At 66.5% G+C, this 449,149-nt stretch carries 444 protein-coding genes, 5 tRNA genes and 1 riboswitch (2 of these 450 cut by a window edge); of the genes, 212 read left to right on the plus strand and 237 right to left on the minus strand.

Annotated features, from left to right (window positions below; all coding sequences use genetic code 11):
• From C8D03_RS11325 to C8D03_RS11345, 5 genes are all read left to right on the plus strand, one after another.
• Nucleotides 1–595: the 3' portion of a metal ABC transporter permease gene (locus C8D03_RS11325; protein WP_108046350.1), read on the plus strand. The gene continues 287 nt to the left of window position 1, outside the view; the window shows 595 of its 882 coding nt (coding positions 288–882); its start codon lies beyond the left edge, outside the window; it ends in the stop codon at nt 593–595.
• Between the two features lie 36 nt (nt 596–631).
• Nucleotides 632–1,561, plus strand: coding sequence for a metal ABC transporter substrate-binding protein (locus C8D03_RS11330; RefSeq protein WP_108051523.1), 930 nt, complete (start codon nt 632–634; stop codon nt 1,559–1,561).
• A gap of 44 nt (nt 1,562–1,605) precedes the next feature.
• Nucleotides 1,606–2,568, plus strand: a complete 963-nt coding sequence (locus tag C8D03_RS11335; protein ID WP_108046351.1) for a CobW family GTP-binding protein — start codon at nt 1,606–1,608, stop codon at nt 2,566–2,568.
• A gap of 170 nt (nt 2,569–2,738) precedes the next feature.
• Nucleotides 2,739–3,749, plus strand: a complete 1,011-nt coding sequence (locus C8D03_RS11340; protein WP_108046352.1) for a WD40 repeat domain-containing protein — start codon at nt 2,739–2,741, stop codon at nt 3,747–3,749.
• Nucleotides 3,750–3,757: 8 nt separating this feature from the next.
• Entirely contained in the window at nt 3,758–4,039 is a 282-nt protein-coding gene (locus tag C8D03_RS11345; protein WP_248308433.1) for a hypothetical protein, read from the plus strand.
• 51 nt (nt 4,040–4,090) lie between these two features.
• On the opposite strand, the gene C8D03_RS11350 is transcribed toward C8D03_RS11345, so the two are convergent.
• Nucleotides 4,091–4,315, minus strand: coding sequence for a hypothetical protein (locus tag C8D03_RS11350; RefSeq protein WP_108046353.1), 225 nt, complete (start codon nt 4,313–4,315; stop codon nt 4,091–4,093).
• Nucleotides 4,316–4,502: 187 nt separating this feature from the next.
• Here C8D03_RS11350 and C8D03_RS11355 point away from each other — a divergent pair, with 187 nt between their 5' ends.
• Nucleotides 4,503–5,693, plus strand: coding sequence for a winged helix-turn-helix domain-containing protein (locus C8D03_RS11355; protein ID WP_108046354.1), 1,191 nt, complete (start codon nt 4,503–4,505; stop codon nt 5,691–5,693).
• A 75-nt stretch (nt 5,694–5,768) separates the two neighbouring features.
• Here C8D03_RS11355 and mutT read toward each other — a convergent pair whose 3' ends face one another.
• The 3 genes from mutT to secA form a co-directional block, all read right to left on the minus strand.
• Entirely contained in the window at nt 5,769–6,173 is a 405-nt protein-coding gene (gene mutT, locus C8D03_RS11360; protein WP_181300894.1) for an 8-oxo-dGTP diphosphatase MutT, read from the minus strand.
• An 11-nt stretch (nt 6,174–6,184) separates the two neighbouring features.
• Nucleotides 6,185–6,694 (minus strand): peptidase associated/transthyretin-like domain-containing protein, encoded by a 510-nt coding sequence (locus C8D03_RS11365; RefSeq protein WP_108046356.1) that lies wholly within the window; start codon nt 6,692–6,694, stop codon nt 6,185–6,187.
• Between the two features lie 76 nt (nt 6,695–6,770).
• On the minus strand, nt 6,771–9,542 hold the full coding sequence (gene secA, locus C8D03_RS11370) for a preprotein translocase subunit SecA (protein WP_108046357.1): 2,772 nt from the start codon (nt 9,540–9,542) through the stop codon (nt 6,771–6,773).
• Between the two features lie 380 nt (nt 9,543–9,922).
• On the opposite strand from secA, the gene C8D03_RS11375 reads away from it, so the two are divergent.
• The 7 genes from C8D03_RS11375 (at nt 9,923) to C8D03_RS11405 (ending at nt 17,093) form a co-directional block, all read left to right on the plus strand.
• The gene (locus C8D03_RS11375) at nt 9,923–10,768 is read left to right on the plus strand and encodes a peptidylprolyl isomerase (protein ID WP_108046358.1); all 846 of its coding nucleotides are present in this window, start codon (nt 9,923–9,925) and stop codon (nt 10,766–10,768) included.
• Between the two features lie 136 nt (nt 10,769–10,904).
• Complete coding sequence (argJ, locus tag C8D03_RS11380; RefSeq protein WP_108046359.1) at nt 10,905–12,155, plus strand: bifunctional glutamate N-acetyltransferase/amino-acid acetyltransferase ArgJ; 1,251 nt, start codon at nt 10,905–10,907, stop codon at nt 12,153–12,155.
• A gap of 69 nt (nt 12,156–12,224) precedes the next feature.
• Complete coding sequence (locus C8D03_RS11385; protein WP_108051527.1) at nt 12,225–13,298, plus strand: MaoC family dehydratase; 1,074 nt, start codon at nt 12,225–12,227, stop codon at nt 13,296–13,298.
• A 352-nt stretch (nt 13,299–13,650) separates the two neighbouring features.
• A complete protein-coding gene (sdhC, locus tag C8D03_RS11390) occupies nt 13,651–14,046 on the plus strand; it encodes a succinate dehydrogenase, cytochrome b556 subunit (RefSeq protein ID WP_108046360.1) in 396 nt (131 codons plus the stop codon).
• 11 nt (nt 14,047–14,057) lie between these two features.
• The gene (sdhD, locus tag C8D03_RS11395; protein ID WP_108046361.1) at nt 14,058–14,450 is read left to right on the plus strand and encodes a succinate dehydrogenase, hydrophobic membrane anchor protein; all 393 of its coding nucleotides are present in this window, start codon (nt 14,058–14,060) and stop codon (nt 14,448–14,450) included.
• Between the two features lie 4 nt (nt 14,451–14,454).
• Complete coding sequence (sdhA, locus tag C8D03_RS11400) at nt 14,455–16,287, plus strand: succinate dehydrogenase flavoprotein subunit (protein WP_108046362.1); 1,833 nt, start codon at nt 14,455–14,457, stop codon at nt 16,285–16,287.
• Between the two features lie 14 nt (nt 16,288–16,301).
• The gene (locus C8D03_RS11405; protein ID WP_108046363.1) at nt 16,302–17,093 is read left to right on the plus strand and encodes a succinate dehydrogenase iron-sulfur subunit; all 792 of its coding nucleotides are present in this window, start codon (nt 16,302–16,304) and stop codon (nt 17,091–17,093) included.
• 199 nt (nt 17,094–17,292) lie between these two features.
• On the opposite strand, the gene C8D03_RS11410 is transcribed toward C8D03_RS11405, so the two are convergent.
• The 3 genes from C8D03_RS11410 to C8D03_RS11420 are packed head-to-tail and all read right to left on the minus strand — an operon-like array spanning nt 17,293 to nt 19,646.
• A complete protein-coding gene (locus C8D03_RS11410; RefSeq protein ID WP_108046364.1) occupies nt 17,293–17,604 on the minus strand; it encodes a DUF6968 family protein in 312 nt (103 codons plus the stop codon).
• Nucleotides 17,605–18,843 carry an NAD(P)/FAD-dependent oxidoreductase gene (locus C8D03_RS11415; RefSeq protein ID WP_248308434.1) on the minus strand — a complete coding sequence of 413 codons (1,239 nt, stop codon included), beginning with the start codon at nt 18,841–18,843 and terminating at the stop codon, nt 17,605–17,607.
• Nucleotides 18,840–19,646, minus strand: a complete 807-nt coding sequence (locus C8D03_RS11420; RefSeq protein WP_108046366.1) for a glutamine amidotransferase — start codon at nt 19,644–19,646, stop codon at nt 18,840–18,842. The genes C8D03_RS11415 and C8D03_RS11420 overlap by 4 nt, the downstream gene beginning before the upstream one ends.
• A 255-nt stretch (nt 19,647–19,901) precedes the next feature.
• Here C8D03_RS11420 and C8D03_RS11425 point away from each other — a divergent pair, with 255 nt between their 5' ends.
• From C8D03_RS11425 to C8D03_RS11435, 3 genes are read left to right on the plus strand one after another with little or no spacing between them, the layout of a single operon-like run.
• Nucleotides 19,902–20,564, plus strand: coding sequence for a TetR/AcrR family transcriptional regulator (locus tag C8D03_RS11425; protein WP_108046367.1), 663 nt, complete (start codon nt 19,902–19,904; stop codon nt 20,562–20,564).
• Nucleotides 20,565–20,599: 35 nt separating this feature from the next.
• Nucleotides 20,600–21,793 (plus strand): efflux RND transporter periplasmic adaptor subunit, encoded by a 1,194-nt coding sequence (locus tag C8D03_RS11430; RefSeq protein WP_108046368.1) that lies wholly within the window; start codon nt 20,600–20,602, stop codon nt 21,791–21,793.
• Nucleotides 21,794–21,807: 14 nt separating this feature from the next.
• Complete coding sequence (locus tag C8D03_RS11435; RefSeq protein WP_181300896.1) at nt 21,808–25,038, plus strand: efflux RND transporter permease subunit; 3,231 nt, start codon at nt 21,808–21,810, stop codon at nt 25,036–25,038.
• A gap of 41 nt (nt 25,039–25,079) precedes the next feature.
• On the opposite strand, the gene C8D03_RS26955 is transcribed toward C8D03_RS11435, so the two are convergent.
• Nucleotides 25,080–25,214, minus strand: coding sequence for a hypothetical protein (locus C8D03_RS26955; protein ID WP_282568592.1), 135 nt, complete (start codon nt 25,212–25,214; stop codon nt 25,080–25,082).
• Nucleotides 25,215–25,579: 365 nt separating this feature from the next.
• Between C8D03_RS26955 and C8D03_RS11440 the strand changes: the two genes are divergently transcribed.
• Genes C8D03_RS11440 through C8D03_RS11455 form a run of 4 tightly spaced genes read left to right on the plus strand, consistent with a single transcriptional unit; the run spans nt 25,580 to nt 29,801 of the window.
• Complete coding sequence (locus C8D03_RS11440) at nt 25,580–27,322, plus strand: alkaline phosphatase (protein ID WP_108046369.1); 1,743 nt, start codon at nt 25,580–25,582, stop codon at nt 27,320–27,322.
• A 28-nt stretch (nt 27,323–27,350) separates the two neighbouring features.
• Nucleotides 27,351–27,815 carry a hypothetical protein gene (locus C8D03_RS11445; protein WP_108051531.1) on the plus strand — a complete coding sequence of 155 codons (465 nt, stop codon included), beginning with the start codon at nt 27,351–27,353 and terminating at the stop codon, nt 27,813–27,815.
• Complete coding sequence (locus C8D03_RS11450) at nt 27,793–28,506, plus strand: ABC transporter ATP-binding protein (RefSeq protein ID WP_181300898.1); 714 nt, start codon at nt 27,793–27,795, stop codon at nt 28,504–28,506. Before C8D03_RS11445 ends, C8D03_RS11450 begins: the two co-directional genes overlap by 23 nt.
• Nucleotides 28,503–29,801 carry an FtsX-like permease family protein gene (locus C8D03_RS11455; RefSeq protein ID WP_108046371.1) on the plus strand — a complete coding sequence of 433 codons (1,299 nt, stop codon included), beginning with the start codon at nt 28,503–28,505 and terminating at the stop codon, nt 29,799–29,801. The genes C8D03_RS11450 and C8D03_RS11455 overlap by 4 nt, the downstream gene beginning before the upstream one ends.
• A 129-nt stretch (nt 29,802–29,930) precedes the next feature.
• Here the strand turns inward: C8D03_RS11455 and C8D03_RS11460 are convergent, their stop codons facing one another.
• Nucleotides 29,931–30,824: a hypothetical protein gene (locus C8D03_RS11460; RefSeq protein WP_108046372.1), complete on the minus strand. Its 894-nt coding sequence runs from the start codon at nt 30,822–30,824 to the stop codon at nt 29,931–29,933.
• Nucleotides 30,825–30,988: 164 nt separating this feature from the next.
• Here C8D03_RS11460 and C8D03_RS11465 point away from each other — a divergent pair, with 164 nt between their 5' ends.
• Nucleotides 30,989–31,558, plus strand: coding sequence for a dihydrofolate reductase family protein (locus C8D03_RS11465; RefSeq protein ID WP_108051533.1), 570 nt, complete (start codon nt 30,989–30,991; stop codon nt 31,556–31,558).
• Between the two features lie 3 nt (nt 31,559–31,561).
• On the opposite strand, the gene C8D03_RS11470 is transcribed toward C8D03_RS11465, so the two are convergent.
• Nucleotides 31,562–32,485 carry a DMT family transporter gene (locus C8D03_RS11470; RefSeq protein WP_108046373.1) on the minus strand — a complete coding sequence of 308 codons (924 nt, stop codon included), beginning with the start codon at nt 32,483–32,485 and terminating at the stop codon, nt 31,562–31,564.
• 145 nt (nt 32,486–32,630) lie between these two features.
• On the opposite strand from C8D03_RS11470, the gene C8D03_RS11475 reads away from it, so the two are divergent.
• Both C8D03_RS11475 and obgE read left to right on the plus strand, forming a co-directional pair.
• Complete coding sequence (locus C8D03_RS11475) at nt 32,631–33,497, plus strand: LysR family transcriptional regulator (RefSeq protein ID WP_108046374.1); 867 nt, start codon at nt 32,631–32,633, stop codon at nt 33,495–33,497.
• Nucleotides 33,498–33,575: 78 nt separating this feature from the next.
• On the plus strand, nt 33,576–34,619 hold the full coding sequence (gene obgE / locus C8D03_RS11480) for a GTPase ObgE (protein ID WP_108046375.1): 1,044 nt from the start codon (nt 33,576–33,578) through the stop codon (nt 34,617–34,619).
• Between the two features lie 19 nt (nt 34,620–34,638).
• Here obgE and C8D03_RS11485 read toward each other — a convergent pair whose 3' ends face one another.
• Nucleotides 34,639–34,845 (minus strand): hypothetical protein, encoded by a 207-nt coding sequence (locus tag C8D03_RS11485; protein WP_108046376.1) that lies wholly within the window; start codon nt 34,843–34,845, stop codon nt 34,639–34,641.
• 307 nt (nt 34,846–35,152) lie between these two features.
• Here C8D03_RS11485 and ykgO point away from each other — a divergent pair, with 307 nt between their 5' ends.
• The 3 genes from ykgO (at nt 35,153) to C8D03_RS11500 (ending at nt 37,116) form a co-directional block, all read left to right on the plus strand.
• Complete coding sequence (gene ykgO, locus C8D03_RS11490) at nt 35,153–35,278, plus strand: type B 50S ribosomal protein L36 (RefSeq protein WP_038363015.1); 126 nt, start codon at nt 35,153–35,155, stop codon at nt 35,276–35,278.
• A gap of 142 nt (nt 35,279–35,420) precedes the next feature.
• Entirely contained in the window at nt 35,421–36,080 is a 660-nt protein-coding gene (locus C8D03_RS11495; protein ID WP_108046377.1) for a tetratricopeptide repeat protein, read from the plus strand.
• Nucleotides 36,081–36,150: 70 nt separating this feature from the next.
• Nucleotides 36,151–37,116 (plus strand): alpha/beta fold hydrolase, encoded by a 966-nt coding sequence (locus C8D03_RS11500; protein WP_181300900.1) that lies wholly within the window; start codon nt 36,151–36,153, stop codon nt 37,114–37,116.
• A 51-nt stretch (nt 37,117–37,167) separates the two neighbouring features.
• On the opposite strand, the gene pyk is transcribed toward C8D03_RS11500, so the two are convergent.
• The 3 genes from pyk to C8D03_RS11515 are packed head-to-tail and all read right to left on the minus strand — an operon-like array spanning nt 37,168 to nt 40,338.
• Nucleotides 37,168–38,607, minus strand: coding sequence for a pyruvate kinase (gene pyk / locus C8D03_RS11505; protein WP_108046379.1), 1,440 nt, complete (start codon nt 38,605–38,607; stop codon nt 37,168–37,170).
• A 10-nt stretch (nt 38,608–38,617) separates the two neighbouring features.
• The gene (locus tag C8D03_RS11510) at nt 38,618–39,061 is read right to left on the minus strand and encodes a DUF1036 domain-containing protein (RefSeq protein WP_108046380.1); all 444 of its coding nucleotides are present in this window, start codon (nt 39,059–39,061) and stop codon (nt 38,618–38,620) included.
• Entirely contained in the window at nt 39,058–40,338 is a 1,281-nt protein-coding gene (locus C8D03_RS11515) for a glycerate kinase type-2 family protein (protein ID WP_108046381.1), read from the minus strand. The genes C8D03_RS11510 and C8D03_RS11515 overlap by 4 nt, the downstream gene beginning before the upstream one ends.
• Nucleotides 40,339–40,684: 346 nt before the next feature.
• Here C8D03_RS11515 and C8D03_RS11520 point away from each other — a divergent pair, with 346 nt between their 5' ends.
• Nucleotides 40,685–40,927, plus strand: a complete 243-nt coding sequence (locus C8D03_RS11520) for a DUF2312 domain-containing protein (RefSeq protein ID WP_108046382.1) — start codon at nt 40,685–40,687, stop codon at nt 40,925–40,927.
• 133 nt (nt 40,928–41,060) lie between these two features.
• Here C8D03_RS11520 and C8D03_RS11525 read toward each other — a convergent pair whose 3' ends face one another.
• Nucleotides 41,061–41,666, minus strand: a complete 606-nt coding sequence (locus C8D03_RS11525) for an FMN-dependent NADH-azoreductase (RefSeq protein ID WP_108046383.1) — start codon at nt 41,664–41,666, stop codon at nt 41,061–41,063.
• A gap of 112 nt (nt 41,667–41,778) precedes the next feature.
• Here C8D03_RS11525 and C8D03_RS11530 point away from each other — a divergent pair, with 112 nt between their 5' ends.
• The 3 genes from C8D03_RS11530 (at nt 41,779) to C8D03_RS11540 (ending at nt 44,253) form a co-directional block, all read left to right on the plus strand.
• On the plus strand, nt 41,779–42,771 hold the full coding sequence (locus C8D03_RS11530; protein ID WP_108046384.1) for a LysR family transcriptional regulator: 993 nt from the start codon (nt 41,779–41,781) through the stop codon (nt 42,769–42,771).
• 78 nt (nt 42,772–42,849) lie between these two features.
• Nucleotides 42,850–43,458, plus strand: a complete 609-nt coding sequence (locus C8D03_RS11535; protein WP_108046385.1) for a glutathione S-transferase — start codon at nt 42,850–42,852, stop codon at nt 43,456–43,458.
• A 180-nt stretch (nt 43,459–43,638) separates the two neighbouring features.
• Complete coding sequence (locus C8D03_RS11540; RefSeq protein ID WP_146170151.1) at nt 43,639–44,253, plus strand: GNAT family N-acetyltransferase; 615 nt, start codon at nt 43,639–43,641, stop codon at nt 44,251–44,253.
• A gap of 9 nt (nt 44,254–44,262) precedes the next feature.
• Here C8D03_RS11540 and C8D03_RS11545 read toward each other — a convergent pair whose 3' ends face one another.
• Nucleotides 44,263–44,946, minus strand: a complete 684-nt coding sequence (locus C8D03_RS11545) for an AprI/Inh family metalloprotease inhibitor (protein WP_465246440.1) — start codon at nt 44,944–44,946, stop codon at nt 44,263–44,265.
• Between the two features lie 211 nt (nt 44,947–45,157).
• On the opposite strand from C8D03_RS11545, the gene C8D03_RS11550 reads away from it, so the two are divergent.
• Nucleotides 45,158–45,571: a RidA family protein gene (locus C8D03_RS11550; protein WP_108046387.1), complete on the plus strand. Its 414-nt coding sequence runs from the start codon at nt 45,158–45,160 to the stop codon at nt 45,569–45,571.
• A gap of 121 nt (nt 45,572–45,692) precedes the next feature.
• Here C8D03_RS11550 and acs read toward each other — a convergent pair whose 3' ends face one another.
• The 5 genes from acs to tsaD form a co-directional block, all read right to left on the minus strand.
• Entirely contained in the window at nt 45,693–47,645 is a 1,953-nt protein-coding gene (acs, locus tag C8D03_RS11555; protein WP_108046388.1) for an acetate--CoA ligase, read from the minus strand.
• 243 nt (nt 47,646–47,888) lie between these two features.
• Complete coding sequence (locus C8D03_RS11560; RefSeq protein ID WP_108046389.1) at nt 47,889–48,296, minus strand: EVE domain-containing protein; 408 nt, start codon at nt 48,294–48,296, stop codon at nt 47,889–47,891.
• Nucleotides 48,297–48,371: 75 nt separating this feature from the next.
• A complete protein-coding gene (locus tag C8D03_RS11565; protein WP_108046390.1) occupies nt 48,372–48,710 on the minus strand; it encodes a hypothetical protein in 339 nt (112 codons plus the stop codon).
• A gap of 13 nt (nt 48,711–48,723) precedes the next feature.
• A complete protein-coding gene (locus C8D03_RS11570; protein ID WP_108046391.1) occupies nt 48,724–49,722 on the minus strand; it encodes an NAD(P)H-dependent glycerol-3-phosphate dehydrogenase in 999 nt (332 codons plus the stop codon).
• Complete coding sequence (tsaD, locus tag C8D03_RS11575; protein ID WP_108046392.1) at nt 49,719–50,792, minus strand: tRNA (adenosine(37)-N6)-threonylcarbamoyltransferase complex transferase subunit TsaD; 1,074 nt, start codon at nt 50,790–50,792, stop codon at nt 49,719–49,721. The genes C8D03_RS11570 and tsaD overlap by 4 nt, the downstream gene beginning before the upstream one ends.
• A 315-nt stretch (nt 50,793–51,107) precedes the next feature.
• On the opposite strand from tsaD, the gene C8D03_RS11580 reads away from it, so the two are divergent.
• The 4 genes from C8D03_RS11580 to rpoH all read left to right on the plus strand — a co-directional run bounded on the left by C8D03_RS11580 (nt 51,108) and on the right by rpoH (nt 57,165).
• Entirely contained in the window at nt 51,108–53,111 is a 2,004-nt protein-coding gene (locus C8D03_RS11580) for a uroporphyrinogen-III synthase (RefSeq protein ID WP_181300903.1), read from the plus strand.
• Nucleotides 53,112–53,128: 17 nt separating this feature from the next.
• The gene (locus C8D03_RS11585) at nt 53,129–54,832 is read left to right on the plus strand and encodes a heme biosynthesis protein HemY (protein ID WP_108046394.1); all 1,704 of its coding nucleotides are present in this window, start codon (nt 53,129–53,131) and stop codon (nt 54,830–54,832) included.
• A gap of 178 nt (nt 54,833–55,010) precedes the next feature.
• Nucleotides 55,011–56,054: an RluA family pseudouridine synthase gene (locus C8D03_RS11590; RefSeq protein WP_108046395.1), complete on the plus strand. Its 1,044-nt coding sequence runs from the start codon at nt 55,011–55,013 to the stop codon at nt 56,052–56,054.
• Nucleotides 56,055–56,268: 214 nt separating this feature from the next.
• Nucleotides 56,269–57,165 carry an RNA polymerase sigma factor RpoH gene (gene rpoH / locus C8D03_RS11595; protein WP_108046396.1) on the plus strand — a complete coding sequence of 299 codons (897 nt, stop codon included), beginning with the start codon at nt 56,269–56,271 and terminating at the stop codon, nt 57,163–57,165.
• A gap of 60 nt (nt 57,166–57,225) precedes the next feature.
• Here the strand turns inward: rpoH and C8D03_RS11600 are convergent, their stop codons facing one another.
• Nucleotides 57,226–58,278 carry a DUF2125 domain-containing protein gene (locus C8D03_RS11600; RefSeq protein ID WP_181300905.1) on the minus strand — a complete coding sequence of 351 codons (1,053 nt, stop codon included), beginning with the start codon at nt 58,276–58,278 and terminating at the stop codon, nt 57,226–57,228.
• A 197-nt stretch (nt 58,279–58,475) separates the two neighbouring features.
• Here C8D03_RS11600 and C8D03_RS11605 point away from each other — a divergent pair, with 197 nt between their 5' ends.
• A complete protein-coding gene (locus C8D03_RS11605; RefSeq protein WP_108046398.1) occupies nt 58,476–59,036 on the plus strand; it encodes a gamma-glutamylcyclotransferase in 561 nt (186 codons plus the stop codon).
• A gap of 4 nt (nt 59,037–59,040) precedes the next feature.
• On the opposite strand, the gene C8D03_RS11610 is transcribed toward C8D03_RS11605, so the two are convergent.
• From C8D03_RS11610 to ftsE, 5 genes are all read right to left on the minus strand, one after another.
• Nucleotides 59,041–59,475, minus strand: a complete 435-nt coding sequence (locus tag C8D03_RS11610; protein ID WP_108046399.1) for a hypothetical protein — start codon at nt 59,473–59,475, stop codon at nt 59,041–59,043.
• A gap of 179 nt (nt 59,476–59,654) precedes the next feature.
• On the minus strand, nt 59,655–60,416 hold the full coding sequence (locus tag C8D03_RS11615; protein WP_108046400.1) for a lysophospholipid acyltransferase family protein: 762 nt from the start codon (nt 60,414–60,416) through the stop codon (nt 59,655–59,657).
• Between the two features lie 51 nt (nt 60,417–60,467).
• On the minus strand, nt 60,468–61,262 hold the full coding sequence (locus C8D03_RS11620) for a YdcF family protein (protein ID WP_181300907.1): 795 nt from the start codon (nt 61,260–61,262) through the stop codon (nt 60,468–60,470).
• 133 nt (nt 61,263–61,395) lie between these two features.
• Nucleotides 61,396–62,370 (minus strand): cell division protein FtsX, encoded by a 975-nt coding sequence (locus C8D03_RS11625; RefSeq protein WP_248308435.1) that lies wholly within the window; start codon nt 62,368–62,370, stop codon nt 61,396–61,398.
• On the minus strand, nt 62,357–63,016 hold the full coding sequence (ftsE, locus tag C8D03_RS11630) for a cell division ATP-binding protein FtsE (RefSeq protein ID WP_108046402.1): 660 nt from the start codon (nt 63,014–63,016) through the stop codon (nt 62,357–62,359). Before ftsE ends, C8D03_RS11625 begins: the two co-directional genes overlap by 14 nt.
• Nucleotides 63,017–63,248: 232 nt before the next feature.
• Between ftsE and C8D03_RS11635 the strand changes: the two genes are divergently transcribed.
• The 3 genes from C8D03_RS11635 (at nt 63,249) to C8D03_RS11645 (ending at nt 65,147) form a co-directional block, all read left to right on the plus strand.
• Nucleotides 63,249–64,046, plus strand: a complete 798-nt coding sequence (locus C8D03_RS11635) for a zinc-ribbon domain-containing protein (protein WP_181300909.1) — start codon at nt 63,249–63,251, stop codon at nt 64,044–64,046.
• 161 nt (nt 64,047–64,207) lie between these two features.
• Nucleotides 64,208–64,768, plus strand: coding sequence for a hypoxanthine phosphoribosyltransferase (gene hpt / locus C8D03_RS11640; protein WP_108051539.1), 561 nt, complete (start codon nt 64,208–64,210; stop codon nt 64,766–64,768).
• A gap of 4 nt (nt 64,769–64,772) precedes the next feature.
• A complete protein-coding gene (locus C8D03_RS11645; RefSeq protein WP_108046404.1) occupies nt 64,773–65,147 on the plus strand; it encodes a response regulator in 375 nt (124 codons plus the stop codon).
• An 8-nt stretch (nt 65,148–65,155) separates the two neighbouring features.
• Here C8D03_RS11645 and C8D03_RS11650 read toward each other — a convergent pair whose 3' ends face one another.
• Nucleotides 65,156–65,665 carry an Lrp/AsnC family transcriptional regulator gene (locus C8D03_RS11650; RefSeq protein ID WP_108046405.1) on the minus strand — a complete coding sequence of 170 codons (510 nt, stop codon included), beginning with the start codon at nt 65,663–65,665 and terminating at the stop codon, nt 65,156–65,158.
• A gap of 148 nt (nt 65,666–65,813) precedes the next feature.
• Here C8D03_RS11650 and C8D03_RS11655 point away from each other — a divergent pair, with 148 nt between their 5' ends.
• Nucleotides 65,814–66,968 (plus strand): trans-sulfuration enzyme family protein, encoded by a 1,155-nt coding sequence (locus C8D03_RS11655; RefSeq protein WP_108046406.1) that lies wholly within the window; start codon nt 65,814–65,816, stop codon nt 66,966–66,968.
• A 183-nt stretch (nt 66,969–67,151) separates the two neighbouring features.
• Here the strand turns inward: C8D03_RS11655 and C8D03_RS11660 are convergent, their stop codons facing one another.
• On the minus strand, nt 67,152–67,742 hold the full coding sequence (locus C8D03_RS11660; RefSeq protein ID WP_108046407.1) for a glycoside hydrolase family 19 protein: 591 nt from the start codon (nt 67,740–67,742) through the stop codon (nt 67,152–67,154).
• 90 nt (nt 67,743–67,832) lie between these two features.
• On the minus strand, nt 67,833–68,354 hold the full coding sequence (locus tag C8D03_RS11665) for a cysteine dioxygenase (RefSeq protein WP_108046408.1): 522 nt from the start codon (nt 68,352–68,354) through the stop codon (nt 67,833–67,835).
• Nucleotides 68,355–68,536: 182 nt separating this feature from the next.
• On the opposite strand from C8D03_RS11665, the gene C8D03_RS11670 reads away from it, so the two are divergent.
• Nucleotides 68,537–69,010: an Lrp/AsnC family transcriptional regulator gene (locus C8D03_RS11670; protein ID WP_108046409.1), complete on the plus strand. Its 474-nt coding sequence runs from the start codon at nt 68,537–68,539 to the stop codon at nt 69,008–69,010.
• 141 nt (nt 69,011–69,151) lie between these two features.
• Here the strand turns inward: C8D03_RS11670 and C8D03_RS11675 are convergent, their stop codons facing one another.
• Both C8D03_RS11675 and C8D03_RS11680 read right to left on the minus strand, forming a co-directional pair.
• A complete protein-coding gene (locus C8D03_RS11675; protein ID WP_108046410.1) occupies nt 69,152–69,853 on the minus strand; it encodes an OmpW/AlkL family protein in 702 nt (233 codons plus the stop codon).
• 244 nt (nt 69,854–70,097) lie between these two features.
• Nucleotides 70,098–71,720, minus strand: a complete 1,623-nt coding sequence (locus C8D03_RS11680; protein WP_108046411.1) for a peptide chain release factor 3 — start codon at nt 71,718–71,720, stop codon at nt 70,098–70,100.
• Nucleotides 71,721–71,856: 136 nt separating this feature from the next.
• Here C8D03_RS11680 and C8D03_RS11685 point away from each other — a divergent pair, with 136 nt between their 5' ends.
• Entirely contained in the window at nt 71,857–73,563 is a 1,707-nt protein-coding gene (locus tag C8D03_RS11685; protein ID WP_181300911.1) for a methyl-accepting chemotaxis protein, read from the plus strand.
• Here the strand turns inward: C8D03_RS11685 and C8D03_RS11690 are convergent.
• The 8 genes from C8D03_RS11690 to C8D03_RS11725 form a co-directional block, all read right to left on the minus strand.
• On the minus strand, nt 73,560–74,321 hold the full coding sequence (locus C8D03_RS11690) for an ABC transporter permease (RefSeq protein ID WP_108051541.1): 762 nt from the start codon (nt 74,319–74,321) through the stop codon (nt 73,560–73,562). The genes C8D03_RS11685 and C8D03_RS11690 overlap by 4 nt on opposite strands.
• 8 nt (nt 74,322–74,329) lie before the next feature.
• Nucleotides 74,330–75,256, minus strand: a complete 927-nt coding sequence (locus C8D03_RS11695) for an ABC transporter ATP-binding protein (RefSeq protein ID WP_108051543.1) — start codon at nt 75,254–75,256, stop codon at nt 74,330–74,332.
• Between the two features lie 352 nt (nt 75,257–75,608).
• Nucleotides 75,609–76,226: a hypothetical protein gene (locus tag C8D03_RS11700; RefSeq protein WP_108046413.1), complete on the minus strand. Its 618-nt coding sequence runs from the start codon at nt 76,224–76,226 to the stop codon at nt 75,609–75,611.
• A gap of 123 nt (nt 76,227–76,349) precedes the next feature.
• Nucleotides 76,350–76,838, minus strand: a complete 489-nt coding sequence (gene cynS / locus C8D03_RS11705; RefSeq protein WP_108046414.1) for a cyanase — start codon at nt 76,836–76,838, stop codon at nt 76,350–76,352.
• Between the two features lie 240 nt (nt 76,839–77,078).
• Nucleotides 77,079–77,969: an ABC transporter ATP-binding protein gene (locus C8D03_RS11710; RefSeq protein WP_108046415.1), complete on the minus strand. Its 891-nt coding sequence runs from the start codon at nt 77,967–77,969 to the stop codon at nt 77,079–77,081.
• 4 nt (nt 77,970–77,973) lie between these two features.
• Complete coding sequence (gene ntrB / locus C8D03_RS11715; RefSeq protein ID WP_108046416.1) at nt 77,974–78,816, minus strand: nitrate ABC transporter permease; 843 nt, start codon at nt 78,814–78,816, stop codon at nt 77,974–77,976.
• A complete protein-coding gene (locus C8D03_RS11720) occupies nt 78,813–79,295 on the minus strand; it encodes a nuclear transport factor 2 family protein (RefSeq protein ID WP_108046417.1) in 483 nt (160 codons plus the stop codon). Before C8D03_RS11720 ends, ntrB begins: the two co-directional genes overlap by 4 nt.
• 6 nt (nt 79,296–79,301) lie before the next feature.
• A complete protein-coding gene (locus C8D03_RS11725) occupies nt 79,302–80,678 on the minus strand; it encodes a CmpA/NrtA family ABC transporter substrate-binding protein (RefSeq protein WP_108046418.1) in 1,377 nt (458 codons plus the stop codon).
• Nucleotides 80,679–80,942: 264 nt separating this feature from the next.
• Between C8D03_RS11725 and C8D03_RS11730 the strand changes: the two genes are divergently transcribed.
• From C8D03_RS11730 to C8D03_RS11745, 4 genes are all read left to right on the plus strand, one after another.
• Nucleotides 80,943–82,778: a sigma 54-interacting transcriptional regulator gene (locus tag C8D03_RS11730; RefSeq protein ID WP_108051545.1), complete on the plus strand. Its 1,836-nt coding sequence runs from the start codon at nt 80,943–80,945 to the stop codon at nt 82,776–82,778.
• A 273-nt stretch (nt 82,779–83,051) separates the two neighbouring features.
• On the plus strand, nt 83,052–83,420 hold the full coding sequence (locus C8D03_RS11735) for a DMT family transporter (protein WP_108046419.1): 369 nt from the start codon (nt 83,052–83,054) through the stop codon (nt 83,418–83,420).
• A 138-nt stretch (nt 83,421–83,558) separates the two neighbouring features.
• Nucleotides 83,559–84,563, plus strand: a complete 1,005-nt coding sequence (locus tag C8D03_RS11740) for an NAD-dependent epimerase/dehydratase family protein (RefSeq protein ID WP_108046420.1) — start codon at nt 83,559–83,561, stop codon at nt 84,561–84,563.
• Nucleotides 84,560–86,014, plus strand: a complete 1,455-nt coding sequence (locus C8D03_RS11745; protein WP_108046421.1) for an aspartate aminotransferase family protein — start codon at nt 84,560–84,562, stop codon at nt 86,012–86,014. Before C8D03_RS11740 ends, C8D03_RS11745 begins: the two co-directional genes overlap by 4 nt.
• Before the next feature lie 181 nt (nt 86,015–86,195).
• Here the strand turns inward: C8D03_RS11745 and C8D03_RS11750 are convergent, their stop codons facing one another.
• The 7 genes from C8D03_RS11750 to C8D03_RS11780 all read right to left on the minus strand — a co-directional run bounded on the left by C8D03_RS11750 (nt 86,196) and on the right by C8D03_RS11780 (nt 92,972).
• Entirely contained in the window at nt 86,196–86,534 is a 339-nt protein-coding gene (locus C8D03_RS11750; RefSeq protein WP_108046422.1) for a hypothetical protein, read from the minus strand.
• 114 nt (nt 86,535–86,648) lie between these two features.
• A complete protein-coding gene (locus C8D03_RS11755; RefSeq protein ID WP_146170152.1) occupies nt 86,649–87,962 on the minus strand; it encodes an FAD-binding oxidoreductase in 1,314 nt (437 codons plus the stop codon).
• The gene (locus C8D03_RS11760; RefSeq protein ID WP_108046424.1) at nt 87,959–88,849 is read right to left on the minus strand and encodes a UbiA family prenyltransferase; all 891 of its coding nucleotides are present in this window, start codon (nt 88,847–88,849) and stop codon (nt 87,959–87,961) included. The genes C8D03_RS11755 and C8D03_RS11760 overlap by 4 nt, the downstream gene beginning before the upstream one ends.
• Before the next feature lie 302 nt (nt 88,850–89,151).
• Nucleotides 89,152–90,051, minus strand: a complete 900-nt coding sequence (locus C8D03_RS11765) for a tellurite resistance TerB family protein (protein ID WP_108046425.1) — start codon at nt 90,049–90,051, stop codon at nt 89,152–89,154.
• A 176-nt stretch (nt 90,052–90,227) separates the two neighbouring features.
• The gene (locus C8D03_RS11770; RefSeq protein WP_108046426.1) at nt 90,228–91,064 is read right to left on the minus strand and encodes an AprI/Inh family metalloprotease inhibitor; all 837 of its coding nucleotides are present in this window, start codon (nt 91,062–91,064) and stop codon (nt 90,228–90,230) included.
• Nucleotides 91,049–92,023: a 2-hydroxyacid dehydrogenase gene (locus C8D03_RS11775; protein WP_108046427.1), complete on the minus strand. Its 975-nt coding sequence runs from the start codon at nt 92,021–92,023 to the stop codon at nt 91,049–91,051. The genes C8D03_RS11770 and C8D03_RS11775 overlap by 16 nt, the downstream gene beginning before the upstream one ends.
• A 187-nt stretch (nt 92,024–92,210) precedes the next feature.
• Nucleotides 92,211–92,972, minus strand: coding sequence for a FadR/GntR family transcriptional regulator (locus tag C8D03_RS11780; RefSeq protein WP_108046428.1), 762 nt, complete (start codon nt 92,970–92,972; stop codon nt 92,211–92,213).
• Nucleotides 92,973–93,243: 271 nt separating this feature from the next.
• On the opposite strand from C8D03_RS11780, the gene C8D03_RS11785 reads away from it, so the two are divergent.
• From C8D03_RS11785 to C8D03_RS11805, 5 genes are all read left to right on the plus strand, one after another.
• A complete protein-coding gene (locus C8D03_RS11785) occupies nt 93,244–94,302 on the plus strand; it encodes an ABC transporter ATP-binding protein (RefSeq protein ID WP_108046429.1) in 1,059 nt (352 codons plus the stop codon).
• A 63-nt stretch (nt 94,303–94,365) separates the two neighbouring features.
• Complete coding sequence (locus C8D03_RS11790; protein ID WP_465246441.1) at nt 94,366–95,673, plus strand: ABC transporter substrate-binding protein; 1,308 nt, start codon at nt 94,366–94,368, stop codon at nt 95,671–95,673.
• A 140-nt stretch (nt 95,674–95,813) separates the two neighbouring features.
• Entirely contained in the window at nt 95,814–96,755 is a 942-nt protein-coding gene (locus C8D03_RS11795) for a carbohydrate ABC transporter permease (protein WP_181301310.1), read from the plus strand.
• Nucleotides 96,748–97,659: a carbohydrate ABC transporter permease gene (locus C8D03_RS11800; protein WP_108046432.1), complete on the plus strand. Its 912-nt coding sequence runs from the start codon at nt 96,748–96,750 to the stop codon at nt 97,657–97,659. The genes C8D03_RS11795 and C8D03_RS11800 overlap by 8 nt, the downstream gene beginning before the upstream one ends.
• Before the next feature lie 31 nt (nt 97,660–97,690).
• Nucleotides 97,691–98,584, plus strand: a complete 894-nt coding sequence (locus C8D03_RS11805; protein ID WP_108046433.1) for an NAD(P)-dependent oxidoreductase — start codon at nt 97,691–97,693, stop codon at nt 98,582–98,584.
• Nucleotides 98,585–98,600: 16 nt separating this feature from the next.
• Here C8D03_RS11805 and C8D03_RS11810 read toward each other — a convergent pair whose 3' ends face one another.
• Nucleotides 98,601–99,677 (minus strand): LacI family DNA-binding transcriptional regulator, encoded by a 1,077-nt coding sequence (locus tag C8D03_RS11810; protein ID WP_108051547.1) that lies wholly within the window; start codon nt 99,675–99,677, stop codon nt 98,601–98,603.
• Between the two features lie 98 nt (nt 99,678–99,775).
• Here C8D03_RS11810 and C8D03_RS11815 point away from each other — a divergent pair, with 98 nt between their 5' ends.
• Nucleotides 99,776–100,693 (plus strand): NAD(P)-dependent oxidoreductase, encoded by a 918-nt coding sequence (locus C8D03_RS11815; protein ID WP_108046434.1) that lies wholly within the window; start codon nt 99,776–99,778, stop codon nt 100,691–100,693.
• Nucleotides 100,694–100,712: 19 nt separating this feature from the next.
• On the opposite strand, the gene C8D03_RS11820 is transcribed toward C8D03_RS11815, so the two are convergent.
• On the minus strand, nt 100,713–101,456 hold the full coding sequence (locus tag C8D03_RS11820) for an aspartate/glutamate racemase family protein (protein WP_108046435.1): 744 nt from the start codon (nt 101,454–101,456) through the stop codon (nt 100,713–100,715).
• Between the two features lie 224 nt (nt 101,457–101,680).
• On the opposite strand from C8D03_RS11820, the gene C8D03_RS11825 reads away from it, so the two are divergent.
• The gene (locus C8D03_RS11825; RefSeq protein ID WP_108051549.1) at nt 101,681–102,799 is read left to right on the plus strand and encodes an extracellular catalytic domain type 1 short-chain-length polyhydroxyalkanoate depolymerase; all 1,119 of its coding nucleotides are present in this window, start codon (nt 101,681–101,683) and stop codon (nt 102,797–102,799) included.
• A 28-nt stretch (nt 102,800–102,827) separates the two neighbouring features.
• Here C8D03_RS11825 and C8D03_RS11830 read toward each other — a convergent pair.
• Nucleotides 102,828–102,912 (minus strand) — tRNA-Leu (locus C8D03_RS11830).
• A gap of 115 nt (nt 102,913–103,027) precedes the next feature.
• Between C8D03_RS11830 and C8D03_RS11835 the strand changes: the two genes are divergently transcribed.
• Nucleotides 103,028–103,639, plus strand: a complete 612-nt coding sequence (locus tag C8D03_RS11835) for a YqaA family protein (RefSeq protein WP_108046436.1) — start codon at nt 103,028–103,030, stop codon at nt 103,637–103,639.
• A 51-nt stretch (nt 103,640–103,690) separates the two neighbouring features.
• Entirely contained in the window at nt 103,691–104,212 is a 522-nt protein-coding gene (locus C8D03_RS11840; protein ID WP_108046437.1) for a disulfide bond formation protein B, read from the plus strand.
• A gap of 9 nt (nt 104,213–104,221) precedes the next feature.
• Here the strand turns inward: C8D03_RS11840 and C8D03_RS11845 are convergent, their stop codons facing one another.
• The 22 genes from C8D03_RS11845 to C8D03_RS11950 form a co-directional block, all read right to left on the minus strand.
• Nucleotides 104,222–104,779 carry an HNH endonuclease gene (locus C8D03_RS11845; RefSeq protein WP_108051551.1) on the minus strand — a complete coding sequence of 186 codons (558 nt, stop codon included), beginning with the start codon at nt 104,777–104,779 and terminating at the stop codon, nt 104,222–104,224.
• 208 nt (nt 104,780–104,987) lie between these two features.
• Entirely contained in the window at nt 104,988–105,884 is an 897-nt protein-coding gene (locus C8D03_RS11850) for a 3-hydroxybutyryl-CoA dehydrogenase (protein WP_108046438.1), read from the minus strand.
• Nucleotides 105,885–105,991: 107 nt separating this feature from the next.
• Entirely contained in the window at nt 105,992–106,939 is a 948-nt protein-coding gene (locus tag C8D03_RS11855) for an electron transfer flavoprotein subunit alpha/FixB family protein (protein ID WP_108046439.1), read from the minus strand.
• A gap of 2 nt (nt 106,940–106,941) precedes the next feature.
• Nucleotides 106,942–107,691, minus strand: coding sequence for an electron transfer flavoprotein subunit beta/FixA family protein (locus tag C8D03_RS11860; protein WP_108051553.1), 750 nt, complete (start codon nt 107,689–107,691; stop codon nt 106,942–106,944).
• A 189-nt stretch (nt 107,692–107,880) separates the two neighbouring features.
• On the minus strand, nt 107,881–108,576 hold the full coding sequence (locus C8D03_RS11865) for a rhomboid family intramembrane serine protease (RefSeq protein WP_108046440.1): 696 nt from the start codon (nt 108,574–108,576) through the stop codon (nt 107,881–107,883).
• Nucleotides 108,577–108,584: 8 nt separating this feature from the next.
• Nucleotides 108,585–109,166, minus strand: a complete 582-nt coding sequence (locus C8D03_RS11870) for a cob(I)yrinic acid a,c-diamide adenosyltransferase (protein WP_108046441.1) — start codon at nt 109,164–109,166, stop codon at nt 108,585–108,587.
• A 77-nt stretch (nt 109,167–109,243) separates the two neighbouring features.
• Nucleotides 109,244–109,837, minus strand: coding sequence for an acyloxyacyl hydrolase (locus C8D03_RS11875; RefSeq protein WP_108046442.1), 594 nt, complete (start codon nt 109,835–109,837; stop codon nt 109,244–109,246).
• Between the two features lie 197 nt (nt 109,838–110,034).
• A complete protein-coding gene (locus tag C8D03_RS11880) occupies nt 110,035–110,223 on the minus strand; it encodes a twin transmembrane helix small protein (protein WP_108046443.1) in 189 nt (62 codons plus the stop codon).
• Between the two features lie 86 nt (nt 110,224–110,309).
• Nucleotides 110,310–111,179, minus strand: a complete 870-nt coding sequence (locus tag C8D03_RS11885) for an ABC transporter permease (RefSeq protein ID WP_108046444.1) — start codon at nt 111,177–111,179, stop codon at nt 110,310–110,312.
• 148 nt (nt 111,180–111,327) lie between these two features.
• Complete coding sequence (locus tag C8D03_RS11890; protein WP_108046445.1) at nt 111,328–112,374, minus strand: ABC transporter substrate-binding protein; 1,047 nt, start codon at nt 112,372–112,374, stop codon at nt 111,328–111,330.
• Between the two features lie 39 nt (nt 112,375–112,413).
• A complete protein-coding gene (locus C8D03_RS11895; RefSeq protein WP_108046446.1) occupies nt 112,414–113,472 on the minus strand; it encodes an ABC transporter ATP-binding protein in 1,059 nt (352 codons plus the stop codon).
• 4 nt (nt 113,473–113,476) lie between these two features.
• Entirely contained in the window at nt 113,477–114,295 is an 819-nt protein-coding gene (locus C8D03_RS11900; protein WP_210203918.1) for an ABC transporter permease, read from the minus strand.
• Nucleotides 114,296–114,518: 223 nt separating this feature from the next.
• On the minus strand, nt 114,519–115,754 hold the full coding sequence (locus C8D03_RS11905; RefSeq protein WP_108046447.1) for a metal-dependent hydrolase family protein: 1,236 nt from the start codon (nt 115,752–115,754) through the stop codon (nt 114,519–114,521).
• Nucleotides 115,755–115,884: 130 nt separating this feature from the next.
• A complete protein-coding gene (locus tag C8D03_RS11910; protein ID WP_108046448.1) occupies nt 115,885–117,168 on the minus strand; it encodes a glycosyltransferase family protein in 1,284 nt (427 codons plus the stop codon).
• A gap of 213 nt (nt 117,169–117,381) precedes the next feature.
• Nucleotides 117,382–117,666, minus strand: coding sequence for a hypothetical protein (locus C8D03_RS11915; protein WP_108046449.1), 285 nt, complete (start codon nt 117,664–117,666; stop codon nt 117,382–117,384).
• 148 nt (nt 117,667–117,814) lie between these two features.
• Nucleotides 117,815–118,603, minus strand: coding sequence for a polysaccharide deacetylase family protein (locus C8D03_RS11920; protein ID WP_108046450.1), 789 nt, complete (start codon nt 118,601–118,603; stop codon nt 117,815–117,817).
• Nucleotides 118,600–119,733, minus strand: coding sequence for a glycosyltransferase family 4 protein (locus C8D03_RS11925; RefSeq protein WP_108046451.1), 1,134 nt, complete (start codon nt 119,731–119,733; stop codon nt 118,600–118,602). Before C8D03_RS11925 ends, C8D03_RS11920 begins: the two co-directional genes overlap by 4 nt.
• A gap of 30 nt (nt 119,734–119,763) precedes the next feature.
• The gene (locus tag C8D03_RS11930; protein WP_248308437.1) at nt 119,764–120,966 is read right to left on the minus strand and encodes an ABC transporter permease; all 1,203 of its coding nucleotides are present in this window, start codon (nt 120,964–120,966) and stop codon (nt 119,764–119,766) included.
• Nucleotides 120,963–121,961: an ABC transporter permease gene (locus C8D03_RS11935; RefSeq protein WP_108051559.1), complete on the minus strand. Its 999-nt coding sequence runs from the start codon at nt 121,959–121,961 to the stop codon at nt 120,963–120,965. The genes C8D03_RS11930 and C8D03_RS11935 overlap by 4 nt, the downstream gene beginning before the upstream one ends.
• Nucleotides 121,962–121,967: 6 nt before the next feature.
• Complete coding sequence (locus C8D03_RS11940) at nt 121,968–123,947, minus strand: ABC transporter substrate-binding protein (RefSeq protein ID WP_108046452.1); 1,980 nt, start codon at nt 123,945–123,947, stop codon at nt 121,968–121,970.
• The gene (locus C8D03_RS11945) at nt 123,947–125,830 is read right to left on the minus strand and encodes an ABC transporter ATP-binding protein (protein WP_108046453.1); all 1,884 of its coding nucleotides are present in this window, start codon (nt 125,828–125,830) and stop codon (nt 123,947–123,949) included. The genes C8D03_RS11940 and C8D03_RS11945 overlap by 1 nt, the downstream gene beginning before the upstream one ends.
• 99 nt (nt 125,831–125,929) lie before the next feature.
• A complete protein-coding gene (locus C8D03_RS11950; protein WP_248308438.1) occupies nt 125,930–127,018 on the minus strand; it encodes a heparin lyase I family protein in 1,089 nt (362 codons plus the stop codon).
• 124 nt (nt 127,019–127,142) lie between these two features.
• Here C8D03_RS11950 and C8D03_RS11955 point away from each other — a divergent pair, with 124 nt between their 5' ends.
• The 3 genes from C8D03_RS11955 to C8D03_RS11965 are packed head-to-tail and all read left to right on the plus strand — an operon-like array spanning nt 127,143 to nt 132,284.
• Nucleotides 127,143–129,878 carry an ABC transporter transmembrane domain-containing protein gene (locus C8D03_RS11955; RefSeq protein WP_108046455.1) on the plus strand — a complete coding sequence of 912 codons (2,736 nt, stop codon included), beginning with the start codon at nt 127,143–127,145 and terminating at the stop codon, nt 129,876–129,878.
• Nucleotides 129,875–130,324, plus strand: coding sequence for a cyclic nucleotide-binding domain-containing protein (locus C8D03_RS11960; RefSeq protein ID WP_108046456.1), 450 nt, complete (start codon nt 129,875–129,877; stop codon nt 130,322–130,324). The genes C8D03_RS11955 and C8D03_RS11960 overlap by 4 nt, the downstream gene beginning before the upstream one ends.
• A 16-nt stretch (nt 130,325–130,340) precedes the next feature.
• On the plus strand, nt 130,341–132,284 hold the full coding sequence (locus C8D03_RS11965) for an adenylate/guanylate cyclase domain-containing protein (protein ID WP_181300913.1): 1,944 nt from the start codon (nt 130,341–130,343) through the stop codon (nt 132,282–132,284).
• Nucleotides 132,285–132,287: 3 nt separating this feature from the next.
• Here C8D03_RS11965 and C8D03_RS11970 read toward each other — a convergent pair whose 3' ends face one another.
• Nucleotides 132,288–132,881, minus strand: coding sequence for a hypothetical protein (locus tag C8D03_RS11970; protein WP_108046458.1), 594 nt, complete (start codon nt 132,879–132,881; stop codon nt 132,288–132,290).
• Nucleotides 132,882–132,906: 25 nt separating this feature from the next.
• Between C8D03_RS11970 and C8D03_RS11975 the strand changes: the two genes are divergently transcribed.
• The 7 genes from C8D03_RS11975 (at nt 132,907) to C8D03_RS12005 (ending at nt 140,585) form a co-directional block, all read left to right on the plus strand.
• The gene (locus C8D03_RS11975; protein WP_108046459.1) at nt 132,907–133,569 is read left to right on the plus strand and encodes an SAM-dependent methyltransferase; all 663 of its coding nucleotides are present in this window, start codon (nt 132,907–132,909) and stop codon (nt 133,567–133,569) included.
• Nucleotides 133,566–134,807, plus strand: coding sequence for a glycosyltransferase (locus C8D03_RS11980; RefSeq protein ID WP_108046460.1), 1,242 nt, complete (start codon nt 133,566–133,568; stop codon nt 134,805–134,807). Before C8D03_RS11975 ends, C8D03_RS11980 begins: the two co-directional genes overlap by 4 nt.
• Nucleotides 134,804–135,973 (plus strand): glycosyltransferase family protein, encoded by a 1,170-nt coding sequence (locus tag C8D03_RS11985; protein ID WP_108046461.1) that lies wholly within the window; start codon nt 134,804–134,806, stop codon nt 135,971–135,973. The genes C8D03_RS11980 and C8D03_RS11985 overlap by 4 nt, the downstream gene beginning before the upstream one ends.
• 197 nt (nt 135,974–136,170) lie before the next feature.
• Nucleotides 136,171–137,157 (plus strand): cobaltochelatase subunit CobS, encoded by a 987-nt coding sequence (gene cobS, locus C8D03_RS11990; protein WP_108046462.1) that lies wholly within the window; start codon nt 136,171–136,173, stop codon nt 137,155–137,157.
• Nucleotides 137,158–137,171: 14 nt separating this feature from the next.
• Nucleotides 137,172–137,588 carry a GNAT family N-acetyltransferase gene (locus C8D03_RS11995; RefSeq protein WP_108046463.1) on the plus strand — a complete coding sequence of 139 codons (417 nt, stop codon included), beginning with the start codon at nt 137,172–137,174 and terminating at the stop codon, nt 137,586–137,588.
• A complete protein-coding gene (gene cobT / locus C8D03_RS12000) occupies nt 137,585–139,486 on the plus strand; it encodes a cobaltochelatase subunit CobT (protein ID WP_108046464.1) in 1,902 nt (633 codons plus the stop codon). The genes C8D03_RS11995 and cobT overlap by 4 nt, the downstream gene beginning before the upstream one ends.
• A 97-nt stretch (nt 139,487–139,583) precedes the next feature.
• Complete coding sequence (locus C8D03_RS12005; RefSeq protein WP_108046465.1) at nt 139,584–140,585, plus strand: esterase-like activity of phytase family protein; 1,002 nt, start codon at nt 139,584–139,586, stop codon at nt 140,583–140,585.
• Between the two features lie 189 nt (nt 140,586–140,774).
• On the opposite strand, the gene rpmB is transcribed toward C8D03_RS12005, so the two are convergent.
• Entirely contained in the window at nt 140,775–141,062 is a 288-nt protein-coding gene (rpmB, locus tag C8D03_RS12010; RefSeq protein WP_108046466.1) for a 50S ribosomal protein L28, read from the minus strand.
• A gap of 279 nt (nt 141,063–141,341) precedes the next feature.
• Here rpmB and C8D03_RS12015 point away from each other — a divergent pair, with 279 nt between their 5' ends.
• On the plus strand, nt 141,342–142,166 hold the full coding sequence (locus tag C8D03_RS12015) for a DUF3108 domain-containing protein (RefSeq protein ID WP_181300915.1): 825 nt from the start codon (nt 141,342–141,344) through the stop codon (nt 142,164–142,166).
• An 18-nt stretch (nt 142,167–142,184) separates the two neighbouring features.
• Here the strand turns inward: C8D03_RS12015 and C8D03_RS12020 are convergent, their stop codons facing one another.
• Both C8D03_RS12020 and C8D03_RS12025 read right to left on the minus strand, forming a co-directional pair.
• Complete coding sequence (locus C8D03_RS12020) at nt 142,185–142,529, minus strand: DMT family transporter (protein ID WP_108046468.1); 345 nt, start codon at nt 142,527–142,529, stop codon at nt 142,185–142,187.
• Nucleotides 142,526–143,710, minus strand: a complete 1,185-nt coding sequence (locus tag C8D03_RS12025) for a pyridoxal phosphate-dependent aminotransferase (protein ID WP_108046469.1) — start codon at nt 143,708–143,710, stop codon at nt 142,526–142,528. Before C8D03_RS12025 ends, C8D03_RS12020 begins: the two co-directional genes overlap by 4 nt.
• A gap of 292 nt (nt 143,711–144,002) precedes the next feature.
• Here C8D03_RS12025 and C8D03_RS12030 point away from each other — a divergent pair, with 292 nt between their 5' ends.
• From C8D03_RS12030 to denD, 6 genes are all read left to right on the plus strand, one after another.
• Nucleotides 144,003–145,871 (plus strand): IlvD/Edd family dehydratase, encoded by a 1,869-nt coding sequence (locus C8D03_RS12030; RefSeq protein WP_108046470.1) that lies wholly within the window; start codon nt 144,003–144,005, stop codon nt 145,869–145,871.
• A 181-nt stretch (nt 145,872–146,052) separates the two neighbouring features.
• Nucleotides 146,053–146,892 (plus strand): isocitrate lyase/PEP mutase family protein, encoded by an 840-nt coding sequence (locus tag C8D03_RS12035; RefSeq protein ID WP_108046471.1) that lies wholly within the window; start codon nt 146,053–146,055, stop codon nt 146,890–146,892.
• Nucleotides 146,889–147,215, plus strand: coding sequence for a hypothetical protein (locus C8D03_RS12040; RefSeq protein WP_108046472.1), 327 nt, complete (start codon nt 146,889–146,891; stop codon nt 147,213–147,215). Before C8D03_RS12035 ends, C8D03_RS12040 begins: the two co-directional genes overlap by 4 nt.
• Nucleotides 147,212–147,910, plus strand: a complete 699-nt coding sequence (locus C8D03_RS12045) for a GNAT family N-acetyltransferase (protein ID WP_108046473.1) — start codon at nt 147,212–147,214, stop codon at nt 147,908–147,910. Before C8D03_RS12040 ends, C8D03_RS12045 begins: the two co-directional genes overlap by 4 nt.
• 34 nt (nt 147,911–147,944) lie before the next feature.
• Nucleotides 147,945–148,691 carry an SDR family oxidoreductase gene (locus C8D03_RS12050; RefSeq protein WP_108046474.1) on the plus strand — a complete coding sequence of 249 codons (747 nt, stop codon included), beginning with the start codon at nt 147,945–147,947 and terminating at the stop codon, nt 148,689–148,691.
• Nucleotides 148,692–148,719: 28 nt separating this feature from the next.
• Nucleotides 148,720–149,703: a D-erythronate dehydrogenase gene (gene denD, locus C8D03_RS12055; protein WP_108046475.1), complete on the plus strand. Its 984-nt coding sequence runs from the start codon at nt 148,720–148,722 to the stop codon at nt 149,701–149,703.
• 76 nt (nt 149,704–149,779) lie between these two features.
• Here the strand turns inward: denD and C8D03_RS12060 are convergent, their stop codons facing one another.
• From C8D03_RS12060 to rplU, 3 genes are all read right to left on the minus strand, one after another.
• Nucleotides 149,780–150,433 carry a GNAT family N-acetyltransferase gene (locus C8D03_RS12060; protein WP_108046476.1) on the minus strand — a complete coding sequence of 218 codons (654 nt, stop codon included), beginning with the start codon at nt 150,431–150,433 and terminating at the stop codon, nt 149,780–149,782.
• A 153-nt stretch (nt 150,434–150,586) separates the two neighbouring features.
• Complete coding sequence (gene rpmA, locus C8D03_RS12065) at nt 150,587–150,853, minus strand: 50S ribosomal protein L27 (RefSeq protein ID WP_108046477.1); 267 nt, start codon at nt 150,851–150,853, stop codon at nt 150,587–150,589.
• 100 nt (nt 150,854–150,953) lie between these two features.
• On the minus strand, nt 150,954–151,643 hold the full coding sequence (rplU, locus tag C8D03_RS12070; protein ID WP_108046478.1) for a 50S ribosomal protein L21: 690 nt from the start codon (nt 151,641–151,643) through the stop codon (nt 150,954–150,956).
• 338 nt (nt 151,644–151,981) lie between these two features.
• Between rplU and C8D03_RS12075 the strand changes: the two genes are divergently transcribed.
• A tRNA-Ser gene (locus C8D03_RS12075) sits at nt 151,982–152,071 on the plus strand.
• A gap of 104 nt (nt 152,072–152,175) precedes the next feature.
• Here the strand turns inward: C8D03_RS12075 and C8D03_RS26115 are convergent.
• Together C8D03_RS26115 and C8D03_RS12080 are read right to left on the minus strand one after the other, a co-directional pair.
• The gene (locus tag C8D03_RS26115; protein ID WP_146170154.1) at nt 152,176–152,517 is read right to left on the minus strand and encodes a hypothetical protein; all 342 of its coding nucleotides are present in this window, start codon (nt 152,515–152,517) and stop codon (nt 152,176–152,178) included.
• A 218-nt stretch (nt 152,518–152,735) separates the two neighbouring features.
• Entirely contained in the window at nt 152,736–153,188 is a 453-nt protein-coding gene (locus tag C8D03_RS12080) for a thermonuclease family protein (protein ID WP_108051561.1), read from the minus strand.
• 306 nt (nt 153,189–153,494) lie between these two features.
• Between C8D03_RS12080 and C8D03_RS12085 the strand changes: the two genes are divergently transcribed.
• Nucleotides 153,495–155,000 (plus strand): GGDEF domain-containing protein, encoded by a 1,506-nt coding sequence (locus C8D03_RS12085; RefSeq protein WP_146170155.1) that lies wholly within the window; start codon nt 153,495–153,497, stop codon nt 154,998–155,000.
• A gap of 37 nt (nt 155,001–155,037) precedes the next feature.
• Here the strand turns inward: C8D03_RS12085 and C8D03_RS12090 are convergent, their stop codons facing one another.
• Nucleotides 155,038–155,337, minus strand: a complete 300-nt coding sequence (locus tag C8D03_RS12090; protein ID WP_108046480.1) for a photosystem reaction center subunit H — start codon at nt 155,335–155,337, stop codon at nt 155,038–155,040.
• Nucleotides 155,338–156,004: 667 nt separating this feature from the next.
• Between C8D03_RS12090 and C8D03_RS12100 the strand changes: the two genes are divergently transcribed.
• The 3 genes from C8D03_RS12100 to C8D03_RS26120 all read left to right on the plus strand — a co-directional run bounded on the left by C8D03_RS12100 (nt 156,005) and on the right by C8D03_RS26120 (nt 158,097).
• Entirely contained in the window at nt 156,005–156,712 is a 708-nt protein-coding gene (locus C8D03_RS12100; RefSeq protein WP_108046482.1) for a hypothetical protein, read from the plus strand.
• A gap of 60 nt (nt 156,713–156,772) precedes the next feature.
• Nucleotides 156,773–157,204 (plus strand): BLUF domain-containing protein, encoded by a 432-nt coding sequence (locus C8D03_RS12105; protein WP_108046483.1) that lies wholly within the window; start codon nt 156,773–156,775, stop codon nt 157,202–157,204.
• Between the two features lie 191 nt (nt 157,205–157,395).
• On the plus strand, nt 157,396–158,097 hold the full coding sequence (locus C8D03_RS26120; RefSeq protein WP_146170156.1) for a hypothetical protein: 702 nt from the start codon (nt 157,396–157,398) through the stop codon (nt 158,095–158,097).
• A 50-nt stretch (nt 158,098–158,147) separates the two neighbouring features.
• On the opposite strand, the gene C8D03_RS12110 is transcribed toward C8D03_RS26120, so the two are convergent.
• From C8D03_RS12110 to C8D03_RS12125, 5 genes are all read right to left on the minus strand, one after another.
• Nucleotides 158,148–158,330, minus strand: a complete 183-nt coding sequence (locus C8D03_RS12110; protein WP_108046484.1) for a hypothetical protein — start codon at nt 158,328–158,330, stop codon at nt 158,148–158,150.
• Nucleotides 158,327–158,491 (minus strand): hypothetical protein, encoded by a 165-nt coding sequence (locus tag C8D03_RS26445; RefSeq protein WP_181300917.1) that lies wholly within the window; start codon nt 158,489–158,491, stop codon nt 158,327–158,329. Before C8D03_RS26445 ends, C8D03_RS12110 begins: the two co-directional genes overlap by 4 nt.
• Nucleotides 158,492–158,607: 116 nt before the next feature.
• Nucleotides 158,608–158,883 carry a hypothetical protein gene (locus C8D03_RS12115; protein ID WP_108046485.1) on the minus strand — a complete coding sequence of 92 codons (276 nt, stop codon included), beginning with the start codon at nt 158,881–158,883 and terminating at the stop codon, nt 158,608–158,610.
• Nucleotides 158,880–159,086, minus strand: coding sequence for a hypothetical protein (locus C8D03_RS12120; RefSeq protein WP_108046486.1), 207 nt, complete (start codon nt 159,084–159,086; stop codon nt 158,880–158,882). The genes C8D03_RS12115 and C8D03_RS12120 overlap by 4 nt, the downstream gene beginning before the upstream one ends.
• 47 nt (nt 159,087–159,133) lie before the next feature.
• Nucleotides 159,134–159,391, minus strand: a complete 258-nt coding sequence (locus C8D03_RS12125; RefSeq protein ID WP_108046487.1) for a hypothetical protein — start codon at nt 159,389–159,391, stop codon at nt 159,134–159,136.
• A gap of 815 nt (nt 159,392–160,206) precedes the next feature.
• On the opposite strand from C8D03_RS12125, the gene C8D03_RS26125 reads away from it, so the two are divergent.
• Entirely contained in the window at nt 160,207–160,644 is a 438-nt protein-coding gene (locus tag C8D03_RS26125; protein ID WP_146170158.1) for a hypothetical protein, read from the plus strand.
• Between the two features lie 62 nt (nt 160,645–160,706).
• Here C8D03_RS26125 and C8D03_RS26450 read toward each other — a convergent pair whose 3' ends face one another.
• Nucleotides 160,707–160,883 (minus strand): hypothetical protein, encoded by a 177-nt coding sequence (locus C8D03_RS26450; RefSeq protein WP_181300921.1) that lies wholly within the window; start codon nt 160,881–160,883, stop codon nt 160,707–160,709.
• Between the two features lie 120 nt (nt 160,884–161,003).
• On the opposite strand from C8D03_RS26450, the gene C8D03_RS12130 reads away from it, so the two are divergent.
• From C8D03_RS12130 to C8D03_RS12155, 6 genes are read left to right on the plus strand one after another with little or no spacing between them, the layout of a single operon-like run.
• Entirely contained in the window at nt 161,004–161,438 is a 435-nt protein-coding gene (locus C8D03_RS12130) for a DUF5681 domain-containing protein (RefSeq protein WP_108046488.1), read from the plus strand.
• On the plus strand, nt 161,435–161,677 hold the full coding sequence (locus tag C8D03_RS12135; RefSeq protein WP_108046489.1) for a hypothetical protein: 243 nt from the start codon (nt 161,435–161,437) through the stop codon (nt 161,675–161,677). The genes C8D03_RS12130 and C8D03_RS12135 overlap by 4 nt, the downstream gene beginning before the upstream one ends.
• Nucleotides 161,674–161,877, plus strand: coding sequence for a hypothetical protein (locus tag C8D03_RS12140; RefSeq protein WP_108046490.1), 204 nt, complete (start codon nt 161,674–161,676; stop codon nt 161,875–161,877). Before C8D03_RS12135 ends, C8D03_RS12140 begins: the two co-directional genes overlap by 4 nt.
• Nucleotides 161,874–162,089: a hypothetical protein gene (locus tag C8D03_RS12145; protein WP_108046491.1), complete on the plus strand. Its 216-nt coding sequence runs from the start codon at nt 161,874–161,876 to the stop codon at nt 162,087–162,089. Before C8D03_RS12140 ends, C8D03_RS12145 begins: the two co-directional genes overlap by 4 nt.
• The gene (locus C8D03_RS12150; protein WP_108046492.1) at nt 162,086–162,331 is read left to right on the plus strand and encodes a hypothetical protein; all 246 of its coding nucleotides are present in this window, start codon (nt 162,086–162,088) and stop codon (nt 162,329–162,331) included. Before C8D03_RS12145 ends, C8D03_RS12150 begins: the two co-directional genes overlap by 4 nt.
• The gene (locus C8D03_RS12155) at nt 162,328–162,534 is read left to right on the plus strand and encodes a hypothetical protein (protein WP_108046493.1); all 207 of its coding nucleotides are present in this window, start codon (nt 162,328–162,330) and stop codon (nt 162,532–162,534) included. Before C8D03_RS12150 ends, C8D03_RS12155 begins: the two co-directional genes overlap by 4 nt.
• A 126-nt stretch (nt 162,535–162,660) precedes the next feature.
• Here the strand turns inward: C8D03_RS12155 and C8D03_RS12160 are convergent, their stop codons facing one another.
• On the minus strand, nt 162,661–162,912 hold the full coding sequence (locus C8D03_RS12160) for a hypothetical protein (protein WP_108046494.1): 252 nt from the start codon (nt 162,910–162,912) through the stop codon (nt 162,661–162,663).
• 944 nt (nt 162,913–163,856) lie between these two features.
• Between C8D03_RS12160 and C8D03_RS26130 the strand changes: the two genes are divergently transcribed.
• Together C8D03_RS26130 and C8D03_RS12165 are read left to right on the plus strand one after the other, a co-directional pair.
• Nucleotides 163,857–164,123 carry a hypothetical protein gene (locus C8D03_RS26130; RefSeq protein WP_146170159.1) on the plus strand — a complete coding sequence of 89 codons (267 nt, stop codon included), beginning with the start codon at nt 163,857–163,859 and terminating at the stop codon, nt 164,121–164,123.
• Between the two features lie 220 nt (nt 164,124–164,343).
• Nucleotides 164,344–164,763 carry a response regulator gene (locus tag C8D03_RS12165; protein WP_108046495.1) on the plus strand — a complete coding sequence of 140 codons (420 nt, stop codon included), beginning with the start codon at nt 164,344–164,346 and terminating at the stop codon, nt 164,761–164,763.
• Here the strand turns inward: C8D03_RS12165 and C8D03_RS12170 are convergent.
• On the minus strand, nt 164,708–165,061 hold the full coding sequence (locus C8D03_RS12170; RefSeq protein WP_108046496.1) for a response regulator: 354 nt from the start codon (nt 165,059–165,061) through the stop codon (nt 164,708–164,710). The two genes, C8D03_RS12165 and C8D03_RS12170, sit on opposite strands and share 56 nt — an antisense overlap.
• Nucleotides 165,062–165,234: 173 nt before the next feature.
• On the opposite strand from C8D03_RS12170, the gene C8D03_RS12175 reads away from it, so the two are divergent.
• Nucleotides 165,235–166,257 (plus strand): sensor histidine kinase, encoded by a 1,023-nt coding sequence (locus C8D03_RS12175; RefSeq protein WP_108046497.1) that lies wholly within the window; start codon nt 165,235–165,237, stop codon nt 166,255–166,257.
• Between the two features lie 501 nt (nt 166,258–166,758).
• A complete protein-coding gene (locus tag C8D03_RS27140; RefSeq protein WP_108046499.1) occupies nt 166,759–166,962 on the plus strand; it encodes a DUF3606 domain-containing protein in 204 nt (67 codons plus the stop codon).
• A gap of 166 nt (nt 166,963–167,128) precedes the next feature.
• Here the strand turns inward: C8D03_RS27140 and C8D03_RS12190 are convergent, their stop codons facing one another.
• The 4 genes from C8D03_RS12190 to C8D03_RS12205 form a co-directional block, all read right to left on the minus strand.
• Complete coding sequence (locus C8D03_RS12190; RefSeq protein WP_108046500.1) at nt 167,129–167,656, minus strand: DUF4347 domain-containing protein; 528 nt, start codon at nt 167,654–167,656, stop codon at nt 167,129–167,131.
• A gap of 320 nt (nt 167,657–167,976) precedes the next feature.
• A complete protein-coding gene (gene tnpC / locus C8D03_RS12195; RefSeq protein WP_108046501.1) occupies nt 167,977–169,542 on the minus strand; it encodes an IS66 family transposase in 1,566 nt (521 codons plus the stop codon).
• Nucleotides 169,543–169,610: 68 nt separating this feature from the next.
• Nucleotides 169,611–169,964, minus strand: a complete 354-nt coding sequence (gene tnpB, locus C8D03_RS12200; protein WP_108046502.1) for an IS66 family insertion sequence element accessory protein TnpB — start codon at nt 169,962–169,964, stop codon at nt 169,611–169,613.
• Nucleotides 169,961–170,434, minus strand: a complete 474-nt coding sequence (locus tag C8D03_RS12205; RefSeq protein ID WP_348981699.1) for a transposase — start codon at nt 170,432–170,434, stop codon at nt 169,961–169,963. The genes tnpB and C8D03_RS12205 overlap by 4 nt, the downstream gene beginning before the upstream one ends.
• Nucleotides 170,435–170,831: 397 nt before the next feature.
• Between C8D03_RS12205 and C8D03_RS26135 the strand changes: the two genes are divergently transcribed.
• Nucleotides 170,832–171,077, plus strand: a complete 246-nt coding sequence (locus C8D03_RS26135) for a hypothetical protein (RefSeq protein ID WP_146170160.1) — start codon at nt 170,832–170,834, stop codon at nt 171,075–171,077.
• 437 nt (nt 171,078–171,514) lie between these two features.
• On the opposite strand, the gene C8D03_RS12210 is transcribed toward C8D03_RS26135, so the two are convergent.
• From C8D03_RS12210 to C8D03_RS12260, 10 genes are all read right to left on the minus strand, one after another.
• Nucleotides 171,515–172,075: a type 1 glutamine amidotransferase domain-containing protein gene (locus tag C8D03_RS12210; protein ID WP_108046504.1), complete on the minus strand. Its 561-nt coding sequence runs from the start codon at nt 172,073–172,075 to the stop codon at nt 171,515–171,517.
• 1,882 nt (nt 172,076–173,957) lie between these two features.
• The gene (locus C8D03_RS12220; protein WP_181300925.1) at nt 173,958–175,709 is read right to left on the minus strand and encodes an AAA family ATPase; all 1,752 of its coding nucleotides are present in this window, start codon (nt 175,707–175,709) and stop codon (nt 173,958–173,960) included.
• The gene (locus C8D03_RS12225; RefSeq protein ID WP_108046507.1) at nt 175,709–176,434 is read right to left on the minus strand and encodes a YdaU family protein; all 726 of its coding nucleotides are present in this window, start codon (nt 176,432–176,434) and stop codon (nt 175,709–175,711) included. Before C8D03_RS12225 ends, C8D03_RS12220 begins: the two co-directional genes overlap by 1 nt.
• Nucleotides 176,431–176,658, minus strand: a complete 228-nt coding sequence (locus tag C8D03_RS12230) for a hypothetical protein (RefSeq protein ID WP_108046508.1) — start codon at nt 176,656–176,658, stop codon at nt 176,431–176,433. Before C8D03_RS12230 ends, C8D03_RS12225 begins: the two co-directional genes overlap by 4 nt.
• A complete protein-coding gene (locus C8D03_RS12235; RefSeq protein WP_248308440.1) occupies nt 176,655–176,939 on the minus strand; it encodes a winged helix domain-containing protein in 285 nt (94 codons plus the stop codon). The genes C8D03_RS12230 and C8D03_RS12235 overlap by 4 nt, the downstream gene beginning before the upstream one ends.
• Before the next feature lie 201 nt (nt 176,940–177,140).
• A complete protein-coding gene (locus tag C8D03_RS12245; protein ID WP_108046510.1) occupies nt 177,141–177,329 on the minus strand; it encodes a helix-turn-helix domain-containing protein in 189 nt (62 codons plus the stop codon).
• 150 nt (nt 177,330–177,479) lie between these two features.
• A complete protein-coding gene (locus C8D03_RS26140; protein ID WP_181300926.1) occupies nt 177,480–178,277 on the minus strand; it encodes a hypothetical protein in 798 nt (265 codons plus the stop codon).
• A 98-nt stretch (nt 178,278–178,375) separates the two neighbouring features.
• A complete protein-coding gene (locus tag C8D03_RS12250) occupies nt 178,376–179,617 on the minus strand; it encodes a tyrosine-type recombinase/integrase (RefSeq protein ID WP_348981700.1) in 1,242 nt (413 codons plus the stop codon).
• 338 nt (nt 179,618–179,955) lie between these two features.
• Nucleotides 179,956–181,263: a four-carbon acid sugar kinase family protein gene (locus C8D03_RS12255; protein WP_181300928.1), complete on the minus strand. Its 1,308-nt coding sequence runs from the start codon at nt 181,261–181,263 to the stop codon at nt 179,956–179,958.
• A complete protein-coding gene (locus C8D03_RS12260) occupies nt 181,260–182,027 on the minus strand; it encodes a FadR/GntR family transcriptional regulator (RefSeq protein ID WP_108046512.1) in 768 nt (255 codons plus the stop codon). Before C8D03_RS12260 ends, C8D03_RS12255 begins: the two co-directional genes overlap by 4 nt.
• Before the next feature lie 138 nt (nt 182,028–182,165).
• On the opposite strand from C8D03_RS12260, the gene C8D03_RS12265 reads away from it, so the two are divergent.
• The 10 genes from C8D03_RS12265 (at nt 182,166) to C8D03_RS12310 (ending at nt 190,556) form a co-directional block, all read left to right on the plus strand.
• Nucleotides 182,166–182,927 carry an SDR family NAD(P)-dependent oxidoreductase gene (locus C8D03_RS12265; protein WP_108046513.1) on the plus strand — a complete coding sequence of 254 codons (762 nt, stop codon included), beginning with the start codon at nt 182,166–182,168 and terminating at the stop codon, nt 182,925–182,927.
• 53 nt (nt 182,928–182,980) lie between these two features.
• Complete coding sequence (locus C8D03_RS12270) at nt 182,981–184,237, plus strand: ribulose-bisphosphate carboxylase large subunit family protein (RefSeq protein WP_108046514.1); 1,257 nt, start codon at nt 182,981–182,983, stop codon at nt 184,235–184,237.
• Nucleotides 184,238–184,273: 36 nt separating this feature from the next.
• On the plus strand, nt 184,274–185,068 hold the full coding sequence (locus tag C8D03_RS12275) for an SDR family NAD(P)-dependent oxidoreductase (RefSeq protein WP_108046515.1): 795 nt from the start codon (nt 184,274–184,276) through the stop codon (nt 185,066–185,068).
• Between the two features lie 10 nt (nt 185,069–185,078).
• Complete coding sequence (locus tag C8D03_RS12280; RefSeq protein WP_248308441.1) at nt 185,079–185,987, plus strand: NAD(P)-dependent oxidoreductase; 909 nt, start codon at nt 185,079–185,081, stop codon at nt 185,985–185,987.
• A complete protein-coding gene (locus tag C8D03_RS12285; RefSeq protein ID WP_108046517.1) occupies nt 185,984–186,412 on the plus strand; it encodes a hypothetical protein in 429 nt (142 codons plus the stop codon). Before C8D03_RS12280 ends, C8D03_RS12285 begins: the two co-directional genes overlap by 4 nt.
• Nucleotides 186,409–186,804, plus strand: a complete 396-nt coding sequence (locus C8D03_RS12290) for a hypothetical protein (protein ID WP_108046518.1) — start codon at nt 186,409–186,411, stop codon at nt 186,802–186,804. The genes C8D03_RS12285 and C8D03_RS12290 overlap by 4 nt, the downstream gene beginning before the upstream one ends.
• Before the next feature lie 94 nt (nt 186,805–186,898).
• A complete protein-coding gene (locus tag C8D03_RS12295; RefSeq protein ID WP_181300930.1) occupies nt 186,899–187,876 on the plus strand; it encodes a TRAP transporter substrate-binding protein in 978 nt (325 codons plus the stop codon).
• A gap of 144 nt (nt 187,877–188,020) precedes the next feature.
• Nucleotides 188,021–188,449, plus strand: a complete 429-nt coding sequence (locus C8D03_RS12300; protein ID WP_181300932.1) for a TRAP transporter small permease — start codon at nt 188,021–188,023, stop codon at nt 188,447–188,449.
• The gene (locus tag C8D03_RS12305; protein ID WP_108046521.1) at nt 188,446–189,735 is read left to right on the plus strand and encodes a TRAP transporter large permease; all 1,290 of its coding nucleotides are present in this window, start codon (nt 188,446–188,448) and stop codon (nt 189,733–189,735) included. Before C8D03_RS12300 ends, C8D03_RS12305 begins: the two co-directional genes overlap by 4 nt.
• Nucleotides 189,736–189,761: 26 nt before the next feature.
• Nucleotides 189,762–190,556 carry an HpcH/HpaI aldolase family protein gene (locus C8D03_RS12310; RefSeq protein WP_108046522.1) on the plus strand — a complete coding sequence of 265 codons (795 nt, stop codon included), beginning with the start codon at nt 189,762–189,764 and terminating at the stop codon, nt 190,554–190,556.
• A gap of 295 nt (nt 190,557–190,851) precedes the next feature.
• Here the strand turns inward: C8D03_RS12310 and C8D03_RS12315 are convergent, their stop codons facing one another.
• The 4 genes from C8D03_RS12315 to C8D03_RS12330 all read right to left on the minus strand — a co-directional run bounded on the left by C8D03_RS12315 (nt 190,852) and on the right by C8D03_RS12330 (nt 195,137).
• Entirely contained in the window at nt 190,852–192,135 is a 1,284-nt protein-coding gene (locus C8D03_RS12315) for a TRAP transporter large permease (protein ID WP_146170162.1), read from the minus strand.
• A 13-nt stretch (nt 192,136–192,148) separates the two neighbouring features.
• Nucleotides 192,149–192,664 carry a TRAP transporter small permease gene (locus C8D03_RS12320; RefSeq protein ID WP_181300934.1) on the minus strand — a complete coding sequence of 172 codons (516 nt, stop codon included), beginning with the start codon at nt 192,662–192,664 and terminating at the stop codon, nt 192,149–192,151.
• A gap of 67 nt (nt 192,665–192,731) precedes the next feature.
• Nucleotides 192,732–193,727: a TRAP transporter substrate-binding protein gene (locus C8D03_RS12325; protein WP_108046525.1), complete on the minus strand. Its 996-nt coding sequence runs from the start codon at nt 193,725–193,727 to the stop codon at nt 192,732–192,734.
• Nucleotides 193,728–193,796: 69 nt separating this feature from the next.
• Complete coding sequence (locus C8D03_RS12330) at nt 193,797–195,137, minus strand: NAD(P)H-dependent oxidoreductase (protein ID WP_108046526.1); 1,341 nt, start codon at nt 195,135–195,137, stop codon at nt 193,797–193,799.
• 235 nt (nt 195,138–195,372) lie between these two features.
• Here C8D03_RS12330 and C8D03_RS12335 point away from each other — a divergent pair, with 235 nt between their 5' ends.
• Nucleotides 195,373–196,290 (plus strand): LysR substrate-binding domain-containing protein, encoded by a 918-nt coding sequence (locus C8D03_RS12335; RefSeq protein ID WP_108046527.1) that lies wholly within the window; start codon nt 195,373–195,375, stop codon nt 196,288–196,290.
• Nucleotides 196,291–196,450: 160 nt separating this feature from the next.
• On the opposite strand, the gene C8D03_RS12340 is transcribed toward C8D03_RS12335, so the two are convergent.
• The 7 genes from C8D03_RS12340 to C8D03_RS12370 all read right to left on the minus strand — a co-directional run bounded on the left by C8D03_RS12340 (nt 196,451) and on the right by C8D03_RS12370 (nt 202,631).
• A complete protein-coding gene (locus C8D03_RS12340) occupies nt 196,451–197,239 on the minus strand; it encodes an amino acid ABC transporter ATP-binding protein (protein WP_108046528.1) in 789 nt (262 codons plus the stop codon).
• Nucleotides 197,240–197,250: 11 nt separating this feature from the next.
• Nucleotides 197,251–197,931 carry an amino acid ABC transporter permease gene (locus C8D03_RS12345; protein WP_181300936.1) on the minus strand — a complete coding sequence of 227 codons (681 nt, stop codon included), beginning with the start codon at nt 197,929–197,931 and terminating at the stop codon, nt 197,251–197,253.
• 9 nt (nt 197,932–197,940) lie between these two features.
• On the minus strand, nt 197,941–198,606 hold the full coding sequence (locus C8D03_RS12350; protein ID WP_181301314.1) for an amino acid ABC transporter permease: 666 nt from the start codon (nt 198,604–198,606) through the stop codon (nt 197,941–197,943).
• 113 nt (nt 198,607–198,719) lie between these two features.
• Complete coding sequence (locus C8D03_RS12355; RefSeq protein ID WP_108046530.1) at nt 198,720–199,643, minus strand: transporter substrate-binding domain-containing protein; 924 nt, start codon at nt 199,641–199,643, stop codon at nt 198,720–198,722.
• A 139-nt stretch (nt 199,644–199,782) separates the two neighbouring features.
• Nucleotides 199,783–200,925 (minus strand): threonine synthase, encoded by a 1,143-nt coding sequence (thrC, locus tag C8D03_RS12360; RefSeq protein WP_108051569.1) that lies wholly within the window; start codon nt 200,923–200,925, stop codon nt 199,783–199,785.
• A 369-nt stretch (nt 200,926–201,294) separates the two neighbouring features.
• Nucleotides 201,295–201,936 carry an NrsF family protein gene (locus C8D03_RS12365; RefSeq protein WP_108046531.1) on the minus strand — a complete coding sequence of 214 codons (642 nt, stop codon included), beginning with the start codon at nt 201,934–201,936 and terminating at the stop codon, nt 201,295–201,297.
• A 119-nt stretch (nt 201,937–202,055) separates the two neighbouring features.
• On the minus strand, nt 202,056–202,631 hold the full coding sequence (locus C8D03_RS12370; RefSeq protein WP_248308442.1) for a sigma-70 family RNA polymerase sigma factor: 576 nt from the start codon (nt 202,629–202,631) through the stop codon (nt 202,056–202,058).
• A 165-nt stretch (nt 202,632–202,796) separates the two neighbouring features.
• Here C8D03_RS12370 and C8D03_RS12375 point away from each other — a divergent pair, with 165 nt between their 5' ends.
• The 6 genes from C8D03_RS12375 to C8D03_RS12400 all read left to right on the plus strand — a co-directional run bounded on the left by C8D03_RS12375 (nt 202,797) and on the right by C8D03_RS12400 (nt 209,081).
• Entirely contained in the window at nt 202,797–203,696 is a 900-nt protein-coding gene (locus C8D03_RS12375; protein WP_108046533.1) for a CE1 family esterase, read from the plus strand.
• 73 nt (nt 203,697–203,769) lie between these two features.
• Entirely contained in the window at nt 203,770–205,407 is a 1,638-nt protein-coding gene (locus C8D03_RS12380; protein ID WP_108046534.1) for a thiamine pyrophosphate-binding protein, read from the plus strand.
• Entirely contained in the window at nt 205,407–206,594 is a 1,188-nt protein-coding gene (locus C8D03_RS12385) for an OpgC family protein (RefSeq protein ID WP_108046535.1), read from the plus strand. Before C8D03_RS12380 ends, C8D03_RS12385 begins: the two co-directional genes overlap by 1 nt.
• Nucleotides 206,595–206,666: 72 nt before the next feature.
• Nucleotides 206,667–208,067: a tetratricopeptide repeat protein gene (locus C8D03_RS12390; protein ID WP_108046536.1), complete on the plus strand. Its 1,401-nt coding sequence runs from the start codon at nt 206,667–206,669 to the stop codon at nt 208,065–208,067.
• A 22-nt stretch (nt 208,068–208,089) separates the two neighbouring features.
• Nucleotides 208,090–208,575 carry a hypothetical protein gene (locus C8D03_RS12395; protein ID WP_108046537.1) on the plus strand — a complete coding sequence of 162 codons (486 nt, stop codon included), beginning with the start codon at nt 208,090–208,092 and terminating at the stop codon, nt 208,573–208,575.
• A 26-nt stretch (nt 208,576–208,601) separates the two neighbouring features.
• Nucleotides 208,602–209,081 (plus strand): YHS domain-containing (seleno)protein, encoded by a 480-nt coding sequence (locus C8D03_RS12400; RefSeq protein ID WP_108046538.1) that lies wholly within the window; start codon nt 208,602–208,604, stop codon nt 209,079–209,081.
• 91 nt (nt 209,082–209,172) lie between these two features.
• On the opposite strand, the gene C8D03_RS12405 is transcribed toward C8D03_RS12400, so the two are convergent.
• The 8 genes from C8D03_RS12405 to C8D03_RS12440 form a co-directional block, all read right to left on the minus strand.
• Nucleotides 209,173–210,165, minus strand: a complete 993-nt coding sequence (locus tag C8D03_RS12405) for a zinc-dependent alcohol dehydrogenase (protein ID WP_108046539.1) — start codon at nt 210,163–210,165, stop codon at nt 209,173–209,175.
• Nucleotides 210,166–210,178: 13 nt separating this feature from the next.
• A complete protein-coding gene (locus tag C8D03_RS12410; RefSeq protein ID WP_108046540.1) occupies nt 210,179–210,949 on the minus strand; it encodes an SDR family NAD(P)-dependent oxidoreductase in 771 nt (256 codons plus the stop codon).
• Between the two features lie 2 nt (nt 210,950–210,951).
• The gene (hpsN, locus tag C8D03_RS12415; protein WP_108046541.1) at nt 210,952–212,265 is read right to left on the minus strand and encodes a sulfopropanediol 3-dehydrogenase; all 1,314 of its coding nucleotides are present in this window, start codon (nt 212,263–212,265) and stop codon (nt 210,952–210,954) included.
• 84 nt (nt 212,266–212,349) lie between these two features.
• On the minus strand, nt 212,350–213,399 hold the full coding sequence (locus C8D03_RS12420; RefSeq protein ID WP_108046542.1) for an ABC transporter substrate-binding protein: 1,050 nt from the start codon (nt 213,397–213,399) through the stop codon (nt 212,350–212,352).
• A gap of 30 nt (nt 213,400–213,429) precedes the next feature.
• Entirely contained in the window at nt 213,430–214,686 is a 1,257-nt protein-coding gene (locus C8D03_RS12425) for a DegT/DnrJ/EryC1/StrS family aminotransferase (protein WP_108046543.1), read from the minus strand.
• Nucleotides 214,676–215,473 carry an ABC transporter ATP-binding protein gene (locus C8D03_RS12430; protein WP_108046544.1) on the minus strand — a complete coding sequence of 266 codons (798 nt, stop codon included), beginning with the start codon at nt 215,471–215,473 and terminating at the stop codon, nt 214,676–214,678. Before C8D03_RS12430 ends, C8D03_RS12425 begins: the two co-directional genes overlap by 11 nt.
• An 11-nt stretch (nt 215,474–215,484) precedes the next feature.
• Nucleotides 215,485–216,273 carry an ABC transporter permease gene (locus tag C8D03_RS12435; protein ID WP_108046545.1) on the minus strand — a complete coding sequence of 263 codons (789 nt, stop codon included), beginning with the start codon at nt 216,271–216,273 and terminating at the stop codon, nt 215,485–215,487.
• A 4-nt stretch (nt 216,274–216,277) separates the two neighbouring features.
• Entirely contained in the window at nt 216,278–217,054 is a 777-nt protein-coding gene (locus C8D03_RS12440; protein WP_108051571.1) for an ABC transporter permease, read from the minus strand.
• Between the two features lie 169 nt (nt 217,055–217,223).
• Here C8D03_RS12440 and C8D03_RS12445 point away from each other — a divergent pair, with 169 nt between their 5' ends.
• The 7 genes from C8D03_RS12445 to C8D03_RS12475 all read left to right on the plus strand — a co-directional run bounded on the left by C8D03_RS12445 (nt 217,224) and on the right by C8D03_RS12475 (nt 224,546).
• Complete coding sequence (locus tag C8D03_RS12445) at nt 217,224–218,237, plus strand: LacI family DNA-binding transcriptional regulator (protein WP_108046546.1); 1,014 nt, start codon at nt 217,224–217,226, stop codon at nt 218,235–218,237.
• Nucleotides 218,238–218,509: 272 nt separating this feature from the next.
• Nucleotides 218,510–218,638, plus strand: a riboswitch (TPP riboswitch).
• A 97-nt stretch (nt 218,639–218,735) separates the two neighbouring features.
• A complete protein-coding gene (locus C8D03_RS12450; RefSeq protein WP_210203919.1) occupies nt 218,736–219,815 on the plus strand; it encodes a LuxE/PaaK family acyltransferase in 1,080 nt (359 codons plus the stop codon).
• 4 nt (nt 219,816–219,819) lie between these two features.
• The gene (locus C8D03_RS12455; RefSeq protein WP_108046548.1) at nt 219,820–221,271 is read left to right on the plus strand and encodes an acyl-CoA reductase; all 1,452 of its coding nucleotides are present in this window, start codon (nt 219,820–219,822) and stop codon (nt 221,269–221,271) included.
• Nucleotides 221,261–222,025: an ABC transporter ATP-binding protein gene (locus tag C8D03_RS12460; RefSeq protein ID WP_108046549.1), complete on the plus strand. Its 765-nt coding sequence runs from the start codon at nt 221,261–221,263 to the stop codon at nt 222,023–222,025. The genes C8D03_RS12455 and C8D03_RS12460 overlap by 11 nt, the downstream gene beginning before the upstream one ends.
• Complete coding sequence (locus C8D03_RS12465) at nt 222,022–222,771, plus strand: ABC transporter permease (RefSeq protein WP_108046550.1); 750 nt, start codon at nt 222,022–222,024, stop codon at nt 222,769–222,771. Before C8D03_RS12460 ends, C8D03_RS12465 begins: the two co-directional genes overlap by 4 nt.
• 4 nt (nt 222,772–222,775) lie before the next feature.
• Entirely contained in the window at nt 222,776–223,768 is a 993-nt protein-coding gene (locus tag C8D03_RS12470) for an ABC transporter substrate-binding protein (protein ID WP_108046551.1), read from the plus strand.
• A 10-nt stretch (nt 223,769–223,778) separates the two neighbouring features.
• On the plus strand, nt 223,779–224,546 hold the full coding sequence (locus C8D03_RS12475) for an SDR family oxidoreductase (RefSeq protein ID WP_108046552.1): 768 nt from the start codon (nt 223,779–223,781) through the stop codon (nt 224,544–224,546).
• Here the strand turns inward: C8D03_RS12475 and C8D03_RS12480 are convergent.
• From C8D03_RS12480 to proB, 12 genes are all read right to left on the minus strand, one after another.
• Nucleotides 224,543–226,885, minus strand: coding sequence for a xanthine dehydrogenase family protein molybdopterin-binding subunit (locus tag C8D03_RS12480; protein WP_210203920.1), 2,343 nt, complete (start codon nt 226,883–226,885; stop codon nt 224,543–224,545). The genes C8D03_RS12475 and C8D03_RS12480 overlap by 4 nt on opposite strands.
• Nucleotides 226,886–227,117: 232 nt before the next feature.
• Entirely contained in the window at nt 227,118–228,746 is a 1,629-nt protein-coding gene (gene pgi / locus C8D03_RS12485; RefSeq protein ID WP_465246469.1) for a glucose-6-phosphate isomerase, read from the minus strand.
• Between the two features lie 129 nt (nt 228,747–228,875).
• Entirely contained in the window at nt 228,876–229,631 is a 756-nt protein-coding gene (locus C8D03_RS12490; RefSeq protein ID WP_108046555.1) for a transporter substrate-binding domain-containing protein, read from the minus strand.
• A 28-nt stretch (nt 229,632–229,659) separates the two neighbouring features.
• Nucleotides 229,660–230,184 carry an RNA pyrophosphohydrolase gene (locus C8D03_RS12495; RefSeq protein ID WP_108046556.1) on the minus strand — a complete coding sequence of 175 codons (525 nt, stop codon included), beginning with the start codon at nt 230,182–230,184 and terminating at the stop codon, nt 229,660–229,662.
• Entirely contained in the window at nt 230,181–231,407 is a 1,227-nt protein-coding gene (locus C8D03_RS12500; RefSeq protein ID WP_248308443.1) for a divergent polysaccharide deacetylase family protein, read from the minus strand. Before C8D03_RS12500 ends, C8D03_RS12495 begins: the two co-directional genes overlap by 4 nt.
• A gap of 179 nt (nt 231,408–231,586) precedes the next feature.
• Complete coding sequence (locus tag C8D03_RS12505; RefSeq protein WP_108051575.1) at nt 231,587–232,927, minus strand: S41 family peptidase; 1,341 nt, start codon at nt 232,925–232,927, stop codon at nt 231,587–231,589.
• A complete protein-coding gene (locus C8D03_RS12510; RefSeq protein WP_248308444.1) occupies nt 232,927–234,432 on the minus strand; it encodes a murein hydrolase activator EnvC family protein in 1,506 nt (501 codons plus the stop codon). The genes C8D03_RS12505 and C8D03_RS12510 overlap by 1 nt, the downstream gene beginning before the upstream one ends.
• A complete protein-coding gene (rlmH, locus tag C8D03_RS12515) occupies nt 234,429–234,908 on the minus strand; it encodes a 23S rRNA (pseudouridine(1915)-N(3))-methyltransferase RlmH (RefSeq protein ID WP_108046558.1) in 480 nt (159 codons plus the stop codon). The genes C8D03_RS12510 and rlmH overlap by 4 nt, the downstream gene beginning before the upstream one ends.
• A gap of 16 nt (nt 234,909–234,924) precedes the next feature.
• Entirely contained in the window at nt 234,925–235,254 is a 330-nt protein-coding gene (gene rsfS / locus C8D03_RS12520) for a ribosome silencing factor (RefSeq protein WP_282568617.1), read from the minus strand.
• A gap of 151 nt (nt 235,255–235,405) precedes the next feature.
• Nucleotides 235,406–236,053: a nicotinate-nucleotide adenylyltransferase gene (locus C8D03_RS12525; protein ID WP_248308446.1), complete on the minus strand. Its 648-nt coding sequence runs from the start codon at nt 236,051–236,053 to the stop codon at nt 235,406–235,408.
• A complete protein-coding gene (locus C8D03_RS12530; protein WP_248308682.1) occupies nt 236,050–237,333 on the minus strand; it encodes a glutamate-5-semialdehyde dehydrogenase in 1,284 nt (427 codons plus the stop codon). The genes C8D03_RS12525 and C8D03_RS12530 overlap by 4 nt, the downstream gene beginning before the upstream one ends.
• A 93-nt stretch (nt 237,334–237,426) precedes the next feature.
• A complete protein-coding gene (proB, locus tag C8D03_RS12535; RefSeq protein WP_248308447.1) occupies nt 237,427–238,551 on the minus strand; it encodes a glutamate 5-kinase in 1,125 nt (374 codons plus the stop codon).
• A 288-nt stretch (nt 238,552–238,839) separates the two neighbouring features.
• Here proB and C8D03_RS12540 point away from each other — a divergent pair, with 288 nt between their 5' ends.
• The 7 genes from C8D03_RS12540 (at nt 238,840) to C8D03_RS12570 (ending at nt 243,695) form a co-directional block, all read left to right on the plus strand.
• Nucleotides 238,840–239,049, plus strand: a complete 210-nt coding sequence (locus tag C8D03_RS12540; protein ID WP_054143126.1) for a cold-shock protein — start codon at nt 238,840–238,842, stop codon at nt 239,047–239,049.
• Between the two features lie 151 nt (nt 239,050–239,200).
• A complete protein-coding gene (gene rpsU / locus C8D03_RS12545) occupies nt 239,201–239,464 on the plus strand; it encodes a 30S ribosomal protein S21 (protein ID WP_066723523.1) in 264 nt (87 codons plus the stop codon).
• Between the two features lie 85 nt (nt 239,465–239,549).
• Nucleotides 239,550–239,930 (plus strand): DUF6481 family protein, encoded by a 381-nt coding sequence (locus C8D03_RS12550; RefSeq protein ID WP_181300938.1) that lies wholly within the window; start codon nt 239,550–239,552, stop codon nt 239,928–239,930.
• A 266-nt stretch (nt 239,931–240,196) separates the two neighbouring features.
• On the plus strand, nt 240,197–240,523 hold the full coding sequence (locus tag C8D03_RS12555; protein WP_108046563.1) for a hypothetical protein: 327 nt from the start codon (nt 240,197–240,199) through the stop codon (nt 240,521–240,523).
• Between the two features lie 297 nt (nt 240,524–240,820).
• Nucleotides 240,821–241,381, plus strand: coding sequence for a sigma-70 family RNA polymerase sigma factor (locus C8D03_RS12560; RefSeq protein WP_108046564.1), 561 nt, complete (start codon nt 240,821–240,823; stop codon nt 241,379–241,381).
• A 99-nt stretch (nt 241,382–241,480) separates the two neighbouring features.
• The gene (locus C8D03_RS12565; RefSeq protein WP_108046565.1) at nt 241,481–242,158 is read left to right on the plus strand and encodes an anti-sigma factor family protein; all 678 of its coding nucleotides are present in this window, start codon (nt 241,481–241,483) and stop codon (nt 242,156–242,158) included.
• 76 nt (nt 242,159–242,234) lie between these two features.
• Entirely contained in the window at nt 242,235–243,695 is a 1,461-nt protein-coding gene (locus C8D03_RS12570) for a S8 family serine peptidase (RefSeq protein ID WP_181300940.1), read from the plus strand.
• Between the two features lie 35 nt (nt 243,696–243,730).
• Here C8D03_RS12570 and C8D03_RS12575 read toward each other — a convergent pair whose 3' ends face one another.
• Nucleotides 243,731–244,198, minus strand: a complete 468-nt coding sequence (locus C8D03_RS12575; protein WP_181300942.1) for a YybH family protein — start codon at nt 244,196–244,198, stop codon at nt 243,731–243,733.
• 119 nt (nt 244,199–244,317) lie between these two features.
• On the opposite strand from C8D03_RS12575, the gene C8D03_RS12580 reads away from it, so the two are divergent.
• Nucleotides 244,318–245,472, plus strand: coding sequence for a glycosyltransferase family 4 protein (locus tag C8D03_RS12580; protein WP_108046568.1), 1,155 nt, complete (start codon nt 244,318–244,320; stop codon nt 245,470–245,472).
• Nucleotides 245,469–246,131, plus strand: a complete 663-nt coding sequence (locus C8D03_RS12585) for a class I SAM-dependent methyltransferase (protein ID WP_108046569.1) — start codon at nt 245,469–245,471, stop codon at nt 246,129–246,131. The genes C8D03_RS12580 and C8D03_RS12585 overlap by 4 nt, the downstream gene beginning before the upstream one ends.
• A gap of 104 nt (nt 246,132–246,235) precedes the next feature.
• On the opposite strand, the gene C8D03_RS12590 is transcribed toward C8D03_RS12585, so the two are convergent.
• The 10 genes from C8D03_RS12590 to phnG all read right to left on the minus strand — a co-directional run bounded on the left by C8D03_RS12590 (nt 246,236) and on the right by phnG (nt 255,324).
• Nucleotides 246,236–247,747: a globin-coupled sensor protein gene (locus C8D03_RS12590; protein ID WP_108046570.1), complete on the minus strand. Its 1,512-nt coding sequence runs from the start codon at nt 247,745–247,747 to the stop codon at nt 246,236–246,238.
• A 152-nt stretch (nt 247,748–247,899) separates the two neighbouring features.
• Nucleotides 247,900–248,541: a DapH/DapD/GlmU-related protein gene (locus C8D03_RS12595; protein ID WP_108046571.1), complete on the minus strand. Its 642-nt coding sequence runs from the start codon at nt 248,539–248,541 to the stop codon at nt 247,900–247,902.
• 59 nt (nt 248,542–248,600) lie between these two features.
• The gene (locus C8D03_RS12600; protein WP_248308448.1) at nt 248,601–249,299 is read right to left on the minus strand and encodes a DUF1045 domain-containing protein; all 699 of its coding nucleotides are present in this window, start codon (nt 249,297–249,299) and stop codon (nt 248,601–248,603) included.
• On the minus strand, nt 249,296–250,435 hold the full coding sequence (locus C8D03_RS12605; protein WP_108046573.1) for an alpha-D-ribose 1-methylphosphonate 5-triphosphate diphosphatase: 1,140 nt from the start codon (nt 250,433–250,435) through the stop codon (nt 249,296–249,298). Before C8D03_RS12605 ends, C8D03_RS12600 begins: the two co-directional genes overlap by 4 nt.
• The gene (phnL, locus tag C8D03_RS12610; RefSeq protein WP_108046574.1) at nt 250,435–251,133 is read right to left on the minus strand and encodes a phosphonate C-P lyase system protein PhnL; all 699 of its coding nucleotides are present in this window, start codon (nt 251,131–251,133) and stop codon (nt 250,435–250,437) included. Before phnL ends, C8D03_RS12605 begins: the two co-directional genes overlap by 1 nt.
• A gap of 229 nt (nt 251,134–251,362) precedes the next feature.
• Complete coding sequence (gene phnK / locus C8D03_RS12615; protein WP_108046575.1) at nt 251,363–252,157, minus strand: phosphonate C-P lyase system protein PhnK; 795 nt, start codon at nt 252,155–252,157, stop codon at nt 251,363–251,365.
• Nucleotides 252,154–253,098, minus strand: coding sequence for an alpha-D-ribose 1-methylphosphonate 5-phosphate C-P-lyase PhnJ (locus C8D03_RS12620; protein ID WP_108046576.1), 945 nt, complete (start codon nt 253,096–253,098; stop codon nt 252,154–252,156). Before C8D03_RS12620 ends, phnK begins: the two co-directional genes overlap by 4 nt.
• Nucleotides 253,095–254,276, minus strand: a complete 1,182-nt coding sequence (locus C8D03_RS12625; RefSeq protein ID WP_108046577.1) for a carbon-phosphorus lyase complex subunit — start codon at nt 254,274–254,276, stop codon at nt 253,095–253,097. The genes C8D03_RS12620 and C8D03_RS12625 overlap by 4 nt, the downstream gene beginning before the upstream one ends.
• A complete protein-coding gene (phnH, locus tag C8D03_RS12630) occupies nt 254,276–254,878 on the minus strand; it encodes a phosphonate C-P lyase system protein PhnH (protein ID WP_108046578.1) in 603 nt (200 codons plus the stop codon). The genes C8D03_RS12625 and phnH overlap by 1 nt, the downstream gene beginning before the upstream one ends.
• A complete protein-coding gene (gene phnG, locus C8D03_RS12635) occupies nt 254,878–255,324 on the minus strand; it encodes a phosphonate C-P lyase system protein PhnG (RefSeq protein WP_181300944.1) in 447 nt (148 codons plus the stop codon). The genes phnH and phnG overlap by 1 nt, the downstream gene beginning before the upstream one ends.
• A gap of 127 nt (nt 255,325–255,451) precedes the next feature.
• Here phnG and phnF point away from each other — a divergent pair, with 127 nt between their 5' ends.
• Nucleotides 255,452–256,186, plus strand: a complete 735-nt coding sequence (gene phnF, locus C8D03_RS12640; protein ID WP_146170163.1) for a phosphonate metabolism transcriptional regulator PhnF — start codon at nt 255,452–255,454, stop codon at nt 256,184–256,186.
• A 9-nt stretch (nt 256,187–256,195) separates the two neighbouring features.
• Here the strand turns inward: phnF and C8D03_RS26145 are convergent, their stop codons facing one another.
• From C8D03_RS26145 to C8D03_RS26150, 6 genes are all read right to left on the minus strand, one after another.
• A complete protein-coding gene (locus C8D03_RS26145) occupies nt 256,196–256,399 on the minus strand; it encodes a hypothetical protein (protein WP_146170164.1) in 204 nt (67 codons plus the stop codon).
• A gap of 82 nt (nt 256,400–256,481) precedes the next feature.
• Nucleotides 256,482–257,336: a phosphonate ABC transporter, permease protein PhnE gene (phnE, locus tag C8D03_RS12645; RefSeq protein ID WP_465246442.1), complete on the minus strand. Its 855-nt coding sequence runs from the start codon at nt 257,334–257,336 to the stop codon at nt 256,482–256,484.
• Nucleotides 257,333–258,214 (minus strand): phosphonate ABC transporter, permease protein PhnE, encoded by an 882-nt coding sequence (phnE, locus tag C8D03_RS12650; RefSeq protein WP_108046580.1) that lies wholly within the window; start codon nt 258,212–258,214, stop codon nt 257,333–257,335. Before phnE (C8D03_RS12650) ends, phnE (C8D03_RS12645) begins: the two co-directional genes overlap by 4 nt.
• 112 nt (nt 258,215–258,326) lie before the next feature.
• On the minus strand, nt 258,327–259,244 hold the full coding sequence (gene phnD, locus C8D03_RS12655; protein WP_108046581.1) for a phosphonate ABC transporter substrate-binding protein: 918 nt from the start codon (nt 259,242–259,244) through the stop codon (nt 258,327–258,329).
• Between the two features lie 76 nt (nt 259,245–259,320).
• Entirely contained in the window at nt 259,321–260,139 is an 819-nt protein-coding gene (phnC, locus tag C8D03_RS12660; protein ID WP_108046582.1) for a phosphonate ABC transporter ATP-binding protein, read from the minus strand.
• A gap of 155 nt (nt 260,140–260,294) precedes the next feature.
• Nucleotides 260,295–260,906, minus strand: a complete 612-nt coding sequence (locus C8D03_RS26150; RefSeq protein ID WP_181300946.1) for a TetR/AcrR family transcriptional regulator — start codon at nt 260,904–260,906, stop codon at nt 260,295–260,297.
• 135 nt (nt 260,907–261,041) lie between these two features.
• On the opposite strand from C8D03_RS26150, the gene C8D03_RS12670 reads away from it, so the two are divergent.
• Both C8D03_RS12670 and C8D03_RS12675 read left to right on the plus strand, forming a co-directional pair.
• Nucleotides 261,042–262,157 carry an efflux RND transporter periplasmic adaptor subunit gene (locus tag C8D03_RS12670; protein ID WP_181300948.1) on the plus strand — a complete coding sequence of 372 codons (1,116 nt, stop codon included), beginning with the start codon at nt 261,042–261,044 and terminating at the stop codon, nt 262,155–262,157.
• A complete protein-coding gene (locus C8D03_RS12675; RefSeq protein WP_108046584.1) occupies nt 262,154–265,240 on the plus strand; it encodes an efflux RND transporter permease subunit in 3,087 nt (1,028 codons plus the stop codon). Before C8D03_RS12670 ends, C8D03_RS12675 begins: the two co-directional genes overlap by 4 nt.
• A 132-nt stretch (nt 265,241–265,372) precedes the next feature.
• Here the strand turns inward: C8D03_RS12675 and pbpC are convergent, their stop codons facing one another.
• Nucleotides 265,373–267,619 (minus strand): penicillin-binding protein 1C, encoded by a 2,247-nt coding sequence (pbpC, locus tag C8D03_RS12680; protein WP_108046585.1) that lies wholly within the window; start codon nt 267,617–267,619, stop codon nt 265,373–265,375.
• 2 nt (nt 267,620–267,621) lie between these two features.
• Nucleotides 267,622–272,889 carry an alpha-2-macroglobulin family protein gene (locus C8D03_RS12685; RefSeq protein WP_108046586.1) on the minus strand — a complete coding sequence of 1,756 codons (5,268 nt, stop codon included), beginning with the start codon at nt 272,887–272,889 and terminating at the stop codon, nt 267,622–267,624.
• A gap of 255 nt (nt 272,890–273,144) precedes the next feature.
• Between C8D03_RS12685 and C8D03_RS12690 the strand changes: the two genes are divergently transcribed.
• From C8D03_RS12690 to C8D03_RS12705, 4 genes are all read left to right on the plus strand, one after another.
• The gene (locus C8D03_RS12690; RefSeq protein WP_108046587.1) at nt 273,145–274,581 is read left to right on the plus strand and encodes a serine protease family protein; all 1,437 of its coding nucleotides are present in this window, start codon (nt 273,145–273,147) and stop codon (nt 274,579–274,581) included.
• Nucleotides 274,582–274,707: 126 nt separating this feature from the next.
• Nucleotides 274,708–275,709, plus strand: a complete 1,002-nt coding sequence (locus C8D03_RS12695; protein ID WP_108046588.1) for a tripartite tricarboxylate transporter substrate binding protein — start codon at nt 274,708–274,710, stop codon at nt 275,707–275,709.
• A gap of 94 nt (nt 275,710–275,803) precedes the next feature.
• Nucleotides 275,804–276,271 carry a tripartite tricarboxylate transporter TctB family protein gene (locus tag C8D03_RS12700; RefSeq protein WP_108046589.1) on the plus strand — a complete coding sequence of 156 codons (468 nt, stop codon included), beginning with the start codon at nt 275,804–275,806 and terminating at the stop codon, nt 276,269–276,271.
• Between the two features lie 10 nt (nt 276,272–276,281).
• Nucleotides 276,282–277,793 (plus strand): tripartite tricarboxylate transporter permease, encoded by a 1,512-nt coding sequence (locus tag C8D03_RS12705; RefSeq protein WP_108046590.1) that lies wholly within the window; start codon nt 276,282–276,284, stop codon nt 277,791–277,793.
• A gap of 39 nt (nt 277,794–277,832) precedes the next feature.
• On the opposite strand, the gene C8D03_RS12710 is transcribed toward C8D03_RS12705, so the two are convergent.
• Nucleotides 277,833–278,576, minus strand: a complete 744-nt coding sequence (locus C8D03_RS12710; RefSeq protein ID WP_108046591.1) for an enoyl-CoA hydratase-related protein — start codon at nt 278,574–278,576, stop codon at nt 277,833–277,835.
• Between the two features lie 261 nt (nt 278,577–278,837).
• Between C8D03_RS12710 and C8D03_RS12715 the strand changes: the two genes are divergently transcribed.
• From C8D03_RS12715 to C8D03_RS12725, 3 genes are all read left to right on the plus strand, one after another.
• Complete coding sequence (locus tag C8D03_RS12715; protein ID WP_108046592.1) at nt 278,838–280,919, plus strand: 3-hydroxyacyl-CoA dehydrogenase NAD-binding domain-containing protein; 2,082 nt, start codon at nt 278,838–278,840, stop codon at nt 280,917–280,919.
• 67 nt (nt 280,920–280,986) lie between these two features.
• Nucleotides 280,987–282,174 carry an acetyl-CoA C-acyltransferase gene (locus C8D03_RS12720; RefSeq protein ID WP_108046593.1) on the plus strand — a complete coding sequence of 396 codons (1,188 nt, stop codon included), beginning with the start codon at nt 280,987–280,989 and terminating at the stop codon, nt 282,172–282,174.
• Between the two features lie 90 nt (nt 282,175–282,264).
• Nucleotides 282,265–283,224: a DUF808 domain-containing protein gene (locus C8D03_RS12725; protein WP_108046594.1), complete on the plus strand. Its 960-nt coding sequence runs from the start codon at nt 282,265–282,267 to the stop codon at nt 283,222–283,224.
• A 6-nt stretch (nt 283,225–283,230) separates the two neighbouring features.
• Here C8D03_RS12725 and C8D03_RS12730 read toward each other — a convergent pair whose 3' ends face one another.
• Entirely contained in the window at nt 283,231–283,914 is a 684-nt protein-coding gene (locus tag C8D03_RS12730) for a nitroreductase (protein ID WP_108046595.1), read from the minus strand.
• 47 nt (nt 283,915–283,961) lie between these two features.
• Entirely contained in the window at nt 283,962–285,671 is a 1,710-nt protein-coding gene (locus tag C8D03_RS12735) for a lysine--tRNA ligase (RefSeq protein WP_108046596.1), read from the minus strand.
• A gap of 246 nt (nt 285,672–285,917) precedes the next feature.
• Between C8D03_RS12735 and C8D03_RS12740 the strand changes: the two genes are divergently transcribed.
• Entirely contained in the window at nt 285,918–287,075 is a 1,158-nt protein-coding gene (locus C8D03_RS12740; RefSeq protein WP_108046597.1) for an amidohydrolase, read from the plus strand.
• 75 nt (nt 287,076–287,150) lie between these two features.
• Here C8D03_RS12740 and C8D03_RS12745 read toward each other — a convergent pair whose 3' ends face one another.
• The 9 genes from C8D03_RS12745 to uxaC form a co-directional block, all read right to left on the minus strand.
• Nucleotides 287,151–287,990: a transporter substrate-binding domain-containing protein gene (locus C8D03_RS12745; RefSeq protein WP_108046598.1), complete on the minus strand. Its 840-nt coding sequence runs from the start codon at nt 287,988–287,990 to the stop codon at nt 287,151–287,153.
• A gap of 222 nt (nt 287,991–288,212) precedes the next feature.
• Nucleotides 288,213–289,682, minus strand: coding sequence for a mannitol dehydrogenase family protein (locus C8D03_RS12750; protein WP_210203921.1), 1,470 nt, complete (start codon nt 289,680–289,682; stop codon nt 288,213–288,215).
• A complete protein-coding gene (locus C8D03_RS12755; RefSeq protein WP_108046599.1) occupies nt 289,679–290,959 on the minus strand; it encodes a TRAP transporter large permease in 1,281 nt (426 codons plus the stop codon). Before C8D03_RS12755 ends, C8D03_RS12750 begins: the two co-directional genes overlap by 4 nt.
• 3 nt (nt 290,960–290,962) lie before the next feature.
• Nucleotides 290,963–291,496: a TRAP transporter small permease gene (locus tag C8D03_RS12760; protein ID WP_108051585.1), complete on the minus strand. Its 534-nt coding sequence runs from the start codon at nt 291,494–291,496 to the stop codon at nt 290,963–290,965.
• A 77-nt stretch (nt 291,497–291,573) separates the two neighbouring features.
• Entirely contained in the window at nt 291,574–292,554 is a 981-nt protein-coding gene (locus C8D03_RS12765; protein ID WP_108046600.1) for a TRAP transporter substrate-binding protein, read from the minus strand.
• 101 nt (nt 292,555–292,655) lie between these two features.
• Complete coding sequence (locus tag C8D03_RS12770) at nt 292,656–292,997, minus strand: cupin domain-containing protein (protein WP_108046601.1); 342 nt, start codon at nt 292,995–292,997, stop codon at nt 292,656–292,658.
• A complete protein-coding gene (kduD, locus tag C8D03_RS12775; RefSeq protein ID WP_108046602.1) occupies nt 292,994–293,758 on the minus strand; it encodes a 2-dehydro-3-deoxy-D-gluconate 5-dehydrogenase KduD in 765 nt (254 codons plus the stop codon). The genes C8D03_RS12770 and kduD overlap by 4 nt, the downstream gene beginning before the upstream one ends.
• Nucleotides 293,758–294,591 carry a 5-dehydro-4-deoxy-D-glucuronate isomerase gene (kduI, locus tag C8D03_RS12780; protein ID WP_108051587.1) on the minus strand — a complete coding sequence of 278 codons (834 nt, stop codon included), beginning with the start codon at nt 294,589–294,591 and terminating at the stop codon, nt 293,758–293,760. Before kduI ends, kduD begins: the two co-directional genes overlap by 1 nt.
• A gap of 11 nt (nt 294,592–294,602) precedes the next feature.
• Nucleotides 294,603–296,009, minus strand: coding sequence for a glucuronate isomerase (gene uxaC / locus C8D03_RS12785; protein WP_108046603.1), 1,407 nt, complete (start codon nt 296,007–296,009; stop codon nt 294,603–294,605).
• 175 nt (nt 296,010–296,184) lie between these two features.
• Between uxaC and C8D03_RS12790 the strand changes: the two genes are divergently transcribed.
• Together C8D03_RS12790 and C8D03_RS12795 are read left to right on the plus strand one after the other, a co-directional pair.
• On the plus strand, nt 296,185–296,928 hold the full coding sequence (locus tag C8D03_RS12790) for a GntR family transcriptional regulator (RefSeq protein ID WP_108046604.1): 744 nt from the start codon (nt 296,185–296,187) through the stop codon (nt 296,926–296,928).
• A 110-nt stretch (nt 296,929–297,038) separates the two neighbouring features.
• Nucleotides 297,039–298,424, plus strand: coding sequence for an amidase (locus C8D03_RS12795; RefSeq protein ID WP_108051589.1), 1,386 nt, complete (start codon nt 297,039–297,041; stop codon nt 298,422–298,424).
• 115 nt (nt 298,425–298,539) lie between these two features.
• Here C8D03_RS12795 and C8D03_RS12800 read toward each other — a convergent pair whose 3' ends face one another.
• From C8D03_RS12800 to C8D03_RS12810, 3 genes are all read right to left on the minus strand, one after another.
• The gene (locus C8D03_RS12800) at nt 298,540–299,100 is read right to left on the minus strand and encodes a DUF4337 domain-containing protein (RefSeq protein WP_108046605.1); all 561 of its coding nucleotides are present in this window, start codon (nt 299,098–299,100) and stop codon (nt 298,540–298,542) included.
• 40 nt (nt 299,101–299,140) lie between these two features.
• The gene (locus tag C8D03_RS12805; protein WP_282568594.1) at nt 299,141–300,112 is read right to left on the minus strand and encodes a tyrosine recombinase XerC; all 972 of its coding nucleotides are present in this window, start codon (nt 300,110–300,112) and stop codon (nt 299,141–299,143) included.
• Between the two features lie 162 nt (nt 300,113–300,274).
• Nucleotides 300,275–300,625, minus strand: a complete 351-nt coding sequence (locus C8D03_RS12810) for a hypothetical protein (protein WP_108046607.1) — start codon at nt 300,623–300,625, stop codon at nt 300,275–300,277.
• Nucleotides 300,626–300,759: 134 nt separating this feature from the next.
• On the opposite strand from C8D03_RS12810, the gene C8D03_RS12815 reads away from it, so the two are divergent.
• The 6 genes from C8D03_RS12815 to C8D03_RS12840 all read left to right on the plus strand — a co-directional run bounded on the left by C8D03_RS12815 (nt 300,760) and on the right by C8D03_RS12840 (nt 308,298).
• On the plus strand, nt 300,760–302,946 hold the full coding sequence (locus tag C8D03_RS12815; RefSeq protein WP_108046608.1) for a primosomal protein N': 2,187 nt from the start codon (nt 300,760–300,762) through the stop codon (nt 302,944–302,946).
• Between the two features lie 229 nt (nt 302,947–303,175).
• Nucleotides 303,176–303,745, plus strand: coding sequence for a F0F1 ATP synthase subunit delta (locus tag C8D03_RS12820; RefSeq protein WP_108046609.1), 570 nt, complete (start codon nt 303,176–303,178; stop codon nt 303,743–303,745).
• Complete coding sequence (gene atpA / locus C8D03_RS12825) at nt 303,745–305,274, plus strand: F0F1 ATP synthase subunit alpha (RefSeq protein ID WP_108046610.1); 1,530 nt, start codon at nt 303,745–303,747, stop codon at nt 305,272–305,274. The genes C8D03_RS12820 and atpA overlap by 1 nt, the downstream gene beginning before the upstream one ends.
• 105 nt (nt 305,275–305,379) lie before the next feature.
• Nucleotides 305,380–306,249 carry a F0F1 ATP synthase subunit gamma gene (locus tag C8D03_RS12830; protein WP_108046611.1) on the plus strand — a complete coding sequence of 290 codons (870 nt, stop codon included), beginning with the start codon at nt 305,380–305,382 and terminating at the stop codon, nt 306,247–306,249.
• A gap of 61 nt (nt 306,250–306,310) precedes the next feature.
• Nucleotides 306,311–307,777, plus strand: a complete 1,467-nt coding sequence (atpD, locus tag C8D03_RS12835) for a F0F1 ATP synthase subunit beta (protein WP_108046612.1) — start codon at nt 306,311–306,313, stop codon at nt 307,775–307,777.
• Nucleotides 307,778–307,884: 107 nt separating this feature from the next.
• Entirely contained in the window at nt 307,885–308,298 is a 414-nt protein-coding gene (locus C8D03_RS12840; RefSeq protein ID WP_108046613.1) for a F0F1 ATP synthase subunit epsilon, read from the plus strand.
• Nucleotides 308,299–308,511: 213 nt separating this feature from the next.
• Here the strand turns inward: C8D03_RS12840 and C8D03_RS12845 are convergent, their stop codons facing one another.
• Entirely contained in the window at nt 308,512–309,018 is a 507-nt protein-coding gene (locus C8D03_RS12845; RefSeq protein ID WP_108046614.1) for an RNA pyrophosphohydrolase, read from the minus strand.
• A 164-nt stretch (nt 309,019–309,182) separates the two neighbouring features.
• Nucleotides 309,183–312,284 (minus strand): bifunctional proline dehydrogenase/L-glutamate gamma-semialdehyde dehydrogenase PutA, encoded by a 3,102-nt coding sequence (putA, locus tag C8D03_RS12850; protein WP_108051591.1) that lies wholly within the window; start codon nt 312,282–312,284, stop codon nt 309,183–309,185.
• Nucleotides 312,285–312,419: 135 nt separating this feature from the next.
• On the opposite strand from putA, the gene C8D03_RS12855 reads away from it, so the two are divergent.
• From C8D03_RS12855 to C8D03_RS12870, 4 genes are all read left to right on the plus strand, one after another.
• The gene (locus tag C8D03_RS12855) at nt 312,420–312,875 is read left to right on the plus strand and encodes an Lrp/AsnC ligand binding domain-containing protein (protein ID WP_248308449.1); all 456 of its coding nucleotides are present in this window, start codon (nt 312,420–312,422) and stop codon (nt 312,873–312,875) included.
• Nucleotides 312,876–313,057: 182 nt separating this feature from the next.
• On the plus strand, nt 313,058–314,119 hold the full coding sequence (locus C8D03_RS12860; RefSeq protein WP_108046616.1) for an ABC transporter substrate-binding protein: 1,062 nt from the start codon (nt 313,058–313,060) through the stop codon (nt 314,117–314,119).
• 40 nt (nt 314,120–314,159) lie between these two features.
• The gene (locus C8D03_RS12865; protein WP_248308450.1) at nt 314,160–314,948 is read left to right on the plus strand and encodes an ABC transporter ATP-binding protein; all 789 of its coding nucleotides are present in this window, start codon (nt 314,160–314,162) and stop codon (nt 314,946–314,948) included.
• Nucleotides 314,945–315,715: an ABC transporter permease gene (locus C8D03_RS12870; RefSeq protein ID WP_108046618.1), complete on the plus strand. Its 771-nt coding sequence runs from the start codon at nt 314,945–314,947 to the stop codon at nt 315,713–315,715. Before C8D03_RS12865 ends, C8D03_RS12870 begins: the two co-directional genes overlap by 4 nt.
• Before the next feature lie 33 nt (nt 315,716–315,748).
• On the opposite strand, the gene C8D03_RS12875 is transcribed toward C8D03_RS12870, so the two are convergent.
• Nucleotides 315,749–316,366, minus strand: a complete 618-nt coding sequence (locus tag C8D03_RS12875; RefSeq protein ID WP_108046619.1) for a DnaJ domain-containing protein — start codon at nt 316,364–316,366, stop codon at nt 315,749–315,751.
• 137 nt (nt 316,367–316,503) lie between these two features.
• Here C8D03_RS12875 and C8D03_RS12880 point away from each other — a divergent pair, with 137 nt between their 5' ends.
• The gene (locus C8D03_RS12880) at nt 316,504–316,767 is read left to right on the plus strand and encodes a BolA family protein (protein ID WP_465246470.1); all 264 of its coding nucleotides are present in this window, start codon (nt 316,504–316,506) and stop codon (nt 316,765–316,767) included.
• A gap of 6 nt (nt 316,768–316,773) precedes the next feature.
• Here the strand turns inward: C8D03_RS12880 and C8D03_RS12885 are convergent, their stop codons facing one another.
• The 5 genes from C8D03_RS12885 to C8D03_RS12905 form a co-directional block, all read right to left on the minus strand.
• Complete coding sequence (locus C8D03_RS12885) at nt 316,774–317,169, minus strand: type II toxin-antitoxin system VapC family toxin (protein WP_108051593.1); 396 nt, start codon at nt 317,167–317,169, stop codon at nt 316,774–316,776.
• 5 nt (nt 317,170–317,174) lie between these two features.
• Complete coding sequence (locus tag C8D03_RS12890) at nt 317,175–317,405, minus strand: AbrB/MazE/SpoVT family DNA-binding domain-containing protein (RefSeq protein ID WP_108046621.1); 231 nt, start codon at nt 317,403–317,405, stop codon at nt 317,175–317,177.
• 72 nt (nt 317,406–317,477) lie between these two features.
• Nucleotides 317,478–318,671 (minus strand): MFS transporter, encoded by a 1,194-nt coding sequence (locus C8D03_RS12895; protein ID WP_181300950.1) that lies wholly within the window; start codon nt 318,669–318,671, stop codon nt 317,478–317,480.
• Nucleotides 318,672–318,710: 39 nt separating this feature from the next.
• On the minus strand, nt 318,711–319,880 hold the full coding sequence (locus tag C8D03_RS12900; protein WP_108046623.1) for an acetyl-CoA acetyltransferase: 1,170 nt from the start codon (nt 319,878–319,880) through the stop codon (nt 318,711–318,713).
• Nucleotides 319,881–320,017: 137 nt separating this feature from the next.
• On the minus strand, nt 320,018–320,920 hold the full coding sequence (locus C8D03_RS12905) for a DMT family transporter (RefSeq protein ID WP_108046624.1): 903 nt from the start codon (nt 320,918–320,920) through the stop codon (nt 320,018–320,020).
• 192 nt (nt 320,921–321,112) lie between these two features.
• On the opposite strand from C8D03_RS12905, the gene C8D03_RS12910 reads away from it, so the two are divergent.
• From C8D03_RS12910 to C8D03_RS12920, 3 genes are read left to right on the plus strand one after another with little or no spacing between them, the layout of a single operon-like run.
• A complete protein-coding gene (locus tag C8D03_RS12910; RefSeq protein ID WP_181300952.1) occupies nt 321,113–322,687 on the plus strand; it encodes a D-alanyl-D-alanine carboxypeptidase family protein in 1,575 nt (524 codons plus the stop codon).
• Between the two features lie 10 nt (nt 322,688–322,697).
• Entirely contained in the window at nt 322,698–323,600 is a 903-nt protein-coding gene (locus C8D03_RS12915; RefSeq protein ID WP_108046626.1) for a DMT family transporter, read from the plus strand.
• 31 nt (nt 323,601–323,631) lie between these two features.
• Nucleotides 323,632–324,756 (plus strand): CobW family GTP-binding protein, encoded by a 1,125-nt coding sequence (locus C8D03_RS12920; RefSeq protein ID WP_108046627.1) that lies wholly within the window; start codon nt 323,632–323,634, stop codon nt 324,754–324,756.
• 62 nt (nt 324,757–324,818) lie between these two features.
• On the opposite strand, the gene C8D03_RS12925 is transcribed toward C8D03_RS12920, so the two are convergent.
• Complete coding sequence (locus C8D03_RS12925) at nt 324,819–326,435, minus strand: AMP-binding protein (RefSeq protein WP_108051595.1); 1,617 nt, start codon at nt 326,433–326,435, stop codon at nt 324,819–324,821.
• 146 nt (nt 326,436–326,581) lie between these two features.
• Here C8D03_RS12925 and C8D03_RS26460 point away from each other — a divergent pair, with 146 nt between their 5' ends.
• Nucleotides 326,582–326,770 (plus strand): hypothetical protein, encoded by a 189-nt coding sequence (locus C8D03_RS26460; protein ID WP_108046628.1) that lies wholly within the window; start codon nt 326,582–326,584, stop codon nt 326,768–326,770.
• Between the two features lie 11 nt (nt 326,771–326,781).
• Here the strand turns inward: C8D03_RS26460 and C8D03_RS12935 are convergent, their stop codons facing one another.
• From C8D03_RS12935 to C8D03_RS12955, 5 genes are all read right to left on the minus strand, one after another.
• Nucleotides 326,782–328,791 carry a protein meaA gene (locus tag C8D03_RS12935; protein WP_108046629.1) on the minus strand — a complete coding sequence of 670 codons (2,010 nt, stop codon included), beginning with the start codon at nt 328,789–328,791 and terminating at the stop codon, nt 326,782–326,784.
• Nucleotides 328,792–328,899: 108 nt separating this feature from the next.
• Nucleotides 328,900–329,775, minus strand: a complete 876-nt coding sequence (locus C8D03_RS12940) for an aldose 1-epimerase family protein (RefSeq protein WP_108046630.1) — start codon at nt 329,773–329,775, stop codon at nt 328,900–328,902.
• Between the two features lie 5 nt (nt 329,776–329,780).
• Nucleotides 329,781–330,269, minus strand: a complete 489-nt coding sequence (locus C8D03_RS12945) for a DUF1178 family protein (protein ID WP_108046631.1) — start codon at nt 330,267–330,269, stop codon at nt 329,781–329,783.
• 99 nt (nt 330,270–330,368) lie between these two features.
• Nucleotides 330,369–330,626: a glutaredoxin 3 gene (gene grxC, locus C8D03_RS12950; protein WP_108051597.1), complete on the minus strand. Its 258-nt coding sequence runs from the start codon at nt 330,624–330,626 to the stop codon at nt 330,369–330,371.
• Nucleotides 330,627–330,680: 54 nt separating this feature from the next.
• Complete coding sequence (locus C8D03_RS12955) at nt 330,681–331,496, minus strand: ComF family protein (RefSeq protein ID WP_108051599.1); 816 nt, start codon at nt 331,494–331,496, stop codon at nt 330,681–330,683.
• 188 nt (nt 331,497–331,684) lie between these two features.
• On the opposite strand from C8D03_RS12955, the gene C8D03_RS12960 reads away from it, so the two are divergent.
• Both C8D03_RS12960 and C8D03_RS12965 read left to right on the plus strand, forming a co-directional pair.
• On the plus strand, nt 331,685–332,794 hold the full coding sequence (locus tag C8D03_RS12960; RefSeq protein ID WP_108046632.1) for an alkene reductase: 1,110 nt from the start codon (nt 331,685–331,687) through the stop codon (nt 332,792–332,794).
• Nucleotides 332,795–332,942: 148 nt separating this feature from the next.
• A tRNA-Glu gene (locus C8D03_RS12965) sits at nt 332,943–333,017 on the plus strand.
• A 69-nt stretch (nt 333,018–333,086) separates the two neighbouring features.
• Here the strand turns inward: C8D03_RS12965 and C8D03_RS12970 are convergent.
• The 3 genes from C8D03_RS12970 to C8D03_RS27050 form a co-directional block, all read right to left on the minus strand.
• Nucleotides 333,087–333,281, minus strand: coding sequence for a hypothetical protein (locus C8D03_RS12970; RefSeq protein ID WP_146170168.1), 195 nt, complete (start codon nt 333,279–333,281; stop codon nt 333,087–333,089).
• Nucleotides 333,282–333,441: 160 nt separating this feature from the next.
• Entirely contained in the window at nt 333,442–334,134 is a 693-nt protein-coding gene (locus tag C8D03_RS12975; protein ID WP_108046634.1) for a class I SAM-dependent methyltransferase, read from the minus strand.
• Between the two features lie 107 nt (nt 334,135–334,241).
• The gene (locus C8D03_RS27050; RefSeq protein ID WP_108046635.1) at nt 334,242–335,969 is read right to left on the minus strand and encodes a serine/threonine dehydratase; all 1,728 of its coding nucleotides are present in this window, start codon (nt 335,967–335,969) and stop codon (nt 334,242–334,244) included.
• Between the two features lie 105 nt (nt 335,970–336,074).
• Here C8D03_RS27050 and C8D03_RS12985 point away from each other — a divergent pair, with 105 nt between their 5' ends.
• Nucleotides 336,075–336,950, plus strand: coding sequence for an HpcH/HpaI aldolase/citrate lyase family protein (locus C8D03_RS12985; RefSeq protein WP_108046636.1), 876 nt, complete (start codon nt 336,075–336,077; stop codon nt 336,948–336,950).
• 18 nt (nt 336,951–336,968) lie between these two features.
• Here C8D03_RS12985 and C8D03_RS12990 read toward each other — a convergent pair whose 3' ends face one another.
• A complete protein-coding gene (locus C8D03_RS12990; RefSeq protein ID WP_108046637.1) occupies nt 336,969–337,364 on the minus strand; it encodes a hypothetical protein in 396 nt (131 codons plus the stop codon).
• Between the two features lie 94 nt (nt 337,365–337,458).
• Complete coding sequence (gene ppa, locus C8D03_RS12995; protein ID WP_108046638.1) at nt 337,459–337,998, minus strand: inorganic diphosphatase; 540 nt, start codon at nt 337,996–337,998, stop codon at nt 337,459–337,461.
• Between the two features lie 182 nt (nt 337,999–338,180).
• On the opposite strand from ppa, the gene C8D03_RS13000 reads away from it, so the two are divergent.
• Nucleotides 338,181–338,903 carry a protein tyrosine phosphatase family protein gene (locus C8D03_RS13000; protein WP_248308688.1) on the plus strand — a complete coding sequence of 241 codons (723 nt, stop codon included), beginning with the start codon at nt 338,181–338,183 and terminating at the stop codon, nt 338,901–338,903.
• Between the two features lie 8 nt (nt 338,904–338,911).
• On the opposite strand, the gene C8D03_RS13005 is transcribed toward C8D03_RS13000, so the two are convergent.
• The 3 genes from C8D03_RS13005 to hmuQ all read right to left on the minus strand — a co-directional run bounded on the left by C8D03_RS13005 (nt 338,912) and on the right by hmuQ (nt 341,401).
• A complete protein-coding gene (locus C8D03_RS13005) occupies nt 338,912–340,369 on the minus strand; it encodes a hypothetical protein (protein WP_146170169.1) in 1,458 nt (485 codons plus the stop codon).
• Nucleotides 340,370–340,507: 138 nt separating this feature from the next.
• Nucleotides 340,508–341,044: a heme utilization cystosolic carrier protein HutX gene (hutX, locus tag C8D03_RS13010; RefSeq protein WP_108046641.1), complete on the minus strand. Its 537-nt coding sequence runs from the start codon at nt 341,042–341,044 to the stop codon at nt 340,508–340,510.
• Nucleotides 341,045–341,053: 9 nt separating this feature from the next.
• Nucleotides 341,054–341,401, minus strand: a complete 348-nt coding sequence (gene hmuQ / locus C8D03_RS13015) for a heme-degrading protein HmuQ (protein WP_108046642.1) — start codon at nt 341,399–341,401, stop codon at nt 341,054–341,056.
• Nucleotides 341,402–341,676: 275 nt separating this feature from the next.
• On the opposite strand from hmuQ, the gene C8D03_RS13020 reads away from it, so the two are divergent.
• The 4 genes from C8D03_RS13020 to C8D03_RS13035 all read left to right on the plus strand — a co-directional run bounded on the left by C8D03_RS13020 (nt 341,677) and on the right by C8D03_RS13035 (nt 345,225).
• Nucleotides 341,677–342,633, plus strand: a complete 957-nt coding sequence (locus tag C8D03_RS13020) for a heme/hemin ABC transporter substrate-binding protein (RefSeq protein WP_248308452.1) — start codon at nt 341,677–341,679, stop codon at nt 342,631–342,633.
• A 47-nt stretch (nt 342,634–342,680) separates the two neighbouring features.
• Nucleotides 342,681–343,736, plus strand: a complete 1,056-nt coding sequence (locus C8D03_RS13025; RefSeq protein WP_108051603.1) for an iron chelate uptake ABC transporter family permease subunit — start codon at nt 342,681–342,683, stop codon at nt 343,734–343,736.
• Nucleotides 343,729–344,562: a heme ABC transporter ATP-binding protein gene (locus C8D03_RS13030; RefSeq protein ID WP_108046643.1), complete on the plus strand. Its 834-nt coding sequence runs from the start codon at nt 343,729–343,731 to the stop codon at nt 344,560–344,562. The genes C8D03_RS13025 and C8D03_RS13030 overlap by 8 nt, the downstream gene beginning before the upstream one ends.
• A gap of 132 nt (nt 344,563–344,694) precedes the next feature.
• Nucleotides 344,695–345,225: a L,D-transpeptidase gene (locus C8D03_RS13035; protein ID WP_108046644.1), complete on the plus strand. Its 531-nt coding sequence runs from the start codon at nt 344,695–344,697 to the stop codon at nt 345,223–345,225.
• Nucleotides 345,226–345,258: 33 nt separating this feature from the next.
• Here the strand turns inward: C8D03_RS13035 and C8D03_RS13040 are convergent, their stop codons facing one another.
• Complete coding sequence (locus C8D03_RS13040; RefSeq protein WP_108046645.1) at nt 345,259–346,206, minus strand: NAD(P)-dependent oxidoreductase; 948 nt, start codon at nt 346,204–346,206, stop codon at nt 345,259–345,261.
• A gap of 235 nt (nt 346,207–346,441) precedes the next feature.
• On the opposite strand from C8D03_RS13040, the gene C8D03_RS13045 reads away from it, so the two are divergent.
• Complete coding sequence (locus tag C8D03_RS13045) at nt 346,442–346,759, plus strand: DUF2853 family protein (RefSeq protein WP_108046646.1); 318 nt, start codon at nt 346,442–346,444, stop codon at nt 346,757–346,759.
• 64 nt (nt 346,760–346,823) lie between these two features.
• On the opposite strand, the gene C8D03_RS13050 is transcribed toward C8D03_RS13045, so the two are convergent.
• On the minus strand, nt 346,824–348,125 hold the full coding sequence (locus C8D03_RS13050; RefSeq protein WP_108046647.1) for a class I SAM-dependent methyltransferase: 1,302 nt from the start codon (nt 348,123–348,125) through the stop codon (nt 346,824–346,826).
• 50 nt (nt 348,126–348,175) lie between these two features.
• Here C8D03_RS13050 and C8D03_RS13055 point away from each other — a divergent pair, with 50 nt between their 5' ends.
• The 18 genes from C8D03_RS13055 (at nt 348,176) to C8D03_RS13140 (ending at nt 365,694) form a co-directional block, all read left to right on the plus strand.
• A complete protein-coding gene (locus C8D03_RS13055) occupies nt 348,176–348,715 on the plus strand; it encodes an Lrp/AsnC family transcriptional regulator (protein WP_108046648.1) in 540 nt (179 codons plus the stop codon).
• Nucleotides 348,716–348,905: 190 nt separating this feature from the next.
• A complete protein-coding gene (locus tag C8D03_RS13060; protein ID WP_108046649.1) occupies nt 348,906–350,684 on the plus strand; it encodes a thiamine pyrophosphate-binding protein in 1,779 nt (592 codons plus the stop codon).
• A gap of 24 nt (nt 350,685–350,708) precedes the next feature.
• The gene (locus C8D03_RS13065; protein ID WP_108046650.1) at nt 350,709–351,839 is read left to right on the plus strand and encodes a saccharopine dehydrogenase C-terminal domain-containing protein; all 1,131 of its coding nucleotides are present in this window, start codon (nt 350,709–350,711) and stop codon (nt 351,837–351,839) included.
• Nucleotides 351,840–351,921: 82 nt separating this feature from the next.
• The gene (locus C8D03_RS13070) at nt 351,922–352,773 is read left to right on the plus strand and encodes a transporter substrate-binding domain-containing protein (protein ID WP_108046651.1); all 852 of its coding nucleotides are present in this window, start codon (nt 351,922–351,924) and stop codon (nt 352,771–352,773) included.
• Nucleotides 352,774–353,037: 264 nt separating this feature from the next.
• Nucleotides 353,038–353,700 (plus strand): amino acid ABC transporter permease, encoded by a 663-nt coding sequence (locus tag C8D03_RS13075; RefSeq protein WP_108046652.1) that lies wholly within the window; start codon nt 353,038–353,040, stop codon nt 353,698–353,700.
• A gap of 8 nt (nt 353,701–353,708) precedes the next feature.
• Nucleotides 353,709–354,497: an amino acid ABC transporter ATP-binding protein gene (locus C8D03_RS13080; protein ID WP_108046653.1), complete on the plus strand. Its 789-nt coding sequence runs from the start codon at nt 353,709–353,711 to the stop codon at nt 354,495–354,497.
• A 105-nt stretch (nt 354,498–354,602) separates the two neighbouring features.
• Nucleotides 354,603–355,328, plus strand: a complete 726-nt coding sequence (locus tag C8D03_RS13085) for an aspartate/glutamate racemase family protein (protein ID WP_108051605.1) — start codon at nt 354,603–354,605, stop codon at nt 355,326–355,328.
• Between the two features lie 13 nt (nt 355,329–355,341).
• The gene (locus tag C8D03_RS13090) at nt 355,342–356,097 is read left to right on the plus strand and encodes an SDR family NAD(P)-dependent oxidoreductase (RefSeq protein ID WP_108046654.1); all 756 of its coding nucleotides are present in this window, start codon (nt 355,342–355,344) and stop codon (nt 356,095–356,097) included.
• A gap of 11 nt (nt 356,098–356,108) precedes the next feature.
• Entirely contained in the window at nt 356,109–357,236 is a 1,128-nt protein-coding gene (locus C8D03_RS13095; protein ID WP_108051607.1) for an enolase C-terminal domain-like protein, read from the plus strand.
• Nucleotides 357,237–357,969: 733 nt separating this feature from the next.
• Entirely contained in the window at nt 357,970–359,031 is a 1,062-nt protein-coding gene (dctP, locus tag C8D03_RS13100; RefSeq protein ID WP_108046655.1) for a TRAP transporter substrate-binding protein DctP, read from the plus strand.
• A gap of 65 nt (nt 359,032–359,096) precedes the next feature.
• Nucleotides 359,097–359,609, plus strand: coding sequence for a TRAP transporter small permease subunit (locus C8D03_RS13105; RefSeq protein WP_108051609.1), 513 nt, complete (start codon nt 359,097–359,099; stop codon nt 359,607–359,609).
• The gene (locus C8D03_RS13110) at nt 359,606–360,922 is read left to right on the plus strand and encodes a TRAP transporter large permease (RefSeq protein WP_108046656.1); all 1,317 of its coding nucleotides are present in this window, start codon (nt 359,606–359,608) and stop codon (nt 360,920–360,922) included. The genes C8D03_RS13105 and C8D03_RS13110 overlap by 4 nt, the downstream gene beginning before the upstream one ends.
• 198 nt (nt 360,923–361,120) lie before the next feature.
• Nucleotides 361,121–361,435 (plus strand): NIPSNAP family protein, encoded by a 315-nt coding sequence (locus tag C8D03_RS13115; protein WP_108046657.1) that lies wholly within the window; start codon nt 361,121–361,123, stop codon nt 361,433–361,435.
• The gene (locus C8D03_RS13120; protein ID WP_108046658.1) at nt 361,432–362,259 is read left to right on the plus strand and encodes an alpha/beta fold hydrolase; all 828 of its coding nucleotides are present in this window, start codon (nt 361,432–361,434) and stop codon (nt 362,257–362,259) included. Before C8D03_RS13115 ends, C8D03_RS13120 begins: the two co-directional genes overlap by 4 nt.
• Nucleotides 362,256–363,062, plus strand: a complete 807-nt coding sequence (locus C8D03_RS13125) for an aspartate dehydrogenase (RefSeq protein WP_181300955.1) — start codon at nt 362,256–362,258, stop codon at nt 363,060–363,062. The genes C8D03_RS13120 and C8D03_RS13125 overlap by 4 nt, the downstream gene beginning before the upstream one ends.
• A 64-nt stretch (nt 363,063–363,126) precedes the next feature.
• Nucleotides 363,127–363,930, plus strand: coding sequence for an SDR family oxidoreductase (locus C8D03_RS13130; protein WP_108051611.1), 804 nt, complete (start codon nt 363,127–363,129; stop codon nt 363,928–363,930).
• 4 nt (nt 363,931–363,934) lie between these two features.
• Nucleotides 363,935–364,705: an SDR family NAD(P)-dependent oxidoreductase gene (locus tag C8D03_RS13135; protein ID WP_108046660.1), complete on the plus strand. Its 771-nt coding sequence runs from the start codon at nt 363,935–363,937 to the stop codon at nt 364,703–364,705.
• Nucleotides 364,706–364,731: 26 nt separating this feature from the next.
• Complete coding sequence (locus tag C8D03_RS13140; RefSeq protein WP_108051613.1) at nt 364,732–365,694, plus strand: dihydrodipicolinate synthase family protein; 963 nt, start codon at nt 364,732–364,734, stop codon at nt 365,692–365,694.
• Nucleotides 365,695–365,742: 48 nt separating this feature from the next.
• Here C8D03_RS13140 and C8D03_RS13145 read toward each other — a convergent pair whose 3' ends face one another.
• The 6 genes from C8D03_RS13145 to C8D03_RS13170 all read right to left on the minus strand — a co-directional run bounded on the left by C8D03_RS13145 (nt 365,743) and on the right by C8D03_RS13170 (nt 370,570).
• Nucleotides 365,743–366,474 carry an amino acid ABC transporter ATP-binding protein gene (locus tag C8D03_RS13145; RefSeq protein ID WP_108046661.1) on the minus strand — a complete coding sequence of 244 codons (732 nt, stop codon included), beginning with the start codon at nt 366,472–366,474 and terminating at the stop codon, nt 365,743–365,745.
• Nucleotides 366,455–367,108 carry an amino acid ABC transporter permease gene (locus tag C8D03_RS13150; RefSeq protein WP_108046662.1) on the minus strand — a complete coding sequence of 218 codons (654 nt, stop codon included), beginning with the start codon at nt 367,106–367,108 and terminating at the stop codon, nt 366,455–366,457. Before C8D03_RS13150 ends, C8D03_RS13145 begins: the two co-directional genes overlap by 20 nt.
• Nucleotides 367,108–367,767 carry an amino acid ABC transporter permease gene (locus C8D03_RS13155; protein WP_108046663.1) on the minus strand — a complete coding sequence of 220 codons (660 nt, stop codon included), beginning with the start codon at nt 367,765–367,767 and terminating at the stop codon, nt 367,108–367,110. Before C8D03_RS13155 ends, C8D03_RS13150 begins: the two co-directional genes overlap by 1 nt.
• 123 nt (nt 367,768–367,890) lie before the next feature.
• Complete coding sequence (locus C8D03_RS13160) at nt 367,891–368,694, minus strand: transporter substrate-binding domain-containing protein (protein WP_108046665.1); 804 nt, start codon at nt 368,692–368,694, stop codon at nt 367,891–367,893.
• A 72-nt stretch (nt 368,695–368,766) separates the two neighbouring features.
• On the minus strand, nt 368,767–369,777 hold the full coding sequence (locus C8D03_RS13165) for a 2-hydroxyacid dehydrogenase (RefSeq protein ID WP_248308454.1): 1,011 nt from the start codon (nt 369,775–369,777) through the stop codon (nt 368,767–368,769).
• Nucleotides 369,778–369,811: 34 nt separating this feature from the next.
• Entirely contained in the window at nt 369,812–370,570 is a 759-nt protein-coding gene (locus tag C8D03_RS13170) for a GntR family transcriptional regulator (protein ID WP_108046667.1), read from the minus strand.
• A gap of 204 nt (nt 370,571–370,774) precedes the next feature.
• Here C8D03_RS13170 and C8D03_RS13175 point away from each other — a divergent pair, with 204 nt between their 5' ends.
• Both C8D03_RS13175 and C8D03_RS13180 read left to right on the plus strand, forming a co-directional pair.
• A complete protein-coding gene (locus C8D03_RS13175) occupies nt 370,775–371,974 on the plus strand; it encodes a mandelate racemase/muconate lactonizing enzyme family protein (protein WP_108046668.1) in 1,200 nt (399 codons plus the stop codon).
• 7 nt (nt 371,975–371,981) lie between these two features.
• Nucleotides 371,982–372,749 (plus strand): SDR family oxidoreductase, encoded by a 768-nt coding sequence (locus C8D03_RS13180; RefSeq protein ID WP_108046669.1) that lies wholly within the window; start codon nt 371,982–371,984, stop codon nt 372,747–372,749.
• Between the two features lie 28 nt (nt 372,750–372,777).
• Here C8D03_RS13180 and C8D03_RS13185 read toward each other — a convergent pair whose 3' ends face one another.
• Entirely contained in the window at nt 372,778–374,385 is a 1,608-nt protein-coding gene (locus C8D03_RS13185) for a globin-coupled sensor protein (RefSeq protein WP_181300956.1), read from the minus strand.
• A gap of 181 nt (nt 374,386–374,566) precedes the next feature.
• Nucleotides 374,567–375,808: a globin-coupled sensor protein gene (locus tag C8D03_RS13190; RefSeq protein WP_282568620.1), complete on the minus strand. Its 1,242-nt coding sequence runs from the start codon at nt 375,806–375,808 to the stop codon at nt 374,567–374,569.
• A 73-nt stretch (nt 375,809–375,881) separates the two neighbouring features.
• Here C8D03_RS13190 and C8D03_RS13195 point away from each other — a divergent pair, with 73 nt between their 5' ends.
• On the plus strand, nt 375,882–376,904 hold the full coding sequence (locus C8D03_RS13195) for a Crp/Fnr family transcriptional regulator (RefSeq protein ID WP_108046672.1): 1,023 nt from the start codon (nt 375,882–375,884) through the stop codon (nt 376,902–376,904).
• A gap of 796 nt (nt 376,905–377,700) precedes the next feature.
• Here the strand turns inward: C8D03_RS13195 and istB are convergent.
• The 5 genes from istB to C8D03_RS13220 all read right to left on the minus strand — a co-directional run bounded on the left by istB (nt 377,701) and on the right by C8D03_RS13220 (nt 382,993).
• Entirely contained in the window at nt 377,701–378,543 is an 843-nt protein-coding gene (istB, locus tag C8D03_RS13200; protein WP_108045077.1) for an IS21-like element helper ATPase IstB, read from the minus strand.
• 20 nt (nt 378,544–378,563) lie between these two features.
• Entirely contained in the window at nt 378,564–380,063 is a 1,500-nt protein-coding gene (gene istA / locus C8D03_RS13205; RefSeq protein WP_108045076.1) for an IS21 family transposase, read from the minus strand.
• A 195-nt stretch (nt 380,064–380,258) separates the two neighbouring features.
• On the minus strand, nt 380,259–380,510 hold the full coding sequence (locus C8D03_RS13210) for a hypothetical protein (protein ID WP_108046673.1): 252 nt from the start codon (nt 380,508–380,510) through the stop codon (nt 380,259–380,261).
• 791 nt (nt 380,511–381,301) lie between these two features.
• Nucleotides 381,302–381,898: a helix-turn-helix transcriptional regulator gene (locus C8D03_RS13215; protein ID WP_181300957.1), complete on the minus strand. Its 597-nt coding sequence runs from the start codon at nt 381,896–381,898 to the stop codon at nt 381,302–381,304.
• A 168-nt stretch (nt 381,899–382,066) separates the two neighbouring features.
• Nucleotides 382,067–382,993, minus strand: a complete 927-nt coding sequence (locus C8D03_RS13220) for an OmpA family protein (RefSeq protein ID WP_108046677.1) — start codon at nt 382,991–382,993, stop codon at nt 382,067–382,069.
• A gap of 379 nt (nt 382,994–383,372) precedes the next feature.
• Between C8D03_RS13220 and C8D03_RS13225 the strand changes: the two genes are divergently transcribed.
• Nucleotides 383,373–384,056: a Crp/Fnr family transcriptional regulator gene (locus C8D03_RS13225; RefSeq protein WP_108046679.1), complete on the plus strand. Its 684-nt coding sequence runs from the start codon at nt 383,373–383,375 to the stop codon at nt 384,054–384,056.
• Nucleotides 384,057–384,125: 69 nt separating this feature from the next.
• Here C8D03_RS13225 and C8D03_RS13230 read toward each other — a convergent pair whose 3' ends face one another.
• The 3 genes from C8D03_RS13230 to C8D03_RS13240 form a co-directional block, all read right to left on the minus strand.
• Nucleotides 384,126–385,877 (minus strand): cache domain-containing protein, encoded by a 1,752-nt coding sequence (locus C8D03_RS13230; protein WP_108046681.1) that lies wholly within the window; start codon nt 385,875–385,877, stop codon nt 384,126–384,128.
• Between the two features lie 32 nt (nt 385,878–385,909).
• The gene (locus C8D03_RS13235; RefSeq protein WP_248308455.1) at nt 385,910–386,890 is read right to left on the minus strand and encodes an ABC transporter substrate-binding protein; all 981 of its coding nucleotides are present in this window, start codon (nt 386,888–386,890) and stop codon (nt 385,910–385,912) included.
• Between the two features lie 189 nt (nt 386,891–387,079).
• Complete coding sequence (locus C8D03_RS13240) at nt 387,080–387,454, minus strand: DUF1127 domain-containing protein (protein WP_108051617.1); 375 nt, start codon at nt 387,452–387,454, stop codon at nt 387,080–387,082.
• Nucleotides 387,455–387,756: 302 nt separating this feature from the next.
• On the opposite strand from C8D03_RS13240, the gene C8D03_RS13245 reads away from it, so the two are divergent.
• Nucleotides 387,757–388,656, plus strand: a complete 900-nt coding sequence (locus tag C8D03_RS13245) for an HNH endonuclease (protein WP_108046685.1) — start codon at nt 387,757–387,759, stop codon at nt 388,654–388,656.
• A 173-nt stretch (nt 388,657–388,829) separates the two neighbouring features.
• Here the strand turns inward: C8D03_RS13245 and C8D03_RS13250 are convergent.
• A tRNA-Gly gene (locus C8D03_RS13250) sits at nt 388,830–388,904 on the minus strand.
• A gap of 220 nt (nt 388,905–389,124) precedes the next feature.
• Here C8D03_RS13250 and C8D03_RS13255 point away from each other — a divergent pair.
• From C8D03_RS13255 to C8D03_RS13270, 4 genes are all read left to right on the plus strand, one after another.
• Complete coding sequence (locus C8D03_RS13255; RefSeq protein ID WP_108046687.1) at nt 389,125–389,667, plus strand: prolyl-tRNA synthetase associated domain-containing protein; 543 nt, start codon at nt 389,125–389,127, stop codon at nt 389,665–389,667.
• Nucleotides 389,668–389,744: 77 nt separating this feature from the next.
• A complete protein-coding gene (gene trxA / locus C8D03_RS13260) occupies nt 389,745–390,644 on the plus strand; it encodes a thioredoxin (RefSeq protein WP_108046688.1) in 900 nt (299 codons plus the stop codon).
• Between the two features lie 19 nt (nt 390,645–390,663).
• The gene (locus C8D03_RS13265; RefSeq protein WP_108046690.1) at nt 390,664–391,335 is read left to right on the plus strand and encodes an LON peptidase substrate-binding domain-containing protein; all 672 of its coding nucleotides are present in this window, start codon (nt 390,664–390,666) and stop codon (nt 391,333–391,335) included.
• A 14-nt stretch (nt 391,336–391,349) separates the two neighbouring features.
• On the plus strand, nt 391,350–392,732 hold the full coding sequence (locus tag C8D03_RS13270; protein ID WP_108046692.1) for an MFS transporter: 1,383 nt from the start codon (nt 391,350–391,352) through the stop codon (nt 392,730–392,732).
• Nucleotides 392,733–392,843: 111 nt separating this feature from the next.
• Here the strand turns inward: C8D03_RS13270 and C8D03_RS13275 are convergent, their stop codons facing one another.
• The 8 genes from C8D03_RS13275 to C8D03_RS26620 form a co-directional block, all read right to left on the minus strand.
• On the minus strand, nt 392,844–394,280 hold the full coding sequence (locus tag C8D03_RS13275; RefSeq protein ID WP_108046694.1) for a homospermidine synthase: 1,437 nt from the start codon (nt 394,278–394,280) through the stop codon (nt 392,844–392,846).
• A 113-nt stretch (nt 394,281–394,393) separates the two neighbouring features.
• Nucleotides 394,394–395,221 (minus strand): phosphodiesterase, encoded by an 828-nt coding sequence (locus C8D03_RS13280; RefSeq protein ID WP_108046696.1) that lies wholly within the window; start codon nt 395,219–395,221, stop codon nt 394,394–394,396.
• Nucleotides 395,222–395,364: 143 nt separating this feature from the next.
• The gene (locus C8D03_RS13285) at nt 395,365–396,696 is read right to left on the minus strand and encodes an ABC transporter substrate-binding protein (RefSeq protein WP_108051619.1); all 1,332 of its coding nucleotides are present in this window, start codon (nt 396,694–396,696) and stop codon (nt 395,365–395,367) included.
• Between the two features lie 11 nt (nt 396,697–396,707).
• On the minus strand, nt 396,708–397,556 hold the full coding sequence (locus C8D03_RS13290) for a carbohydrate ABC transporter permease (protein WP_248308456.1): 849 nt from the start codon (nt 397,554–397,556) through the stop codon (nt 396,708–396,710).
• Nucleotides 397,557–397,567: 11 nt separating this feature from the next.
• Nucleotides 397,568–398,503, minus strand: coding sequence for a carbohydrate ABC transporter permease (locus tag C8D03_RS13295; RefSeq protein WP_108046700.1), 936 nt, complete (start codon nt 398,501–398,503; stop codon nt 397,568–397,570).
• Nucleotides 398,504–398,613: 110 nt separating this feature from the next.
• Entirely contained in the window at nt 398,614–399,141 is a 528-nt protein-coding gene (locus C8D03_RS13300) for a GNAT family N-acetyltransferase (protein WP_108046702.1), read from the minus strand.
• Between the two features lie 246 nt (nt 399,142–399,387).
• Nucleotides 399,388–400,533, minus strand: coding sequence for a type III PLP-dependent enzyme (locus C8D03_RS13305; RefSeq protein ID WP_108046704.1), 1,146 nt, complete (start codon nt 400,531–400,533; stop codon nt 399,388–399,390).
• Between the two features lie 476 nt (nt 400,534–401,009).
• Nucleotides 401,010–401,261: a hypothetical protein gene (locus tag C8D03_RS26620; protein WP_146170170.1), complete on the minus strand. Its 252-nt coding sequence runs from the start codon at nt 401,259–401,261 to the stop codon at nt 401,010–401,012.
• A 316-nt stretch (nt 401,262–401,577) separates the two neighbouring features.
• Here C8D03_RS26620 and C8D03_RS13310 point away from each other — a divergent pair, with 316 nt between their 5' ends.
• The 3 genes from C8D03_RS13310 to C8D03_RS13320 all read left to right on the plus strand — a co-directional run bounded on the left by C8D03_RS13310 (nt 401,578) and on the right by C8D03_RS13320 (nt 404,530).
• Nucleotides 401,578–403,167 (plus strand): OpgD/OpgG family glucan biosynthesis protein, encoded by a 1,590-nt coding sequence (locus C8D03_RS13310; protein WP_108046706.1) that lies wholly within the window; start codon nt 401,578–401,580, stop codon nt 403,165–403,167.
• A gap of 105 nt (nt 403,168–403,272) precedes the next feature.
• Nucleotides 403,273–403,548: a GNAT family N-acetyltransferase gene (locus C8D03_RS13315; protein ID WP_108046707.1), complete on the plus strand. Its 276-nt coding sequence runs from the start codon at nt 403,273–403,275 to the stop codon at nt 403,546–403,548.
• 19 nt (nt 403,549–403,567) lie between these two features.
• Nucleotides 403,568–404,530 (plus strand): glutathione S-transferase family protein, encoded by a 963-nt coding sequence (locus tag C8D03_RS13320; protein WP_108051621.1) that lies wholly within the window; start codon nt 403,568–403,570, stop codon nt 404,528–404,530.
• 89 nt (nt 404,531–404,619) lie between these two features.
• On the opposite strand, the gene C8D03_RS13325 is transcribed toward C8D03_RS13320, so the two are convergent.
• A complete protein-coding gene (locus C8D03_RS13325) occupies nt 404,620–405,069 on the minus strand; it encodes a Fur family transcriptional regulator (protein WP_108046710.1) in 450 nt (149 codons plus the stop codon).
• Between the two features lie 129 nt (nt 405,070–405,198).
• On the opposite strand from C8D03_RS13325, the gene C8D03_RS13330 reads away from it, so the two are divergent.
• The 4 genes from C8D03_RS13330 to C8D03_RS13345 are packed head-to-tail and all read left to right on the plus strand — an operon-like array spanning nt 405,199 to nt 408,744.
• Complete coding sequence (locus C8D03_RS13330; RefSeq protein WP_210203922.1) at nt 405,199–406,110, plus strand: metal ABC transporter substrate-binding protein; 912 nt, start codon at nt 405,199–405,201, stop codon at nt 406,108–406,110.
• The gene (locus tag C8D03_RS13335) at nt 406,107–407,048 is read left to right on the plus strand and encodes a manganese/iron ABC transporter ATP-binding protein (RefSeq protein WP_108046714.1); all 942 of its coding nucleotides are present in this window, start codon (nt 406,107–406,109) and stop codon (nt 407,046–407,048) included. Before C8D03_RS13330 ends, C8D03_RS13335 begins: the two co-directional genes overlap by 4 nt.
• Nucleotides 407,045–407,905: a metal ABC transporter permease gene (locus C8D03_RS13340; RefSeq protein ID WP_108046715.1), complete on the plus strand. Its 861-nt coding sequence runs from the start codon at nt 407,045–407,047 to the stop codon at nt 407,903–407,905. The genes C8D03_RS13335 and C8D03_RS13340 overlap by 4 nt, the downstream gene beginning before the upstream one ends.
• Nucleotides 407,902–408,744 (plus strand): metal ABC transporter permease, encoded by an 843-nt coding sequence (locus C8D03_RS13345; RefSeq protein WP_108046717.1) that lies wholly within the window; start codon nt 407,902–407,904, stop codon nt 408,742–408,744. The genes C8D03_RS13340 and C8D03_RS13345 overlap by 4 nt, the downstream gene beginning before the upstream one ends.
• On the opposite strand, the gene C8D03_RS13350 is transcribed toward C8D03_RS13345, so the two are convergent.
• From C8D03_RS13350 to C8D03_RS13365, 4 genes are all read right to left on the minus strand, one after another.
• On the minus strand, nt 408,745–409,566 hold the full coding sequence (locus C8D03_RS13350; protein ID WP_108046719.1) for a transglutaminase-like domain-containing protein: 822 nt from the start codon (nt 409,564–409,566) through the stop codon (nt 408,745–408,747). It abuts the gene before it with no gap.
• A 72-nt stretch (nt 409,567–409,638) separates the two neighbouring features.
• Nucleotides 409,639–410,646 (minus strand): LLM class flavin-dependent oxidoreductase, encoded by a 1,008-nt coding sequence (locus tag C8D03_RS13355; RefSeq protein WP_108046721.1) that lies wholly within the window; start codon nt 410,644–410,646, stop codon nt 409,639–409,641.
• Between the two features lie 93 nt (nt 410,647–410,739).
• A complete protein-coding gene (locus C8D03_RS13360) occupies nt 410,740–411,522 on the minus strand; it encodes an SGNH/GDSL hydrolase family protein (protein WP_108046723.1) in 783 nt (260 codons plus the stop codon).
• Nucleotides 411,519–411,785 (minus strand): hypothetical protein, encoded by a 267-nt coding sequence (locus tag C8D03_RS13365; protein ID WP_210203923.1) that lies wholly within the window; start codon nt 411,783–411,785, stop codon nt 411,519–411,521. Before C8D03_RS13365 ends, C8D03_RS13360 begins: the two co-directional genes overlap by 4 nt.
• A gap of 240 nt (nt 411,786–412,025) precedes the next feature.
• On the opposite strand from C8D03_RS13365, the gene C8D03_RS13370 reads away from it, so the two are divergent.
• The 3 genes from C8D03_RS13370 (at nt 412,026) to C8D03_RS13380 (ending at nt 414,362) form a co-directional block, all read left to right on the plus strand.
• Nucleotides 412,026–412,760 carry a response regulator gene (locus tag C8D03_RS13370; RefSeq protein WP_108046727.1) on the plus strand — a complete coding sequence of 245 codons (735 nt, stop codon included), beginning with the start codon at nt 412,026–412,028 and terminating at the stop codon, nt 412,758–412,760.
• Nucleotides 412,757–414,100, plus strand: a complete 1,344-nt coding sequence (locus C8D03_RS13375; protein ID WP_108046729.1) for an ATP-binding protein — start codon at nt 412,757–412,759, stop codon at nt 414,098–414,100. Before C8D03_RS13370 ends, C8D03_RS13375 begins: the two co-directional genes overlap by 4 nt.
• 76 nt (nt 414,101–414,176) lie before the next feature.
• Nucleotides 414,177–414,362 carry a hypothetical protein gene (locus C8D03_RS13380; RefSeq protein WP_146170171.1) on the plus strand — a complete coding sequence of 62 codons (186 nt, stop codon included), beginning with the start codon at nt 414,177–414,179 and terminating at the stop codon, nt 414,360–414,362.
• 36 nt (nt 414,363–414,398) lie between these two features.
• Here C8D03_RS13380 and serA read toward each other — a convergent pair whose 3' ends face one another.
• The 3 genes from serA to C8D03_RS13395 form a co-directional block, all read right to left on the minus strand.
• A complete protein-coding gene (gene serA / locus C8D03_RS13385) occupies nt 414,399–415,649 on the minus strand; it encodes a phosphoglycerate dehydrogenase (protein WP_108051623.1) in 1,251 nt (416 codons plus the stop codon).
• 164 nt (nt 415,650–415,813) lie between these two features.
• Complete coding sequence (locus tag C8D03_RS13390; RefSeq protein ID WP_108046733.1) at nt 415,814–416,260, minus strand: NfeD family protein; 447 nt, start codon at nt 416,258–416,260, stop codon at nt 415,814–415,816.
• Nucleotides 416,261–416,270: 10 nt separating this feature from the next.
• Nucleotides 416,271–417,248: an SPFH domain-containing protein gene (locus C8D03_RS13395; RefSeq protein ID WP_108046735.1), complete on the minus strand. Its 978-nt coding sequence runs from the start codon at nt 417,246–417,248 to the stop codon at nt 416,271–416,273.
• Between the two features lie 271 nt (nt 417,249–417,519).
• On the opposite strand from C8D03_RS13395, the gene C8D03_RS13400 reads away from it, so the two are divergent.
• Nucleotides 417,520–419,913: a transketolase-like TK C-terminal-containing protein gene (locus C8D03_RS13400; protein ID WP_108046737.1), complete on the plus strand. Its 2,394-nt coding sequence runs from the start codon at nt 417,520–417,522 to the stop codon at nt 419,911–419,913.
• 99 nt (nt 419,914–420,012) lie between these two features.
• Here C8D03_RS13400 and C8D03_RS13405 read toward each other — a convergent pair whose 3' ends face one another.
• Both C8D03_RS13405 and C8D03_RS13410 read right to left on the minus strand, forming a co-directional pair.
• Nucleotides 420,013–420,318 (minus strand): hypothetical protein, encoded by a 306-nt coding sequence (locus C8D03_RS13405; protein WP_108046739.1) that lies wholly within the window; start codon nt 420,316–420,318, stop codon nt 420,013–420,015.
• 152 nt (nt 420,319–420,470) lie between these two features.
• Nucleotides 420,471–421,535 (minus strand): hypothetical protein, encoded by a 1,065-nt coding sequence (locus tag C8D03_RS13410; RefSeq protein WP_108046741.1) that lies wholly within the window; start codon nt 421,533–421,535, stop codon nt 420,471–420,473.
• Between the two features lie 578 nt (nt 421,536–422,113).
• Between C8D03_RS13410 and C8D03_RS13415 the strand changes: the two genes are divergently transcribed.
• Entirely contained in the window at nt 422,114–423,148 is a 1,035-nt protein-coding gene (locus tag C8D03_RS13415; protein WP_108046743.1) for an aspartate-semialdehyde dehydrogenase, read from the plus strand.
• Between the two features lie 264 nt (nt 423,149–423,412).
• Nucleotides 423,413–424,285 (plus strand): DMT family transporter, encoded by an 873-nt coding sequence (locus tag C8D03_RS13420; RefSeq protein ID WP_108046744.1) that lies wholly within the window; start codon nt 423,413–423,415, stop codon nt 424,283–424,285.
• A gap of 68 nt (nt 424,286–424,353) precedes the next feature.
• On the opposite strand, the gene C8D03_RS13425 is transcribed toward C8D03_RS13420, so the two are convergent.
• Nucleotides 424,354–424,881, minus strand: a complete 528-nt coding sequence (locus C8D03_RS13425) for a TetR/AcrR family transcriptional regulator (RefSeq protein WP_248308457.1) — start codon at nt 424,879–424,881, stop codon at nt 424,354–424,356.
• Between the two features lie 36 nt (nt 424,882–424,917).
• Here C8D03_RS13425 and C8D03_RS26465 point away from each other — a divergent pair, with 36 nt between their 5' ends.
• From C8D03_RS26465 to C8D03_RS13455, 7 genes are all read left to right on the plus strand, one after another.
• Complete coding sequence (locus tag C8D03_RS26465; RefSeq protein ID WP_181301361.1) at nt 424,918–425,148, plus strand: hypothetical protein; 231 nt, start codon at nt 424,918–424,920, stop codon at nt 425,146–425,148.
• 13 nt (nt 425,149–425,161) lie between these two features.
• Nucleotides 425,162–426,355, plus strand: coding sequence for an HlyD family secretion protein (locus C8D03_RS13430; RefSeq protein ID WP_181300958.1), 1,194 nt, complete (start codon nt 425,162–425,164; stop codon nt 426,353–426,355).
• A gap of 108 nt (nt 426,356–426,463) precedes the next feature.
• A complete protein-coding gene (locus C8D03_RS13435; protein ID WP_108046750.1) occupies nt 426,464–428,050 on the plus strand; it encodes a DHA2 family efflux MFS transporter permease subunit in 1,587 nt (528 codons plus the stop codon).
• A 252-nt stretch (nt 428,051–428,302) separates the two neighbouring features.
• A complete protein-coding gene (gene irrA, locus C8D03_RS13440; RefSeq protein ID WP_108051625.1) occupies nt 428,303–428,809 on the plus strand; it encodes an iron response transcriptional regulator IrrA in 507 nt (168 codons plus the stop codon).
• A 10-nt stretch (nt 428,810–428,819) separates the two neighbouring features.
• Nucleotides 428,820–429,107 (plus strand): (2Fe-2S)-binding protein, encoded by a 288-nt coding sequence (locus C8D03_RS13445; RefSeq protein ID WP_181300960.1) that lies wholly within the window; start codon nt 428,820–428,822, stop codon nt 429,105–429,107.
• 100 nt (nt 429,108–429,207) lie between these two features.
• Entirely contained in the window at nt 429,208–429,693 is a 486-nt protein-coding gene (bfr, locus tag C8D03_RS13450; RefSeq protein WP_108046752.1) for a bacterioferritin, read from the plus strand.
• Nucleotides 429,694–429,821: 128 nt separating this feature from the next.
• On the plus strand, nt 429,822–430,364 hold the full coding sequence (locus C8D03_RS13455) for an MOSC domain-containing protein (protein WP_108046754.1): 543 nt from the start codon (nt 429,822–429,824) through the stop codon (nt 430,362–430,364).
• Nucleotides 430,365–430,423: 59 nt separating this feature from the next.
• Here C8D03_RS13455 and C8D03_RS26960 read toward each other — a convergent pair whose 3' ends face one another.
• Both C8D03_RS26960 and C8D03_RS13465 read right to left on the minus strand, forming a co-directional pair.
• Entirely contained in the window at nt 430,424–431,119 is a 696-nt protein-coding gene (locus tag C8D03_RS26960; protein ID WP_108046756.1) for a cold-shock protein, read from the minus strand.
• Between the two features lie 149 nt (nt 431,120–431,268).
• The gene (locus C8D03_RS13465; RefSeq protein WP_108046758.1) at nt 431,269–432,534 is read right to left on the minus strand and encodes a Zn-dependent hydrolase; all 1,266 of its coding nucleotides are present in this window, start codon (nt 432,532–432,534) and stop codon (nt 431,269–431,271) included.
• Between the two features lie 206 nt (nt 432,535–432,740).
• Between C8D03_RS13465 and C8D03_RS13470 the strand changes: the two genes are divergently transcribed.
• Nucleotides 432,741–434,345: a phytoene desaturase family protein gene (locus C8D03_RS13470; protein WP_108046760.1), complete on the plus strand. Its 1,605-nt coding sequence runs from the start codon at nt 432,741–432,743 to the stop codon at nt 434,343–434,345.
• 79 nt (nt 434,346–434,424) lie between these two features.
• On the opposite strand, the gene C8D03_RS13475 is transcribed toward C8D03_RS13470, so the two are convergent.
• Nucleotides 434,425–434,499, minus strand: a tRNA-Val gene (locus C8D03_RS13475).
• Nucleotides 434,500–434,657: 158 nt separating this feature from the next.
• The gene (gene cpdR, locus C8D03_RS13480) at nt 434,658–435,017 is read right to left on the minus strand and encodes a cell cycle two-component system response regulator CpdR (RefSeq protein ID WP_038363805.1); all 360 of its coding nucleotides are present in this window, start codon (nt 435,015–435,017) and stop codon (nt 434,658–434,660) included.
• Between the two features lie 262 nt (nt 435,018–435,279).
• On the opposite strand from cpdR, the gene C8D03_RS13485 reads away from it, so the two are divergent.
• Together C8D03_RS13485 and hisN are read left to right on the plus strand one after the other, a co-directional pair.
• Nucleotides 435,280–436,200 carry an N-formylglutamate amidohydrolase gene (locus C8D03_RS13485; protein WP_108046762.1) on the plus strand — a complete coding sequence of 307 codons (921 nt, stop codon included), beginning with the start codon at nt 435,280–435,282 and terminating at the stop codon, nt 436,198–436,200.
• A 331-nt stretch (nt 436,201–436,531) separates the two neighbouring features.
• Complete coding sequence (gene hisN, locus C8D03_RS13490) at nt 436,532–437,314, plus strand: histidinol-phosphatase (protein ID WP_108046764.1); 783 nt, start codon at nt 436,532–436,534, stop codon at nt 437,312–437,314.
• Here hisN and C8D03_RS13495 read toward each other — a convergent pair.
• Nucleotides 437,219–438,301, minus strand: a complete 1,083-nt coding sequence (locus C8D03_RS13495; protein WP_108046766.1) for an alpha/beta fold hydrolase — start codon at nt 438,299–438,301, stop codon at nt 437,219–437,221. The two genes, hisN and C8D03_RS13495, sit on opposite strands and share 96 nt — an antisense overlap.
• Nucleotides 438,302–438,530: 229 nt before the next feature.
• Here C8D03_RS13495 and C8D03_RS13500 point away from each other — a divergent pair, with 229 nt between their 5' ends.
• The gene (locus C8D03_RS13500; RefSeq protein ID WP_108046768.1) at nt 438,531–439,004 is read left to right on the plus strand and encodes an Hsp20 family protein; all 474 of its coding nucleotides are present in this window, start codon (nt 438,531–438,533) and stop codon (nt 439,002–439,004) included.
• Between the two features lie 89 nt (nt 439,005–439,093).
• Here C8D03_RS13500 and C8D03_RS13505 read toward each other — a convergent pair whose 3' ends face one another.
• Together C8D03_RS13505 and C8D03_RS13510 are read right to left on the minus strand one after the other, a co-directional pair.
• A complete protein-coding gene (locus C8D03_RS13505) occupies nt 439,094–440,023 on the minus strand; it encodes a hypothetical protein (protein WP_108046770.1) in 930 nt (309 codons plus the stop codon).
• Nucleotides 440,024–440,109: 86 nt separating this feature from the next.
• Nucleotides 440,110–441,174, minus strand: coding sequence for a threonine aldolase family protein (locus C8D03_RS13510; RefSeq protein WP_108046772.1), 1,065 nt, complete (start codon nt 441,172–441,174; stop codon nt 440,110–440,112).
• A 628-nt stretch (nt 441,175–441,802) separates the two neighbouring features.
• On the opposite strand from C8D03_RS13510, the gene gltB reads away from it, so the two are divergent.
• Both gltB and C8D03_RS13520 read left to right on the plus strand, forming a co-directional pair.
• A complete protein-coding gene (gltB, locus tag C8D03_RS13515) occupies nt 441,803–446,506 on the plus strand; it encodes a glutamate synthase large subunit (RefSeq protein WP_108046774.1) in 4,704 nt (1,567 codons plus the stop codon).
• Nucleotides 446,507–446,628: 122 nt separating this feature from the next.
• Nucleotides 446,629–448,053 carry a glutamate synthase subunit beta gene (locus C8D03_RS13520; RefSeq protein WP_108046776.1) on the plus strand — a complete coding sequence of 475 codons (1,425 nt, stop codon included), beginning with the start codon at nt 446,629–446,631 and terminating at the stop codon, nt 448,051–448,053.
• 135 nt (nt 448,054–448,188) lie between these two features.
• On the opposite strand, the gene C8D03_RS13525 is transcribed toward C8D03_RS13520, so the two are convergent.
• Nucleotides 448,189–449,149: the 3' portion of an SGNH/GDSL hydrolase family protein gene (locus C8D03_RS13525; RefSeq protein ID WP_108046778.1), read on the minus strand. The gene runs 251 nt beyond the window's last position; the window shows 961 of its 1,212 coding nt (coding positions 252–1,212); its start codon lies beyond the right edge, outside the window; the stop codon is at nt 448,189–448,191.

Raw genomic sequence — 449,149 nt, forward strand, 5'->3', positions numbered from 1 at the left:
GATCAAGGAGGATGCCTCGCTGGCTGCCTTCTATCTGATCTCGCTGGCGCTCGGCGTCACCATCGTCTCGCTGCGCGGCTCGGCGGTCGATCTCTTCCATGTCCTCTTCGGCAATGTGCTGGCGCTTGACGATGATGTGCTGATCCTGCTCTCCGGCGTGGCGAGCCTGTCGCTGCTGACGCTGGCCGCGCTCTACCGCCCGCTGGTGATGGAATGCGTCGATCCCGGCTTCCTGCGCTCGGTCAGCCGCTCGGGCGGGGTGGTTCATCTGACTTTTCTCGGCCTCGTCGTGCTCAACCTCGTCGCGGGCTTCCATGCGCTCGGCACCTTGCTCGCGGTCGGGCTGATGATGCTGCCGGCCGCTGCCGCGCGCTTCTGGACCGCCGACATCACCCGCCTGATCCTGCTCGCGAGCGGCTTCGGCATGGTCGCAGGCTATGCCGGGCTGGTCGTCTCCTATTCGGCCGGGGCCAATCTGCCGGCCGGGCCGGCGATCATCCTGGCGGCGGGGGCGCTCTATCTCGGGTCGCTCCTGATCGGTTCGCAGGGCGGGCTTGCACGGCGCCTCTTGCCTCGGGGCCATCTTCAGAGATAGTGATGTTATAGTGTTTCATTATTGCTGGAGATGACCATGCCTAACCGCCGCGCTTTTGTTAGGGCCGTTGCCGCCGGACTCTTGCTCACGGCCATGCCGCTGGCCGCTCGTGCGCAGGACAAACTGCCCGTCGTCGCGAGCTTCTCGATCCTCGGCGATTTCGTGCGGGAGGTCGGCGGCGATCGCGTCAGCGTCACGACGCTGGTCGGTGCCAATGGCGACGCGCATGTCTATTCGCCGACGCCGGCCGATGCGAAGGCGATGGCGGCGGCGAAGCTGATCGTCGTCAACGGCCTGAAATTCGAGGGCTGGATGACCCGCCTGATCAAGTCGTCGGGCGCCAGGGCGTCCATCGCGACGGCAACGGCCGGGATTTCCCCGCTGAAGGGCGACGACGATCATGGCAAGGCCGGGCACGGGCATGACCATGACGTCGATCCCCATGCCTGGCAGAGCGTCTCCAACGCCAAGGTCTATGTCGGCAATATCCGCGATGCGCTGGTGAAGGCCGATCCGGCTGGCAAGGACAGCTACGAGGCCCATGCGGCGCGCTATCTCGCGCAGCTTGACGCTGTGGATGGCGAGATCAGGGCCGCGATCGCGCACATCCCGGCCGACCGGCGCAAGGCGATCACTTCGCACGACGCCTTCGGCTATTTCGTCAAGGCTTATGGCATCGCCTTCATTGCGCCGCAGGGCGTGTCGACCGAGGCTGAGGCCTCGGCGAAGGATGTCGCGCGCATCATCAGGCAGGTGAAGGCCGAGAAGGTGCCGGCGGTCTTCCTCGAGAACGTCACCAATCCGAGGCTGGTCGAGCAGATCGCCCGCGAGAGCGGCGCCAAGGTCGGCGGGCGGATTTATTCCGACGCGCTTTCCGACGCGGCGGGGCCGGCCGGGACTTACATCCAGATGATGAAACACAATATAAGCGAGATCGAAAAGGCGCTCGCCGCCGGCCCGGCCTGACGGTCGTAGCCCCGGCCGCCCCCGCCACGCATCAGGTCGAACCCATGTCCGAGAAAATTCCCGTCACGGTGCTCACAGGCTATCTGGGCGCCGGCAAGACCACGCTTCTGAACCGCATCCTGACCGAGGACCACGGCAAGAAATTCGCGGTCATCGTCAACGAGTTCGGCGAGGCCGGCATCGATGGCGACCTCATCGTCGGCGCCGACGAGGAAATCTTCGAGATGAACAACGGCTGCATCTGCTGCACCGTTCGTGGCGACCTGATCCGCATCCTCGACGGGTTGATGAAGCGCAAGGGCAAGTTCGACGCGATCATCGTCGAGACCACGGGCCTGGCCGATCCGGCCCCGGTCGCGCAGACCTTCTTCGTCGACCAGGATGTCGGCGACGCCACCAAGCTCGACGCCGTTATCACCGTGACCGATGCGAAGTGGCTGAAGGACCGGCTCAAGGACGCGCCCGAGGCGAAGAACCAGATCGCCTTCGCCGATGTCATCGTCCTCAACAAGGTCGACCTGGTGACGGCCGAGGAACTCGCCTCCGTCGAGGCGGCGATCCGCGCCATCAACCCCTATGCCAAGCTGCACAAGACGACGCGCTGCGACGTCGCCATCGACCAGTTGCTCGACCGCAATGCCTTCGACCTCGACCGCATCCTCGATATCGAGCCCGATTTCCTCGAATCCGGGCATCACCACCATCACTCGGACGAAGTGCGCTCGATGTCGTTCACGATTCCGGGCGATGTCGACCCCGAGAAGTTCATGCCGTGGATCAACGATGTCAGCCAGGCGCAGGGGCCGCAGATCCTGCGCTCCAAGGGCATCCTCGCCTTCAAGGACGAGCCGCGTCGTTTCGTCTTCCAGGGCGTGCACATGATCCTCGACGGCGATCTCCAGCGCGACTGGAAGGCCGACGAGGCACGCTCCTCGCGCCTCGTCTTCATCGGGCGCGACCTGAACGAGAACGAGCTGCGCAAGGGGTTTGAGGCCTGCGCGGCGTAGAGCCCTCCGTCATTCCGGGGCGGCCCGCAGGGTCGAACCCGGAATCCACGACTGGGTGATTGTCTTGCAGCCGCGATGGCAAGGGCTCGCCCGGTTGTGGGTTCATCGCTACGCGATGCCCCGGAATGACATGGTTTGCGAAATACGCGGCCGAAGCTAAAGCATTGCCCATGGACACGATCACCAAACCCGTCTCGCTGCGCGAGCATGTTGTTCCCGTCGAGGCGGGCGAGCATGTCGTCGGCACCCACTGGCTCAAGGCAACGCTGGCGCTGGCGCTGTCCGACGGGCGCGTGCTGCGCTGGACGGATGGCGCGCTCGACAATGTCGAGGCCCATGCCGGCGGCATCCTGTCCGCCTGCGGCGACGGCGAACGGCTGGTCACGGGCGGCGATGACGGGCGCGTCGTCGCGACGGCGGCCGAGGGCGAGCCGACCGAGATCGCGCGCGATCCCAAGCGGCGCTGGGTCGATGCGGTGACGCTTTCGGCCTCGGGCAGCCTCGCCTGGAACACCGGCAAGACCGTCCATGCCCGCGACGACAAGGGCAAGGTCCGGTCGCTCGATTTCGCCACGACGCCGCAGGGCCTCGTCTTCGCGCCCAAGGGCTACCGGCTCGCGATCGGCCAGATGAACGGCGTCTCGCTCTGGTATCCGAACACCGAGGCCAAACCCGATCTCCTCGACTGGAAGGGCTCGCATCTCGACGTGATGTGGTCGCCCGACGGGCGCTTCGTGGTCTCCTCGATGCAGGAGAACGCGCTGCATGGCTGGCGGCTCGGCGACAAGCCGGCGCATATGCGCATGACCGGCTATCCTTCCAAACCGCGCTCACTGTCCTGGTCGCATGACGGGCTCTGGCTCGCATCGAGCGGAGCCGATGCCGCGATCGTCTGGCCCTTCCAGGGCGAGGGGCCGAGCGGCAAGGCGCCGCGCGAATGCGGGGCGCGCCATGCCAAGGTCAGCCGCGTTGCCTTCCATCCCCGGGCGCTGGTGCTGGCCGTCGGTTATGACGATGGCTGCATCCTGATGATCCGCCTGACCGATGCCTCGGAACTGCTGGTGCGGCCGGCCCTGCGCGGCAGCGGCATCACCGCCTTCGCCTGGGACAAGACCGGCAAACGCCTCGCCTTCGGCGCCGAAGATGGCGCGGCCGGGGTGCTGACGCTGCCGGCGACCTGAGCGGGCCGATGCGCTTCGGCCTGTTCGGCAAGGGCGGCCCCGACAAGGCGCAGGTCTCGGAACAGACCGGCCGGATCAAGGGGCTGATGCGCGAAGCGCTGGGGCTGTCCGACGCGGTCGCCATCGCGGTCAACGAGATTCTCTGTGCCGATCCCGCCTGTCCCGGCACCGAGACGGTGATCCTGATGATGAAGCCCGGCGAGAAGACCCGTGCGTTCAAGCTGCAGATGGCGATGGCCGAGGTCACGCCGGAGGCGTTGCAGGATCTGTTGACCGCCCGAGGGATGTGAGAGAATCCACGACCTCTGCGTTCCACCCGTGCTCTGCGTGAGACTGTCCGGTCAGGCGGTCGTGACGCGCTGGACGCGATCCAACTCCGCAGTCCTCAAATTCACCGGGCGCGGTGCCTTGAAGCGCAGCGTGTGCTTCGGGCCGGTCTGTTCGGCAAGGATGCGCTGCAAGCCGGCCCCGTGTCGCGGGCTCGGGCCGTCCAGCGGCACCTTCGCCAGCACCGTGCCGGCCGAGACCATGACGATCAGCGCAGTGATGATGGTCTTGCGGAACATGGCGGCATCCTCGGGCAGCCGGCGAACCCGTTCGCCGATGGATGCAAGCTGTAGGGAGGCCGGTACGTGGGCGCTGTTCCCGCCGTGACAGCCCCTCTGGGCAGGGTGAGGCTGCTGACATATCTCTGGACGCCGCCGCCTAAACTCGGGCAGCACTCGCTTCGCGCCGCTCCAGCACAGGCCTGCCATGCCGCCCCGGAAGTCCAAAACGATCACGCTCCCGCAGGAACAGGGGCGCCGCATCTGGCTGAAGGCGCAACGGCTCGACGGGGCTGAGCCCTTCGGTGCGGGACCGGAGGCGACGCGGGCCGCGGTCGAGCATCTGGGCTATGTCCAGATCGACACGATCAACGTGATCGAGCGCTGCCACCACCACATCCTTCACAGCCGCATTCCGTCCTATGAGCGAGCCCATCTGGCGCAGGCCCAGTCGGCCGAGAAGAGCGTCTTCGAGTACTGGACGCATGCGCTCTCCTATGTGCCGACCCGCGATATCCGCTGTTTCCTGGGTGCGATGAAGGCGCATCGCGAGGAGCCGAAGCGCTGGTCGGCAGTGGGGGGGCGTGAGGAAACGCGCAAGCTTTTGCGCCGCATCCGCCGCGACGGCGCGCTCACCATCCGCGACATCGACACCGACGTGCTGGTCGAGAAGGCGCATCTCTGGGCCAGCAAGAAGCCCTCGAAAGGCCTGCTGGAGCGGGCCTTCCACGATGGCGAGCTCGTCATCCAGGCGCGCTCCGGCATGCTCAAGACCTATGAGCTGCTCGACCGGCATTTCGGCTGGGAGAAGCGGCCGACGCCGGCCTCCGAGCGACAGGTCACGGCCTATCTGCTCGACCGGGCAGTGCGTGCACAGGGCATCGTCAGCCTCGATTCGATCTGCCATCTCGATGCGCCCAGCAAGAAGGCCGTGGCCGAGCTGATCGAGGCGCGGGTGAAACGCAAGGACCTCATTCCCGTCGCGGTTGAGGGTGCGGGCAAGACGGGGCACTGGGCCAGGCCGGAGGCGCTGGAGTCGACGTCGGCGCCCGAGGCCGACCTCGTCCACATCCTCTCGCCCTTCGACCCGCTGATCATCCAGCGCAAGCGGCTGAAGCTGTTCTTCGGCTACAGCCACGCCTTCGAGGCCTATCTGCCGAAGGAGAAGCGCGTCTTCGGTTATTTCGGCCTGCCCGTGCTGATCGGCGACGCCGTCGTCGCGGTGCTCGACCTCAAGACGGATCGTCAGGCCGGCAGGCTGCTGATCCAGCAATGGAGCTGGCTGGACGGGCAGGAGACGCCGGAGCGGAAGGCCAGGATCGAGGAGGCGCTTCAGCGCTTCGAGCGATTCCAGCTCGCTGCGGCCGAGGCCATCCCGGTCGTAATGGAAGGCGCCTGAACCGCTGTCGACGCGTGCACGGCGGTTCTTGCTTCGCTTCGCTCGAGAAGAGGCCGAAGCGGCGGATTTCCGCGCTTACGCCCCCAGCAGGTCGATCAGATGCGGGATCAGCGGCTCGTCGGCCGGCGGCATGGCGAGATCGCGAAGCCTGGCGGGGCGGACCCATTTCAGCGCCTGCCCCTCGCGCGAGGCGACCGTGCCTTCCCAGCGCCGGCAGATATAGAGCGGCATCAGCAGATGGAATTCGGGATAGGCGAAGCTGGCGAAGGTCAGGGGTGCCAGGCAGTCCTCCTTGACGGTGATGCCGAGTTCTTCCGCCAGCTCGCGGATCAGCGCCGGCTCCGGCCGCTCGCCTTGCTCCAGCTTGCCGCCGGGAAACTCCCAGAGCCCCGCCAGCGACTTGCCTTCCGGGCGCTGCGCGACGAGGACGCGGTTGTCGGCATCGATCAGGGCGCAGGCGACGACGAGGAGGAGCTTCAAGGGGATGGGCCTCAGTTGCCGGAGAGGATCACGCTGATCGGCTCCTTCTCCTTACCCGTCACGGTGACGCTGTCATAGACCGAGCCGCCCTCGCGGAAGAGCGCATCCTCGTCGCCCCAGATCACCTGGGTGGTGACGAAATACTCGCCCGGCGCGACCTTCTCGAAGACGAAGCGTCCATTGGACTCGGCCTTCGTGGTGCGGGTGTATTCGGAATAGGCGGGATCGGGATTGTCGTCGCGGGGATAGCTGCGATGCGGAACGTATTTGCGGCTGCCGTAGAGATTGCGGACGCGCTCGCGTGCATAGGCGGTCGCGGGGACGAGACGCACGATCTCGCCGGCGCCGTTGACGACGGTCCCGCTCGGCTTGGTGCGGAAGGCATGGCCGACGATCGTGCCCGTGCCGGGCTTCTTGATGAAGGCGGCCTCCTCGATGGAGAAGGAGACCGTTGCGGGCTTGCGCTCGACGCAGGCCGAGAGCAGAAGCGCGCCGCACAGCGCCAGACAGAATTTCAGCATGCCCCCGGCCCGTCATCCACGGCGTCGCCGGGATGATGGCCCGCCCGGCGGGCCTGTGCAACGGGCTGCGTCCGCCTCAGACGTATTGCCCGTGACAGTGCTTGAACTTCTTGCCGGAGCCGCAGGGGCAGGGCTCGTTGCGGCCGACCTTGCCCCAGGTCGACGGATCGTCCGGGTTGCGGTCGAGCACGGCGACATCGCCTTCGATGGCGGCGAACTGCATGCTGCCGGAGCCGTAGTCGCCGAAGGGCGAAGGCAGCGTGTCCTGCGCCGGCGGGCCGGCGTCCTCGGGCTGCTCGAAGCGGACCTCGATGCGCATCAGATTGCCGGTGACCTGCTCGCGCAGCCGCCCGATCAGCGAATCGAACAGCTCGAAGGCCTCCTGCTTGTACTCCTGCAGCGGGTCGCGCTGGGCGTAGCCGCGCCAGCCGACGACCTGCCTCAGATGGTCGAGCGTGACGAGATGCTCGCGCCAGAGCGTGTCGAGCGTCTGCAGCAGCACCTGCTTCTCGACATAGGTCATGACCTCGTCGGTGTTGCGCTCGATGCGCGCGGCATAGTCCTCGTCGGCGAGCTTGCGGATGCGCTCGCGCAGCTCGGTGTCGGCGATGCCTTCTTCCTTGGCCCATTCCTCGATGGGGAGGTCGAGATTGAGCAACTGCATCACGCCTTCCTTGAGGGCGGTCGTATCCCACTGCTCGGGATAGGCCTCCTCCGGGATATGGCGGGCGACGAGGTCCTCGCAGACGCCGTGGCGCATGTCGTCGGTCGTCTCGCGCACGCTCGCCTGGCGCATGAAGTCGCGGCGCTGCTCGAACACGACCTTGCGCTGGTCGTTCATGACGTCGTCGTATTTCAGGATGTTCTTTCGGATGTCGAAGTTGCGCGCCTCGACCTTGCCCTGCGCCTTCTCGACCGCCTTGTTGATCCAGGGATGGACGATCGCCTCGTCCTCCTTGAGGCCGAGCTTCGTCAGCATCCCGTCCATGCGGTCGGAGCCGAAGATGCGCATCAGGTCGTCCTGCAGCGACAGGAAGAACTTGGAGCGGCCGGGGTCGCCCTGGCGGCCGGCGCGGCCGCGAAGCTGGTTGTCGATGCGCCGGCTCTCATGGCGCTCGGTGCCGACGATGTAGAGCCCGCCGGCCTTCAGCACGCGCTGCTTGAAATCGGCGACCTCGGTGCGGATGCGGGTGGCCTGCGCGTCGCGCTCCGGACCCTCCTCCATGCCGGCAAGATCGTGGGCGATCCGCATGTCGGCGTTGCCGCCGAGCTGGATGTCGGTGCCGCGGCCGGCCATGTTGGTGGCGATGGTGATCGCGCCCGGCACGCCGGCCTGCGCGACGATATAGGCCTCCTGCTCGTGGAAGCGGGCGTTCAGTACGGCGAAGGCGCGCGACGGCTTGCCCTGGCGCGCCGCCTCGTAAATCGGCTCCAGCGCCTTGGGGTTGGTGAAGTCGATCAGCTTGAAGCCGTCCTTCTCCAGCATCTCGGCGATCAGCTCGGAGCGCTCGATCGAGGTCGTGCCGACGAGCAGCGGCTGGCCGGCATCCTGCGCCGCCTTGATCTCGCGGATGACGCCGCGGACCTTCTCCTCGAAGGTGCGGTAGACCTCGTCGTCCTCGTCCTTGCGCGAGACGGGGACGTTGGTCGGGATCTCGACGACCTCGAGCTTGTAGATCTGGAAGAACTCGTCGGCTTCGGTCGCGGCGGTGCCGGTCATGCCGGCGAGCTTGGCGTAGAGCCGGAAATAGTTCTGGAAGGTGATCGAGGCGAGCGTCGCGTTCTCGGGCTGGACGGTGACGCCCTCCTTCGCCTCGAGCGCCTGATGCAGCCCTTCGGAATAACGCCGGCCCGGCATCATGCGGCCGGTGAACTCGTCGATGATGACGACTTCGTCGTTGCGGACGATGTAGTCCTTGTCGCGGGTGAACAACGAATGCGCCCGCAGTGCCTGGTTGACGTGATGGACCAGCGTGACGTTGTGCGCGTCGTAGAGGTCGCCCTCCTTGAGCAGGTCGGCCTCGCGCAGCAATTCCTCGATATGCTCGTTGCCGGCCTCGGTCAGCGAGACGGCGCGCTGCTTCTCGTCGACCTCGTAGTCGGTCTTGACCAGCCCGGGCAGGATCTTGTCGATCTGGACGTAGAGATCGGACTTGTCGTCGAGCGGGCCGGAGATGATCAGCGGGGTGCGGGCCTCGTCGACCAGGATCGAGTCGACCTCATCGACGATCGCGAAATGATGGCCGCGCTGGCTCATCTGCCCGACTTCGTACTTCATGTTGTCGCGCAGGTAGTCGAAGCCGAACTCGTTGTTCGTGCCGTAGGTGATGTCGCAGGCATAGGCGCGCTGGCGGTCCTCGTCCTCGATGCCGTGGACGATGATGCCGACGCTGAGGCCGAGGAAGTTGTAGAGCTTCGCCATCCACTCCGCGTCGCGGCGGGCGAGATAGTCGTTCACCGTGACGACGTGGACGCCCTTGCCTTCGAGCGCGTTGAGATAGGTCGGCAGCGTCGCGACCAGCGTCTTGCCCTCGCCGGTCTTCATCTCGGCGATGGCGCCCTCATGCAGCACGATGCCGCCGATGAGCTGGACGTCGTAAGGCCGCTGGCCGAGCACGCGTTTGGCGGCCTCGCGCACGGTGGCGAAGGCCGGCACCAGCAGATCGTCGAGCTTGGTGCCGTTGGCGATCTGCTGCCGGAACTCGGCGGTGCGTGCCTGCAGCGCCTCGTCGCTCAGCGCGGAGACCTCTTTCTCGAGCGCGTTGATCGCCGCGACCCGGGGGCCATAGCCCTTGACGCGCCGGTCGTTCGACGAGCCGAAGAGTTTCTTTGCGAGCGCGCCAAGCATGTTGGGCCTTTCGGTGGTATTGCCTTCAGGCCGCGCGGCCGGGTTCCCGTGCGCAGCCCAAGACCTGAATTCTCAATGCGACCGCGTGTTTAGACGCGTGCGGGGGCGGGGTCCAGCGCCGCTTTGCGCTCCGGCCCGGCCGTGCGCGCGGCACGCGACCGCAGCATAGCGGGTCGCGCCCGATGTAAGGTTTGCCGCCGCTTCTTCCAAGGCCGGCCGCAAGGGACGGCGTGCAACGCGCAGCGCCGGGGCGCGGGCCGGCCTGCAAAGCTTCGTGATACCGTCGATCAGGGGCCTTGCACGCCTTGCCTTTGCCGCGTTCAACTGGCAGTGCAGCCGCGATCAGAGATTTCGGCTCTATTTCCTCAAAGGGCATCCCCATGAAGTTGTCTCGTCTCGGCATGCTCTCACTCGGCCTCGCGCTCGTCGCGACGCCGGTCTTCGCACAGGCCGACAAGGTCATCGCCAAGGTCGATGGCATCGCCATCACCGAGCGCGAGATCGCGCTGGCCACCGAAGATCTGGGCGAGCGGCTGGCCCAGCTTCCCGACGAGCGCAAGCGCGACGAGGTGATCAACTATCTCGTCGATCTGAAGCTCGGCGCCAAGGCCGCCACTGCCGCGAAGACGGCCGACAGCCCGGACTTCACCGCCCGCCTCGCCTATTTCCGCGAGAAGGTGCTGCTCGACCAGTTCCTGACCGCCGAGGCCAAGAAGGCTGCGACGCCGGAGGCCGCCAAGAAGCTCTATGACGAGACCACCAAGGGCATGGCGCCCGAGGAGGAGGTCAATGCCCGCCATATCCTCGTCGAGGACGAGGCTCAGGCCAAGGCCGTCGCCGAGCGCCTGAAGAAGGGCGAGGACTTCGCCAAGGTCGCCGCCGAGCTTTCCAAGGATCCGGGTTCCGGAAAGGAAGGCGGCTCGCTCGGCTGGTTCACCAAGGACCGCATGGTGCCGGAATTCGCCGAAGTGGCCTTCAAGCTGACCAAGGGCCAGGTCTCCGATCCCGTGAAGAGCCAGTTCGGCTGGCACGTCATCAAGCTCGAGGACAAGCGCGCCAAGCCGCTGCCGGATTTCGCGGCGGTGAAGCCGCAGATCGACCAGTATCTCGAGCGCAAGGCGCAGCAGGACATCATCGTGGCGCTGCGCGAGAAGGCCAAGATCGAGCGTCTCGACCAGCCGGCCGCGCCCGCGACGCCGGCTCCGGCCGAGCCCAAGAAGCCCTGAGCAACCCTGTCGTCATTCTCGGGCGGAGCCCGAGCACGAGGTGGGATACCGATGACGAAGGGCGGCTCCTCAGCCGCCCTTCTTGTTTTCGTCACCGGGCTGCGGCACATCAGCCTCCCGCACAGGAGATGCCACGATGGCCGGCAAGGATGTTCCCGTTTCCCCGCTCGCGCCGAAGCGCCAGCCCAAGGTTCCCCCGGTTCCGGGCGTCCGCTTCGCCACGGCCGAGGCGGGCATCAAGTACAAGGGCCGCACCGATGTCTGGCTGGCGCTGCTCGACGAGGGCACGCAGGTCGCCGGTGTCTTCACCCGCTCGAAATGCCCCTCCGCGCCGGTCGACTGGTGCCGCGAGAATCTGAAGCAGGGTTTAGCCCGCGCCGTCGTGGTCAATTCGGGCAATGCCAATGCCTTCACCGGGCTGAAGGGGCGCGATTCCGTCGCCCTGACCGCGAAGATCGCGGCCAAGGCGGCCGGTTGCAAGCCACAGGAGGTGTTCATCGCCTCGACCGGCGTGATCGGCGAACCGCTCGATGCGACCAAGTTCGAGGGTGTGCTGCAGGACTGCGCCAAACGCGTCGCCGACGGCCCCTGGATCGACGCGGCGCGGGCGATCATGACCACCGACACCTTCCCGAAGGCGTTGACCCGCAAGGCCAAGATCGACGGCCATGAGGTCGTGCTTGCAGGCATCGCCAAGGGTGCCGGCATGATCGCGCCGGACATGGCGACCATGCTCTCCTTCGTCTTCACCGACGCCCCGATCGCCGCGCCAGTGCTGCAGGCGCTGCTGTCGAAGGGCGTGAAGGGCTCGTTCAACGCCGTCACGGTCGACAGCGACACCTCGACCTCCGACACGCTGATGCTGTTCGCCACGGGCAAGGCGGCAGCCCGCGGCGTTCCTGCGATCACCGAGATCACTGACGCCCGCCTCTCCGGCTTCAAGCGCGCGCTGAATGCGCTCCTGCTCGAACTCGCCCATCTGGTCTGCAAGGATGGCGAGGGCGCGCGGAAATTCGTCGAGGTCCGCGTTGCCGGGGCTGCTTCCTCTCGCTCGGCCAAGCGGGTCGCGCTCTCGATCGCGAATTCGCCGCTGGTCAAGACCGCCATTGCCGGCGAGGACGCCAATTGGGGCCGCATCGTCATGGCGGTCGGCAAGGCCGGCGAGCCGGCCGACCGCGACCGGCTCGACATCTCGTTCGGGCCGATCATGGTGGCGCAGCAGGGCGCCCGCGCGCCGTCCTATGACGAGGAGGCCGTCTCCGCCTATATGCAGGGCGAGCACATCGTCATCACGGCCGATCTCGGCATCGGCCGCGGCAAGTCCACCGTCTGGACCTGCGATTTGACCAAGGCCTACATCGAGATCAACGGCGACTACCGCTCCTGATCCATGCGGGGCTGGACGCTGACGCCCGCCGCAGCGCACACTCCCGGCGAGCCAGCCGCGAGTGTGCCCATGCCCGGATCAGCCAGCCAGACCGCCCCGAAGACCAGCGCGGGGCGCTTCTTCGAGGATTTCCAGCCCGGTGACGCGATCGTCCACGCAACGCCGCGGACGGTGACGGCCGGCGACGTCTCGCTCTACACCGCGATCTATGGGCCACGCTTCGCGGTCCAGTCCTCGGATGCCTTCGCCAAGGCGATCGGCTATCCCACCGCGCCCATCGACGATCTGCTCGTCTTCCACATCGTCTTCGGCAAGACGGTGCCGGACATCTCGCTGAACGCCGTCGCCAATCTCGGCTATGCCAATGGGCGCTTCCTGAAGCCGGTCTTCCCCGGGGACACGCTCTCGACCACCTCCGAGGTGATCGGTGTGAAGCAGACCTCCGCCGGCGATGCCGGCATCGTCTATGTCCGTTCGATCGGCCGAAACCAGCGCGACGAGATCGTGCTGAGCTATGTGCGCTGGGTTCTGGTGCGCAAGCGCCAGCCGGGCACGCCGGCCCATGCCGAGCAGGTGCCGGACCTGCCCAAGGCGGTCATGCCGGAGGAACTCGCCGAGGGCTGCCCGGCGATCGAACTCACCGCCTATGACGATGCGCTGGCCGGGTCGACCTTCCGCTGGGGCGACTATGCGGTGGGCGAGCGCATCGACCATGTCGACGGCATGACGGTGGAGGAGGCCGAGCACCAGCTCGCGACGCGGCTCTATCAGAATACGGCCAAGGTGCATTTCGACGCCCATGGCGCGCGCGACACCCGCTTCGGCAAGCGGCTGATCTATGGCGGCCATGTCATCAGCCTGGCCAGGGCGCTCTCCTTCAACGGGCTTGGCAACGCCTTCCACATCGCCGCGATCAATGGCGGGCGCCATGTCGCGCCGCTCTTTTCCGGCGACACGGTCTTCGCCTGGAGCGAGGTGCTGGAGACGGCCGAACTGCCCGGGCGCGAGGATGTCGGCGGGCTGCGGCTGCGGCTGGTCGCGACCAAGAACCGGCCCTGTGGCGACCATCCGCTGAAGACCGGCGATCAGTATGCCGCCGACGTGATCCTCGACCTGGACTACTGGGTGCTGCTGCCGCGCTAGATCGCCTCCCGCCGGCCGGAACCGTCATTGCGAGGCGCGAAGCGACGACGCAAGTCCGGGGGGCTCACTCGGCGTGCCGGATTGCCTCGCTCCGCCCGCGACGGCGGTTCACATCGCGCGACAGGCGGGCCGTCCTTAAGCGTTTGGAGTCGTTCTTCTGCGACAAGACAGCGTCGCGCCCGTGCAACGACCGGCCTGCAACGGTAACGAATGACAGATTCTGTCTTCTGTCACTTGGCCGTCGCCGTGCCGCATTGCGGCAGGGTTCCGGTTTCGTTACAGAGCCAAACACTCTAGAACGATCCCAAATGGATAAGGCCTGCTGCCGGGCCGCTCTAGTCGGAGAACGATCTTGGCCGAGGTCAAACAGGCGGCACGCCCGCTTTCGCCGCATCTGCAGATCTATCGCTGGTCCTGGACCATGGCGATGTCGATCGCGCATCGCGCCACCGGCTCGGCACTCTATGCCGGGACCGTGCTGGTCGCGGCCTGGCTGGTGGCGGCGGCGTCCGGGCCTGCGGCGTTCGACACGGCGCAGGCGATCGCGGGCTCCTTCCTTGGCCGTCTCGTGCTGTTTTTGTATTCCTTCGCGCTGCTGCACCACATGGTCGGGGGCTTGCGCCATTTCGTCTGGGACATGGGCCACGGCTATGAGCCGGAGACCCGGATGAACATGGCCAAGTACAGCGTCTTCGTTTCAGGCGGGCTGACGCTGCTCGTCTGGATCGTCGCCTACGCCGTTCGTTGAGGAGGCAGACGATGCATTCCAACTCCTCCATGCGCACGCCGCTCTCCCGTGTTCGCGGCCTCGGCTCCGCCAAGTCCGGCACCGGCCATTTCTGGCTCCAGCGCGTCACGGCAGTCTCGAATCTCATCTTGACGGTGATCTTCCTTGGCATCGTGCTCTGCCTTGTCGGCAAGCCCTATCCGGCGGCCATCGCGCTTCTGTCGCACCCGCTGGTGGCGATCCTGATGCTGCTCTTCATCGTCTCGGGCTGCATCCATATGCGGCTCGGCATGCAGGTCGTCATCGAGGACTACATCCATGGCGAGGGCGCCAAGATCGCCGCCGTCATGGCCAATACCTTCTTCGCGATCGCGGTCGGCGCTGCCTGCGCCTACGCGGTGCTGAAGCTCTCGTTTGGAGGCTGATCCGATGGCGATCACCAAGTCCCGCCCGGTTCCGGCCTATGCCGGCCAAGCCTATCCGATCACCGACCACACCTTCGACGTCGTCGTCGTCGGCGCCGGCGGTGCCGGTCTTCGCGCGACCGTCGGCTGCTCGCAGGCCGGCCTGCGCACCGCCTGCATCTCCAAGGTGTTCCCGACGCGCTCGCACACCGTCGCGGCCCAGGGTGGCGTTGCCGCCTCGCTCGGCAATATGGGCAAGGACACCTGGCAGTGGCACATGTTCGATACCGTCAAGGGGTCGGACTGGCTCGGCGACCAGGACGCGATCGAGTATCTCGTGCGCAATGCGCCGGCCGCCGTCTACGAGCTCGAGCATTGGGGCGTGCCGTTTTCGCGCACCGAAGACGGCAAGATCTACCAGCGACCCTTCGGCGGCATGACCACCGAATTCGGCGAGGGTCCGCCGGCCCAGCGCACCTGCGCGGCGGCAGACCGCACCGGCCATGCCATGCTGCATACGCTCTACGGCCAGGCGCTGCGCTACAACACCGAGTTCTTCATCGAATACTTTGCCATCGACCTGATCATGGACGAAGACGGGCATTGCCGCGGCGTGATCGCGCTCAAGCTCGATGACGGCACGATCCATCGCTTCCGCTCGCAGCAGACGATCCTGGCGACCGGCGGCTACGGCCGCTCCTATTTCTCGGCGACGTCCGCCCATACCTGCACCGGCGATGGCGGCGGCATGGTGCTGCGCGCGGGCCTGCCGCTGCAGGACATGGAGTTCGTGCAGTTCCACCCGACCGGCATCTACGGCTCGGGTTGCCTGATCACCGAGGGCGCGCGCGGCGAGGGCGGCTATCTGACCAATTCCGAGGGCGAGCGCTTCATGGAGCGTTATGCCCCGTCAGCCAAGGACCTCGCCTCGCGCGACGTCGTCTCGCGCTCGATGACGATGGAGATCCGGGCCGGTCGCGGTGTCGGCAAGAACAAGGACCACATCTACCTGCATCTCGACCATCTCGACCCGAAGATTCTGCATGAGCGCCTGCCGGGCATCTCGGAGAGCGCCAAGATCTTCGCCGGCGTCGACCTGACGCGCGAGCCGATCCCGGTTCTGCCGACGGTGCATTACAACATGGGCGGCATCCCGACGAACTTCCACGGCGAGGTACTGACCAAGGTCGGCGACAACCCGGATACGGTGGTGCCGGGCCTGATGGCGATCGGCGAGGCCGCCTGCGTCTCGGTCCATGGCGCCAACCGGCTGGGCTCGAACTCGCTGATCGACCTCGTGGTCTTCGGTCGCGCGGCGGGTCTGCGCTGCGCCGAGACGGTGACGGCCGGCGAGAAGCAGCCCGAGCTGCCGAAGAACTCGGCCGATCTCTCGCTGACCCGCCTCGACAGGTATCGCAACGCCTCTGGCGGCACCCCGACCGCCGAGCTGCGCGGGCGCATGCAGCGCATCATGCAGGATAATTGCGCGGTCTACCGCACCGGCGAGACTCTGGAGGAGGGCCACAAGCTCATCCATCAGGTCTGGGGTGGCATCACCGATATTGGCACCACAGACCGCTCGCTGATCTGGAATTCGGACCTGATCGAGACGCTGGAATTCGAGAACCTGATCACCCAGGCCGTGGTGACGATGGACTCGGCGCTGCAGCGTCCGGAAAGCCGCGGCGCCCATGCGCGCGAGGATTATCCGAACCGCGACGACAAGGACTGGATGAAGCACACGCTCGCCTGGATCGACGACGAGAAGCGCACTGTCTCGCTCGATGACCGTCCGGTGCACACCTACACGCTCTCGAACGATATCGAGTACATCAAGCCCAAGGCGCGGGTGTATTGAGGACGATCTGACAGATGGCCGAATTCAATCTCCCGCAGAACTCCCGCCTCGTCGCGGGCAAGACCTGGCCGAAGCCTGCCGGCGCCTCCAAGCTGACCGAGTTCAAGGTCTATCGCTGGAGCCCGGACGACACCGAGAATCCGCGCACCGACACCTATTATGTCGACCGCGATGATTGCGGGCCGATGGTTCTCGACGCGCTGATCTGGATCAAGTCCAAGATCGACCCGACGCTGACCTTCCGCCGCTCCTGCCGCGAGGGCATCTGCGGCTCCTGCGCCATGAACATGGATGGCAAGAACGGGCTCGCCTGCACTACCGGCATCGACGAGTGCTCCGGCAAGAAGGGCGACAAGGTGGCGATCTACCCGCTGCCGCATATGCCGGTGATCAAGGACCTCGTCCCCGACCTCACCCGCTTCTATGCCCAGCACGCCTCGATCGAGCCCTGGCTCAAGACGACGACGCCGGCGCCCGAGAAGGAATGGGCGCAGGCCAAGGACGACCGCGAGAAGCTCGACGGCCTCTATGAGTGCATCCTGTGCGCCTGCTGCTCGACCTCCTGCCCGAGCTACTGGTGGAACGGCGACCGCTATCTCGGCCCCGCCGCGCTGCTGCAGGCCTATCGCTGGCTGATCGATTCACGCGACGAGGCGACCGGCGAGCGGCTCGACGATCTCGAAGACCCGTTCCGGCTCTATCGCTGCCACACCATCATGAACTGCGCGAATGCCTGCCCGAAGGGCCTGAACCCGGCCAAGGCGATCGCGGAGGTCAAGAAGATGATGGTGACCCGGCAGGTCTGAGGCGGCGCAAATCCGCGAGCGTGGCCGTCTGACGCGACGGCCTGCGCTTCCGGTGCTCACGGACATAAGTCCGCTCCGCTCCGGTTCTCGGCCGCCACGTCAGCCGACTCCCGCTGGCGAATTTTCGCTGTGCCTCAGCGGTAGGCCTTGCTCCAGTCAGGGCACGCCCTTTCCGTCATACTCGGGCAGTGAATCGAGCTCAGCTTGATGAGCCGCCCTCCGGCGGAGACTTCGGCAAATCGAGGTCCGCGTCCCCGAGCCAAGTCAATCCTTCATTCAATGTCTCGGGCGCGTAAGTGAGTTCCGCCTGCACGGCTTTCATCGCAAGCAACAACGCCTGCACGCTATCGATGCCGAAAGCCCGGTAGCTTCTGGTTCGATCCGGCCATTCGATCCGATAGTCACAGCGCCAGTCGTTGCCGTCCGGCACTGGTGCGAAGAAGCTAACTTCAACATGCCCGCTTCGGCCGAGTTCAAATGTTCGGCTAGCGATCACGGCGGAGGACTCCATTCAGAGATACCGCCCCGGCGCAAACGGCTTCGGGTCTGCCGGCGGCGTCTCCCCGCAGATCAGCGCTGCGACGATCTCGCCCGTTATAGGCCCAGTTGAGAAGCCCAGATGCTGGTTGCCGAAGGCGAGCCAGAGGCCGGGATTGCGGGGCGCTTCGCCGATCATCGGCAAGGAATCCGGCAGGGTCGGCCGGGCGCCGCGCCAGGTCTCGCCGTCGAATTCGTGCAGCGGGAAGGCCTCGCGGGCGCTCTTCGTCACCGCCTCGATCTGGCGATGCTCGTCGGGCGCATCGCGATGGCTGAGGTCGACGCCGCTGGTGATGCGGTAGCCCTGCTCCATCGGCGCCATGAAATAGGCCGCGTCGACGTCGTAGACCGGGCGGGCCAGGGTCGCGCCATCCTTCGCCCGGAGATGGCGGTGATAGCCGCGCTCGACATCGAGCCGGCTGTCGAGGCCGAGCGGCGCGATCAGATCCATGCTCCAGGGGCCGAGCGCGACGACGGCGATCTCGGCTTCGAAGGCGCCCTTGTCGGTTCGCGCCTGCCAGGCGCCGCCGTCATGGACGAGCTTCTCGATCCGAGCCTGCACGATCGCGCCGCCACGCCGCGCGAAGAGCTCGGCATAGGCCTGCGTGACGGCGCCGGGCGAATCCACCGAGGCGTTTTCGAGGCAGAGCAGGCCGGCGTGGAAGATCGGGTTGAGCGCCGGCTCGACGCCGGAGATGCCCTGTCGGTCGAGCACCTGCGAGACGATGCCATGAGCTGCGAGGAAATCCTGCTCGGCCTTGGCCGCGGCGTGTCCGGCTTCCGTCCGCCAGACCTTGAGCGTGCCGGTCTCGCGCAGGCGGTGGGTGACGCCGGCTTCAGCCATCAAGGCGCGATGGCGCTCGACCGTGCTCGCGGTCAGGGATTCCAGTGCCGCGATGCGGGCCGCGGCCTGCGAGGGGCGGGCTTCCCACAGGAAGCGCAGCAACCAGCCGGGGCGGGTCAGCGCCCGCTTCCAGTTCAGGTTCAGTGCCGGGTGGCGGTTGCCGAGATAGCTCGTCAGCTTGCCGAACAGGCCGGGATTGTTGAGCGGCACGATCGAGGAGCGAGCCAGCACGCCGGCATTGCCGTAGGAGGTCTCACGGCCGGGCTCGCGGCGGTCGATCAGCGTGACGGCGAAGCCACGCTTCTGGAGACTGAGCGCGCAGGAAACGCCGACCATGCCGGCGCCGAGAACGATGGCTGTACGGGTCACGCGGATTCAGTCTCTGCCGGAACTTTAAGCCAGTGGTCGAGGAAGCCGTCGAGCCAGAGCCGGATCGCCGGATCGTGCTGGTACCAGCCTTCGAGATGCAGATGCCGCAATTGCGCGCCCGGCATCAAGGTGCGTTCATGGCCGCGCACCGACCAGCGGCACATCATCGCCGGGGTCACCTCCGGGTGGAACTGGATGCCATAGGCCCGGGGGCCGGAGCGGATCGCCTGCACCGGGAAGTCGCCGCCGGTCGCCAGGCACTCGGCGCCGGGCGGGCAGTCGAAGCCCTCGCGATGCCATTGATAGACGGTGCCAGGCCAGGCGAATCCGGCCTCGCTCGCGTGGCTCCTGCCATGGTCGGTCAGGTCGAGGCCGTAATAGCCGACCTCGGCGCGGCCCTCGGGATGGGTGTAGACGGTGCCGCCGAGCGTCCGGGCGAGCATCTGCGCGCCGAGGCAGATGCCGAGATAGGAGGCCTCTTCCTTGAGGCAGACATTGATCCAGTCGATCTCCGCCTTGACGAAGTCGTCGGGGTCATTGGCCGACATCGGCCCGCCGAAGATGACCGCGCCGGCATGGTCGCGCATCGTCTGCGGCAGCGGATCGCCATAGCGCGGCTTGCGGATGTCGAGGGCGTGGCCGCGGGCCTGCAGCAGGCGGCCGACGCGGCCCGGCGTCGAATGCTCCTGATGCAGCACGATCAGGACGGGCTTGAGCGCGGGCCGGCGGCGCAGAAGCGGTGCGCGGGAATCGGGGGCGCGGGGCTTGCGGGTCGGTCGGGCCAGAAGGGCGTGGTGGTTCATCGCGAAATCAGGGTCGCCCGGAAGCGGTCTTGAAGGGGAGATGGGCGGAACGCCATGCCATGGCCCGAGAATGCGGTCGCAGTGAGGGGGAGGCAAGCAATTTATGGGCCGGAGCCGCATGGCGAGGCCGCTTTGAGTGCATGCCACGAGTGTCTGTAAGGTTGAAGAAAGCATCGCAGGGGAGGCTGAGCTTGACTTGATGTCGAGTCTCAGGCATGAGAATGAACGTTCATTCTCATTATTCCAAGGTCCAGCGTGCAAGCTCCCGCCGCCATTGCCATTCCTGAGCGCGCCCCGTCGGAACGCCAGATCCGCATTCTCGATGCGGCCGAGCGCGTCTTCGCCCGTGCCGGCTTCCATGCCGCGACGATGCAGGATGTCGCCGCCGAGGCCGGCATGAGCCCGGGCAATCTCTACCGCTATTTCGCTTCCAAGGACGCGATCATCGCCGGCATGGCCGAGCGCGACCGCACCCTGATCGCGGCCGATTTTGCCGGGCTCGACCCAAGCAAGGGCAGCGTGCTCGACCAGCTCGAGGCGCTTGGGCGCAGGCATCTCGTCGAGGAGCCGCGCGAGAAGGCCGTCATCTGTATGCAGATCTGGGCCGAGGCCTCCCGCAACCCGGAGATGGCGCAGATGTGCGCCGCGATCGACGGCACCGTCGTCGGCGGGCTCGCCTTCGCGATCGCCGGCGCCAAGGCCAGCGGAGAACTGCCGTCCAATCTCGACGATGCCCGTTTTCTGCAGGCCATCTTCATGATGGCCGACGGCTTCTTCTGCCGCCGCGCCACCGATCCGGCGTTCGACCCCGCCATGGCCGCCGACACGCTGTTTCGCGCCATGCGTGGCCTGGCGCAGGTGCTTCTGCTGCCTGAACAAGCGCTGCTTTTGCCCGAATCCGAGAGCGTCCAGCCGTGATCGCCTCATCCGCTCCCACTCCGAAGGTCCGCCCGATGTCCCCCGTTCTCGCCGTCTCCCGCATCGCCGGCCTGTCCTTGCTGGCCCTCTCCACCGGGCTCGGCGGCGTGGCGCAGGCCCAGACGCCCGCTGCCGCTTCGGCTCAGGCTGCGCCTGCGGCCGGGCCGTCCGTGACGGTGACCCGGGCAAAGATTTCCGAGATCGTGCAGAGCGTCGTCGTCTCCGGCTCGATGATCGCGCGCGACGAGGTGCTGGTGCAGCCGGAGGTCGACGGGCTCGCCATCGTGGCGATCCTGGCCGAGGAGGGCGACCGTATCTCCGCCGGGCAGGTGCTGGCACGGCTTTCGCGCACCACGCTGGAGGTGCAGAAGACGCAGAACGACGCGCAAGTCGCACGAGCGGATGCCGGCATTGCCCAGGCCACGGCGCAGATCGCCGAGGCGCAGGCCAATCTCGTCGCCGCCAACAACAATTTCGACCGGACCAAGGCTCTGCGCAGCAGTGGCAACGTCTCGAACGAGACCTATGACCAGCGCGATGCCGTCGCCCGGGCGGCGGAGGCCAAGCTGAACTCCGCGAAGCAGGCGCTGGCGATCGCGAATGCCGATATGGCGCTGGCGAAGGCGCAGGGGCGCGACATCGAGGTCAAGCTCGGCCGCACCGAGATCAAGGCGCCGCAGGGCGGCATCGTCAGTCGCCGCAGCGCCAAGCTCGGCGCGACTGCGGCCATGGCGGCGAGCGAGCCGCTGTTCCGCATCGTCGCGGATGGCGCGGTCGAGCTGGAGGCCGAGGTCGCCGAGGTCGAATTGCCGGGGCTGAAGCCAGGCCAGCCTGTCGCGGTGACGCCGGCCGGCGCGACGCAGGCGCTGGCGGGAACGATTCGCCTGATCGCGCCGGAGGTCGACCGGGCTTCGCGGCTCGGCCGGGTGCGGGTCGCGCTCACCGGCAACCCGCCGGTCGCGATCGGCTCGTTCGCGCGCGGCGTGATCGAGACCGGCCGCAAGACTGTGGTGACGCTGCCGCTGTCGGCGATCACCTACGCCCGCTCGGGCGCGACGGTCCAGAGCGTTACCGATGGCAAGGTCAAGACGAAGACCGTCCAGCTCGGGCTTGCCGGTGACGGCCGCGCCGAGATCGCCTCGGGCGTCGCGGATGGCGAGACGGTGGTGGCGCGTGCCGGCACCTTCGTGCGTGACGGTGACGTCATCACCCCCGTCGCGACGAACTGACGGGAGCGGATTTCGTGAACATCAACTTCTCCGCCTGGTCGATCCGCAAGCCGGTTCCGGCGATCCTGCTCTTCGTCGTGCTCTGCGTGCTCGGACTGCTGTCCTTCTCGAAGCTGCCTGTGACGCGCTTCCCGAATATCGACGTGCCGCTGGTCTCGGTGACGATCACCCAGTCCGGCGCGGCGCCCTCCGAACTCGAAAGCCAGGTCTCGAAGCGGGTCGAGGACGCGGTCGCCAACATCACCGGCGTCAAGCATGTGATGTCGACGCTGACCGACGGCTCCTCGGCGACGGTGATCGAGTTCCGGCTCGAAACCAACACAGACCGTGCCGTCAACGACGTCAAGGACGCGATCGCCAAGATCCGGGCCGATCTGCCGCGGACCATCGACGAGCCGGTGATCCAGCGCATCGATGTCGAGGGTCAGTCGATCCTGACCTATGGCGCCTCCTCGACCGGCATGACGTTGGAGCAGCTCTCCTGGCATGTCGACGACGTCGTCGCGCGCGAATTACAGGGGCTGAAGGGCGTCGGCCGGGTCGAGCGCTATGGCGGCGTCGACCGCGAGATCCGGATCTCGCTCGATCCCGACCGTTTGCTGGCGCTCGGCACCACGGCGGGCGAGGTCAACCGCCAGATCCGCGCGACCAATGTCGATCTCGCCGGCGGGCGCGGCGAGGTCGGTGGCCAGGAGCAGGCGATCCGCACGCTGGCGGGCGCGCGCACGGTTGCCGAGCTGGCCGAGACCAAGATCATGCTGACCGGCGGGCGCGAGGTCCGGCTGAAGGAGCTCGGTCGCGTCGAGGATTCGAATTCGGAGCCGCGCGCCTTCGGCCGGCTCGACAAGAGCCCGGTCGTTTCCTTCGCCGTGTTCCGCTCGAAGGGGTCGAGCGAGCTCTCGGTCAAGGACGTCGTCGCGGCGCGCCTCGCCGATCTGAACAAGCGCTACCCCGACATCACGCTGAAGCCGATCGACGACGCGGTCGCCTATACCCATGGCAACTACAAGGCGGCGATGGAGACGCTGCTGGAGGGTGCTGCGCTCGCCGTCATCGTGGTCTTCCTGTTCCTGAGGAACTGGCGGGCGACGCTGATCACCGCCATCGCGCTTCCGCTGTCGGCCATCCCGACCTTCTGGGCGATGGAGCTGATGGGCTTCTCGCTCAACCTCGTCAGCCTGCTCGGCATCACGCTGGTCACCGGCATCCTGGTCGACGACGCCATCGTCGAGATCGAAAACATCGTCCGGCACATGAAGATGGGCAAGTCGCCCTATCGCGCCGCGATGGAGGCGGCCGACGAGATCGGGCTCGCGGTCATCGCGATCACGCTGACCATCGTCGCGATCTTCGCGCCGGTCTCGTTCATGGGCGGCGTCGCCGGGCAGTATTTCCGCCAGTTCGGCCTGACGGTGGCGGTCGCCGTGCTGTTCTCGCTCCTGGTCGCGCGCCTGATCACGCCGATGATGGCGGCCTATCTGATGAAGCCCGTCGACCATGCCGATCCGAAGGACGGTGTCGTCATGCGCGGCTATATCGGGCTGCTGAAGGCGACCACCGCCTCGCGCCGCATTCCGCTGCTGCCGCGCTTCGACGGGACCGGGCGCTGGCGCTCCGTGCCTTTCAACATGTCGTATCTGACGCTGGTGCTGGGTTTCGCTTTCCTCTGGGGCTCGATCCACGCCACGGCGCTGCTGCCGACCGGCTTCATCCCGGACGAGGACACCTCGCGCGTGGTGGCCTCGGTCGAGCTGCCGCCGGGCTCGACGCTGGAAGATACCCGCATCACCACCGACAAGCTGGTCGATGCTCTGAAGACGATTCCCGAGGTGACCAACGTCTTCGTGCTCGGCGGCGCCTCGCCGACCGGCCAGCGCGAGGTGCGGCGCGCCGCCGTCACGATCCTGCTCAAGCCGAAGGCGGAGCGCGAGGCGCGCCAGAAGGACCTCAAGGTCGTCATCGCCGACAAGCTCGCCAGCGTGCCGGATGTGCGCGCCTGGTATGTCAACGAGCGCGGCGAGCGCGAGATGGCCTTCTCGATCCTGTCGAAGGACGGGGCGGCGCTGGACGAGGCCGTGGCCCGGATCGAGGGCCGGATGCGCAAGGTCGAGGGCTATCTCAATGTCGCGACCTCGGGCTCGCTGTCGCGGCCGGAGCTGACCGTCCGGCCGAAGCTCGAGGCGGCGGCCAGTCTCGGGGTGACGCCGGAGGCGATCTCGGAGGCCGTGCGCGTCGCGACCATCGGCGATGTCGGCGCCAACCTCGCCAAGTTCAACGCCGGCGACAGGCTGGTTCCGATCCGCGTCCAACTCGACGAGGCCGCCCGCGCCGATATCCGCAACATCGCGGCGCTGCGCGTCACCAACACGAACGGCGTCTCGGTCCCGCTGACGGCGGTCGCCGAGATCGGCTTCGGCGAAGGCCCGAGTTCGATCGACCGCTACGACCGCGTCCGCCGCGCCGCCATCGGTGCCGATCTGAAACGCGGCTTCGAACTCGGCACGGCGCAGGAGACTTTCAACCAGATCGTCAAGGAGGTCGGTTTGCCGCCGGGCGTCTGGATCGCCGCGACCGGCGATGCCGAGATCCAGGGCGAGGTCGTCGACGGCTTCGTTCAGGCGATGACGACCGGGCTGATGCTGGTCTTCGTCGTGCTGATCCTGCTGTTCGGTTCGGTCTTCCAGCCGATTACAATCCTGCTCTCGCTGCCGCTCTCCTTCGGCGGCGTGGTCATCGCGCTGCTCGCGACCGGCAATCCGGTCTCGATGCCGGTCTATATCGGCCTGCTGATGCTGATGGGCATCGTCACCAAGAACGCGATCATGCTGGTCGATTTCGCGGTCGAGGAGGAGGGCCGCGGCAAGGACCGCCGCACCGCTTTGCTCGAGGCCGGCCGCAAGCGGGCCAGGCCGATCGTGATGACGACCATCGCGATGGCGGCGGGCATGCTGCCCTCGGCCTATGGCGTCGGCGACGGCGGCGAGTTCCGCGCGCCCATGGCGATCGCCGTTATCGGCGGGCTTTTGGTCTCGACCGTGCTCAGCCTTGTCTTCGTGCCGTCCTTCTATGCGGTGATGGACGATCTCTCGAAGGGGACGGGCTGGCTCTTCGGCCGCTTCTTCAGCAAGCCCGAAGATGAGAGCCTGTGGGAGACGATCCACGCGCATGACGGCGAGCCGACGCCGGGCGAGGCAAGCGCCAGGGCGATGAGCAAGCTCCCGCCGCCGCGGCTGGCGGCGGAGTGATCAGGAACGAGTGCCGCCTCGATTGGGAATGGCGGGCATTCTCAGATCGGTTCCAGCTCCAACGGCGCCACGCGCTCTTCCTCCCATTCATGGGGCAAGCATACGATGGCGGCGCGATCGTCTGCGAGGACCAGTTGTCCGAGCGTGCCGATCGCGTCGTCGAATCGGACGGGCATGGAGCATTCCGCTGCTCGACCGCTCTATTTTCGGGGCTCTCTAGTGGCCGGGGATAAGCTGGGGTCGGCGAAGAACCTTATCTGCGAGACCGCCGCGGTCTCGTGATCGTGCCGGCCATCCTGCCCTCGCCCGACGGCGAAATCGGCGTTATTCCGCTGCCAGACGGCGTTGGCGGCGGCCGCTCGCGGCGGCTCAGGATTCCGCTTCGCAATGCGATGATCCGGGCGACAACGCCTGGACGCTCCGGGTGGCGATCCGGAGCGCGCCCCATGAGACCGGGCCGCGCGCGTCGGCTTGATGAAACTGTCACATACTGGACCTACGGCTGCCACGATCCGCCCGAGTGCTTTCACCGGAGAATGACATGCGCGCACATTACTGGCTGGCTACGGCCCTGACCGCTGGCCTCCTGGGAAGCCCGGCGACGGCCCAGACGATCTACCCGATCGACCGAGCCGAGATTCTCGAAGGCTCGCGCTTCGACTTCAAGGTCGAGTTCCCGAACGCGCCGACCTCAGCCGAGGTCAATGTGACCATCAACGGCAAGCCGGCCGCCGAGATCCTCGGCCGGGCCACGACTTTCATGCAGAGCGAGGAAGGCCAGAAACATTCGGCGATGTGGCTGCGCGGCGCGGCGCTGCCCGCCGGCAAGTACGTCGTCGAGGCGACGCAAGGGGCAAACAAGGCGACGGTCAACTGGGACGTGTTCGCGACCGCGACCCCGCGCCGCGCCAAGAACGTCATCCTGTTCATCGGCGACGGCATGACAGTGGCCAACCGCACGGCCGCGCGCATCCTTTCCAAGGGCTGGAAGGAGGGCAAGTATGACGGTGAGCTCGCCATGGACGACATGTCCAACATGGCGCTGATCTCGACCTCGGGCACCGACTCGATCGTCACCGACAGCGCCAATGCGGCGCATGCCTACACCACCGGCCACAAATCCTGCGTCAACGCTCTCGGCGTGTATTGCGCCAAGAACGCCCTGACGCTCGACCATCCCAAGGTCGAGACCATCGCGGAGCTGGTCAAGCGCCGTACCGGCATGGCGGTCGGCGTCGTGACCAATTCCGAGATCGAGGACGCCACCCCGGCCTCGATGGTGGCCCATACCCGCCGCCGCTCCGACTTCAACGACATCGTCACGATGTTCTTCGACGTGAAGCCCGACGTGATCATGGGCGGCGGCTCGCCGAACTTCCTTTCCAAAACGACGCCGGGCTCGAAGCGCACCGACGAGCAGGACTACATCGCCAAGTTCAAGGAGGCCGGCTACACGCTCGCCACCACCAAGACCGAGATGAACGCGGCGGTCGCTGCCGGCTCCAGGAAGCTGCTCGGCCTCTACAACACCGGCAATATCGACGGCGCCTTCGACCTGCGCCTGGCCAGGAAGGGCACCGTCTCCCGCTTCCCCGACCAGCCCGACGTCGTCGAGCAGACCAAGGCCGCGCTCGAGATGCTCAAGGGCAACGGGGAGGGATTCCTCCTGATGGTCGAGTCGGCCCGCATCGACAAATACAGCCACTCGCTCGACTGGGAGCGCTCTGTCTTCGACACGATCATGCTCGACAACGCCGTCAAGGTCGCGAAGGATTTCGCCGGCGACCGCAACGACACGCTGATCATCGTCGTGCCGGACCACGCCCATCCGATGTCGATCATCGGCACCTATGACGACAGCCGCCCGGGCCAACTCCTGCGCGACAAGCTCGGCGTCTACAACGAATCGCTGCCGCCGAACTACGGCCCGCTCGACGCCGAGGGCTACCCGACCAATGTCGATACCTCGCGTCGCCTCGCCGTGGTCTATGGCAGCTATCCCGACACCTGCGACACCGGCCGGCCTGACATGACCGGCGAGCGCGTGCCGGCCGTCAAGGGCCCCGATGGCAAGACCAACATCGCCAACGAAAAGGACTGCACCGGCACCGTCGTTGCGCGGAAAGCCGGCAACCTGCCCTTCGAAGCCAATAGCGGCGTCCATGCCGCCGACGACGTCATCCTGACGGCGATGGGCCCGGGCGCCGAGCGCTTCCGCGGCCACAAGCCGAACACCTTCGTCTTCCGCGTGATGACGGAAGCGCTGGCGCTCGGCGGCAAGTGAGCCGATGATCGGGGGAATGGAGGCACCGATGCGCCAGTGCGCCCCCGCTCCGACCTTGACCCGCCGCGAGACCATGCTGGCTCTCGCGGCGGCGCTCCTCCCCGGCGACGCTCTGGCGGCCGGGATGGAGACCCTCCGCTTCGATGGCCTGTACAAATCCTTCGGCGTGCTCGGCTTCGAATTCTCCGACCATGTCACGGGCCTGCGTGGCAAGGATGTGCGCATGGTCGGCTACATGGCGCCGCCGCTGAAGCCCGAAAGCCATTTCTTCGTGCTGACGCGGGAACCGCTGGCGATCTGCCCGTTCTGCCAGTCCGATGCGGACTGGCCCGTCGACATCGTCGTCGTCACGATGAAGCAGGAGACACCGCTCGTCTCCGCCGGCCGCAAGGTCCTCGTCAGCGGCCGTCTCGAGATCGGTTCGGCGACGGATGCGGCGACGGGCTTCGTCAGCCAGATCCGGATCGTGGATGCCGGCTTCACCCTTGCCTGAGGTGCGGGCGCTGCCCCTCCATCTGAGCGGCCTCACGCTCGATCACAGGGATGGCAGCGCCAGGCCGTTCCGGGTTCTCGATCTTCCCGCCTTGACGCTCCAACCCGGCGCGACGCTCGGCGTCGGAGGGCCTTCCGGCTGTGGCAAGAGTTCGCTGCTGCATCTCGTCGCCGGCCTGCTGAAGCCGACAAGCGGCACGGTGGCATGGGGCGACCTCGTCGTCTCCGCCCTGAGCGAAGGCGAGCGCGACCGCTGGCGCCGTGGCACGGTCGGCTTCGTCTTCCAGGATTTCCATCTCGTGCCCGAACTCGATGTCGCGGCGAATATCGCGCTGCCGGCGAGCTTTTCCTCCTGGCGGTTGAGCCCCGGGCAGAAGCGGCGCGCGCTCGAACTGGCCGAGCAAATGGGGCTGAGCGATCCGCGCCGGCGCGCCGCCGTGCTGTCGCGCGGCGAGCAGCAGCGCGTCGCGATCGCGCGTGCCCTGTTCAACGAACCCTGCCTGATCCTCGCCGACGAGCCGACGGCCAGTCTCGGCGTCGACCACGCCGGTGCGGTGGGCGACCTGCTGCTGGATGCGGCGGCGCGGAGCGGGGCGACGCTGATCTGCGCCTCGCATGATGGCGGCCTGCTCGGACGCATGGCGCAGCGGCTCGACCTTGGCCCCATGCAGGCGAAGCAGGCCGCGGCATGAACCCCTTTCCCATGGTCCTGGCCGATCTGCGGGCGCTGCGCTGGACGGCGCCGGCGATCGTGCTGCTGGTGGCGCTGGCGATCGCCACCGGCGTCGCGATCGGCGCGCAGGAGCGCGCGCTGCGCCTGGGCTCGGCCAGGGCCGCCGATGATTTCGACCTGCTCATCGGCGCGCCTGGCAGCCAGACGCAATTGCTGATGTCGGCGACCTATCTGCAGGCGGAGGCCCTGCCATTGGTTGAAGGCCGGCTGCTGCAGGCACTGGCGCAGGACCAGCGCGTCGCCGATTTTGCGCCGATCGCTTTCGGCGACATCAGCCGGGGTTATCCGATCGTCGGTACGACGGCCGGGTTCGCCGGCCGCTGGGGCCGCATCGCGCCGACGCAGGGGCGACTGTTCGAGGACGAAGGCGAGGCCGTCGTCGGCGCCGATGTGAACTATCGCCTCGGCGAGACGATCACGCCCTCGCACGGCCATGCGGGCGATCATCATCCGGGCGAGGAGAACGAGGACGAGGCCGGCCATCGTCATGAGGGGCATGGCTTCAAGGTCGTCGGGCGGCTGCCGAAGCTCGGCTCGCCCTGGGACCGGGCGATCCTCGTGCCGGTGGAGAGTGTGTGGGAGATCCACGGTCTCGGCAACGGCCATGCTTCTGCAGAGCCGGGAAGCGACTCGCCGTTCTGGCGGGCCGGATCGGGACGGGGCGAGGGGCGGCCCGCCAGGGAGGCCGGGATCGGTGCGCCTTTCGATGGCAAGCGCGTGCCGGGCGTGCCGGCGATCGTGGTGAAGCCGAAGAGCGTCGCCGGCGCCTATGCCCTGCGGGCGCAGTACCGGCAGGGTGGCACGATGGCCTTCTTCCCGGCCGAGATTCTCGTCTCGCTCTACGGCGCGCTCGGCGACATGCGTGACATCCTCGTCGTCGCGTCGGCGACGAACACGGTGCTGATCCTCGCCAGCGTCATCCTGCTCCTGATCGCCGTGAACGGCCTGCGCCGGCGCCGCTACGCCACCTTGAGAGCGCTCGGCGCACCGCGATCCTATGTGCTGCTGGTGACCTGGCTCGGAATGGCGGCGCTTATCGCCGTCGGCTGCGTCGCGGGTCTTGTGCTCGGCGTCGCCGCGACCCGGGCCGTGTCCGGCATCGTCGCGGCCCGAACCGGGCTTGAGCTCAGCCCTGGCATCGGGCCGGGCGAGTTCGCGCAGGCCGCGCTGCTCTGTCTCATCGGCAGCATCCTCGCTTTGTGTCCGGCGATCATCAGCTATCGCAGTCCCGTCATGACGGGACTGCGCTCCTGAGGGGCGGGAGCGGCGATATCGCGTTCAGACCGCGTCCCGATGCCTGCTCCGGGCACATCGAAGACATCTCGCACATCGACAAGGTGATGGCCGAGATCCGCCGTCCATCTGCACAGGGCGTCTTCCTCCCTACAAAGACGGCGAAATCGTCGGCGTGCTCCTGCCAGATGGCGCGGCCGGCTGCTGGTTGCGGCGGCTGAGCATCTCGCCGCGCGACTTGACGATCTGGGCGACGACGACGTCCTGGACGCTCTGGGTGGCGATGCGGCGCACGGCCTCGCGATCCACGGGCCGGGTGCCGTCGAGCTCGTTGATCTCGATGATCGCCTGGGCCAGCGCATCGACATCGGCCTTGCAGAAGATCATCGCGGCCTTGGCGACGACCTCGGCCTTCTCGTCGGTCGCCAGCATCGGGCTGCCCTCGCGGCCGATGCAGGTCAGCATGCGCGTCCGGATCAGGTCGCGGGTCTTTTCGAGCACCGACCGCTTCTCGGCCTTCGCCTGAATGTCGGCCTCGGACGGCCGGGCAGCGTTCTGGCCGGCGGACGGATTGACCGGACCGCGAATGCTCGCGCTCTGCCTGGCGCATGCGACGAGGGCGGGGAGCATCTCGCCGGTCGAGGTCAGGGCGAAGCTCAGGCGCTGGTCGTTGGCGACCAGCTCGAGATAGCGGCCATGGCGGAAGGCGTTGATCAGCTCCGAATCGCCCGGCATCGGAATCGCCAGGAGCGTCGGCGTCTTGACGTCCGCCGTGACATCGATCCTCGCACTGCGGTCGAAGACGAGCTGCAGGTTCAGCTTGCTGCCCGCCTTGAGCTTCCAGTTGGGGTGCGCGAAGCCGACCAGCCATTTCAGATCGGCCGTGATCGAGGTGAACATACGCGTGCCGTTCCGGTAGCCGGCGTTCACGGCGCAATGCGAAAAGGCGCCGGTCGCGTCACTGGTGAAGGCGCCGCCCTTCCAGTTGCCGACGACGATCTCGCCATAGGGACCCGCCGCCTGCGCCGCGGGCGCCAGCAGCATCGTCAAAGCCAGAAGACATCCACGCACCCTGCTCACCTTCCGCCGTTGCAGGCGCCAAGGATGAAGTCTGGCGCTCCGGATCGCAATCCCGCCGGGCACGAGGGGTCTGGAGCGCCGAAACGATCGCTGGCAGTCTGGCAAATCAGATGCAGAAGGAGGGTTCGATGGCCAGGGTGATCGTGTGGAATCTCGTGACGCTTGACGGGCTGTTCGAAGGCCCGACGAAGTGGGATCTCGCCTTCCATGGCGATGCCTGGTGCGACGAGCTGGCCCAGCTCAGCCAGGAATTCGGCGACAAGGCGGGGCTGCTCGTCTTCGGCCGCGTCACCTATGAGGGCATGAAAGCGTATTGGACATCGACCGAGGAGGAGGGCGAGACCAAGGCTTTCATGAACGGCCTGCCCAAGCTCGTCGCTTCGCGCAGCCTGACAGCATCCGACTGGAACAATACGCAGGTCACGGCCGATATCGCAGGCGAAATCGCCCGACGGAAGGCGGCGCCGGGCAAGGACATCTATGTCTTCGGCAGTGCCGAGCTGGTCGACTCGCTGCTGCGCGAGGGGCTCGTCGACGAGATCATGCTCTGCGTCGTGCCGGTTGTGCTCGGGGCGGGCACGCCACTGTTCAAGCCGGGCAGCGCCAGGCGCAAGCTGGCGCTGACGCAGGCGCGGCCGCTGAGCAACGGCGCGGTGATCCTGAACTATGACGTTGCGGCTGAGGCTCTGGCGGCCTGAACCTCAGCCCTTCCGTACCATCAGGACGGCGGCGAGGATCGCGATGCCGCCGAAAGCCTGGGCCGGAGAGGGCTGCTCGCCGAAGATCGCCCAGGCGGCGAGCACGCTGACCAGCGCCGGCCAGACCATGACGAGGGAGGCGGCGCTGGCGCCGTAATGGCCGAGCGACAGCGTGATCAGGCCTTGGCCCAGCGCATGCGAGACGAGGCCGAGCGCGATCACCGCGAGCCAGCCGGTGAGGCTGGCGGGCATGATCGTCTCGCCCAGCGCCAGCGCCGCGACGAGGCAGAAGACGGCGCAGATCGCGCTCGAGATCAGGCTGATGCGGCCGGCCTCGGCCCGGTCGCGGGCGCGACGCACAGCAAGGATATAGGCGGCATAGGAGACGGCGGCGCCGATGGCGAGGCTGTCGCCGAACAGGCCGCCTGGCGCAGGCACTGCGGAGCCGGCGAATTTCGGCAGTACCAGCATCGCCGCTCCACCCAGCGCTAGGGCCAGTGCGCCGAGGATGCGCCGGCTCGGGCGTTCCGCAAACAGCAGCCAGCCGCCGAGCACCACGACGACCGGCGAGAGATTGCCGAGCAGCGAGGCGTTGGCGATGGTCGTGAAGCCGAGCGAGGCATTGTAGAGCACCACGTCGACGCCGAAGGCGAGGCCCGCCAGCACGATCGGCAGAAGGGCTCCTGCGGTTGCGGCAGTGCGGCCGGGCCGGCGCTGCTCCAGCCCCATCCAGAGACCGAGTGCCGGCAAGGCGAAAATCATGCGCCAGAAGCCGGCCGCCGCCGGGCCGACATCGGCGAAGCGCACGAACACGCCCGAAAAGCCGATACAGGTCGCGCCCATCAGCAGGGCGAGGAACATCGCGAGCGCGGGCGCGGTCGGGCCTGGCATGACGGCGGCGGGGGCAGACATGGTGGAGTCGCTCATGGCATTCGTTCTTGAAGGACGTTTGCGTGATTGCTTCGCGGTGCTCGCAATGACGATTGGCCTTGATCTACGCTGCTTCCTTCCATCGGAAAAACGGATTATTCTGATTTAACCATTCTTAAAACCGATCGATGGAGCCTGTGCCATGTCCGCGCATTTCGATCTTGCGGCGCTCGACATGCTGGTGGCGGTGGTCGAGAGCGGCGGCTTCACAGCGGCTGGCGCGCGGCTCGGGCGGACGCAATCGGCGATCTCTGTACGAATCCAGGATCTGGAGAGCCAGCTCGGCCACAGGCTGCTGGAGCGCTCGCGCCGGGGGGTGGTGCCGACCCATGCCGGCGAGCGGCTGATCGCCCATGCCCGGCGGCTGCTCGCGATCCAGCGCGAGGCGCTCGACGATCTCGGCGGCAACAGCGCCTCGGGGCGCTTACGGATCGGCATTCCCGACGATTATGTCGACGCCTTCCTGCGCCCGCTGATCGCGCGCTTCGCGGCCGAGCATCCCAAGGTCGAGCTGGAGCTGCATTGCGACCTGTCGAAGCGGATCGAGCCGGCCGTGGCGGCCGGCGAGTTCGATCTCGCGGTGGTGACGCAGGACCCGAGGCGCCCGGTCGGCGAGGTGGTCAGGCGCGAGCCGGTGGTCTGGATCGCGGCGCGCGGGCACCGGCCGGAGCTGCAGGAGACCCTGCCGCTGGCGCTGTTCTCCGAGGGCTGCCGGGTGCGGCCGCGCCTGCTGGCCGCGCTGGCGGAGGCGAAGAAGGACTATCGCCTCGTCTTCTCCTGCTCGCACACCTCCGGCATGCTTTCGGCTGTCGAGGCCGGATTCTGCGTCACCGCCGTCACCGAGAGCGCCGTGCCGGCGACGATGCGGCGGCTTGGGCCGGCCGAGGGGTTGCCGGCGCTGTTCGAGCTGTCGGTCGGGCTGATCATGGGGCCGCAGCCGGGGCTGGCGGCGCGGCGCTTCGCCGAGGCGCTGCGCGACGAGATGGCGGCGCCGAGACTGGCGGCGTGAGGCCTTTCCTTCTCCCGCGAGGGGAGAAGGGGAGCCGCGCGCATTGCCCTTTCGCCCGGTGATCACTACTGAGAAGCCATGAAATTCCTCGACCAGGCCAAGATCTATGTGAAGGCGGGAGACGGCGGCGCCGGCTGCGTCTCCTTCCGCCGTGAAAAGTTCATCGAGTTCGGCGGGCCCAATGGCGGCGACGGCGGACGCGGCGGCGATGTCGTGATCGAATGCGTGCAGGGGCTGAACACCCTGATCGATTTCCGCTTCCAGCAGCATTTCAAGGCCAAGATCGGCGGGCACGGGATGGGCGCCGACCGGCATGGCGCCAACGGCGAAACCAAGACGCTCAAGGTGCCGCCGGGCACGCAGGTCTTCGACGAAGACGGCGAGACGCTGGTCGCCGACCTGACCGAGCCGGGCCAGCGCTTCGTTCTGTGCAAGGGCGGCAATGGCGGTTTCGGCAATGCCTATTTCAAGACGGCGACCAACCAGGCGCCGCGCCATGCCAATCCCGGCCTGATCGGCGAGGAGCGCTGGGTCTGGCTGCGGCTGAAGCTGATCGCCGATGCCGGGCTGATCGGATTGCCGAATGCCGGCAAGTCGACGTTCCTGGCGACCGTCACGGCGGCCAAGCCGAAGATCGCGGATTATCCCTTCACGACGCTGCATCCGGGTCTGGGCGTCGTGCGGGTCGACGGGCGCGAGATGGTGCTGGCCGATATTCCCGGCCTGATCGAGGGCGCGCATGAAGGCCACGGCCTCGGCGACCGCTTTCTCGGCCATGTCGAACGCTGCCGCGTGCTGCTGCATCTGGTCGAGGGCACCAGCGAGCATGCCGGCAAGGCCTACAAGACGGTGCGCAACGAGCTTGCGCTCTATGGCGAGGGGCTCGACGAAAAGCCCGAGATCGTGGCGCTGTCGAAGGTCGATGCGCTCAGCCCCGAACTGCTGAAGGAGCAGGTCGCGCGACTGAAGCGGGCCTGCAAGCGCATGCCGATCGTGCTGTCCTCGGCTTCTGGCGAGGGTGTCGAGGCGGCTTTGCGCGCGCTGTTCGGCTTTGTCGAGGAAGCCCGCCGCGAGGAGGCGCGCGAGAACGCGCCGGTCGAAGAAACCGGCTGGCGGCCGTAACCCGCCAGCCGTCGAGGTCTCAGCGCGTGGCGCGCCGCGTCGTGCGCACCACGGTCGGTGCGGTGATCGCCCCGGCCGCGCCGCCCACGACGGCGCCCACAGGCCCGGCAACGAGCGCTCCGGTCCCGGCGCCGGCGGCGGCTCCGCCGATGCGCTGCTCGGTGGTGTTACAGGCGCCAAGCGCGATCGCGGCCGCAGCGAGCAGGCCAAGGGTCGATATGTTCATGATGATGATGTCCCAGCGTTGAATGCGGGCAACGTTCCGGCTCTCGGAAAGTTCCCGCCGAACCGGCGCGGCTCGCCGATCAATGGCCCTGTAACAGCTTTTTACGCGCAGCCTCGGCCTTGCGCCCTTGCGATCTCCGGAAAAATCCGTATACAGCCGGCATCGCATCAGCCGCACCATTCGCGTGGTCGATGAGGGCCGGTCTTCCGGCTCGCGTCGCTGGATATGGATTTGGCTGGTTCCGTTTTTTGCTGGTTCCGTTTTTGACCGGTTCGCCCCGTCGGGGTGGATCGATGGAGTTGAGACCATGAAGATCCGCAATTCGCTGAAGTCGCTGCGCGCCCGTCATCGCGACAACCAGCTCGTGCGCCGCAAGGGCCGCGTCTACATCATCAACAAGGTCCAGAAGCGCTTCAAGGCGCGCCAGGGCTGAGGTCGGGGCGGTCTTTCGGCCGCCGCTACCCATCCTGTGGACGACAACATGGCGGGGCGCCCACGGGCGCGCCCGCTTTTTTACGTTGGTGGTCGCCGCTCCGTGAATTGACCTGATCGCGCGGGCGGCTAGACTTGCAGCCATGATGATCGCCCGCACGCTTCCCGCCGCCTTCCTGCTGGCGCTGGCGGTTGCCAGTTCGCCTGGCGTCTCGCTTGGCGTAGCACAGGCGCAGGACGTTCCTCCGCAGCGCCCCGGCGCCGTCGCACCGACCGACAAGGACGACAATCCTTCCGTGACGCCGGGGCCTTCGCGCGGACCGGCGGCGACGCTGGAGCGGCTGTTCGAGCGGCTGGCCGCCGCCAAGACGCCGGAAGAGGCCAGGGGCATCGCCAATCTGATCCAGCGCCGCTGGGCGCGCTCCGGTTCCGCCACCGCCGATCTGCTGATGACGCGCGCCCAGACGGCGACGAAGGCCAAGCAGCTCGACCTGGCGATCGAACTGCTCGACCGTGTCGTCAGCCTCGAGCCGGACTGGGCCGAGGGCTGGAACCAGCGCGCCAACGCGCTCTTCCTCGCCGGCGACCCGATCCGCTCGATGCTCGACATCGGCGAGGCGCTGAAGCGCGAGCCACGCCATTACGGCGCGATGATGGGGCTCGGCACGATCCTGCGCCAGCAGGGCGACGACAAGCGCGCCATGGTCGCGTATCGCCGTGCGCTCGAGGTCTACCCCCAGCTCGAAGCCGTGAAGAGCGCGGTCGATTCGCTCAAGACCGAGGTCGACGGCCGCGACGCCTGAGGGCTCGATGTTCCGAAGCGTGCCTGACGTCTTCACGAAACCGAAACGGCGTTCGGCGCGTATGCGGGTCATGCTGATCCGCTCTGTCCTCGTCGTTCTCGTCCTCGCCGTCGCCGGGCTCCTGCTCTGGTCCGAATGGCTCGGGGCACAGGCCGAACGTCGTTATCCGGCGACGGGCCGCTTCGTGTCCGTTGCAGGCGGGCGGCTGCATTATCGCGAGAGCCGGCCCAGTGCCGAGTCGCGCGGCACCGTCGTCCTGATCCATGGCGCCTCCTCGAACCATGCCGATCTGCTGGCGACGCTGGGCCCGGATCTCGGCCATTACCGCGTCGTCGCGCTCGACCGGCCGGGCCATGGCTGGAGCGACCGGCTGGAGGGCGATGCCATGGCCGATCCGGCGCGGCAGGCCGATGCCCTGATGCAGGGCATCGACGCGGTCGTGCCGGAGCGCTTCGTGCTGGTGGCGCATTCGCTGGCCGGCGCGCTGGCTGGGCGCATCGCGCTCGACCACCCGGAGCGGCTGCGCGGGCTGGTGCTGCTCGGCGCCGTAAGCCATCCCTGGCCGGGCGGCATCGCCTGGTATCATCATCTGACCGCGTGGCCGCTGGTCGGGCCGATCTTCACTCGCCTGGTCGGCGTACCGGCTGCGCGGATGCTGATCGAGCCCGGCGCGACCAGCGTCTTCGCGCCGCGCTCGGTGACGCCGGGTTATCTCGATACCGGCGAAATCGCGCTCCTGTTGCGGCCTTCGACCTTCCGCGCCAATTCGCAGGACATCGCCGCGACATTCGACTTCGTGAGCGCGCAAGTGCCGCGCTATCCCGCTTTGAAGGTGCCGGTCGTGGCGATTACCGGCGACAGCGACGCGATCGTCTCGCCGCTGATTCACTCCGCTGCGATCGCGCGGCAGGCGCCGCAGGGCCGCTTCGTGCTGCTGCCCGGCGTCGGCCACATGCCGCACCATGCCGCGCCGGAAATCGTGGTGGAGGCGATCGACCAAATGGTCGGGCCGCGATCGGGGCTGGCGCTCAACTAGAGCGGGCGCTGTTTCCGTGAAAAGCCGGCTCGCGCCAGCGCTCGCCGGCCGTCACGCCTTCTCGACATGCTCCTTCGCCACGAAGGCGATGCGGACCATGTTGGTGGCGCCGGGTGTTCCGAAGGGGACGCCGGCCACGACGATGATGCGGTCGCCGAGCTTGGCGAAGCGTTCGCGCACCGCGAATTTGCAGGCGCGCGAGGCCATGTCGTCGATGTCGTTGGCATCCTTGGTCACCACCGAATGTACGCCCCAGACCAGGGTCAGGCGCCGCGCCGTGGCGCGGTTCGGCGTCAGCGCGATCACGGTCGAGTTCGGCCGCTCGCGAGCGAGGCGGAAAGCGGTCGAGCCGGATGAGGTCCAGGCGGCGATGACCTTGAGGTTCAGCGTGTCGGCGATCTCGTGGGAGGCCTTGGCGATGGCGTCCGCGCCGGTCGCTTCCGGCTCGGCGCGCTGCGCCTCCAGGATCGAACGATAGATCGATTCGCTTTCGACCTCCTCGGCGATGCGGTTCATCATCTGCACCGCCTCGATCGGGAACTGGCCGGCCGCGCTCTCGGCCGAGAGCATCACGGCGTCGGCGCCCTCGAAGACGGCGGTGGCGACGTCGGAGACCTCGGCGCGGGTCGGCACCGGGCTCGTGATCATGCTCTCCAGCATCTGTGTCGCCACGACGACCGGCTTGCCCTTGCGGCGGCACATGCGGGTGATGCGCTTTTGGGTGCCGGGCACCTTTTCCAGCGGCATCTCGACGCCAAGATCGCCGCGCGCCACCATGATCGCGTCCGAGGCGTCGATGATCTCCTCCAGCCGGATCAGGGCCTGGGGCTTTTCGATCTTGGCCAGCGCCAGCGCCCGCCCGCGCACGATCTTGCGGAGATCGGCCATGTCCTCGGGCCGCTGCACGAAGGAGAGCGCGATCCAGTCGACCCCGGCCTCGGCTGCGGCCTCGGCATCGGAGCGGTCCTTCTCGGTCATGGCCGAGACGGCGATCGTGGTGTCGGGCAGGCTGACACCCTTGCGCGATGACAGCCTTCCCCCGACGACGACGCGCGTCACGGCCTGCTTCTCGCTCGCCTTCTCGACGACGAGGCGGAGCTTGCCATCGTCGAGGATCAGGGTGTGGCCGGGCTCCAGCGCGCTCAGGATTTCCGGATGGGGCAGGTGGACGCGCTTGACCGTACCGGGAGCGGGGTCGGAGTCGAGCGTGAAGCGGGCGCCGTTCTCCAGCGTCACCCCGCCATCGCCGCCGAAGGCGCCGACACGCAGCTTCGGGCCCTGAAGATCGGCGAGGATGCCGACCGGGCGGCGGAACTGCGTCTCCAGCGCGCGCAGCATCGCGATCTTCTCGGGCAGCGTCTCGCGCTGGGTGTGGCTCATATTGATGCGGAAGACGTCGACGCCGGCTTCGAACAGCTTCGCGCACATCTCGGAGGTGGCGGAGGCCGGCCCCAGTGTGGCGATGATCTTGATGCGGCGCTCGCGCTTCATGGAATGTCCCTCAGGGCCGCGCAGGCGCGCTGCCGGTGGTGTCGGTGAGCTGGATCGTCCAGCTCTTCTGTTCACCCGTATCGACCTCGAAGAAGCCGGCGCGATCGTAGCCGCGAGCCAGACAGTCTTCTATCCCGCGAATGGTGAATTCCTTGTTGCGGGTACACATCACGGACTTGCCGGTCCACTCGCCGCCGCGGTCGTAGTCGATGGCGTGGACGTAATAGAATCGGGCCGCCAGCGTACCGCGCAGCAGGGTCTCGCAGGCGCGGGGGCCGATGTTCCACCAGCCCTCGGTGGTCCAGCCCTGGGCGTCGCGATAACCGATCGCGACGCCGACGCGGCTGCCGGTGGTGTTGCACATGCGCAGGTCGGCCCAGGCCGGGGCCGCCCCGGCGAGCAGGCCGCCCGCGAGCAAGGCGAGGCGCAGGATCGATCGTCGGGTGCGGTTCATCTCTCGGGTTCGATCAGGATGACGCGGCAATCATTCACATTGGTCAAGGTCGGCCCCGTCCGCAGGAGGTCGCCGAGCGGCTCGAAGAAGCCGGTGGAGTCGTTCTCCGCTAACGATCTGGCAGGAAAGAGGCCGAGCGCCCGCGCGCGGGCCAGCGTCGTCTCGTCGACGATCGCGCCGGCGGGGTCGGTCGCTTCGCCTCCGCCGCCATCGGTGCCGTCGGTGTCGCCCGAGAGCGCGACGATGCCGGGCGCACCATTGAGCGCGATAGCCAGCGCCAGCGCATATTCCTGGTTCGGCCCGCCCCGTCCCTTGCCGCGCAGCGTCACGGTCAGTTCCCCGCCGGAGAGGAGCGCGGCGCGCCGCCCCTCCCGCTGGAGCGAGCGCGCGAGCGCGGCGTGGCGCCCAGCCACCTCGCTGGCTTCGCCTTCGAGATCGGCGCCGAGATCATGGACCGCGTAACCGGCCGACGCGGCTGCGGCATGGGCGGCGGCAATGGCCTCGGCGGGACGCGCGATGATGCGGAATTCGGTTCGGGCGAAGGCATCGTGACCTGGCTTCGGCGTCTCGCTGGCGTCGTCATCGAGCAGGGCCCGGGCCGCCGCCGGGAGATCGAGACCGTAGCGCGCGACGATTGCGCGGGCCTGTTGCATCGTCGTCGGATCGGGGACAGTCGGGCCCGACGCGATCGCGGTCGGCTCGTCGCCGGGCACGTCGGAGATCGCCAGCGTCAGCAGCCGGGCCGGAGCCGCGGCCAAAGCGAGCCGCCCGCCCTTGATGCGCGAGAGCCGCTTGCGGACGATGTTCATCTCGCCGATCGGCGCGCCCGAGCGCAGCAGCGCCTTGTTGACCGCCTGTTTCTCGGCGAGGGTGAGGGCGCCGGCCGGCGCGACCCAGTTGGCCGAGCCGCCACCCGAGAGCAGGACCAGCACCAGATCGTCGGCTGTCGCCGAGGCTGCCAGCTCGAGCGCGCGGGTGGCGCTGTCGATGCTGCCCTGGTCCGGCACGGGGTGGCCGGCCGCGACCATCGGGATGTGGCGCGTCCTGGCCTCGTAGCCGTGCCGCGCCACGGCATGACCGACGAGACGCTCCGGGGGAAAGCCCGAATCGAGATAATGCGCTTCCGCCAGCGCGGTCATGCTGCCGGCGGCCTTGCCGGCGGCGAGCAGAATCAGGCGGCCCACGGCGGGGGCAGGCGGCAGATGCGCCGGCAGGCATCCGGACGGATGGGCGCGCCCGACGGCGGCGTCGAAGATGGCGCGTGCATCGGCGCGCATCCGGTCGGTCCCGTCGTTGGATCGCTGCAAGGCCGCCCCGTTCCGCCCGTCTGTCCAGTCGATCGCATCGACTTTCGTTGCGATTCTTTTAAGTCGCGGGGCGGCGGACGTCATCAGGCTTTTGCCGGTATAATCATACTTTTCGAGGCGATGTCCGGTGAGAAGGCAGGCTGCCTGGCCGGCGGCCCTACGCGCGGCGTCTCCGACCGGCGGGCCGGACACGGGACTGTTGAGAGTTGCCCGCCATCGCCCGGTTGCGGCTTGACGGCGGGGGGCGCGCGATGCGAACCCTCCGGCCAAATCTCCCCTCATCCAAAATTTCCGCCATCATCGAGAAGGATACCAGATGGACGATCCGGTTCAGGGCGACCAGCTCAAGAGCATCGTGGAGCGCATCGAGCGTCTCGAGGAAGAGAAGAAGACCATCTCCGACGACATCAAGGAGGTCTATGCCGAGGCCAAGGGCAACGGCTACGACGTCAAGGTGCTGCGCAAGGTCATCGCCATCCGCAAGCGCGACGCCAATGAGCGCGCCGAGGAGGAGGCGATCCTCGATCTCTATCTCCAGGCCGTCGGCGAGAGCGCCTGAGTCCTGGACGTCCCTTCCGCCCTCGTGACGAGGGTGGGAGGAGATTCCGCTGCAACTGGCCAGACCGACATCAAAAAAAGGCCCGCTCCGGTTTTCCGGGGCGGGCTTTTTCTTCGGGCGAACCCTGTGGCGCTCAGGCGACCCTGGCGAGCTCGGCCTGGGCGTCGTTGATCGCCTGCTGGCGCGCCTCGGGGCCGTAGCCCAGCTTTTCGGCGCGCACGAAGGTGACGTCGCTGATGCCGATGAAGCCAAGCAGGGTGCGCAGATGCGGCTCCTGTGAATCCAGCGACTGGGCCGGGCCCGAGCTGTAGAGGCCGCCGCGGCTTTCGACGACGATGGCGCGCTTGCCCTTGAGAAGGCCCTCGGGGCCCGCTTCGCTGTATTTGAAGGTCACGCCGGCGCGCAGCACGTAATCGAACCAGGCTTTCAGCGTCGAGGGGATGCCGAAATTGTACATCGGGGCGCCGATGACGATGACATCGGCGGCCTTCAGCTCTTCGACCAGCGCGTCGGACAGCGCCCTCGCTTGCGTCTGCGCTTCGTTGGCGGGCTCCGTGCCGCGGATGGCGGCCGCGGAATCGGCGGTGAGATGCGGCACGGGGCTGGTGCCAAGATCGCGCTCGACCACCTTGAGGGCCGGATCCTGGCCGCGCAGGCGGGTGACCGTCTCCTCGATGAGCTGCCGGGACACAGAGGCCGCGCCCGAGGCGCTGCTGTTGAGGACGAGAAGGGTGGACATGATGTTTGATCCTGAAACCGGGAACGGGTTCGATGACCGACAAGATAGGAGTTCATGGAACGCAACAGAACGCCTATAAGAAGCACCAGACTGTTGCTTCAGGAGGAACGCGATGTCCGAACTCGACGACATCCGCAGCTTCATCGCCGTGGCCGAGACCGGCGGCTTCGGGCGCGCTGCCCACAATCTCGGCTTGGCGAAATCAGTCGTCAGCCGGCGGATATCGCGGCTGGAGGCCGATCTTGGCACGAGGCTGCTGAGCCGGACCACGCGCGGCGTCGCGGCCACCGAAGCCGGCCTCGAATTCAAGGCGCGCGGCGAGCGCATTCTCGCCGACCTTGTCGAGGCCCGCGAATCGGTGGCGCAGGCGTCGGGCGTGTCAGGCCGCTTGCGGCTGTCGATGCCGCTGACCTTCGGCAACCGCCATGTCGCGCCGGTTCTGGGCGAACTCGCCGGCCGCCATCCCCGGCTGGAGATCGATGTCGAGGCCAGCGACCGCTATGTCGACCTGATCGGCGAGCGCTTCGATGCCGCGATCCGGATCGGCACGCTGAAGGATTCGAGCCTGGTCGCGCGGAGGATCGCGCCGGTCCACGGCATCATCCTGGCCAGCCCCGGTTATCTGGCGGAGAAGGGGCGCCCGGCCAGCCCGGCCGATCTCGCCCAGCACGAGTGCCTGCTCTACACCGGCACCAACTCGCCCGACTGGACTTTCCGGGTTGGCAAGCGCCGGGTTTCGGTCAGGCCGACGGGCCGGCTGCGCTCCGACAGCGGCGAGACTTTGCTGGCGTGGGCGAGAGCCGGGCTCGGCATCGTGCAGTTGCCGACCTTCATCGCCAGCGATGCGATCCGGGACGGGCTGCTCGAGCCCTTGCTGTGGGGCTACCCGATGCAGGAGCACGCGCTTTACGTGGTCAGGCCGCCGGGAGCCTATGTGCCGGGCAAGGTCAGAGTGCTGATCGACCTGCTGGTGGAGCGCTTCGGCGGCTCGCCCTATTGGGACCCTTGCCAGATCGCGGCGCGCGAGCACGGGGTCACGCTGGGTTTCACATCCGGATTCGAGACCGAGACGGAGGTGCAGGTCGAAGCGCATCAACCGGCGTGATCCTCGCCATCACGCGATTTGGCGTGGCTTTGCGCGCCGTTGCCGGCAATCTCGCCCAAACCGCAATGGAGACCGCTGATGTTGCTCGTGGGAATGCTGGATAGCCCCTATGTCCGCCGCGCCGCCATAACGGGCACGCTGCTCGGGATCGATTTCGAGCATCGCTCGGTCTCGGTCTTCCGCCATATGGACGCCTTCCGGGCGCTCAACCCGCTGATCAAGGCGCCGACGCTGATCACCGATGGCGGCACGGTGATCTGTGAATCGCTGCTGATCACCCAACATTTCGAGGATGTCGCCGGCCGTTCCCTTCGCCCGCTCGAGCGTGGGGCGCGGATGCGCGACCTCGCCTTGACCGGCATCGCCATCGTCGCCGCCGACAAGGCGGTCTCGGTCGAGTACGAGCGCAAGCGGCCCGAGGCGCAGCGCTACGCTCCCTGGCAGGAGCGCATCGTCACGCAGCTCCACATCGCGCTCGACCTGCTCGATGCGGCTGCCCTGCGCGGCGAGCTGACGGCGGGCCCCGAGCTGCTGCCGTGCGACATCGCCGCGGCGATCGCCTGGGGCTTCTGTCGTTTCGTGATCCCGGATGTCGTACCCGAGGAGCGCTGGCCGGCGCTGGCGGCACAGGCCAGGGCCTGCGAGGCGCTCGAGGTGTTCAAGGCCTGGCCGATCGACCGCGAATAGCGTCCGGAACAGCCCGGCGCTGGCGCCGCCGCGCTGTTCACCATGCCCAAAAATGCCGCATGCCCCTGCTGCGGCGCCCCTTGCAATTCGGGGATTAAGGCGCATTTTCCGGGGCGAGTTAGGGAAGATTCGCCTCCTGGTCGGTAGCGCGCATCCAGCGCTGTTAGCAGGAGATGACAATTGGCTCGTTCCAAGAAGGCCGGCACAATGACCGGCCAAGGCGAAGTCCGCCGGCTGTGGCCCGCGGAGCGCGACCTTTTCAAGGCGCATCTGTTGAGACTCGACGACGTGACCCGTCGCGAGCGTTTCGGAACGGCCGTCAATGACGGCTTCCTCGAGAATTACGCGGTCACGACCTTCGGCGTCGGCGGGCTGGTCTATGCCTATATCGAGGATGGCGAGGTGCGGGGCGCCGCCGAATTGCGCGGGCTCGAGGACATCGTCGCGCAGACCGGCGAGGCCGCCTTCAGCGTCGAGAGGGAGTGGCGCCGGCGCGGCATCGGCGGGACCTTGTTCGGCCGGCTGATCACGGCGGCGCGCAATCGCGGCATCCGCACGCTTTACATGACCTGCCTGCCGGAAAACGCCGCGATGCGGCGGCTGGCGCGGAATTTCGAGGCCGATCTCGCGGGTGGCTATGCCGATGTCGAGGGCGTGATCGCGACCGGCGGCCCGACGCCTTTCACCATCCTCGACGAGGCGTTCGATACGGCGCGGGGCTTCGCGGCGATGGCGCTTTCGCTGCAGCGCCGCTTCTGGCGCCCGGCCTTCTTCGGCCGCTCGCTAGGGGCCTGAGCGGCAGCCCTACCGGCTGAGCGACAGGGCGGCGCCGGATTTGGTCACGGCGCCGTCCATCGCACCGCCGCTCGACGTGCGCAGCCGCGCCACCACCGTGCCGCCCTGCTGATAGAGATAGACCTCGCCGTCGCGGTAATCCCAGGCGGTGACCTTCTGCAGGTCGCGATTGGCGCAGCCGGCGGCGTTGGCGCGGTAGAGATCGAGTGCCGGCGCGCTCGACAACTGCACCTTGCAGGAGCTGCCGGTGGCTTCCTTGGCCGTCCAGTTGCCGATGACGCCGTCGCGCGAACTGACGGCGGGGCGCGCATTGTTCGCGCCGGCGCCGAGCGTGGCGATCGGGCCGCTGCCGCCGCGCAGCGTCGGGATGTCGCCGGTCTGCGATGTGGCGGGCGGCGGTGTCTGCTGCGGCATGCCGGTGGGGTTGGGGCTGTAGAAGGGGTCCTGCGGGGGCGGCAGGGCACCGGGCTGGGCCGCGGCGACCGGATATCCACCCGGCGGCGGCAGCGGTTCGGAGGTCACCGGCGCGGAGCTGATCGGCGGCGCCGAGGGCAGGCTCTGCTGCCCATAGGCGGGGGCCGGGCCAGGACCGCCGACAAAGCGCTGGGAACCGGCGCAGGCGGTCAGCGCCAGCAAAGGCAGCAGGCCGGCGGCCTTCCATGTCATGGCCATTGTCGCGGTCGTCTTGGTCATGATGCCTCGGTTCCGATCGATCTTGCGCTGCAGGCCCGGACAGGAGCCCGATTGCCCCTCATCAAGCCTAGACCAGCCCGGTGAACGTGACATGAGCGTGATCACCAGATGCGTCCATAGCCCAAGCCGTCGGGCTTGCGAACCCGCAGCGGACGATCTGGTTCCGGAACGGCTCCGAAGGCATAGTGGTATCGCCCTTCAGGAGATACCGATGACGCCGCCCGCTGTGATATTGCCCGCATTGACGCCGCTCGCCCCGCCCTCGATCGCCCGGCCCTTCGCGCGCTACAGCCATGGCATGGAGGTGCCGCCGGGGTACCGGCTGGTGGCCTGCTCGGGCCAGCTCGGGATCGGCGCCGACGGGACGATCCCCGAGGATGCGCGCGCGCAGGCCGATCTGTGCTTTGCCAACATCGCCGCGATCCTCGCCGAAGCGGGGATGACGCTGTCCGACATCGTGCGGATTAATGCCTATGTCACTGATCGCGCGCATATGAAGGGCTATATGGAGGCGCGCGACGCCCATGTCGCGACGCCGCCGCCGGCCTCGACGCTGATGATCGTCTCGGGTTTCACCCTGCCGGACTTCAAGGTCGAGATCGAGGTGCTGGCGGCGGCCTTGTGAGTCGGTGAGATGGTTGTCTGAACAACCACCTCCGTCATCCCGGACGCAGCGAAGCGGAACTCCGGGATGACGATCTGTTTCCGCGCCAGGATCACTCTGGCTCGGACGGGCCGCGCTTGCCTTAGCCCGCCTTGCGCTTGTTCTGGCGGTTCTCGATCAAATCGTCGACCACCGCCGGATCGGCCAGGGTCGAGGTGTCGCCGAGCGCGCCGAACTCGTCCTCGGCGATCTTGCGCAGGATGCGGCGCATGATCTTGCCGGAGCGCGTCTTGGGCAGGCCGGGCGCGAACTGGATCAGATCCGGCGAGGCGATCGGGCCGATCTCCTTGCGGACATAGGCGACGAGATCCTTGCGCAGCGCCTCGGTCGGCGTCTCGCCGGACATCAGCGTGACATAGGCGTAGATGCCCTGGCCCTTGATGTCGTGCGGATAGCCGACGACCGCGGCCTCCGAGACGGATGGATGCGCGACGAGAGCGGATTCGACCTCGGCCGTGCCCATGCGATGGCCGGAGACGTTGATGACGTCGTCGACGCGGCCGGTGATCCAGTAATAGCCGTCGGCATCGCGCCGGCAGCCGTCGCCGGTGAAATACTTGTTCGGATAGGTCGCGAAATAGGTCTCCTCGAAGCGCTTGTGGTCGCCATAGACCGTGCGCATCTGGCCGGGCCAGCTCTCGGCGATGACGAGGTTGCCCTCGCAGGCGCCTTCCAGGACCTTGCCTTCGGCATCGACGATCTCCGGCTTGACGCCGAAGAAGGGCCGCGTCGCCGAACCCGGCTTGAGCTTCGTCGCACCGGGCAGCGGCGTAATCAGGATGCCGCCGGTCTCGGTCTGCCACCAGGTGTCGACGATCGGGCAGCGCCTGTCGCCGACAACGCGGTGATACCACTCCCAGGCTTCCGGATTGATCGGCTCGCCGACCGAGCCGAGCAGGCGCAGCGACTTGCGCTTCGTCTTCCTCACCGGCTCCTCGCCGGCGCCCATCAGCGAGCGGATCGCGGTCGGCGCGGTGTAGAAGGTGTTGACCTTGTGCTTGTCGATGACGTCCCAGAAGCGCGAGATCGTCGGATAGGTCGGGATGCCCTCGAACATCAGCGTCGTCGCGCCGTTGGCGAGCGGCCCGTAGAGGATGTAGCTGTGGCCGGTGACCCAGCCGACATCGGCGGTGCACCAGTAGACGTCGCCGTCATGGTAGTCGAAGACGTATTGGTGGGTGATCGAGGTGTAGACCAGATAGCCCGCCGTGGTGTGCAGCACGCCCTTGGGCTTGCCGGTCGAGCCTGAGGTGTAGAGCAGGAAGAGCGGCTCCTCCGCCTTCAGCTCCGCCGGGGGGCAATGGCCCGAGGCCTTCGCCGCCTCGTCGTGATACCAGACGTCGCGGCCGTCCTGCATGGTGACATGGCCGCCGGTGCGCTTCACCACGATGACCGTGCCGATGCCGCCCTTCACCTTGGCGTCGGCGGCGTCGACATTCTTCTTCAGCGGCACGGCGCGGCCGCCGCGCAGGCCCTCATCGGCGGTGATGACGATCTTCGAATCGGAATCCTCGACGCGGCTCGCCAGCGAATCCGGCGAGAAGCCGCCGAACACCACCGAATGGATCGCGCCGATGCGGGCGCAGGCCAGCATCGCGTAAGCCGCCTCGGGGATCATCGGCAGGTAAATGGTGACACGGTCGCCCTTCTTGACGCCTCGCGCTTTCAGGACGTTCGCGAATTTGCAGACCTCGGTGTAGAGCTGGCCGTAGCTGATCTTCTTCGACTCGGAGGGGTCGTCGCCCTCCCAGATAATCGCGGTCTGTTTGGCACGCGTCGCAAGATGCCGGTCGATGCAGTTATAGGCGACGTTGGTGGTGCCGTCCTCGAACCACTTGATCGCGACCTTGCCGGGTTTGTAGCTGACGTTGCGGACCTTGCTGTAAGGCTTGAACCAGTCGATCCGCTTGCCCTGCTCGCCCCAGAACTTGTCCGGGTCCTTGATCGAGGCGGCGTACATCTTCTTGTACTTGGCGTCGTTCAGCCAGGCCTTCTTGGCCCAGGCGGCGGGCACGTCATAGATAATCTCGGTCATGGCAGGCGTCTCCCCAGACTTGGGCCGTGTTCATTGGGCCGTTTTCGTTGGGCCAAGTTGGCTTTTGCCAGGTTGCTTGGGCCAAATACCTCGGGCCGTGGATTCATCTTCCGGAACCGGGCCGGCGCAGCGCGCACGTCGCGTCCGTTCCTTGGAATGGCCGCATCATAAGGGCCGGGCGACCGGCGGCAAGCCGGTGCGGGCTCGCACTTTCGGGGTAGAGGGATGGTGCCTTGCGCGCCCTTACAGCCCGCCCATCTTGCAGACGATGTCCCATTCGTCGTCGGCGACCGGCTGGACCGAGAGCCTGAACGAGGTGACCAGCGACATCTTCGCGAGCTTCGGCTCGGCCTTGACCTGTGCCAAGGTCACCGGCTTCGGCAGCGGCTTGACCGCCCTGAAATCGACCAGCACCCAGGGCTCGCCCGGAATCCAGTTATAGGCTTCCCTGACGACCTCGACGATGCCGACGACCTCGAGGCCTTCGTTCGAATGGTAGAAGAAGACCTGCTCACCCTGCTTCATCGCCATCAGATGGAGCTTGGCGGTGTGGTTCTTGACCCCGTCCCAATGCGTACCCTTCGGGCCGGCCGCGACCTGCTGTTCCCAGGACCATTTCGAGGGTTCGGATTTGACGAGCCAGTGGGCCATGGGATGTCCGGACGATAGCGGGGTCGAAAATGAGTGGATTCGTCGATAGCGAATTCGCGCTTATCTGCCTACCGGCTATTCCCCGCCGGCTCCCTCATCGGCCTGCGGCACCGGCGGCTTCGAGGCCTCCGGCCCCTGCTCGTTCCAGAAGCGCACCATCTCGCGGGTCAGGGCGGCGTAGTCCTGCGGCTCGAGCTCGACTCGTACCTCGCCCTCGCCAAAGGGCAGGATCAGCACGAAGCGGTGCGTACCCTCCGCCCGGCGGCGGCGATGCTGGATCACGGGGCCGGCCGGCACGCGCCCGGCCAGCGCCACGGGCATGCTCTCGGCGACGAGCTCCGAGCCGGTCGTCTTGCGGACCTCGGCAATGCCCTTCGCCACCCGTTTCGTCAGATCAGACCAATCCCCGGCCATGCTCGATCTCCCTTTACAGTTCCGCGCGAAGCGGGCGGGCGAGCAGGCCCGTGACCGCGTCGCGCACGCCGCTGCTGCCCGCGATGATGGCCGAAACCGCTTCCGCGATCGGCATCTCCACGCCGCGGGCGCGGGCCATCTCCGCCAGGATCGAGGCGGTGAAGGCGCCTTCCGCGAGCGCGCCGCCGGCGGCGTCCGCGACGGTCCGCCCCTGCCCCAACGCCAGTCCGAAGGCGAAGTTGCGCGATTGCGGGGAGGCGCAGCTCAGGACAACGTCGCCAAGGCCCGACAGTCCCATCAGGGTCTCGCCCTGTGCGCCATAGGCCTGGCCGAAACGGCGGAGTTCCGCGAAGCCGCGCGCCACCAGTGCGGCGCGCGCGCTTTCGCCATAGCCCAGCCCGATCGCGATGCCGGCTGCGATGGCGAGCACGTTCTTGGCCGCGCCGCCGATCTCGACGCCGCGCGGGTCGGCGCTGTGATAGATGCGGAAGGCCGGCGAACTCAGCGCCTCGGCCAATGCCTGCGCGAGATCCGGATCGCCGGCTGCGAGGGTCACCGCCGTCGGCAGGCCGCGCCCGATATCGGCGGCGAAGCTGGGCCCCGACAGGATCGCCGGCAGCGAGCCGGGCCAGGACCGCGCGACGATCTCGGTCATGAACAGCCCGCTCGCCTGCTCGATGCCCTTGGCGGCCGAGATCACCGGCCGCCCCGGGGGCAGGACCGGCGCCAGCGCGTCGCAGGCCGCCCGCAGATTCTGCGCCGGGACGCTGACGATGAGCGCATCCGCTTCGGCGAGCGCCGCGAGCGACGCCGTCGGCGAGACCGCCTCCGGCAGGACGACGCCCGGCAGGCGCGGCGCCTGACGTGTGCGGCCGATCGCCGCGACCGTGGCCTCATCGCGCGCCCAGAGCAGGACATCGCGACCGGCCCGTGCCGCCGCGAGGGCCAGCGCCGCGCCATAGGCGCCGGCGCCGACGACGCCGATGGTCCGGAACGCCCCGACGGTGCTCATTCCTTATGCTGTTCTTCCGTGGCCGCCGCATCGCGCGGCCGGAGTTCGTCGAGCGGCCAGCGCGGCCGGGCGAGCGCGCCCATGTCGTCGACCATGCCGAGCCGCAGTCGTTCCAGCCCGGCCCAGGCGATCATCGCGCCATTGTCGCCGCAGAGCGGCAGCGGCGGCGCGACCATCGGCAGGCCGGCCTCGGTCGCGAGCCTGGTCAGGCCGCGCCGGATCGGCTGATTGGCGGCGACGCCGCCGGCGACGACCAGCGTCGAGGGCGTGATGCCGGCGGCGTTGCAGGCGCGCAGGCCCGCCCGCGTGCGGTCGACCAGCACATCGACGATCGCGGCCTGGAAGGAGGCGCAGAGATCGGCGACGTCCCGGTCCGAGAGCGGCGCGATGCGCTCGGCTACCAGCCTGACGGCGGTCTTGAGGCCCGACAACGAGAAATCGGGATTGGGCCGGCCCTGCATCGGGCGCGGGAAATCGAAGCGCTCGGGGTCGCCCTTCAGCGCCTCGCGCTCGACCGAGGGGCCGCCGGGATAGGCCAGGCCGAGCATCTTGGCGATCTTGTCGAAGGCTTCGCCGACGGCGTCGTCGATGGTGCCGCCGAGCTTGAGATAGTCGCCGACGCCGCGCACGGCCAAAAGCTGCGTATGCCCGCCCGAGACGAGCAGGAGCAGATAGGGGAAGGCGAGATCGTCCGTCAGCCGCGCCGTCAAGGCGTGAGCCTCGAGATGGTTGATCGCGATGAAGGGCCGGCCGGTGACCAGCGCGATCGCCTTGGCGGTGGTCAGGCCGACCATGACGCCGCCGACGAGACCCGGGCCCGCGGCGGCCGCGACCGCGTCGATATCGGCGGGTTTCATGCCGGCTGTCTCGAAAGCGCGGGCGACGACGCGGTCGATGGCCTCGACATGGGCGCGTGCGGCGATCTCCGGCACTACGCCGCCGAAGGCGGCATGGGCCGCGATCTGGCTCAGCACCTCGTTCGACAGGATTTTCACCTCGCCGGAGCGCTCGACCGACACGATCGCGGCCGCGGTCTCGTCACAGGTCGTCTCTATCCCCAGAACACGCATGATCGGTCGACAGGTCTCGGGAACGGGTGAAGGGGGCCGGGGCCGGCGGATGATCCTCCGGCGCTCTCGCACCGGAATGCCTCCGGTATAGTGCGCGAGCGCGCAGAAGGCCAAGGGCTCCGGGGAACTCGCATCTGCATCGCGGATTAGGGCAAGGGCGGTTCCGGACGACCGGGACCGCCGCATCATGGAAACATGCCGGCTTGCGCCGAGGCCCGCCACGCGGGATTGATGCGCAAGCCGCCACGTCGATGAAGCCGGCCTTTTCGAGAAGGTCCGCATGTCGACAAGGTCTGCATGCCGAAAGGAGATCGCATGCGCATTCTCGTGTTCCGCCCTCCGGCCGAGGCCGAGCGCACCGCCGCGGCGATCCGCGCGCGCGGCCATGATCCGGTCGTGGCGCCGCTGTTTGCGGTCTCGCGTCTGCCGGAGCCCGCGCCTCCGGGGCCGTTCTCGGCGCTGGTCTTGACCAGCGGCAACGCCGTTCCCGCCCTCGCTGATCTGCCGCCAGCCTGGCGGGATCTGCCAGTCTTTGCCGTCGGCGGGCGGACGGCCGCAAAGGTGCGCGAGGCTGGTTTCGAGGATGCACGCAGCGCCAACGGCAACCGCGACGACCTCGTCGCGCTGATTCGCGGCAACCTGACCGTGCCGGCGCGGCTCCTGCTGATCGCCGGGCGCGACCGGCACGAGGATGTCGGCGACAAGTTGATGGCGGCCGGCTTCGAGGTGGCTATCTGGGCCGCCTATGCGGCCGAGGCGGTCACGGCTTTTCCTGCTCATGCGAAGGCAGCCCTGCGCGATGGCGGCGTTGATGGCGCCCTGCATTATTCGGCACGGGGCGTGCGGACCTGCCTTTCGCTGGCGCGCGATGCTGGCGTGATGGAGCCGCTGCTCGACCTCACCCATGTCGCGCTGTCGGCGGATGTCGCGGGACCGCTGATCTCGGCCGGCGCGAGCACGGTGCTGGTCGCCGAACATCCGGAGGAGGCCGCTCTGCTGGCGGCGCTGGACCAAGTGTCCGCTCGCAATCGCCTCGGCGGGGATGTTAAAGAGGGCGCGGTCGCGCCGCCGGGCGTCGAGACGGACAAGGACGCGATGAACGATCCCGAGACGCCGAAGAGCCAGCCGAAGAGCCCGCTCGGCGGCACATCCGGCAGCAGGTCGGGCCGGACGCCTCCGACGATCGAACTGACGGCGCAGGAAGCCGCTGCCGCCGTCGCGGTGGAGGATACGTCCATCGGCAGTGAGCCGGGAGCGGCAACGCCGGCCGGGGCCGATGTGGCGCCGGAAGCGGTTTTGCCGACGGAGGCCCTGCCACAGGAATTCGCTGGCGCGGCCGCGGCGGGCGCAGGGTCTGCAACGGCCGACGATGCGCCGCCACCCGAGCCCGCCCGCTCGCGCCTGCCGGCGCTCGCCCTGGCCGGCCTCGTCGGTGGCGTGGTCGGTGCCGGCCTCGTCATGCTGGCGCTGAGCCGGACGACCCCTGCGGTCACGCCCGAGCAGATCGCCGGGCTGCAAAGCCGCCTCGACACGCTGCAAGGTGCCGCGACCGCGCTCGAGCGCAAGGCCGCGGCCGCCTCGGAGGCTGCCGCGAAGGCCGGAGCGGCCGCCCAGGCGGCCACGGTTCGCGTCAACGAGGTCGCGGGCGCGCAGGTTCCCGAGGCCAGCGCGATCGCGGGGCTGAACGCGCAGGCGCAGCGGGCGGAGGCCGCCGCCACTGCGGTCGGCCAACAGCTCGAACGCGCGGCGGCCCGTATCGGCACGGTCGAGACCCTGGCCAAGGCGGCTGCCGCGCCGAGTCCGCAGGCGCTGGCTGCGGCGCGCATCGTGCTGGCGGAGCGGGTCCAGTCCGCGCTCGCTGCCGGCCAGGCGTTCGCTGCCGATGTCGCGGCACTTGGCAAGGGCGGCGGGTCGCCGGAACAGCTCGCGGCCCTGAACGCCGTCGCCGCAACAGGCGCCCCGACGAAGGATGCGCTGCTCGTGCAATTGCGCAGCCACCGGGCGATGTTCGCGCGCGAGATCATGCCGGCTTCGGCCGGCTGGCAGGATCGGCTGCTCGGGCTCGCCAGCCGTGTCGTCAGCATCCGCCCCGTCGGCGATACCGGCGCGAACGATCCGGCGACGTTGCCGATGCGGCTCGAAAACGCCATTGCCAAGGGCGACATCGTTGCGGCCGCCGCTTTGTGGGGGCAGTTGCCCGAGCCGGCGCGGCGCGCCAGCGCCGATTTCGGCGGCGCCTTGCAGAAGCGGGCGGCGGCGGATGCGGCGATTGCGAAAATCGCGCAGGATGCAGTGGCCGCGCTCGGCGTGGCCGGCTGACGGAGGATTGAGGGTTCATGGTTCGCGTACTGCTCTATCTCGCCGTATTCGCCTGCCTCGCGGTCGGTGCTGTCTGGCTGGCCGACCGGCCGGGCGAGGTCTCCGTGCTCTGGCAGGGCTACCGGATCGAGACCAGCGTCGCGATCGGCGCCATCGGCGTGGTCGTGCTGGCCCTGCTGGCGATGCTGGCCTGGGGCTTGCTGCGCTTCGTGCTCGGCCTGCCCTCGGCTTTCAGCTTCGCCTCGCGGTCGCGGCGCCGGGCGCGCGGCTTTGAGGCGGTGTCGCGCGGCATGGTCGCCATCGGCGCAGGCGATCCGGTTGCGGCCGGCCGTCACGCTGTGGATGCGCGCCGCTTTGCCGGCGACGAGCCGCTGACGCTGCTGCTGGAGGCGCAAGCTGCCCAGCTCTCGGGCGATCGCGGCCGGGCGGAAGCCGCCTTCAAGACGATGCTCGACAAGCCGGAGACGCGGGTGCTCGGCCTGCGCGGCCTGTTCGTCGAGGCCAAGCGCCGTGGCGACATGGCCGCCGCGCGCGCCTTTGCCGACGATGCGGTGCGGCGCTCGCCCTCGCTCGCCTGGGCCAATGACGCGCTGCTCGATTTCCACACCAGCTCGGGTGACTGGCAGGCGGCCCGCACCGCCGTCGAGCGCCGCGCGGCGCTGCGTCTCGCCGAGAAGGCCGAGGCCAAGCGGCAGCGCGCGGTTCTGCTCGCGGCGGAAGCGCTGGAAGCGCGCGGCAGCGAGCCTGAGAAGGCGCTGGCGGCCGCCCTCGAAGCGGTCAAGCTCGCGCCCGGCCTGACGCCGGCCGCAGCCCTCGCCGGGCGGATGCTCGCCGAGCGCGGCGATGTCCGCAAGGCGGTGAAGCTGCTGGAGGCCGCCTGGAAGGAGGTCTCGCATCCCGACCTCGCCGCCGCCTATCTCGATGTCCGCCCGGGCGACAGCGCGCAGGACCGGCTGGCGCGGGCCACCACGCTGGCGAAGCTGCGGCCCTCCGACCCCGAAGGCGTGCTCGCGCTGGCGGGGGCCGCGATCCATGCGCGCGACTTCGCCAAGGCGCGCGAGACACTGAAGCCGCTGCTGGCCGGCGGTGCCTCGGTGCGCGTCTGCCTGCTGATGGCGGAACTCGAGGAGGCCGAGCACGGTGCGGCCGGCCGCGTCCGGGAATGGCTGTCGCGGGCGACACGCGCACCGCGCGATGCCGCCTGGGTGGCGGACGGGCTGGTCTCGGATAGCTGGATGCCGGTCTCGCCGATCTCCGGGCGGCTCGACGCCTTCGTCTGGACGGTGCCGCCGGCGACGCTCGGCAGCCATGCACCTGCGCTCGACGACGTGCTTGCCGATCTCGACGATTCGACCCCGCTGATCGAGGCCCGGGCCGAGGCGGTCGAGCCGGAGCCTGCCGTCACGGCGGTGGTCGCGCCACCTCCGCCTCCCGCGCCTCCGCCCCCTGCGGCTCCTGCGCCCGTCGTGGAACAGCCGAAGCCCGAGGCCGAGGCCAGCCCGGCGCCGCCGGCCGCGCCCGCGCCGGTCGCTGCGCCGGTGGCCGCCAGCGAGCCGAAGCCCGAACCGAAGAAGGCTGTGGCCGAGCCCGCGGCCGTGGTCGTGCCGGATGCACGCCCGAAGCCGGTGATCTTCCCGGTCGCGCATGCGCCCGACGATCCGGGCCCCGACGAGGTGCCCCCGGTCGAGGACAAGAAGGGCAAGTTCCGGCTCTTCGGCTGAGCTTTGCCATTGGATTGCCTGAACCTCTGCCGTCATCCCGCGCGACCGAAGGTCGTCCCGGGGTAACGGCGCGTTTTCGGCTGCACCCATCGCGGGCCGTGTCGTTGCGTTTCTGGTTTCCGCCCCTTCGACGTGAAAAGGCGTGCGGCTCTCCGCTGCGCGGCCTATAGCGTCGGGCATGACATCCGAAACGAACCTCGAAGCGGCGCCGGCCGGCGCCGGAATCACCCTGCATGTCGCAGCCGAACAGGCCGGCGAACGCCTCGACAAGGCGCTCGCGATGCTGGCCAGCGAGATTTCGCGGGCGCGGCTGCAGCAGGTCATCAAGGATGGTGGCGTGCGCCTCAACGGCGTCGTCGCCAGCGACGGCAAGCGCAAGGTCGTCGAGGGCGACGAGATCGCGCTCGTCATGCCGGCGGCGCGCCCGCCCGATCCGGTTGGCCAGGACATCCCGCTCGATGTCGTCTACGAGGACGAGCACCTGATCGTCATCGACAAGCCCGCCGGGCTCGTCGTGCATCCGGCCGGCGGGCATGAGGACGGCACGCTGGTCAACGCGCTGATCGCCCATTGCGGCGAGAGCCTTTCAGGCATCGGCGGCGTCCGCAGGCCCGGCATCGTGCACCGCCTCGACAAGGATACCAGCGGTTTGCTCGTCGTCGCGAAGAACGATCGCGCGCATCAGAAGCTCGCCAAGCAGTTCGCCGATCATGGCCGCACCGGGCCGCTGCAGCGCGCCTATTTCGCCATCGTCTGGGGCTTTCCACGCCGGGCGCATGGCACGATCACGACCCAGATCGAGCGCTCCAACAAGAACCGCGAGAAGATGATGGTGGTCGGCGAGGATCGCGGGCGCGAAGCGATCACCCACTACACCGTGGTGGAGCGCTATCCGCCGCTGCTGAAGGGTGGCGAGGAGACGGAGCCCCTGGCGAGCCTGGTCGAATGCCGGCTGGAGACCGGGCGCACCCACCAGATCCGCGTGCATATGAGCCATCTCGGCCATCCGCTGCTGGGCGACAAGCTCTACGGTTCCGGTTTCGCGACGAAGGCCGGCCGGCTGCCGGAGGCCGCACGAGAGGCGCTGGCGGCATTGGGACGCCAGGCGCTGCATGCGGCCGTGCTGGGTTTCGAGCATCCCACCACCGGCGAGGAGATGCTGTTTGAGTCGAAGCTGCCGGCCGAATTTGCAAATCTGCAAGCTGCGCTCGCGAGGCTGTGAGCCGATCTGGCTTCGTTGCCTAGTTTCCGCCAAGCTCTGTTGGCATATAGTGGCGGTCGGATGCGGATGGCCAAGGGGGCGCCGCACATGACCGGCCCGGCACGAACCCTCGACAGGTTCCCGCGTTGGGTCCGTTCATGACGTCCGAACCTGCGCGAAGGTTGATCGCGCGGTGGGTCTGCCGCGAAGCGGGGGCCCGACAAGGAGAACGAGCATGGCGAGTGCTTCGCTGCCCGTCCTGTCCGCCGAGGGCGGACTTTCACGCTACCTCGACGAGATTCGGAAGTTCCCGATGCTGGAGCCGAATCAGGAATTCATGCTGGCCAAGCGCTGGCGGGAGCATGGCGACCGCGAGGCGGCGCACAAGCTCGTCACGTCGCATCTACGGCTCGTCGCCAAGATCGCGATGGGCTATCGCGGCTACGGCCTGCCGATCGGCGAGGTCGTCTCGGAGGGCAATGTCGGCCTGATGCAGGCCGTCAAGCGCTTCGAGCCCGACAAGGGCTTCCGGCTGGCGACCTATGCGATGTGGTGGATCAAGGCCTCGATCCAAGAGTACATCCTGCGCTCCTGGTCGCTGGTGAAGATGGGCACCACGGCCAACCAGAAGAAGCTGTTCTTCAACCTGCGCAAGGCCAAGAGCAAGATCTCGGCACTGGGCGAGGGCGATCTGCGCCCGGACCAGGTGAAGCAGATCGCGACCAAGCTCGGCGTCAACGAGCAGGACGTCGTCGACATGAATCGCCGTCTGGGTGGCGATGCGTCGCTGAACACGCCGCTGCGTGAGGATGGCGACGGCGAGTGGCAGGACTGGCTGGTCGACGACAGCGAGAGCCAGGAGCGGCGCCTTGCGGATTCGGAGGAAGCCGACAACCGCCATTCGGCGCTGCGCGAGGCGCTGGAGGTGCTGAATCCGCGCGAGCGGCGCATCTTCGAGGCTCGCCGCTTGGCTGACGACCCGATCACGCTCGAGCAGCTCTCCGAGGAATTCGGGGTGTCGCGCGAGCGCGTCCGCCAGATCGAGGTGCGGGCCTTCGAAAAGGTGCAGGACGCGGTCAAGAAGGCGCTGGTGCGGATTGAATCTCCGCGTGCGGCGTTGCCGGCGGCGTAGCGGCTTGCCATCTCGCGAACGGCTCAGGGGCGCGGTTTCTCCGCGCCCCTTTTTCGTTGCTCAATAGAGCGCCGGCAGCGGCTGGAGCGGCAGGCGGATCGGGCCTAGATAGACGCGGCCCTCGCGCAGCACGATCGGCGGCAGAGCGGTCAGGCCCGGCGCCACGCCTGGCAGTTGTGCGCTCAGGCGCCCGCCGAGCAGGCCGCCGAGACCGGCCGCGATCCCGCCGACGGGCACACCCGCGATCTGCCGGATGCCCGCGAGCGACGCCTGAAGCTGGCCGGCTGGGCGATGGGTCTGGTCGATCAGGAACTGGCCGGTCGCCTCGATGCGGGCCGTACCCTTGACCGAGACCAGCCGCGTCACCTCGATCTGTCCGGCGGCATTGCGCCAGGCCTCGAGCGCGTCGGGGTTGAGGCCGATGCGGAAGGCTTCGCTCTGGGTCAGCGTGGCCTGGATGTCGACATCGCCGGGCTCGGTCGTGCCGAGCAGGGCATCGAGCGCGGGCAGGACAGAGCCCTTGGCGGTGATAGCGAGATCGACCGCCTGATCGGCCGCAGGCCGCGTCGGGTTGCGGCGCAGGTGGGCCTCAAGCGCCGTCGCCTGCCAGGTCTCGGGGCTGAGGCCCGGTGCGGTCAGACTGGCGCTGGGGGCCGTCAGCACCAGCGAGACCTGCTCTGGATCGCCGCTGCGATGCCTCAGGCTGGCTTCCAGCCTCGTCCAGGAGAGATCGAGTTTGCGGCCCTCGGGCAGGGTCGCCTGGAGCGGGCCGGTGATCTGGGCGATGACGAGGTTGGGCGTATAGATCTGCCCGACGGCCAGGGCTGGCCCGGTCTGGACCCTGACCTCCTCGCCCCAGCGGGCCGAGGCCAAGGCGAGCGCGCCGCAACGCAGCTCGACACGGAAGGGGAAGCCGGTGACCGCGCGGTCGGTGCAGGTCCAGCTCCGACCGAGCCCGGCCTCCTTCGCCAGCGCCGTGTCGATGGCATCGATCACGCGGCTGCGGACGACGAACCAGAAGCCGGTCCAGGCGAGGGCGGCCAGCGCCAGCAGCACGAAGGGGGCGTAGAGCCAGGCGCGACTACGGCGGCGGCCGGAAGCGGTATCGGTCATGCGGTGGCGGTCCATTGCGTTCAGGTTGTCGCATTGCTCCGGCGAAAAACCGGTTCCCACTTTTTCGCGCAATGCTGTAGGCCGGGAGATTGTTAGCTCCCGCAGGATAGGGGCGCCAGCCGGGTGGCGCGGGCGGTGCCGGACATCAAGCAGGCCGGCGGGGCCAAATTGTGGGGCGTGCGGGTTTTGGGAGCGACATGACGTCCGTATTCGGCGAAAACGAGCTCTGGGTTTTCGGTTACGGCTCGCTGATCTGGCGGCCCGGCTTCGATTTCGAGGAGAGCAGTCCGGCGCGGCTGCATGGCTACCATCGGTCGCTGTGCATCTTCTCGCATGTGCATCGCGGCACGCCGGAGCGGCCGGGGCTGGTGCTCGGCCTTGATCGCGGCGGCGTCTGCCGGGGGCTCGCCTTTCGCGTCGCAGCCAGGCGGGCGCAGGAGACGGTGGATTATTTGCGGGCCCGCGAGCAGGCGACGGCGGTCTATCTCGAACGCCAGATGCCGGTGCGCCTCGATGACGGCCGGAGCGTCACGGCGCTGGTCTATGTCGCCGACCGCAAGCACCTGCAATATGCCGGCCGACTGCCGCGCGAGCAGCAGCTCGCACTGGTGCGCCATGGCCGGGGCAGCTCGGGCGAGAACCCGGATTACGTCCTGCTGACCGACGAGCATCTGCGCAAGATGGGCATCTACGATCCCGTTCTGGCCGGGCTGGCGCAGGCGCTGGCGCCTGGAGCGGCCCCGCGCCCGAAGCCTTGAGGCCTCAGACCTCGGGCATCAGGTCGAGCAGCGCGGCGCGGCGGCTGATGCCGTCCTCGGCCAGGAGATGGACATGGATCTCGCTGGCCCCGGCCTGGGTGACGGCCTGCTGCCAGCGCGTCAGCGCGGCCTCGATGCCGAGGGGGCCGCTGTCACGGGCCGCCAGGATGCGTCTTTCGCCCGAGACGGCTAGCAGGATCGCGTCGGTGAAGCCGAGCGCGTGCCCGTCGCCGATCGCGAAGATCGAGGCGACATAGCGCCGGCCGGAACGTCCGCGCCAGGCGGTGAAGCGGCGCTCACCGAGCCCGGCGGTGCTGCGCATGGGTAATTCCCGCGCCGCCTGGACTGGTTCGTCCTCGCCAAAGCGCGTCTCGGTGAAGAGATCGCTCTGCCGCGACGCGCTGCGGTGATCCTGGTGTCGATAGGCGAGAGCGGCCATATCGTTCCTCCTTTGTTCTGAAGACAAAATGAGAACGAAGGCGCTGCGAGTCAAGAGCCGCGATGGGGGCCTGGCTGTGCGGGGATCGGACCTGCTGCCGCCTTATGTCAGCAGTCTCGCCGAACGCATCGTGTCCGGGGACCGATCAGGCCAGGCGAGGATCAGGTCTTGGCCCAGGATCAGGTCTTGGCGAGCGGGTCCAGCCCCAGTTGCGCCAGCTCGGCGCGGCCCTGCGCCAGCAGCCGATCGCTCTCCGTCTCGATCCGCTCCTGCAGGAGCTTCTGGAAAGCGGCTTTGTCCAGCCCTGCCGGGATCGGTGGCAGGATTTCGAGGCGGATCGTGCCGGGCCGACGCAGGAATTTGCGGCGCGGCCAGTAGAGGCCGGAATTCAGCGCGACCGGCAGGCAGGGCAGGCCAAGCTCGGCATAGAGATGGGCGACGCCGAACTTGTAGGCCGGCGGGGCGCCGGGGGCTCGGCGGGTGCCCTCGGGGAAGATCAGAAGCTGGCGGCCGTTGTCGCGGAGCTCGGTCTTGGCGCGGCGCGTGACCTGGGCCAGGGCGCGGGCCTTGCCGCCGCGATCGACCGGAATCATCCTGAACTTGTGCAGGCACCAGCCGAAGAAGGGAATCCAGATCAGTTCGCGCTTCAGGATGAAGATCGGGTCCTTGAAGAGCATCATCATCACGAAGGTTTCCCAGAAGGACTGGTGCTTCGCGGCGACGATCAGCCCTCCGGGCGGAATGTTCTCCCGGCCACGGATCTCGTAATCCGTGCCGGCGACAACCCGCATCAGCCAGAGCGCGGTCGTGGCCCAGGCGACCGTGACCGCGAGCAGCGCGCGCCGCGGCAGCAGCAACGCCGGAAAGGCCCCGAAGACCAGCCAGAGGGCGAGGTTCACGTAGAACAGGATGTTGAAGACGAGCGAGCGCAGGATCAGCATGGCGCGCAAAGACCTTGCCGTTCCTCCGCCGTCAAGCGCTCCCGGGCGATGTCAGCCGTCCTGGCCGCCGTTTTTCAACTGGCTGCGTCTTTCCTGCTCGGGTCCCATCTGCTCGGCGGGCTTCGACGAGACCGGCTTGCGACCGCCGATGATGACCGAGAGCCGCGAGGTCTCGGGGTCGCTCTCGACAATGCTGCGCAGGCGTGCCGCGAGGTATTTGGCGTATTCGGGCATGAGCACCTTCACGGTGCTCCAGCGGTTCCACCAGCCCGCGGTGTCGATCTGGTCCGTCACCACCGGATGGGGAACGAGGCGAATCCCGGGCATCGCATGGGCGAATTCCGCGATCGTACGCGGCATGTGGTAGTTCGAGGTGACGACGAGGAGCGAGCGGAAGCCGTGGCTGCGCACCCAGCGGCGCGCTTCGATGGCGTTGCCGATGGTGTTGCGGGCGCGATAGTCGAGATCGACGCAGCAGGCGAGGAGTTCGCGCGACGAGGGATTGAGCTTGGCCAGTTCCTCGCGGCTGGTCTTCTCGTTGACGCCGCTGATCAGGAGGCGAGACCCCCTCTCGGCGCCGAGCAGGCCGATGGCGTCGCCGACGCGCTGCGAGCCGCCGGTGACGACGACGATAGCGTCAGTGCGAGGCACGGCAACCGGCTCGCGGCTGACGATGCCGGAGGCGAAGCGGAGATAGCCGCAACCGAACACGACCAGCGCGGCGGTCGACAGCACGAGCGCAGCCCAGAATGCGACGCGCGCGAGGCTCACGCGCCGAGCGGCAACAGCGGCCGGGTTCGGGTTGCGCGCGGCATAGGCCAGTTCCTCGTGCCGGGTACCGATCATCGCCATGATATCCTGAGGATATCGCGGCAATCGGGCATAACCGCGGCAGCGCGGGTGCGGCCGAGACGGCGCGCCGCCTGCGCGCCGGAGCGGGACGCCCGCGGGCCTCTGCCCGGATTCACGCGGATCGACATCAGGCTGCCCCCCAGGCCAGCACGCGCAGATAATGCCTGACGGTGAAGCGCGATACGAGCCCCGATATCGCAGCCACGACCACCGCCACGAGAATGACCGCGACATAGCCGGACCAGCCGATCTCGAAGGCCCCAAACATTGCCTGGAGCTGCTCGGCCTCGGGCGCGCTGCTCCAGCGCGAGGACAGCCAGCCCAGCAGGGCGATGACGACGATGGCGGCGAAGCCGCCGACAGCGCCGCCCCTGAGGCCCAGCCTGACGAAGCGGCTCTGGAACTCGCGTGCGATGAAGGCGTCGTCGGCGCCGACGAGATGCAGCACCTCGACGCTGTCGCGGCTGCCGGCCATGGCGCCGCGCGTGGCGAAGGCGACCGCCAGCGCCGCCGCGATCAGCACCAGAAACACGATTGCGGCGCCCGACAAAATGATGGTGCTCGCCATGGTCGAAAGCCGGCGGACCCAGAGGCGGTGATCGTCGAGGATCGCGGTCGGAACCTCGCGCCGCAATGCCGCGCCGAAGGCGGCCAGATCCGGCCCCTTGCCCGGGCGGAGCTTCAGCACGATCAGCCGCGGCACCGGCAGTTCGACGAGATCGAGCCCCGTGCCGAGCCAGGGTTCGAGCAGCTTGTCGGATTCGGCCCGCGGCACCGCGCGGACCGCCTCGATGCCGTCGACGGCCTGGGCCATCGCGACCGCACGCGCGATGTCGGCCTCGATGTTGCGGCGCGAATCCGGGCGGATCTGGATCGTCATCTCGTTGGCGACCGCGCCGCGCCACTGCTCGGAGGCGCGCGCCGCGAGCACGGCTGCGCCCGCGCTCAGCGCCGCGAGAAAGGTCAGGATCGCGATCACCGCCATCAGGGCGCGGCCGGCGACCGAATCGACCGGGACCAGCGGCTGGTCGCGCCGCAGATTGCTCGGCAGCGCGCGCTCCTCGCGCTCGACCTCCCGGCTGCCGGGCTCATGCATCGACATGGAGATGGCCGTCGGCGAGGACGAGGCGCGGTGCGTCGTAGAGCTCCATCAGGCCGAGGTCGTGCGTCGCGATGACGACCGCGGTGCCGAGCGACTGCAGCTCCATGAAAAGGCGCAGCAGGCGGCGGCCGAGACCGGGATCGACATTGCCGGTCGGCTCGTCGGCAAGCAGCAGCTCGGGCCGCCCGATCAGCGCGCGGGCGATGGCCGCGCGCTGCTTCTCGCCGCCCGACAGCACGGGCGGGACGGCATGCATGCGCTCGCCCAGACCGACCCAGCGCAGGAGCTCGACGACCTCGGCGCGATAGCTCGCCTCCTCCTTGCCGAGCACGCGCAGGGGCAGTGCGACGTTCTCGTAAAGGGTGAGATGGTCGAGCAGCCGGAAATCCTGGAAGACCACGCCCATGCGGCGGCGGAAGGCCGTCAGCGTCGCGGCATCGAGGCGCGAGACGTCCTGTCCGAAGAGGTTGACCAGGCCGCGGGTCGGCTTCAGCGCCATCAGGACGAGGCGCATCAGGGTCGTCTTGCCGGCGCCGGAGGGCCCGGTGAGATACTGAAACGAGCGCGGTGCGATGCTGAAGTTGATGTCCTTCAGCACCTCCGGGCCCATGCCGTATCGCAGGCCGACATTCTCGAAGCGAACCAATCCCAGCTTCCCCGTCCAGGCCGCGAATCTCTGCGACCGATCCTACACCTGTTGCGCGGCCTCCCGGAAAGCCGGCGCGGAAATGGCAGCATGCAGGAGAGTTCTTCACGCGGCGTTAACCATAAGCCATGCCAATAAGAACGCATTCGCGGCGCCGGAAAAGCCTCCGCGACGACGTCCGCGCCTATGCGAACCGCAGCCCGCCACGCCAGGGAGCCTTCCGGCGACCGCCATGCTCATCGTCTGCCCCTCCTGCGCCAGCCGCTACGAACTCGACGGGGCCAAGCTCGGTCCCGAGGGCCGCAAGGTGCGGTGCGCCAGTTGCCAGACCCTGTGGCACGTCGCCCCGGAGCCGGAGATTCCGGACATTCCTTCGGCCGAGGAGACGCAGGCGCTGCTCAACGACGAACTGGCGCAGGCCGCGGCGATCGAGGCGCAGGTTTCGGCCCTGACGGCCGAGCGCGGCGACGAGGCCGAGGCCGAGGCGGAGCCAGAGCCCGTCGCGCCTCCGGTCCGCAGCAAGCGCGGCCTTCGCCCGGGTACCCGCAAGGTGCGGCCGAACGGCAAAAAGGTACGGGCCGGTGCGGTTGCGGTTGCCGCGGCACTCTCTCTCGCGGGGGTCGCCTTGCTCGGCCTGCTGGTCTGGCAGCGCGACCGGGCCGTCGGTGTGGCGCCGCAGCTCGCCTCCGTCTTCGAAACGCTGGGATTTTCGGTGAATGTCCGCGGCCTTAGACTGAGTTCGGTCGAGAGCGGGCTGGTCGAGGACATCGCCGGCCGCTTCCTCGTGGTCGAGGGCGACGTCACCAACATCACCAAGGGCAACGCCCGAGTGCCGCCGATCGAGGTCGCGGTGAAGGATGCGGCCGGGCAGACGCTCTATAGCTGGAAGACCGATCCGCCGCGCAGCGAGCTCGAGCCGTCCGTGCTGATGCGCTTCCGGGCCAGGCTTGCGGCGCCCCCGGTGACCGGGCAATCGGTGCTGGTGCGCTTCGCGGGCGCCGGGCCGGCTGGCGCCGGGAGCACGCACTGACGCGGCCGACCCGCCCGGCAGTGCGGCATTCGGCGCACGGCCCTATCCAGTTCCGTTCAGGCACTCTAAATCTCGTGACCGGACCATAAACCCCATGAACCGCGCCTGTGCCCGGCCCGACGAGGCCTGCCGGCGGTGCGGCGCGAAAGGACGACCAGACCATGCCCGAGCCACGGCGCATCAGGGTGCTCTATGACGAGGCGACCATCGCAAAGCGCAACGAGGAGATGGCGAAGGCGATCGCGGCGACCGCGCCCGCGGACCTGCTCGTGGTCGCGGTCCTGAAGGGCAGCTTCATGTTCGTCGCCGACCTGATCCGGGCCATGCACCGGGCCGGGATGTCGCCGCAGGTCGAGTTCGTGCATCTGTCGAGCTACCGGGCCGCGACGGTGTCCTCCGGCCAGGTCGAAATCCTGCGCGACGTGCAGAGCGAGGTGCGCGGTCGCGAGGTCCTGCTCGTCGACGACATTCTCGAATCCGGCCGCACGCTCGCCTTCGCCAAGGATCTGCTGGCGGCGCGCGGGGCGTCGAAAGTGTCCTCGGTCGTGCTGCTCGAGAAGCCGGGCAAGCGGGCGGTCAACATCATCGCCGATTACGTCGGCTTCGAATGCCCGGATTATTTCGTCGTCGGCTACGGCATGGACGTGGCCCACTCCTACCGGCAATTGCCCTATGTCGGTGTCATCGAGACGGCCGATCAGGCCGGCCTGCCCGGGATCTGAACCGATGTCGCGCATTCTGGTCGTCGATGACGAGGAGCCGTTGCGAGTCCTGGTGGCGCGCGGCCTGACGATGGACGGGCATACCTGCCTGACGGCCGCCGACGGCGCCGAGGCGCTCGACACGCTGATTGCGGAGGAGGGCCGTTTCGATCTGCTGCTGACCGACATCCGCATGCCGCTGATGGACGGGATCGCGCTGGCGCTCGCTGCCAAGCAGGCCTTCCCCGATCTCACGATCATGCTGATGACCGGCTATGCCGAGCAGCGCGAACGCGCCCGCAGCCTGGATGCGATCGTTTCCGAGGTGATGACCAAGCCCTTCACCATTGCGGAATTGCGGGCGACCGTGATGAACGTGATCGAGCGTTCGATCGGGTAGATTCGCTCCTACGGCGCCCGTTTCGGGCGAGGCGACGGAGAGCGGCGGTCCGGCTGACTTTCCCCGAGCGGTCCAACCACCTCGCGCATGGCGACATAGGTGTAGAACGACGAGACATTGGGATCGTCGTGGAAAATCTCGCGAGCAAAGGCCGCATAGGCTTCCATGCTTTCCACCTGAAGGTGGAGGACGAAATCCGCGCCCCCGGTCACATAGGAGGCCTGCCGGATCTCCGGCCGCGAACCCAGCTTGCGCGCGAACTCGTCGGCGAGCTGTGAGCCGCGCACGAGCGAAACAAGCACATGGATCGTGACGGGCACGCCGAGCACCGCCGGGTTTACGATCGCGATATCAGCGGTGATGATCTTCTCCGCCCGCAACCTGCGAAGGCGGCGCAGCACGGCGCTCTGCGACAGCCCGACACGCTCCGCGAGAATGCGCGCCGGAGTCTGGTTGTCGCGCTGCACTTCTTCCAGCAGCGCATGATCGAAACGGTCGAGGTCGGTGATTTTCGTCACAGTGAGTTTCCTTTCGACGAAAATAATCGCTAGGCGATGAAAAACGCCAACTAAAACTGCCGTCGCTCGCTAGAGTGCGTTTGGTCGTCCTTGCGCGTAACCGCCGCACCCGGCGAGGATGGCTTGGCAAGGAAGGTTTGGAGCGAACATGAGCAGGAAGAGCTGGAGCCCGCGGAGCCTCGCCGCGCAGGCCATGGGCAAGATCGATCCGCTGACGAAGGGCGTCGTGCCGCCGATCCATGTCTCGACGACCTATATCCGCGACGAGGACAATGGCTATTCCGGCGGCTTCATCTATGGCCGTCCCGACAACGAGACGACGCGCGAGGCCGAAAGCGTGCTCGCCATGCTGGAGCAGGCCAAGGCCGGCGCCCTGCTGTTCGGCTCGGGGATGGCCGCGGCGACCGCCGTGTTCCAGGCACTGTCGCCGGGCGACCATGTCGTCGCCTCCAAGGTGATGTACTGGGCACTGCGCGCCTGGCTTTTGACCGAGGCGACGCGCTGGGGCCTGGTGATCGAGTTCGTCGAGACCGACGATCTCGCCGCACTGGCTGCCGCCATGAAGCCGGGCAAGACGAAGCTGGTCTGGGCCGAGACGCCGTCGAACCCGCTCTGGACGATCACCGACATCGCCGGTGCGGCCGAGATCGCGCACAAGGCCGGGGCAAAGCTCGCGGTCGATTCGACCTGTGCCTCGCCGGTGCATACGCGGCCGCTCAGCCTCGGCGCCGATATCGTGATGCATGCGGCGACCAAGGTGCTGAACGGTCATTCCGACGTGGTTGCCGGTGCGCTCTGCGCCCGCGAGGACGACGAATTCTGGAACCGCATCAAGACGGTGCGCAAGGGGCAGGGTGGTATCCTCGGGCCGTTCGAGGCCTATCTGCTGATGCGCGGCATGCGCACGCTCCATGTCCGGCAAGAGCGCCAGAGCGCCTCGGCGATGACGCTGGCGCAGAAGCTTTCTGCCCATCCGCTGGTGGCGCGCGTGCTCTATCCCGGCCTGCCGCAGCATCCCGGCCACGACATCGCCGCGCGCCAGATGGAGGGCGGCTTCGGCTACATGCTTTCCGTCCAGGTCGTCGGCGGCGAGGCAGCCGCGGTGAAGGCGGCGGCGCATGTCGAGCTCTACAAGCGCGCGACCTCGCTTGGCGGTGTCGAGAGCCTGATCGAGCATCGCGCCTCGATCGAGGGCGCCGGCTCGCCCTGCCCGCCCGATCTGCTCCGGCTCTCGACCGGCATCGAGGATATCGACGACCTCTATGGCGATCTCGACCAGGCGCTGAAGGCCGGCCACGGCTGAAATGACCTCGACCGTCCAAGACAGTGCGCGGGGGACCCTCTCCTGTAAGGAGAGGGCAGGGCGAGGTGTTGGCCGTTTTCGGCATGAGGCTCGCGCCAGCAGCGATCGGGTTGCATCACACTGGTCGAGGGGCCGACACCTCACCCTTGCCCCTCTCCTTACAGGAGAGGGGTTCCCCGCGCCCTAAACCCAGATCGTCTTCGCCAGTGCCAGCAGGCGCGTGCGCTGCGCCAGCCCGTTGCGGCCGCCATTGATGCGTTTCGTCACGGCGATGATGTCGTCCGCATCGGCTGCCTCATTGCAATCGCGATCCCGCCAATAGGCAAAGGCCGTGGCGAGCGACACCGCCGGTTCCTTCGCCCGTTCCGGATCGGCCTCCAGGTCGATTCCGACCAGCGCGCCGTAGCGACGATAGTTGAAACGGCCGGTGAGCTGAAAGATGCCGCGGCCGTGGAAGCGTGCGCCGTCGCCGGCCAGCGTGTTGCCGAGGTCGCGCCGGCCCTCGTAGCGGGCGAAATAAGCGCCGCCGCCATATTCCTCGAGCGTGCGAAAGCCGTCTGTTTCATGGGCGGCCTGGGCGAGGAGATGGCAGAGGCGCAGGTGGGTCGTGATCCCGGCGCCCGGCGCGAGCCTGTCGAAATGGCGGGCGATGCCGTCGACGATCTCAGCCCTGCCCGAGGGGGCGAGGCGCAGAAGACGCGCGCCAGCGACGGCGAGCGGTGGCGGCGCCGGAGGGCTGGATGGCGCAGATGCGGCCGATCCGCGCATGGACATGGATGGCTCCCTCGTCAGGGGAGGCCATCATCGACGGTTGTGGGACTGCGGGGACAAGCGCGGCGGCCTGTCCCCGCGGGCGCGGTCTCGTCAGCCGTCGACGGCGGTGTATTCCGTCTCGATCGAGGAGGCATGGGCCTCGTGGTCGAAGCCGTAGATATGGATCGAGATGGCGTCGCCCGAGCCGAGATTGCGCATGCGGTGGATGTTCGGTCCCGACGGCAGCATGCAGGCGACATAGCCGGCCTGGCGCTCCTGCTCCTCGGTGGCGACTGCGCGCGTCGCGTCGATGGCGCGATACCAGGTCTCGGTCACGGTGCCGGTGACGATACCGAAGCAGCAGGAGCAATGGTGGTCGTGGATGCAGGTCGTCGCTCCTTCCGCCCAGAGGATCGCCCAGACGCTGACGGCCTCGTTGCCGGCGAGGAGGTTGCGGGTGTAGCCGCCGGGCTTGCGCTCGAGCGGCAGGCGCCGGACGAGGTCGGGCAGGGCGACGAGGTCGCGCAGGACGCTACGGGCGGCGGCAAGATAATCGCGCGAGAGCGTGCCTTCATCCGTCCGCAGGCTGCGCAGCACGGCGCCGCGGCGCTCCTCGTTCAGAAAACCCTGCATGCGCCGCTCCAGCCCGATCGATGATGGGTCAAGGATAGCGGAGCGAGGCGAAACGGGTTTGCGAAGGTGCGACAAACCCGACGGCTTTTGAAATCTATTGCCAAATTTGGTAGGGAAGTTAGAAAATTATCGCGCTCTGGATCGGCAGGGCGACTATCGAATTCCGATTTCCGGGGACATGCATGGCCAAGCTCGACGCCTTCGACCTGCGCATCCTGGCGTGCCTGCAGGAGGATGCGAGCCTGCCGCTGGCGGAACTCGCCGAGGTGGTCGGTCTGTCCTCGACGCCGTGCTGGCGCCGCGTGCAGAAGCTGGAGGCAACGGGCTATATCCGGAAGCGGGTCGCCCTGCTCGACCGCGACAAGCTGCAGGCCGGCGTCACGGTCTTCATCGCGGTCAAGACGGCGCGGCATTCGATGGAGTGGCTGGAGCGCTTCCATGCCGCTGTGCACGACCTGCCGGAGATCGTCGATTTCTACCGGATGAGCGGCGAGATCGACTATCTGCTCAAGGCCTGCGTGTGCGACATCGCGGCCTATGACGCGCTCTACAAGAAGCTGATCTCGCGGATCGACCTCAATGACGTCACCTCGATGTTCGCGATGGAGGAGCTGAAATCGACCACCGCGATCCCGCTCGGCTTCGTGCAAACCTAGAGTATTTCCGCGTTCTTACGCATTTTCTTCACGCAAACCGGCGTGCACTTCGCTCGAAAATGCTCCAGGCCCGAGGAGTAGACGCGAAAAAGGGAGCGGCGAACCACTCCCTTCCTCCCCCGGCCGAATTCGCCGAATATCTCAGAAACGATAGGTGACGCCGGCGCCGATCAGCCAGGGATCGATCTTGACCTTGCCGGAGACGAGGCCGTTATTGACCTTAACCTTGGGCTCGAGGAAGATTTTCTTCACGTCGAAGTTGATGCCCCAGTGCTGGTCGATCATGTAGTCGAAACCGGCCTGGAGGGCGACGCCGAAGCTGTCCTTCAGGTCAAAGCTGGTGAAGCCGCCCTTGGCCTTCTCGTTGAAGAAGATCGTGTAGTTCACGCCGACGCCGACATAGGGCTTGAAGGCGCCGAGATCGGTGAAGTGGTACTGCAGCATCAGGGTCGGCGGCAGCAGCCAGGCCGAACCGATGCGCGCACCGGCGAGCGCACCGGCGCCCTTCACGTTATGCGGGGTGACGCCGAGGACGAGCTCGACGGCGATATTCTTGGTGAAGAAATAGCTGATATCGAGTTCGGGGACGACCGAGTTCGAGATGTCGACGTCGCCGCCGACGATCGGCGCGCCGCCGAGCTTCAGCTTTGCGTCTTCCTGCGGAACGACAAAGAGGGCGCGGCCGCGGATCATCCACGGGCTCCACTGAGTCATGATCGGCGCGAGCGGCGCCGTCTTGGTGGAGGGCAGATCGGCCGCATGCGCCGAAGATAGCTGGGTCGAGGTGAGCGCCGTCGCGGCGAGCAGCGCGGCGCAGGCGGAAAGGCGGATGATGCGTGACATGGCGGAGCCCCCAGGAGATCGAGAGCGCGAAGCGCGAGGCCGCCTCCGCAACTCATGCCTCCTAAAAGCCCGGATTCGGCCCGAATTGATTTGACCGAGATCAAGAGCTGGAGATCAGCGGGCCGGCTGTGACTTTTGCATCACAGCCCGAATTGCCGCGCGAACCGCCGAGAGTGGGTGCCCTCCTCCCGGATGGGAAGGGACTGACCCCACTATCGAGAGATTTCGGCGCTCGCGATCCCGCTCAGGCCTTCGCGACCTTCTGGTAGTCCTTCACATCCGAGAAGGTGACCTCCGGCGCGCGCTCGGCGTCGTATTTCAGCGTGAACTGGCTGGACGCCATGAAGACGGGATCGCCATCGAGGTCGTCGGCCATCGAGGACGGCTTCAGGCCGACGAATTTCTGCAACGCCACCTTGTCGGGCGAGGAGACCCAGCGCGCGATCGAGAACTGGCAGGGCTCGAAATCGACAGGCAGCGAGTACTCGACATCCATGCGCTCCTTGAGCACGTCGAGCTGCAGCGCGCCGACGACACCGACGATGGCAGGCGCACCGTCATGCGGCAGGAAGATCTGGACAACGCCTTCCTCGGCCATCTGCTGCAGCGCCTCGCGCAGCTTCTTGGCCTTCATCGCGTCCTTCAATTTGACCCGGCGCAGGATTTCCGGCGCGAAGGACGGCACGCCCTTGAAGACGACGTCCTCGCCCTCGGTCAGCGTGTCGCCGATGCGCAGCGTGCCGTGATTGGGCAGGCCGACGATGTCGCCGGCATAGGCTTCTTCTGCGATCGAACGGTCGCGGGCGAAGAAGAACTGCGGCGCGTTGAGCGGCATCGGCTTGCCGGTGCGAACCAGCTTCGCCTTCATGCCGCGCGAGAGCTTGCCCGAGCAGACGCGCATGAAGGCGATGCGGTCGCGGTGGTTGGGGTCCATGTTCGCCTGGATCTTGAAGACGAAGCCGGTCATCTTCGGCTCCGCGGCTTCGATCGTGCGCTTGTCGGCGATCTGGGCGCGCGGGCTCGGTGCGAGCGCACCGAGTGCGTCAATGAGATCGCGCACGCCATAGTCGCGCAGCGCCGCACCGAAATAGAGCGGCGTCAGATGGCCCTCGCGGAAAGATGTCAGGTCGAAGGGTTTCAGGCCCTCGCTGGCGAGGAAGACCTCCTCGCGCCAGGTCTCGGCCGCGCCATGGGGGAGGAGCTCGTCAAAGAGCTTGTCTTCCCAGCCGGAGACCTTCTGGTCCTGCGCGCTCTCGTCGCCCTTCTGGTTGCGGCGGAAGCTGTTGGTCTTGAGGTCGTAAGTGCCGACGAATTCGCGCCCGCGCCCGACCGGCCAGGTCATCGGCGCGACATCGAGCGCCAGCGTCGTCTCGATCTCGTTGATCAGGTCGAACAGGTCGCGCGTCTCGCGGTCGACCTTGTTGATGAAGGTGACGATCGGGATGTCGCGCAGCCGGCAGACCTCGAACAGCTTCTTGGTCCGCGCCTCGATGCCCTTGGCGGCGTCGATCACCATCACGGCCGAGTCGACCGCCGTCAGCGTGCGGTAGGTGTCTTCGGAGAAGTCCTCGTGGCCCGGCGTGTCGAGCAGGTTGAAGACGTGGCCGCCATATTCGAAGGTCATCACCGAGGTCACGACCGAGATGCCGCGCTGGCGTTCGATCTTCATCCAGTCCGACGATGTCTGGCGGCGGCCCGCCTTGGCGCGCACCTCGCCCGCGAGCTGAATCGCGCCGCCGAAATAGAGCAGCTTCTCGGTCAGCGTGGTCTTGCCGGCGTCGGGGTGGGAGATGATCGCGAAGGTGCGCCGGCGCGCATGCGGGGCGGCGCCGGCTCCCGGCGCGTCGGAGGTCTGGATGTCGGTCATGGCCGTGTGAGAACAGGATGAGGCCGGCGAAGTCAATCATGGCGGATCAGCAGGGGCCTTCCGCGCCGCCAATTACGCCGGATTAATCATTGTCGGAGATGCTGATGCTCCCGGGATGCGCGTTGACGCCGGGCCGATGAGCGAGAGACAGCTTTCAGCAATGGCCGCCCTGCGCAGGATTTCCAGCCAGATCTTCGCAAGCGTTGCGCTGCTCGCGTTGGCGGCGGCGATCACGATCGTGATCGGCGTGCAGACGCTCAGCCGCTATGCCGCGATGACCGACGAGATGCAGGCGGCCTCGCTGCGGATGCTGATGGCCGAGCGGATGAATGGTCTCGTCAATGCAGTGGTGATGGATACGCGCGGCATCATCATGAGCAGCGACGCTCAGGATGGCGAACGCTTCGCCGTGCCCCTGCTCGAAAACCTTGCCGAGATTCGGGTCGTGATGGCCCAGTGGCGGCCCCTGGTGCCGCCCGGCGACATGGCCGCTTTCGCGGATGTTGCCGCCCAGGTCGACGCTTTCGTGGGATTCCGCGAGGACGCGGTCCGTCTCGGACGCCAACAGGGCCCGGCTGCCGTCAATGCGGTCAGCAACAACGAGGCCAATCGCAGCAATCGACAGGCGCTGAACGCCGCCTTGAAGCGGATCGCGGCGGCGAGCGGGGCCGCCAGCAGCGTCATGGATCATGAACTCGATCTTCTGCAGGCCAATAGTGTGCGGACGCAACTCACCGTCGGCCTCGCGGTCCTGCTGTTCGGCCTTGTACTCACCGTCGCGGTCGTCGACCGCTGCGTGGTCAAGCCGCTGCGCCTCCTGGCCACGACGATGCGGCGCATGGCGGCGTCGGAGCCGGTCGAATCCATTCCGCAGGCAAACCGCCGCGACGAGATCGGCGACATGGCGCGCTCCGTGGCCGTGTTCCACGAGACGGCGGCGGCGCGTGCTGCGCTCGAGACCGACGCCCGCACGGCCGATGCAGCTCGGATGCGGCGTCAGGCCAAGCGCGAGCAACTCATAGCGGAGTTCAACGTGCGGATCGATTCCGTGCTGAACACGGTCCGTGCCAGTGCCGAGGGCATGGAGGAGACCGCACGCAGCCTGAACGCGGTGGCGACGAGTGCGACCGCACAGGCGAACGACGCCCGCGGGGCGACACTCGATGCCTCCGACAATGTCCGCGCCATCGCGGCGGCGTCCGAGGAATTGTCGGAATCGATTTCCGACATCGCGGACCGGATCGGCCAGACCGACAGCGTGGTGAGGACCGCCGCCGCCGACGCGGCACGTGCCCGCACCAATGTCGTCAACCTGCTGGAGGCCGCTGACAGCATCGCCAAGGTCATCGGCCTGATCCGCGAGATCGCGGCCCAGACCAACCTCCTCGCGCTCAACGCCACGATCGAGGCGGCGCGGGCCGGCGAGGCCGGGCGCGGTTTTGCCGTCGTCGCCTCCGAGGTCAAGCAGCTTGCGAGCCGGACGGCCCAGGCGACGGACGAGATCGCGGAGCGCATCGCCGCCTTCGAGAGCGAGACGCAAGGCGCGGTCGCGGCGATCGAGACCATCGCGAGCGTCATGGGCGAGGTAGCGCAGCACACGGTCGCCATCGCCGGCGCAACGGGCCAGCAGATGGTGGCGACCTCCGAGATCGCCAGCAGTGCCCAGGCGACGGCTTCCGGCACCGCCAGCGTCGCCCGACAGATGGAGGGTGTGACCGCGACCTCGCAGGCGGCGATGCTCTCGGCCAGCCAGGCGCTGGCGACCGCCGAGAACCTGGCGCGCGAGGCGCAAATCCTGCGCGGCGCCGTCGGCACCTTCTTCGCCGATATGAAGGCCGCCTAGTTCTTCAGGCGGTAGCCGGTGCGGAAGATCCAGCCGACGACGGCGATACAGCCGGCGAGGAAGACGAGCGTCATGCCGAGGCTGGTGCCGACGCCGACATCGGCGATGCCGAAGAAGCTCCAGCGGAAACCGCTGATCAGGTAGACGACCGGGTTGAACAGCGCGACCCCCCGCCAGAACGATGGCAGCATCTCGATCGAGTAGAACGAGCCTCCCAGGAAGGCGAGCGGCGTCACGACCAGCAGCGGGATGACCTGCAACTTCTCGAAACCGTCGGCCCAGATGCCGACGATGAAGCCGAACAGGCTGAAGGTTGTCGCGGTCAGCACGAGAAAGAGCAGCATCCAGACCGGATGTTCGATCCGCAGCGGCACGAAGAAGGTGGCCGTGAGCAGGATGATCAGTCCGAGCACGATCGATTTGGTGGCGGCCGCACCGACATAGCCGATCACCACCTCCCACCAGGCCACGGGCGCGGAGAGCAGCTCGTAGATCGTGCCGGTGAATTTCGGGAAATAGATCGCGAAGGAGGCGTTGGCGATGCTCTGCGTCAGCAACGTCAGCATAATCAGGCCAGGCACGATGAAGGCGCCATAGGGGATGCCGTCGATCGCCTGCATGCGCGAGCCGATGGCCGCGCCGAAGACGACGAAATAAAGCGAGGTCGAGAGCACCGGCGAGACGACGCTCTGCAGGGGCGTGCGCAAAGTGCGCGCCATCTCGAAACGATAGATCGCGCGGATCGCTGGCCAGTTGATGCCGGTGTTCATCGGCGGTCCCTCACCAGGCTGACGAAAATATCCTCGAGCGAACTCTGGCTCGTGCGCAAATCCTTGAAGCGGATGCCGGCCTCGCCGAGGGCGTGCAGCAAAGCCGTGATGCCGGTGCGCTCGGCCTTGGTGTCGTAGGTGAAGACGAGTTCCGCGCCGTCCTCGGTCAATGCCAGATCGTAGCCGGACAGGGCCGGAGGCAGGGCTGCCAGTGGCTGTTGCAGCGTCAGGGTCAATTGTTTGCGGCCGAGCTTGCGCATCAGCTCGACCTTGTCCTCGACCAGGATGATCTCGCCCTTGCTGATCACGCCGACGCGGTCGGCCATCTCCTCGGCCTCCTCGATGTAATGCGTGGTCAAGATGATGGTGACGCCGCTGTCGCGCAGGCGGCGCACGAGCTGCCACATATCCTGCCGCAGCTCGACATCGACGCCGGCGGTCGGCTCGTCGAGGAAGAGGATGCGCGGTTCATGCGCCAGCGCCTTGGCGATCATGACCCGGCGCTTCATGCCGCCCGACAAGGTGCGGATCTGGCTGTCGCGCTTGTCCCAGAGCGAGAGGTCTTTCAGCACCTGCTCGACGAGCGCTGGATTGCGGCGCTGGCCGAACAGGCCGCGGCTGAAGGCGACGGTCGCGCGCACCGTCTCGAAGGCGTCGGTGGTGAGTTCCTGCGGCACCAGCCCGATGGTGGCGCGAGCGGCGCGATAATCCGTGACGATGTCATGTCCGTCGGCCCGCACCGTTCCCGTACTCGGATTGACCAACCCGCAGATGATGCTGATCAGCGTCGTCTTGCCGGCGCCGTTGGGCCCGAGCAGGGCGAAGATCTCGCCCGGCCTGATGTCGAGGTCGACCGACTTCAGGGCCTGAAAGCCGGAGGCGTAGGTCTTGGAGACGCCGGAGACGGAGATGATCGCTGACATGGGCGGCATATAGGGCAGTTCCGGCGACGTTGCGATGGGAAGCAGGCGCAATGCTGCGATGCGTCGTCATGTGACAGGGCTGCGCATGACAGACCCGACTGTCAGTCCGTGGCGGCAGCGATGGTCGTTCACGAAAACGAACATGGCCGGGCAAAAGCCCGGCCATGTCGCTTGTGCCGATGGTGCAAACCGCTCAGCGCATGAAGAACCAGAGCAGAATGATGATCGGAATCGGAATGCCGAGCAACCAGAGAGCAATCGAACGCATTGGAGCACCCCCAAGAGTGAATGTGACGATCAATGCGATGGCAACGCTGCTGCGGACGAAAAGGTTCCGGACGGGCCGGGCCGGTCAGGCGCTGCCGTGCCAGAGCGGGCGATAGCCGTTGGCGAGCGCGGCGAGCGTCGACGGTGGGGTCAGCACATGGACGATGCCGGCCGGCGGCTCCAGCCGCGCGACATAGCCGGCCGGTGACCAGAGCAGGGCCCGCCCGCTCTTGAGCGCAAGGAAGCCCTGCCCGTCCTCGCGCAAAATCATGCTGCCATCCGGCAGGTCGGCGACAGGGATGTGGTGGAGCCTGTTCACCCGGCCGCTGCGGCGTTCATGGTCGAGGCGGCGGTCGATCTCGGGGAAGGAGGGCGTGTCGGTGAGGCCGGTGCCTCGCATCAGAGCGGCGCGATAGGCGAGCGCATCGGCGCGCCGACATTCCATGCAGGGGCGGTGGCCGGCGGCGAGCGCGGTGATCTCGTCGCAGAAGAACAGCTCGGTATAGCCCTTGCCCCAGACCTGTCTGCGCCGGCCCTTGAAAGCGAGCACGCAGCAGATCCATTGCCGGCTAGCATAGGTCCGCTGCGGCAGCGCGCGGGTCTGCGGATCGTGAAAGCGCCCGCCGCGATTGCCGAAGAGCAGGCCGCGGGCCGGATCGGCGAAGAGGCGGCCGTCAGGGGCGACGCGGTTGGGAAACGGCATGGCGGAGACCCTGTGTCAGCCAGGCCGGCCTTATTATCATGCTCCGCCGTCGCCGTCCTCCGAGGCTCCCGCGAACGCCTCGCGTCGGCGATCGGAGGAGACGGCGGGCGCGGGATGGCCGCGTCAGACCTCCTTGAAACCGTAATCCGGGATGCCCTGCTCGTTGCCATAATATTTATAGGGCAGAAACTTGCCGGACATGGCGATCTTGACGCGGTCGCCCTTCGGGTTCGGCTCGCGCTCGAACTCGATGTTGAAGTCGATCGCCGACATGATGCCGTCGCCGAACTCCTCCTCGATCAGCGCCTTCCAGGCGGGCCCGTTGACCATCACCATCTCGTAAAAGCGGTAGATCAGCGGGTCGGTCGGCGGCATCGGCGTGCCCGTGCCGCGATAGGGCACTTCGTTGAGCATGCGCTTTTCATTCTCGGTCAGACCGAAAAGGGCAGCAGCCTTCTCGGCCAGCGGCTTGACCAGCTTCATCTGGCCGAGCAGCGCACCGACGATCAGCACCTCGGACATGCCGCCGATCTCCTCGGAGATGTACTTCCAGCTCCAGCCCTTCTCGCGCTTGATGTCGAGGATCTTCTCGGTGAGCTCTTCGCGCTTCATGGTGTTGTCTCCCTGGTTGATCGTATCCCGGCCCTCGCCGGATGAGGCGCGAGGAACCCCTCTCCTGTAAGGAGAGGGGCAGGGGTGAGGTGTAGCCGGTGGACCAGCGAGCCGCTGCACCAGCAGCCGCGGTCGGGTTGCGGGAATAGCGGCGAAGGGCCGACCCCTCACCCTGCCCTCTCCCTACGGGAGAGGGTTCCCCGCGCCCTGTTCTGGACGGGCTGAGAAGACCATGGTCCGTCACGCCGCCTTCCGCCCTGCATCCGGCCCCGAACCATCCGCGCCCGGCCGCACCACCGGTGGATGGCGGCGGTCGTAGCCTTCGGGGATCGTGTCCCTGAAGGTCTTCGAGCGGGTGACGAGGAAGTCGATCAGATGGTTGCGGATGGCGTAGTAGTCGGGGTGGTGATGCACCTCGGCGCGGATGCGGTCGCGCGGCAGCGGGTTCTCGACGATCTCGGCGATCATGGCGTGGGGGCCGTTGGTCATCAGCACGATGCGGTCGGCGAGATAGATCGCCTCGTCGACATCGTGGGTGATCATGAAGGCGGTCTGGCCGGTCTCCAGGCAGATGCGCCGGACCTCGTCCTGCAGCGTGCCGCGCGTCAGCGCATCGAGTGCCGAGAACGGCTCGTCCATCAGCATCATCTTGGGCTCGATCGAGAGCGCACGCGCGATGCCGACGCGCTGCTTCATGCCGCCGGACAGCTCCGACGGCTTCTTCAGCTCCGAGCCCTTCAGCCCCACCTTCTCGATGAAGGCCATGGCATGGGCGGTGACCCTGGCTTTCGGCCAGTCGCGATGGCGCGCGGCGACCGCGTAGGCGACATTGCCGAGCACGCTGCGCCAGGGCAGCAGCGAATGGCCCTGGAAGATCACGGCGCGGTCGAGCGAGGGGCCCTCGATCGCCCGGCCGTCGACGATCGCGGCGCCGTCATCGGGCGCATCGAGGCCGTTGAGGATATTGAGCACGGTCGTCTTGCCACACCCGGAATGGCCGATGACGCAGACGAATTCGCCTTTTTTCATTGAGAACCAAAGGTCCTCGAACACCGTCGTCAGGCCGCCGCCTGCCTTCGGGTAACGCCGGGCGATGCCCTCGATCGAGATGAATTTTTCGGTCGGGCTCATCGGCTCAATCCGGATAGGTCACGGCGCGCTGCAGGCGCGCCAAGGTCTGGTCGAGGATCATGCCCATCACGCCGATCACGGTGATCGCGACGATGACATTGGTGATCGAGAGGTTGTTCCACTCATTCCAGACGAAGTAGCCGATGCCCGTGCCGCCCACGAGCATCTCGGCCGCGACGATGACCAGCCAGGCGATGCCGATCGAGATGCGCATGCCGGTGAGGATGGTGGGGGCGGCGGCCGGCAGAATGATGGTGAAGGCACGCCTGACCGGGCCGACCTCGAGCGTGCGGGCCACGTTGAGCCACTCCTTGCGCACGGCCGAGACGCCGAAGGCGGTGTTCAGCAGCATCGGCCAGACCGAGCAGATGAAGATCACGAAGATCGCCGAGATGCCGGAATCCTTGATCGTGTAGAGCGCCAGCGGCATCCAGGCCAAAGGCGAGATCGGCTTCAGAATCTGGATGAAGGGATCGAGCGCTTTCGAGATCAGCGGCGACATGCCGATCAGGAAGCCGAGCGGCACGGCGACGAGCACGGCCAGCGCATAGCCGAGCAGCACCCGGCCGAGCGAAAAAGCGAGCTGGATGCCGAGCCCCTTGTCGTTCGGGCCCTTGTCGTAGAACGGGTTCCTGAGATGGCCCCAGATCGTCCTGGCCACATCGAGCGGGCCAGGCATCGCCGATTTTCCCTGCGTGACCTCAAGGCCCATCAGCTTGGCGTATTCCGGGTCGATGCCGGCGGCGGGCTCGGTGCTGCCTTGCGTGGCGATGTGCCAGGCCACTAGGAAAATGACGAGGATCGTCAGCGACAGAAGCCCCGCCCGGAGATTGAGCCCGCTGGTCACAGTCCGAGCTCCGTCAGGCCGGGATGGTCGGCCGGGCGGGCGCCGAGCGGCCAGCGGAACAGCCGGTCGGCTTCCGTGATCGCGACGTCGTTGATCGAAGCCTCGCGCCGGGCCATGCGGCCGTCTTCCGCGAACTGCCATTGCTCGTTGCCATGGGAGCGGAACCAGGCGCCGTCGGCATCATGCCATTCATAGGCGAAGCGCACCGCGACGCGGCTGCCATGGAAGGCCCAGACCTCCTTGATCAGCCGGTAATCCTGTTCCCGGGCCCATTTGCGCTCGAGGAAACCGGCGATCGCCTCCCGCCCGGAGAAGAATTCCGAGCGGTTGCGCCAGCGGCTGTCGAGCGTGTAGGCCGCCGCGACCCTGACCGGATCACGGCTGTTCCAGGCGTCCTCGGCGCCGCGCGCCTTCTGCGCGGCGCTGTCGGCCGTGAAGGGCGGCAGCGGCGGACGCGGAGGCTCGGACGGGCTTTCCATCACCTGTCAGGTCCGCTTGATCGCGAAGCTCTTGATGTAGTCCTCGGGCTTCGAGGCATCGAAGGTCTTGCCCATCACGACGATGGTCTTCGAGCCGCTGGTCGGCGGGGTCAGGCCGACCTCTTTCATCAGCCTGGCTGTGTCGGTCTCGAGGAAGACCTGTTTCGCCACGCCAGCATAGTCGATCTCGCCCTTGACCTGCCCCCAGCGCTTCATCTGCGTGAGGATCCAGACGGCGAAGCCCTCCCAGGGGAAAGGGTCGAAGTCGATGCGCTTGGGATCGCGCTTCACATTGCCGAGCCCGTCGGCATAGGTTCCCGTCAGCACCTGCTCGACGACCGTCACGGGCTGGTTGAGATAATTGGCGGGCGCGATGGCCTCGGCGATCGGCTTGCGATTCTCGTTCTTGGAGGCGAAGGCGGTGGCGTCGATGATCGCCTTGAGCAGGGCCGCATAGGTGTTCGGCGTCTGGGTGACGAACTCCTTCGAGGCGGCGAAGGCGCAGCAGGGATGGCCGTCCCAGATTTCCTTGGAGAGAATGTGGATGAAACCGACGCCGTCGAAGACCGCGCGCTGGTTGACCGGGTCGGGGGCGAGGAAGCCGTCGATGTTGTCGGCGCGCAGGTTGGCGACCATTTCCGGCGGCGGCACGGCGCGGATCTGGACATCGGTGTCGGGGTCGATGCCGTTCTCGGCGAGGTAGTAGCGCAGCAGGTAGTTGTGCATCGAGTAATCGAAGGGAACGGCGAATTTGAAGCCCTTCCACGACTTCGGATCGCGCTTGTCCTTGTGCTTCATCGCCAGCGTGATCGCCTGGCCGTTGATGTTCTCGACCGCCGGCATCGTGTAGGGGATCGGGTTCGAGCCCGCGCCCATCGAGATCGCCAGCGGCATCGGCGAGAGCATATGGGCGGCGTCGTATTCCTTGTTGATGGTCTTGTCGCGCACGACGGCCCAGCCGGCGGTCTTGATGACGTCGACGTTGAGGCCGTGCTTTTCATAGAAGCCCATCGGCTGGGCCATGATGATCGGCGTGGCGCAGGTGATCGGGATGAAGCCGACCTTGAGGTCCTTCTTCTCCGGGACGGCCTGGGCGAAGGCCTCGGTCGCGGCGGCGAGCGGGAAGAGGCTGGAGATCGCAGCCATCGCGGTCGAGGCGCCGACCTGCTTCAGGAAAAAGCGGCGCTGCACATCATGGGGGAAAAGCGCCCGCATGACGGCGTTCTCGACGACGCGCGCATAGCGTCCGTCCTCGCTGGCCGATACCTCGACAGCCTCGGCCCGAATCGCCTGCTCATGTTCGGACTGGCTCTGGTGCCGGCCGCAATCGCAACCCCGGCGGATACGGCGATCGGCGTCGAACGGATTCTTGAACAAGGCCATGCGCGAGTCCTCCGGCTGATCGAATGGGCGGCTGGTCGGTCGATCTGGATTAGCAAGCAGCGGGCCAGCTCCGACTGCGCCAGGGACGGCATGAAAATCAAAGTCTTACGAGAAATCGGGGCTTGACGAAATCTCGTTAATGACGAATTTTCGTGATTCAAATCACGAGATGTCGCGAGAACGATCGCCTTGAGCGAACCTTCCCAGCCCCCGCCTTTGCAGGCGGCAGCCCTGCACCCGCAGACGACCTGGCTGTTCGAGAGCATGGTCGATGCCGCGTTGGCCGTGGACGTGCTGTCGGGGCGGATCCTGGCGGCGAACGAGGAGGCGCGGCGCCTGTTCACGCCGCTGGAGCGCGACCTCGTCGGCGCCTCGGTGATGGCGGTCTTTCCGGGACAGGCGGCGGCGCTGACCGTGTTCACGGAAGCCGTGCTGCACAAGGGCCGCTACTGGACGCGCGCGCTGGCCCCGCTTTGCGCCGATGGCGGGCCAATCCATGTCGAATGCATCGGCTCGCGGCTGCTGACGCAGCCGGACCCCTCCGTGCTTTTGACCTTCTACGATCTCGACCTGCGCCACCGGCGCGATCTCGACGCCGAGGCCGAGCAGCATGTCCGCGGCGGGCTCAATGAGTGGCGGCGCACCGAGCGGCTGTTCCAGGAGATCGAGCGCAGTAACCAGCTCATCCTGCGCGCCGCGGGCGAGGGCATTTTCGGCGTCAATGCCGAGGGGCGGACGACCTTCGTCAATCCGGCGGGCGAAGCGATGCTCGGCTGGGAGACCGGCGAACTGATCGGCCGCGACATGCATGCCGCGGTTCATCATCACCGGCCGGACGGCACGCATTACCCGCACCAGCAATGCCCGATCTATGCGGCCTTCCGCGACGGGGCGGTGCATCATGTCGAGAACGAGATGTTCTTCCGCAAGGACGGCTCGGGGTTCTGGGTCGAGTACACCTCGACGCCGATCCGCGACCGCGGCCGGCTGGTCGGGGCCGTCATCATCTTCCGTGACATCAGCCAGCGCCACGAGGCCGACGAGCGCCTGCGCGCGGCGCTGGCGGAGGTCGATACGCTGCGCGAGCGGTTGCAGCGCGAGAACGCCTATCTGCAGGAGGAGATGCGGCTGGAGCGCAACCATCGCGGCGTCGTCGGCCGCTCGGGCGCGATCCAGAAGACGCTGAGCCAGGTCGAGCTGGTGGCGCGTACCGATGCCGCCGTGCTGGTCACCGGAGAATCCGGCACGGGCAAGGAGCTGATCGCCAGCGCGATCCACGAGGCGAGCGAGCGTAACGCCCGCCCGCTGATCCGGGTAAACTGCGCCGCGATCCCGCGCGAACTGTTCGAAAGCGAGTTCTTCGGCCATGTGAAAGGGGCATTCACCGGCGCGCTGCGCGACCGTGTCGGCCGCTTCGAGCTGGCCGATGGCGGCACGCTCTTCCTCGACGAGGTCGGCGAGATCCCGCTGGAGCTCCAGGGTAAGCTGCTGCGGGTGCTGCAGGAGGGGCAGTTCGAGCGTGTCGGCGAGGAGCGCACCCGCCATGTCGATGTCCGCATCATCGCCGCGACCAACAAGGACCTGCGCCGCGAGGTGCGTGAGGGCCGCTTCCGCGAGGATCTGTATTTCCGGCTCGACGTCTTCCCGATCGTCTCGGTGCCGCTGCGCGAGCGTGTCGAGGACATCCCGCTGCTGGCGCTGCATTTCCTGAGCGGGGCGCAGCGCAAGCTCAAGGTCGAAGGGCTGATGCTGAGCGAGGGCGATGCACGCCGGCTCTGCGCCTATGACTGGCCGGGCAATGTCCGCGAACTGCAGAATGTGATCGAGCGCGCGGCGATCCTGGCCCGCAACGGCCGCCTGTTCGTCGCCCTGCCGGAGAGCGGCCGGAGCCCGTTGGCCAGCCTTGTGCCGGCACCGGCGGCGGGCGCGATCCTGACCGAGCCCGAGCGGCGCGAGCGCGACCGCGCCAGCATCCAGGCGGCGCTGGAGAGTGCCGGCGGCAGGATCAGCGGGCCGAACGGGGCGGCCGCGATCCTCGGCCTGCCGGCGACGACGCTGGCCTCGCGGATCAAGACGCTGGGGATCAGGCGCGGCGGCTGAAGCGAAATCATCGATCGTCCGTCGCTGTTCCGCGACGATCTGAACACGGCTTGTGCCGGGGGCTCATGCGAACCTCGGAGGGCGCCTGCCGCCGACCTCGGAGATTACCGCAACTTTCCGAAATCGCGTCAGTCTCATCTTAACGTTACGCCGAGGTAAGACCCGCGGCGTAAGGCATTTGAAGTATTTTCCGCGCCATCCAGAGGCCGAAGCCAACCTTGTATCGGGAGACTTTCTTCCGGTCCGAAGACTTGTGGAAAAGCCCGAGCGCCGATGAACGCCTATATTCCCCTGATCCTGTTCACGGTGCTGACCAATGCCGCCGCGCAATTGATGCTGAAGCGCGGTATGACCGGCGTGGGCACGCTCGACGTGGCCGGCGACGGGCTGATCTGGACAGTTTTCCGGGTGGTCTTCAACCCCTTCGTCTTCGCGGGGCTTTGCACCTTTGTCATCAGCATGGCTTCGCATCTGGTCGTGCTGTCGAAGGTGCAGATCTCCTACGCCTACCCTTTCCTGAGCCTCGCCTATGTCGTGGTCGCGGCCTACGCCTACTTCGTCTTCAACGAGGATGTGGGCGCGGCGCGGATCGCGGGCATCGGCTTCATCGTGCTCGGCACGATCTTCATCGCACAAAGCTGAGGGACATCATGGATCTGATCGTTCGCCTGTTCCTGCGCCTCGGCGCCCTGCTGGAGCCGAAACCGGTGCTGGTTCCCGTTCCCGTGCCGGTGCGCAACCAGCGCCCGCGCCTGCCCGCCTAAGCCGGAGAGCGCGCGCGTGAAACATATCATCATCGGCGGCGACGGCTTCGTCGGCTCGCATCTGGCGGCGGACCTCGCAGCCATGGGCGAGGCGGTGCTGGTCGCCGACATCGTCAAGGGCAACCACGCCCATTACGCCACGGTGCCGTTCCACAAGATCGACGTCACCGATCAGGACAGCGTCGACGGCATCCCGCTCGACAAGGACGACCTCGTCTACAATCTCTCGGCCAAGATGCTGTCGCCGATCGTGACGCGGGCCGAGCGGCATGATTTCTTCTGGCCGGTGAACTATCACGGCACGCAGAACATCCTGAGCTGGATGGAGAAGCGAGGCGCCAACAAGCTCGTCCACTTCACCACCGACATGATCTATGGCCATTCGGTCACCGTGCCGCAGGATGAGAACCATCCGGCCCGTCCGCTCGGCGAATATGGCGAGAGCAAGCTCGCGACCGAGACGCTGGCCCAGACCTATCGCGACAAGGGCTTCCAGATTCCGATCTTCCGGCCGCGCCTGATCATCGGGCCCGGGCGCCTCGGCATCCTGGTCAAGCTGTTCAAGCTGATCGACATGAACCTGCCGGTGCCGATGATCGGTTCAGGACGTAACCCCTACCAGTTCATCTCGGTGTTCGACTGTGCCAGCGCCTGCGTCGCGGCCTGGCAGGCGGGCTTCCCCAATTCGGCCTATAATCTGGGTTCCGACGATCCGCCCCCGGTGAAGAAGCTGCTCGGCGACCTGATCAAGCATGCCGGTTCGAAGTCGATCCTGCTGCCGACGCCGGCTGCGCTGGTCAAGCTGACGCTGAACGCGCTCGATGCGGTCAACCTGCCGATCATGGATCCCGAGCAATACATGATCGCCGACGAGATCTGCATTCTCGACACCTCCAGGGCCAAGCGCGAACTCGGCTGGACGCCGATGCATCGCGACGAGGACATGCTGCTCGCCGCCTACACCGAATACCGCCGGGGCCTCGATGCCCATCAGCAGAGCCAGAGGAGCCTCGCAGCATGAGCATGCCCGCCTTCAAGAACGACGATGTCGCCGTGACGAACATGCCCGCGCGCCCGAAGCTCTACAGCGTCGAGGACGCCAAGCAACTCGACGTGCAGACGGTGAAGGAGCTCTTCACCAGCCATATCAATCCGGGCCAGGTGCATTTCCTGAAGCTGCTCGGCTTCGACAAGATCCTCGTCGATCGCGCCGAGGGCATGCACTACATCACCAGGGACGGCCGCAAGATCCTCGATTTCTTCGGTGGTTTCTGCTCGGTCGCCTTCGGCCACAACCATCCGCGCATTGTTGCGGCAAGGAAGAAGTTCCAGGACGAGAACCGCCATGAGATCTGCATGGCGTTCATGTCGCAATACGCTTCGGCGCTCGCCGCCAACCTCGCCGCGATCTCACCCGGCGATCTCGACATGGTCTTTCTCGGCTCGACCGGCTCGGAGGCGATGGAAGCGGCACTGAAGGTCGCCGAGCAGGCGCAGGGACCGGGCAAGTCCAAGATCCTGCACGCGGCGAACTCGTTCCACGGCAAGACCAAGGGCGTGCTCTCGGTCACGGATTCGACGCTCTACCAGTCGCAGTTCAAGCTGGTCGAGAACCGGGTCAAGGTGCCGTTCGGCGACATCGAGGCGGTGCGGCAGGCGCTGGAGAGCGATCCTTCCATCGGCATCGTGGTGATGGAGACGATCCAGGGTGGCGGTGGCATCGTCGAGGCGCCGCTGGGCTTCTGGCGTGAGCTGCGCGCGCTCTGCGACAAGCACGGCGTGCTCTGGGTCGCCGACGAGGTGCAGTGCGGGCTCGGGCGCACCGGCCAGTTCTTCGCCTTCGAACGCGACGGCGTGGTGCCGGACGTGACCGCGCTGGCCAAGGCGCTCGGCGGCTCGAAGGCGGCGATGGGCGCGATGATCGCGCGCCGCGAGCTGTACATGAAGGCCTATGGCAAGCCGAAGACCGCGCTGATCCATGCCCAGGCCACGTTCGGCGGGATGGGCGAGGCCTGCATCTCGGCGATCGAAGGGCTGAACGTGCTCTATGAGGAAGACCTCATGGGCAACGCCCAGCGCCAGGGCGATTACCTGATCGCGCGGCTGAACGAATTGCGCGTCAAGCATCCGAGCCTGCTCAAGGAGATCCGCGGGCGCGGCCTGATGATCGGTGTCGAGTTCCAGGACATCAGCGAGACCATGCCCTTCGGGCTCAAGCATATGGTCGCGCTGCTCGACGACAAGCTGAAGGGTTCGCTCTGCGGCTTCATCGGGGCGCTGCTGCTGAAGGATTACGACGTGCTCGTTGCCTTCACCGAGTACAACCGCAACGTCATCCGGCTCGAGCCGCCGCTGATCGCGACGCGCGAGGATTGCGACACCTTCATCGATGCGCTGGACGACCTGCTCTCGCGCGGCATCACCCGCATTGTCACCGACTATCTGCGCAAGGTTGCGGTGGCGAAGGGCTGAATTGCCTGACTGAGATCGTTGCGAAAGGGCCGGTTCGCCGGCCCTTTTTCGTTGTCGCGACGCCAAACGAAAAAAGGCTCCCGGCGCGAGCAGGGAGCCATAGTGGGGAGGGGCTCGATCAATCCGTGGAGGGGGCGGCGGCCCTGCGGGTTCCTGGCCCCGGGCCGCTGAACCGCAATGCTCAGTAGTAGCCGCAGACGCGGCGGTAGCCGACGACCTCGCCGTAGCGGTTGATGCGCTCGACCATCTCGCAGCTGCGGCCGCCGTAATAGCCACCGGAGTAGCCATAGGCCGGGCGGGTCGCGCCGGCGATGATGGCGCCGGCTGCGATCGCGCCGACGATGCCGGCACCCGCGCCCCAGCCATATCCGCGGCGACCCCAGTAGCCGGCTTCGGCGGAGGTGGCGGTCAGGGTGGTGCCCAGGGTCAGGGCGGTCAGGGCGGCCATCGTCACGGTCTTGAAGCGGGTCATCGTCTTGATCTCCCAGAATGTCTTGGGGGCGAACCATTCGCCCTTCATGACCGTTGGTCGCGGCGGGCGGCGGGGAGGTTCAAGGCGATGGAAAGATTTTTTGTGGACCCTCCGCCCTCATCAGGATGAGGGCTTGGGTGCGGGACGCACTTCGGAACGAACTCAGCCGGCCGTGACGCGCCGCCAGAAGCTCGACGAGAAACCCGGGTCGATATGTGCCGCGAAATCGCGCCAGTGCGGGAAGGAGGCCTCGAAGGTCGCGGGCGACATGCGGGCGTCCTTGTAGGGGTTGACGCGGCCGCCCGCGGCCAGCGTGACGGCGTCGAGCTCGTCGAGAAGCCTGGTCGTGCGCGCGCCGCGATTGGGGACGTCGAGCGTCAGCGTCGCGCCCGCAAGCGGGAAGGACATCATTCCGGGTGAAGGCACGTCGCCGAAGAGCTTGAGCACGGTGAGGAACGAAGCCTCGCCGGCGGCGAGCGTCCGCCGCAGCATCTCCTCCACGGCATCGCGCGCATGGGTCATCGGGATAGCGCACTGGAACTGGCGCAGGCCGTTCGGCCCATAGGCGCGGTTCCAGTTGCGGACCCGGTCGAGCGGATAGAAGAACGGGCGATAGGCGATGCGCCGCGGCTCCGGCGAGCGTGGCTGCATCGCGCGGTAGAGCGCGTTGAAGGCGCGCAGCGTCACGCGGTTGATCAGCGGGACCGGCGGCCTGATCGGGAAGGGCAGGCTGCGCCTCGGGCGGCTCGGCGGCCGGTTCGAGGCCGGCGCGTGGTTGGCGCGGAAGAACACGCCGCGCCCGAAACCCGAGCCGCTTGCGAGCGCGTCGACCCAGGCGACGGTGTAGTCATGCGTCGCATCGGATTCTGCGGCGATGGCGAAGAAGCGGTCGAGCCCGTCGAAGTGGATGGCCTCCTGCTGCATCTCGGCGGAGGCCACCGGCATGAGTTGCAGCGTGACCTGCGTGATCAGGCCGGTGAGACCCATGCCGCCGATGGTGGCGGCGAAGAGCGCGCCGTTGATGTCGGGCGCGCAGGTCAGCCGCCGCCCGTCCGAGCGCACGAGTTCGAAGGCGCGAACGTGGCGGCCGAAGGTGCCGGCACGATGATGGTTCTTGCCGTGGACGTCGTTGGCGAGCGCCCCGGCGATCGTGACGAAGCAGGTGCCCGGAGTCACCGGCGGAAACCAGCCGGCGGGCACGACGAGCTTCAGCAGGTCATCCAGCAGGACGCCGGCCTCGCAGGAGACGAGCCCACTCTCGCGGTCAAAGGCGAGAATGCGGTCGAGGCGGCGCGCCAGGATCAGCCGCCCGCCATCGTTCAGGCAGGAATCACCATAGGAGCGGCCATTGCCGTAAGCCAGGACGGGCCCGCGTTGCGGCGACGGGTCGGCCATCCACGCCTCGGGGGCGAGCGGCTGGCTGCCTTGCGCGGCCAACCCGCCCCAGGAACGGATGTCGGATCGCGCGCCGCTCACGGAAGCAGGGTCGCCGCGACCATGATCACGAGCACGGTCGCGCCCGTGACCTGGCTGCGCCAGTCGCGGATCATGAAGATGAGCGGATCGTCCGGCATGGCCCCGCGCCGCGCCAGGAACCAGATCCGCGCCATCTGGTAGAGGATGATCGGGCAGACCAGCCAGATCAGTTCGGGATGGCGATAGAGTTCCTTAACGGCGGCGCTGTCGACATAGAGCGCCATGATCAGCGCGCAGGTGCAGCCGGAGGCCATGCCGAGCTGCGAGAGCGCCTCAATGTCCTCGGCATGATAGCCGCGCCCCGCCTTCTTCAGACCGGACTGGTCCTGCGTGATGCGCAGCTCCGCATAGCGCTTCACCAAGGCCAGGCTCAGGAACAGGAACATCGAGAAGGCGAGCAGCCACGAGGAGAGCGGAATCGCCGCGGCGGCATTACCGGCGAGGATGCGCAGGGTGTGCAGGGCGGCCAGGCCGAGCACATCGACCAGCAGCTTGCGCTTGAGGACGAAGAGATAGGCCAAAGCGAGCGCGAGATAGGCTCCGAGCGCCAACAGGAAAAGCTTCGGCTGCGGCAGCAGCCAGGCGAGCGCGAAGGCGGTGACGAGCAGAACGGGCACGGCTGCATAGGCCTGGCGCTCGGTGATTTCGCCGGCCGCCAGCGGGCGCTTGCATTTCGTCGGATGGCGCCGGTCGGCCTCGACATCGACGATGTCGTTGAGGAGATAGATTGAGGAGGCCAGCAGGCTGAAGGCCAGGAACGCGATGGCGCCATGGCCGATCGCTGCAATGTCGAAGACGTCATGGTTGAGCAAGATCGGAACGAATACGAGGCCGTTCTTGAGCCAGTGATGCGGCCGCATCGCCCTGATCAGCGCAGTCAAAGCCATAGCCGTGTCTCTTTTTCCCTTGCGCCGTTATTGCGTCCGGGCGCCGATGACATGCTCCGGGCGAGCGTCTGCCGACAGTGAGCCGTTCTGGCGCCTGCCTTACTCGCCGATAAATCCTAAGTCCGGGTGGATGACGGGGGGCGGAGGCCGGTCATTCGGCTGCCATGATTAACAGCCGCCTGACACCGTGACGCGACGATCCGCGATGGCATGCAGTGCAGGCCGCAGCCGCCGCTCGGAGAGCTGCGGCTGCGGCGCGAGCGATTGGACGCCGGGGATGCCCGGGACGATCCGGGCGTGCGTCAGACCTTCGCCGCGCTGGCGGCGGCGTCGATGTTGGCGACGAGTTCGGCGTCGAGGCCGAGCGAGGCCGCCAGCCCGGCGAGGAAGTCCTTTTCCTTCGGCGTGTCCGGATTGATGGCGATGCGCGCCGCCGTGTAGATCTGCGCTGCCAGCTCGGGGCTTTCGGCACCCTCGACCAGGGTTTCGACGGAAGCCGGATTGGCCATTTCCCTGGCCAGCCACTCATTCGCTTCCTGATCGAAACCGGCCTCGCGCAGGCCGCCCAGGATGGCGGCGCGCTCGTCGGCATCGATTGCTCCATCGGCCGCGGCCGCGGCGATCATGGCCTGGATAAAGACGAGCGCGGTCGCCTCGCTCGCGGCTCCCGGCTCGAAGCCGGTGCCGGAGGGGGCGGGCAGAACCTCGGGGCTGCCGATATCGAGCATCGGCTTGCCGGACTGGTAGTTCTGATAGGCCTTGTAGGCGAGGCCGCCGATCAGAGCCATGCCGCCGAGACGGGCAGCGGAGCCGACGACGGCCCGGCCGGCCGACGAGCCGAAGACCAGTGCGCCGAGGCCGCCGAGCACGGCGGTCGCCATCGCCGGGTTCTTGTCGAACATCGCCTTGGCCTGGGCCAGCACATCCTGCGCCGAGCGCCCGCCGGAGACCTGGCCCAGCGCCTCGCCGGCCTTCTGCTGCACGCCGGTCTGGCGCGCGGCATCGCCGACGCCTTGCGTCGCCTGCGTCAGGATCTGGCCGGCCATGCCGGCGAGCCCGCCGACGCCGCCGCTCTTCTGAACCTGTTCGGCGAGGCCGCCCAGGATGGAGCCGAGCGTGCCCGTCTGGCCCTGGCCGCGAGGCTTGCCGGCCTGGGTGCCAGCGCTGACGAGGGCATCGAGAAGGGATTTGGCGTTGAACATCAGGCGATCCTTTTGTCTGCGCCCCGGCTTCGGGCGCGTCGCGCCGATCTAGGAACGATCAGGCCCGATCGCCAGAGACGCGCTGCAACATCCCGTTTCAGCCTAACCTAACGGCAGGTCGGGGCTCTCACAATCGGGACCAATGGCTGATGCCATACGCCCCGGTCGTGTTCCGATCAGGGCGCGAGCCTGCGCAGCAGAAGCGGCGCGCCGACCGCGGGGTCCTTGCGCCACTGGCCGTTCTCGAAGACGAGTTCGACGCCGTGGCCTTTCCGGGCGACCAGCGTGAGCCGGCCGGCCAGATAGCGCCAGCCGGCGGGATCGAAGATCGCGAGCCCGGTGTCGCTGCACAGGCCCTCGAAAGCGGCCGGGCCTGCAGCCGGCGCGCCGGTGGCCGCAGGGCTCAGGACGATGCGACAGGCTTCGCGGTCGGGCTGGCGCATCACCGCGTAGCGACCGGGCAGGGTGTCGGGTGCTGGCGCGCGGGCGGGATCGACGAGGGTCGGGCGCTGGGCCGCCGTTGCGGCGAGTTCGGCCGGGCTGGCGACGGGGCGCCGCGCTGCGCGCGGATGGTTCTTCGAGGCCAGCGCATAGGCCTTGCCGTCGGAGCCGCTGCCGGTGAAGCCGCGCTCGGGAGCGCCGTCGCGGAAGGCGATCACCGTCTTGCCCTGTGCATCCTGCAGCCGCAGCCCGCCTTCCGGCGCGAGGTTCCAGCCGGTCACGGTGTCCAGGATCGGCAGGGCCCGGCGGCACGTCGCGGGAAAGCGGAGCTGGCGGCCCTGGGGCGCCGCCTCGGCGCCGAGCGTGACCGTGCAGCCGCGCGAGGCGCCGGGCATCTCGAGATCCCAGGCGCCGAGCAGGGCGCGGATTGCCTCGGGCGCCCGGTCCGCGCCGCGCGGCGGCGGGGCGGTCTGGGCGTGGAGACCGGCTGCAGGGAGAAGGCTCCCAGCCGCCAGAAGCGGCAGGGCTGCCAGCGCAGCGAGGCGCATCCGTCCGGTCAGGCCTTTTTCCATGGGGTCTCGGCAACGGGCGTGAGCGGGCCCTTGTCATCGAACCAGGAGAGCAAATTGTCGACCAGGAGCTGGCCCATCTGCTCGCGGGTGTGGACGGAGGCCGAGCCGACATGGGGCAGCAGCACGGCATGCTCGATCGCGATCAGCTCGGCCGGCACGCGGGGCTCATCCTCGAAGACGTCGAGGCCGGCCGAGAGGATGGTCTTGTTCTGCAGTGCTTCGACCAGCGCCTTCTCGTCAATCACGGTGCCGCGCCCGACATTGACGACGATGCCGTTGGGGCCGAGCGCCTTCAACACCTCGGCATTGATGATGTGATGGGTCGAGGCGCCGCCGGGCGCGACCGAGATCAGGGTGTCGACATCGGCCGCCATCTCGACCAGCGAGGGATAGTAGCGATAGGGGACGTCCGCCTGGCGCGAGCGGCCGTGATAGGCGATCGGCAGCCCGAAAGCCTCGATGCGGTGGGCCACAGCCTTGCCGATGCGGCCGAGGCCGACGATGCCGACCGAGCGCTTGCGCAGCGAGGTCGTCAGCGGATAGGCGGCCTTCAGCCACTTGCCCTCGCGCAGATAGCGGTCGACCTGCGGCAATTGCCTGACGGTCGAGATCAGCAGGCCGATGGCGAGGTCAGCGACCTCGTCGGTCAGGACGTCGGGCGTGTTCGTGACGATGAGGCCGCGTCGGCCGGCCTCGGCTGCGTCGACATGGTCGTAGCCGACGCCGAAGCTCGAGATGATCTCAAGGTTGGGAAGCGCGTCGAACAGCGCGCCATCGACCCGGTTGTGGCCGCCGCCAGCGGCGATGCCACGCACGCGTCCGGAGATCTCGCGCAGGAAGGCCGCCTTGTCCTCGGCCTTCCACAATTCGTGAACGGCGTACTGGGCCTTCAACTGGTCGGCGGCATAGGCCATCAGCGGGCCGGTCATCAGGATTTCGGTGGCGTTGGGCCGTGTCATGGGGGACGTTTCCGTAGGCTTCGGGTGATGGTCGGGCGGCTTGATCAGGCGAATATGAATCGATTAGATGTTGCCGGATAGGGCGGTCGCATGGAAGCTGCCGGCCTCGCTGCGATCATCGTCGGGCATCCCACCACGCCGCGCGCTGCCGACAAAGCGCAGATGGCGCATATATAGTATGATTTAATCATGCCGTTTTGTGGATCGCTGCCGTCGCGCCCGGGGTCAGGAAGGCCAGCGTCGTGTTCAGGCTGTCGATCACCAGCGCCGTCATCCGGGCCGATGCGAGGTCGCTGTCGCGCTGGATGATCGCGTCCAGCACGCGTTCGTGATCGACCAGGGAGGCGATGAAGAAATCGCGGTCGTCGACCGATTTGAGCAGAAGCGACCACTGCACCGTGGCCGCGACAGCGCTGGCCAGACACATCAGCGTGGCGTTGTGTGAAGCGGCGAAGACGGCCTCGTGGAAGGCCAGATCGGCGCGGATCGTCGCGTCGGCATAGGGCTGGTTGTCGGACATGCCGCGGTAGGCGGCCTCGATCCGCGCAATGTCGGTGGGCGTGCGCCGCTGGGCTGCCAGCCTCGCGGCGGCAGGCTCGGCGAAACGGCGTAACTCGAAGAGATCACGGATAAATTTCTCGTTCGGATCGGCCTCGAAATGCCAGGAGAGGACGTCGGGATCGAGCAGATTCCAGCTATCGCGAGGGGCTGCTCTGGTGCCGCTCTTGGGCCTGGCCTCGACCAGCCCCTTGGCGGTCAGCACCTTGACGGCCTCGCGATAGGCGGTGCGGGAGACCGAAATGTCGGAGCGCAGATCGTCCTCGTTGGGAAGCAATTCGCCGGCCTTGACGGCGCCGGTGATGATGGCGACAGCGAGCTTCTGCGCGACCTGGCCGAAGAGGCGGTCGGGGTTGAGGGTCGTCGGCCGCGAATAGTCGCGCACCCGCATCGTCTTGGCGCCTCTTCCGTTGCTGCAGGCATCCGGTGGACCCACCTGCCGCCTTGCGTCCCGCGCTTGACACGCCTGTCTGTATGGTATGACTTTATCGCAGATGAAGTCCGACGCAAGGGACCGTCCCTCCTGAACGAGGCGCGGTCCTTAGCCGACGGCAGCCTTCATCGATCGGTCGCAACAGGCCGATAGACGATGCGACTCGGACTCTGCCGGAAATGGCGGATCACCGGGTCCACGGGGAAACGAAGTTTAGGAGAGGGCCCACATGGCCTCAGTCCAGATTGCCGACGTGCGCAAGGCCTATGGCGCGACCCAGGTCATCCACGGCGTCGACATCGATATCGACGACGGCGAGTTTGTGATCCTGGTCGGGCCGTCGGGCTGCGGGAAATCGACCCTGCTGCGCATGATCGCCGGGCTGGAGAACATCTCCGGCGGCGAGATCCGGATCGGCCCGCGCGTGGTCAACGACGTGCCGCCGAAGGAACGCGACATCGCCATGGTGTTCCAGAACTATGCGCTCTACCCGCATATGACGGTCGCCGACAACATGGCGTTCTCGATGAAGCTGCGGAAGGCGCCGAAGGCGGAGATCGACGAGCGCGTCGGCAAGGCCGCCGGTATCCTCGGGCTCGACAAGCTGCTCGACCGCTATCCGCGCCAGCTCTCGGGCGGGCAGCGCCAGCGCGTCGCGATGGGCCGCGCCATCGTGCGCGATCCGCAGGTCTTCCTGTTCGACGAGCCGCTCTCCAATCTCGACGCCAAGCTGCGCGTGCAGATGCGCACCGAGATCAAGGAGCTGCACCAGCGCCTCAAGACCACGACGGTCTACGTCACCCATGACCAGATCGAGGCCATGACCATGGCCGACAAGATCGTGGTGATGCATGACGGCATCGTCGAGCAGATGGGCGCGCCGCTCGAACTCTACGACCGGCCGGCCAACCTGTTCGTGGCGGCCTTCATCGGCTCGCCCTCGATGAACCTGCTGAAGGGCACGATTACCGCCGGCGGCTTCGAGACCGAGGGCGGCGTCGTCTGGCCGATCGGCAGCCATCCGGCCGATTCCAACGGCAAGGCCGCCGTGTTCGGCATCCGCCCGGAGCATATCCAGCTCGATCCCAACGGGCTGAAGGCCGAGGTGGTGGTCGTCGAGCCGATGGGGTCGGAGACCCAGGTCGTGGTCCGCTGCGGCGGCCAGACGCTGACTTGCGTGTTCCGCGAGCGCATCACCGCAAAGCCCGGCGAGAGCCTCGGCATCACGCCCGACACCAATGTGACACATCTCTTCGACGCCGGCACGGGGAAGAGAATCGTGACCTGAAACGGCCGGACAACCCGGTTCAAGACGGCCACTCGAAGAGCCGTCGAACCTTATCCAGGGAGGATGAACATGAATTTCGATCGCAGATCACTGCTCAAGGGCGGTGCCGCTCTCGGGCTGGGCAGCAGCGCGAACTTGCTCGCCTATGCCAAGGCCTGGGCGCAGGCCTCGCCCTTCAAGGTCGAGCCCAACGCCAAGATCAACCTGATGCGCTGGAAGCGCTTCGTGGAGGCGGAAGACGTCGCTTTCATGAACCTTGTCGCAGCCTTCGAGAAGGCCACCGGCGCCAAGATCACTGTCACCAACGAATCCTATGACGATCTCCAGCCGAAGGCTTCGGTGGTCGCCAATACCGGGCAGGGCCTCGACCTGGTCTGGGGCCTGTATTCGTTGCCGCATCTGTTCCCGCAGAAGTGCATGGACCTCACCGATGTCTCGAAATATCTCGGTGAGAAGCATGGCGGCTGGTTCCCGTCGGCGGAAGCCTACGGCAAGCTCGGCAACAAATGGATCGGCATTCCGATCGCGGCCAGCGGCGGCCTGATGAACTACCGTATCTCCTCGATCAACAAGGCCGGGTTCAAGGAATTCCCGAAGGACACCGCCGGCTTCCTCGAGCTCTGCAAGGCGCTGAAGGCCAACAACACGCCGGCTGGCATGGCCTTCGGCCACGCCTCGGGCGACGCCAACACCTGGATGCACTGGCTGCTCTGGACCCATGGTGGCAACCTCGTCGACAAGAACGACAAGGTCATCATCAACACGCCCGAGACCGCCAAGGCGCTGGAGTACGCCAAGGCGCTCTACGACACCTTTATCCCCGGCACCGCCTCGTGGAACGATTCCTCGAACAACAAGGCCTTCCTCGCCGGCGAACTGCACACCACCGTCAACGGCATCTCGGTCTATGTCGCGGCCAAGAAGGAAAAGCCCCAGATGGCTGCCGACATGGACCACGCCTACATGCCGATCGGCCCGATCGGCAAGCCGACCGAGCTGCACCTGCCCTTCACGATGCTGGCCTTCCAGTTCACGAAGGTTCCCAACGCCTGCAAGGCCTTCATCGCCTTCATGCTGGATTCGCCGCAGTTCAACCCGTGGATCGGCGCGGCGCAGGGCTACCTGTCGCACTTCCTGGCCGAATACGACAAGAACCCGGTCTGGACGGCCGATCCGAAGACGACGCCGTTCCGCGACGTTGCCAAGCGTACGCTGACCCCGGCCGGCCTCGGCACGCTGGGTGAGAAGGCCGCCGCGGCGATCGCCGACTTCATCGTGGTCGACATGTTCGCGAACTACGTCACCGGCCGCGAAGACATCAAGGGCGCCATGGCCGGCGCCGAGCGGCAGGCCAAGCGCATCTATCGCTGAGCCGCAATGCCTGACGAGGCGGCCCGCTCCGGCGGGCCGTCCTTCGCCCCCTTTCGCGACACGACATCACAGTCCGGCCCGGTGGCCGGACCGATTTCCCGCATCACATCGGACCCGCGATGGCCAATTCCGCAGTCGAGATGCCGGCCCGCCTGACGCCGTTCAGAAGCGAGCGCACGACCTGGCAGAAGCTCAAGGCCAGCCCCAACTGGCTCGGCTTCTGGTACATGGTGCCGGCGATGGGCATCCTGCTCCTGTTCCTGGCCTATCCGCTGGGGCTCGGCGTCTGGCTGTCCTTCACCGACACCAAGATCGGCCGTGCCGGCGAATTCATCGGGCTCGAAAACTACGAATGGCTCTGGGACGACAGCGTGTTCTGGACCTCGGTCTTCAATACGCTGCTCTATACGACCGTCGCCAGCGCCGCCAAATTCGTGATCGGGCTTTATCTGGCGCTGCTGCTCAACAAGCACCTGCCGTTCAAGGCGATGATCCGCGCTGCCGTGCTGATCCCCTTCATCGTGCCGACCGTGCTGTCGGCGATCGCGTTCTGGTGGATTTATGACAGCCAGTTCTCGATTATCTCCTGGTCGCTGCGCCAGCTCGGCTGGATCGACCACAACATCAACTTCCTCGGTGACCCTTGGAATGCCCGCTGGTCGACGATCTTCGCCAATGTCTGGCGCGGCGTGCCGTTCATCGCGATCACGCTGCTCGCGGGCTTGCAGACGGTCTCGCCCTCGCTCTACGAGGCTGCGACGCTCGACGGCGCCACGAACTGGCAGCGCTTCCGCCACATCACTTATCCGCTGCTGACGCCGATCATCGCGGTGGTGATGACCTTCTCGGTGCTGTTCACCTTCACCGATTTCCAGCTCATCTGGGCGCTCACCCGGGGTGGGCCGGTCAACGCCACGCATCTGATGGCAACGCTCTCCTATCAGCGTGCGATCATCGCCGGCCAGCTCGGCGAGGGCGCGGCGATCTCAACGGCAATGATCCCCTTCCTGCTCGCGGCGATCGGTATCGCCTGGTACGGGCTCCAGACGCGCAAATGGCAGCAGGGTGGCAGCAATGACTAGCATCGATGCGGGCCAGGACAGCCCTGGCCGCCAGGCGACCCCCGACCATAGCGAGGGCATGGGCTATCTGGAGACGCTGCCCCGGCGCGTCGTCACGACCTATATCCCGCTCGTCCTGATCCTGATCGTCCTGCTCTTCCCGTTCTACTGGATGGCGCTGACGGCGGTGAAACCCGACCATCAGCTCATCGAGATGGACAAGGTCAGCCCGTTCTGGACCTGGGAGCCGACCTTCAAGCACATCTACAAGCTGCTGTTCGAGAGCGACTACCCGCGCTGGCTCTGGAACACGATGTTCATCGCGACCTGCGCCACCTTCATCTCGCTGGTCGCGAGCGTGCTCGCCGCCTATGCGATCGTGCGCCTGCGCTTCAAGGGCGCGGTCACGGTCGGCGCGCTGATCTTCCTGGCCTATCTGGTGCCGCCCTCGATCCTGTTCATCCCGCTCGCCACGGTGATCTACAAGGTCGGCCTGTTCGACACGCCGCTGGCGCTGATCCTAGTCTATCCGACGATCCTGATCCCGTTCTCGACCTGGCTCCTGATGGGCTATTTCAAGACGATTCCCTACGAGCTCGAGGAATGCGCGCTCATCGACGGCGCGACGCGGGCGCAGATCCTGATCAAGATCATCCTGCCGCTGGCGGTGCCGGGGCTGATCTCGGCCTTCATCTTCTCCTTCACGCTGTGCTGGAACGAGTTCATCTACGCGCTGACCTTTCTGTCATCGACGCAGAACAAGACCGTGCCGGTGGCGATCGTGAACGAGTTCGTCGATGGCGACATCTATCGCTGGGGCTCGCTGATGGCGGGCGCACTCGCGGGCTCGCTGCCGCTGGTCATCCTCTACGCCTTCTTCGTCGAGCATTACGTGTCGGCGATGACCGGGGCGGTGAAGGAATAAGTCGCGGCACAGCCTTTGAGAGACGCATAGAATGACGACCTCCATCGCCTTCATCGGGCTCGGCGCCATGGGCGCGCCGATGGCCGAGAACCTGGTCAAGCGCCAGTTCCGCGTCACCGGCTTCGACATGCGCGCCAGCGCGCGCGAGGCTTTGGTTGCCGCAGGAGGGCATGCCGCCGGGAGCGCTAGGGCGGCGGCCGAGGGCGCCGGGGTTCTGGTGCTGATGGTGGTGAATGCCGCGCAGGCGCGCTCCGTCCTGTTCGAGGCCGGGGCGATCGAGGCGCTGGCGCCGGGCGCGCTGGTGATCCTGATGGCGACCTGCCCGCCGGGCGAGGTCGAGGCTATCGCCGCCGAAGTGGCGAGCTCCGGACGGCATCTGGTCGATGCGCCGGTCTCGGGTGGCGTCAACGGTGCGCGCGGCGCCACGCTGACGATCATGGTCGGCGCGCCGCAGCAGAGCTTCGACCAGGCGCGGCCGGTGCTGGAGGCACTCGGCGACAAGGTCTTCCATGTTGGCCAGACCCCGGGCCAGGGTGCGACGGTGAAGACGGTCAACCAGCTCCTCTGCGGCGTCCATATCGCGGTCGCAGCCGAGGCGCTGTCGCTCGCCGAGAAGGCCGGCATCGACGGAAAGCTGCTGTTCGAGATCATGGGCGGCTCGGCCGCCTCGTCCTGGATGCTGCGCGACCGTGGCCCGCGGATGCATGAGCCCGACCCGGCGGTGGCGAGCGCGGTCGACATCTTCGTCAAGGATCTCGGGATCGTGCTCGATGCCGGGCGCGCGGCCAAGACCGCCCTGCCGTTGGCTGCAGCCGCCCACCAGATGTTCCTGGCCTCGTCTGGCCTCGGTCATGGCGGGCGTGACGATTCGCAGGTGGTGCGGGCCTATCGCGCGCTCAACGCCCGGCCCGCGAACGATGCGTGAGCCGCCGCCCGGCGCCTCAGCTCCGCGGTGGCGTGGTCGTGCCGCGAATGACGAGCGCCGGCGTGAGAAGCAGGCGCCGCGGCGGAGCGTCCGGAGCGGCGATGCGGCTGATCAGGAATTTGGCCGATTTTCTGCCCATCTCGTCCTGGAAATTCCGGATCGTCGTCAGGGCCGGGTACCACTGCGCCGCTTCCTGAACGTCGTCGCAGCCGACGATCGAGAAATCGATGCCGGCCTCGCGCCCGCGATGACGCAGCCCGAGCATCGCGCCGAAGGCGGAGAGATCGTTCATGCAGACGGCGGCCGTCGGCGGGTCCGCCGCATCGAGCACGGTCTGGATGCCTTTCGAGCCATTCTCGCGGGTGCCGTGACCGGCATAGACGAGGCTCGGATCGACGGGAATGCCGTAGCGCGTCAGCACCTCGCAATAGCCGAGATAGCGGTTGCGTCCGGTCGAGATGCGCTGGTTCTCGCAGATGAAGGCGATGCGGCGATGGCCGAGCCCGATCAGGTGCTCCATCGCCAGAATGGTGCCGTGGCGATCATTGGAGCCGACGAAGTCGAGGTCGTCCCGGATCGAGCGGGAGAGCTGTACGATCGGCACACCGGCCGCGATCAGATGGGCGAAGGTCTCCGGCGTGCTGCCGCCCGCGGCGCAGAGGATCATGCCGTCGGGGCGGTATTCCTTGAGCGTGTTGAGGACCCGGTCCTGCCGGGCGAGATCCTCGCCATAGGTGCCGAGCAGGATCGAGCGGCCGTTTGCCGTCGTGGTTTCCTCGATCGCGGCAAGAAGTTCGGCGAAATAGGGATTGGTGATGTCGTGGAAGCCGACGCCGAGGATGTTGGTGCGGTCGGTGCGCAGCGAGGCGGCGCTGCGGTTATAGCTGTAGCCCATCTCCCGGGCCATCTGCTGGACGCGGCTGCGCGTCGCTTCCGCCACCAGCGGCGAGCCGCGCAGCGCCAGCGAGACGGTCGCGGTCGAGACGGCCAGACGATCCGCGATGATCTGCAGCGTGACGCGGCCACGCCCGCCCGGAACCGCAGGCTGCAGCCTGATGGGAGACCCGGCGCCGATGGGGCCGCTGCTGGTCATGACGCTCTTCTCCGCGGCCGGACGCAAACGCCCGACAAGCTGTTCCTGGCCAGGCAATCCGCCATGTCGACAGGTCATTCTCATATAAGCAGGGGAAATTGAAGATGACTGCAACCAAAGAGTCGGTCGGCTTCATCGGCGTCGGGCTGATGGGCCAGGGGATGGCGCGAAACCTCGTCGACAAGGGGTTTCCCCTGACGGTGATGGGGCATCGCAACCGCAAGCCCGTCGAGGAGCTCGTCGCGGCCGGGGCGAAGGAAGCGAAGACGCCGAAGGAACTGGCCCAGAACGCCACGATCATCTTCCTCTGCGTGACCGGCTCGGCCCAGGTGGAGGCGGTGGTCAACGGCCCCGACGGCATCGTCGCGGGGGCCAAGCCCGGTACGGTCGTGATCGATTGCTCGACCTCCGACCCGACGGTCACCGTCAGGATCGCCCGGGAACTGGAGGCCAGGGGCCTTCATCTGGCCGATGCCCCGCTCGGCGGCACGCCGGCCCAGGCGGCGCTCGGGCAGCTTTCCGCCATGGTCGGGACGACGCCGGAGGTCTTCGCGCGGATCAGGCCGGCGATCGAAGCCTGGGCGCAGAAGGTCGTGCATCTCGGCCCGGTCGGCGACGGCCACAAGATGAAGCTCCTGAACAACTTCCTCTCGATGGGCTATGCCGCAATCTATGCCGAGGCGCTGACCCTGGCGCAGAAGATCGACATCACGCCGCAGACCTTCGACAGTGTGCTGCGGGGCTCGCGGATGGATTGCGGCTTCTACCAGACCTTCATGCAATATGTGCTCGAGCGCGACCGCGACGCCCACAAGTTCACCCTGGTCAATGCGCTGAAGGATGTCCGCTATCTCGAGAGCGTCGCCAATGCGGCGGGCGTTCCGAACCCGATCGGCAATGCGGTGAAGAACAGCTTCGCGCTCGCCGTGGCGGCCGGCAAGGGCGACGACTACGTGCCGATGTTGTCCGACTGGGTCGCATCGCAGAACGGCATCTCGCTGGGCAGGAAAAGCTGAGGCGGGGCGGGCGGCTCGCTCAAGGGCGCGCGAGCAACTCCGCGAGGCTCTCGGCGAGTCCGGTGCTGCCGATCGGGGCCGGCGAAGCGAGATCGCCGGTCGCCTGCTTCTTCGGCGGATCGCGCAGCGCCGCCAGCACGGCCTGAAGCCCTGCCTCTGCCGAGCAGATCACCGGCAGGTCGAGATGCGGCTGGATGCGGGCCGCGAGACCGGCGAGGCCGGCGCCCCCGAGGATGACGGCGCCGGCGCCGTCACGCGCTGCCGTCCGCCGGCAGGCCTCGGCCAGAAGCGCGATGGCGCCGTCGGGATCGCGCGCGATCTCGGCGCCTGTCGGGGCAACGGTCTCGACCGCGGCGAGACGGTCGCCCAGGCCCAGCATGGCGACGAACTCCCGCAGCATCGGCCCCCAGCGCTCGCCGCCGGTGACGATCGAGAAGCGCTCCGTCAGCGCCGCCGCCGCCAGGCAGCTTGCCTCGGCCATGCCGATGACGGGGATGCGGGCCAGTTCCTTCAGCGCCAGCAGGCCGGGGTCGCCGAAGCAGGCGAGATAGACCGCGTCGCAAGTCCGCCCATGCTCGGCATAGGCCTCGATCGCGGCATGGCCGGCGATGGTCGAGGCCGCACGGCTGGCGATGTAGCGCGCCCCGAAGCGCCCGGTGACCGGCACGAGGCTGACGCCGGCCGGCAGAAGCGGCGCCAGCACCCGCTCCATGAGCGCCGTGACCTCGGTTGTCGTGTTGGGGTTGATCAGCAGGATGCGCAAGGCGGCCTCGGAGCTTGGCTATAGGGGCGTGACTATGGGGACTTGACGATGGGGCTCGTGCGAAGGCGAGGCGACATTGTCCGCCATCGTAGCGCGGCAAGGCAATCCCGGCGGCTGGGGGATCTCATCTGCGATGCGTATGTTGCAACGCAACAAAAACGGGTATGGCTGCGTTCAGAGAGCGTGTCGGCGCCATCCTGGGCTGGCCAACGCAGGATGGCATCATGGCCGGTATCTCTGAAACGATCGCTCGTCTGGCCGCTTTCCGGAAGATGGGCGGCTCCGCGATGCAAACCTCCCGCCTCGCCGAACTGACCGCCTTCGGATCCAATCCCGGAGCGCTCAGGGCCTATCGATATGCGCCGGGCGGGCTGCCCCAAGGCGCGCCGCTGGTCGTCGTGCTCCATGGCTGCACCCAGACGGCGGCTGACTACGACCACGGCTCGGGCTGGTCGCAACTCGCGGACCGGCATGGCTTCGCGCTGCTGTTTCCGGAACAGCAGCGCGCGAACAATCCCAATCGCTGCTTCAACTGGTTCGTGCCGGGCGATATCCGCCGCGACTCCGGCGAGGCCTTGTCCATCGCGCAGATGGTCGGCACCATGATCGGCAGCCACGCCCTCGACCGTCGGCGCGTCTTCGTCACCGGGCTGTCGGCTGGCGGCGCGATGGCGGCTGCGATGCTCGCGACCTATCCGGAGCTCTTCGCCGGTGGTGCGATCATCGCGGGACTGCCTTTCGGCTGCGCGTCGTCGGTTCCGGAAGCGCTCGACCGGATGCGCGGCCACGGGCTGTCGGGAGACGAGGCGTTGCAGCGTGCTGTGAGCAATGCGTCCGGCCATGCCGGGCCTTGGCCGACGCTCTCAATCTGGCACGGCATGCAGGATCGCACCGTCGTCCCGGCCAACAGTGGAGCCCTCATATCGCAATGGCGCGGCGTTCACGGGCTGGGGCCGACCCCGACCCGGACGGTCGGCGTGGACGGTCATACCCGGCGCGTCTGGTGCGACGCGACAGGCGTAGCGCAGATCGAGGCCTTCGAGATCGCCGGCATGGGGCACGGCACACCGCTTGACGCCAAGGACGCGATCGGCGCGCCGAGGGCCTTCATGTTGCATGCAGGGATCTCCTCGACCCGGCACATCGCGGCGTTCTGGCAGCTTGGCGAGCCGGTTGCCGCTCTCGCGCAGGACCGCCGCACGACCAACGCCGCTGCGACCGGCTCCACTCGGCGGCAGAACGACCGGCCGTTTCCCGACGAATCGAAGGCTGCGAAAGCCGCTGCGTCAGGTCCGGCAAAGGTCATCGAGGATGCGTTGAGGGCCGCAGGCCTGATGCGCTAGCGAAACCCGCTCGCAACGGCGAGCCGGATGGTGCCCCTGGCCGGAATCGAACCAGCACTCCTTGCGGAACTCGATTTTGAGTCGAGCGCGTCTACCAATTCCGCCACAGGGGCCCCTTGCGGGCGGCCGGACTATAGCGAACGGCCGTGGCTGGTCAATCTGTCGCGTCGCGGCGAAAAGCGCCGCACGCGGATGGACGCGCCGGGGCGGTGACGCTAGATCAGCGCCATGATCAAGCGCCTCTACGAATGGACCATGTCGCTGGCCGGACGACCGAGGGCCGAACTCTGGCTCGCCATCGTCGCCTTCGTGGAAAGCTCGTTCTTTCTCATCCCTGCCGATGTGCTCTATGTCCCGATGGCGCTGGCGCGCCCGTCGCGGGCCTATCGTTTCGCGCTGGTCGCGACCGTGTTCTCGACGCTGGGCGGCATCGCCGGCTATGCGATCGGCTATTATGCCTTCGAGGCGCTGGCCCGGCCGGTGCTTGCCTTCTACGGCAAGCTCGGCGCCTTCGAGACGCTGCGGGCCTGCGCCGGCCCCGACACGACGCTGATCCTGCTGACGACCTCGGGACTGGCGCATCTGCCGCCGATCAAGGTCGTCACGATCCTCGCCGGCGCCGTCCATATCGGGCTCGGCTTCTTCATCCTGTCCTGCGTGCTGGCGCGCGGCTTCCGCTTCTTCGCGCTCGCCTTCCTGCTGCGGCGCTATGGCGCGACCATCCGGCATTTCATCGAACGTCGCCTGAAAGTGATCGCGGTGGTGGCTGCGGCTGCGCTGATCCTGCTGTATTTCGGCCTCAAGCTGGTCGCAGGATCGGGCCAGCTTTTCTCCTGCTGATCGTTTCCGCCGCCGACATCCCTGCCACCTTTCCTGCCGCCGAGCCTGGCCATGACATCCGTTCCCGTTGCCGCGACGCGAAGCCCGGACGCGCTCTCGCGCCTGATCCTGCTGATCGGGCTCGGTTGCCTCGCCCTAATCGCCGGTGCCTGGTTCTTCGAGATCGTCGTGGCCCTGCGGCCGTGCAAGCTCTGCCTCGAGCAGCGCGTGCCGCATTACGCTGCGATCGGGCTTGCCGCCGCGGCGCTGGTGCTGGCGCGCTCGGCCCCGTTGCAATGGCTGGTGCTGCTGGGGCTCGCCGGGCTGATGGCCTGGAGTACCGGGCTCGGCGTCTACCATTCCGGCGTCGAATGGGGCTGGTTCGCCGGCCCCAATGATTGCGGCGGAGCGGCGGCCCCGGCTGCGGCCGGCATGCAGGACTTCATGAAACAGCTTCAGACGACGCGCGTCGTCGCCTGCTCGGAAGCCGCCTGGCGCTTTCTGGGGCTTTCGCTGGCGGGCTGGAACGCGCTGGCCTCGCTCGGCCTGCTCGCTTTGGCATTGACGGGTCTGGTCAGGCGGCCGCGCGGGTAGGCCTGCGGCTCACGGTTCCAGCTCGGAATCCCAGTAGAGATAGTCGAGCCAGCTCTCATGCAGGTAGTTCGGCGGGAACAGCTTGCCGTTGCGGTGCAGGTCGTTGACCGTCGGGGCGTAGGCCTTCTGCATCGGGAACATGTCCACGGTGGCCGGCATCTTGTCGCCCTTGCGCAAATTGCAGGGCGAGCAGGCCGCGACGACGTTCTCCCAGGTCGTCATGCCGCCCTTGGAGCGCGGGACGACGTGGTCGAAGGTGAGGTCGTCGCGCGTGCCGCAATACTGGCAGGAGAAGCGGTCGCGCAGAAAGACGTTGAAGCGCGTGAAGGCCGGCGTGCGCGAGGGCTTGATATAGGTCTTGAGCGAAACGACCGAGGGCAGCCTCATGTCGAAGCTCGGGCTGCGCACGACCGTGTCGTATTCGGAAACGATGTTCACGCGGTCCATGAAGACCGCCTTGATCGCGTCCTGCCAGCTCCAGAGGGAGAGCGGATAATAGCTCAGGGGCCGAAAATCGGCATTGAGGACCAGCGCCGGACAACCGTCCGGTGAGGCCATCGGATGCATCACATGCGCCGTCAAACCCGCCGCACCTCCGCTTCGTCGCGCGGGACGAATCCCGCACGGAGATCAATGTAAGCGCGAGACGACAGGAATGTGAAGAGGATGCGGCATCGAGGCAGCCTGCGGCGTCATGGTCGGGCCTGGGCCGACCATCTCATGCAGGATGAATTTGGGAGAGATGCCCGGGACAAGCCCGGGCATGACGCGAAATTCAGCGCGTCGGAACCGGCTTCTCGCCACGGTAGTCGTAGAAACCGCGCTTGGTCTTGCGGCCGAGCCAGCCGGCCTCGACATATTTCACCAGCAGGGGGCAGGGCCGGTACTTCGAGTCCGCCAGCCCGTCATGCAGGACCTGCATCACCGAGAGGCAGGTGTCGAGGCCGATGAAGTCGGCGAGCTGGAGCGGGCCCATCGGATGGTTGGCGCCGAGCTTCATCGCCGTGTCGATCGCGTCGACCGAGCCCACGCCCTCATAGAGCGTGTAGACGGCCTCGTTGATCATCGGCAGCAGGATGCGGTTGACGATGAAGGCTGGGAAATCCTCCGAAACCGAGACCGTCTTGTGCAGCTTGCCGACGAATTCCTTGGCCAGCTCGAAGGTCTGGTCGTCGGTGGCGATGCCGCGGATCAGCTCGACGAGCTGCATCAGCGGCACGGGGTTCATGAAATGGATGCCGATGAAGCGCTCGGGCCGGTCGGTCGCCGCGGCGAGGCGGGTGATCGAGATCGAGGAGGTATTCGAGGCCAGGATCGCATCGGGCTTGATGTGCTGACAGGCGGCGGTGAAGATCTTGCGCTTGGTCTCCTCGCTCTCGGTCGCGGCCTCGATGACGAGGTCGCAGTCTGCGAGGCCTTCCAGCCCGGGCGCGGCCGTGATCTTGGCCATGGCGTCGCGGCGAATCTCGTCGCCGATCGCGCCCTTGGCGACCTGACGCGCCATGTTGCCGTCGATCGTCGCCAGCGCCGCCCTGATGCGCTCCTCGGCGAGGTCGTGAAGCCTGACCTCGAAGCCGGCCACGGCCGCCACATGGGCGATGCCGTTGCCCATCTGGCCTGCGCCGATGATGCCGATCGTCCTGATCGCCTGAGCCGACATGGTCTGTTCCATCTCCGGTGTCATCGCTTTCGCTTTCGGAAGCGATGCGGGCCGCCTTGCGCGGCAGCCCGGGTCTTGTTGCGTGGCCGTTTCCGGCGGGATGCGGGCGATTGCCGGCCTTACTTGCCGATCTTGGCGAGTTCGGCGTCGAGCTCGGGCAGGATCGTGAAGAGATCGCCGACGAGGCCGTAATCGGCGACCTGGAAGATCGGCGCCTCCTCGTCCTTGTTGATGGCGACGATGACCTTCGAGTCCTTCATGCCGGCGAGATGCTGGATCGCGCCCGAAATGCCGACCGCGATGTAGAGGTCCGGCGCAACGACCTTGCCGGTCTGGCCGACCTGCCAGTCGTTCGGCGCGTAGCCGGCATCGACCGCGGCGCGCGAAGCGCCCATGGCGGCGCCCAACCTGTCGGCGACGGGCTCGATCACCTTGCCGAAGTTCTCCGAGGAGGCGAGGGCCCGCCCGCCGGAGATGATGATCTTGGCCGAGGCCAGCTCGGGACGGTCGGACTTGGCGACCTCCTCGCCCTTGAAGCTCGAGAGCCCGTCATTGCCGGCCGTGGCGACCGCTTCGACCGGCGCGCTGGTGCTGCCGTCGCCGGTCGCCTGGAAGGAGGCGCCGCGCACGGTGATGACCTTCTTGGCGTCGGTCGCCTGCACGGTCTGGATGGCGTTGCCGGCATAGATCGGCCGCTCGAAGGTGTCGGCCGAAACGACCTTTGTGACTTCCGAGACCTGCATCACATCGAGCAGGGCGGCGACGCGGGGCATCACGTTCTTGCCGGTGGTGGTGCCGGGCGCCACGATCGCGTCATAGGAGCCGGCGAGCGAGACGATCAGCGCGGCCAGCGGCTCGGCAAGGCGATGCTCGTAAGCAGCGTCCTCGGCGAGCAGCACCTTTTCGATGCCGTCGAGTTTGGCTGCGGCCTCGGCCACGGCCTTGGCGTCGTGGCCCGCGACGAGGACATGGACGGGGGCGCCGAGCGCAATGGCTGCGGTCAGGGCCTTGCGGGTCGCCTCGTTGAGGCTCTTGTTGTCGTGCTTGGCGAGAAGCAGCGTCGTCATGATCAGAGAACTCCTGCTTCGTTCTTCAGCTTCGAGACCAGCTCGGCGACCGAGCCGACCTTGACGCCGGCGGAGCGGCCGGCGGGCTCGACGGTCTTGAGCACCTTGAGGCGGGGCGCGACATCGACGCCGAGCGCCTCGGCCGTGGTCTCGTCGAGCGGCTTCTTCTTGGCCTTCATGATGTTGGGCAGCGAGGCGTAGCGCGGCTCGTTCAGGCGCAGATCGGTGGTGACGATCGCCGGCAGCTTGAGGCCGACCGTCTGCAGGCCGCCATCGACCTCGCGGGTCACGTCGATCGCGCCGTCGCCGACCACGACCTTCGAGGCGAAGGTGCCCTGCGGCCAGCCGAGCAGGGCGGCCAGCATCTGGCCGGTCTGGTTCGAGTCGTCGTCGATCGCCTGCTTGCCGAGGATGACGAGCTGCGGGCTCTCCTGCTCGACGACCTTCTTCAGCAGCTTGGCGACGGCGAGCGGCTCGACCGTGCCGTCGACCTTGACCAGGATGCCGCGGTCGGCGCCCATGGCGAGGCCCGTGCGGATCGTCTCGGCGGCCTGTGCCGGGCCGATCGAGACCACGACGACTTCGGTCGCCTTGCCGGCTTCCTTGAGGCGCAGCGCCTCTTCGACCGCGATCTCGTCGAATGGATTCATCGACATCTTGACGTTGGCGAGCTCGACGCCGGAGCCGTCCGCCTTGACGCGGATCTTCACGTTGTAGTCGACAACCCGCTTCACGGGCACAAGGATCTTCATCGTCATCATCACCGTTCAGAAAAGAGGCTGTCTTAGCCGCAATCTTGGCCACACCCTTGGCCGCGCCGCTACCGGCGGCAGGATCGCGGCATCGCGGCTCTCGGCTTGAATGCGGACGGACCGTAACGACGGCCGTTTGCGCTTGTCAACGCCACCATTTGCCCATCCGCGATGCCTGAACCGCACCTCTCAGCCCCTCGCCACGCGCCCGAACAGAGTGACGCCGCGATGGATGAAGAGCGGTGTCAGCGCCGCGCCGGTGCCGAGCCCGCCGAGATGCGCCCACCAGCCGACATGGCCCTGCGGATCGATCATCGCCTGGACGAGCTGGAACAGGATCCAGCCGGCGATGGCATAGAGTGCGGTGATATGCAGCGGGATCCAGTTGAAGGCGAGGCCCCAGATCCGGACGCGCGGATAGAGCATCAGATAGGAGGCGATGACGCCCGAGATCGCGCCCGAGGCGCCTACCAGCGGCTGGTCGGAGGCAGGGTTCATCAGGGCATGGGCGAGCGAGCCGCCGAGACCGCAGAGCACAAAGAACAGCACAAAGCGGCCATGGCCCATGGCGTCCTCGACATTGTCGCCGAAGACCCAGAGGAAGAGCATGTTGCCGGCGAGATGGGCGAAACCGACATGCAGCAGGATATTGCTGAACAGTGTCACCCAGGGCGGCGCCTGCAGCAGCTCGGCGGGCAGCTGCGCCGCACCGAAGAAGACCGATGGGATCAGTCCGAAACCGGCGGCGGTCGCAATCTGGCCTTCCGCGTTCTGGCGCAGCGTCACCAGCAGATAGAGCGCGATGCAGATCGCGACCAGCGCGTAGGTGACATAGGGCGCGCGCATGAAGCGAAGCGGGACGCCGTCATGCAGGGGGATGAACACCGGGCCCTCTAGCGGTTCTGGCCAGGCACCCAGAGCACGTCGCCCCCGGCCGTGGCATTGAGGAAGCGCGACGCAACGAAGAGGAAATCCGAGAGGCGGTTGATGTATTTCAGCGCCGGCTTCGAGATGGTTTCGCCCGGCAGATGCGCCAGTTCCGCCATCAGCCGCTCGGCCCGGCGGCTTACGGTGCGGGCCAGATGCAGATGCGCGGCTGCCGGCGTGCCGCCTGGCAGCACGAAGGAGCGCAAGGGTGCCAGATCGGCGTTCAACTGGTCGATCTCGCTCTCGATCCGGTCGACCTGGGCCTGGACGATGCGCAGTGGCTCGTAGCCAAGGGGCTTGCCGGTCTCGGGCGTCGAGAGATCGGCGCCGAGATCGAAGAGATCGTTGCTGATGCGGCCGAGCATGGCATCGACGGCGGCATCCTCGGCGGCGGCATGGAGCCTCGCGATTCCGATGCAGGCATTGGTCTCGTCGACCGTGCCATAGGCCGCGACGCGCAGGTCGAATTTCGGCCGGCGCGGCCCGGCCGCGAGCCCGGTGGTGCCGTCATCGCCGGTGCGCGTGTAGATTCGGTTGAGCTTGACCATCACGGCGTTATAGCGCGGTCGCTGCCGGACGGAAGGTGTCTTTGCCTCGAGGGATGGGTAAGGCGAAAGGCCTCGGCTCAGAAGCTGTAGCCGAGCCTTGCGCCGACATTGGCCGGGCCACGCGGCTGGTTGCGGTCCGAGCATCCCGCGGTGCTGAAATGCTCCAGCGTCGCGACCAGGCTCCAGCGGTCGTTCAGACGTACGCCGAGGGCTGCGGCCTCGCGCGTGCCGGCATTGCAGCCGACATTGAGCCGGTTCTCGGAGATGACCCCGCCTGTCTTGCCGTCGTTGAGTGCAGCGCCGAGGCTGGCCTCGACGAAGACGGCCTTCGTCAGATCGACGGTCCAGGTCGCGCCGGCATAGGCATAGCGCGTGCCGTTAAAATTGGCGCTGGCACCGAGATGGAAGCGTGGCACGAAGGCATTGGCGAAGCGGTCCGTCAGGGTGACCGGACGCGGCGTCACGATCTCGCCGCCGAAGTTGAGCAAACCGCTTTCGCGCCCGCCCGGATTGGCGACGGCAGCCCCGATGCGGGCCTCCCAGGTGAGCGCGGGGGATGGTTCGGTCGCGGGAGCGTAGCTCGAAACTCCGGCCGGGAGAGCCTGGGCCTGCGCCGCCAGAGGCGAGGCTGCCAGAGAGCCGGCGATGAGCAGCGACGCGACGCGAACCATGGGCAGAACTGTTTTTCTCGACGGCCAGGCGGAGGTTAAGAAAGCGCAGAGACTCGTGTCGAGAATAAGGCGAGATCGTGGCGAACGGCTCGATCTCGCGAGTGCGAGATAGGATAATCCGTTTGGAATCAGTGAGTTGCCGATAGATCAACCCTGCGGATGCCGATGCCGATGCCGATGCCGCTGCGGGCAAGGCCTCAGCCGCTGCGCCACCACATCACGAAAAGGATCACGAGGATCGCGACGAACTGCAGGATGACCCTCAGCCGCATCAGCCTCTGAGAGGTGCTGGCGCTGCCGCCACGCAACATGTTCGCCAACCCGAGCAGGAGCACGACGGCAACGGCGCCGACCGCGACGGGGACGAGTGAACCGGTGAGTGTCATCCGTCAGCACATAAAGCGCGGTGGCTCCCTTGACCAGCGTGGCGCTCGACCAGCGACGCGGCGCCGCAGGCTTCGCGGCGGCTGGGTCAACGGTAGCGCCGCTGGACGATCAGATTGGCCGCGACCGTCAGCAGGATCGTGGCCGTCATCAGGATGAACGAGATCGCGCCGCCGAAGGGCCAGTTGTTCTGCTGGGCGAACTGGCCATAGACCAGCGGGCCCATCATCTGGAATTTCGGGCCGCCGAGCAGGACCGGCGTGGCATAGGCATTCATCGCGAGAATGAAGGTCAGGATCGTGCCTGCGAGGATGCCGGGCAGGGCGAGTGGCCAGAGCACGCGGCGGAACATTGCGGCCGGCCCGGCGCCGAGGCTGAAGGCGGCCTCCTCGACATTGCGCGGAATGCCCTCGATCACGCTTTGCAGCGTCAGCACCATGAAGGGCAGGTTGACCGCGATGATGCCGATCAGCACGGCGTTCTCGGTGTACATGATCTCGATGGGCTGGCTGATGAGGCCGAGCCCCATCAGCGAGGCGTTGAAGGCGCCCTTGCTGCCGAAGGCGGTCATCCAGCCTGCGGCGCGCACGGCATTGCCGACGAAGAGCGGCAGGATCACCGAAATGATGAGCAGATTCTTGAAACGGCTCTGGGTGCGGGCCAGCACATAGGCCAGCGGGAAACCCATGATCAGGCAGACCACCGTGCAGACCACCGCGACCCGGACCGTGCGGGCCAGCACGTTGAGATAATAGCCGTCGGTGAAGAACTTGACGTAGTTCTCGATCGTCAGCCCGTCGACCATGAACTGGCCGGGAATGAACTGGTTCAGCGAATAGCGGAACAGGATCGCGATCGGGCCGAGCAGCCCGATCGCGACAAAGAGCGTCGCCGGCACGACGAGCAGGCCGGCGAGGCCGGTGCGTGCGCCGGCAACGGGTTCGGGAGCGGTGCTCATGGCCGTTCGTCATGCTCGGGCTTGACCCGAGCATCTCCGGATGACGGCGCGAGGGAAACCCACGCCTTCGTCGTCATGAGGTTCTCGGGTCGACGCGATGCGTCGCCCGAGAATGACGTGTCCATGCCTTGCATCGCGCCGTCGTGCATCACGCCTTGAAGACCTTGTCCCACCACTCCTTCATGGCGTTGTCGTTCTTGGCGAGGAAGCCATAGTCGAGGTCGCGCAGCTTCTTCTCTTCTTCCGGCGTGAAGCCGATGCGCTTCTGCAGATCGGGCGCGACGTTGAGGCCGGTGACGGTGCCGTTGTAGCCCATGTCGACCGCGAAGGCCTCCTGCGGCGCCTTCTCCAGCATCGCGTTCATATAGGCGTAGGCGTTGTCCTTGTTGGGCGCGTTCTTCTGGATCACGAAGCCCGAGACATAGGCCGGGATGCCTTCCACCGGCGAGACGGCCTCGCAGGGGATGCCGGCGTTCTGCCATTGCACGACGCGGGCCTTCCAGATCGCGCTGATGCCGATCTCCTCGTTCTTCATCGCGGCGGCGAAGGCCTCGTTGGTCGGGTAGACGCGAGCGCCGGCCTTCTTCACGGCCATCAGGATTTCCTTGGCCTTGTCGAGGTCGTTCATGTCCTTGCCGCCGGTGGCGGCCATCGAGGCGGCGATCATGATCGACTGGTACTGGATGTCGATGAAGCCGATCTTGGAGCCCCATTTCGGGTCGAGCCAGTCCTTGAAGCCGGTCGGCGCCGGGTTGATGATCTTGGGATTGAAGATCACCACGTTGCCCGAATAGATGTGCCCGATGCCGTAGGGATACTTCATCGTCGGCAGCAGGTTCTTGGCGTTCGGGATCTTCGAGTAGTCAAGCGCCTCGATGACGCCGGCCTCGTTCATCTCGTACATGTTGGCGGCGGAGAGACCCTGGATGTCGACCGTGCCGCGCGGCAGGCGGCGCTCGGCGACCATCTTGGCGCGACGCGGGGCGTCGCCGGCCTGGTCCTGCACCACTTCCATACCCTTGGGCTTGAGGATCGGGTCCTCGATGTTCTTGGTCAGCAGGCGGGCATAGTCGCCGCCCCAGGTGCCCACGACGACCTTACCGGCCGCCTGGGCGAAAGCTTGCGTGCCGAGGCCGGTGGCGAGCGCGGCGGCGCCGGCGCCCTTGAGCAGATCGCGTCTGTCGAATGTGGTCATGATGAAACTCCCCTGTTGGACGCCCGTCGAAGCCTGGTGTCAGGCCTCGCGCGGATAAACGAGCCCGGCGTCTTCGGCCCAGCCTATGGTGATGGTTTCGCCCGGCTTCGGCTCGGCGATGCCGGCCTTGTTCGGAATCTGCAGCAGCATGCGGTCATGCCCGGACAGGCTGACATCGATGTCGAGCAAAGCGCCGAGATAGGAGGCGTGCTCGACACGAGCCTGGAAGCGATTATGCAGCCCTTCGGCCTCGCCCGCGACCGCGATCCGCTCCGGCCGCAAGGCCAGGGTTGCGGCGCCCGCGCCGGTCGCGGCGGCGCAGCCGATCTCGATGCCGCCCTTCGTGCGGAAGCGGCCGGGTGCGGTGATCTCGCCGTCGAGGAAGGCGCTGCGGCCGATGAAGCCGGCGACGAAGCGGTCGGCGGGTTTCTCATAGAGCTCGCGCTGGGTGCCGATCTGGCGGACCTTGCCCTTTTCCATGACGACCAGCCGGTCGGCCATGGTGAGCGCTTCTTCCTGATCATGCGTGACCATGATCGTGGTCAGGCCGAGCTTGCGCTGCAGGTCGCGGATCTCGACGCGAACCTCCTGGCGCAGCTTGGCGTCGAGGTTGGACAGCGGCTCGTCGAGCAGGAGCACGTCCGGCTCCATGGCGAGCGCACGTGCCAGCGCGACGCGCTGCTGCTGGCCGCCGGAGAGCTGGCGCGGATAGCGCTCGTCGAAGCCGGCGAGCTGCACGAGGCGCAATGCCTCGGCGACGCGCGGGGCGCGGTCGGGGGGCGCGATCTTGCGCATTTCGAGGCCGAAGGCGACGTTCTCGGCCACCGTCATATGGGGGAAGAGGGCATAGCTCTGGAAAACCAGGCCGCAATTGCGCTTCCAGGGCGGCAGGGTGGTGACGCTGCGCTCGCCGATCGTGATGGCGCCGGCGCTCGGCGCGATGAAGCCTGCGACCATGCGCAGGGTCGTGGTCTTGCCGCAGCCGGAGGGGCCGAGCAGAACGAGGAACTCGCCATCGGCGATGTCGATGTTGACGTCGTCGACGACGGTCAGGTCGCCATAGGTCTTGCGGAGATGCTCGATCGACAATCTTGCCATCGCGTCAGACCACCCGGCTCAGCTTGACGTAACGGTCGGTGACGATCATCGCCACGGCGATCAGGACGATCTGGATCAGGGATGCGGCTGCCACGGTCGGATCGATCTTCCATTCGAGATATTGCAGGATGGCGATCGGCAGGGTGGTGCGGCCCGGTCCGACCAGGAACAGGCTCATCTCCAGATTGCCGAAGGAGGTGACGAAGCCGAAGAGCCCGGCTGCGACGATGCCGGGCCTGATGCTCGGCAGCGTCACCCGCCGGAAGGTGGTGAAGGGGCCCGCGCCGAGATTCTGCGCGGCCTCCTCGATCGTGCGGTCGAAGCCGACGAGGCTCGCGGTGACGAGGCGCACCACCCAGGGGATGACGACGAGCGTGTGCGCAGCGACCAGGCCGCCGAGCGAACCCATGACGGGCAGGCCGGTCGCGATTTCCGTCTCGATCTGGAAGACATAGATCGCCGTGCCGAGCACGATGCCGGGCATCACCAGCGGCAGCAGCAGGAGCGTGTTGAAGACGGGACCGAGCACGATGCGGTGGCGGACCAGCGCAAGACTCGCCGGCACTCCGACGAGCAGGCCGAGCAGCGTCGCGGTCACGCCGACCTGGAGGCTCAGCAGGAAGCCGTTGATGAAGGGCTGGTTGTGGGCCGCAGCCGTGAACCATTTCAGCGAATAACCTTCGGGCGGGAAGGAGGGAATCTCCTGCCGGAAGAAGGCGAGCCAGGTGACGAAGATCAGCGGCAACAGGATGTAGAGCAAGGCGAGGCCGGCGGCGCCATTGAGGGCGATGCGTCCAAGGCTCGGGCGGGTCGAGGCGCTCACGCCTCGCCTCCGCAATCGAGCCGCGAACCGTTTCCGGCCTGCGTTCGCCTGACGCTGCTCAACGACACCATTACCACCCTGGCCTTGCTCAAATCCCGACGTCCGAACTTGTGCCGGATCGCGCCCGAAGGCTGCGGATGCGCCTTCGGACAGTCAATCCGATTTGTCTCTATGCCTCGCATCGCCGTTCCCTATGCGCCGGAGCGCGAGGGGAAGGCCATGCTCAGTTCAGCGTGTTCTTGTGGAACGCGCCGCCCTTCATGATGACCGGCAGCCTAGCGCCCTGGTCCTGCAGCAGGGCCAGGTCTTCCAGCGGATTGCCGTCGACCAGGATCATATCCGCGAACGCCCCAGCACGCAGCGTGCCAAGCTTGCCTTCCATGCGCAGGAGCTGGGCGCCTACGGTCGTGGCCGAGCGGATAATCTCGATCGGCGAGAGCACCTCGCGGCGCAGCAGGAACTCGCGCGACTGGTCGACCTGGAGCTGGCCGAGCAGGTCCGAGCCATATGCGACGGGGACGCCGGCGCGCTTGCAGATCTCCAGCGAGCGCAGGCCGCCATCGATGACGAGGTCGTTCTTGGCGAGCATGTCGCCATTCATGCCGAATTCGGCGGCGCGCTCCTTCATCGCGTAATAGGCGACGAGGTTGGCGGTGAGGAACATGCCCTTCTCCGCCATCAGCTTTGCCGAGGCATCGTCGATCAGGTTGCCGTGCTCGATGGCGCGCACGCCGCAATTGGCGGCTCGGGTGATCGCCTCCGGCGTATAGGCATGGGCGCAGACATAGCGGCCGAAGGCGGCGGCCTCCTCGACGGCGGTGCGGACCTCGTCGAGGCTGAACTGGAGGGAGTCGAGCGGATCGTAGGGCGAGGCGACGCCGCCCGACATCATGATCTTGATGTGGTCGGCGCCGAGCCGCATCTGCTCGCGGACCGATTTGCGCACGGACGAAACACCGTCCGAGACGTTCATCGTATAGGCCATGGCATTGCAGCACTGGCAGCGCGTGCCGAAATCGGTGCGCCGGCGCGGATCGCTGTGGCCGCCGGTCGGGCCGATCGCCTGGCCGGCGATGAACAGGCGCGGCGCCGCGACATGGCCGGTCTCGACGGCTTCCTTGATGCCCCAGTCGGCGCCGCCGGTGTCGCGCACCGTGGTGAAGCCGCGGTCGATCATGCCCTTCATCAGGCCGATGGCGCGGGCCGTCATCAGGGTGAGCGGCATGCTCTCCATCGCGCGGATCACGACCTCGGAGAGGAAGACATGGACATGGCTGTCGATCAGGCCGGGCATCAGGGTGCGGCCGCCGCAATCGACGACATCGGCGGCGTCGGCCTTGATCGGCTTGTCGGAGAGTTCGCGGATGGTGTCGCCCTCGACAAGGAGTTCGTAGCCGGCGCGCACCTCGCCATGGTCCGGCTCCAGCAGTGCGAAGTTCTTGAACAGCAGCGCGGCCATGACAGGCATCTCCTCCGGTCGGGCGCAGTGGCTGCGCGCCCGGTCTCCCGATCGCTGATATATTGAAAACTTTATCTCCGCTTGTCCATCGCTCCTCGCATCCGCGAGGCGATCGGCGATGCAGGCGAGCCTAGCTGGTGATGGCTGCGGACTGCGCCAGGAGGCGCCCCCTGATCGGCATGGAGAGATTATCGGCGAGCGCGCGGCTGATCGCGGGCAGGCCGTCGAGCAGGCTCGGCACGAAGGCTTGCGAGGGCGGCGTCCGCCGGGGCAGGGCATGCAGGGCGGCAGCCATGACGAGCGGATCGCGTTCGGCATCGCCGTTCTGCGAGGGGTCGTGCAGTACGGTGATCAGCTTGAGTTCGTCGGCCCGCTCGGCGCGGATCGCCTGTTCGAGCCTGGGCTTGACGCGGGGCACGATCAGCGCCGGCTTGTCGAAGGACAAGACCTCGCAGAAGGTGTTGTAGCCGCCCATTGCGACGACGCAGTGGGCGCGGTTCATCAGCAGTTCGAGGCGCGGCTCGAAGCCGAGGCTCTCCAGCTTGGGAATGCGGGCGATGCGCTCGGCGAACTCCTTGCGGCGCTCGCGCGACATGAACGGCCCGAACACGATCAGGGCGGGCAAGGCGATGGTTGGGTCGGCTTCATAGGCCGAAATCACCCAGTCGATGACGCCGGCGCCGTCACCGCCGCCGCCCGGTGTCACCAGGATGAACGGGCCCTTGGTGATGCGCGGATAGCGGTTGGGCGGCATCGGGCTCGGCACGGCGCGCTTGAGATAGCCGGTGTAGCGAATCTTGTCGGCGAAGAGATGCTGGTTCGGCAGGCCGACCAGCGGCTGGTAGACGCTTTCGAGCCCGTAGACGAAGATGTCGTCGTAGATCTGATTGAGCGCTTCGAGCGCGCCGCTGTTGCGCCATTCCTCGTTGAGCTTTTCCGGCTCGTCGAGGACATCGCGCAGGCCGAGCACGATGCGCGCGCCGCGCCGGCGCAGGATGTCGAGCGCCGGCACAAGTTCGCCGCGCAAGCCGATCGGCTCCTTGTCCACGATGAAGACGTCGGGGTCGAAGGAGAGCGCGAGCTGCTTGATCAGATCGGTGCGGATCCGGATCGTGTCGTTGAGGTCGAGGTTGAGGTGGTGGGGGCCATAGCGGCCATCGCTCTGCTTCTCGACGCCGGGGATGCGGACATAGTCGACGCCGTCGCCGAACTGGAAGCTCGAGATCACCGACGACCCCGAGACGATGATCACTGATATATGAGGATAGCTGGCGACCAGCGAGTTCGCGATGGCGCGGCAGCGGCGGATATGGCCAAGCCCGAAGGTATCGTGGCTGTAGATCAGGACGCGCGGCGCATGCGGGCTGCGCGGGGCCCGCTCGGCACCGGCGAGATCGACGACGTTGTAAGGCATGTCCGCGTCGCCCCCCCCGCAGAAAGGTCAGACGACCTCGTGGCGAGGACGAACGCACCTTAGAATACGCGAGAGTGACCTTAGCGCGTGGCGTGCGCCGATCCAAGCCCGCTCGCCAAGCCCGCTCGCGCCTGGCCGAGGCATTCACGCCAGTCCGCGCGAGCCGCGTCAATGCTCGCACGGGCTGCTTCGCCATGCAGAGGGGCCGGTCGCTCAGGGGCAGACGAATCCGCCGCCATCGGGCAGGCAGCGGTTGCCGTTGGGCAGCACGAGCGCTCCGCGCGCGTCCCGCATGACGCGTTCGCCGTTCGGAAGCAGGAAGCCTCCGGTCGAATCCATGGTAGCGCGCGACCCATCCGGCAAGGTCACGTCCCGGCCGACGACAGTGATCCGCTTCGACGGCACGGCCCGGGGCGTTTCGTCTACAAGCGACCGCGGCGGCGGGGCGCAGGCTGCAAGGGCTGCGAGGATGGCGAGGGCGGCGATCGGCTGTTTCATGCGCGGACAACGCTCCAGTGCGCCGCCGGTTCCCGCGCCCGAGCGGGAGACAGGACAGGCGGCAGGTTGGGTCGAACTTTCGTGATCCATCGGGCGAGCCTCCAACGGCTGGGAGAGTTTGCAGGGAATCGCGCCGCAAGGCGATGCGTCAGGGCGCAGTCGGAAGCTGGAATTGCCATCGTGGGTCGGTCGGGATGACCGCGGCATGACGGGTTGCCAGCAAAAGGAAGGCGTCGAGGAAATCCCAGGCCGTCGCATCGTGATCGCGATGGTGCAGGAGGACACCGAAGGCGTCGTTGTCCGGGCTGGCGTCCGTCCGCCTGGCTGCGAGCAGCCGGCAGGTTTCCGCGACGAGGTCTTGCGACGAGCGGCCGATGCGGCCGCCGCCCCAGTCCATGATGTCGAGATGGGTGTTGCCGAGCCTGGGGCCGCCCGCGGGGCCGAGCGTATAGCCACGGAAGCAGGAGAGCCCCGAAAAGCCGAGTTCCAGCAGCAGCGCGGCGTGGCCGGGGTCGATCCTGTTCCAGGGCGGTACGAAGATCGGCAGCAGGGCCGGGCCGAACAGGTTATCGAGACGCCGGTGCGCCTCGCCGATCTCGGCAGTGATCTCGGCAGCGCTGCGCTGCGGCCCGAATTCCGATTTCTTCGCGCCTTCGAGGGCATGGTTGCGATGCCAGCAGCCATGCTGGCACGGCAAGAGCGAAGGCCGGTCGCGGAGCGCCGCCGGCAATGCGGGTTCCGCGAGCATCGGAATGACCGCAAGGAGGATAGGCAGGCCGAAGCGCTCGCCGAGCCCGGCCAGCCTGTCCAGTGCCGGGTCGGGCGCGATGGCGTCGTCGTCGCGCAGCCAGAGCTTGATGGTCCGCCCAGCCTCGCTCCAGCGGTCCAGTTCGGCGTGAAGCGGCTGCCAGACCGCATCGCGGGGGGCAGGGCTCATGGTGCCGGTTCCGCCGCGACGGCGCGTGCGGCACGGTTGGCGACGGCCAGAGCCAGTCCGCGCTCGAGGATCAGCGCGGCCTTGGCCGGGTTGCGCTCGATCAGGGCAAAGCGGCGCGCGGCCGCGCCCATCGTGCGGCGCAAGGCCCTGTCGTCGAGCAGGTTCAGCAGCGCGGTGGCCAGCGCGGCCTCGTCGCCCTCGGGGGCGAGAAGGGCGGTCTCGCCGCTGCGGACGGTGGCGGCGACGCCGCCGCTGTCGAAGGCGACGATGGGCAGACCAACGGCCTGCGCCTCGAGATAGACCAGCCCGTAGGCCTCGCGGACGCCTGGCCAGATGAAGACGTCATGCGCGGCCATCTCGGCGACGACGCGCTCATGCGGCAGCGCGCCCTGCCAGCGGATGCGGCCTTCGGGCAGGTCGGCGAAGGCCTGCTCGATGGCGGCGCGCTGCCGGCCGTCGCCGATGATGGTCAGGGTCCAGGGCCGGTCGACGACGCGTCCGAGAATCCGGGCGAGGGTCAGATAGCTGTTCTGCTTGGTGCCTTCGCGCATCATCGCGACGGTGACGAGGCGCGGCACCATGGCATCGCCGGCATGCTGCGGCGGGTCATCGGCGAACGCGATGAAGGGGGGCAGTTCGAGCAGCGCGGTGTGCGGGGCGCGCCAGGGTTCGAGACCCTGGCGGTCGCGATCGGTGAAATGGAGATGCAGGTCGGCGGCGGCGAAACCATTGCGGGCGATTTGGGTGTGGGCGGCCCATTCGCCGCTGGCGCGCCGCTTCGCATCGCTCGCCTCGGCGACGACATAGGGGATGTTGAGACGCTTGACGATGGCGGGTCCGAGCAGGTCGGGCGCCTTGTAGTAGTTGTGGTAGGTGAACCAGAGTTCGGGGGGCGGGGCGCCGCCCTGCCAGCGCGCAAGCATGTCCTGCGCATGGGTGGCCGCGGCATCGCGATGCCGCGAAAGCCTGTCGGCATCGGCGCTCGGCATGAAGTCACGGGCGGCCAGCACCGGCTCGACCACATGGCCGAGCCCCTCCAGAACCGCGACGAGCTGGAGCGCCATGCGGCGGTCGCCGGAGATGCGGCCGTCGTCATAGGCGTTGAGCGGGGTGTGGAAGGCGATGCGCACCGGTCTCAGGCTCGGATGATTGCCGCGCCCTCAGCGATACGGATCGGCCGCGTCGCGCAGGCCGTCGCCGAGGAAATTGAAGGCCAGGATGATCAGGATCACGGGGACGACCGGATAGAGCAGCCACGGATAAAGCGCCACCACATTGATGTTCTGCGCCTCGTTCAGCATCACGCCCCAGCTCGTGATCGGCGGACGCAGGCCCAGCCCCAGGAAGCTCAGCGCCGTCTCGCCGAGGATGGTCTTGGGGATGGTGATCGTGGCCGAGGCGATGAGATGGCTCATGAAGCCCGGGATCAGGTGCAGGCCGATGATGCGAGCGGGCTTGGCTCCCATCAACTGGGCGGCGACGACATAGTCCTCCTCGCGCAAGGACAGGAGCTTCGAGCGGACGGCGCGTGCCAGTCCGGTCCAGTCCATCAGGCCGAGGATGACGGTGATGCCGAAATAGACCAGCAGCGGGCTCCAGGATGGCGGCATGATCGAAGCCAGCGCCAGCCAGAGCGGGATATGCGGCAGCGACTGCACGATCTCGATCAGGCGCTGGACGACGAGATCGACCTTGCCGCCGTAATAGCCGGCGATGCCGCCGATGACGACGCCGAGCACGAAGGAAACGAAGACGCCGAGCAGGCCGATCGAGAGCGAGATGCGCCCGCCATAGAGGATGCGCGAGAGCACGTCGCGGCCGAGACGGTCCGAGCCGAGCAGGAAGAGCGTGCCGTCCTTCGGCGCGCAGACCAGACGCAGATTGCCGGGGATCATGCCCCAGAACATGTAGTCGTCGCCGCGGCAGAAGAAGCGCAGCGGCTGCGGCCGGGCGCGGTCGACATCGTATTCGCGCTTCAGGTTCTCCATGTTGAGGCGCTGGACGTAAGGGTAGACGAAGGGGCCGAGGAAGCGGCCTTCGTGGAAGAGGTGCACCTCCTGCCGCGGAGCGCGGATGAAGTCGGTGTTGCGCGTCGTGTAGTGATAGGGCGCGAGGAACTCGGCGAAGGCGGCCATCGCGTAGATCACCAGGATGAGCACGCCCGAGATCAGCGCGAGCTTGTGGCGGCGGAACTTCCACCACATCAGCTGCCATTGCGAAGCGAGATAGACGCGCTCCTGCTCGGGCGTCATCGCTTCGACGGCCTGGGGCTCGAACGGGGCGGTCGAGGCCGTGTGCGGCAAGGGTGCGCCTTCGGGCGGCAGGGCCGATGGCGAGAGGGTCGCTGTCGAGGACTGGCTCACTTGGTCGCCGCCCCCTGCAGGCGGATGCGCGGATCGAGAATCGCGAGCGCGATGTCCGAGATCAGCACGCCGATGACGGTCAGAAAGGAGAGGAACATCAGGAAGGAGCCGGCGAGATACATATCCTGGCTCTGCAGGGCGCGGATCAGTAGCGGCCCGGTCGTCTGCAGCGAGAGCACGATCGCGACGATCTCGGCGCCGGAGACGATCGAGGGCAGGATGTCGCCGATATCCGAGACGAAGAAATTCAGCGACATGCGCAGCGGATATTTGCGCAGTGCCTTGCCGGGAGGCAGGCCCTTGGCGCGGGCGGTGACGTAATACTGCTTCTGGAGCTCGTCGAGCAGATTGGCGCGGACGGAGCGGATCATGCCGGCCGTGCCGCCGGCGCCGATGATGATCACCGGAATCCAGAGATGCTCCAGCACGGAGGCGGCCTTGGCCCAGCTCATCGGCTGGTTGAGATATTGTGGATCGACGAGGCCGCCGATCGAGGTACCGAACCAGACATTGGCCATGTACATGAAGACCAGCGCCAGCAGGAAATGCGGCACGGCGAGCCCGATCAGGCCGATGAAGGTCAGGCCGTAATCGCCCCAGCTATACTGATGCGTCGCCGAGTAGATGCCGATCGGGAAGGCGACGATCCAAGTGAAGATGATCGTGACGAAGGAGACGATCATGGTCAGCATCAGCCGGTCGCCGACGATCTCTCTCACCGGGCGCTGATACTCGAAGGAGTAGCCCATATCGCCCTGGAGCAGGCCCGCGACCCACCAGAAATAGCGCTCGGCCACCGGTCGGTCGAAACCGTACTCCTTCTTCAGGAACTCGATGCGGGAGAGATCGGCCTTCTCGCCCTGCGCCTGCATCTCGGCGGCCAGGGTCTCGAAATAGTCGCCCTCGGGCAGGTTGATCACGGTGAAGATCAGCGCGCTGGTGATCAGCAGCGTCGGGATCATCACCAGGATGCGCTTGAGGATGTATTTCAGCAGCACGATTCAGCTCTTCGCCTTGTCCGGGGTCCCGGTCTTCGCCGTGTCGAACCAGAAGGTGTCGGGCATGTAACGGCCGAAGAAGGCGCCAGGCTCGAAGCTGTAGAGTCCCTTCTGCGGCACGTTGCGCAGATCGCGCGAGACGACGACGGGCTGCAGCGTGCCGTTGATGACACCAATCGCGAAGAGCTGCCCGGCATTGATCTCGAGCATGCGCTGCCAGATCTCCCGGCGCTGGCCATGCGTCACGCTGGCGCGCCAGTCATTGTAGAGCCGGACCAGTTCGCGCACCTCGGGCAGGTCCGGCTGCTCACCCTCGCGGCCGCCGCTCTCAAGGAACTGGCCCCAGCGCGGCCAGTTGAACTGCGCCGCGCTGGTCGGCGCCAGGGCGTCGGGCTCCATCTCGGGCGAGACCAGCGCGTTGTCCATGCCGACCCAGGCCGACATCACGGTCTGGCCGGCGACGATACGCCGGCGGAAGACGTCGCGCTGGGTCGAGCGCGGATAGATCTTGATGCCGACGGCGTAGAGATCCTGCTTGATCAGGTCGAGGATGTCGGTTTCCTCGGTGCTCTCACCGGCGGTCTCGACGGTGAATTCGAGCCTGCGTCCGTCCGGCAGCAGGCGAACGCCGTCGGCGGCGCGCGTCGTCAGGCCGGCCTCGTCGAGGAGCCTGTCAGCGAGGGCGGGGTCGTGCTGCATCCACATCTGCGCAAAGGCTGCGTTGTAGAGCGGGCTTTCGGGCAGGGCGGTGTTGCCGCTCTCCTGCGCGAGGCCGAAGAAGATGACCTTGTTGATGTCGGTGCGGTTGATCGCGACCGACAGCGCCCGGCGATAGCGGACGTCGCGGTTGAGATCGCGCCAGACCGGGTCGATCGCGTTCAGGTTCGGCATCAGGGCGAAGTAGGAGCCCTCCGCCCGCTTCCACAGCCGGACGTCGAAGTTCATCCGCTTCGAAGCGTCCTTGAGGAAGGTGTAGTTGTCGAAGCGCAGATAGCGCGCCTGGAGATCGGCCTCGCCGGCGGCGGCCTTGGCCGGCACGAGCGAGCTGGTGCCGACCGTCAGCGTTGTCTCGTCGACATAGGGCAGTTGCCGGCCGTTCTGGTCGATGCGGTGGAAGTAGGGGTTGCGCTGGAAGGTGAACAGCTCGGCCGGCAGCGGCGTGATGTTGCGCCAGGGATCGAGCGTCGGCAGGTCCGGATTTTCCGGCCGGTACATGCGCGAGAGCCGTTCATGCAATGCGCCCCAGTCGCGAACGCGGGCCTGCTTGACGCGCGAATGCAGCGTCACCGGATCGGCATGATCGATGTGGAACTGCTTCAGATAGCCGGACGGCATGCAGATATAGGTCGGCTGCGCGCCAGCGAGCGAGGGCAGGAAGATCGGGTTCGGCTTGGCCCAGGTGTAGCGGATCTCGGTCTCGCTCAGCACCTCGAAGATTGGCGGCTCGCCGCCCGCCAGCAGAGCCTGGGGCAGCCCGCCCGGCGAGAGCCGCCGGTTGTTGGCGACATGCACCCACCAGTAGCGGAAATCCTCGGCGGTGAAGGGCGCGCCGTTCGACCAGCGATGACCCGGCCGCAGACGCAGCGTGAAGATGCGGCCTTCCTCGATCTCGTAGCTCTCCAGCACGTCGGGCGCGATGTCGAGGTTCTGGTCGTAGCCGACGAGCCGGGTATAGCCGTAGAGTGTCATCATGCGGATGTCGCGCTGGTCGCCCATCAGCATGCGCATGGTGCCGCCATGGCGGCCGGGCGCGCGGTCCTCGCCGGAAACGTCGACGATGCGTGGCGCGCGCGGCACGCGCTGCGCCACCGCCGGCAAGGTTCCAGCCGCCACCTGGCTGGCGAAGAAGGGGCTGTCGATCAGCTCGGCCGGCGTGGCGGTCGCGGCCGGCGCCAGCCGCGGCAGGCCGACTGCCGCGAGGGCAGCCGAGCCGAGCAGCAGCGCGCCCCGGCGGGTCGGAGGGAAAAGGCGCCGCGTGCTCATCAGGCCATCTCCCGCATGTCGGCGCCGGGACGGGCGAGGACGAAATGCCCGTCGCCGAGCGGGACATGCGTCAGCGCCCCGCCATCGGGATCGCGCCGGAAGGCCGGCGCCCAGTGGTTGGCATCCGAGGCGCCCCCGGGCGCGGCGAGCTTGAAGTCGAGCTTGCGGTCGAGATCGGCGAAGGGCACCGAGCGCAGCAGCGCCCGGGTGTAGGGATGGGCCGGACGCGAGAACAGGGCGTGGCGCGGCGCGATCTCGACGATGCGGCCATTGGCCATCACGGCGATGCGGTCCGCCATGTAGTTCACCACGGCGAGGTTGTGCGAGATGAACAGGAAGGTCAGGCCGCGCTCGGCCTGGAGGTCCTTGAGAAGGTTCAGGATCTGCGCCTGGACCGAGACGTCGAGCGCCGAGACGGGTTCGTCGCAGATGATCAGGTCGGGGTCGAGCGCGAGCGCCCGGGCGATGCCGATGCGCTGACGCTGGCCGCCGGAGAAGGAATGCGGATAGCGGTTGAGGAAGCGGACATCGAGCCCGACATCCTCCATCAGTGTCTTCACCCGCGCGATCTGGTCGCTGCCGCCGCCCCTGCCGTGAATGACCAGCGGCTCGCGCAGGATATTCATCACCGTCATGCGCGGGGACAGCGAGGAAACCGGGTCCTGGAAGATCATCTGGACGCGGGGCCGGAAGTCCCGCAGTTCCTCGCCTTCGAGGGCGAGGACATCGATCGTCCTTTGGCCGTCATCGAAGGCGATCGCGCCGGCATCGGCGGTGATGGCACGCATCACGATCTTGCTGACGGTCGTCTTGCCGCAGCCGCTTTCGCCGACGAGCCCGAGGCATTCGCCGCGCCTGATGTCGAAGCTGACATCGTCGACCGCCAGCACCGTCTGCTGGCTTCCCTTGCCGAAGAAGCTGCGCGAGCCGGTGGTGTAGGTCTTGCGCAGGCCGCGTACGCTGAGCAGCGGAGCGGCCTCGCCCGGTGGTGTCGACGCCGCGGCGCGGCGCGGCGCCGCCGGCGGGCGCGGTCTGGCCTCGCGCAGGGCCACCAGCCGCTCGCCCTCTTCCATGTCGAAATGCGGCGAGGCCTTGAGCAGGGCCTTGAGATAGGGATGGCGCGGGCGGCGGAAGATGTCCTCGACCGGGCCACTCTCCATGATCTCGCCATGGTAGATCACGACGACCTCGTCGGCCATGTTGGCGACGACGCCGAGGTCATGGGTGATGAGCAGGATCGCCATGCCCATCTCGGCCTGGAGATCGCGCATCAGGTCGAGCACCTGGGCCTGGATCGTGACGTCGAGCGCCGTCGTCGGCTCGTCGGCGATCAGCAAGGCCGGCTGGCAGATCAGGGCCATGGCGAGCATGGCGCGCTGGCGCAGGCCGCCGGAGAGCTCGAAGGAATAGAGGCCGAAGGCGCGGGCCGGGTCCTTGAAGCCGACGCGCCCCAGCATGGTCTCGATCAGCGGGCGCGCTTGCGCCTTCGGCATCGGCCGGTGCAGCAGCAGCGCTTCCTCGATCTGGTTGCCGATGGTGTGGACCGGCGAGAGCGAGGACATCGGCTCCTGGAAGATCATGCCGATGCGGCCGCCGCGGAGCGCGCGGATCTCGCTGCCCTCGGCGGGAAGGCCGGCAATGTCGATCGAGGTCTCGGGCGCCAGCGGGTCGCGGAAGAGGATCTCGCCGCCGGTAACGGCTCCGGCGCGCGGCAGAAGCCCCATGATCGCCTGCGAGATCACCGATTTGCCGGAACCGGATTCGCCGACGAGCGCGACAGTCTTGCCGGCGGGGACACGCAGGCTCACGCCCTTCACGACGTCGCGAGCGAGCCCGTGGACCGTGAAGCCGATACGCAAATCGCTGATCCGCAGGATATCCATCAGCCGCTTTCGCCGGAACGCCTCGTCGTCGCGTTACAAGATCATAACGTCACTAGACGTGGAAAGTGCCGCCTTGCCAATGGCTTTTGACCGGCTGCGTCATTCCGCCGGACATTGGCCGCCGCGGATGACATCGGCGCAACGGGGGCCGCGCCGGAAATCGCCATAGCTGACGCTCCACGGCATATGGTTGGGGGCGCGATAGGGGCCGAACTTGAAATACTGGTTCCGGTCCAAGCCGGGCCCACGATGACCGATATGGCCCCTGATCGTCGCGATCCGGACGCCGTTGGCGATGATCTCGACATGGCCATCGCCGTCGGGTCCCGGCTGCGAACGGACGACGAAATCGATCCAGCCCCGCTGCGCCGTCGGCAGGTCGGCATGCCGCGTGACCGCGATGCCCGGGGCGCAACTGTCGAAATAGGCCGGATAATTGGCCGGCGAGGTGCCGCTCTCGATCGCGACCAGCGCCCGCGTCTGGCGGACTGTCGGCCGGCTCAGCACCCGCGCCTCGCCGTCGCGGCAGCCCGTCGGGCGCTGCGGGCCGCCGACGGGAAAGGCTTCGACCAAGTCGGTCTCGACCGTGAAGCCGAGACGCCCGCCATACAGCCGCAGCGCCAGAAAGGGCGAGTAGTCGCCATCGGTCTCCGGCAGGATCTCCCGCTTCCACTGCGCCATGACGTAGCGGCCGTCGTCCTGCGGCAACGGGTCGTCCATATGCATCGAAAAACCGTACCAGACAGGCCGGTCATAAGGCGCGAGTACGTCGGGCCGCTCCCAGACCTCGGCCCGCTCGCTGCAGGCCGCGGCCGGCGAGCGGCAGGACGGAAAGACGGTGAGCGTCAATCCGCCACGGTCCGTTCTGGCCAGACGCTCCTGGAAATCGACCCGCCCGGCGCTCTGCTCGGCGTTCTCCTTGTAGAAAAGGCCGCCCTCCGTCGCGAAACCCCCACCGCGCAGGCTGTCGCTCAGCACGAGGCGCGAAGGGTCGGCCGGGCGATCGGCGAGAGCCGGTGGCGAGGGCACGAGGGTGGAGAGTGCGAGAGCGCCGAGTGCAAGGGCGCAGACCGCGAGAGCCGGGCGGGCGACCCGCAGCAGCAGGTCGAGACGGTTCAAGCGCTCGCGTCCCATCACGCCCTCTGCAAACACGGTCGTGCCCCGACGGCGCGGGGCGAGCCGACGCATCCCACCAGCGTCCTGTCGCAATCATGGCATGCGCCACGTTGCGCTTGAAGCGAAGCTGACACACATATGATCGCAGCAGGTCAAGAGACGGGCGCGCGACCTGGCGCGCCGGACAGGATTCCCGTTGGAGACCAACCTCTTCCGTTATGTCTGGGAGAAGAGCCGCAGCGAACAGGTCATCGTCCTGCTGATCATCCTCGTCTCGATCCCGTTCAACTGGGCCTCCTTCGACGTGCCCAAGCGGATCGTGAACGACGCCATCCAGGGGCGGGCGTTCAGGGACGGCCACACCACTGCCACCCTGATGGATATCACGCTGAGCCTGCCCGCCTTCCTGGGCGGTGCGAGCTTCAGGGTGTCCGAAGGAATCCAGGTCGGGCAGCTCGGATTGCTGTTCTGGCTGAGCGGCTATTTCCTGCTGCTGGTGCTGATCAACGGCGCCTTCAAATACGTCATCAATGTCCGCAAGGGCATTCTCGGCGAGCGCATGCTCCGGCGCATGCGCTACGACCTGTTCAGCCAGCTCATGCGCTTCCGGCCGGAGGACATCCGCGCGGTCAAGCCGGCCGAGGTCGCGAGCATGATCAAGGACGAGGTCGAGCCGATCGGCGGCTTCGTCGGCGATGCCTTCATCCAGCCGGTCTTCCTGCTGAGCCAGGCCCTGACGGCGCTCGTCTTCATCATGGTGCAGAGCGTCTGGCTCGGCTCGATCGCGCTGATGATCGTGCTGGCGCAGGCGATCATCATCCCGATCCTGCGGCGCGAGCAGCTCCGGCTCGGGCGCGAAAGGCAGATCGCCTCGCGCCAGCTTGCCGGCCGCATCGGCGAGATCGTCGATGCCGGGCCGACCATCCAGGGCCATGGCGCGACCACCTATGTGCAGTCCGACATCGCGGGCCGGCTCGGGCGGCTCTTCGACATCCGCTACGCGCTCTACAAGCGGAAATTCGCGGTCAAGTTTCTGAACAACCTGCTGGCGCAGATCACACCGTTCTTCTTTTACGCGGTCGGCGGCTTCTTCGCCCTGCAGGGCCGGCTCGACATCGGCCAGCTCGTCGCGGTCATCGCCGCCTATCGCGACCTGCCGCCGCCGATCAAGGAGCTGATCGACTGGGACCAGCAGCGCAACGACGTGACCATCAAATACGAGCAGGTGATTTCCCAGTTCAACGCCGAAGAGACGGTCGAGCTCGACGAGGCGGACGGCGTCGCGCGCCTGCCCGAGACCGGCGAGATCAGGCTCGACGGCGTGCAGATGCTGGACAATCGCGGCCAGCCGCTGCTGACGCCGCTCTCGGCGCGAATTCCGCGGCCGGGTGCGGTCGCCGTGATCGGTCCGCATGGCGGTGCGCTGGAGGTGCTCGGCCGCATCCTGGGCCGCCAGGCGATGAACTATTCGGGCCGCATCATGATCGATGGCGCGCCTTTGTCGCGCATGTCGGTCGAGCGGGCGAGCCATCTGATCGGCTATGCCGGCAACGAGGCCGAGATCATCGCCGGCACAATCCGCGACAACATCCTGCTGCCGCTGAAGCGACGCCGGCCCAGCCTCAGGCCCGAAGGCAAGGTCGCACCGGGCGAGCAGCGCCGCTTCGTCGAGGCGATCCGCTCCGGCAACACGCCGTTGCCGTTCGAGGCGGACTGGACCGACTACGAAGGCGCCGGCGTGGCGGATGACGCCGCGCTGGCCGCCCGCATCAGGGCCGTCCTCGATGTTCTCGGCTGCGCCGAGGACGTCTACGAGCTGGGTCTCGACGGGAAAGTCACCGTCGGGCTGCGCGCCGAGGCGAAGGCGCAGATCATCGTGGCGCGCAAGGCGGTGGCCGAGGAACTCGGCCGCAGCAAGCTCGCGGGACTGATCACGCCCTTCGACCCCGAGAGCTACAATGCCAATGCCACGATCGCCGAGAACCTGATCTTCGGGGCCCGGATGGGGCCGCGCTTCGCCAACGAGACGCTGCTGTTCGAGCCTTATGCCTATGCGATCCTCAAGGCGGAGTCGCTGGTCGAGCCGCTGGTCGAGGTCGGCTCGCGGATTGCCGCGACCGTGGTCGAAATCTTCGCCGGCCTGCCGCAGGGGCATGCCCTGTTCGAGCGTTACTCCTTCGGGTCCGGGCTCGATTTCGACCGGCTCGGCGAACTGACGACGCTCCTCAACAAGCACGATATGCGGGTTCCGCTCGATGCCATGGCGGAGCGCGATCTGGTGGCGCTGGCGCTGGGCTATATCGAGCCCAAGCACCGGCTCAACCTGCTCGACCAGCGTTTGCAGCAGCGCATCCTGCGGGCACGGCAGAGCTTCAAGGCGCATCTTCCGGCGGATGCGGCCGAGGATGTGCATTTCTACGATCCCGAGAAGGTCATGCTCGGCGCCAGCCTGCGCGACAATCTGATGTTCGGACGCATCGGCCATAGCATCTCCGATGCCGGCAGGAAGGTCGCGGTGATCGTGCGCAAGGCGCTGGCGCGGGCGGGGCTCGACGGCGATCTCTACCGGATCGGCCTCGACACCGATTGCGGAATCAGGGGCCGCTTCCTGCCGACGCGGCTGAAGCTCGCCGTGCCGCTGGCCCAGGCCCTGATCAAGGCGCCCCAGATCGCCGTGCTGGACATGGGCGCCTTCCTGGCGACGTCGGCCGAACCTGACCAGATCATCGGCCGGCTGCGCGAACATTGCGCCGGCATGACACTGTTTCTTCTTGTGGGGGATGCTAGTCTCGTCGCGGACATTCCGCTCCGGATCGTCTTCGACGGCCCGTCCGGGACGATCGAAAGCGAGGATGGCAAGCATGCCCGCAACGGCGCTGCCGCTCCCTTGCAGCGGCGCAACGGCGGCGAGCGGATGGAGGCGCGACCATGACACTCGAAGCGGACATCTCCTGCCTGCGCCAGCTCCCCCTGTTCCAGTCGCTACCGCCGCCGCGGCTCAAGCTCGTGGCGCTGATGGGCGAGAAGCTGCATTTCGCGGCCGGCGAGCAGATCATCGAGGAGGGCGACAAGCCCGAAGGCGTCTATGTAATCCTGCAAGGCGATATCGAGATTTCGCATGAGAGGCCCGATGGACAAGGCCGGCGGCTGCAGCTCCACTCCGGCAGCCTGATCGGCGACGTGCCCCTCCTGTCCGGGCAAAGCGCCGTCGGTGCGGTGACGGCCAAGAGCGCGGTCCATGCGCTGCGCCTGCCGAAGGACCTGTTCTTCGAACTGCTCGAGACGATACCGGATTTCAGCCTGGCGCTGTCGCGCGACCTCGCCTCGCGGCTGTACCGTCTGGCGGATATCACGCTGCACGGGGAGAAAGTGCATTGACGATGCAGGAGCCGGCATGAGCCTGCAGCAGACGGCCGGAGCGCGGCGTTCGGGCATGGGCGCCGGGATGGATCAGGTGTCGTCGTGGAGCCGGGACATCCGCTTCGCCTCGGGACTGGTGCTGCTCTTCTTCGCGGCGACGCATTTCCTCAATCACGCGGCGGGCATCGCCGGCGTCGAGGCCATGGAGCAGGCGCAGGAGTGGCGCTACTGGCTGTGGCATTCCTGGGCCGGGACGGCCGCGCTCTACGGGGCGCTCGTCGTCCATCCCTTCTTCGCGCTCGTCCGGGTCGCCCAGCGCCGCACCTTCAAGATGCCGGCGCGCGAGATGCTGCAGATCGCACTGGGCCTGGCGATCCCGCTCTTCCTGATCGATCACATCGTCGGGACGCGGGTGATGGGCAGCTTCTTCAATCTCGACGAGAGCTATCGTGCCGTCCTGCGGCGGCTCTGGCCCGGTCTTGCCGCGACCCAGTCGCTGCTGCTGCTGCTGGTCTGGGTCCATGGCATCATCGGCCTGCATTTCACGCTGCGCTCGCGCGACGCCTATCAGCGCTGGCGCGATCCCTTCCTGCTGGTCGCGATCCTGATCCCGATCCTGGCCCTGATCGGCTTTGCCGTGGCGGGGCGGGAGGCCGGCCAGATGGCGATGGCGCCGGAGGTCGCGACCGATGCGCAGATCGTCATGTTCAACCAGAACGTGACCTGGGCGAAGACCGTCTTCTACGGGCTTGTCGGCTGCTTCGTCGGCTTCGTCGGCATCCGCGAGATCAGGGTCCGGACGACCCGGCAGATCACCGTCCGCTTCGTCGGCCATGGCGTGCGCAAGCTCGCGCCCGGCCTGACCGTGTTGGAGATGTTCAGGCGCTTCGGCATTCCGCATGCAGCGCTGTGCGGCGGGCGGGCTCGTTGCGCCACCTGTCGCGTGCTGGTGCTGGACGGCGCCGACAACCTGCCCGCGCCCGGCATGAACGAGGCCAAGCTGCTGCGCCGGATCGCGGCCCCCGAGCGCGTGCGCCTCGCCTGCCAGATCAGGCCGCGTGATGACCTTCAGGTCCAGATCCTGCTGGCTTCCCGCCTCAAGACGACGGCGCCGATCGATTTCGAGCCCGATGCCAGCGCCGGCAAACGCGGGCTGACCGTCGTGGTGGCGGATCTGCGCGCCTTCTCGTCGCTGGCCGAACGGCAATTGCCGCAGGAACTGATCGGCCTGCTCAACCGCTTCTTCGACGAGATGGCCCAGGCCATCGCGGCTCATGGCGGGCGCATCGACGCCTTCTATGGCGACGGCTTCATGGCGGTGTTCGGGCTGGAAGGCAGTCCGGCGAAGGGCGCGCAGACCGCGATCGCCGCTGCTGGCGATATCGTGCGCGCAGTCGAGGCGCTGAACCGCGAGTTCGGAGCCGCGCTGCCGCTGCCGCTGCGCATCGGCATCGGCATCCATAGCGGCCAGGCGATCACCGGGGCGGTCGAGAACGACAGCCTCGGGCGGCGCGAGATCACGGTCGGCGAGACGGTTGCCGTCGCCGCCCAGCTCGAGCTGGCGACACGCCGCGTGCTGGCCGATATCCTGGTGTCCGAAGATGCAATCCGGGCCAGCGGCCGCAGTTATCGCGGCACGACGCAGCTCAAGATCACCATCCGCGGGCGGGAGAAGCCGCTGAATGCACTTGGTTTCGCCAGCGCGCCGGAGATCGCGGAATCCGATGAGGACAAGGCAGCGGCTGCCGACCCCGCCATCCTCGATGCCACGGTGAGCGAGGGCGCGGCCGAGGTCGATCTCGTCGAGGGCGCCGACGGCGTCGCCCTGCTCGCCCCGGCCTCCAGGGCTACGCGCGAGGCGGCTGCGTCGCCGGGGGAGGCCCCTCCCGTCGAGGCTCCTCCGGCCAAGGCCAGGCGGTCCCCGCGCAAGAAGGCTCCGGCGCGGAAGCCGGAAACGCCGGAGCAGGACGGGTCGTGACGCTCAGGCCGGTCCGAAGACGAGGAAGCGCCGGCGATCAAAGCCGGCGGCACGCAGGGCCTCGTCGTTGATCGTCAGGGCGAGATCGATGTTCGGCGGGGCGGGACGCGTCGCCGTCAATGCGCCGATCTGGCCCTGCGCCCGTTCCAGATCGAGCGCATAGTCGATCACCAGGACTTCGGCGCCGGCCGCCAGTGCGAGCAGTTCGGGCGGGGTCGCGCCACGGCGTCCGAAGGGCTTGAGCGAGAGCCCGAGCAGAACGAGCGCGTAAGGGCCTATCGGCGCGATCTCGACCTCCTGCAGCTTGGCGGCACGATGGCGCAGGCGGCAGGGCGCACCGTTCAGCATCTCGGCCGAGAAGTCCGGGATCTTCGGGTCGATGACGGTCACGGTCTGGGGGCGGTGGGTCAGGAAGCCGGTGATCGGCAAGCCGGCGCCGCCGATCTCGACGATATGGGCGCAGGCGCGCACCGCATGGGCGGCGAGAACCTGTCGCAGGGCAGCCGCGGGGCTGGCAAGATGGGCCAGCAGGATGCCGGACGGCGCGACGGCGGGGTCGCTGGCCTTTACAGGTCTGCTTGCATATGGTCCGGCCACTTTCACTCCGCTTTCCCGACACGGCATGACACGCGACACGCCTCCCGACGCCTTCTATGACATTCTGCGCGGCGTCGCAGCCCTCACCGGCAACAGCGTGGTGGCCGATCTCGCGCGTCTCGTCGCCGACGAGATGCCGCCCGATCTGTGGATCGCCTTCAATCACAAGCAGATCGGCTCGAAGCGCTGGCTGGTCGATGCGCTGGCAGGGACGATGCCGCATCCGCAGGGGCCGGTCTGGGTGCTGGGGGCGTGGTACGGCGTGCTGGGCGCGCTGTTGCTCGCCGACGAGCGGCTGGCGATTCCGGCAGTGGTCAGCGTCGACCTCGACCCATCCTGCGCGCCCGTCGCCGAGCGACTGAACCGCCGCCATGTCGCGGCGGGTCGCTTCCGGACTGTCACGGCCGACATGATGACGCTCGACTTCGCGGCCCAGAGCCCGGCGCCAGGCCTCGTCATCAACACGAGCTGCGAGCATTTGTCCGATGTGCCGGGCTGGCTTTCGACCTTGCCGCCGGGCCTGCCGCTGCTGCTGCAATCGAACGACTATGTCCGCGAGCCCGACCATCGCAGCTGCGTCGCCTCCCTCGACGCGTTCAAGGCGCAGGCGGGGCTGTCGGAGACGCTGTTCGCCGGAGCGCTGCCGACCAAGAACTACACCCGTTTCATGCTGATCGGCCGGCGATGAAGCCGCCCCGTATCGCGATCGCGATGAAGGGCTATCCGCGCCTGTCGGAGACCTTCATCGCGCAGGAACTGCTCGGCTTGCAGCAGCGCGACCTGCCCTTCGCGATCTGGTCGCTGCGCCGGCCGACCGATGTCGCCCGGCATCTGATGCACGACCAGATCAAGGTGCCGGTGAGCTATCTGCCGGAGTATCTGCGTGAGGAGCCGGGACGGGTGCTGCGGGGTGTGCTGCGGGCGCTGCTGCGGCCGGGCTTTGCGCGGTTGCTTGGCGTCTTCCTGCGCGATCTCGCCCGCGACCGGACGCGCAACCGGCTGCGCCGCTTCGGGCAGGCCTGCGTGATGGCGCGCGAGCTGCCGGTCGGGACCACGCATCTGCATGTCCATTACCTGCATACGCCTGCCTCGGTGATCTTCTATGCGGCGCTGCTGCGCGGGCTTTCCTGGTCGTTCTCGGCTCATGCCAAGGATATCTGGACGACGCCGGACTGGGAGAAACGCGAGAAGATCGCGGCGGCAGCATGGGGCGTCACCTGCACGCAGGACGGCCACCGCGAACTCATGCGCCTGGCCAACCGGCCCGAGAAGGTCGGCCTCGTCTATCACGGGCTCGATCTCGCGCGCTTTCCGGCGCCGCCTGCCCGGCCTGCCCGCGACGGCAGCGATTCCGCCGATCCGGTGCGCTTCGTCACCATCGGCCGTGCCGTCGAGAAAAAGGGCTTCGACGATCTGCTGGCCGCGCTGGCAAAGCTTCCTGCCGGTTTGCATTGGCGCCTGACCCATATCGGCGGCGGCGAGAAGCTGAAGGCCCTGCAGACGCAGGCCGGTATTTTGGGTCTCGCCGATCGCGTGACCTGGGCGGGACCGAAGGCACAGGGCGAGGTCATCGCGGCGCTGCGCGAGGCCGATCTCTTCGTGCTGCCCTCCAGGCAGGCCGGCGATGGCGACCGCGACGGCCTGCCCAATGTCGTGATGGAGGCGGCGAGCCAGGCCCTGCCCATCGTCGCCACCGACTTCGCCGGTATTCCGGAATTCGTGCGCGAGGGTGTCGAGGGGCTGCTCGTCCGCCCCGGCGATGTCGCCGCGCTGGCGCGGGCGCTGGCCGGTCTGGCTGGCGCGCCCGCGCGGCGCAAGGCGCTCGGGCGGGCCTCGCATGAGCGACTGACGGGTGCGTTTTCGGCGTCAGCCGGGCTCGACCGAATTGCGGCGCGACTGCGCGCCTCGGCTGGTCTGGCACCATGAGCGCGACGGGCACGCGCGGCAGCGTGCTGATCGCGGTGACGCATCTGCTCGGCAGCGGGCATCTCGTGCGGGCGGCGCATCTGGCCCGGGCGCTCGCGGAAGGCGGTTTTGCCGTCACGCTCGCGAGCGGCGGCATGCCATTGCGGGCGATGACGGGTGAGCCCTTCGACTTCGTGCAATTGCCGCCGGTCAAGGTCGAGGGTGTCGATTTCCGCAATCTGCTCGACGAGGAGGGCCGGCCGATCGATGTCTCCCGGCGCGAGGCACGACAGGCGCTGCTCCGCGAGCTTGCGGTTTCGCTCCGGCCGGATGTGGTCGTCACCGAGCATTTCCCCTTCGGGCGGCGGCAACTGGCCGATGAATTCCTCGGCCTGATCGCGGCGGCGAAGGCCGCCCGGCCGAAGGTGCTGGTGCTGTCTTCGGTCAGGGACGTGCTGGTGACGCCCCGTCCAGACCGGATCGCGGAGGCGCACCGGCGCATCGAGACCATGTTCGACGGCGTTCTGGTGCATGGCGACCGCGCCTTCCTGCCGCTTGATGCGTCCTGGCCGGTGTCGGCGGAACTCGCGAGTCGGCTGCATTACACGGGCTATCTGGCGGCCTCGCCCTCGTTTCGCGGCGCTCGCGATGGCCGCGAGGGGGAAATTCTGGTTTCGGGGGGCGGCTCCGGCGCGGCGCTGCCGCTGTTCCGGCTCTGTGTCGAGGCGGCGCGCCTGTCCGATCCGGTGTGGCGCTGGCGCCTCCTCGTCGGCCGTGGGCTGGGCGAGGGCCTGTTCGCGGAGCTGCGGCAATCGGCCTCGCCCAACGTCATCGTCGAACGCGCACGGCCGGATTTCCCCGAACTGCTCGCGGCCTGCGCGCTCTCGATCAGCCAGGCCGGCTACAATACGGTGCTCGACCTCGTCGCGGCGGGGCGTCCCGCCATCGTCGTACCCTTCGACGAGGGCGCCGAGACCGAGCAGGCGGTGCGGGCCGACGCGATGGAGCGCGCGGGACTGGCGCGCTGCCTGCGGCTTTCAGACGCCGACGCCGCTTCGCCGGGCCCTTTCGCCGCCGCTGTGGCCGCGACTCTGGCCGCAGGACCGCCTCATCCGCTCGCGATCGATCGTGACGGGGCGGGCATGGTTGCGGGCATCGCGCGTCGATTGCTCGCGGCGCGAGCCTAGTTTCGCGCCTGTCTCCTGCCAGTATGTCTCGCCCGGCATGTCCCGTCCCGGCATGTCTCTTGCGAACGGCAGACCCGGCGCTTTGCGAATTGCCGCTGCCGGGCTTTCGCTCTAATTAGGGTGGTATTGCCTCCCTCCTCGGTCGGCGTTGGGACAGCCGGTGATTTGCCGGCCACGGTCCCACGCCCGGAGACTTGATGATGACAACGACGACTGCCGCCGGCCTGCCCGACATGAAGCTGTCGGTGCGCCAGACATTCGGGATCGATTCCGATCTGGAGGTGCCGGCCTATTCCACGACCGAGGCCCATGTGCCGGATCTCGACCCGGATTACCGCTTCGATCACGACACCACGATCGCGATCCTGGCCGGCTTCGCGCATAACCGCCGCGTCATGATCTCGGGCTATCACGGCACCGGCAAGTCGACCCATATCGAGCAGGTCGCGGCCCGCCTCAACTGGCCCTGCGTCCGCGTCAACCTGGACAGCCACGTCTCCCGCCTCGATCTCGTCGGCAAGGACGCGATCGTGCTGAAGGACGGCAAGCAGATCACCGAGTTCCAGGACGGCATCCTGCCCTGGGCGTTGCAGAACAACATCGCGCTCGTCTTCGACGAATACGATGCCGGCCGACCGGATGTGATGTTCGTGATCCAGCGCGTGCTCGAGCAGTCCGGCAAGCTGACGCTGCTCGACCAGAAGCGCGTCATCCGCCCGCACCCCGCCTTCCGTCTGTTCGCCACGGCCAACACGGTCGGCCTCGGCGATACCTCGGGCCTCTATCACGGCACGCAGCAGATCAATCAGGGCCAGATGGACCGCTGGTCGATCGTGACCACGCTGAACTACCTGCCGCATGACAACGAGGTCGAGATCGTGCTGGCGAAGTCGAAGCACTTCCAGGGCACGCCTGAAGGCCGCAGCGTGATCGACAAGATGGTGCGTGTCGCCGATCTGACCCGCAACGCCTTCATGAACGGCGATCTCTCCACCGTGATGAGCCCGCGCACGGTCATCACCTGGGCCGAGAATGCCGCGATCTTCGGCGATATCGGCTTCTCCTTCCGAGTGACGTTCCTGAACAAGTGCGACGAGATGGAGCGCACGCTGGTGGCCGAGTTCTTCCAGCGTTCCTTCGGCAAGGAACTGCCGGAGAGCGCAGCGAACGTGGTGCTGAGCTAACGGGCATCCCTGCCATGGCCACCCTCCAGCGCGAGACCGACGTCGCCGCGACACGGGAGGCCGTGCTGAGCGGCCTCAGCGCCCACAATGCGGCGGTGGCCGGAGCACGCAACAGCGTGCCGCTCGCGCTCAGCCTGCGCGATGAGGCCGGCACGATTGTCGGCGGGCTGATAGGGGAGCTGAAATGGGAATGGCTCCACATCGATCTGCTCTGGATCGACGAGGCCCATCGCGGCGAGGGCCATGGCGAGGCCCTGGTCGCGCTGGCTGAGAGCGCGGCGCGGGACCATGGTGCGCGCGGCGTCTATCTGAGTACGATGAGCCTTCAGGCGCCCGGATTCTATCCGAAGCGGGGTTATCGCCAGTACGGCGTGATGGAGGGCTATCCCGTGGCCGGCCATCGGATCCACCATTTCGCGAAGGCGCTATGACTCTTTCAAACCGCAAGCCCGGGACGACCAAGGAAGCGCCGGCGGAGCCGCTGAAGCGCGCCATCTCCTCGGCGATGAAGGCGATCGCGCGCAAGCCCGAGATGGAGATCGTCTTCGCGGCCGATAAGCCCTCGCTGGTCGGCGAGCGGGCCCGGCTGCCGGAGCCGCCGCGCAAGCTGACGCTGGAAGATGTCGCGGTGCTGCGCGGCCACGCCGATTCGATGGCGCTCAGGCTCGCCTGCCATGATGCGAGCGTGCATCGCCGCGCCGCGCCGGAGGGCGATGCGGCGCGCGCGGTGTTCGACGCCGTCGAGCAGGCCCGCGTCGAAAGCGTCGGGGCGCGGCGGATGACCGGCATGGCCGGCAACATCACGGCGATGCTGGAGGACCGCTATCATCGCGGCGGGCGCTACGAGGAGATCACCGACCGCGCCGATGCTCCGCTGGAGGATGCGCTGGCGCTGATGGTGCGCGAGCGGCTGACCGGGCTGAAGCCACCCAAGGCAGCGGAAAAGCTGGTCGATCTCTGGCGCGAGCAGATCGAGGCCAAGGCCGGCGCGGATCTCGACCGGCTGGCGAAGGCGGTCGAGGACCAGCGCGCCTTCGCCCGCACGGTGCGCGACATGCTGGCCTCGCTCGACATGGCCGAGCAGACCTCGCAGGGCGACGAATCGGATGAGGACGAGGACAATCAGGACCAGTCCTCCGACGAACAGCAGCAACAGGACGGCGAGGCCGAACAGGAAAGCGCCGGCGAGCGCTCCGAGGTCGAAGTCTCCGACGATGCCACCGAGGAATTGCAGGAGGGGGCGAGCGAAGCCTCCGACGCGCCCTCGGGCGATTGGGACGACGAGGACGAGAACTCAGAGGCCGAGGAAGCCGGCGAGGCCCCGCGTCCGCGCGAGGGCAAGGCGAACGACCGGCCGCAGACGGACTACAAGCCCTATACGGTCAAGTTCGACGAGACGATCACGGCCGAGGAATTGTGCGACGCCGAGGAGCTGACACGGCTTCGCGCCTATCTCGACAAGCAGCTCGCGCATCTCCAGGGTGTCGTGGCGCGGTTGGCGAACCGCTTGCAGCGGCGCCTGATGGCGCAGCAGAACCGCTCCTGGCAGTTCGACCTGGAGGAGGGCGCGCTCGACCCGGCCCGCCTGCCGCGCATCATCATCGACCCCTACCAGCCGCTTTCCTTCCGGCAGGAATCGGACGTCAATTTCCGCGATACGGTGGTGACGTTGTTGATCGACAATTCCGGCTCGATGCGCGGGCGGCCGATCACGGTCGCCGCCACCTGCGCCGACATCCTGGCGCGGACGCTCGAGCGCTGCGGCGTCAAGGTCGAGCTTCTCGGCTTCACCACGCGGGCCTGGAAGGGCGGGCTGTCGCGCGAGGCCTGGCTGCAATCGGGCAAGCCTGCCAATCCCGGCCGCCTCAACGACCTGCGCCATATCATCTACAAGGCGGCGGACGCACCCTGGCGGCGGGCCCGCAAGAATCTCGGGCTGATGATGCGCGAGGGGCTGCTCAAGGAGAACATCGACGGCGAGGCGCTGGACTGGGCCCACAAGCGCATCCTGGCGCGGCCCGAGCAGCGCAAGATCCTGATGGTGATCTCGGACGGCGCGCCGGTCGATGATTCGACGCTGTCGGTCAATGCCGGCAACTATCTCGAACGGCATCTGCGCCACATCATCGCCGAGATCGAGACGCGCTCGCCGGTCGAGCTGATCGCGATCGGCATCGGCCATGACGTCACCCGTTATTATCGCCGTGCCGTCACCATCGTCGATGCCGAGGAACTCGGTGGCGTGATGACCGAAAAGCTCGCCGAGCTGTTCGAGGACGATGCGGGTCTGAACGCCAGGTCGCCGAACGGATCGCGGCGTCTGCAGTGAGGCCTGCGCTCGCCGAGGGGCGCGCGCGCCATCGCTGCCCTTCCCTGTGCAGGAAAGGGGTTCCCCGCATTTTTCATGGATGTGAAGGCACCAATTCATGCGCCTGACCCGCCGTGCCGCGCTTGGCGGGCTGGGCGTTGTCGCTGCCGGCCCCGTCCTAGCTCAGGCCCCTCAGCCGGCCCGGATGCCCGTTGCCGTATCGACCCGGCCGGTCGCCGCCTTCGAACCGCGCAGCCCTGACAAGACGCGCTTCGGCAAGCTCACTTTCCGGGGCGGGCTCGTGCTCAGCGGCAGCCATTCGCGATTCGGCGGCTTTTCCGGCCTCTGGCGCGGTGCGAATGGCGACGATCTGGTCGCGGTCACCGATAACGGTTTCTGGCTGACGGCGAAGGTCGTGTCCCGCGCCGGGCGACTGGCTGGCCTCGACCACGCGGAGCTTTCGCCGATCCTCGGCGCGTCCGGCAAGCCGCTGCACCGCTCGCGCTATTACGATACCGAGAGCCTCTGCATCGCCGACGGCGTCGCCTATCTCGGCGTCGAGCGAACGCATGACGTGCTGCGCTTCGACTGGGCCGGGGAAGGCGTCATGGCGCGGGCGCGGATCGTGCCGGTGCCGCGCGAGATCAAGCGACTGCCGGATAATCGCGGGCTGGAGGCGATCGGCGTCGTGCCGCATGGCCAGGCGCTGGCCGGCTCGATCGTGGCGATCGCCGAACGCTCCGGCGCGGATGATCAGCCGACGCTGGGTGTCATCCTGGGCGGCCGGCAGCCCGGCTTGTTCAGCGTGGCGCGGCATGACGGCTACGACATCACCGACCTCGCCTTCCTGCCCGATGGCGACCTCCTGCTGCTGGAGCGCTGGTATCGCCCGCTGCGCGGCGTCGGCATGCGCATCCGCCGCGTACAGGGCGCAAGCGTGAGGCCCGGCGCCTTGCTGGACGGGCCCTATCTGATCGAGGCCGATCTCGGCCAGGAGATCGATAACATGGAGGGGCTGGCCGTCCATCTGGAGCAGGGCCGGACGGTTCTGACCCTGATCTCGGACGACAATTTCTCGTTCCTGCAGCGGACGGTGCTGCTGGAATTCGAATTGGTGTGAGCGTTCGTCATTTGCGACGTCATGCCCAGGCTTGTCCCGAGCACCCGCGTCCTGAGCACTAACGTCGACCTGCGCAGACGTCGATGGTTGCCACAAGGGTGACCATGACGGGAAAGGCCTCCTGGAAACGCCCAAACGAAAAAAACGGCCGCGAGGCCGCTTCGTTCAATCGTGAAGCGCTAACCCCACTCAGGCGGTGGCGAGCTTCTTCTCGATGTCGCGCTTCAGCGTCAGGGCGCCCGTCGAGAGATCGCCGGCCGGAGCCTTGACCAGGAAGGCGTCGAGACCGCCGCGATGATCGACCGTGCGCAGCGCGTTGGCCGAGATACGCAGGCGCACGGAGCGACCGAGTGCATCCGACTGCAGCGTGACGTTCACGAGGTTGGGCCGGAAGACGGTCTTCGTCTTGCGGTTCGAGTGGCTGACGAGGTGGCCGGTCAGCGTGGCTTTCCCGGTCAGTTCGCAACGGCGCGCCATGGTGTCGTTCCCTAAATCCAACCGGCTGGCTCAAACAAAAATGCCGACACGCGACGTGCCGGACATGAGCACCGGAAGTCAAATTGAAGTCGCGGTTGCATAGCCAAGCCCGGCAGGCGCGTCAAGGAAAACTCATCCGGACGCCGCCAGTATCGCTCCCGTGATGCCGGACGGGCAAGGGCGCTTGCTTTGCCGCTCGCCAAACCGGGCGAAAGAGGTCACGATTCGGACCGATTCGCAGTGCATGTCTCGATGATCGCCCGACTTTGGAGGAAGTGGATGAAGCCCGCCATCGCATCGTCCCTGGCCGGGTGTGTTCTCGCCATCGTCGCGTGCTGCGCGAGTCTGCCGGCCGCTGCCGCATCGCTTGATGCGCGCTACGAGGTTTCCCTGCTCGGTCTGACGCTCGGGACCGCCAGCCTCAGCGGCGGAATCGACGGATCGAGCTACAAGCTCGACATCGCCGCGAAGCTGACCGGGCTGATCGGCGGCTTCACCGGCGGGCGCGGTTCGGGTGCCGCGAGCGGGAGCGTCAACGGCGCCAAGCTGTCGCCGACGAGTTTCGCCGTCAGCTCCGCCAGCTCCAGCGAGAGCCGCACGGTGCGCATGGCGCTCGACAGCAACAGCGTGGCGGCGGTCGAGATCGAGCCGCCGATCGAGGCCAAGCCCGACCGCGTGCCGCTGACGGACGGCCACCGGCGCAACATCGTCGACCCGCTCAGCGCCTTCCTGATGCCCGTCAACGGCAAGGGACTGACGAGCGCCTGCAACCGCACGCTTCAGATCTTCGACGGCGCGGCGCGCTACGACATCAAGCTCAGCCATGCCGGCACGCGCGAGGTGAAACTCGACGGCTATAGCGGGCCGGTCGCGGTCTGCCAGGTGCGCTATGTGCCGATCGCGGGCCACCGCGCGCTGCGGCCGAGCACCAAGTTCATGGTCGAGAACAAGGACATCAGCACCTGGCTCGCGCCGGTGGCGGGCACCAATCTGATGGTCCCCGTGCGCGTCTCGGTGAAGACGATGATCGGAACGGCCGTGCTCGAAGCGTCGAGCTTCAAGGTCGATCCTGGCGTGACCGCGAGCACCGCCCGGCGGGACTGATCTGGCGTAACGGGCGCCTCAGTGCGCGCTCGAACGCGAGAACAGGTTGATCACGAGCACGCCGGCCACGATCAGCCCGATGCCGGCCAGGGCCGGCGCATCGAGCTTCTGCCCGAACATCACCCGGGCGATCACGCTGATCATGACGATGCCGACGCCTGACCAGATCGCATAGGCGATGCCGACGGGGATTGTCCGCAATGTCAGCGTCAGGAAGTAGAAGGCGCTGAGAAAGGCCGTCAGCATGATCAGCGTCGGCACGAGCCGCGTGAACTCGTTCGAGGCCTTCAGCGCCGACGTGCCGATGACCTCGCTGACGATCGCCGCCGCCAGATAGAGATAGCTCGCGCCGCCGGAATTCATGCCGCTTTCGCACTCGCCAGAAACGTGCCCATGCGTTCCAGCGCGCGCTCGATGTTCGGCAGCGAATTGGCATAGGACAGGCGGATATAGCCCTCGCCATGGACGCCGAAATCCGGCCCGCCGATGGTGGCGACGCCGGCATCCTCCAGCAGGGCCGAAGCCAGCTTCTTGGCCTTCCAGCCCGTCTGCGAGACGTTCGGGAAGGCGTAGAACGCACCCTTCGGTACGATGCAGGAGATGCCGGGCAGGGCGTTCAGCCCCTTGACCACGGCCTTCCGGCGCCGGTCGAACTCGGCCAGCATTGTCCCGACGGCATCCTGCGGGCCGGTCAGTGCGGCGAGCCCCGCCCATTGCGCCGGGGCGTTGACGCAGGAATGCGAATTGACCGCGAGCTTGCGGGCATTGTCGTAGAGCGGCTTCGGCCAGACCGAATAACCCATGCGCCAGCCGGTCATGGCATAGGTCTTCGACCAGCCGTTGAGCAGGATCAGCCGGTCGCGAATCTCCGGATAGGACAGCAGGCAGACATGCTGCTCGCCGTCGTAGAGCATCTGGTCGTAGATCTCGTCGGACATGATCGCGACGTCGGGGAAGCGGGCGAGGCCGGCGACGAGTTTGTCGACCTCAGCCTTGGGGGTGACGCCGCCGGTCGGGTTAGCAGGGGAATTGATGATCAGCAGCCGCGTCTTCGGCGTGATCAGGGCGAGCGTCTCCTCGGCCGAGAAGGCGAAGCCGTTCTCCTCGCGGATCGGCACCGGAATCGGCGTCGCGCCGGTGTATTCGATCATCGAGCGATAGATCGGGAAGCCGGGATCGGGATAGAGGATCTCGGCACCGGGCTCGCCGAACATCAGGATCGCCATGAACATGGTGACCTTGCCGCCCGGCACGATCATCACGCTTTCGGGCGAGACCTCGACGTTGAAGCGCTTGTGCAGATCGGCCGAGACCGCCTCGCGCAAGGGGAGGATGCCGTTCGCCGGGGTATAGCCATGGTGGCCGTCGCGCAGCGCCTTCACCGCCGCCTCGACGATGTGGTCGGGCGTCGGGAAATCCGGCTGGCCGATGCCGAGATTGATGATGTCCTTGCCCTGGCGCTGCAGTTCGGTGGCGCGCGCCAGCACGGCGAAGGCGTTTTCCTCGCCGATGCGGGCGAAAGACGGGACGACATGGAGCGTCATGGCGGCGTTTCCTTGGGCGTGGTCGTTTCGGGCGAGGCCCGCTTCTGTCGGGCTCTTGCCCTGTCTTGGCTCCAAAATGCGCCACCACGCAAGCCCGCCTGACGCAGCCGTCGATGCGGCACGTAAGGGGCGGCTTGGGTAAATAGTATGACTATCTCGCGTTTGCAGGCTTGCCCCGGCAAGACCGATCGGCATGATGGCGTGATTACAATCGTTTGAAGATAGACCGCGTTTGAAGAGAGATCCGGCAAGCGGCCGTCAGCGCCGCGTCCGCGCGAGAGGAAGAACGAGGATGGCCAAGGCCCCCACCGGCAAGACCCCTGCCAACAAGACCTCCACCAGCACGTCAGCGTCAGGCAAGAAAGCCGTTCGCAGGATCAAGCCCGAGCAGTTGCGCTCGAAGGCCTGGTTCGACAATCCGGCCAATGCCGACATGACGGCGCTCTATATCGAGCGCACGATGAATTTCGGCCTGTCGCGAGACGAGTTGCAGTCCGGCCGCCCGATCATCGGCATCGCCCAGACCGGCTCCGACATCGCGCCCTGCAACCGCCACCATATCGAGCTTGCCCATCGCGTCCGCGACGGCATTCGCGAGCGCGGCGGCGTGCCCTTCGAGTTTCCGATCCATCCGATCCAGGAAACCTGCAAGCGGCCGACCGCAAGCCTCGACCGCAACCTGCAATATCTCTCGCTCGTCGAGATCCTCTACGGCTATCCGCTCGACGGCGTGGTGCTGACCACGGGCTGCGACAAGACCACGCCGGCGCAGTTGATGGCGGCGGCGACCGTCGACATCCCGGCGATTGCGTTGCCGGGCGGCCCGATGCTGAACGGCAATTTCCGCGGCGAGCGCACCGGCTCGGGCACGATCGTCTGGAAGGCGCGCCAGATGATGGCGGCCGGCGAGATCGACTATAAGGGCTTCGTCGATCTGGTCGCTTCGTCGGCGCCTTCGGCGGGGCACTGCAACACCATGGGCACGGCGACGACGATGAACTCGATCGCCGAGGCGCTGGGCATGACGCTGCCGGGCGCGGCCGCGATTCCGGCGCCCTATCGCGACCGCTACGAGATGGCTTATCTCACCGGCCTGCGCATCGTCGACATGGTCTGGGAGAACCTGATCCCGTCCAAGATCATGACGCGCGAAGCCTTCGAGAACGCGATCGTGGTGAATTCCGCCATCGGCGGCTCGACCAACGCCCCGATCTCTGTCAACGCCATCGCCAAGCATATCGGCGTTCCCCTCGACAACGAGGACTGGACGGCGGTCGGCTACGACATCCCGCTGCTGGTCAACCTGCAGCCGGCGGGTGAATATCTCGGCGAGGACTATTATCGCGCCGGCGGCGTCCCTGCGGTGGTCGCGGAACTCGTCGCCAAGGGCAAGATCAAGCCCGCGATCACCGCCAATGGCAGGACGCTGGCCGAGAACTGCGAGGGCTTCTTCGCGGAGGACCGCAAGGTCATCAAGGCCTATGACGAGCCGATGAAGGCGCAATCGGGCTTCCTCAACCTGCGCGGCAACCTGTTCGATTCCGCGATCATGAAGACCAGCGTGATCACGCCGGAATTCCGCAAGCGCTATCTCGAAAACCCGAAGGACCCGAACGCCTTCGAGGGCAAGGCGATCGTCTTCGACGGCCCGGAGGATTATCACCACCGGATCGACGATCCTTCGCTGAAGATCGACGAGCACTCGGTCCTGTTCATCCGCGGCGTCGGCCCGGTCGGGTATCCCGGCGCAGCCGAAGTCGTGAACATGCGGCCGCCGGATTACCTGATCAAGAAGGGCGTCACCGCGCTCGCCTGCATCGGCGACGGTCGGCAATCGGGCACCTCGGGCTCGCCCTCGATCCTGAACGCCTCGCCGGAAGCGGCGACTGGCGGTGGCCTCGCGCTGCTCAAGACCGGCGACAGGGTTCGCATCGACCTGAACAAGCGCTCGGCCGACATTCTGATCTCCGAGACGGAGCTGGAGGAGCGGCGTGCCGCGCTGAAGGCGGCGGGCGGCTACAAATACCCGAAGAGCCAGACGCCGTGGCAGGAGATCCAGCGCAAGATCGTCGGCGAACTCTCCGAGGGCATGGTGCTGAAGCCGGCGGTCAAGTATCAGAAAATCCACAAGAAGTTCGGCATCCCGCGCGACAACCACTGAGGGCTTCCATCGCCCTTTCCGTCATGCTCGCCGTTGTGGCGAGCATGACGGGTTGCAGGCTTTGCCTTTCCATCCGTGCATCGGAGCCGATCCTGCCGCGCGCCTCTCCGGGGCTGACAAATCGGAGCGGGGCGGACACTATGGCGCCCCGCCGAAACCGGCTCATCCGAAACGATTTACAATGGCCTATTCCCCTCAGGTCGAAGCCTTCCGAACGCTGCACGAGGCTGGCTGCTTCGTGATGCCGAATCCGTGGGATGTCGGCTCGGCCCGCTGGTTGCGCGGGCAGGGCTTCAAGGCGCTGGCCTCGACCAGTGCGGGCTTTGCCTTCACGCAAGGCCGTGCCGATCAGGACGTGCCGCGCGACATGATGCTGGCGCACCTTGCCGAACTGGTGGAGGCGGTGCCCGATCTGCCGATCAACGCCGATTTCGAGAACGGCTATGCCGATACGTCCGACGGCGTCGCCGCCAATGTGAAGCTCTGCATCGCAACGGGCGTCGCCGGCCTCTCGATCGAGGATGCGACGGGTCGTGCCGACGAGCCGCTCTATCCGTTCGACCTCGCGGTGGCGCGGGTGCGGGCCGCACGCAAGGCGATCGACGAAACCGGCTCTGGCGTCGTTCTGACTGCCCGCGCCGAGTGCTTCCTCACCAACCATCCCGATGCGCTGAACGAGTCGGCACGGCGCATCGAAGCCTATGCCGAGGCCGGCGCCGACGTGCTCTACGCTCCCGGTCCGAAGACGCCGGAGCAGATCGCGAGGATCGTCGCAGCGGCCGGAGCCAAGCCCGTCAACGCGCTGGTCTATGGCGATTTCGGCCTGACGGTCACCGATATCGCAGCGCTCGGCGTGCGCCGCATCTCGATCGGCGGGGCGCTGGCGCGGGCGGCCTGGGCCGCCTTCATCGAGGCAACGCGGCTGATCAGCGAGAAGGGCAGCTTTGCGGGCTTTGCCGGCAACGGCCCCTCGGCGCCGCTGAATCCGTTCTTCACTGAAGACCTGAAGGGGCGCTCGTGAGCGGGACCCTTCTGATCGCGCCGGCCTGGCTCGGCCTGAGCGGGCTCTGGACGCTCGACGCCAAGGGCAGGAAGAAGACCGTCGATGCCGAGGATCTCGGCCTGTCCGAGGATCTGGCCGACCGGCTCGAAGCCTGGATGGACGTGTTCGACGCGATCTATGAAGAGGACAGCGAGGCGCGCTCGCGCTTTCCCAGCGAGGCGGAACAGCGCGCCTGGGAGGCTGAAGGAACGTCGATCGCCCGGGCGGTCGCGGCAGAACTCGGCCCGGACTGGACGGTATCGACCGATCTGGCGGGCTGGCAGGAGATGACCAAGCCATGACGATCCGGACGGCCACGGCCGCCAATCCCCTGCTCGCAGGCTGGACCGCGCCGCCCTTTCCGCCCGCCAAGGTGCTGGAAGGGCGCTATTGCCGGCTCGAGCCGATCGACCCTGCGCGGCATCTCGACGGCATTTGGGCGGTCAACGCCGGCAACGACCATATCTGGCAATGGATGCCGGCCGACCCGCCGCAGACGCGCGAAGCCTATCGCGAATTGCTGGCGATGATGGTGGCCAAGTCCGGCATCGTGCCTTTCGCGATCATCGACAAGGCCGACGGCAGGCCCAAGGGCCATCTCTGGCTGATGGAGATAAGGCCCGAGCAGGGCGTCTTCGAGGTCGGCTACATTACCTATTCGCCGGAGCTGCAGCGGACGCGCGTCGCCACCGAGGCGATTCATCTCTGCGGCGCCTATGGCTTCTCGCTCGGCTATCGCCGCTTCGAGTGGAAGTGCAACAATCTCAACGAGCCGTCCAAGCGCGCGGCGCTGCGCTTCGGCTTCCAGTACGAGGGGCTGTTTCGCCAGCACATGGTGGTCAAGGGCCGCAACCGCGACACGGCGTGGTTCTCGATCCTCGACAGCGAATGGCCGGCCGTGAACGCAGCCTTCGAAGCCTGGCTCGATCCGGCCAATTTCGATTCCGAGGGGCATCAAAGGGCGCGCCTCGAAAGCTTCAGGGTCAAAGCGGCCTGATACCGAATTCAGAAACGCAGAGCGAGGGCACGGCATGGCAGGACGTTTGAAGGGCAAGGTCGCGGTCGTCACCGCCGCCGGGCAGGGCATCGGGCGCGCGATCGCGGAAGCCTTCGTCGCGGAGGGCGCGACGGTCTGGGCGACCGACAAGGATGTCGCCCTGCTGGAGGGCATTCCGAAGGCGAAGAAGCGCAAGCTCGACGTTTTGTCGAGCAAGGCGGTCGACGCCTTCGCGGCGAAGGTCGGGACGATCGACATTCTCGTCAACGCCGCCGGATATGTGCATCACGGCACCGCGCTCGACACCGACGACAGGGCCTGGGACTTCTCCTTCGACCTCAACGTCACGTCGATGCATCGCACGATCAAGGCGTTCCTGCCCGGCATGCTGGCGAAGGGCGCGGGCTCGATCGTCAATATCGCCTCGGGCGCCGGCTCTGTGCGCGGCATCCCGAACCGCTATGCCTATGGCACCACCAAGGCTGCCGTCATCGGCCTGACCAAGGCGGTCGCCGCCGACTTCATCAAGAAGGGCATCCGCGCCAACGCGATCTGCCCGGGCACGATCCAGTCGCCCTCGCTCGACCAGCGCATCAAGGATCTGGCCGCGGCGACCAACACGACCGAAGCGGCCGCGCGGCAGGCCTTCATCGACCGCCAGCCGATGGGCCGGCTCGGTACGGCCGAGGAGATCGCCTGGCTTGCTGTCTATCTCGGGTCCGACGAGGCGAGCTACACCACCGGCCAGATCCATCTCGCCGATGGCGGCTTCGCTCTCTGAGCGCACAAAAAAGCAGGGAGGAAGCCCAATGCATATTCTCGTTCTCGGCGGCGCCGGCATGGCCGGCCGCAAATTCATCGAGCGGCTGGCCCACGATGGCCGTCTCGGCAACAAGACCATCGCCAAGATCACGGCGCAGGACGTGGTCGCCGCCCAGGCGCCGGCCGGTGTGCCCTTCGCTTTCGAGGCGGTGGTCTCCGATCTCTCGGTCGAAGGCCAGGCCGAGGCGCTGATCGCCTCGCGTCCGGAGCTGATCGTCCATCTCGCAGCGATCGTCTCCGGCGAGGCCGAGGCCGATTTCGAGAAGGGCTACCGGATCAATCTCGATGGCACGCGCTACCTGTTCGAGGCGATCCGCAAGGCCGGCGACGGCTACAAGCCGCGCCTCGTCTTCACCTCCTCGATCGCGGTCTTCGGTGCGCCGTTCCACGACAAGATCGAGGACGAGTTCTTCACGACGCCGCTGACCAGCTACGGCACGCAGAAGGCGATCAGCGAATTGCTGCTCTCCGATTATACGCGCCGCGGCTTCTTCGACGGCATCAGCATCCGCTTCCCGACGATCTGCGTGCGGCCGGGCGCGCCGAACAAGGCGGCGTCGGGCTTCTTCTCCAACATCATCCGCGAACCGCTGAACGGGATCGAGGCGGTGTTGCCGGTGTCCGACCAGGTGCGCCACTGGCATGCCTCGCCGCGCTCGGCGGTGAATTTCCTGATCCATGCTGCGACGATGGATACGGGCGCGATCGGCGTGCGCCGGGCGCTGACGATGCCGGGCTATTCCTGCACCGTCGCCGAGCAGATCGAGGCGCTGCGCAAGGTTGCGGGCGAGGGCGTTGTCGCCCGGATCAAGCGCGTGCCCGATCCGGTGATCGACGGCATTGTCGCCGGCTGGCCGCGCGATTTCAATCCGCAGCGTGCGCTCTCGCTCGGGTTCAAGTCGGAAGCGAGCTTCGAGGAGATCATCCGTGTCCATATCGAGGATGAACTCGGCGGCAATTTCGTGAAGTAACGGCTTTCGCTTACTGCCAAGCCGTCATGGTCGGGCTTGCCCCGACCATGACGGCTTGCGCTTCATGCCAAAGATCTCACGCCGGGCAGGGCTCGCCCGGCGTATCGACGAGATCGACGGCATCGATCTCCGGGGCATGGGTCCAGCCGCTGGCGCCCCAGCTCTTCAGGGCCGCCCAGGTCGAGCGGTCGAGCCTGAACTGCTCGCAAGGGAAAAGCCCCCCGCGTGCCGGGAGCGACTTGAGGAACGAGCCCTCCTGGCGGAAGCCGGACTTCTCCAGCACCCGCCGCGAAGCCGGATTGATGACCCGCGTATCGGCCTCAATCGCCGGCATCTCGACCAGCGAGAACAGCGTGTCGATCAGCGCCTGCACGGCTTCCGTCGCGTAGCCCTTGTTCCAGTGCTGGGTGCCGAGCCAGTAGCCGATGAAGGGCACGCCGGTCGCCTGCCTGTGCGCGCCGATCATGCCGATCAGCTCGTTCGGCTTCGAACGCGGCGTGACCGCCAGCACGAGATGGTCGCCCAGCGCATTGCCCTTGCGCATGGCGAAAATGAAGGGCTCGACCGCATCGACCGGATAGGGATGCGGAATCGAGGCCGTCATCTCGGCCACGGCTTTCTCCCCGGCCTGACGCAGGATGGCGGACGCATCCGCCATGCGGGGCCAGCGCAGCCAGAGACGGCGGGTCTCGAGCCGGAAGACATCGTCGCGGGTCAGTTCGGGGAACATCTGAGTCTCTCCGTCGGCGCAAACGAAAAAAGGGAGCTGGGATTTTGTCCCATCTCCCTTTCGCTGACCTTGGGTGACCCTGTGGAGGGCTGGACCCCTGATCCGTTCCGGTTCGATGGAACCGGCGGATCGAGGAAATTCCCTGTCCGCCGTTTACTCTGCGGCCTGTTGGGCCGGGAATACGTTCACGAAAGCTCGGCCGAGTTTCGTCGTGAATCGGACGCGGCCGGCCGTCGTCGCAAAGAGGGTATGGTCTTTGCCCATGCCGACATTGGCGCCCGGATGCCACGTGGTGCCACGCTGCCGAATGATGATGTTGCCCGGAATCACGGCCTGGTCGCCGAACTTCTTGACGCCGAGGCGCCTGCCCGCGGAGTCACGACCGTTGCGGGATGAACCGCCTGCCTTTTTATGAGCCATAACGCCCTACCTCAAAACTGATGTGTGTTCTCTAACCCGAATCGGCGGCGAAAGCCAGCCGGTCCGGGCGTGAAAGACGAAGTCGGACTGACGGGGTGCGTCAGTAGTCCTCGCCGGAAGCCAGCTCGGCCTGATCGGCCTTGGCCCGCGGGGGCTTGCCGGCCAGCAATTCCTTGGCCTGCTCGACCCATTCCTCGCGGGTGGCGCGGCCGCGGAGCTTGAGCTCCTCGTCCCACTTGGCGACATCGGCCTCGCTCCAGGACGCGATGTCGTTCCAGGAGGTGATGCCGGCGGCGCGCAGCTTCTTCTCGATGGTCGGGCCGACGCCCGAGATCAGCGAGAGGTTCGACGCGTCGAGCGCCTCGGAGGTCGCAGCGGCCTTGGTGGCCTTCGGAGCGGCCTTGCCCTTGGTCTCGGACGAGCCGGCCTTCAGCGCGACGGCAGAGGCTTCACCCTTCTTCATCTCCGGCTTCTTGCCGCCGGTGAGGATGTCGGTGATGCGAATGACGGTCAGCTCGGCGCGGAAGCCACGCTTGCGCTTCGAATTCTGGCGGCGACGCTTCTTGAAGGCGATGACCTTCTCGCCACGAGCCTGCTCGACGATCTCGGCGGCAACCGTGATGGCGGCGAGGTCCTTGGCGGCGAGCGTGGTCTTCTCGCCCTCGGTCAGGAGCAGCACATTATCGAAAGCGATGGTGTCGCCCGGATTGCCTTCGATCTTGGCAACCGTAATGCGGTCGTTGGCGGCGACGCGGAACTGCTTTCCGCCGGTCTTGATGACTGCGAACATTTTATCCTCCATGTTCGGCCCTGCCCTGTCATCGCCTCCGGGGAGGCATATGCGGGACAGCTTTTTGGCAGTCGTTACGGGTGGGGTTCGCTCTTGCCGGCCCAGGCGCGCGAACTCGCGAAACCATGCGGCCAAAAGAGATCAGGCGCGGGTTTCCCCACGCCGGATGAGGCTCGATAGTCGCATGACCCCCGCAGGTCAAGGAAAAGCGTGCGCGCCCTGCCCGAAATATGACGGCGCCGGGAAATATGATGGCGCCAGGACTTGTTTCGACCGGAGGCTTGTTTTGGCCGGGCGCCGCGTGTAGTAACCAGCCCGCTTCGACCGAAGGCGACCGCGGACAGGTGGCAGAGTGGTTGAATGCACCGCACTCGAAATGCGGCATACCCGCAAGGGTATCGGGGGTTCAAATCCCTCCCTGTCCGCCACTTCCTTCCCGCAAGTATTTGGGATTAAACGGGATTAGCCGAGATTTCGTGGGTTTACCCCACTATTTGCCCCACCGGCCGGCAATGCACTCGCTCGCATTCGATCACATTGGACCTTCTGTATCGGGTGGCCGCTTCTGCTGGCGAGCCCTAGTCAGCCGCGCCTCTTTGACCAGCTTGTTTAAGTCGCTCGCCTTTGCCGGGAAGCTGCCCTGCGGGACCGGCAGCCGATTTTCAGCGCGCCGCAGATCATTCACGAACGCCACGAAGGCTTCCGTACTTTCGACCGCAAACTCTTGCTTCAGATCGCCCGGCCACGGAGCGGAGCGCAGGCCTGCATAGGACGGCGGGGTGAACCGCGACGCGGTCTCGTGCGCCTTGTCCGATGTCCGCTGCGTCTGGAGCGTTGGTTTGACGGCCTGACGCAAATAGGGGAGCAAAGCCACACCGGGCTTCGCCGGGTCCTCGGCCTTTGGTGCTGACGGCGGATCGATCTGCGGGGGCTCGACCTTCGGCGTGACCGGGAAGAGGCTGACGACCTTTTCTGAATCCGCGCCCCGCGCGGGTTTCCATATGCCGTAAGCGTCGGCGGTCGAAAGGAGCTGTAGCCTCCAATGTTGGGCGCTTGCGCGTTTGCGTCAACAGGGCGGTCTAAGATCGAAGGCTAGCACCACGGTCGCCTGCGGCCTTCCCAGCGCCGCGCCAACCCTTCTGAAACAAGGATCTGGCCGATCGACGCACCATTTCGCGTCACCACCCGCAGCAGCCGGCCGTACCGATCGCGATCCCGACCTTCATATCGGACGAGGTCGAAATTGCCTTGGCTCAGGAGATGCGCCAGTCGGACCGTAGCGCGCGCCCCAAGCTGCGCCTCGCTTTCGCACTTGGCGTCCCGTGTCTCCGGCGCGTCGATATCGGCGATGCGAATCCTGTCTCCGCGATAGCGAAAGGTGTCGCCGTCGACCACACAATCGGATGCGGCTGCGGAACCGCATCTGGCAAACCAAGGCGTTGAGTGAGAGACGGCAGCGGAGGCATTCTCGTTCGGCCTGACGACGGTCACGGGCGCGGTCTTTATCGAGTCCGCGATACCGAGACGGTTCGTCCAGTCAGGCATCGTTGCCGCGGTCCCCAACGCGACGCCGACAAGCCCGCAGGCAATGAGTTGCCAGCCTGTGCGGCGATACCACTTCGGTCTCCAGATCCTCGCGCTGGTTAGAGCCAACTCCCAGACCCTCCCTAGCAACCAGTGATGTCACAGAACGATCGAGCGACCGCTAAGGCTTTCGCTCAATTTGCGCTGGTGGCATAAGAAAACTCGGGGTCGCGGACAGCTGAAAAAGCACGATAGTTGTCCAAGACTAGATCAAAATGCGCGAATTTCGTTGCAGATTGCGAATAATTGGCTGAGAATTTCTGAGGATTGATTAACGAAGCTAAAATTCAATTAGACATTGGAACGGAGCATTTAACTATCCCGTTCATTGATTTATCTGTGACGCGATCGAAACCAACTATGGCGGCTGTTGACGCCGCATTGAGCCACGCGCCCAGCGAAGCCTACGCCAATCAGCGCGCTCGGGGCTTCAAGCTATTGAGATTTGCGCCACTTCTGGAAGCCGAATATCTAAGTCAAATGCGGCTTGATCAGCGCATCAGTGCACTCATCTGCACAAGCACTGCACTGGTAATTTGGGTCGCTTTTGCAGTATTTGACGTTACGCGGCTGAGCCTTAAAGCTGAGTTTGTCGCTCTCAACATTGATGCCATTATCGTAATCTGTTTACGTGTCCTGACGATGACGGTACTGGCGGCTCTGCTGACGTGCCTCATCAGTTCGCGGCTACTGAAGATCTATGGATGTCTTTCCTTTTTATGCTTGGTAATGATTGGCGCTACCGCCGCAATTAATGCCAACGTGTACAAATTGCGCGGTTTACCGCAAGCGGATTTGGCCGAATTTGCCATCATCATGGCCGTCTTTCTGCCTATAGGAATGACCTTTAGGCAGAGCCTTATGGCTGCAACCTCTATTGCCCTCACGGTCACCCTGGCGGGGTGGATCATGCTTGACGCTCAGAGCATGGCCGCACATCTGCGGTTTTCTGCCATGCTGTTTTTTGCGGCATTTGTAGGCGCAGTGGGAGCCTATCTGCGGGAATATGCTCAGCGGGACAAATTTCTCCTGCGCCGGCTGTTGCATCATCTCGCAATGCACGACCCGTTGACGGGTATAGGAAATCGTCGACATTTCGAGGAACAGGTAGTCGCCGCATTGCAGCAAGCGCGCCGGGAAGGGGCAGCAGTTACGCTTGCTGTCCTCGATATCGATCATTTCAAGAGCTACAATGATCGATACGGACATCATGCCGGCGATTTGGCCCTCAAGCAAGTTGCACAGTGCATTGCGCACTGTCTCCGACGACCTCTGGATATTGCAGGGAGAATGGGCGGGGAGGAGTTCGGGGTGTTGCTATACGGGGCGGACTACGATGACGGTCACGGTGTCATAAAGAGGATCGTTACATCGGTCGCCGATCTCAATATTCACCATGGCGCCTCGTCAACGGCCGACCGCCTGACCGTTAGCATCGGAGCAGCTTTGTTCGATGGCTCTGGAGACCTCGAAAGTCTCTACCGCCGCGCAGACGCAGTTCTTTATAACGCAAAGGCGGCGGGTCGAAACCAAGCACTTATGGAGAAGCGGAGGGCGCTGATTAACTTGGCGTCGCGAGCCCACGGCTTTGGCGCAACGCCTAAGCTCAGCCCAGCAACTCGATCATCGCAGCGTGTTGGCTCGCCGACAGGTAGCGATTTAGCTGCAAATCGGATACGGCACCTCAGTCGCATGCGACTGGCCTGTCGGGTCAGACTTGCGGCATCCAAGGTTGAGCTAGCTAGCTCCCGACGAGAGGCGGCTCCGCAGTGATGCGGAGCCGTTTTCGTTTCAAATCTGAGCCGTTGCCCTAGGGATCGATGTGTTCGGGCATGTCCTTTAACTGGTCCTTTGTCCAGTTCGTGACCGCGTGAACATCTCCTTCTTCGTCCCGCATGAACTCCAACCGGCTCACGGGAACGGCGACCGGCTTTGCGCCAATACCGAGGAAGCCGCCCACATCGATGACGATCTGGATATTCGGCCCGATCCCGTGAACGTGCGACACCGAGCCGATCTCTTCATCGCCCGGCCCATAAATCGTCGCGCCATCGAGAATATCGGCCGTTAGCTCGATAGGGGTCAGGCGGGTATGCTTGGAGTGGTCCATGGCAAACTCCTCGTGCTTGAACCGATTGAACGAGTAGCGGGATCAGAACGTTCCGCGACCGTTGCCATTCCCCTGATGAAGACGAACAGCGGCCGTGAAAAGGCCCGGCACTCTAACGAGCGTCGAGCCAGATGAAGCGAGCCGTCGCTGGCCTCGGTTCTTTCAACTTTGGCCCGTACCTGCAGACGATATCTCGTCCCGGTGCGACTGGGGTTTGTCCGCTTCGCCGGTATCCTTCTCGGCGTGAGGATCGATCGAAACCTGGGTCGTAGTTTGTGCGCCTGGATCTCCTTGGATCGATTTCACACGCGCTTGCTCTTCCGGAGAGAGTTTGTTGCCATCGCCATCTCGCATGGGTGCCTCCTTACAATGACCCCCATTGCTCCCAACAGGATGGCACGACCTGAGTTCCAATCCGCTGGCCGTCTGCGTTCTACTGCTCAGCCGCTTTTCAGCACCGGAACGGCGCGCCAGTCGAAGTACTCGCCCCAGCCCCGTCCGCTAATGCGGTAGATGCGGACCTTGAAGCGCTGCTCCAAGCGCCCGTCCATGATCCGAATCTCTCCCGTGGGAAGCCAAATGCCGAGGGCGTCGGGGAAGGTCTGCCCTCTCTGTCTCCATCGCGCGGCGCTCATGGCAGGCCGCGCCCGAGCGACATCTGAGCGTCATGACGGCCAGAGTCGGCAAGGCCGTTGTCGCTCTCTTCGCCTTCATCGCCGAGGGCATCGAGATGGAAGCCGGCGCCATGTGTCTCGATGGCTGTCTGCTCGTGGTCGGCTTCGCCGTCCAGCCGGTCGAGAGCATCGATCAGCCCAGCGATGACAGCCTCAATGCGGCGGCGTGCCTGAAAGTTGATGGCGGGCGATTGAGCCAGGCGGCGGTTGCTCGCCAGAACCTGCGCCAAGCGCTCACCCACGGCTGCGAGCAAGGCCGGGTCACCTACGAAGCGAAGTCCGTCATCAGCGAGCTTCGATCGACGCACTCCATGTGGAACTGGCAAATCCGGCAGCTTTCGGAGAAGGCGCTCCCCGGATTTATCTGGGAGGCGCGGTCCCAAGCGAAGGCCGAGCCCGAAGACCAGTTCATCTGGGAGGCAATCGCGGCAGAGGGGGAGCGCCGGCTTGAACTGCAGCGCATACGCCGCACCGGCAAGGGACAATGGATTGCGGTTCTACAAATCTTCAAGCACGAGCATATCGCGTCAATGGACGAAATCTTCGAGGAGCATCGGGAGTGTGAGGGAGAGCGTGCGGCGATTGAGACGCTGAAGGCGATGCTTGTCGAACATCACGACAAAGTCGGGCCGGCCATGTCGATCGAGGCAAAGACAATGCCCGCGCTGGAATGGGCACTAATGAACGGGCGGCCTCTTTGAGCGACTGGCGCGGCCCCGCAGCCGTTGTGAACAGAAGACGCCAGCGTGCGTTGAGCGCTCATGGAAACGGTTGAAATTCAACGCCTCGTATATGCTTCGACGTTCAATTTGGGGAGGATCGACAGTGCGCCGGTTGCCCTACGGGACATCCTGTCAGCGTCCCGGCGCAACAATTCCCGAGACGGCATCACCGGCTATCTCATCTTCGATGGAGAAACGTTCCTCCAGATTCTGGAGGGACCAAAAGCAGCGGTTGAAGCGACCGCTGCACGAATCGAAGCCGACAAGCGGCACCGTGCGATGAGCGTGCTGGGCTTCCGGCCTTCGTCGGATCGGCTCTTCCCGAATTGGTCGATGGCTGGATACCTCCGCTCACCTACCCATCAGGAGGTTTTCGCGCGTCATGGCTTCGCTGGAAAAATCGATCGCAGCACGTTGTCGGAACACCGAGTGGTGAGCATGGCTGTGGAGTTGTCGAATGTCGCCGTCTGAAGCCCGGTAGAGAACTCCCTTCACACGGGAGTGGTCACAGGTTCCGAACACTTGGCTGGGATCGGGGGAATATGTCGGCGCGCATTGAACCAGCTTGTCGCGGGCGCCGACAACATCATGTGCTCGGCCATCAGGCGCAGCGAGCGCGGCAAAGCGCCTCTCCGCCCAGCTCTGCGAAAGGAGACGGGACGATGCCTCGCGATACGCTTCCACCGCCAAAATCTCCGCTCGAAGGTGAACTGCGCTTGAAATGGGAGCTTCATTTCGCAGCAAATCACTTTCAACGCATCTTCAATGTCAGCCTGTTCCCCTTCATTGGTCGGGTCGTGAAGGTGTTCTCGCCCCCGGCTTCGGCTGGCCTGCTGTTTGAGTTCCGCGAGGGCATGCGGGAGTCCTTCGCAACCCTCGTGGACAGGCGCGCATTTCCGCCCGCGACACTCAATGAAGCCATCCGGGCGGTCGTGCCTGGCTACCGTGGAGTCATTCCCGACAATCCTGGGGTATCACATCGTGATGCATGGTGGCGGCAAGCTGCGGCCGGCGCGGCCATTGGCCAGAGCTTTCGGGAAGAAGGGACCAGTACGGGTCTGCATATCGCTTTCAACAAGACCCTTTGCGATGTGCATGTCGATCGAAACGGGTTTGTGATCAGCCGCGACGGCTTCACACATTGGGATCTGAACGGGCTTCTGCGCCACCTGACGATCGATTTGGCGGGCGACAAAGCGACCTGGGCGGTGCACTCGGCTGTTGTGCTCGATCGTCGCCGACGACCCATTATTCAGGCCACGCTTGGTCCTTGGTTCGCGGTAGATCTCCCGTCACGGGATGCAAATGACCGCACGGCTGTGAAGGTCGGCATTCAGATATCAGGCACGTTCGGAAGTCGCTGACCCGGCGATCTGGACATAATCAGCAGCAATGGCGAGCGGCACACCCCGCGCTATGCCCAGTCCTCACCGTCGTCCTCATGCCGGGCGTCCCACTTCTCGATCGCTTCGATGAGCCCAAACAACTCGGCCTCCTCCTCCGATCCCTCAGGTGGCGTGCCAAGCTCTGCGACGCGCTCGACGGCGCGCTCGTAGTCGTCGGGACAGCGAACGATGGCCTTCTTGATCTCGATCATCTGCGGGCTCCCTTCATAGCGGCACCACTCGTCTCGTACTCGACCATTGCAGCGCTGATCTCGAAGAACTCATCCTGCTCTGGGCCCTCGGCAGGATTATCGCCGAGGGCCTTCAGGCGCTCAATGGCAGCCTCGTACTCGTCGCTAGTCTCAATCGTCATGGTGGGCCTGCTCGGAACTGTAGCGTCGCTCCCAGCAACAGATCTCGGGGCGGATCGTTCCTGAAAGCGGCCCGCATCGAACTCATCCGTCCTCAGGGAACTCGCGCCAACCGATCCTATTTATCCTCGTCGCGGGCATCGGCAGTCATCGCGTGCTCGATCTCATCAACGGGCACCATGACGCCGCCAAAATGCGAGTGGAACGCCCTGGCAAACCGTGGATCTTCGAAAGCCACCCGGACGATGGATTCTGTTGCCATCGGATCGCGAACTCGAAATCCGATCTGCCATTCCGCGCACCAGCTCTCGATGCGACGTAGGCGCTCGGGCGCGGTCTGCCGGTCAACCTTCATCTCGACCTGATGCGACCAGGAAGGAGCCATCGCCATCATTCCTCTCCTGCGTCGATGTCCATGCGATAGAGCCCATGGAACTTGTCGGGCTCGTTGCTGCCGGCAGCCACGTTGAGTTGGCTGTGGGCGAGGTGGAGGGCGAAGTTCAGCACGTCGAGGGCGATATAGACTTGGCTGCTGATGGGAATCTCTCCGCACCATCGCCTCACGGTGGAATGAAAGTCGCGGGTTACGGTCTGCATCTCACGAGCCTTACCCGGTGACATGCTGCGCTTGGATCGCTGAACCATCACGCCTCGTCCTCGGATAGATCAGGCCGCGCCCCCTCGGAAAACAGCCCACGCAGGAAGCCGCGCGAGCAGGATCGATCGGCATCCGCCACGAGCCGCTCGCTCTCCGCAAGCAGCGCCAGATAGCTGCGCGCCAGCGCTCGGAATGCAGCGCGCTCGAAGCCCTCGTGTTCCTCCAGCAGGTCCTCGATCAGTGCGGTGATTTCCGCATCGAAGGACGTATCGTCCTGCCTCTGGTCCGCTGGCTGTGCCGACATTGTTCGCATCCTTGTGATGAGAACAAAGAAAGAACATAGCGTTCGCCTGAGTCAACGCCGAATGTCAGCGCCTGCCCAAAAACGTCACCAAATGACTTGACGTGAATTGAGGTAACATATTGAGAGTGCTGGTAATTTTCATCGTTTCGAGTATGCTGTCTGCCGGCAATGGAGGCCGACATGCATTCCACTCGACCACGCCGAACCGAAAAACTGTTCGTCGCTGCGGAGCCTGATCTTCGCGCTGCGATTGAGCGCGAGGCCGTCCGTCGCGACACGTCGATGTCCAGCACAATCCGCGCGCTCATCCGGGCTCAGCTTGCCCGCGGGCAAGAAAACTTTCAGGCCACCGGAGTCGTATCGTGATGCGTGCCGCGCCAGGCCATCGAGACGGGCTAGCGATATGAGTTCGTATTCATGGCCTTTGTCGCGACAGACCGCGCTCGACATCAACGGCAACGTGGTCCCTGGGGCGCGGCTTCAGTTCTTCGTCGCGGGCACGTCCACACCGCTTGTCGCCTTTTCCGATGGGAATAGGACGGCGCCTTTGCCGGCATACCCCAATTGTATCCAAGCGGACGCGAACGGGCGCTGGCCTCGTGTCTTCCTGCCGTACACGGACTATCGCGAGCGCGCCCTGAGCCCGACCGGCTCCCTGCTGTGGGATGACGATTTGATCGCCAACCCTGCGCCTGCGGAAGCCGGGGGCGGCGATGCGGTCCCGGATGCGGAGTTGGTCAAAACCGGCTTCATCAAGTTTGAGTTGGGCGAGGGGGCTAGGCCCCAGACAAGCTGCCACGATGGAGGCCGCCCTGATGACGGAGACGGCCATGTTGAGATTGCAGAACGCAATCGGCGGCAATTCAAGCACCGCGCGGCAGCTTGCCGAAATGGCCATGTCTGGCGCTCCGGCCACCGCAGTAGGCGGCGTCACAGGATATTATCAGGGTGGCAATGCCGGTGCCGTTGCAGGCGCCATCGCAGCCAACGCACTTCGCCGTGGCCGCATGAAACTTGATGCCGGGCTGGCGCAGCAAATCGCAAAAATGCTTGCCTCCGATGACGTGGCACAGCTTAAGCGCGTAACCAGCATGGCGACTCGCAGCCCCGCAGTGATGAAACTCCTGGACGGCATTGCGGAGGAAGCCGGTCAGATTGCCGGCCTCGGTTCAGGACGGCCACTTGAGGTAACGATCCGGCCGGGGGGTGCGCCGGTAAATCTGCCAGCAGCAGCAAATGAAGAACAGCGATAGGCCCCACGGATGAGCCGGCAGCATCAGCACGGCCGCCATCAGCGCGGCTTCCAAACTGGCCCTCATTTGCTACCGAGCCGACGCTTGATGGTCTCGTCAACGGACAGCACGACCGCTCCAATCAAGCAGAGGGTGAAGGCGTACGGGCCGAGCCAACCGAAATTGATTGAATGGAGGACGAAAGGAACGACGACCGCAGCTGCGATGAGCAATCCGCCAGCCTTCTTCGTATCCACCATGCTCAAAGCTCCGCTCCGATCTGGAGACTGCCTTTTCCCCCGCCTTCCGGCAAGGGGAGGCGGTCTGCTGACGCTGGCTAGCTTCGGCATGATCGTGTGGGTGATGATGCGGGGCCTGGCATGAGCGAGGAGACGCGAAAAAACGTGAGAAATACGCGCGGCAAGCCCTTCGCGCCCGGCAATGCTGGCAGGCCCAAGGGCGCACGGCATAGGACGACGCTCGCGATCGAGGCCCTGCTAGAGGGCGAAGCCAAGACGTTGACGCGCAAGGCAATCGACCTTGCCAAGGCGGGCGACATGCAGGCCTTGCGCCTGTGCATGGATCGCCTGGCGCCGCCTCGGAAAGACCGATCCGTAACGTTCGACCTGCCCCCCATCGAGACGCTGGAGGATCTGCCGAAAGCGACCCGTGCCCTCATGGCTGCCGTCGCGACGGGCGAGCTGACACCGGCAGAGGCGGCCGAGCTGGGCAAGCTGGTGGACGCCCATGTGAAGGCTATCGAGGTGACGGACCTGAACCGCAGGCTAGAGGCGCTGGAGGGGATGAAGGCATGAGCAACACAACGCTATCGCGCCGGCTGGCGAAGCTGGAAAGCCAGAGGTTGGCATCGGGCGGGATTCCGATCTGGTGCGACGACCCGAGTGACATGCCCGCTACCATCGCCGCCATGATCGAGGCAGGGGAAATCGCCGAGGCTGACATTTGCCGCTGCGTTCACTGGACCCAGGCGCAGGCCGGCCCCGGCATCCTCGGCCATGAGGGCGCCCTGGCCCTACTGGATGACGCGGCATGAGCCGCCCGTTGCATCAGCGGCTCGCCAGACTGGAGAGCAAGGCTAAGGCACAGCGCATCGGCTCGGCCGTCATCCTGTGCGGCACACAGGAGGAAACCGAACAGCAGGAGCGCGACGCCATCGCCACCGGCCGGATGAAAACCGGCGACCCTGTTTTGCGCATCGTCCTGTGCGCCCCGGCAGAGAGGATGGCGGCATGATGAAACTGGCAACGCGCATCGCGAAGCTGGAGGCCGTCAAGGCGGGCCGCTCGCATCTGCGTGTGGTGGAACGGCACGTCATCGGCGACGCCAGCCACGCCGAGCGGCAAGCCCGCATCAAGGCCGTCGTGGCGGCCAGCTCAGGCGGCAACGTGTTTCATGTGTTCCGCGTCATCGTGGAGCCGATTGAGGAACGGGCAACCGTCCAATGAACCGCGACCTTGCAAAACGGCTGGTAAAACTGGAGGCCAGGCACGGCCGGGATGAACTGTCCCGCCTGTCTGATGCCGCCCTGATGGAGCGTATCGAGGCTGCCGAGCGCCAGCTAAAGGCCACCTGCGGCGATGGCTGGGAAGCCGAGTATCGCGACCATCTGGCCGAGAGCGCGCCGCATCTCCTGGCCGCTTGGGATGCCCGAAACGAGCCCACCAACGCACGGGAGACGATCCAATGAGAGACAACCTTGCAAGGCGCATCGCCAAGCTCGAAAACGACGAAGCCCGCACCGGCATTCGCTACGTCGTCAGCTCGCACATGCTTTCGCACGAGGAATGGCAGGCCCGGCTTGGCGCCGACATCATGCTCGTGACCGACGAGCGGGATGGCGACCCCGTCCTGACGGAAGCCGAATGGGTGGCGCGACATTGCTTAACCTAAGGGTAACCTTGAACCGGCATCATTCTCAGACTTCTGGCGAGACTACCTTACCCCGTCGTGCTGTTCCCCCGGCACGGCGGGGTATCTGTCTGGCCCCGATGCTCGTCGATCCTGCGAAGGCCCGTCTCAGTCGTCCGGGAGGGGCATCACGGGCACGAACCGGCCACTGTCGTGCTCGAACACGTACCGGGCAGTCGGCCGTGCACCGACACTGCGAGCCAGCCCATCGAACGTCGTGGCGGCATCCTGGGCACAGCCGAACAGGCCAACAAAGGCTCCGTCTGCCCGGACAGCCCAGCCGCTACGAGTAAGCGCATCCCGCAGTTCTTGGCCAAGCTCAGGCGGGTCGATTTCATAGCGGACACCGAAGATGAGCATGGGTCTAGCGCTTTGCTTTGGACCGATTAGTGACCGCAGTCCCGTGGCTTCGGAATTGGCCTGCCTCGCGCTTGTCGCTTGGCAGAGGCGTGGTTGGCCGGAGTTATCCGAACAGTGGCAAGACCACGATGGCCCCGATCACAACCACAATAGCAACTCGGATTAGAAGCCCGTTGGTTCGAGCCATTTTGGCTTCTGATGATGCTGGCACAGGCATGCCGCTACTCCCTTGCCCCCCGAGCGATACTCACGCGCAGGTCGTGGAGCTGCAATTGGAATCCTGAGTATGACCAATTTCCGCGCCACGCGTGTCTGAAAGGCTACGTGGTCCGTTAGCGGCGGCATCGAAGGCGCGCTTTTTGAAGCGCTACCAGCAGAGTTCGCAACGGTGACCCAAAGTGAAGCAAAGCGAAACGTTCTGGGGCAAGCCCAATAATTTCCGTCCGTCGAGGTCAACGAAGCTGGTCGGTCTAACGATCCAATTCGGCTTGGTCATCTACATCGCGCTGATGGCATGCCGGTTGATCGAGGCAGTGAGATGATTAGAAGGCTATCGGGCTTTCGACGCACAATACGACGCGAGAGGCTCAAGAAGCTGATCGCGGAAAAGGACGCTGCGAGGCACAAGGCTTTGCGCGCGTCCGATGCCCCCTCGCAGGGGTCGCGCGATGACAGCTCGCAATCGGCTCTCGCATGCCAAAGCTCCAACGACAACTGGACGAGCGCCAGCCGTGAGATTTCGGACTGATGACTGATCACGTAGCTCCGCCTGCCCTTAGCGACGCGCTTGGCTGATTTGAGGGCAAGCCAGAACTGGACCTCGCCGCATTGCATTTGATGATCGTGTCGCAGGACATTGGCGACCTCGACCTGCCGAGAGCGGCCCGCCGCTAGACAAGTGCGTCGATGTGTAGTGTGTTGATTTCCTTTACGGGAGGTCGTCAATGCACACCAATTCCATATGTGCCTTCGCGTTCGCCATCTGCATGTTGGGCAGCATCTCGGGCGCCCAGGCCCAGGAAGGCTGCAAGACCGCAAATTCGTCTTGCTCGCAGATGAATGCCAGCTGCGAACAGAAGTGCCAGAACGGCAACAACCCCGGCGCCTGCGTCGCAAGGCTGTGCGCCGTCAGCTATTCCGGTTGCAAGGCCAATGGCGTTTGGAAAGGTGCGGCGGCGACGGCCTGCTGGAAGACGAACAATCGGTCCTGACCTGACTATTGGGCCTTGCACATCTCCTCAGCGGTAGTGCCGCAACCAATCGGAGGGCTAGTGAAGTCCCGGTAGCTATTTGAAGTGCTGGCCAAGGTCTTAGAGGCATGTCGCCACATCGGCGTGGACGTCACGGGGATCGACTCTGCTGACGGAACAGGGCTACCGTGCAGGCATTAGGCGGTCCAGACCGCGACAAGTGATTTTGGAACCCCAGCACATGCAATCGATGCAGCCCCGGTCGAGGGTGCTCATCCTCGAAGACGAGCCGATCATCGCATTGGACGTCGAAGGCATCCTGACCGATGCTGGGTTCGAGTTGGCGGGCACATTGGCAACCTGCGCCAGTGCCATGGAATGGCTGAAGGCAAACCAGGGGGACGTAGCGCTTCTTGACGTCGACCTCCAGGACGGGTCGTGCGAACTCGTCGCGCAGCGCCTCCACGACATGGGCATCCCGTTCGTGGTTTTCTCCGGAAGCGAGCCGACCGAGAGCGCGATCGACCCCGTGTTCCTAAAGGGCACCTGGCTTGGCAAGCCGGCGACCAGCGTCAAGATTGTTGCCGCCGTGACGAAGGCCCTGTCTAGTCGATTCCTTCAAGAACCTTCAGCAGATCCCGTTCAGCATACGGCTTTCTGAGGAAGACCGTCCTCTCCGGCATGTCTGTGACCAACGGCGTAACGCGTCCCGACGCCAAGATCAGGACCGCCGGTGGCCAACGCTTGCGGATGGCATGGATCAACTTCAGGCCGTCCATCGATCCGGGCATCTCAATATCCGAGAACACCGCGCGGATCTCAGGACGCGCCTCCAGCAGCAGGATAGCATCGTCGGCGTTCGAGGCCTCGACGGCCTCGTAGCCGGCGTCCTCGATCATCACGACCGTATTCATACGGATGATGGGCTCGTCTTCGACGACTAAAACCAGGATTGTCATTGGGGCTTTCGGCTGTGTCAGTTAGCCAACTGATGCCGAAGGTGCTTGTTGCCCCCGGATAGAAAGAATTGTCCCGATTATCATTTTCAATTCGTTAAGTGTCGCCCAGGTTCTACGATGCGGCCCGCCTAAGACATTTCGCAGATGCGGCATATCCGCTACAGACCGAGAACATGACCATTCCGCGTCAGGAAATTGCTGTGCCGTCAACCAATCCAAATTCGTGGAGCGCTACGGCCCTGCGTCGAGCCATTGGCGCGGCTGGCGTCACGCTGTGGTCGTGGAATGTCGAAACCGACGCGTTCGCCATGGACGAGCGGGGCTTCGAGCTGTGGGACGTCGAGCACGCTGATAGCGTGAAGTTCGAGGACCTGTCGGCGCGCATCCATCCGGCCGACCGCGACAGGGTTCGGGCGGCCTTCACAGCGACGCGCGCCATCGTCGGCGCCTACGAAATCGATTTTCGGCTGATCATCGGCGAGGACATCCGCTGGGTGTCGGCACGCGGCATTGGTGACGATTCCGGCCTGCACGACCAGCTTGCCTACGGCATCTTCCTCGATGTCACGGGACGTAAGCAGGCGGAGGAGGGGCATGAGCTTCTCGCAGGCGAGATGAGCCACCGCGTCAAGAACCTGCTGGCCATCGCCTCGGGGTTGACCCAGATCTCCTCGCGATCAACCACAACTGCCAAAGAGATGGCCGTCGAGCTCACTGCCCGGCTTAGTTCCTTGGGGCGGGCCCACGATCTGGTGCGTCCGCTTCCCGGGCATCAGGGTCAGGCCGCGCTGCTGGGCGACCTGCTGTCCGTCCTGCTCTCACCATATGAGGACATGGGTGCCTTCAGCGGCCGCATTCGCGTGGCCGTTCCTCGCATGGGCGTCGGCGAAGGAGCCGCCACGACGCTGGCGCTGGTCATCCATGAGTTGGCGACGAACTCGCTGAAGTACGGCGCGTTGTCGGCCGAGGCCGGCACACTCGACATCTCCGGGTCTAACGAGGGCGACGACATCAAGATTGTCTGGACCGAGCGCGGGGGACCTGCAGTGGAGGCGGTCGAGCGTCCAAAGGGATACGGCAGCCGCCTCGTCGAGCGCAGCGTATCCGGTCAGTTGGCCGGCTCGATCGAATATGACTGGTCCGAAGGCGGCTTGATCGTCACCCTAAGGATTCGGGCTTCCAAGCTGGCCAATTAGCCTGCCTGACCGCTTCAAGCACTGCCACCTCGCTCTTTGGCTGTCAGAGGAAACAGTGTTACCGCCGATTCGTTCCGAGTTGGAACTGCTTGACCATGCGCCGGTTGAAACGAGGTCGGTCTGTTGCGTGAGGTGATGCCATGGTTGCGATGTGGAGGCCGCCGGAACGGTTCCAGAGCCCTGCGTTCATAAAGCGCGCGCTGTATAGCGAAAGCTGCCGCGACGAGGAAGGGAACCCGTTTAATGTGGTGGTGTGGCGCGAGTGGCCCGGCCTATCAACGACGTCCTATACTCTGGAGGATGGGACGCCCGTCCAGTATGAAGACGAATGCGTCTTCAGGATCGTCACCACTGGAAAATTGCTAACGCGGTGCGATTGATGCGGTGGAACACGCATTTTGAATGAAATCGCAGGAATCGCTTCCTGTGGATTGCCGCTAAATGCGCGTCGAACTCGCACAGCAGCGGCTAAAGTAACATGGCTTGGGGAGAGGAGGTAATATGGCCGGAGAGGCAAGTAATCCCAAAATTTGGAACCGTTCTCACGTAGATTTGAGCAAAGATAGCGAAGTTCAGTATTGGACCGAGACGCTTGGACTGTCGAAAATCCAGCTAATCCAGGTCATTCTGAAAGTCGGCACGAGCGCAAAGGCCGTGTTCCGCGAAGTCGATCGGATGCGTGAGACGAGCAGTCTCATTAGCTAAATTGCCGGCCAATCTCTCTGAAGCCGGCCTTGGTTGGTCAGGAAATCACGTCACTTTGCGCCCTCGCGCAAGTGCGTCTCCCTGAAGGAGCGGCGTGGTCCCCGCGACTGTTTCTTGGGTCGACCGGGGCCCGCGGCCCTGGCGAACAGCTAGAAGGGAGGCGGACTTACAGCTTGCCGGCCTTCCACATCGTCACGGCAGGCGTGTAGGAGTCGCCAGCGGAACACTGGGCCAGAATGCAGACATTCATCTCGGACTCGCTCATGTAGCCAAACGGCCCCCACGTTCCGACAGAGATGTCTTCGGTGGCGCCTTGAACGCGAGCCCCGAGGATCATCGAGAGCGTCATGAGCAGAGCCACGTTCACGCCAGCGTTGCAGCCCCATAGCGTGACCGTCGCGTCCTTGAGGAGATAGGGCTTCAGCTTTCTGAGTTGCGGCTCGAAAAGCGAAATATTGTCGAGACCGATCTTGTCGTTTCCGAAGTTCATTCGGTATCGCGTGCCATGACCGGATATAATCAAGTGCGAGACCAGTTGCTTCTGATACCCGCACTGCACGGCGGTGTGGGCGACGATTTCAATGACGTTCCGGATCGGAATGTGACTGCGGATGACCTTTGCTTCTTCCTTCACGGCTCCGGTGCCGTCGTAGACAGATTTCGGATCGCTGAGAAAATAGAGAACGAGGCCCATGCGTAGATCCTCCCTCTTGATAGAGCTTGGTCGCCGCCGCTCGGGCAAAGGTTCAAATTTTGTCGAGAGCACTCCAGGCTGAACGACGGCCAGCGGCTAGATGGCCTTTGCGCACACCTTGCCACCCTGCTCTCGACCGCTGCCTTCGCACAGACCGCGCCCACACTGGCCCAAGCGCCGGAGTTCACTGCAGTGAGCCAAGCTTCAGCGCTCGGAAACAGCCTCAAAGGCCTGAATGTGAAGAATGCTGGCGATGAGACAGTGGGAGAAATCGAGGACTTGGTCGTCATCGGAAATAACGTAAGCGCCCTGCCGGGGCCCTACGGATTTGGGGTTGAGGTTTTCCGGAAGCGCCATGGCATGAGATCTTCGACGGCGCTTTGTGGGTGGCCGTTGATGACGGCGTCGAGGGTTTCAGCGAGATAGGCGACGGGATTGACGTCGTTGAGCTTGCATGTGGCGACGAGGGACGAGAGCAGTGCCCAGTTTTCGGCGCCGACCTCGTGGCCGGCGAACAGAGCATTTTTTCGGGTCAGGCAGACGGGCCTGATCGCGTTTTCAACCGGGTTGGTGTCGAGCTCGAGGCGGCCATCGTCAAGGAAGCGGGTGAGCCCCTCCCAGTGGGCGAGCCCGTAGCGGATGTCTTCGGCCAGCCTGGAGCCGGAGGAGATCAGCGACAGTTGCTTCTCGAACCACGGTTTCAGGGCGGTGATGATCGGCGTGGAATGCTCCCGCCGGGCGGCAAGCCGCAGTTGCGGCGAGACACCGCGAACCGTTGCCTCGATGGCATAGAGCGCCGCGATCTGGCGTATCGCCGCCTCGGCGATCGGCGATTTGGTGTTGCGCGCCAGCTTGACGAAGCGTCGGCGCAGATGAGCCCAGCAATGGACGAGCCTCCATGGCCCCTGCGGCCTCTCCAGGCGCGTCAGCCGATCGTAGCCCTCATAGGCGTCGACCTGCAGGAACTGCCCGCGGAAGCCCTGAAGGAAGCGTTCGGCATGCTCGCCACTGCGTCCCGGCGCATAGTGGAACAGCACGATGGGCGGGCCCTGGCCGCCATGGCCGCGGTCATCGGAAGCGATCGCCCAGAAGAAGCCCTTCCTGACCTTGCCGCGTCCGGGATCGAGCACCGGTGCGGTGGTCTCGTCCATGAACAGACGACCCGCCGCGGCCAGATGCCAGCGCATGCGCTCGGCGATGGGCTTGAGATGGAAGCAGGCCCGGCCGGCCCAGTTGCCCAGTGTCGCGCGATCGAGCCGGATGCCCTGGCGCGCATAGATCTCGGCCTGCCGATAGAACGGCAGGTGATCGCCGAACTTGGCGACGATGACCTGGGCGATCAGCGCCTCGGTCGGCAGGCCGCCCGGCACCACATGCTCGGGAGCATGGGCCTGCACGACCGCGCCCGAGCAGCGGCGGCAAGCATATTTCGGGCGGCGGGTGACCAGCACGCGCAACTGCGCCGGCACCACGTCCAGCCGCTCGCTGACGTCCTCGCCGATCCTGGACATCTCGCCGCAGCCGCACGGACACAGCCTGCTCTGCGGCTCGATGATCCGCTCCACCCGCGGCAGATGGGCCGGCAGGTGACCGCGGTTGCGCCGGTGAGAAGCACAGGCGCCGTCCGGGCGGCCCTCGATGATCCGCTGCGCCTTCTCATGGGCGGCATCGAGCACGCCCTGGGCGATTTCGACGTCCTCCAGCGGTAGATGGTATTGCTCGCCGGAGAGCTTCTCGGATCGGGAGCCGAACTTCTCGCGCTGGAGGTCGCTGACGATGCTCTCCAGCCGCCGCCGCGCTTCCTCGGACTGAGCCAGGGCCTCTTGCGTCTGCGCCAGCTCGGCCTTCAGACGCTCGACCTCACCATGGAGAACTGCGACGTTCATCCACTATTTCGAGCACGGATCCGCCGTCTGCGCCATGCCTGGCACGGACCTGAGTCAGTCTGCCGCACTCACCCGGCGAGCTGCGGACGCCGAACTCTCTCAGGCCGAACCAAGCGCCAATCCAGCCCCTCGAACAACGCCGCAAACATCGCCGGTGACAGTCTCATCACGCCGTCGCGAACCTGCGGCCACACGAACTTCGAGCCCTCCAGGCGCTTGTGCACCAGCACCAGCCCGGTGCGATCCCAGACTAAAATCTTGATCCGGTCGGCCCTTTTGGCGCGGAAGACGAAGGCCGCGCCACTATAGGGATCAAGGCCGAGGACCTCCTGCGCCGCCGCGGCCAGCCCGTCGAGGCCGCGCCGGAAGTCGACAGGTCGCGTCGCCATGTAGATCTTCAGATCGGCGCCCGGCGCAATCATCGCGAGGCCCGCACCGCACGGATCACCTGCGCCAACCGCTCGACCTCGACCGTCGTGCGGATCACCATGCCGTCGATCACGATCTCAACCTTCGCCAGCGTCGATTTCGGCGGCTTCGTCGGCGGTCGGGGCGACGGCGCTTCTTCCACCAGCAGCGGCGCGAACAGCGGCTCCCGGCTCTCCGGAAGGGCCAACTGTCCCTGACGAAGGCGACGCCGCCAATCATAAACCTGCCAGCGCGTCGCGCCATGCTTGCGGGCAACCGCCGTCACCTGCGACCCCGGCATCAGGCTCTCCGCCGCGATCCGCGCCTTCTCCGACGCCGAGCGAACCCGCCGACCCGTCGGACCCTCAACAACCTCAAGTCGGCCTACGTAGCCAGGTGTCGAGACGTCCAAATGGACGTCCATTTTGCCGTCCGCTCCCACCCAAGCCCTCCGTCTCTCGCGATCAGAGGACTCTTGGCACATTCACCTCCCGCCCCACACGAGGGGACCGGCGTGGCGCTTACGAAATAACCTTGCTTCCTATATTCTCTCGTTAGGTGGGTTCCTCGGCATGGGCACGCATTATGTCGCAGTGGCGCCCGGTTCCATCGCAGTTACTTGGAACGAGTCGGACAACAAGTGGCATGCCCGCATCAACGCGACCAAGGATCAGCTCAAGGCCGCTCCTCAGTTCAAATATGAAGGCCGTTTTGCGAAGTAGGCGACCGCACGCAACGCCACATCAGCCTGATTTCGAGATTGGCCTCCGTGAGAGCGGGGGCCTTTTTCGCGATTAATTCGCGATCCGGAACAACGGCGCAGCCGAGCAGTCTCTACTAGGCGCGGGTGCAGGTGGGCTCGCCCAAACCGGAGCCGTAGGATGAGCAATCACGAAGATACCGATATCCGCGTGACGAAGGCGCGCGCGGATCAGCAAAGCGAAGGGGCTGGTGGGGACGCCATTCGGCCTATGCGGGCCGATACACACTCGAATATCGATCCGGCCGTTGAAACACCGATCGAAGGACGCCAGGGATTCTTGGGCAGGCCTGTCCTGGCGGTTCTCGTCGGCGGCTTGCTGCTCGTCGGCGTCGCTTGGCTCATCGTCCACTACGCGACGCGCTAATGATGATCAGAGCTACTTTAGCCAGCCTGGCAGGCACACTCATCGCGCGAGATGCCGCGAAAGGGAATATCCCTGAGAGCCTGACCGTGCCTTTGACCCTGCTGGCTACGAGGCTTCCGGCCCCGGCATTGATCGCGGGGGCGATAGGCTACGGCATCTATCGGCTTAACGTCGAAGGGCGGGCCAAACGGGCGAAGGATGTGACGCCGAAGCGACGTGGTAAACCCGCTGCCAAATCCGCAAAGTCCAAACCCCGCCCATCACGGCGGGCGAAGACAACGCGTTGAAGACACGGCGCGCAACTATGCCTGCGGGGCGATCCCGCAACCAGCAGACGCGACCATAATGAAGCCCGCCAGCGACCACGTTTGCGTCGCGACGGGCCATCTCTTCGAGTTCAGCAACGACGACTTGGTCATTGACCTTTGACGGACCTATCAGGCTGCCTCGCGCTCGTGCCGTCCCTCTAGGATCTCCTCAATAATCTTCGCGACAAATGCCGGCAGGTCGTCGGGCTTGCGTGAGGTGACCACGCCTTTGTCCGAGATGACTTCGGCATCCTGCCAGTTTGCACCAGCGTTGATGAGATCCTGCTTGATCGTCTTGTAGGAGGTAAGCTTACGACCCTTGGCAATGCCAGTGTCGATCAGCAGCCATGGCGCGTGGCAGACCGCCGCGACGACCTTGCCTTGATCGAAGAAGGCCTTGATCAGCGCCAGCGCAGCATCGTTGCCGCGTAAGGTGTCGGGGTTCATCTGTCCGCCTGGCAGCACGATGGCGTCATAGCTGGCGGCATCGACCGCATCGAGCGCCTTGTCGACCTTGACCGCGCATCCCCAATCCTTGTTGTCCCATCCCTTGATTTCACCGCTCTCTGGCGACGCGACATGCACTGTTGCGCCGGCTTCTTTGAGTTTTGCCTGCGGCACTTCCAACTCGGACTGTTCGAAGCCGTTGGTGGCGAGGATGAGAATGTTCTTGCCTGCGAGTTGGCTCATAGGAACTCTCCTTTGCTGAAGGGATGACCAACCAACAGCGGGGGCGGCGATGCGTTCCGAATTGTATGGCGATCTATCTGACGATGCCTGTCAGTGGCCACATTTCGCCGCGTCGCGTAGGATTCACATTTTCAGGCCGTAGAGCCAGCCGATGAGCACGCTTAACGCCATGGCTAGGGGCACCCACACCCAAGGCTCTTTCACTGCTTCAACCATTCCCGCCGGATAGCCTGCCTGCACGGGTAGAGCGAGATGGCGATCTGTCGCGCGAAACCGCATCGTGATTGTTGCGCCTTGCGACATTCTCGCGTTGATGAAGAATTGACGGGCCGGTCACCGCCAAGGATGACCGGCCTTTAGGGCTCGCACGTCAGCAAGTAGGCTCAGGAGCGTCAGTTTGATGCGGCTCCGCCGCCAGCATTGCCCCCACCGGCGCCCCCGGCCTGACCTGCGCCGGTACCGGCTGCCGCAGCGCTCCCCCCGCCAGCGCCACCCGCTGCAGCTCCCACGCCTGCGCCGAGTCCACCACCATTCAGACCCGCACCCACGCCAACGCCGCCGACATTGGCTCCGACGCCGAGCCCGCCGGCTCCGACGCCAACACCGGCTCCGACGCCAAGTCCGCCGAGTCCGGCTCCCAGACCTGCGCCAAGGCCACTGCTGTTAGCACCAGCGGCCAGCCCGGCGCCGACACTCCCGCCGAGATTTGCACCGGCACCGACGCCAACGCCTGCGTTGCTAATCCCGGCGCCCGCCCCAACGCCGGTGTTCGTACCACCGAGGTTCGTGCCAGCGTTCAGGCCAGCCCCAATGCCGCTACCACCGACGCTCGCGCCGAGGCCGGCGTTCACGGTGTTGCCGCCAATGTCGGCTCCAACGCCCAAGCCGGTGCCGATCCCGCTTGCGCCAACGCTGGCGCCCGCCCCGACGTTTGCGCCGATGCCTCCAGCACCGAGACCTGCGCCGAGGCCGACGCCGAGCCCCCCGCCGACACCACCCGTGCCGCCTGGCGTGCCACCCCCAGCGCCGACCCCGCTATTTCCGCCACCTGGCGAGCCGTTGCCACCTCCGGCACCGCCGCCCATCCCCCCTCCCAGGCTCCCCGACATGCCAGCGCCGGAGCCGCCGCCGACAGAGTTACCCGAACCGGGGCCGAGATTGCTGTATTGCAGAAGGACGCGAGACATGATGCGGGCAGAAAGCTTCACGCAGTCAGACCGCGCCTTGCCAGTCATCCCATCGCAGACGTCGCTTTCGTAAGAATTTGCTGGCGCTGATATTGCGCCTGCGAGAAGGACGCAGCCGATGATGCTTGCACTATGCTTATAGTTCATTGCAGCCTCCGAGCGTTTAACCCCCCAACGGAGATACGCGAGCAGCATGAACTCGGTTTCAGAGCCAACCGATTCGAGGCTTACGCTCAGCAAATGCGATTGATAAATTCGTCAGTTTCCACCGGGCAGCCCGGGCATAACGATGCGGGTCACGCTCATTGCCGGACCTGAGAGGTGGCCGGGCGCGCACGGGATGACAAATAGCGCGCGACGGCCAATTCCAGCGAAGCACGCTCCCGACCTAACGACGAATGCTCTGCCGCTTTCTCCAGATCGCGCAAACGGGCCACTGCCTCGCGGAACTGGTCCGAGTTAGTGATTGCGAAGTCAACGCACTGCAAGCGGAGGTCTGAACTCTGGCGCATGGCACCCTCCCTTCGCGTAGTCTCTGCCGTCTCACCTCGATATCAACGTCAAATGACACGCTTTCGGTGCGTCGTGAGGATCTAGAATTTGAAGGTTGGGCGCCGATGCTTCACATACGCGCCTATCGGCGGGACGCGATCGGTCACGCGACCGACGCTGGCCGCGACGCCAACGCGCATCGCCTAAGCAGCCTGCCCCAACGCTCGATAGCTGCCGGTCACTGCCTCGAATCGCCGCTCCTGCCCCATGAACCAGAACTCGACCTGGCCAGGCGCGCCGCACATCGGCTGGCGCCTGATCTTTTTCGCTGAGACGATGGTCTTCCGAGCCTCGTAGTCGCGGTATACGACGATGCCGGCATCGGCCTTGTTGCGCCAATGGGCCGAGCCCGAGATGTCATAGAGGCCGGGCTGTGGCTCCTTTCCGCCACCGGGGTTCTGAAGCTTGGTCGGATGCGCGACGACGACGACCGTCACGTCATGGACGCGGCCGAACAGCTTGCACTTGCTGATGAGCTGCGAGACGAACTCGGTCTCTGACTGGTTGGACGGGCGCGAAGCCTCCAACTCGTTGTAGGGGTCGATGATCAGGCCCCGGATGCCTTTCCGAAGAACGGCGCTACGCGCCCTCTCCAGCACCCAATCGATGCTGGGGGTATGCTCCCCTGCGTCGATGAAGAGAAAACGACTCCGCAGCCACGCTAGAGTCATGGAGAGGCCTTCGTCGTCCAGTCGAGCATTCGGTCCGGGGTGGAATGGCCGCCTTGCCTTGATCTCGCACAGATCGGCGATGTGGTTCGGCGTGCCGGTCTCTGGCGAAAAAACGGCCCATCGCCAATCGTGCAGTTCCGCCATGGAGACTGCAACCTGATCGAGCCATCGGCTTTTCCCATGGTTGGGAATGCCGGTGACCACGACGAACTGGCCAGGGATGATCTTGAACGCCTGATCCAGATCCGGACCCATTCCGCAGGTGAGCGGCTGCGGGCCATCACCACGGTACATTTCCCAAACGGCATCGGAGAAGTCGTCCACATCGTGCAAACCGTCGATAGGCCAGGGCTCAGCGTTGGCGACGCACTCGCGCAGCACCTCCCTGCCGTGATCCATCAGACACTCGTTGGCGTCCTTGGTCTGAGCGTCGCCGGCTGTGGGAAAGCGAACGCGCCAGCAGCGGTCCTTGCCAAGACGGCGCGCTAGCTCCTGCGCCAGCAACTCGCCGGGACCGTCCATGTCCGTGGCGATCAGGATTCTGCCGGCAGCCTCCAACTCGGCAGCATGCGTGGCCAGAGGCTCGTAGCGCTTGTCCGACTGCTCGGGCTTGTCCGGCGCCCCGTTCGGCAGGCTCACCACATTGGGAAGATCCGCCTCGATCATGGCGAGCACGTCCATCTCGCCTTCGACAAAGATCAGATCCTTGCCGGACTCGATCGCGTCGGCGTTGTACAGAACCGGCTCGGGCTGCTTCTCCTGACGAAAGTTCTTGGCTGCGTCGCGGTACTTCACGTTCCGGAGCATGCCCGCCCACTCGTAGGGGAAGGCGATGCAGTCAGCTTCCGCGTCGATCTGGGGGAACCACTGGCGCGAGCGATAGATGCCCATCCGCTCCACCGTGGCAGCGGTGATCCCGCGCGACGCGAACCACGCCAGGAGCTTGTCGGGCCGCTGCGGATTCTCGACGCGGGCAGGGCGATTGAACATGCGGACCTCTTTGCGATGGCGAGGATGGAAGTCGCTGCCGCCGACGCCGCCCGTCCAGGGGCAATGGTGGCAGTCCCATTTCACGCGGTCGTCAAACACCGTGACGGACAGGCACGGGTCGGTTTTCTTCTTCCGGCCCGCTGAGCAGCGCGGGCACGGCAGCTTGTGATTGCCGAGCCTGTAGGAGCGAAGCCGGATGCCCTCGGCTGCAAGTTCGTGAGTGAGGTTCGCCATCACATCCTCCACGAGTTCGGATCGTGGGAGGCGACGACCTGTTGTCCGCGAAGTGCTGCCTCGATCCATGCGACTGGATCGAGCGGGTTCGCGTCGCGGGCATCCTCCAAAACCCGCAGAACGCGGCGACAATCGTCACGTGACGATTTCAGCCATTTGCCGATGAGAGGTCGCGCGGACGCGGTAGGCTTGCCGGTCAGCCTCGCGACGATCGGAACGCCATCGCGAAAAAGCTGGGTCCGCCAGTCAGGTGGGTTGGTCTCTGGCGAAAGCAACTTCAGGGCGGTTTCGCCCGTAGCTTTAGCTACGGAGTATGTGGTTGTGGTTGGTTCAGCATTGCTTCGATTTTCAGGAGGCATTGCTGAAGCATTGCTTCGCCTCGAATTGCCCGACGCTTTGCCCCCGCAACGTCCTGCATTTGCTCGCTTTTCGTACTTTTCCTGCGCCTCGGACATCTCACGTTCGACACGGGAATGACGCCATCCCTCTTTGAAGAACGAAGCCAGGGTGTCCCTGCATGAGGTCCACTCTTCCGGCGTCAAACGTGCGATCCGTTGAAGCATTGCTTCGTCGGTCGGAAGGCTTCCATGGATCCAGTAGTGAGAGATCAGGAGCAGATACGCGCCGTGCTGCGCGGCGCTCAGATGCAGCGTGTCGGCGAGGTAGTCGGCGACGTAGAACGCCATCCACGGCCGGCGGTTAGGGAGGGGAGAGGGCGCGCTCATGGCGCACCCCCGTTCTTGTCGGCAAAGACCTCGGGCACCGTGTCGAGCATCGCCTTCACACACGCGCCGAACTTCTCCAGCGAGCGTTGCAGGGCGATGTCGTCGTTGGTCGCGAGATGGTCGGTCGCATGATCGAGATGAAGCGATGCCATGGACATCGTCGTCATCAGGAAGGCGCGGGGCTGGTATGCCCCGTCGCGATTGATGAAGGGAATGGCGCTCACGACGCCACCCGATCGATTACAGTGACGGGCACGCTGAGCCGATAGCGACCATGCGTTCCCTGATACGGCCCCGAGTGCTTCTCATCGGTGGTGACGATGCCGACACCATCGCGGCGCAGGCGATAGATGTAATGGCTCCACCTCGGCGCGGGCCTTTCGAAGCTGGTGACGCCTCGGTCGCCGGCCTCGATCAACTCGTTTAGCGTCCAGGCGAAGCGCCCGACGAACTTCCGGGGGACAGGGTCATCCGCGATGCGGACGGTAATGCTCGTGATGCTCACGACCGCACCTCCCTCAGCAGGCCAGCATGAGCGGCGATGACGAGCGCGAGGGGCTCGGAGACGGATACGCGGGCAAGGATTTTCTTGATCGCGAAGGCTGTGGTGCTATTGTCGGAATTGCTTGCTGGACAGCTAAGCGAAATTCCGAGGCCGGTACCGCTCTGACCAGCGGCCGGCCTCATCTCGTTGTGGTGCATCAAATCACGCGGCCTCCAGTTCGGCCACGGGAAGAGACGAGAGCCAGGCCTTGAAGTCCTCCGCCAGAATGAGGGTTTTGCGGCCTGACTTTCGGGCTTTGAGCTTGCCTTCCTTCAGCAAGCGGTAGACTTGGCGTTCGCTCATGCTGCCTTCACGAGCAACATCGCAAACGGTCAAAGCGGCTTTGTGCATGGGATGCTCCAGCGCACCCGACCCGCGACTGCGTCATGCAGTGGCTTTGTGATGCGCTGGATAAGCGTGACACGGCCCAAAAAACGCCGTCGAGAGACGAAAAAATCCGCAAATCCCGCCAAAAATCCGCATCCGCGTTTTCGTGCGGAATTACCGACTTCCTGATGGGCGTCCTCTCATCCGATGGCCTTTGACCATCTCCCGCGCACCAGCTCTATTGATGGCGTAATTATCCGTGAAGAACTTCACCGTTTCGTCAAATCCAAGCACAGCTTCAGTTCCACTTTCCCGGGCTGTTTGAATTTCCGACCACTTACGTCGGGCAGCAGCTGGGGATCTATCAGGAGATTGGGCGGTTCGGATTTTATCGGTGGAATCCTTCGTCTCCAGCAGCCGCTCTGCCCCCATTTTGTTTTGAGCTGAAGCCTCAATCGGCGGTTGATCTATTGCGAGTATGGCCGCCTTGGTTTGAGTGAGCCAGGCAAGGAATTGGTCCCGATCGACAATTGCTTCAAACCAATCCCCATCGTTCCGATTTGCGAAAATGACTTCGAGAGACGGGTTGGCTGGAGTGTCGTCGATCTTGTCCCCATGGAGGTAGCTGAAACCCCGCGCCCGATAGAAGTAAGTATGCGGTATAATCTCAAAGGGACTGGCCTGCGAACGACGGCCCGTTATCGCCACATCCCCACGAAAGCACGCTTCACTTAGCATTTGGTCGAAGCGTGAAAATAGGCCGACATCTCTATCCATGACATCGTCAGCCGGAATGTCGGATATTAATGCGTAAATGGAATCCGAAGCAGGGAAATCATCCCGTTGTTCGATGTCGTGAACTTCCTTCAGAGAAGCGGTCGCGTTTGACCAGCTCCAGCCCGTAAAAGCCCATGTTACGGCCTCTTGAAGCCGGATGTGCTTGCCTTCCGGCAGCCCCATTTTAACAACCATCTTGCCGCGCTCCGCGACGCACGGTTTGGAGCATGGGGAAATGGGGCGGTGCTTCCCCACTTTTCGGCCGGCCAGCCTATCCCCATGCGTCTCGATACCTATCCGGCCGTATTTGCTCGGATAGGTGTGATGTTGTTGCCCTTCGCCTTTGGCGTTCCGACGAAGCGCGCCCAAGCGTCCATAATCTTGCGGCGCTTTTCCAGCGCGTCGCCCCGGCGATAAGCGCGCTCGGTCTCGTCGCCAACGACGTGGGCCAGCGCGGCCTCTGCAATCTCGCGGGGGAAGGCAGTCTGCTCGCCGCACCAGTCTCGAAAACTCGATCGGAAGCCGTGCGGCGTGAATTGCTCCATTTGCATGCGGCGCATCAACATGAGGATAGCGTGAGAAGAGAGCGGTCGTCCCTTTCGGGCGCCGGCAAATACAAACTCGCTGGTGCTGCTCTGTTGCAGAGACCGCGCGATATTGAGCGAGCGTCCGACTAGCGGGACGCGGTGAACCCGCCCGGCTTTCATCCTGTCAGCTGGAACGGTCCAGACGCCACGGTCGAAGTCGATCTCATCCCATTTCGCGCCGCGGATCTCTCCGGTGCGCGAGGCGGTAAGGATCAGGAACTCAAGCGCGCGGGCAGCAGTAGCATCACGTTCGCGCAGGCTTTGGACGAAGGCGGGTACGTCATCGTAAGCCATGGCGGCGTGATGGCCGCGGGCTAGCCTTGATCGCTTCGGAAGGAGCTTGTCGAGATGGCCGCGCCACCGCGCAGGGTTCTCGCCAGTGCGTTTCCCCTTGGCCTTCGCGGCATCAAGTACGCGCTCGATACGGCCGCGAACACGCGACGCGGTTTCCGCTTTCGCCTTCCAGATCGGCTTCAGAACGTCGAGCACCTGCTCGGTCCCGACCTTATCGATACGGAGAGGCCAGAGTGAGGCTGCGTGCGTCTTGAGCGATGAGGACCATTGCGCCTGATGCTTGGCGTTCCGGAAGCCGGCCTTGATGTCTTCGATGAGTGTCTCGGCGAACTCTCCAAAGGTGGGCGTCGCATGCAAGCCGGCCTCGGTCGCTGCGATGGCATCCTTTCGAGCCTGGATCGGATCACTGCCCGCATCGATGAGCTTGCGAGCTGCTGCCGCCTTGTCGCGAGCTTCCGCCAGCGTGACGGCGTCCAGCCCGCCGAGGCCCATCTCTTTCCGGCCAGATCCCCAGCGGAACATAAACAGCCAGCGTTTCGCACCGCTGGCGTCGACCCATAGATAAAGGCCGCCGCCGTCGCTGTGCCGCCCCGGCGCCGTCAGTGTGGCGACGCCTCGTGCTGTGAGCTTGTTGACCTGGCGCCCCACCGTCACCCCACTTTTCACCCCACCGGGCGACTGTCATTTCATGACATTAAGGGGCGCAAACTGGCAACAACATTCCGGTTATGTTCGTCGGATGTCCCCAGAGCGTTCATGCTCTGACACGTCGTGGCAGTTCAATTACGCGGACTCCCTGTCCGCCATCATCCCGCTAAGGGATTGATCCAAAAAGAGTTCTGAAAAATCAGTGGCTTGCAGCCGCCCGAGTAGTGCGCGACGGCTCTCGCAATCAAGCTGATGCGTCAGATTTCGGATGACGCGCGCCGCGCGGTGAGCCCGGTGCTCATGACTGATCGCCGCGCCGAGATGTGGCGCCCAGGAGGGTGCCGTCAGCTCGCCATCGGATCGAGGAAGAAGCGGTCCCCGCCTGCCTGTCCGCCCTTGAGGATGACCTCGACACCGTTCAATTCGTCGGTCGAGAGCAGCCGGCAGGTATGGCTTGCCTGCTGCCCGATCGACGAGGCGATCTCAAGCGCATAGGCCCCGCAGCTGCGCATCGCGAAGCTCGAACTGTCGCCCCCGGCGAAGATGACGCGGCGCAGCCCCGCTTCGCGAACCGCTTGCCGGAACAGGCCGGCCAGAGCGTGGCCGACCGCAGGCGCCCGGTCGAGATCGAAAGCCTGCGTGACCTCGCCGCGCGCTGTGTAGACCGCGACCGAGCGCCCGGCCTGAAGCGCAGCGATCATGCCGGGAGCGAGCGCATCCGTTGCGCGCTGCGCTTCGTCCGCTCCGGTGAGGCGTTCGACCGGCAAGTGGATCATCGTCCAGCCCTCGGCCTCCACTGCGGCCAGCTGCGCTGCTGTCTGAGCCGCGCAACTGCCCGAGAGCACGAGGCCGGGCCCTTCATGCGCTTCCGCCGAAAGCTTCGAGACGCGGCCGAGCTGCGCCGCCACCGCGCCGCCCAGCCCCTGCGGCAGGCCCTGTGCGGCGAGGCTGAAGACATTCCGCCGCTGCGCCAGCTGCCAGATCGCGCCGCTGACATGTTCGAGCTGCCGGTTGTCGATCGTGTCGAGAACGACCGGCACGCCGCCTTCGGAACGCTTTGCGATCAGTTCCGCGAGAGGGGCCATATCCCGAGCCAGCTCGGGCAGCATTATCGCAGCCGTCGCCGCGACGCCGAGATTGGCGAGATGGCGGCGCAGATCGGCCTCGTTCATCGGCGTCGACGGGTGCTCGACCAGCGCCGGATTGCGGTCCAGCCGCAGGATTTCGCCGCGATGGCGCGAGAAATGAGTGGCAAAGGCGGTATAGCGGCCGAAATCCGGCGTCGCGGGCAGGACGGGAAGGAGTGCGTCAGGCCAGACGCGGAGTGCCTCTTCGATCGCCACGGAAAAATTCCCCGTCTCTGGCGCGGAATCGAAGGTCGAGCAGATCTTGTACTGGTTAAGACGGGTTCCAAGCGAGCCGAACAGCGCAAAGGCGGCTCTGAGCAGAGCCCGCATCTCGCCTGGTGCGCGTGACCGGGCGACGCCAGCGATACCGACGACATCGAGCGCAGCCGCTTCCTTGCGGACACGTTCGGGATCTGCCGGTTCGAAATAGAGCCGGCAGCGCAGCCCGTATTTGTGGAACTGCGCGAGATTCTCCGAGGCTCCGGTGAAGTCGTCGCCATAGAAGCAGATGACGGGCCCGCTCATGACCTCAGCTCCGCCTTGTCGTCCCGGCTCTCCACTTGCTCGAGCATCTTGCGGAAATGCTCCATATTGGCCTCGACGCCGTAGCATTCGCGCGCGCCGCCGGAATTTCGGGTCTCGATCATCGTGTACATGATCTCGTGCAGCCGGACGGTGTCGGCGAGGCCGCCGCTGGCATGCGAACGGCGCAGCCAGCCCGACACCATGTTCAGCACGAAATTCGCGAGCGTCGCCACGAGCTCGTTCTGGGCGGCGCGGTAGATCGCCCGGTGGAAATCGAGATCGGCTTCGAGCGCCGCGTCGAAGTCGATCGGTTTCGCGGCGACGAGCAGGCGCAATCGTTCGATGCAGGCACGCATCGCCGCGAGATCCTCATCAGTCCGCCTTTGCGCTGCAAGCTCTGCGCAACTGCGCTCGAACAGCGTGCGGACCTCCATCAGCTTCTGCGGGGTCGTGTCCTTGAGATAGATCTCGAACAGCAGGAGCTGGCCTAAGGAAGCCTGTGCGCCGGCACTGACGAAGGTCCCGTGGCCGTGTTTCACGACCAGGATGCCCGCCGCCGCCAGCACCTTGACCGCTTCGCGTACCGGGGTGCGGCTCAGGCCGAGTTCTCGCGCCAGTTCGATCTCTGGTGGCAGTTGCGAGCCGGGTTTAAGGCTGCCGTCGGCGATGCGCTGCTTGATGTGTTCGAGCACGGTTTCGAGTCGGCTGAGCGGTTTCCTGCCCTTTCCCGCGGTCGTTTCCCGGCGGCTTGTCGCGTCGTCCATGATCTCACCCGATGGCGGGCCGACGGGTCCGCATGATGTCGATTCCTTTAGCTTGACAGGCCGGCGGAAGGCAAGACATCATACCTTTAACGATAAGCGAGCCGACAAAGAGCGGCGAGCAGACAGGGTTGGAAACGGATGACCGAGATTGCGCCGGAATTTGCCGGCCGCGTCGCTTTGGTGACCGGCGGGGCAAGAGGCATCGGCCGCGCCTGCTGCCTGCGCCTTGCCGAAGGCGGAGCGAAGATCGCGCTCAACTATGCCGCCAACCACAGTGCTGCGGCTGAGACCAAGGCCATGGTCGAGGCGCAGGGTGGCGTCTGCGAACTCTTTCCGGCCGATGTCGGCGACGAGGCGGCCTTTACAGGTGTGGTCGCCGCGGTGCGCAGCAAGCTCGGCCCGATCTCCTATTTCGTCGCCAATGCCGGCACTACCGGCCCGCTCCATCACTCGGAGCTGACGCTCGACACCTTCCGCGAAACCGTCAGGGTCAATCTCGACGGCGTTTTCATCGGCATCCAGCATGTCAAGGACGACATGCTTGCCCAGGGCCATGGCAGCATCGTTTGCCTGAGTTCGATTGCGGCGCTGCGGCCACGCGCCCGCCAGATCGACTACGCCGCGGCCAAGGCCGGCGTGATCGCGCTGGTGCGTTGCTACGCCGAGGCCCTGGCGCCGGCGGTACGCGTCAACGCCGTCGCGCCCGGCCTGACCGAGACCGACATGCTCGGCCAGCTCGACCAGTCGCTGCTGCCGGCCCGCGTCGCAGCGATTCCGCTCAAGCGCTACGGCAAGGCGAGCGAGCCGGCCGAGGCGATCGCCTTCCTGCTGTCCGACCGCGCCTCGTTCATTACCGGCCATACGATGGTTGTGAGCGGCGGCGATGTCATGACGCCGTGAAGCGTCACACCAAATCTCGCGCTGCAACATAAAGATCATACCTCGTACCAAACATGACCGAGATCCGTGCCCACTACCTGATCGAGACGCCGCTGCCGGTGGAGCAGGCCGCCGCTGCCATTGCCGGCGAGCAGTCGACCGGCACATTCATGAAGCTCGCCTCCGAGACCGATGCCGTGACGGCGCGGGCAGGGGCGCGGGTCGCTCGTATCGAGCGCCTCGCCGAAGTGCCGGTGCCCAGTCTGCCCGGAGCGCGCGCCTCCGCGCGAGCGCGCTACACCCAGGCGAGGATCGAGATTGTCTGGCCTTACGCCAGTATCGGGCCGGACCTGCAGACGCTGATGGCGACGGTCTGCGGCAATCTCGGCGAATTGAGCGAGCTCTCCGGCATCCGCCTGCTGGACGTCGACCTGCCGCCGGAGCTCATCGCGGCCTTCCCCGGCCCCCGCTTCGGCATCACCGGGACGCGTGAGCGTTTCAAGCTCGACGGGCTGCCCGCCATCGGCACCATCGTCAAGCCGAGCATCGGCCTGCTGCCGGACGAGACCGCTCAGATCGTCACACAATTCGCCGAAGGCGGGATCGACTTCATCAAGGACGATGAGCTGACGTCGAATCCGCTCTTCGCGCCGCTCGACGCGCGGATCGCAGCGGTGATGGCGGCGGTCGACCGCCATGCCGACCGGACTGGCCGGCGCATCATGTATGCCTTCAACATCACCGGCGATCTCGACCAGATGCGCCGCGGCGCCGAGGCGATCCTGAAGGCCGGCGGCGATTGCGCCATGCTCAGCCTCAACTGGATGGGGACGCCGGCCGTGCTGGCGCTGCGCCGCGAGTTCCCGCTCTTCATCCATGGCCATCGCAATGGCTGGGCGCTGTTCTCGCGCGCGCCGATGCTTGGCTTCGACTACCGCGTCTACCAGAAGCTGCATCGCCTCGCCGGCGTCGACCACATCCATGTCAACGGCCTGCGCAGCAAGTTCGCCGAGAGCGACGAGTCGGTTCTGGCTTCTGCCCGCGCCTGCCTGACGCCGCTGCATGATGGTGATCCACGTGTGATGCCGGTGCTGTCGAGCGCGCAGACCGTGCTGCAGGTCCACGACACCTATTCGGCGCTCGGCACGACGGACCTGATCTACGCCTGCGGTGGCGGCATCGTCGGCCATCCTGACGGCATTGCCGCTGGCACGCGCGCGTTGCGCGCAGCTTGGGAAGCGGCTCGAGCCGGCATCCCGCTCGCAGTCGCAGCCAGAGAGATGCCCGCGCTGAAGCGGGCGATCGAGACCTTCGAGCGGCACGCGAAATGACCGCTCGATCTGGGATTCATCGGAGACGGAGAACACATGTCTAGACGCCTGGAGAACAAGATTGCGCTGGTCTTCGGTGCCGGCTCGGTCGGCGAGGGCTGGGGCAACGGCAAGGCCTCTGCCGTGCTCTATGGGCGCGAGGGCGCCAAGGTCGCCTGCGTCGATCTCAATCTCGCCGCGGCCGAGCGCACGCGCGAGATCATCGAGAGCGAGGGCGGAACCGCCCTGGCGCTGCAGGCGGACGTGGTGAACCTCGATCGCGTGCGCGAGGTCGTCGACACGGTGCAGTCGACCTGGGGCCGTATCGACGTGCTGCACAACAATGTCGGCATGAATATCGAGGGCGGCCCGGTCGAGACTACGGAAGAACAATGGGATCGCGTCATGGACGTGAATCTGAAGAGCATGTTTTTCGCTTGCAAATGTGTCCTGCCGATCATGGAAGAGCAGGGTTCAGGTTCGATCGTGAATATCTCGTCTCTGGCTTCGATCCGCTGGATGCACTTCAACTATATTTCGTACTACGCCTCGAAGGCAGCGGTGAACCACTTCACCCGGGCAATCGCGATGCAATATGCCGAGAAGGGCATCCGGGCGAACACCGTGCTGCCCGGCCTGATGGATACGCCGCACATCTACGAGGCGATGAAGGCGCACTACACCGACTTCACCGAGATGCAGCGCAAGCGTGCCGAGGTGACGCCGATGAAGCGCATGGGCGACGGCTGGGATATCGCGCATGCGGCGCTCTTCCTAGCCTCCGACGAGTCGAAATACATCACCGGCATCGATCTTTGCGTCGATGGCGGCCTGCACTGCAAGACGCATTGAGGAGCCGGCCGTGACGACCAGTTCTCAATCGCCAAAGATCGGCTTCATCGGCCTCGGTGTCATGGGGCGCCGCATGGCGCTCAACCTACGCAAGGCCGGCTTCGACCTTGCCGTCCACGACTTCAACCGCGCCGCTGTCGCCGAGCTTGTCGCGGCCGGAGCGAGCGATGCTGGCTCGATCGCCGGCGCCGGCGCCGCCGACATCGTCATCACGATGCTGCCCGATACGCCCGATGTCGAAGCCGTGGTGCTCGGCGAGGGCGGGCTCGCAGCTTCGATGCGCCCGCACAGCGTCCTGATCGACATGAGTTCGATCTCGCCGACGGCGACCCGTGCCATGGCCGAGACGCTGGCGGCGAGGGGCGTCGCCATGCTCGATGCCCCGGTCAGCGGCGGTTACCAGGGCGCGGAGAACGCGACGCTGTCGATCATGATCGGCGGCGACGCTGGCGTGCTCGAACGATGCCGCCCGGTCCTGGAGGCAATGGGCAAGACCATCAGCCATATTGGCGGGCCGGGTGCCGGCCAGGTCTGCAAGGTCTGCAACCAGGTCGCGGTCGCGATCAATATCCAGGCCGTCGCGGAGGCGATGACGCTGGCGCGCAAGAACGGTGTCGATCCGGACAAGATCCGGACGGCGCTGCTTGGCGGCTTTGCCCAGAGCAAGGCTCTCGACCTGCATGGCCAGCGTGTGCTCGACGGCAACTTTGCCGCCGGCTTCCGTGTCACCTTGCAGCGCAAGGACCTCAAGCTCGCGCTCGAGAATGGCAGCGCCACCGGCACGGCTCTTCCCGTCACGGCGTTGGTCCAGCAGCTCTACGGTGTGCTCGCCAATACCGGCCGCGCCGATCTCGACAATTCCTCGCTGGCGCTCTTGATGCAGGAGATGTCGGGCATCGCGCCGGAGGGCAGGGGATGAACACAGCCCAACCCGATTTCGTCATGCTGCGCGAGGTCGTCGAGATCGTCGGTACGCGTCGCGTCGTCGCCGTCGATACGATCGCGCATGTGAAGCCCGAGGATGCCGGCCAGGTGGTGATGACCGGCTCGCATGGCGGCATCAGCTCCGGCGAATATGCCGGCAAGGTGCCGATCGCGGCGGTGTTCTTCAACGATGCCGGCATCGGCAAGGAGGACGCCGGCATCGCCTCGCTGCCCTATCTCGAGGCGCGGGGCATCATCGCCGGCACGGTCTCGCATGACAGCGCGCTGATCGGCAACGCGCTGGAGACCTGGCAATCGGGCGTCGTGTCCGCCCTCAATCCATTGGCGGAAAAGGCCGGCTTCGCGCTCGGTGAGCCGGCAAACCAGGCCGTCCGCCGCGTCTTCGGAGGCCGGCCATGAGGAATGAGACCGTTGGCGAGATCGCTGGCCATCGCGTCGTGCTGATGGATTCGATCTCGCTGATCGCACCGCAGGACGAGGGGGCGATCATCATTTGCGGCTCGCATGGCGGGTTGATCTCGGGCGCCTTCGCGGCGCTGCATCCGCCGCATCTGGTCGTCTTCAACGATGCCGGGGGCGGCAAGGCTTGTGCCGGACGCGCCTCGCTCGCGATGCTCGATGCGAAGGGCATCGCCTGCGCCACCACCTCGCACGACACGGCCCGGATCGGTGACGCGCAGGATGCCTGGCTGAGCGGCGTGCTCAGCGCCGTGGGCGATGCCGCACGGCGGAAGGGCCTCAGGGCCGGCCAGAGCGTCAAGGAAGCTGCGGAGGTTGCCGGCAACGCATAGTCCGGCGCACCGAAGCGAGTGGAACGACGAAAACAACAAGCCACAAGCAAAAGCCAACACAGGCAAGAAAAGACCAACACAGGGAGGAATAGCGATGCTCAACACCAAGCTTACGGCGTCTGTCCTGGCGCTCGGACTGTTGCTTGCTGCGCCGGCGGCCAAGGCCGTCGAACTCAGCTTCGCAATGCACACCTCGCCGCCAGGACCCGAATTCCAGGCGGTCGACAAGTTCGTCGAACTGGTCAAGGAGCGGAGCAAGGGTCAGATCAACGTCAAGATCTTCCATTCCGCGGTGCTCGGCGGCGAGCGCGACAATCTCGAACAGCTTACCGTGAACGAAGTCCAGATGACGCTGTTTGGCGATACGCTGCCGAATGTCGTCGCGCCGCCCTATGCCGCGACCGTCGTGCCCTTCGTGTTTCCCGGCCCAGAAGAGATTTTCGAGTTCTGGGCGAGTTCGGCCGGTGCCGAGGGCAAGAAGCTGATCAAGGACAAGGCCAAGCTCGATCTCGTGGCCTTCTTCCGTCGCGGCGACCGTCACCTTTCCGCCAAGAAGGCAATCCGGACGCCCGACGATCTGAAGGGGCTCAAGTTGCGCGTTCCGGAAATTCCCTCCTGGGTCCGGGTGTGGTCAGAGCTCGGTGCCCGGCCGACGCCCGTCGCCTGGCCGGAGGTTTTCAGCGGCCTGCAGATGGGTGTGATCGAGGCGCAGGAAAATCCCTGCTTCAACGTCAACCAGGCCAAGCTCTACGAGGTTCAAACGCACCTGATTTATACGGCGCATGTCCCGGCCGTCTGGCACTGGACGATCAGCTCGCGCTTCCTCGACAGCCTGAGTCCGGAACTGCGCACGGCCGTCGTCAGCTCGGCCGTCGACGCCGCCAAATACGGCGACGAGGTCACCAAGCAGCAGATCGACGGCGTCTGCAACGCGCTGGTCGAGAAGAACAAGATGACCGCGATCAAGGTCGATCGCGCGCCCTTCATCGCCAAGGCTCGCCCCGCCATCGATGAACTCTCGAAGGGCTGGGCGCCGAGCGTCGTCCAGGCCGTCTCCAAGTACCTGAAGTGAGCGCGCGCCGCGGCGAGGGGCGATTGCTTCTCGCCGCGGCCCGGAATGCAAGGCAGCCTGGAGAACGTGATGGCCCCGGTAAAAGGTATCCGAAGGACGATCTACGTCGTCTTTGAAACACTCGCGATTTCTGCATTCCTGATCATGATCACGTCTTCGGTCTTGCAGGTCTTCTTCCGCTATATCCTGAATGCACCGCTGCAATGGACGGAGGAGCTGGCGCGTCTCACCTGCGTCCTCACTACCTATTTCGGCGGCGTCGTCATTCTGATCACCCGCGAGCATATCCGGGTCGACATCATCGACGGCTATGTCTCCGGACGCTCGGCCGATGTCGTCGCCATGCTCGTTGACCTTCTGATCTCCTGGTTCCTGATCTCCGTCGCCTATGGCTGCTGGCTCCTGACCAACGCGACCTGGGAGACCTTCACCGCGACCATGGACTGGTTCCGCACGGGCTATGTCTACGCCGCCGTCGGCATCTCGATGCTCGTCATGACCTTTCTCATGTTGCTCGACATGTTCGAGCGAGCGATGCACATGGCCGGCCGCGCCAGGGGAGCCGAACAATGATCCTGGCGCTTTTCATCGGCGGCTTGCTCGCTCTCTTCGTGATCGGCGTTCCGGCGGCCTTCGCGCTGGGCCTGTCCTCGCTGATCGTCACGCTCGTGGAGCGCGGCATCAACGGTATCCCCTACACCATCCTCGCCCAGCGCATGGTCTACGGCGTCAACAGCTTCCCGCTGCTGGCAATCCCGTTCTTCATCCTGGCCGGCAAGATCATGAATACCGGCGGCATCACCGATCGCATCTACGAGTTTGCCGATCGCCTCGCCGGCCACATGCGCGGCGGACTTGGCCAGGTCAATATCGCGGCCTCGATCATCTTCTCCGGCATGTCCGGTTCGGCGGTCGCGGATGCGGTCGGCGTCGGCCAGGTCGAGATCCGGGCGATGCGGCAGGCCGGCTACCCCGACGATTTCTCGGTCGGCGTCACTGCGGCCTCCGCGACGATCGGCCCGATCATTCCGCCCAGCATCCCGCTGATCATCTACGCGGTGGTCGCGAATGTCTCGGCGACCGCGCTGCTCATCGCCGGTATCCTGCCGGGATTGCTGATGGGCGGGTTGATGATGCTGCTGGTCTGGTGGCAGGCGCATCGCCGCAAGCTGCCGACCGAGAAATGGCAGGGCTTCGCGGCGCTGGTCCGCAGCTTCTTCAGGGCGCTCCCGCCGCTGTTCACGCCCGCCATCATCATCGGCGGCATGATGAGCGGCGTCTTCACCCCGACCGAAGCCGCTGCCATCGCTGCCGTCTACGCGATCATCATCGCCATGCTGGTCTATCGCGAGATCACGCTGGCGCAATTGTTCCAGGTCCTGCGCGAGACCATGCGCGAGACGGCCGGCATCATGATGATCCTCGCCGCGGCCGCGCTCTATGGCTGGCTGCTGGTCTTCACCCAGATCCCGCAGCAGCTCGTCGCGCTCGTCGGCGGGCTCGATCTTTCCCCGGTGATGCTGCTGCTGGCGATCAACGTCTTCCTGCTGGTCATCGGTCTGTTCATGGAGACCAACGCCGCGATCACCATCTTCACGCCGATGCTGCTGCCGCTGGCCGTCGCGGTCGGGGTCGACCCGGTGCATTTCGGGATCATGATGGTGCTCAACCTGATGATCGGTCTGCTGACTCCTCCGGTCGGCATGGTGCTCTTCGCTGTCGCGAAGGTCGCGAACGTGCCGATAAACAAGGCGCTGGTGGCCATCGCGCCGTTCTACGTGCCGCTGGTGATCGCCCTGCTGTTGATCACCTATATCCCGGAAATATCCTTGATCCTGCCGCGGCTGCTGCTGAATTAGGCCGAGCCAAAGTGTCGGAGGTGACCATGCCGTCACAAGCCTTCTCGAATCCGCTGCGGCGGAAGCTGAAATCCGGTGAGCCGACAGTCGGGCTCTGGGCCACGCTCGAGAGTGCGACTGTCACCGAGGTCGCCGCCGAACTCGGCGTCGACTGGGTCTGCGTCGACATGGAGCATGGCAGCCTCGGCTATCGCGACGTGGTCGACCATCTCCGCGCCGCGAAGGGCAGCGACCTCGCGGTGATCGTGCGCGTCCCGACCGCCTCGGTCGATACGATCAAGCGCGCGCTCGATCTTGGTGCCCACGGGGTGCTGCTGCCGCTGATACGCGAGCCTGCGGAACTCGCCGAGGCTTTTGGCCATGCGCGCTATCCGACCTCCGGCAAGCGCGGACTCGGCCATGAGCGCGCCTTGCGCTGGGGCATGGCGATGGAGAGCTACGTCGCCGTTGCGAACGAGGAGACCATGGTCATTCCCGTGATCGAGACCGCCGAGGCCTCGGCCAACATCGCCGACATCCTTGCCGTGCCTGGGCTGGAGGCGATTTTCTTCGGCCCGTCCGATCTCTCGCAGAGCTTCGGCCATCTCGCGGTCTGGGAAGGACCGGGCATTGCCGAGGACATCCTGCGCATGAAGCGCCTGGCGGACGAGCGCGGCATTGCCTCCGGCATCATCGGTACGAGCGCCGACGACATCGCCAAGCGTCGGCAGCAGGGATTTGGCATGATCGGGCTGGGCTCGGATGTCGGATTGATGATCCGGGAATTGCGTCAATTGCTGGCGCCATTCCGAGATGTCGCGGAGCGCAAGGGCGGCTACTGATCGCTGGATGCGAACGGCATCGGCTCGCTCACAGTGCGTTGTCCGATGCCGGTCAGTTCAGCGAATGGACGTGGATCGCGACGCGCTCCGACGTGCCCGGCTCTGTCGTGCCTGCTTGTCCCTTCCGAGCACGTCCGCGAACCGGCTGGATCGCCGCCGTTCCGCATCTGGCCAAGTCTGGAACGCGCGGTGCTTCGGCCAGAGCCTGATCCGATCAGGTTGAATCGACCTGATCGGTGAATTCGCCTTTCAGCGATCAATAGCGCACGCGTCCGCTGCAGGTCTCGGCTGCGCCTCAGTTCAACACCAGATTCGGCAGCCACAGCACGGTTTGCGGAAACAGCGTTATCACGACCAGCACGGCCAGACCCACTGCCAGGAACGGCAGCACCTCGCGAATGACGCTCTCGATCTTCACCTGGGCGAAGTTCCCGCAGATATACAGCAGAATGCCGACGGGCGGCGTGAGCAGGCCCAGCATCAGGTTGAACACCAGCACCAGCCCGAAATGCACGAGGTCGATGCCGACGGCTTCGACGATTGGGATGAGGACCGGGACCAGGATGATCATCGCCGCGATCGCCTCCATGAAGCAGCCGACCACGAGCAGCAGCAGGTTGATCAGCAGGAGGATGACGAGGGGGTTGTCCGAGATGGCGGCGATCGCGGTGGCGATCTGGCGGGGCAGGCCGCTGATCGCCATCAGCCAGCCGAAGCCCGCGGCGAAGGCGATGATGATCATCACCACGGCGGAATCGAGCCCACTCTGGACGCAGATGCCCCAGAGCTGGCGCCATGAGAGTTCGCGATGCACCACCATCGAGACAAAGAGCGCATAGAGCACAGCGATCGCCGCGCTCTCCGTGACCGTAACGATGCCGCCGGTCACGCCGAAGAGGATGACGAAGGGCATCATCAGCGCCCAGATCGCCTTGACGCCAGCCGACATGAGTTGCCGCATCGGAACGGCTTCGTGCACCGGATACCGGCGTGCGCGGGCGACGAAATAGACTGCGACCGCCAGCCCGGCGCCCAGCAGCAGCCCGGGCACGACGCCGCCGAGGAAGAGCGCGGCGACCGAGACACCCTTGCCGACGGACAGCGCATAGATGACCAGCGGAATCGAGGGCGGGATGATCGGTCCCATCACCGATGCCGACGCCGTGATCGCGGCGGCCAGTCCAGGCGCGTAGCCTGAGCGCTTCATGCCCGGAATCAGAACCTTGCCCAGCGCCGTCGCATCGGCCACCGCCGAGCCTGAGACGCCGGAGAAGACCATGCACGACATCACGGTCGTCAGGCCGAGCCCGCCCGAAAAGCGACCGACGCAGGCATTGGCGAAACTGATGATGCGGACGGTGATGCCACCCACATTCATGATGTTCCCGGCCAGGATGAAGAACGGGATTGCAAGCAGCGAATAGGAATCCGCGCCGATCAGGGCCCGCTGCACAAAGACTGAATAGGGCAGGGACGGGTGGTTGGCGATCGTGACGATCGCTGCCAGTGCCATGGCGAATGCGATCGGCAGTCCGATCAGCATCAGCCCGGTGAAGCTCAGCATAAGGACGCCGGCCACGGTCGAATCTCCTCTAGAGGTGGACCTCGCCGGTCGGATCGCGCTTCTGCGGATCGAACAGTTTTTCGATCCAGAACAGAATGATCAGCGCGCCGCAGAACGGGGCAGCGAAATAGAACCAGGCGGGGGTGATCTCGAGGGCACCGAAGGTCTGTCCCAGCGTTCCGATCGAGATCTGCAGTCCGAACCAGAGCATCATCACCGCGATCAGAAGCATCAGGGCCTGGTTGACCCAGAATATCGCGGTCTGGAACCTCTGCGGCAGCATCAGCACGAACATGTCGATCGCGATGTGCAGCATCTGCCGGTAGAGTACGGTCGCGCCTGCGAAGACTGACCAGACGAACAGGATGCGGCAGACCTGCTCTGTCCAGGAGAGCGGGTTGTTGAGGCCGTAGCGATACCACACGGCGACAACCGTGATGACGACGATGGCCGCGAGCGAACCGCCGACGATGACGCGGCTGACCCATTCGCAAACGTCGCAGAGGGCGCGCCAGAGCGCGGTAAATCCGTTGCGGGGCTGCATGGCAAACCAGATTCGAGGGCGTGGTGGGCCGGGCCTCGCGGCCCGGCCCGACATCGGCTGAATCAGTTCAGGCGATGCCTCTGATCTTCTCGATCCAGCCCTTCACATGGGCGAATTCGGCTTCCATGCCCTCTAGGCTCTTGCGGAACGCATCCTTGTCGACCTCGTTGATCGCGATCTTCTTCGCCTTGACGAGTTCGAGGATACGGTTGTCGTCCGCGATCACCTTCGGCCGCAGGTCATCTTCCATTTCCCGCGCGGCCTGGACGACGAGCTTGCGCTGCTCCTCTGTGAGCCCGCGAAAACTCGCCTCCGACAGGACCATCATATTGTCCTGCATCATGTGTTCGGTCAGGGCGAGGTTGCGGTTCACGTCGAAGATGCCGCTGTTGTAGGTCAGCGCCATCGGATTCTCCTGACCCTCGATCACGCCCGACTTCAGCGCCTGGAAGACCTCCGGGAAGGCGAGAGGCGTCGGCGAGGCGCCGAAGCGTTCGAAGGTGCGCCGCCACATCGTCGTTTCCGGTACGCGGATCTTCAGGCCCTTGAGGTCGGCCGGCGTCTTGACGACGCGGTTGGAGGAGAGTGTTCGCGGCATCCGCGGGATCGCCCCGACCGGCCGCAGCTTGGCCTGTTTGCCGACCTCATCGCCGTATTCGACCATAATAGCGGTCATGACCTTGTCCTTATGGGCCACGTCCTTGAAGAGATAAGGATAGGTCCAGACCTCGGCCGGTTTGTACCAGCCACCCAAAATCGCAGCGCCGGGCGTCGCGACATGGATGGCGCCCTGCAGCAGCCCCTCGACGTTCTCGCGTTCGCCACCAAGCGCGCCGGCATGGTGCGCCGTGATGTTGATCTGGCCCTTGGTCAGGGCCTTCACCCGCGCCGCGAAGACATCGAGGCTCAGCGCGATGAAATCGGTCGGCGGTGTCGCGGAGGCGCCGATCCATTCGATCTGCTGGGCGCGCAGCACGGACGGCATGGCGATCGTGCCGGCTGCCGCCGCTGCCGCGCCGAGAACGGCGCGTCGGCTCGGATTGCTAATGAATTTCGTCGTCATGATTGTCCCTCCCTGGACATCTCCGGACCCGTTTTCGGGTTCCGGTCGGCTCGTGACTGCAGGCTGGACTCAGGCCCGGAAGACGGTCTCCATCTCGCGCCGGACCTTCACGGCCTGGTTGTTGGGATCGTAGTCGACATCGCTCCATTTCAGGCGCTGGCCCGCAGCGACATCGACCTTGAGCTTGACGTTATGGGCGAGCCCGAGCGGCAGATAGCCCTCGGCAAGCGAGGTCGCCGCCGGCGTCTGCTTGCCCCAGACGCAGAAGCCGCCTTCGCCATCCAGCATCTCGCCGGCCTTGAGTGCGCGCTTGGCCGTGGCGACGACGTCGGAGTTGAAGCAGATCGGCGCGCCCGTAGGTTCATGACGCAGAGCGGCCGAGGCGACCGAGATGCCCAATTCGAGGCCGATCATGTGGATCGGCCGGTAAAGGCAAGCGTATTTGCCGCTCTTGTCGGGCAGCATCGAGTATTCCCGGAAGCACTCCTCGCTATAGGCGCTGTCGCTCTCGAACACGACATAGGTGCCCATCACCAGGCTGTGCGGCACATCGCTGCCGTCGCGGTACACGGACGAGGTCACCTCGGTCACGCCGGCTTTCTCAAGCACGCCACCATCGGCTTTGGGCTTGCAGATCTCGGCATGCTCGAAGCGCGTCGCGGGTGGGAAGGACAGACCGTCGGCCTGGGCATGCAGCCCGGTGGCGTTGCAGACGGCGGTCATCTCGATGCCGGACTTGGTCCCGTCGACGAAGGAATTGAACATCTTGGGGTTGATCGACTGGCGATCGCGGATCTTCATGTACTTGTCGAGGATGTCCCAGACGGTGTCCGGCGTGGACTGATGGTAGGTCGGATGGTAGCGCGTGCCCTTGCCTGCCGATACGACCCGGAAGCCGGCCGCGCGCGCCCAATCGACGTGGTCGGCGATCAGCGCCGGCTGGTCGCCCCAGGCCAGCGAATAGACGACGCCCGCCTGCTTCGCCTTGCGCGCCAACAGCGGCCCTGCGACCGCATCGGCCTCGACATTGACCATCACGATGTGCTTGCCGTGGTCGATCGCGCGCATGGCGAAGCGAATGCCGGCGCCGGGATCGCCTGTCGCCTCGATGATGACCTCGATGCCGGGATGATCGATCAGCGAATCGGCGTTGTCGGTGATCAGGGTCGAGCCGTTCTTGATCGCGTCGTCGATCGAACGGGCGCCGTGTTGCTCGTCAGGCCAGCAGGCCAGCTTGAGCTGGGAGCGCGCCCGGGCCGTGTTGAGGTCGGCCACGCCGACGACCTGCATGCCGGCGGTGTTCCTGACCTGTGACAGGAACATGGTGCCGAACTTGCCCGCGCCGATCACCGCGACCGTGACCGGCTTGCCGGCCGCCTTGCGTTCCAGAAGTTTGCTATGCAGATTCACGTGCGGTGGCCTTCCTCGCTGGGCCGATCTCGCCGATCGACGTCTCGTTATGAGGTGCGAGCAAGGAGGCCGTATGCGCTTGTGCGCATCGGCTGGCGCCGCTTGCGGCGCGTTGACCTCCCTACAGGCGGCAGCTTCGTTTGATGAGCTGCAATCCTCGTAAGTAAGGCGTAGCATGAGCCCGGGTGATTGAATCACGAAAAAGACGGCGTCAATCGATGAGCGAGATTCGTCAATGATCGGTGGAATGCCACCTCTTCAATGGCTTATGACCTTTCGTTGCGTCATGGAGGCGGGAAGCTTCGTCGGTGCGGCCAAACTTCTCAACCTGACGCCGTCGGCCATCAGCCACCAGATGCGTGCCCTGGAGGGCATGCTGGGGCGGCCTCTCTTCCTGCGGGTCAAGCGCCGCGTGGTGCCGACAGAGGACGCGCTGACCTATTCCGCCTCGATCGGAGAGAGTTTCGCGCGGCTGATGACGGCGACGAACCGCGTCGCCGCCGGAGCCGGCGTGCGGCGCCTGCCCATTCATGCCGCTCCGAGTTTCGCGGCGCTGTGGTTGGTCCCGCGCCTTGGCCAGTTCCTGCACGAGCATCCGTCGATCGACGTCGCGATCTTCGCTGGGCACGAACCGGCGCGTCTTGGCCAGGACGGCATCCTGATCGACATTCAGTATGCCCGACCTGTGCCCGAGGACTGCGTGTCGGTGCCGTTTGCCCAGGAATCGATCGTGCCGCTCGCGAGCGCCGCGTTCATCGCGAGGCACAGGCTCAAAACCCCGGCTGACATCAACCGGGTGCCGCTCATCCACTCCCTGCGCTGCGTCGTGCAGTGGGACCAATGGTCGGCGCGATACGCGCCTTCCGTCGCACTCAATCGTCGTGGCCCGCAGTTCGATCGCGCCCATCTCGCCCTGGCGGTGGCCGCAGACGGGCTCGGGCTTGCGCTGGAATCGGACCTTCAGGCGCACGCCCTGCTCGACCGGGGCGAGCTCGTCATGCCGTTCGGCCCGCTTGGCATCGAAGCGGTGGCCCATCGTCTCATCTATCGGCGTGCCGACGAGAAGAACCCGGAAATCATGGCCTTCGTCGAATGGCTGACGCGCACCATGGACGACAGATGGAAACCGGCTTCACGCTGGCCTGCCGCCTGAGAAGTGGCCCTCCCTGACGCCGGCTTCCAAGCCTTTGGAGGATGCTCAGGCAAGCCGTCACATGCCGCGAGCTCACGCGTCTTCGGTCAGGCAAGCACGCAAGGCCAGATGGTGGCGCGTATCAAAGCGGCCGGAAGGGTTCCATCCTTCAAGCCGTATCTCAGCCACGCTGGCCGAACAGGCCATGGAAGCGCCCGAGGAAACTGCGCAGGCGTTCGTTTTCCGGATTATCGAAAACCTCGCCTGGTGGCCCCGCCTGCGCCACGCGCCCCTGGTCAAGGAAGACGACATGGTCAGAGACATCGCGCACGAACAGCATCTCGTGGCTGACGAGCAGCATGGTCATGCCGGATTCGGCCAGCGACTTCATGACGCCGAGCACCTCGGCGACCAGCTCCGGGTCGAGCGCGGAGGTGACTTCGTCGAACAGCAGCAGGCGCGGCTGCATCGCCACCGCACGGGCGATCGCGACGCGCTGCTGCTGGCCCCCCGAGAGCTGATAGGGGTAGTGGCCGCCGCGCTCGCCGAGCCCGACGCGGCCGAGCCAGTGGCCAGCGATATCCTTCGCCTCGGTCTTGTCCTTGCCGAGCACCTTGACCAACCCGAGCATGATGTTCTCGGCCGCAGTGAGATGCGGAAACAGATTGAACTGCTGGAACACCATGCCGATGCGGGCGCGCTGGGCCGAGACCTTCGTCTCGCTGAGCCGCCTGCGCTTACCGCCGCTCTCGGTATAGCCGATCGGGTCGCCATCGAGCAGGATCTCGCCGCCATCATGCTCTTCGAGCAGGTTGACGCAGCGCAGGAAGGTCGTCTTGCCCGAGCCGGAGGCGCCGATCAGCGAGACGACCTGCCCCTGCCGGACGGTCAGGTCGATGCCCTTCAGGACCTCGACCTTGCCGAAGCTCTTGTGGACATGGGTGGCTTGCAGCAAAGCTGGATCGCTCATCGCGGTTCCGTTCAGTAGCGCAGATAGGAGGTGCGGCGTTCGAGCGCCGCGCCGAGCTGCGCGAGCGTGAAATTGATGATCAGGTAAAGCACCGTGGTCAGCAGGTAGAATTCGACGATCATGTAGTTGCGCGCCATCTGCTGCTGTGCCGACAGCAGCAGCTCGACGACGCCGATGATCGAGAGCAGCGTCGTGCCCTTGACGATTTCGAGCCCCGTATTGACCCAGGGTGGCAGCATGCGGCGGAAAGCCTGCGGCAGGATCACGTAGAACAGGCGCTTGCGGAAGGTCAGGCCGATCGCCTTGGCCGCTTCCATCTGGCCGGCGGGCACGGACTCGACCGCACCGCGGAAATTCTCGGCGACATGGGCGGTGGCAAAGGCGCCGAGCGCAATGACGCCGGCCCAGAAGGCTGCAATGTTGATGCCGAACAGCGCCAGCCCGTAATAGGTGAACAGGATCAGCACCAGCAGCGGAATGCCGCGCATCACGTCGACGTAAAGCCGCGCCAGCATCCGCAGCCACCACCAGCCATAGGCCAGCGCCACGCCCATCGCGATGCCGCAGACCGAGGCCATGACGATGCTCAGCACGGAACTCAGCATGGTGATGCCGAGGCCGCTGGCGAGGGATGAGCGGGCCTGCCAGGCTTCGAACCAGAACGTGCCGGGAGCAAGCGAGAAATCCAGCATCTCGCTCTCCTAGCGGATCGACGCATAGCGGCGCTCGACGAGCCGCAATACGGTGGCGATGAGATAGGCGGTGACGAGATAGAGCGCGCTCGCCGTCAGCCAGACCTCCATCACGCGGAAGGTGTTGGCGTTGATCTGGCGGGCGACGAAGGTGAGTTCCGGCACGGCGATGGCGGCGGCGAGCGAGGTGTCCTTGAACAGCGAGATCAGATTGTTGCTGATCGAGGGCAGGGTGATGCGGAACATCACCGGCAGCACGACATAGACCTGGCGCTGCCACGGCCGCAGCCCGATCGCCTTGGCCGCCTCGACATATTGTTTCGGGATCGAGGCCAGCCCGGCCCGGAAGACCTCGGCCATATAGGCCCCGGCATAGAGCGAGAGCGACAGCACGAAGCTTTGGGTCTTGTCGAGGAAGGTGATGTCGAATTCGGGCAGGCCGAAATAGAGGAAGAAGATCAGCAGCAGTAGCGGCGTGCAGCGGATGAACTCGACATAGAGCCAGGCCGGAACCGACAGCCATTTGCGCGGCGAGAGGCGGGCATAGGCGGTCAGCAACCCGACGATGCAGCCGATCGCCAGCGAGATCACGGCCAACGTCAGGCCGAGCATCAGCGCGCCCGTCAGCTTGTCCCAGTTCCGCGCGATGACGGACCAGTCGAAATGATAGTCGATCATGTGGTGGCGGGGTTTCCCGGCAAGCGTTTTCCGGAAGACGGCGGGCCGTGTGCGACCCGCCGCTTCAGTCAACGGTTAGGAGAAGTCCTGGGGTGAGGCGAATTCCTGGGTCAGGCGAATTCCTGCGGAAAACCGACCTTCGGAATCGGCAGCTCGATGCCGAACCATTTCTTGTAAGATGCTGCGAAATAATCGAAATCGACGCCGACCATTGCTTCCTTGTAGACCGTGTTGACCCAATTCAGCCAGGTCGGGTCACCGGGTTTCACGGCAGAGGCATAGGAATTGGGCATCCAGCCGAAGCCTGAATCGGCGAAGCGCCCCGGCGCCTGCTGCATCAGCCAGCGCATCGCCGACTGGTCCTGCATCGAGGCATCGACCCGGCGCGCATTCAGGGCCTGCATCGCCGAATCCGGGCTGTCGAAGGCGTCGACCTTGGCCTCGGGCAGCGCCATGTGGACCCATTGTTCGAGGAAGACGTTCTGCATGCCGCCGACGGTGACCGCCTTGCCGGCCGCCTTCATCTCGGCATAGTCCTTGTACTTGCCGCCGCGCGCCAGCAGCATCAGGCCGACGCCCTCGCGGTAGTAGGGAATGGTGAAGTCGACCTGCTGGGCGCGGCCCGCCGTCACGGTCATCCATTGCACGACGATATCGACCTTGTCGGTCACGAGGCTCGGGATGCGCGCATCCGAGCCCTGCAGCACGAACTCGACCTTTTCCGGATCGTCGAACAGGTTCTTGGCGAGCAGCCGCGCGAGGTCGATGTCCATGCCGACGAGCTTGCCGGTCGCGTCCTGGAAGTGCCAGGGCGGGTTGGTGCTGCCGGTCCCGACGATCAGCTTGCCGCGTTCCTTGATGGTGTAGAGCTTGCTCTTGCTGACCGTCTGCGCCAGCGCCGCGGCCGGGGCCAGGAGGCTCGCGGCGGCTGCCCCGCCGATGGCCGCGCCCGCGAGGCCGAGCCCGAACAGGCTGCGCCGTTCCACCGTCAAACCCGCGTCGTTCTCCGAAGACCGATCATCCTGGCTGCCCATCGCGCTCTCCACATGCTCGTGCGCTCGACCTGCCGGTGCGGCAGATGGCCACGTCAGCGAGAGGGGCAAAAAATGGGCCAGCTGTCAATTTTGCCAGCTGCATTGCACCGCACTCTTTTGCGGGTAGGCCAGACCGACATCAGGCGTGGCAGAGGACATGGTCGCAGAGCTGCGCCACTGCCAGGATATTGTCGGGATCGGCTACCGTATGCGTGTGCGCCGGCATGTCCTGATAAACCTTGGCGTCCTTGAAACCATGGCCGGTGATCAGGCAGATGACCTTCGCATCCCGTGCAAGGGTGCCCGTTGCCAACAGTTTCGGAAGCGCCGCGATCGGGCTCGCGCCCGTCGGCTCGGCATAGATGCCCTCGCTGCTGGCGAGCTGCGCCATCGCGGTGCGCAATTCGGCATCGCTGACTGCGACCGCCGACCCGCCGCTCTCTCGGATCAGGCGCAGCGTATAGGTGCCGTCGCGCTCATAGCCGATGAGCGGGTCGCTGATCCCTGAGGCGATCGTCTGCGGCGTGCCCCAGGCGGTGACGATATCGTCACCTGCCTCGAAAGCGCGCACGATCGGGGCGCAGCCTTCCGCTTGGACCGCGACGAGCCGCGTCGTCTGCCCCTGCTCGATCAACCCCTGCCAGACGCCCTTGACCAGCGGGCCGCTGCCAGTCGGGATCAGGACATGATCGGGCGCCCCGCCCAGTTGCCCGGCGATTTCGCGCCCGACGGCGGTCAGCCCCGCGACCGCATAGGGATTGATGAAGGTCGTCGTCAGATTGGCGAAGCCGTGCTGCTCGGCCAATGCGAGGGCGAGGTCGTAGGAGCGGCTGTAATGCCCCTCGACCAGAAGCAGCGTCGCGCCATAGGCGGCAATCTGCGTCACCTTGCCGAGCGGGGTGTGTGCGGGAACGATGATGACGGCCGGGATGCCGGCGCGTGCCGCATAGGCCGCCGTGGCCGCACCCGCATTGCCGGAGGAGGCGCAGACGACCCGCCCGACGCCGAGCGACAGGGCACGCGCCATGGCTGCCGAGACGAGCCGGTCCTTGAACGAACCGGAAGGATTGCGCGTCTCGTCCTTCAGCCAGACTTCGCCGACGAAGCCGGGCAACGACGCCTCGATCCTGCGGGCGCGCAGCAGCGGCGTGACCTGCTCGCCGAGCGAAACCGGCATCAACCCGTCATCGCCGACCGTCTCGAGGATGCCGCCGCAGTTCGCGCAGCGATACAAAAGCTCTGGCGGATAGGCGCTATGGCAATCGACGCAGTGCAGGTTCATGTCGGCCCTCATCACCTGCTGTTCTAAGGGGAAGGCGCAAGGCTGCAAATGTCGCCTTGATCGTGATGGTTTCGCCGAAGGCATCGAAAATTCAAACCAGCGCTCGCCCAACTGAGGGCGCAGGGCCGTCTTCAGCGGCTTTGGGACAAGTGTGGCCGCGAGTAGGCATCCGGAAAGCCGCCGAGCCGCTCCCGGTCCAGTGGATCGTCAATGCAGATGGATGCAGCTTCCGCCTGGCCGCCGTGAGCAGCGATGCGTGGAAGGGAAACCGTCTGGATGTCCCGCCTCGGCCTTCTTTTGGAAGCACCCCGGCGCTCCGGCAGGATGTCGATTGCAGGCGGTTTCCGGGCGGTCGGCCGCAAGCCCGGCCTACCAGCGCACCAGGCGCGGAAAGCTGACGGCTCCGAAGGCTGCCATTATCGCCATGGCGAGCGGATACCAGCTTGCGAGGAACGGCACCGTATCCTCCGGGCAATGTAGGCTATAGGCGATGGTCGCCAGACCGGCCGAGGCGAGGCCGGCGCAGGCGCCCGTCAGCCGCCCGTTCACCGGCGCGCCGCTCCTGGCCAACAGAAGCAGGACGGCAAAGGGACACAGCGCGCAAAGCGTCACGGCAATGAGGCAGATCTGCCAGTACCGGCCGAATGTCAGCGCGCTCCACTGATTGGCCGGGACTTGGGCCAGGACGAGCGCCGCCCAGCCGAACACGAAAGCGAGAGGAACCGCGACCAGCAGCGCCAGCCGCAGCGGTTTCAGGCCGGGCCGCAGGCTGCTCTGGAAGGCTGCGAGCGCGATCGTCGCGACGCTCGCGCCGAGCAGGGCCTTGGCCAACACCGGGCGCGTCATCCAGGCCGTGGCGAGATCGGCCCGGGCGCCGAGGATCAGCAGGATGAGCATCGCCGTGGCGGCGAGCGCGATGAGCGCGGCCAGCCAGGTGGCGCGGCGCAGCCGGCCGGTATCCACCGGCCGGTGGCTCGCGGTCATGAGGGTGATCAGGTCGTCGGTTTGCATGTCAAATCTTGCCGTGGGCTCTGGTTCAGGGGAGTTCGCGGCAAGCCGGCGAAAGGTTACGGCAGGGCGGCGGGCCTCCAAGAGGAGGTCGTCTTGTCGGGGTCGTCATCGTGAGGTCGTCATGGCAGTCCTCGCCTGCCGCGTCGCGACAGGAATTTGGCCATCGCCTGCAGGCCGCGATGGATCGCGACCTTGGCGGCGGTCTCGGTCATGCCGGCGGCGGTCGCCGCTTCGGCCACGCTCGCACCCTGGAGCTTGACCCTGTCGATCAGGTTGCGCGTGCGTTCCGGCAGGGCCGCCATCGCACGGGCCAGGTCGAGCCTGGCGTCCGAGGCGGCATTGTCCGGCGCAGCCAGTTGGCTGGCCTCCTCGTCGATCGGCAGGTTGGCGGCATGGCGGCCGGTACGGCGCAGATGATCGACCAGCTTGTAGCGGGCGATGGCATGGGCCCAGGCGGTGACGGGGCTCGCGGGATCATAGGTATGGCGCGAGAGATGCAGCGCCAGCAGCGTCTCCTGCAGCACATCCTCGGCCTCGCTCGCCTCGCTGCGCCCGACACGGGCGAGCATCTGGCGCAGATAACCGCGCAGCCTCGCGCTGATCAGATCGAGGAAGAGCCGGTAGGCGGCGGCATCCCCGCCGAGCGCGGCGAGGAAGATCGGGCGCAGGTGCGTTTCGAGTTCGGCGAGCGACAAGGGGCCTGAGTGCTTCTTGCGGATGCGGGATGGGTTCCACCCCATTCCGTCGCATGCCGTTCCTGTGCTCACAAGCCTGTGACAGGTCGGTGAAGCGCCGGCCGGACTCGGCTAGCCTCACTGTGATGAGTCGCAGCTTTGACCCTGCCGGCGGGAGCGTCGAACATGCCGTCGGGAAGGCGTTTCACGATCGGGCTCGCGGCCTTCGCCGCCCTCGCTTTGTCCGCGCTCGCAGCGGCCGGGGCTTCGCCGGCCGCGTTCGAACCCGTCGATGGCTGCCCGGTTGAAGGCGGCTGCCGGGTCGAGGGCGGCCATTACCGCATCGTCCTGCCGCAGAAGCCGGCCGGCGCGCGCGCCGGTGCGATCATGTTCTTCCATGGCTGGCAGGGCTCGGCCGAGGAGGCGATTTCGGATGCCGGCCTGCTCGCGCTGGCCCGTCGCCTCGGTGTTGCGCTGATCGCGCCGGACGGGATGGGCAAAACCTGGTCCTATCCCGGCTCGCCCGGGCATCATCGCGACGAGTTCGCCTTTGTCGGCCGGGTGCTGGACGATGTCGCGCAACGCTTTCCGGTCGACCCCGGCCGCATCATGGCGAGCGGCTTCTCGCAGGGCGGCTCGATGGTCTGGTATCTGGCCTGCCAGATGCCGACGCGTTTTGCCGGTTTCGTGCCGATCGCCGGCGCCTTCTGGGAGCCATTGCCGCTGGATTGCGCCGGGCCGCGTCCGAAGCTGATCCATGTCCATGGCACGAGCGACATGACGGTGCCCCTCGCCGGGCGCGCGCTGCGCTCCGGCTACAGGCAGGGCGACGTGTTCAGGAGCCTCGCCATCCTCGCGCCGAATGGCTGCACCGCGCCCTTGGCAACGCAGGCGCAGGAGGCCGTATCGCCACCCGGCCTGGCCTGCCGGCTGGCGACAGGCTGTGGCGGCAGCGCCCGCCTCGAACTGTGCCTGCATTCCGGCGGCCATATCGCGGATCCGGTTTGGATCGAACGCGCCTGGTCTCTCCTGATGGCGCCCGAGGCGGTCCCTGCAACCGCGGGAGTGCGGCTCACGATCCCGTGACGCTGTAACCAAAGCGCGCTGCCGCGCGATCTCTCCCGCGGGGCTGCAAAAGCGAGACCGCCCGGGAGAAGCCATGCGTCACGACCTGAATGCGCCGGAAGCCGGCACCACCGATGCCGCCACGGGCGCGGATCTGCTGGCGGCGCGGTTGGCCGCGGCGGGGGCGACCCATGCCTTCGGCATTCCGGGCGGCGAAGTACTGGCGCTGGTCGACGCGCTGGAGCGCGCCGGCATCCGCTTCCTGCTCGCCAAGCATGAGAACGCCGCCGGCTTCATGGCCGAAGGACTCTGGCATGCGACGGGAGCGCTGCCGGTGCTCGTCGCGACGCTCGGTCCCGGCGTCGCCAATGCGGTCACCGTCGTTGCCCATGCGCAGCAGGATCGCGTGCCGCTCATCTTCATCACCGGCTGTGTCGATCAGGCGCTGGCCGAGAGCTACACGCATCAGGTCTTCGATCATCAGGCGGTGCTGCGCCCGCTGGTGAAGGCGAGTTTTCGCGCCGCACCGGGCACTGAAGATCTCGTCATCGAAAAGGCCGTCGCGCTGGCCCTGCGCGGCCGGCCTGGCCCGGTCCATATCGACCTGCCGATTGCCGTGGCGGAAGCCCGCACGGCAGGGCGGGCGGCTTTGGCGCAGCCGCGGCGACAGGCCGCGCGTCCCGCCGATCTCTCCACCGCGCGCAGCATGATCGCCGATGCCCGCAGGCCGCTGGTCATCGCCGGGCTCGACCTCGTCAACCAGGGTGGTGCAGCCGCGCTCGACGCCTTCCTGACGCGGACCGGCGCAGCGCTGCTGACGACCTACAAGGCCAAGGGCCTCGTGCCCGAGGGCGATCCGCGTGTCATCGGCGGTGTCGGTTTGTCGCCCAAGGCCGATGCCATCGTGAAGCCGCTGATCGAGGCGGCCGACCTGATCGTGCTTGCGGGCTACGACCCGATCGAGATGCGCCAGGGCTGGCGCCAGCCCTGGCCGGCGGGCAAGCAGGTCATCGACATCGTCGCGGAGGACATGCCGCATGGCATGCATGGCGCGAGCCTGCTGCTTGAAGGCGATGTCGGCGCGATCCTGACCGATCTCTGCGAAGGCCCGACGCCGAGCGGCCGCTGGCCGGGCGGCGAGCCGGCAGCGGTTCGCGAGAGCTTCCGCGCGGCCTTCGCCGCGCCCTCCGCATGGGGGCCGCATGCGGTGTTCGAGACGCTGCGCGAGGCTGCGCCGGCCGGCACGATCGCCACCGCCGATTCGGGCGCCCATCGCATTCTGCTGAGCCAGATCTGGTGCTGCGACGGGCCGCGCCTGCTGCTGCAATCGACCGGGCTGTGCACGATGGGCTGCGCGCTGCCGCTTGCGACCGGCGCGGCGCTCGGTTCGGGCCGACCGACATTGTGTTTCGTCGGCGATGCCGGGCTCGAAATGGTGCTCGGCGAACTGGCGACGCTGCGCGATCTCCAGCTCCCTGTCGTCGTAACCGTGCTGGTCGACGAGAGCCTCGGGCTGATCGCGCTGAAGCAGCGCCAGCTCGGGCTGAAGCGCGCCGGCGTCGATTTCGGCGCGACCGATTTCGCTGCCGTGGCGCAGGCGCTGGGCGGGCATGGCGTCGCGATCTCAGACCGCGAGAGCCTGAAGCGCGAGGCGCAGATGGCGTTCGGGCGTGCGGGCTTCACGCTGCTCGCCTGCCGGATCAACGCCTTGGATTATGAGGGAGCCTTCTGATGGCGGAGCTTCACCCGAAGGCCAAGCGACCGCGCGACGAGCGGCTGGATTTCTTCCGTGGCCTGACCATGCTGATCATCTTCGTGGCGCATCTGCCGGAGAACAGCTGGAACGCCTTCATTCCAGCCCGGTTCGGCTTTTCCTCGGGCGCGGAGCTCTTCGTGTTCTGCTCGGGGATCGCGAGCGCGCTTGCCTTCGGCAGCGTCTTCGTCCGGCGCGGCCTGTGGCTGGGCACGGCGCGCATCGCCTACCGGATCTGGCAGGTCTACTGGGCGCAGCTCGGTCTGGTGCTGGCGCTGATCGCGCTCACGGCGCTGCTCGACAAGGTTTTCGGCCTGGCCGAACTCGCTGCGCGCTTCCCACCCCTGCTGAGCGACCCGGAGGGCGCGCTGCTCGGCCTGGCGACGCTGAGCTGGCAGCCGGATTATCTCGACATCCTGCCGATGTATCTCGTCATTTTGGCGCTGGTGCCGGTGACGATGGCGCTGCGCCGGATTCATGCCGCCCTGCCGTTCCTGCTGTGCGGGCTGCTCTATGCGCTGGTCTGGATCAGCGATCTCAATCTGACCGGCAATCCCTGGAACGGCGCCGGATGGTTCCTCAACCCCTTCGCCTGGCAGTTCATCTTCTTCACCGGCTTCTTCATCGCCATGAAATGGCTGCCGATACCCGCGCTCGGGGACCGGCGGCTGATGCTCGCCTCCGCCCTGTTCATCGGGCTGAGCGTGCCGCTCTCCTTCTGGGGCATCCTGGAGCATTGGCCGGCGGCGCAGGGGCTGCGCGACCTGCTCATCCCCGCCAGCGAGAAGAGCAATCTCCACATCCTCCGGGTGCTGCACTTCCTGGCTCTGGCCTATCTGGTGCTGAGCCTGCTCGAACCCTTCCGCCAGCGCCTGGACAGCGGCTTCGGCCATCTCCTGATCCTGATCGGCCGGCAAGCCCTCGCGACCTTCCTCGCCAGCGTCGTGCTGGCGCGGCTCGCCGGCACCGCAGCCGACATGCTCGGGCGCGGCGAGGGGGCGGTCGCCCTGCTCAATCTCGTCGGCTTCACCCTGATCTTGTGCGTCGCGGTCGTCGTCGGCTGGTTCAAGAGCGCGCCATGGGCCGGCCCGGCGCCGAAGTCCGCGCCGGACAGGCAGGTCGATGCCGGCCTCGGGCTGCCAACACAGGTCCGTGAAGCGAGTTGATCTCCGTTTGATCGAGCCCGCGCGAACTTCCCTTGTGAGCGTCCGGATCGGGCGCTGGAACGGAGCAGCTCCATGTATCACGACTCGTTGTATCACGACCTGTCCGGTGACCGCATCACTGTCGGCAACGACGCCGCGAGGCTGGCCTGGAACGACACGCTGGAAGCGCTGCTGGCCCACGCCGCCGCGACGCCCGACCATCTCGCGCGGACCTTCGCGGCCGATCCGGATTTCGCCCTCGCGCACGCCGCCAAGGGGCTGATGCTGTTGTCGCTGGCGCGGCCCGAGCTTCTGGGTGCGGCGCGCGATGGCCTCAGGCGGGCGCAGGCCAGCATGGCGCAGCGCCCGGTGACGCGGCGCGAGCGCATGGTCGTCGAGGCGCTGGCGCTCTGGCTGGCGGAGGAGCCGCGCCAGGCAGCCCGGCGGCTGGAGGCAATTCTCGAAGCGCATCCCTTCGACGTGCTCGCGCTCAAGCTCTCCCACGGCATCCGCTTCATGCTGGGCGACCAGGCGGAGATGCTGGCGACCTTGCGCCGTGTCGTGCCCGGGTTCGGCGAGGCTCATCCGCTCGCGGGCTACGTCAATGGCTGTTACGCCTTCGCGCTCGAGGAGCGCGGCTTCTATGCCGAAGCCGAACTGGCCGGCCGCCGTGCCGTGGCCCTGAGCCCGCGCGACGCCTGGGGCCGGCATGCGGTCGCGCATGTGCTCGAAATGACCGGGCGTGCCGATGAGGGCGTCGCCTGGCTCGGCGATGGCCGCGACTGGCGCCATGCCAATAATCTGCGATTCCACATCGTCTGGCACCTCGCGCTGTTCCGGTTGGAGCGCGGCGAGACCGCCGAGGTCCTGCGCCTCTATGACGAGGACATCCGTGGCGAGCAGACCGACGATTACCGCGACATCGCCAATGGTGCCTCGCTGCTGGCCCGGCTCGACTATGCCGGAATCGATGTCGGCACGCGCTGGGAGGAGCTGGCGGCCAAAGCCGAAGGCCGCATCCATGACGGGCGCCTGGTCTTCGCCGACTTGCACTATGCCGTCTCGCTGCTTGGCGCCGGCCGGACCGATGGCGCCGAAGCCATCGCCCGGACGCTGGTCGAGGACGGCCAGACCCATCCCAGCAGCGAGCGGCGCGAGGCGGCACGCAAGGGCGCGCTGGCGGCCTTCGGCCTGATCGCCTTCCATGAGGGCGACCATGCCGAAGCGGCTCGCCTGCTCGGGGCGGCGCGCGGCGGGCTGGTCGCTATCGGCGGCAGCCATGCGCAGCGCGACCTGTTCGAGCAGGCCTATATCGAAAGCCTGATCGGCTGCGGCCATCACGACCTCGCCAACCGGGTGCTGACCGAGCGCATCGCGAGGCGCGGCGGCTCGAACCGTTTCGCCGCCATGCGGCTGGCCCAGCTGCGCGCCAGCCCTGCCGGCCGCACCGCTGCGCTCGCCATGGCCGCGACGCCGCTGGCCATCGCCCATTGACCCTCGACAAGGACCAGACGCCATGACCACCGCCACCATGACCGGCACCTTCGCCATCCCCTCCAGCCGTACCGTGATCAACCTCGCGCTCGGCGGCTTTGCCGCGCTCGGCTTCTGGGAGCTGTTCTCGGCGGTGCCGACCGCCTGGCTCGCGGAGTATCCGCTGGAGCCGCCGGAACTGGTCAAATCGCTGTTTGCGCATCAGCTCGGCCTGACGCTCTCGACGCCGGTGGCCAAGCTCCTGCATTTCATGACCGGCTTCCTGTTCTATCCGCTCGGCTATTGGGTGCTGACGCGCGGGGTCAAGAGCTTCGGCATGCCGGCCGATGGCTGGATCTGGGGCGTGATCACCTATTTCATCGCGCTCGGATTCTTCGCGCCGCTGGCCGGCCAGCATTTCCTGCTCAGCGACGTGCCGCGCCTCTCCGCCATGAGCCTCGTCGGCCATGCCATCTACGGCTATGTCGCGGCCTATGTCTTCGAAGCGCTCGAAGCGCGCGACGCCTGATCGGCACGACAGAAGGGAGTTCCGCCATGTTCGACAGAAGACGCTTCATCGTGCTGGCCGGCGTCGCGGCTGCGCTGTCGCCAGGCCTCACCGTCGTCCGGGCGGATACGGCCAGGCCGGTCAACACGCTCGGCTCACGCGAGGGCATCGCCATTCGCGGCTATGATCCGGTCGCCTATTTCCACGAGGGCGGGCCGCGCCCCGGGAAGCCGGAGTTCCAGGTCGCTCATGGCGGTGCCATCTGGCGCTTCGCCAGCGCCGAGCACAGGGCCCTGTTCGTCGCCGACCCGGAGCGCTACATGCCGGCCTTCGGCGGCTTCTGCGCCTATGGCACCTCGCGCGGCTATCTGGTCAAGATCGAGCCGGAGGCCTGGTCGATCGTCGATGGAAAGCTCTACCTGAACTACGATCTCGGGGTTCGAAAGACGTGGTCGGGCGATACCAAGACCTACATCGCGCGCGCGGGCACGAACTGGCCGGGCCTGGTCTCGAAGGACATCCGGTAGGCTGCCCCCGCGCGAGCCTGTGATGGCCCACAGACATGGGCCGCAGACATGGCCCACAAGACATGGCGGGGGTTGATCGCCGTTTTCGCTGTCAGACCCTGAGAACGACCTTGGCGGCGGAAATCCGGCCCGCATCGATGTCGGCGAAGGCGCTTGCTCCGAGGCCGAGAGGCCGTTCTTCGGTCCAGGAGAGATCGCCGAGCCTCCCTTCCGCCAGTGCCTGCACGGTCTGCGCGAAATCCGTCGGCGTATAGCAATAGACGCCTGCCAGGGTGATCTCCTGGAGCGTCAGCTTGCGGATGTCGATGCCGCCCTGGCCGGGCAGCAGACCGACATGGACGATCACACCGCCTGGGCGAGCCATGCGGCAGGCGGCTGCGCGGGTCGCATCCGCCCCGACCGCGTCGATGACGAGGTCCGCGCTGCCATCCTCCGGCTCGTCGACCTCCGGTCGATACACCGCGAGCCCCTCTCTCGCGGACAGGGTCTCTCGCCGCAGTGGATTGGTCTCGCCGACGATCAGATCGCGCGCGCCGAACAGCCTGGCGACGAGCGCTGCGGCGAGCCCGATGGCGCCTCCGCCGAGCACGACGACCCGGCAGGTCGAGAGCGGCTGATGCAGGCGCTGCATGCCGGTCCGCACGGCATGCCATGAGACGGCGACAGGCTCGGCCAGCGCGGCATGGGCGATCGGCATCGCATCCGGGATCGGCGTCACGTTGCGGAGCGGAATCCGGACCAGTTCGGCAAAGGCACCAGGGCGCGGCGGCATCGAGATGATCTGGCGCGTGGGCGAGAGATGCCAGCGGCCCTCGATCGCATAGGGGCAGTCCGGATCGACCACCAGCGGGTTGATGGTCACGCGCTCGCCAGCGCGCGTGCCGGTGACGATCCGTCCGGCCGCCTCGTGACCCAGAATCAGCGGCGGTGGACGGCGCGTGTCGAAGCCGTGATAGGCGTGCATGTCGGACCCGCAGATCCCGACCGCCTCGACCCTGACCAGAACCTCGTCGTCCAACGGCACGGGATCCGGCTCGTCCCGCAATTCGAGGCTGTGGGGGCCGGTGTAGACGAGCGCCTTCATGCGGCGGAATCCCTCATTTCGCGGTGAACCCGCCATCCACCGTCAGCGTCTGGCCGGTGACATAGGCGGAGGCCGGCGCGGCGAGGAAGACCGTCGCGCCGGCGAGGTCCTCCAACTCGCCATTGCGGCCGATAGCCGTCTGCGCCGCATTGCGGGCCGAGCGCGCGCTGTCGGCGAACACCGCGGCGGTGAGCGGCGTCGGAAAGAAGCCGGGAGCAATGGCATTGCAGGTCACGCCCTGTCGCGACCATTCCTCCGCGATCGCGCGGGTCAGTTGCACCACGCCCCCTTTCGCGGCGCCATAGGGCGCGCAGTCGGGAAAGGCGCGGTAGCTTTGCAACGAGGCGATGTTGATGATGCGGCCATAACCGCGTTGCGCCATGGCCGGCGCGAAGGACTGCGTCAGCAGGAAGGGCGCGCGCAGATGCACCGCCATGTGCAGGTCGAACGCCTCCGCCGTGACCTTCATGAAGGGTTGGCGCAGGTTCAGCCCGGCGACGTTGACCAGAATGTCGACATCGCGCCCCAGTTCTTTGCAGGCTGTGGCCAGCCTCTCGCCCGCGTCCGACGCGGCGAGATCGGCGGGAAGGACGTCGACCTGAAGCCCCTCGGCCTGAAGCCCCTCGGCCGCTTCGCGCAGGGCATCCTCGCGCCGTGCGACGATGACCAGACGCGCCCCGGCCAGGCCGAGCGCGCGTGCCATGGCGAGGCCGATGCCGCTGTTGCCACCCGTGACGAGCGCGGTCCGGCCCGTCAGATCGAAGAGAGTGGTCAGACGAAACATGCTCAGATCTCCACGGCCGCGCCGAGATCGATCCGGGAACCCGGTGCATATTTGGCCATACGGGCGTCGCTCGTCCGCGCATGGGCCTCCATGCCCTCAAGCCGCGAGATGCGCGCCGAAACCGGGGCGATGCGCTGGCAGGCGGCGCGGTCCATGCGCTGCCAGGTCAGCGGCTTCAGGAATTTGTGCACGGAGAGGCCGGCGGAATAGCGGGCTGCGAACTTGGTCGGGAGGATGTGGTTGGGTCCGGACACCTTGTCGCCAAAGGCGACATTGGTTTCCTCGCCGAGGAAGAGCGAGCCGTAATTGCTCAGGCTGGCATGCCACCAGTCGAGGTTGCGGCAATGAACCTCGAGATGCTCGCAGGCATAGCGGTCGGAGACTGCGACCATCTCCTCGCGCGTGTCGCAGAGGATGATCTCGCCATAGTCGCGCCAGGCGGCGCCGGCCGCATCGCGCGCCGTCGGCGGCAGGGTCGCGATCAGCTCCGGCATCAGCCGCGCCACCTCGTCGGCGATGCGACGCGAGGAGGTGATCAGCCAGGCCGGGCTCTCATGGCCATGCTCGGCCTGGCCGACGAGGTCGGTCGCGACGATCAGCGGATCGGCGCTGTCATCGGCGATGACGGCGACCTCGGAAGGCCCGGCGAAGACATCGATGCCGACCTTGCCGAACAGCATGCGCTTCGCCTCGGCAACGAACTTGTTCCCGGGGCCGACGATGATGTCGGCAGGCCTTCCGGTGAACAAGCCGAAGGTCATCGCGGCGATGGCCTGGACACCGCCCAGGCACATGACGATGTCGGCGCCCGCCACAGTCAGCGCATAGAGCACGTGGGGATGGATGCCCTGTCCCCGGAACGGCGCCGAGCAGGCGACCACCGTCTTGACCCCGGCCGCCTTGGCGGTGGCGACCGACATATAGGCCGAGGCGATATGGGCGTAGCGGCCGGTCGGGACATAGCAGCCGGCCGTATTCACCGGCACGAGTTTCTGCCCGAGATGCAGGCCGGGCGAGATCTCCAGCGCAAAATCCTGGCAGGAGGCGCGTTGCGCCTCGGCGAAACGGCGGACCTGCCCCGCCGCGAAGCCGATGTCGTCCTTCACGCCCTGGGGCACGCCGCGGATGCGCTCGGCGATGGCGGCCTGGTCGAGGACGATCGGGCCGTCCCATTTGTCGAGCTTCAGCGCGTAGTCGCGCACCGCCTGCTCCCCCCCGGCCTCGATCGCGGCCAGCATGTCCGTGACGACGGCGCGTGCCGTGTCCGTCTCGGTTTCCGGCGTCTTGGTGGCGGTCTTCAGATGGGTGATGGCCATGGCGTTTGTCCGCTTCCGAGCGCAAGGGGATGGTGGCGGCGACGCCCGATCCGGCGTCGCCGCAAGGGTCGATCCGAGGTCAGCTCACTTCTTGTCGAATTCGGTGGCGAAGGCCTTCAGCCTGGCGTCCGCCGCCACGCGCTTGAGGAAATCGTCCGTCAGATAGCTCTTGGCGTCGGGGTTGGACGGAATCGTGCCGACCTCCGTGATGAACTTGCCGATTTCGGAGAACCAGCCGTCGACGGTCGAGGCCCCCGAGGCCCTCGCCATCAGCTTCATCTGCTCGTCGAGACCGAAGGTCGGCCGCAGCGCGAACTCCTGGTCCATCGCTTTGGCCGTCACTTCGAGGCCGCCCTGCTTGTAGAACTCCAGAGCGAGCGTGCGTGCCTCGGCCGGATTGGCCTTGGCCCAAGACCAGCCGCGCAGGAAGACGGCGAGGAACTTCGCCACGTCGTCAGGCCGCTCCTTGGCGAAATCGGCCCGCACGATCAGGGCGCCGGGCACGATCGCGTCGGCATCAGCTCCCGAGCAGAGATATTTGGCGTTGGCGCGCTCTTCGAGCGTGTAGGTGTTGGGCGCCCAGACGCCCGCGACATCGCCGTTGTTCGAGGTGACCGCCGTGATGATCTGGGCCTGGCCGAGATTGACGAACTGCATGTCGGCCTGCTGCAGCCCGAACTTCGTCAGGCATTTCCGCGCCGCATAATCCACCGTGGAGTTGGTGGTGAGCAGCAGCTTCTGGCCCTTGAGGAGCTTCGGGTCGGCCTTGATCGCATCGAACTTGTCGCCCCGGACCATCATGGCATTGGTCTTCGACTCGTCGTTGGTCAGTCCGATCGTCAGGATGTTGAAGCGCACCGCGCCGAGCACCGCCGGCACCGATCCGGTGCCGCCCACATCCCAGGACTTGGCCGCGGATGCCGCGATCTGCGGCGCGCCGGCCGGGAAGGTCGAGAAGTTCGGCGTCAGGCCGACATCCTTCCACCAGCCCTTCACCGTCGCGTAGTGGAAGGGCAGCGCCCAGTAGAGCGAGGGCTGATAGCTGACGCCGATGGCGGTCTGGGCCTGTGCGGGCGATGCGGCGGCGCAAGCCAGCGACGCGGCGAAACCCAATCCTGCAATGATGCGCTTCATGTCTCTCTCCCTGTTGTCGTTAGCCCGGTCTCAGCCTGTCGCGGCCCGCCCGGTTTTCCCTGTCCCCGCACGGGCGGAGACGACGGTCTCGATGGCCTCGCGCACGATGGCGGCGACGAGGTCGCAATCCTGATCGGTCAATGACACGGGCGTGCGGATGTCGCAGAGGCCAGCCAGTACGGCATGGGTCTGCTCCAGCGGGCCCTGCTCGCCGGCATAGCGCCAATGCCGTGGCGCGCTGGTGAAACCGCGTTGCTGGTCGGCGCCGAACCATTTGACCGGCAGCCCACGTGCGGCGCAGCAGGCGAGGAAGGCCGCCATCTCCCGGCTGTCGAAGCCGGGCAGCGAGAACTGGACGGATGTGGCCGCATAGCTTTCCTTCGCGGATCGCGCGGGCAGCCGGACATGGCGGGAGCGAGCGATGGCCTTGCCGATCCGATCATGGATCGCGTTCCAGCGACGGGCGCGGAGCGGCAGGTCCTTCAGTTGCGGGCGGAGCAGGGCGGCGGCCAGGGCCGTCATCCGCATGCTGAAATTCGGCGTGGTTTCTTCCCAGGCGGCCATGACCTCCGCCGACGGCGCGCTGAGATGCTGGGCATGCAGCATATAGCTGCCCGCGTGCAGGATGGCGCGGGCCGTGCGGTCGGGATCGTCCAGGAGGAGGAAGCCACCTTCTCCTGCGTTGAGGTGCTTGTAGGTTTGCGCGCTGAAGGCCGCGGCGGCGCCGAAGGTGCCGACCGTGCGACCCCCCCAGGCTGCGCAGAGCGCGTGGGCGCAGTCCTCGATCAGCAGCAGCTCGAGTTCGTCGCAGGCGGCGGCGACCGCATCCATGTCGGCGATATGACCGCGCATATGCGACAGCAGCAGGATGCGCGCCCCCGATGCGCGCGCCTTGCGCCGGAGATCGTCACAGTCGATCACATAGTCGGTGCCGATCTCGACCAGCACGGGCCGGGCACCAGCATGAACGATGGCACCGGGGACGGGCGCCAGAGTGAAGCTGTTGACCAGGACCGGGTCGCCCGGCCGCACGTCCAGCACCTTGAGCGCCAGGCACAGCGCCGCGCCGCCGGAATTCACCGCCACGCAATAGCGCCGTCCGACGAAGGCGGCGACCTCTTGTTCCAGCAGCGCGACGTCGTTCTGGTCGGCGCCCATCTCGCCATAGCGGAACAGGCGGCCCGAGCGCATGAGTTCGCAGGCGCGTACGATGCCGGCCTCCGGGATCGGCTCGGGCTCGGTCAGGTCGCGCGTCAGGCGCGGCAGCGGGGCGAGATCAGACGCCATGCGCGCCCTTCTCCTCCCGCAGCGACTTCCAGATCTGGGTGCGCAGATGGACGAAGGATTCCAGATCCATCACGTCCTCGATCCGTTCGAGCCGGTCCCAGTTCTCGGCCTGCCGGATCGAGCGGATGTCGAGCACCTCCTTGATGCGGCCCGGACGCCGCGTCATGACCGCGACGCGGTCGGCGAGATAGACCGCCTCCTCGACCGCATGGGTGATGAACAGCACGGTGCGCGGGTTGACCCGCGCCAGCCTCACCAACTCCTCCTGCATGACGACGCGGGTCTGGGCGTCGAGCGCCCCGAACGGCTCGTCCATCAGCAGCACTTCCGGATCGAGCACATAGGCGCGGGCGATGGCGACGCGCTGCTGCATGCCGCCGGACAGCTGGTGCGGAAACGCATCCGCATGGCTTTCCAAGTTCATCAATGTAAGGGCGCCCGCCACGAGCCCTTCGCGCTCCGCCTTCGGCAGGTTCTTGTTGCGCAGTCCGAGCTCGATGTTCTCGCGGACCGTCTTCCAGGGAAAAAGGGCGAACTGCTGGAACACCACGGCCCGGTCGGGCCCCGGCCGGGTTACCATCCTGCCGTTGACGCTGACGGTGCCGGCGCTCGGCGGCTCGAAGCCGGCGACCATCCGCAGGCAGGTCGTCTTGCCGCATCCGGACGGGCCGACGATCGCGACGAACTCCTTGTCCGCGATCTCGAGATTGATGTCGTCCAGCGCCTTCACCCCGCTCGAGGCGGGGCCGAAGACCTTGTCGACCTTGTCGAAACGGATCGATCCCATCGTCTTCGTCCTTATGCCTGGAGCCCGCGGCGGCGGCGAAGCCAGGCTTCGCCCTGCCGCAGCATCACGTCGATGAGCATGCCGACGAGGCCAATCGCCACCATGCCGGCCATGACGGTCGGCGTCGCGACGTTGGCCTGCGCCTGGACCATCATGAATCCGACGCCGGCCGCCGCCACGATCAGCTCAGCGCCGACGAGCGATTGCCAGCCGAGCCCGGCGGATACGCGCAGGCCGGAGACGATCGAGGGCGTGGCCGCGGGCAGGAGGATCTCGAGGATCATCCGCAGATGCCCCGTACCGAGCATCCGCGCGGCCTCGATCAGGCGCGGCTCGACGAAGCGCGCCCCGCGATAGGCATTGATCAGGCAGGGCGGGAAGGCGCCTGCAAAAATGATCAGGATCGGCCCGCCGATGCCGACGCCGAACCACAATGCCGCGAAAGGCACCCAGGCGATCGGCGCGATGAAGCGCAACGCGTCGAACAGCGGCGTGACGATGTCGTCGAGCCAGCGGAACCAGCCCATCAGCAGGCCGAGCGGCACGCCGATCACGGCCGCGAGCAGGACACCATAGGCATAACGCTGGAAGCTCGAGGCGAGATGCTGCGGCAGCGTCGCGCCGGCGAAGGGCGTCGTCAGCAGGTGGATGAAGCGCGAGACGACATCGACCGGCGAAGGCAGGAACTGGCGCGGCACGATGCCGAGGACCGAGAGCGCCGCCCACAGGCCGATAAAACCGGTGAGCCCCAACACTCCCCAGGCCAGTTTTTCGCTCATGCGCAGCGGGGCGATCTGCATGGTCTCAATCCCTGCCCGCGACGTTCCAGGCGAGCGCTCTGCGCTCGGCAAGGCCGAGAATTGCGGTCGTGCCCCAGCCGAGGACGCCGACCGTCACCATCCCCACCAGGATCATGCCCGGGTAGATGTCCTGCTGGGCCATGTTGAGCACGAAGCCGATGCCGGCCAGCGCTCCGACGAGCTCGGCCGCCACCAGCGTGGTCCAGGCCGCCTGCAGCGACAGGCGCAGGCCGGTGAAGATCATCGGCGAGGCGGCCGGCGCGATGATCTCGCTCGCGAGACGCCAACGCGGCGTGCCCAGCATCTGCGCGGCCTCGATGATCGGCCGGTCGATGTTGCGAACGCCGGCGAAGGCATTGATCACCGAGGGCACGAAGGCGGCAAACCAGATCACCATGATCTTGGCGCCGTCGCCGAGGCCGAGCCAGAGGATGGCGAGCGGGATCCAGGCCAGCGGCGGGATCGGGCGGATGATCAGGAAGATCGGATTGATCGCGGCCTCGGCCCGCCGGTCCCACCCCATCCAGAGGCCGAGCGGCACGCCGGTGGCGATCGCCACGAGGAAGCCCATCACGACCAGCTTGACGCTCTGAAGCGCGTGGCCGGCGAGCCCGCCGCCGGCATAGCCGCGCGTCGCGATCTGGCTCAACGACTGCCAGAAGTCGACAGGCGAGGGGAAGCGGCCGGGAGAGACGATGCCCGTTGCGGTCGTCAGCATGAACCACAGCAGCAGCGCAGCCGCTACCGAGCCAAGGCTGACCCATCGCCGTCTTCCGATCATGGCGTTCCTCAATGCGCTCTTCTTGAGTGAAAGCGCTTTCATCGTAGGTTTTCAGATCGTGCGATGGATGTCAATCTCTCTATCGATTTGCTGATCGATGTCCATTTTCCTTGCAGATGGTGTTGTATTCGTCTTATTTTGGATGAAATAAATTTCAGGGAGGTCGAGGGTGAGCGGAGGGCGCGTCAAGCTGAGCGACGTTGCGCGCGATGCCGGCGTTTCGCCCGCGACCGTCTCGCGGGCGATCGCGCAGCCGGACCTGCTCTCGCCTGACACGCTGGCGAAGGTCAGGGCCAGTGCGCAGCGTCTGGGCTATCTGCCTGATGGCGCGGCGCGGGCCCTGGCCTCGGGGCGGTCGATGACGATCGGTGCGATCGTTCCGACACTGGACAGCGCCATCTTTGCGCGAGCCCTGCAAGCGATGCAGGCGACATTGGCGCAGGCGGGCTATCTGCTGCTCGTGGCCTCGCATGAAGCAAGTCCTGCAGCCGAGACGCAGGCCGTCCGGGCGCTGCTCGGCCGCGGCGTGGACGGGCTCATGCTGGTGGGGGCCGAGCGTGCGCCGGAGACGACGGCCTTGCTCGACGCGTCGGGGCTTCCTGTCGTGCTCACCTGGTGCGGCGACGGTCATTTCACCGCGATCACGATCGACAATGCCCTCGCCGGACGCCTCGCGGCGGAGCATCTGATCAGGCTCGGGCATCGGCGCATCGGCATGATCACCGGCCATCTGCAGTTCAACGACCGCCAGAGGGCCCGGCTGGCCGGCGCGCGCGCCGCCCTGACGGAAGCGGGACTGTCCTTGCCCGACCCATTGGTCGTCGAGCAGGCACTGACCCTCGCCGGAGGGCGGGCCGGCTGCGCCATGCTGCTGGAGCTGGAGGACAAGCCGACGGCGTTGATCGGCGGCATCGACCTGTTCGCGATCGGCTGCCTCGAAGAGGCGCATGCGCGCGGCATGACGGTCCCGCGCGACCTCAGCGTCGTCGGCATCGACGGCCTGGATATGTCGGCACATGTCTCGCCCTCGCTGACGACGGTCCATGTGCCGACGGGCCGCATCGGTCATCTCGCGGCCAGGACGTTGATGGCGCTCGTGCAGGGCGACCGAGTCGATGCCGAGACGATGCTGCCGGTGGAGCTGGTGATCAGGCGGTCGTCTCAGGCTGTCGGCGCCGTGTAGCGATGCGATGCTAAAAGCGCCCGAAGGGAGCCGGGCGTGCCAGCAGGAGCGATCCGATGCACCCATAAAAGCTGTGGCGGCATCGGGAGGACGAGGTTCCCGCTTCGCATGTCCAGCCGGATTCTCTTTCTCGTTGATGTTCTGCGAGGCAACGCTCGGCGTGTCCTGAAGGCAGCTTCTGCCGGCCGGGTCGTGCGACGTGCGATGGCGTCGTCGGCTTGCCGGACCGGGCAGCGTCCTTGACATCGCCGCGAGCGCGCCGTCATGCTTCCGGCTGTTCCCAGGGGGGCCTCGCTAGGAGGCTGAGATTCCGCCGGTCCGGATCAATCCGGGCAACGCGGTGACCCTCCGAACCTGATCCGGTTCATACCGGCGTAGGGATGCGGGACATCGGGCGGAAAGCCGCCCCGTTTCCAAGCTCGCGCCGCTGGTCGGATTTTCGGTCCCATGCAAGGCATCCCGCCTGGTCGTGTGGCTGGCGGGAAGGCGTGGCTGGACGTGACCGAAGCTGAGATCATCGAGGCCCTGCTGGCCTTCATCGACCGGGACGAGGCATCCGAAGCCGCGTTCGAGCGGATGGCGCTGGCGGTCTTCGCCTATCAGTTCGCGCATAACCAGCCCTATCGCCGCTTCGCCATCCAGCGCGGCCGCACCACGCTGACCGTCCGGAACTGGCGCGATATTCCCGCCGTGCCGATCACCGCCTTCAAGGACCTGACGCTGAGCTGTTGCCCGCCGGAGGCGGCAGAACGCATCTTCATGACCAGCGGTACCACGCAGGGCGGGGTCAAGGGCCGCAGCTACCATCCGACGCTCTCCGTCTATGACCGCTCGATGCTGGTGAATTTCCGCCAGCGCTTCATGCAGGGTCTCGCGCGGATCGAGATGGGCATCCTGTTTCCCGACGAGCAGGCGATGCCGAACTCGTCGCTGGCGCATTATCTTTCGCTGGCGAAGCGCGACTGCGGAGCCCCCGGTAGCGCGGGATTCATCGGGGCGGACGGTCTCGATCTGCCGCGGCTGACCGCGGCGCTGGAACGGGCGGAAGCTGCCGGCCAGCCCTACGCGCTGCTCGGCGCGAGCTACAGCTTCGTGCACCTGCTCGATGCGCTGGCGGCACAGGGGCGGCGCTTCGTGTTGCCCGAGGGCAGCCGCATCCTCGACACCGGCGGCTTCAAAGGCCAGTCGCGCGAGATGGGTGCCGATGCCTTCTACGATGCGCTCTCAGCCGTGCTCGGCGTGCCGCGCAGCCGCTGCATCAATATGTATGGGATGACCGAGCTCAGCACGCAGTTCTACGACGACGGCAATGCCGCCTGCCCGCCGGTCAAGTCCGGGCCGCACTGGATCCGCAGCCGGGTTGTCGACCCGGTGACGGGGCGAGACCTGCCGGAAGGCACGACCGGCGTGCTGGTGCATCACGACCTCGCCCATTTCAACTGCGTCTCGGCAATCCTGACCGAGGATGCCGGCGTCATGGTCGAGGGCGGCTTCAGGCTGTTCGGTCGGGTCGACGGCGCCGATTCCAGAGGATGCTCGCTCGCCGTCGAGGAATTCCTGAAGGCGGCGAGGGGCTGAGGCCGTGACCGAGTTCGCCGGGCACCTGCCGGGACTCTCGGCTGCGGAGGTCGAGTGGCGGGTGCTGGACTTCGCCGCCTGGGGCGAGAGCGTGCAGGTCTCCGTGCCGCTGCTGACGGAGCCGCAGGGGTGCGCTTTGGCCGCTCGCATCCGGGAGAATGCGCGGGCCTATCTGAAGACGCTGCCCGTCGCCGAGATCGTCTCAACCATCGACAAGGCCGTGGCGCGGCTGCTCGACCGCAACGATCCGTGGCGGCGCAAGGCGGAGGCGGTGCTTCCCGTCGTGACCGGCTACGACCCGGAGACGGTGCGACTCGGGCTGTCGGGCTATCTCCGGACGTTCAGGGCGCCGCAGCTCCAGCGCTTTCTCGCCGAGGATTTCGTCAATCCGGGCATTCTCGATGCATTCCAGCCGGCGGTGAAGGGCGGCTTCACAAGGGCCTATGGACCCGAGCTGCTGCTGCATGTCTGGGCCGGCAACGTGCCGGGTCTGCCGTTGTGGAGCCTGATCTCCGGTCTGCTGGTCAAGGCCGGCAGCGTCGGCAAGGTCGCGAGCGCCGAGCCGCTGCTGGCCGGCTGGTTTGCCAGGATCCTCGCGGAGATCGACCCCCGGCTGGCCGAGTGCCTGGCGATCGTCTGGTGGAAGGGCGGCGATGCGGAGAGCGAGCAGGTCTGGCTGAAGCAGGCCGACACGATCGTCGCCTTCGGCGGCAACGATGCGCTTGCGGCGATCCGGGAGCGGGCGCCGGTCACGGCGCGCTTCCTGCCGCATGGCCACAAGATCGGCTTCGGGATGGTCTCGGCTGCGGCCCTCGACACGCGCAAGGCGGCCCCGCTCGCCCGGCTCGCTGCCCATGACGTGATGCGCTACGAGCAGCAAGGCTGCTACGCGCCGCAGATGCTCTTCATCGAACGGGGTGGGAAGGTCTCGCCGCGCGAATTCGCGGAACATGTCTCGCGCGAATTGGCGGGCTTCGCGCGGACGCATCCGCGCCGGGCGTTGTCGGTGGCGGAGGCAGCCGGCGTCGCGGCCTGGCGCAACGCCGAGGAAATGCGCGCCTTCGATGGCGGGAGCCGGACGGTGCTCGGCGATGCCGGTGATCCGTGGAGCGTCGTCCAGGTCGAAGCGGCCGAGGCGCTGGCGCCGAGCGGGTTGAACCGGACGCTCAAGATCGTCGCGGTCGACAGCCTGGATGCGGTGATGCCGCTGGTGGCCCCGTTCCGGAACTTTCTCCAGAGTGCGGCGATCGCGGCGGCGCCCGCCGAGCTGTTCCGGATCGCCGGCCTGTTGGGCGAGGCCGGCGTGACCCGGATCTCGGCCTTCGGGCGCATGACCGCGCCGGAGGCCGGCTGGCACAATGACGGGCGCTTCAACCTGCTCGACCTCGTCACCATCACCGAGATTGAGCAATCGGCCGAGTTCGCCGCCGAAGGCTTCGCGCCCTATGCCGACTGAACGGCAGGGCGGGGAATTCGTCGCGATCGAGCAGGCGAGCTATGGCTATGGCGTGGAGCCGGCCATCGTCGACCGCGTCGACTGGGCGATTCCGCGCGGCGCCTTCCACTGCCTCGTCGGCCGCAGCGGCAGCGGCAAGACCACGCTGCTGAAGCTCGCCGCCGGGCTGCTGCGGCCCGATCAGGGCTCCGTGCGGATCGGCGGCGCGGCGTTGCAGGGGCCGGGCTCCCGGATCGGCTTCGTCTTTCAGCAGCCGACGCTGCTCGACTGGCTCAGCGTCCTCGATAATGTCCTGCTGCCGATCTCGCTGAAGCGCAGCCTGCGACCGCAGGACCGTGACAGCGCGCGCCGGCTGCTGGACCTGGTCGGGCTGGATGCCTATGCGCGGCGGCATCCGCCGCAACTTTCCGGCGGCCAGCAGAGCCGCGTCGCCGTCGCCCGCGCGCTGATCGCAGAGCCGGATCTGCTCCTGCTCGATGAGCCCTTCGCGGCGCTCGATGCGCTGACGCGGGAGGAGTTGCAGGACGATCTGCTGGCGCTGTGTGCGCTCAAGGCGACGACCGTGCTCTTCGTTACCCACGACATCACGGAAGCCGTCTATCTGGCCGACCGGGTCGCGATCATGGCGGCGGGCCGGCTACATCACCAGTTGGCCATCGCTCTGCCGCGGCCTCGCGGGCGCGAGATGCGCTATGGCGAGCCTTTCAACGCGCTCTGCCGGGAGCTGCGGCTGGCCATGGACGAGGCGCCATGAAGGCCCGGCTCGCCTCGGCCTTGCTGCTGGTCGTCCTGCTGTGCGGCTGGGAAGCCTGGTGCCGGCTCGGCGCCGTGCCGGCACTGATCGTGCCGGCGCCGTCCTCCGTCTTCGCGACGCTGTGGAGCGAGATTGCGAGCGGTCGGCTGTTGCCGCATCTGCGGATCACCGCGACCGAAATGGCGCTGGGCCTTGCGCTCGGCTGCGCGGTCGGACTTGGCGTCGGCATCCTGCTGGCGGAGGCCACCTTCCTGCGGCATTTGCTGCATCCCTATATCGTCGCCAGCCAGGTCGTGCCGAAGCTCGCGCTCGGGCCGCTCTTCATCGTCTGGTTCGGCTTCGGCATGGCGCCGACCGTGGTGATCACGGCGCTGATCTGTTTCTTCCCGCTGATGGAGAACACGTTGACGGGCCTGGCCCAGGTCGATCCGGCGCGGCGCGAGCTGTTCCGCATGCTCGGCGCCAGCCGCCTCCAGACGCTGCTGCGGCTGAAGCTGCCGAGCGCCCTGCCGGTGATCCTCGCCGGGCTTCGCGTTGCGGTGGTGCTCTCGCTGGTCGGGGCCGTGGTCGGCGAGTTCATCGGCGGCCGGGCCGGGCTCGGTGCCTCGATCATCGCGGCCCAGAGCGTGATGGATTCGAGCCTGATGTTTGCGCTCTTCATCGTGATCACGCTGCTCGGAATGATCTTCTACCAGGCGGCGCTCCTGGCCGAGCGGCTGCTGTTGCGCCACCATCTGAAAGGATAATCCGATGTTCTATGGTTCACGTCGCAACCTGTTTGCGTTCGTCGGTGCCGCCCTGATCGGTGGGGCTGGCATCGGCGCAACCCACGCCCAGACGCTCGACAAGATGACCGTTGCCGGTTGGAGCCAGCCGATCAGCGAGATCACCAACCTGCTGGCCGAGCCCGACAAGGGCTTCTTCAAGGCGAAGGGGATCGAACTCGGTTACGTGCCCGGCACTGGCGGTGGCTCGGCGATCCAGAACATGCTGACGGGGCAGGCCGACATCGCCTTCACCGATCCCGCGGCGCTCTATCTCGCACTCGACAAAGGCGAGAAGCTGGTCGCGATCTACAACATCTATCCGCAGAACGTCTTCAATGTCGTCGCGCCGAAGGCCAAGGGCATCAAGGGGCCGGCCGATCTGAAGGGCAAGCGCATCGGCGTCTACTCCCTGTCGAGTGGCACGCGGCAGAACCTGCAGGTGCTGCTGCACCAGGTCGGACTGACGGAACAGGATGCGACCATCGAGGTCACCGGGCTGCTTAACTTCGCACCGCTGATCCAGGGCCAGGTCGATGCCACCGCTGCGACCGACACCGGCCTGCTGGTGGCGAAATCCAAGGGGCTGGCCGATTTCGACGTAATCGAGGTCAAGGACCATCTCAACCTGCCGAGCGATATCTTCGTCGTGACGGAGGCAACCTACGAGGCCAAGAAGCCGCTGCTGAAGCGCTTTCTCGAAGCCTATCGCGATAGCGCCGCCTGGATGATGGCCAAGCCCGACGAGGCGGCCAAGGTCGCGGTGACGCGAGCGATCAATGGCCGCGACGAGGCGCTCAATCTCGAGATCATCAAGCTGCGCAACATCTCGACGGTGTCGCCGACCACCGCCGCCAAGGGGCTCGGCCATTTCGATCCCGAACTGATGCAGAAGGGCGCCGACACTTTCTACAAGCTCGGACTGATCGGAAAACCGATCGACATCGGGCAGTTCGTGAAGTCCGACCTGATCCCTTGAGGCGACGCGCATGAAATTCCGCGACAGGACGATCCTTGTCACCGGCGCGAGCCGGGGCATCGGGGCTGCGCTCGCCAAGGCCTTCGCCGCCGAGGGCGGGCTGGTGATCGTGAACTACCGGCGCAGCGAGGCGGCGGCTCAGGCCGTCGTCGAAGCCTGCCGCGCGGCGGGCGGGCAGGCGCTGGCGATTGCGGCCGATGTGACCGTGGCGGATGAGGTCGAGGCGATGCTGGCGCGCATCGCCGAGGAGGCCGGTCGTCTGGATGCGGTCGTCAACAATGCGTTTGACCCCTATGTCTTCGATCCGGACAATCGGGCGCGCTTCTGGGAGACGCCGTGGTCGGCCTATCAGGCGCAGGTCGATGGCGCGCTGAAGGCGACCTACAATGTCTGCCAGGCGGCCTTGCCGCTGATGCGACAGCGGGGCAGGGGGGCGATCGTCAACATCGCGACGGATCTCGTGGCGCGGCCGAGCATCGCCTATCACGACTATACCACCGCCAAGGCCGCGCTGATCGGCTTCAGCCGCAATCTCGCGGCGGAACTCGGGCCGCTCGGCATCCGGGTCAATTGCGTCGCGCCGGGGCTGGTCTATCCGACCGATGCCAGCGGCAAGACCCGCGAGGCGGTCAAGGACATGCTGATCGCGCAGACGCCGCTCGGGCGCATCGCGACGGTGGAGGACGTGACGGGGCCGGTGCTCTTCCTCGCCTCCGACTGGAGCGGCTTCGTCACCGGCCAGACGCTGCATGTCGATGGCGGGCTGGTGATGAGCTAGGATTTTTCGCTCGCCAGGTCCCTGGCCGCCCGCGCATCCCGGATCGCGCGCCAGATCCGGGCGGGCGTCGCCGGCATGTCGAGATGGGTGACGCCGAGCGGGCGCAGGGCGTCGAGGACGGCGTTCATCACGGTCTGCGGCGCGCCGATGCAGCCGGCCTGGCCCGAGCCCTTGACGCCGAGCGGGTTCGCCCTGGTCGGCACCTCGACCATTTCCAGATCGAAGAACGGGATGTCGTCAGCGCGGGGCATGGCGTAGTCCATGAAGGTCGCGCTCAGGAGCTGCCCGGAATCGGGGTCGTAGATCGCCTCCTCCAGCAGCGCCTGGCCGATGCCCTGGGCGAGCCCGCCATGCACCTGGCTCTCGGTCAGCAGCGGATTGACCAGCGTGCCGTAGTCGTCGACCGCGACATAGCGCTCCAGCGAGATGGCGCCGGTCTCGGGATCGATCTCGACCTCTGCGACCTGCGCGCCATTCGGGAAGGTGATGATGTCGCAGACATTGTCGCCATGGCTTTCGAGGCCTGAGCCGGTGCTGTCGCGCACATGCCGGGCAATCGCGAACAGGTCGATCTCTCGCCCGAGCCCGTCCGATCCCGCTGCGGCCTGAAAGCGGCCCTCCCCGAAGGTGAGGTCGTCCGGCCTCACCTGCAGCAATTGCGCCGCGACGGGCCGCGCCTTTGCGATCAAATCGTCGGCGGCCATGACCAAAGCGGTGCCGCCGAGATGCAGCGAGCGGGCGCCGCCATGGCCACCGCCGCGCGGGACGCGGACAGTGTCGCCCTGCACGAGATTGAAGGTCTCGACCGGGAGCCCGAGCCGCGCGGCTGCGACCTGGGCGAAGCTGGTCTCGTGGCCCTGGCCGTTGGACTGCGTGCCGACCGCCATGTCGATGGTGCCGTCGTTGCGCATGCGCAGCCAGGCTTCCTCATTGGGCTGGCCGCGCGAGGTCTCGAGGAAGCAGCCAATGCCGAAGCCACGCAGCTTGCCGCGCTTCTTCGCTGCCCTCCTGCGCGCCGGAAGCCCGGCGCGGTCGGCGGCGCGGAGGACCTTGTCGAGGTTTTCGGGAAAGGTGCCGCAGTCGATCGTGGTGCCGAAGGCGCTGCGATAGGGGAATGTGCGGATGAAGTTGCGCTGGCGCAGCGTGGCCGGGTCGATCCGGAGTCGATGCGCGGCGGCCTCGATCAGGCGCTCGATCAGGTAATTGGCCTCGGGCTTGCCGGCGCCGCGATAGGCGTCGATCGGCGCGGTGTTGGTGAAGACGCCGCGGACATCCATGCTCATCGCGGGGATGTCATAGAGCCCGCCCATGGCGGCAGACGGCGCGTTGGTCGAACTTCCCGGGCCGAGCGAGGAGACGTAGGCGCCGAGATTGGCGATCGTCTCGACGGCGAGCGCGAGGAAGCGGCCGCGCTTGTCGAGCGCCAGTTTCGCCGTGCTGAGATTGTCGCGACTATGGATGCCGCCGGTGAACTCCTCGATGCGCTCGGCACTCCAGCGCACGGTTGCGCCGAGCCGGCGCGCAGCCCAGAGCACCAGCGCGTGCTCGGGATAGGTCACGTTCTTCATGCCGAAGCCGCCGCCGACATCGGGGCAGGAGACCTGGATCCTGTCGAGCGGCAGGCCGAACACACCTTCCGCCAGTTCGCGGCGGATAGCGTGGACCGAGGCACCGCTGATTTCGAGATGGTAGATGCCGCTTTGCAGATCGAAGCGCCCGACGGCGATACGTGGTTCGAGGGCGGCGGCGACAATGCGGTTGTTGACCAGATCGCAGGTGACGACATGGGCCGCCTTTGCGAAGGCCTTTGCCACCGCCGCCGGATCGCCGCGCCGGAAGCGGAAGGCGAGATTGCCAGGCGCCTCCGGCCAGAGCTGCGGCGCCTGCGGACCCGGCGCGCTGGCAAGATCGGTGACGGAGGGCAGGACGTCGTAGTCGACGGCGATCTGCTCGCAGGCCTCGCGTGCCAGCACCATGCTGTCGGCGACGACGAAGGCGACCGGATCGCCGACATGGCGGACGATGTCACGGGCCAGCGGCAGGCGCGGAGGCACGATCAGCGGCTCGACTGTCGCGACGACGATGGAGGACGGCAGAGGGCCGAGCCCGCCAAGATCGGCAGCCGTGTAGACGGCGCGCACGCCGGGCAAGGCCATGGCCGCCGTCGTATCGATCGACAGGATTCGGGCATGGGCATGGGGCGAGCGCAGCACAGCGGCGAACAGCTCGCCTTGCTGCGGCCGGTCGTCAAGATAATCGCCCTGGCCGGTGAGGAAGCGCTGGTCCTCGCGCCGGCGCAGCGAGCGCGGGTCGCTTGTCGCGGGCAGCGGCGCTGACATGTCCTCTGCGTTGGAGGCGCTTCGGGCGATCATGCCGTGATTCATCGTCAAGCCATTCTCATATCGTCGTTATCGCGCCCGGCCATGGCATGGACGCCGGCCGGACCGCTCTCATGCCAGCCGAGATGCCGTCGATGCAAACGGCATGCTGCCTGACCGAGAGTGGGCAGCCGGCAAGAGTACCGCGGGCAGGGGCGATGCGGGCAACAGCATCGCAGGCGCATGGGCGGTGTCAGTTCCCGGCGGTGAGATAGGCCGCCAACCCGGCGGTCGACGAATCATGCGCGTCCGCTGGTGACTTGCCCTCGATCACCGGCAGCAGGGCGGTCGCCAGTTCCTTGCCGAGTTCCACGCCCCACTGGTCGAAGGCGTTGATGCCCCAGATCGCGGCCTCGACGAAGACGCGATGCTCGTAGAGCGCGATGATGCGGCCGAGCGTGAACGGATCAAGCTTGCGATAGGCGATCGTCACCGAGGGGCGGTTGCCGGGAAAGACCTTGTGGGGGCCCAGCGCCTCGACCGCATCCAACGCCAGTCCCTGCTTCGCGAGGATGTCGCGCGCCTCCTCCAGCGTGCGGCCCTTCATCAGGGCCTCGCTCTGCGCGAGGCAGTTGGCGAGCAGCAGGCGGTGATGCTGGGTCAGCTCTGGCTCGTGGCCTTCGGCCGCGACCAGGAATTCGCAGGGCACGGTGTCGGTGCCCTGGTGCAGGAGCTGGTAGAAGGCGTGCTGGCCGTTGGTGCCGGGCTCGCCCCAGACGAGCGGGCCGCTCGGCCGGGTGACGGGCGAGCCGTCCTTGCGGACGCGCTTGCCGTTCGATTCCATGTCGAGCTGCTGAAGATAGGCCGGCAGGCGCAGCAGGCGCTGGTCGTAGGGCAGGATGGCGCGGGCCGGATAGCCGCAGACATCGCGGTGCCAGAGGCCGACGAGCCCAAGCAGGACCGGCAGGTTGCGGTCGAGTGGGGCCGTGCGGAAATGTTCGTCGAGCGCATGGGCGCCGGCGAGGAATTCCCGGAAGTGGGCGGCGCCGATCGCGATCATCACCGGCAGGCCGATGGCCGACCAGACCGAATAGCGCCCGCCGACCCAGTTCCAGAAACCGAAGATGCGGTCGGGCGCGATGCCGAAAGCGTCGACCTTGTCGAGCGCGGTCGAGACAGCCGCGAAATGCGTCCCTATCGCCGCCTCGCCGAGCGCGCCGGCGATCCAGCGCCGGGCCGTCGCGGCATTGGTCATGGTCTCGACGGTGGTGAAGGTCTTGGAGGCGACGATCACCAGCGTGCGCGCCGGATCGAGCCGGGCCAGCGTGTCGGCGATATGGGCGCCGTCGACATTCGAGACGTAATGCAGGCGCGGGCCGTCATGATAGGGCGCGAGCGCCAGCGTCACCATGGCCGGGCCGAGATCGGAGCCGCCGATGCCGATGTTGATGACGTCGGTGAAGCGGGCGCCGTCGACTGCCGCGATGGTGCCGCTGCGGACGTCTTCGGAGAAGGCCGAGAGCCGGTCGAGCGTGGCTTGGATCTCGGGCATCACGTTGACGCCATCGACCATGACGCGGCTGTCCGCTGGGGCGCGCAATGCGGTGTGGAGTACGGCGCGCTTTTCCGTGGTGTTGATCGCCTCGCCGGCAAACATGGCATCGCGCTTGCCGGCGACGTCGCCCGTCTGCGCCAGGCTCAGCAGCAACGCCATCGTCTCGGCCGTGACGGCGGTCTTGGAATAGTCGAGCAAGAGGTCGTCGAGGCGGGCCGAGAAGCCGGCGAAGCGGGCCTTATCCTCGGCGAAGAGCGTGCGCAGCTGGCGCTCTCGTGTCGCTTCGCGATGATCGGCCAGTCGCGCCCAAATCTCATCCTGCACGATCACGCTCCTGTTCGATGCGACGGGTCGTTGCCACGGCCGCTCCGGCAGCCCGCGAGGCGGCGGCCGGTTCCAGGCGGGCAGGCGTCAAGGGTGGTCCGCGGGGCTGCTATAATCAACCCCGTCGCGGGTTCAGGCGACGCTCAGGCCTTCGACGCCATGCTTGCGGATCAGCTCGGCAACGAGCCCCGACGCCTTCGCCAGCGCGACGAAGCGGGTCAGCCAGGTGACAGCGCGCGCGGTCTCCGCATCCGCATTCCGCGCGATGCCGATCGCCTGCTGCACGGCCATGAAGCGGCCGTCGAGGATACGGGAGCCGGGGAGTTGGGCTACATCCGAGATCAGCCGTGCCCGCAGCCCTGCCAGCGCCTCAAGCTTTTTCTCGCGGAAATCCGACAGCGTTTCGTCCATCGTGGCGGTGCGGACGAGTTCGGCCTTGTGGATGTTGCGGTCGAGCCAGAGGCCATAGGCCGTCCTGGCCGTGACGGCGATCCGCACGCCCGGCGCATCGACTTCGGCGATGTCGGTCAGCGGGGAGCCCGCCGGCACGAGATAGGTCGCCTCGATTTCGGCGTAGGCGGGAGTGAAGGCGATGGTCTCGGCGCGCTGGGGTTCTGCTCCGATCAGGCCGATGTCCCATTCGCCGCGTGTCGCCGCATCGGCGAGCAAAGCGGGGGACGCGTAGGGCACATAGCGCAGGGCCACGCCGAGATGGTCGGCTATGGCGCGTGCCATGTCGGGCGAGACGCCGGCCGGCCCGCCATCGGGCGTCCGGGCGGAGACCAGCAGGAAGTTCGACAGGTTGATGCCGGCGCGCAGCGTGCCGCCGGGCGCCAGGCGTTCGCGCAGGGCCGGGGAGACCGGATCGAGATCGCTGTCAAACCGCATGTCGGCTTCCTTCGTGGCGCATCCCGCGTCAGGCTCCGGCGAAGGGCGCGAACAGCGCCGCGACCTCGCGATAGACGTCCTGCTTGAACGGGATGATCAGCGCCGGCATCCGGTCGAGCCGTTCCCAGCGCCAGGCGTCGAACTCGGCCTTGTGTCCACCGGCCGGCGTCTCGATGTCGATCTCGCTGTCGGGGCCGATCAGGCGGAAGGCGAACCATTTCTGTGCCTGGCCGCGCCAGCGGCCCTTCCAGGCTTCCTTGCCGATGTCGGCGGGCAGATCATAGGCGAGCCAGCCCGGGCTCTCGGCCAGCAGGGCAACGGAGGTGACGTTGGTCTCTTCCTGCAATTCGCGCGTGGCGGCCTGCAGGGGCATCTCGCCCTTGTCGATTCCGCCCTGGGGCATCTGCCATTCATGACCTTCGGCGACATGCTCCCGGAGGGATTTGTTGGCGCGCCGGCCGACGAAGACGAGCCCCTGCGCGTTGAACAGTGCCAGCCCGACGCAGGGGCGATAGCCTTCCGGCGGCGCATTGGTCATCGGAGATTCCGTCATCTCAGCGATCCGGTCGTCTTCGGGCTGCGCAGGCCGCGCGCTGCGCTCATCGGGACGATCGCCAGCCCCTTGGCTTCGAGCGACTGGGCCCAGCGCGCAATCCGCTCGATCGAGACGGGCAGGGCGCTGGCGCTGGCGACGGCGACACCATGCTCCCGCGCCAGGGCCTCCAGATTCGCCAGTTCCTTATCGATCGCGTCCGGCCGCGCCACCGTGTCGATGACGCGGTCAACCTTCATCGCCGGAATCTGCGCGCGTAGCGCGGAGGAGGCCAGCAGGCTGCGGGCGGAGGAGCCGTCATCGACCACCATCAGCCCACGCCCGGCGAGTTCGCGCAGGATCGGCGAGAGAGCGCTGTCGTCGGAGGTCAGCCGGCCGCCGAGAAAATTGACGATGCCGACATAGCCGGTGAAGCGGCCGAGAGCCCAATGCAGCCGGTCGATGTTTTCGGCCGATTTCGGGCCGGTCAGGAGGGTGTGGGGTCCCGGATCGTTGTCGGGATAATCGAAGGGCTCCATGGGGAGCTGCAGGAAGACCTCGTGCCCCTCGCTACGGGCGCGCTGGACCGTGCGTTCCAATTCCGCACCATAGGGGGCGAAGGCAAGAGACACGGCGCCTGGCAGCCTGGTGACCGCGTCGGAGGTGCCGCTCTGGCTGATGCCGAGGCCGCCGACCAGGATGGCGATCCGCCCGGCGATCTTGCCGGCCGGCGGTGGGCCGGCCGGGCGGGCATAGATCTGCGCCGGTGTCGCGCCGTCGGGGCCGATCTTCGGCAGCAGGCCGTGGCGCGTCCGCTCGACCAGACGGCTGTCGGGTGCCGGGGCCAGCTTCACCGTCGCCGGGCTGTCGGGAATGGTGATGATGATGGCGCCGGGCGCTTCGGCACCGGGCCGCACGACGTTGACGCCCGATTCGGTTTCGAGCTGGCGGGCGCTCGACTGGCCGCGCGTCATCTGCGCCGTGTCCGGCTGGGATGCGCCCGGCTGGGAGGTGGCGGGGGCGGATTGCGGCGATGCCGCGCGCTTCTCGATCTGGGCGGTGGCGATCGGTTCGCCGCCATCGGGGTCGCGGCGGATGGCGACGATCAGAATGATGGAGGCCCAGGCGAGGCCGACGACGCCGGCGCAGGCGATCACAAGCCAGCGGCCCCATGGCTTGCCATGGGGCGCGGCGCGATCCTGGCCGAGCGGCCGGTTGAGCTCAGTGAGCGGCGTTCCGGCCAAGCGAAGCCGTCCTCAAGCTTGCGAAGCGGACCCGAATCAGTCGTCCGCAATGCGAGACTTTGTCAGATTCGGATCGAATCAGACAGCCTCTCGCTTGCCTCGTCGCCGTTTGCCACTTCGGGAAAACCGATTTCCGGTTTCTTCTGGCAAATTCCGGTCGGGGCGCGCCCGATCCGGCCTCAGTTCGGCTTGGGCGCCTCGGTCGAAGCGGGAGCGGCCGGCGCGGCGGCGTCCTTCTTGACGCCACGGATCTGGTTCAGCGCCGCGATCAACTGGGTGTCCTTGGTCGGATCGTTGGGGACGTAAGAAGCCGAGCCGGACTGCTCGTCCTTGCCGTCACCGGACTTCAGATGGCCCTTGAGCGAAGCCTCGCCCTTGTTCTCGGCGAGCTTGTCCTTGAGCTCCGGCGGGATCTCCTGAACGACCTCGATGTCGGGCGTGATGCCCTTGGCCTGGATCGAGGTTCCCGACGGCGTGTAGTAGCGCGCCGTGGTCAGGCGCAGGCCGCCATTGCCGGCGAGCGGGATTACGGTCTGGACCGAACCCTTGCCGAAGGAGCGCGTGCCCATCACGGTCGCGCGCTTGTGGTCCTGCAGGGCGCCGGCGACGATCTCGGCGGCCGAGGCCGACGAACCGTTGATCAGCACGACGACAGGCTTGCCCTTGGTCAGGTCGCCCGCCTTGGCGTTGAAGACCTGCGTCTCCTCGGCATTGCGGCCGCGGGTCGAGACGATCTTGCCGCGCTCGAGGAAGGCGTCGGAGACCAGCACGGACTGGTCGAGACGGCCGCCGCGATTGTTGCGCAGGTCGATGACGTAACCCTTGATCTTATCGACGCCGATTTCGGCATTGACCTTGTCGATCCCCTTGCGCAGGCCCTCATAGGTCTGCTCGCTGAAGGTGCCGATGCGGATATAGCCGACATCCGCCTCGACGCGCTCCTCCACCGCCGGGACGACGATGGTCGTGCGCGTCAGCGTGAACTCGAGCGGCTCGGGCTTGCCCGGGCGATCGACCTTGAGCTTGACCTGAGTGTTGATGATGCCGCGCATCTTCTCGACCGCCTGGGTCAGGGACAGGCCCTTCACCTCGGTGCCGTCGATCTGGCTGATGATGTCGTTGGCGAGGATGCCGGCCTTGAAGGCCGGCGTATCGCGGATGGGCTTGGCGACCTTGAGGACGCCGTCATCCATCGTCACCTCGATGCCGAGCCCGCCGAACTGGCCGCGCATGTCTGTATCCATGTCGCGGAACGACTTGGAATCGAGATAGGAGGAGTGCGGATCGAGCGAGGAGACCATGCCGTTGATGGCGGCCTCGATCAGCTTCTGCTCATCGGGCTTTTCGACATAGTCGGTGCGGATCTTCTCGAAGATGTCACCGAAAAGGTTCAAGCTGCGATAAACCTCGGCCGACGCCGCGACCGCGCTGGTCGAGGTCAGCAGGCGCGTCTGCGTGACCATGCCGGTCAGGCCCGCGCCGAGGACGGCTCCGGCGAAAACGAGAGAAACCTTGCGCATCATCCGCGAACCTTTTCGCCAAGCGGTTTCGTCCACCACGGCGCCGGATCGACCGAGACACCGTCTTTTCTGAACTCGATATACAGAACCGGCTGTCCGGTTCCCGAACCCACGGTCGTCGCCGCAGCTTCCGACGTTTCGCCCATAATCGCAACCGGTTCCCCCGCGAGGACGAACTGGTTCAGCGCGACGTCGATCCGCTGCATGCCGGCAAGCAACATATAGTACCCCCCGCCGGCATTCAGGATCAAGAGTTGCCCGAATGAGCGGAACGGCCCGGCATAAACCACCCAAGCGTCGGAAGGCGCCGAAACTAGGGCATTGGGGCGCGTCTCCAGAGAAATTCCGCGCGTTGTGCCGCCGGCGCCGTCGGAATCGCCAAAACCACGCAATTGTGAACCGGCTACGGGCAGCGGAAGCAGGCCCCGGGCCTCGGCGAAGGCGATTTTTGGGCTGAGCCGGGCCGGGTCCTTGAAGGCCAGCGCCGCCATGCGCTGGCGCTGTTCGCGAGTCTCGGCCTCCAGTGCCTGGCGTGCCGCATCCGCGGCGCGGTTGGCGACGGAGATTTCCTTTTCCATGCGCTCGACGAAATCGCGCAGGCTGCGGGCCTGAGCCGCGAGGTCGTTGTCCTGCCGACGTTGGACCTCGGCGTCCCCGCTCGCGCTGGCTTCACGCAACTGCCTGGCCTCGACCAGCGACGCTAGACGCTGGCGCTCGACCGCGAGCTGTTCCATTTCCGCCGAGAGGGCCTTGCGCTCCTCGCCGATGCCCTCGCGGAGCCGGACGAGTTCGCCGAGATCAGTGCCGAGAACCTCGATCTCCTGGCGCAGATCCGGCACCACCGCGCCGAGCAGCATCGAGGCCCGCACCGCTTCGAGGATGTCCTCAGGGCGCACCAGCACGGCCGGCGGCGGGCGCCGGCCGATGCGCTGGAGCGCGGCCAGGACCTCGGCGATCAGGCCGCGCCGGCCTTCCAGCGAACGACGGATCGCGGCCTCGCTCGATTGCAGAAGCGCGAGGCGGCGTTCGAGCGCGCTGACACGCTGTTCGGCGCCTTGCGTCCGGGCGGTCGTGTTGAGCAGGGCCTTGTTGAGGGCAGCGCGGTCGGCCCGGATCGAGGCGATCTCGGCCTCGAGCTTCGCGCGTGCCTCGGCATTGCCGGCGAGCCGCTGCTCGATCGCCTTCAACTCGGCCTCGCGGACCTGCTTCTCGACGAGCTTCTGCATCGCCTCGCGGGAGAGGGCGTCGGGATCGGGAATCTGGGGCTGGGCGGCGGCGGGCGATCCCATGCCCATCAAGACGGCAAACGCCAGCAAGCACGCGCGCACTCCCTCCCCCCGCTTGCAGTGGGGAGGGCTAGGGTGGGGGGCAGTGCTGCTCGGCGCGACGATCGAAGACAGAGCTGTGGCTTTCCAACCCCCCATCCCTAGCCCTTCCCCACCGCAAGCGGGGGGAAGAGGACAAGGCGCGGCATCAGGGCGAATCAGGGGCCGGAAAAGGCTCATGCGCGATGATAGGGGTGTCCGGTCAGGATCGTCATCGTCCGGTAGAGTTGTTCGAGAACCAGGACCCGAACCAGTTGATGCGGGATGGTCAGCGCACCGAAGGCGAGAGTCAGCCCGGCGGCATCGCGGATCTCGTCGGCGAGGCCATCGGCACCGCCGATGACGAAGCTGGCGGAGGCCGTTCCGGCATCACGCGCCTCGGCGATGCGTGCGGCGAAGGCGTCGCTGGCCTGGCTCCTGCCGCGTTCATCGAGCGCGATCACCAGCCCGGGCGACAGCCGCGCGGTGATCGCGGCGGCTTCGTCGCGCTTGCGTTCGTCTGGCCGGCGGCCGCGGCTTTCAGGAAGTTCGACGATCTCCGGCCCGGCCAGGCCCAGTCCGCGCCCCAGCGTGGCGGCGCGCTCGCGGTAGCGCTCGCAGAGTTCGCGTTCCGGCCCGTCCTTGAGACGGCCGACGGCGATCAGGGCGAGGCGCATCCCGCGTGTCCGGCCGTCAGCTGACCAGGCGCTCGTTGGGCCTGTCGGCCCCCCACATCTTCTCGAGATTGTAGAACTGGCGCACTTCCGGGCGGAAGACGTGGACGATGATGTCGCCGGTGTCGATCAGCACCCAATCGCAGGCGGGCATGCCCTCGACCTTCGGCGAAGGCAGGCCCGAGGCCTTGAGGCCCTCGACCAGGCTGTCGGCGATCGAGGCGACATGACGGTTCACGCGGCCCGAGGCGATGATCATCGCATCCGCCAGCGAGGTCTTGCCGACGAGGTCGATGACGGTGACGTCCTCGGCCTTCATGTCTTCGAGAATGCTCAGTGCGAGGGCGATGCTGTCGGCGGAAGGGTTTTCCGAAACAGCGGCCTGGGGAAGCGGTGCGGGCTCGGCTTCGCCACGGGTTGAAGGGGTCAGCTTCGTATCCTCACATGTTCGACGCGCTCACGGCGCGACCGATTAAAAATACGCCGGATCGGCCCAAATTTCAATCGTGTTCGGCCTGTTCGCGCAACATCGTCGAAGACAGTTCCGAGCGGCGGCCGTGCAGGAAGATCCAGGCCGGCGGCTTCGTGAGGGCGAGCGCCGCTCCCTGGCTCTCCGAAATCCGCCAGCGCGACAGCCAGTTGGCAGCGGGCGAGGCGACGGAGCTGTGGGTCGATCCGGGGCGGTCGATCACCGCGATCGGCATCATCCGGGCGATGGCGCGCCACTCGTTCCAGCGATGGAAATTGGCGAGATTGTCCGACCCCATGATCCAGACGAAGTTCACGCCGGGGCAACGCCGCTTCAGCGCCCGCAGCGTGTCCGCCGTGTAGCGGGTGCGCAGCATCGCCTCGATGCCGGTGACATGAATGCGCGAATGGTCGGCGAGCTTGCGGCCGAAGCGGATGCGCTCGGCCAGGGAGGGCAGGGCGGTGTTGTCCTTCAGCGGGTTGCCGGGCGTGACCAGCCACCAGACCCGGTCGAGCTGAAGCCGGCGGAGCGCCGTGAGGCTGGCCATGCGGTGGCCGTCATGGGCCGGATTGAACGTGCCGCCGAACAGGCCGATGCGGAGGCCGGGCGCATGCGGCGGCAGCCGCAGATGTTCCGTCGCCACGGTGGGAGTGCGCGTCGCCGCGGGATCATGGGTCACGGTCTGATCTGGCCGCTGCCATGGACACGGTACTTGAACGAGCAGAGCTGCTCGACGCCGACCGGGCCGCGTGCGTGCATCCGGCCGGTGGCGATGCCGATCTCGGCGCCGAAGCCGAATTCGCCGCCATCGGCGAACTGGGTCGAGGCGTTGTGCAACACGATCGCCGAATCGACCTCGGCGAGGAAGCGCGCGGCGGCGGCCTCGTCTGCGGTGACGATCGCGTCCGTATGGTGCGAGCCATGGCGCTCGACATGGTCGATCGCGGCATCGAGCCCGGAGACGACCTTCACCGCGATGATGCGGTCGAGATACTCCGTCGCCCAGTCCTCCTCGGTCGCCGGCGTCACGCGGGCGTCGACCGCCCGGGTGCCGTCATCGCCGCGCACGGCGCAGCCCGCGTCGAGCAGGGCCGTGACCAGCGGGCGCAGATGGGTTGCAGCACAGGCCCGGTCGACCAGCAGCGTCTCGGCCGAGCCGCAGACGCCGGTGCGCCGGAGCTTCGCGTTGAGCAGGATCTCGCGGGCCATGGCGAGGTCGGCGCCGGCATGGACATAGACATGACAGTTGCCGTCGAGATGGGCGAAGACGGGCACGCGGGCATCGCTTTGAACGCGCGCGACCAGGCTCTTGCCGCCGCGCGGCACGACGACGTCGACCGAGCCGTCGAGCCCTTTCAGGATTTCGCCGACGGCGGCACGGTCCCGCGTCGGGACGAGCTGGATCGCATCGCCCGGAAGTCCGGCGCTCTCCAGACCTTCGCGCAAGGCGGTAGCGATCTCGGTCGCGGTGCGGAAGCTGTCCGATCCGGCGCGCAGGATCGCAGCATTGCCGCTTTTCAGGCAGAGTGCGCCAGCGTCGGCCGTCACGTTCGGGCGGCTTTCGAAGATCACCGCGATGACGCCGAGCGGTGTCGCGACGCGCTCGAAGCGCAGGCCGTTGGGCTGGGTCCAGGATGCCAGGACACGCCCCACCGGATCCGGCAGGGCGGCGACGCCGGCGACCGCCTCCGCCACATCTTCCAGGCGCGCGGCGTCGAGCAAGAGCCGGTCGATGAAGGCGGCGTTATGGCCAGCGGCGCGCGCCTCGGCCAGGTCCTGCGCATTGGCGGCGAGGATCGGCGCGGCGCGGGCGCGGAGCGCTGCCGCCATGGCCTGCAATGCGGCGTTGCGCCGAGCTTCCGGAGCGAGCGCGACCAGCCGCGCGGCGGCGCGGGCACGCCGACCGAGTGCCTGCATCTGCGTGGCGACGTCGCGAAGCGCAGCGCCCTCGCGAGCCATCTGGTCCACGCGAGCCTCGCCGCCGATCGAGACCATGCGGAGCGCGCTTTCGCTCGTCATTTCCACCCTGCCAAACGCCATTGCCCTGCAACCTTAGCCGACGCCGAGCGCCATGTCGTCCCGATGGATCATCTCGGCGCGGCCGGGATAGCCCAGGATCGCCTCGATGTCGCGGGAGGCCTTGCCGAGGACCAGCGCGGCCTCGGCCGCATCATAGGCGACGAGCCCGCGGCCGAGGACACGGCCTTCGGAATCGCGGATCAGCACGGCGTCGCCGCGGGCGAAGTCGCCCTCGATGCGGCTGACGCCGACCGGGAGGAGGCTCGCACCACCACGCAGCGCGCGGGCCGCGCCGACATCGACATGCAGCGCGCCGCGCGGCTCGAGCGAGCCGGCGATCCAGGTCTTGCGCGCGGTCGCTGGCGTGGAGGCGGTGAGGAACCAGGTGCAGCGTGCGCCGGCGGCGATGGCGCCGAGCGGGTTCTTGGGCCGTCCGTCGGCGATCAGCATATGCGTGCCACCGCTGGCTGCGATCTTGCCGGCCTCGATCTTGGTACGCATGCCACCGCGCGAGAGTTCGGAGGCCGCGCCGCCGGCCATCGCGTCGATTTCGGGTGTGATGCGCTCGACCAGCGGAATGTGCCGCGCCGCCGGGTCGCGGGCGGGCGGGGCGGTGTAGAGCCCGTCCACGTCGGAGAACAGCACCAGCAGATCCGCGCCGGCCATGGTGGCGACGCGGGCGGCGAGCCTGTCGTTGTCGCCGTAGCGGATCTCGCTGGTCGCGACGGTGTCGTTCTCGTTGATCACGGGCACGGCACGCAGATCGAGCAGGCGGCCGAGCGTGGCGCGCGCGTTGAGATAGCGCCGGCGCTCCTCGGTGTCCGCGAGCGTCAGCAGGATCTGGCCGGCGGTCAGGCCATGATGGCCGAGCGCCTCCGCCCAGGTCCGCGCCAGGGCGATCTGGCCGACGGCGGCGGCCGCCTGGCTTTCCTCGAGGCGCAGCGGGCCCGAGGGCAGGCCCAGCACGGTGCGCCCGAGTGCGATCGCGCCCGAGGAGACGACGAGGACATCGGCGCCGCGCTGGTGCAGCTCGGCGAGGTCCTCGGCAAGCGCCGCGAGCCAGGCCTGACGCAGGCGCCCGCGGGCGCGGTCGACGAGGAGGCTCGAGCCGACCTTGACCACGATGCGGCGGAACTGGTTCAGCGACGGCGTGTGCACGGGGAGGAACCGGACGGGGTTACGACAGCTTGACGCCTGCCTGTTGGCGAAAAGCGCGCCATTGTAAAGCGTCTGGACCGGGAGGCGGTCGCGCGACCAGCGCATTCACGCGACAGTTGCATTGACAATGAGGTTTCAAGCGCCCATATGACGCTGGTCGATATTTAGGCCGAACGACGTGGCCCCGCGCATGAGAATGCGCTTGCTGACGACCTTCCCGCTCAAATTCGAAAAACGGCGCGCGGACTCCTTCGCGTGCCTCACAACAATACCGTGAAAGGGTTCGTCATGAGCGCCGGTACAGTCAAGTGGTTCAATTCGACCAAGGGTTTCGGTTTCATTCAGCCGGATGATGGTGGTCAGGACGTGTTCGTCCACATCAGCGCCGTCGAGCGTGCAGGCATGCGCGATCTCCGTGAAGGTCAGAAGATCTCCTACGAGCTCACGCAGGACAAGCGTTCTGGCAAGATGTCGGCCGACCAGCTTCGCGCCGAGTGAGACGACGGCCGCTTCGGCGGGCATTGAGATCAGGCAGGGCGACCACGGATGTACTGGCGCCCGCCATTTCCAAGCCCCGATGATGCGGCATGACGAAGGGTCGGGGACCATGCCCGGCCCTTTTTCCATCCTCCAACCGCAGGAGAGACAGATGCAGGTTCTCGTTCGCGACAACAATGTCGACCAGGCCCTTCGGGTCCTGAAGAAGAAGATGCAGCGCGAAGGCGTCTTCCGCGAGATGAAGCGCCGTTCGGCCTATGAGAAGCCGTCCGAGAAGCGCGTCCGCGAGAAGGCCGATGCCATCCGCCGCGCCCGCAAGGTCGCCCGCAAGCAGATGCAGCGCGAGGGCCTGATCGCCGCGCCGAAGCCGAAGCCGAGGCCGGTACGCGCTGGAAGCGCACCTGCGCCGCGCTGAATTCGATACCCTTGGGGCGCATTTTGGATTATTGCGCCCTCGCGGGCCGGCATTGCGCCCGTGACAACCCGAGAGAAGGCTACCCTTGAAGAACCCGACCGACCGCAGCTTCACTGATCGTCAGGCCAATTCCGCGGCCGCCAAGAAGGCGCTCCTCGAGCGTTTCAAGGCACGGCCCGGTCCGGATGACCCGATCATGCAGCAGCGACGCGCGGAACGCGAAGCCGTCGCGGTTGCCCGCGCGGAACGCGAGGCCGAGAAGGCCGCTGCCCGCGCAGAGCAAGAGCGCCTCGCCGAAATCGAGCGCCTCCGCCTCGAAGAGGAAGAGCGCATCGCCGAGATCGCACGCGAAGTTGCACGCAAGGCCGAGCAGGCCAAGCGCGATGCAGAGCGTCCGCGCAAGGTGCTGCTCGAAGCCGTCCAGTACGCGCAGATGCGCGCGGCCGGCAAGGGCGGCCGCCGCTAGACAATTCCGACGCCGGGCGCGATCGTTCCCGGCGCCGCGCTGACGGGGTTTCGCACGCACGCTCTCCTGGCGGCGGGAGGCTCGGCAGTCGACGATTCCGGTCAAGGCGGACGCTTTTCGTGGCGGGTGTCCTCTTTGTGGCAGATGTCTCTTGGCGACAGATGTCCTGGCCGGCGTGACGGGCCTACCCTCAGGAGCCGGGTCGCTTCGGGCTGTTCGGCCCGGATCGTGAACCTGCCTTCGCTGCATATTCGGAGCGAGCCGCCATGGCGACGCGAGGACTCTCCCCCGACGAGATCAAGCGTCGCGCCCAGCTCGCTTTCGACAAGGCCGATGCGCGCAAGCAGGAAGCCTCGCGCGCGATGGAAGCCGAGCAGCTCGAACGCGACGCGGTGCTCCAGAAGACGGTGCGCCTGAAGGCTCTGCGCCTCGCCAAGGAAGCGGCCGATGCCGAGACCGCGGCCATCGTCGCGGCGGAACAGGCACGGGCCAAGGCCGAGATCGCCGAGGCGAAGGCCGCCGCCAAGACGGCGAAGGCTGCGAAGAGCGCGGCGACGGTCAGGCGTGTCGCGAAGGCCAAGCCCGCCCTCTGACGGGCGTCGCAAGGCTTGCGAACAACCAGGCCTCGCGATGTCGGTGCCGGGGCTGCGTCTCATGCCTCGCTTCGCCCTCGCGAAAATCCACCATAAATGACCCTGTTCAGGCGCGGCGGAGATCTCTGCTCGCGCCAAATCGCATGTTCTGATGCTCGCCATGTCACTTCCGGTTGACCACGGCTGGTGATGACGTATGGAAAATCGGGGCAGGCAGATTAATCTCGCCGCCGGTTGAACCTTTTCCACGCTCGCCGCGACCAACCCTTGCGAGCCGGATGTCAGGCCTCGAGGGCAATGCATACGGAATCGGACGAAGAGCTCGTCAAGCGGATCGCCGGTGGCGACCGGCTCGCAATGAAGGTGCTGTTTTCGCGGCACCAGACGCGGGTTTATCGTTTCGCACTGCGCCTGACGCGCGACGAGACGATGGCGGAGGATGTGACCGGTGACGTCTTCATGGATCTCTGGCGTCAGGCCGATCGCTTCGAGGGACGTTCCTCGGTTACGACCTGGCTGCTCACGATCGCGCGCAACAAGTCCTACTCGGCCTTGCGCAAGCGCCGTGACGCCGGCCTCGATGATGACTTCGCCGAGAGCATTGAGGACGAGGCCGACGACCCCGAGGTCGTCATGCAGAAGCAGGACAAGGGTCTCGCGATCCGGGCCTGTCTCGGCAAGCTCTCCCGTGAGCATGCCGAGGTCATCGATCTCGTCTATTATCACGAGAGTTCCGTCGAGGAGGTCGCGAAAATCGTCGGCATCCCCGAAAACACGGTCAAGACGCGGCTCTTCCATGCCCGCAAGAAGCTGGGCGAGCTGCTCAAGACAGCCGGGATCGACCGGGGCTGGCCCTGAGCCGGGCCCGGTCCCGAACCTGGTTCTCCATGATCTGCCGATGCGTTCTTGCCATCAATCGAGCCGTCTTCACCGATCGAGCCGTTCTGGAGTTCAGTCATGACCGACGCCATCGCGAACGATCCGAAGCGTACGGACCTCGAAGAGCTGCTGCCGTTCTACGCCAATGGCCGCGTCTCGGCCGCCGACAAGGCGCGCGTCGAGGCGGCCCTCGCCACTGACGCCGAGCTCGCTCAGCGGCTCGACATCATCCGCGACGACATGGCCGAGACGACGCTGCTGAACGAGAGCCTCGGCGCGCCGTCGCCGCGTGCCCTCGACCGGCTGATGGCGGGCATCGACGCCGAGCCGCGCAGGCTGGGCCTGCTCGCCACCGCCCGGGGCGGCTTCATGACCTGGCTGGGAACTCTGCTCGCCGCCCAGCCGCCGCGTCGGCTGGCCTATGCGGGGGCTGCCGCCTGTGCCCTGATCGCCATCCAGGGAGCGGCGCTGACCGGCGTCGCCCTGCGCGACCGGACCGGCTTCGAGACCGCGTCGGCTCCGGCCGGTGGTTCCGAGCGCTATGTGCTGCTGAGCTTCGCCTCCGATGCGCGGGCCGGCGACATCGCCTCCTTCTTCAAGCGCTTCGATGCCTCGGTGGTCGATGGGCCCCGGGCCAACGGCTATTTCAAGGTCCGCGTCGGCGACGCCTCGCTGAGCCAGGCGCAGGTCGATGCGATTGCGGCGCGGATGAAGTCGGAAGCCGCGATCGTCAGATTCGTCGCCCCTGCGCCGTGAGGCCATGGACGCGGTGACGGATCGCCGCCAATCTGATAAGCCTTCGCTGCATTGGAGCGCATCGGGAGAGCGCATCATGACGTCGTCTCGCCCCCTGGACCATCATCATGCGACCCCGGCCCTGCGGCTGGCCGGAGGGGGCTGCCTCGCGCTCATGCTCATTCTGGGCGCAACCCCGGCTCCTGCTCAGCAGTCCGGGCCAGGAGGCGGCAGCGCGCCGTCAGGCGGCTCGGCCGGTCAGACCCGAACGATCACGGTACCGCCTCCCGCCTGGCAACTGCCCCCGATCTTCGGCGCGCCGCGCCCGCCTCGCACGGTCGTGCCGGCGGCCAACGAAAACCGCTTCGTTCCCGACGAAATCCTGTTCGAGCTCGCCCCCGATGCGCAGGCCGAGACGGTGTTGCGGCGCTATGGCGCCACGCTGATCACCAGCCGGCGGGTCGAACTCGCCGGCACCACGATCATCCGCGCGCGGCTCGAGGCCGGGCGCGACCTGCGCACGGTGCTGACGCAGATGGCCGACGACAATGCGATCGCGGGGGCGCAGCCGAATTTCCTCTACGAACTGCAGCAGGAGATGGCGCAGCCCGTCAGCACGACGGCCTCCGGCGGGGCACGATCGGACGTCCCGACGCTGCGGCTGTCCGACCCGGCTGCCGTCCGCGCCACGCCGGCACCACGGCGCGAACTGCCGCCGCAATATGTCGTCGACAAGCTGCGGCTGAGCGATGTCCACAAGCTTGCGCGTGGCGCGACGATCCGCGTCGCCGTGATCGATTCCGGCGTCGATGTCGCCCATCCCGAATTGCGGGGCGCCATCGCCGGCCTCTACGATGCGCTGGGCGAGGAGTTCATCCCGCATGCCCATGGCACGGCCATGGCGGCGGCGATGGTGGCGCAGGGGCAGTTGCAGGGGATTGCGCCGGCGTCACGGCTCTTGGTGGCGCGGGCCTTTTCCGGCCGCGCCAGCGCGGCTTCGGCCAGCGGCACGAGCCTCCACATCATGGCAGCGATCGAATGGGCGGTGAACCAGGGCGCCCGCGTGATCAATCTCAGCTTCGCCGGGCCTGAAGACCGGCTGCTCTCGCGCGGGCTCGCGGGTGTCGCTGCGAAGGGGCTGATCGCCGTCGCAGCCGCGGGCAATGGCGGGCCCGGCGCCGCGCCGCTCTTTCCCGGTGCGGACCCGAACGTGATCGCGGTCACGGCCACTGATGCCGATGACAAGATTTTCGCGCGGGCCAATCGCGGGGCCTATATCGCCCTGGCCGCGCCCGGCGTCGATGTGCTCGCGGCCGAGCCACAGGGGCGCTACGCTTTCTCGTCAGGCACCTCGATTGCCGCTGCCCATGTCTCGGGGCTGGTCGCGCTTGTGCTGGAGAAGCGGCCCGACCTCGACCTCGCCGGGGTGCGGCGGCTGCTGACCGAAAGCGCGATCGATCTCGGCTCGAAGGGGCGCGACCCGGTCTATGGCGCCGGCCGCATCGACGCGGCCGCGGCGCTGGCGCGGGCCCTGCCGGTCACCGCCTCGCGGCCCTGAGGCCGCCGCATGACGACGCGGTTGCCTTGATGACCTTAAGCGGTGGCCTTGGTGCCGCCGGCCAGTCGCTGCGCCGGCTCGTATTGCCCTTCCAGCCGGTTGGCATGGCGGTGCAGGAGGTGCCAGCCGCCATCCTCGAAGCGGAACACATGGGTGACGCGGTTCGTCCACTGCGTCGGCTGGTCCGTGCCGGGCAGCGTCACATCGAAGGTCTCGATGTCGGTCGTATAGGCGAGTTCGGTTCCAATGACGGTGGTGACGTTCTCGTGGCTGACGGTGCCGCCCTTGAACTGCTGCCCGGCCCAGTCCCAGCGCCGGGAGATGTCGTCCCAGCCCTTCTCATAGCCGCCCCAGCCATACATGCTGGTCGCGTCGTCGGCATGCGAATAGAACGCCTTGATCGGCGCGACATCGCCATTGGCGACATGGGCGAGCGCTTCGCGTAGCCTGGCCAGTGCGGCCGGGAAAGCCTCCGCCGGCGAGGTTTTGGTTGATCCGTCCATGCTCATCTCCATCGAATCCGGAGCGTAGCATGGCGTCGGACTGGTTGATCAACGCCTATGCGCGGTTTCCATGCGCCAGCCGCTTGACCTTCGGCGTCGCATCGGACTGATGTCCGCTCATGGCCCGCCCGAGACTTCTCTTCGTCGCGACCGAGGACTGGTTCTTCGCATCGCATTTCCTGCCGATGGCGCGGGCGGCGCGTGAACTCGACTTCGACGTCGCGGTGATCGCGCGCGAACGGCACCATCGCCGTATCATCGAAGCGACCGGGGCGCGGCTGATCGCGCTGGAGGCCGAACGCCGGAGCCTCGATCCGCGCGCGCTGTTTCGCCAGGTCTTGGCGCTCCGGCGGCTGATCGAGGCCGAACGGCCGCATATCCTGCATTGCATCGCGCTGAAGCCGATTGCGCTCGCGGGGCTTGCCGGGCGGCTCGCAGGCGTCGAACGACGGGTCTACGCCTTGACCGGGCTCGGCTTGCTCGGCGCGAAGCAGGGTGTGGTCGCGGCGGTGGCGCGCCTGGCCGCGACGCTGTGGCTGCGCGGCGCCATCGACGGCCCGCAGGTGCGTTTCCTGTTCGAGAATCCGGATGATCCGGTTACGCTCGGCCTCGACCCGCAGGATGCGGGCAAGGTCGCGATCGTCGGCGGTGCCGGCGTCGATCCGCTGATCCTGATGCCGGAGCCGATGCTGGCGACGCCACCGCTCAAGGTGGCGCTGGTGGCACGCATGCTCTGGTCAAAGGGCGTCGATCTCGCCGTCGAGGCCGTGCGGCTGGCGCGGGCAGAGGGCGCGCGGGTCGAGTTGACCATTCATGGCGCGCCCGACCCCTCCAATCCCAAGGCGATCCCCGAGGCCATGCTGAAGCAGTGGGCGGCGCGGCCGGGCATCGTCTGGGCCGGGCCGACGCGCGACATCGAGGGCGTCTGGCGCCATCACCATCTCTGCATCCTGCCTTCGCGCGGCGGCGAGGGCTTGCCGCGCACCATCCTGGAAGCTGCGGCTTGCGGCCGTCCGATCCTGACGACGGACGTGCCGGGCTGCCGCAGCTTCGTGCGCGACGGCCAGGACGGGATGGTGGTGCCGGCAGACGATGCCGCAGCGCTGGCGCAGGCCCTGATCGTCTTCGCCCGCGCTCCGGCACTGGCCGAGCGCATGGGCGCGAGCGCCCGGGCGCGGCTGATCGACGGGCACACCGAGCGCGACGTCATGAATGCGGTGAAGACGCTGTACCGGAGCATGCTCAGCCGGCCGACCACGGATGTCGCAGCGTGAGCGCGTCGGCCGCCGGGCTCGACCGACGCGGCTTCATCCTGGAGCATACAAACCTCCTGCCGGTGCCGCATGCGCCTGAGGTCAGCCTGCATGTCGCGCAAGAGGCGACGGAGCTCTGGCAGAAGACAGAGGACGAACTGGCCACGATCGGCCTGCCTCCCCCCTTCTGGGCTTTCGCCTGGGCCGGGGGGCAGGCGCTGGCGCGCTATCTGCTCGACGATCCCGCGATCATCCGCGGCCGGCGCGTGCTCGACTTCGCCAGCGGCTCCGGCCTGGTCGCGATCGCGGCGGCGAAGGGCGGCGCCGCTTCAGTTGAGGCTTGCGACATCGATGCCTTCGCAGCCGAGGCGATCGCGCTCAACGCCGCCGCCAACGACGTTGGCGTCCTTGTGCGGCTCGACGACCTCGTCGGCCGGGACGAGGGCTGGGAGGTCGTTTGCGCGGGGGATGTCTGCTACGAGCGGACAATGGCCGAGAGCGTGATCGCCTGGCTGAGCGACCTCTCGTCGCGGGGAACGCAGGTGCTGATCGGCGATCCCGGCCGCAGCTACCTGCCGAAGCACCGGCTGGAGCCGCTGGCGAGCTATGCCGTGCCGGTGACCCGCTCGCTCGAGGATGCGGAGATCAAGAACAGCACGGTCTGGCGGCTGAAGGCGTAGACGTCCCGATCATGCCCGGAACCAATCACGCCGTCATCCCGGGCTTGTCCCGGGATGACGGCGTGCTTCCGAGGGCAGACTGCGCGATCGGGGCCACCTGTCTTTCACGCCGCCTTTCGGGTCGAGGGAATCGCCACCACACGGCTGTCCTGCGTGCGGAAGGTCGAGATCAGACGGTTGAGCTGGCCGATCTGGTCGAGCAGTGTGCGGGCGGAGGCTGCGCTTTGTTCGGCGAGTGCCGCGTTCTGCTGGGTGATTCCGTCCATATGCGTGACCGCCTGGCTCATCTCGTCGATGCCGTTGGCCTGCTCGCCCGAGGCGCTGGCGATCTCCTCCACGGTGGCGGAGACCCGTGCGGAGGCATCGACGATCTGCTCCAGCGTGTCGCCGGCCAGGCGGACGAGCTTGACGCCTTCCGTCACCTCCGCGTCGGAGGAGGCGATAAGCCCGGTGATGCCCTTGGCGGCTTCGGAGGAGCGCTGGGCGAGAGCGCGGACTTCCGCCGCGACAACTGCGAAGCCGCGCCCGGCGTCGCCGGCGCGGGCGGCTTCCACGGCTGCGTTCAGCGCCAGCAGATTGGTCTGAAACGCGATGCCGTCGATGACGCTGGTGATCTCGGAGATCTTCTTCGAAGCCTCCTCGATGCGCGCCATGGCGTCGGTCGCGTCCTTGACGATGGTTCCGCCGGTGCGGGCGATCGTGGTCGCGTCGTCGGCGAGCGCCACCGAGCGGCGCGAGGCCTGCGCCGAGGTCTTGACCGACGCGGCGAGCTGTTCGGTGGTGGCGGCGCTCTCCTCCAGAGCCGAGGCCTGCTGCTCGGTCCGCAGCGAGAGGTCTTCCGCGCCGGAGTTGATTTCCTGCGACGAGGCGGCGATGGCGGTCGAGCTGGTCTTGATGGCTGCGACCATTTCTTCGAGCCGCGTCATGGCATCGTTGAAATTGTCGCGGATCAGCCCGTATTCTTCCGGGATGTTCTGGCCGATGCGGAAGGTCAGGTCACCCTTGGCGAGCGCCGCCATACCCTCGCTGACATAGTTCACGGCCTTTTCGCGCTCGGCGGCATTGGCTGTCTCGACGGCGCGAGCCTGCTCCTCGGCCTTGAGGCGGGCGGCGTCGGAAGCATGGAGATAGACCGAGATGGCATAGTCCATGTCCAGCAGAGCCGCCTTGACGAGCGTGCTGATCTCGGCGCCGCGCTCGGCGGCGCCCGCGACCTTGCCGCCAAAGCGGCGCCGGGGCCAGCGCGCCTCGATCACCTCGGTGATGAGCTTCTCCAGGATCAGCGCATAGCCGCCGATATACCAGCGCGGCTCCAGCCCGATGCGGGCATGGGTTTCGCCGACGGTGGTGACGGCCGCGACATAGTCCTGGTCGAACTGGCCGGCGGCGATCCGGTTCCAGTGCGACGCCTGCCGCTGCTTGGCCGCATCGACATGCTTGGGGCCGCTGAAGAAGGTGCGGGTTTCGGGAAAGCTGCCGATCTGACGATAGAAAGCATCGAGCGCTTTGGGCAGTGCCTCGAGCACGACGTCCTGGATCCCTTGCATGCGCTCCCGCGCCTGCGCGTCGAACTGAATGAAGGACAGCCGGCTATTGAGATGATCCGAAGACGACATGTGTGTTTCCCGAGGCCCGCGACGCCAATGATGACGCAGGTCACTACGGCCGGTTGCGTTAATGTCTGGTCATTGCGACCGTTCATTTTGCATCGGATCGGCATGAACGGACCATGCGCGGCGTTATGCCGCCGCAAGGCCCATTGCCTCCCTCAGGCGGAGGGCGGAGCGGCCCCGGCCTCGTGCCCGTCGAGGAAGGCCTCGACGGTCAGCGTGCGGAAATCCTCCAGCGCCGCGCGAAGGCGGTCATGCTCCCAGTCCCACCATGCCAGCGCCGCCAGCCGCTCGGCGAGGGCCTGCGGAAAGCGTGGGCGGATCAACTTCGCCGGGTTGCCCGCGACGATCGTGTAGGGCGCGACATCCTTGGTGACGACCGCGCCGCCGGCGACGACGGCGCCGGTGCCGATGCTGCGTCCGGGCAGGATGATCGCGCCATGGCCGATCCAGACGTCGTGGCCGATGGTCACCGGGGTCGAGCGCCGCCAGGCGAAGAAGGCGTCGTCATCCTGCGCATTGTCGAAATAGGCGCTGGCGCGATAGGTGAAGTGCGACTGGCTGGCGCGCTGCATCGGGTGGTTGCCGGGGTTGATCCGGGTCATCGCCGCGATCGAGCAGAACTTGCCGATGGTCGTATAGATGATGTTGGAATCATTCACGACATAGGAGTAGTCGCCCATCGTCGACTCGACGAAGGCGGTGCGCGCGCCGATCTCGGTGTAGCGGCCGAGCGTCGCCTGCCGCACGGTCGCAGTCGGGTCGATCACGGGTTCGAGCCCCAGTTGCCTGCTCGCCATGTCGTCTCCTCCGGGGTTGCGCGCCTGTCGCGGGCCTGTCCTGCGTTCGGGCCGCCGACTCAGCGGCCGAGCATGAAGCTGTCGAGCAGGCGGAAACGGCCCTCGCGGCTGTCCTGCCTGAACAGGGCGAGCCGATCGATCACGGCCGGGGCAGCCGGGACGGCGGCGGCGTAAGCTTGTCCCAGGGCTGCGGTGGTGCCGGCGACGTCGTCCTGCGGCAGCGAACCGGTCAGCGTCATGTGGAAACGGAAGTCATCCCCGACATAAGGGTAGCCATAGGCTTCGAGATAGGCGCGCTGGGCCGGTGTCAGCGGGCTCGCGAGCCGGCGCGCCAGATCGGCCGCGCCGAGCGGCGCGCGGAAGGGCTCGAAGGCCTGGACGATGTCGAAGGCGAGCGTCTGCAGGGCCGGGCTGGGTCCAGCCGGCGTCAAGGCAATGAAGCGGCCGAGCGCGGCGATCGCGAGGCCTGCCAGCGGCACGGCGGAGAGGCCGGCCGCGATCTGATGGGCGAAGGCGCGCAACTGCCCCTCGCTGCGGCCGTGGGCCAGCTCGAAAGGGGCCTTCAGCGTGGCATGGAAGCCGTAGCGGCGCGGCTCGGCGGTGAGCTGCGGCCAGCGATCCGCATTGCAGCCGGCAGGCGCGGCGAAGGCGATGTCTTCACCCGTGAAGGCGTCATAGCCCAGCGTCGCGCAACCGAAGTGCCAGAGCGGGCTGTCGGCGGCGGGCGCATAATAGAGGGCGTAGCGCGGCGTGCTCAAAACGCGCGCTGCCCTTGCGACCAGACGGCGGCGATGACCGGCGTCGGCCCGAGCGCCTTGAAGCGCACCAGATCGGCGCGCAGCCCGGCGCGGAGGTGGCCGCGATCCTTCAGGCCGAGGATGTCGGCGACCTTCCAGGTCACCATGCCCATGGCCTGCGGCAGCGCGATGCCGTGGCCGGCGTGCAGCTTCAGCACGGCCTGGAGCAGGCTCGCCGGAACATAGTCGGACGAGAGCCCGTCGAGCAGGCCCTTCTCGGCGAGCTCCGCCACGGAGACGCCCCCGGAATGCGAACCACCGCGCACGACATTGGGGGCGCCCGCGATGGTGGCGAGGCCACGCTGCTTGGCAGCCGTGGCAGCCTCGACCGTGGTCGGGAATTCAGAGATCACGGCGCCCGAGGCGAGGCCTTCCTCGACATGCTCGACCGTGGTGTCGTCATGGGTCGCGATCGGGATGCCGCGGGCGCGGAACATCTCGACCACGGCCTGCCAGTTGCGGCCGACATTGGCGGCGCCCTCCTGCTGGCGCACAACCACGTCCTCCTCGAACTCAGCCACGGTCTTGCCGTTGCCGACCGCATAGGTCTTGAGATGCTCGAGATTGCGCCACTGGCGCTGGCCGGGCGTGTGGTCCATCAGCGAGACCAGTTGGACGAGGTCGTCGTCCTGATAGGGTTCGATGTCCGTGAGCAGATCGGGGCTGGTCAGTTCGCAGCGCATATGGATGCGGTGGTCGATGCGGAAGACGCCCTCGCGCCGGCCCTCGGCCAGTGCCTTCATCACGTCGGCGAAAATGTCCTTGCGGTAATCCTTGGCCGAGAAGGGCGTGCCGGCGCAGATCGCGTCATAGACGGTAGTGACGCCGGCCGCGGCCATCTGCGCATCATGGACCAGCGCTGCCGCGAGCCCATTCGGCCAGAAGACCTTCGGGCGCGGCATGAAATGCTTTTCCATGTTGTCGGTGTGCATTTCGACGAGGCCTGGCGCGACATAGTCGCCGCCGATGTCGATCGCTTCCGGCAGGGAGGACAGGCCCTGGTCGACGGCGGTGATGCCGCTCCCGTCGAAGGCGACCGTCCCGGTGACGATCTCATCTTCGAGGATCAGGCGGGCATTGGTCAGAACGGTCTGCATCAGGCGGCCTTCCGGAAAGCGGTGATATCGAGATAGCGCGTCGCGACGCGTTGGCGCACGGCCTCGTCATGGAAGATCCCGACGATGGCGGAGCCCTTGGCACGTGCTTCGGCGATCAGCTCGACCACGACGTCGCGGTTGCCCGCGTCGAGCGAGGCCGTCGGCTCGTCGATCAGCATGATCGGCGAGGGATCGACGAAGGAGCGGGCGATGTTGACGCGCTGCTGTTCGCCGCCGGAGAAAGTCGCCGGCGCGAGGTTCCAGAGGCGCTCGGGCAGATTGAGGCGGGCGAGCATGGCCTGCGCCCGCAGGCTCGCGTCCTCGGGCGAAACGCCACGCGCGAGCAGCGGATCCCTGACGATGTCGAGCGCCGAGACGCGCGGGATGACCCGCAGGAACTGCGAGACGAAGCCGAGGGTGCGGCGGCGGATGTCGAGCACGGTGCGCGGCACGGCCTGGACGATATCGACCGGGCGGCCGGCATGGGTGATGTGGATATGGCCGGATGTCGGCCGGTAATTGCCGTAGAGGATGCGCAGCAGGCTCGATTTGCCGGCGCCCGATGCGCCGGCCAGCACCAGCGCCTCGCCGGCCTCGACGCTGAAATTGACATCGCCGAAGACCGGCAGCCGGACGCCGCCCTGATTGTGCAAGGTGAAGGCCTTGGCGACGTTCTCGACGCGAATCATCGTGGTCATGGGGTCAGTGCCTTGTGCGGGCGCGGTGACGCAGGTGTGACGGGGAAAGATTGCGCAGCTTCGTTTCCGGTTTCGGATGGTCGCTCCGTCGCCGGCGCGTTCCCCGTCGGCGCCGGATTGTGTTCGAGAGCGGTGCGCTCCACCTCATGACCAGCCTTGCGCTGCGCTGCTTCCGCCTCGGCCGAGGATAGCCGGGAGAAGCCCGACCACTGAGGCTGGACGAAACCGCTCATACGCTGAGTACCGCCGAGGTCAGGAGCTGGGTGTAGGCGTGGTGGGGGTCGTCGAGGACCTGGTCGGTCAGGCCCTGCTCGACGACATGGCCATCCTTCATCACCATCAGCCGGTCCGTCAGGAGCCGCGCGACGGCGAGGTCGTGGGTGACGATGATCGCGGCGAGGCCGAGATCGCGCACGAGAACGCGTAGCAGATCGAGGAGGCGGGCCTGCACGGAGACGTCGAGCCCGCCGGTCGGTTCGTCCATGAAGACGAGGCGGGGCTCAGAGACCAGCACACGGGCGATCTGGAGGCGCTGCTGCATGCCGCCGGAGAACTGGCGCGGGCGGTCGTCGATACGAGAGCCTGCGATCTCGACTCGGGAGAGCCAGTCGAGCGCGCGCTCGCGAATACGGCCGTAATGCCGGTCGCCGCGATCCATCAGCCGTTCGCCGACATTGCCGCCGGCGGTGACGTCCATGCGCAAGCCGTCGCGCGGGTTCTGGTGGACGATGCCCCAGGCGGTGCGCATCAGCCGGCGGCGCTCCTGCTCGGGCACGGAGTAGATGTCGAGCGGCGCAGGCCCGCCCCGAAACAGCACCTCGCCCTCGTCCGGCCTGTCGATGCCGGCCAGGCAGCGCAGCAGGGTCGACTTACCGGAGCCGGATTCGCCGACGATGCCGAGAACCTCGCCCGGCCAGAGGTCGAAGGAGACGCCCTTGCAGCCGATGCGCTCGCCATAGAAGCGCGAGACACCGGCGACCGAGAGCAGCGGGGCGGGATCGAGAGGCGTGACGTGGAGGGTCATGATTTACTCTCCCCGACCAATCCGTTCGCGGCGGCATCCCCCAGCATCGCGCCGCGATGGCCGGCCTCGCGGCGCGTTTCGCAATGATGGCTATCGGAGCAGACGAACATGCGAGAGCCCTCGTCGTCGATCACGACCTCGTCGAGATAGGAATCGATCGCGGCGCAGAGCGCGCAGGGCTCGGCCCAGCTCTGGATGCGGAACGGATGGTCCTCGAAATCGAGACTGCGGACGCTCGTATGCGGCGGCAGGGCATAGATGCGCTTTTCGCGGCCGGCTCCGAAGAGTTGAAGTGCCGGCGACATGTGCATCTTCGGGTTGTCGAATTTCGGGATCGGCGAGGGCGCCATCACGTAGCGGTCGTTGACCATGACCGGATAGTCATAGGTCTTGGTGATCTCGCCATAGCGGGCGATGTCCTCGTAGAGCTTGACCTGCATCAGCCCGTATTCGGCCCAGGCGTGCATCTTGCGGGTCTCGACCTCGCGCGGCTCCAGACGGCGCAGCGGCTCTGGCGTCGGCACCTGATAAACCATGATCTGGCCGGCCGTGAGCGGCGCCTCCGGGATGCGGTGGCGGGTCTGGATGATCGTGGCCTCATCCGTCGCCTCGGTGGTGCGGGCCTGCGCCGTCTTCTCGAAGAAGCGGCGGATCGAGACAGCGTTGGTGGTGTCGTCGGCGCCCTGGTCGATCACCTTGAGCGTGTCGGCCGGACCGATGATCGCGGCCGTGACCTGGATGCCGCCGGTGCCCCAGCCGCGGGCGAGCGGCATTTCACGCGAGCCGAACGGCACCTGATAACCCGGTACCGCCACGGCCTTGAGCAGGGCACGGCGGATCATCCGCTTGGTCTGCTCGTCGAGATAGGCATAGTTGTAGGTCGGGCGTGTGTTGTCGATGGAACTGGCCTCGTTGCCCGGCGGGGTCTGATGGACGGTCATTCCGCGGCCTCCGGCAGGGCTTCGTTCTCGCGGGCGAGGCGCTCCTCGCGCTCGCGGCGGATGCGGCGGATCAATTCGAGTTCGCCCTGGAAATCGACATAGTGCGGCAGCTTGAGATGTTCGACGAAGCCCGCCGCCTCGACATTGTCGGAGTGGTAGAGCACGAACTCGTCCTGCTGCGCGGGATAGGTCGCGGCCTCGCCGAACTCGCGGCATTTGAGCGCCCGGTCGACCAGCGACATCGACATCGCCTTGCGCTCGCTATGGCCGAAGGAAAGGCCGTAGCCGCGGGTGAATTGCGGCGGGACATCCTTCGAACCGGCGAACTGGTTGACCATCTGGCACTCGGTCAGGGTGATCTCGCCAAGATCGACCGCAAAGCCGAGTTCCTCGGGGACGAACTCGACCGCGACCTCGCCGACCCGGATCTCGCCGACGAAGGGATGGCTGTTGCCGAAGCCGCGCTGGACCGAATAGCCGAGCCCGAGCAGGAAGCCCTCGTCGCCGCGCGCCATCGCTTGCAGGCGGACGTCGCGGTCGGCTGGAAACGAGATGGGCTCGCGGGTCAGGTCGAAGGGGCGGGCATCGCCCTCGGGCGGCACCTCCGGCTCCATCAGGCCTTCGGCGCCGAGGATGTCGGGCACGCGCGGCATGTGGGAGTCGAGGGGGCGAACGTCATGCTCGGGCTTGACCCGAGCGTCTCCTGACGCGGAGGCTCCCGCGTCCTCGCGTGCCGAGATGGTTGGGCCAAGCCCGAGCATGACGTTGCCGTCGTCCATCAGCGCGAAATCGAAGAGCCGGTGCGTGTAATCGTAGGTCGGCCCGAGCACCTGGCCGCCGGGCAGGTCCTTATAGGTCGCGGAGACGCGGCGGCGGATCGCCATCCTGGCCGTATCGACCGGCTCCGACGAGCCGAAGCGCGGCAAGGTCGTGCGATAGGCCCGCATCAGGAAGGCGCCCTCGATGACGTCGCCCTGCGCCTGCTTCAGCGCCAGCGCCGCGAGATCGGGATCATAGAGCGAGCCCTCGTTCATGACGCGGGCGCAGGCCAGGCCCTGCTGCTCGCGGATCTGCGCGACCGAGATTTCGGGCACCGCCTCATTGCCACGCCGGGCCTCGGCGACGAGATCATGCGTGGCGAGGATTGCGGCCTCGCCGCCCTTGACCGCGACATACATCAGAAGGTCTCCGCGATTTGCGTCGAGCGCGGCAGGCCGATGACGGCGTCCGCGTGGCTGAGCAGGAGATCGATGCCGAGCGGATAGCCGGCGTTGTTGGCCACGACCTCGGCCCAGAAGCCGCCGCGAAGGCCGGAGGGCGCGATCCGGCGCGATCCGGCGATGCCCGGGCCGGTCAACGTCACGGTCTGACCGCCCTCGAGCGCCGCGCACTGCACGATGAGCGTCGCGGAGCGGTCGGGGAACTGGTCGTTGCCGGCGTCGAAGGCCGCGAGCGCAGGTTCCGGGGACAGAGCGTCGATCACGGCGAAGGCGGCCTTGCCGGCGTCGGTCACCAGCGCCGCCCCGCAATGGAAGCGCAGCCAGGCGCCGGCCGGGCCGTCGCGCAGCGCTTCCGGCAGCCAGATCGGCGTCTCGTAGTCGGCGAGCGTCAGAAGGGCGGTCGCGGTCGCGGCCTGCAGGCCGGCGGGCGGCGCGGGGCAGTCGGCAACGACCTGCTGCGTGCCGGGCTCGGCCAAAGCGGCCAGCAGCGCGCGGAAGGCGCCTTGCGACTGGAAGACCGGGTCGGAAAAGCCCGGGCCGATCAGCGTATCCGTCGTCATCAGGCGCCCCTGACCAGAGTGAAGAAATCGACCTTGGTTGCGGCCGCCTTGCGCGAGGCGAGGGCACGGGCCGCGTCCTGAAGGGTCGCGAGGTCGTCGACGGCACGATGCAGCGCACTGCCCGGAGCGTTCGCCTGCAGCCGGGCGTCGAGGATCGCGGCGAGGCGCGCCTTGCGGGCATCGCGGCCGAGCGCATAGGAAAAGCCCATCGCACCGTCGTCGAGCCTGACGATGCAGCGCGTTACGGTCGCTTCACCGAGATTGAAGCGGCGGCCGGCACCGCCGGCGCGGCCCTCGACCATGACGGTCCCGGTCTCGGGCGCCTTGAGGACGTCATGCCGGGGAATGTCGGGGCCGACGAGGGCGGCGATCTCGGCCCGCGAGGCGCGGGCGAGGATCGCCATCCAGCGCTGACGTGGGGTCTTCTCCGCGGTTCTTGCCGTCATCGTCATCCGCCGTCTGGTCGTCCGATAATGTCTAGACTATGATAGGGTGGTTGCGAGGAAAGGTCTATACATTTTGCATGACGCTTTGGTGACTGATGGCGGCGATCTCGCCGCGGCGGATGCGGGCATGGATGCAGGTACGGCGGACGCAGGCACGGCCTGGCGCCGGATCGCGGACGAACTCGCCGGCTCGATCGGCAAGGGCGAGTACGCGGCGGGCGACACCTTGCCAGCCGCGACCGCGCTGGCCGAACGCTATGGCGTGCATCGCCACACGGTGCGGCAGGCCTTCCGGCATCTGGCGGAGCAGGGGCTGGTCACAGTCTCGCGCGGGCGCGGCACGCAGGTCAGCGCGCGACGCGTGCCCTATCCGCTTGGCCGGCGCGTCAGCATGCGTGCCAATCTCGGCCGGATCGGCATTGTCGGATCGAGCGCAGTGCTGAGCGGGGAAGTGCTCGAGGGCGAGGCCGAGACCTGCAAGATTTTGGGTCTCGAGCCTGGCGCGGCGCTTTGGCGCCTCGAAGGCCTGAGCCTCGCCGACGGGGTGCCGATGGGCACGGGCACGCATTGGCTCTCGGTTGCGCGCTTTCCCGGCTTCGATGAAGCTTATCGCTCGGCGGAAGGCTCCATGACGGCCGCGCTAAAGGCCTATGGCATCGGCGACTATGTCCGGTTGTCGACGCGGCTGACGGCGCGCCTCGCCAGCGAGCGCGAGGCGGTGCTGCTCAAGATCGATCCGGGCGCGCCGGTGATGGTGTCGGTCGCCGTCGATGCCCTGCCGGATCTGACGCCGATCCACCTCGTCAGCAGCGTCTTTGCCGGCGAGCGCATGGAGATGGTGGTCGAGCCCTTCGCGGAGTGAGCCAGGCGCTCAGGGCCTGCCGCCGTTCGCGACGCAGCGATCGAGATCCTTGCGCGAAACCTTGGCGTCCTTGCCGAGACCGTTCGCCTTCTGGATCGCCTCCCGGCATTGGCGGCGCGGATCGCTCGCCTCGCGCTTTGCCCATGCGGGTGCCGAGAGCAGCATGCAAGCGCTGAAGGTCACGGCGACGGCAAGAGCAATAGTCTGTTTCACGGGCGGCCTCCGGGTCCGATGCCAGACGCGTAGCTTCTCGCCGGCCGAAGGCGGTGTCCAGAGCTTTCCAGCTCGCCGCCGCTCACACCGCGCGCTGGCCGATGATCGCGAAGCGCAGCTTCGCGGAGAGGAAGTCGATCGCGGTGACGGCGGCGAGGATCAGCAGGATCAGGAAGGAGACCTGCTGCCATTCGAGCGTGCGGATGGTCTCAGCCAGATAGAGACCGATGCCACCGGCGCCGACGATGCCGATGATGGTCGAGGAGCGGGTGTTCGACTCGATGTAGTAGAGCACCTGGCTCGCGATCACCGGCAGCACCTGCGGGATCAGGCCGAAGCGGATCTCGTGCAGCTTGCCGCCGCCGAGCGAGGTCACGCCCTCGACCGGCTTGCGGTCGGCGGATTCGATCGCTTCCGAGTAGAGTTTGCCGAAGGCGCCGACGTCGCTGGTCATGATGGCGAGCATGCCGGCGAAGGGGCCGAGTCCCACGACATTGATCCAGATCAGCGCCCAGATCAGCGCATCGACGCCGCGCACCGTGTCGAGCGAGCGTCGTGCGAGGAAATGCACGATCTTGTTGGCAACGACGTTGCGTGCCGCGATGAAGCCGAGCGGGAAGGCGAGGATCGCGGCGAGGATCGTGCCGAGGAAGGCGATCGCGATGGTCTCGAACAGCGCCTTCACGAAGATGATGGCGCGGGCGAAGGAGCCGGGATCGGGCGGCAGCATCAGCACGACGAAGGTGCCGAGATTGGCGAAGCCCGACAGGATGCGCCAGAGCGTGACCTCGAAGGTGCTGACGCCATAGGCGAAAAGCCCGACCATGGCCGCGACGACGGCGACCGTGGTCAGCTTCGTCTTCAGCGAGCCGTCGATGGCGGCCTGGCGGCGCGCGACGAGCGCGGCCTGCTCGGCGGGGGAGAGGGCGAGGCTCACTTGCCGTGCTCCAGGCTGAGGAGGGAATGACGCAGCCGCTCGGTGCCGTAGTCGATCAGCATCACGGCGGCGATGATGAGCAGAAGGATCGCGCTGACATCGGTGAAGTAGAATTTGCGGATCGCCTCGATCAGGTCCTGGCCAATGCCGCCGGCGCCGACGAAGCCCATGATCGAGGCGCCCCGCACATTGATCTCGAAGCGCAGCAGCGAATAGCTGGCGAAGTTGGAGAGCACCTGCGGCACCACCGCGAAGCGGATGGTTTGCCACCAGCCCGCACCTGTCGCGGTCAGGCCGTCGACCGGCTTCATGTCGATGTTCTCGACGACTTCGGAGTACAGCTTGCCCATCGCGCCCATGGTGTGGATCGCGATGGCGAGCACGCCCGGCAGTGGCCCCAGCCCGAAGGCGATGACGAAGATCAGTGCGAAGACGATCTCGGGCACGGTGCGGCAGAATTCGAGAAAGCGGCGGGTCGCGAAGCGAAGCCAGCCGGACTTGCCGAGATTGGCGGCCGCGACGAAGCAGAGCAGGAAGCCACCGATCGTGCCCAGGATCGTGCCGGTATAGGCGATCAGGATGGTCTGCCAGAGCAGTTTGAGCCAGCCCTTCCAGCCCCAGAACCATTCGGCGATGTCGGCGCCAAGGCTGTTCCAGCGCAGCACCGGCACGGTCTCGAGGATGTATTTCGGGAAGCGCCAGGCGTTCTCGACAAACTTGCCGGGATCGACCTCGGAGCCCAGCGCCGCGAGCCAGACCAGGGCTGCGAAGACGGCGGCGCCGAGCAGCGCGTGACGACGCTTGGCCGCCATGGCGCCGGCATAGGCCGCGGCATGGGCGCGAATGGCTGGGTCGTCGCGGTCGATCGCGAGGGTCATGGACGCGGTCCGTCGCAGGAGGAAGCGTCATTCTCGGGCCGCGCCTGGCGCGGACCCGAGAAGCTCTTGGGAGAGATGCTCGGATCAAGCCCGAGCATGACGTGATGGCGTCTTACGAGGACTTCTTCTTGCGAAGCGCGTCGACGAACTTGTTCAGCTCGATGATCGGGTCGTAGGCCTTGTTGTCGACGGCGACGAGCGGGCCCTGCTTGCCTTCGTAGATCTTGTCGAAGGCGACCTTGTCCTTGGTGTTCAGGTTCAGGACGGCGTCGCGGATCTTCGTCTTGAGTTCGACCGGCATGTCGTTGAGATAGGCCATCGGCGAGTTCACGATCTGCTCGGACTTGTAGATGATCCGGAAATCCTCGGCCTTGACCATGTTCTTGCGGGCCATGCGCAGGAGGTTGGATTCCTGCTCGTCGTTCCACCAGTTGGCGGCGACGTCGACGGTGCCCTGGCCGAGCGCGATGACCGCGTTCTCATGGCTGCCCGTGTAGACGACCTTGCCGAAATAGGTCTCGGGTTCGATCTTCATGCCGTCGAGCGCAAAGCGCGGGACGTTGTTGCCCGAGGTCGAGTTGGGATCGACGAGGCCGAGGTTCTTGCCCTTCAGGTCCTCGATCTTCTGATAGGGCGAGTCCTTCTTCACATAGAAGACGGAGTAGTAGCCCTTGGTGCCGTCGAGGTTGGTCTCGATGGCGAAGGCGTCGATCTTGGCGCCGGTCATCAGCGCGCGGGCGAAGGAGGAGGGGCCGTACATGCCGATATGGATGTTGCCGGCGCGCTGGCCCTCGATCAGGGCGGCATAGTCGCTGGCGATGCGCAGCGTGACCTTGGTGCCGAGCTCCTTGGCGAGGTAGTTCACGAAGGGGGTGTAGCGCTCGACGACGCCCGAAGCGTTCTCGGCGGGGATGATCGCGAAGACGATCTCGGGATATTTCGCCTTCCAGTCCTGAGCGAAGGCGGGGGCGGCGAGCGAGGCGGCGAGGCCGGCAGCCGCGAGCGTGAAGGTATGACGACGGGTCAGCATGGTTTGCTCCTGTTACAGTCGGTAATGATGGTGATCTTCAGGCTTCGGCGAAGGTGAAAGGGTCGGAGCCGCGCGCTCAGGCGACGTTTCGCTTGGCGCGCTGGGCTTCTTCGCTGGCGATGGCGTCGAGCTGATCGAGCGCCTCGGCGCCGGCATCCTTGGCCTCGATGCCGTAGAGCTTCGCCGCGACCTCGCTGGTGAGCTGGTGGGGCGGGCCGTCGAAGACGACCTTGCCGGCAGCCATGCCGATCAGCCGGTCGCAGTATTTCGACGCGATATCGAGGTGATGCAGGTTCGAGACGACGGTGATGCCGTCCTCGCGGTTGATCCGGAAAAGCGCGTCCATCACGACCTGGGTGTTGCGCGGGTCGAGCGAGGCGATGGGCTCGTCGGCGAGGATGACCGTCGGCTCCTGCACCAGAGCGCGTGCGATGGCGACGCGCTGCTGCTGGCCGCCTGACAGGGTCTCGGCGCGCTGGGCCAGGAGATGGCCCATGTCGAGCCGCTCGAGCGCGGCGATGGCGCGGATCTTGTCATCGCGGGAGAAGCTCTTGACCAGTGTCAGCGCGGTGGAGCGATGATTGAGCCGGCCGAGCAGGACATTGGTCAGGACGTCGAGTCGGCCGACGAGGTTGAACTGCTGGAAGATCATTGCCGTATCGCGACGCCAGCCACGCAGGGCCGCGCCCTTCAGGGCGGTGACGTCGCGGTCGCCGGAGACGATGCGGCCCTCGCTCGGATCGGTCAGGCGGTTGAGCATCCGCAGAAGCGTCGATTTGCCGGCTCCGGACCGGCCGATGATGCCGACCATCTCGCCCCTGGGAATGGAGAGCGTGACGTCGTCGACGGCGGCTTTGCCGCCGAAGCGCTTGGTCAGGCCTTCGATGCGCAGCATGACGGCGTTCTCGCTTGCGGGACGAGCATGACACTGGCCCGAACGCAGCTCGCCGCCTTCGGGTTCATGCTCTGTGATGCGAGACAGCTAGCCAGCGCAGATGACAGGCCGGTGACAGCCGGACCTGCGGCACGTCATCGGCGGCGGGTGCGATGTCAGGCGCCGCGCAGCAGCAGATCGACGCAGGCCCGGACATAGGCGCGGCGCCCGGCGGCGGTCGCCGGCTCGATGTTCAACAGGCCGCGGACCTGGTGGAATCCGCGCAGCATCCCGATGAACTGCTCGGCCAGCATGCGGGCCTGATCCGGATCGCGCGGCGTCGCGAGGCCATCACCGATTTGTGAACGCTGCACCAGGAGAGCCGAAAGGTCGTCGATCATGCGCATCGCGCCCGCCTCATAGGCGACGCGGCCGAGTTCGGGGAAGCGCGCGGCGGCGCTCATCACCAGGCGGTGGAGGTCGAGCGAGGCCGGATGCAGCATCATCGCCAGCGCATCCTCGCCCAGCCGGGTCAGGGTGCTGCGAAGGTCGCCTTCCGCCACGGATTTGCGCAGCGGAATCGTAAGTTTCTCAGTCAGTTCGGTGCAGATCGCCTTGAACAGCGCTTCCTTGTCGGCGAAATGGCTGTAGATGGTCTGCTTCGATACGCTGGCGCGCTGGGCGATCTGGTCGAGGCTGACCCGGTCGAAGCCGTCGGCGAGGAACATCTCGGAGGCGGCCCGCGTGATCGCATCATGCTTGTCCGGGCGCGCCTTGTCGGACGGCAAGCGTCTTGCATCTGTAACGGTTGTCGCGGAAGTTCCCCCCGCGGTCGAGCCTGTCATACTGCCGCCCATCGAGCCTCTTATCAAACTGGACCGTCCAGTCTAAGATACCCACGCAACACCGGAGCGTCCAGTTCTATGAAGCGGTTTGCCTTCCTGCTCGTGATCCTCGGCCTGGCTGGCGGAGGCTATTACGGCTATCGCCACTTCAAGCCGGCTCCCCCGCCCGTGCAGACGGCGGCTCCTGCCGCGCGCGCCGCCGGCGTGCCCGTCGAGGTCACCAAGATCGAACGGGCGACCGTCAATGAGGAGGTCGAGGCGCTGGGCACGCTGGCCGCCGACGAATCCGTGGTGATCGCTCCGGAGATCGCCGGCCGCGTCATCGCGCTCGGCTTCAAGGAGGGCGAGCGTGTCGAGAAGGGCCAATTGCTGGTCAAGCTGGACACCGCGATCCTGGATGCGGAACTGAAGCAATTGCAGGCCGATCTCGGTCTCGCGCGCGACACCTTCGAGCGCAACCGTTCGCTGAGCCAGCGCGGCGTCGGCACGCAGGTCGCGCTCGACGAGGCGAGTGCGAAGCTCGCGGCGGCCGAGGCGCGGGTTCAGCTTTCCCAGGCGAAGCTCGCGCAGTCGGCGATCATGGCGCCGTTCAGCGGGGTGGTCGGGCTGCGCTCGGTCAGCGTCGGCGACTATGTCTCCGTCGGCAAGCAACTGATCACGCTGACCAATATCGATCCGATCAAGGTCGATTTCCGCGTGCCCGAGATCTTCCTGGCCCAGGTCAAGCTCGGCCTGACGATCAGCCTCAAGGTCGACGCGGTGCCGGGGCGGGACTTCCAGGGCAAGATCTTCGCCGTCGACCCGGTGGTCGACATCAACGGCCGCGCGATTAGGCTGCGCGCCACCGTTCCCAATCGCGATCTGGTGCTCAAGCCCGGCCTGTTCGCCCGCGTCACCATCGTCGTCGACCGGCGCGAGAACGCGCTGCTGATCCCTGAAACGGCGGTCGTGCCCGACGGCGTCGGCAAGGTCGTCTACATCGTCGACAACGGCAAGGCGAAGCGCATTTCGGTCGAGCTGGGCAAGCGTCTGCCCGGCAAGGTCGAGATCGTGAAGGGACTGACGCCGCAGATGATCGTCGTCAGCTCCGGCCAGATGCGTCTGCGCGACGGCTCGACCGTCTCGATCAAGAACGCCCAGCCCCCGGTGCAGACGAGCGCTCTGCCCGGCACCGCGCCGAGCCCGCAGCAATGAGCCTGTTTGCCCTCTTCGTTCGCCGGCCTGTCCTCTCGACGGTGCTGAGCCTGCTCGTGCTGCTGATCGGCGCAGTCTCCTATACGCGCCTGACGGTACGCGAGTATCCGAACATCGACGAGCCGATCGTCTCGGTCCGCACCGACTATACCGGCGCCAGCGCCGAGATCATCGAGACCCAGGTCACCCAGGTCCTCGAAAATTCGATCGCCGGCATCGAGGGCATCGAGATCATCTCCTCGACCAGCCGCCAGGAGCGCAGCTTCATCTCCGTGCGCTTCCGGCCGGATGTCGACCCCGACGTTGCAGCCTCCGATGTGCGCGACCGCGTCAGCCGCGTGCGCGGCCGTATGCCGACCGAGATCGAAGAGCCGATCATCGCCAAGGTCGAGGCGGACGCCCAGCCGATCCTGTTCCTCTCGCTGGTCAGTTCGCGACACAATCCGCTCGAACTGACCGATTTCGCCGACCGCTTCATCACCGACCGCGTGCAGAACATCACCGGCGTCGCCGAGGTGCAGATCCGCGGCGAGCGGCGCTATGCGATGCGCATCTGGCTCGATCGGGCCCGGATGTCAGCCTACAACATCACGGTCCAGGAGATCGAAGCGGCCGTCCGCGCCCAGAACGTCGAGATCCCGTCCGGCCGCATCGAGAGCAACAACCGTGAATTCACGGTGTTGTCGCAGACCGGGTTGACGACGCCGGAGCAGTTCCAGCAGATCGTCGTCAAGGACGTCAACGGCTTCTCGATCAAGCTGCGTGACATCGCGCGGGTGGAGCTCGGCGCGCTGGCCGAGCGCAATGCCGCCTGGTTCTCCGGCAATCCGTCCGTCACGATCGGCATCGTCAAGCAGGCGACGGCCAATCCGCTCGACGTCTCCAACGGTGTCCGTGCCGCGCTGCCCGAGATCATCGAGGATCTGCCCGAGGGCATGACCATCGCGACATCCTACGACACCTCGGTGTTCATCGACCGCTCGATTCAGGCCGTCTACAGCACGATCCTCGAGGCGGTTCTGCTCGTCGTCCTGATCATCTTCATCTTCCTGCGCTCGGCACGCGCGACGTTGATTCCGCTCGTCACCATCCCGGTCTCGCTCGTCGGCTCGTTTGCGCTGATGTACGCGCTCGGCTTCACCGTGAACACGCTGACGCTGCTCTCGATGGTGCTGGCGATCGGCCTCGTCGTCGACGACGCCATCGTGGTGCTCGAAAACGTCCACCGCCATATCGAGGACGGCATGGAGTCGAATGCGGCGGCGATCCGCGGCATCAACGAGATCGCCTTCGCCGTCATCGCGATGACGCTGACGCTGGTCGCGGTCTATGCCCCGATGGCGTTCTCGACCGGCCGCACGGGCAAGCTGTTCATCGAGTTCGCGCTTACACTCGCCGGAGCCGTGCTCGTCTCGGGCTTCGTCGCGCTCACCCTGACGCCGATGATGTGCGCCAAGCTGCTCAAGCACGAAAGCTCGCATGGCTGGCTCTACAATCTTTTTGAAGGCGGGTTCAACGCGATGTCGCGCGGCTATCGCGCTTCGTTGCGCGGCGCGCTTTCGGTGCGTCCGCTGATCGTGATCCTCGCGCTCGGCGTCGCCGGCGGGAGCTATTACTTCTTCACAAATCTGCGCTCCGAACTCGCGCCGGTCGAGGATCGCGGCAGCTTCACGATCACCGGCGTCGCGCCGGAAGGCGCGACCATGGCGTTCACCTCCGAATATGCGAGGCGGGCCGAGGCATTCTTCAAGGCATACCCGGATGTCGAGACCAATCTCGTCATTGTCGGCTTCCCGGACGTGACGCGCGCCATTGCCTTCGCGCGGCTGAAACCCTGGGAGGAGCGGTCCATCAAGCAGCAGGCCATGGTGGCCGACATCAACCGCAACCTGTCGCAGATTCCCGGCATCCGGATGTTCGCCACCAATCCGCCCTCGCTCGGGCAGGGCGGTGCCAACAGCAAGCCGGTCGAGTTTGTGCTGCGTTCGTCCGAGGCCTACGCGCAGATCAAGGAGTATGTCGACGCCGTGCTGGCGGAGATCGCGGGCTCGCCCGTGCTGACCAATGTCGAGTCGAACCTCATCCTCGACAAGCCGCAGATCAAGGTCTCGATCGACCGGCAGCGCGCCGCCGATCTCGGTGTCGGTGTCGACGTCATCGGCCGGACCATGGAGACGCTGCTCGGTGGCCGTCAGGTCACCCGCTTCAACATGAACGGCGAACAATACGATGTCGTCATCCAGGTCGGGGGCGAGGATCGCAACACGCCGCAGGCCCTGCAGTCGATCTATCTGATGGGACGCAGCGGCGCGATCGTGCAGCTCTCCAGCGTCGTGCAGATCGAGGAGACCGTCGCGCCGAAGGAGTTGATCCGCTTCAACCAGCTCCGTTCGGCAACGATCACCGCCGTTCCCGCGCCGGGCTATTCGCTGGGCGATGCGCTGGCGGTTCTCGAACAGGCTTCCGCCAGGGTACTGCCGAAGACGGTGCAGATCGACTATTCCGGCCAGAGCCGCGAGTTCAAGCAGTCGGGCGCGTCGATCGCGATCGTCTTCCTGCTAGCGCTCGGCTTCATCTATCTGGTGCTCGCGGCGCAGTTCGAGAGCTTCATCGACCCCGTCGTGATCATGGTCTCGGTGCCGCTTTCGCTGACGGGCGCGCTGGCCGCCTTGTATTTCACCGGCGGCACGATGAACGTCTACAGCCAGATCGGGCTCATTACGCTCGTCGGCCTGATCACCAAGCACGGCATCCTGATCCTGGAATTCACCAACCAGCTCCGGGAGGAAGGCAAGGAGATGATCGACGCGCTGGTCGAGGCGGCAGAACTGCGTCTGCGGCCGATCCTGATGACCACGGGCGCCATGGTGCTCGGCGCCGTGCCGTTGGCGCTCGCGCATGGCGCCGGCGCCGAGAGCCGCTCGCAGATCGGCTGGGTCATCGTCGGCGGCATGAGCTTCGGCACCTTGCTCACGCTCTATGTGGTGCCGGTCGCCTATTCCTATCTCGCGAGCACGAAGCGCTCGGTGCACGGCCATGTGGTGCATGAGGCGCCTGCCGCGCATCCGCATCCGGCGGAGTAGGGTGGGGCGCCGGTTCTGCCGTCATGCCCGCCTTTGTGGCGAAGCATCCCCGCCTTGAACACAGGCCTCGCTCAGCGAAGACGTGGATAGTCGGGACAAGCCCGACCATGACGGCGGGTGACGGGCCACGATTTATTGCAGCCTGACGGACACGCTCTCGCTGGCACCCGTTCCGTCGATCACCGAAATCCGCATGAAGCCCTTGCCCGGGGGCTGCCAGACTGCCTCGCGCCGCCGCGTCGGGCTCAGCACGGGCGCGCCGTCGACCAGCCAGGTATAAGGCGGCGCGCCACCCGCGACCTTGAGGTTGAGCTGCGTCTGACCGTCGGCGGCGGAGGCCGCGAGGTCGATCTTCGCGCCTTCGGGCGGGAAGGCGAGCCGGAGCGCCGGTGTCGTCATCGCTGCGACGGTCTTCGGCACGTCCTGGCGCAGATGGCGCAGCGGCGGTGGCAGATGCGCGCTGGTCGCGACGATGCTGTCGGGCGGCTGCGGGAAGGGGCGCGGATCGAGGCCGAGCCGGGCGAAGGCGTCGAACAGGATCGGTGCCGCCACGCTGCGTCCGACCAGGCCGGGCACGGCGCCGTTGTCGGCCCGCCCGACCCAGACGCCGATCGTGTGCTTGCGGTCGAAGCCGACTGCCCAGGCATCGCGGTAGCCATAGGAGGTGCCCGTCTTGTAGGCGATCCGGCCGGGCATGGCGTTGAGCGGCGGCGGGGCGCCGAGCAGCGTGTCGGCGACGTACCAGGCCGCGACGGGTTCGACGAGGCGAGGCAACGAGGCAGCGCTGCGCCGCGCTTCCGTCCTGACCCTCAGCTCCGGTACCTCGCCGCCGCGCGCCAGCCCGACATAGAGCCGGGTCAGATCCTGCAGCGTGATGCCAAGGCCGCCGAGCCCGACCGCAAGGCCGGGCGGGCCGCCCTCCTTGGGCATCGCCACCGAAACGCCGGCATCGCGCAGGCGCGACAGGAAACGTTGCGGGCCGAGCGCCGAGAGCAGTTCGACGGCAGGCACGTTGAGCGAGAGCTGAAGCGCCTTGCGAGCCGAGACCATGCCCTGGAATGTCATGTCGAAATTCGTGGGGATGTAGATGCCGTAGCGCGCCGGCCGGTCCTCCAGCATCGTCTCGGGGTGGGCGATGCCGTTGTCGAAGGCGAGCGCATAGATGAAAGGCTTCAGCGCCGAGCCCGGCGAGCGCAGCGCCCGCGTCAGGTCGAGCGAGCCGGCGCGCTCGGTGGCGAAGTAATCGACGCCTCCGACGGACGCCCTGACCTCGCCGGTCTCGTTGTCGACCGCGAGGATGGCGATCGAGAGCTGAGGCGCAAGACCGAGGCTGCGCTCGCGGGCGAGGCTTTCGAGACCGGCCTGGAGACGCGCGTCGAGGCTCAACCGGTGGCTGCGGGCGGCCGGCGCTTCCGCGACGACCTGCTCGGCGACATGGGGTGCGAGATGGGGGAAGGGCCTCCGCGCCGTCGGCAGCGGCTCCTCACGCGCTGCTGCGACCTCGGAAGCCGTGGCGAGACCGGCCTGCTCGACGCGGGCGAGCACACGTTCGCGGGCCTTGCGGGCTGCCCCGGCGAAACGGTCCGGCCGGCGCGTCTCGGGCGATTGCGGCAGGGCGACGAGGAGCGCCGCCTCCGCGGTCGAGAGCCGTTTCGGTTCCTTGCCGAAATAAGCGAAGCTCGCGGCACGGACGCCTTCGAGATTGCCGCCGAAGGGGGCGAGGGTGAGATAGAGATCGAGGATCTGCGGCTTGGTCAGGCGGCGTTCCAGCTCGATGGCGCGCACTGCCTGCCGAAGCTTGGCCGCGACATTGCGTTCCTCGCGCGGCTCCAGCAGCCTTGCGACCTGCATGGTCAGCGTCGAGCCGCCGGAGACGACGCGGCCGTTCAGCAGCATCTGGCCGGCAGCACGGGCGAGGCCGAGCGCGTCGATGCCGGAATGGCTGTCGAAGCGCTTGTCCTCAAAGGCCTTGAGCATGGCGAGATAGCGCGGATCGACATCGTCGACGCCGACCTGGAGCTTCCAGCGGCCGTCCGCCGTGAGGAAGGGCCGCAGCAACCGGCCCTCGCGGTCGAGGACCACAGTCGAACGATCGGTGGCGACGGCGAGATCGAGAGGGGGGAGGGTTGCGGCGTAATGGAACAGGCCGGCTGTGGCGACCGCGAGGAGCAGGACGCAGGACGCGGCGGCGATCTTCAGCTTCGGGAAGCTACGCACGAGCCCTTCTCCCTTCGGGGGAGAAGGTGGCAGCGCGAAGCGCTGACGGATGAGGGATGGGAGGCGGAAACTCCGGGAGGTATCGCCTTCCCTCACCCCAGCCCTCTCCCCCGAGGGGAGAGGGGGCTCCGTCGCGTTTGTCTCGTCGACCCGAGCGCCCATGACTACCGCGCCGACGCGATATCCACCGTGCCGAAGGCCGTCCGTCCGAAGCGGTCGGGCCGGTACATGTCCTCGATCACGGCGGCGGGAGCGACATAGCGGCCGGGCGAGACGGCGCGCGCGATATAGGCGACCGTGTAGGACAGCTTCTGGCTGGAACCGCCCGAGCGTTCGAAGGCGGCGACATAGCGATCGTCGCGCGCTTCCGTATGCACCGGGTAGACCTCCTGCTTCAGCCAGTCGAGACCTGCGACGGAGGCACCTTCGGTGAGGTTCGCGTTCTCGATCTCGAGCCCGGCGGGTACGGGGTCGACCAGCAGCAGCCGGCCGTAGCGGCTGGTTGGCTCCGTCACGGTCAGGGCCACGACATAGCGCTCGTTCTGGCGCAGCCGGGCGGGGTCGGCCCGCTCGCCTTTCATCGTGTAGAGCACACGCTCCAGCCCGAAGCCCTGGTTGAGCGCCGGCTCGCTCCCGGTCGGGATGCCCGAGACTGTGATGACGGCCTGGGCGGTCGCGGCGCCGGGATTGGCGACGGTCAGGGGCTTGCTCTCCAGGGCCTCGGCCGAAATCGTGCGATAGAGCGCGCCCTTGCGCTCGGCGCCGTCGACGGTCAGCGTCATGCCCTCGGCGTCCTTCGCCATGGCCTGCGCCGCCAGCACCATCCACATCTGCTCTTGCGTCGAGGTGTAGCGCGCGCTGTTGCGCGCGCCGTCGAGCACGGCTGCCGCGCGGCTGATGTCGGCTCGCTCGCCGGACGATTCCGCGATCAGGGCCAGGACGGCGGCACCGTCGCGCAGGCGCGAGCCGTAATCGGGCCGCGACAGGCTGTCGTCGCCGCGCTCCTGCAGGCCGGCGAGCGCGCTGGTGAAGGCGGCGCGGCCGCGGCCACGATCGCCCAATGCCGAGAGCGCCGCGCCGATCTGGGCCCGGGCCAGCGGCGTCGCAAAGTCGGCGAGCTTGTTGTCTGCAAGGTAGCGCAGATCGCCCATCACGGGCCGGCCGTTGCGAGCCAGCACATAGAGCGCATAGGCGATGCCGGCGGCCTCCTCCTTGACGATGTCGCCGGTGTTGACGACCTGGTTGCGCAGGCGGTCGAGCGCGAGGTTGAAGGCCGTCTGCGGCACCGCGAACTGGCGCTCGCGGGCCCGTGTCAGGAAGTCGGCCGTGAAGGCGTCGAGCCAGAGATCGTCGCCGCCGACACCCCAGAGCCCGAAGGAGCCGTTGGCGCCCTGGCGCGCCAGCACGCGCTCGATCGCGTTCTGGACACGCTCGTCGGCATTGGCGTCGAGCGCCAGATGCTCGAGCGAGGCGAGCCGGTTGACGTGGAGCAGCGGCAAGGCGCGGCTGACCGTCTGCTCGGTGCAGCCATAGGGGTAGCGGTCGAGCGCCTTGAGCAAGGCGGGTACGTCGAGCGAGGCGAGCGGCGAGACCGAGACGGAGACCTGGCCGGAATTCGGTACGAGATCGGCCATCAGATCGGAGGAAACCGTGATCGCGCCGCCATTGCCGGGGATCGGGCGCACGATCCGGCGCGCGATCGTATTCGCCGAGGGCTGCACGCGGACCGCGAGGTTCTGCACCGTGCCGACGCCGCCCGGTCCGGTAATGCGGACATCGAACTCGGCGCGGCCGAGCCCGGCGGCGGTGACAGGGATCGTCATCTGCGCCTTGGCGCCGGCGGCGAGTTGGATCGTGCGTCGCGTCGCGTCTGCGGCGACGAGCACCGGCCCGCGCACGTCGAGATCGACGACGTAGGGACCGGCCGGGCCCTCGACATTGTCGATCTGGAGGTGGAAGCGCGACTGGTCGCCGATGGCGAGGAAGCGCGGCAGCGTCGCCTGCGCGACGACCTGATCGCGCACGATCACCTCCGTACTGGCCTGCCCGGTGCGGCCGGCCGACCAGGCGACGGCCATGACGCGCAGCGAGCCGTTGAAGGCCGGCAGTTCGAAATCGACCCTGGCGATGCCGTCGGGACCGACCTTGACCACGCCGGAATAGCGCGCGACCGGCTCCTGCGTCGGCTTCTCGCCTTCGAGCGCAGGCGCTGCATCGCCGCCGGTGCGGATCGCGCCGCGTGTGCCCTGCATGCCGTCGATCAGATAGCCGTAGAGGTCGCGCAGTTCATGGCCGATCTGGCGCTGGCCGAAGAAGTGCTTGCTCGGGTCGGGGCTCTCGAAGCGGGTGAGGTTGAGGATGCCGACATCGACCGCTGCGACCGTGACGAAAGCCTCCTCGCCGGCACGCGCGCCGGTGACCTTGACCGGCAGGGACAGCGTCGAGAGCGGACGCACCAGATTGGGCGCGCCGAGATCGAGCGCCAGCGTCCGGCTTTCCTTGCCGATCTGGAACCAGGACAGGCCGATGGCGCGGCCGGGCAGGCGCTGGGCGGCCGTGTCCATCGGGCGATGGGCGAGCACGACCAGATAGGCACCGGCGCCCCATTCGGCCTTGACCGGGATGCGCGTGGTGGTGCCGCCGGGCGCAATGTCGATGGTGCGGAGCTCAGTGACGCGGTCGCTGATCACGGCGAGCGTCGCCTTGCCGGCGAAGCGGGGCGCCAGGCGGACCTGCAGGCTCTCGCCATCGGCGTAAGCCGCCTTGTCGAGCGCGACATCGAGCACGTCCGGCGTATCGGCGGTCTTGTCAGCTTCGTAGCCGACGCTGAAGGAGACCGAGGTCTCGGTGGAATCGGGGCCGTCGGCAGCAACGTCGAGACGGTAATTGCCCCATTGGACGGGCGCGGCGATGCGGGCGTCACTGCCTTCGGCGACAGCGATCTCGCCATCGGCGACGCGGCGGGTCGATTTCACACCCTCGAAGTTCCAGCGGCCATCCTGGAAGAACCACTGATAGTTGCGGGTGACCTTGGACAGGGTCCACTTCACCCCGGGTCGCGTCAGACGTCGTCCGTCACCATTGGCCATGATGACGTCGAAGGTCGCGGTCTGGCCATTGCCGAGCTCCCCCTCCTTGAACGCCTTCCTGACGCCGATGGCCGCACCCTTGGGCACGATCGGCAGGGTGAGCGAGCGGGCGATGGCGCGCCCGCCGGGTTCGCCGACGCGGATGGTGAACTCAGCCTCGAGCGGGCGGTTGGTTTCCGGCTGCGCGACCGGATTGGTCACCGTGACCTTGCCGGTGGCATCGGTCGTGGTGCTCTCCTCGAATTCGGACTGGACCGCCTCGAAGGCCTCGTCGGTCAGGCCGACCTGATAGCCGGCGAAGCCCGGAATGGCCGATTGGCCGGCCGCGCGGATCGTCATCGATCCGGTGACGTCGAGCGCCGAACCCGGCGCGCCGTAGAGATAGCGCGCGGTGACGTCGATTTCGGCCGGCTCGCCGGCCTGGAGTACCGGCGCCTTCGACGCCAGCGTCAGTTCGAGGCGCTCAGGCACATAATCCTCGACGAGGAAGGAGACCTCGCCGATCGCCGGGCCCTTGGGGTCGGCATAGGCCTGGACCCGCCAGGTGCCGGTCGCGGCGCCCGAGATCAGCGGGATCGAATGAGCTCGCCCGCCCGCGCCCTGATCCTCGACCTGACGGCGGCGGTACTCGACGCCATCCGGCCGCTTGACGACGAGGGTCAGCGGCAGGCCGGAAACGGCGGCGCCGCGCGCATCGCGCAGCAGGCTGGTCAGGTAGACGGTCTCGCCCGAGCGGTAGACGCCGCGCTCGGTGTAGAGATAGGCGTCGAGCCCGGCGGGCGCGACGCGACCCTTGACGCCGCGATCGGAGAGATCGAAGGCCGTCTGCTTGAGGTCGAGGAAGCCGTAATCCTCACCCAGCCCGGCCGTGACGAGGCCTGGCGCATTGCCGCCCTGACCCTTGGCGAGACCGGCGTCGAAGCGGGCATAACCGTTGGCATCGGAGCGCACGGTCGCCAGCACCTCGTTGTTGCGGGCGAGCAGGCGCAGTTCGGCATTGGCGACGGGGGCGGCGTCGGCGAGCGAGCGCACCAGCACATGCACGCCGTCGGGGCCGGAGAACGAGGTCAGGCCGAGATCGGAGACGACGAACCACTGGGTCGCGCGCGTCGTGCCGTCGTCATAGTCGCCATCGCCATCGGAGGACGATGCAGTCGCCTTGCCGCCGCTCGGCTTGGCAAACATTACATAGACGCCGGGCTTGAGCGTCCCCACGGCCTCGACCACCGGGAAGGCCGTGATGACGTCCTTGTTCAGCTCGGATTTCACCTCCATCGAGCCGGTCCAGACGCTCTGGCCCTTGTCGCTCTCGATCTGCTTGGACTGATAGGAGCCGAGCTGGCCGAGGAAGTCGTCGGAATGGACCGAATTGATCAGGTTGCGGTCGCCGATGCGCATGACCTCGAGGTCAAGCCGGTCGGCGTTGACCGAGACCACAGGCACGCCCTGCTGGCCGGTGCGCGGCAGGACGTAGTTCTTGCCTGTGAAGCGCACGGACGGCGTGCGGTCACGGACATAGACCTCGTAGTCGGCGGATTTCAGCAGCTTCTCGTCGGGGATCGCCGAGGGCACGCCCTGACGGATGACGAAGGCGTAGCGCTCGCCATGGCGCAGGCCGTCGACGCAGATCTGCTTGTCTTCGGCGCTGACGGCGAAATCACCCGATCCTTGCGTGTTCCTGCCGCCGGAAATCGCGACGTATGGTGCGAAATCGACACGGCCACGTGCGAGGGGTTCGGAGAACTCGAAGCAGGCGCGGGGCGAGGCCGCGTCGGCATCGACCTTGTTCCCGGTCAGGCGGAAGCCGCGCTGCGCGCGCAGGCCCTCATAGGCGGTACGCAGCAAAGCGTTGTCGGTGAGGTCGAGGCTGAGGCGATAGGTCGTCAGCGCCGGACGCCAGAGTTCGTTCTTCTCGAACAGGCGGGCGAGAACGCCGAGCGAGGCGGCCTCGTCATTGCGGTTGGTCGAGCGTTGATAGGCGAGATAGGCCGCGCTGATGGCGCGTTCGCGCAGCTCCCAGCGCTCGCGATAGTCGCGCGGCTCGATCGCGCTGGCGGCGCGCGCCATCAGGCGCCAGCCGGCAGCGTTGGCGGGCTCGGCGACGACGGCTGCGTTGGCCTGGGGCAGGGCGGCGCGGGCATCGCCACGCGCGAGCGCCGCCTCGCCTGCGCGCACGGCGTCCGCGGCGGAGCGGGGGCCGGTCGAGACCTCGCGCTTCAGCCGCTCTTCCAGCCGCTGCCCGTCGGCTGCGAGATCGTTGCGGACATAGGCCTTCTGGGCCAGGGCGGGATGGGCGGCAAGGGAGAGGCCGAGGAGGAGCGCAAGACGGGCGAGCAAGGTCATCGTCGTTCCTCTGGGTCGGGTCCGTCCGACGGCGTCGGCGGACAAGGCATCAGCCCCATCACGCCCACCGCGGCGTGAGACCGGACCGGCAGGCTATCACCGCGTCGCAGGCGTTCAAGTCATGCGAATGAAGGTCGCCCAGCAGCCGGTATCGTGGATCGTATCGCCGCGCCACCTTCTGGCACACCGCGGTTGCGGCGTGTGCCGTTCTGGCGCTCAATGCGGCCGCTCCACCCGCCCTCAAGGACGAGACCCATGCTGCGCGCCTGCCTGCATCACCCGCGAACCGAGCAGGTCCGAGCCGCCGCGCTGGCGCTTGTCTTGCTGAGCGCGCCGCCTGCCGGCGCGCAAGCTCCGGCGCCGGCGCCCAATCCGCAGCTCGCCGCCGCGCAGGCGAGCTTCGAGAGCCTTCCGGAGGCCGAGCGCAAGGCGATTCAGACCGACCTGATCTGGACCGGCCATTTCAACGGCGCGGCCAGCGGTTCCTACGGCCCGCTGACCTTCCGCGCCATCAACGCGCTGAAGGCGCCCGCGCGCGGCGCGCCTGACGGGATGCTGAACCCGGCCGAACGGCGCACCCTGGCGCAGGGGGCCCAGGCGGCGCGCGACGCGGCCGGCTTCCGCCTGATCGCCGACGACAGGACCGGTGTGCGCATCGGCATCCCGGCGACCGTCCTGCCGAAACGGGACGCCTCGCCGGCCGGCAGCCGCTGGCAGAGCGGCGACGGCAAGATCACGCTGGATACCTCGGTCACGCCGCAAGGCGAGACGCTGGAGGCGGTCTATGAGAAGGCGACGGCGCCGACCCCGAACAATCCGGGCCGCAAGATCACCTACAAGCTGCTGCGCCCGGACTTCTTCGTCGTCACCGGCGAGACGCCGACCGGCAAATTCTATCGCCGGCTGGCAGCCGGGCCGTCAGGCCTGCGCGGTTTCTCGATCGGCTACGACAAGGCGCTGTCGGGCACGGTCGACAAGCTGGTGATCGCGATTGCCTCGAGCTTCGAGCCCTTCCCGACCGGGCCGCTGCCGGCGGCGTCGGCCATCGCCTCCGCGCCCCCGACTGCCGCTGCGACGGGGCCTGCGGCCGTGACGGTGCCGGTGCGCGTCACGGAACGCTACGGCGTCGCGCTTGCCGTTGCCGATCGCGTCGCGGTGACGGCGGCTTCCGCCGTCGAGGGGTGCAGGTCAGTGCGTCTCAGCGGTCGTGCAGCCAAGCTGCGCGGATCGCCGGAAGGCGGGCTCGTCCTGCTCGAGGTCGACGGTGGGCAGGCCTTCGCTGCGGCTGCCTTGCGGGCGGAGGTGCCGGCCGAGCGCGAGAGCCTCGTGCTGGTCGCCTTCGGCGAGGACAGTGGCAAGCGCGCCGCCGTTGCCCTGCCCGGACAGGGCGTCCGGATCGGTGCCAATGTCGCGGTGTTTGCGCCGTTGCAGCCGGGGCAGGCCGGCGCGCCGGCATTCGATCGCCAGGGGCGGCCGGTGGGGCTCGTCACCGCCAACCCGTCCGACAAGATCCTGATCGCAGGTGTCGCGCCGCAGCGCGCCTACGCGGTTGCCGACAGTGCGGCGTTGCAGGGCCTGATGGGGCGGGCCGGGCTGACGTCCGCAGTCGCGGCCGCCGGTCCCGACCTCAGCACGGGGGCTGTGGTGGAGAAGGTGGCGAAGTCGGTTCTGCCGGTCATCTGCGGATTGTAGAAATCGCCCAAAGACCAGTTGTCTCAGCCGCGACAATCGGCTCAGATACGTTGACCTACGCAAGAGAGCCCCGTCTAGGACGAGGAGCACTCGGACACTAAATCGATTTAAGGAGAGGTAACAGAGATGACCGACATCATTAGCAGGCGTGGCGTTCTCAAGGGCGCCGCTGCAGCGGGAGCGGCAGGGCTCGTTGCAAGCCCTGCAATCGGCCAGGCAAAGTGGCCTGCGCGGCCGGTCCAGATGATCTGCCCCTGGGGCGCGGGCGGTGGCACCGACGCGGTGGTGCGTATCGTGGCGGCATTGCTCGAAAAAAGCCTCGGCCAGCCATTCAATGTCGTGAACCGCACCGGCGGCTCCGGTGTGGTGGGCCATTCAGCGATCGCGACCGGCGCGCCGGACGGCTACACGCTCGGCATCATCACCTCCGAAATCGCGATGATGCATCACCAGGGGCTCACGCAACTCACTCCGTCCAACTATACGCCGTTGGCGCTGATGAACTCGGATCCGTCAGGCGTGCAGGTCAAGGCGGACGCCCCCTACAAGACGATCAAGGACCTCGCCGATGCCATCAAGGCCGCGCCGGCCGGCAAGATGAAGGCCTCGGGCACCGGGCAGGGTGGAATCTGGCATCTTGCGCTGATTGGCTGGATGCTTGGCATGAAGTTGCAGCCGGACCATGTCGCCTGGGCTCCCTCGAACGGCGCCGCACCCGCCATGCAGGACTTGGCTGCTGGAGGAATCGACTTCGTCACATGTTCCGTGCCCGAAGCGCGCGCCATGCTCGACGCTGGTCGCGCCCGTTCGCTGGCGATCATGGCGGGTGAGCGGAATCCGCAGTTCAAGGACGTGCCGACGATGAAGGAGACGCTCGGCATCGACTTCCAGGTCGGCTCGTGGCGCGGTATCGCCGGCCCGGAGAAGCTGCCGGAGAACGTCGTCAAAATCATGAACGCCGAACTCAAGACCATCTATAATTCCAAGGAATACAAGGAGTTCATGGATGCGCGCGGGTTCACCATGATCTACGCGGACGGCCCCGGCTTTGGCCAGTATATGGCCGACAGCGACAAGCAGATGGGTGTTGCGCTGGCGGCTGGCGGTCTCGCCAAGAAGCCGGCGTAAGGGCGCCCCGGGCGGCGGCCGCGAGCGCCACCGCCCCGCATTGGCTCAGCACGCCTTCGGGCGTGCTCGTTCACCTATTCAGAAAGTTCGCACGATGCGCTTCAACGATGCCGTCGTCGGCGTCGCGTTCCTGCTGCTCGCCGGCGCCATGATCGCGATGACCTTCACCTTCCCCCCTTTCCCCGGCCAGAAATACGGACCGAGCCTGTTTCCGCGCATCCTCGGGGCCGGGATCATCCTCTGCTCCCTGCTGCTGATTCTGCGCGAGCGGCGCGGCGAGCGCCGCCCCTGGCTCGTGCTCGACGACTGGACGGGACAGCCGCGAAGGCTGGCCTCCTTTGCGCTGATGCTGGCCGCCATGGTGTTCTATCTGCTGGCGTCGGAGCCGCTCGGTTTCATCCCGACCGCGTTCCTGATCCAGCTGGGCCTGTTCCTGTGGTTCGGGGTTCGTCCGGTCACCGCCCTCATCGTCGCCATCTGCATGACGATCGCGGTGCAATACTTCTTCGGCAATCTGATGCGCGTGCCGCTTCCGCGCGGCATTCTCGACAGCGTGCTCTGAGGAGGCCCGGATGACCGCAATTACCGCCGCATTCGGCCTCGTCTTCGACCCTTACGTCCTGTCCGTCATCATGGGCTCGGCCATCTTCGGCATGTTCGTGGGAGCCATGCCGGGCCTCACCGCGACGATGGCGACGGCGCTGCTGGTGCCGGTGACGTTCTTCATGCCGCCCGTACCGGCGCTCGGCGCGATCGTCACGGCAACCGCGATGGCGATCTTTGCCGGCGATATTCCAGCGGCGATGCTGCGCATGCCGGGCACGCCCGCCTCGGCCGCTTATGCCGACGAGAGCTACGAGATGACCAAGAAGGGTCAACTCGACCTGTGCATGGGCGTCAACCTCGTCTTCTCCGTGCTGGGCGGCATCTTCGGCGTCATCATCCTGATCGTCCTGGCGCCGGCTCTGGCCGAGGTCGCGATCAACTTCTCGTCCTTCGAATATTTCTGGCTCGCCTGTCTCGGCCTGACCTGCGCCGTCTTCATCGGCACGGGCGATCCGCTGAAGGGGCTGCTGTCGCTTTTCATCGGCCTGGCCATCGGCTGCATTGGCATCGACCCGGCGGCCGGCCAGCCGCGCTTCACCTTCGGCAATGTCGACCTGCTCTCCGGCATCAACTTCATCCCGACGCTGATCGGCATGTTCGCCGTCTCGGAACTGCTGCGCGGAGCCGTGACGATGGACAAGGCCGGCTTTATGGTGAAGCAGACCGTCGGCAACATGTTCGCCGGGGTCGGGGCGGTCTGGCGCAAATACTGGTACAATTTCCTGCGCGGCTCGGTGATCGGCACGGTGATCGGCGCGCTGCCTGGCGCTGGTGCCGACATCGCGGCGTGGGTCTCCTATGCGGTCTCGAAGAAGCTCTCGAAGGAGCCGGAGAAATTCGGCACCGGCCATATCGAGGGCATCGTCGATTCGACATCGGCCAACAATTCGGCTCTGGGCGGTGCCTGGATTCCGGCGCTGGTCTTCGGCATTCCCGGCGATTCGATCACGGCCATCGTGATCGGGGTGCTCTATATGAAGGGCATGAATCCGGGCCCGAGCGTCTTCCTGCAGACGCCAGAACTGATCTATGCGGTCTTCATCATCTTCATCATCGCCAATCTGCTGATGTTCCCGCTCGGCTGGGCGGCGATCAAGTCGGCCAAGCAGATCCTGCGGGTGCCGCGCAACATCCTGCTGCCGATCATCCTGATCTTCTGCATGGTCGGTTCCTTCGCCATGACGAACTCGCTCTATGGCGTTGTGCTGATGGTGGTGATGGGGCTGTTCGGCTGGCTGCTGGAAGAGCATGGCATCCCGGTCGCGCCGCTGATCCTCGGGCTCGTGCTCGGCGAGATGCTGGAGCAGAACTTCATGAGTTCGATGATCAAGGCGGACGGGGCGTTCCTGGCCTTTCTGTCGCGGCCGATCGCAGGCGTGCTGGGCGTCTGCACGCTGGGGCTGTGGGCTTACATGGCCTGGCGGGCCGTGCAGTCGCGCGGTTCGGGCGCGGCGGTGGATGCCGGCATCAAGACCTGACGATCATGTGCAGCGGCGCCGTCGGCGTCGCTGCAGGCCTCACTTCTTCAGGAAGGCCGCAAAGGCGGCCTGAGCCTCTTCGGAGCGCAGGCGCTCGCCGAAATGCCGGCCTTCGGTCGCGATCGTCTCGGCGACGCTGGCAGCCTGACCCCGCTTCAGCAGCAGCTTGGTCAACGCAACCGATTGCGGCGGCAGGGCTGCCAGCGCCTTCGCCTTGGCGAGCGCAGCGTCGAGCGCCGCGCCTTCCGCGACCACGGCATTGAGCAGGCCGGCGTCGAGCGCCGTTTCGGGCCCGAAGGCCTCGCCCAGCATCAGCAGTTCGGCGGCGCGCTTGGAGCCTGCGACTAGCGGCAGGAGATGGCTCGAGGCGCCTTCGGGCGAGAGGCCGAGCGCCACGAAGGGCATGCGGAAAGTCGCTCCGGTGCCGGCAAAAGCGAGATCGCAATGCAGCAGCATCGTCGTGCCGATGCCGACAGCGAAGCCCTCGACGGCGGCGACGACCGGCTTGGTCGCGGTCGAGATCGTGGTCAGGAAATCCATGGCGATGCGGGCGCCATCGCCGGCCGAAGCGGCGAAATCGCGGATGTCGTTGCCACTGGTGAAGCAGTTGCCGGCGCCGGTGATCAGGATGGCGCGAATCTGCGGATCGGCCTCGGCTGTGGCGAAGGCCTCGATCAGCCCGAGATAACTCGCACGGTTGAGCGCATTCTTGCGCTCCGGCCGGTTCATCGTGATCCTGGTGACGCCGGGCGCGACGGTGTCGGTCAGAACGACGGCGGTCATCGGCGGTTCCTCGTCCCTGCGGCCTCGACGGATGGTCCGGAACGGCTTCGTCGCGGTGCCGGCCCGAGGCTCGTCATTGTCTTCAGGGGAGGCTTGGCATGGCCGTTCGGCGGGGGTCAAGCGGCGGCTCGCGGGGGATCGCATCGCCTGCGAACGCGTGTCCCGGGAATGCCCCGGCTTGACAAAAGCCGACCGGCAGACTTCCTCCTTCGCCCTCGTTGCGCCGGGTCGACGGCGCTTGCAGAGCAGGGATATGCACCGATGGAGACCGTTCGGCTTGCCCGTCATGGCGCAATCGCGATCGCCACGATCGACAATCCGCCGGTCAACGCGCTCGGCCAGGCCCTGCGTTCCGACCTCGCTCGCGCCATCGCCGATGCGGGTTCCGATCCGGCCGTCTCGGCCATCGTGATCGCCGCCGCCGGGCGCGCTTTCATCGCCGGCGCCGATATCAGCGAGTTCGGCAAGTCGATGGTGCCACCGTTCCTGCCGGACGTGCTCGATGCCATCGAGACCTGCACGAAGCCGGTCATCGCGGCGATCCAGGGTGCAGCGCTGGGCGGCGGGCTTGAGGTCGCGCTGGCCTGCCATGGCCGCGTGGCCTCGGTTGCGGCGATGCTCGGCCTGCCCGAGATCAAGCTCGGCCTGATTCCGGGTGCGGGCGGCACGCAGCGCCTGCCGCGTCTGATCGGTGCCTCAAAAGCGTTCCCGATGATGCTGTCGGGCGAGCCGGTTTCCGCCGGCAAGGGGCTGGAATGGGGCTTGGTCGACGAGGTGACGGGCGGCGATGTCGTGGCGGCGGCCATGGCGCTGGCACAGGTGCTTGCTGCGAAGGGCGTGCCGGAAGCCGCTCGCGAGCAGAGCGACCGCCTGACCCCGGCTGATCGCGAGAGCTTCGAGGCGCTGGCCGCTGACGCCACCAAGAAATTCGGCGACATGCCCAATGCGATGGCGCTGGTCGAGGCGGTGCGCGCCGTCTTCACGCTGCCTTTCAGCGAGGGGCTGGCGACCGAGCGGGCGCTGTTCCTGAAACTGGTGGCCGATCCCCGGTCGGGGGCTCTGCGCCATGTCTTCTTCGCCGAGCGCGAGATCGCCCGCGTGCCGGGCATCGGCAACGAGGTGAAGCCGCGCCCGATCGCCAGCGCCGCCGTGATCGGGGCCGGCACGATGGGCGGCGGCATCGCGATGTGCTTCGCCAATGCCGGCATCAAGGTGAGCCTGATCGAGCGGGAGCAGGCGCCGATCGACAACGGCATGAACCGCGTCGCGGCGATCTACGAGATGTCGGTGACGCGCGGCTCGCTGACGCCGGCCAAGCGTGACGAGCGCCTGGCACTGATCAAACCGGCCGTCGGGCTCGCCGCGGCGGCCGAGGCCGACATCGTGATCGAGGCCGCCTTTGAGGAGATGAGCGTCAAGCAGCAGATATTCCGCGAACTCGATGCCATCGCCAAGCCGGGTGCGATCCTTGCCAGCAACACCTCCTATCTCGACATCCCCAGCATCGCCGCCGCGACGAAGCGGCCGCAGGACGTGCTGGGAATGCATTTCTTCAGCCCAGCCAATGTCATGAAGCTGCTCGAGGTGGTGCGGCCGGAGGGCGTGGCGGACGATGCCGTGGTGACGGCGATGGCGCTCGGGCGCAGGCTCGGCAAGGTGCCGGTCGTGGTCGGCAACGGCTTCGGCTTCGTCGGCAACCGCATGCTGGAGGCTCGCACCCGCGCCACCGAGCGCCTGCTCGTCGCAGGCGCGCTGCCACATGAGGTCGATGCGGCGCTGACGGATTTCGGCTTCAAGATGGGCCCCTGCGCGATGGCCGATCTGGCGGGCAACGATATCGGCTGGCGGTCGCGCAAGGCGCGCGGCAAGACCGCCGCCGTGGCGGACGCGATCTGCGAAGCCGGCTGGTTCGGCCAGAAGACCGGCCGCGGCTACTTCCTCTATCCCGAGGGTGCCCGGACCGGGCAGCGCGATCCGGAGGTCGAGGCCCTGATCGCGCGGATCTCGCAAGAGCAGGGCGTGACGCGGCGCAGCTTCACGACCGAGGAGATCCTGTCGCGCCTGCTCGACCCGATGGTCAATGAGGGGGCCCGCATCCTCGACGAGGGCATCGCGTCCCGTCCGGGCGATATCGATGTGATCTGGCTCAACGGCTATAACTGGCCGGCCTGGCGCGGCGGGCCGATGTACTGGGCCGATACGGTCGGGCTCGACGTCATCGTGCGCCGGCTGGAGGCGCAGCTTGCCGAGACGGGCGACAGGACGCTCGAACCTGCCCCACTGCTGAAGAGTCTCGCAGCGGAGGGGAAGGGCTTTGCCGGGCTCAAGAGCAAGGCCGTCTGATCGCGTTGCCCGGCATGACGACGAAGACAAGAACAGACATCAAATCTGACAAAGGGATGAAGCGTCCATGACCGAAGCCGTCATCGTTTCCACTGCCCGCACGCCGATCGGCAAGGCCTATCGCGGCGCTTTCAACCAGGTCCGTGGCGCCGACATGGCGGCGCATGCGATCCGGCATGCGCTGGCGCGCGCCAGCCTCGAGCCGGAGGCGGTCGAGGAGGTGGTGATGGGTTGCGGCTATCCCGAAGCCGCGACCGGCGGCAATGTCGCGCGCCATGCGGCGCTGGTGGCGGGACTGCCGGTGCAGTCGGCCGGTGTCACGGTCAGCCGCTTCTGCGCCTCGGGGCTCGAGGCGATCGCGCATGCGGCACGCCGCGTCGTGATGGACGGCGTGCCGGTCGCCGTCGGCGGCGGGGTCGAGTCGATCAGCCTGGTGCAGCCCGTGGTCCGGCGCGACCTCACCCTGAACGACTGGCTTTTGGCGAACAAGCCGACGATCTACACCGCGATGATCGAGACGGCCGACATCGTCGCCGAGCATTATGGCATTTCGCGCGAGGCGCAGGATGCCTTCTCGCTGCAGAGCCAGCAGCGCACGGCCGCAGCCCAGCAGCGCGGGCTGTTCGACGACGAGATCGTGCCGATGAGCGCCGTGATGGCCGTCACCGACAAGGCGACGGGCCAGGTCAGCCAGCAGCCGGTGACGCTGTCGAGGGACGAGGGCAACCGCCCGGATACCACGCTGGAAGGCCTGCTCAAGCTCAAGCCCGTGCGCGGCGAGGACAAGTTCGTCACCGCCGGCAATGCGAGCCAGCTTTCCGACGGGGCAGCGGCCAGCGTCGTGATGTCGGCGGCGGAGGCGAAGAAGCGCGGGCTTGCTCCGCTCGGCATCTTCCGCGGCTTCGCCTCGGCCGGTTGCGAGCCCGACGAGATGGGCATCGGTCCCGTCTTCGCCGTGCCGCGGCTGCTGGAGCGCAACGGGCTCAAGGTCTCCGACATCGACCTCTGGGAGCTGAACGAGGCCTTCGCCTCGCAGTCGATCTATTGCCGCGACACGCTCGGGATCGATCCCGACAAGGTCAACGTCAATGGCGGCGCGATCTCGATCGGCCATCCCTTCGGGATGAGCGGGGCCCGGCTCGTCGGCCATGCACTGCTCGAAGGCCGCCGCCGCAAGGCGCGCTATGCGGTCGTCACGATGTGTGTCGCCGGCGGGATGGGCTGCGCCGGACTGTTCGAGATCAACCAGGGCTGATCGCTGACGCGTTCCGGTGTGGCATTGTCATTGCTGCCTCGCGCAACCTAGCTTTGCTGCGGTGCCGAAGGCTGACCCGGGAGGCTGCTTGTGAGCTCTGGACTGTTCGCGCTGCTCGACGATATCGCCGGTATCGCCAAGGTCGCGGCGTCCTCGGTGGACGATGTCGTGGCGCAGGCCACGAAGGCCGGGACCAAGGCCGCCGGTATCGTCATCGACGATGCGGCAGTGACGCCGCGCTATGCCGTCGGCTTCGCGGCCTCGCGCGAACTGCCGATCATCTGGCGGATCGCGCTCGGCTCGCTGAAGAACAAGCTGTTCTTCCTGCTGCCGGGTGCGCTCATTCTCGCGCTTGTCGCGCCCTGGCTGATCACGCCGCTGCTGATGGCGGGCGGGGTCTATCTCTGCTTCGAGGGGGCGGAAAAGATCCTCGAACTCGTCATGCCCCATGCGACGGCGACGCCGGCCGAGACGGGGACGGCCGCGCAGGACGCCGGGCAGCTCGAAGAGCAGAAGGTGTCGGGAGCGATCAAGACGGATTTCATCCTGTCCGCCGAGATCATGGCGATCACGCTGTCGACGGTCTCGACCGCGTCCTTCTGGATGCAGGCTCTGGTGCTGGCCGTGGTCGGCATCGGCATCACCGTGCTGGTCTATGGCGTCGTTGCGCTGATCGTGAAGGCGGATGATGCCGGGTTCGCGCTGGCGCGGCAGCGCTTCGCGCCGGTGCGCCTGCTGGGCCGGGCGCTCGTGATCGGCATGCCGCATTTCCTGACGGCGCTCGGCGCTGTCGGCACGGCGGCAATGCTCTGGGTCGGCGGCGGCATCATCATCCACGGGCTGGAAGAATTCGGGCTCACCGCGATCGGCCATGCCAGTCACGGGATCGCCGTGGCTGCGGGCCGGGCTCTGCCGTGGCTGGGCGGCGCGATCGAATGGCTCGCTGGGGCGGTGTTCTCGGCCGTGTTCGGGCTGGTCGTCGGCGGAATCGCGATCGTCGCGATGCACTTTGCCGGCGAGCCGCTGCTGAAGAGCCTGCGCGGCCGCTGAAGCCGCTCAGTCGAGCCAGGTCGTAAAGCCTTCGACGGGCTCGCGCTCGGGCACGAGGCGGTTCTGCGGCGCATCGGGATCGGCATGGCCGATGGCGATGCCGCAGACCACGACCTCGCTCTCGGGGATGGCGAGCTCGCGCCGTACAACCGGATGGAAGCGCGCGAAGATCGCCTGCGGGCAGGATTGCAGCCCATGCCCCTGCGCCGCGATCAGCAGGTTCTGGACGAACATGCCGAGATCGAGCCAGGAGCCGATCTCGAGGTCACGGTCCACCGTCAGCATCAGCGCGACCGGCGCGCCGAAGAAACGCAGATTGGCGGCGCTCTGGCGCTTCATGCCGGCAACATCGCCCCTGGTCACGCCGAGCAGGCCGTAGAGGTCCCAGCCGACCTTGCGGCGGCGCGCGAGATAAGGCTCGCGGAAGGTCTCGGGATAGTAACGGTATTCCTCCTCGGCCGGGACGTCCGGCGAATCGAGCGCGGCGACCAGCGCCGTCTCCAGCCGCGCACGCGCCTGCGGACCGATGACACGGAGCTTCCAGGGCTGCATGTTGGTGCCGCTCGGCGCCTGCGCCGCGACTTCGATCAGCCGGCGGACGAGTGTCGGATCGACCGGGTCGGGCAGAAAAGCGCGGATTGCGCGGCGGCTCGTGATGGCGTGTTCGACGGCTTCGGCGGCGTTTGTCATTCAGGCTCCCGGAAGGCGACGTCTACAGTCCATTATTGCGAGGAGTGTCATCCCGCCTTGCGCGCGCCCAAGAATGCGGCGTGTTCCTCGACCAGCCCGCCCGCCAGCGCCTTGGCGATCAGGGCACGGGTGTTGGCAAGGCCGTAGATCGCGGCGAAGGAGCCGAAGCGGGGGCCCTGATCCTCGCCGAACAGGACCTGGTAGATCGCCTTCCACCAGTCGCCCGAGACACCCGGCCGCTCGGGTGTCGCGTTCTTGGCGGTCAGGTTCTGGTAACGCGGGATGGCGCGCGCCACGTCCAGCGCGGTGTCCTGCACCATCTCTGCGGTCGCATCCGCCGGCAGGGCGGCGATGGCTGCGTCGAGCGCCGTGAAGGCCGTGCGCTCCGTGTCGTCGGCAAGGCGGTAGGTCTTTGCCGGCTTCACGAAATCGCGGAAATAGGCGATCGCGTAGCCGACCAGCGCATCGAGGCGCGGATGGGTCGCTGGCGAGATGCCCGGCCCGTAGCGCTGGAGGAAGCCCCAGAGCACGGCCTTGTCCTCGGAATTCGCCACGGCGACGAGGTTCATCAGCAAGCCGAAGGTGATCTGCGCGCGCGACGCGTTCTCGCCTTCGCCGGTCGCGATGATCTCCGGCTGCGGCGGCTCGCCATGGTGGAGATGCCAGACCGGGTTGCCGAGGCGGTTCTTCCAGTCCTGCCGCTCATAGCCGCCAAGGAACTGCAGATATTCGTCGACTGCGCGCGGAATGACGTCGAAATGCAGCTTCTTGGCCTCGCGCGGGCGCTGGAACATGTAGAGTGCCAGGCTCTCCTGCGGGCCGTATTCGAGCCAGTCCTCGATGGTCAGGCCGTTGCCCTTCGACTTCGAGATCTTCTGGCCCTGCTCGTCGAGGAAAAGCTCGTAGTTGAAGCCTTCCGGCGGCGTGCCGTCGAGGGCGCGCGCGATCTGCGAGGAGACCTTGACCGAGTCGATCAGATCCTTGCCGGCCATCTCGTAGTCGACGCCGAGCGCGACCCAGCGCATCGCCCAGTCGGGCTTCCACTGCAGCTTGACGTGGCCGCCGGTCACGGGCGTTACGAAGCGCTCGCCCGTCGCCGGGTCGGCCCAGGCGATAGTGCCGGCCGCGACATCGACCTCGTCGATCGGCACCTGCATGACGACGCGCGTCGCCGGATGGATCGGCAGGAAGGGCGAATAGGTCGCGGCGCGCTCCTCGCGCAAAGTCGCCAGCATGATCTTCATGACCGCGTCGTAGCGCGCCAGCATCTTCAGCAGCGTCGCGTCGAATTCGCCGGCCCGGTAGCTGTCGGTCGAGGACTTGAACTCGTAGTCGAAGCCGAAGCGGTCGAGGAAGGCCCGCAGCCGGGCATTGTTGTGCCGGCCGAACGAGTCATGCGTGCCGAAGGGGTCGGGCACCTCGGTCAGTGGCTTGCCGAGATTGGCCGCGAGCAACTCCTTGTTGGGAACGTTGTCGGGAACCTTGCGCAGCCCGTCCAGATCGTCCGAGAAGGCGATCAGCCGGGTCGGGATGGTGTTGCCGGTCAGAACCCGGAAAGCGTGGCGGACCATCGAGGTGCGCGCGACCTCGCCGAAAGTTCCGATATGTGGCAGGCCGGAGGGGCCGTAGCCGGTCTCGAAGATGACCTCCTTCTTGCCCGCTTTCTCGATCCGCGCGACGAGCTTGCGAGCTTCCTCGAACGGCCAGGCGGCCGAACGCTGGGCGGCGTCCACAAGGGCGGGGTCGAAAACGGGCATGTCGGCTGGTGTCCTCTCCAGATCCTGCAAAAAAGCGAGGCACGGGCTTTCGCAGATTGCAAAGGGGGGCGTCAATGCGTCCGAACGGAGGCGCGTCATGCTCGGGCTCGACCCGAGCATCTCCTGCAAGCGATTGTCGGGTCTGCGCTGCGCTTCGCCCGAGAATGACGGAGAGGCGTAACGGCGGTTGCCGAAGAGGCCGGCGGGTATAGGTTGCATGTGACCTATGCCTGAGAGGATACCGCCTTGGATCGCGACCTGCACGAAACCCTGACCGCCTGGCGCCGGCATCTGCATGCCCATCCGGAACTTGGCCGTCACGAGACGGTGACGAGTATCTTCGTGCAGGACAAGCTGACCGAACTCGGGGTTCCCTTCACCGCGGGCGTTGGTGGCCATGGCGTGGTGGCGACGCTAAAGCGCGGGGGCTCGGAGCGCTCGGTCGGCCTGCGCGCCGATATGGACGCGCTGCCAATCGCGGAGGCCAGCGACCTGCCCTACAAATCGGGCACGCCGAACGTGATGCATGCCTGTGGCCATGACGGGCACACGACTGCGCTGCTGGGGGCTGCGGCGCTGCTTTCCCGCGACGAGGGCTGGAGCGGCACGGTCCAGTTCGTCTTCCAGCCGGCGGAAGAGGGGGCTGGCGGTGCGCAGGCGATGCTTGCCGACGGGGTGCTCGACCGCTTCCCGATGGAGCGCATCTTCGCCCTGCACAACTGGCCGGGGCTGGAAGCCGGCACGATCGCGGTGCATCGCGGCCCGGTGATGTCCGAGCCCGGCCGCTTCAAGATCACGCTCACCGGCACGGCCGGCCATGCGGCCCTGCCGGAGACGACGCGCGATCCGATCGTCGCCATGGCGCATCTCATCGTCGCGCTGCAGACGATCGTCTCCCGCAATGTCGATCCGATGGAATCAGCGGTGGTCTCGATCGGCCAGGTGCATGGTGGGCTCGCCTCGAACCAGATTCCGACCAACGTCTTCATCGAGGGCACGTTCCGCACCTTCGTGCCGGCGGTGCGCGAGCGGCTGCTGGCGCGGCTCGGGACCATCGCCCGCAACATCGCCGCGACCTTCGAGATGACGGCAGAGGTCGAGACGATGCACGGCGTCGCCACCGTCAACACCGCGCCGGAGGAGGAACTGGCCGCCGCCGCTGGCAAGGCGGCCGGGCTGAGCGTCCGGCGCGACCTGAAGGCGAGCACGACCGGAGAGGATTTCGCCTATTTTCTCGAGCGCCTTCCGGGTTGCTACATCTGGATCGGCAACGGGCCGGTCAAGGATGGCGGCGAGCTCCACAATGACCGCTACGATTTCAACGATGCGATCCTGCCGGCTGCGTCGGGATGGCTCACCTCCGTCGCCAAGACCTCGCTTAGGGCGAATGCCCCGGCAGAGTGACGGCAACGAGCTATCGTCCGCGTCATGCTCGGCACGAGGACGAGCATGACGCGGGAGGCAGAATGATCGCCTCTCTCAGAACGGGCTCACCGGGAAGAAGCGTAGATAGAGCCTGGCATAGGTTCCGTCATCCCAGAGCGATTGCAGCGCGTAGTCGAGGGCGCGCTTGAGCGGAATTTCCTCCTTGCGGACGAGGAAGCCGACGCCCTCGCCGAAATAGCGGCTTTCGAGGAAAGGGCCGCCGGTGAAGGCGAGCTCGCCGCCAGCCGAACCGGCCAGCAGCAGCGCGAGCGCGACGCCGTCGGCAAAGACGAACTCGGCATCGCCGCTGCGCAGGGCCGTGACCGCGCCGGCGAGCGTGCCGGTCTCGCGGCGCTGGACGAAGGGCAGCAGCCGTTCGAGGAAGGCCTGATGCGCCGAGCCGCCGACGACGGCGACGCGCTTGCCCTGCAGGCTGCGGGTGTCGAGTTCGGCCTGGGCATTGCCGCGCGTGGTCGCGAGCCGCGCCGTGCTGCGGAAATAGAGATGGCTCGCGGCAAAGCGCTCGCGGATTTGCGGGGAGAGGTTCACCGCCGCGGCCAGCACGTCGCCACGGCCCTCGGCGAGCGAATCCAGCAGCGTGTCGAAGCGGCGGGCCTGCACCGTGCAGGTCCAGCCGAGCTTCTCGCAGGCGGCGCGGGCCAGCTCGACCGAGAAGCCGGTGAGGATGCCGTCGGGGCCGGCAAAATGCAGCGGCGGGTAATCGTCGTCGGTCAGGAAGCGGACGACGCGCGGCGGGCCGGGCTCCGGCCGGTCGAGCCGGATGCGCGGGTCCCAGAAATTCGGCACGGTGACGCGCGATTGCGCCAGCGCGGCGCCGGGGACCAGGCACAGGCCAAGACAGCAAGCGAGGGCGAGGACGGCGAACCGCTTCATGGCCGCATCTGGCGGTAGAGGCAGGTCGGGATCAAGAGGTTTCGCGGGGAACCCCTCTCCCGGGAGAGGGGCAGGGGTGAGGGGTCGGCCATTTGACGTTTGGCCGCTACCTCACCGCTTCCTCGCTTCGAGGTGGAGATAACTGGTTCCAGGGCCTACACCTCACCCTGCCATCTCCTTACAGGAGAGGGTTCCCCGCGCTCTGCGTTTCCCAGCTGCGTCCTAATTCAGCGAAGCCGCGGTCGCCTTGGCACCCTTCTCGAACAGCGCCGCCAGATGCCGCTCGACCGGCCTGGTGAAGCGTTCCTCGCGGGGCAGGTCGCTGCCGAAGATCGCCTCGATGCCGAGCAGGGCTTGGCTCAGGGCCGCAGCGTTGCGGCCGGCAGCCTTCGCCCTCGTCGCGAACTCCGCTGCCAGCGGATCGCGGAGATCGATCGCCGCGCCGGTCTCGTCGGTCCCGCTGACATAGCGCATCCAGGCAGCGACGCCGAGCGCGAGATGGTCGATTGGAGCGCCGGCCTTGAGCCGCTCGCGAATGGTGCCGAGCAGGCGCTGCGGCAGCTTTTGTGAGCCATCCATGGCGATCTGCCAGGTGCGATGGCGGATGGCGGGGTTGCGGAAGCGGGTCAGCAGCGCCTCGGCATAGTCCGCCAGCACGACGCCCTGCGGAGCCGGAACGGTCGGGATGATCTCGGCCCAGAGCCCTTGGAGGAAGCGGGCGAGGACGGCATTGCCGCTGGCCTCGGCAACGGTTTCGTGGCCGGCGAGATAACCGAGATAGGCGAGGCTGGAATGGGCGCCGTTGAGCATCCGCAGCTTCATGAACTCGAAAGGCGCGACCTCGGTGACCATCTGCGCGCCGACGCGATCCCAGGCCGGGCGGCCCGCCGCGAAGACGTCCTGGATCGCCCATTGCCGGAAGGGCTCGCCGATGACGGGGGCGGCGTCCTCGACGCCGATGAGCCGGGAGACTTCGGCGATGTCGGCCTCGGTCGTCGCCGGCACGATGCGGTCGACCATCGTTGCGGGGAAGGCGCCGTTGGCGTCGATCCACTGGCTGAGCGCGTCATCGCTCAGCGCCGCGAAATCGCGGACGAGGCCGCGCAGCACGCCGCCATTATGGGGGAGGTTGTCGCAGCTCAGCGCCGTGAACGGCCCAAGCCCCGCCGTGCGACGTGCCTTCAACCCGGCGACGATGATGCCGACGGCCGAGCGCGGCGCCAGCGGGTTGGCGAGGTCGTGGACGATGTCGGGATGGTCGGCCTTCAGCCGGCCGGTGGCGGGGTCGTGGCAGTAGCCCTTCTCCGTCACGGTCAGCGACACGATGCGCGTTTCCGGAGCGGCCAGGCGCGCGATCAGTGCGGCCGGATTTTCCGGCGCCACGAGGACCTCACCGACGCAGCCGATGATGCGCAGTTCCGGGCCGGCCGGCGCGCGCTTCAGCAGGGTGTAGAGTCCGTCCTGCGGCTTCAGCCGGTCGCGCTGGTCGGGGCGCTGCAGGCTTGCGCCGGTGACGCCCCAGGCGCCGAAGTCCAGCTCCAGCGCATCCTCGGTGTACTCGCAGAGATGGGCGCGGGCGAAGGCGCCCAAGCCCAGATGGACGATGCCCGGCGCCAGTGTCGCGCGGTCATAGGCGGGGCGGCGAACCGCCGCGGGCAGGGAGGACAGCGTCCTCGTCGTCAGTCTCGTCAACGGAATGCGCCCGGTAGCCAGAGGGAGAAGGCGGGAACGTAGGTGACGAGCAGCAGGACCGCAACGCTGGCGCCGTAGAACGGCCAGATCGTCCGCATGCTCTCGCTGATCGAGACCTTGCCGATGGCGCAGGCGACGAACTGGACCGAGCCGACCGGCGGCGTGTTCAGGCCGATGCCGGCGTTGAGGATCAGGATCACGCCGAAATGCACGGGATCGACGCCTATGGCCTTGACCACGGGCAGGAAGATCGGTGTGCAGATGATGATCATCGGCGCCATGTCCATGAAGGTGCCGAGTACCAGCAGGATGACGTTGATGAGCAGCAGGATCATCAGCGGATTGCTCGAGATCGACTGCATCAGTTCGATCGTCGCCTTGGGGACCTCGAGGAAGGCCATCAGCCAACCGAAGGAGCTCGCCGCGCCAATGACGAGCAGCACCATCGCGGTGGTGCGGACGGCGCCGAGCGTGGCATGGGTGAAGCCCTTCAGGTCGAGCCCGCGATAGACGAAGATCGTGACCAGCAACGCGTAGATCACGGCGACGCAAGAGGATTCAGTCGCGGTGAAGACGCCCGAGCGGACGCCGCCGAATATGATGCCGATCAGCAGGATGCCGGGCAGCGCCGCGACGAAGAAGCGCGCGACGGCGAGGAAGCCGGGGAACACGTCCGCCGGATAGCCGCGCCGGACTGCGACGGCCCAGGCGGCGATCATCAGCGCCAGGCACAGCATCAGGCCGGGCACGACGCCGGCGGTGAAGAGGTCGGCGATCGAGATCGTGCCGCCCGCCGCCAGCGAGTAGATGATCATGTTGTGCGAAGGCGGGATCAGCAGCGCGATGATCGCGGCATTGGCGGTGACGTTGACGGCGTAATCGGCGGCATAGCCGCGCTTGACCATCTGCGGGATCATGATGCCGCCGACGGCCGATGCGTCCGCCACGGCCGAGCCGGAGATGCCGCCGAAGAGCGTGCAGGTGATGACGTTGACCTGTCCCAGGCCGCCGCGCAGATGCCCGACGAGCGAGGCGGCGAACTGGATGAGGCGGTCGGCGATGCCGCCGCGGATCATCAGGTCGCCCGAATAGATGAAGAACGGGATCGCCAGCATGGCGAAAGCGTTCATGCCGGTCGACATCTGCTGGAAGACGACGACCGGCGGAATGCCGATATAGAGCACGGTCGCCATCGAGGAGAGGCCGAGGCAGAACGCGACCGGCACGCCCATCAGCAGGAGCAGGGCGAAGGAGGTGAAGAGGATCGTGATGGCCATCGATCAGGCCTCCCCGCCGAGGCCGTTGGCGTTTAGTGGCATGGGCGCGAGCTCCTCGCCCGTGAAGAACAGCAGCAGCTTCTCGATCGAGAACAACGCGATCAGGCTGCCGCCCGCGATGATCGGGACATAGTCCCAGCCCTTGGAGATGCCGATCATCGGCAGCCGGTCGCTCCAGACCTTGGCTGCGAGCTCGGTGCCGTACCAGACCATCGCGAAGGCGAAGAGCGTGACCAGCGCCTCGTTGGCGATGATGAGCGCGGCTTTCCATCGACCGCGCGTGTAGTGCAGCCCGACATCGAAGCCCATATGGTCGAGCTCGCGGACGCCGACAGAACCGCCGAGCAGGATGAACCAGAGCATGAGGAACAGTGAGACCGGCTCGCCCCAGGTCGGGGTGGCGTTCAGGATGTAGCGTCCGAAGACCGTCCAGGCGACGATCGCCGTCATCGCGATCAGGCCCAGCCCGGCCGCCAGCAGGGCGATCAGGCTGAGGCGCGCATTGATGCGCGTGAGCATCCGGGCAAAACCGGTCATGGACATGTCCTGGCGTTCGGGCTGGAAACGAAAACGGGCGGCGGGGAAGGCCGCCGCCCGGGATCAGATAAAGCGGATTACTTGACCGCCTGGATCTTGGCGACGAGGTCCTTGAGGGCCGCATCCGTGACGAACTTGTCGTAGACCGGCTTCATCGCGTCGATGAAGGGCTGCTTCTCGACCTTGTTGATCACGGCGCCGCCGGCCTTGACCTTGGCTTCGGAGGTCTTCTCGCGGGCGTCCCAGAGCTCGCGCATCTTGGCGACGGATTCCTTGGCCGCCACCTTCATGATCTCCTGGTCTTCCTTGGAGAGCTTGTCGAAGCTGCGCTTGGACATGACCAGCACTTCCGGCGACAGCGAATGCTCGGTCTCCGAGTAGAATTTCGAGACTTCGTAGTGCTTGGTCGACTCGTAGGACGGCCAGTTGTTCTCGGCGCCGTCGATCACGCCGGTCTGCAGGGCCGAATAGACCTCGCCGAAGGCCATCGGGGTGGCGTTGGCGCCGAGCGCCGAGACGAGCGCCACGAACATGTCCGACTGCTGCACGCGGATCTTCATGCCCTTCATGTCGGCGGGCGTGGTGATCGGGCGCTTGGAGTTGTAAAAGGAGCGCGAGCCGGAATCGTAGAAGGCGAGGCCGATCAGGTCGTGCTTCTCGAACTCCTTCAGGATGCCGTCGCCGATCGGGCCGTCCATGACCTTCCGCATGTGATCGACGGAGCGGAAGATGAAGGGCAGCGAGGGCACGTTGGTCGCCGGGATCAGGTTGTTGAACGGCGCCATGTTGATGCGGTTCAGGTCGATCACGCCGAAGCGGGTCTGCTCGATCGTGTCCTTTTCGTTGCCGAGCTGTGCCGAGTGGAAGACGTTGATCTTGATGCGGCCCTTGGTGCGCTCCTCCAGCAGCTTGCTGATGTGGCGAACTGCCTCGACCGTCGGATAGTCGGTCGGGTGGATGTCGGTCGAGCGCAGGGTGGTCTGGGCGCTGGCGCCGGTGGTGGCGGCTGCGAAGATGGCTGCGCTCGCGAGCGCGCTGAACATGCGTTTGGTGAGCATGGTGGTTGTCCTCTCCCGTTTTATGATGGCGCCGGGTTTTTCCGGTCGTTCTTGTCCCGTGATGGGAGCCTTGCCGGCGGTGGCCGGCAGGGCGGTCTCGTCTAGAGAAATTCGCTGCGCATCGGCGTGAAGGAATCGATAAGCTGCCCCGCCTCGACCGCGGTGACGCCGTGGACGAGGTCGGCGGGCACGAAGAAGGTGTCGCCGGTGACGAGCCGCTCGGTCCTGCCATCGATCGTGACGTCGAAGACGCCACTCTCGACATAGGACGCCTGGCGGTGCGGATGCTGGTGCGGCTTGCCGATGGCGCCTGCCTCGAAGACCACGCGCACGACCATCAGGTCACGGCCATAGGCCATGATCTTGCGCTTGACGCCGGGCTCGGTGGGCTCCCAGGCGATGTCGGCCTCGTGCTGGAAGAAGGTATCGAGATGATCGGTCATCGGGCGAGCCAGCCTCCGTCGACGGGGATGACGGCGCCGTTCACGTAGGCTGCGGCGTCGCTTGCGAGGAACACGGCGGCACCGCCGATATCCGACGGTCTGCCCCAGCGTCCGGCCGGGATGCGCGCGAGGATCGCGTCGTTGCGGTCCGGATCGGCGCGCAAGGCCTGCGTGTTGTTGCTCTCGATGTAGCCCGGCGCGATCGCGTTGACGTTGATGCCCTTCGCCGCCCATTCACAGGCCAGGAGCTTCGTCAGACCGGCGAGCCCGCTCTTGCTTGCCGTGTAGGAGGCGACGCGGATGCCGCCCTGGAAGGCGAGCAGCGAAGCGATGTTGACGATGCGGCCGGTGCGGCCAGCGTCCACCGCCGATTTCGCGAAGGCCTGGGCCAGGAAGAACGTCGCCTTGAGGTTGACGTTCATGACCTCGTCCCAATCGCTTTCGCTGAAATCGAGGGCGTCGGCACGGCGGATGATGCCGGCGTTGTTGATCAGGATGTCGAGCGGGCCGGCGAGGTCGTTAGCCTGGTCGATCACGCGAGGCGCGATGCCCTGTTGCTGGAGGTCGACCTTGAGCGCGTGGCCGGCGCCGCCGGCTTCAGTGATCAACGCCTGCGTCTCGCCCATGTCGGAGCGCCCGGCCGCGATGACGGTTGCTCCGGCCTCAGCCAGCGCCAGCGCGATGCCCTGGCCGATGCCGGTATTGGCGCCCGTCACCAGCGCCGTGCGCCCGGTCAGGCCGAAGGGCGAGGCCGCCGCCATCAGCGCAGCGTATCCACGGGGGCGGCGTCCATGTCGGTGAACTCGACATTGTCGCCGGCCATGGCCCAGACGAAGGCATAGTTCGAGGTGCCGCAGCCGCAATGGATCGACCAGTTCGGCGCGATCACGGCCTGCTCGTTGGCGACGAGGAGGTGGCGGGTCTGGGTGGGCTCGCCCATGAAGTGGAAGACGCGGTGGGCCGGATCGAGGTTGAAGTAGAGATAGGCCTCCATCCGCCGCGTATGGGTGTGGCAGGGCATCGAGTTCCAGACCGAGCCCGGCTCCAACGCCGTCATGCCCATGACGAGCTGGTTGGTGCCGGTCGTGTTCGGCATGACATATTGCCGGATGGTGCGCTTGTTCGAGGTCTCGGCGGAGCCGAGATGCAGCGTATTGGCGTCCGACTGGCGGATGAGCTGGTGCGGCGCCTCGCGATGGGCCGGGGCGCTGGTCAGGTAGAATTTCGCCGGATTGGCGGCATCCGCGCTGGCGAAGAAGACCTCCTTCGCGCCGAGCCCGACATAAAGCGCGTCCAGGCTCGGCAGATCGAAGACCTTGCCGTCGACGGTGACGCTGCCGGCTCCGCCGATATTGATGACGCCGAGTTCGCGGCGCGCCAGGAAAAACGGCGTGCCGGTGGGCGCGAAGGGGGCGAGCGCCAGCGGCGTGGCCGTCGGCGTCGCGCCGCCGACGATCATGCGGTCGTAATGGCTGTAGGTCAGCGAGATCTCGCCCGGCACGAAGACGCGCTCGATCAGGAAATCCTCGCGCAGCGTTTCCGTGTCGTAGCCCTTCACGTCGCGCGGATGGGCGGCTTGGCGTTCGTCGATCATCTTGGTCCCGGTCACAGGCGATAGGCCTCCTTGGCCAGTCGATAGGCGAGGTCGTGGGCAACCTCCGCGGCCTCGTCCTCGTCAAGCCGGTGCTCGGCGACGAGTTTGGCCAGGTAGGTGCAGTCGCAGCGGCGGGCGACGTCATGGCGCGCGGGGATCGACAGATAGGCGCGGGTGTCGTCGTTGAAGCCGACGGTGTTGTAGAAGCCGGCGGTCTCGGTTGTCAGTTCGCGGAAGCGCAGCATGGCTTCCGGCGCGTCGAGGAACCACCAGCCCGGTCCGAGCTTCAGCGCCGGGTAGTGGCCGGCGAGCGGAGCGAGCTCGCGCGAATAGCTGGTCTCGTCGAGGGTGAAGGCGATGACGGTCAGGTTCGGCTCGTTGCCGACCGCATCGAGCAGCGGCTTGAGCGCGGTGACATAATCCGTCTGGCGCGGGATGTCGGCGCCCATGTCGCGTCCGAAATGCTCGAACAGTGAGGCGTTGTGGTTGCGCGAGGAGCCGGGATGAATCTGCAGGACGAGCCCGTCATCCAGGCTCATCTTCGCCATCTCGGTCAGCATCTGGCCGCGGAAGAGATCGGCCTCGTCGGCCGAGACCGGGCCGGCGACGACCTTGGCGAACAGCGCCTTCGCATCCGCCTTCGAGAGGTTCGCTGTGCGGGCAGTGGCGTGGCCATGGTCGGAGGAGGTAGCGCCGCGCTGGCGGAAATAGTCGCGGCGCTGGCGGTGGGCGGCGAGATAGCCGCTCCAGCTCGCGACATCCTCACCCGTCAGCGCGCCGAACTGCTCGATATTGGCGGCGAAGCCCTCGAATTCAGGGTCGACAACGCTGTCGGGACGATAGGCGGTGACGACCTTGCCGCCCCAACCCGACGCCTTGATCATGTCGTGCCATTTCAGGTCGTCGAGCGCGCCTTCGGTGGTCGAGATCGCCTCGATCCTGAAGCGCTCGAACAGGGCGCGCGGGCGCAGCTCCGGCTCGTCCAGCTTCTCGGCGATGCGGTCGTAGATCCTGTCGGCATTCTCGGGCGAGAGCCGCTCGTTGATGCCGAAGACCGACGAGAGCGCGTGCTCGAACCAGAGCCGGGTCGGCGTGCCCCGAAACAGATACCAATGCTTGGCGAAGAGGCGCCAGACGGCGCGCGGATCGGTCTCGATCGCCCCGCCGTCCTTGCGGGGGATGCCGAGCTGTTCGAGCCGCACGCCCTGCGAATAGAGCATGCGGAAAATGTAATGATCGGGCTTGACCAGCAGCGTCGCGGGATCGGGAAAGGGCTGGTCCTCGGCAAACCAGCGCGGATCGGTGTGGCCATGCGGCGAGATGATCGGCAGGTCGCGAATCGTGGCGTAGAGCCGGCGGGCAATACCGCGCGTCACGGGGTCGGCGGGGAAGAGTCGATCATCGTGAAGCAGCGTCATGCGGAACTCCCGGCAGCCTTCGGGCGGACCATAGGCGCCGCCGCGAGTTGGGGTCAATATACTAATATACTAGTATGTCAAAGAGGCCCGTGCTATCCGCAAAAGGGAGCAGGCGTCGCGACGTCTGGTCCCGACACGCGGCCTCTGGACGCGCGGGAGGAGCGAAGGCAGGACGATGTCGCAGATCACGATCCCACCGGCGGCCGACGAGGACAGCCCCAGACGCGAGCGCCGTCGCCAGCCGCTGGCCAGCGTGCCGTCCGGCCGCTCGACTGCCGCCTCGGTGGTGCAGGACGAGCTTCGCCGCGCGATCCTGGCGATGGAGATCGTGCCCGGCGCGGCGTTGGTCGAGAAGGAGTTGACCGGCCGCTTCGGCACCAGCCGAACGCCGGTGCGCGAGGCCCTGATCCGGCTGAAGGAGGAAGGTCTCGTCGAGATCTTCCCGCAAGCCGGGACCTTCGTGGCGCGGATTCCGACCGAGGCGATCCCCGAGGCCGTCTTCATCCGGCAGGCGCTGGAATGCGCGACCGTCGAGCTCGTGGCGCGGATCGGCACGGAGCAGGCCATCGCGAAGCTGGATGCGACGATCGCGCGCCAGCACGAGGCGCTGGAGGCCGGCGATCAGGAGGGGTTTCACCTTGCCGACGAGGCCTTCCACGAAACGCTGGCGACGCTCGCCGGCTATCCCGGCATCTGGAAGATCGCGCATGCCGCCAAGAGCCAGATCGATCGCTGCCGGCGCATGACCCTGCCGGTGCCCGGGCGCATGGCGATGGTGATCCGCGAGCATCTGTCGATCGTCGACGCGATCCGCCGGCATGACGGGCCGGGAGCGGAGAGTGCGATGCGCATGCATCTCGGCACGCTGCTGCCCGACCTGCTGCGGCTGCAGGAGCAAAATCCCGACTACTTCGTCTGAGCGTGATTCCTGCGCCGGGCTCGTCGCAAGCCGTTTTCGGCGCGCGGCTTGCTTTGGCAGGCGTCGCTATGCCCGATAGGGATGGCGCAGCCGCCGAGAGGACCATGTCGATGCCCGATCCCGCCGATCTCAGCGCCGTCGAACTGCTCGACGCCTATCGCGCCAGAGCGCTCTCGCCGGTCGAGGTCACGGAGGCGGTGATTGCCCGCATCGAGGCCTGGGAGCCGCGGCTCAAGGCGCTCTATGCCTATCAACCCGAGGCGGCGCGTGCGGCGGCGAAGGCCTCCGAAATGCGCTGGATGACGGGCGAGGCGCTGCCGCTTGATGGCGTGCCCGGCACGATCAAGGAGAACATCGCGACGAAGGGCACGCCGATGCCGGTCGGCACGGCGGCGCGCGATCTCGTGCCGATGCCGGAGGATGCGCCGGTCGCGGCGCGGCTGCGGGAGGCTGGCCTCGTCATGCTCGCCAAGACGACGATGCCGGATTACGGCATGCTCTCTTCAGGGCTGTCGAGCTTTCACGAGCTGGCGCGCAACCCCTGGGACCTGTCGAAGAATCCGGGTGGCTCGTCGGCGGGCGCGGGCGCGGCTGGAGCTGCCGGCTACGGCCCGCTCCATATCGGCACCGATATCGGCGGCTCGATCCGCCTGCCGGCGGGCTGGTGCGGGCTCGTCGGCCTGAAGCCCAGCTTCGGCCGCGTGCCGATCGATCCGAGCTATTACGGCCGTGTTGCCGGGCCGATGACCCGCACAGTCGCGGATGCCGCGTTGATGATGCGCGAGATCTCGAAGCCCGATGCGCGCGACGGCATGAGCCTGCCGCTGCAGGAGATCGACTGGCTGTCGCTCGACATGGATTTGACGGGGTTGCAGCTCGGCCTCCAGCTCGATCCCGGCATCGGCATCCCTGTCGAGCCGGAGACGCAGGCTGCGATCGAGGCGGCGGCCAGGGCCTTCGCGGCGGCCGGCGCGATTGTCGAGGAGGCGCCGGCCTTCCTGACGCGGGAGATGCTGGACGGGCTCGACGATTTCTGGAGCCAGCGCGCCTGGGCTGATATCGGTGCGCTGCCCGCGGAGCGGCAGGCCAGGGTGCTGCCCTACATCTTCGAATGGGCGCGGCGCGGCGAGGCTCTATCCGGCGAACGTGTCTATCGCGGCATGAGCCAGATGCTGGCGATCAAGGATGCGGCGCTGAAGCAGAGCGCGCCGTTCGACTTCGTGCTCTCGCCGGTCGCGCCGGTGCCGAGCTATGCGGCGGAGCTGGCCTCGCCGATCCATGACCCGCACCAGCCCTTCGAGCACATTGTCTTCACGCTGCCGGCCAACATGTCGGACCAGCCCTCGGTTGCAGTTCCGGCCGGGATGACCGCTGCCGGCCTGCCGATCGGTCTGCAGATCACCGGCCGGCGCTTCGACGATCTCGGCGTGCTGCGGATGGCGCGGGCGTGGGAGCAGTTGCGCCAGCCACTGCCGGATTTCCCGCGCCCGGCCTGAGCTTCCAAGCGGCTTGTCGAGGATCGATTGGCCGGTCGAGGGTGACGGCGTGTTTTCCGGGCGCGTCAGCGGCTGATGCTTGTCGCGAAGAGTGTCGCCGCGGATATTGCCAAGCTCAAAACAGCGCCGTCGGCGCCAGTTGGGCGACGAACATCAGGGCCAGGGCGGCCAGGCCCAGCGCTCCACCCGTCCAGGCGAGCAGGCTGATGCCGGTGATGATCGCCGCCGAGGAGATCACGATCGCGATCTGCAAGAGGCCGGAGACGATGTCGTATTTGTCGTCGCGGGCGCTGGAGATGTCGCGCTGCGCTTCGGCGGCCTTGGCGCGCACGATCAGCTCCTTGCGGCCTTCATTGGTCTCAGGTTCGGATTCATAGCGGGCGATCGTGGCCTTCCAGCCCTCGATGCGCTTCTGCAGGCGCTCCCGGACAATGGGGTCGGTGGCTCCGGCGAGATCGACCTCCATCGCCTCGGCTGCCGTGCGCAGCGTGGTGCCGCGAATGGTCTTGGCCTGGAAGAAGGCCCAGAGATTGGAGGCCTCGACATTCTTGGCCAGAGCGTCCTGCTCCGCGTTCTTGCCGCCGATCTCGGAGAAGGCGAGCATCAGCGCAAGGATCGCGATCAGCAGCGCGATGCGCTTGTTGCCACCTTGCGGGGTTTCGATCTCGGTCGACATGAATCAGGCAGGCTCCGGTCGCTGGGCTCTGCGCTGTACGTCATTCCGCTGCGGCATCAAATGGCTTTGTTGTCCGGAAAGCTGACGCCGCGCCGGCGCGCGGATGGGCGGCGTCATAGGCCGCCATCAGCCTCGCCGAATCGATGCGGGTGTAGATCTGCGTCGTCGAGAGCGAGGCGTGGCCGAGCAGTTCCTGGATCGCGCGGAGATCGCCGCCGCGACCGAGCAGATGCGTGGCGAAGGAATGGCGCAGCGAGTGCGGCGTCGCCGATGAAGGCAGGCCGAGCGCGCCGCGCAGCCCCTCGACTGCGAGCTGGATGATGCGCGGAGAAAGCGGACCGCCCTTGGCGCCGAGAAAGAGCGGGCCGTCCGGCGGCAGGCGCCAGGGGCAGAGCGACAGATACTCGGCAATTGCCGTGACGACGACGGGCAGCACCGGGACCATGCGGGTCTTGTTGCCCTTGCCGATGACGGTGAGCGTGTCGCCGGGGCTGGCCGGGACCTGGGCGCGGGTGAGCGAGAGCGCTTCGGAGATGCGCAGGCCGCAGCCATAGAGCAGGGCCAGCACGGCGGCGTCGCGGGCGAGAATCCATTGCTCGTGCGCCTCGCCGGCGCGGGTGTCTGCCTGGGTCACGGCCCTGGCGGCGCCGGCTTCGAGCGGGCGCGGCAGGGATTTGCCGATGCGCGGGCCCCGCGTCGCAGCAAAAGCTGCGGCCTTCAGCTTGCCGGTGCGCTCGCCGAAACGGGCGAGCGAGCGCAGTGCAGCGAGCTGGCGCATCAGGGTGCGGTTGCCGACGCCGTCGCGGCGGCGCCGGCCGAGAAAGGCGCGCAGATCCGCGGGCTTGAGAGTGGCGATGTCGGATAGCGAGGGGGCGCCGCCGAGATGCTCGGTCAGGAAGACGGCGAACTGGCGCAGATCGCGGCCATAGGCTTCGAGCGTCTTCGGCGAGAGCCGGCGCTCATGGGCGAGATGGCCGAGCCAGTCGCGGGTCAGGGTGTCGAAATCGGTCACGGATGCATGCGTCCTCAGCCGTCATGGTCGGGCTTGTCCCGACCATCCACGTCTTTGCTGGTCGAGACCTGTGTTCAAGACGTGGATGCTCGCCACAAGGGCGAGCATGACGGGTCTGCCTTAACACCGTGCGAATCAATGTCGGCTGCCGGCCATGCGTCGCTACGCCCTGGGACAGGCGAAGGGCATGAAGGTGCTGGCCATGCCCTGGTTCATGCCCATGATGACCATGACATTGGCGAGGTTCAGCTCCTCGGCGCTGCGCGGGCAGACCTCGCCCTTGATGCTGCAGCCGGAGACGAGGAAGGCCTCGTGGGCGTCGAGAAAGGGCTGGCCGAGCCCCTTGCGCCCGAACTTCGTCAGCGCCTCGGCATAGGCCCTGGTGTAGCGCTCGCATTTGATCGCCGGCCAGTTCTCCGGCGGCTTTGGCTGGGCGAGGCCTTGCGTTGCGGGACCGAGGATGAGGCCGGCCGCGAAAGCAAGCCGGACCAGATGGGGACAGGTTCTCGTCATGGCTCGCTCGTCAACTCGGCTGGTGGATGATTGCGCGACGGTGCCCTCACCGACAGGGTCGCAGAAATCAGGCGATCGGGGCAATGCCAAGGCAGGCGGTTGTCGCTCCCGGCGCGAGGGGCTAGGCAGGCGCCATGAGCGGCGATGCGGAGCAGACGGCGGAAGGCGGCACGGTCGATGTGCTGATCCCGCTCGGGCTCGACCAGGCCTACAGCTATGCCGTGCCGCCCGGGCTGGTGCTGGCGCCGGGCGACGTCGTGCAGGTGCCGCTGGGGCCGCGCGAGACGGTCGGCGTCGTCTGGGAAATGGGCTCCGGGCGCGGCGGCAATCTCAAGAAGGTCACGGCCAGGCTCGACATGCCGCCGCTCGATGGCGCGCTGATGAAGCTGGTCGACTGGGTGGCCTGGTACACGCTGGCGCCGAAGGGCTCGGTGCTGGCGCTGGCTTTGCGTCGCCCGCCCGACGACACGCCGGAGCGGCCCAGGCTGGGCATCCGTCTCGTCGGCGCCCCTCCCGCCCGGATGACGCCGGCGCGCGCGCGGGCCATCGCTGCGGCTGCGGGCGGCCTGCTTACAGCTAAGAGCGCGCTGGCGGAAGCGGCTTCGGTCAGCGCGGCGGTGATCGATTCCCTCGTCGATGCCGGCACCTTCACGGTCGAGCCCCTGCCGCGCGATGCGGTCGCGGCGATGCCCGACCCGGACCATGCCAGGCCGGCATTGTCCGAAGATCAGGCGGCGGCGGCGGATGCGCTGGTCGCCTCGGTCAAGGCCGAGAGCTATGGCGTGACGCTGCTCGAAGGCGTCACCGGCTCGGGCAAGACGGAGGTCTATTTCGAGGCGGTGGCGGAGGCCATCAGGCTCGGCCGTCAGAGCCTGATCCTGATGCCCGAGATCGCGCTGACGGCGCAGTTCATCGACCGTTTCGAGGCGCGCTTCGGCGTCAGGCCGGGCTTATGGCATTCGGCGGTGACCGGACGCCGGCGCGAGCGGCTGCAGGCGGCGATCGCCAACGGTGAGGCGAAGGTGGTCGCAGGCGCGCGCTCGGCGCTCTTCCTGCCTTACAGGGATCTCGGGCTGATCGTCGTCGATGAAGAGCATGAGGCCGCCTACAAGCAGGAGGATGGCGTCGCCTATCATGCCCGCGACATGGCGGTGGTGCGCGGGCGCATCGAGAACGCGCCCGTGATCCTGACCTCGGCGACGCCCTCGCTGGAGACGCGGGTCAATGCCGAGCGCGGCCGCTATGTCCATCTCAAGCTTCCGGAGCGTTTCGGCGGTCGCAGCCTGCCGACGCTCGGCCTCGTCGATCTGCGCCAGGACAAGCCGCCGCGCGGACGCTGGATTTCCGACGCGCTGGCCAAGGCGATGGCGGTCAATCTGGAGGCCGGCGAGCAGACTTTGCTGTTCCTGAACCGGCGGGGCTATGCGCCGCTGACCTTGTGTCGCGACTGCGGGCATCGCTTCCAATGCCCGAACTGCTCGGCCTGGCTGGTCGACCATCGTTTTCGGCGGGCGCTGGTCTGCCATCATTGCGGCCATGTCGAGCGCCGGCCGAACGAGTGTCCGCAATGTCATGCCGCTGACAGCCTGACGGCCTGTGGGCCGGGCGTCGAGCGATTGGCCGAGGAGGTGGCGACCTTGTTCCCGCAGGCGCGGGGCATCGTTTTGTCGAGTGACTTTCCCGGCGGCACCGAGCGGCTGAAGCAGGAGCTGATGGCGGTCGCATCCGGCGAGTTCGATATCGTCATCGGCACGCAGCTCGTCGCCAAGGGCCACAACTTTCCGGGCATGACGCTGGTCGGGGTGGTCGATGCCGATCTCGGCCTGACCTCGGGCGATCCGCGTGCGGCCGAGCGCACCTTCCAGGTGCTGAGGCAGGTGACGGGCCGGGCCGGGCGGGGCGAAAGGCCGGGCCGGGCCCTGCTGCAGACGCATGACCCGTCGCATCCCGTGCTGAAGGCTCTGGTCTCCGGCGACCCGGAGCGGTTTTATGCCGCAGAGGCGGCGTCGCGGGAGGCGGCCGGCCTGCCGCCCTTCGGCCGGCTCGCGGGCCTGATCATCTCCGCCAACAGCCAGGCCGAGGCGGAAGGTCATGCGCGGACGCTGGCACGCTGTGCGCAAGCACCGGACGGCGTCAGCGTGCTCGGGCCGGCGGAAGCGCCGCTCGCCGTGCTGCGCGGGCGCCATCGCATGCGCCTGATCGTGAAAACGGAGCGCGAGGTGAATCTTCAGGATTACCTGCGCGCATGGTTGAAGCGCGGCGGCAAACCCAAGGGCTCGGTCAGGGTCGCAGTCGATGTCGATCCGCAGAGCTTCCTGTGAACATGTCAGCCTCCCTTTGAACGACTGAAAGGACGGGCAAAACCCGGCCTTCGATCGCCATCAACGGATTGCGCGCCCCAGAACCACATGCTAGTGCACCGCCACATTTAGGTCGCGAAGCCGTCTTGCTGGTTTCTCGCCCGTGATACATCGCAGCGCCAGGACATCGCACTCCACCCTTGCTGAGAGGGTCGCCGGGAGCAGTCCTTTGAAACGAGAGACGTGACGCGTGGCTGAAGGCGGATCGCAGGGATCATTGGTTTCGGGCGTAGCCGGTCGCTACGCCACGGCCCTTTTCGAGTTGGCCGAAGAGGCCAACGCCATTGACGCCGTCTCCGCCGATCTCGACAGCTTTTCGGCAATGCTCGCCGAGAGCGAAGATCTGCGCCGCCTGGTCGGCAGCCCGGCCTTCTCGGCCGAAGAGCAGACCGGCGCGATCAAGGCGGTTCTCGCTTCCGCCAAGATTTCCGGCATCGCCGCCAACTTCATCGGTCTCGTCGCCAGCAAGCGCCGCCTTTTCGCGCTGCCGGGCATGATCGCCGGCTACAAGGCTCTCGTCGCCGAAGCCAAGGGCATCGTCAGCGCCGAGGTCACGCTCGCCGAGGCGCCCGCGCCCAAGAGGGTCGAGGAAATCCGCGCTGCGCTCGCCGCCGTCGCGGGCAAGGCTGTCGATGTCGCGATCAAGATCGATCCGGCGCTGATCGGCGGGCTCGTCGTCAAGATGGGCTCCCGCATGGTCGACGCCTCGCTGAAAACCAAGCTCAATTCAATTCGTCTTGCCATGAAAGAGGTCGGCTGATGGAAATCCGCCCCGCTGAAATCTCCGCGATCCTGAAGGCCCAGATTTCGAATTTTGGGTCCGAAGCCTCCGTCACCGAGGTCGGCCAGGTTCTCTCCGTCGGCGACGGCATCGCCCGCGTCTACGGCCTCGACAAGGTCCAGGCCGGTGAGATGGTCGAGTTCGAGAGCGGCGTGCGCGGCATGGCGCTCAACCTCGAAAGCGACAATGTCGGCGTCGTGATCTTCGGTTCCGACCGCGAGATCAAGGAAGGCCAGACCGTCAAGCGCACCGGCGCGATCGTCGACGTTCCGGTCGGCAACGAGCTGCTCGGCCGCGTCGTCGACGCGCTCGGCAACCCGATCGACGGCAAGGGGCCGATCAAGGCGACCCAGCGCTCGCGCGTCGACGTCAAGGCGCCCGGCATCATTCCGCGCAAGTCGGTGCATGAGCCGATGGCGACCGGCCTCAAGGCGATCGATGCCCTGATCCCGATTGGCCGCGGCCAGCGCGAGCTGATCATCGGCGACCGCCAGACCGGCAAGACCGCCGTGGCGCTCGACACGATCCTGAACCAGAAGGCCAATAACGAGGGCACGGACGAGAGCCAGAAGCTCTACTGCGTCTATGTCGCCATCGGCCAGAAGCGTTCGACCGTCGCCCAGTTCGTGAAGGTGCTCGAGGAGCGCGGCGCGCTGGAATACTCGATCGTCGTCGCCGCGACCGCCTCGGACGCCGCCCCGATGCAGTTCCTGGCGCCCTTCGCCGGCTGCGCCATGGGCGAGTATTTCCGCGACAACGGCATGCATGCCGTCATCATCTATGACGACCTCTCCAAGCAGGCCGTCGCCTACCGCCAGATGTCGCTCTTGCTGCGCCGCCCGCCGGGCCGCGAGGCCTATCCCGGCGATGTGTTCTATCTCCACTCCCGCCTGCTCGAGCGCGCCGCCAAGATGGGCGACGAGGCCGGCAACGGGTCGCTGACGGCGCTGCCGGTCATCGAGACGCAGGCGAACGACGTCTCGGCCTACATCCCGACCAACGTGATCTCGATCACCGACGGCCAGATCTTCCTCGAGACCGACCTGTTCTACCAGGGCATCCGCCCGGCCGTGAACGTCGGCCTCTCGGTTTCGCGCGTCGGCTCGGCCGCGCAGACCAAGGCGACCAAGAAGGTCGCCGGCAAGATCAAGGGCGAGCTTGCCCAGTATCGTGAAATGGCCGCCTTCGCCCAGTTCGGCTCGGACCTCGATGCGGTGACGCAGCGCCTGCTCAACCGCGGCGCCCGCCTGACCGAGCTGCTGAAGCAGGCGCAGTTCTCGCCGCTGAAGATGGAAGAGCAGACGGTCGTGATCTATGCCGGCGTCAACGGCTATCTCGACCCGCTGCCGGTCAACAAGGTCCGCGCCTTCGAGGACGGCCTGCTGGCGCTGGTGCGCGGCAAACATGTCGATATGCTCAACGAGATCGGCAAGACCAAGGATCTTTCGGACGCGAACGCCGCGAAGCTGAAAGAGATCGTGACCGACTACGCCAAGTCGTTCGCCTGATCGTCATTGCGAGCGCAGCGGGGCAATCCAGCCTCGCCGCGCACCTGCTCTGGATTGCTTCGTCGCCGCGCTTCCCGCAGGTGACGGGTAGGAGATCAAGACCGGATGCCGTCCCTTAAGGACCTACGAAACCGCATCGCTTCCGTGAAGGCGACGCAGAAGATCACCAAGGCCATGCAGATGGTCGCGGCTGCCAAGCTGCGCCGGGCGCAGGCGGCGGCGGAAGCCGCGCGTCCCTATGCCGAGCGCATGGAGACGGTGCTGGCCAATCTCGCTTCCGGCGTCACCGGTTCGAGCGCGCCCCGCCTGATCGGCGGCACGGGCTCCGACAAGGTGCATCTGCTCGTCGTCTGCACTGCCGAGCGCGGCCTGTGCGGCGCCTTCAACTCCTCGATCGCGCGCCTGGCGCGCGACAAGGCGAATGCGCTCAAGGCCGAAGGCAAGACGGTCAAGATCATCTGCGTCGGCAAGAAGGGTTACGACATCCTGCGCCGGCAGTTCGAGAAGGACATCATCGAGCTGATCGACCTGCGCGCCTTCAAGCAGGTCGGCTTCGCCAATGCGGAGGGCATCGCGCAGAACATCCTGACGCGCTTCGCCGCCGGCGAGTTCGACGTCGCGACCTTGTTCTTCTCGAAATTCAAGTCGGTGATCTCGCAGATCCCGACCGCGCAGCGCATCATCCCGGCCGAGATTCCGGCCGGTACCAAGGTGACCGACGCCGTCTATGACTACGAGCCGGACGAGAGCGAGATTCTGGAGACGCTGCTGCCGCGCAACCTCACGGTGCAGGTGCTGCGCGCGATCCTCGAGAACGCCGCTTCCGAGCAGGGCGCGCGCATGTCGGCGATGGACTCCGCCACGCGCAACGCCGGCGAGATGATCAAGAAGCAGACGCAGCTCTACAACCGCTCGCGCCAGGCGATGATCACCAAGGAACTGATCGAGATCATCTCCGGCGCGGAAGCGCTCTAAACGCCTAGCAATTAGGCCGGCATGCCGGCCACCCGACACGCTGTACCCGAGGTTCGAAACCATGGCCAAAGCCGCTACCAAGAAGACCGCCGCCGCCGAGAAGCCCGCCAACACCGGCACCGGCCGCATCGTGCAGGTCATCGGCGCCGTCGTCGACGTGCAGTTCGACGGCGTGCTGCCCGAGATCCTGAACGCGCTCGAGACCGACAATCTGGGCAACCGCCTGGTGCTCGAAGTCGCCCAGCATCTCGGCGAGAACACCGTCCGCACGATCGCGATGGACTCCTCCGAAGGCCTGGTTCGCGGCCAGTCGGTCACCGACACCGGCTCCCCGATCATGGTTCCGGTCGGCGACGAGTGCCTTGGCCGCATCATGAACGTCATCGGCGAGCCCGTCGACGAGGCTGGCCCGATCCTGACCACCAGCCGTCGCGGCATCCACCAGCCGGCTCCATCCTATGCCGACCAGGCGACGGACGCGCAGATCCTCGTCACCGGCATCAAGGTCGTCGACCTGCTGGCGCCTTACGCCAAGGGCGGCAAGATCGGCCTGTTCGGCGGCGCCGGCGTCGGCAAGACCGTGCTGATCATGGAGCTGATCAACAACGTCGCGAAGGCCCATGGCGGCTACTCGGTGTTCGCCGGCGTCGGCGAGCGCACCCGCGAAGGCAACGACCTCTATCACGAGATGATCGAGTCGGGCGTGAACAAGAAGGGCGGCGGCGAAGGCTCCAAATGCGCTCTCGTCTACGGCCAGATGAACGAGCCCCCGGGCGCCCGCATGCGCGTTGCGCTCTCGGGCCTGACCGTTGCGGAAGACTTCCGCGACAAGGGCCAGGACGTGCTGTTCTTCGTCGACAACATCTTCCGCTTCACGCAGGCCGGCTCCGAAGTGTCGGCGCTGCTCGGCCGCATCCCGTCGGCGGTGGGTTACCAGCCGACGCTGGCGACGGACATGGGCAACCTGCAGGAGCGCATCACCACCACCAACAAGGGCTCGATCACCTCGGTGCAGGCGATCTACGTCCCCGCCGACGATCTGACCGACCCGGCGCCCGCGGCTTCGTTTGCTCATCTTGACGCCACGACCGTCCTGTCGCGTTCGATCGCTGAAAAGGGCATCTACCCGGCCGTCGACCCGCTCGACTCGACCTCGCGCATGCTTTCGGCCGCGATCGTCGGCGAGGAGCACTACACCATCGCCCGCCAGGTCCAGCAGATCCTCCAGCGCTACAAGGCGCTGCAGGACATCATCGCGATCCTGGGCATGGACGAGCTCTCGGAAGAGGACAAGATCTCGGTCGCCCGCGCCCGCAAGATCGAGCGCTTCCTGTCGCAGCCCTTCTTCGTCGCCGAAATCTTCACCGGCTCGCCGGGCAAGCTCGTCGCGCTCGAAGACACGATCAAGGGCTTCAAGGGCCTGGTCGAGGGCAAGTACGACCACCTGCCGGAGGCGGCGTTCTACATGGTCGGCTCGATCGACGAAGCCATCGAGAAGGCCCAGCGCCTGGCGGCCGAAGCCGCCTGATGACCCGTCATTCCCGGGCTTGACCCGGGAATCTCTGGACGAGAACAAACTGGTTTCCGAGATGGTCGGGTCGAGCCCGACCATGACGAGCCGGGGAGAAAGCACCGATGGCCACCTTCAAGTTCGAACTCGTCTCGCCCGAGCGCATCCTGTTCTCGGGGGATGTCGTCAGCGTCATCGTTCCCTCCTGCGAGGGTGAGATGACCGTGCTGGCCGGCCATGCGCCGCTGGTCGCGACGCTGAAGGCGGGCATCGTCTTCGTCCAGACGACCGACAACAACGGCAAGGAATTCTTCGTCAATGGCGGTCTCGTCGAGATCAATGCCGCCTCGACGACGATCCTGGCCGAGCAGGGCCGTTTCCTCGAGGATGTCGACGTCGCCGTGCTCGATCAGGAAATCCTGACGGCCGAGACCAAGCTCACCGGCTCACATGATGAGGACGAGCAGAAGCGCCTGCATGATACGCTGGTGCAACTGCGCGAGTTCAAGCACGTCTTCGAGACCCGCAAGGCGGCGTAAGTTTCCCTTCTCCCCACCAAGATCGTGCTTGTCCGATCTTGGAAGATGTAATGTTCATGTCGGATATATCCGACATGGGTCGGAGAAGGTGTCTGCATCACAGACGGATGAGAGAAGGGTCGCGATAGCGGCCCTTTTTGTTTGTGGACAGAGATCTTTCCCTCATCCGTCAGCGCTTCGTACTGCCACCTTCTCTCCTATGGGGAGAAGGCATCACGTCGCGTATGCCGTCGTGGCGAAGACTGAGAAGGCCGAGACGACCTTCTGATAGACCGGCCGCTTGAACGGCACGACGCGCTCGGGCATCGCGGCCAGTGGCAACCAGGCCCATTCCGAGAATTCGGCCGGCTCGTCGCCATTGGGGCGGGTGATGTCGAATTCCGACTCGGGGCCGGTGAAGCGGAAGGCGACCCAGCGCTGGCGTTGGCCGCGAAAGGCGCAGAGCCGGTGCGGCGGCCCTGCATAGGCGGGGAAGTCGTAAGTCCACCAGTCCGGCGTGGCCGCGAGGAAGGCGGCGCTGGTGATGCCGGTTTCCTCGGCGAGTTCGCGGCGCGCCGCCGCGACGATGTCCTCTTCGGCATCGATGCCGCCCTGCGGCATCTGCCAGTCGAACCCCGGCAGAACGATCTCGGGCCCGGCGCTGTGCGAATGCCCGGCGAAGACGAACCCATCCTGGTTGAACAGGGCGATGCCGACATTGGGGCGGTAGGGGAGTGACATGACTTTGTTTCGCAGGGTTGGCGAGCGCGCGGCTCGCCGAGCATTCTCCGTCAAGCTCGCTGTTGTGGCGAGCATCCGCGTCTTGAAAACGGACTGCAATCAGCGAAGACGGAGATGGCCGGGACAAGCCCGACCAAGACGTGGAGAGAGGTCGCTATACGAGTTTACTCCCCCATCGCGATCAGGCTGGCATTGCCGCCGGCGGCGGCTGTGTTGATCGTGACTGTCTGCTCGGTCGCAAAGCGCATCAGGTAGTTCGGGCCGCCTGCCTTTGGGCCGGTGCCCGAGAGGCCGTGGCCGCCGAAGGGCTGCTGGCCTACGACCGCGCCGATGATGTTGCGGTTGACGTAGATATTGCCGGTCGAGAGCTGGCTCGTGACCTGCTCGACGGTCGTCTCGATGCGCGAATGCACCCCCAGCGTCAGTCCGTAGCCGGTTGCCTCAATGTCGTTAATGACTTTGTCGAGTTCACCCGCCTTCCAGCGCACGACATGCAGGATCGGGCCGAAATGCTCGCTGGTCAGCTCGGCGACGCCGCCGAGCGCGACGACATGCGGCGCGACGAAGGTGCCGCCCAGTGCCGGTGCCTTGCCAGCCCAGCTGAGGCGGCCGAGCTTGCGCATCGCCTCGACATGGGCGTCGAGACGATGCTTCGCGGCAGAGTCGATGACGGGGCCGATATGGGTGTCGATGGTGCGCGGATCGCCGAGCTTCAATTCGCGCGCGGCGCCGGTGATCATCTCGATCATCTTGTCGGCGACATCCTCCTGCACGACGAGCAGGCGCAGCGCCGAGCAGCGCTGGCCGGCGGAACGGAAGGCCGACATCACGACGTCGTCCGCAACCTGTTCGGCCAGCGCCGTCGCGTCGACGATCATGGCGTTGAGGCCGCCGGTCTCGGCGATCAACGGGACGATGGGGCCGTCCTTGGCGGCAAGCGCGCGGTTGATCGCGCGCGCCGTCGCGGTCGAGCCGGTGAAGGCGACGCCGGCGACCTCCTTGTGGCCGACGAGGGCCGCTCCCACCGCGCCGTCTCCGGGAACGAGATGCAAGGCGCTTGTGGGAATACCGGCCTCATGCAGCAGGCGGATGGTCTCGGATGCGATCAACGGAGTCTGCGGGGCCGGCTTGGCGACGACGCTGTTGCCGGTGACGAGGGCGGCCGCGATCTGGCCCGCGAAGATCGCAAGCGGGAAGTTCCAGGGCGCGATGCAGAGGAACGGTCCGCGCCCGCGCAAGACGAGGCGGTTGTCCTCGCCGGTCGGGCCGGGCAGCGCGGTCGCGCTGGCGAACTTGGCCTCGGCCCCGGCGGCGTAGTATCGACAGAAATCGACCGCCTCGCGAACCTCGGAGAGAGCGTCGTCCAGTGTCTTGCCGGCCTCGGCCTGTAGCAAAGCGAGCAGCAGGCCGCGCCGTGCTTCCATCAGATCCGCCGCCTTGCGGAGCGCTGCGGCGCGGGCGCGGGCGGGCGTCGCGTTCCAGCCGGCAAAGCCGGCCTTCGCGGCCAGCATCGCGCGTCCCGCCAGCGTGGTGTCGCCCTCGCGGACACGGCCGATGACCTTGTTGTCGATCGGCGAGCGCACATCGCGGGCGGTTCCGCCAGTCGACTTGCCGTCGATGATCGGGCTGGCCTCGGGGAAGGGCTTGGCCGTTGCGGTCGCGATCTCGGCCAGAAGCCCGTCGAGGCTTTCGGCATGGCCGAGCTCGACGCCGGCCGAGTTCTTGCGGGAGGGGCCGAAGAGATCGGCCGGCAGCGGGATACGGCGGTGGCGCGCGGCACCGGCATTGCCGATGATATCGGCCGGGGGCACCAGAAGCTGCGCGACGGGCACGTCGGGATCACCCGAGACGCTGACGAAGGAGGAGTTGGCGCCGTTCTCGAGCAGGCGACGCACGAGATAGGCGAGCAGATCCTGATGGCCGCCGACCGGCGCATAAGTGCGGCAGGCAAAGCCGTCCTGCCCCGCCAGCAGCTTCTCGTAAAGCGCCTCGCCCATGCCGTGCAGGCGCTGGAACTCGAAGCCTTCGGATCCACCGGCCATTTCCGCCACGGTCGCGACGGTCTGGGCGTTGTGCGTGGCGAACTGCGGGATGATGCGCGGTCGCAGTGCCAGAAGCTGCGCGGCGCAGGCCTCGTAGTTCAGGTCCGTCATCGCCTTGCGGGTGAAGACCGGGTAGTCCGCGAGGCCGCGTTCCTGGGCGCGCTTCAGCTCGGTGTCCCAGTAGGCGCCCTTGACGAGGCGGACCATCATGCGCCGGCCATGACCCTCGGCGAGCGCTCCAATATGGGCGATCACCGCCGAGGCGCGCTTCTGATAGGCTTGGATCGCCAGCCCGAAACCGTCCCAATCCGCCAGCGAGGGATCGGCCACGACGGCGTCGATGATGTCGAGCGAGAGTTCGAGCCGGTCGGCTTCCTCGGCATCGATGGTGAAGTTGAGGTCGTAGCTCTTGGCCTGCTGTGCCAGCTTGACCACCTTCGGTGTCAGCTCGGCCAGCACGCGCTCATGATTGGTCGCGTCGTAGCGCGGATGCAGCGCCGAGAGCTTGACCGAGATGCCGGGGCGCTCCGGCAACGGTTCGTTACCGGCCGAGCGACCGATGGCGTCGATCGCGGCGGTGTAAGAAGCGAAATAGCGGTCGGCATCGGCCTGGGTTCGTGCGCCTTCGCCGAGCATGTCGAAGGAGTAGCGATAGAGCTTGCCGCTTTTCGAGCCGGCGCGCTTCAGCGCTTCCTGGATCGTCTGGCCGAGCACGAAATGGTTGCCCATGACGCGCATCGCCTGGCGCGTCGCAGTGCGCACGGTCGGCACGCCGAGCCGCTTGGCAAGGCCGCCGATAATGCTGCTCGGCGTTTCGCCGGGCTGGATGACGCGGGCGGTGATGCCGAGTGCCCAGGCCGAGGCCGAGACCAGGAAGGCGTCGGATTTGGATTCGTGATGGGCGAAGTCGCCCTGGCCGAGCTTGTCCTCGATCAGCCGGTCGGCGGTGGCGGCGTCGGGCACCCGCAGCAGGGCTTCCGCCAGCACCATCAAAGCAAGGCCCTCGCGGGTCGAGAGCGAGTATTCCCGCAGCAACTCCTCGATGCCGCCAAGGCCGACCTTGCGGGTCCGGATCGCCTCGATCAGCCCGGTTGCGCGCGCATCGATCCGCGCCTTTGCCGCAGGCTCGCGCCGCGCGCCTGCGAGCAGCCGCGTCGCGATCGCGCCGTCATCCTCGGCGAAGATCGCGCGGAAAGCCGGGAGCGTGGGGGCAGGCGCGACCATGGAAGCGGGCTCCAAAAAAGTGGGCGACGGGATGATATGAAGCATCAAGCCTTCGATGCCGCAGATCAATTGGCATAATTTGCCTTAATGCCGCATATTGTAACGCTTGGGGCCACTCAAACAGAGATTGATCCGGTGCTAGACCGAACCGACCGCCGCATCCTGTCCCTGCTGCAATCCGATGGCCGCATCGCCGGTGTCGAACTTGCCGAGAAAGTGGGTCTCTCGCCGACCGCGACCGGCGAACGGCTGAAGCGCCTGACGCGCGAGGGCTACGTCACGGGCTATCGCGCGACACTCGATCCGCTCAAGCTCGGCCTCAACCTGCTCGTCTTTGTGGAGGTCTATCTCGACAAGACGACGCCCGATGCATTCGAGCGCTTTGCCGCGGCCGTGAAGCGCGCGCCCGAGGTGCTCGAGTGCCATATGGTGGCGGGCGGTTTCGATTATCTGGTCAAGACCCGTGTCGCTGACATGAACGCCTATCGCCGCTTCCTCGGGGAGGTTCTGCTGGCGCTGCCGGCGGTGCGCGAGACCCGCACCTATGCCGTGATGGAGGAGGTCAAGACCGATGGGGCGCTGCCGCTCTGAGCACCGCGGCGGCAAGAGGCGATCTGCTACCTTTTTGTGCATTCGCTGTTTTCCGACCGCGCTTTCGGCTTGACCTGTCGCAATGTTCCGCCAGTCTGAAAAACAGAGCCGCCCGGCATGGTGCTTGCTGGGCTGCGTGCCATTTTCGAGGCCATTCCCTCCCCATCCGTCCGGAGCCAGAGATGTCCAGCGTGTTGCCCGCCCATGTTGCGTCCTTGTCCCGGCGCGCGGCCCTGAGCGTCGCGGCGGTGTCCGTGCTCGCGGCGGCCTGCCTGTCGGGCGCGCAGCCGGCACAGGCCCAGACGCCGGTGCGCTTCACGCTCGACTGGCGCTTCGAGGGGCCCGCCGCGCTGTTCCTGATGGCGATCGAGAAGGGCTATTTCAAAGCTGAGGGGCTGGACGTCACCATCGACACCGGAAACGGTTCGCGCGAGGCGATCCCGCGTGTCGCCTCGGGCACCTATGATGTCGGCTTCGGCGACGTGAATTCGCTGATCCGCTTTCGCGACGAGAATCCGACGGTCGACCTCAAGGCCGTGATGATGGTCTATGACAAGCCGCCCTTCTCGATCGTCGGGCGCAAGAGCCGCGGCGTCACGGCCGATGTGAAGAGCCTGGAAGGCAAGAAGTTCGGCGCGCCTGCGGCGGACGCTGCCTTTGCACAGTGGCCGATCTTCAAGACGGTCAACAAGCTCGACGACAGCAAGATCCGGCTGGAGAATGTCGGTTTTCCCGTGCGCGAGCCGATGCTGGCTTCGGGCGAGGTCGATGCCGTGTTCGGTTTCGCCAACTCCTCGTACATCAACCTGAAGTCTCGGGGCGTGCCTGTCGACGACATCGTGGTCATGCTGATGTCGGATTACGGCGTCGAGCTCTACGGCAATGTCGTGATGGTCTCGCCGAAATTCGCGGCCGAGAAGCCCGAAGCCGTACGCGGCCTGCTGCGGGCCATCACCAAGAGCGTCAAGGACACCGTCGCCAACCCGGAGCTGGGCGCGCAGCTCGTGATCAAGCGCAACGACGTGGCCAAGGTCGAGGTCGAGCTGGAGCGGCTCAAGATGACGCTCGAGCAGAACGTGATGACGCCCTGGGTCAAGGCCAACGGCTTCGGCGGCATCGACAAGGAGCGCTGGGCCAAGGCGCTCGACCAGATCGCCCTGACCTTCACCTTCAAGGACAAGGCCAAGGCGGGCGACGCCTTCACTGATGTCTTCCTGCCGGCCTCGGCGGAGCGCGTGTTCTGAGGCTGCCATTGCCGAGACAAGCGCTTCCAGGGACCGCTCGTTGACCGCCTTCGTCGAACTTCACGATGTCACCCATGTCTATGGCGGCGGCGAGGGGGCGCCGGCCGTAGCGGGACTGTCGCTGAAGGTGCGCGAGGGCGAGTTCGCCGCGATCGTCGGCCCGTCCGGCTGCGGCAAGTCGACGATGATGAAGCTCGCGACGGGCCTGCAGCGGCCGAAGTCCGGTATGGTGATCGTCGACGGGCGCGAGGTCTCCGAGCCGATCAAGATCACCGGCATGGCTTTCCAGAACCCGGTGATGCTGCCCTGGCGGACGACGCTGCAGAACCTGCTGCTGCCGCTGGAGATCGTTCAGCCACATCGCTCGCGCCTGCGCGCCAACAAGGCGGAGTATGTCGCCCGGGCCGAGATGCTGCTGGAGACGGTCGGGCTGAAGGGCATGGGGAGCAAGTTCCCCTGGCAGCTTTCGGGCGGGATGCAGCAGCGGGCCTCGCTCTGCCGTTCGCTGATCCACGAGCCCAAGCTGCTGATGCTGGACGAGCCGTTCGGCGCGCTCGATGCCTTCACGCGCGAGGAACTCTGGTGCGTCATCCGCGATCTGCATGCACAGCGCGGCGTCACCGTGATCCTGGTGACGCATGATCTGCGCGAGGCGGTGTTCCTGGCCGACCGGGTGTTCTGCATGTCGGCACGTCCCGGCCGGATCATCGCCGAGCGCGAGATCGGTTTTGCCCGCTCGCGCGATCTCGACCTCACCTATACCCCGGAGTTCGCAGGCATCGTCCATGAGCTGCGCGGCCATATCCGCGAGGCGAGGGCGGTGGCATGAATCGCTCGACCTGGCTCAAGCTCGCGCCCTATCTGTTCACGCTTGGCTTCTTCGCGATCTGGGAGATCGCCTGCCGGGTCTTCGCGATTTCCGGCTTCATCCTGCCGCCGCCCTCGGCGATCTGGGCTGCGCTCGTCCAGTACCAGAAGCCGCTCTACACCAACGCCTTCCATACGCTCTGGATGACGTCGCTGGGCTTCGGGCTGTCGATCGTGTTCGGGCTGGCGCTCGGCCTGCTCGTCGGCTCGTCGAAGCTGATCTATGCGGGGCTGAACCCGCTGCTGGTCGGGTTCAACTCGATCCCCAAGGTCGCGGTGGTGCCGATCCTGGTGATCTGGTTCGGCGTCGGCTGGCTTCCGCCGGTGTTGACCGCCTTCGTGATCTCGTTCTTCCCGATCGTGGTCAATGTCGCGACGGGCTTAGCCACGATCGAGCCGGAGACCGAGGACGTGCTGAAGGCGCTTGGTGCCAGCCGCCTCGACATCATGACCAAGGTCGGGATTCCGCGCTCGCTGCCCTATCTGTTCGGGGCTCTGAAGGTTTCGATCACGCTGGCCTATGTCGGCTCGGTGATCGGCGAGCAGAACGCCTCCAATCTCGGGCTCGGCAACCTGATCACGCGCGCCTCGGCCGATTTCAATGTGCCACTGATCTTCGCGGCGCTGCTTGTGCTCGCCGTGCTCGGCGTCTTCCTGGTCGCGATCGTCGACATCGTCGAAAACCGCATGACCGGCTGGGCCAAGCGCTCGCAGATGGGGAACGCTTGAGCTCTCGGTCTGAAAACTGCCAATCCGGCAGGCTCAGACCATCCCGGTGCTCTTGAGCTGCTGATAGGCCTTCAGGATTTCCTGCAGCGTGCCCTCGCGCGAGCGGTCGCCGCCATTGGCATCGGGGTGGAAGCGCTTCACCAGTTCCTTGTAGCGGGCCTTGATTGCCACCGAATCGGCGTTCTCGTCGAGGCCGAGTGCCTCGAGCGCCTTGCGGGCGACGACGCCGACGCGCGGCTCCGGCTGGGCCGCCTGCTGCGCTCGCCTGGCGCCGAAGATGTTGAAGGCGTCCTCGACGTCGGGCTGCTCGGTGCCGCCGGCGACGCGGCCGCGCTGTGCCATGCGGGCCGCCTTGGAATTGACGCCGAGCTTCCAGGTTGGCCGATGGCCGATCGCGGCGTCCTTGGCGTACTCGGCCAGCGCCTCGTCGTTCATTCCCTGGAAATAATTGTAGGTCGCGTTGTAGGCCTTCACATGGTCCATGCAGAACAGGAAGAACTGGCCTTCGCGGCCGCGTCCCTTGGGCGCGCGAAATTCGCCGGGCCTTTTGCAGCCCGGGTGGTCGCAAGACGGCGCACCGGTATCCTGGACCTCTTCCGCCTCGGAAGGGCCGATCCTGATGCGGTCGAACAGGCGCGAGTTGAAGTTCATCGTCGAATGGTTATGAGACTCAGGACGGGAACCGGCAAGTGCGATGCAACACGCATGCACCTGCGCGGCAGGTACGGGCCGCGTAAACACGGCCTGATGGACGGATCATTCAAAACGGTGTCGCGATCATGACCGCAATGGCTGAACGGATCACCAACAAGCTGAAACAGGCGTTGACGCCGCAGCGCCTGGACGTAATCGACGAGTCGCACCAGCATCACGGCCATGGCGGCTGGCGCGAGGGCGGCGAAACCCATTTCAGGGTCGATATCGTGTCGGAGGCCTTTTCCGGCAAGAGCCGGCTGGAGCGCCATCGCCTCGTCAACGCTGCTCTGTCTCAGGAACTGGCGGACCGGGTGCACGCGCTGGCAATCGTCGCGCGCGCCCCGGGCGAGGTTTGAGCCGCGCTACGGCGTGATCAGCTCGACCAACGGGAAGTAGGCGCGATAGCGCCGTGGATCGCGCGTCAGAAGCGGGAGCCGTGCGACCGCGGCATGAGCGCCGATGAAGAAATCCGGCAGCACGCCGGTTCGAAGACCTCCCGAAGCGCGGTATCGCCGGAATGCCTTTCCCGCGTCGAACAGAGCCTGGCGCGGCATTGGATTGAGCGCCGCATCGAAATCGACCAGCATGGCGTCGAGACGCCTGATATCGTCAAACCGGATCGAGAGTTCGGCATAGATCACGTCATTGATCAGCACGCGGCCAGTGCTCATGGCGGCAGCAAGCTGGCGGGCCGACCATTCGCCCCATTCCCTGTCGTCCGTGATCAGATCGAGAAAGATGTTTGTGTCGACGAGCATCGCCATTACGGCTCGCCGCGGGTCATTGTCATGATCTCGTCGGTGGTCGGCCCAGGGCCGGCTGAACCGCGCCATTTCTGAAATGGGTTTTCATCCGTCCCGTCGACCTTCAGCAGGACGACCTTGCCGTCCGCCTCCATCCTGAAATCGACGGCGCTGCCGGGCTTGATGCCGAGGCGGTCGCGGACGGGCTTGGGGATGGTGACCTGCCCCTTGCTGGTGACTGTCGTCGCCATGATGTTCTCCGTATTACCGATCTCCGCGAAGGTAATACCCGGGGCGCTCCGCTGCAAGCTGGCCGGCTCCCGTTATGCTTTCGGCCGCTCCGGCGTAAAGGCATAGATCGCAGCCGAGGCCAGCAGCAGCCCGGCGAAGATCCAGTGCAGATGGGCGAAGGTGGTCGCGGCGTCGAGGCCTGCGGCGCGCTGGCCCGCGATGAACCAGCCCGAGCCCGACTGCGCCAGCGCGGCGCCGGCGATGAAGAGGAAGTTCACCGCCGTCATGCCGCGGCCGAGCAGATGGGTGGGGAAGAAAAGGCGCGCATGCGCCATCAGGATTGCGTAGGTGAAGCCGATCGCGCCGATCAAGGCGAAGAGCAGGGTCGCGGCGACGGATGAGGATGCGCCGCTCGCAGCGAGCAGGGCGAAGGTCGCTGCGGTACCGACCGTGCCCCAGAGCACCAGCGGCTTGACCCGACCCGCCCATTTCTCGAGCCCCCCATAGATGAAGGCCCCTGCGACCATGGTGAGCGCCATGGCGGTTGCGGCATTGCCGGCGGCGACGGCATCGAAGCCGTGGACATCGGCCATGAAGGGCGCGACCCAAAGTCCGCGCGCCGTTGCCAGGATGGCGTAGCCGGTGAGCGTGATCGGTGCGAGCAGCCAGAGCGGGCGCAGCTTCAGGATGCTGGCGAGGCCGGCGATCAGTCCCTCGGCCTTGCCGGAGGCACTTTCGGCTCGCGCCGGGTCGCGGATCAAAAGTCCGGCCAGGGCCGTCGCGACCAGAAAGCAGCCCGCCATGACCAGCATCGAAGGCCGCCAGCCGAAGCGCGCGGCTGCGATGGCGAGCGGCGCGGCCCCGACCAGATTGCCGAGCGAGCCGAGGCCGATGAAGACCGAGGTCAGGAAGGCGAAGCGTGCGGGCTCCGCCGTCCGGGCGAAGAGGAAGAGGCTCGCCATGAAGATCGGCGAGCAGCCGATGCCGATCAGCGCCATCGCCAGCGTGCCGCTGAAGGCGCCGGTCGCATGGGCGAAGAGGAAGGCGCCGAGCGTGCCGATCGCCATCGCGGCGGTGACTGTGCGGCGGGGGCCGAGGCGGTCGAGCGCCCAGCCGATCGGGAATTGCGACAGCGCGAATGTCGAGAACCACGCCGCGCCGAGCAGCCCCAATTCGCGCGGGCCGATCGCCAAATCCGTCATCACCGGACCGGCGATCACGCTGAGGAACGAGCGATAAAAGATCGACAGGAAATACGCCGGTAGCAGCGCGAAGAAAACGGTCACCGGCAGATCAGTCGATTCGCGGGGGAGCTGATCGGCCGATCACCTGATCCGCTCGAGCACCGAGACATAATTCGCAACCGCAGAACCGCCCATGTTGAAGATGCCGCCGAGGCGGGCATCCTTGAGCTGCATGCCCTCGGGGGCCTCGCCGACGAGCTGCATGGCGCTGAGGACATGCATCGAGACGCCGGTCGCGCCGATCGGGTGGCCCTTGGCCTTGAGGCCGCCGGAGACGTTGACCGGAAGCTTGCCATCCTTCTGCGTCCAGCCTTCCTTGATGGCGCGGGCGCCGTCGCCTTCCTTCGTCAGACCCATCGCCTCGTATTCGATCAGTTCGGCGATGGTGAAGCAGTCATGCGTTTCGACGAAGGAGAGATCGTCCAGCGAGACACCGGCGGCGCTGAGCGCCTTCTGCCAGGCGAGCGCGCCGCCCTCGAACTTCAGGATGTCGCGCTTCGACAGCGGTAGGAAGTCCTGGACATGCGACATGCCACGGAAGCCGACCGCACGGCGCATGCCGAGCGCGGTTTCCTCATCGGCCAGTACGATCGCGGCGGCGCCGTCGGAGACGAGCGAGCAGTCGGTGCGCTTCAGCGGGCCGGCGACATAGGGGTTCTTCTCGCTTTCCTCGCGGCAGAAGGCGTAGCCGAGGTCCTTGCGCATCTGCGCGTAAGGGTTGTCGACGCCGTTCTTGTGGTTCTTGGCCGCGATCATGGCGAGTGCGTCCGACTGGTCGCCATGACGCTGGAAATAGGAGGCGGCGATCCCGCCGAAGACGCCGGCAAAGCCGCCCTGGGTGTTGCCCTCCTCAGCAAGGTAGGACGCCTTGAGCAGGTTCTTGCCGATCTCGGGGCCAGGCGTGGTCGTCATCTGCTCGACGCCGACGACGAGGACGATCTTCGCGGCGCCGGCCTTGATGGCGCGGACGCCCTGATGCACCGCGGCCGAGCCGGTGGCGCAGGCGTTCTCGACGCGGGTCGCCGGCTTGAAGCGCAGGGCAGGATCGGCCTGGAGCACCAGCGAGGCAGTGAAGTCCTGGGCGGAGAAGCCCGCGTTGAAATGGCCGAGCACGATCTCGTCGACCTGATCGGCGGTGATGCCGGCATCGATCAGCGCATCCGTCGTGACCCTGACGACCAGGCTCTCGATGGTCTCGGCATCCTGCTTGCCGAACGGCGTATGGGCCCAACCGACGATCGCAGCGCTCATGGCGTTCTCTCCAGCATCCGATTTTGATGATATCCGGCTTGGGCCCCTAATTGCGCTTGCGGACGGCGCCCTGCAAGCAGGCAGTCATGCATTCCGGCCGTGCATGGAAAGAGGGACCATGATGCGGACCGGGCCGGTCACAACGCAGTCAGCAGCAGCAGGCCGACGCCCGCGACGATCATCGCCATGCCGAGCACCTCGCGCCGGCTGGTGCCTTCCGCGAAGATGCGGCGCGAGGCGATCTGGGCCAGCGGCACCTCGATGAGAGCAAGCGTGCGGACATTGGCGGCGCTGGTCAGCGAAAAGCCGATGAACCAGAACTGCGAGGCTGCGGCACCGAGGAAGCCGGCCGAAAGCGATTTGCGCCAGTTGCGCAGGCTCGATACCAGGGCCGGCCGGTTGGCGACCAGCATGTAAAGCGTCAGGACCAGGGTCTGCAGGAACAGGCCCAGCGCCAGGATCGTCGTCGCGCGGATGAAGAAGCCGCCCTCGGGCAGCATCTGGATCGCGCCGCGATAGCCGATCGCCGACAATGCGAAGAAGGCGCCGGCGCCGACGCCGAGCACGGCAGGCCGCAAGCCGGCGCGGGTGAGCTTCTCGCCCGGCTTCCATGAGACCAGGACGACGCCGGCCGTGGCGATGACGATCGCCACGAATTTGGCGAGGGTGAGCGCATCGCCCAGCAGCAGTGCGCCGAAGATCGCGACCTGCACGGGCTCGGTCTTGGTGTAGGCGGTGGTGACCGCGAAGGAGCGCTCGCGCATCGCCGCGAGCATCAGGGCCGTCGCCGCGATCTGGGTCAGCGCACCGCCGATCGTGTAGGCGAAGGCGCCGGAACCGATCTCCGGCGGGAGCCGACCGGCCACCAGGCAGACGATGACGAGGAAGATCAGAGCGAAGGGCAGGCCGAACAGGAAGCGCACCTGCGTCGCGCCGACGACACCGATGATCTCGGTCAGGGAACGCTGGGTGAGGTTTCGTGCCGTCTGCAGCAACGAGGCCGCGATGGTCGCGGGAATCCAGAGGAGGGCGAGGCTCACGCGGCGGATCCGGTCGGTCGAGGGCGGTATCGGGCTTGTGAACCCTTGCCCGCGACTAGGCAAATCGCTCCGCTGGGGGTAGGTATGCGTCCATGGGCGGGCTGCAATCGCCGGCCGTCTCGAAAATGCCGCACGCGTCGCGTTGAACCCCTGCGCCTTCAACCCTCGTCAAGACAGGTTCAAGACCGCCCGATGATTGCTTCCCGTCTCTCTATCGCTGCCGTCCTCGGGCTCGCTCTGGTCGGCCCGGCCTCGGCCGGCACCAGCCTCGTGATCGACGCCGCCAGCGGCGCTGTGCTCTCCAGCGAGAACGCCGGCCAGCCCTGGCATCCAGCCTCGACGACCAAGATGATGACCGCCTATCTGGCGCTGAAAGCGGTGCGGGAAGGGCGGCTCGGCCTCGAGACCGCGATCCCGGCGTCGAAGCGGGCGGCGAGCCAGCCCCGCGTCAAGGTCTACATCAAGGCCGGGCAGGAGATCACGCTCGACAACGCGCTGCGCATCATGATGGTGAAGTCGGCGAACGACATCGCCTATGTCATCGCCGAGGGCGTGGGCGGCGATGTCGAGAGCTTCGTCGGCATGATGAATGCCGAAGCCGCGCGGCTCGGCATGCGCGACAGCCATTTCGTCAATCCCAATGGCTGGCACCATCCCGACCAGCAGGTCAGTGCCCGCGACCTCGCCATCCTCGCCATGGCGCTGATGCGTGAATTCCCGGATTATTCGGATTACTGGAACACGGCCGCCGTCCAGCTCGGCAAGCAGGTGCTGAACAACACCAACGGGCTGGTCGGTCGTTATTCCGGCATCGGCGGCATGAAGACCGGCTTCGTCTGCGCCTCAGGCTTCAATGTGGTCGCGACCGCGACGCGCGGCGGCCGGACGCTGATCGCGGTCGTGCTCGGCGCGCTGTCGGGCACGGAGCGCACGATCAAGGCGGCGCAATTGCTGGATGACGGCTTCTCGAAATGGGGCGGTGCCGGCTACACCGTCGCGTCGCTGCCCTCGCAGGGCGGGCGCGCCTTCAGCGTCTGCGACGATGTCCGTCGCAAGGGTGGCGGTGTGGCGCTGGCCGACGATGCCGACACTTCCGGGCCGATTGCGGCGCAGGCGCCGAATGTCGGCGGCAATGCCGAGGATGGCGGCCGCTTCGGGACCGCCTCCGCGCCGTCCTATTCCAGCACATCGGTGCTGAGCCGCTCGCCTTCGGGCCGCGTCTCGCTCGGCCCGCGCGCTGAGACGATGCCGGTTCCGGTCGCCTTCGGCCGCACGCCGGGTTCGGCCTCCGCGCCGCTGGCGGCCAATGCCACGGGCAGCGCCGACAGCCGCGTCGCACGCGGCGCCGCACCCGTGATCGCGCCGTCGGCTCCCGTTGCGGCCGGCCTGTTCGGCAGCCAGACCGGCGGGCTCTTCGCTGATCGTGGGCGCACGGCGTCCAGCAATGGCGGTATTCCGGGCGCAACCACAGCCTTTGCCCCGACCGAGCCCGAGACGGAACAGCCCTCGGGGCCGAACGGTCCCTTGCGTCTCCAGGGTGCGATCCAGCCGGGTGCCGCCGCCCCCGCGAGCCTGCGTGCCGGCGCTGCCGCCGGGATCAAGCCGGCAGCCCGTGCTCCGGCCAAGCCGCTGCTGGTGAAGCCCTCGCCCAAGGCCGATCCGGCCAAGGCGCAGGCCAAGCCGGCGCAAAGCAAGCCCGCGCAGGCGGCAGCGAAGCCGCAGCCCGTCAAGACGAAGGCCAAGACCAAGCCCAACGACGACGCCTGAGCGTGACCTCTTGACCGCCGACGCGGGCCTCGCCGCCAGGCGGCAGGGCATGATGCTGGCGCTCGCTGCGGCGGGCGCCTATGGCACCAACATTGTCAGCGCGCAGATGGCCGGCCAGGCAGGGCTGAACGGCCCCCTGCTCGTGTTCTACCGTGTCTTCATCATGCTCGCGCTGGTCGCTGCCGCAGTGGCGATCTGGCGGACGTCGCTTGCCGTGCCGCGGGCCGAACGGCGGGCGCTCCTGCTGTTCGGGACCACCAGCGCGCTGGTCGGCTCCGCCTATCTGTCATCGGTCGCCTTCCTGCCCGTGACGGTCGCGGCCGTGGTGTTCTTCACCTATCCGGTGCTGATCGTCCTGGCCGAGCCCTTCGTCACCCGCACGCGCTTCCGGCCCGAGAGGCTGGCTGCGGCCTGCGCCGCCTTCATCGGTGTGGCGATGGTGGTCGGGCCCGACCTGCACGGGCTCGATCCGCGCGGGCTGGCGCTCGCCATCCTCGCCAGCCTTGCGGCCGCAACGCAGTTCTTCGCCGCCGCCGGCCTGCCAGGCACGCCGCTCGCGGCGCGGCTGTTCTGGTCGCATCTGCTGATCTTGCCGGTGACGGCGGGAATCCTCGCCATCACCGGCGGCTTCCTGCCACCTGCTGCCTTCGCGTTGGCTCCGGTCGCCGCTGCGGTGACGATCGGCGGCTATCTTCTCGGCTTCCTGCTCCAGGTGATCGCCCTGACGCGCATTTCGCCTGGCGCGGCCGGCCTCGCTTTTTGCGCAGAGCCCGTCTGCGCCGTGCTGATCGCCGCCATCGTGCTCGGCGAGAGGCTCGGGCCGCTGCAATATGCCGGCTGTGCCCTTGTCGTGGCGACGCTGGCGATTAATGTAACAATAGAACAAATGAGGCGCTCGCCCGCGCCTGCCTGAAGCCGCCTGCCCGAAGCAAAGCGTGACCGCCATGACCAGCCCCGCCGTTCGACCCGTGCCTCTGCCGCTGACCCTGCTGACCGGGTTCCTCGGGGCCGGCAAGACGACGCTGCTCAACTGCCTGCTGAAGGATCCGGCGCTGGCGCAGACGGTGGTGATCGTCAACGAGTTCGGCGAGGTCGGTCTCGACCATGTCCTGATCGAGGGACTCGAGGACGGCATGATCCTGCTGGATTCGGGCTGCTTGTGCTGCACGATCCGCGAGGATCTGATGCTCACGCTCGAAGACCTGCTGCGGCGCCGCGACAATGGCCGGATCAGCCCGTTCAGCCGCGTCGTGATCGAGACCACGGGCCTCGCCGACCCGGCGCCGATCCTCAACCTGCTGATCAATCACCCTTATCTGGCGATGCGCTTCCGGCTCGACGGCGTGGTGACGCTGGTCGATGCAGTCAACGCCATGGCGACCCTCGATGGGCATGAGGAGGCGCGCAAGCAGGTCGTGGCGGCGGACCGCCTCGTCCTGACCAAGGCCGACCTCGTGCCGAGCCTGGGCGACCTCGCACCATTGCGACTGCGGCTCGCGCATCTCAATCCGGGCGTTGCTCTACTCGGGCCCGATGCGGCGGCGCCGTCGCTGTTCGGTGCGGGCCTCTATGATCTGGCGCAGCGCCCGGCCGAAATCGGCCAGTGGCTGGCGCGCGAGACCCTGCCGGCCGGCGGGCAGGATCATGGCCACCACCACGGTCACGGGCATGATCACGGGCATGAGGCGCACGGACACGGAGATCACCACCATGACGTGAACCGCCACGACGCCAGCATCCGCGCCTTCGCGCTCACGGCGGACGCGCCGGTCCAGCAGTCGACGGTCGAGCTGTTCTGGACGATGCTGCGCTCGGTCCATGGGCCGAAGCTGCTGCGCCTCAAGGGGCTGGTGAAGGTCGCCGAGCATCCCGAGCGGCCGCTGCTGCTGCATGCCGTGCAGCAGATCCTGCATCCGCCGGTCGTCCTCGATGCCTGGCCCGATGCCGACCGGCGCTCGCGCCTCGTGCTGATCGTCAAGGATATCGAGGAGGCCGTCGTCCAGAGGCTCTGGGATGCCTTTCTCGGTCAGGCGCGGAGCGGTGCCGGCGCGCAGGCCGCGACGGGCTGAGCCTATACCGTTCCGCAGCCCGCGGGCGACGCACGTCCCGCAGACATTGCGGCGTTGGCCGATCAGGCTTCGGCGCGCAGCAGCCGCCTGATGATCTTGCCGGTGGTCGTCATCGGCAACTCCTCGCGGAAGGCGATCTCGCGCGGATACTCATGCGCCGAGAGCCGCCGGCGCACGAAGTCCTGAAGCTCGGCGGCGAGCGTCGGCGTGCCGGCACGGCCGGGTTTGAGCACGACGAAGGCCTTGACGATCTCGGTGCGCAGCGCGTCCGGCTTGCCGATGACGGCTGCGAGCGATACCGCCTCGTGCCGCAGCAGGCAGTCCTCGATTTCGGTCGGTCCGATACGGTAGCCAGACGAGGTGATGACGTCGTCGTCGCGGCCCACGAAACGGACATAGCCGTCCTTGTCCTGCACGGCCTGATCGCCGGTCTTCATCCAGTCCCCGACGAATTTGTCGGCGGTCGCCTGCGGATTATTCCAGTAGCCGAGCAACATCACCGGGTCGGGACGGCGCACCGCGATCTGGCCTTCCTCGTCGGACGCGCAGACCGAGCCGTCCGGACGGATGATCGCGACTTCGTGGCCGGGCACCGCCTTGCCGATGGCGCCCGGCCGGCTGACGCCGATCTCGGCGCAGGAGGCGAGCACGAGGTTGCACTCGGTCTGGCCATAGGCCTCGTTGATGGTGAGGCCCAGCGCCTCTCGCCCCCAGGCCAGCGTCTCGGCGCCAAGCGCCTCTCCGGCGGCGGCCACGGTGCGCAGGGCGAAGGGAAAGCGCTCGCGCGGCCGCTCGACACTGCGCAGCATCCTGAGCGCGGTCGGCGGAACGAAGGCGTTGCGAATCCGGAGCTCGGCCATCAGGCGGAAGGCCTCTTCCGGCTCGAAGCGCATCACTGGCCGCGCCACGACCGCGACGCCTAAATGCAGGGCCGGCAGCAGCATGTTGAGCAGTCCGCCGGCCCAGGCCCAGTCGGCTGGCGTCCAGGCGAGATCGCCGGGCCGCGGCATGAATTCATGCGGCATCTGCACGCCCGGCAGATGGCCGGGCAGGACGCGGTGACCGTGGAGCGCACCCTTGGGGTTTGCGGTCGTGCCGGAGGTGTAGATCATCAGCGCCGGATCGTCCGGGCCGGTGTCGACAGCGACGAAGTCCTGGCTGGCCGCGGCCAGCAGCGCCTCCCAGCCGAGCGCATCGCGCTCGGCGCCGTCGATCGAGATCAGGAGCGCGAGCTCCGGCAGGGGCTCGGTGATCTGCCGGAGCTTGGCAAGGCCGGCCGCGTCGGTGACGAGCACCTTCGCGCCGGAATCGCCCAGGCGGTAGGCCAATGCATCGACGCCGAACAGGGAGGCCAGTGGAACGGCGATGGCGCCCAGCTTGTAGGCGGCCAGATGGGCGGTCAGCACGCAGCGACCTTGCTGCAGCAGGATCGCGACGCGGTCGCCCTGCACGACGCCGCGCGCCCGCAGCGCGTTCGCCAGCCGGTTAGACGCCTCCCGCAACGCACCGAAGCTGACCGGGGTTGCCTGCCAGTCACGCGCGACCTCGATGATCGCGGTGCGGTGCGGGTCGATGGCGGCCCAGCGGTCGCAGACATCGACGGCGATGTTGTAGCGCTGCGGAATCTGCCAGCTGAAGGCGGCGCGCAGCGCGGCATGGTCGCGGAAATCGGGAAGGATCAAGCGGGGTATCCGGGAGAAAGGGCCGGCAAAATAGGCAGGAGGGGGGCGCCTGTCACCATGACGCAAGGCCAACCGGTCTCGCTACGCGCGCAACGGCATGCCAGGCTGTCGCAATTGCAGGTCGGAGATCGCGGACCAGACGGATGCAGGATGTCGCCTCTTTCCTCGCCATGCTGGCTATTCCCGGCGTCATGATCGTGCTGGCGCTGCGCCGTGCGTGGCGATCACGAGATGGTTCGCCGAGCAGTGATTCCGGCGACGGCAGCTGGTTTGGCGGCGATGGTGGCGACAGCGATGGCGGCGGTGGAGATGGCGGTGGCGGCGGGGATTGAGCCGGACGAGGTCAGGGCAGGCCTCTGACCGCGAGCCCCGCGACGTCGGCGATGATCCCGTCCAGCTCGAAGTTCTTCGGCGTGTAGACGGCGGCGACGCCCATGTTGCGCAGCGCGTTCTCGTCGTCGGGCGGGATGATGCCGCCGACGACGACGGGCACGTCCATGCCGGCGACGCGCAGGCGGGCAGTGACGTCGCGCACCAGCGGCAGATGTGAGCCGGACAGGATCGACAAGCCGATGATGTCGGCTTTCGTCTCCTGTGCCTGCGCCACGATCTCCTCCGGTGTCTGGCGGATGCCGCCATAGCTGACCGCCATCCCGGCGTCGCGGGCGCGCACAGCGATCTGCTCGGCGCCGTTGGAGTGGCCGTCGAGGCCGGGCTTTCCGACGAGAAAGCGCGGCGCGCGGCCGAGCTTTTCGGTGGCGCGGGCGACGGCGGCCTTGACCGTGGCGAGGCCGGCATTGTCGCCGAGCTTGCCGGTGTCGACGCCGGTGGGGGCGCGGTATTCGCCGAAGATCTCGCGCAGCGTTTGCGCCCATTCGCCGGTGGTGACGCCGGCCTTGGCGCAGGCGATCGAGGCCGGCATGACGTTGCGGGCTTCCTTCGCGGCCGAGGCCAGTTCGGCGAGGGCGGCCTCCGAGGCCTTTGCGTCACGGGCCGAGCGCCAGGCCTTGAGGCGGCCGATAGCCTCCAGTTCGACGGAGTCCGGCACGGTGACGACATTGCCTTCGCCGGCCGAGAGCGGGGAGGGCTCGCTGTTGGTGAATTTGTTGACGCCGATGACGATCTGCTCGCCGCGCTCGATCGCCTCGATCCGGCGGGCGCCGTTCTCGACCAGAGCCTGCTTCATGTATCCGGTCTCGATGGCCGCGAGAGCGCCGCCCATGTCGTCGATCTTCGCGAGTTCATCGAGCGCGGCGGCCTTGAGATCGGCGACCCTGGCGTCGATCACGGTCGAGCCGTCGAAGATGTCGCCGAATTCGAGTAGGTCGGTCTCATAGGCCAGCACCTGCTGCATGCGCAGCGACCATTGCTGGTCGAAGGGGCGTGGCAGGCCGAGCGCCTCGTTCCAGGCCGGAAGCTGCACGGCGCGGGCGCGGGCCTTCTTCGAAAGCGTCACCGCCAGCATCTCGATCAGGATGCGATAGACGTTGTTTTCGGGCTGCGGCTCGGTCAGCCCCAGCGAATTGACCTGAACGCCATAGCGGAAACGGCGCATCGCCTCGTCGGCGACGCCATACCTGCCTAATGTGATTTCGTCCCACAGTTCGACGAATGCCCGCATCTTGCAGAGCTCGGTGACGAAGCGCATGCCGGCATTGACGAAGAAGGAGATGCGGCCGACGACATCGGGGAACTCTTCCGCAGAGACCTCCGGCCGGGCCCGGATCGAATCCAGCAAGGCGATCGCGGTCGCAAGGGCAAAGGACAGCTCCTGCACCGGCGAGGCGCCGGCTTCCTGCAGATGGTAGGAGCAGACATTGGTCGGGTTCCATTTCGGCAGCTCGCGAGCCGTGAACACGACGATGTCGGTGGTCAGCTGCATCGACGGGCGCGGCGGGAAGACATAGGTGCCGCGCGAGAGGTATTCCTTGACGAGATCGTTCTGCGTCGTGCCCTGCAGCGCTTTGCGGTCGGCGCCCTGCTCGTCGGCCACCGCGATGTAGAGCGACAGCAGCCAGGCGGCTGTCGCATTGATCGTCATCGAGGTGTTCATCTGCGCGAGCGGGATGTCGGCGAACAGCGCCCGCATGTCGCCGAGATGGCTGATGGGCACGCCGACCTTGCCGACCTCGCCGCGCGACAGGACATGGTCGGGATCGTAGCCGGTCTGTGTCGGCAGGTCGAAGGCGACGGAGAGGCCGGTCTGGCCCTTCGCGAGGTTGTTACGATAGAGCTTGTTGGATTCCGAGGCGTCGGAATGGCCAGCATAGGTGCGGAAGATCCAGGGCTTGTCGCGCGGGATTGGCTTGTCGCGGGGCGCGGACTTGCTGCCGGCGGGGTCGATCGCGTTCATGCCGTTCCACCCTCTTTTCAGAGCAATCGCAATGTTGCACTGCGGCGAGAATAACGCCAGAGGGGCGGCGAAGTCGCTTGCGACCTTCGGATGAGCGCCAGATCGGGCTCAGCCGCGCCAAGGCACGCCGAAGCTCAGCGTCATCGGCAGTTCCGTGGTGGCTCCTGGCGCAAGCAGAATCACCCCAATCCGCCGGTCGAGGGGTTCGTCCGGGTCTGAGGGCGAGGGCAGGCCGTGCCAGGGCTCGATGCAGATGAAGGGGCCGTTCGGCTTGGTCCAGATACCGAGATGGGGCATGTCGGGAAAATCGACCGCGACGCCCGGCAGGTCGTCCGCGCCATACCAGGCATGGCCGCCGGCACCTTCCGCGATGATCAGCGCATCCTGGACGAAGAGGGCGTGGTCGAGCGTCAGTACGCCGTCGATGAAGACCGAAGGGTGGCTCTCCGGCGCGCGCTGGCCGTCAGCGCCGAGGCGCAGATGGCCGGGGCTCGCGCCATTGCCGAGGCGGATGCGATGCGGCAGGCCGTCCACGCCCGGCAGCGGCCAGAGGAAGGCCGGGTGATAGCCGAAGCAGAAGGGCATCGGCGTGGTGCCGGTATTGGCGATGCGGGCCGTCAGCGTCAGCGCCACGCCGTCGACCCGGTAGGTCATGTCGAGCGCGAAGGCGAAGGGATAGGCTTGCCGGGTCTCGGCGTTGTCGGTGAGCCGCAGCGTGCAACTCGTGTTGTCCTGCGCGGTGACCTGGAACAGGCTGGTGCGCGCGACGCCGTGGCTCTTGATCGGGTAGCGCAGGCCGTCGATCAGAACCTTGCCGTTCGGATGCTTGCCGATGACCGGGAAGAGCAGCGGCGAGCGGCCGGCCCAGATCGCGGGGGCGCCGTTCCAGAGCCAGTCGCGGCCTTTCGCATCGGTGACGGATTGCAGTTCGGCGCCGAGCGGCGCGATTTCGATCGTCAGCCTATCATTGGCGAGCCTGATCATCGCGCTCAGTTTCCCGCGCCCGGCAGGCGCGGCAGCGGCATGAATGCGACGCCTTCCTCATGCAGCATGCGGGCGTCCTCGGAAGTCGCTTCACCATAGATCGGGCGGCTGTCGCTCTCGCCATGGTGGATCTTCAGCGCCTCGTCGGCGAAGCGGGGCCCGACATGTTCGGCGGTTTCGGCGACGTGCTTGTGCAGCGCCGTCAGCATCTGGCGCAGCGCGATCTCGGGCTCGCCCATCAGCGCGGCGGGTGCCGCCGATGCGGGTGCGGCCGGCACAGCTGCGGGCGATGCCTCCTGTTCGACCTCGATGGCGCGCGCGCCCCGGTCGGTACGGGCGACGTTCGGCGCCATGATCGCCCGATCCACCCGTTTGCTGTCGCACAGCGGGCAAGTGACGAGGCCGCGGCGCAACTGGTCCTCGAAGCTCGCCGAGCCGGCGAACCAGCTCTCGAATTCATGGGCGCTGTCGCAGACCAAAGCGTAACGGATCATGTCAACTCAACCATGCGGCACGTGTCGGCCGCGAGCCCTCCGCAGGAGAGATAGGCGGCGGCTCGCGCTTCACAAGCGCACGATCGATGGAGCAGTGGCTCACGCGGCGAGCAGCTTGTCGAGTTCGCCGCGGGCATCGAGCGCATGGATGTCGTCCGAGCCGCCGACATGCTTCTCGCCGATGAAGATCTGCGGCACCGAGGTCCGGCCGCCGGCCCGCGCGGTCATCGCCTGGCGCAACTCCGGCTTGCCGTCGACGTCGATCTCGTCATAGGCGACGCCCTTCTTCGTCAGCAGCGACTTCGCCGCCTTGCAATAGGGGCACCAGGCGGTGGTGTAGATCGTGACGGCAGGCATCGCGGGACCCATCATGTTGCGCTGCGTGCAATGTAGTGTCTCGTCACGCATCCGTCACGACCCGTCCGACACCACCCTCGCGAAGGTGAGAATATCGACCGCACTGGCGCCGGCCCGCAGCACAGCGCGGGCGGCGGCGTTGGCGGTCGAGCCGGTGGTCAGGACGTCGTCGATCAGCAGAACGCGGCGGCCCTCTATCCGGGGCCTCGCGCCCGGCGGCACCTTGAAGGCCCCCTGCAAATTGTCGGTGCGCTGGGCCCGCGTCAGCCCGACCTGCTGGCGTGTGCGCTTGACGCGGGCGAGCGCGAGCGGCGCGAGAGGGAGGCTGGCCTGCCGTGCCACGACCTGCGCCAGTGCGGCGGCCTGGTTGAAGCGCCGGGTCCACAGCCGCGTGCGATGCAACGGCACCGGCACCACCAGGTCGGCATCGGGCAGCAGCTCGCGGCCGGCCTGCGCCATCATGCGCCCCAGCGTCAAGGCGAGGTCGGTGCGGTCGCCGTATTTCAGGCGGTGGACGAGTTCGCGCGCCGTGCCGTCGAAGCGGCAGACGGCGCGGGCCCGCGCGAAAACCGGCGGGTCGGCGATCGCGGCCGGCGAGAGCAGCCCGTCGCCGAGATCGACAGCGAAGGGCGTTCCCAGTCGCTCGCAATAGGGCCGCTCGATGAAGCCGATGCCGCCCCAGCAGGCCGGACAGAGCGCCTGTGCCTCGCCTGTCGCGGCCTGGCAGGCGATGCAGGAGGGCGGATAGACGATGCCGATGGCGCCGCGCAGGCCGGTGCGCAACAGCGCCGCGCCCTGCCGGAGGGCACGTCCTGGCAGGAGGCCGGAGAAGCTTTGCCTCCTCGTCGCCAGCTCCGGGAGATCGTTCATCTCGAGATAGGCCGCGCCCGAGATCGAATGGTCATGTTCGCGGGAGCCGGGCTCGGCCACCCTGTCATCCCGCACTGCAGCACCTATGTAGTGGTTGGACGATCCCGGGCCCCGCAGCACACCGCGCTGTGCCGGTCGCGGTTGCCGTCCCGCTCACCATCCGGTCTGGCGTTTCCAAGGATACTCCCATGAGCCACTCAGATCCGTCCGTCCCGGCGCTGTTCACGCCGTTCCGCATCGGCGATATCGCCATCAGGAACCGCATCGTCATGGCGCCGCTGACGCGCAACCGCGCCACCCATGGCAATGATGCGCCCAACGCGCTCAATGTCGAGTATTATCGCCAGCGCGCGAGCGCCGGCCTGATCATCACCGAGGGGACGCAGGTCTCGCAGCAGGGCCAGGGCTATGTCTGGACGCCCGGCATGTACACGCCCGAGCAGATCGCCGGCTGGAAGGCCATCACCGATGCCGTCCATGCCGAGGGCGGCAAGATCGTCGCCCAGCTCTGGCATGTCGGCCGCGTCAGCCATGTCTCACTGCAGCCGGGCGGGCAGGCGCCGGTCGCGCCCTCGGCGCGCGTCGCCAACACCAAGACCTATATCGCGAGCGGCTTCGCGGCCGTCTCGCCGCCGCGCGCGCTGACCCTCGACGAGATCCCCGCGATCATCGGCGAATTCGTCTCGGCAGCCGAGAACGCGAAGGCGGCCGGTTTCGACGGGATCGAGCTGCACGGCGCCCATGGCTACTTGATCGACCAGTTCCTGCGCGACGATTCCAACACGCGCAGCGATGCCTATGGCGGCTCGATCGAGAACCGTGTCCGGTTTGCGCTCGAAGTCGTCGACGCTGTCTCGAAGGTGTTTTCGAAGGGGCGCGTCGGCATCCGGATCTCGCCGGTGAGCCCCGCCAACGATGCCCGCGATTCAGACCCGCAGGCGCTGTTCATGCATCTGGTCACGAAGCTGAGCGAGGCCAGCATCGCCTTCATCCATGTCGTTGAGGGCGCGACCCGCGAGGCCCGCGACTACCTGCCCTTCGACTACGGCGCACTGCGCAAGACCTTCAAAGGCGCCTATATCGCCAATAACGGCTTCACCCGCGAGCTGGCGATCGAGACGATCGAGAACGGCTCCGCCGATGCGATCGCGTTCGGGCGCCTGTTCATCGCCAATCCCGACCTGGTCGAGCGGTTGCGCCGGAACGCGCCGCTGAACACGCCGGTGGTCGAGACCTTCTATGGCGGCGACGCCACGGGCTATACCGACTATCCGGCACTAGCCGAACAGGCGGCCTGAAGTCGTGGCCGGCTTGCCCGTCGCGCAAGCCGGCCACGATCGCGCAGCGGGTGCGGCATTGCCGTTCCCGCTGCGAATTTCGGCGTTGCCACGGAAAAACAGTTGCGGGCCGGCCGAAGCCCGATTAAACAGCAGCCCTTGCCGCGCTGCTCCCATCGTCTAGCGGTTAGGACGTCGCCCTCTCACGGCGAAAACTGGGGTTCGATTCCCCATGGGAGCGCCATCGGCGCCTTCGAACGGTAACACCGTTTGGAAATCCACATCATCAGGGTTCTGGAAGTCGACGCCTGGCTCAGCGCTCGGTGTTGCCCGCGGATCGTTCGAGGTCCGAGACGCGGTAGCGCCGGCCGGTCCATTGCCGGATCAGGTGCCGAACCAGACCGGCTATGATCACGACCAGCGGCAAGGCGTAGATGGCGGCGTCGCTGAAGGCCAGCCATAGCGCCAGTGCCGAGGTGCCCAGAAGGGCGAGGACGGGCATGAACATCACCATCCCGAAGAGGTAAGGGCGTTGGCGCAGTCCTCAAGGGGCGGACCGATCAGGTGGTTACCGCGGTCCTGCCGCCGGCCCGGGCATTTGAGGGGCGGGTTGCTGCAGTCTGTCCTCGCTCCGGCCGGCGCGGCGCTGTCGGCGTCCGGCCCGCTGCCTAGCCGGGAACCTTGAGATGGTGCAGGCGCAGCGGCTGGCGCAGCCGATAGCCGCCCTTCACGTATTCGGCGAGAATGTAGAAACGCTTCATCACCTTCTCGCGCTCCTCCAACGCCTTGTCCTTGCGCGAGGGATCGACCGCGACCACGCGGTCGATGAAATCGGTGACGGTCGGATACATCTCGACGCGGTCGTATTCAGTGCATTCGGCCAGATGCAGGGGCCCATCACGCAGCGCTGCGGCGATGGCCTCCTGCGCCGCCCGCCGGATCTGCGTCTCGTCCTCGATCGGTCGCATCGACTCGAAGAAAGTCCCCTCGGGCAGCGGCTCGATCACGATGACGTCGCCGCCGGGCGCGACGATGCGCGCCGCCTCGGCGAGCGCGGCCGCCATGCCCTGCAGCGGGACATGATGCAGGCTGTTGACGAAGATCGCCGCATGCATGGCCGCATCGACGAAGGGCAGGCTTTCGGCGCCCGCCTGACGCAGGATGGCGGTCGGCGCGATCTTGCGCGCTTCGGCCAGCGCCGCGGGGTCGGGGTCTATGCCCGCGACCTTCGCTCCGAGTTCGGCCAGCGCGTTGAGCAGGGCGCCGCGCCCGCAGCCGATCTCGAGGATGCGGCGTTCCTCGAGAGGGGTGAGGATCGTCCTGATGACCCTCAGCGTGTCGTTGGCGGGGCGTGCGGGCATGACAGACGCAGCCTAACGCATGACCGCCGGGGCGAGGCAAGCCTTCGCCCCGCAACCCTGTTCACAACTGCGACGCAGACTACCTCCAACCGAGGCGACCCGACCCGTCAGGCGAGCAGAGCGGCGAGCTTTGTCAGGTCGACATTAGCGCCGCAGACCAGCACGCCGAGACGTTCGCCCGGCGCGGGCTTATAGGCGCCGCAGAGCAGGGCGCCGAGCGCTGCCGCGCCACCGGGCTCTACCGCCAGCCTGAAATCGCGCCAGAGCGTGACCTGGGCCTGCGTGATCGCCGTGTCCGGCACGAGCGCGACCCGGTCCACCGTGTCCTTGCAGACTTCGTAGACCAGCGGGCCGACATTGCGGGCGCCGAGCGAATCGGCGGCGACAGAGGCAACCGTGACATCAATCGGCGCCTTTGCCTCCAGCGCCGCCTGCAGGGCGCGGGAACCCTCCGGCTCGACGCCGACGACCTTCACCTTGGTCCCGGCGAACCAGGCGGCGATGCCCGAGATCAGGCCGCCGCCGCCGACCGCCACCAGCACGGTGTCGAGATCGGGCTCCTGCCCAGCCCATTCGCGGCCGAGCGTGCCCTGGCCGGCGATGGTTTCCTTCGCGGCAAAAGGGTGGATCTTGAGCGCGCCGGTCTCGGCAACAAAGCGGTCGCAGGCTGCCTGCGCGTCGTCGTATTGTGCACCGCCGATCACGACCTCGGCGCCGAAACGCCGGATCGCCTCGATCTTGGCGGCAGGCGAAATCTCGGGGACGAAGATCGTCGCCTTCACGCCCCGGGCCCGGGCGGCGAACGCCACGGCGGCGCCGTGATTGCCGCCGGAGGCGGCCGCCACGCCGGCCGCTGGCACCTCAAGCGAGAGCAGGTTGTTGAAGGCGCCGCGCGTCTTGAAGGAGCCGGCATGCTGCAGGCATTCGAGCTTGAGCGAGATGTCGCCAGCGGAGTCGAAGGCGCCCGTGCCGAGTCGCATGACGGGAGTGATGCGCGCATGTCCGGCGATGCGTTGCGCTGCGGCCTCGATCATCAGGCGGGGAACGGGACTATCGGTCATGGCGGTGTCCTGATGATCGAAGTTTTGCGCTGGCGGATGATCGGGCCGATAGGTCCAGATCGCGATGGGAAGCCCGTGGCTATCGCGTCGCGGCGGATCGGGGAAGGGCTTTCCGCGCCCGGCGAGGATGTGCCGGGCGACGACCAGCGCCGCCAGTGCATCAAGGGCGTCATCGGCCGCGGCTCCCCTCGGGGGACGTGCCCGGATGGTTTCGGAAGGGATGCCGGCTGCGACGAGGAGCGCCTGTCGCTCGGCCATGCCGGCGGGGTTGATTTTCCCCCTGATCTTCTTGGGATGGGACAGGGGTGCGCCGCGCATGGTCGCGAAGGCCAACTCCGGATGAACCTCGTAGACGCGATCGCACAGGGGCGGCTCGGCTCTCAGCAGGGCGTCGATCTCGCGAATGCGCGGGAAGAGATGAAAGCCCTGCTGCGAGACCTTGCGCGGCGGCTGCGACGTTGCCAGCGCCAGCCGGCAGGCTTCGCTATAGTCGTCGGCCTCGACGGCGGTGCGGGCGGGGATGGAGAAGACGGAGGATCGACGCTGGCCGAGCAGGGCGCGCACCAGTTGCTCGGGCCCGCGCCCGGAGCCGCCGATCCGGTCGGGCAGGCCGATTGGCATGTCGACCGCGATCAGGGCCGGTGCCAGGTCGGTGTCGATCAAGTCGGCGAGCCGTGGCACGACGCGCAGGGTCGGCTGGGCTGCCTCGGCGAGATCGAGGATCGCCGCGATCCAGCCCGCCTTGCAGCCGTCGATGCCCGCGATCCAGACCATTTGCCTGCCTCCGTCGTCCGCGTTCCGCAGAACTGCCGTTGCATCCACGTCACGTCTAGTGTGCAGTGCAATGAAGCCGTCCCATCGGGGCGCCAGGAGAGACCCATGCCGACGATCCGCCCGCGCCGCAGTGTGCTCTACATGCCCGGCTCGAATGCCCGCGCCCTCGAAAAGGCCCGCGACATTCCCGCCGACGCCCTGATCCTCGATCTCGAGGATGCGGTGGCGCCCGAGGCGAAAGCGTCGGCGCGCGGGCAGGTCTGTGCGGCGGTGAAGGCCGGCGGCTATGGCCGGCGCGAACTCGTCGTCCGCACCAACGGGGTCGATACGCCTTGGTTCAAGGACGATCTCGCCGCCGCGGCCGAGGCCAATCCCGATGCGATCCTGATCCCCAAGGTCTCGGCGCCCGAGACGCTGCAGCAGATCGGCGCCCAGCTCAACGGCCTCTGGGCGCAGCCCGGCTTGCGGGTCTGGGCGATGATCGAGACGCCGCTCGCCATCCTCGATGTCGAGAAGATCGCGCATGCGGCGCGCGATCCGCGCGTGCGGCTGTCCTGTTTCGTGATGGGCACGAACGATCTCGCCAAGGAGACGCGCGCCCGCTTCGTGCCGGGCCGTGCGCCGATGCTGCCTTGGCTGACCAGCGCCATCCTGGCGGCGCGCGCCTATGGCATCGACATCCTCGACGGCGTCTATAACGACATGAAGAACGAGGATGGGTTTCTGGCCGAATGCGAGCAGGGCCGCGATCTCGGCTTCGACGGCAAGACGCTGATCCATCCAAACCAGGTCGCGCTGGCCAACTCCGTCTTCGCACCGGACGCGGCGGAACTCGACCAGGCGAGATCGATCATCGCCGCTTTCGCCGAGCCGGAGAACCAGGGCAAGGGTGCGATCCAGCTCGGTGGACGCATGGTCGAGCTGCTGCATGCCGAGATGGCGAAGCGGGTGGTGGCGCTGAGCGAGGCGATCGCAGGCTGAAGCGTTTTCGAGCGAAGCCTAGGGAAACTCGCCTTCCACGACCTGGACCGTCATCACGACGCGGGAGATGAAAGGCTGGTTGGTGTCGCCGGCGCGACCGTGCATCTCATAGATCACGGTCCCGGTTCCGGTGCGAAGCGGCGAAAACCGCAGCGAATAGCGGCCCGTCCGCAGTTCGCCGAGATCGAAGCCCTTCATGACGACGACCTTCCGGAACATGTCGCGACCCGTCCGATAGGCCAGACGGCACCAGCGCTTGCTCTCGGTGATGTCGACCCGGCGCATCTTGGCTGCCACGGTCTCCGTGCAGCCGCGACAGAGATGGGTGGCGCCGAAGCGGCAACTCGCCGCTTCGGCGCTCTGGGCGGCCATTGTTGCAAGCGACACCGCCAGCATGATCTTGCGTGTGAACACGGTGGCCCCCCGACCGATCGAAGCCAGAGCTTCGACGCCGCGGGAGACCGATGTCAACTGAGGCCGCGTGGCGGCGGCTGCCGCTCTGGTCGGCTCAGCCCTTCTTCGCGGCCTTGGCGCGGTCCATCGCCTCGACGATCAGCTGCTTGGCCTTGGCCGCATCGCCCCAGCCGGCCAGTTTGACCCATTTGCCGGGCTCGAGATCCTTGTAGTGCTCGAAGAAGTGCTGGATCTGGTCGAGCGTGATCTTCGGCAGGTCGGTGTAGTTGTGGACGTTCTCGTAGCGCTTGGTCAGCTTGGGGACCGGCACCGCGATGATCTTCTCGTCGCCGCCGCCCTCGTCCTCCATCATCATCACGCCGATCGGCCGGACCGCGATATAGGAGCCCGGAATCAGCGGGCGCGTATTGGCGACCAGCACGTCGCAAGGGTCGCCATCCTCCGACAGGGTGTGCGGAATGAAGCCGTAGTTCCCCGGATAACGCATCGGCGTGTAGAGAAAGCGATCGACGAAGAGCGTACCGGCTTCCTTGTCCATCTCATATTTGATCGGCTCGCCACCAATCGCCACCTCGATGACGACATTGACTTCTTCGGGGGGATTCTTGCCGATGGAGATGGCGTCGAGGCGCATGTCTTGGAACCTGTGAGGATGGGAAACGGGCGTCTTATGCGGGTTCGCGCGGCAAACGCCAAGCCCGACCTTCGCACCAAGGTAAACCCCGCCGATTTGCGCGATGTCTCCGGCGCTGATATCGGGCGCTGCATGAGATGTCATGCGAGCTGCGCCAGCAGCGGGACGTGCGAGGCCCCCCCGTGCTGAACCGCCTGCGCCCCGACGAGGATCGCTATGCCCGGCGCATGGCCCGCATCGCGCGCTGGGACCGGCCGATCGAGAGCCGTGGCCAGCGCCTGCGCGCCTGGGCCAACATGCTGCTGGTCGACCACGGCATCTTCCGGCTTGCCTATCTGAACGCGCACAAGGTGACGCCGCGGCTCTGGCGGGCGGCGCAGCCGGCGCCGGGCCAGATCGCCTGGTTCGCCGGCCAGGGCGTGAAGACCATCGTCAATCTGCGCGGCGGGCGGGAGCACGGCTCCTGGCCGTTGCAGCGCGAGGCCTGCGAGCGGCATGGCATCGAACTGGTCGATTTCGTGCTGCGCTCGCGCGGGGCGCCCGAGCGCGAGACCATCCTCGCCGCCAGGGACTTCTTCGCGACGCTGAAGGAGCCGGCTCTGGTCCATTGCAAGTCGGGCGCCGACAGGGCCGGCTTCTTTGCGGCGCTCTATCTGCTGATCCATGAGAACCGCCCGCTGGACGAGGCGGCGCGGCAATTGTCGCTGCGCTATGGTCATTTCCGCTTCGCCAAGACCGGCATTCTCGACGCGTTCTTCGATGCCTACCGAGTCGAGGGCGAGGCCAAGGGCATCGCCTTTCTCGACTGGGCTCGGGACATCTACGATCCGGTGCGGCTTGAGAAAAGCTTCAGGCCGGGCTTCTTCTCGTCGCTGCTGGCCGACGGCCTGATCCGCCGCGAGTAGCGGAGCGGTCAGCGCGCCGCAGGGCTTTCGGGAACGAGGTCTTCCGCTCTGGCCAGGGGCACCTCACGTTCGACCCAGACGAACAGGACATGTGTCGCCGCACGCGCGATCGAGATCAATCCGACCACATAGAGCAGCTCGATCGACAATGCGCCGAACGACAGGATTGCGGCGACGAGGGCGAGCAAGGCCATCGCATTGACCGCGAGCTGCCATGCCGTCTTGATGGAGAGCGCGACGACGTCGTGAAGAGGGTTGAACAGGGCGACGCCACCATAGAACAGCGTCATCACGACAACGACGTCGCCGATGCCTGACCACTTGCTTTTGTCGAAGACCGTGTCGACCAGATGCGCGGCAATGGCGATCGATCCGAAAAGGCCGATCGCGCCGACAACGAGCCCTAGCGTCGCGATGCGCATCCAGAAATGCCGCCGCGGCCCCTTCTGGGCGCGCAGACGGTTGAGCAGCAGCGGGCCGGACATCATTCCAAACATCTGCGTCGGCACATCCAGCAGGCGCATCGCAAGGGCGACATGGGCAGCCAGCAGCGGATTGTGGGCGTAAGGCAGGGCGAGCAGCGGCGCGACGGTGAAGCCGAAGGAGAGCAGGGTCGAGGGCAGCAGGATGCGCGGAGCGTCGCGCCAGTGCTTCGCTGCCCAGATAAGGCTGCGCCGCGACCAGAGATGCGGTCGGACCAGTGCGAGCAGGCTGTCACGGCGTCGCCGCGCGACATAGGCAACGGCGATCATATGGCCGAGCGCATCGGCCAGAAACAGGGCCAGGGCCTTGGGACCGAACAGCGCGATCAGCAGGAGCATCAGTATGGGCTGGACCAGCGCCTGCACGACATTGCCGTTGCCGATCGTCCCCAAGTCACCCTCCGCCGCGGCTTCCGCCCAGAGCAGGCGCAGGGCTGCGCGTGCGCAGAGCGAGACGAGGAAGATCAGGGCCACGGCAGGTGCGATGTGCCCCATTCCCGCAAGGGTCGCGAGAATCAGGGCGACGATGGCGAGGAAGACGATGGCGCAGGCCGTCGCGAGCCGAAACGCCAGGCCGAGGTGGTCGCGGTCGTCGTTGCGGAAGAAAACGACCTCGAGTCGCATCAGCGCCGGGATCGAGAGGAATGACGCCGCCGCGCTGAACACCGCGAAGGCTGCGAAAACATGCGGCGGGCAGAAGACGGCCGCGACAAGCAGTCCCCAGACCGAAATCAGCCGCGCCTGAACGAAGCGCAGGCCCAGCATCGCGGCCGAGCCGAAGCCCTGGCGCAATGCCGGGACGCGTCGCGCGACGAAACGTCGGCCCTGCGCGAAGGCGAGGGCCGGGCGGCTGGACGGAAAGCCCGCCCGCTCCAGGGTAACGTGCGCGACCATGTCGACATCCATGTCTGGATCATCGGGCGGGCTGTCACCCTGCGAGACCCCAGTGCCGCCGGACGACGAGGTCTCGACAGTTGGGCTCACGATGGCTCGGCCTTGGAGATGCGAGGCTGCGCCAGCATGGTTAATAGGTGGTGAAGATGCGGCATGATTAACCGTTGATGGGGCTGCGCCCGGAAGGGCGCGAGGAAAGACCCCACAAATCGGGCCGCTCGATGGCCGTCAGACAAATTTCGTCTTGAGGGCCTCGAAGTGCTCTAGCTGATCCGGCAGCAGCGCGCGACTGGCGTCTCGTCGCACGAAGACCTTGAACATCACATCGCCGGTCCCATTGAAGAACTGCACCGAGCAGGCGCGGCGCCCCTGGCCCGAAGCGCGATCGACGATGTAAACCGCCTTGCAGTTCTCGGCCTTGATATGGCCCCCGATGGGGCTGTCGCCATGGATATTGTAGTAGCCATGGCCGAAGGAGCCGACCGGCAGCGTGCCGACGCATTCCAGAACGACATCGGGCGTGTGCATCAGGAACAGGACCTCGCCCCAGGTCGCGAGGTCCTGCCACACGGCCTCGAAGCGCTCGGCCGCGACGAAGAGCCGCTGCTCGGCGGGAAGCTGTTCGAGTGCGGTCCGGGTCGAGACGCCGGCCTCGCGGGCGATGGCCTCGATCAGGCCGTCGGGCTTGGCTGCGAGCAAGTCCCGGACGCGCTGGATCGCGTCCTGTGCCGGCGCGGCCGGCAGGTCTGCTTCAAGGATGGACATGGGCCGGCCTTACTCGGCCGCCTGGAGCGGGCGGCGCGGATTGATCTCGCTCAGGACCGTCTCGAAGCCCTCGAATTCGGGATGGCCAAGGAAGAGCGGCTTCTCGCGCTTCTGTCCGGCATTGCGGTGCGAATCCCGGAACTGTTCCGACGTCGTCCAGGCGGTGAAGTCATCCTTCGAGGCCCAGGTGGTGTGGGAGGAGTAGAGCGTGTGATCCTCCTTCTCCGGCCCCTTGAGCAGGTGAAAGGCGAGGAAGCCCGGCATTTCGTCGAGGCGGGTCTTGCGCGACGACCAGACGGTCTCGAACGCGGCCTCCTCACCCTTCGCGACCTTGAAGCGGTTCATGGCGATGAACATCGGAATCGTCCTGTTCTGTCTTGATGCCTGGAGGCGGAGTCGCGACCGGACGCCGGCGCGCGGGAATTCGGGCGCCGGGCGCCATGTCGCATTGCGGCATCGCCCTTGACCGCTTCTAGTAAAGCTGAATATCAACGTCAATAACGCTGACGTAGTTCTTAGTTTTGAATAATTAAAAACTGAGAACTACTTGTTGGACCGACAAATACAGTGCCGGCTTCGCAGCCCTTCGCCGTCGTGCGAAGCGGCGCCGCCGGCCATCAGGAGATCCAGCCATGGTCGCCCGTAGTGCCCACCCGGCAGACTGGCATCGGCAGCCCGACAGGCGCGAACTTTCCGCTGCGATCGGCCTGACTCTGCTCGCGGTCGGCAGCCTGCTTCTGCCGGCCGGATTCGCCAGCCCCGCGCTGGGCCAGATGCCGGACCGCATCGTCTCGGTTGGCGGCGTGATCACCGAGGTGATCTATGCGCTCGGTCTGCAGGATCGCGTCGTCGGCGTGGACTCGACCAGCCAGTTTCCGGCCGACGCGCTGCGCGACAAGGCCAATGTCGGCTATGTCCGGGCCTTGTCGGCGGAAGGCGTGCTGTCGCTGAAGCCGTCGCTCGTGATGGTCATCGACGGGGCGGGACCGCCCGGCGCGGTCTCGCTGCTGAACGAATCGGGCGTGCGGATCGCTCGCATCCCGGACGATACCAGTGCCGCGGGCGTTGCGGCCAAGATCGAGGCGATCGGCGGGGTGCTCGGTGCGGCCGAGCCGGCCGGCCGTCTGGCGGCACAGACGCGGGCGCGCTTCGAGGAGCTCGCGACGCTGAAGCAGGCCATTGCGCAGAAGCGGCGGGTGCTGTTCGTGCTGTCGCTGCAGAACGGCCGTGTCCTGGTCGGAGGGCGCAACAGCTCGGCCGATGCGATCATCGCGCATGCCGGGGGCATCAATGTCGCCGACGGCATCGAGGGCTACAAGACCATGACGGACGAGGCGATCATGGCCGGCGCGCCTGACATGATCCTGATGATGCGCAACAGCAGCAGCCACAACACCACGCCCGACGAACTCTTCGCCATGCCCGCCTTCGCCGAGACGCCGGCCGCGAAGCAGAAGCGGCTCACCACCATGGACGGGCTCTATCTGCTCGGCTTCGGCCCGCGCACGCCGCTTGCCGCGCGCGACCTGATGGCGGCGATCTACCCTGAAGCGGCGATCCCGCCGTTGAAGACCGCGAACGCGCCGTGACGCTCGCCTTGCCACCCGTGCCGAGCCTCCCGGTCGGTCTCGCAGCGCTGATCGCAGGACGGCGCCGGTTTGCCGGTTTCGCCGTCGCCGGCCTGGCTCTGGGGTGCCTGGTGCTGACGCTGGTCGCGATCGGCCAGGGCGCGATCGCGATTCCGCCAGGCCGCGTTGCCGAGATCCTGTGGGCGCGGCTGACCGGCGATACTGGGCTGCTGGAGGGGCGCGACGTTCTCGTCGTGCTCAACATCCGCCTGCCGCGCGTGCTGCTCGGGCTGCTCGTCGGTGCTGGTCTCGCGGTCTCGGGGGCTCTGATGCAGGGGCTCTTCCGCAATCCGCTGGCCGATCCCGGGCTCGTCGGCGTCTCGGCCGGTGCGGGGCTCGCGGCGGCTGCGACCATTGTGCTTGGCGACCGCTTCCTGACCGGCACGCTGATGAAGCTACCCTTCGCGGTGCTGCCCTTCGGTGCCTTCTGCGGCGGGCTCATTTCAACGCTGGTGCTCTATCTGATCGCGACGCGCGAGGGCCGCACCTCGGTCGCGACCATGCTTCTCGCCGGTGTCGCGCTGGGGGCGCTCGCGGGAGCGATGACGGGGCTGCTCGCCTTCATCTCGGACGACCGGCAATTGCGCGACCTGACCTTCTGGTCGATGGGCAGCCTGGGCGGCGCGAGCTGGACCAAGCTGACGGCCATCGCGCCGATCGTGATCCCGCTGCTGCTCGCCATGCCGCTGCTGGCGCGCGGCCTGAACGGGCTGATGCTGGGCGAGGCGGAAGCCTATCACCTCGGCATCCCTGTCCAGCGCATCAAGGCTCTGGCGATCCTGTTGGTGGCGCTCGCCGTTGGCGCGAGCGTCGCCTCGGCCGGTCTGGTCGGCTTCGTCGGTATCGTGGTGCCGCATCTGATCCGTCTCGCGGTGGGGCCCGATCATCGCCTGCTGTTGCCGCTCTCGGCTCTGGGCGGCGCGATCCTGCTCGTCGGCGCCGACATCGTCGCAAGGTTGATCGTGGCGCCGGCCGAACTGCCGATCGGCATCGTCACGGCCGCGATCGGCGCACCCTTCTTCCTGTGGCTGCTGCTGCGCCGCTCGGGGCCGCTCGATGTCTGAACCCGGCTGCAACGACGCGATCGTCTCGGCTCGGGGGCTGAGCTTCCACGCCGACGGGCGGGCACTGGTGAACGACGCCACGCTCGACCTGACGCCCGGCTCGACGACGATCCTGATCGGCCCGAACGGCGCGGGAAAATCGACGCTGCTGAAGCTCATGACCGGCGAGGCGAAGGCGTCGCGTGGGCATGTCGCCGTCGACGGCGAGAACCTGCATGCGATCCCGGCCTGGCGGCTTGCTTGCCAGCGCGCGGTGATGGCGCAGCATGCGCGGCTGGTATTCCCCTTCAGCGTCTACGAGGTGGCGAGCCTTGGTGTCGACGGCATCGGCCGGGCGCTGCCGCGCCAGCGCCGCGAAGCACTGGTCGGCGAATGCCTGGCGGCGGCGGGCGTGCTCGATCTCGCCGGCCGGCGCTACCAGACGCTTTCCGGTGGGGAGCAGCAACGTGTGCAGTTTGCCCGCGTACTCTGTCAGATCGAGGCCGGACGCAGCGTTGCCGCGCGGCAGGCGCTCTTCCTCGACGAGCCGATCGCCAGCCTCGACCTCTGCCACCAGCTCGCGCTGCTCGACATGGCCCGGGCCATCGCGGCCCGCGGCGTCGCGGTGCTGGTCGTGTTGCATGATCTCAATCTCGCGGTGACCTATGCCGACCATCTCGTGGTGATGGATCAGGGCGCGATCATCGCTCAGGGCGCCCCGGCGAAGACGCTGGACGACGCGTTGCTGCGCCAGGTCTTCAAGGTCGATCTCTCGCTCAGCCGGGCGCCGGCGCCGGGCCTGCCCTTCCTGCTGCCGCAGCAGCATCGGATCAGCCCGGCGGCCTGACCATGCTGCGCTGATTCAGGCGTGATTCACGGGCGATTCATCCTGAATCACGGCTTCACCATATCGCTCAACCGCCGATTCAGGGGATCGGCGCGACATCTCCCGCCTGTTCTCCGTGCGGGAGGTTCGCCCATGACCAGACGCCACGCTTCGATCGACATCCTGCTCGCGGCGGCCCTCGCGCTGCCGCTCTCGGCTCTGGCCGCCGGTCAGGCGGCGGCCCGCGAGGTCGTTCAGCTACGCGATGCACGTTATCATCCCGGCACCATCGTGATCCGCACGGGCGAGCGCCGGCTCTATCTCGTCACCAGCGGCGGCGAAGCGATCCGCTACACCATCGCGGTCGGGAAGGCCGGCAAGCAGTGGCGCGGCGTCAAATATGTCGAGGAGATGCAGGTCGATCCGGCCTGGAGCCCGCCAGCTTCGGTGAAGCGCGACAATCCAAGGCTGCCGGACGTCATCCCTGGCGGCTCGCCGCGGAACCCGATGGGCGCGCGCGTGATCGGGCTCGGGCCCGGTGGCGAATACGCCATCCACGGCACCAACATGCCCGGAACGATCGGGACCGCGGCTTCCTATGGCTGCTTCCGCATGCACAATCAGGATGTCGCGGATCTCTATGCCCGCGTTCGCATGGGCACGCCGGTGGTGGTCCTTCCCTGACGGGCGATTGCCGGTCGCCGGATTTCCTTCAGCCTAAAGCGGCACGCCGGAGGGCAGGGGCTTGCCGGCGAAGAAGGCCTCGAGATTGCGCAGCAACAGCGCCTGCTGAGCAGCCTGGGCGCTTTCGGTCGTGGCGGCGATGTGAGGTGTCAGGATCGCGTTGTCGAGTGCCTTGAGGCGGTCGGGAACATTCGGTTCGTTCTCGAAGACATCAAGGCCGGCGCCCGCGATAGTCCCGGCTGCAAGCGCGTCGCACAATGCGTCCTCGTCGACGGCGATGCCGCGTGAGATGTTGATGAGATGGCCGCCCGGCCCCAGCGCCTGCAGCACCTGCGCATTCACGGCATGGCGGGTTTCGACGCTGGCACGGACCGCGACCATCAGCACATCCGCCCATGCGGCGAGGTTGAGCAGGCTGTCCTGGTAGAGATAGGGCAGTTCCGGACGCTTCGAGCGGTTGTGATAGCCGATCTCCATGCCGAAGGCGGTCGCCATCGTTGCGATCCGGGCACCGATGGCGCCGAGCCCGTAAATGCCGAGCCGGCGGCCGGCGAGGCCCGGAACGAAGGGCAGGCGCTCGATCGCATTCCCGCCCCAGCGGCCGGCCCGAATGTAGCGATCGCCTTTCCCGATCTGGCGAACGCTCGCGATCGTCAGGCCGATGGCGAATTCGGCGACGGCGTCGGCATTGGCGTCGGCGGCATTGCTGAGCAGGATGCCGCGCGCCCTGGCATGGGCCTGGTCGACGCCTTCGACGCCGGTGCCATAGCAGGCGACGAGGCCGAGCTTCGGCAGCGCGTCCATCAGCGCGGCGTCGGTGCGCCAGCCGCCGACGGTCAGCAGCACGCGGGCTTCGCCGGTTCCCGGAGGCAACGCAGCATCCGGCGAGCGTTCCATGGGCCCCAGCAGTTCATAGTCATGGCGCAGTCGTGCGACGAGCGCGGCAGGCATCTTGGGGGCCATCAGGATGGTCGGCTTCATCGGTCGGTCTGCTCCATGTCGGATGCTGCATCGCAGCATCTTGGAGCGCGCGGCTCAAGATGCGCTGTCGAGGGGGCGGCATATGCCCCGCGCATCGCGGATGAAGTTCCGCTAGGGCCGGAAAAAGCGACCAAGCGGTCGCTCGCCCCTCGCGTGCGACAAAAAAGCGCGTTAACGTTTGGGCGCGACAGAAACAGACCGGACGCGGCGCTGTCCGGCTCAACAGGGGCTACAGATGGATCATCTTGCCGACGTCAAGAAATTCGCCAAGAAGCCGCTCAACGAAGCGGCCTTTGCGGGTATGTCGAAGTCCTATGCTCTTGTCATGAGCAAGCCCGACACCCGCTATGTGGCATGCTCCGATCCGGCCGAGCTGGACCGCGTCCGCGAGAATTTCCTGAAGAAGAAGCTCGGTCTGAAGACCGCCGATCTCGATGCTTCGGTGAAGGCGACCTGCGAGCATATGAAGGCGGACAAGACCAAGTCACGTCTGACCTTCTATTATCTTCTGGCCGAGCATTACGGGAAGCTGGATTTGTTTGTAAAGAAGTGACAATGGGCCGTCGGCAATAGGCAGTGGGCAATCGACATGAACGCTTGTTTCCACTGCCCACTGCCTAGCGATACAGATCCGCCCGCGTCAGCGGCAGGCCGGAGGCGCCCTTGCGGCGCTTCGAGACCAGGGTCTGATTGACCAGTGCGCCGCCACGCTCGAAGGCGAGCGAGCACCCGGCGAGATAGAGCAACCACATCCGCGTGCGCTCGGGACCGATCTCGGCCTCTGCCTCGGCCCGGCGCGCGTTGAGCCGCTCCCACCATAGCCGCGTCGTGCGCTGGTAGTGCTCGCGCCAGCCCTCGACGTCGTGGACCTCGAAGCCGTGGCGCTCGAGATTGGTGATCGACATGCCAAGATGGTCGAGTTCGCCGCCGGGGAAGATGTAGCGCACCAGCGCGCGGTACTCGGCCGGCATCCGGTTGAAGGCCTTGTCGGTCTTCTTGGCGCGGCGCGAGATGGTGTGGTGCAGATAGAGGCCACGCGGCCGCAGAAGCCGGTTCACGGCGCGGAAATAATCCGGGTGGTTGCGGATGCCGACCTGCTCGAACATGCCGATCGACGAGATCTTGTCGAACTGACCTTCCATCTGGGTGTAGTCTTGCAGATGCAGGGTCACCCGGTCGCCGAGGCCGAGGCGGTCGACCTTTTCCTGCGCGAGCTTGAGCTGTTCTTCTGCCAGCGTCACGCCATGCGCCTCGACGCCAAAATGCTGGGCGGCGTGGCAGACCAGCGCCCCCCAGCCGCAGCCGATGTCGAGGAAGCGGTCGCCGGGCTTGAGGCGCAGCTTGCGACAGATCATGTCGAGCTTGTCACGCTGGGCGCGGCCGATATCGCCGTGGTCCTCGGTGAAATAGGCACAGGTGTAGACCATCTCCTCGTCGAGGAAGAGCCGGTAGAAGGCGTTCGAGACGTCGTAGTGATAGGCGACATTGGCCTTGTTGGTCGCGGGCGCTCCGTCGCGGGCGATCTGGTCGCCCTTGCGATGCTCGACGGCGCTGTGGGCGGTGCCCGGCGCGAAGATGAAACGGCGCAGCACCTCGAAGACAGCGCTCTTGGGAATGGTGCGGGCGAGCCGTCCGACCTTGCCCTCGGGCCGTGCCGTCGCGAGATCGAAGATCGACCCGTTGAGCAGGGCGATGCGGTCGCTGATATGCAGGTTCAGCAGCGTATCGAGCTTCGGCTTGCGGATGAGCGCCGCGACCGCGCCGGAATCGCGGATGGCGATGGCCAGCCCGTCATCCGGCCAGCCGGCCGGGACAAGGCTGCCGTCCCAGAGCTGGAAGCCGAGCTTCAATCCCAGCTTCTCATGCGCCTGCGTGAGGAGCCGCCGCAGCGCGGCGAGGCGTTTCTGGTCGCTGTCCATGCTCTAACCACCGATACCTGTCCGGATGTGTTTGGCGGGGCGATGGCCGAATGGCAACCTGGCAAAGAGCGGAGCGGCGCTTGCCTTTTCGAAGAGGCCGCGCTGGTTTACCGTCATTCGTCAGCGAAACGATCGGGATGGGTGACATGGCGCGGCCGGCAGATGCACGCAAGGACCAGGAGCTTGTCAGCATCCTGACCGCCAATGCACGGACATCCCTGGCGGAAATCGCCAAAATGCTCGGCGTCTCGCGGGCGACGGTGCAGGGACGACTGGCCAGACTCGAGCGTGAAGGCGTCATCGCTGGCTATACGACGATTATTGGGAAGGATCACGGGCAGGAGGCGTCGCTGGCTGCCGTCATCATGATCGAGCTCGAAGTCAAGCAGCAGGGCAATGTCGTCGCCTTGCTGCGGAAACGCCCGGAGATCATCCAATGCTATACGCTGAGCGGGCATTTTGATCTGTTCGTGAAGATCCGATGCACGACTTCGACGCATCTCGACGAGATCATCGACTGGATCGCCGAGATGGAGGGTGTCCGGCGCACCACATCCTCGATCCTGCTCGCTCGCAAGTTCGAGCGGTGACCGGAATTCGGGCAGTCGCCGCCCCCGACGCAGGCATCGCGCATCATTCCTGAGCGATTTTGATAGTTTAGCTCCATAAACGCGCATTTCCCATCGAAACATCTTTATATTCCGCTTACGATCGTCGATCTGAAACTTTATGTCGCCGCGCGGCTCCGGGATAACCGAAAGGAACCGAGGAGCTTCTGGAATGAACGGCGCGTCTGCCCTTGTGAACATGCTCTCTGATTATGGCGTCGAGGTCATTTTCGGGGTGCCGGGTGACACCAACGTCGCGTTGTACGAGGCGCTGAGGAAAGCGGAGAACGGCCCGCGTCATGTCATGTGCCGCGACGAACGCTCGGCGGTGTTCATGGCCGATTGCTATGCCAGGCTGTCGGGCAAGCCTGGCGTCGCGGAGGTTCCGAGCGGAGCGGGCGCGCTGTACGGCCTGCCGGGCGTCGCCGAGGCCAACAAGTCGTCCGTCCCGCTGATCCTGCTCGTCAACGACATCCCGCAGCCCGGCATCGGGCGCGGCACGCTGACGGAGCTGGCGGTCGACGACCTGTTTCGGCCGATCGCGAAGCGCACTGAGACATTGCGCCATATCGCCAAATTGCCGGAGCTGGTGCGGCGCGGCTTCCGCGAGGCGACGGCGGGACGCCCCGGCGCGGTCGTGCTGACGCTGCCGGAAGACATTCTCTACCAGACGCTGCCCGAGAGCGGGGTCTCGCTGCATGTCGAGGCGCAGTGCCGGCGCGCGCCATCCTCCCGGACCCGCCCGCCCGAGACCGCGCTGGCGCAGGCTCTCGACGGGATTCTGGCGGCCGGTCGTCCGCTCATCGTCGCTGGTGGCGGCGCCAACCGCTCGGGAGCGGCGGCCGTGCTGACGGCTTTCGCCGAGCGCCTGCAGATCCCGGTGGTGACGACCATCACCGGACAGGGCGTGATCCGCGACGACCACAAGCTCGGCATCGGCATCATTGGGGACAACGGCTTCCACCCGCATGCGATCTGGGCGCTGGGGCGGGCCGATCTGGTGATCTATGTCGGCTGCCGCATGGGCTCGGTGGCGACGATGAACTGGCAGTGGCCGGTTCCGAGCGGCGGCACCCGGATCGTCCAGATCGATCTCGACCCCGAGACGATCGGCAACACCTACCAAATAGACGAGCCGCTGGTCGGCGACGCGCAAGCGGTGATCGAGGCGCTGCTCGCTGGCGTGCCGGCGGATTTCGCCCCGGCCTCGGAGGAGTGGATCGGCGAGATCAACGAGCGCCGGGCCGAATTCTGGGATGCGATGACGCCCTGCCTGCAGGACGACACCGTGCCGCTGCGGCCGGAGCGGGTGATCGAGGCGCTGAACCGGCATCTGCCTACGCCCTGTCATGTCGTCTCCGATGCCGGTACGGCGACGCCCTATGCGACGCGCTTCCTGCGGCTGCGCGACCCCGAGTCGAAGCTCGTGATTCCGCGTTTCTTCGGCGGGCTGGGCTATGCCATTCCCGCCGTCGTCGGGGCATATTTCGCGGCGCCGCATCTGCGCCCGGTCGCATTGTTCGGCGACGGCTCGCTGGGCATGTCGGCGGGTGAACTGGAGACGCTGGCGCGGCTGCAGATTCCGGCCGTGCTGATCCATTTCAACAATGCCTGCTTCGGCTGGATCAAGGCGCTGCAGCGGGTCACCGAGCGGGTTCATGCCAGCGAGGCCGGCGCGCGCCATGATGCCAGCACGAACGACCCGAGCTTCGCTGTCGATTTCGGCGCCTATGACATGAGCAAGCTCGCGGCGGTCTACGGCATCCGGAGTCATCGCGTCGAGACGCCGGCGCAGCTCGAGACGGCACTGGCCGACGCGTTCTCGCTGAACGAGCCGATCTTCCTCGACATCGCGGTCGAGTCCATCGCCGACAGGCTGCCCCCGGTGTTCTCCTGGCTGAAAAAGGCCGGGGTCGATCCCGAGGCGGTCGGTGTCCAGGCGGCCATCTAGATGCAGACTTCAGGAGACGGGACGATGAAGACCGAACGCAAGCGGATCGCGGTGCTGGGTGCCGGGCAGATCGGTGCGATCATCGCCGGCATGCTCGCGGAGCAGGGGCACGACGTCACGCTGGCGGATGCGTCGCCGGCGCAGCTCGCCCAGGCAATCGGGGGGCGTTTTGCGACCGAGACCGTGGACGCCGCCGATCTCGACCGGCTGCGTGCCTTCCTCGCCGACCGCGACATCGTCGTCAGCGCTTGCCCTTACTTCCTCAACAAGGGCATCGCCCGCGTCGCCGTCGAGACGGGCACGCACTATTTCGATCTGACGGAGGATGTGGCGACGACCGCCTATATCAAGGAGATCGGCGCGGGAGCGGGCGTCGCGCTGGTGCCGCAATGCGGGCTGGCGCCGGGCTTCATCTGCATCCTCGGCGCCGACATGGCCGCGCGCTTCGACAGCGTGAAGACGATCAAGATGCGGGTGGGGGCGCTGCCGCTCTACCCGACCAATGCGCTGCGCTACAATGTCACTTGGTCGGTCGACGGGCTGATCAACGAATACTGCAACCCCTGCGAGATCGTGTTCGACGGCCAGCCGATCCTGGTGCCGGCGCTGGAGGGGCTCGAGAGCGTCATGATCGACGGCGTCGCCTATGAGGCCTTCAACACCTCGGGCGGACTCGGCACCCTGACCGAGACGCTGGCCGGCAAGGTCCGCGACATGAGCTACAAGACGCTGCGCTATCCCGGCCATGCCGAGATCATGAAGCTCTTGCTGCGCGGCCTCGAACTTGCCGACGACAAGGAGACGATGCGGCGCATCCTCAGCCATTCTGCGCCCTTCACCCGCAAGGACGTGGTCATCGTCTTCGTCACCGGCATCGGCGAGAAGGCCGGGCGCCTGGAGGAGGACAGCGTCGTGCTGCGCTATGACGGCACCCCGGCGATGAGCGCGATCCAGCTCACCACTGCTGCCGGCTGCGTCGCGATGGTCGAGCTCTTCCTTGCCGGCAAACTGCCCCAGAGCGGCTTTGTGCGGCAGGAAGATGCTTCGCTGAACGACTTTCTCGCCACCCGGGCGGGCTCCCGCCTGGCGCTGGAATCGCGCGGTGCCGACCAGGCGAAGACGGTTTATCTTCAGGACAGACGAAATGCCGCTTGATTGCCAAGGGCTTCCAATCGAGTAAGGCAGGCGAGGCCGCAGGCGCGCCGCAAACGACCGAAGCACCGAGAAGGGGATCACCATGATTTCGCGCAGGAACATCGCCACCGCCATCGGTGCCACGGCCGCAGGCCTTGCCGCTTCCGGTCTCGTCTCGTCGGCCCAGGCCCAGACGGCCCCGGCCGCGGAGACGACCTTCGATCGCATTCGTCGCACCAAGAAGCTGCGGATCGGCGCGGTCGCCGGCGCCGCGCCCTATTACAACAAGGACATCGCCAGCGGTCAGTGGGGCGGCTTCTACATCGATCTCTCCAAGGCGCTGGCGGAGGAACTCGAGGTCGAACTCGAGATCATCGAGACGACCTGGGGCAACTCGGTGCTCGACCTGCAGGCCGGCAAGACCGACATCTTTTTCGGCCTGAACCCGACCCCGAAGCGCGCCTTGGTGATCGATTTCTCGGTGCCGGTGTTCAACAACGCCTTCACGATGATCGCCAAGAAGGGCCTCGGCAAGAAGACCTGGGACGAGTTCAACAATCCGGCCGTGAAGATCACCGTCGATGCCGGCTCGTCGCAGGACCAGGTCGCGACGCGGCTGTGCCCGAAGGCGCAGATCTCGCGCTTCAAGGCGGTGGACGAGGCGGCAACTGCGGTCATGACCGGCCGTGCCGACGCGCAGTGCATCGTGATGATGCTCTCGCTGACCATGCTCAAGAAGAACCCGCAGCTCGGTGAGCTCGTCGTCCCGACCCCGGTCTTCGCCACGACCTCGAATGCCGGCTTCCGCCGCGAGGCCGACAAGACCTGGCGCGACTACGTCAACACCTGGCTCGAATTCAACCGTGGGCTCGGCCTGATCCGCAGCGTCATCATCAAGAACATGGAAGCGGTCGGCATCACCGAGGCCGACATGCCGGCCGGCGTCACGCTCTGAGGGACGGCAGTCGCTCCGTCGTGAGGGCGGACGTGGCATCGCGTTTTCGCGCGAATCTCGTCGTCACCCCGGGCGGCCGTAGGTCGACCCGGGATCCATTGCAGAGCCGATCCTTGTCATGGACTTGGCCCTCCGATGGATCCCGGATCCCCGCTCCGCTGCGTCCGGGATGACGGAGCGGTTCCTGAGCAAATGCGATGTCCCTCTATCAGCTCTTTCAGCTGACGGCTGCGTCGCCTCCAGGCATCTTGTGGACCCCGCCTCATGTACCAATGGGATTTCAACTTCCTCTGGAGCTATCGCTGGCTTTTCCTGCACGGGCTCGGCGTCACGGTCGGTTTCACCGTCGCGATCGTCGCACTGGGGTTGGTGATCGGCCTCTCGGGGGCGCTGGCGAAGCTCTCCTCCTTCGCACCGCTGCGCTGGCTGGCGCATGCCTATATCGAGATCTTCCGTTGCACGCCGGTGCTGGTGCAGCTGGTCTGGTTCTACTACGCCCTGCCGATCCTGAGCGGCATCGAGATATCGGCCATCACGGCTTCGATCCTGGCGCTCTCGCTCTATGGCGGCTCGTTCTACGCCGAGATCATCAGGGGCGGCATCGTCTCGATCGATCCAGGCCAGCCGGAAGCCGCCGCTGCGCTCGGCATGACGCCGTTCCAGTCGATGCGACGCATCATCCTGCCGCAGGCGCTCAAGCGCATGGTGCCGCCGCTGATGAACCAGTCGATCATCCAGTTCAAGAACACCTCGCTGGTCTCCGTTCTGGCGGTGCCGGACCTGCTCTACCAGGGCCAGATCGCGGCGCATGACAGCTACCGGCCGCTGGAGGTCTACAGCGCCGTGGCAGTCGCCTATTTCCTGCTTCTCTACCCGCTGACGATCATCGTCCGGCAGGGTGAGAAGAGGCTCTCCACGAGCGATTGAGGCGGGCGATGAACGATCAGGCGAAAATCGACATCGTGGCGCTGCGCAAGCAGTTCGGCGACCTCGTGGTCCTCAAGGACATCAATCTCCGCGTCGACCAGGGGCAGGTCGTCGCGCTGATCGGCCCGTCGGGCTCCGGCAAGTCGACGCTGCTGCGCTGCATCAACCTGCTGGTGACGCCCAATGGCGGGCAGGTGCGCGTCGGTGCCGACAGCTTCGCCTTCGGGCCGGGCACCAAGCTGCCGGGGACAGGGGAGCTCGCCCGCTTCCGGGCCGGCACCGGCATGGTGTTCCAGCACTTCAACCTGTTTCCGCATATGACGGCGCTGGGCAACGTCATGGAGGCGCCGGTCACGGTGCGCGGCAAGAGCAAGCCGCAGGCGCGCGAGCATGCGCTCGCCCTGCTGGCCAAGGTCGGACTCGCCGACAAGGTGGACGAGTATCCGAGCCGGCTTTCCGGCGGGCAGAAGCAGCGCGTCGCCATCGCACGCGCGCTCGCCATGGAGCCCGACGTGATGCTGTTCGACGAGGCGACCTCGGCGCTCGACCCCGAGCTCGTCGGCGAGGTCCTGAGCGTCATGCAGAAGCTCGCCGCGGAGGGCATGACGATGGTGATCGTCACCCACGAGATCGCCTTCGCGCGCGAGGTCGCCGACCGGGTGATCTTCATGCGCGACGGCGTCGTGGTCGAGGAAGGGCCAGCCCGCCAGGTCATCGACGCGCCGCGCGAGCCGGCGACGCAGGCGTTTCTCAGCCATTTCCATCGTGGCGGGGCGGCCCAGACCGACGGCGCCTGAACCGCCGGTCGCAGCGACATCGCGCGGCCGGATTTCCTTCGTCCCTTCATCGGCTCGCCAGTCCTCGGCGGCTGCGCCTTCGAGCCCGTCTCCGGAACCATGACCATGAAACTCAAGGGCGGCTTCACGAATTACGGCCAGCAGGTCGGCGTGCTGATGCTGGATACGCGTTTTCCCCGCCCGCCGGGTGACATCGGCAATGCGACCTCCTTCGACTTCCCGGTCCGCTACAAGACCGTCAAGGGCGCGGTCCAGAGCAAGATCATGGGCGACCACCCCGAAGGCGACCTGATCGGTCCCTTCATCGAAGCGGCGCGTGAGCTCGAAGCCGAAGGCGTCAGGGCGATCACCACGAGTTGCGGTTTCCTGGCGCCGTTCCAGAAGCAGCTCGCCGCGGCGGTGAACATCCCGGTTTTCGTCTCGGCCCTGATCCAGGCGCCGCTGATCCATGCCATGCTCGGGCCCGACAAGATCATAGGCGTCTTCACCGAGCGCGGGCACCACCTCAACGACGACCATTTCAAGGGCGTCGGCTGGTCGGTGAAGGACATCCCCACCTACATTCAGGGGATGAAACCGGATGCGGTCTTCCCCGCGACCTATATCGGCGGTCGGCTCGAGCTCGACACCGACGTGCTCAAAGAAGAGATGCTGGAGATGACCCGCGAGTTCATGCGGAACTGCCCCAACCCCGGTGCGATCCTGTTCGAGTGCACGAATATGTGCCCGTTCAGCTCCTTCGTCGCGGCGGAATCGGGGCTGCCCGTCTTCGACATCAATACGCTGATCAACACCGTGTTCAGCGCCAATAATCCGAGGCGGTATCTCTAAAGGGGCTGCGGCGATGTCTGCTTGCGAACGCGTCTATCTCGTCACGGGTGCGGCGAGCGGCATCGGCCGCGCCACCGCGCTGCATCTCGCCGGCCCGGCCGTCGGCCTCGTGCTGCACACCGGCTCCAACCAGGCCGGCCTCGATGCCGTCGCGGCGATCGCCCGGGCCGCTGGTGCCACCGTCGCGACCGCCCTCGGCGACATCGCCGCGAAGGAGACGGTGGAACAGGCGATCGCTCTCGCCGGCAGGCAGTTCGGCCGGCTCGACGGCGTCGTCGCAGTCGCCGGCCATGCCCGCAAAGGCGGCATCATGAATCTGCCGGAAGCCGAGCTGCGCCTGGCCATCGATGAATCTGCCATCGCCCTGATGCGCATGGCGCGGGCGGCCCGCGCGCTCCTGAAGGCGAGCGGCAGCGGCCGCATCGTCGCGACCTCGTCCTTCGTCGCGCATGCGCTGCGCACCGACATGCAGCCCTTCGCGGCGACGGCGGCGAGCCGCTCGGCGCTCGAAACCACAGTCAGGCTGATGGCTCATGAACTCGCAGCCGATGCCATCACCGTGAATGCCGTCGCGCCCGGGTTGATCCGCAAGGATGACAGCAAGGGCAGCAAGCTCTCGCCGGAAGCCATCGCCCGCATGGAGGCGATCATTCCGCTCGGGCGCCGCGGATTGCCGGAAGAGGTCGCGGCGGTGATCGGGTTCATCGCCTCGTCGGCGGCGTCCTACGTCACCGGCCAGATCATCCACGTCAATGGGGGGCTCGTATGAGCCTGCAGGTCATGAACATGGCAGCGGTCGAGCGCATCCGGCTCTTCTTCATCGAGAGCCCGATCAAGATGGCGCGGCTCCAGGGCGTCGGCAACGTCAAGGGCACGGTCAAGCGCGTGCTGGTCGAGCTGACCGCGAGCGACGGCATCGTCGGCTGGGGCGAGGCCGCGCCCTGGGAGGTTTTCACGGGCACGGCAGAAGCGGCGCTCGCGGCCATCGACGTCTATCTCCGGCCAGTCCTGCTCGGGCGCCCGATCCGGCGCATCCGCGAGACGATGGCGCTGCTCGACAGGGCGCTGGTCGGCCATGCCGAGGCCAAGGTCGCCATCGAGATGGCGCTGTTCGACATCCTCGGCAAGCAGTCGGGCCTGTCGGTGGCGGACCTGCTCGGCGGCAGGGTGCGCGACCTGATCCCGCTTTCCTTCTCGATCGCGGATCCGGATTTCGCCGCTGACCTGGAGCGGATGCGGGTCATGGTTCCGGCGGGGAACGTGATCTACAAGGTCAAGACCGGGGTGAAGCCGCATGCGGAGGACCTCGCCCATCTCGAAGCCATGCGCTCGGAATTCGGTGACGCGATCGATCTGCGGCTCGACTACAATCAGGCCCTGCAGCCGTTCGGAGCGATCAAGATCCTGCGCGACGTCGACCAGTTCAAGCCGACCTTCATCGAACAGCCCGTGCCGCGCAACAATCTCGACGCGATGGCCTCCTTCGTGGCGGCGCTCGATACGCCGATCCTCGCCGATGAGAGCTGCTTCGACGCGCGCGACCTGATGGAGATCGTGCGCCTGAAGGCGGCCAACGCCATCTCGGTCAAGCTGATGAAGGCCGGCGGCCTGCTGAAGGCTCAAGGTATCATGGCCATCGCCGACACGGCCGGGCTACCCGGTTATGGCGGCACTCTTTGGGAGGGCGGCATCGGGCTCGCCGCCGGGACCCAGCTCATCGCCGCGACGCCTGGCATCTCGCTCGGCTGCGAGTTCTACATGCCCCATCATGTCCTGACCGAGGACGTGCTGGAGGAGAAGATCGCCAATCGCGACGGCCATGTCGTCGTGCCGGACGGGCCCGGTCTCGGCATTCGCGTCAGCGAGGCGTCGATCCGCGCCAATGCGCGCGTGCTCGCCGAACGCTGAGCCGACTGTCGGTCTGCAGCGCTCGCAGCGCGGGCGCTCTTCACGCCTCGTGCACGCCGGCCGGAACTGTCTCGATACGGCCGGCCCGCTGAGCTTCGGCTCACTCATGTCGTTTTGCCAGCCGTCCTGGCTGTCGCTCCCATGCGATTTTCCATGCTGCGGCCTGCCTGCCGAGAGGGCGGGATCGTCCCGCGTCGTCGCCACGAGACCCACGTGATTGACAGCCTTCGTCGGCGCCTTCCTTATGGGCAGGTGGCGCGCCTCCGATCCTGTGGATTGATCCAGATCAAGATTGCGGGCATATCTGCGCCGTGCTGATATATGAAGCATATTGGGGCCGTGCTTGGGTTTTGGGGTCGCTGGTGCCGTCAAATCGGGGTGTCGAAGTGCTTGACTGAGGGTGGCGCGATCCTTGCGTCGAACTGCAAGGCCCGGCCATTCCTGGTCGTGCTGGCGATATATGAGATCGCTGTCCGGGTCTTTGGACGTCTTGTCCGCGGGGGCAGGTGAAGCCGCAAGAGATCAAGACGGAGGCGGATGAGTTTGGGGCAGGGGGATGGGAGCCGCGGCGGGCGAAGCAGCGCTGCGCGAGGAGCTTCCTTGCCGCGGCGACGGCGACGCCCCGGGGCGCCCCGCCGAAGCGTCATTTCACCGGAAATCGCGCGCTGCCAGACGGGCAGATCGGCCGACGCGCAGATGTCGACAGGGCCGCAACAGAGGGAAGGCTAACATCATGACCGGATTCAAGACCACCGCCGCTGCGCTCGCCATGGCTGCGGGCATCTCGCTCGGCGCGCAGGGTGCGCTCGCCCAGAACAAGATGGAACTCAACATGGCGACGCCTTGGGCGGGCGGCCACTGGCTCGACATCGGCGCCAAGAAATACGCCGAGAATGTCGAGAAGATGACCGAGGGGCGGATCAAGATCAACGTCTTCCCGGCCGGCGCGCTCGGCCCCGCGCTCAAGGTCACGGAGACCGTGCAGAAGGGCGTCGCCGATATGGGCCATAGCTGGCCGGGCTATGACTGGGCGGTCGACCGCACCGGCGCGATCTTCTCGGGCTGGTCGGCGGGACCGAACCCCGAAGAGATGATGATGTGGCTCTACAATGGCGGCGGTGCCGATTTGTGGAAGCAGTGGCGCAAGGAGAAGTTCGACGTCGTCGCCTTCCCCTGCGGCGTGCTGGAGACCGAGTTCTTCATGCATTCGCACAAGCCGATCCGCACCGTCGAGGACATGAGGGGACTGAAACTCAGGACCTCGTCGTCCTGGGCCGAGATCGCGCCGATGCTCGGTGCCTCGACCGTCGTGCTGCCGGGCTCGGAAGTGTTCAGCGCGCTGGAGCGCAAGGTCGTGGACGCGATCGAATGGGGCGGCCCCGGCAGCAACCTGTCGGAGGGTTTCCACAAGGTCGCCAAATACATCATCATGCCGGGCCTGCATGCGCCGTCCGGCGCGCATGACTGCGTCTTCAATAATGCGGTCTGGGCCAAGATCGGCGACAAGGACAAGCAACTCCTGGAGCTCGCCGGCCGCCTGACCGTCCTCGACACCTATCTCGGCTACGCCAAGAGCGATCTCGACGCGTACAAGACGATCAAGGCGACGCCGGGCATCGAGATGATCCAGGTCGAGCCGAGCCTGACGGCGGCGGTCGTCAAGGCCTCGAACGAATGGGCTGAGAAGCAGTCCGCTTCGAACGCCTGGTTCAAGAAGGTCTACGACAACCAGAAGGCCTTCATGGCGACCGTCAAGCCGATGGCCGAGTTCCGCTTCGCCATCGGATCGCGCTGATCCCTCCCCGCACCGGCGGCGCCAGAGATGGCGTTGCCGGTGTGCTTCCCGGCTTGAGGTTGTTCATGCCCATCGTTCATTTCATCGGCAGGCTGTCGCTGTGGTCGGGCCGGCTCGGTGCGGTCGTGGTCCTTCCGCTCGTGCTTGCCATGGTTTTCGAGGTCGTCAGTCGCTACGCCTTTTCGGCGCCGACGGCCTGGGCCTTCGAACTCAGCTACATGATGATGGGCACGATCTTCCTGCTCGGCTTGTCCTATGCGGTGCTGGTCAACCAGCACGTCAATGTCGACTTTCTCCACCAGGTTCTGCCGCGGCGCGGTGTCGCGATCATCGACGCCATCGGCTACATCCTGATGGCAGGCATGCTGTTCTGGCTGACCAATACGCTCATCGCCAATATCGCCAGCGTCTATCGCACCGGCGAGGGCACCGGCCTCTCGGCCTGGAACCCGCCGATCTGGCCCTATCGCTGCATCTACGCGCTCGGCTTTGGGCTGTTTGCCCTGCAATGCCTCGCCAAGGCCATCGAGAACCTGCTGGTCGTGTTCGGCCGTGAGACCGAAGGATCGGCCCGATGACCTCGCAGACCGTCCTTTGGATGTTCCCGGCCCTGCTGGGTCTGATCTTCCTCGGCTTCCCAGTCGCGTTCTCGATGATGCTGGCGGCACTCGGCTTCGGCCTGCTGCGCTTTGGCGGCACGCTCGTGCACCAGTTCGCCCAGCGCATCGACGATCTTTCGACCAACTACGTGCTCGGCGCGATCCCGCTGTTCATCTTCATGGGCTCGATCCTCGAACGCGCCGGCATCGCCGAGAAGCTGTTCGACGCGCTCTATATGTGGACACGCCGGCTGCCCGGTGGGCTTGCGGTCGCGGCGCTCCTGATGTGCACGATCTTCGCCGCGGCCAGTGGCGTCGTCGGTGCGACCGAGACCCTGGTCGGCATGCTCGCCATCCCGGCGATGATCAAGCGCAAGTACAACAACTCGCTGATCGCCGGCACGATCTGCGGCGGTGGCTCGCTCGGCACCATCATCCCGCCCTCGGTGCCGGTCGTCGTGCTGGCTCCGATCGCGACCTTGTCGATCGGCGACCTGCTGGCCGGCATCCTGATCCCCGGCCTGACGATGTCGGGTCTGTTCATCCTCTACATCCTGATCGCCTGCGCGCTCAAACCGTCGCTGGCGCCGCCGGAGACCGAGCCCGATCCGCGCAGCCTGGGCGAGAAGATCAAGTTCACGGCCATCGCGCTGATCCCGCCCGCCTTCCTGATCTTCACCGTGCTCGGCACGCTGTTCATGGGTTTGGCGACACCGACGGAGGCTGCGGCCTGCGGCTCGCTCGGCGTGCTCCTGCTTGCGATCGTCTATGGTCGCATGTCGTGGCGCCTGCTCTACCAGGCCTCGATCCAGACGGTCTCGCTGACGGCGATGATCCTCGCCATCATCCTTGCGGGCGGCATGTTCTCGGGGGTGTTCTTTGCGTCCGGCGGTATGGCGGCGACCAAGGGCATCCTCGACGCCTTCGGCCTGTCGCCCTGGTCGGTGATCGCGATCATCCTCTTCGTTGCCTTTATCCTCGGCTTCCTGATCGATTCGATTTCGATCATCCTGATCATCGTGCCGATCGCCATTCCGCTGGTGAAGAGCTTCGGGATTGACCCGATCTGGTTCTCGGTTGTGCTGCTGGTGATGCTGCAGACCGCGTATTTAACGCCGCCGATGGCCCCCTCGATCTTCTATCTGAAGGCGATCGCACCACCGACGATGCGGCTGCAGGACATGTATTGGGGCGTGATTCCCTTCATCTGCTGCCAGCTTCTGGTGCTCGCCCTGCTGCTTTTCTTCCCGGCAATGGCGACCTGGATGCCGAAGGTGATGTATGGCGGCTGAGCCGGGTCTGTCCCGCGGCGCCCTGCGCTGCGGGCGCCCCGTCCGGGCTGTTGCGCGCATGGTGCCAGCGGACCGGGCAGTCCATGTTCGGCCGCTGCGGGCCACCATGGTAACCCGCCGCAAAAGAAGCTCATCCGGCTCTTCGGAAGGCCGGATGGCGGAAGGTCTCTGACCTGACCGCAGCAAGGGAGACCAGCAATGATCTATGAAGAGCGCGACTATCGCATCAAAGCCGGCAAGCTCGGCGAATTCGTCAAGATCTATGGCGAGTACGGGCTGCCGCTCCAGAAGGAGCATCTCGGCACCTTCATCGCCTATTTCACCACCGAGATCGGCGAACTGAACCATGTCGTCGCGCTGTGGAGCTACAACAGCCTCGACGAGCGTGCCGCCATGCGAAAGGCGATGCTGGCCGATCCGCGCTGGCAGGACTACCTCAAGCGTGTCGACGGAATGCTCGAGATCCAGGACACGCGCATCCTGACGCCTGTCTCCTACTCGCCGCTGCAATGAGCGCCGTATCCGTCTCCGGAGCGTCCGGCGCCTTCACCGTCACGACGAAGGATGGTGCGGTCCTGCATGCCTTCTCCGAGGGCGAGGGGCCGGTTCTGTTGCTCGTCAGCGGTCTCGGCGGCACCGCCGGATTCTGGAAAAGCAATGCGACGACACTGGCGCGGTCCTTCCGCGTCATCCGCTTCGACCAACGCGGCATCGCGGCCAGCACGCGCGGCACGGCGCCCTGCACCATCGACCAGCTCGCGCTGGACTGCCTGAGCGTGCTCGATGGGGCGGGCGTCGCGCGGGCCGTGCTGCTTGGCCACTCGACCGGGGGGTGCATTGGCCAGGCCCTGGCGCGGATCGCGCCGGAGCGGCTCGACGGGCTGATCCTGAGCGCGACCTGGCTCAAGCCGAGCCGCTATATGGGCGCTCTGTTTGGCGCGCGACGCTCGATCCTCGACGAGAACCCGCAGGCCTATGCCGCGACGGCCGTGCTGATCTCCTACCCGCCGGTCTGGCTGGAGGCGAACTGGAACGTCTACGAGGCGGCGCTGGCCGCCGCTCCGGCCTCGGCGGAGGCGCGTCAGGTCGTGCGCGAGCGCATCGACGCGCTGCTCTCCTTCGACGGCTCTGCGGATGTCGCTTCGCTCGCGGTGCCGACGCTGGTGCTGGGGGCGCGCGACGACATGATCGTGCCGTCCTTCCTTCAGGAAGATCTGGCGGCGGCCCTGCCCGGAGCCCGCAAGATCCTGCTCGACAGCGGCGGGCATTTCTTCCCGGTGTCGCGGCCTGATGCCTTCACGGCCAAGGTCGTGGAATGGGTCGGAGAACTCAGGTGAGCGCCCGCCGTGTCGCCCTGATCGGGTTCGGTGCGATCGCGGGCGATATTGCGACGGCGCTGCTCGCGGCGCGGGAGCCGGGCTATGCGCTTGGCGCGCTGCTGCGTCCCGGCTCTGCTTCGCGGGCGCGCGTGCCCGAGGCTGTCGCGGTGCTGTCGGGGCTCGACGAGGTCGCGGCCTTCGCGCCTGATCTGGTGATAGAGGCCGCCGGCCACGAGGCCGTGCGCGACAGCGTGCCGGGCTGTCTCGGGCTCGGCCTGCCCGTGCTGATCTCGTCGATCGGCGCGCTGCATGACGAGGCGTTCTTCGCGGAGCTCGTCGGCACGGCGCGTAAGGGAGGCGGGCGGCTGCTGCTGGCTTCTGGCGCACTCGGCGGGCTCGATTACGTCCGTGCCGTGCGCCATGCAAAGCAGCTCGCACTGCGCTACGAATCGCGCAAGCCGCCGGCGGCCTGGAGCGCGGAGCTGGCGCGTCTCGGACATGATCCGGAGACGCTGGCGCAGCCGGTGACACTGTTCTCGGGCACGGCGCGCGAGGCGGCTGCGCTCTATCCGCAGAACCTCAACGTTGCGGCTGCGCTGGCACTGGCTGGCCCCGGCTTCGAGGCGACGGGCGTCGATGTCGTCTGCGACCCGGCGGCGGCCGGCAATATGCATATCGTGACTGCGACGAGCGAGTTCGGCACGATGACGCTCGAAATCGCCAACCGCCCTTCTCCGACCAACCCCAAATCATCCTGGATCGTGGCGCAGGCCCTACTGGCCGCCATCGATCAATATTTCTCACCCGTGGTGATGCTGTGAGCGCACGCCGCTCGCCTCGTCGCGGACACATCCGATGGAAGGCAATGCGATGGAAGGCAATGCCATGAGACTCGACGGCAAGATTGCGATCATCACCGGGGGCGGCTCCGGCATCGGCCATGAGGCGTGCAAGCTGTTCGCGCGCGAAGGTGCGACGGTCGTCGTGGCCGATCGCGACCTCGCCGCGGCCGAGCGGGTCGCGGCCGAGGTGACGGGCAAGGGCGGCAAGGCGACGGCGCATCGCGTCGACGTCAGCAAGGAGGCCGAGATCGTGGCGATGATCGCCAAGACCGTCGCCGACCACCGCCGGCTCGACATTCTCGTCAACAATGCCGGCTACGGCATCGCCGGCACCGTCGTCTCGACCTCGGAGGCCGACTGGAATGCGCTGATGGCGGTCAACGTCAACGGCGTCTTCCTGGGCTGCAAGCATGCGATCCCGGTCATGACGAAGCAGGGTGGCGGCGCGATCGTCAACACCGCCTCGGCGGCGGCGAATATCGGCATCCATGAGCGCGCGGCCTATGTCGCCTCGAAGGGTGCGGTCGCGGCGCTGACGCGCGCGATGGCGATCGACCATGTCGATGCCGGCATCCGGATCAATGCGGTTGCGCCGGGCACGATCGAATCGCCCTATTTCACCAAGATCCTGAGCGGACCCGACGGCGCCGAACTGCGCCGCGGGCTCGAGGAGCGCCAGGCGATGGAGCGTCTCGGCCAGCCGGTCGAGATTGCGCAGGCTATGCTCTGGCTCGCCAGCGACGACGCATCCTTCTGCACCGGCTCCGTGATGGTCGTCGATGGTGGCTGGACCGCGCGCGGTGATCGCAAACCCAAGAACGATCGCACATCAGAGAACAAGGCCTGACAACATGTATGGACTCAACGGGCGCAAGGCGATCGTCACCGGAGCGGCGCACGGCATCGGCCGGGCCATCGCGGCACGGCTGCTTGCGGAAGGCTGCGAGGTCGGCATCTTCGATCTCGACCTCGCGGCGGCGCAGGCGACAGCCGACGTGCTTGGCAAGGATGGCGGCAAGGTCGTCGTCGCGGCCGGAGACGTCTCGTCGAGAGACGATGTGGCGGCCGGCATCGGCCTGCTGAAGGCTGCGCTCGGGCCGATCGACATCCTCGTGAACAATGCCGGCATCTGCAAGGTCGGCAAGCTGCTGGAGACGAGCGAGGCGGAGTGGAAGGCGACCTTCGGCATCAATGTCGACGGGCTGTTCCATGTCACCCGCCAGGTCGCACCGGGCATGGTCGAGCGCCGCAGCGGCACGATCGTGAACATCGCCTCCTGGATGGGCAAATCGGGCGTCGCGGCCTATGGCGCCTATTGCGCCTCGAAATTCGCGGTGGTTTCGCTGACACAGTCGCTGGCGCTGGAGATCGGCGAATACGGCATCCGCGTCAACGCGATCGCGCCCGGTCTCATCGTCGACACCAAAATGCGCGACGAATCGGAGGTCCAGCGCGCCGCCGAGGGGCTTCCGACCGCCAGCGACCGGGCCAAGTCGATCCCGCTGCGCCGCGCCGGCCTGCCGTCCGATATCGCCAAGACGGTAGCCTTCCTGGCTTCCGACGAGGCAGACTATATCACCGGCGAAACCATCAGCGTGACCGGCGGCATCTGGAACGATTGATCGCTCGCGAAGCACAGGAGAAGACCATGCCCCGCTTCAAGGACTTCCGCCCGGCTGGCGTGATCCCGGCGACGCTGCTCGCGCTCAATCATGACATGTCGATCGACGAGCGCCAGACGCGCAAGCATCTGCGCGATTGCGCGCTGGTCGAGGGTGTCAGCGCGGTGACCGTCAACGGCCATGCCTCCGAAGTGCATGCCTGCTCCTTCGAGGAGCAGAAGCAGATTCTCGCCGCGTCGCTGGTCGAGGTCGGCGACAGCGTGCCGCTGATCAACGGCATCTATGCCGACGGCTCGATCGAGGCGGCACGGCTCGCCGCGATGGCTGCGAAGGAGGGGGCCTCGGCGCTGCTCGTCTTCCCGCCCAACAGCATGGCGATGGGCGGTCAGCTTCGCCCGGAGATGGCGATCGCGCATTACCGGCACATCGCGGACGCCACCGACCTGCCGATCATCGCCTTCCAGTATCCGATGGGCAGCGGGCTGGGCTATCCGTTCGAGACGCTGCTCGAACTCTTCGACAAGGTGCCGACGATCGCCGCGATCAAGGACTGGTCGAACGATCCGATGCTGCATGAGAAGCATATCCGCACCTTCCAGACGCTGCCGCGCCCGGTGAACGTGCTCACCACGCATTCCTCCTGGCTGATGGCCTCACTGACGCTGGGCTGCAACGGCCTGCTCTCCGGCTCGGGCAGCGTCATCGCCGATCTGCAGGTGGCGTTGTGGCGGGCCGTGCAGGCCGGCGATCTCAAGGCAGCGCAGGCCGTCAACGACCGCATCGTGCCGCTGTCGCAGGCGTTCTACGCGCCGCCTTTCCTCGACATGCACAACCGCATGAAGGAGGCATTGGTGCTGCTTGGCCGGCTCGACAAGTCGGTGGTCCGCCCGCCGCTGATGAAGCTGCCGGAGGCTGAGATCGAACGTATCCGGCAGACGCTCGACAGGGCCGGCATCGCGCGCGAGGGCGCGCTGGCGCTCGCCGCCTGAGGCCGTTCCTGGCAAGGGCGCCGCCTCGCGGCGCCCTTGCCAGGAACTTTACTTGGCGCCGGCGCTGACGAAGTTGCGCAGCTCCGGCGTCTGCGGATTGCCGAAGAGCTCCTGCGAAGGCCCGCTCTCCCAGATCTTGCCCTGATGCATGAAGACGGTCGTGCTCGCGACGTTGCGGGCAAAGGCCATCTCATGCGTCACCAGCAGCATGGTCATGCCGTCCCTGGCGAGCTTCTCCATGACCAGCAGCACCTCGCCGGTCAGTTCGGGATCGAGCGCCGAGGTCACCTCGTCGAACAGCATGACCTTGGGCCGCATCGCGAGCGAGCGGGCGATGGCGACGCGCTGCTGCTGGCCGCCAGACAGGTTGTCGGGATAGCTGTCGAACTTCTCGGACAGGCCGACCTGCGCCAGCACTTCGCGGGCCAGCGTCTGGGCCTGCGCCTGCGGAACGTTCTGGGTGATCTTCGGCGAGAGCATGATGTTCTGGCCGACCGTCAGATGCGGAAACAGATTGTAGCTCTGGAAGACGATGCCGACATCCTTGCGCAGTTCGCGCAGCTTCTTGGGATCCTGATCGACGACATGGCCGGCGACCTCGATGTGGCCGGCATTGATCGCCTCGAGGCCGTTGATGCAGCGCAGGAGCGTGCTCTTGCCCGAGCCGGAGCGGCCGATCAGCGCGACGACCTGGCCGGGCTCTACGCTGAGCGAGACGCCCTTCAGGACTTCCAGCTCGCCGAAGCGCTTGTAGACGTCGTCAATGAGAACGGCTGGCATTCATCACCTTTTCAAGATGGCGGCTGAGCCGGGACAGCGGGAAACAGATCGCGAAATAGATCGCGGCCACCAGCGTGAAAATCTGGAAGGCCTGATAGGTCGCATTGTTGACCAGCATGCCGGCGCGCATCAGGTCGACGAAGCCGACGACCTGGACGATGGAGGTGTTTTTCACGAGCTGCACGAGGAAGCCGACGGTCGGCGGCAGCGAGATCCGCAGGGCCTGCGGCAGAATGACGTAGCGGTACTGCTGGGGCGTGGTCAGCGCCAGCGAGGCCGAGGCCTCCCATTGCTGGCGCGGCACGGATTCGATCGAGCCACGCCAGATCTCGGCGAGATAGGCGGAGGCGTAGATCGCCAGCGAGGCCGAGGCCGCAAGAAATGGCGGCAACTCGATGCCGGCGGCAGAAAGTCCATAATAGCTCATGAACAGCACCATGAGCACCGGGATCGACTGCACCACCAGGATGTAGCCAGCCGCGAAACGGCGCAGCAGTTTGATCCGCGACAGTCGCATGATCGCGAAGACGCCGCCAATGATGCTGCCAATGACGAAGGCGATGGCGGTGAGCGCCAGCGTCCAGCTTGCCGCGCGCAGGATGAAATAGGCCTCGGGCCAACCGAAGGTCTGCATCAGGCGGCTTCCCCATGTGCATCGGAGAGACGGGCAAGGCCCGACACCTGCGGGAAGATCTTCCGGCCGAGCCAGTTCAGCGCCAGCTTTAGCGACAGCGCCAGAACGAGGTAGACTCCGGTGACGACGATATAGGTTTCGAAGCTGCGGAACGTGTCTGCCTCGATGATCGCGGCCGTGCCGGAAAGTTCCTGCACCGAGACGAAGGAACAGATGCTGGAGGCGAGCATCATCAGCACGAATTGGCTCGACAGCGCCGGCCAGACGCGGGCGAAAGCCGGCTGCAGGATGACGTACTGGAAGACCTGCCGCCTGCTCAGCGCCAGCGCCAGACCGGCCTCGATTTGCGATTTATGGATCGAATCGACGCCGGCGCGGATGATCTCGGTGGCGTAGGCGGCGAGATTGAGCGTCATCGCCAGCAGCGAAGCTTCGATACCGTTCATGCGGATGCCGAGCTGAGGCAGGCCGAAGAAGATCATGAAGAGCTGGACCAGAAAGGGCGTGTTGCGCATCAGCTCGACATAGGCGTCGACGACATAGCCGGCCCAGCTGCCCGCAAGGCTGCGCAGAGCGCTCATCAGCGTCGCGAGGACGAGACCGAGCCCGATCGCGACGAAGGACAGGACGATCGTGAGCCCCACTCCGTTGAGGATCATCGGCCATCTGGAAATGACGTCTTGGAAGAGCAACGGCTCGCTCCTTGGGCCTTCGAGATCGAGGAATGCCGGCGCGCTGGAGCACGCGCCGGCTCGTCTGGCGTCCGCTGGCCGGAGCCGGGATCAGAAGGTCGGAAGCGGAGGCAGCGGGCTGCCGACCCACTTCTGCGAGATCGCGTCGAGTTCGCCGTTCTGCTTGACGTAGTAGATGAAGTTATTGAGCCACTGGCGCAGCTCATAGGCGTCCTTGCGCATGGTCATCGAGTTCGGCTGGACACCGAAGACGAATTTCAGCTCGGTCTCGGTTTCGCCGCGCGCCTTCATGGCCGCGTTGGCCTGAGCGTCGGGACCCGCGATGGCCTCGACCTGGCCGGAGAACAGCGCCTGCATCACGGTGGCGTCGTCCTCGAAGCGCAGGATGGTAAGGTTGAGTTCCTTCTCGCGGCTGGTGAACTCGCGCTCGACGCTGGAGCCGCGGTTGACACCGACCTTCTTGCCCTTGAGATCGGCCCAGGTTTTGATCGCGACGTTTTTCTTGGCGTAGATGCCGGTCTGGAAGGCGCTGTAGGGGATGGAGAACATCACCGCCTTGGCGCGCTCGGGGGTCGGGGCCAGCGTGGCAACGAGGAAGTCGACCTTGTTGGCTTCCAGTGCCGGGATGCGGGCCGGCGGGGTGAGCTGGACCATCTCGACCTTGACGCCGAGATACTTGCCGATCAGCGCGATGACGTCGGCATCGTAGCCGATCGCATTGCCCTGCGAATCGACCGATCCGTAGGGCGGCGCGCCGATCAGGACGCCGATCTTCACCGAGCCGCGCTTGATGATGTCGGTGACGCTCTGGGCAGAGGCCTGGCCGGCGGCCAGCATGCCGGCGCCGAACGCGAGCAGCGTGCCGGCGATCTTGAGATGCTTCGTCAGGTTCATGGTGCCGTTTCCTCGGTTTGGGATCTGGTGATGTGTTGTTGCTCCGGCTTCGTTTGGCCGGTTTGCTGGCGATCAGGCGATAGAGCGTCCCTCTCGCACCACGTTGATGAGGGCGGTGCCGGAGAAGCACCGCTTGATGTTGTCCGCCATGGTCTGCTGACGGCGGCGGATGGTGCCGCTGGTCCAGCCTGACATGTGCGGTGTCATTAAAACGTTTGAAAGCTCATGGAAAGCCAGCTTCGACGGCAAAATAGTGGGCTCCGCCGGGTTTGGGTACTGATACCATGTGTCAATGATCGCACCGCCGATACGGCGCGCCTGAAGCGCCTCGAACAGCGCTGCCTCGTCGATGGTGGGGCCGCGGCCGACATTGACGATCACCGCATCGGGCTTCATCGCCGCCAGCTCAGCCGCGCCGACGATGCCGGTGGTGTCTCCGGTCAGCGGCACCGAGACGACGACCACGTCGACCGAACCGCAGAACGCCACCATCTGGTCGAGGGTGAAGGCGCGGTCGACGAGATCCGAGGTCGCGACCGGGCTGCGGTTGGCGACATGCACCTGCATCTCGAAAGCCTTGGCGCGGCGCGCGATCGCCTTGCCGATATGGCCGAAGCCGAGCAGGCCGATGGTCTTGCCTGCGATCTCGCCATGGACGCGGTCGGGCGAGCCGGCCCAATAGGCCCAGTCGCCGCGGCGCAGCTTCTGGTCGGCATCGGCGAGCGGGATGTCGCGGGCGAGCAGCGCGCTCATCACATATTCGGCGATCGCCTGCTCGTGGCCGAAGCAATTGCAGACGCTCGCTTGCGCGGGCAGCAAGGCGAGGTCGACCGCGTCATAGCCGGCGCCCGGCACATGGAAGAGCTTCAGCCCCTTCGGCACGGGCAGGCCGGCGTCGAACTTCACGCCGATGATCGCCTCGGCCTCGGCATAGGCCTGGCTCTCGGCCGGGGCCGAAAGCACATCCGGCAGGATGCGGACCTGCGCGCCGCTGCCGGCGAGTTCGGCGAAGCCGTTGCTGAAGGAGGCGGCGTTGTCGCCGTGAAAGATGATGCGCATGGCGGGCAGCTTCTCGTTCGTCATGTGTCTGGGCGAGGCTTGTTTCAGCGGGCTTGATTCAGGGGCTCAGCAGCGGTTCGACGCTGCAATCGAGCAGGGACGGATCGATGCGGGTCTCCATCTCGTCGAACATGCCGTCGACGAAGGCGATCAGCGCGTCCGACGCCGCGACGCCGCGCTCGGCATTGCGCGTCGCGACAGCGTTCAGGACGGAGAGGTGATGGTCGATGGTGCCGTCAAGGCTGGGCATCTGCGCCATATGGGTATGATAGATGAAGCCGATGCGCCGGAAGATGGTGTGGAGCGGTCGCAGCGTGTGCTCGAGGAAGGGCTCGCCGGCGGCGGCCAGAACCATCTGGTCGATCCGGCGGTCGAGCGCGTTGAATTCGGCGAGTGACAGCCCGTCGCGCCGCTCGCGCAGCAGGCGCTCCATGTGCAGCATTTGGTTGCGGTGCGAGGGGCCGGCCCGCTCGGCCGCGAGCCTGATGACGAAGCGCTCGATGTCGCGGCGCAGCTGCAGCAGCACGCGCTCGCGGGCAAGGTCGATCGGCGCAATCTGGAGGCCGTGGCGCGGCCGGATCACGATCAGCGTGTCGGCGGCGAGGCGGTTGACGGCGTGGTGGACCGGCGTGCGGCCGAAGCCGGTGAGGTCCTGCAGATCCTGCATGGCAAGAAAGCGCCCGGGCGCGAGTTCGCAGCGGACCAGCAATTCCTCAATGCGCTGATAGGCCAGATCGAACAGGTTGACGCGGTTGCGGCGCTGCGGCGCGCCTTCATCCGCCTCGACCAGTTTCGGCCGGCTTGCGCCCTGGGCCATGTCGTTCCTCCGTGGCGGAGCTCGTTGAGCGGCTCCAGCGTTCTCGGAGACACTAAACATATTGTGATATTTTACAAGTGCCCTTATGGTCACCTCGTTCTGTCGGACCCGGCCGTGCCGTGGCCCCCGGCTGATCGGCATCAACCACAGCGCTCCACGGCCTGTCCGGCCGCCGAAGAGCGCGCGCCGCCAGGGAGGCAGGCCATGAAGATTACCACAATCGAAACGCTACGGACCGAAGAGTTCGCCAATGTGCTGTGGGTTCGTGTCCACACCGATGCCGGCATCATCGGGCTTGGTGAGACCTTCTATGGCGCGGGCGCCGTCGAGGCGCATCTGCACGACACGCTGGCGATGCGGCTGCTCGGCAAGAACCCGCTCCACATCGAGGCGCTGCATCGCGAGATGACCAACCTGCCGATGGCGCAGGCATCGACCGGCGTCGAATCCCGCGCGACCTCCGCCGTCGACATCGCGCTCTGGGATGTCTTCGGCAAGGTCTGCGGCCAGCCCGTGCACCAGATGCTGGGCGGCCTGTGCCGCGACAAGCAGCGGATCTACAACACCTGCGCCGGCTACAATTATGTCCGCTCGCACAACATCAAGCCGGTCTCGACCTGGAATCTCGGTGAGACCGAAGGCCCCTACGAGGATCTCGACGGCTTCATGAACCGCGCCGACGCGGTCGCCGAGAGCCTGCTGGAGAGCGGCATCACGGCGATGAAGATCTGGCCGTTCGACCCGCCGGCGATCGAGAACCAGGGCATGTTCATCACGCCAGAGCAGATGCGCAAGGCCTGCGAGCCCTTTGAAAAGATCCGCAAGGCGGTTGGCGACAAGATGGAAATCATGGTCGAGTTCCACTCGCTCTGGAACCTGCCGACCGCGATCAAGATCGCCCGCGTGCTCGAGCAGTACAGCCCGACCTGGTACGAAGACCCGATCCGGATGAACTCGCCGCAGGCGCTGGGGGAGTTCGCGCGCTCGACGACGGTTTCGGTCTGCGCCAGCGAAACGCTGGGCTCGCGCTTCCCCTACAAAGACATGCTCGACCGCGACGCGATGCACATCGTCATGGCCGATCTCTGCTGGACCGGCGGTCTGACCGAAGGGCGCAAGATCGCGGCGATGGCCGACACCTATCACCGCCCCTTCGCGCCGCATGACTGCATCGGCCCGGTCGGCTTCATCGCGGCGATCCACGCCTCGTTCAGCCAGCCCAACACGCTGATCCAGGAATCGGTGCGCGCCTTCTACACCGGCTGGTACAACGAACTCGTCACGACGATGCCGGTGATCAAGGACGGCTATGTCCTGCCGATGGAAGGGCCGGGGCTCGGGGTCGAACTTCTGCCCGCCGTGTTCGAACGCTCGGACCTGACCGTCCGCCGCTCCAGCCTTTGAGGTTCAGATGACCAATCCCCTCTTCGATCTCTCGGGCAAGATCGCGCTCGTCACCGGCTCCTCGCGGGGCCTGGGCCGTGCCATGGCGGAAGGGCTGGCCGTCGCCGGTGCCCGCATCCTGATCAACGGCACGGACCCGGTGCGGGTGGCCGAGACCGTGTCGCAGTTCCACGAGGCCGGCCATGCCGCCGAGCCGGCCGCCTTCGACGTGACGGCCGAGGCCGAGATCGTCGCGGCCTTCGAGACCTTCGATGCGGCCGGGATCGCTGTGGACATCCTCGTCAACAATGCCGGCATCCAGTTCCGCAAGCCGATGGTCGAACTCGCGACGGCCGATTGGCAGCGGGTGATCGACACGAACCTGACCTCGGCCTTCATGATCGGGCGCGAGGCGGCCAAGCGCATGATCGCGCGCGGCTCCGGCAAGGTCATCAATATCGGCTCGCTGACCAGCGAGCTCGCGCGGGCGACGGTGGCGCCCTACACGGTCGCCAAGGGCGGCATCAAGATGCTGACCCGCGCGATGGCGGCGGAGTGGGCCGAGCACGGCATTCAGGCGAACGCGATCGGGCCGGGCTACATGATCACCGACATGAACCAGGCGCTGATCGACAATCCGACCTTCGACGCCTGGGTGAAGGGTCGCACGCCGGCCCGGCGCTGGGGCAAGCCGGCGGAACTCGTCGGGGCCGCGGTTTTCCTGGCCTCGGCGGCCTCCGACTATGTCAACGGCCAGATCATCTATGTCGATGGCGGGATGTCTTCCGTCCTCTGATCGGCATCAGGCGATGCAGGTTGCGCGCTCAGTCGCGGGTGCCTCCCGCCTGCGCCAGGCGGCGCTTCGGGGGAGCGGCCGATATCGCCGTTGCCGCCCGCCCGCCCTGCCGGTCGGATTCGCCGCTGGCGTCGAGCCGCGTCGATGGCGGGCCGTGCGCGGTCGAAGGGTCGACCCTGAAGACCGCGATCAGGCGATCGAGCGTCTGGACCTGGCCGGACAACGACACGGCGGATGCCGCGCTTTCCTCGGCCAGAGCCGAGTTCTTCTGTGTCGCGGCGTCCATCAGCGCCAGGGTGTGACTCATCTCGTCGATGCCGTTCGCCTGCTCCGACGAGCCCGTCGAGATGCCGGAGATCGAGGAGGCGACCTGCTGCGTCGCGGCGACGATCCGCTCCAGCGCGGAGCCGGCCGAGCGGACCAGGGTGACACCGCGCGCGACTTCGCCGTTCGCGGCGCTGATCAGCGCATTGATGCCCTTGGAAGCCTCGCTGGAGCGTTGCGCCAGGGTGCGGACCTCGGACGCCACGACGGCAAATCCCCGGCCCGCGTCACCGGCGCGGGCGGCCTCGACGGCGGCGTTGAGCGCCAGCAGGTTGGTCTGGAACGCGATGGCGTCGATGAGGGTGGTGATATCGGCGATCTTCTTCGATGCCTCGTCGATCCCGGTCATGGCCTCGACCGCCTGCCGGACGATCGAGCCGCCCTCCTCAGCCACGCGCATGGCCTCGTGGGCGCCCTGTTCCACGCTTCGCGACGATTGCGCATTGGTCTTGACCGAGGCTGCCAATTGCTCGGTCGTCGCTGCGCTCTCCTCCAGCGAGGCCGCCTGCTCCTCGGCGCGCAGCGCCAGGTTGCGCGAGGCCTGCGAGACCTCGTTGACGCTCGACCGGATATCCTGCGTCGTCGACAGGACGGTTCTCAACGTGTCCTGCAAGGTGGCAGCCGCCGCGTTGAAGTCGTCGCGGAGCTGGCCGTACTCGACCGGCAGGTCGTCGGGCATGCGGAAGGTCAGGTCGCCCCGGGCCAATGCTGCCATGGCCTTGCCCACCGAGCTGACGACCGTCTCGCGCTCCCGCGTCAGGACCTCCTGCTCGGCCTTTAGCCGGGCGGCCTCCGCCGCCTCGAGATAGACCGATATCGCGAAATCCATGTCGAGCAGGGTCGCTTTCGCGATGGCGCTCACCTCCGCGCTCACGATCTCCGCGCTCGTGCCGGTCGCGGCGCCGCCGTGTCCGGAGCGCAGGCCGGGGAACAGGCTTCCGAACCGCGTCGCGGCGTCCGCCCTGCCGCGGGGATGCGGCCACCGCGCCGCGATGATCTTGCCGATCAGGGATTCCAGCACCAGGGCATAGCCGCCGATGTACCAGCGCGGCTCGAGGCCGATGCGCGCATGAACCTGTCCGACGACCGTGACGGCCCGGACATACTCGTCGTCGAAGCGGGCGCTCGAAATCATATCCCAATGAGCGATCTGCTTGCTCTTCGCGCCGGAAATCTGGCTTTCCGCCGGGAAGAATCCTTTCGTCTGGGGAAACGCCCGAACCTGATCGTAGAACGCGTCGAGCGCCTCGGGCAGCGCCTGCATGATGATCGGCTTCACGGCCTGGATGTTGGCGAGATCCGGTTCATGCAATGATGAAATCAAGACGTTGAGACAAATCATTAGACGAAGACATGCGAATACCTCCAATTTAACTGGTCGATGGTTGGATTTTATTCCAGTCCGGCGTATTCAGACGGTGTCACTCGAGGCAACAAATCTCAGTATGGGCTACGGGTTTTACCTCGGTGTATGGAAAATTCTGTCGTATTCTTCAGGATACTCCCACGCGTGCGAGGAATTTCTCCGCCTCCGAGGTCAGTTTCTCGATCTGACGCGCGAGGTCGGTCGTGGCGGACAGGGCGCGCGCGGATGCCGCGCTCGAATCCGAGGCGAGCCGCGTGACGCCGACGATGTTGTTCGCCACCTCGGCGGATCGCTGCCAGGCCTGCTGCACATTGCGAGCGGTCTGCTGGGTCGCGTCTTCCTGGCGTTCGATCGCGCCGGCGACGACCGAGCCGATATCGTTCATCTCCCGAATGGTCTGCCTGATCGTGCCGACCGCGGCTGCGACATATCGGGTGAAGTCGCGAATGGTCCCGATCTGGGAATCGATCTCGGCGGTTGCTTTCTCCGTCTGGACCGCGAGCTGCTTCACCTCGGCTGCGACGACCGAAAAGCCGCGGCCCGTCTCGCCGGCACGGGCGGCTTCAATGCTGGCGTTGAGGGCAAGGAGCTTGGTCTTGTCGGCGATCGCGCGGATGACGTCGACAATCCCGTCGATTCGATCCACCGATCCGCTCAATCCGCCGACCTGCGAGGTGATCTGCTCCGCCTCGCTCACGGCTCTCGTGGCGATCGTGCCCGACGTCGCGATCTGGTGGCCGATTTCATTGAGGGACGCGGCCAGTTGATCCGTGGCGGAAGCGATGGTCTCGATGTTCCGCGTCGCCTCCATGGACGCGTCCGAGGCAGCATCGGCCTCGTGCATCGTCTCGCTCGACGAGGCTGCGAGCAAGCCGGTCGACGATTGCAGATCGTTCGCCGCCGAAGAGACGGAGCGGACGACCGTGGCGACCACCTGCTCGAAATTTGCCGCCAGCCGGTCGAGCGTTTCACGCCGATTCCTGCGCGCCGCCTCGAGATAGACCGAAATGGCGAGGTCCATGTCCAGGAGGGCGGCGCGGTTGAGAGCGGTCGCCATCTTCCATTTCCGGCTCTCTCGGCCGACGCGCCAGCGACTGTCGATCACGCGGACGCGGTTGATCAATCGCGTGATAATGAAGCTGTAGGCGCCGATATAGGAGCGCGGCTCCAGGCCGAGCCGGTAATGGACCTCGCCGATGCGGCGGACCGATGCGGCGTAGCGGCCGTCGAATGCGCCATCGGTGATGAGATCCCAATGCGCGATCTGCATCTCCCGGGCGTGCGCGATCACCTCCGCGCTCCGGAATAATTGAGCCGCATCCGGGAATGTCTGGATGTGGCTGTAGAAGCCGTCGAGGATATCGGGCAGCTCGGGCCGTCACGATCGGCCGAATCTCCCGCAGGAGCGCCCGCGTCTCGTCGTCGATGCCGGCGAAGCGAAGATGTTCGGCGATGTCGTCGCCATTCGCCGCGGTTCCTGGTGGAGAAACCGCGTGCGACGCCTCGCCGGCGCGGTCAAGTGTTCCCGTTTCAGCTTCGCCCGCCGCTTTGGGTCCAAGCAGACTCATGGGATACATGCTCCTGGCGCCCGGTCGACGCGCGTGGATGCGCGCTCTAATGTGATCGTGTTCGGACTTATTACGTACCGTAACGTACATAACTTAAGGTTAACAATTAGCAAACATGTTCAAGGGCAACGACATCAGAATGCTTCGGAGACATGCTTGAAACAGGAACTGAAGGGGGACTTCGAGATTCGGAACCAGGTGTTGCTCTCGGTGCGTCCGGAAGCACAGGCCTTTCTGAAGACACGGCTGATCACACGGCGCCTGTCGCTCGGCCAGACGCTCTACGATGACAGCGAGCCTTTCACCCATGCGATCTTCCCGCATGAAGGCGTCATTTCCCTGAAAGCCGAGATGAGCGACGGGAGAAGCGTCGAGAAGGCTTCGATCGGCCATGAGGGCTTCATCGGTATCGCGCTGATCGTGGGGGGCGGAGGAGCGATCAGCCGATCCGCAGTCATGGTGCCCGGCTACGCATCCTGGCTTTCCATCGAGGATCTCGACGAAGCCATCGCGAGCTTTCCCTGCGTGCGGGACGCGATGCTGCGCTATGCCAAATGCCTGATCATCCAGTTGCTCGAATCGGTCGCCTGCAACAGCCTGCACAGCGCGGAAGAGCGCATCTCGCGCTGGCTCCTGCACGCTCATGACCGTGTCGTCGGCGATTCCTTCCAGCTCACCCAGGCGGCCATGTCCCAGGTGCTCGGATTCCGCCGGGCGACGGTCAACATGGTATGCTCCAAATTGATGGAGATCGGGGCGATCGAGTATTCGCGCGGCGATCTGACGGTGCTCGATCGGGAGCTGATCCATCAGCACTCATGCGAATGCTATGGCCGCATCCAGAAAACCTTCGAGCTGAACATGGCGCCCTTCATACGGACCGAAAAGCCGAACTGAGGAAGCGCCGGTATTGACTGGAGCACTGGGTGCAGCGCTGGACATGGCCGATGCGGCTGGTCCTTGCCCGGCTTGCGCAGATCGGCGGCCTTTGCGTCGGCCGGCGAATGCGGCACGCCCCCCCGCCGCCGACAGCCAGGGATGCCCTCATGGCTGCTCCAGCCGCCGCAGGGGCAAAAACGTAAAAAAGCGCCGGGAAACCCGACGCTTGCGTGCCTCGCTGGCGATGTGATGTCCTGGAGCGGGAGAAGGGATTCGAACCCTCGACCCCAACCTTGGCAAGCGATTTCGCGTATCGTCGTGGTATTGAAACAGCGTTCGAGGCTGTCTTCTTGTAACGCGCCAGTACAAAGGTAAGCATTCGGTGTCTTTTGTCAAAAATGCACCCACGCAACGGTTATGGAATGCTATCCGAGGATGCGACTGGAACCGCTGAGTAACCGAGACCCTGTAGCCAAACCACGGGAAATTGTAACGCGCTTCCCGAGGTGTTTTTTTCCTCCGATTGGTTTTCGACTGGAGGATTGTCACATGGACCCGAAGAAGCTCGACAAGCTCATGACGTTTACCGAGGTCTCGGAGGAGTTGGGCGTACCAGCATTTAAATTCTACCGAGCCGCTAAACGTGGCCCAATTCCGACCTACTCGATTTTCAATTCGCGCAAGTATGTCTGTCAACGGCGGTCGGTTTCCAGGCCAGCGTGGCGGAGCAAAACCAGGCCAGCGATGGCGCCGGAGGACGATAAGCCAAGGGCCCCGATCGGGGCCCTTGGCTTATCGTCGCGTTCGTTTCTGATCAGCTTTCGGTGATCTCGCCGGTGTTTGGATCGATGTGCTCGACGGTGGCCTGGTTTTGCTCCGCCGCGGCGATAGCGCGGCGTCGGCCGGCGGATTGTTTGAGCCGGTAGCTGTCGCCGTTCATGGCCAGGATGCTGACGTGGTGGGTGAGCCGGTCGAGCAGTGCGCCGGTGAGACGCTCCGATCCCAGGACCGAGGTCCAGTCCTCGAAGGGCAGGTTCGAGGTGACGATGGTCGAGCCGCGCTCGTAGCGTTGCGAGAAGGTCTCGAACAAGAGCTCGGCTCCGGTCGGCGACAACGGCACGTAGCCAAGTTCGTCGACGATGAGCAGCTTGACCGCCTGCAGATCGCGCTGAAGCTTGAGCAGGCGGCGCTCGTCGCGGGCCTCCAGCAACTGGTTGACCAGAGAAGCCGCCGTCGTGAACGTGACGGAGAAGCCTTTCTGGCAAGCCGCCAGGCCAAGTGCGAGCGCGACATGGGTCTTGCCGGTGCCGCTATTGCCGAGCGCGATGATGTTCTCCCGGCGCAGGAGATAACCGCAGCGTGCCAGCTCCAGGACGAGCATCTTGTTGAGGTCGGGGATGGCGGCGAAGTCGAAGGTGTCGAAGCTCTTCACCGCCGGGAAGCGCGCCGCCCGGATGCGCCGCTCGACCGTGCGGCGCTCGCGGTCGATCAGTTCGAGCTCGATCAGGCGCAGCAGATAGCGCGGATGATCGACGCCATCGCGCGCGCATTCGCGGGCGACCTTGTCGTACTCGCGCAGCACCGTCGGCAGCTTCAGCTGCTTGAGATGATGCGCCAGCAGGACCTGCGGCGTGCCGCTGGTCGTTCCCGCCGGCATCGCGTCGCTGGTGTTACTGGTCATGCCGCTTCCTCCGGCAGGAGCACGGCATAGTCGGCGGCCGCGGTTGTCCTGACCGTCGTCCTCGGCAGATGGGGATAGGCCGACAGGTCGAGACGGGCGGGCCTGCGCTCGATCCGCGCCAGCGCGATCAGCTTGACCGCGTCGAAGCCGATGGCACCGAGGCGGATCGCCTCGGTCACCGCGAAGGTCACCATATCTCGCGGCATCGCCTCCATCAGCCGCAGCACCTGGATGAACTCGCGCTTGCCACGGTTGCCCATGCGCGCCTCCAGCAGATGGCGCAGGTGCTGGAAGGCCTCGGGCAGATCCCAGCCCTGGAGCGCCGCCGCCTGGTCGAGCGCATTGGGCTTGGTCTCGATCAGGGCGAGATAATGCAGTGGGTTGGAGACGAACACGCCTTCGCCATAGCAGCGCGGGTGACGGGCAATCTCGGCGCCACCGCACAGGATCACGACCGCATCGACGAAGCCCTTCACCACGACATCCTGAAAGCCGTAAGCTGTGGGCACGGAGTAATCGTTTGAGCGGTAGCGCACCAATGCGGTCGAGGAGACCCGCGCGCTGCGCTTCTCGCACGGCTCCAGCGGCACGGCCGGCAGGTCGCGCAACGCCGCCAGATCGGCGACAAGCCGTTCTCCGATCGTCCCGGCATGCCGCCCGGCTCGTTCCCCCTGCCGGAGACGGCAACGCTCAGCCAGCCTGGCGTTCAGCGCCTCAAAGCTTGCCACCACCGGGATCGGCGTCATGAAGTTGGAGCGGGCGTACTTCACCAGGCCCTCGACCTTGCCCTTGTCGTTGCCCTTGCCTGGACGGCCGAAGCGATCCCGGAACAGATAATGGCTGACCAGCTCGGTGAAGGCGCGGGTTCGCTCGCGCTTGCCGTCGCCGCAGATCTTCGCCACCGCGATGCGCGTGTTGTCGTACAGGATCGACAGCGGCACCCCTTCGAAGAAGCCGAAGGCCGAGACATGGCCGTCCAGGAACGCTTCCGTCGTCTCGCGGGGATAGGCCTTCACGAAGCAGGCGTCCGACTGCGGCAGGTCCATGCAGAAGAAATGGATCTTCTGCCGAACCCCGCCAATCACCGCGATCGCCTCGCCGAAATCCACCTGGGCGTGTCCCGGCGGATGCGCCAGCGGCACGAAGGTCTCGCGCCCACGCGCCCGGCCGATCCGCACGTAATCCTTCACCACCGTGTAGCCGCCAGCGAAACCATGCTCGTCGCGCAGGCGCTCGAAGATCCGCTTGGCCGTATGGCGCTGCTTCACCGGCGCGCTCCGGTCAGCCTCCAGGATTGCGTCGATCACCGGCAGCAACGGACCCAACTTCGGCTTCCCGGCAGGCTTCGTTCGCGTGTACCCCGGCGGCAGCGAGAACCGGCACATCTTCGCAATCGTCTCGCGGCTCAGACCAAAAACACGCGCCGCCTCCCGGCGGCTCTTCCCCTGATTGAACACGAACTGCCGAACCGCCGCGTAGACCTCCACCGCGAACATCCCCGCCAACCCCAAAAGGGATCAGCCTATCCAAATGGATGGCTTTTACGCCGCCCGCGCCAGCACAAACGACGGCGCTTCATTGGATGGTTTTGTCACCGCCCTGCACAAGGGCCAACGCAAGTTTCGATGGGGCCCCATCAGACACCGGCTATAACTCCGGATATTCATCTACGCGGTGTTCCGCTGCTGCCTCTATCGCCGCTGCGTGCCGGCTGCGATCAACGCCAGCCCCTCGCCAATGTCGTCCATCCGGCGCGACGCTTCCATGCTCATCGCGACCGGCAGCATGGTGCGCATGCATTCAGCGTGCTGAGGCGACGCCTCGCCATAACCAGCCTTGAAACAGACCACCTTCTTCCGCGCCTCCGCCGCCTGCTGCACTGTTTGGCAGCCGCCGAGCAGGAGGCCCGCCATTAACATTCCCACCGTCTTGATCGCCATCATGCGTTACTCCAGCAAAAAGCAGGAACCGAAACACGGCGAAAATCAGCGCACGATCATGCAGTGGCGGGCTCGATCAAGCTGGCGTGCAAGAGGTTTGGATCGATCGTGTCGAGCACCGCCGCGCTGGTTGGCGCTTGGCGGCGTTCTGGGCATTGCTGACTTCATGCTCGGTCGGGCTTCAGCGGACCTGAGATGGATGGCTGACTGCCCGCTTTGTGGAGGTTTAGACGGGTTTTCATGAATACGCGTGCGGTCAGAAGTTTTAAATTATATTAAACGTCTGCAAATCTGATATTATATAAATAAACCTTTTAAGAATCTAAATAGTTCTATTCAATAATATATTTGCTGTCGATAAAATCTATAATTGTGATATAAATAAATTTGATAACTAATTCACTAATCAAAACTCTCGATCTCGTCGGCTTCATCATCGTATAGTAATTTGCTCAGAATTACATATCGGTCGATTGTCGATGTCGTTACATCTCGGCTGCATCGCTCGCGCAATCGCGTAGTCTCTGCGCGTACTGTCGATTGCATTTCAGGAGTATGAATCGCATATTCCTCGCTCCATGTGAGCATACGCTGCAAAGTGAGATCCCAGATTAGGCACGATCGCTGTATGCGTGTCAGTGGCTGATGAGCCTTTGCATTCGGGGCCGTAGGCGTTAATCCCAGGGCAAACGATACCAATATCAACACTGCATATTTCATTATAAATCCGCTTTCACATTTTACTTGTGGACGTTTGGTGAAATATTACCGCATTATAATCTTTGCAATTAATTCTAATGAATATATATTGCAACGAAACGCACGAGATCGCTCTGTCTACTGGTTCCGGTCTTGGCAAAAATATTCTGTAGATGAGTTCGAGCGGTAGCGGGAGTTATGCCCAGTCTCTTGGCAGTAATAACAGTATCGAATCCGTCAACAATTATTCTCAGTACGCGGGATTCAGTTGCAGTCAAGCAAAATTCTTGGCATATTCCAGAAATATTTCGGTCGATTATCGTTTGTGGATCGTCTATTATAAGTAAAGCAAGGTCGATCCCCAGCTCACCCAAATGTACCGCGTCAACGACGACCTTCCGCCCGCTCATCATCGCCAGCGGCAACCGGGCACCTTCGTTGGCGATTCCGTTACGACATCGCCTGAGCCAGCCCAGCAATCGAATTTTGAATATCTTGTCATTTGTTGCGAAGTTATTAAACAAACCCCCTTCTTCGCGCGCCAGCGCCAGTCCAGATTTATTACTATAGCGTATTGATAGATTCTTGTCGATTATGAGTGTCGCTCTGTTGTTATAGAAGTAATTTCTGGGAATTTCTAGACGTTTTTGTATGTTTTTTGTCGGCTTTATTTCTTTAGTTATCAAAGACACAGAATTCATCCTGAAAATATTTCTAGGTGATTACGTACACTAAAGGGCGGTTGAATAATAAATCTAATGCAATTGATTATATGAAATAAAATTGTCTCTCAAGCATACAATCGTGTTATAATATAGTTATTGAAATTTCTCTTTAAGATTTGACAGATGAATCCTCGTTTACATAATCAATATTTCAACTCGTCGGTTTTTCTCTCGCCCATAAGGATGGTCGGCGCCGTCCGCTCTCTTATTGGCGTGGATCGGTTTCATTTCTCCCATACCGGAAGTCACAATATCATTTGCTTTTGCGACGCCGTTCATAACCAGCCATTTGGCAACCGCGTCTGCGCGGTGTTTTGACAAAGCAAGATTATAGGCTCGCGTCCCGACGCTGTCGGTGTGGCCAGTAACATAAATCTTTTGTTTTGGTCCTTTCTTTAATTTAATGAAATCACCAGCTTCTTCAAGAATCCAGTGAGCAACTTGCTTGATGTTGTATTTATCAAAGTCGAAAACGGCGTCGGTCGGCACTCTGTAGGCGTCCATGCTGCCAAGTTTTATTTTCGTTGAGGGCTCCACGCTCTGAATGACAGGTGCGGGGATTTCGATCGTTACATCACCAGGCTCTGCTGGCTTACCGTCCGAGAAAAGAATTTCCGTGCTGCCAAACTGTGACCCGACGCCCGGAAGCGAAAAGCCGCCTCCGCTCAGATCGCAAGAGGCGATAATTTGGCTGCTCATTGCCGAGGTCTTGTGCAGCGCGACTCTCGTAAGGGAGTAAACAACCATATTGAGTTCGTGAACCGACATCCAAATGCCATTCAGGTCGTGAAAACTGACCGCATCGCGCGTTTTAAATGAGCAGTAGGGCGTGGATCCGTACGACCCTGAAAACGGAATTGCCTTGAATCCCTTGCCAACCCCCGCGCTCATTAAGGTCATACGATGCGCCCGCCCGGTCGAGCGGTTCACGAGGTCGAAAAGAGCGACGCTGACGCCAGCTGAACCGACGCCGAATCCCGACGATCCGAGACCCGCGATCGCCCATAGAACGGACTTCTGCGCATCGATAGGCAAGGGTTTGCGCTTGATTGGCGGGGGCATCTGTCGTTCCTAGCTTGAGATCCGAAGCCATTGTTCAAGGCCGAGGCATAACTGGCGTCCGGGCAGGGTGCTCAGGGCTCAGCGCGGACCGGCAGACGGTCCTGTCTTCGGCTAAAGGTGGCCCCACATGTAATCTCCCCCTGCGTTGCGGGCGCCGCCTCGCGCAGGTGTTTTGCAGCGGATAATTGCAACGCCCTCTTGTGACGGTCCGGGCCGTTCGTCATTGTGGCGCTCCCCACGATCCGCCGAGAAGGGGCCGCCATCGGTATCGCGACGGCCCATCGGCGAGGGATTGATACGAAGGTCCCGACAGGCGTTCTGTGCGGTGGATCACATAAGCTGCGGCAACGGCCTTCTTGGTCCAATTCCGGAGGGACCAATGATTGATGTCCCGTCTCGCCTTGTCATGATCCTGTCGGCGAACCCATTTTTTTCGGGCTTCGAGCCGGACGCCCTCGAGAAAATCGCCGCAATCTGCAAGCATCGGGGCCTGGTCTCGCGGGAGACCCTGTTTCAAAAGGGGGACCCCGGTGACGGGCTCTATGCCATTCGGCGGGGCCTGATCCGAATCGGAACGGCGGATGAACTCGGCCAGCAGATGACGATGAATGTCCTGGGTGGTGGCGATGTCTTTGGTGAGATCACACTGATCGATGGTCAATCCCGAACGGCTGACGCCGTAGCGATGGAAGATACCGAGCTGTTTTTCCTGCCGCGGCGCGATTTTTTGGGGCTGCTCGATCGCGAGCCCCCGATCGCGCTGCAACTGATCGGTCTTCTCTGCGCCCGGCTGCGCGATGTTATCGGCCGCCTCGAGGAAACAACATTCCTGCCTTCCGCAATCCGGCTTGCGCGACGCATCTTGGTGCTCGCTACCGACTACGGCACTGAAGTGCGTGTGTCCCAAGAGGAACTGGCATCTCTCACAGGCGTGACGCGTGAAACGGTCAATCGTCACCTCCAAGCCTGGAAGCGAAGCGGAGTCATTTCCTTGGCGCGAGGACGATTGGTAATTCAGAAGATCGATGAACTTCGGCTCCTGGCGAACGTTGATCCGATCTGAGAAACGAGCACGATACATCATTGCAGTGCCGAAAACTGAGCGGCCTTTAGCAAAAGGTATCGGACTGCATTACGATAGCTGCTTCAAGGAAATTTCGTTGTTGACAGCCGAGAACACCTGAATTGGCTGATCGAAACCCTTCAGGATCCGCATATCCTGTTCGACGAGAGGCACTTGTCCTTCGACCGCGTGGGCAACGACCATGTCGGTGAGGATTTCGGTATCGCGCGCACTCGCGCATAGGCGCGATGCGAGGTTCACGACATTGCCGATCGCGGTGTAATCGAGCCGACCTTCTTTACCGATGCGCCCGACGATGGCAGGCCCCATCGCCAGCCCCACGGAGAAGCCGAGCCGGTGCCCGAGCGCACTCCGATCGCGCAACAGGGATTGCACGCTCAGCTGCATCTCATGCGCCATATGGATGGCGCGCAAAGCGGGGTCAGAGCATGCAACCGGAGCGTTCAGCAAAACCATCATTCCGTCGCCTGAGAAATTCGTTAGCGTTGCCCCGTGTTCTATTACCACCTTGTCCAGAGCGTCGTAGTAATCGCTAAGGACGCTCATGACTGTTTCAGGTTGTGCGCGCGCCGAGAAGGCAGTGAACCCTCTCAGATCGCCAAAAACCACCACGACCTCCATACAACGTCCGTCAAGCACACTAGCATCGCCTGACTGGTCGACGAGTTCGGCCACCTGTGGCGCAAGAAACCGCTTGAGCCGGCCAATGCGTTCTGAGCGTTCCTGCGATACTGCCAAATCGCCGGCCATCTCGTTGAAGCGCGTCGCGAGTCGCTCGAATTCGTCGCCGGTGGCGAGGCTAATCCGGTAGTCGAATTGTCCCGCGCCGATGCGAGCGACGCCGTCTTCCAGAAGCCGGATCGGGCCCATCATGCGCTGTGTCAGCCAGTAGGCGAGCGCTGCGGCAAAAGCTGCACCTCCCACAAGTAATGCGGCTGTGCGCCAAAGTGCCGCATAGATCGGCCTAAACGCCTCCGCGGCGGGCTGCTTCACGACGACGCTCCAGTCGACGCCGGGAATCTGTGCCATCGCAGCGAGGACGGTTTGTCCGGTCGTATCTCGTCCTGCGACGGCCTGACCGTTTCGCGCAAGGATATCTGCCCGCAGGCCCTGGAGCGGTAGTGTTACTGCTTTGTCCGCGCGCAGAACAAGGCTGATGTCAGGGTGAGCGACAAGGCGTCCTGGCTGATCGAGCACAAACGCCTCGCCCGTTCGTCCAACTTTGATCGCAGAGATGACGTCCCAAATCAGTTTGAGATTGACCTCGGCGATGACAATGCCGACCGCTGCGCGGTTGCCTGTCACCGCGATCGTCATAAAGGGTTCAGAGCCGGCATGGAACGTGACGGGACCGTACCCAGCGCTGCCAGGGCGGAGGCCTGTGAGTGCGGCATTGAGAGAGTTTTCGGCGCCGCCCTCGATACGGTTCAGGCCGATCCGCGATACAAAAAGGCGCTCCCGCCCGCTGGCGTCAACGAAAGCGAGGCTGACGACGGCAGGTACCTGGCGCAAAAGCCGGAACGCGTCGAGCCTGCGCCTGTCATCGGCGCCGTCGGACCATGGCAGCTGCACGGTCCACGCGAGTTGATCGCGTATCCCATCGATGAAGTCCTGGATTTTCGCAGCGGCGGATCGGGCTTCCGCATTCAGCAGGTCGTTCAGCCGTGCCCTCTGGTCGCGATGGCCAAACCAGGCCTCGCTACCGCTGGCAACGAGAAGCGGTAAAACGACGGCTGCAAACAGCGCAAGAAAGTACTTGGCGAAGAGCGAACTTCGTGGGGCAAGTGGCGAATGCGTCACCGTATCAGCTCATGCGCCGGATATCGGCAAGGTTATTCGATTACGACGTCGGCGCTGGACAAAAGCGAGGCTGGAACGGCTATGCCCAGCGCGTTGGCCGCTTTGAGATTGACGAATAACTCCAACTTCGTCACGCGCTGGACCGGTAGATCAGAAGGTCTCTCACCGGTTATGACGCGGCCTGCATAAATCCCTGTGTGACGATGCGACTGCTGAAAGTCGCCACCATAGCTCATCAACCCGCCGGCGATGGGGAAGTCTTGCGCCTGAGTAATTGCGGGCACCCCGTGGCGGATCGCAAGCGCGGCAAGCCGCTGGCTGCGATAAGCGAAGTAGGGATCGGACGTAAAAACAAGCCCGCCCATCCGCATCTGGGACACGGCAACGAACATCGAATCGATTTCCGGTTCGCTACTGGCGTTCAAGACATGAAGTTGCAAACCTAGATCACTTGCGGCCGTTCGGAGGTTTCTCAATTGCGAGCTTGAAGTTGGGCTCGTCGGATTGACGGCCACGGCGAAGGTCTTGGTGGTCGGGATGAATTCACTGAGGAATTCCAGCCGTTTGTGCGAGACCTCCACGCTGAGGCTGGTGACACCGGTGAGGTTGCCCCCCGGCCGAGATAGGCTTTCGACCAAGCCGAGGGCGATGGGGTCCCCCCCCATTTCGAAAACGATCGGTATCGTACTGGTCGCGGATCGTGCAGCGAGCGCAACCTCCGCACCGCCCGGCGCTACGATGACCGCGACCTGGCGGCTCGCGATATACTTCGCCAGGGCCGGCAAGCGGTCGTATTTGCCTTCCGCCCATTGAAAATCGATTGCGACGTTATGGCCTTGGGTGAAGCCCGATTCCTTGAGACCTTGCAGGAAGGCACTAATGCGACTGGTATAAGGCTCGGGCGACTCTGAACCGAGATAGCCAATGACCGGCATGGCACGTTGCTGCGCGCGGGCCGAGATGGTCGACGCCGCAGCCACGCCGACAAAGGCAATGATGTCGCGCTTTGTCACGCGACCACTCGGCCCAAACACGCATGGCATCAAACGCAAGGCCGTCCCCCGACCGATGTTGGCTGTGAGGCAGCAATATCCGAACTGCCCCCAAGCTCCACCATATTATAATCGGATGGCACATACCGAGAAAAGGTTTCCCTGTTGAGAGGGGCCCGGTGCCGTTGCGCTGATAGTCCGAACTGCGGTTCAGGAGTCGCTATTGCGGTTCAACGCCCCGAAAGCGGCGGCCGCGATCTGCGACCGTGTGAGGCCAATATCCTTCAGTATCCGGTCGTCCAAACGTGACAACTCGCTGGCCGCGCGGCGCGAGCGAATATTGCGCACGATATCGCGCAGACGCTTCAACGCCGCTCCGATCAGCTTCGCCGTCGGAGGACGCCGAGGCTCTTCACTGTGAGAGGCGACGAATGGGCCATGAACCTCGTAGAGGAACTGCTCCCGGAAGATCTGCCCGACCGCCAGGCGCCCAACCAATCGGTCAAGTACGGTCTTGCGGCGAGGGCGGATTGTGTCCGTCAGGTCATCGATGTCGTAAAGGAAGTCGCTTTTCAGGGCATACATGTCGAGCTCCGTCGCTGTGTTCGCCGTCCCTTTTGGACGGTGCGCGGCGTTGTCGGAGTTTGTGGGCACCGGGTCTGTGACGCGTCACACACATCAATTCTTGCGTTCAGACACGACCGTTCGGCATAGTGCGCCGCATGCCCGAGCACATTTTGGTCGCGACAGTCTCGACCTGAGCTCTCGATCTCCTCCGGCGTGAGCTAGCTAACGCTTCTTGATGTCCGCAAGCGATTGTTCGCGCAATGATTGACCTGTTCCGTCGATCTTGCTCAGCTCCGTCGGTCAACCCGGACTGAAAATACATGGCCTTCGCCGTCTTCATCCATCGTCAGGATTCGATCTACGACGACAGTCCAGCCGAGCGGTATCAGTTCCCGCGTCAGTATCTCGGTCGGGTCCAGGCCTGCGTCGGTGACTGGATTATCTATTATGAGCCGCGCAAGGTCGCAGGGACGCGCGGGTATTTTGCTGTGGCCAAGGTCCAGCAGGTCATTCCTGATCCGGTCGCGCCGGACATGTTTGTCGCCGTCATCGAGCCTGGCAGCTATCTTGATTTTGCCAACCCGGTACCATTCACCGATGCGCAAGGCGTGATTGAGCGCGGTGTCCTGAATGAAGACGGACGCATCTCTGGTCGCGCACAGGCAGCTGTCCGACCCCTCTTGCCGGCGGACTTCGATCGGATCACCAGCTTTGGTTTGGACGATCGCATTCTCATGCTGCCTCGTCTCGATGAGCTAACGGCATCGGCCGGATTTGCGGAGGAGCAGGCTCCGTTCATCTACGAGCAGGTTCGCGATCGCGCCACGTTCCTTACGTCCCGGGTCGTTCGCGACCGCGTGTTCCGCCAAGTCATTCTGCGTGCGTACGATGAGCGCTGTGCGATCACAGGTCTCAAGCTGATCAACGGTGGCGGGCGGGCAGAGGTCGATGCGGCGCACATTCGGCCCGTCGAGGCCGATGGGCCCGACATCGTCAATAACGGCATCGCACTGTCGGGCACGGCGCACTGGATGTTCGACCGCGGTTTGATCGGCCTGTCAGACGACCTCGACATCCTGGTCTCGCGACATGCGAACGACCCGGACCAGATACACAGTTTCATCAGCAAGACAGGTCGAGCACTACCGCCGTTGCGAGCGCATGATCGCCCACATCCGCATTTCCTGCGCTGGCATCGCGAAAATTGCTTCAAACAGTGAGTACGGCGGGCGGCGTTCGAGAGGGCGCGCATCCCTCCGAAGGCGAGCTTGTAACCACGCTGTAACCGCGGACTCTCTGAGCCTTGAGAAATGGCTTCGATAGCAGCTGGCCCAAAACGCAAAAAGCGCCGGGAAACCCAACGCTTGCGTGCCTCGCTGGCGATGTGATGTCCTGGAGCGGGAGAAGGGATTCGAACCCTCGACCCCAACCTTGGCAAGGTTGTGCTCTACCCCTGAGCTACTCCCGCATCAGGACATGGCCGCGTCGTTTCCGCCGCGGAGGCCGGCTTATTGCCCCAAAGCCGCGCGCAGTGCAAGCGCCTTGTTGCGGAAGTTTCATCTTTTGCGGAATGTGCCTCTGCTCTGCGTATTTGGACCCCGTCGGGTTCGTCACGGCGCTTGTGGCGTCGTTTCCGGAGCGTTACGCATCGTGCCGCTCCCTCCCGATGTCCGAGCCGACGCCGACCCATGCCGCAGAGCCGCCCGACCACCGCCCCGCTGACGCCCGAGGAGCTCTGCGACCATCTGACGGAGCACGGCATCGCCTTTGAGCGCGTCGACCATGAGCCCGTCTTCACGGTCGCCGAATCGCAGGCGCTGCGCGGCACCCTGTCCGGGCTGCATTCCAAGAACCTGTTCGTGAAGGACAAGAAGGGCCGGCTCTTCCTGGTCTCCGCGCGGGAAAATGCCCGCATCGATCTGAAGCGGCTGCACGAGACGCTTGGCGCCAGCGGGCGGCTGTCCTTCTGTTCGGCCGAGGCGCTGATGGAAAAGCTCGGCGTCACGCCGGGCTCGGTCACCGCCTTCGCTGTGATCAACGACCGCGCGGGAGCGGTGACGATGGTGCTCGACCGCAACCTCACCACCGGCGAGGCGATGAACTTCCACCCGCTGATCAACACGGCGACGCTGCGGATCGGCCGCGACGACATGCTGGCCTTTCTGCGCGGCACCGGCCACGACCCGCTGATCGTCGATTTGCCGGTTCCCGATGATGGACATAACGGCTGATCCTCCCCATCTATGGTTCGGTCGCGGCGGCGGCCCGACCCAATCATTCCTGACGTGAGCGCGACGAAGGACGACCGATGCTGGTCAATGGCGATGCGGCCGAACAACCCGGCCTGATCAAGGACACGACGACGCAGGGCTTCCGGCAGGATGTCGTCGCCGAGTCGATGAACCAGCCCGTGCTGGTCGATTTCTGGGCGCCCTGGTGCGGGCCCTGCAAGCAGCTCACCCCCGTGATCGAGAAGGTGGTCAAGGAGGCGCGCGGCAAGGTCCGGCTCGTCAAGATGAACATCGACGATTTTCCGGAGATACCGGGCCAACTCGGCATCCAGTCGATTCCGGCCGTGATCGCCTTCAAGCAGGGCCAGCCGATCGACGGCTTCATGGGCGCGCAGCCGGAAAGCCAGGTCAAGGCCTTCATCGAGAAGCTGGTCGGCCCGATGGGGCCGGGCGCGACGGGAGAACTCATCGCCGCGGCGCAGGCCGCCACCGAGGCGGGCGATGCCGCCGGGGCGAGCGAGCTCTATGCCGGCGTGCTCGAGCTGGAGCCCGAGAACGTCCTGGCGATCGCCGGCCTCGCGCGCCTGCATCTCGACATGGGCGACATCGAGGGCGCCTCCGGCATCCTCGGCATGGTGCCCGAGGCCAAGGCCGCGGATCCGGCCATCACGGCCGTGCGCGCTGCGATCGAACTGGCCGAGCAGGCGGCTGCGCTCGGCGACACCGCCGAACTGGAAGCGAAGGTCGCCGCCGATCCGAAGGACCATCAGGCCCGCTTCGATCTGGCGCTGGCGCTGAATGCGCGCGACCGGCGCGAGGAGGCGGTCGACCATCTGATCGCCATCATCAAGGCCGATCGCTCATGGAACGAGGACGGTGCCCGCAAGCAATTGCTGCAGCTCTTCGAAGCCTGGGGCCCGATGGACGAGCACAGCATGGCCGGCCGTCGCAAGCTCTCCACCCTGTTGTTTTCATAAGCTTGGGGAGCCGCGCTCGATGGGCATGAACGCCGTCTACAACGGAGCCGAGGATTGCCCGCCGGTGATCGCGGTCTTCCCGCTGGGCGGCGGGCTTCTGCTGCCGCGCGGGCAGATGCCGCTCAATGTCTTCGAGCCGCGCTATATCGCGATGATCGATGACGCGATCCGGACGCATCGTGTCATCGGCATCATCCAGCCCGAGCCCGAGAGTGGCCGCCAGTCGGCCACGCCGCCGCTGCTTCAGGTCGGCTGTCTCGGCCGCATTACGCAGTTCGCCGAGACCGGCGACGACCGTTACATCCTGACCCTGACGGGGATTGCTCGCTTTCGCGTCGTCGAGGAACTCGCGGTGACGACGCCCTACCGGCAGTGCCGCGTCTCCTACGACACATTCACCGCCGATTTCGAGGCCCGGGCGGGCGAGGACGAGGTCGACCGCAACGCGCTGCTCAAGGCGCTGCGGGCCTTCGCCAAGGCAAGCGACCTCAAGATCGACTGGAAGGGCGTCAACGAGGCGCCGAACGAGGCGCTGGTCAATGCGCTCTCGATGATGTGCCCCTTCGGGCCTCGCGAGAAGCAGGCGTTGCTGGAGGCGCCAAGCCTCAAGGAGCGTGCCGAGGTGCTGGCGGCGATCACGGAGATCGAACTGGCCCGTGGCGGCGGCGACCCCGAGACGACGCTGCAGTGAGCCAGCCTCTCGCGATGGCGGTGAGGCCACCCGGCGGCTACCCGCCACGGCGCGCGCTGACGGCCTGGTTGTTCTTCGACTGGGCGGCGCAGCCCTTCTTCACGCTGATCACGACCTTCGTCTTCGCGCCGTTCTTCGCCGCGGCGCTGGCCTCCGACCCGGCGCAGGGGCAGGCGCTGTGGGGATATGCGACCGGCTTCGCCGGCCTGTGCATCGCGCTGCTCTCACCGCTGCTCGGCGGCATCGCCGACCGAACCGGACCGCGCAAGCCGTGGATCGCTGTGTTCGGGGCGCTGCTGGTGCTGGGCTCTGGCGCGCTCTGGTTCGCGGTACCGGGTTCGCCCTGGGCTGTGCCGATCGCGCTTTGCGGCTTCGTCATCGCCACCATCGGTGCCGAATTCGCGACCACCTTCAACAATGCGATGATGACGCGGCTGGTGCCGCCGGAACGGCTGGGCTGGCTTTCCGGCACGGGCTGGGCCGTCGGCTATCTCGGCGGGCTGGTGTCGCTTGGCATCACGCTGGCTCTGCTGGCCGCCGATCCGCTTACGGGCAAGACGCTGGCGGGGCTGACGCCGATCCTCGGGCTCGATGCCGCCGCCCGCGAGGGTGACCGTTTCTCGGGGCCGCTGACGGCGCTCTGGTTCGTGGTGTTCGTGACGCCGATGTTTCTGCTCACGCCGGATTCGGAGCGGACCGGGATGCGCCTTGGCGAAGCCGCGCGCGGCGGTCTTGGCCGGCTGAAGGCAACTCTTGCCGAACTGCCGCGACTGCCCTCGCTGGGGCGCTTCCTGCTCGCCAACATGATCTACCAGGATGCGCTGGTGGCGCTGTTCGCCTTCGGCGGGATTTATGCGGCCGGCGTCTTCGGCTGGCAGACGATCGAGATCGGCATCTTCGGCATCATGCTCACCATCGCGGGCACGCTCGGCGCCTGGCTCGGCGGCAAGGTCGACGATGCGATCGGCGGCAAGGCGGTGGTGCTGGGCGCGATCGCCTGCCTGCTGCTGGCCTGTCTCGGCATCCTGTCGCTGGCGCCGGACCGGGTTTTCTTCGTAATCGCCGCGTCGCCGGCCACGCCCGGCGACGGGCTCTTCGCCTCGCTGCCGGAGAAGGTCTATCTCGGCCTCGGCCTGCTGATCGGCCTCGTCGCCGGGCCGCTGCAGGCGTCGTCACGCAGCCTGATGGCGCGGCTGGCGCCCGAGGGTCGGGTCGGCGAGTTCTTCGGGCTGTTTGCGCTGTCGGGGAAGGTGACGTCGTTCATGGGGCCGACGCTGGTCGCGCTGGCGACGACGGCCTTCGCCAGCCAGCGTGCGGGGCTCGCTGTGCTGGTGGTATTCTTCCTGACTGGTGGGGCGCTGTTGGCGGGCGTGCGCGTGCAGAAGGCACCAGCCTGAACCGTCATGCTCGGGCTTGTCCCGAGCATCCATGTCTTGAACACCACGCTGGATCAGCGAAGACGTGGATGGTCGCCACAAGGGCGACCATGACGATGGTGGTGGCTGTCCTCAGCGAACCAGAATGTTCCGGAACTGCCAGGGATCGCTCGTGTCGATGTCCTCCGGGAACAGACCCGGGCGGCCGTCGAGCGGTGTCCAGTCGGTGTAGTAGCCCTTCACGGGCCCGAGATAGGGCATCTGGATCTCGAGGCAACGGTCGAGATCCATCTCTTCGACCTCGACGATGCCGGCGGTGGGGTTTTCCAGCGCCCAGACCATGCCGGCGAGGATGGCGGAGGTGACCTGCAATCCCGTCGCGGTCTGGTAGGGAGCGAGCTGACGTGCCTCCTCGGTCGAAAGCTGCGAGCCGAACCAGTAGGCGCCCTTGTCGTGCCCATAGAGCAGCACGCCGAGTTCGTCGATGCCGTCGATGACCTCGTTTTCCTCGAGGATGTGGTGCTCCTCCTGCGGACGGCCGGCATTGCCGAACATCTCGTGCAGCGAGAGCACGGCGTCGTTCGCGGGGTGATAGGCGTAATGGCAGGTCGGCCGGAAGACGGCCTTGCCGCTATCGTCGCGGACGGTGAAGTAGTCGGCGATCGAGATCGACTCATTATGCGTCACCAGGAAGCCGTATTGCGGCCCCGGCGTCGGGCACCAGCTCCGAACCTTCGTCTCGGCGCCGGGCTGCATCAGGTAGATCGCCGCCTGCGAGCCGGTTTCGTGGCCATGGGCATTGGGCGGCATCCACTTCTCATGCGTGCCCCAGCCGAGCTCGGCGGGCTGCACGCCTTCGGAGATGAAGCCCTCGACCGACCAGGTGTTGACGAAGACGCCCGGCGGCTTGGCGTTGCGCGAGCGCTGCGTGTCGCGCTCGGCGATATGGATGCCCTTGACGCCGACTTGGCTCATCAGCGCGGCCCATTCCTCGCGGGTTTTCGGTGTGGGCACATTCAGGCGCATGTCGGCCGCGACGTTGAGCAGCGCCTTCTTGGCGAGCCAGGAGGCCATGCCGGGATTGGCGCCGCAGCATGAGACGGCAGTCGTCGAGCCCGGCACGCGGGCGCGTTTGGCGGCGAGCGTCATCTCGCGCAACGCGTAGTTCGAGCGCTCGGCCGGGCCCTTGGTCTTGTCGAAATAGAAGCCGAGCCAGGGCTCGTTGACCGTGTCGATATAGAGGGCTCCAAGGCTGGAGCAGAATTCCATCAGGTCGCGCGAGCCGGTGTCGCAGGACAGGTTGACGCAAAAGCCCTGGCCGCCGCCTGCGGTCAGCAGGGGTTCGAGCATGGTCTTGTAGTTCTCTGGCGTCACGGCTTCCTGGATGAAGCGGATACCGCGTTCGTCCAGCAGCGCGCGGTTGTCATCGTCGGGGGCGATCACGACGAACCGGCTCTTGTCATATGTGAAATGCCGCTCGATCAGCGGCAGCGTCCCGCGGCCGATCGAACCGAAGCCAATCATGACGATCGGGCCGGTGATCTCTCCGTATACGGGCCAGTTACTCATTCTCGGGTTGTCTCCTTCTGGGGGGCGCTGTTCATAAGATCGGCCGCGCGGAGCCACCCCGGCTCGTATGGGCGAAGTGCTGCCGCGTCAATCACATGGCAGCATCGCGGTGGCTAATGCCCACCCGGATAGTCGGCATCGAGCACGAAGGGATAGGGGCCCGGAAAGCGCTCGACATAAGCGGTGTGGGTGACGAAGCCGGCGGTCTTCCGGAACGAATGCAGCAGATAGGCCGGCGGTTCCATGTGGAATGTCGCATTGCTCGTCTCCGAGAGATCGAGCGTGACCTGATGCGTCACGCTGGGCGCGATCTGCGCGATGGTGCCGGCAAAGCGCGTCACGATCGGCCGATGGTGATGCCCGCAGAGAATGCGCTCGATGTTGGGGTGGCGGGCAACGATCGCGGCGAATTCGGCGGCGCCGTCGAGCAGGCGGATCGCGTCCATATGGGCGATGCCGCAGTCGAAGGGCGGGTGATGCATGAAGATCGCGACGGGCTTTCCGTCGGCCTCCGCGAGAGCCTTGTCGAGGAAGGCGAGTCGCGTTGCGCAGAGTGCGCCGGCGCTCTTGCCCGGTAGCAGCGTATCGAGACCGATCAGCCGCATCGGCCCGAGATCGGCGACGAACTGGACGAAGCCGCCGTCCAGAATCTGACGGGGATCCAGCGTCAGCCCTGCGGTCAGTGTCTCGCGGCGGTCGTGATTGCCCGGAACCAGCAGGACCGGCATGCCGAGCGGCGCGAGCATGGCCTGCAGCAGCGCATATTCCTCGGGAAGCCCGCAATCGGTGAGATCGCCGGTGATCACCAGCGCATCGGGGCGAGGGTTGAGCCTGGCCACGACATCGAGCGCGCGTTCGCTCAGCGCATTGGTTTCCGAGACGCGATAGGCGGGCTTGCCGCGCGGGCGGATATGCAGGTCGGTGATCTGGGCGATGAGCATCGTCGTTCTCTTGAGGTAAGGCCTCATCGTCATGGTCGGGCTTGTCCCGGCCATCCACGTCTTCGCTCGTCGAGCGCGGTGTTCAAGACGTGGATGCTCGCCACAAGGGCGAGCATGACGGTGGCGTGCAGCTAGGGCGGCGTTCAGTTCGTCGGCAGCTTCAGCGCGGTCTGCTCGACATAAGGACGCATGATCTCGTCGGCCTGCTTCTGGGCGGCGACGAGCGCCTCCTTCGGCGTCTTCTTGGCGGAGAGCACGGCGGCAAGCTCGTCCTCGATCGCCTTGCGGACCGGCACGGTCCTGTAGGTGGCGAACCACGGCTTGGCGAAGGCGAGCTGGCTGACCGCGATGCCGGCGTCCGGGTTCTTCTCGATGAACGCCTTCATTTCGGCTGTGTCGTAGGCGGCCTTGTTGGGGGCGAAATAGCCGGTGGCGCGGCTCCACCAGCCGGACTTCTCAGGGCTCGTCATCCAGTTGATCAGCGTCCAGGCGGCCTTGCGGCGCTCGCCCTCGACGCCGGTCGGGATGACCAGCGAGGCGCCGCCGATCGGAACCTCGTTCTTCACGTTCTTCGGGACGAAGGCGACCTTGTAGGGGAACTTGGCGTTGGTGCGGATATGGGTCAGCGAACCCGTCGAGAGCAGCATCATCGAGGCCTGGCCGGAGAGGAAGGCCGAGGAGACCGCGCCGCCGGCCTGCACGCCGGCCGGATGGACCTTGTGCTTGCTGACGAGGTCGGACCAGAAGGTCAGGGCGCCGAGCATCGAGGGGGTGTCGTAGTAGACCTCTCCGCCGTAATCGACATTGAACCATTGGCCGCCATTGGAATGGGTCAGGGCCTGCAGGATCCAGCCGCCGTAATCATAGTTGGAGGGCATCATCATGCCCCAGCGGGTGACGCGGTCGCCGTCGCGCCTGGTCAGCTTCTTCGCGGTGGTGACCAGCTCCTCCCAATTGGCGGGTAGCTTGTCGGGATCGAGGCCGGCTTCCTTGAGATGGTCGGTGTTGACGTAGAGCAGCGGCGTCGAGTTGTGGAAGGGCACGCCATAGACCTGACGGTCGAGCACGGCGTTGCCGTGCAGCGCGTCGAAGAACTGGCCCATGAACTGGTCGTTGGTCTTGCCATCAGCCTTGATCAGGGCGTCCATCGGCTGGATCTCGCCCTCGATCTTGAGGTCGAGCAGGAAGTTGGCGGACATGATCACGGCAGCCGGCGGCTTGCCGGCCTTCATCGCGGCGCGGGTCTTGATCAGGGTCTCGTCATAGGAGCCGGTATAGACCGGCGTCGCCTTGATCGAGGGGTTCTTCTCGTTGAACTCCTTGAGCAGGGTTGCCATGTCGCGGGCGAGCTGGCCGTCGACGGGCACGGGGAAGAACAGCTCGATCTCGGTCTGGCCTTGGGCGAAGGCGGGCGAGAGCGCGAAGCTTGCAGCCAGCGCGGCGCCGGCCAGCAGAGTGCGGCGGGTGGTCGTCATCATGGTTTCCCTTACTTGATGCCGGAGGAGACGAAAGAGTTGACGAAGGCACGCTGGAACAAGGCAAAGGCGAGCAGCAGCGGCGCGCTGACCAGCAGGGTTCCCGCCGCGATCACGCCCCAGGCCTGCGCGCCCTCGGCGCCGCGGGTGAAGGAGGCGAGGCCGACGGTGAGCGGGCGCAGATCGGGCGAGTTGATCACCATCAGCGGCCAGAGGAATTCGTTCCAATGGGCGGTGACCGAGACGATCGAGAAGGCGACGAGCGAAGGCCTCGCCAGCGGCAGGTAGATGAAGCCGATGCGCTGAAAGACGCCCGCGCCATCGATCAGTGCCGCATCTTCCAGTTCGCGCGGGATCGCCCGGAAGGCCTGGCGCATCAGGAAGGTGCCGAAGGCAGAGACGAAATAGGGCGCCATCACGCCGAGCAACGTGTCGTAGAGGCCGAGCCTGGCGATCGTGGTCAGATTTGGGACGATCAGCACGACCGGCGCCAGCATCAGCTGCAGCAGGAAGAGGTAGAAGCAGAGCGTCCGGCCGGGGAATTCCAGCCGCGCGAAGGCATACCCGGCGAGCGTGATCGTGACGACCTGCACGGCGAGGATGCCGAGGCTGATGATCGTCGTGTTCAGGCCGTAGCGCGGGAAATCGGCGGAAGCCCATGCCTCGCGGAAATTGGCCAGCGTGGGAATGTAGGACGGCACCAGCGAAGCCATGCCGGCGCCGATGCTTTCTGGATTGAAGGCCGCGACCAGCATCCAGAGGAAGGGCACCATCCAGAGCGCAGCGACGAGCAGCGTCGCGGCATAGCCGAGTTTCGGCGAGACCTCGCCGGTCGCGACGCCGGTGCTGGCTTGGCTCATGCTGGCCGGGCTCATGGCTCCTTCTCCCCGAAGGAGCGTTCCAGCGTGCGCAGCGAGGAGGCGGTGACGACGAGCAGCAGCGCCAGCATCACCAGCGTGCCGGCGGCAGCGCGGCCGGCGTCGTAGTTCTCGACCGCCTGCTGGTAGACATAGAACAGCAGCAGGTTGGTGGAGTCGGAGGGGCCGCCCTTGGTCAGCACGAAGACGTGGTCGACCTGCGTCACGACATTGAGCAGGCCGATGACCAGCACGAAGCCGATGGTCGGCTTGAGGTAGGGCAGAGTGACATAGCGCAGGCGCTGCCAGGGGCCGGCACCGTCGAGGATCGCGGCCTCATAGGCATCGGCCGGCACGGCCTGCAGCCCCGCCAGGAAGAACAGCATGTAGTAGCCGGCGTTCTTCCAGATCGTCAGCGCCATGATCGACCAAAGCGCGATGTCGGGATCGCCGAGCCAGTTCGGGCCGGAGATGGCGAGCTTGGCCAGATGATAGTCGATCAGCCCGACATTGGGCAGGAACAGGAACAGGAAGATCGAGGCGGCCGCGACCAGCGGGATCAGCACGGGCAGGAAGAACAGCGCCCGGAACAGCGCGTTGACGCGAGTCGTCTTCACCAGCGCCATGGCGAAGCCCAGCGCCAGCACGAGGCTCGGGATCACCGTGCCGAGCGCATAGACGAGATTGTTGACGAGCGCCTTGCGGAAGGCCGCATCGGCCAAGAGTTTCTGGAAGTTGTCGAGCCCGACATAGGCCTGCGGTCCGCCGACGCGGATCTGGCCATGCATCGACTGCCACAGGACCTGAGCCACCGGCCAATAGGTGAAGAGCGCGAGGAAGAGGAGCGAGGGCGCAAGCAAGGCGAAGGCCAGCACGCTGGCCTGGCGCGGACGCCAGCGCGGCGCGCTCCACGCGCTCGTCCTGCCAGCCGTGAAAACCGCCTGCGCCATGCACCCCACCCTTGGCGGGGGTCATGCCGGGGCTCGGCGACGAAGCGGTTACGGATCGATGACGGATGCGTGACGGACCCGGCGAAAGGCCGGATCCGCCAGAGTTATCCTCAGGCCGCGCGGCGCGCCGGCACTGCGGCCTCGTTCGGATGGCCGGTGGCGAGGAGCGTGCCGGCTGCTCCGGCGAGCGCCCCGTCGCGCAGTTCGAGGCCGAGGAAGCGCTCGCGCTCGACCGGGCCCGGCATGGCGAGATCGCGGGTCAGGCCGCCGCTGAAACCAAAGCGCTGATAATAGGCGGCGTCGCCGACGAGCAGCACGGCGCCATGGCCACGGCAGGCCGCACGCCAGATTGCCTCGCGCATCATTGCCCGGCCAAGACCTTCGCCCTGCAGCTCCGGCGCGATCGCGAGCGGGCCGAGCAGGAGAGCTGCCTTGCCGCCGGCCTCGACATGCCAGAGCCGCACCGTCGCGACAACGACGCCATCGCGCTCGGCGGTCAAAGCAAGCCCTTCAGCCGGCAAACGACCTTCGCGGAGCCGCTCACTCGACTTGGCCGTGCGGCGCTCGCCGAGGCAACGGTCGAGCAGCGCCTCGCGGGCGGGAACATCGGCAGCGATCTCGTCGCGAATCGTGATCATGACGCACCTCCGGCCGGAGCGCCTGCAAGACAACCGAGGTTGCGCAGACCTTCCCGGCGCCGCGCGAACGCGGCCACAAGAAACAGGAATGTGTGGAAGAGGGTCCGGCGGGAGCCACGTCCGTTGCGCTCCTTCCTGGAGGCGCGGACGCTCCGCCCGAAACCGTGGGCGGCCTGCCGATCATGGCAGGGCGCTTCGCCGGACCCGATTGGCGACAGGAGCGGCGCTGGCCGCTCCGTTCCAACGTCAGATGACGTACTGCCTCAAAGGCGGGAAGCCGTTGAAGGCGACGGCCGAATAGGTCGTCGTATAGGCGCCGGTGCCCTCGATCAGCACGCGGTCGCCGATCTCCAGGCTGAACGGCAGCATGTACGGGGTCTTCTCGTACATGACGTCGACCGAATCGCAGGTCGGGCCGGCGAGCACGCAGGGCACCGTCGCATCGCCGTCGCGGGCGGTGCGGATCGGGTAGCGGATCGCCTCGTCCATGGTCTCGGCGAGACCGTTGAACTTGCCGATGTCGAGATAGACCCAGCGGACGTTGTCGTCCTCGGCCTTCTTCGAGATCAGCACGACCTCGGCCTCGATCAGACCGGCTTCGCCGACCATGCCGCGGCCTGGCTCGATGATGGTCTCGGGCAGGCGGTTGCCGAAATGCTTCGACAGCGCCTGGAAGATCGCATCGCCATAGGCCGGAACGCCCGGGATCGGACGCAGGTAGCGCGCCGGGAAGCCGCCGCCGAGATTGACCATCGAGAGCGACAGCCCACGGGTGGCGCACTCCTTGAACACCGTCGAGGCCGAGGCCAAGGCGGAATCCCAGGCGTTCACGTTCGACTGCTGCGAGCCGACATGGAACGAGATGCCATAGGCGGTCAGGCCGAGACGATGGCCGTGCTCGAGCACGTCCGCGGCCATTTCGGGCACGCAGCCGAACTTGCGCGACAGCGGCCAGTCGGCGCCGGCACCGTCGCAGAGGATGCGGCAGAAGATGCGCGCGTCCTTGACGCCGGTCTTGTCGGCGGAACGCGCGATCTTCTCGACCTCGGCCGTGCAGTCGACGGCGAAGAGGCGCACGCCGAGCTCCATGGCGCGGGCGACGTCGCGCTCCTTCTTGATGGTGTTGCCGAAGGAGATGCGATCGGCGGTGGCACCGGCCGCGAGGGCGAGCTCGATCTCGACGACCGAGGCGCAATCGAAGCAGGAGCCGAGCTTAGCCAGCAAAGCGAGCACTTCCGGCGCAGGATTGGCCTTCACGGCGTAGAACACGCGCGTGTCGGGAAGGGCCCGCGAAAAGGCATGATAGTTCTCGCGCACGACATCGAGGTCGATGACGACGCAGGGACCGTCCTCGCGGCGGGTACGAAGGAACTCACGGATGCGCTCGGTCATGAGACGCGTCTCCCTCCGGCGCAAGCGGCGCCGATGCGACATGAAGCCGGCTGACGCGTCAGCGATTCAAGGCGCGATGGAGACGCCGAGAACAGCCGAACGTGACGTCCGGACTCTGAGTAACCGTCGCTTGGGGAGACCCCGCACGCCCGGCAATGAAGGACAAGCCTCTTCGGTGCTGGTCTTTGGAGGACCAGCGAGACCAAAAAAAGCCCGTTCCGTCGTTGCTTTAAGCTGCGTCCCCCGTGGAGATTCGGGGTTCGCCGGTTTCGCCTCCGGCTGCCAGTCGCTGTTCGGAGAGCAGCTCCCTTGGGGGGAACCGGGAGGCGTGATTTGAGGGGATATCCATCCCCCTCCATCCGTCCTCCAACTCCTGGCGGCTGTCCGGCCTCTTGTCCGGATGCCCACCGACTGACACGCGGCCACAGGCACGTGCGAATTGGGTGAACGCGATATACGGATGATGGGCCCCGCGTTCAAGTTTTTTCTGACGGCCGGGTGCGGATTTTTTGACGAACCCTGTCCGACCGGGCCGGCCGCGTGAGGGCCGCCGCCGTGCCGCTTATGTCCGGCATCCTGCTTCCGCGCCTCGCCGAACCCGATCCGGCTGCCGAGCGGGGCCGGCACTTCGGGTGTGCGTCCTCCCGCTCTTCTTCCTGGAGGCCCGGCCTGGAGCAGACGCAGCGCTTGTCGATCAGCCCGGCGCGCGCGGTATCGATGCGCTTCATGCGGACGTTCCGGCGGCGGAGGAAACGATCGGGGCTCCGCGGCGCTGGCTGCCGGTCCCACCAAACGATCGGGATCAGAGACGTTGCTTCAGGATGCATTCGCCGGACTGTTGCGGGCGCGAGCGGCTGGCTGCGTCCGGCCAGGAACCGCCTCCAGACAGCGGTGCTGGCGCCTGCCAACGAGGTCTTGCTGCGGAGATGCCGTGCGGATCGCGGGTTTCGGCCCTAGACCGGCCCCAATTCCTCGCCTAAGTCACTGGCAGACAAGCCTTTGACGGACTGCCTTCGGGCGACGCGAGAAGACCACGGACCCGCCATGACCATCACAGATCGCCGCCGTGTCCTGGCGGGGCTTTCAGCCGCCCTCAGCCTCTCGACGGCTCCGTCCGTCCTGCTGGCGCAACAGCCCGAGACGCGGCCCGAACCCGCGCCCGAGCCGCCGCAGCCGCGCTTCGGCTTCGAGGAGGTCGTCCGCCGTGCCCGCGAGATCGCCGCCGTGCCCTATGATCCCGGCCCGAACCTGCCCGAGCCGCTGTCGCGGCTCGACTTCGATTCCTGGCGCGATATCCGTTTTCGCTCCGAGCGGGCACTGCTGGCCCAGAACGGCGCGCCGTTCCGGATGCAGATGTTCCATCCGGGCTTCCTGTTCACGCGTCCGGTCGTGGTCAATGTCGTGCGCGACGGCGTGCCGACGCCGGTGCCCTATGCTGCGAACCTGTTCGACTATGGCCGGGTCAAGTTCGAGAAGCCGCTCCCGGTCAATCTCGGCTTCGCCGGCTTCCGGCTGCACTATCCGCTCAACGATCCGCGCATCTATGACGAGCTGATCTCCTTCATCGGCGCGAGCTATTTCCGCGTGCTCGGTCGCGACCAGCGCTACGGCCTGTCGGCGCGCGGGCTCGCGATCGGGGCCGGCGTGCCGGGCGGCGAGGAATTCCCGATGTTCCGGGAGTTCTGGGTCGAGGCACCGGCGGCCAATGCCGAGCGCGTCACGGTCTATGCCCTGCTCGATTCGGCCTCGGTGACGGGGGCCTATCGCTTCCACATCTATCCGGATGTCGATGCGGTGGTGGATGTCGGGGCGACGCTGTTCCCGCGCAAGACGATCGAGAAGCTCGGCCTGGCGCCGTTGACCTCGATGTTCTTCACCGGCGAGAACGATAGGCGCTTCCATGACGATTTCCGCACCGAGCTGCATGATTCAGATGGGCTGATGATCCATTCGGGCACCGGCGAATGGATCTGGCGGCCGCTGCGCAACCCGCGCCTGCCGGCGGTGTCCTCCTTCGTCGAGCGCAATGTCCGCGGCTTCGGGCTGATGCAGCGCGACCGTGTCTTCGAGCACTATCAGGATCTCGACCTGACCTATGAACTGCGACCGTCCTACTGGATCGAGCCGCAGGGCGACTGGGGCGAGGGCTCGGTCGAGCTGATCGAGATTCCGACCACCGACGAGACCAACGACAACATCGTCGCGCTCTGGGCACCGAAGACGCCGCTGGAGCCCGGGCGCGAATTCTCGTTCGGCTACAAGCTGACGGCGATGATGGATTCGAGCGACCTGCATCCGGGCGGGCGCATCATCAACACCTATCAGGCGCGGCCGAAGGCGCTGGGCTCAGGCGAGCCGGTGCCTGCGGGGGCGCGGCGCTTCATCGTCGATTTCGCAGGGGGCGACCTCGACTATCATCTGCGCCAGCCGGAGAAGGTCGAGATCGTGCCGTCGATCGCCTATGGCCGGATTGACCGCGCCTTCATCGTGCCGAACCCGAAGACGCAAGGCTTCCGCGCCTTCATCGACATCGTCGTCGAGCCTGGCCAGCTCGCCGAGATGCGCGCCTTCCTCAAGAGCGGCGACAAGACCCTGACGGAGACCTGGAGCTATCCCTGGCGGGCGGAAGCCTGAGCCCGGATATGGCTGCGCATGTTACGACGCCGTGCATCCCTTGAAAGCATCTCGGAACGTCTCGGCTTGACCGGGATTGTATCCGGCGAGCCTTGGAGGAGAGCCATGGACCAGGTCATCGACAATCCCGAACAGAGCCGGTTCGAGCTCGCCCTTCCCGCGGGGACGGCGATCATCGCCTATCGGGTCGAGGGGGAGCGCATCGTCTTGATCCATACCGAGGTGCCGCAGGCGCTGTCGGGGCAGGGTGTCGGCTCAAGGCTCGCCAAGGGCGCCTTCGAGCTGATCCGGACGAGCGGGCGCAAGGTGGTGGCGCGTTGCGAGTTCATCCGCGGCTGGCTCGTCAAGCATCCGGAATATAACGACATCATCGACGGCTGACGATCGCGAAGGAGATATGATGGGCCTGCTCGTCGACGGTCAGTGGCGCGATCAATGGTACGACACCGCCAGGAGCGGCGGACGTTTCCAGCGCCAGGACAGTGCTTTCCGCAACTGGGTGACGCCGTCCGGCGAGCCGGGCCCGAGCGGCAAGGGCGGTTTCGCGGCCGAGGCCGGGCGCTATCATCTCTATGTTTCGCTCGCCTGCCCCTGGGCGCATCGCACGCTGATCTTTCGCGCGCTGAAGGGCCTCGAGGCGATGATCGACGTCTCGGTCGTCCATTGGCTGATGCTCGACCGGGGCTGGACCTTCACGGAGGGCGAGGGTGTCGTGCCCGATCCGGTCGGCGGGGCGGCATATCTGCACGAGGTCTATACGCGGGCCGATCCGCATTACACCGGCCGCGTGACGGTGCCGGTGCTGTGGGACAAGGCGACCGGCAGCATCGTCAGCAACGAATCCTCCGAGATCATCCGGATGTTCAATGCGGCGTTCGACGGTGTCGGCGCGAAGCCCGGCGATTTCTACCCTGCGGCTCTGCGCACGGACATCGATGCGCTGAACGAGCGCATCTACGGAAGCGTCAACAACGGTGTCTACAAGGCCGGCTTCGCGACGACGCAGGCAGCCTATGAGGAGGCGGTCACCCCGCTTTTCGAGACGCTGGACTGGCTGGAGGAACGGCTGGAGACCCGGCGCTTCCTCACCGGGGACACCATCACCGAGGCCGACTGGCGGCTCTTCACCACCTTGATCCGGTTCGATGCGGTCTATGTCGGCCACTTCAAGTGCAACATCCGTCGCATCGCGGACTATCCCCGCCTGGTCGCCTATCTGCGGGCGCTGCTGGCCATCGAGGGCGTCGCGGCGACCGTCGATCTCGGGCACATCAAGCGGCATTATTACGAGAGCCACCGCACCATCAATCCGAGCGGCATCGTGCCTGCAGGGCCGGATCTTGCCGGGTTGCTCGGCGGCTGAATGAAGAACGTCATTCTCGGGCGGAGCGTAGCGCAGACCCGAGAATCTCCTGCAAGAGATGCTCGAGGCAAGTCCGAGCATGACGTCATCTACGCCTTTTTCCGCCGCGCGGCGGGGCGTTTCTTGCGGCCGTAGAGTTCGAGCCGGTGGCGGACGAGTTCGTAGCCGAGCTCAGCGGCGATGCGGCGCTGCAATTCCTCGATCGCGTCCGATGAGAACTCGATCACCTGACCGCTCTCGATATCGATCAGATGGTCGTGATGCTCCTGGTCGGCATGCTCGTAACGCGAGACACCATCCTCGAAGGCATGGCGTTCGATCGCGCCTTGCGTCTCCAGCACCTTCATGGTGCGATAGACCGTGGAGAGCGAGAGCGTCGGATCATGCGCGAAGGCGCGGGTGAAGATCCCCTTGGCGTCGGGATGGTCGTCGGCTTCCGCCAGCACGCGCAGGATCAGCCGGCGCTGCTGCGTCATCCGCAACCCGGCACCCCTGAGCTGGCCCTCGAAATCGGCCACGCGGCGTTCGACTCCCGTCATGACGCCGGCATAGCAACTCTGCGTCGCATGCGCAAAAATCCTTATTGCAAATCACTCGCAACTGCATTGACAGATGCAAGTGCGTTGCAATAGCGTGATGGCATGGTTGGACATCCGACAGGAGACGGCATGCGTTCGCGTCGATCTTTCATGGCTCTGGGGGCCGTCGTGCTGCTGGGCGGCGGATTTGCACTCGGCTCCGGGGCCGTGCAGGCACAGGAGAAGAAGCTGCGCGTCGTCACGACATTCACGGTGATCCAAGATATCGCGCAGAATGTCGCGGGAGACGCTGCCGTGGTCGAATCGATCACCAAGCCCGGCGCTGAAATCCATGATTACCAGCCGACGCCGCTCGACGTGGTGAAGGCGCAGTCGGCCGATCTGGTGCTCTGGAACGGCATGAACCTCGAACGCTGGTTCGAGCGCTTCTTCGAGAATGTGAAGAGCGTGAAGAGCACGGTCGTGACCGAGGGCATCGAGCCGATGGGGATCAAGGAGGGCCCCTATGAGGGCAAGCCCAACCCGCATGCCTGGATGTCGACCAAGAACGCGTTGATCTATGTCGAAAACATCCGCAAGGCGATGGCTGAGGCCGATCCGGCCAAGGCGGAGATCTATGCCCGCAATGCGCAGGCGTATTCCGACAGGATCAAGGCGGTCGATGCGCCCCTGCGCGCGCGGCTCGACAAGGTGCCGGCCGACAAGCGCTGGCTGGTTTCGAGCGAAGGCGCGTTCAGCTATCTCGCCCGCGACTATGGCTGGCGCGAGGCCTATCTCTGGCCGATCAATGCCGACCAGCAGGGCACGCCGCAGCAGGTGCGGCGGCTGATCGACCTCGTCCGCAAGAACAAGATCCCGGCCCTGTTCAGCGAAAGCACGATCTCGGACAAGGCGGCCAAACAGGTCGCGCGCGAGACCGGCGCCCGCTATGGCGGCGTGCTCTATGTCGATTCGCTCTCGGCCGGGGACGGGCCGGTGCCGACCTATCTGAAGCTGCTCGAAGTCACCGTCGACACCATCGCCAAGGGTTTCGGCCAGTGAATGCTCCTGCGACCGGCCTTCCCGACGTGACGCCCTCGATTGCGGTCGAGAGCGTCACGGTGCGCTACGGCAACGGCGTGACGGCGGTGAACGATGCCTCCTTCGCGCTTGGCGCCGGCACGATCTGCGCGCTCGTCGGCATCAACGGCTCCGGCAAGTCGACACTGTTCAAGACGCTGATGGGCTTTCTGAAGCCGGCGCGGGGTTCGGTCTCGATCGCCGGCCTGCCGGTGCGCCAGGCCCTGAAGCGCGGGCTCGTCGCCTATGTGCCGCAGGCCGAGGAGGTCGACTGGACCTTTCCGGTCCTGGTCGAGGACGTCGTGATGATGGGCCGCTATGGCCATATGGGCTTCCTGCGCATCGCGGGCCAGGCGGATCGCGCTGCCGTCGACCAGGCGCTGGGCCGCGTCAACATGCTGGAGTTCCGCAAGCGCCAGATCGGCGAATTGTCGGGCGGGCAGCGCAAGCGTGTCTTCCTGGCGCGGGCGCTGGCGCAGGGCGGGCAGGTCATCCTGCTCGACGAGCCCTTCACCGGCGTCGACGTCAAGACCGAGGACGCGATCGTCGCGCTGATGCGCGAGCTCAGGGCCGAGGGGCGGCTGATGCTGGTCTCGACGCATAATCTCGGTTCGATCCCTGATTTCTGCGACCAGGTCGTGATCATCAACCGCACCGTGCTGGCGGCGGGGCCGACCGCAACCACCTTCACCCATGACAATCTGCAGCGCGCCTTCGGTGGTGCGCTCCGGCATTTCCGCCTGGGCGGCGCCGATCTGCACGACGACGCGGATGAGCGCCGCGTCACCGTCATCACCGATGACGAGCGCCCGCTCGTGCTCTACGGCAAGCACGACAGCGAGACGCTGGCCGGCAGCAAGGCGAATGGCGGGGCGGTGGATAGCGGGAAACCGGATCGCGCGAAGGACCCCGCGCCATGATGGAATTGCTGCTGGAACCGTTCGGCTATCAATACATGGTCCGGGCGATCTGGGTCTCGGCGCTGGTCGGCGGGGTCTGCGCCTTCCTGTCCTGCTTCCTGATGCTGAAGGGCTGGTCGCTGATGGGCGATGCGCTGGCGCATGCGATCGTGCCCGGCGTCGCGCTGGCCTATCTGCTCAAGGTGCCCTATGCGGCCGGCGCCTTCTTCTCCGGGCTTTTGGCGGCGCTCGCCATGGCGCTGGTCAGGGTGCGCACGCAGCTGCGCGAGGACGCGGTCATCGGCATCGTCTTCACCACCTTCTTCGCAACCGGGCTGCTGATCGTCTCGATCAACCCGACCTCGGTCAACGTCCAGTCGATCGTGCTCGGCAATATCCTCGGCATCTCCGACGAGGACGTCGTCCAGGTCGCGATCATCGCCGCGGTCTCGCTCGTCGTGCTGGTGGCGCGCTGGCGCGACCTGATGCTGGTCTTCTTCGACGAGAACCAGGCGCGGGCCGTCGGCCTCTCGCCGACCTGCATGAAAGCCCTGTTCTTCGCCCTGCTCAGCGCCTGTACGGTCGCGGCATTGCAGACGGTCGGGGCCGTGCTGGTGATTGCCATGGTGATCACGCCCGGTGCCACCGCCTATCTGCTCAGCGACCGTTTCGGCCGGCTGATCTGGATCGCGGTATTGCTCGGGGTCATCACCAGCGCGGCCGGCGCCTATGCCAGCTATTTCCTCGACGGCTCGACCGGCGGGCTGATCGTGGTGTTCCAGACCATCCTGTTCCTGCTCGCCTTCGTCTTCGCGCCCAAGCATGGCCGGTTGGCGGCCGCGCGCGCGGCACGGGCCGTGTCGGAGACGGCCCCATGAGCCTCGTCGAAACCTGGCTCATTGCCCCGCTGGCGCATGAATTCATGCAGCGCGGGCTGGTCGTTGCCGTGCTGGTCGGCATCGTCTGCGCGGTCCTGTCCTGCTTCCTGATCCTCAAGGGCTGGTCGCTGATGGGGGACGCCGTCTCGCATGCGGTGCTGCCGGGCATCGTGCTGGCGCAGGTCGCGGGGCTGCCGCTGGCGGCCGGCGCCTTCGTCGCGGGCCTCGGCTGCGCGCTCGGCATCGGCTACCTCAAGGAGAACAGCCGGGTGAAGGAGGACACGGTGATGGGCATCGTCTTCTCCGGCATGTTCGCGCTCGGCCTCGTCATGTTCGTCAAGGTCGACAGCGACCAGCATCTGCTGCACGTCCTGTTCGGCAACATGCTCGGCGTGCGCTGGGAGGACATCGCCGAGACGGCGGCGATCGCGGTACCGACGATCGCGATCATGCTGGCGAAGCGGCGCGACTTCCTGCTGCTCGCCTTCGACCCGGCCCATGCGCGGGCGATCGGGCTGCCGGTGCGTTTGCTGAACTTTGGCCTGCTGATGCTGCTGGCTTTGACCATCGTGGCGGCACTGAAGGCGGTGGGCATTATCCTCGTCGTCGCCATGTTGATCGCGCCCGGCGCCATCGGTTTCCTGACGACGCGGCGTTTTGATGCGATGCTCGCGGTCGCGGTTGGCGTGGCGACGCTGTCGAGCGTGCTGGGCACGATCCTGAGCTTCCATCTCGACGGGGCGACCGGGCCCTGCATCGTCGTGGTCCAGGCGGTGTTCTTCCTTGCGGCGCTGGGGTTCAACCTGCGCCGTTCCGCCCGGCGGGCGGCGGCTGCCTGATCAGGCAGCCTCCAGGTCGGCCCCGTCGCTGTTCGTATCGTCCTGCGCTCGCGTGACGGTGACAGTCTGCGCCAGGCACTGGCAGTTGAACTGGCTGGTGAGGAAGGCGATGTCGGCGGCGTCACGGCCGCTGGCGATCCGGACCATGCCCTCGATGGGGGCCAGCCGCGTCGGATCGACGAGCCACCAGCGCCCATCGAGATAGACCTCGAAGATGGCGTGGAAATCCGGCGGGTCGAGATCGAGCGCATAGGCGCTGACGGCCCGCGCCGGGATGTTGAGCGCCCGCGTCAGCGCGATGCCGAGATGGCTGAAGTCACGGCAGACGCCGGCGCGGTCGATGAAGGTCTGCTCGGCCGTGGTCTGGGCGTGGCTGACGCCGTGGACATAGTCGAGATGCTCATGGAGCCAGTCGAGGACGGCGAGAATGCGCGCTCCGCCGCCCTCGATCGCGCGGAATTCACGCTGGGCAAAGCGCATGAACTCGTCCGAGGGCGAGAACCGGCTCGGCAGCAGATAGGGCAGCACGTCCTGCGGCAGCTCCGACCAGTCGTGCTGGCGCGCCTGCGGCCCGAGCGGGACGCGCTCGCCATTGTCGACGAGCGCCCGGTAGCTGATCTCGACCTGGCCCGAGAGAGCGGTCCGGAAACGGCGCTCGCCGGTGACGGGGTCCTGGTCGCGGACGAGGACGGCGTCGGGCGAGATCACCAGGCTTTCCGAGATGATCGTCTGATCGGCCGAGCGCGCCGCCTCGATCGCGGCGATGACCTGCGTCGCGCTGTCGAAGCCATAGGTCAGCGTCGCCGACAGGTTGAGTTTCATGGTCGCCCCCGGGTGCATCGCAACATGGAAGTCCGGGCAACGCCATTGCGGTGCGGAAGTTCCGGCTGCGAGCTATGCCGCCTGTGCGGCGATCCCGATCTCCGGCGCGATACCGGCGAGGATGTCGAACGACCGTTTCCGCGCCTCATGGTCGAAGATCGGCGCGGTCGCCATGATCTCGTCGGCTTGTGTCGCGGCGATGAACGCGCCCAGATTGCGCTTCAGCGTCTCCGGCGAGCCGATGAAGGCGTAGCGCAGCATCGAGGAGACATGGGCCTTCTCGGCCGGCGACCAGTAGGTCTCGATGTCGTCGAGCGGCGGCTGCAGCTTGCCGCGCGCACCGCGCACCATGCCGACGAAGCGCTGCTGCAGCGAGGTCGCGAGATGGCGCGCCTCGGCGTCGGTCTCGGCTGCGATGACGTTGATGCCGGGCATGGCATAGGGCCTGTCGAGCTGCTCCGAGGGCTTGAAGCGCTCGCGATAGACCGACAGCGCCTGCATCAGCGCATCGGGCGCGAAATGCGAGGCGAAGGCATAGGGCAGCCCGAGTTCGGCGGCGAGCTGCGCGCCGAACAGGCTGGAGCCGAGAATCCAGAGCGGCACGTTCAGCCCGGCGCCGGGCACGGCCTGGATCGCCTGGTTCGGCCCGGCCGGAGCGAAGAAGGCCTGCACCTCGAGGACATCCTGCGGGAAGGAATCCGCCGACATCGGGTTGCGCCTGAGTGCGCGCATGGTGAGCTGGTCGGTTCCCGGCGCGCGACCGAGGCCGAGATCGATGCGGCCGGGGAACAGGGCTTCGAGCGTGCCGAACTGCTCGGCGATGACCAGCGGGGCGTGGTTCGGCAGCATGATCCCGCCGGCGCCGATCCGCATCGTCTTCGTCGCGGCGGCGAGCTGGCCGATCACCACGGCGGTCGCGGCGCTGGCGATGCCAGTCATGTTGTGATGCTCGGCCACCCAATAGCGCTTGTAGCCGAGAGCCTCGGCGTGGCGGGCGAGATCGATCGAGGCGCGGAGCGCATCGCCCGGCTCCTGTCCTTCACGGACGGGGACGAGGTCGAGAACGGAGATGGCGACCATGGGGGCCTCTGCTTGGGCCCGTTGGCGGAGCCGGTGGAGTCTGCCTCTAGATGGGGAGGCGGGCGCCGCCGGTCCAGAGGCGGCGCCGGCCCGTCATGGCGCGTCTGCGCCGGCGTTCTGGCCGGGCGGCGAGGAGGCTGGTCGTTCGCCGGCCAGCGCGGCGCAGAGCGTCGGTGCGATCCGGCGATAGGCGCGCTCGTAATCGGCGAGATGCAGGCCATCGATCAGGGCATCGTCGTCAGCAAAGGTGCCGGCGACACGGCAGGAGGCGTTGCTAAGGCAGGAGGTTTCGGCTGCTGACCCGATGCCGGCGATGGCTTCCGCCGAGAAGTCGACGACCTGCCGGGTGTCCATGCGCGGCAGGCCGGTCACGATGACGAGGTCCGTCCTGTGCGACAGCCGCTTCAAAAGCGAGCGGAAGGTGTGGCGGAAGCGGGCTGAGGCCTCGGGCGGATCGCGGAAACGCTTGCGATTGGCGTCATTGGTGCCGACCGTCAGGATGATCGCGCGGGGAGGGCGCGGCAAGGCGAGCTCGGCCAGGATGTCGTCGGTGTCGCGCGTGGTCGCGCCATGGATGCCGGCATTGACCAGCGGCAGGCCGCAGAGTTCGCGGGCGCGCCAGCGTGCGACATGGGAATCGCCCGCCGCCAGCAAATAGTCGCCCTCGACCCGTCGAAGGTCGGTCGTGATCTGCGCGAGGCGCTGGTCGCGATAAGAGGATGGCGGAGCCGAGACGCGGCCGATCGCGAAGCCAGCCAGCGAGCCGAAGATCAGGGCGAGCGGAAGGATCACGATGATCGTCGCCAGCAGGCGAGGCGCGAAGACGGCTGTGGCTGGCGGCGGGGCGAGCGGGGGCGCGGGGAACCGTCCCGTCATGGCCGGCCTCCAGGAACGGCCGCCGGGCAAGCGGTCCTGGCGGAGGAGGGCGGCAGCGGCCGGCCGGTGACGGGATCGCGATAGCCGCCATGCCGGCAGATCGCGCCGTCGCGCGGTGTGAGGCCGTCCTGCCTCAGCAAAGCGGGGAGGGCCCAGAGCCAGAGACCGACCGCGCCGAGCAGGGCGATGCCGGCGCAGACCCGCATGAGTGTGCAGCGAAGGCGCGATGCGGCCGGGGCCGCAGGGAGGGAAAGCTCGATCATGACGACAACGAGGCGCGGCGGTCCGGCTGGTTCTGTGGCCGTCTCTTTTCCGGATGACGTCTGGCGGCGCGCTTCTGGTATCGTTGCTTTTCCGCACCCGGTGCGGGAAACGATTGGAAACATTTCCGGCCACGACCTTGCCGCGGGTCGTGGCTAGAGCATGCTCCAACGATGTGATGGAGCGCAAATTCCGTCCGTTCGGCCGGTTGCGGTCGAAGGGGCGGGCGCCAGAGCCAGCCGATGACAAGAACCCCGCATATCCTCATCGTCGAGGACGATCGCGAGATCGCGACGCTGGTGTCGCGCTTCCTGCGCAACAATGATTTTCGCGTCAGAGCGGTCGCGAACGGGCGCGAGATGGATGTCGCACTCCGGGACGGACGCTTCGACCTGATCGTGCTCGACCTGATGCTGCCGGGCGAGGATGGGCTGAGCCTGTGCCGCAGGCTGCGCAATGACGGCGCGATGCCGATCATCATGCTCACCGCCAAGGGCGAGGAGATCGACCGCATCCTCGGGCTGGAGATGGGAGCCGACGACTATCTGGTGAAGCCCTTCAACCCGCGCGAGCTGCTCGCGCGCATCCGCGCCGTGCTGCGGCGGGCCGGCGGCACGCCTGCGCCGGAGGTCGGCGAAAGCTCGATGCTCGCCTTCGCCGGCTGGCAGCTCGACAAGGCCGTGCGCCGGCTCCTCAACCCGGCCGGGGAACGCGTCGCACTGACCGGGGCCGAGCTCGATCTCCTGCTCGCCTTCTGCGAGCGTCCGCGCCGCGTCCTGTCGCGGGACCAGCTCCTCGACCTGACGCAGGGCCGGGCAGCGGCGCCGTTCGAGCGCTCGATCGACGTGCTCGTCAGCCGCCTGCGCCAGAAGATGGAGCGCAATCCGCGCGAGCCCGAGCTGATCCAGACCATCCGCTCCGGCGGCTACATGTTCTCGCCGGAGATTCAGTCCTCGCCGGAGAATCCGGGCGGATGAAACGGCTCCTGCTGCGCCTGCTGCCCGCGCGGGCCGCCGCGCAGATCACGGTCATCGCCATCGGCTCGCTGGTGCTTGCCAATCTGGTGACGATCGCGGCGCTGGTGGTGCTGCTGCCGCCGGAACTCAAGCGCATTCCGAACCTGCCCTATGTGACACAGCTCGTTTCGATCGGTCAGATGGTCGTGGCTGCGCCGACACCGGAAGCCAAGGCCGCGATCATCGAGACGGCGCTGGTGGCACATCCGAAGTTGGCGCCTCTGCCTGCCGGTGCCAGGGCGACCACGGGCAGGCTGCCTCCGCCGGATGAACAGATGCTCGACAGCGTCACGGAGATGCTGGGCGGCGCGGCCGAGGTGCTGGTGCTCGACAAGCCCGAGGGCCAGCGCGGACCGGCACCCGTCGGTCTGCGCTTCCGCGACGGGACCGGCCTGGTGATGTCGCCCGATCCGATGATGCGGCCACCGCGTGCCTCCGCCTTCATCGGCTATCTCGTGGTGATGCTTGCCTTGCTGGCTTTTCTCGTCGGGCTGCTGTCGCTCTGGGCGGCGCGCGCGGTGGCCTCGCCGCTGTCGCGCCTGGCTGCGGCGGTCGACCGCTTCGACCCCGACCGCGACGACATCGCCGCCGCCGAACAGGGGCCGAGCGAGGTCAAGCGGCTCGCCCGCGCCTTCGGGGGGATGGCTGCACGCATCCGGCGGCTGGTCGACGACCGCACCCGGATGCTGGCAGCCGTCAGCCATGACCTGCGCACGCCGATCACCCGGCTGCGGCTGCGGGCCGACGAGATCGCCGACGACAAGCAGCGCCGTGCGATCCTCGCCGATCTCGCCCTGATGGAGCGGATGGTCGGTGGAGCCCTGTCCTATCTGCGCGAGGGGCGTGCGTCGGGCAGCATGGCGGCGACCGACATTCCGGCGCTGCTCCAGACGATCTGCGACGATTTCGCCGATCTCGGCCACATCGTCGTCTTCGAGGGACCGATGCGGGCCTCGGCGCTGTGCGATTCCGACCAGATGACGCGCGCCGTCACCAACCTCGTCGATAATGCGATCAAGTTCGGCGGCAAGGTCGTGGTCAGGCTCGACGACAGCGAGCCGGATGCGGTCATCGTCCTCGTCGAGGATGATGGGCCGGGTATCGCGCCAGACGAGCGCGAGAAGGTGTTCGAGCCGTTCTACCGCAGCGATCTGGCGCGGACACTGAAGCAGGGCAGCGGCTTCGGGCTGGGGCTGGCGATCGTGCGCGCCATCGCCGAGGCGCATCGCGGCGAGCTGACCCTGGCCGAGCGGCAAGGGGGCGGCCTGTCGGCGCGGATCGCCTGGCCGCGCCGTCTCTAACGGAACGCGACCGACGCTCACGCGTTGCTTTCGCAGGGCCAAGCCAATGGGCTGGGCCATTCGCAAGGGGGTCGCCATGACGACGAGCACAAATCCAGCCAAGGAAAGCCTGCGCAAGGAACAGCAGCAACAGCGTCAGGCCAGCCGCAGGCAAGGCAAGGACGCCGAGCTGACCCGGGCGCTGGAGGATACCTTCCCGGCGAGCGACCCGGTCGCGGCCGAAGCGCCGATCAAATCGGGCTCCAGTCGCAAGCGCCATTGAGGAACGCGTTTGGGCGAACGCCGGTGTGGTCTGGCGTCAGGCGCGCTGGTAGAGCAGTCGCGCCCTGATCGTGCCTTCGAGCGCGGCGATTTCGCGCAGGATATCGCGGGCATCGGCGCCGATGCTGTCCGCTTCCATCACGACATAGCCGACCTCGCCGTCGGTCTGGTAGTTCTGCGCGGCGATGTTGACGTCGCGGTTGGCGAAGACGTCGTTCAGGCGCCGCAGCATGCCCGGCACATTGCGCTGGACATGGATGAAGCGCGTGCCGACGGCGCGCGGGGCGAGCTGCACCTGCGGGAAATTGACCGCGCCGACCGTCGATCCGACATCGGAATAGTCGATCAGCTTGCGCGCGACCTCGGCACCGATGCGCTCCTGCGCCTCTTCGGTCGAGCCGCCGATATGCGGGGTCAGGATGACGTTCTGGAGCCCCTGCAGCGGCGAGACGAAACGGTCGGCGTTGGAGGCCGGCTCGACCGGGAAGACATCGACGGCCGCTCCGGCGAGATGTCCGCTGCGCAGCGCCGCGGCCAGCGCATTGAGATCGACCACCGTGCCGCGCGAATTGTTGATCAGATAGGCGCCGGACTTCATCTTCGCGATCTGTTCGGCGCCGATCATGCCGGCCGTCTGCGGCGTCTCGGGCACATGCAGCGAGACGATATCGGCAAAGCCGAGCAGATCGTCGAGGCTCGGCACCGAATCGGTGTTGCCGTGGCGCAGGCGGTCGGTCTGGTCGAAATAGACGACGCGCATGCCCATCGCCTCGGCCAGCGTCGAGAGCTGGCTGCCGATATTGCCGTAGCCGACGATGCCGAGGATCTTGCCGCGGACCTCGAAGGCGCCGTTGGCGGATTTGTCCCAGCCGCCGTCATGGGCGGAGCGCGAGCGGTCCGGAATCCGGCGCAGCAGCATGACGATTTCGCCGATCGTCAGTTCGGCGACGCTGCGGGTGTTGGAGAAGGGGGCGTTGAAGATGGGCACGCCGCGATTGCGCGCGGCCTGCAGATCGACCTGGTTCGTCCCGACCGAGAAGCAGCCGACCGCAAAAAGCCGGCTGGCCTGGGCGAAGATCTCTTCGGTCAATTGCGTGCGCGAGCGGATGCCGAGCACATGCACGCCCTCGATGGCCTTGAGCAGGGCGTCGCGGTCGAGCGCCTTGGGCAGGCGCGTCATGTTGGTGTAGCCGGCATTCAGCAGCAGATCTGCGGCGGAATCGTTGATGCCTTCCAGCAGCAGGACCTTGATGCGGTCCTTGGACAGGGACAGGCGTTCGCGGGGCATGGTCATCGGGGAACGATCGGTCTTGGCGCAAAGGGGGACTGGCGCAAGGAAGAACAGGCGCAAGTGAAGTCTTGGCGCAAGTGAGTCTCGGGGGCGGAGCGCCCGCTATAGACCCGCTGCGGCGCGACACAACCTGATTTTGCGATCTGCCGCCGGCAAGGCAGTCACGCCTTCTCGACCACAAGTGTCGCACCCTCGACGCGCACGACGCGAATCTCGCTGCCGGCCAGCAATTCGGGGCCGGTGACGCGCCAGGATGAATCGCCGACGCGGATGCGGCCCTCGCCGCCGGCCATCGTGGCTTCGAGCCGGAAGACCTTGCCGATGAGCTGGCGGCCACGGTCGTTGAGGCCGGTGGCGGCATCGGGCTCCTCGCCCTTGCGGCGCGTCAGCAGGCGCCCGACCACCACGCTGACGAGGCTGAAGCCGGCGAAGACCAGTGCCGCCGCCTCCCAACCGATATTGACGAGTCCGACGACCGCGCCCGTCAGCAGCGCCGCAAGCCCGAGCCAGAGCAGGAAGATGCCCGGCGCGAAGACCTCGCCGCCGATCAGGACGAGGCCGAGGATGACCCAGCCCCAGGCCCCCAGCCACAGGATCGAGGACGCCATCGCTCGCTCCTCAGGCGCTGCGGCCGGCGGGAGGCACGGAGCCGCCGCGCCGGGTTTCGGCCGCGTCGTCGCCGAAGACGGCGCGGGTGAGCTGCGCGATGCCGCCGACCGTGCCGGCGAGCGCGGCGGCCTCGATCGGCACGATCACGACCTTGCTGTTGGGGGCGGTGGCAATGGCTTTCAGCGCGTCGGTGTAGCGCTCTGCGACCAGGAAGTTCGCGGCCTGGATGTCGCCCTTGCCGATTGCCTCCGAGATCATGGCGGTCGCGGCAGCCTCGGCCTGGGCCGAGCGCTCGCGCGCCTCGGCATCGCGGAAAGCGGCTTCCTTGCGGCCTTCGGCGGCAAGGATCTGCGCCTGCTTCATGCCCTCGGCCTTGAGAATTTCGGCCTGGCGCATGCCGTCGGCCTCGAGCACGGCGGCGCGCTTCTCGCGCTCGGCCTTCATCTGGCGGTTCATCGCGCCGACGATGTCGGCCGGCGGCAGGATGTCGCGGATCTCGATGCGGGTGACCTTGACGCCCCAAGGCGAGGCGGCGGCGTCCATGACGCGCAGCAACCGCTCGTTGATCTCGTCGCGATGCGAGAGGAGCTGGTCGAGGTCCATCGAGCCGACGACGGTGCGGATATTGGTCATGGTCAGCGTGATCAGCGCGTCGTCGAGCGCGGAAACCTCGTAGCGGGCCTTGGCGGCGTCGAGGATCTGGTAGAAGGCGGCGGCGTCGATGCGGACGCCGGCATTGTCCTTGGTGATGGCCTCCTGCGAGGGAATGTCGAGCACCTGCTCCATGACATTCACCTTGTGGCCGATGCGATCGATATAGGGCACGATCAGGTTGAGGCCGGCGCTGAGCGTGCGCGAGTAACGGCCGAAACGCTCTACCGTATAATTATAGCCCTGCGGCACCGTCTTCACCAGGAAGGCGATGGTGATGACGACGAGCAGGACGAGCACGATGACGAAGATGCTGAAACCCGGCAAGGTGTCCATCCAACGCTTCCCCTGATCCGATCCGGCCGCTGCGGTGTTCCGCGAAGCCAATGCAACCTGACGATTGCGACAGCCCAATGCAAGTTTGGCGGCGCGCGTCCGGCCGACCGAGACCGATCAATCCGATGCATGCGCGTGATTTTGGCCGTTTCCGCTAACGCAACGGCAGTGGTGGCAGAAAGTGCTATTTCACCTGTCGTTTCCCGGTTGATTGCGGTTCACACCACCTGCGTATTTCGTGCATGATCGGCGTCTTGCTGGAGTGCCGACCATGTCCGATCCGCGCCTGCCATTCCTGGCCGAGCTCGAAAAGAAAATCCTCTGGCTCGCCTCGTGGACGATCCACAACGCCAACCATCTGCGCGAGAGCGCCGATGGCATGAAGGTGGGCGGGCACCAGGCCTCCTCGGCCTCGCTCTGCACGATCATGACGGCGCTCTATATGGCGGCGCTCCGGCCGCAGGACCGCGTCGCGGTGAAGCCGCACGCTTCGCCGATCTTCCACGCCATCAACTACCTGATGGGCCTGCAGACGCGCGAAAAGCTCGAGAATTTCCGCGCCTACAAGGGCGCGCAGAGCTATCCGTCGCGGACCAAGGACATCGACGATGTCGATTTCTCGACCGGCTCGGTCGGCCTGGGCGTGGCGCAGACCTTGTTCTCGTCGCTGACGCAGGATTACGTGAAGGCGCATGGCTGGGCGAAGGACCGGCCCGAAGGCCGCATGGTCTCGCTGATCGGCGATGCCGAGCTCGACGAGGGCAACATCTTCGAGGCGCTGATGGAGGGCTGGAAGCACGGCCTGCGCAACACCTGGTGGGTGATCGACTACAACCGCCAATCGCTCGATGCCGTTATCCGCGAGGGGCTCTACGACCGCTTCGAGACGATGTTCCGCAATTTCGGCTGGGATGTCGTCACGCTGAAATACGGCTCGATCCAGCAGGCGGCCTTCAAGGAAAAGGGCGGCGAGCGGTTGAAGGCCTGGATCGATTCCTGCCCGAACCAGCTCTATTCCGCACTGACCTTCCAGGGCGGCGCGGCCTGGCGCAAGCGCCTGATGGACGATCTCGGCGATCAGGGCCCGGTGACGAAACTGATCGAGAGTCGCACCGACGCGGAACTCTCGAAGCTGATGTGCAATCTCGGCGGGCACGACCTGCCCTCGATCCTCGAAGCTTTCGAGGCGGTCGACCATGACCGGCCGGTCTGCTTCCTCGCTTATACCGTGAAGGGCTTCGGCCTGCCGCTCGCCGGCCACAAGGACAATCATGCCGGGCTGATGACCAAGGAGCAGATGGAGGGCTTCAAGGCCGCCAATGCCGTCCGCCCGGGCCATGAATGGGATCTGTTCGAAGGGCTCGGCCTGCCCGAGAGCGAGGTTCGGACCTTTCTCGACACGGTGCCGTTCTTCGCGCAAGGCCGCCGCCGGCTGAGCGCTCCGGTGCTGCCGGTCCCGGCGAAGCTGGAGGCCGGCATCCAGCCGGTGATGTCGACGCAGATGGGCTTCGGCAAGATTCTGGACGAGCTCGCGAAGCGTGGCGGGCCGCTCGCCGACCGCATCGTCACGACGGCGCCGGACGTCACGGTCTCGACCAATCTCGGCCCCTGGGTGAACCGGCGCGGCCTCTTCGCCAAGGCCTCGATGGCCGACACCTTCAAGGACGAGCGCATCCCGTCGATGCAGAAATGGGAGTTCTCTCCCAAGGGCCAACATGTCGAGCTCGGCATCGCCGAGATGAACCTGTTCATCAACCTCTCGGCGCTCGGCCTCTCACACGCGACCTTCGGCGAGCGGCTGATCCCGATCGGCACGCTCTACGATCCGTTCATCTCGCGCGGGCTCGATGCGCTGAACTATGCCTGCTATCAGGACGCCCGCTTCATGGTGGTGGCGACGCCGTCAGGCGTGACGCTGGCGCCGGAGGGCGGCGCGCATCAGTCGATCGCCACCCCTCTGATCGGCATGAGCCAGGACGGCTTGTGTGCCTTCGAGCCGGCTTTCGTCGACGAGTTGGCCGTGATGATGCGCTGGTCCTTCGAATATTTGCAAAAGGATGGCGAGGGTGACCCCGACGAGCGCACCTGGCTGCGCGACGAGACCGGCGGTTCGGTCTATCTGCGTCTCTCGACGCTGCAGCTCGAACAGCCGCAACGGGTGATGACGCCCGAACTCGAAGGCGAGATCATCGATGGCGCCTACTGGCTGCGCAAGCCCGGGCCGAACGCCTCCGTGGTCATCGCCTATACCGGCGCGGTCGCGGCCGAGGCGATCAAGGCTGTGGGATTGCTGGGCGAGGACCGGCGCGATGTCGGCCTGCTCGCCATCACGTCGGCCGACCGGCTCAATGCCGGCTGGCAGGCGGCCGAGCGGGCGCGCCAGCGCGGCAACCACCGCGCGACCAGCCATGTCGAGCGTTTGCTCGGCGACCTCTCGCGCGATTGCGGCATCGTTTCGGTGCTGGACGGGCATCCGGCGACGCTGGCCTGGCTCGGCAGCGTGCATGGCCACAAACAGAAGGCGCTCGGCGTCGAGCATTTTGGCCAGACCGGCACGGTCGCGGATCTCTATCGGCATTTCGGCATCGACGCGAACGCGATCGTCCATGCCGCGCAGGCGGCTGCTCCGGGGCGGCCGGTGCGCTATCTGAAGGCGCTGCCGTAAGCGCCAAACGTCATTCCCGGGCGCCGCCCGGGAATCTTATGACAAAGCCATGCTGGTTTTCGAGATGGCCGGGTCGAACCCGACCATGACGCCGTCCGCTCAGAAGCGCGGCGTCTCGAAGGTGTTGGCGAACGGATTTGCGCCGGCGCCGATGCGGCCGGGCAGGGTCTCCTCGCCATAGAAGCTGCCGGTGTTGGAATAGGCCGGGGCCGAGGCGAAATGCTGGCTGGCATAGCGGTTCATCGAGCCGACAGGGACGACGTTGCCGAGGTCGAAATAGCTGCGCTTCTGGACGGTGATGCGCAGCGGGCCGCGGCGGCTCTGCGCCTCCGCGATCGTGGCCAGAACGGTCGACGCCGCGATGGAGATGGCAAAAACGGCGGCAAGACGCTTGAGCGAAGCCATGGCGACGAGATCTCCGGAACAGCGGCAACCCGCTTGATGTGGGGACGAAAACTTCACGGTGAAGAGTAGACTACCGTAGTTAACGATTTTGTCAGCGCGACCAAAGCGACAAGCGCTTCGGAAGGCCCTCGCGCCCCGGCAAAGTGACGCGATCAGCGCTTCGGCTGCGGCTGCGGCTTCGCGGGGCTGGCCGCTGCGCTCTTGGTGCGCAGCGCCGGCGTTGAGCCGTCGGCGTCGAGCCAGGAGACCTTGCGGCCGGAGGCGGAGAGGCGCGGGGGTGCACAGCCGGGCTGCCGGCTCAGCTCCGTGCGGGCGAAGGCGGTGCGCAGGGTGCGATCGTCGCCGGCATTGAGCAGGTCGATGCGGTCGATCAGGCAGACCAGTTGCTGCCGGTCGGCGGGCTTGCCGTCGCCGCCGCACCACCAGCCGGCCAGCGAGAGCGGCAGGGCGCCGCTATCCATCCGGAACGCGATGCAGGGCCTGCTGGCCTCGCCGTCGTTCAGCGTCGCGTCGGCGGTCTCGACCGGGCCGAAGCGCGTCTGGATCGCCGTCGGCGTGCCACTGCGCTGCACCGACATCGCGCGCGAGGCGGCCTCGCGCACCAATGCGATGATGAAGGGCTGGGAGAGATCGCCGCGGCCATGCTCCACGGTCAGGCGCAGCAGCAGATGCGGCTTCGGCTCGGCGAAGCCGCCGAAACCCAGAATGTCCTCGCGCTGCGAGCCGTCCGCGCTGCGGCGCGCCTCAAGGGTAGCGGAGGAGCGGTCGAGCTCGGGCGATTCCAGACCGAACATCGGAATCGGTCTGGTGATGGCGATCCAGTTCTCCCGGCCGCTGAGGTTCTGCCGCGGCTCCTGCCAGACGTTGCGGACAGGACGGGTTTCCGGCGCCGCCGGCAGGGTCAGGCTGGCGATCGTCGCCTCGCTCTTGGACGACAGGGCGGTGACGAGCGTGGCGGTCAGCCCGATGCCGGTCGCGGCGGCGATGCTGCGCCAGACCAGCCCGCTGGTGAGGCGCAGGCTTGGCACGCGCAGCAGGACGCGCAGATGCCGCAGGCCGGCAAGACTGCGCCACAGGCCGGCGAGGCCGCGCCAAAGATAGCCGAAGCCGGTCTCGATGCCATCGGCAAGGTGGATCAGGGCGGCGGCAAGGTCGATCGTCGCGAGGCGCGGCCATATGCCGGCCAACCGGTCGCCGAGCGGCCAACGGCCGTTCAACCAGCCACCGTCCAGCCCTGGCCGGAGATGCGGAATGACTGGCCAGGAGAGCCTGAGCCGGTCGCGCAGAAGCGATGCGATATGACCTGACAAGACGCCGAACCCGCGTTTCCGCGTTGCTCCCCAGCAGCGCGGTCGTCCTCACCGGCGCCGAGGGTGAGGGCAGGCGGGTCAGCGGGCGGTTACCGCGGCGGGGGAATCGCCGCTTAGCGTGAACGGGCGGTCAACAGGCAGGGTTAATGCGAGCCGGAGCTGGTCCGGGGCCGACAGGCCCGGTCACGGCCAGATTGACTTTTGACCGTCTACGGTGTTCTCACATCGTCGTGGCATGCGGGGCGAGCGCCCTGGATGGCACTGCGAAGCTTCAGCCTTGCGGAATTGGCCCTGTGACTGTCCGTCTTACGACGAAACGCACGACCAAACCGGCGACCGGGACCACCGGGACGCCACGCTGAATTTCGCCTCGGTTCCGGGACCCTCCCCCCCGGCGGGGGCATGATGCCGAACCCGCCTCGATCCCGAGACGGACGGCGCCCAGGGGGAGACCAAAACCGGTTTCATCCAAAAGGATCATCACCATGAGCTTCAAGGTCGCGATCGTCGGCGCTACCGGCAATGTGGGCCACGAGATGCTGGACATCCTGGCCGAGCGCGCCTTCCCGGTCAGCGAGGTCGTGGCGCTCGCCTCCTCGCGGTCGATCGGCACCGAGGTTTCGTTCGGCGACCGGACGCTGAAGGTCAAGGCGCTGGAGCATTACGACTTCTCCGACACGGACATCTGCCTGATGTCGGCTGGTGGCGAAGTCTCGAAGGAATGGTCGCCCAAGATCGGCGCGCAGGGCTGCGTCGTGATCGACAACTCCTCGGCCTGGCGCATGCATCCGGATGTTCCGCTGATCGTGCCGGAGGTGAACGCCGCCGCCGCGGCCGGCTTCACCAAGATGAACATCATCGCCAACCCGAACTGCTCGACTGCGCAGCTCGTCGTCGCGCTGAAGCCGCTGCACGACCGCTACGTCATCAAGCGCGTCGTGGTCTCGACCTACCAATCGGTCTCTGGCGCCGGCAAGGAGGCGATGGACGAGCTCTTCAACCAGACGCGCTCGATCTTCGCCGCAGGCGAGATGGTCACCAAGAAGTTCCCCAAGCGCATCGCCTTCAACCTTATTCCGCAGATCGACGTCTTCATGGAGGACGGCTTCACCAAGGAAGAGTGGAAGATGATGGCGGAGACCAAGAAGATCCTCGACAAGAGCATCAAGCTGACCGCGACTTGCGTGCGCGTGCCGGTCTTCATCAGCCATTCCGAAAGCGTCAACATCGAGTGCGAGAAGCCGGTGACGGCCGACGAGGCACGCGAGGTCCTGCGCGCGGCGCCCGGCATCCTCGTCATCGACAAGCACGAGCCCGGTGGCTACATCACCCCGCACGAGGCGGCCGGCGAGGACGCGACCTATATCTCGCGCATCCGCGAGGACAATACGGTCGAGAACGGCCTCGCCTTCTGGTGCGTCTCCGACAACCTCCGCAAGGGCGCGGCGCTGAACGCGGTGCAGATCGCCGAAGTGCTGGTCAATCGCAAGCTGATCCAGCCGCGGCAGAAGGCGGCCTGAGGCGGCCCGCTCCGGCATCCCTTGAACGAGGCGGGCTTTGCGGCCCGCCTTTTTCGTTTCCGGAGGCGAGTGTCACGATGGCGTGAGCCGCGGCGGTGAGGCCCGGCCTGCGGTGCGTTGCTGCATGCAGGTCGTTCGATCTTTGCGCAACCGTCGCCGAGCAAATCGACTAGTGTCGCGGCTCCCTTGCGACACGACGTTGACTTGCCAAACGCTCCCCATCCCGAACCGCCGCCGCTGCCCAGGGCCGAGCCGACGCCGCCCATGCGTCATGATGCGCCGTTTCGCGGCATCGCGCTCGTCCTGCTCGCGAGCATCTTCCTGACCTCGGCCGACATGGTCTCGAAGCTCCTGACGCTCGAGATCCCGCCGCTGCAGGTGGCATGGCTGCGCTATGGCACCTTCAGCGTGATCATGCTGGCGATCGTCTGGCGCCGCGGCGGCATCGAACGGCTCCGGACGCAGCGGCCGATGCTGCAGTTCCTGCGCGGCATCGGCGTGCTGGCCTCCTCGATCTTCTTTGTGACGGCGCTGCGCTATATGCCGCTCGCGGATGCGACGGCGACCGGCTTCGTCGCCCCGCTTTTCGTCACCGCGCTGTCGATCCCGATTCTCGGGGAGACGATCGGCTGGCGGCGCTGGACGGCGACGCTGATCGGCTTCGTCGGGGTCGTCATAGTGGTGCGGCCCGGTGGGGCAGGCTTCCACATCGCTTCGCTGCTGGCGGTGATTTCCGCGTTCGCCTGGGCTTTCGCGATGATCATGACGCGGATGATGAGCAGGACGGAGAGCCCGCTCGCGACGCTGACCTATTCGGCGACGATCGGGTTCGGCCTGACCAGCCTAGCGATGCCGTTCCTGTGGGGACCGGTGACGCCGGTGATTCTGCTGATGGGAATCTTCGTCGGCGCCTCGTCGACTGTTGGGCACTGGCTGATCGTCCTGGCCTATCGCCACGCCGACGCTTCGCTGCTCGCGCCCTTCTCCTACATACAGCTGCTCTGGGCTTCGCTCTTCGGCTTCCTGATCTTCACCGTGCTGCCGGATGTCTGGACGCTGGTCGGCGCCGTCATCATCGCTGGCTCGGGCCTTTATACCGCGCATCGCGAACGGATCCGGGCGAAGTTTCCGGGCTGAGCCACGGATCTCCCGTTCCGTCGCGCCGGCTTTTCTCAAAAGCACGCCCCACGCCCCGGACGGATGACTTATCGTCTCGGCGTGCCGTAGCGCGCGAGGAACATCTCGACCGCGGAGGCGACGACGCGCGCAATCTCCGCCTGCGACGGCGGCTCGCGATGGGCGTTGAACAGGCGCGGCCGCAGCATCGTCGACTGGCAGAGATCGATGAACTGCACGGCGGCGAGATAGGTGTCGTCGATCGACAGCAGGCCTCGCTCGACTTTGTCGGCGAGGAACTGCGACAGGCGATGGGCGCCCTGCTTGGGGCCTCGCTCGTAGAACTCGCGGCCAAGATCCGGCATCCGCTCGGCGACGCCGATCACGATGCGATGCGCGCTGACCGCGAAATCGCCGCAGAGGAGTTGCACGAGCCCCTCGCCGAAGCTGGCGAGGGCATGGCCGAGATCGGGATCGTCGCTCAAGGCTGCATAGACGCCCTGCTTCTGCATCTCGCGCTCGCGCTCGATCAAGGCGACGAAGAGATGCTCCTTGTCGGCGAAATAGACATAGAGCGTGCCCTTCGAGACTCCGGCCGCCGCCGCGATCTCGTTCATGCTTGCCGCGTCGAAGCCCTGCGCTGTGAAGACAGCATGCGCGCCGTCGAGAATCTGGCGGCGTTTGTCGGGGTCCATGCCCGCGACGCGGCGATTGCGCGCGGCGGGTTTAACGATCAGCTTAGCAGTTTGGTTCATTGTCTCATCCGGCAGCCAGACGGCGTGCTTGAAAAAAGAATCGAACCAAACGGTTCGATGCGGCTTGATATGCGCGAAGCGCCGCGCTATTTCAAGTTCAATCGAACCGACTGGTTCGAATTGTTTTGATCAGGACCAGGCCATGGTTGCCGATATCATTACCCGCCTGCGCAGCGACCGACTCCAACTCGTCGATCCGGCGCTCGAGACCACGCAGCCGCCGGCAGAGTTGCGGCGCAGCGCGGAGGAAGCGCCCACGCGAACCACGACACCGGCTGCCCCGTTGCCGAAGGCCATGACGCTGCGACGCGCCGGGTTGATGCTGCTCGGCACGGCGGCAGTGGGTGCCGGCCTCTGGTTCGGCGGTGGCTGGTGGCTCAATGGTCGCTTCATCGTCTCGACCGACGATGCCTATGTCGGCGCCGAGATGGCGACGATCTCGGCCAAGCTCGCGGCCAATATCGCGTCCGTCTCCGTGACCCAGAACCAGGAGGTCAAGGCCGGCCAGCCGCTAGTCGCGCTCGACGACGGCGATTGGCGCCTGGCGCTGGAGAGCGCCCGTGCCAAGAGCGCGACGGCCACCGCGACGCTCGCGCGCATCGACAGCCAGATCGAGGCCGGCCGCGCCAGCCTGCTGCAGGCGCTGGCGCAGCAGACCTCGGCCCAGGCGGGGGTCACGCGCACCGTCGCGGATTTCGCGCGCGCCAGCAGCCTCGCGGCCAAGTCCTTCGGCTCGCAGGCGACACTCGACGCAGCGACGGCCGCGCGCGATCAGGCGAGGGCCTCGTTAGGCAGCGCCCAGGCCGGCGTCTCGGCGGCCCAGGCGAATATCGAGGTGCTGAAGGCGCAGCGCATCGAGGGCGCGCGGCAGGTGGACGAACTCAGGGTGGCGGAACAGAAGGCCGAGCGCGATCTGAGCTTCACCAAGGTCAACGCGCCGATCGACGGGCTCGTCGCCAACACCAATGTCCAGATCGGCGATCTCGTCAGCGCCGGCAAGCGGCTGATGTCGATCGTCCCGCTAGACCAGGTTTATGTCGACGCCAATTTCAAGGAGACGCAGGTCGGCCCGCTGAAGATCGGCGACCGCGCGACGATCACCGTCGATGCGCTGCCAGGCCAGGTCTTCCAGGGCAAGGTCAGCGGCATCGCCGGTGGCACCGGCTCTGTCTTCACGCTGTTGCCGCCGGACAACGCGACCGGCAACTTCACCAAGATCGTCCAGCGCGTGCCGGTGCGCATTGCGCTGGCGCCGGAAGCGGCCGGGCGCCATGTGCTGCGGCCGGGCATGTCGGTGGTGGTGAAGATCGATCCGCGGCCCGCGAGCGAGCGCTGACAGAAAGATCCCTTCACCCCAGCCCTCATCCTTCGAGACGCATTCCTTGCGGAGGCGCTCCTCGGTTGAGGGCTGGGTTACTCATGACCGAGGCAATGGGAGGCCATCATGGCCACCGCGACCCTAACCAGCGCAGCCGGCGTCCCGCCGGCCGAGGATGCCATCCCGTTGCGCCGGATCTTCGCCTTCGTGGCGATGATCTTCGGCATGTTCATGGCGATCCTCGATATCCAGATCGTCTCGGCCTCGCTGGCCGAGATCCAGGCGGGGCTGTCGGCGTCCGCGGACGAGATCGCCTGGGTGCAGACGGCCTATCTGATCGCGGAAGTGATCATGATTCCGCTATCGGGCTATCTCAGCCGGGCGTTGTCGACGCGCGTGTTCTTCACCATTGCGGCTGCGGGCTTCACCATCGCCAGCGTGCTGTGTGCTACATCGTCCTCGATCAACGAGATGATCCTGTGGCGCGCCGTGCAGGGCTTCATCGGCGGCGGCATGATTCCCGGTGTCTTCGCCGCTGCCTTCACGATCTTTCCGGCCTCGAAGCGCCCGATCGTCTCGCCGCTGATCGGGCTCGTGGCGACGCTCGCGCCGACCATCGGCCCGACGGTCGGCGGCTATCTCAGCAGCGCCTTCTCCTGGCACTGGCTCTTCCTCGTCAATGTCGTGCCCGGCATCTGCGTCTCGATCGCCGCCTGGACACTGATCGATTTCGACAAGCCGCAGAAGGGGCTGCTGAAGCGCTTCGACTGGCTCGGCCTGCTCGGCATGGCCGGTTTCCTCGGCAGCCTCGAATATGTGCTGGAGGAGGGGACGCGGCTCGACTGGTTCGAGAGCCCCGAGATCGTGTTCTTCACGGTCCTGATGCTGGCTGGAGCGGTGCTGTTCTTCTGGCGCGCGCTGACCCGGGACGATCCGCTGGTCGATCTCTACGCCTTCACCAACCGCAACTTCGCCTTCGGCTCGCTGTTCTCATTCTGCATGGGCATCGGACTCTACGGGCTGACCTATCTCTACCCGGTCTATCTCGGGCGCATCCGAGGCTATGACGCGCTGCAGATCGGCGAGACCATGTTCGTCACGGGGCTCTTCATGTTCCTGACGGCGCCGATTGCCGGCAAGCTCTCGCAGAAGATCGACCCGCGCGTGCAGATGATGATCGGCTTCGCCGGCTTCGCACTGGGGACGTATATCGCGAGCGGCATCACCTCCGACTGGGATTTCCACGAGTTGCTGATCCCCCAGATCCTGCGCGGCGTCTCGCTGATGCTGTGCATGGTGCCGATCAACAATCTCGCGCTCGGCACGCTGCCGCCGGCGCAGCTCAAGAACGCGTCGGGCCTCTACAACCTCACGCGGAATCTGGGCGGCGCGGTCGGGCTGGCCGTGATCAACACGATGCTCAACAGCCGCACTGACCTGCACATCACCCGGCTGCACGAGAGCGTCGCCGCCGGCCGGCAGGTGGCGGAGGAGGCCATCGCCCAGACGATGCAGCGCTTCCTCGACTATGGCGATGCCGCCGAACAGATGGCGCTCGCCCTGATCAACCAGCGCGCCCACAAGCAGGCGCTGATCATGGCCTTCGGCGATGTCTTCCTCGCCCTGACCTTCATCTTCGGCAGCCTCGTGCTGCTGGCGCTGTTCATGCGCAAGCCTCCGGCCGCGGCGCCGGGCGGCGGCGGAGGACACTGAGCAGCCGGTCGTCATCGCGAGCGCGGCGCGGCCATTCAGACGGAGACGCGATCCCGCTAGGGATGGCTTCGCTGCGCTCGCGACGACACCGTGCCGCACCCGCGAAGATTGACACGGGAACGTCTTTGCGACAAATATAACAATGATATCAGTAGTTTAGATGATTTCTAAACTACGACCGGTCAGCCGGCATAGTGGAAGGCGTTTTCGATGAGCGTTTCGTCCCTGAAGGATCAGGACCAGCAGCGGGTCATGGCGGATCATATTCCGTGGCCGCAGAAAAGCCCTGCCTCCTGCCCGATCAGCGCCGTGAAAGCACGGCTGCGCACTGCCGGCCTGCGGCCGACGCGGCAGCGCATGGCGCTGGGCTGGCTGCTCTTCGCCAAGGGCGACCGGCATGTCAGCGCCGAGATGCTTTATGAAGAGGCGCTGCGCGCCCGCGAGCCGCTTTCGCTGGCCACCGTCTACAACACGCTGCGCCAGTTCTCGGAAGCCGGCCTGCTGCGCCAGGTCTCGGTTTCGGGTCCGAAGACCTTCTTCGACACCAATGTCTCCGAGCATCATCATTTCTACAATGAGGACGACGAGACGGTCGTCGACATCCCGGGGTCGACCATCCAGGTGGCCGGCCTGCCCGACGCGCCGGACGGCATGATGATCTCCTCGGTCGAGGTCATCGTGCGCCTGCGCCGCGCCGATGGCCAGGAGATCGAGAGCCGCACGATCGAGAGCCGCATGCCGGTGGGCCATCACGCGTGATCGTCTGCTCATGATCGTCTGTTCCTGCAACGTCCTGTCCTGCCGGCAGATCAAGGGCACCATCGCCCCTGATGGGTCCGGGCCGCGTACGGCCGGCGAGGCCTATGATTGCCTGGGTTGCAGCCCGGATTGCGGGCGCTGCGCGCGCGAGGTTCGCGCCATCCTGGCCGAGGCACGCGCCGCCTGCGCGACGCAGTGCGGCTCATGCGCTGCGCGCGACATCGAATGCTCGGTTCATATCTCTGTCGGGCAGATGATGGACGGCCTTGTCATGGACAATGACCGCGCCGCTGCCTGAGAGCGCACGGATATCCACATAGGTCCGGCTTTTTCGCTTCCCTTCCGGAGACACTCGTCCTACATTAGTATCATTCTAATGTGAATTGGGGAGTGAAGCCATGAAGGGTGACAAGAAGGTCATCGAGTATCTCAACAAGGGGCTTCGCTCGGAGCTCACGGCCATCAACCAGTACTGGCTGCATTACCGCATGCTGGACAACTGGGGCCTGAAGGAGATGGCCAAGACCTGGAAGAAGGAATCGATCGAGGAGATGGTCCATGCCGACCGCTTCGTCGACCGCATCCTCTTCCTCGAAGGCTTCCCGAACCTGCAGACGCTCGACGCCCTGCGCATCGGCGAGAACGTCAAGGAGGTCATCGAATGCGACCTCAAGGCGGAGATCGAGGCGCGCGCACTCTATCAGGAGGCGGCTGGCTACGCCCGCGAGGTCGGCGATTATCCGTCCGAGCAGCTCTTCAAGGACCTGATGGCGGATGAGGAAGGGCATATCGACTTCCTCGAGACGCAGCTCGAACTGATCGCGCGCATCGGCCTCGAACTCTACACCCAGAAGCATGTGGGCTCGCTCGACGAGGGCCATTGAGCCCCAACCTCGCGCGATCAGAAGAGCCGGCCCCGTCACGTGGGAGCCGGCTTTTTCGTTTCTGTCCGGCTCGCCAGCGCATTGTGTTCGTGCCAGAAACCGCGCGCGCGGAATAATCGGGGGATGGCATGGCGGCGAGCGTGATCACGTTGAGCGGGGCTCCGGGGCATCGCTTCAACAAGCCCTTGCAGGGTTCGATCCGCCTGCTGACGGGGCTCGGCGTCGAGGGGGACGCTCATTGCGGCGAGACGGTGAAACATCGCTCGCGCGTCGCGGTCGATCCGACGCAACCGAATCTGCGTCAGGTCCATCTGCTGCACGCCGAGCTGCTCGACGAGCTGAACGCTGCCGGTTTCGACGTCGCGCCAGGGCAGATGGGAGAGAACGTGCTGACGCGCGGGCTCGATCTGCTGGCGCTGCCGGTCGGCGCGCGGTTGCGGCTGGGAGCTGATGCGCTGGTCGAGATCACCGGGCTGCGCAATCCTTGCGCCCAGATCGAGGCGTTCCGCCCGGGTTTGCTCGCCGCTGTGCTCGGGCGCGATGCACAGGGGCGGATTGTCCGGAAGGCGGGCATCATGGGCATCGTTCTGGAAGCCGGCGAGATTTGCCCGAAAGACGCCATCGACGTCACGCTGCCGGCGCTGCCGCACCGGGCGCTGGAGCGGGTCTGAGCAGCAAGAAAAAACCCGCCGGTTGAGCCGGCGGGCCTGATCTCTATCGCGCCACGACTTCAGATGAAGCTGACGTTCGCCGCTTCCGGGCCCTTCTTGCCGGCGCGGATCGAGAAGCGCACGCGCTGCCCGTCCATCGGCGGCTGCAGGCCGCTGCGGCCGAGAGAGGAGACGTGCAGGAACACGTCCGGCCCGCCCTGGTCGGGCGCGATGAAGCCGAAGCCGCGCTCCGAGTTGAAGAACTTCACGGCGCCGTCGAAGGGGCCTTCCATCGGGCCGCTGTCGCGGTTGCCGAAGCCGCCACGATCGCCGCGGTCGGCATACCCGCCGCCGCCACCGCCGTATCCACCACCGCCACCATAGCTGCCGCGATCGCCACGGTCGGAATAACCGCCGCCGCCATAGCCACCGCGATCGCCGCGGTCGGCATAGCCGCCACCGCCGAAATCATCGCGGGGCGCGCGGGGAGCGCGGGGCGCGGCCGGCGTCGCAGTCGAGGCGTCGATCTCGTGGACAGCGACGACCTGCAGGCCGCGGCGGCCCTCGCCGAGATCGGCGATAATGGTCGCGCCCGGCTGGAGATCCTGCTGATCGAGCGGGCCGATCGCGGAGATGTGGAGAAAGACATCGCCCGAGCCATCGGCCGGCGATGCGAAACCGAACCCCTTCTCGGGGTCGAACCATTTGACCTTGGCTTCGATATTTTCGTGCGTGACGAAGGGCTGAGCGGCAGGAGGTTTGCGACGATCGAACATGGAGCTTCAAGGATGAGTGACCGGGAGTGCGCAATCTAGCGCAAGCAAAGCGTGCCGTCATGGGGGGCGGAACGGTAAATTATCGGCAGCCGAAGACACCGCGCCGGGGCTGCCCAAGCGGCGCGAAGGCACTTCGGCGGATCGTTAGCCTAGCCCGGGCGATCGGCCCGCGCGAGCACCGCCCGCAGCAGGACGTCGAGGCCGGGTTCGAGGTCGTCGCGCGTGCAGAGCTCGCCGTTGTTGTGGGTGATGCCACCCTTGCAGGGCGTGAAGATCATCGTCGTCGGCGCATGCCGGGCGATGAAATAGGCGTCGTGGCCGGCCTGGCTGAGGATGTCCATGTGCCGGTAGTCGCGGGCGGTCGCGATGGCGCGGACCTGTTCGATCAGCTCGGGGGCGAAGATGCGTCCGCCCCAGGTCCAGACGTCGAGGATCTCGACGCCGCAATCGGCCTTGGCTGCGGCCTCGAAGGCGGCGCGGCGCATCGCCTCGGCCATGACGGCGGAGGTCGTCGGATCGGGGTGGCGGACATCGCCGACGGCCTGCGACCAGTCGGACAGGATGCCGGGCTTGTTGGGCCAGGCAACGAGGCGGGCGGCGGTCGCCTTGCCGCCGGTGCCGGCATGGGTCCAGCCGAGGTCGTCGACCGCGACGAGGAAACGCGCGCCGGCGATCAGCGCATTCTTGCGGCGCTCCATCGGCCATGGCCCGGTATGGGCAGTCTCGCCCTTGAATTCGATCAGCATGCCGGTGGAGGGGAAGCCGCCGGTGACGACGCCGACCTGCATGCCTTCGCGGTCGAGGATCGGCCCCTGCTCGATATGCAGCTCGAAATAGGCGTCGAAGGCGTGGGGCTTGTCCTCCATCTCGCCGAGATAGCCGATGCGGGCGAGTTCCTCGCCGATCGACTTGCCGTCCCCGTCGCGGCGTCCCTGCGCCCAGTCGAGCGCATAGGCGCCGGTGAAGGCGCCGGAGCCGACCATCGGCGGCGAGAAGCGCGCGCCTTCCTCATTGGTCCAGTTGACCACCTCGAGCGGCCGGCGGGTGCGGTGGCCCAGCGTGTCGAGCGCGCGGCAGACCTCGAGCCCGCCGAGGACGCCGAGGATGCCGTCGAAGCGGCCGCCGTTGAACTGGGTGTCGAGATGGCTGCCCATCACCACCGGCGGCAGGCTGTTATCCGTGCCGGCGCGCCTGGCGAAGATATTGCCCATGCCGTCGACCCGGACGGCGAGCCCGGCCTCGCGGCACCAGGCGACGAACTGATCGCGGACCTCCCGGTCGGCGTCGGAGGCCGCGAGGCGCGACAGTCCGCCCGGCCGGCCGGGGCCGATCTCAGCCGAGCGCTCGATCGTCGCCCAGAAGCGATCCATGTCGATGCGGGCCTTGTCGCCCGCGGATTGGACTGGCTGTTCCATCGCTCTCGTCTTCGGTGCGCAAGAAGGGCCGAACCGCCGCTGCCGCCCAGGGCGTCGCCGCGATCGCCGATGGGGCGACTATCCGGCCCGTGCGGGGACGGGGGCAAATAGATATTGGCGATGCCTGACATTGTCGTAGCCGAAGGAGCGGCCGTTGCCGCGCGACACACCGGCCGGCACAGTGGCGCCATTCGGACAGGCGGGCCATGGCAACCAGCGAAACGGACATCGTCATTCTCGGGGCCGGCCATAACGGGCTCGTCTGCGCCTTCCATCTGGCGCGCGCCGGCCTGAAGGTCACCGTGCTGGAGCGGCGAGGCATCGTCGGCGGCGCGGCGGTGACGGAGGAATTCCATCCGGGCTTCCGGAATTCGACGGCGAGCTACACCGTCAGCCTGCTCAGGCCGGAGATCATCCGGGAGATGGAGCTCGCGCGTCATGGTCTGCGCATCGTCGAACGCCGGCTGGCGAATTTCCTGCCGCTGCCGGACGGGCAATATCTGGCGGCCGGTCCGGGACGCACGGCGACCGAGGTGGCGAAGTTCTCGCCCCGCGATGCCGGACGGCTCGCCGCCTATGAGGAGCGGCTCGAGACCGTCGCCGCCGTGCTGCGCGACCTCGTGCTGCGCGCGCCGCCCAATGTCACTGAGGCCGGCTGGCTCGCGGTATTGCCGGAACTGGTCGAAGCCGGGCGGTTGGGCCGGCGCCTCGGCCGGCTCGCCACGACCGCCCGGCGCGACGTCATGGACCTTTTCACCAAATCGGCCGGCGACTGGCTCGACGGCTGGTTCGAGAGCGACCCGATCAAGGCGCTGCTCGGCTTCGATTCCGTCGTCGGCAACTATGCCAGCCCGTATACACCGGGCTCGGCCTATGTGCTGCTGCATCATGTCTTCGGCGAGGTGAACGGCCGGAAGGGGGCCTGGGGCCACGCCATCGGCGGCATGGGCGCGATCACCCAGGCGATGGCGAAGGCCTGCGCCGAGGTCGGCGTCACGATTCGCCTCGACGCTGCCGTCGCCGAGGTACTGACCGTGCAGGGCAGGGCGGCCGGCGCGGTGACGGAGGCCGGCGACGTCGTCCGGGCGCGGGCCGTCGTCTCGAACCTGCATCCGCGCCTGCTCTTCTCCAAGGTCGATCCCGCGGCGCTGCCGCCGGATTTCGCTGAGCGCATCGGCCGCTACACCTCGGGTTCGGGCACGTTCCGGATGAACCTCGCGCTGTCGGAGCTGCCGCGCTTTTCCAGCCTGCCCGAACCGGGCGACCATCTCACCGCCGGCATCATCATCGCGCCCAGCCTCGGCTACATGGATCGCGCCCATGCGCAGGCGCGGCTCGATGGCTGGTCGCGCGAGCCGATCGTCGAGATGCTGATTCCGTCGACGCTGGACGACACCCTCGCCCCGCCCGGCCGCCATGTCGCGAGCCTGTTCTGCCAGCATGTCGCGCCGGTGCTGCCGAACGGCCTCGCATGGGAGGACTGCCGCGAGACCGTCGCCGATCTGATGATCGAGACGGTCGACCGCCACGCGCCCGGCTTCAAGGCATCCGTCATCGGGCGGCTCGCGCTCGGGCCTGCCGATCTCGAGACGCGCTTCGGGCTCGTCGGCGGCGACATCTTTCATGGCCGGCTCACGCTCGACCAGCTCTTCTCGGCGCGACCGGTGCTCGGCCATGGCGACTACCGCATGCCGGTCCCGGGGCTCTATCTCTGCGGCTCGGGCGCCCACCCCGGAGGGGGCGTCACCGGAGCGCCGGGCCGCAACGCCGCCATGGCCGTGCTGGCCGATCGCCACCGCCGGCGCTTCTAGTTGCGTCGGGTCCGCTCCGCCCCAAGCAAAAAGGCCACCCGAGGGGTGGCCTTTTGTCCCTGTATTTCAAGGGCTTGTATGGTGGGCGCGACAGGGATCGAACCTGTGACCCCTACGATGTCAACGTAGTGCTCTCCCGCTGAGCTACGCGCCCGTCTGCCGCGTCGGGGTATCGTCGCGGCGGCCGGAACAGGGTTTCGCCGTTGCCGGCTGACCATGTTGCGAGGTGTGCGGCTATAGCCGCTCGTTTCGTGGCTTGCAAGGCGCTTTGTGGAGAAAGCACCCGCCCGGCACAGGAGCCGGGCGAAACCCTCAGGCCGCGAGCAGCTTTTCGACCTCGTTCACCAACTCGCGCAAGTGGAAAGGCTTGGAAAGCACCTTCGCATCCTTGGGCGTCTGCGAATCGGGGTTCAGCGCCACAGCGGCGAAGCCGGTGATGAACATCACCTTGATGTCGGGGTCGAGCTCGGTGGCGCGGCGCGCCAGCTCGATACCGTCCATCTCCGGCATGACGATGTCGGTCAGCAGCAGTTCGAAGGGCTCTTCGCGCAGGCGGTTGTAAGCCGAAAGCCCGTTGTCGAAGGAGGCCACGTCGTAGCCCGCATTCTGCAGGGCCTTGACCAGGAAACGGCGCATGTCGTTGTCGTCTTCGGCAAGAAGTATCTTGGTCATGGGCCTGATGTGTCCGTCCCGTAAGGCCTGTCTTCAAGGTTCGAGGCTGCCGGCCTGGCGACCCTCTTCCCAATTCTCGTTCCCGGCGCGAGCGCCGTTTCCGGCGCCAGCGCCGGCAGGGTTATCGACCCATCCCCGTGCGTGGAACCCTACGTTTCTATAAGGCACCACTATGGTAAACAACGGGTGAATCCCTCGCCGATGCCCGTTGCGCGCCCATGGCGCTTCAACCCCGCCGCTTTGTGTGCTTGTGTTCAGGGAGATGAGCGCCCTGTCCGCCCCCTTTCCGCCCGGTCCCGAGGATGTCGTCGCCGAGATCGAGCGGCCGTTCACGCTGCACCAGCCGGCGCTCCATATCGTGCCGGTGGTCGTCGACGTGCCCCATGCCGGCCGGCGTTACCCGCGCGCCTTCGTCGAACGGGCGAGGTTGCCGCTGCGCTCGCTGCGCCGCTCGGAGGATGCCTATGTCGACCGGCTCTTCGCGCGCAGCGTCGCGCTGGGGGCGCCGCTGCTCGTCGCCGAATTCCCGCGCGCCTATCTCGACGTCAACCGCGAGCCCTATGAGCTCGATCCGCGCATGTTCGACGGCAGGCTGCCGCCCTTCGCCAATACGCGCTCGATGCGGGTCGCAGGCGGGCTGGGGACGATTCCGCGCATCGTCGGCGACGCGCAGGAGATCTATTTCGGGCGGATTCCGGTGGAGGAGGCGCTCGCACGCATCGACGGGCTGTATAGGCCCTATCATGCCGGCCTGCGCGATCTGGTGCAGCGCACGCAGCGCTCCTTCGGCACCTGCATCCTGGTCGACGCGCATTCGATGCCGTCGAGCGGGCTCGACCGCGACGGGCTGGCCAAGCCCGACATCATCCTGGGCGACCGTTTCGGAACCAGCGCGGCGGGTTACGTCACCGACATCGCCGAGGCGGCGTTCGCGAAGCTCGGCCTCACCGTCACGCGCAACCGGCCCTATGCCGGCGGCTTCATCACCGAGCATTACGGCGCGCCGAGCACCGGCGTGCACACGCTGCAGATCGAGATCAACCGCGCGCTCTACATGAACGAGGCGACGCTGATGCCCCATGCCGGCTTTTCCGCGCTGGAACAGGCGATTTCCTCGGCGATGGCGGATTGTTTCGCGCGCTGGAGCGGCTGGCTCGACGAGTTCAGGCAGGCGGCGGAATAGGCGCCTCGCGCGACCGTTGCCGCCGCAACCCAGAAAAAAGGGCCGCACACTTGCGTGGCGGCCCAAGTCTAGGGAGGAAACGCCCAAGGAGGGCAACGAAGGCTTGAAGTGATCGCCCCTTCGCAGTGCACAATATGACAGTGCAGTGCGAAAAAGCAAGTGGCCTGACCAAAATTCCGGACGAGCGAGCGGCGTATGGGGCATGCGCCCAGCGCAGGACAGAATATGATGCAGGCCGATCGCCTTGCCTTTCGCGGGCCGGCCGCCCATCAGGGTCATGACGAGAGAGCGGCGGCGCGACAGACCGTTGCGCAAGGATGCGGGGGCTTTGATGAGCGCGGTCGATTTCGGGGCTTTCGTCGCGGAGCTGGCGACGCAGTCCGGCCAGGCAATCCTGCCGTTCTTCCGGGCGCATCACGCGATGGAGGACAAGTCGGCGGGAGGCGTGTTCGACCCCGTCACCGAGGCCGACCGTGCCGGTGAGACCATCATGCGCCATCTGATCAAGCGCAGCTTCCCCGCCCATGGCGTACTTGGCGAGGAGTTCGGCAACGAGAACACGGACGCAGAATACGTCTGGGTGCTCGATCCGATCGACGGCACCCGCGCCTTCATCTCCGGCATTCCGGTCTGGGGTACGCTGATCGGGCTCGCGCGCGACGGCACGCCCGTCTACGGCATGATGCACCAGCCCTTCACCGGCGAGCGCTATTCCGGCGACGGGCGCGAGGCGCGTTATGAAGGGCCGGGCGGTGCGCGGACGCTGCGGACCCGCCAGGTCGCCGGCCTATCCAGCGCGACGCTGATGACGACATCGCCCGGGCTGTTCCGGAACGACGAGGCGCTGGCCTATCAACGGGTCGAGAGCCAGGTCCGTCTCGCCCGGTATGGCTGCGACTGCTACGCCTATTGCATGCTGGCCTCGGGCCATGTCGATCTCGTCATCGAGAGCGGGCTCAAGCCCTACGATATCGTGGCGCTGATCCCGATCATCGAGGGCGCCGGCGGCATCGTCACCTCATGGGACGGCGGCAGCGCCGCCGGGGGCGGGCGCATCCTCGCCGCCGCCAGCAAGCCGTTGCACGAGGCCGCGCTCGCTTTGCTCGCCGGCTGAAACGGCAGGCACCGTGTCGGCAACCCCGGCGTCGATCGCGCCATCCTCGCCGGGGATGAAGGCGTCGAAGGCCCCCCAGAACTGCGCCCGGATGTCGTCGCTCTCCATCAGGATCTCGTGGCGCGATGTCGGCAGGATCAGCGCCTGCCCGGTTTTCAGGCGGGCGGCGAAGCGCTCGATCGCGGGCGTCGAGACTACGCGATCGCGGCCGGCGGCGATGACCAGCGTCGGCACCCGCACCTCGCGCGCCACCTGCGGCGCATTGAGCCGCGCCATCAACTGAAAGGCCGTGCGGACCCAGGCGATGGTCGGATCGCCGATGCTGAGCTCGCGGGCGGAGGCGGAGAGCGCGCTGTTGCGGGCATAGCGGGCGGGGTCGCTGGTCAGGCGGTTGCCGTCGAAGGGCTTGGTCGCGATCGCGGTGTCGCCGCCGCCGGGGATGAAGGCCCGTCCGAGGCCGAGCCAGAACAGCAGGCTGGCCAACCGGCTCGCCGCCTTCGGATTCTCGGTGATGGTCAGGTCCAGCATCGGCGCCAGGGCCACCAGGCGCGAGACCGGCAAGGCGCCATGGCGGGCGGCGTCGAGGCAGAGCGCGGCGCCCATCGAATGGGCCAGCACGAAATAGGGGCCGGGCAGCTTCTCGCGCATCTGCACCAAGGCGAGCGCGAGATCGGCCTCGTAGTGGCGCAGCCAGCCGACATGGCCCTTGCGTCCCCGCGCGACGACGCGCTGCGAGCCGCCCTGGCCACGCCAGTCGAAGGCGAGGACATGGAAGCCGCGCCGCCGCAGCTCGGCGATCGTCTCGCTGTAGCGCTCGATGAATTCGGCGCGGCCCTGGACCAGGACGACGCTGCCGCGCACGGGCCGGACCGTCGGCCGCCAGCTCGCAAAGCGCAGTTGCGCGCGATCGCGCGTCGCCGCGAACCAGACCTTGCCGTGGCCCGGCACCGGATAGTCGGGGTGAGCGAAGAGCTCAGCTTCTGTCATGCCGGGCCTTCCTGTCGGCGGGCCGGCCGCCTCGCCGCCCGTGCGAATCGAGGCCGCTGCCGCCGGGTGAGCGACAATCCTTATGCCTGCCGCAGCGGGCTCTTGAAAAGCCGAAAACACCTTCCCAATTCAGTGTGGCGCAGGCCGGAACCGGCTGCGCAGCACCGAACCGGGCCCGCGCTCATGACGAGGCGGGCTGGACCAAACGTCGCTTCCTCTGGAGGACATCATGCGTCATTTCGATCTTTCCCCGCTCTATCGCTCGACCGTCGGCTTCGACCGCCTGTTCTCGCTGCTCGACCAGGCCGGCAGCACCGAGGCTGCGCCGAGTTACCCCCCTTACAACATCGAACGTACCGCTGAGAACGCCTACCGCATCACCATCGCGGTCGCGGGCTTCGGCGAGGGTGACCTTGCCATCGAGAGCAAGGAGAACGCGCTTACCGTTCGCGGCGAGAAGCAGGCCAACGACAATGGCGAGAAGCGCGAGATCTTGCATCAGGGTATCGCCGCACGCGCCTTCGAGCGTCGCTTCCAGCTCGCCGACTATGTTCAGGTGACCGGCGCCAGCCTCGAGAACGGGCTGCTCCACATCGATCTCGTGCGCGAGATTCCGGAGGCCAAGAAGCCGCGCCAGATCGTGATCGGTGGCAGCAAGGCCAAGGTGCTCGAAGCCAAGGTCGAGACCGCGAAGGCGGCGTAACGCGCCATCCTGACCGCAAAGAGAGGGCGCTTCCGGGAAACCGGAAGCGCCCTTTTTCGTGCCTGCCGCAATGCCTGCGCCAAGACCCTTCAATCCAGCGGTGTCACCGGAACGGCCGGGGTTTCGGGCCTGGGCGTCGAGGGCGTGGCGTCCTGCGTCTGGACCGGCGGGAGCTGAGACGGGATGCCGGGCTGTTCGCTGCGGGCGAGCGGCGGCTCGCGCTCGCCGGTTTCCGTGCCACGCACATCGCTCGGATTGACGAGCCGGGGCTTCTCGGCGCCCGTCGCGGGGGCGCTCGGGCCGGGCGTCGGCGCGGCCGGCGTCGCGGGAGACGGCAGGACCTCGGTCGGCGGTGCGCTGGCAGAGGCCGGAGGCTTCTCGGCTGGCGGGGCCGGTTGGGCGTGCGGCGGAGCGGCTGGCGAGGGTGGTGTCGCCGTGGCCGGTGCGCTGGCTGAAGCGGGCGGCTTGTCGGCGGCAGGTGCGGGTTCGATGCGTGGCGGGGCCGCCGGTGACGGTGGAATCACGGTCGCCGGCGCAGTGGCCTGGCCCGGGGGCTTCAGCGAGGGCGGCCGCTCCGGCGGGCGCGGCACGGGGCGTGGCTGCGGCGGCCTGGCCTCGTCGCGCGGATCGACGCGGGCGACGCGCGGGGCGCCGCGTGCCGGACCCTGCAGGACGATTTCGTCGAGCACCTCGCCGCTATAGGAGTCGAGGATCAGCCGAACCCGCGCGCCGGTCCGGGTCCGGCCATCGACGACATAGGTGGAGCCGCTGCGGACGGTGCGATCGACCTGATCGAGCCCGAAATCGCGGGCCGCAATGCGACCGATGGCGCGCGCCGGGATCTGCGCGGGCGGGCGCGGCGCGGCATAGCGATAGCCGTAGCGCTGTTCGAGATAGGGGGCATCTTCTTCGTAGAGATAATACTGCGCCGATGCGGCGCCGGCGGTGCCGGTCAATGCACCGGCGACGGCCAGGCCCATCAGCACGGTGCGCCCCGGCGCGGTCGAACGAATTACCATAGGTCATCCCTTCCAAGGACCGAAATTCAGGATTTCAGTCTTCGTTAGGGATTGCGGCCAGCTTGGGGCTGGAATCGGGAGGGAATTCAGCCTTCCTCGCTGCCGATGATCGCGATCAGCCGTTCGACCTGCGCTTCCGGCGTGGCGAAGGACATTACGAAGCGGCCGACGATTTCGCCGTCCGCGAGCGTCTCGCCCGCGGGCAGAGCCCGATCGGACCATGTCAGGAAGCCGACGCCGGCTGCCTGCAGCCGGGCCTGCAACGCCACCGACAAGATCGGAAACACTTCATTGGCCTGGCAGGGCCAGGCCAGACGCGCCTCGCCGCTCCTGTCGATCGCCGTCGCCAGCTTCATGGCCATGGCGTTGGCGTGACGCGCGAGGGCGAGCCAGTGCCCGTCCGCCAACAGCCCCTCGAACTGCGCGCCGATGAGGCGGCCTTTCGACAGGGTCTGTCCGGCGCGCTTGCGGCGCCATTTCATCTCGGCGGCTGCTGCGGGATCGAAGAAGATCACGGCTTCGGCCGCCCAGGCGCCGTTCTTGGTGCCGCCGAAGGAGAGCACGTCGATCCCGGCTTTCCAGGTCATCTCCGCCGGGCTGCAGCCGAGCGTCACCAGCGCATTGGCGAAGCGTGCGCCGTCCATGTGCAGGGTGAGGCGGCGCGCGGCGGCGGCCTGCTTGAGGGCGCGGATTTCGTCGAGGCTGTAGATCGTGCCGCACTCGGTCGCCTGGGTGATCGAGAGGGCCTGCGGCTGGACCTGGTGCAGCGCGCCTTCGCGGAAGCGCGTCAGGGTCTGCGTGACCAGATCAGGCGAGAGCTTGTTGCCGGCGCCGGGCAGGCCGATCAGCTTGGCGCCGTCGCTGAAGAATTCCGGCGCGCCGCATTCGTCGTCGGCGACATGGCTTTCCTCATGCGTCAGCACGGCGCCCCAGGGCCGCGTGATGCTGGCGAGCGCCAGCGCATTCGCCGCCGTACCTGATGTCACCAGGAAGACCGCGACCTCATGCTCGAAGATCTCGGCGAAGCGCCGCTCGGCACCTTGCGTCCAGGTGTCGGTGCCATAGGCGGAGGCTGCGCCGTCATTGGCGGCGGCGATGGCTGCCATGACGTTGGGGCTGGCGCCGGCGGTGTTGTCGCTGATGAAGTTCATGCCGTTTGCGATAGAGGCGTGCTGCCTGCCTGCCAAGCGCGTGCGGGCGGGGCGGCTCTGCACGGCATGCCGGGCTGCCGGAGGCGGAGACCTGCAGGGCCCTCACAGAACAAGAACCGTGCGGGGCGACTCCGGCTTCCGTACCGGATATGTCTCGTCTTTTCGCCCTATCGCAATAAAATGTCGTCTTGGCGTAAAATCGGCTCTTGTGCAGATATTAGAATTCTGGCAAGTTCGTCTCGATAGGACAGTGTTGCTGTCCCATTTTTCACTGCGACGATCGCGACCCGCAAGGGTGGCGGTCACGCCAGCGCAACGGAGCGGATCGATGACGAAGGGCACGGCAAAACACGCCAAAGCCATCCGTACGCGCGCCGCCCGCAAAGCGGCGGCCTGACAGGCGCGACAGGGCGAGAGCCCGAGCGCCTGCGGAGGACGCGGGCGCCCGAGAACAGCGCAAGCAAACCTCCGACAGAACGAACGGTCCGGCCATGTTGGCCCCATCCTTGCTGCCGGCTCTCAGGGGCCTGAGCGGCAGCGATGCGGCCCGGCACGGCGGAAGGATTATATGGACTCAAAGGTGCCTCCCGACGGAAGCTGTCGGGGCATTGGCAAGCGGGGTTTGACGATGAGCGAAACCAGCCAGTCGAGCGTTGCCATTCTGGGCGGCGCCAAGCCTTTCGAGCGCTTCCCGGAGGTGCGCGATCCGGCCATGCCGATGCGCCAGGGTCTTTACGATCCGTCGATGGAGAAGGATTCCTGCGGCGTCGGCTTCGTCGCGGACATGAAGAACCGCAAGAGCCACGCGATCGTCGCGCAGGGCCTGCAGATCCTGCACAATATCGACCATCGCGGCGCGGTCGGAGCCGATCCCAAGCTCGGCGACGGCTGCGGCATCCTCACCCAGATCCCGCATCGCTTCTTCAGCGAGGAATGCGGCAGGCTCGGCATCGCGCTGCCCGAGGTCGGCCATTACGCCATTGGCCAGTTCTTCATGCCGCAGGATAAGGCGGATCGCGCGATCTGCGAGGAGATCGTGGCGCAAGCCGTGGCCGAGGAGGGGCTGATCTTCCTGGGCTGGCGCGACGTGCCGGTAGACAACAGCGATCTCGGCCAGGCCGTTCTCGAAACCGAGCCGGTCCATCGCCAGCTCTTCGTCGGCCGCCCGGCGGAAATCGCCGACGAGGAAGACTTCGAGCGCAAGGTCTATGTCCTGCGCAAGTCCGTCTCCAACAAGGTCTATCAGCGGCAGGACCGGGCGACAGCGACCTATTACCCGGTCTCGATGTCGGCGCGCACCATCGTCTACAAGGGCATGGTGCTGGTCACGCAGCTCGGGACCTATTTCAGGGACCTGCTCGATCCGCGCTTCGAAAGCGCGCTGGCGCTCGTCCATCAGCGCTTCGCCACCAACACCTTCCCGTCATGGCGGCTGGCCCACCCTTACCGGATGGTCGCCCATAACGGCGAGATCAACACGCTGCGCGGCAACGTGAACTGGATGGCGGCGCGGCAGGCCTCGGTCGATTCGGAGCTGTTCGGGGCCGACATCTCGAAGCTCTGGCCGATCTCCTATGAGGGCCAGTCCGACACCGCCTGCTTCGATAATGCGCTCGAATTCCTGGTGCAGGGCGGCTATTCGCTGGCCCATGCCATGATGATGCTCGTGCCGGAGGCGTGGAACGGCAACCCGCTGATGAACGAGGAGCGGCGCGCCTTCTACGAATATCACGCCGCACTGATGGAGCCGTGGGACGGGCCGGCCGCCATCGCCTTCACCGACGGCAAGCAGATCGGCGCGACGCTCGACCGCAACGGTCTCCGGCCGGCGCGCTATCTCGTCACAGATGACGGGCTCGTCGTGCTCGCCTCGGAATTCGGCGTGCTGCCGATCCCGGAGGAGAAGATCGTCGAGAAGTGGCGCCTGCAGCCCGGCAAGATGCTGCTCATCGACCTCGAGCAGGGCCGCATCATCGGCGACGACGAGATCAAGACGACCTTGTGCCTGGCCAACCCCTACAAGGACTGGCTCAAGCGCACCCAGATCGTGCTGGAGGATTTGCCGCCGGTCGAGGCGCGGGCGCAGCGCACCGATGTCGCTTTGCTCGATCGCCAGCAGGCCTTCGGCTACACGCAGGAGGATACGCGCCTCCTGATGGCGCCGATGGCCGTGACGGGGCAGGAAGCGGTCGGCTCGATGGGGACGGACACGCCGATCTCGGCGCTCTCGTCGAAGTCGAAGCTGCTCTACACCTATTTCAAGCAGAACTTCGCCCAGGTCACCAATCCGCCGATCGATCCGATCCGCGAGGAGCTGGTGATGAGCCTGCTCTCCTTCATCGGGCCGCGGCCAAACATCCTCGACCTGGAGGGCACCTCGCGCCGCAAGCGGCTGGAGGTGCGCCAGCCGATCCTGACCAATGACGATCTCGAGAAGATCCGCTGCATCGGCCATTACGAGGACCGCTTCGACACCAAGACGATCGACTTCACCTATCCGGCGCGCGATGGCGCGGCCGGCATGGCGGCGGCGGTGGAGCGGCTCTGCGAGCGCTCGGAGGCGGCCGTCCATGGCGGTTACAACATCATCATCCTGTCCGACCGTCTGGTCGGGCCGGACCGGATCGCGATCCCGGCGCTGCTGGCGACGGCCGCCGTGCATCATCACCTGATCCGCAAGGGCCTGCGCACCTCGGTCGGTCTCGTCGTCGAGACCGGCGAGCCGCGCGAGATTCATCATTTCTGCTGCCTCGCCGGCTATGGCGCGGAGGCGATCAACCCCTATCTCGCCTTCGACACGCTGCTCGATCTGCACGAGCAGGGTGCCTTCCCGACCGAGGTCGACGCCTATGAGGTGGTGAAGCGCTACATCAAGTCGGTCGGCAAGGGCGTGCTCAAGGTCATGTCCAAGATGGGCATCTCGACCTACCAGTCCTATTGCGGCGCCCAGATCTTCGACGCCGTGGGCTTGAGGAGCGATTTCGTCGAGCGTTATTTCTTCGGCACCGCGACCGCGATCGAGGGCGTCGGTCTCGACGAGGTTGCCGAGGAGAGCGTCAGCCGCCATCGCGACGCCTTCGGCGACGCGCCGGTCTACCGCAACAGCCTCGATATCGGCGGCGAATACGCCTATCGCATCCGCGGCGAGGACCATGTCTGGACTCCCGACGTGGTCGCCTCGCTGCAGCACGCGGTCAGGCTGAACGCGCAGGACCGCTACGAGGACTTTGCCCGTCAGGTCAACGATGAGGCGCATCGGCTGACGACGATCCGCGGCCTGTTCAAGCTCAGGCTCGCCGGAGAGAACGGCCGCCAGCCCGTGCCGCTGGAGAGTGTCGAGCCCGCGAGCGACATCGTGAAGCGCTTCTCGACCGGGGCTATGTCCTTCGGTTCGATCTCGCGCGAGGCGCATGAGACGATGGCGATCGCCATGAACACGATCGGCGGCAAGTCCAACACCGGCGAGGGCGGCGAGGAGGCGATCCGCTTCAAGCCGATGGCGGATGGCCGCTCGAAGCGCTCGGCGATCAAGCAGGTCGCATCCGGCCGCTTCGGCGTGACGGCGGAGTATCTCGTCAATTCTGACGTGATGCAGATCAAGGTCGCCCAGGGTGCCAAGCCCGGCGAGGGCGGCCAGCTACCCGGCCACAAGGTCGACGCCAAGATCGCCAAGGTCAGGCATTCGACGCCGGGCGTCGGCCTGATCTCGCCGCCGCCGCATCACGACATCTATTCGATCGAGGATCTCGCGCAGCTGATCTTCGACCTGAAGAACGTCAACCCTGCGGCCGATGTCTCGGTCAAGCTCGTCTCCGAGATCGGAGTCGGCACGGTGGCGGCCGGCGTCGCCAAGTCGCGCGCCGACCACATCACGATCTCGGGCTTCGAGGGCGGCACGGGCGCGAGCCCGCTGACCTCGCTGAAGCACGCCGGTTCGCCCTGGGAGATCGGCCTCGCCGAGACCCAGCAAACGCTGGTTTTGAACAAGCTGCGCGGGCGCATCGCGCTTCAGGTCGATGGTGGCCTGCGCACGGGCCGTGACGTGGTGATCGGCGCGCTGCTGGGAGCTGACGAGTTCGGCTTCTCGACCGCGCCGCTGATCGCGGCCGGCTGCATCATGATGCGCAAGTGCCATCTCAACACCTGCCCGGTCGGAGTCGCGACGCAGGATCCGGTGCTGCGCAAGCGCTTCAAGGGCTTGCCCGAGCATGTGATCAACTACTTCTTCTTCGTGGCCGAGGACATCCGCAAGATCATGGCCGAGATGGGCTTCACCCATCTCGACGAGATCGTTGGCCGCTCGGACCTGCTCGACAAGCGCGAGGCGATCGACCACTGGAAGGCCAAGGGGCTCGATTTCACGCGGCTGTTCCACAAGGTCGACATGCCGGGCGTCGCGATCCGCCATGTCGAATTGCAGAAGCACCCGATCGACGATGTGCTCGACCGCAGGCTGATCGAAGGCGCGAAGGATGCGATCGAGACGGCCACGCCGGTCGTGCTCGAGCATGCGATCTGCAATGTCGACCGCAGCGCCGGCGCGATGCTGTCGGGCGTCGTCGCCAAGAAATATGGCCATGCCGGCCTGCCCGAGGACACCATCACGGTGAAGCTCAAGGGCACGTCCGGCCAGAGCTTCGCCGCCTTCCTGGCGGCGGGCGTCACCATCGAACTGACCGGGCAGGCCAACGACTATGTCGGCAAGGGCCTGTCGGGCGGCAAGCTGATCGTGAAGCCCGATCCGGCCTCGAAGGCGGTGCCGGAGCGCTCGATCATCGTCGGCAACACGGTGCTCTACGGTGCGATCGCCGGCGAGGCGTATTTCCGCGGCGTTGCCGGCGAGCGCTTCGCCGTGCGCAACTCGGGCGCCATCGCGGTGGTCGAGGGCACCGGCGACCATGGCTGCGAGTACATGACCGGCGGCGTCGTCGCGGTGATCGGGCCGACGGGGCGCAACTTCGCGGCCGGCATGTCGGGCGGCATCGCCTATGTGCTGGACGAGGACAAGAGCTTCGCGGCGCGCTGCAACCTCTCCATGGTCGATCTCGAGCCGGTCGAGGAGGAGGAGGAGCTGATGGAGCGCCTCCACCATCACGGCGGCGATCTGGAGCACAAGGGCCGGATCGATATGGCCAATATGTCGGGCCATGACGAGGAGCGCCTGATGCAGATGCTGACGAACCATGTCGACTACACGGGTTCGGAGACGGCGCGCCGCATCCTGGAGAACTGGGCCGATTACCGCACCAAATTCGTCAAGGTGATGCCGGTGGAATACCGCCGGGCGCTGCGCGAGATGGAACAGGCGCGCACGCTCCAGGCGGCGGAGTAACCGGGACGGCGAGCCGGGCGGACATAGGCGTTCGCCCGGGCCACATGGATCAAGACAGGCTCCCATCGGCAAGGGATGCCTGGGCTCAAGCCCCGGGCAGCACGACGAGAGAAACGAAAAGTATGGGCAAGGTCACGGGTTTCCTCGAATACGACCGGCAGGAGCAGAAGTATCAGCTCGCCGGCGACCGCATCCGCCATTTCCGGGAGTTCACGCTTCCGCTGGAGGAGCGCGACGTCAAGAAGCAGGCGGCGCGCTGCATGGATTGCGGCATCCCGTTCTGCCATGGGCCGACCGGCTGCCCGGTGCACAACCAGATCCCCGACTGGAACGAGCTGGTCTTTTCCGGCGGCTGGGAAGATGCGCTGCGCAACCTCCATTCGACCAACAACTTCCCGGAGTTCACCGGCCGCATCTGCCCGGCGCCCTGCGAGGAAGCCTGCACGCTGAATCTCGAGAACATGCCGGTGACGATCAAGACGATCGAGCAGGCGATTGCCGACAAGGGCTGGCAGGAGGGCTGGATCGTCGCCGAGCCCGCCGCCATCCGCACGGGCAAGCGCATCGCGGTGGTCGGCTCCGGCCCGGCCGGGATGGCTGCGGCGCAGCAGCTCGCCCGCGTCGGCCATGAGGTTCATCTCTATGAGCGCGAGGCGCGGGCCGGCGGCCTGCTGCGCTACGGCATCCCCGACTTCAAGATGGAGAAGCGCCATATCGACCGGCGCGTCGCGCAGATGGAAGCGGAGGGCGTCACCTTCCACTACAACGTCCATGTCGGCGTCACCGTGCCCTTCGCGACGCTGACGGCCGAGCATGACGCCGTGCTGATGAGCGGCGGCGCGGAAACGCCGCGCGATCCTGGCCTGCCGGACACCAATCTCCAGGGCGTGCACTACGCGATGCCCTACCTGACCCAGCAGAACAAGCGCAGCAATGGCGAGGATCTGTCGAAGGTCACGCCGATCCTGGCCGGGGGCAAGCATGTCGTCGTCGTCGGCGGCGGCGACACGGCGTCGGACTGCGTCGGCACCGCCTTCCGCCAGGGCGCGCTCTCGGTGACGCAGCTCGACATCCGGCCGATGGCGCCGGAGATCGAGGACAAGCTGACGGTCTGGCCCTACTGGCCGACGAAGTTCCGTACCTCCTCCTCGCAGGCGGAAGGCGCCGAGCGCGAATTCCAGGCCGCAACGCTGGGGCTGGAGGGTCGCAACGGCCGCCTGACCGGTGTGAAGTGCATCCGCGTCGACGAGAAGCGCAAGCCGATCCCGGGCAGCGAGTTCACGCTCCCGGCCGATCTCTGCTTCCTCGCCATCGGGTTCGCCGGTTCGGTGATCGAGGGCATGATCGCGCAGTCGGGCGCGGCGGTCGACAAGCGGGCGAACGTCATCGCCAATGAGCGCGACTACCGCACCAGCGCCGAGAACGTCTTCGTCGCGGGCGACATGCGCCGCGGCCAGTCGCTCGTCGTCTGGGCGATCCGCGAGGGCCGTCAGGCCGCGCATGCGATCGACAAGCACCTGATGGGCGAGACCATCCTGCCGGTGTGAGCTTCTTCCCTCTCCCCTCGGGGGAGAGGGTGGCTCGGCGTAGCCGAGACGGGTGAGGGAAGTCCTGTACGGCCCTGCAATCCTTCCCTCATCCGACCGCTCCGCGGCCACCTTCTCCCCCGCGGGGGAAAGGAATCATCGCGGCCAGCGGTAATCGTCGATCCGGCCGGGCTTGGGCTCGGGCAGGACGCCTTCGCCGAAGATGCGGTCGAGCTGGCTTGCGATCTCGCCGCGGCCGCGGGCCTCGGGGATCGAGACCAGCAGCGCCTGTTCGCCCTGGCCGGCACTGCCGGTGAGCGGCAGGATCGGCCCCGCCAGCGGCTTGGCCTGGAGCGCGGCCGGCAGGCTGATCGTGGGCAGGCCGCTGACCATCTGGTCGATCAGGCGTTCGATGCCGCCGGGTTGCAGCTCGGGGTTGGTCGGTGCGCCGGTGTCGGGTGAGACCGGCAGTGCGATGACGTTGCCCTGCGCGCCGGGTTCGAACATGCGGCGGACCAGGACATCGACGAAATGGGCTGCCTTGCGGGCTCCCGCCGCAGTGAAGTGGATGCCGTCACCAAGGCGCAGCCGCATGGTCTGGCCGGAGACGTCAGGGCCCATCGCGGCATAGCGGTTCTCGGAATCGACGAAGGCGCCCCAGAGATCGACATATTGCCCGCCAGCGCGCTCGACCTGCTGGCGGTACTGCTCGTTGAAGGTGACGAAATCGGCCGAGAGTCGGGGATTCTGCACGGGCGGCGCACCGACCCAGATCAGCGGGATGCGCCTGGCGGCGAAGACCTGCGTCACGGCACTGATACGGTCGCGGTAGAGTTCGAGCCAGCGTGGGCTCAACGGTTCATGGACCGTGTCGCCCTCGCGCAGCGCCTGCCTGTCGTTCAGCCCGATCATCATGACGCCGAGGCTGATCTTCTGGTCGCTTGCCAGCAGATCGGCCGCGACCTTGGGCCAGTCGTGGAAGTCGCTGCGGACGAGGCCGGAATCGGGCTTCGCCTTCTGCAGCACGGCGACGTCCGGCCGGTCCTCCAATGCCTCCTCGAGCCCGTCGGCGAGGAGATGAGCGAGCGAATCGCCCATGACCAGGATGTGATGGGCG

It is taken from the genome of Bosea sp. 124 (genome assembly GCF_003046175.1).
GTDB lineage: Bacteria > Pseudomonadota > Alphaproteobacteria > Rhizobiales > Beijerinckiaceae > Allobosea.

Coding starts and splice junctions, on each gene's coding strand:
- C8D03_RS11330 (WP_108051523.1), top strand. CDS start 632: ATGCCTAACCGCCGCGCTTTTGTTAGGGCCGTTGCCGCCGGACTCTTG.
- C8D03_RS11335 (WP_108046351.1), top strand. CDS start 1,606: ATGTCCGAGAAAATTCCCGTCACGGTGCTCACAGGCTATCTGGGCGCC.
- C8D03_RS11340 (WP_108046352.1), top strand. CDS start 2,739: ATGGACACGATCACCAAACCCGTCTCGCTGCGCGAGCATGTTGTTCCC.
- C8D03_RS11345 (WP_248308433.1), top strand. CDS start 3,758: ATGCGCTTCGGCCTGTTCGGCAAGGGCGGCCCCGACAAGGCGCAGGTC.
- C8D03_RS11350 (WP_108046353.1), bottom strand. CDS start 4,315: ATGTTCCGCAAGACCATCATCACTGCGCTGATCGTCATGGTCTCGGCC.
- C8D03_RS11355 (WP_108046354.1), top strand. CDS start 4,503: ATGCCGCCCCGGAAGTCCAAAACGATCACGCTCCCGCAGGAACAGGGG.
- C8D03_RS11365 (WP_108046356.1), bottom strand. CDS start 6,694: ATGCTGAAATTCTGTCTGGCGCTGTGCGGCGCGCTTCTGCTCTCGGCC.
- secA (WP_108046357.1), bottom strand. CDS start 9,542: ATGCTTGGCGCGCTCGCAAAGAAACTCTTCGGCTCGTCGAACGACCGG.
- C8D03_RS11375 (WP_108046358.1), top strand. CDS start 9,923: ATGAAGTTGTCTCGTCTCGGCATGCTCTCACTCGGCCTCGCGCTCGTC.
- argJ (WP_108046359.1), top strand. CDS start 10,905: ATGGCCGGCAAGGATGTTCCCGTTTCCCCGCTCGCGCCGAAGCGCCAG.
- C8D03_RS11385 (WP_108051527.1), top strand. CDS start 12,225: ATGCCCGGATCAGCCAGCCAGACCGCCCCGAAGACCAGCGCGGGGCGC.
- sdhD (WP_108046361.1), top strand. CDS start 14,058: ATGCATTCCAACTCCTCCATGCGCACGCCGCTCTCCCGTGTTCGCGGC.
- sdhA (WP_108046362.1), top strand. CDS start 14,455: ATGGCGATCACCAAGTCCCGCCCGGTTCCGGCCTATGCCGGCCAAGCC.
- C8D03_RS11405 (WP_108046363.1), top strand. CDS start 16,302: ATGGCCGAATTCAATCTCCCGCAGAACTCCCGCCTCGTCGCGGGCAAG.
- C8D03_RS11410 (WP_108046364.1), bottom strand. CDS start 17,604: ATGGAGTCCTCCGCCGTGATCGCTAGCCGAACATTTGAACTCGGCCGA.
- C8D03_RS11420 (WP_108046366.1), bottom strand. CDS start 19,646: ATGAACCACCACGCCCTTCTGGCCCGACCGACCCGCAAGCCCCGCGCC.
- C8D03_RS11430 (WP_108046368.1), top strand. CDS start 20,600: ATGTCCCCCGTTCTCGCCGTCTCCCGCATCGCCGGCCTGTCCTTGCTG.
- C8D03_RS26955 (WP_282568592.1), bottom strand. CDS start 25,214: ATGCCCGTCCGATTCGACGACGCGATCGGCACGCTCGGACAACTGGTC.
- C8D03_RS11440 (WP_108046369.1), top strand. CDS start 25,580: ATGCGCGCACATTACTGGCTGGCTACGGCCCTGACCGCTGGCCTCCTG.
- C8D03_RS11445 (WP_108051531.1), top strand. CDS start 27,351: ATGCGCCAGTGCGCCCCCGCTCCGACCTTGACCCGCCGCGAGACCATG.
- C8D03_RS11450 (WP_181300898.1), top strand. CDS start 27,793: ATGCCGGCTTCACCCTTGCCTGAGGTGCGGGCGCTGCCCCTCCATCTG.
- C8D03_RS11455 (WP_108046371.1), top strand. CDS start 28,503: ATGAACCCCTTTCCCATGGTCCTGGCCGATCTGCGGGCGCTGCGCTGG.
- C8D03_RS11460 (WP_108046372.1), bottom strand. CDS start 30,824: ATGCTGCTGGCGCCCGCGGCGCAGGCGGCGGGTCCCTATGGCGAGATC.
- C8D03_RS11465 (WP_108051533.1), top strand. CDS start 30,989: ATGGCCAGGGTGATCGTGTGGAATCTCGTGACGCTTGACGGGCTGTTC.
- C8D03_RS11470 (WP_108046373.1), bottom strand. CDS start 32,485: ATGAGCGACTCCACCATGTCTGCCCCCGCCGCCGTCATGCCAGGCCCG.
- C8D03_RS11475 (WP_108046374.1), top strand. CDS start 32,631: ATGTCCGCGCATTTCGATCTTGCGGCGCTCGACATGCTGGTGGCGGTG.
- obgE (WP_108046375.1), top strand. CDS start 33,576: ATGAAATTCCTCGACCAGGCCAAGATCTATGTGAAGGCGGGAGACGGC.
- C8D03_RS11485 (WP_108046376.1), bottom strand. CDS start 34,845: ATGAACATATCGACCCTTGGCCTGCTCGCTGCGGCCGCGATCGCGCTT.
- ykgO (WP_038363015.1), top strand. CDS start 35,153: ATGAAGATCCGCAATTCGCTGAAGTCGCTGCGCGCCCGTCATCGCGAC.
- C8D03_RS11495 (WP_108046377.1), top strand. CDS start 35,421: ATGATGATCGCCCGCACGCTTCCCGCCGCCTTCCTGCTGGCGCTGGCG.
- C8D03_RS11500 (WP_181300900.1), top strand. CDS start 36,151: ATGCTGATCCGCTCTGTCCTCGTCGTTCTCGTCCTCGCCGTCGCCGGG.
- pyk (WP_108046379.1), bottom strand. CDS start 38,607: ATGAAGCGCGAGCGCCGCATCAAGATCATCGCCACACTGGGGCCGGCC.
- C8D03_RS11510 (WP_108046380.1), bottom strand. CDS start 39,061: ATGAACCGCACCCGACGATCGATCCTGCGCCTCGCCTTGCTCGCGGGC.
- C8D03_RS11515 (WP_108046381.1), bottom strand. CDS start 40,338: ATGCGCGCCGATGCACGCGCCATCTTCGACGCCGCCGTCGGGCGCGCC.
- C8D03_RS11520 (WP_108046382.1), top strand. CDS start 40,685: ATGGACGATCCGGTTCAGGGCGACCAGCTCAAGAGCATCGTGGAGCGC.
- C8D03_RS11525 (WP_108046383.1), bottom strand. CDS start 41,666: ATGTCCACCCTTCTCGTCCTCAACAGCAGCGCCTCGGGCGCGGCCTCT.
- C8D03_RS11530 (WP_108046384.1), top strand. CDS start 41,779: ATGTCCGAACTCGACGACATCCGCAGCTTCATCGCCGTGGCCGAGACC.
- C8D03_RS11535 (WP_108046385.1), top strand. CDS start 42,850: ATGTTGCTCGTGGGAATGCTGGATAGCCCCTATGTCCGCCGCGCCGCC.
- C8D03_RS11545 (WP_465246440.1), bottom strand. CDS start 44,946: ATGACCAAGACGACCGCGACAATGGCCATGACATGGAAGGCCGCCGGC.
- C8D03_RS11550 (WP_108046387.1), top strand. CDS start 45,158: ATGACGCCGCCCGCTGTGATATTGCCCGCATTGACGCCGCTCGCCCCG.
- acs (WP_108046388.1), bottom strand. CDS start 47,645: ATGACCGAGATTATCTATGACGTGCCCGCCGCCTGGGCCAAGAAGGCC.
- C8D03_RS11560 (WP_108046389.1), bottom strand. CDS start 48,296: ATGGCCCACTGGCTCGTCAAATCCGAACCCTCGAAATGGTCCTGGGAA.
- C8D03_RS11565 (WP_108046390.1), bottom strand. CDS start 48,710: ATGGCCGGGGATTGGTCTGATCTGACGAAACGGGTGGCGAAGGGCATT.
- C8D03_RS11570 (WP_108046391.1), bottom strand. CDS start 49,722: ATGAGCACCGTCGGGGCGTTCCGGACCATCGGCGTCGTCGGCGCCGGC.
- tsaD (WP_108046392.1), bottom strand. CDS start 50,792: ATGCGTGTTCTGGGGATAGAGACGACCTGTGACGAGACCGCGGCCGCG.
- C8D03_RS11580 (WP_181300903.1), top strand. CDS start 51,108: ATGCGCATTCTCGTGTTCCGCCCTCCGGCCGAGGCCGAGCGCACCGCC.
- C8D03_RS11585 (WP_108046394.1), top strand. CDS start 53,129: ATGGTTCGCGTACTGCTCTATCTCGCCGTATTCGCCTGCCTCGCGGTC.
- C8D03_RS11590 (WP_108046395.1), top strand. CDS start 55,011: ATGACATCCGAAACGAACCTCGAAGCGGCGCCGGCCGGCGCCGGAATC.
- rpoH (WP_108046396.1), top strand. CDS start 56,269: ATGGCGAGTGCTTCGCTGCCCGTCCTGTCCGCCGAGGGCGGACTTTCA.
- C8D03_RS11600 (WP_181300905.1), bottom strand. CDS start 58,278: ATGACCGATACCGCTTCCGGCCGCCGCCGTAGTCGCGCCTGGCTCTAC.
- C8D03_RS11605 (WP_108046398.1), top strand. CDS start 58,476: ATGACGTCCGTATTCGGCGAAAACGAGCTCTGGGTTTTCGGTTACGGC.
- C8D03_RS11610 (WP_108046399.1), bottom strand. CDS start 59,475: ATGGCCGCTCTCGCCTATCGACACCAGGATCACCGCAGCGCGTCGCGG.
- C8D03_RS11615 (WP_108046400.1), bottom strand. CDS start 60,416: ATGCTGATCCTGCGCTCGCTCGTCTTCAACATCCTGTTCTACGTGAAC.
- C8D03_RS11620 (WP_181300907.1), bottom strand. CDS start 61,262: ATGATCGGTACCCGGCACGAGGAACTGGCCTATGCCGCGCGCAACCCG.
- C8D03_RS11625 (WP_248308435.1), bottom strand. CDS start 62,370: ATGTCGATGCATGAGCCCGGCAGCCGGGAGGTCGAGCGCGAGGAGCGC.
- C8D03_RS11635 (WP_181300909.1), top strand. CDS start 63,249: ATGCTCATCGTCTGCCCCTCCTGCGCCAGCCGCTACGAACTCGACGGG.
- hpt (WP_108051539.1), top strand. CDS start 64,208: ATGCCCGAGCCACGGCGCATCAGGGTGCTCTATGACGAGGCGACCATC.
- C8D03_RS11645 (WP_108046404.1), top strand. CDS start 64,773: ATGTCGCGCATTCTGGTCGTCGATGACGAGGAGCCGTTGCGAGTCCTG.
- C8D03_RS11655 (WP_108046406.1), top strand. CDS start 65,814: ATGAGCAGGAAGAGCTGGAGCCCGCGGAGCCTCGCCGCGCAGGCCATG.
- C8D03_RS11660 (WP_108046407.1), bottom strand. CDS start 67,742: ATGTCCATGCGCGGATCGGCCGCATCTGCGCCATCCAGCCCTCCGGCG.
- C8D03_RS11665 (WP_108046408.1), bottom strand. CDS start 68,354: ATGCAGGGTTTTCTGAACGAGGAGCGCCGCGGCGCCGTGCTGCGCAGC.
- C8D03_RS11670 (WP_108046409.1), top strand. CDS start 68,537: ATGGCCAAGCTCGACGCCTTCGACCTGCGCATCCTGGCGTGCCTGCAG.
- C8D03_RS11675 (WP_108046410.1), bottom strand. CDS start 69,853: ATGTCACGCATCATCCGCCTTTCCGCCTGCGCCGCGCTGCTCGCCGCG.
- C8D03_RS11680 (WP_108046411.1), bottom strand. CDS start 71,720: ATGACCGACATCCAGACCTCCGACGCGCCGGGAGCCGGCGCCGCCCCG.
- C8D03_RS11685 (WP_181300911.1), top strand. CDS start 71,857: ATGAGCGAGAGACAGCTTTCAGCAATGGCCGCCCTGCGCAGGATTTCC.
- C8D03_RS11695 (WP_108051543.1), bottom strand. CDS start 75,256: ATGTCAGCGATCATCTCCGTCTCCGGCGTCTCCAAGACCTACGCCTCC.
- C8D03_RS11700 (WP_108046413.1), bottom strand. CDS start 76,226: ATGCCGTTTCCCAACCGCGTCGCCCCTGACGGCCGCCTCTTCGCCGAT.
- cynS (WP_108046414.1), bottom strand. CDS start 76,838: ATGAAGCGCGAAGAGCTCACCGAGAAGATCCTCGACATCAAGCGCGAG.
- C8D03_RS11710 (WP_108046415.1), bottom strand. CDS start 77,969: ATGAGCCCGACCGAAAAATTCATCTCGATCGAGGGCATCGCCCGGCGT.
- C8D03_RS11720 (WP_108046417.1), bottom strand. CDS start 79,295: ATGGAAAGCCCGTCCGAGCCTCCGCGTCCGCCGCTGCCGCCCTTCACG.
- C8D03_RS11725 (WP_108046418.1), bottom strand. CDS start 80,678: ATGGCCTTGTTCAAGAATCCGTTCGACGCCGATCGCCGTATCCGCCGG.
- C8D03_RS11730 (WP_108051545.1), top strand. CDS start 80,943: ATGGTCGATGCCGCGTTGGCCGTGGACGTGCTGTCGGGGCGGATCCTG.
- C8D03_RS11735 (WP_108046419.1), top strand. CDS start 83,052: ATGAACGCCTATATTCCCCTGATCCTGTTCACGGTGCTGACCAATGCC.
- C8D03_RS11745 (WP_108046421.1), top strand. CDS start 84,560: ATGAGCATGCCCGCCTTCAAGAACGACGATGTCGCCGTGACGAACATG.
- C8D03_RS11750 (WP_108046422.1), bottom strand. CDS start 86,534: ATGAAGGGCGAATGGTTCGCCCCCAAGACATTCTGGGAGATCAAGACG.
- C8D03_RS11760 (WP_108046424.1), bottom strand. CDS start 88,849: ATGGCTTTGACTGCGCTGATCAGGGCGATGCGGCCGCATCACTGGCTC.
- C8D03_RS11765 (WP_108046425.1), bottom strand. CDS start 90,051: ATGTTCAACGCCAAATCCCTTCTCGATGCCCTCGTCAGCGCTGGCACC.
- C8D03_RS11770 (WP_108046426.1), bottom strand. CDS start 91,064: ATGGAAAAAGGCCTGACCGGACGGATGCGCCTCGCTGCGCTGGCAGCC.
- C8D03_RS11775 (WP_108046427.1), bottom strand. CDS start 92,023: ATGACACGGCCCAACGCCACCGAAATCCTGATGACCGGCCCGCTGATG.
- C8D03_RS11780 (WP_108046428.1), bottom strand. CDS start 92,972: ATGCGGGTGCGCGACTATTCGCGGCCGACGACCCTCAACCCCGACCGC.
- C8D03_RS11785 (WP_108046429.1), top strand. CDS start 93,244: ATGGCCTCAGTCCAGATTGCCGACGTGCGCAAGGCCTATGGCGCGACC.
- C8D03_RS11790 (WP_465246441.1), top strand. CDS start 94,366: ATGAACATGAATTTCGATCGCAGATCACTGCTCAAGGGCGGTGCCGCT.
- C8D03_RS11795 (WP_181301310.1), top strand. CDS start 95,814: ATGCCGGCCCGCCTGACGCCGTTCAGAAGCGAGCGCACGACCTGGCAG.
- C8D03_RS11800 (WP_108046432.1), top strand. CDS start 96,748: ATGACTAGCATCGATGCGGGCCAGGACAGCCCTGGCCGCCAGGCGACC.
- C8D03_RS11805 (WP_108046433.1), top strand. CDS start 97,691: ATGACGACCTCCATCGCCTTCATCGGGCTCGGCGCCATGGGCGCGCCG.
- C8D03_RS11810 (WP_108051547.1), bottom strand. CDS start 99,677: ATGACCAGCAGCGGCCCCATCGGCGCCGGGTCTCCCATCAGGCTGCAG.
- C8D03_RS11825 (WP_108051549.1), top strand. CDS start 101,681: ATGGCCGGTATCTCTGAAACGATCGCTCGTCTGGCCGCTTTCCGGAAG.
- C8D03_RS11835 (WP_108046436.1), top strand. CDS start 103,028: ATGATCAAGCGCCTCTACGAATGGACCATGTCGCTGGCCGGACGACCG.
- C8D03_RS11840 (WP_108046437.1), top strand. CDS start 103,691: ATGACATCCGTTCCCGTTGCCGCGACGCGAAGCCCGGACGCGCTCTCG.
- C8D03_RS11845 (WP_108051551.1), bottom strand. CDS start 104,779: ATGCATCCGATGGCCTCACCGGACGGTTGTCCGGCGCTGGTCCTCAAT.
- C8D03_RS11850 (WP_108046438.1), bottom strand. CDS start 105,884: ATGGAACAGACCATGTCGGCTCAGGCGATCAGGACGATCGGCATCATC.
- C8D03_RS11855 (WP_108046439.1), bottom strand. CDS start 106,939: ATGACGACGCTGCTTCTCGCCAAGCACGACAACAAGAGCCTCAACGAG.
- C8D03_RS11860 (WP_108051553.1), bottom strand. CDS start 107,691: ATGAAGATCCTTGTGCCCGTGAAGCGGGTTGTCGACTACAACGTGAAG.
- C8D03_RS11870 (WP_108046441.1), bottom strand. CDS start 109,166: ATGGTCAAGCTCAACCGAATCTACACGCGCACCGGCGATGACGGCACC.
- C8D03_RS11875 (WP_108046442.1), bottom strand. CDS start 109,837: ATGGTTCGCGTCGCGTCGCTGCTCATCGCCGGCTCTCTGGCAGCCTCG.
- C8D03_RS11880 (WP_108046443.1), bottom strand. CDS start 110,223: ATGACACTCACCGGTTCACTCGTCCCCGTCGCGGTCGGCGCCGTTGCC.
- C8D03_RS11885 (WP_108046444.1), bottom strand. CDS start 111,179: ATGAGCACCGCTCCCGAACCCGTTGCCGGCGCACGCACCGGCCTCGCC.
- C8D03_RS11890 (WP_108046445.1), bottom strand. CDS start 112,374: ATGACCACATTCGACAGACGCGATCTGCTCAAGGGCGCCGGCGCCGCC.
- C8D03_RS11895 (WP_108046446.1), bottom strand. CDS start 113,472: ATGGCAAGATTGTCGATCGAGCATCTCCGCAAGACCTATGGCGACCTG.
- C8D03_RS11905 (WP_108046447.1), bottom strand. CDS start 115,754: ATGGCCGCGCTGCTGTTCAAGAACTTCGCACTGCTGGAGCCGGACCAT.
- C8D03_RS11910 (WP_108046448.1), bottom strand. CDS start 117,168: ATGCCTTACAACGTCGTCGATCTCGCCGGTGCCGAGCGGGCCCCGCGC.
- C8D03_RS11915 (WP_108046449.1), bottom strand. CDS start 117,666: ATGAAACAGCCGATCGCCGCCCTCGCCATCCTCGCAGCCCTTGCAGCC.
- C8D03_RS11920 (WP_108046450.1), bottom strand. CDS start 118,603: ATGAGCCCTGCCCCCCGCGATGCGGTCTGGCAGCCGCTTCACGCCGAA.
- C8D03_RS11940 (WP_108046452.1), bottom strand. CDS start 123,947: ATGAGCACGCGGCGCCTTTTCCCTCCGACCCGCCGGGGCGCGCTGCTG.
- C8D03_RS11945 (WP_108046453.1), bottom strand. CDS start 125,830: ATGGATATCCTGCGGATCAGCGATTTGCGTATCGGCTTCACGGTCCAC.
- C8D03_RS11950 (WP_248308438.1), bottom strand. CDS start 127,018: ATGCGTCGGCTCGCCCCGCGCCGTCGGGGCACGACCGTGTTTGCAGAG.
- C8D03_RS11960 (WP_108046456.1), top strand. CDS start 129,875: ATGACACTCGAAGCGGACATCTCCTGCCTGCGCCAGCTCCCCCTGTTC.
- C8D03_RS11965 (WP_181300913.1), top strand. CDS start 130,341: ATGAGCCTGCAGCAGACGGCCGGAGCGCGGCGTTCGGGCATGGGCGCC.
- C8D03_RS11975 (WP_108046459.1), top strand. CDS start 132,907: ATGACACGCGACACGCCTCCCGACGCCTTCTATGACATTCTGCGCGGC.
- C8D03_RS11980 (WP_108046460.1), top strand. CDS start 133,566: ATGAAGCCGCCCCGTATCGCGATCGCGATGAAGGGCTATCCGCGCCTG.
- C8D03_RS11985 (WP_108046461.1), top strand. CDS start 134,804: ATGAGCGCGACGGGCACGCGCGGCAGCGTGCTGATCGCGGTGACGCAT.
- cobS (WP_108046462.1), top strand. CDS start 136,171: ATGATGACAACGACGACTGCCGCCGGCCTGCCCGACATGAAGCTGTCG.
- C8D03_RS11995 (WP_108046463.1), top strand. CDS start 137,172: ATGGCCACCCTCCAGCGCGAGACCGACGTCGCCGCGACACGGGAGGCC.
- cobT (WP_108046464.1), top strand. CDS start 137,585: ATGACTCTTTCAAACCGCAAGCCCGGGACGACCAAGGAAGCGCCGGCG.
- C8D03_RS12005 (WP_108046465.1), top strand. CDS start 139,584: ATGCGCCTGACCCGCCGTGCCGCGCTTGGCGGGCTGGGCGTTGTCGCT.
- rpmB (WP_108046466.1), bottom strand. CDS start 141,062: ATGGCGCGCCGTTGCGAACTGACCGGGAAAGCCACGCTGACCGGCCAC.
- C8D03_RS12015 (WP_181300915.1), top strand. CDS start 141,342: ATGAAGCCCGCCATCGCATCGTCCCTGGCCGGGTGTGTTCTCGCCATC.
- C8D03_RS12020 (WP_108046468.1), bottom strand. CDS start 142,529: ATGAATTCCGGCGGCGCGAGCTATCTCTATCTGGCGGCGGCGATCGTC.
- C8D03_RS12025 (WP_108046469.1), bottom strand. CDS start 143,710: ATGACGCTCCATGTCGTCCCGTCTTTCGCCCGCATCGGCGAGGAAAAC.
- C8D03_RS12030 (WP_108046470.1), top strand. CDS start 144,003: ATGGCCAAGGCCCCCACCGGCAAGACCCCTGCCAACAAGACCTCCACC.
- C8D03_RS12035 (WP_108046471.1), top strand. CDS start 146,053: ATGGCCTATTCCCCTCAGGTCGAAGCCTTCCGAACGCTGCACGAGGCT.
- C8D03_RS12045 (WP_108046473.1), top strand. CDS start 147,212: ATGACGATCCGGACGGCCACGGCCGCCAATCCCCTGCTCGCAGGCTGG.
- C8D03_RS12050 (WP_108046474.1), top strand. CDS start 147,945: ATGGCAGGACGTTTGAAGGGCAAGGTCGCGGTCGTCACCGCCGCCGGG.
- denD (WP_108046475.1), top strand. CDS start 148,720: ATGCATATTCTCGTTCTCGGCGGCGCCGGCATGGCCGGCCGCAAATTC.
- C8D03_RS12060 (WP_108046476.1), bottom strand. CDS start 150,433: ATGTTCCCCGAACTGACCCGCGACGATGTCTTCCGGCTCGAGACCCGC.
- rpmA (WP_108046477.1), bottom strand. CDS start 150,853: ATGGCTCATAAAAAGGCAGGCGGTTCATCCCGCAACGGTCGTGACTCC.
- rplU (WP_108046478.1), bottom strand. CDS start 151,643: ATGTTCGCAGTCATCAAGACCGGCGGAAAGCAGTTCCGCGTCGCCGCC.
- C8D03_RS12080 (WP_108051561.1), bottom strand. CDS start 153,188: ATGCCTGACTGGACGAACCGTCTCGGTATCGCGGACTCGATAAAGACC.
- C8D03_RS12090 (WP_108046480.1), bottom strand. CDS start 155,337: ATGGACCACTCCAAGCATACCCGCCTGACCCCTATCGAGCTAACGGCC.
- C8D03_RS12100 (WP_108046482.1), top strand. CDS start 156,005: ATGACGGCCAGAGTCGGCAAGGCCGTTGTCGCTCTCTTCGCCTTCATC.
- C8D03_RS12105 (WP_108046483.1), top strand. CDS start 156,773: ATGGAAACGGTTGAAATTCAACGCCTCGTATATGCTTCGACGTTCAAT.
- C8D03_RS26120 (WP_146170156.1), top strand. CDS start 157,396: ATGCCTCGCGATACGCTTCCACCGCCAAAATCTCCGCTCGAAGGTGAA.
- C8D03_RS12110 (WP_108046484.1), bottom strand. CDS start 158,330: ATGATCGAGATCAAGAAGGCCATCGTTCGCTGTCCCGACGACTACGAG.
- C8D03_RS26445 (WP_181300917.1), bottom strand. CDS start 158,491: ATGACGATTGAGACTAGCGACGAGTACGAGGCTGCCATTGAGCGCCTG.
- C8D03_RS12115 (WP_108046485.1), bottom strand. CDS start 158,883: ATGATGGCGATGGCTCCTTCCTGGTCGCATCAGGTCGAGATGAAGGTT.
- C8D03_RS12120 (WP_108046486.1), bottom strand. CDS start 159,086: ATGCAGACCGTAACCCGCGACTTTCATTCCACCGTGAGGCGATGGTGC.
- C8D03_RS12125 (WP_108046487.1), bottom strand. CDS start 159,391: ATGTCGGCACAGCCAGCGGACCAGAGGCAGGACGATACGTCCTTCGAT.
- C8D03_RS26125 (WP_146170158.1), top strand. CDS start 160,207: ATGACGGAGACGGCCATGTTGAGATTGCAGAACGCAATCGGCGGCAAT.
- C8D03_RS26450 (WP_181300921.1), bottom strand. CDS start 160,883: ATGGTGGATACGAAGAAGGCTGGCGGATTGCTCATCGCAGCTGCGGTC.
- C8D03_RS12130 (WP_108046488.1), top strand. CDS start 161,004: ATGAGCGAGGAGACGCGAAAAAACGTGAGAAATACGCGCGGCAAGCCC.
- C8D03_RS12135 (WP_108046489.1), top strand. CDS start 161,435: ATGAGCAACACAACGCTATCGCGCCGGCTGGCGAAGCTGGAAAGCCAG.
- C8D03_RS12140 (WP_108046490.1), top strand. CDS start 161,674: ATGAGCCGCCCGTTGCATCAGCGGCTCGCCAGACTGGAGAGCAAGGCT.
- C8D03_RS12145 (WP_108046491.1), top strand. CDS start 161,874: ATGATGAAACTGGCAACGCGCATCGCGAAGCTGGAGGCCGTCAAGGCG.
- C8D03_RS12150 (WP_108046492.1), top strand. CDS start 162,086: ATGAACCGCGACCTTGCAAAACGGCTGGTAAAACTGGAGGCCAGGCAC.
- C8D03_RS12155 (WP_108046493.1), top strand. CDS start 162,328: ATGAGAGACAACCTTGCAAGGCGCATCGCCAAGCTCGAAAACGACGAA.
- C8D03_RS12160 (WP_108046494.1), bottom strand. CDS start 162,912: ATGCTCATCTTCGGTGTCCGCTATGAAATCGACCCGCCTGAGCTTGGC.
- C8D03_RS26130 (WP_146170159.1), top strand. CDS start 163,857: ATGCACACCAATTCCATATGTGCCTTCGCGTTCGCCATCTGCATGTTG.
- C8D03_RS12165 (WP_108046495.1), top strand. CDS start 164,344: ATGCAATCGATGCAGCCCCGGTCGAGGGTGCTCATCCTCGAAGACGAG.
- C8D03_RS12170 (WP_108046496.1), bottom strand. CDS start 165,061: ATGACAATCCTGGTTTTAGTCGTCGAAGACGAGCCCATCATCCGTATG.
- C8D03_RS12175 (WP_108046497.1), top strand. CDS start 165,235: ATGACCATTCCGCGTCAGGAAATTGCTGTGCCGTCAACCAATCCAAAT.
- C8D03_RS27140 (WP_108046499.1), top strand. CDS start 166,759: ATGGCCGGAGAGGCAAGTAATCCCAAAATTTGGAACCGTTCTCACGTA.
- C8D03_RS12190 (WP_108046500.1), bottom strand. CDS start 167,656: ATGGGCCTCGTTCTCTATTTTCTCAGCGATCCGAAATCTGTCTACGAC.
- tnpC (WP_108046501.1), bottom strand. CDS start 169,542: ATGAACGTCGCAGTTCTCCATGGTGAGGTCGAGCGTCTGAAGGCCGAG.
- tnpB (WP_108046502.1), bottom strand. CDS start 169,964: ATGATTGCGCCGGGCGCCGATCTGAAGATCTACATGGCGACGCGACCT.
- C8D03_RS12205 (WP_348981699.1), bottom strand. CDS start 170,434: ATGTGCCAAGAGTCCTCTGATCGCGAGAGACGGAGGGCTTGGGTGGGA.
- C8D03_RS26135 (WP_146170160.1), top strand. CDS start 170,832: ATGAGCAATCACGAAGATACCGATATCCGCGTGACGAAGGCGCGCGCG.
- C8D03_RS12210 (WP_108046504.1), bottom strand. CDS start 172,075: ATGAGCCAACTCGCAGGCAAGAACATTCTCATCCTCGCCACCAACGGC.
- C8D03_RS12220 (WP_181300925.1), bottom strand. CDS start 175,709: ATGGCGAACCTCACTCACGAACTTGCAGCCGAGGGCATCCGGCTTCGC.
- C8D03_RS12225 (WP_108046507.1), bottom strand. CDS start 176,434: ATGAGCGCGCCCTCTCCCCTCCCTAACCGCCGGCCGTGGATGGCGTTC.
- C8D03_RS12245 (WP_108046510.1), bottom strand. CDS start 177,329: ATGCACAAAGCCGCTTTGACCGTTTGCGATGTTGCTCGTGAAGGCAGC.
- C8D03_RS26140 (WP_181300926.1), bottom strand. CDS start 178,277: ATGGTTGTTAAAATGGGGCTGCCGGAAGGCAAGCACATCCGGCTTCAA.
- C8D03_RS12255 (WP_181300928.1), bottom strand. CDS start 181,263: ATGAGCGGGCCCGTCATCTGCTTCTATGGCGACGACTTCACCGGAGCC.
- C8D03_RS12260 (WP_108046512.1), bottom strand. CDS start 182,027: ATGGACGACGCGACAAGCCGCCGGGAAACGACCGCGGGAAAGGGCAGG.
- C8D03_RS12265 (WP_108046513.1), top strand. CDS start 182,166: ATGACCGAGATTGCGCCGGAATTTGCCGGCCGCGTCGCTTTGGTGACC.
- C8D03_RS12270 (WP_108046514.1), top strand. CDS start 182,981: ATGACCGAGATCCGTGCCCACTACCTGATCGAGACGCCGCTGCCGGTG.
- C8D03_RS12275 (WP_108046515.1), top strand. CDS start 184,274: ATGTCTAGACGCCTGGAGAACAAGATTGCGCTGGTCTTCGGTGCCGGC.
- C8D03_RS12285 (WP_108046517.1), top strand. CDS start 185,984: ATGAACACAGCCCAACCCGATTTCGTCATGCTGCGCGAGGTCGTCGAG.
- C8D03_RS12290 (WP_108046518.1), top strand. CDS start 186,409: ATGAGGAATGAGACCGTTGGCGAGATCGCTGGCCATCGCGTCGTGCTG.
- C8D03_RS12295 (WP_181300930.1), top strand. CDS start 186,899: ATGCTCAACACCAAGCTTACGGCGTCTGTCCTGGCGCTCGGACTGTTG.
- C8D03_RS12300 (WP_181300932.1), top strand. CDS start 188,021: ATGATCACGTCTTCGGTCTTGCAGGTCTTCTTCCGCTATATCCTGAAT.
- C8D03_RS12305 (WP_108046521.1), top strand. CDS start 188,446: ATGATCCTGGCGCTTTTCATCGGCGGCTTGCTCGCTCTCTTCGTGATC.
- C8D03_RS12310 (WP_108046522.1), top strand. CDS start 189,762: ATGCCGTCACAAGCCTTCTCGAATCCGCTGCGGCGGAAGCTGAAATCC.
- C8D03_RS12320 (WP_181300934.1), bottom strand. CDS start 192,664: ATGCAGCCCCGCAACGGATTTACCGCGCTCTGGCGCGCCCTCTGCGAC.
- C8D03_RS12325 (WP_108046525.1), bottom strand. CDS start 193,727: ATGACGACGAAATTCATTAGCAATCCGAGCCGACGCGCCGTTCTCGGC.
- C8D03_RS12335 (WP_108046527.1), top strand. CDS start 195,373: ATGATCGGTGGAATGCCACCTCTTCAATGGCTTATGACCTTTCGTTGC.
- C8D03_RS12340 (WP_108046528.1), bottom strand. CDS start 197,239: ATGAGCGATCCAGCTTTGCTGCAAGCCACCCATGTCCACAAGAGCTTC.
- C8D03_RS12345 (WP_181300936.1), bottom strand. CDS start 197,931: ATGCTGGATTTCTCGCTTGCTCCCGGCACGTTCTGGTTCGAAGCCTGG.
- C8D03_RS12355 (WP_108046530.1), bottom strand. CDS start 199,643: ATGGGCAGCCAGGATGATCGGTCTTCGGAGAACGACGCGGGTTTGACG.
- thrC (WP_108051569.1), bottom strand. CDS start 200,925: ATGAACCTGCACTGCGTCGATTGCCATAGCGCCTATCCGCCAGAGCTT.
- C8D03_RS12365 (WP_108046531.1), bottom strand. CDS start 201,936: ATGCAAACCGACGACCTGATCACCCTCATGACCGCGAGCCACCGGCCG.
- C8D03_RS12375 (WP_108046533.1), top strand. CDS start 202,797: ATGCCGTCGGGAAGGCGTTTCACGATCGGGCTCGCGGCCTTCGCCGCC.
- C8D03_RS12380 (WP_108046534.1), top strand. CDS start 203,770: ATGCGTCACGACCTGAATGCGCCGGAAGCCGGCACCACCGATGCCGCC.
- C8D03_RS12385 (WP_108046535.1), top strand. CDS start 205,407: ATGGCGGAGCTTCACCCGAAGGCCAAGCGACCGCGCGACGAGCGGCTG.
- C8D03_RS12390 (WP_108046536.1), top strand. CDS start 206,667: ATGTATCACGACTCGTTGTATCACGACCTGTCCGGTGACCGCATCACT.
- C8D03_RS12395 (WP_108046537.1), top strand. CDS start 208,090: ATGACCACCGCCACCATGACCGGCACCTTCGCCATCCCCTCCAGCCGT.
- C8D03_RS12400 (WP_108046538.1), top strand. CDS start 208,602: ATGTTCGACAGAAGACGCTTCATCGTGCTGGCCGGCGTCGCGGCTGCG.
- C8D03_RS12405 (WP_108046539.1), bottom strand. CDS start 210,165: ATGAAGGCGCTCGTCTACACCGGCCCCCACAGCCTCGAATTGCGGGAC.
- C8D03_RS12410 (WP_108046540.1), bottom strand. CDS start 210,949: ATGTTTCGTCTGACCACTCTCTTCGATCTGACGGGCCGGACCGCGCTC.
- hpsN (WP_108046541.1), bottom strand. CDS start 212,265: ATGGCCATCACCCATCTGAAGACCGCCACCAAGACGCCGGAAACCGAG.
- C8D03_RS12420 (WP_108046542.1), bottom strand. CDS start 213,399: ATGAAGCGCATCATTGCAGGATTGGGTTTCGCCGCGTCGCTGGCTTGC.
- C8D03_RS12425 (WP_108046543.1), bottom strand. CDS start 214,686: ATGGCGTCTGATCTCGCCCCGCTGCCGCGCCTGACGCGCGACCTGACC.
- C8D03_RS12430 (WP_108046544.1), bottom strand. CDS start 215,473: ATGGGATCGATCCGTTTCGACAAGGTCGACAAGGTCTTCGGCCCCGCC.
- C8D03_RS12435 (WP_108046545.1), bottom strand. CDS start 216,273: ATGCAGATCGCCCCGCTGCGCATGAGCGAAAAACTGGCCTGGGGAGTG.
- C8D03_RS12440 (WP_108051571.1), bottom strand. CDS start 217,054: ATGATCGGAAGACGGCGATGGGTCAGCCTTGGCTCGGTAGCGGCTGCG.
- C8D03_RS12460 (WP_108046549.1), top strand. CDS start 221,261: ATGCCGACTGAACGGCAGGGCGGGGAATTCGTCGCGATCGAGCAGGCG.
- C8D03_RS12465 (WP_108046550.1), top strand. CDS start 222,022: ATGAAGGCCCGGCTCGCCTCGGCCTTGCTGCTGGTCGTCCTGCTGTGC.
- C8D03_RS12470 (WP_108046551.1), top strand. CDS start 222,776: ATGTTCTATGGTTCACGTCGCAACCTGTTTGCGTTCGTCGGTGCCGCC.
- C8D03_RS12475 (WP_108046552.1), top strand. CDS start 223,779: ATGAAATTCCGCGACAGGACGATCCTTGTCACCGGCGCGAGCCGGGGC.
- C8D03_RS12480 (WP_210203920.1), bottom strand. CDS start 226,885: ATGTCAGCGCCGCTGCCCGCGACAAGCGACCCGCGCTCGCTGCGCCGG.
- C8D03_RS12490 (WP_108046555.1), bottom strand. CDS start 229,631: ATGCGGTTTGACAGCGATCTCGATCCGGTCTCCCCGGCCCTGCGCGAA.
- C8D03_RS12495 (WP_108046556.1), bottom strand. CDS start 230,184: ATGACGGAATCTCCGATGACCAATGCGCCGCCGGAAGGCTATCGCCCC.
- C8D03_RS12505 (WP_108051575.1), bottom strand. CDS start 232,927: ATGCGCAAGGTTTCTCTCGTTTTCGCCGGAGCCGTCCTCGGCGCGGGC.
- C8D03_RS12510 (WP_248308444.1), bottom strand. CDS start 234,432: ATGAGCCTTTTCCGGCCCCTGATTCGCCCTGATGCCGCGCCTTGTCCT.
- rlmH (WP_108046558.1), bottom strand. CDS start 234,908: ATGCGCCTCGCCCTGATCGCCGTCGGCCGTCTCAAGGACGGGCCGGAA.
- C8D03_RS12530 (WP_248308682.1), bottom strand. CDS start 237,333: ATGGCTCGCGAGGGCGCTGCGCTTCGCGACGTCGCCACGCAGATGCAG.
- C8D03_RS12540 (WP_054143126.1), top strand. CDS start 238,840: ATGAGCGCCGGTACAGTCAAGTGGTTCAATTCGACCAAGGGTTTCGGT.
- rpsU (WP_066723523.1), top strand. CDS start 239,201: ATGCAGGTTCTCGTTCGCGACAACAATGTCGACCAGGCCCTTCGGGTC.
- C8D03_RS12555 (WP_108046563.1), top strand. CDS start 240,197: ATGGCGACGCGAGGACTCTCCCCCGACGAGATCAAGCGTCGCGCCCAG.
- C8D03_RS12560 (WP_108046564.1), top strand. CDS start 240,821: ATGCATACGGAATCGGACGAAGAGCTCGTCAAGCGGATCGCCGGTGGC.
- C8D03_RS12565 (WP_108046565.1), top strand. CDS start 241,481: ATGACCGACGCCATCGCGAACGATCCGAAGCGTACGGACCTCGAAGAG.
- C8D03_RS12570 (WP_181300940.1), top strand. CDS start 242,235: ATGACGTCGTCTCGCCCCCTGGACCATCATCATGCGACCCCGGCCCTG.
- C8D03_RS12575 (WP_181300942.1), bottom strand. CDS start 244,198: ATGGACGGATCAACCAAAACCTCGCCGGCGGAGGCTTTCCCGGCCGCA.
- C8D03_RS12580 (WP_108046568.1), top strand. CDS start 244,318: ATGGCCCGCCCGAGACTTCTCTTCGTCGCGACCGAGGACTGGTTCTTC.
- C8D03_RS12590 (WP_108046570.1), bottom strand. CDS start 247,747: ATGTCGTCTTCGGATCATCTCAATAGCCGGCTGTCCTTCATTCAGTTC.
- C8D03_RS12595 (WP_108046571.1), bottom strand. CDS start 248,541: ATGGCGAGCAGGCAACTGGGGCTCGAACCCGTGATCGACCCGACTGCG.
- C8D03_RS12605 (WP_108046573.1), bottom strand. CDS start 250,435: ATGCAGACCGTTCTGACCAATGCCCGCCTGATCCTCGAAGATGAGATC.
- phnL (WP_108046574.1), bottom strand. CDS start 251,133: ATGACCACGATGATTCGCGTCGAGAACGTCGCCAAGGCCTTCACCTTG.
- phnK (WP_108046575.1), bottom strand. CDS start 252,157: ATGACCCTCCACGTCACGCCTCTCGATCCCGCCCCGCTGCTCTCGGTC.
- C8D03_RS12620 (WP_108046576.1), bottom strand. CDS start 253,098: ATGACCGTCCATCAGACCCCGCCGGGCAACGAGGCCAGTTCCATCGAC.
- C8D03_RS12625 (WP_108046577.1), bottom strand. CDS start 254,276: ATGTATGTCGCGGTCAAGGGCGGCGAGGCCGCAATCCTCGCCACGCAT.
- phnH (WP_108046578.1), bottom strand. CDS start 254,878: ATGACGACGGATACGCTGATCGGCCCGGGCTTTTCCGACCCGGTCTTC.
- phnG (WP_181300944.1), bottom strand. CDS start 255,324: ATGACGGCAAGAACCGCGGAGAAGACCCCACGTCAGCGCTGGATGGCG.
- phnF (WP_146170163.1), top strand. CDS start 255,452: ATGGATGCAGGTACGGCGGACGCAGGCACGGCCTGGCGCCGGATCGCG.
- phnE (WP_108046580.1), bottom strand. CDS start 258,214: ATGACCCTCGCGATCGACCGCGACGACCCAGCCATTCGCGCCCATGCC.
- phnD (WP_108046581.1), bottom strand. CDS start 259,244: ATGCTGACCCGTCGTCATACCTTCACGCTCGCGGCTGCCGGCCTCGCC.
- phnC (WP_108046582.1), bottom strand. CDS start 260,139: ATGCTGCGCATCGAAGGCCTGACCAAGCGCTTCGGCGGCAAAGCCGCC.
- C8D03_RS12670 (WP_181300948.1), top strand. CDS start 261,042: ATGAAGCGGTTTGCCTTCCTGCTCGTGATCCTCGGCCTGGCTGGCGGA.
- C8D03_RS12675 (WP_108046584.1), top strand. CDS start 262,154: ATGAGCCTGTTTGCCCTCTTCGTTCGCCGGCCTGTCCTCTCGACGGTG.
- pbpC (WP_108046585.1), bottom strand. CDS start 267,619: ATGGGCGCTCGGGTCGACGAGACAAACGCGACGGAGCCCCCTCTCCCC.
- C8D03_RS12685 (WP_108046586.1), bottom strand. CDS start 272,889: ATGACCTTGCTCGCCCGTCTTGCGCTCCTCCTCGGCCTCTCCCTTGCC.
- C8D03_RS12690 (WP_108046587.1), top strand. CDS start 273,145: ATGCTGCGCGCCTGCCTGCATCACCCGCGAACCGAGCAGGTCCGAGCC.
- C8D03_RS12695 (WP_108046588.1), top strand. CDS start 274,708: ATGACCGACATCATTAGCAGGCGTGGCGTTCTCAAGGGCGCCGCTGCA.
- C8D03_RS12700 (WP_108046589.1), top strand. CDS start 275,804: ATGCGCTTCAACGATGCCGTCGTCGGCGTCGCGTTCCTGCTGCTCGCC.
- C8D03_RS12705 (WP_108046590.1), top strand. CDS start 276,282: ATGACCGCAATTACCGCCGCATTCGGCCTCGTCTTCGACCCTTACGTC.
- C8D03_RS12710 (WP_108046591.1), bottom strand. CDS start 278,576: ATGACCGCCGTCGTTCTGACCGACACCGTCGCGCCCGGCGTCACCAGG.
- C8D03_RS12715 (WP_108046592.1), top strand. CDS start 278,838: ATGGAGACCGTTCGGCTTGCCCGTCATGGCGCAATCGCGATCGCCACG.
- C8D03_RS12720 (WP_108046593.1), top strand. CDS start 280,987: ATGACCGAAGCCGTCATCGTTTCCACTGCCCGCACGCCGATCGGCAAG.
- C8D03_RS12730 (WP_108046595.1), bottom strand. CDS start 283,914: ATGACAAACGCCGCCGAAGCCGTCGAACACGCCATCACGAGCCGCCGC.
- C8D03_RS12735 (WP_108046596.1), bottom strand. CDS start 285,671: ATGCCCGTTTTCGACCCCGCCCTTGTGGACGCCGCCCAGCGTTCGGCC.
- C8D03_RS12745 (WP_108046598.1), bottom strand. CDS start 287,990: ATGAAGCGGTTCGCCGTCCTCGCCCTCGCTTGCTGTCTTGGCCTGTGC.
- C8D03_RS12755 (WP_108046599.1), bottom strand. CDS start 290,959: ATGGCCATCACGATCCTCTTCACCTCCTTCGCCCTGCTCCTGCTGATG.
- C8D03_RS12760 (WP_108051585.1), bottom strand. CDS start 291,496: ATGACCGGTTTTGCCCGGATGCTCACGCGCATCAATGCGCGCCTCAGC.
- C8D03_RS12765 (WP_108046600.1), bottom strand. CDS start 292,554: ATGCTCACCAAACGCATGTTCAGCGCGCTCGCGAGCGCAGCCATCTTC.
- C8D03_RS12770 (WP_108046601.1), bottom strand. CDS start 292,997: ATGACCGATCATCTCGATACCTTCTTCCAGCACGAGGCCGACATCGCC.
- kduD (WP_108046602.1), bottom strand. CDS start 293,758: ATGGCGGCGGCCTCGCCCTTCGGCCTGACCGGGCGCACGGCGCTGGTG.
- kduI (WP_108051587.1), bottom strand. CDS start 294,591: ATGATCGACGAACGCCAAGCCGCCCATCCGCGCGACGTGAAGGGCTAC.
- uxaC (WP_108046603.1), bottom strand. CDS start 296,009: ATGACGCTGCTTCACGATGATCGACTCTTCCCCGCCGACCCCGTGACG.
- C8D03_RS12790 (WP_108046604.1), top strand. CDS start 296,185: ATGTCGCAGATCACGATCCCACCGGCGGCCGACGAGGACAGCCCCAGA.
- C8D03_RS12795 (WP_108051589.1), top strand. CDS start 297,039: ATGCCCGATCCCGCCGATCTCAGCGCCGTCGAACTGCTCGACGCCTAT.
- C8D03_RS12800 (WP_108046605.1), bottom strand. CDS start 299,100: ATGTCGACCGAGATCGAAACCCCGCAAGGTGGCAACAAGCGCATCGCG.
- C8D03_RS12810 (WP_108046607.1), bottom strand. CDS start 300,625: ATGACGAGAACCTGTCCCCATCTGGTCCGGCTTGCTTTCGCGGCCGGC.
- C8D03_RS12815 (WP_108046608.1), top strand. CDS start 300,760: ATGAGCGGCGATGCGGAGCAGACGGCGGAAGGCGGCACGGTCGATGTG.
- atpA (WP_108046610.1), top strand. CDS start 303,745: ATGGAAATCCGCCCCGCTGAAATCTCCGCGATCCTGAAGGCCCAGATT.
- C8D03_RS12830 (WP_108046611.1), top strand. CDS start 305,380: ATGCCGTCCCTTAAGGACCTACGAAACCGCATCGCTTCCGTGAAGGCG.
- atpD (WP_108046612.1), top strand. CDS start 306,311: ATGGCCAAAGCCGCTACCAAGAAGACCGCCGCCGCCGAGAAGCCCGCC.
- C8D03_RS12840 (WP_108046613.1), top strand. CDS start 307,885: ATGGCCACCTTCAAGTTCGAACTCGTCTCGCCCGAGCGCATCCTGTTC.
- C8D03_RS12845 (WP_108046614.1), bottom strand. CDS start 309,018: ATGTCACTCCCCTACCGCCCCAATGTCGGCATCGCCCTGTTCAACCAG.
- putA (WP_108051591.1), bottom strand. CDS start 312,284: ATGGTCGCGCCTGCCCCCACGCTCCCGGCTTTCCGCGCGATCTTCGCC.
- C8D03_RS12860 (WP_108046616.1), top strand. CDS start 313,058: ATGTCCAGCGTGTTGCCCGCCCATGTTGCGTCCTTGTCCCGGCGCGCG.
- C8D03_RS12870 (WP_108046618.1), top strand. CDS start 314,945: ATGAATCGCTCGACCTGGCTCAAGCTCGCGCCCTATCTGTTCACGCTT.
- C8D03_RS12875 (WP_108046619.1), bottom strand. CDS start 316,366: ATGAACTTCAACTCGCGCCTGTTCGACCGCATCAGGATCGGCCCTTCC.
- C8D03_RS12880 (WP_465246470.1), top strand. CDS start 316,504: ATGGCTGAACGGATCACCAACAAGCTGAAACAGGCGTTGACGCCGCAG.
- C8D03_RS12885 (WP_108051593.1), bottom strand. CDS start 317,169: ATGCTCGTCGACACAAACATCTTTCTCGATCTGATCACGGACGACAGG.
- C8D03_RS12890 (WP_108046621.1), bottom strand. CDS start 317,405: ATGGCGACGACAGTCACCAGCAAGGGGCAGGTCACCATCCCCAAGCCC.
- C8D03_RS12900 (WP_108046623.1), bottom strand. CDS start 319,880: ATGAGCGCTGCGATCGTCGGTTGGGCCCATACGCCGTTCGGCAAGCAG.
- C8D03_RS12910 (WP_181300952.1), top strand. CDS start 321,113: ATGATTGCTTCCCGTCTCTCTATCGCTGCCGTCCTCGGGCTCGCTCTG.
- C8D03_RS12920 (WP_108046627.1), top strand. CDS start 323,632: ATGACCAGCCCCGCCGTTCGACCCGTGCCTCTGCCGCTGACCCTGCTG.
- C8D03_RS26460 (WP_108046628.1), top strand. CDS start 326,582: ATGCAGGATGTCGCCTCTTTCCTCGCCATGCTGGCTATTCCCGGCGTC.
- C8D03_RS12935 (WP_108046629.1), bottom strand. CDS start 328,791: ATGAACGCGATCGACCCCGCCGGCAGCAAGTCCGCGCCCCGCGACAAG.
- C8D03_RS12940 (WP_108046630.1), bottom strand. CDS start 329,775: ATGATCAGGCTCGCCAATGATAGGCTGACGATCGAAATCGCGCCGCTC.
- C8D03_RS12945 (WP_108046631.1), bottom strand. CDS start 330,269: ATGATCCGTTACGCTTTGGTCTGCGACAGCGCCCATGAATTCGAGAGC.
- grxC (WP_108051597.1), bottom strand. CDS start 330,626: ATGCCTGCCGTCACGATCTACACCACCGCCTGGTGCCCCTATTGCAAG.
- C8D03_RS12955 (WP_108051599.1), bottom strand. CDS start 331,496: ATGAACGATCTCCCGGAGCTGGCGACGAGGAGGCAAAGCTTCTCCGGC.
- C8D03_RS12960 (WP_108046632.1), top strand. CDS start 331,685: ATGAGCCACTCAGATCCGTCCGTCCCGGCGCTGTTCACGCCGTTCCGC.
- C8D03_RS12970 (WP_146170168.1), bottom strand. CDS start 333,281: ATGTTCATGCCCGTCCTCGCCCTTCTGGGCACCTCGGCACTGGCGCTA.
- C8D03_RS12975 (WP_108046634.1), bottom strand. CDS start 334,134: ATGCCCGCACGCCCCGCCAACGACACGCTGAGGGTCATCAGGACGATC.
- C8D03_RS27050 (WP_108046635.1), bottom strand. CDS start 335,969: ATGGTCTGGATCGCGGGCATCGACGGCTGCAAGGCGGGCTGGATCGCG.
- C8D03_RS12985 (WP_108046636.1), top strand. CDS start 336,075: ATGCCGACGATCCGCCCGCGCCGCAGTGTGCTCTACATGCCCGGCTCG.
- ppa (WP_108046638.1), bottom strand. CDS start 337,998: ATGCGCCTCGACGCCATCTCCATCGGCAAGAATCCCCCCGAAGAAGTC.
- hutX (WP_108046641.1), bottom strand. CDS start 341,044: ATGTCCATCCTTGAAGCAGACCTGCCGGCCGCGCCGGCACAGGACGCG.
- hmuQ (WP_108046642.1), bottom strand. CDS start 341,401: ATGTTCATCGCCATGAACCGCTTCAAGGTCGCGAAGGGTGAGGAGGCC.
- C8D03_RS13020 (WP_248308452.1), top strand. CDS start 341,677: ATGGTCGCCCGTAGTGCCCACCCGGCAGACTGGCATCGGCAGCCCGAC.
- C8D03_RS13030 (WP_108046643.1), top strand. CDS start 343,729: ATGTCTGAACCCGGCTGCAACGACGCGATCGTCTCGGCTCGGGGGCTG.
- C8D03_RS13035 (WP_108046644.1), top strand. CDS start 344,695: ATGACCAGACGCCACGCTTCGATCGACATCCTGCTCGCGGCGGCCCTC.
- C8D03_RS13040 (WP_108046645.1), bottom strand. CDS start 346,206: ATGAAGCCGACCATCCTGATGGCCCCCAAGATGCCTGCCGCGCTCGTC.
- C8D03_RS13045 (WP_108046646.1), top strand. CDS start 346,442: ATGGATCATCTTGCCGACGTCAAGAAATTCGCCAAGAAGCCGCTCAAC.
- C8D03_RS13050 (WP_108046647.1), bottom strand. CDS start 348,125: ATGGACAGCGACCAGAAACGCCTCGCCGCGCTGCGGCGGCTCCTCACG.
- C8D03_RS13055 (WP_108046648.1), top strand. CDS start 348,176: ATGGCAACCTGGCAAAGAGCGGAGCGGCGCTTGCCTTTTCGAAGAGGC.
- C8D03_RS13060 (WP_108046649.1), top strand. CDS start 348,906: ATGAACGGCGCGTCTGCCCTTGTGAACATGCTCTCTGATTATGGCGTC.
- C8D03_RS13065 (WP_108046650.1), top strand. CDS start 350,709: ATGAAGACCGAACGCAAGCGGATCGCGGTGCTGGGTGCCGGGCAGATC.
- C8D03_RS13070 (WP_108046651.1), top strand. CDS start 351,922: ATGATTTCGCGCAGGAACATCGCCACCGCCATCGGTGCCACGGCCGCA.
- C8D03_RS13075 (WP_108046652.1), top strand. CDS start 353,038: ATGTACCAATGGGATTTCAACTTCCTCTGGAGCTATCGCTGGCTTTTC.
- C8D03_RS13080 (WP_108046653.1), top strand. CDS start 353,709: ATGAACGATCAGGCGAAAATCGACATCGTGGCGCTGCGCAAGCAGTTC.
- C8D03_RS13085 (WP_108051605.1), top strand. CDS start 354,603: ATGAAACTCAAGGGCGGCTTCACGAATTACGGCCAGCAGGTCGGCGTG.
- C8D03_RS13090 (WP_108046654.1), top strand. CDS start 355,342: ATGTCTGCTTGCGAACGCGTCTATCTCGTCACGGGTGCGGCGAGCGGC.
- C8D03_RS13095 (WP_108051607.1), top strand. CDS start 356,109: ATGAACATGGCAGCGGTCGAGCGCATCCGGCTCTTCTTCATCGAGAGC.
- dctP (WP_108046655.1), top strand. CDS start 357,970: ATGACCGGATTCAAGACCACCGCCGCTGCGCTCGCCATGGCTGCGGGC.
- C8D03_RS13105 (WP_108051609.1), top strand. CDS start 359,097: ATGCCCATCGTTCATTTCATCGGCAGGCTGTCGCTGTGGTCGGGCCGG.
- C8D03_RS13110 (WP_108046656.1), top strand. CDS start 359,606: ATGACCTCGCAGACCGTCCTTTGGATGTTCCCGGCCCTGCTGGGTCTG.
- C8D03_RS13115 (WP_108046657.1), top strand. CDS start 361,121: ATGATCTATGAAGAGCGCGACTATCGCATCAAAGCCGGCAAGCTCGGC.
- C8D03_RS13120 (WP_108046658.1), top strand. CDS start 361,432: ATGAGCGCCGTATCCGTCTCCGGAGCGTCCGGCGCCTTCACCGTCACG.
- C8D03_RS13130 (WP_108051611.1), top strand. CDS start 363,127: ATGAGACTCGACGGCAAGATTGCGATCATCACCGGGGGCGGCTCCGGC.
- C8D03_RS13135 (WP_108046660.1), top strand. CDS start 363,935: ATGTATGGACTCAACGGGCGCAAGGCGATCGTCACCGGAGCGGCGCAC.
- C8D03_RS13140 (WP_108051613.1), top strand. CDS start 364,732: ATGCCCCGCTTCAAGGACTTCCGCCCGGCTGGCGTGATCCCGGCGACG.
- C8D03_RS13145 (WP_108046661.1), bottom strand. CDS start 366,474: ATGCCAGCCGTTCTCATTGACGACGTCTACAAGCGCTTCGGCGAGCTG.
- C8D03_RS13150 (WP_108046662.1), bottom strand. CDS start 367,108: ATGCAGACCTTCGGTTGGCCCGAGGCCTATTTCATCCTGCGCGCGGCA.
- C8D03_RS13155 (WP_108046663.1), bottom strand. CDS start 367,767: ATGATCCTCAACGGAGTGGGGCTCACGATCGTCCTGTCCTTCGTCGCG.
- C8D03_RS13160 (WP_108046665.1), bottom strand. CDS start 368,694: ATGAACCTGACGAAGCATCTCAAGATCGCCGGCACGCTGCTCGCGTTC.
- C8D03_RS13165 (WP_248308454.1), bottom strand. CDS start 369,777: ATGACGAACGAGAAGCTGCCCGCCATGCGCATCATCTTTCACGGCGAC.
- C8D03_RS13170 (WP_108046667.1), bottom strand. CDS start 370,570: ATGGCCCAGGGCGCAAGCCGGCCGAAACTGGTCGAGGCGGATGAAGGC.
- C8D03_RS13175 (WP_108046668.1), top strand. CDS start 370,775: ATGAAGATTACCACAATCGAAACGCTACGGACCGAAGAGTTCGCCAAT.
- C8D03_RS13180 (WP_108046669.1), top strand. CDS start 371,982: ATGACCAATCCCCTCTTCGATCTCTCGGGCAAGATCGCGCTCGTCACC.
- C8D03_RS13195 (WP_108046672.1), top strand. CDS start 375,882: ATGTTCGGCGATGTCGTCGCCATTCGCCGCGGTTCCTGGTGGAGAAAC.
- istB (WP_108045077.1), bottom strand. CDS start 378,543: ATGCCGGCGGGAACGACCAGCGGCACGCCGCAGGTCCTGCTGGCGCAT.
- istA (WP_108045076.1), bottom strand. CDS start 380,063: ATGTTCGCGGTGGAGGTCTACGCGGCGGTTCGGCAGTTCGTGTTCAAT.
- C8D03_RS13210 (WP_108046673.1), bottom strand. CDS start 380,510: ATGATGGCGATCAAGACGGTGGGAATGTTAATGGCGGGCCTCCTGCTC.
- C8D03_RS13220 (WP_108046677.1), bottom strand. CDS start 382,993: ATGCCCCCGCCAATCAAGCGCAAACCCTTGCCTATCGATGCGCAGAAG.
- C8D03_RS13225 (WP_108046679.1), top strand. CDS start 383,373: ATGATTGATGTCCCGTCTCGCCTTGTCATGATCCTGTCGGCGAACCCA.
- C8D03_RS13240 (WP_108051617.1), bottom strand. CDS start 387,454: ATGTATGCCCTGAAAAGCGACTTCCTTTACGACATCGATGACCTGACG.
- C8D03_RS13245 (WP_108046685.1), top strand. CDS start 387,757: ATGGCCTTCGCCGTCTTCATCCATCGTCAGGATTCGATCTACGACGAC.
- C8D03_RS13255 (WP_108046687.1), top strand. CDS start 389,125: ATGCCGCAGAGCCGCCCGACCACCGCCCCGCTGACGCCCGAGGAGCTC.
- trxA (WP_108046688.1), top strand. CDS start 389,745: ATGCTGGTCAATGGCGATGCGGCCGAACAACCCGGCCTGATCAAGGAC.
- C8D03_RS13265 (WP_108046690.1), top strand. CDS start 390,664: ATGGGCATGAACGCCGTCTACAACGGAGCCGAGGATTGCCCGCCGGTG.
- C8D03_RS13270 (WP_108046692.1), top strand. CDS start 391,350: ATGGCGGTGAGGCCACCCGGCGGCTACCCGCCACGGCGCGCGCTGACG.
- C8D03_RS13275 (WP_108046694.1), bottom strand. CDS start 394,280: ATGAGTAACTGGCCCGTATACGGAGAGATCACCGGCCCGATCGTCATG.
- C8D03_RS13280 (WP_108046696.1), bottom strand. CDS start 395,221: ATGCTCATCGCCCAGATCACCGACCTGCATATCCGCCCGCGCGGCAAG.
- C8D03_RS13285 (WP_108051619.1), bottom strand. CDS start 396,696: ATGACGACCACCCGCCGCACTCTGCTGGCCGGCGCCGCGCTGGCTGCA.
- C8D03_RS13290 (WP_248308456.1), bottom strand. CDS start 397,556: ATGAGCCAAGCCAGCACCGGCGTCGCGACCGGCGAGGTCTCGCCGAAA.
- C8D03_RS13295 (WP_108046700.1), bottom strand. CDS start 398,503: ATGGCGCAGGCGGTTTTCACGGCTGGCAGGACGAGCGCGTGGAGCGCG.
- C8D03_RS13300 (WP_108046702.1), bottom strand. CDS start 399,141: ATGATCACGATTCGCGACGAGATCGCTGCCGATGTTCCCGCCCGCGAG.
- C8D03_RS13305 (WP_108046704.1), bottom strand. CDS start 400,533: ATGACCGAGCGCATCCGTGAGTTCCTTCGTACCCGCCGCGAGGACGGT.
- C8D03_RS26620 (WP_146170170.1), bottom strand. CDS start 401,261: ATGAAGCGCATCGATACCGCGCGCGCCGGGCTGATCGACAAGCGCTGC.
- C8D03_RS13310 (WP_108046706.1), top strand. CDS start 401,578: ATGACCATCACAGATCGCCGCCGTGTCCTGGCGGGGCTTTCAGCCGCC.
- C8D03_RS13315 (WP_108046707.1), top strand. CDS start 403,273: ATGGACCAGGTCATCGACAATCCCGAACAGAGCCGGTTCGAGCTCGCC.
- C8D03_RS13320 (WP_108051621.1), top strand. CDS start 403,568: ATGGGCCTGCTCGTCGACGGTCAGTGGCGCGATCAATGGTACGACACC.
- C8D03_RS13325 (WP_108046710.1), bottom strand. CDS start 405,069: ATGACGGGAGTCGAACGCCGCGTGGCCGATTTCGAGGGCCAGCTCAGG.
- C8D03_RS13330 (WP_210203922.1), top strand. CDS start 405,199: ATGCGTTCGCGTCGATCTTTCATGGCTCTGGGGGCCGTCGTGCTGCTG.
- C8D03_RS13340 (WP_108046715.1), top strand. CDS start 407,045: ATGATGGAATTGCTGCTGGAACCGTTCGGCTATCAATACATGGTCCGG.
- C8D03_RS13345 (WP_108046717.1), top strand. CDS start 407,902: ATGAGCCTCGTCGAAACCTGGCTCATTGCCCCGCTGGCGCATGAATTC.
- C8D03_RS13350 (WP_108046719.1), bottom strand. CDS start 409,566: ATGAAACTCAACCTGTCGGCGACGCTGACCTATGGCTTCGACAGCGCG.
- C8D03_RS13355 (WP_108046721.1), bottom strand. CDS start 410,646: ATGGTCGCCATCTCCGTTCTCGACCTCGTCCCCGTCCGTGAAGGACAG.
- C8D03_RS13360 (WP_108046723.1), bottom strand. CDS start 411,522: ATGACGGGACGGTTCCCCGCGCCCCCGCTCGCCCCGCCGCCAGCCACA.
- C8D03_RS13365 (WP_210203923.1), bottom strand. CDS start 411,785: ATGATCGAGCTTTCCCTCCCTGCGGCCCCGGCCGCATCGCGCCTTCGC.
- C8D03_RS13370 (WP_108046727.1), top strand. CDS start 412,026: ATGACAAGAACCCCGCATATCCTCATCGTCGAGGACGATCGCGAGATC.
- C8D03_RS13375 (WP_108046729.1), top strand. CDS start 412,757: ATGAAACGGCTCCTGCTGCGCCTGCTGCCCGCGCGGGCCGCCGCGCAG.
- C8D03_RS13380 (WP_146170171.1), top strand. CDS start 414,177: ATGACGACGAGCACAAATCCAGCCAAGGAAAGCCTGCGCAAGGAACAG.
- serA (WP_108051623.1), bottom strand. CDS start 415,649: ATGCCCCGCGAACGCCTGTCCCTGTCCAAGGACCGCATCAAGGTCCTG.
- C8D03_RS13390 (WP_108046733.1), bottom strand. CDS start 416,260: ATGGCGTCCTCGATCCTGTGGCTGGGGGCCTGGGGCTGGGTCATCCTC.
- C8D03_RS13395 (WP_108046735.1), bottom strand. CDS start 417,248: ATGGACACCTTGCCGGGTTTCAGCATCTTCGTCATCGTGCTCGTCCTG.
- C8D03_RS13400 (WP_108046737.1), top strand. CDS start 417,520: ATGTCCGATCCGCGCCTGCCATTCCTGGCCGAGCTCGAAAAGAAAATC.
- C8D03_RS13405 (WP_108046739.1), bottom strand. CDS start 420,318: ATGGCTTCGCTCAAGCGTCTTGCCGCCGTTTTTGCCATCTCCATCGCG.
- C8D03_RS13415 (WP_108046743.1), top strand. CDS start 422,114: ATGAGCTTCAAGGTCGCGATCGTCGGCGCTACCGGCAATGTGGGCCAC.
- C8D03_RS13420 (WP_108046744.1), top strand. CDS start 423,413: ATGCGTCATGATGCGCCGTTTCGCGGCATCGCGCTCGTCCTGCTCGCG.
- C8D03_RS13425 (WP_248308457.1), bottom strand. CDS start 424,881: ATGAACGAGATCGCGGCGGCGGCCGGAGTCTCGAAGGGCACGCTCTAT.
- C8D03_RS26465 (WP_181301361.1), top strand. CDS start 424,918: ATGCGCGCCGTCGAGAATCTGGCGGCGTTTGTCGGGGTCCATGCCCGC.
- C8D03_RS13430 (WP_181300958.1), top strand. CDS start 425,162: ATGGTTGCCGATATCATTACCCGCCTGCGCAGCGACCGACTCCAACTC.
- C8D03_RS13435 (WP_108046750.1), top strand. CDS start 426,464: ATGGCCACCGCGACCCTAACCAGCGCAGCCGGCGTCCCGCCGGCCGAG.
- irrA (WP_108051625.1), top strand. CDS start 428,303: ATGGCGGATCATATTCCGTGGCCGCAGAAAAGCCCTGCCTCCTGCCCG.
- C8D03_RS13445 (WP_181300960.1), top strand. CDS start 428,820: ATGATCGTCTGTTCCTGCAACGTCCTGTCCTGCCGGCAGATCAAGGGC.
- bfr (WP_108046752.1), top strand. CDS start 429,208: ATGAAGGGTGACAAGAAGGTCATCGAGTATCTCAACAAGGGGCTTCGC.
- C8D03_RS13455 (WP_108046754.1), top strand. CDS start 429,822: ATGGCGGCGAGCGTGATCACGTTGAGCGGGGCTCCGGGGCATCGCTTC.
- C8D03_RS26960 (WP_108046756.1), bottom strand. CDS start 431,119: ATGTTCGATCGTCGCAAACCTCCTGCCGCTCAGCCCTTCGTCACGCAC.
- C8D03_RS13465 (WP_108046758.1), bottom strand. CDS start 432,534: ATGGAACAGCCAGTCCAATCCGCGGGCGACAAGGCCCGCATCGACATG.
- C8D03_RS13470 (WP_108046760.1), top strand. CDS start 432,741: ATGGCAACCAGCGAAACGGACATCGTCATTCTCGGGGCCGGCCATAAC.
- cpdR (WP_038363805.1), bottom strand. CDS start 435,017: ATGACCAAGATACTTCTTGCCGAAGACGACAACGACATGCGCCGTTTC.
- C8D03_RS13485 (WP_108046762.1), top strand. CDS start 435,280: ATGAGCGCCCTGTCCGCCCCCTTTCCGCCCGGTCCCGAGGATGTCGTC.
- hisN (WP_108046764.1), top strand. CDS start 436,532: ATGAGCGCGGTCGATTTCGGGGCTTTCGTCGCGGAGCTGGCGACGCAG.
- C8D03_RS13495 (WP_108046766.1), bottom strand. CDS start 438,301: ATGACAGAAGCTGAGCTCTTCGCTCACCCCGACTATCCGGTGCCGGGC.
- C8D03_RS13500 (WP_108046768.1), top strand. CDS start 438,531: ATGCGTCATTTCGATCTTTCCCCGCTCTATCGCTCGACCGTCGGCTTC.
- C8D03_RS13505 (WP_108046770.1), bottom strand. CDS start 440,023: ATGGTAATTCGTTCGACCGCGCCGGGGCGCACCGTGCTGATGGGCCTG.
- C8D03_RS13510 (WP_108046772.1), bottom strand. CDS start 441,174: ATGAACTTCATCAGCGACAACACCGCCGGCGCCAGCCCCAACGTCATG.
- gltB (WP_108046774.1), top strand. CDS start 441,803: ATGAGCGAAACCAGCCAGTCGAGCGTTGCCATTCTGGGCGGCGCCAAG.
- C8D03_RS13520 (WP_108046776.1), top strand. CDS start 446,629: ATGGGCAAGGTCACGGGTTTCCTCGAATACGACCGGCAGGAGCAGAAG.